Origin of the sequence: Pseudomonas mosselii (assembly GCF_005796105.1) — a bacterium.
In the GTDB taxonomy this organism is placed as follows: domain Bacteria; phylum Pseudomonadota; class Gammaproteobacteria; order Pseudomonadales; family Pseudomonadaceae; genus Aquipseudomonas; species Aquipseudomonas mosselii_C.
The window spans coordinates 1-451941 of record NZ_VAUO01000001.1; the positions used below are offsets into that span (position 1 = coordinate 1).

The 451941-nt window shown below is 62.6% G+C and carries 419 protein-coding genes, 3 tRNA genes, 9 pseudogenes and 1 riboswitch (1 of these 432 only partly in view); of the genes and pseudogenes, 188 read left to right on the plus strand and 243 right to left on the minus strand.

The window, feature by feature from the left end; all coding sequences use genetic code 11:
• The 9 genes and pseudogenes from FEM01_RS24290 to tssB form a co-directional block, all read right to left on the minus strand.
• A pseudogene (locus tag FEM01_RS24290) lies at positions 1–226 on the minus strand (type IVB secretion system protein IcmH/DotU); the annotation flags it as partial.
• 1 nt (position 227) lies between these two features.
• On the minus strand, positions 228–1565 hold the full coding sequence (gene tssK, locus FEM01_RS00010; RefSeq protein WP_138217244.1) for a type VI secretion system baseplate subunit TssK: 1338 nt from the start codon (positions 1563–1565) through the stop codon (positions 228–230).
• A 52-nt stretch (positions 1566–1617) separates the two neighbouring features.
• Positions 1618–2412 (minus strand): type VI secretion system lipoprotein TssJ, encoded by a 795-nt coding sequence (gene tssJ, locus FEM01_RS00015; RefSeq protein WP_138217245.1) that lies wholly within the window; start codon positions 2410–2412, stop codon positions 1618–1620.
• Entirely contained in the window at positions 2409–2966 is a 558-nt protein-coding gene (locus tag FEM01_RS00020; protein ID WP_138217246.1) for an FHA domain-containing protein, read from the minus strand. The genes tssJ and FEM01_RS00020 overlap by 4 nt, the downstream gene beginning before the upstream one ends.
• The gene (tssG, locus tag FEM01_RS00025; RefSeq protein WP_138217247.1) at positions 2963–3979 is read right to left on the minus strand and encodes a type VI secretion system baseplate subunit TssG; all 1017 of its coding nucleotides are present in this window, start codon (positions 3977–3979) and stop codon (positions 2963–2965) included. Before tssG ends, FEM01_RS00020 begins: the two co-directional genes overlap by 4 nt.
• Entirely contained in the window at positions 3943–5709 is a 1767-nt protein-coding gene (tssF, locus tag FEM01_RS00030) for a type VI secretion system baseplate subunit TssF (protein ID WP_138217248.1), read from the minus strand. Before tssF ends, tssG begins: the two co-directional genes overlap by 37 nt.
• A gap of 3 nt (positions 5710–5712) precedes the next feature.
• Positions 5713–6123, minus strand: a complete 411-nt coding sequence (tssE, locus tag FEM01_RS00035) for a type VI secretion system baseplate subunit TssE (protein WP_138217249.1) — start codon at positions 6121–6123, stop codon at positions 5713–5715.
• Positions 6120–7610: a type VI secretion system contractile sheath large subunit gene (gene tssC / locus FEM01_RS00040; RefSeq protein WP_138217250.1), complete on the minus strand. Its 1491-nt coding sequence runs from the start codon at positions 7608–7610 to the stop codon at positions 6120–6122. Before tssC ends, tssE begins: the two co-directional genes overlap by 4 nt.
• Before the next feature lie 16 nt (positions 7611–7626).
• Positions 7627–8130 carry a type VI secretion system contractile sheath small subunit gene (gene tssB, locus FEM01_RS00045; protein ID WP_138217251.1) on the minus strand — a complete coding sequence of 168 codons (504 nt, stop codon included), beginning with the start codon at positions 8128–8130 and terminating at the stop codon, positions 7627–7629.
• A 415-nt stretch (positions 8131–8545) separates the two neighbouring features.
• Between tssB and vasI the strand changes: the two genes are divergently transcribed.
• Genes vasI through tssM form a run of 3 tightly spaced genes read left to right on the plus strand, consistent with a single transcriptional unit; the run spans position 8546 to position 14150 of the window.
• Complete coding sequence (gene vasI, locus FEM01_RS00050) at positions 8546–9085, plus strand: type VI secretion system-associated protein VasI (RefSeq protein WP_240791691.1); 540 nt, start codon at positions 8546–8548, stop codon at positions 9083–9085.
• A complete protein-coding gene (gene tssA, locus FEM01_RS00055; RefSeq protein WP_138217252.1) occupies positions 9073–10524 on the plus strand; it encodes a type VI secretion system protein TssA in 1452 nt (483 codons plus the stop codon). The genes vasI and tssA overlap by 13 nt, the downstream gene beginning before the upstream one ends.
• A gap of 8 nt (positions 10525–10532) precedes the next feature.
• On the plus strand, positions 10533–14150 hold the full coding sequence (gene tssM, locus FEM01_RS00060; protein ID WP_138218141.1) for a type VI secretion system membrane subunit TssM: 3618 nt from the start codon (positions 10533–10535) through the stop codon (positions 14148–14150).
• Positions 14151–14414: 264 nt separating this feature from the next.
• Here the strand turns inward: tssM and FEM01_RS00065 are convergent.
• A pseudogene (locus tag FEM01_RS00065) lies at positions 14415–14927 on the minus strand (chloride channel protein); the annotation flags it as partial.
• A 317-nt stretch (positions 14928–15244) separates the two neighbouring features.
• On the opposite strand from FEM01_RS00065, the gene FEM01_RS00070 reads away from it, so the two are divergent.
• The 4 genes from FEM01_RS00070 (at position 15245) to tcuB (ending at position 19877) form a co-directional block, all read left to right on the plus strand.
• On the plus strand, positions 15245–15964 hold the full coding sequence (locus tag FEM01_RS00070) for a TorF family putative porin (RefSeq protein ID WP_138218142.1): 720 nt from the start codon (positions 15245–15247) through the stop codon (positions 15962–15964).
• Between the two features lie 238 nt (positions 15965–16202).
• Positions 16203–17123, plus strand: a complete 921-nt coding sequence (locus FEM01_RS00075; protein ID WP_138217253.1) for a LysR substrate-binding domain-containing protein — start codon at positions 16203–16205, stop codon at positions 17121–17123.
• A 140-nt stretch (positions 17124–17263) separates the two neighbouring features.
• Positions 17264–18718, plus strand: coding sequence for an FAD-dependent tricarballylate dehydrogenase TcuA (gene tcuA / locus FEM01_RS00080; protein WP_138217254.1), 1455 nt, complete (start codon positions 17264–17266; stop codon positions 18716–18718).
• Positions 18699–19877: a tricarballylate utilization 4Fe-4S protein TcuB gene (gene tcuB, locus FEM01_RS00085; protein WP_138217255.1), complete on the plus strand. Its 1179-nt coding sequence runs from the start codon at positions 18699–18701 to the stop codon at positions 19875–19877. Before tcuA ends, tcuB begins: the two co-directional genes overlap by 20 nt.
• A gap of 42 nt (positions 19878–19919) precedes the next feature.
• Here the strand turns inward: tcuB and FEM01_RS00090 are convergent, their stop codons facing one another.
• Entirely contained in the window at positions 19920–20813 is an 894-nt protein-coding gene (locus FEM01_RS00090; RefSeq protein ID WP_138217256.1) for a LysR family transcriptional regulator, read from the minus strand.
• Positions 20814–20960: 147 nt separating this feature from the next.
• Between FEM01_RS00090 and FEM01_RS00095 the strand changes: the two genes are divergently transcribed.
• The 5 genes from FEM01_RS00095 to FEM01_RS00115 all read left to right on the plus strand — a co-directional run bounded on the left by FEM01_RS00095 (position 20961) and on the right by FEM01_RS00115 (position 28154).
• Positions 20961–22040 (plus strand): 4-oxalomesaconate tautomerase, encoded by a 1080-nt coding sequence (locus FEM01_RS00095; RefSeq protein WP_138217257.1) that lies wholly within the window; start codon positions 20961–20963, stop codon positions 22038–22040.
• Positions 22041–22115: 75 nt separating this feature from the next.
• Positions 22116–23450 carry a C4-dicarboxylate transporter DctA gene (dctA, locus tag FEM01_RS00100; protein ID WP_138217258.1) on the plus strand — a complete coding sequence of 445 codons (1335 nt, stop codon included), beginning with the start codon at positions 22116–22118 and terminating at the stop codon, positions 23448–23450.
• Positions 23451–23567: 117 nt separating this feature from the next.
• The gene (locus tag FEM01_RS00105) at positions 23568–24872 is read left to right on the plus strand and encodes a CitMHS family transporter (protein ID WP_138217259.1); all 1305 of its coding nucleotides are present in this window, start codon (positions 23568–23570) and stop codon (positions 24870–24872) included.
• An 81-nt stretch (positions 24873–24953) separates the two neighbouring features.
• Complete coding sequence (locus tag FEM01_RS00110) at positions 24954–26207, plus strand: OprD family porin (protein WP_138217260.1); 1254 nt, start codon at positions 24954–24956, stop codon at positions 26205–26207.
• A gap of 24 nt (positions 26208–26231) precedes the next feature.
• On the plus strand, positions 26232–28154 hold the full coding sequence (locus tag FEM01_RS00115) for a methyl-accepting chemotaxis protein (protein WP_138217261.1): 1923 nt from the start codon (positions 26232–26234) through the stop codon (positions 28152–28154).
• Positions 28155–28204: 50 nt separating this feature from the next.
• On the opposite strand, the gene nhaA is transcribed toward FEM01_RS00115, so the two are convergent.
• From nhaA to dkgB, 3 genes are all read right to left on the minus strand, one after another.
• Positions 28205–29407, minus strand: a complete 1203-nt coding sequence (nhaA, locus tag FEM01_RS00120) for a Na+/H+ antiporter NhaA (RefSeq protein WP_138217262.1) — start codon at positions 29405–29407, stop codon at positions 28205–28207.
• 401 nt (positions 29408–29808) lie between these two features.
• A complete protein-coding gene (locus FEM01_RS00125) occupies positions 29809–30978 on the minus strand; it encodes an MFS transporter (RefSeq protein ID WP_138217263.1) in 1170 nt (389 codons plus the stop codon).
• Between the two features lie 93 nt (positions 30979–31071).
• A complete protein-coding gene (gene dkgB, locus FEM01_RS00130; RefSeq protein ID WP_138217264.1) occupies positions 31072–31875 on the minus strand; it encodes a 2,5-didehydrogluconate reductase DkgB in 804 nt (267 codons plus the stop codon).
• Between the two features lie 265 nt (positions 31876–32140).
• On the opposite strand from dkgB, the gene FEM01_RS00135 reads away from it, so the two are divergent.
• The 6 genes from FEM01_RS00135 to FEM01_RS00160 all read left to right on the plus strand — a co-directional run bounded on the left by FEM01_RS00135 (position 32141) and on the right by FEM01_RS00160 (position 38824).
• Positions 32141–33502: a UDP-glucose dehydrogenase family protein gene (locus FEM01_RS00135; RefSeq protein ID WP_138217265.1), complete on the plus strand. Its 1362-nt coding sequence runs from the start codon at positions 32141–32143 to the stop codon at positions 33500–33502.
• Between the two features lie 49 nt (positions 33503–33551).
• Entirely contained in the window at positions 33552–34391 is an 840-nt protein-coding gene (galU, locus tag FEM01_RS00140) for a UTP--glucose-1-phosphate uridylyltransferase GalU (protein WP_138217266.1), read from the plus strand.
• A 98-nt stretch (positions 34392–34489) separates the two neighbouring features.
• A complete protein-coding gene (gene gorA / locus FEM01_RS00145) occupies positions 34490–35845 on the plus strand; it encodes a glutathione-disulfide reductase (RefSeq protein WP_138217267.1) in 1356 nt (451 codons plus the stop codon).
• A 430-nt stretch (positions 35846–36275) separates the two neighbouring features.
• Positions 36276–36839, plus strand: a complete 564-nt coding sequence (gene ahpC / locus FEM01_RS00150) for an alkyl hydroperoxide reductase subunit C (RefSeq protein WP_004375926.1) — start codon at positions 36276–36278, stop codon at positions 36837–36839.
• A 125-nt stretch (positions 36840–36964) separates the two neighbouring features.
• Entirely contained in the window at positions 36965–38527 is a 1563-nt protein-coding gene (ahpF, locus tag FEM01_RS00155) for an alkyl hydroperoxide reductase subunit F (protein ID WP_138217268.1), read from the plus strand.
• 105 nt (positions 38528–38632) lie between these two features.
• Positions 38633–38824 (plus strand): hypothetical protein, encoded by a 192-nt coding sequence (locus tag FEM01_RS00160; RefSeq protein WP_138217269.1) that lies wholly within the window; start codon positions 38633–38635, stop codon positions 38822–38824.
• Between the two features lies 1 nt (position 38825).
• Here FEM01_RS00160 and FEM01_RS00165 read toward each other — a convergent pair whose 3' ends face one another.
• From FEM01_RS00165 to nhaR, 3 genes are all read right to left on the minus strand, one after another.
• Positions 38826–39473 carry a YceH family protein gene (locus FEM01_RS00165; protein WP_138217270.1) on the minus strand — a complete coding sequence of 216 codons (648 nt, stop codon included), beginning with the start codon at positions 39471–39473 and terminating at the stop codon, positions 38826–38828.
• 93 nt (positions 39474–39566) lie between these two features.
• A complete protein-coding gene (sstT, locus tag FEM01_RS00170) occupies positions 39567–40778 on the minus strand; it encodes a serine/threonine transporter SstT (RefSeq protein WP_138217271.1) in 1212 nt (403 codons plus the stop codon).
• 117 nt (positions 40779–40895) lie between these two features.
• Positions 40896–41789, minus strand: coding sequence for a transcriptional activator NhaR (gene nhaR, locus FEM01_RS00175; RefSeq protein ID WP_138217272.1), 894 nt, complete (start codon positions 41787–41789; stop codon positions 40896–40898).
• 132 nt (positions 41790–41921) lie between these two features.
• Between nhaR and FEM01_RS00180 the strand changes: the two genes are divergently transcribed.
• Together FEM01_RS00180 and FEM01_RS00185 are read left to right on the plus strand one after the other, a co-directional pair.
• Positions 41922–42158 (plus strand): hypothetical protein, encoded by a 237-nt coding sequence (locus FEM01_RS00180; protein WP_138217273.1) that lies wholly within the window; start codon positions 41922–41924, stop codon positions 42156–42158.
• 19 nt (positions 42159–42177) lie between these two features.
• A complete protein-coding gene (locus FEM01_RS00185) occupies positions 42178–42930 on the plus strand; it encodes a TerC family protein (RefSeq protein WP_138217274.1) in 753 nt (250 codons plus the stop codon).
• Positions 42931–43016: 86 nt separating this feature from the next.
• On the opposite strand, the gene FEM01_RS24085 is transcribed toward FEM01_RS00185, so the two are convergent.
• Positions 43017–43169 (minus strand): hypothetical protein, encoded by a 153-nt coding sequence (locus FEM01_RS24085; RefSeq protein WP_171030877.1) that lies wholly within the window; start codon positions 43167–43169, stop codon positions 43017–43019.
• A 209-nt stretch (positions 43170–43378) separates the two neighbouring features.
• On the opposite strand from FEM01_RS24085, the gene FEM01_RS00190 reads away from it, so the two are divergent.
• Positions 43379–44065 carry a peptidase C39 family protein gene (locus tag FEM01_RS00190; RefSeq protein ID WP_138217275.1) on the plus strand — a complete coding sequence of 229 codons (687 nt, stop codon included), beginning with the start codon at positions 43379–43381 and terminating at the stop codon, positions 44063–44065.
• Positions 44066–44123: 58 nt separating this feature from the next.
• Here the strand turns inward: FEM01_RS00190 and FEM01_RS00195 are convergent, their stop codons facing one another.
• Complete coding sequence (locus tag FEM01_RS00195) at positions 44124–45407, minus strand: NAD(P)/FAD-dependent oxidoreductase (RefSeq protein ID WP_138217276.1); 1284 nt, start codon at positions 45405–45407, stop codon at positions 44124–44126.
• A 203-nt stretch (positions 45408–45610) separates the two neighbouring features.
• Here FEM01_RS00195 and FEM01_RS00200 point away from each other — a divergent pair.
• The 6 genes from FEM01_RS00200 (at position 45611) to FEM01_RS00225 (ending at position 50172) form a co-directional block, all read left to right on the plus strand.
• Positions 45611–45687 (plus strand) — tRNA-Val (locus FEM01_RS00200).
• Positions 45688–46112: 425 nt separating this feature from the next.
• A complete protein-coding gene (locus FEM01_RS00205) occupies positions 46113–47015 on the plus strand; it encodes a DMT family transporter (protein ID WP_138217277.1) in 903 nt (300 codons plus the stop codon).
• 273 nt (positions 47016–47288) lie between these two features.
• Positions 47289–48080 (plus strand): hypothetical protein, encoded by a 792-nt coding sequence (locus tag FEM01_RS00210; RefSeq protein WP_138217278.1) that lies wholly within the window; start codon positions 47289–47291, stop codon positions 48078–48080.
• 160 nt (positions 48081–48240) lie between these two features.
• On the plus strand, positions 48241–48969 hold the full coding sequence (locus tag FEM01_RS00215) for a hypothetical protein (RefSeq protein ID WP_138217279.1): 729 nt from the start codon (positions 48241–48243) through the stop codon (positions 48967–48969).
• A 79-nt stretch (positions 48970–49048) separates the two neighbouring features.
• Positions 49049–49831, plus strand: coding sequence for a hypothetical protein (locus tag FEM01_RS00220; protein ID WP_138217280.1), 783 nt, complete (start codon positions 49049–49051; stop codon positions 49829–49831).
• A gap of 116 nt (positions 49832–49947) precedes the next feature.
• Positions 49948–50172, plus strand: coding sequence for a hypothetical protein (locus tag FEM01_RS00225; RefSeq protein ID WP_138217281.1), 225 nt, complete (start codon positions 49948–49950; stop codon positions 50170–50172).
• Between the two features lie 36 nt (positions 50173–50208).
• On the opposite strand, the gene FEM01_RS00230 is transcribed toward FEM01_RS00225, so the two are convergent.
• From FEM01_RS00230 to FEM01_RS00240, 3 genes are all read right to left on the minus strand, one after another.
• The gene (locus FEM01_RS00230) at positions 50209–51738 is read right to left on the minus strand and encodes an MDR family MFS transporter (RefSeq protein ID WP_240791692.1); all 1530 of its coding nucleotides are present in this window, start codon (positions 51736–51738) and stop codon (positions 50209–50211) included.
• A complete protein-coding gene (locus tag FEM01_RS00235; RefSeq protein ID WP_138217282.1) occupies positions 51725–52378 on the minus strand; it encodes a TetR/AcrR family transcriptional regulator in 654 nt (217 codons plus the stop codon). Before FEM01_RS00235 ends, FEM01_RS00230 begins: the two co-directional genes overlap by 14 nt.
• A gap of 90 nt (positions 52379–52468) precedes the next feature.
• Positions 52469–52948 carry a cysteine hydrolase family protein gene (locus FEM01_RS00240; protein WP_138217283.1) on the minus strand — a complete coding sequence of 160 codons (480 nt, stop codon included), beginning with the start codon at positions 52946–52948 and terminating at the stop codon, positions 52469–52471.
• 98 nt (positions 52949–53046) lie between these two features.
• On the opposite strand from FEM01_RS00240, the gene FEM01_RS00245 reads away from it, so the two are divergent.
• Positions 53047–53565, plus strand: a complete 519-nt coding sequence (locus tag FEM01_RS00245; protein ID WP_138217284.1) for an AAA family ATPase — start codon at positions 53047–53049, stop codon at positions 53563–53565.
• A gap of 118 nt (positions 53566–53683) precedes the next feature.
• On the opposite strand, the gene FEM01_RS00250 is transcribed toward FEM01_RS00245, so the two are convergent.
• Together FEM01_RS00250 and FEM01_RS00255 are read right to left on the minus strand one after the other, a co-directional pair.
• The gene (locus tag FEM01_RS00250) at positions 53684–53926 is read right to left on the minus strand and encodes a hypothetical protein (protein ID WP_138217285.1); all 243 of its coding nucleotides are present in this window, start codon (positions 53924–53926) and stop codon (positions 53684–53686) included.
• A gap of 119 nt (positions 53927–54045) precedes the next feature.
• Entirely contained in the window at positions 54046–54525 is a 480-nt protein-coding gene (locus FEM01_RS00255) for a GNAT family N-acetyltransferase (RefSeq protein ID WP_138217286.1), read from the minus strand.
• A 170-nt stretch (positions 54526–54695) separates the two neighbouring features.
• On the opposite strand from FEM01_RS00255, the gene FEM01_RS00260 reads away from it, so the two are divergent.
• The gene (locus FEM01_RS00260) at positions 54696–55436 is read left to right on the plus strand and encodes an alpha/beta fold hydrolase (RefSeq protein ID WP_138217287.1); all 741 of its coding nucleotides are present in this window, start codon (positions 54696–54698) and stop codon (positions 55434–55436) included.
• On the opposite strand, the gene FEM01_RS00265 is transcribed toward FEM01_RS00260, so the two are convergent.
• Complete coding sequence (locus tag FEM01_RS00265; RefSeq protein WP_138217288.1) at positions 55437–56057, minus strand: dihydrofolate reductase family protein; 621 nt, start codon at positions 56055–56057, stop codon at positions 55437–55439.
• A 90-nt stretch (positions 56058–56147) separates the two neighbouring features.
• Complete coding sequence (locus FEM01_RS00270) at positions 56148–57011, minus strand: sensor domain-containing diguanylate cyclase (protein WP_138217289.1); 864 nt, start codon at positions 57009–57011, stop codon at positions 56148–56150.
• 242 nt (positions 57012–57253) lie between these two features.
• On the opposite strand from FEM01_RS00270, the gene FEM01_RS00275 reads away from it, so the two are divergent.
• A complete protein-coding gene (locus tag FEM01_RS00275) occupies positions 57254–57760 on the plus strand; it encodes a DMT family transporter (RefSeq protein ID WP_138217290.1) in 507 nt (168 codons plus the stop codon).
• Positions 57761–57763: 3 nt separating this feature from the next.
• Here FEM01_RS00275 and FEM01_RS00280 read toward each other — a convergent pair whose 3' ends face one another.
• From FEM01_RS00280 to FEM01_RS00295, 4 genes are all read right to left on the minus strand, one after another.
• Positions 57764–58672, minus strand: a complete 909-nt coding sequence (locus FEM01_RS00280) for a LysR family transcriptional regulator (protein WP_138217291.1) — start codon at positions 58670–58672, stop codon at positions 57764–57766.
• 14 nt (positions 58673–58686) lie between these two features.
• Entirely contained in the window at positions 58687–59469 is a 783-nt protein-coding gene (locus FEM01_RS00285; RefSeq protein WP_138217292.1) for a hypothetical protein, read from the minus strand.
• 109 nt (positions 59470–59578) lie between these two features.
• The gene (locus FEM01_RS00290; protein ID WP_138217293.1) at positions 59579–60562 is read right to left on the minus strand and encodes a D-2-hydroxyacid dehydrogenase family protein; all 984 of its coding nucleotides are present in this window, start codon (positions 60560–60562) and stop codon (positions 59579–59581) included.
• A gap of 368 nt (positions 60563–60930) precedes the next feature.
• On the minus strand, positions 60931–61620 hold the full coding sequence (locus tag FEM01_RS00295; RefSeq protein ID WP_138217294.1) for a YoaK family protein: 690 nt from the start codon (positions 61618–61620) through the stop codon (positions 60931–60933).
• 359 nt (positions 61621–61979) lie between these two features.
• On the opposite strand from FEM01_RS00295, the gene FEM01_RS00300 reads away from it, so the two are divergent.
• The 3 genes from FEM01_RS00300 to chrA all read left to right on the plus strand — a co-directional run bounded on the left by FEM01_RS00300 (position 61980) and on the right by chrA (position 65120).
• Positions 61980–62642: a helix-turn-helix transcriptional regulator gene (locus FEM01_RS00300; RefSeq protein WP_138217295.1), complete on the plus strand. Its 663-nt coding sequence runs from the start codon at positions 61980–61982 to the stop codon at positions 62640–62642.
• A 134-nt stretch (positions 62643–62776) separates the two neighbouring features.
• A complete protein-coding gene (locus FEM01_RS00305; RefSeq protein WP_138217296.1) occupies positions 62777–63595 on the plus strand; it encodes a molybdenum cofactor biosynthesis F family protein in 819 nt (272 codons plus the stop codon).
• A gap of 157 nt (positions 63596–63752) precedes the next feature.
• A complete protein-coding gene (gene chrA, locus FEM01_RS00310) occupies positions 63753–65120 on the plus strand; it encodes a chromate efflux transporter (RefSeq protein ID WP_138217297.1) in 1368 nt (455 codons plus the stop codon).
• A gap of 33 nt (positions 65121–65153) precedes the next feature.
• Here chrA and FEM01_RS00315 read toward each other — a convergent pair whose 3' ends face one another.
• Positions 65154–66425, minus strand: a complete 1272-nt coding sequence (locus FEM01_RS00315) for a diguanylate cyclase domain-containing protein (protein WP_171030878.1) — start codon at positions 66423–66425, stop codon at positions 65154–65156.
• Between the two features lie 226 nt (positions 66426–66651).
• On the opposite strand from FEM01_RS00315, the gene FEM01_RS00320 reads away from it, so the two are divergent.
• Both FEM01_RS00320 and FEM01_RS00325 read left to right on the plus strand, forming a co-directional pair.
• On the plus strand, positions 66652–67056 hold the full coding sequence (locus FEM01_RS00320) for a DUF2946 family protein (RefSeq protein WP_138217298.1): 405 nt from the start codon (positions 66652–66654) through the stop codon (positions 67054–67056).
• Positions 67057–67134: 78 nt separating this feature from the next.
• Positions 67135–69195 (plus strand): TonB-dependent receptor, encoded by a 2061-nt coding sequence (locus FEM01_RS00325; RefSeq protein ID WP_138217299.1) that lies wholly within the window; start codon positions 67135–67137, stop codon positions 69193–69195.
• Between the two features lie 248 nt (positions 69196–69443).
• On the opposite strand, the gene FEM01_RS24090 is transcribed toward FEM01_RS00325, so the two are convergent.
• A complete protein-coding gene (locus FEM01_RS24090) occupies positions 69444–69581 on the minus strand; it encodes a hypothetical protein (protein WP_171030879.1) in 138 nt (45 codons plus the stop codon).
• 1055 nt (positions 69582–70636) lie between these two features.
• On the opposite strand from FEM01_RS24090, the gene FEM01_RS00330 reads away from it, so the two are divergent.
• The gene (locus FEM01_RS00330) at positions 70637–70828 is read left to right on the plus strand and encodes a hypothetical protein (protein ID WP_138217300.1); all 192 of its coding nucleotides are present in this window, start codon (positions 70637–70639) and stop codon (positions 70826–70828) included.
• Positions 70829–70949: 121 nt separating this feature from the next.
• Here the strand turns inward: FEM01_RS00330 and FEM01_RS00335 are convergent, their stop codons facing one another.
• Positions 70950–71867 carry a LysR family transcriptional regulator gene (locus FEM01_RS00335; RefSeq protein WP_138217301.1) on the minus strand — a complete coding sequence of 306 codons (918 nt, stop codon included), beginning with the start codon at positions 71865–71867 and terminating at the stop codon, positions 70950–70952.
• A gap of 99 nt (positions 71868–71966) precedes the next feature.
• Here FEM01_RS00335 and FEM01_RS00340 point away from each other — a divergent pair, with 99 nt between their 5' ends.
• Positions 71967–72728, plus strand: coding sequence for a sulfite exporter TauE/SafE family protein (locus tag FEM01_RS00340; protein ID WP_138217302.1), 762 nt, complete (start codon positions 71967–71969; stop codon positions 72726–72728).
• A 1-nt stretch (position 72729) separates the two neighbouring features.
• Here the strand turns inward: FEM01_RS00340 and FEM01_RS00345 are convergent, their stop codons facing one another.
• The 6 genes from FEM01_RS00345 to FEM01_RS00360 all read right to left on the minus strand — a co-directional run bounded on the left by FEM01_RS00345 (position 72730) and on the right by FEM01_RS00360 (position 77629).
• Positions 72730–74145, minus strand: coding sequence for a GGDEF domain-containing protein (locus tag FEM01_RS00345; RefSeq protein ID WP_138217303.1), 1416 nt, complete (start codon positions 74143–74145; stop codon positions 72730–72732).
• Between the two features lie 143 nt (positions 74146–74288).
• On the minus strand, positions 74289–76118 hold the full coding sequence (locus tag FEM01_RS00350) for an SLC13 family permease (protein ID WP_138217304.1): 1830 nt from the start codon (positions 76116–76118) through the stop codon (positions 74289–74291).
• Positions 76119–76260: 142 nt separating this feature from the next.
• The gene (locus FEM01_RS00355; RefSeq protein WP_138217305.1) at positions 76261–76656 is read right to left on the minus strand and encodes a glycine zipper domain-containing protein; all 396 of its coding nucleotides are present in this window, start codon (positions 76654–76656) and stop codon (positions 76261–76263) included.
• 71 nt (positions 76657–76727) lie between these two features.
• The gene (locus tag FEM01_RS24095; RefSeq protein ID WP_171030880.1) at positions 76728–76904 is read right to left on the minus strand and encodes a hypothetical protein; all 177 of its coding nucleotides are present in this window, start codon (positions 76902–76904) and stop codon (positions 76728–76730) included.
• Between the two features lie 141 nt (positions 76905–77045).
• Entirely contained in the window at positions 77046–77192 is a 147-nt protein-coding gene (locus FEM01_RS24100) for a hypothetical protein (RefSeq protein WP_171030881.1), read from the minus strand.
• Between the two features lie 140 nt (positions 77193–77332).
• Entirely contained in the window at positions 77333–77629 is a 297-nt protein-coding gene (locus FEM01_RS00360) for an RcnB family protein (RefSeq protein ID WP_138217306.1), read from the minus strand.
• Between the two features lie 117 nt (positions 77630–77746).
• Between FEM01_RS00360 and FEM01_RS00365 the strand changes: the two genes are divergently transcribed.
• Positions 77747–78097 carry a hypothetical protein gene (locus tag FEM01_RS00365; protein ID WP_138217307.1) on the plus strand — a complete coding sequence of 117 codons (351 nt, stop codon included), beginning with the start codon at positions 77747–77749 and terminating at the stop codon, positions 78095–78097.
• A 51-nt stretch (positions 78098–78148) separates the two neighbouring features.
• Here FEM01_RS00365 and FEM01_RS00370 read toward each other — a convergent pair whose 3' ends face one another.
• The 4 genes from FEM01_RS00370 to FEM01_RS00385 all read right to left on the minus strand — a co-directional run bounded on the left by FEM01_RS00370 (position 78149) and on the right by FEM01_RS00385 (position 81302).
• A complete protein-coding gene (locus tag FEM01_RS00370) occupies positions 78149–78916 on the minus strand; it encodes an SDR family oxidoreductase (RefSeq protein ID WP_138217308.1) in 768 nt (255 codons plus the stop codon).
• A 32-nt stretch (positions 78917–78948) separates the two neighbouring features.
• Positions 78949–80016 carry a phosphotransferase family protein gene (locus tag FEM01_RS00375; RefSeq protein ID WP_138217309.1) on the minus strand — a complete coding sequence of 356 codons (1068 nt, stop codon included), beginning with the start codon at positions 80014–80016 and terminating at the stop codon, positions 78949–78951.
• A 201-nt stretch (positions 80017–80217) separates the two neighbouring features.
• Positions 80218–80535: an SCP2 sterol-binding domain-containing protein gene (locus FEM01_RS00380; RefSeq protein WP_003257405.1), complete on the minus strand. Its 318-nt coding sequence runs from the start codon at positions 80533–80535 to the stop codon at positions 80218–80220.
• A gap of 56 nt (positions 80536–80591) precedes the next feature.
• Positions 80592–81302: a histidine phosphatase family protein gene (locus FEM01_RS00385; protein ID WP_138217310.1), complete on the minus strand. Its 711-nt coding sequence runs from the start codon at positions 81300–81302 to the stop codon at positions 80592–80594.
• Positions 81303–81502: 200 nt separating this feature from the next.
• Between FEM01_RS00385 and sohB the strand changes: the two genes are divergently transcribed.
• A complete protein-coding gene (sohB, locus tag FEM01_RS00390) occupies positions 81503–82522 on the plus strand; it encodes a protease SohB (RefSeq protein WP_138217311.1) in 1020 nt (339 codons plus the stop codon).
• 144 nt (positions 82523–82666) lie between these two features.
• Positions 82667–82740 (plus strand) — tRNA-Cys (locus FEM01_RS00395).
• Positions 82741–82842: 102 nt separating this feature from the next.
• On the opposite strand, the pseudogene FEM01_RS24320 reads toward FEM01_RS00395, so the two are convergent.
• Both FEM01_RS24320 and FEM01_RS00405 read right to left on the minus strand, forming a co-directional pair.
• Positions 82843–82923: pseudogene (locus FEM01_RS24320) on the minus strand (tyrosine-type recombinase/integrase); the annotation flags it as partial.
• Between the two features lie 18 nt (positions 82924–82941).
• Positions 82942–83364: a hypothetical protein gene (locus tag FEM01_RS00405; RefSeq protein WP_138217312.1), complete on the minus strand. Its 423-nt coding sequence runs from the start codon at positions 83362–83364 to the stop codon at positions 82942–82944.
• 62 nt (positions 83365–83426) lie between these two features.
• On the opposite strand from FEM01_RS00405, the gene FEM01_RS24105 reads away from it, so the two are divergent.
• Positions 83427–83570, plus strand: a complete 144-nt coding sequence (locus FEM01_RS24105) for a hypothetical protein (RefSeq protein ID WP_171030882.1) — start codon at positions 83427–83429, stop codon at positions 83568–83570.
• Between the two features lie 309 nt (positions 83571–83879).
• On the plus strand, positions 83880–84068 hold the full coding sequence (locus tag FEM01_RS00410) for a hypothetical protein (protein WP_138217313.1): 189 nt from the start codon (positions 83880–83882) through the stop codon (positions 84066–84068).
• 27 nt (positions 84069–84095) lie between these two features.
• Here the strand turns inward: FEM01_RS00410 and FEM01_RS00415 are convergent, their stop codons facing one another.
• The 3 genes from FEM01_RS00415 to FEM01_RS00425 all read right to left on the minus strand — a co-directional run bounded on the left by FEM01_RS00415 (position 84096) and on the right by FEM01_RS00425 (position 85104).
• Positions 84096–84509 carry a DoxX family protein gene (locus FEM01_RS00415; RefSeq protein ID WP_138217314.1) on the minus strand — a complete coding sequence of 138 codons (414 nt, stop codon included), beginning with the start codon at positions 84507–84509 and terminating at the stop codon, positions 84096–84098.
• Positions 84510–84672: 163 nt separating this feature from the next.
• Positions 84673–84757: transfer RNA gene (locus tag FEM01_RS00420), tRNA-Leu, on the minus strand.
• Positions 84758–84891: 134 nt separating this feature from the next.
• Positions 84892–85104, minus strand: a complete 213-nt coding sequence (locus FEM01_RS00425; protein WP_138217315.1) for a hypothetical protein — start codon at positions 85102–85104, stop codon at positions 84892–84894.
• A 242-nt stretch (positions 85105–85346) separates the two neighbouring features.
• Between FEM01_RS00425 and FEM01_RS00430 the strand changes: the two genes are divergently transcribed.
• From FEM01_RS00430 to FEM01_RS00440, 3 genes are read left to right on the plus strand one after another with little or no spacing between them, the layout of a single operon-like run.
• Positions 85347–86507 (plus strand): two-component system sensor histidine kinase NtrB, encoded by a 1161-nt coding sequence (locus FEM01_RS00430; RefSeq protein ID WP_240791693.1) that lies wholly within the window; start codon positions 85347–85349, stop codon positions 86505–86507.
• 6 nt (positions 86508–86513) lie between these two features.
• Positions 86514–87959: an ATPase domain-containing protein gene (locus FEM01_RS00435; RefSeq protein WP_138217316.1), complete on the plus strand. Its 1446-nt coding sequence runs from the start codon at positions 86514–86516 to the stop codon at positions 87957–87959.
• A gap of 12 nt (positions 87960–87971) precedes the next feature.
• Complete coding sequence (locus FEM01_RS00440; protein WP_138217317.1) at positions 87972–88331, plus strand: response regulator; 360 nt, start codon at positions 87972–87974, stop codon at positions 88329–88331.
• A gap of 77 nt (positions 88332–88408) precedes the next feature.
• On the opposite strand, the gene csrA is transcribed toward FEM01_RS00440, so the two are convergent.
• The 8 genes from csrA to FEM01_RS00475 all read right to left on the minus strand — a co-directional run bounded on the left by csrA (position 88409) and on the right by FEM01_RS00475 (position 94128).
• Positions 88409–88603 (minus strand): carbon storage regulator CsrA, encoded by a 195-nt coding sequence (gene csrA / locus FEM01_RS00445; RefSeq protein ID WP_138217318.1) that lies wholly within the window; start codon positions 88601–88603, stop codon positions 88409–88411.
• Positions 88604–88860: 257 nt separating this feature from the next.
• On the minus strand, positions 88861–89871 hold the full coding sequence (locus tag FEM01_RS00450; protein ID WP_138217319.1) for a DNA topoisomerase IB: 1011 nt from the start codon (positions 89869–89871) through the stop codon (positions 88861–88863).
• Between the two features lie 55 nt (positions 89872–89926).
• Entirely contained in the window at positions 89927–91018 is a 1092-nt protein-coding gene (modC, locus tag FEM01_RS00455) for a molybdenum ABC transporter ATP-binding protein (protein ID WP_138217320.1), read from the minus strand.
• Between the two features lies 1 nt (position 91019).
• A complete protein-coding gene (gene modB, locus FEM01_RS00460) occupies positions 91020–91700 on the minus strand; it encodes a molybdate ABC transporter permease subunit (RefSeq protein ID WP_138217321.1) in 681 nt (226 codons plus the stop codon).
• Positions 91700–92458, minus strand: a complete 759-nt coding sequence (modA, locus tag FEM01_RS00465; protein WP_138217322.1) for a molybdate ABC transporter substrate-binding protein — start codon at positions 92456–92458, stop codon at positions 91700–91702. The genes modB and modA overlap by 1 nt, the downstream gene beginning before the upstream one ends.
• Before the next feature lie 101 nt (positions 92459–92559).
• Positions 92560–93624 carry an NAD(P)H-dependent flavin oxidoreductase gene (locus FEM01_RS00470; RefSeq protein ID WP_138217323.1) on the minus strand — a complete coding sequence of 355 codons (1065 nt, stop codon included), beginning with the start codon at positions 93622–93624 and terminating at the stop codon, positions 92560–92562.
• A 23-nt stretch (positions 93625–93647) separates the two neighbouring features.
• Complete coding sequence (locus tag FEM01_RS24110) at positions 93648–93818, minus strand: hypothetical protein (RefSeq protein ID WP_171030883.1); 171 nt, start codon at positions 93816–93818, stop codon at positions 93648–93650.
• 7 nt (positions 93819–93825) lie between these two features.
• Positions 93826–94128 (minus strand): DUF1883 domain-containing protein, encoded by a 303-nt coding sequence (locus FEM01_RS00475; protein ID WP_138217324.1) that lies wholly within the window; start codon positions 94126–94128, stop codon positions 93826–93828.
• Between the two features lie 155 nt (positions 94129–94283).
• On the opposite strand from FEM01_RS00475, the gene FEM01_RS00480 reads away from it, so the two are divergent.
• The 3 genes from FEM01_RS00480 (at position 94284) to FEM01_RS00490 (ending at position 96337) form a co-directional block, all read left to right on the plus strand.
• Positions 94284–94646 (plus strand): hypothetical protein, encoded by a 363-nt coding sequence (locus tag FEM01_RS00480; protein ID WP_138217325.1) that lies wholly within the window; start codon positions 94284–94286, stop codon positions 94644–94646.
• Between the two features lie 123 nt (positions 94647–94769).
• Positions 94770–95429: a c-type cytochrome gene (locus FEM01_RS00485; RefSeq protein WP_138217326.1), complete on the plus strand. Its 660-nt coding sequence runs from the start codon at positions 94770–94772 to the stop codon at positions 95427–95429.
• Complete coding sequence (locus FEM01_RS00490) at positions 95426–96337, plus strand: c-type cytochrome (protein ID WP_138217327.1); 912 nt, start codon at positions 95426–95428, stop codon at positions 96335–96337. Before FEM01_RS00485 ends, FEM01_RS00490 begins: the two co-directional genes overlap by 4 nt.
• A 106-nt stretch (positions 96338–96443) precedes the next feature.
• Here FEM01_RS00490 and FEM01_RS00495 read toward each other — a convergent pair whose 3' ends face one another.
• The 3 genes from FEM01_RS00495 to FEM01_RS00505 all read right to left on the minus strand — a co-directional run bounded on the left by FEM01_RS00495 (position 96444) and on the right by FEM01_RS00505 (position 100303).
• Positions 96444–98021 (minus strand): hypothetical protein, encoded by a 1578-nt coding sequence (locus FEM01_RS00495; RefSeq protein WP_138217328.1) that lies wholly within the window; start codon positions 98019–98021, stop codon positions 96444–96446.
• 151 nt (positions 98022–98172) lie between these two features.
• Complete coding sequence (locus FEM01_RS00500; protein ID WP_138217329.1) at positions 98173–98667, minus strand: DUF934 domain-containing protein; 495 nt, start codon at positions 98665–98667, stop codon at positions 98173–98175.
• Positions 98651–100303, minus strand: a complete 1653-nt coding sequence (locus FEM01_RS00505) for a nitrite/sulfite reductase (RefSeq protein WP_138217330.1) — start codon at positions 100301–100303, stop codon at positions 98651–98653. Before FEM01_RS00505 ends, FEM01_RS00500 begins: the two co-directional genes overlap by 17 nt.
• Positions 100304–100518: 215 nt before the next feature.
• Between FEM01_RS00505 and FEM01_RS00510 the strand changes: the two genes are divergently transcribed.
• Complete coding sequence (locus tag FEM01_RS00510) at positions 100519–101595, plus strand: ABC transporter substrate-binding protein (protein WP_138217331.1); 1077 nt, start codon at positions 100519–100521, stop codon at positions 101593–101595.
• Between the two features lie 280 nt (positions 101596–101875).
• Here FEM01_RS00510 and FEM01_RS00515 read toward each other — a convergent pair whose 3' ends face one another.
• The 3 genes from FEM01_RS00515 to FEM01_RS00525 form a co-directional block, all read right to left on the minus strand.
• Positions 101876–102094: a DUF2970 domain-containing protein gene (locus FEM01_RS00515; protein WP_138217332.1), complete on the minus strand. Its 219-nt coding sequence runs from the start codon at positions 102092–102094 to the stop codon at positions 101876–101878.
• Between the two features lie 105 nt (positions 102095–102199).
• Complete coding sequence (locus FEM01_RS00520; protein ID WP_138217333.1) at positions 102200–102922, minus strand: UDP-2,3-diacylglucosamine diphosphatase; 723 nt, start codon at positions 102920–102922, stop codon at positions 102200–102202.
• Entirely contained in the window at positions 102919–103419 is a 501-nt protein-coding gene (locus tag FEM01_RS00525) for a peptidylprolyl isomerase (RefSeq protein ID WP_138217334.1), read from the minus strand. The genes FEM01_RS00520 and FEM01_RS00525 overlap by 4 nt, the downstream gene beginning before the upstream one ends.
• Positions 103420–103630: 211 nt before the next feature.
• On the opposite strand from FEM01_RS00525, the gene FEM01_RS00530 reads away from it, so the two are divergent.
• Together FEM01_RS00530 and cysS are read left to right on the plus strand one after the other, a co-directional pair.
• Positions 103631–105334: a glutamine--tRNA ligase/YqeY domain fusion protein gene (locus FEM01_RS00530; RefSeq protein WP_138217335.1), complete on the plus strand. Its 1704-nt coding sequence runs from the start codon at positions 103631–103633 to the stop codon at positions 105332–105334.
• Between the two features lie 9 nt (positions 105335–105343).
• Complete coding sequence (gene cysS / locus FEM01_RS00535) at positions 105344–106726, plus strand: cysteine--tRNA ligase (RefSeq protein ID WP_138217336.1); 1383 nt, start codon at positions 105344–105346, stop codon at positions 106724–106726.
• Positions 106727–106881: 155 nt separating this feature from the next.
• Here the strand turns inward: cysS and FEM01_RS00540 are convergent, their stop codons facing one another.
• From FEM01_RS00540 to FEM01_RS00555, 4 genes are all read right to left on the minus strand, one after another.
• The gene (locus FEM01_RS00540; RefSeq protein WP_138217337.1) at positions 106882–108273 is read right to left on the minus strand and encodes a sensor histidine kinase; all 1392 of its coding nucleotides are present in this window, start codon (positions 108271–108273) and stop codon (positions 106882–106884) included.
• Positions 108251–108931: a response regulator transcription factor gene (locus FEM01_RS00545; RefSeq protein WP_138217338.1), complete on the minus strand. Its 681-nt coding sequence runs from the start codon at positions 108929–108931 to the stop codon at positions 108251–108253. Before FEM01_RS00545 ends, FEM01_RS00540 begins: the two co-directional genes overlap by 23 nt.
• Before the next feature lie 228 nt (positions 108932–109159).
• Positions 109160–110533: a nucleotide 5'-monophosphate nucleosidase PpnN gene (gene ppnN / locus FEM01_RS00550; RefSeq protein WP_138217339.1), complete on the minus strand. Its 1374-nt coding sequence runs from the start codon at positions 110531–110533 to the stop codon at positions 109160–109162.
• Between the two features lie 347 nt (positions 110534–110880).
• Complete coding sequence (locus FEM01_RS00555) at positions 110881–112254, minus strand: MFS transporter (protein ID WP_138217340.1); 1374 nt, start codon at positions 112252–112254, stop codon at positions 110881–110883.
• Between the two features lie 461 nt (positions 112255–112715).
• On the opposite strand from FEM01_RS00555, the gene quiC reads away from it, so the two are divergent.
• The gene (gene quiC / locus FEM01_RS00560) at positions 112716–114623 is read left to right on the plus strand and encodes a 3-dehydroshikimate dehydratase QuiC (RefSeq protein WP_138217341.1); all 1908 of its coding nucleotides are present in this window, start codon (positions 112716–112718) and stop codon (positions 114621–114623) included.
• Positions 114624–114687: 64 nt separating this feature from the next.
• On the opposite strand, the gene FEM01_RS00565 is transcribed toward quiC, so the two are convergent.
• The 3 genes from FEM01_RS00565 to FEM01_RS00575 all read right to left on the minus strand — a co-directional run bounded on the left by FEM01_RS00565 (position 114688) and on the right by FEM01_RS00575 (position 117169).
• Positions 114688–115338: a TIGR04211 family SH3 domain-containing protein gene (locus tag FEM01_RS00565; protein WP_138217342.1), complete on the minus strand. Its 651-nt coding sequence runs from the start codon at positions 115336–115338 to the stop codon at positions 114688–114690.
• Between the two features lie 222 nt (positions 115339–115560).
• On the minus strand, positions 115561–116580 hold the full coding sequence (locus FEM01_RS00570; RefSeq protein WP_138217343.1) for a branched-chain amino acid aminotransferase: 1020 nt from the start codon (positions 116578–116580) through the stop codon (positions 115561–115563).
• 238 nt (positions 116581–116818) lie between these two features.
• Positions 116819–117169: a hypothetical protein gene (locus tag FEM01_RS00575; RefSeq protein ID WP_138217344.1), complete on the minus strand. Its 351-nt coding sequence runs from the start codon at positions 117167–117169 to the stop codon at positions 116819–116821.
• A gap of 368 nt (positions 117170–117537) precedes the next feature.
• Between FEM01_RS00575 and FEM01_RS00580 the strand changes: the two genes are divergently transcribed.
• The 12 genes from FEM01_RS00580 (at position 117538) to FEM01_RS00635 (ending at position 127476) form a co-directional block, all read left to right on the plus strand.
• A complete protein-coding gene (locus tag FEM01_RS00580) occupies positions 117538–118284 on the plus strand; it encodes an urease accessory protein UreD (RefSeq protein WP_240791714.1) in 747 nt (248 codons plus the stop codon).
• Positions 118285–118294: 10 nt separating this feature from the next.
• The gene (locus FEM01_RS00585) at positions 118295–118597 is read left to right on the plus strand and encodes an urease subunit gamma (RefSeq protein ID WP_138217346.1); all 303 of its coding nucleotides are present in this window, start codon (positions 118295–118297) and stop codon (positions 118595–118597) included.
• 10 nt (positions 118598–118607) lie between these two features.
• Positions 118608–118925, plus strand: a complete 318-nt coding sequence (locus tag FEM01_RS00590) for an urease subunit beta (protein ID WP_138217347.1) — start codon at positions 118608–118610, stop codon at positions 118923–118925.
• The gene (gene ureC, locus FEM01_RS00595) at positions 118922–120625 is read left to right on the plus strand and encodes an urease subunit alpha (protein ID WP_138217348.1); all 1704 of its coding nucleotides are present in this window, start codon (positions 118922–118924) and stop codon (positions 120623–120625) included. The genes FEM01_RS00590 and ureC overlap by 4 nt, the downstream gene beginning before the upstream one ends.
• Before the next feature lie 45 nt (positions 120626–120670).
• Positions 120671–121162, plus strand: a complete 492-nt coding sequence (ureE, locus tag FEM01_RS00600; protein WP_138217349.1) for an urease accessory protein UreE — start codon at positions 120671–120673, stop codon at positions 121160–121162.
• A 17-nt stretch (positions 121163–121179) separates the two neighbouring features.
• Positions 121180–121725, plus strand: a complete 546-nt coding sequence (locus FEM01_RS00605; protein ID WP_138217350.1) for a HupE/UreJ family protein — start codon at positions 121180–121182, stop codon at positions 121723–121725.
• Positions 121725–122399 carry an urease accessory protein UreF gene (locus tag FEM01_RS00610; RefSeq protein WP_138217351.1) on the plus strand — a complete coding sequence of 225 codons (675 nt, stop codon included), beginning with the start codon at positions 121725–121727 and terminating at the stop codon, positions 122397–122399. The genes FEM01_RS00605 and FEM01_RS00610 overlap by 1 nt, the downstream gene beginning before the upstream one ends.
• 11 nt (positions 122400–122410) lie before the next feature.
• Positions 122411–123034 (plus strand): urease accessory protein UreG, encoded by a 624-nt coding sequence (gene ureG / locus FEM01_RS00615; protein WP_138217352.1) that lies wholly within the window; start codon positions 122411–122413, stop codon positions 123032–123034.
• A 147-nt stretch (positions 123035–123181) separates the two neighbouring features.
• On the plus strand, positions 123182–123421 hold the full coding sequence (locus tag FEM01_RS00620; protein WP_138217353.1) for a hypothetical protein: 240 nt from the start codon (positions 123182–123184) through the stop codon (positions 123419–123421).
• 110 nt (positions 123422–123531) lie between these two features.
• Complete coding sequence (locus FEM01_RS00625) at positions 123532–124047, plus strand: sigma-70 family RNA polymerase sigma factor (RefSeq protein ID WP_138217354.1); 516 nt, start codon at positions 123532–123534, stop codon at positions 124045–124047.
• The gene (locus FEM01_RS00630; RefSeq protein ID WP_138217355.1) at positions 124044–124985 is read left to right on the plus strand and encodes a FecR domain-containing protein; all 942 of its coding nucleotides are present in this window, start codon (positions 124044–124046) and stop codon (positions 124983–124985) included. The genes FEM01_RS00625 and FEM01_RS00630 overlap by 4 nt, the downstream gene beginning before the upstream one ends.
• 115 nt (positions 124986–125100) lie before the next feature.
• The gene (locus FEM01_RS00635) at positions 125101–127476 is read left to right on the plus strand and encodes a TonB-dependent receptor (RefSeq protein ID WP_138217356.1); all 2376 of its coding nucleotides are present in this window, start codon (positions 125101–125103) and stop codon (positions 127474–127476) included.
• 203 nt (positions 127477–127679) lie between these two features.
• Here the strand turns inward: FEM01_RS00635 and FEM01_RS00640 are convergent, their stop codons facing one another.
• The 9 genes and pseudogenes from FEM01_RS00640 to FEM01_RS00665 all read right to left on the minus strand — a co-directional run bounded on the left by FEM01_RS00640 (position 127680) and on the right by FEM01_RS00665 (position 133187).
• Positions 127680–127931: a bacteriocin immunity protein gene (locus FEM01_RS00640; protein WP_171030884.1), complete on the minus strand. Its 252-nt coding sequence runs from the start codon at positions 127929–127931 to the stop codon at positions 127680–127682.
• Positions 127834–128064 (minus strand): annotated as a pseudogene (locus tag FEM01_RS24565) (hypothetical protein); the annotation flags it as partial. The pseudogene FEM01_RS24565 and the gene FEM01_RS00640, both read right to left, overlap by 98 nt.
• 1 nt (position 128065) lies before the next feature.
• The gene (locus FEM01_RS24570; RefSeq protein WP_431188548.1) at positions 128066–128263 is read right to left on the minus strand and encodes a hypothetical protein; all 198 of its coding nucleotides are present in this window, start codon (positions 128261–128263) and stop codon (positions 128066–128068) included.
• 8 nt (positions 128264–128271) lie between these two features.
• Positions 128272–128523, minus strand: a complete 252-nt coding sequence (locus FEM01_RS00645; RefSeq protein ID WP_138217358.1) for a bacteriocin immunity protein — start codon at positions 128521–128523, stop codon at positions 128272–128274.
• A complete protein-coding gene (locus FEM01_RS24540) occupies positions 128520–128612 on the minus strand; it encodes a hypothetical protein (RefSeq protein WP_346763668.1) in 93 nt (30 codons plus the stop codon). The genes FEM01_RS00645 and FEM01_RS24540 overlap by 4 nt, the downstream gene beginning before the upstream one ends.
• A 267-nt stretch (positions 128613–128879) precedes the next feature.
• Positions 128880–129155 (minus strand): bacteriocin immunity protein, encoded by a 276-nt coding sequence (locus FEM01_RS00650; RefSeq protein WP_138217359.1) that lies wholly within the window; start codon positions 129153–129155, stop codon positions 128880–128882.
• Positions 129156–129308: 153 nt separating this feature from the next.
• Positions 129309–129572, minus strand: a complete 264-nt coding sequence (locus FEM01_RS00655) for a hypothetical protein (RefSeq protein WP_138217360.1) — start codon at positions 129570–129572, stop codon at positions 129309–129311.
• On the minus strand, positions 129569–131236 hold the full coding sequence (locus FEM01_RS00660) for an S-type pyocin domain-containing protein (protein WP_138217361.1): 1668 nt from the start codon (positions 131234–131236) through the stop codon (positions 129569–129571). The genes FEM01_RS00655 and FEM01_RS00660 overlap by 4 nt, the downstream gene beginning before the upstream one ends.
• Before the next feature lie 526 nt (positions 131237–131762).
• On the minus strand, positions 131763–133187 hold the full coding sequence (locus tag FEM01_RS00665; RefSeq protein ID WP_138217362.1) for a PLP-dependent aminotransferase family protein: 1425 nt from the start codon (positions 133185–133187) through the stop codon (positions 131763–131765).
• A 429-nt stretch (positions 133188–133616) separates the two neighbouring features.
• On the opposite strand from FEM01_RS00665, the gene FEM01_RS00670 reads away from it, so the two are divergent.
• Both FEM01_RS00670 and tam read left to right on the plus strand, forming a co-directional pair.
• Positions 133617–135026 carry an amino acid permease gene (locus tag FEM01_RS00670; RefSeq protein ID WP_138217363.1) on the plus strand — a complete coding sequence of 470 codons (1410 nt, stop codon included), beginning with the start codon at positions 133617–133619 and terminating at the stop codon, positions 135024–135026.
• A gap of 171 nt (positions 135027–135197) precedes the next feature.
• Complete coding sequence (tam, locus tag FEM01_RS00675) at positions 135198–135974, plus strand: trans-aconitate 2-methyltransferase (RefSeq protein ID WP_138217364.1); 777 nt, start codon at positions 135198–135200, stop codon at positions 135972–135974.
• A gap of 115 nt (positions 135975–136089) precedes the next feature.
• On the opposite strand, the gene FEM01_RS00680 is transcribed toward tam, so the two are convergent.
• The 9 genes from FEM01_RS00680 to FEM01_RS00720 all read right to left on the minus strand — a co-directional run bounded on the left by FEM01_RS00680 (position 136090) and on the right by FEM01_RS00720 (position 143346).
• Positions 136090–136653 carry an NUDIX hydrolase gene (locus FEM01_RS00680; RefSeq protein ID WP_138217365.1) on the minus strand — a complete coding sequence of 188 codons (564 nt, stop codon included), beginning with the start codon at positions 136651–136653 and terminating at the stop codon, positions 136090–136092.
• A gap of 2 nt (positions 136654–136655) precedes the next feature.
• Positions 136656–137408, minus strand: a complete 753-nt coding sequence (locus tag FEM01_RS00685; RefSeq protein WP_138217366.1) for a GntR family transcriptional regulator — start codon at positions 137406–137408, stop codon at positions 136656–136658.
• An 89-nt stretch (positions 137409–137497) separates the two neighbouring features.
• On the minus strand, positions 137498–137887 hold the full coding sequence (locus FEM01_RS00690) for a carboxymuconolactone decarboxylase family protein (RefSeq protein ID WP_138217367.1): 390 nt from the start codon (positions 137885–137887) through the stop codon (positions 137498–137500).
• A gap of 146 nt (positions 137888–138033) precedes the next feature.
• On the minus strand, positions 138034–138519 hold the full coding sequence (locus tag FEM01_RS00695) for a flavin reductase family protein (RefSeq protein ID WP_138217368.1): 486 nt from the start codon (positions 138517–138519) through the stop codon (positions 138034–138036).
• A gap of 14 nt (positions 138520–138533) precedes the next feature.
• Positions 138534–140015: an aldehyde dehydrogenase gene (locus FEM01_RS00700; RefSeq protein ID WP_138217369.1), complete on the minus strand. Its 1482-nt coding sequence runs from the start codon at positions 140013–140015 to the stop codon at positions 138534–138536.
• A complete protein-coding gene (locus tag FEM01_RS00705; RefSeq protein ID WP_138217370.1) occupies positions 140012–140845 on the minus strand; it encodes an alpha/beta fold hydrolase in 834 nt (277 codons plus the stop codon). Before FEM01_RS00705 ends, FEM01_RS00700 begins: the two co-directional genes overlap by 4 nt.
• Before the next feature lie 68 nt (positions 140846–140913).
• Positions 140914–141510 carry an amino acid synthesis family protein gene (locus tag FEM01_RS00710; RefSeq protein WP_133327025.1) on the minus strand — a complete coding sequence of 199 codons (597 nt, stop codon included), beginning with the start codon at positions 141508–141510 and terminating at the stop codon, positions 140914–140916.
• A gap of 240 nt (positions 141511–141750) precedes the next feature.
• On the minus strand, positions 141751–142791 hold the full coding sequence (locus FEM01_RS00715) for an LLM class flavin-dependent oxidoreductase (RefSeq protein ID WP_138217371.1): 1041 nt from the start codon (positions 142789–142791) through the stop codon (positions 141751–141753).
• 69 nt (positions 142792–142860) lie between these two features.
• Complete coding sequence (locus tag FEM01_RS00720) at positions 142861–143346, minus strand: flavin reductase family protein (protein ID WP_138217372.1); 486 nt, start codon at positions 143344–143346, stop codon at positions 142861–142863.
• A gap of 318 nt (positions 143347–143664) precedes the next feature.
• Between FEM01_RS00720 and FEM01_RS00725 the strand changes: the two genes are divergently transcribed.
• A complete protein-coding gene (locus FEM01_RS00725; protein ID WP_138217373.1) occupies positions 143665–145068 on the plus strand; it encodes a purine-cytosine permease family protein in 1404 nt (467 codons plus the stop codon).
• Between the two features lie 120 nt (positions 145069–145188).
• Here the strand turns inward: FEM01_RS00725 and FEM01_RS00730 are convergent, their stop codons facing one another.
• The 3 genes from FEM01_RS00730 to argC all read right to left on the minus strand — a co-directional run bounded on the left by FEM01_RS00730 (position 145189) and on the right by argC (position 148828).
• Entirely contained in the window at positions 145189–146814 is a 1626-nt protein-coding gene (locus tag FEM01_RS00730; protein WP_138217374.1) for a methyl-accepting chemotaxis protein, read from the minus strand.
• Between the two features lie 324 nt (positions 146815–147138).
• Positions 147139–147825, minus strand: coding sequence for a GNAT family N-acetyltransferase (locus FEM01_RS00735; protein ID WP_138217375.1), 687 nt, complete (start codon positions 147823–147825; stop codon positions 147139–147141).
• A gap of 73 nt (positions 147826–147898) precedes the next feature.
• On the minus strand, positions 147899–148828 hold the full coding sequence (gene argC / locus FEM01_RS00740; protein ID WP_138217376.1) for an N-acetyl-gamma-glutamyl-phosphate reductase: 930 nt from the start codon (positions 148826–148828) through the stop codon (positions 147899–147901).
• A 106-nt stretch (positions 148829–148934) separates the two neighbouring features.
• Between argC and FEM01_RS00745 the strand changes: the two genes are divergently transcribed.
• The 3 genes from FEM01_RS00745 (at position 148935) to FEM01_RS00755 (ending at position 151622) form a co-directional block, all read left to right on the plus strand.
• The gene (locus FEM01_RS00745; protein WP_138217377.1) at positions 148935–149816 is read left to right on the plus strand and encodes a LysR family transcriptional regulator; all 882 of its coding nucleotides are present in this window, start codon (positions 148935–148937) and stop codon (positions 149814–149816) included.
• A gap of 116 nt (positions 149817–149932) precedes the next feature.
• Positions 149933–150874, plus strand: a complete 942-nt coding sequence (locus FEM01_RS00750) for a 5'-nucleotidase (protein ID WP_138217378.1) — start codon at positions 149933–149935, stop codon at positions 150872–150874.
• An 85-nt stretch (positions 150875–150959) separates the two neighbouring features.
• Positions 150960–151622: a TetR/AcrR family transcriptional regulator gene (locus tag FEM01_RS00755; protein ID WP_138217379.1), complete on the plus strand. Its 663-nt coding sequence runs from the start codon at positions 150960–150962 to the stop codon at positions 151620–151622.
• Positions 151623–151637: 15 nt separating this feature from the next.
• Here the strand turns inward: FEM01_RS00755 and FEM01_RS00760 are convergent, their stop codons facing one another.
• A complete protein-coding gene (locus tag FEM01_RS00760) occupies positions 151638–152336 on the minus strand; it encodes a FadR/GntR family transcriptional regulator (protein WP_138217380.1) in 699 nt (232 codons plus the stop codon).
• A gap of 264 nt (positions 152337–152600) precedes the next feature.
• Here FEM01_RS00760 and FEM01_RS00765 point away from each other — a divergent pair, with 264 nt between their 5' ends.
• From FEM01_RS00765 to FEM01_RS00780, 4 genes are read left to right on the plus strand one after another with little or no spacing between them, the layout of a single operon-like run.
• Positions 152601–153386: a transporter substrate-binding domain-containing protein gene (locus FEM01_RS00765; RefSeq protein ID WP_138217381.1), complete on the plus strand. Its 786-nt coding sequence runs from the start codon at positions 152601–152603 to the stop codon at positions 153384–153386.
• Between the two features lie 11 nt (positions 153387–153397).
• Positions 153398–154063, plus strand: coding sequence for an amino acid ABC transporter permease (locus FEM01_RS00770; protein WP_138217382.1), 666 nt, complete (start codon positions 153398–153400; stop codon positions 154061–154063).
• Complete coding sequence (locus tag FEM01_RS00775; RefSeq protein ID WP_138217383.1) at positions 154064–154711, plus strand: amino acid ABC transporter permease; 648 nt, start codon at positions 154064–154066, stop codon at positions 154709–154711. It begins immediately after the preceding gene.
• Positions 154698–155426 (plus strand): amino acid ABC transporter ATP-binding protein, encoded by a 729-nt coding sequence (locus FEM01_RS00780; RefSeq protein ID WP_138217384.1) that lies wholly within the window; start codon positions 154698–154700, stop codon positions 155424–155426. The genes FEM01_RS00775 and FEM01_RS00780 overlap by 14 nt, the downstream gene beginning before the upstream one ends.
• A 48-nt stretch (positions 155427–155474) precedes the next feature.
• On the opposite strand, the gene FEM01_RS00785 is transcribed toward FEM01_RS00780, so the two are convergent.
• Positions 155475–156323 carry a shikimate dehydrogenase gene (locus FEM01_RS00785; RefSeq protein WP_138217385.1) on the minus strand — a complete coding sequence of 283 codons (849 nt, stop codon included), beginning with the start codon at positions 156321–156323 and terminating at the stop codon, positions 155475–155477.
• Positions 156320–156769 (minus strand): type II 3-dehydroquinate dehydratase, encoded by a 450-nt coding sequence (aroQ, locus tag FEM01_RS00790; protein WP_138217386.1) that lies wholly within the window; start codon positions 156767–156769, stop codon positions 156320–156322. The genes FEM01_RS00785 and aroQ overlap by 4 nt, the downstream gene beginning before the upstream one ends.
• A gap of 188 nt (positions 156770–156957) precedes the next feature.
• On the opposite strand from aroQ, the gene FEM01_RS00795 reads away from it, so the two are divergent.
• Genes FEM01_RS00795 through FEM01_RS00805 form a run of 3 tightly spaced genes read left to right on the plus strand, consistent with a single transcriptional unit; the run spans position 156958 to position 162578 of the window.
• Positions 156958–158160, plus strand: coding sequence for a TolC family protein (locus tag FEM01_RS00795; RefSeq protein WP_138217387.1), 1203 nt, complete (start codon positions 156958–156960; stop codon positions 158158–158160).
• A gap of 48 nt (positions 158161–158208) precedes the next feature.
• Positions 158209–159417 carry an efflux RND transporter periplasmic adaptor subunit gene (locus tag FEM01_RS00800; RefSeq protein ID WP_138217388.1) on the plus strand — a complete coding sequence of 403 codons (1209 nt, stop codon included), beginning with the start codon at positions 158209–158211 and terminating at the stop codon, positions 159415–159417.
• A gap of 14 nt (positions 159418–159431) precedes the next feature.
• Positions 159432–162578 (plus strand): efflux RND transporter permease subunit, encoded by a 3147-nt coding sequence (locus FEM01_RS00805; protein ID WP_138217389.1) that lies wholly within the window; start codon positions 159432–159434, stop codon positions 162576–162578.
• A 163-nt stretch (positions 162579–162741) separates the two neighbouring features.
• Here FEM01_RS00805 and FEM01_RS00810 read toward each other — a convergent pair whose 3' ends face one another.
• From FEM01_RS00810 to FEM01_RS00885, 16 genes are all read right to left on the minus strand, one after another.
• A complete protein-coding gene (locus FEM01_RS00810) occupies positions 162742–163317 on the minus strand; it encodes a TadE/TadG family type IV pilus assembly protein (protein ID WP_138217390.1) in 576 nt (191 codons plus the stop codon).
• 2 nt (positions 163318–163319) lie between these two features.
• Entirely contained in the window at positions 163320–163829 is a 510-nt protein-coding gene (locus FEM01_RS00815; RefSeq protein ID WP_138217391.1) for a TadE/TadG family type IV pilus assembly protein, read from the minus strand.
• Between the two features lie 4 nt (positions 163830–163833).
• Positions 163834–164685 carry a tetratricopeptide repeat protein gene (locus FEM01_RS00820; RefSeq protein WP_171030885.1) on the minus strand — a complete coding sequence of 284 codons (852 nt, stop codon included), beginning with the start codon at positions 164683–164685 and terminating at the stop codon, positions 163834–163836.
• Positions 164686–164699: 14 nt separating this feature from the next.
• Entirely contained in the window at positions 164700–165662 is a 963-nt protein-coding gene (locus FEM01_RS00825; protein WP_138217393.1) for a type II secretion system F family protein, read from the minus strand.
• On the minus strand, positions 165662–166651 hold the full coding sequence (locus FEM01_RS00830) for a type II secretion system F family protein (RefSeq protein WP_205884538.1): 990 nt from the start codon (positions 166649–166651) through the stop codon (positions 165662–165664). Before FEM01_RS00830 ends, FEM01_RS00825 begins: the two co-directional genes overlap by 1 nt.
• Positions 166651–168024 carry a CpaF family protein gene (locus FEM01_RS00835; RefSeq protein WP_138217395.1) on the minus strand — a complete coding sequence of 458 codons (1374 nt, stop codon included), beginning with the start codon at positions 168022–168024 and terminating at the stop codon, positions 166651–166653. Before FEM01_RS00835 ends, FEM01_RS00830 begins: the two co-directional genes overlap by 1 nt.
• A gap of 11 nt (positions 168025–168035) precedes the next feature.
• Positions 168036–169244 carry an AAA family ATPase gene (locus FEM01_RS00840; protein ID WP_138217396.1) on the minus strand — a complete coding sequence of 403 codons (1209 nt, stop codon included), beginning with the start codon at positions 169242–169244 and terminating at the stop codon, positions 168036–168038.
• 32 nt (positions 169245–169276) lie between these two features.
• A complete protein-coding gene (locus FEM01_RS00845) occupies positions 169277–169921 on the minus strand; it encodes a CpaD family pilus assembly lipoprotein (RefSeq protein WP_138217397.1) in 645 nt (214 codons plus the stop codon).
• Between the two features lie 11 nt (positions 169922–169932).
• Entirely contained in the window at positions 169933–171465 is a 1533-nt protein-coding gene (locus FEM01_RS00850; protein WP_138217398.1) for a type II and III secretion system protein family protein, read from the minus strand.
• Positions 171466–171519: 54 nt separating this feature from the next.
• Entirely contained in the window at positions 171520–172416 is an 897-nt protein-coding gene (gene cpaB / locus FEM01_RS00855) for a Flp pilus assembly protein CpaB (protein ID WP_138217399.1), read from the minus strand.
• A gap of 15 nt (positions 172417–172431) precedes the next feature.
• Positions 172432–172992 (minus strand): prepilin peptidase, encoded by a 561-nt coding sequence (locus FEM01_RS00860; RefSeq protein WP_138217400.1) that lies wholly within the window; start codon positions 172990–172992, stop codon positions 172432–172434.
• A 20-nt stretch (positions 172993–173012) separates the two neighbouring features.
• Entirely contained in the window at positions 173013–173207 is a 195-nt protein-coding gene (locus FEM01_RS00865) for a Flp family type IVb pilin (protein ID WP_138217401.1), read from the minus strand.
• Positions 173208–173407: 200 nt separating this feature from the next.
• Positions 173408–174799, minus strand: a complete 1392-nt coding sequence (locus tag FEM01_RS00870; protein WP_138217402.1) for a sensor histidine kinase — start codon at positions 174797–174799, stop codon at positions 173408–173410.
• The gene (locus FEM01_RS00875; RefSeq protein WP_138217403.1) at positions 174786–175451 is read right to left on the minus strand and encodes a response regulator transcription factor; all 666 of its coding nucleotides are present in this window, start codon (positions 175449–175451) and stop codon (positions 174786–174788) included. The genes FEM01_RS00870 and FEM01_RS00875 overlap by 14 nt, the downstream gene beginning before the upstream one ends.
• 303 nt (positions 175452–175754) lie before the next feature.
• On the minus strand, positions 175755–176210 hold the full coding sequence (locus FEM01_RS00880) for a VOC family protein (RefSeq protein WP_138217404.1): 456 nt from the start codon (positions 176208–176210) through the stop codon (positions 175755–175757).
• 138 nt (positions 176211–176348) lie between these two features.
• Positions 176349–177743 carry an XAC2610-related protein gene (locus FEM01_RS00885; RefSeq protein ID WP_138217405.1) on the minus strand — a complete coding sequence of 465 codons (1395 nt, stop codon included), beginning with the start codon at positions 177741–177743 and terminating at the stop codon, positions 176349–176351.
• 72 nt (positions 177744–177815) lie between these two features.
• Here FEM01_RS00885 and FEM01_RS24115 point away from each other — a divergent pair, with 72 nt between their 5' ends.
• Both FEM01_RS24115 and FEM01_RS00890 read left to right on the plus strand, forming a co-directional pair.
• The gene (locus FEM01_RS24115; protein WP_171030886.1) at positions 177816–177983 is read left to right on the plus strand and encodes a hypothetical protein; all 168 of its coding nucleotides are present in this window, start codon (positions 177816–177818) and stop codon (positions 177981–177983) included.
• A 34-nt stretch (positions 177984–178017) separates the two neighbouring features.
• Complete coding sequence (locus FEM01_RS00890) at positions 178018–178218, plus strand: DUF1289 domain-containing protein (RefSeq protein ID WP_138217406.1); 201 nt, start codon at positions 178018–178020, stop codon at positions 178216–178218.
• A gap of 72 nt (positions 178219–178290) precedes the next feature.
• Here the strand turns inward: FEM01_RS00890 and FEM01_RS00895 are convergent, their stop codons facing one another.
• Both FEM01_RS00895 and xthA read right to left on the minus strand, forming a co-directional pair.
• The gene (locus tag FEM01_RS00895) at positions 178291–178608 is read right to left on the minus strand and encodes a DUF2388 domain-containing protein (RefSeq protein WP_138217407.1); all 318 of its coding nucleotides are present in this window, start codon (positions 178606–178608) and stop codon (positions 178291–178293) included.
• A gap of 140 nt (positions 178609–178748) precedes the next feature.
• Positions 178749–179561: an exodeoxyribonuclease III gene (xthA, locus tag FEM01_RS00900; RefSeq protein ID WP_138217408.1), complete on the minus strand. Its 813-nt coding sequence runs from the start codon at positions 179559–179561 to the stop codon at positions 178749–178751.
• 164 nt (positions 179562–179725) lie between these two features.
• Here xthA and FEM01_RS00905 point away from each other — a divergent pair, with 164 nt between their 5' ends.
• Genes FEM01_RS00905 through FEM01_RS00915 form a run of 3 tightly spaced genes read left to right on the plus strand, consistent with a single transcriptional unit; the run spans position 179726 to position 185842 of the window.
• A complete protein-coding gene (locus FEM01_RS00905) occupies positions 179726–180376 on the plus strand; it encodes a GNAT family N-acetyltransferase (RefSeq protein WP_138217409.1) in 651 nt (216 codons plus the stop codon).
• A gap of 52 nt (positions 180377–180428) precedes the next feature.
• On the plus strand, positions 180429–182171 hold the full coding sequence (locus FEM01_RS00910; RefSeq protein ID WP_138217410.1) for an autotransporter assembly complex protein TamA: 1743 nt from the start codon (positions 180429–180431) through the stop codon (positions 182169–182171).
• Positions 182168–185842 carry a translocation/assembly module TamB domain-containing protein gene (locus FEM01_RS00915; protein WP_240791694.1) on the plus strand — a complete coding sequence of 1225 codons (3675 nt, stop codon included), beginning with the start codon at positions 182168–182170 and terminating at the stop codon, positions 185840–185842. The genes FEM01_RS00910 and FEM01_RS00915 overlap by 4 nt, the downstream gene beginning before the upstream one ends.
• A gap of 89 nt (positions 185843–185931) precedes the next feature.
• Here FEM01_RS00915 and FEM01_RS00920 read toward each other — a convergent pair whose 3' ends face one another.
• A complete protein-coding gene (locus tag FEM01_RS00920) occupies positions 185932–186312 on the minus strand; it encodes a Mor transcription activator family protein (protein WP_138217412.1) in 381 nt (126 codons plus the stop codon).
• A 405-nt stretch (positions 186313–186717) separates the two neighbouring features.
• Here FEM01_RS00920 and FEM01_RS00925 point away from each other — a divergent pair, with 405 nt between their 5' ends.
• Complete coding sequence (locus FEM01_RS00925) at positions 186718–186906, plus strand: hypothetical protein (RefSeq protein WP_138217413.1); 189 nt, start codon at positions 186718–186720, stop codon at positions 186904–186906.
• Between the two features lie 36 nt (positions 186907–186942).
• Here FEM01_RS00925 and FEM01_RS00930 read toward each other — a convergent pair whose 3' ends face one another.
• Positions 186943–187305: a fe2+ zn2+ uptake regulation protein gene (locus tag FEM01_RS00930; RefSeq protein WP_138217414.1), complete on the minus strand. Its 363-nt coding sequence runs from the start codon at positions 187303–187305 to the stop codon at positions 186943–186945.
• Between the two features lie 202 nt (positions 187306–187507).
• Between FEM01_RS00930 and FEM01_RS00935 the strand changes: the two genes are divergently transcribed.
• Positions 187508–189820 carry an acylase gene (locus tag FEM01_RS00935; RefSeq protein ID WP_138217415.1) on the plus strand — a complete coding sequence of 771 codons (2313 nt, stop codon included), beginning with the start codon at positions 187508–187510 and terminating at the stop codon, positions 189818–189820.
• Positions 189821–190164: 344 nt separating this feature from the next.
• Here FEM01_RS00935 and metH read toward each other — a convergent pair whose 3' ends face one another.
• Positions 190165–193872, minus strand: coding sequence for a methionine synthase (gene metH, locus FEM01_RS00945; RefSeq protein ID WP_138217416.1), 3708 nt, complete (start codon positions 193870–193872; stop codon positions 190165–190167).
• 173 nt (positions 193873–194045) lie between these two features.
• Between metH and FEM01_RS00950 the strand changes: the two genes are divergently transcribed.
• From FEM01_RS00950 to FEM01_RS00970, 5 genes are all read left to right on the plus strand, one after another.
• On the plus strand, positions 194046–196346 hold the full coding sequence (locus tag FEM01_RS00950) for a fatty acid cis/trans isomerase (RefSeq protein ID WP_138217417.1): 2301 nt from the start codon (positions 194046–194048) through the stop codon (positions 196344–196346).
• A gap of 161 nt (positions 196347–196507) precedes the next feature.
• A complete protein-coding gene (locus tag FEM01_RS00955; RefSeq protein ID WP_138217418.1) occupies positions 196508–197542 on the plus strand; it encodes an acyltransferase family protein in 1035 nt (344 codons plus the stop codon).
• 57 nt (positions 197543–197599) lie between these two features.
• Complete coding sequence (gene nfuA / locus FEM01_RS00960) at positions 197600–198184, plus strand: Fe-S biogenesis protein NfuA (protein WP_138217419.1); 585 nt, start codon at positions 197600–197602, stop codon at positions 198182–198184.
• A 276-nt stretch (positions 198185–198460) separates the two neighbouring features.
• Positions 198461–199069 (plus strand): SCO family protein, encoded by a 609-nt coding sequence (locus tag FEM01_RS00965; RefSeq protein ID WP_138217420.1) that lies wholly within the window; start codon positions 198461–198463, stop codon positions 199067–199069.
• Positions 199070–199543: a copper chaperone PCu(A)C gene (locus FEM01_RS00970; RefSeq protein ID WP_138217421.1), complete on the plus strand. Its 474-nt coding sequence runs from the start codon at positions 199070–199072 to the stop codon at positions 199541–199543.
• A 35-nt stretch (positions 199544–199578) separates the two neighbouring features.
• Here FEM01_RS00970 and FEM01_RS00975 read toward each other — a convergent pair whose 3' ends face one another.
• Positions 199579–200562 carry an AraC family transcriptional regulator gene (locus FEM01_RS00975; RefSeq protein WP_138217422.1) on the minus strand — a complete coding sequence of 328 codons (984 nt, stop codon included), beginning with the start codon at positions 200560–200562 and terminating at the stop codon, positions 199579–199581.
• A gap of 210 nt (positions 200563–200772) precedes the next feature.
• On the opposite strand from FEM01_RS00975, the gene FEM01_RS00980 reads away from it, so the two are divergent.
• Positions 200773–201561: an EAL domain-containing protein gene (locus FEM01_RS00980; RefSeq protein ID WP_240791695.1), complete on the plus strand. Its 789-nt coding sequence runs from the start codon at positions 200773–200775 to the stop codon at positions 201559–201561.
• A gap of 153 nt (positions 201562–201714) precedes the next feature.
• On the opposite strand, the gene FEM01_RS00985 is transcribed toward FEM01_RS00980, so the two are convergent.
• From FEM01_RS00985 to FEM01_RS01020, 8 genes are all read right to left on the minus strand, one after another.
• Entirely contained in the window at positions 201715–201939 is a 225-nt protein-coding gene (locus FEM01_RS00985) for a hypothetical protein (protein ID WP_138217423.1), read from the minus strand.
• Between the two features lie 76 nt (positions 201940–202015).
• Positions 202016–202897 carry an AraC family transcriptional regulator gene (locus FEM01_RS00990; RefSeq protein WP_138217424.1) on the minus strand — a complete coding sequence of 294 codons (882 nt, stop codon included), beginning with the start codon at positions 202895–202897 and terminating at the stop codon, positions 202016–202018.
• Positions 202894–203208, minus strand: a complete 315-nt coding sequence (locus FEM01_RS00995; RefSeq protein WP_138217425.1) for an AzlD domain-containing protein — start codon at positions 203206–203208, stop codon at positions 202894–202896. Before FEM01_RS00995 ends, FEM01_RS00990 begins: the two co-directional genes overlap by 4 nt.
• Positions 203205–203903 carry an AzlC family ABC transporter permease gene (locus FEM01_RS01000; protein ID WP_138217426.1) on the minus strand — a complete coding sequence of 233 codons (699 nt, stop codon included), beginning with the start codon at positions 203901–203903 and terminating at the stop codon, positions 203205–203207. The genes FEM01_RS00995 and FEM01_RS01000 overlap by 4 nt, the downstream gene beginning before the upstream one ends.
• Positions 203904–203995: 92 nt before the next feature.
• Positions 203996–204724: a sel1 repeat family protein gene (locus FEM01_RS01005; RefSeq protein WP_240791696.1), complete on the minus strand. Its 729-nt coding sequence runs from the start codon at positions 204722–204724 to the stop codon at positions 203996–203998.
• Between the two features lie 103 nt (positions 204725–204827).
• Positions 204828–205928 carry a hypothetical protein gene (locus tag FEM01_RS01010; RefSeq protein WP_138217427.1) on the minus strand — a complete coding sequence of 367 codons (1101 nt, stop codon included), beginning with the start codon at positions 205926–205928 and terminating at the stop codon, positions 204828–204830.
• A 19-nt stretch (positions 205929–205947) separates the two neighbouring features.
• Positions 205948–206580, minus strand: a complete 633-nt coding sequence (locus FEM01_RS01015; protein WP_138217428.1) for a LysE family translocator — start codon at positions 206578–206580, stop codon at positions 205948–205950.
• A 2-nt stretch (positions 206581–206582) separates the two neighbouring features.
• Positions 206583–207359 carry a YqcI/YcgG family protein gene (locus FEM01_RS01020; RefSeq protein WP_138217429.1) on the minus strand — a complete coding sequence of 259 codons (777 nt, stop codon included), beginning with the start codon at positions 207357–207359 and terminating at the stop codon, positions 206583–206585.
• Between the two features lie 163 nt (positions 207360–207522).
• On the opposite strand from FEM01_RS01020, the gene FEM01_RS01025 reads away from it, so the two are divergent.
• From FEM01_RS01025 to FEM01_RS01040, 4 genes are all read left to right on the plus strand, one after another.
• Positions 207523–208443, plus strand: a complete 921-nt coding sequence (locus FEM01_RS01025) for a LysR substrate-binding domain-containing protein (RefSeq protein ID WP_138217430.1) — start codon at positions 207523–207525, stop codon at positions 208441–208443.
• Positions 208444–208539: 96 nt separating this feature from the next.
• Entirely contained in the window at positions 208540–210900 is a 2361-nt protein-coding gene (locus tag FEM01_RS01030; protein WP_138217431.1) for a DNA polymerase II, read from the plus strand.
• 344 nt (positions 210901–211244) lie between these two features.
• Positions 211245–211799, plus strand: coding sequence for a DUF4174 domain-containing protein (locus FEM01_RS01035; protein ID WP_138217432.1), 555 nt, complete (start codon positions 211245–211247; stop codon positions 211797–211799).
• Positions 211800–212064: 265 nt separating this feature from the next.
• A complete protein-coding gene (locus FEM01_RS01040; protein WP_138217433.1) occupies positions 212065–213243 on the plus strand; it encodes a GGDEF domain-containing protein in 1179 nt (392 codons plus the stop codon).
• A 41-nt stretch (positions 213244–213284) separates the two neighbouring features.
• On the opposite strand, the gene FEM01_RS01045 is transcribed toward FEM01_RS01040, so the two are convergent.
• The 4 genes from FEM01_RS01045 to FEM01_RS01060 all read right to left on the minus strand — a co-directional run bounded on the left by FEM01_RS01045 (position 213285) and on the right by FEM01_RS01060 (position 217291).
• A complete protein-coding gene (locus FEM01_RS01045; RefSeq protein ID WP_138217434.1) occupies positions 213285–214283 on the minus strand; it encodes a transketolase family protein in 999 nt (332 codons plus the stop codon).
• Complete coding sequence (locus FEM01_RS01050; RefSeq protein ID WP_138217435.1) at positions 214280–215128, minus strand: transketolase; 849 nt, start codon at positions 215126–215128, stop codon at positions 214280–214282. The genes FEM01_RS01045 and FEM01_RS01050 overlap by 4 nt, the downstream gene beginning before the upstream one ends.
• Positions 215129–215162: 34 nt before the next feature.
• Positions 215163–216461 carry an MFS transporter gene (locus tag FEM01_RS01055; RefSeq protein ID WP_138217436.1) on the minus strand — a complete coding sequence of 433 codons (1299 nt, stop codon included), beginning with the start codon at positions 216459–216461 and terminating at the stop codon, positions 215163–215165.
• An 80-nt stretch (positions 216462–216541) separates the two neighbouring features.
• Positions 216542–217291: an SDR family NAD(P)-dependent oxidoreductase gene (locus FEM01_RS01060; RefSeq protein WP_138217437.1), complete on the minus strand. Its 750-nt coding sequence runs from the start codon at positions 217289–217291 to the stop codon at positions 216542–216544.
• A gap of 170 nt (positions 217292–217461) precedes the next feature.
• Between FEM01_RS01060 and FEM01_RS01065 the strand changes: the two genes are divergently transcribed.
• Complete coding sequence (locus FEM01_RS01065; RefSeq protein ID WP_138217438.1) at positions 217462–218382, plus strand: LysR substrate-binding domain-containing protein; 921 nt, start codon at positions 217462–217464, stop codon at positions 218380–218382.
• Positions 218383–218498: 116 nt separating this feature from the next.
• On the opposite strand, the gene FEM01_RS01070 is transcribed toward FEM01_RS01065, so the two are convergent.
• The 3 genes from FEM01_RS01070 to FEM01_RS01080 all read right to left on the minus strand — a co-directional run bounded on the left by FEM01_RS01070 (position 218499) and on the right by FEM01_RS01080 (position 222857).
• Positions 218499–219764 (minus strand): carbohydrate porin, encoded by a 1266-nt coding sequence (locus FEM01_RS01070; RefSeq protein WP_138217439.1) that lies wholly within the window; start codon positions 219762–219764, stop codon positions 218499–218501.
• A 114-nt stretch (positions 219765–219878) separates the two neighbouring features.
• Positions 219879–222296, minus strand: coding sequence for a glucose/quinate/shikimate family membrane-bound PQQ-dependent dehydrogenase (locus FEM01_RS01075; RefSeq protein ID WP_138217440.1), 2418 nt, complete (start codon positions 222294–222296; stop codon positions 219879–219881).
• A 231-nt stretch (positions 222297–222527) separates the two neighbouring features.
• Positions 222528–222857: a cupin gene (locus FEM01_RS01080; RefSeq protein WP_138217441.1), complete on the minus strand. Its 330-nt coding sequence runs from the start codon at positions 222855–222857 to the stop codon at positions 222528–222530.
• A 72-nt stretch (positions 222858–222929) separates the two neighbouring features.
• Here FEM01_RS01080 and FEM01_RS01085 point away from each other — a divergent pair, with 72 nt between their 5' ends.
• Together FEM01_RS01085 and FEM01_RS01090 are read left to right on the plus strand one after the other, a co-directional pair.
• Positions 222930–223829 (plus strand): LysR family transcriptional regulator, encoded by a 900-nt coding sequence (locus tag FEM01_RS01085; RefSeq protein WP_138217442.1) that lies wholly within the window; start codon positions 222930–222932, stop codon positions 223827–223829.
• A 103-nt stretch (positions 223830–223932) separates the two neighbouring features.
• On the plus strand, positions 223933–225132 hold the full coding sequence (locus FEM01_RS01090; RefSeq protein ID WP_138217443.1) for an MFS transporter: 1200 nt from the start codon (positions 223933–223935) through the stop codon (positions 225130–225132).
• A gap of 48 nt (positions 225133–225180) precedes the next feature.
• Here FEM01_RS01090 and FEM01_RS01095 read toward each other — a convergent pair whose 3' ends face one another.
• Entirely contained in the window at positions 225181–225792 is a 612-nt protein-coding gene (locus FEM01_RS01095) for a LysE family translocator (protein ID WP_138217444.1), read from the minus strand.
• 98 nt (positions 225793–225890) lie between these two features.
• On the opposite strand from FEM01_RS01095, the gene FEM01_RS01100 reads away from it, so the two are divergent.
• On the plus strand, positions 225891–226865 hold the full coding sequence (locus tag FEM01_RS01100) for a GlxA family transcriptional regulator (RefSeq protein WP_138217445.1): 975 nt from the start codon (positions 225891–225893) through the stop codon (positions 226863–226865).
• A 46-nt stretch (positions 226866–226911) separates the two neighbouring features.
• Here FEM01_RS01100 and FEM01_RS01105 read toward each other — a convergent pair whose 3' ends face one another.
• The 16 genes from FEM01_RS01105 to FEM01_RS01180 form a co-directional block, all read right to left on the minus strand.
• Complete coding sequence (locus FEM01_RS01105) at positions 226912–227769, minus strand: CAP domain-containing protein (protein ID WP_138217446.1); 858 nt, start codon at positions 227767–227769, stop codon at positions 226912–226914.
• Positions 227770–228095: 326 nt separating this feature from the next.
• On the minus strand, positions 228096–228707 hold the full coding sequence (locus FEM01_RS01110; protein ID WP_138217447.1) for a cell wall hydrolase: 612 nt from the start codon (positions 228705–228707) through the stop codon (positions 228096–228098).
• Between the two features lie 47 nt (positions 228708–228754).
• Positions 228755–229672, minus strand: a complete 918-nt coding sequence (locus FEM01_RS01115) for an AEC family transporter (RefSeq protein WP_138217448.1) — start codon at positions 229670–229672, stop codon at positions 228755–228757.
• A gap of 138 nt (positions 229673–229810) precedes the next feature.
• Positions 229811–230482 carry a phytanoyl-CoA dioxygenase family protein gene (locus FEM01_RS01120; RefSeq protein ID WP_138217449.1) on the minus strand — a complete coding sequence of 224 codons (672 nt, stop codon included), beginning with the start codon at positions 230480–230482 and terminating at the stop codon, positions 229811–229813.
• Positions 230483–230549: 67 nt separating this feature from the next.
• Complete coding sequence (locus FEM01_RS01125; RefSeq protein ID WP_138217450.1) at positions 230550–231134, minus strand: biliverdin-producing heme oxygenase; 585 nt, start codon at positions 231132–231134, stop codon at positions 230550–230552.
• Between the two features lie 102 nt (positions 231135–231236).
• Positions 231237–233372 carry an HlyD family efflux transporter periplasmic adaptor subunit gene (locus FEM01_RS01130; RefSeq protein WP_138217451.1) on the minus strand — a complete coding sequence of 712 codons (2136 nt, stop codon included), beginning with the start codon at positions 233370–233372 and terminating at the stop codon, positions 231237–231239.
• Positions 233372–234727 (minus strand): efflux RND transporter periplasmic adaptor subunit, encoded by a 1356-nt coding sequence (locus FEM01_RS01135; RefSeq protein WP_205884539.1) that lies wholly within the window; start codon positions 234725–234727, stop codon positions 233372–233374. Before FEM01_RS01135 ends, FEM01_RS01130 begins: the two co-directional genes overlap by 1 nt.
• Positions 234724–235479 carry an efflux RND transporter periplasmic adaptor subunit gene (locus FEM01_RS01140; RefSeq protein ID WP_138217452.1) on the minus strand — a complete coding sequence of 252 codons (756 nt, stop codon included), beginning with the start codon at positions 235477–235479 and terminating at the stop codon, positions 234724–234726. Before FEM01_RS01140 ends, FEM01_RS01135 begins: the two co-directional genes overlap by 4 nt.
• Positions 235469–237145: a TolC family protein gene (locus FEM01_RS01145; protein ID WP_138217453.1), complete on the minus strand. Its 1677-nt coding sequence runs from the start codon at positions 237143–237145 to the stop codon at positions 235469–235471. Before FEM01_RS01145 ends, FEM01_RS01140 begins: the two co-directional genes overlap by 11 nt.
• A gap of 23 nt (positions 237146–237168) precedes the next feature.
• Complete coding sequence (locus FEM01_RS01150; RefSeq protein WP_138217454.1) at positions 237169–246930, minus strand: beta-propeller fold lactonase family protein; 9762 nt, start codon at positions 246928–246930, stop codon at positions 237169–237171.
• 41 nt (positions 246931–246971) lie between these two features.
• Positions 246972–248534, minus strand: a complete 1563-nt coding sequence (locus FEM01_RS01155; protein ID WP_138217455.1) for a Tad domain-containing protein — start codon at positions 248532–248534, stop codon at positions 246972–246974.
• Between the two features lie 257 nt (positions 248535–248791).
• Positions 248792–249718, minus strand: coding sequence for a D-alanyl-D-alanine endopeptidase (gene pbpG / locus FEM01_RS01160; protein WP_138217456.1), 927 nt, complete (start codon positions 249716–249718; stop codon positions 248792–248794).
• Between the two features lie 319 nt (positions 249719–250037).
• Positions 250038–250712: a polysaccharide lyase family 7 protein gene (locus tag FEM01_RS01165; protein ID WP_138217457.1), complete on the minus strand. Its 675-nt coding sequence runs from the start codon at positions 250710–250712 to the stop codon at positions 250038–250040.
• Between the two features lie 337 nt (positions 250713–251049).
• On the minus strand, positions 251050–252303 hold the full coding sequence (locus FEM01_RS01170; RefSeq protein ID WP_138217458.1) for an arsenic transporter: 1254 nt from the start codon (positions 252301–252303) through the stop codon (positions 251050–251052).
• Positions 252304–252310: 7 nt separating this feature from the next.
• The gene (locus tag FEM01_RS01175) at positions 252311–253555 is read right to left on the minus strand and encodes an MFS transporter (RefSeq protein WP_138217459.1); all 1245 of its coding nucleotides are present in this window, start codon (positions 253553–253555) and stop codon (positions 252311–252313) included.
• Between the two features lie 477 nt (positions 253556–254032).
• Positions 254033–254374, minus strand: a complete 342-nt coding sequence (locus tag FEM01_RS01180; protein ID WP_138217460.1) for a hypothetical protein — start codon at positions 254372–254374, stop codon at positions 254033–254035.
• 162 nt (positions 254375–254536) lie between these two features.
• Between FEM01_RS01180 and FEM01_RS01185 the strand changes: the two genes are divergently transcribed.
• Complete coding sequence (locus tag FEM01_RS01185; RefSeq protein WP_138217461.1) at positions 254537–255358, plus strand: shikimate 5-dehydrogenase; 822 nt, start codon at positions 254537–254539, stop codon at positions 255356–255358.
• A 54-nt stretch (positions 255359–255412) separates the two neighbouring features.
• On the opposite strand, the gene FEM01_RS01190 is transcribed toward FEM01_RS01185, so the two are convergent.
• From FEM01_RS01190 to FEM01_RS01200, 3 genes are all read right to left on the minus strand, one after another.
• Positions 255413–255655, minus strand: coding sequence for a hypothetical protein (locus tag FEM01_RS01190; protein WP_138217462.1), 243 nt, complete (start codon positions 255653–255655; stop codon positions 255413–255415).
• Between the two features lie 97 nt (positions 255656–255752).
• On the minus strand, positions 255753–256280 hold the full coding sequence (gene gloA / locus FEM01_RS01195; protein WP_138217463.1) for a lactoylglutathione lyase: 528 nt from the start codon (positions 256278–256280) through the stop codon (positions 255753–255755).
• 206 nt (positions 256281–256486) lie between these two features.
• A complete protein-coding gene (locus tag FEM01_RS01200; RefSeq protein ID WP_138217464.1) occupies positions 256487–256846 on the minus strand; it encodes a histone-like nucleoid-structuring protein, MvaT/MvaU family in 360 nt (119 codons plus the stop codon).
• 360 nt (positions 256847–257206) lie between these two features.
• Between FEM01_RS01200 and FEM01_RS01205 the strand changes: the two genes are divergently transcribed.
• Both FEM01_RS01205 and cobF read left to right on the plus strand, forming a co-directional pair.
• A complete protein-coding gene (locus FEM01_RS01205; protein WP_138217465.1) occupies positions 257207–258496 on the plus strand; it encodes an OprD family porin in 1290 nt (429 codons plus the stop codon).
• A 68-nt stretch (positions 258497–258564) separates the two neighbouring features.
• On the plus strand, positions 258565–259314 hold the full coding sequence (cobF, locus tag FEM01_RS01210) for a precorrin-6A synthase (deacetylating) (RefSeq protein WP_138217466.1): 750 nt from the start codon (positions 258565–258567) through the stop codon (positions 259312–259314).
• Positions 259315–259357: 43 nt separating this feature from the next.
• Here cobF and FEM01_RS01215 read toward each other — a convergent pair whose 3' ends face one another.
• Entirely contained in the window at positions 259358–260563 is a 1206-nt protein-coding gene (locus tag FEM01_RS01215) for a glycosyltransferase family 4 protein (protein ID WP_138217467.1), read from the minus strand.
• A gap of 53 nt (positions 260564–260616) precedes the next feature.
• Complete coding sequence (locus tag FEM01_RS01220) at positions 260617–260967, minus strand: response regulator (RefSeq protein WP_138217468.1); 351 nt, start codon at positions 260965–260967, stop codon at positions 260617–260619.
• A gap of 256 nt (positions 260968–261223) precedes the next feature.
• Here FEM01_RS01220 and FEM01_RS01225 point away from each other — a divergent pair, with 256 nt between their 5' ends.
• From FEM01_RS01225 to FEM01_RS01245, 5 genes are read left to right on the plus strand one after another with little or no spacing between them, the layout of a single operon-like run.
• Positions 261224–264688 carry a response regulator gene (locus tag FEM01_RS01225; RefSeq protein ID WP_138217469.1) on the plus strand — a complete coding sequence of 1155 codons (3465 nt, stop codon included), beginning with the start codon at positions 261224–261226 and terminating at the stop codon, positions 264686–264688.
• A 4-nt stretch (positions 264689–264692) separates the two neighbouring features.
• On the plus strand, positions 264693–265514 hold the full coding sequence (locus tag FEM01_RS01230) for a CheR family methyltransferase (RefSeq protein ID WP_138217470.1): 822 nt from the start codon (positions 264693–264695) through the stop codon (positions 265512–265514).
• Positions 265511–266086, plus strand: coding sequence for a chemotaxis protein CheB (locus tag FEM01_RS01235; protein ID WP_138217471.1), 576 nt, complete (start codon positions 265511–265513; stop codon positions 266084–266086). The genes FEM01_RS01230 and FEM01_RS01235 overlap by 4 nt, the downstream gene beginning before the upstream one ends.
• Positions 266080–267306, plus strand: coding sequence for a hybrid sensor histidine kinase/response regulator (locus FEM01_RS01240; RefSeq protein WP_138217472.1), 1227 nt, complete (start codon positions 266080–266082; stop codon positions 267304–267306). Before FEM01_RS01235 ends, FEM01_RS01240 begins: the two co-directional genes overlap by 7 nt.
• Before the next feature lie 44 nt (positions 267307–267350).
• A complete protein-coding gene (locus FEM01_RS01245) occupies positions 267351–267728 on the plus strand; it encodes a response regulator (RefSeq protein WP_138217473.1) in 378 nt (125 codons plus the stop codon).
• Between the two features lies 1 nt (position 267729).
• Here the strand turns inward: FEM01_RS01245 and FEM01_RS01250 are convergent, their stop codons facing one another.
• Complete coding sequence (locus FEM01_RS01250) at positions 267730–268560, minus strand: ParA family protein (protein WP_138217474.1); 831 nt, start codon at positions 268558–268560, stop codon at positions 267730–267732.
• A 158-nt stretch (positions 268561–268718) separates the two neighbouring features.
• Between FEM01_RS01250 and FEM01_RS01255 the strand changes: the two genes are divergently transcribed.
• Positions 268719–269078 (plus strand): VOC family protein, encoded by a 360-nt coding sequence (locus tag FEM01_RS01255; RefSeq protein ID WP_138218149.1) that lies wholly within the window; start codon positions 268719–268721, stop codon positions 269076–269078.
• On the opposite strand, the gene FEM01_RS01260 is transcribed toward FEM01_RS01255, so the two are convergent.
• The 4 genes from FEM01_RS01260 to FEM01_RS01275 form a co-directional block, all read right to left on the minus strand.
• Entirely contained in the window at positions 269042–270640 is a 1599-nt protein-coding gene (locus tag FEM01_RS01260) for a GGDEF domain-containing protein (protein WP_138217475.1), read from the minus strand. The genes FEM01_RS01255 and FEM01_RS01260 overlap by 37 nt on opposite strands.
• Before the next feature lie 41 nt (positions 270641–270681).
• On the minus strand, positions 270682–271179 hold the full coding sequence (locus FEM01_RS01265) for a hypothetical protein (protein ID WP_138217476.1): 498 nt from the start codon (positions 271177–271179) through the stop codon (positions 270682–270684).
• 93 nt (positions 271180–271272) lie between these two features.
• On the minus strand, positions 271273–271857 hold the full coding sequence (locus tag FEM01_RS01270) for a LysE family translocator (protein ID WP_138217477.1): 585 nt from the start codon (positions 271855–271857) through the stop codon (positions 271273–271275).
• Between the two features lie 49 nt (positions 271858–271906).
• Entirely contained in the window at positions 271907–272737 is an 831-nt protein-coding gene (locus FEM01_RS01275; RefSeq protein WP_138217478.1) for an AraC family transcriptional regulator, read from the minus strand.
• 203 nt (positions 272738–272940) lie between these two features.
• Between FEM01_RS01275 and nfsB the strand changes: the two genes are divergently transcribed.
• On the plus strand, positions 272941–273594 hold the full coding sequence (nfsB, locus tag FEM01_RS01280) for an oxygen-insensitive NAD(P)H nitroreductase (protein WP_138217479.1): 654 nt from the start codon (positions 272941–272943) through the stop codon (positions 273592–273594).
• Positions 273595–273651: 57 nt separating this feature from the next.
• Here the strand turns inward: nfsB and FEM01_RS01285 are convergent, their stop codons facing one another.
• A complete protein-coding gene (locus tag FEM01_RS01285) occupies positions 273652–274806 on the minus strand; it encodes a cysteine desulfurase family protein (protein WP_138217480.1) in 1155 nt (384 codons plus the stop codon).
• Between the two features lie 214 nt (positions 274807–275020).
• On the minus strand, positions 275021–275947 hold the full coding sequence (locus tag FEM01_RS01290; RefSeq protein WP_138217481.1) for a LysR family transcriptional regulator: 927 nt from the start codon (positions 275945–275947) through the stop codon (positions 275021–275023).
• 141 nt (positions 275948–276088) lie between these two features.
• Here FEM01_RS01290 and FEM01_RS01295 point away from each other — a divergent pair, with 141 nt between their 5' ends.
• On the plus strand, positions 276089–277318 hold the full coding sequence (locus tag FEM01_RS01295) for an acyl-CoA dehydrogenase (RefSeq protein ID WP_138217482.1): 1230 nt from the start codon (positions 276089–276091) through the stop codon (positions 277316–277318).
• 617 nt (positions 277319–277935) lie between these two features.
• Positions 277936–279123 carry an MFS transporter gene (locus tag FEM01_RS01305; RefSeq protein WP_138217483.1) on the plus strand — a complete coding sequence of 396 codons (1188 nt, stop codon included), beginning with the start codon at positions 277936–277938 and terminating at the stop codon, positions 279121–279123.
• Positions 279124–279205: 82 nt separating this feature from the next.
• On the opposite strand, the gene FEM01_RS01310 is transcribed toward FEM01_RS01305, so the two are convergent.
• Positions 279206–280138 carry a LysR family transcriptional regulator gene (locus FEM01_RS01310; RefSeq protein ID WP_138218150.1) on the minus strand — a complete coding sequence of 311 codons (933 nt, stop codon included), beginning with the start codon at positions 280136–280138 and terminating at the stop codon, positions 279206–279208.
• 242 nt (positions 280139–280380) lie between these two features.
• Positions 280381–281400 (minus strand): alpha/beta hydrolase, encoded by a 1020-nt coding sequence (locus FEM01_RS01315; protein WP_138217484.1) that lies wholly within the window; start codon positions 281398–281400, stop codon positions 280381–280383.
• A gap of 145 nt (positions 281401–281545) precedes the next feature.
• On the opposite strand from FEM01_RS01315, the gene FEM01_RS01320 reads away from it, so the two are divergent.
• Positions 281546–282430, plus strand: coding sequence for a LysR family transcriptional regulator (locus FEM01_RS01320; protein ID WP_138217485.1), 885 nt, complete (start codon positions 281546–281548; stop codon positions 282428–282430).
• 51 nt (positions 282431–282481) lie between these two features.
• Here the strand turns inward: FEM01_RS01320 and pncB are convergent, their stop codons facing one another.
• Together pncB and FEM01_RS01330 are read right to left on the minus strand one after the other, a co-directional pair.
• The gene (gene pncB / locus FEM01_RS01325; protein WP_138217486.1) at positions 282482–283681 is read right to left on the minus strand and encodes a nicotinate phosphoribosyltransferase; all 1200 of its coding nucleotides are present in this window, start codon (positions 283679–283681) and stop codon (positions 282482–282484) included.
• A complete protein-coding gene (locus FEM01_RS01330) occupies positions 283678–284328 on the minus strand; it encodes a nicotinamidase (protein WP_138217487.1) in 651 nt (216 codons plus the stop codon). The genes pncB and FEM01_RS01330 overlap by 4 nt, the downstream gene beginning before the upstream one ends.
• Positions 284329–284471: 143 nt before the next feature.
• On the opposite strand from FEM01_RS01330, the gene FEM01_RS01335 reads away from it, so the two are divergent.
• Entirely contained in the window at positions 284472–285173 is a 702-nt protein-coding gene (locus tag FEM01_RS01335) for an NUDIX hydrolase (protein ID WP_138217488.1), read from the plus strand.
• Between the two features lie 26 nt (positions 285174–285199).
• Here FEM01_RS01335 and glcF read toward each other — a convergent pair whose 3' ends face one another.
• The 3 genes from glcF to glcD are packed head-to-tail and all read right to left on the minus strand — an operon-like array spanning position 285200 to position 288990.
• Positions 285200–286435 carry a glycolate oxidase subunit GlcF gene (gene glcF, locus FEM01_RS01340; protein ID WP_138217489.1) on the minus strand — a complete coding sequence of 412 codons (1236 nt, stop codon included), beginning with the start codon at positions 286433–286435 and terminating at the stop codon, positions 285200–285202.
• A 9-nt stretch (positions 286436–286444) separates the two neighbouring features.
• Positions 286445–287491 carry a glycolate oxidase subunit GlcE gene (gene glcE, locus FEM01_RS01345; RefSeq protein WP_138217490.1) on the minus strand — a complete coding sequence of 349 codons (1047 nt, stop codon included), beginning with the start codon at positions 287489–287491 and terminating at the stop codon, positions 286445–286447.
• Positions 287491–288990, minus strand: a complete 1500-nt coding sequence (gene glcD / locus FEM01_RS01350) for a glycolate oxidase subunit GlcD (RefSeq protein ID WP_138217491.1) — start codon at positions 288988–288990, stop codon at positions 287491–287493. The genes glcE and glcD overlap by 1 nt, the downstream gene beginning before the upstream one ends.
• Positions 288991–289107: 117 nt before the next feature.
• Here glcD and FEM01_RS01355 point away from each other — a divergent pair, with 117 nt between their 5' ends.
• Positions 289108–290016, plus strand: coding sequence for a LysR family transcriptional regulator (locus FEM01_RS01355; protein ID WP_138217492.1), 909 nt, complete (start codon positions 289108–289110; stop codon positions 290014–290016).
• 163 nt (positions 290017–290179) lie between these two features.
• Positions 290180–290671 (plus strand): GNAT family N-acetyltransferase, encoded by a 492-nt coding sequence (locus FEM01_RS01360; RefSeq protein WP_138217493.1) that lies wholly within the window; start codon positions 290180–290182, stop codon positions 290669–290671.
• 42 nt (positions 290672–290713) lie between these two features.
• On the opposite strand, the gene FEM01_RS01365 is transcribed toward FEM01_RS01360, so the two are convergent.
• The gene (locus tag FEM01_RS01365) at positions 290714–292894 is read right to left on the minus strand and encodes an ATP-binding protein (RefSeq protein WP_138217494.1); all 2181 of its coding nucleotides are present in this window, start codon (positions 292892–292894) and stop codon (positions 290714–290716) included.
• Between the two features lie 311 nt (positions 292895–293205).
• Between FEM01_RS01365 and codB the strand changes: the two genes are divergently transcribed.
• The 3 genes from codB to codA are packed head-to-tail and all read left to right on the plus strand — an operon-like array spanning position 293206 to position 296919.
• Positions 293206–294468: a cytosine permease gene (gene codB, locus FEM01_RS01370; RefSeq protein ID WP_138217495.1), complete on the plus strand. Its 1263-nt coding sequence runs from the start codon at positions 293206–293208 to the stop codon at positions 294466–294468.
• Positions 294465–295676, plus strand: coding sequence for a PucR family transcriptional regulator (locus FEM01_RS01375; protein WP_138217496.1), 1212 nt, complete (start codon positions 294465–294467; stop codon positions 295674–295676). Before codB ends, FEM01_RS01375 begins: the two co-directional genes overlap by 4 nt.
• 4 nt (positions 295677–295680) lie before the next feature.
• Positions 295681–296919 carry a cytosine deaminase gene (codA, locus tag FEM01_RS01380; RefSeq protein ID WP_138217497.1) on the plus strand — a complete coding sequence of 413 codons (1239 nt, stop codon included), beginning with the start codon at positions 295681–295683 and terminating at the stop codon, positions 296917–296919.
• A gap of 73 nt (positions 296920–296992) precedes the next feature.
• Here codA and atzF read toward each other — a convergent pair whose 3' ends face one another.
• The 8 genes from atzF to FEM01_RS01420 all read right to left on the minus strand — a co-directional run bounded on the left by atzF (position 296993) and on the right by FEM01_RS01420 (position 307817).
• A complete protein-coding gene (atzF, locus tag FEM01_RS01385) occupies positions 296993–298759 on the minus strand; it encodes an allophanate hydrolase (RefSeq protein WP_138217498.1) in 1767 nt (588 codons plus the stop codon).
• Complete coding sequence (uca, locus tag FEM01_RS01390; RefSeq protein ID WP_138217499.1) at positions 298756–302355, minus strand: urea carboxylase; 3600 nt, start codon at positions 302353–302355, stop codon at positions 298756–298758. The genes atzF and uca overlap by 4 nt, the downstream gene beginning before the upstream one ends.
• A 176-nt stretch (positions 302356–302531) precedes the next feature.
• On the minus strand, positions 302532–303158 hold the full coding sequence (locus FEM01_RS01395) for an urea amidolyase associated protein UAAP2 (RefSeq protein ID WP_138217500.1): 627 nt from the start codon (positions 303156–303158) through the stop codon (positions 302532–302534).
• Between the two features lie 11 nt (positions 303159–303169).
• Positions 303170–303883: an urea amidolyase associated protein UAAP1 gene (locus tag FEM01_RS01400; protein WP_138217501.1), complete on the minus strand. Its 714-nt coding sequence runs from the start codon at positions 303881–303883 to the stop codon at positions 303170–303172.
• 2 nt (positions 303884–303885) lie between these two features.
• Positions 303886–304665, minus strand: a complete 780-nt coding sequence (locus FEM01_RS01405; protein ID WP_138217502.1) for an ABC transporter ATP-binding protein — start codon at positions 304663–304665, stop codon at positions 303886–303888.
• Complete coding sequence (locus FEM01_RS01410) at positions 304662–305477, minus strand: ABC transporter permease (protein ID WP_138217503.1); 816 nt, start codon at positions 305475–305477, stop codon at positions 304662–304664. The genes FEM01_RS01405 and FEM01_RS01410 overlap by 4 nt, the downstream gene beginning before the upstream one ends.
• A gap of 13 nt (positions 305478–305490) precedes the next feature.
• Entirely contained in the window at positions 305491–306555 is a 1065-nt protein-coding gene (locus tag FEM01_RS01415) for a putative urea ABC transporter substrate-binding protein (RefSeq protein ID WP_138217504.1), read from the minus strand.
• A 68-nt stretch (positions 306556–306623) separates the two neighbouring features.
• Positions 306624–306724, minus strand: a riboswitch (guanidine-I (ykkC/yxkD leader).
• A gap of 205 nt (positions 306725–306929) precedes the next feature.
• Entirely contained in the window at positions 306930–307817 is an 888-nt protein-coding gene (locus tag FEM01_RS01420; RefSeq protein ID WP_138217505.1) for a LysR substrate-binding domain-containing protein, read from the minus strand.
• 108 nt (positions 307818–307925) lie between these two features.
• On the opposite strand from FEM01_RS01420, the gene FEM01_RS01425 reads away from it, so the two are divergent.
• Positions 307926–308366: a PACE efflux transporter gene (locus FEM01_RS01425; protein WP_138217506.1), complete on the plus strand. Its 441-nt coding sequence runs from the start codon at positions 307926–307928 to the stop codon at positions 308364–308366.
• A 202-nt stretch (positions 308367–308568) separates the two neighbouring features.
• Positions 308569–309024 (plus strand): methyltransferase family protein, encoded by a 456-nt coding sequence (locus FEM01_RS01430; protein ID WP_138217507.1) that lies wholly within the window; start codon positions 308569–308571, stop codon positions 309022–309024.
• 86 nt (positions 309025–309110) lie between these two features.
• On the opposite strand, the gene FEM01_RS01435 is transcribed toward FEM01_RS01430, so the two are convergent.
• The 8 genes from FEM01_RS01435 to FEM01_RS01470 all read right to left on the minus strand — a co-directional run bounded on the left by FEM01_RS01435 (position 309111) and on the right by FEM01_RS01470 (position 317368).
• Complete coding sequence (locus FEM01_RS01435) at positions 309111–309917, minus strand: oxidoreductase (RefSeq protein ID WP_138217508.1); 807 nt, start codon at positions 309915–309917, stop codon at positions 309111–309113.
• A gap of 32 nt (positions 309918–309949) precedes the next feature.
• Complete coding sequence (locus FEM01_RS01440; protein WP_138217509.1) at positions 309950–313039, minus strand: efflux RND transporter permease subunit; 3090 nt, start codon at positions 313037–313039, stop codon at positions 309950–309952.
• Positions 313036–314151 carry an efflux RND transporter periplasmic adaptor subunit gene (locus FEM01_RS01445; RefSeq protein WP_138217510.1) on the minus strand — a complete coding sequence of 372 codons (1116 nt, stop codon included), beginning with the start codon at positions 314149–314151 and terminating at the stop codon, positions 313036–313038. Before FEM01_RS01445 ends, FEM01_RS01440 begins: the two co-directional genes overlap by 4 nt.
• A 71-nt stretch (positions 314152–314222) precedes the next feature.
• Positions 314223–314840: a TetR/AcrR family transcriptional regulator gene (locus FEM01_RS01450; RefSeq protein WP_138217511.1), complete on the minus strand. Its 618-nt coding sequence runs from the start codon at positions 314838–314840 to the stop codon at positions 314223–314225.
• Positions 314841–315000: 160 nt separating this feature from the next.
• Entirely contained in the window at positions 315001–315468 is a 468-nt protein-coding gene (locus FEM01_RS01455; RefSeq protein WP_138217512.1) for a DoxX family protein, read from the minus strand.
• A complete protein-coding gene (locus FEM01_RS01460) occupies positions 315380–316234 on the minus strand; it encodes an HvfC/BufC N-terminal domain-containing protein (RefSeq protein WP_138217513.1) in 855 nt (284 codons plus the stop codon). Before FEM01_RS01460 ends, FEM01_RS01455 begins: the two co-directional genes overlap by 89 nt.
• On the minus strand, positions 316231–317064 hold the full coding sequence (gene bufB, locus FEM01_RS01465; protein WP_138217514.1) for an MNIO family bufferin maturase: 834 nt from the start codon (positions 317062–317064) through the stop codon (positions 316231–316233). Before bufB ends, FEM01_RS01460 begins: the two co-directional genes overlap by 4 nt.
• A 16-nt stretch (positions 317065–317080) precedes the next feature.
• Positions 317081–317368 carry a BufA1 family periplasmic bufferin-type metallophore gene (locus FEM01_RS01470; protein ID WP_138217515.1) on the minus strand — a complete coding sequence of 96 codons (288 nt, stop codon included), beginning with the start codon at positions 317366–317368 and terminating at the stop codon, positions 317081–317083.
• A gap of 225 nt (positions 317369–317593) precedes the next feature.
• On the opposite strand from FEM01_RS01470, the gene FEM01_RS01475 reads away from it, so the two are divergent.
• The 4 genes from FEM01_RS01475 to adhP all read left to right on the plus strand — a co-directional run bounded on the left by FEM01_RS01475 (position 317594) and on the right by adhP (position 320915).
• The gene (locus FEM01_RS01475) at positions 317594–318184 is read left to right on the plus strand and encodes a sigma-70 family RNA polymerase sigma factor (protein WP_138217516.1); all 591 of its coding nucleotides are present in this window, start codon (positions 317594–317596) and stop codon (positions 318182–318184) included.
• Positions 318171–318812, plus strand: coding sequence for a DUF1109 domain-containing protein (locus tag FEM01_RS01480; protein ID WP_138217517.1), 642 nt, complete (start codon positions 318171–318173; stop codon positions 318810–318812). The genes FEM01_RS01475 and FEM01_RS01480 overlap by 14 nt, the downstream gene beginning before the upstream one ends.
• 125 nt (positions 318813–318937) lie before the next feature.
• Positions 318938–319615, plus strand: a complete 678-nt coding sequence (locus FEM01_RS01485; RefSeq protein WP_138217518.1) for a DsbA family protein — start codon at positions 318938–318940, stop codon at positions 319613–319615.
• 295 nt (positions 319616–319910) lie between these two features.
• Positions 319911–320915: an alcohol dehydrogenase AdhP gene (gene adhP, locus FEM01_RS01490; RefSeq protein WP_138217519.1), complete on the plus strand. Its 1005-nt coding sequence runs from the start codon at positions 319911–319913 to the stop codon at positions 320913–320915.
• A gap of 132 nt (positions 320916–321047) precedes the next feature.
• On the opposite strand, the gene FEM01_RS01495 is transcribed toward adhP, so the two are convergent.
• On the minus strand, positions 321048–321824 hold the full coding sequence (locus tag FEM01_RS01495) for an IclR family transcriptional regulator (RefSeq protein WP_138217520.1): 777 nt from the start codon (positions 321822–321824) through the stop codon (positions 321048–321050).
• A 167-nt stretch (positions 321825–321991) separates the two neighbouring features.
• On the opposite strand from FEM01_RS01495, the gene FEM01_RS01500 reads away from it, so the two are divergent.
• The 5 genes from FEM01_RS01500 (at position 321992) to FEM01_RS01520 (ending at position 325859) form a co-directional block, all read left to right on the plus strand.
• On the plus strand, positions 321992–322750 hold the full coding sequence (locus FEM01_RS01500) for an ABC transporter substrate-binding protein (RefSeq protein WP_138217521.1): 759 nt from the start codon (positions 321992–321994) through the stop codon (positions 322748–322750).
• A gap of 63 nt (positions 322751–322813) precedes the next feature.
• A complete protein-coding gene (locus tag FEM01_RS01505) occupies positions 322814–323470 on the plus strand; it encodes an amino acid ABC transporter permease (protein WP_138217522.1) in 657 nt (218 codons plus the stop codon).
• Complete coding sequence (locus FEM01_RS01510) at positions 323467–324210, plus strand: amino acid ABC transporter ATP-binding protein (protein WP_138217523.1); 744 nt, start codon at positions 323467–323469, stop codon at positions 324208–324210. Before FEM01_RS01505 ends, FEM01_RS01510 begins: the two co-directional genes overlap by 4 nt.
• On the plus strand, positions 324207–325493 hold the full coding sequence (locus FEM01_RS01515) for an NAD(P)/FAD-dependent oxidoreductase (protein WP_138217524.1): 1287 nt from the start codon (positions 324207–324209) through the stop codon (positions 325491–325493). The genes FEM01_RS01510 and FEM01_RS01515 overlap by 4 nt, the downstream gene beginning before the upstream one ends.
• An 18-nt stretch (positions 325494–325511) precedes the next feature.
• The gene (locus tag FEM01_RS01520; RefSeq protein ID WP_138217525.1) at positions 325512–325859 is read left to right on the plus strand and encodes a cupin domain-containing protein; all 348 of its coding nucleotides are present in this window, start codon (positions 325512–325514) and stop codon (positions 325857–325859) included.
• A gap of 60 nt (positions 325860–325919) precedes the next feature.
• Here the strand turns inward: FEM01_RS01520 and FEM01_RS01525 are convergent, their stop codons facing one another.
• On the minus strand, positions 325920–326270 hold the full coding sequence (locus FEM01_RS01525) for a hypothetical protein (RefSeq protein ID WP_240791697.1): 351 nt from the start codon (positions 326268–326270) through the stop codon (positions 325920–325922).
• Positions 326271–326639: 369 nt separating this feature from the next.
• Here FEM01_RS01525 and FEM01_RS01530 point away from each other — a divergent pair, with 369 nt between their 5' ends.
• Positions 326640–327623: a DUF1852 domain-containing protein gene (locus FEM01_RS01530; protein ID WP_138217526.1), complete on the plus strand. Its 984-nt coding sequence runs from the start codon at positions 326640–326642 to the stop codon at positions 327621–327623.
• Between the two features lie 27 nt (positions 327624–327650).
• Entirely contained in the window at positions 327651–328676 is a 1026-nt protein-coding gene (locus FEM01_RS01535; RefSeq protein ID WP_138217527.1) for a methionine synthase, read from the plus strand.
• Positions 328677–328772: 96 nt separating this feature from the next.
• Here FEM01_RS01535 and FEM01_RS01540 read toward each other — a convergent pair whose 3' ends face one another.
• From FEM01_RS01540 to FEM01_RS01555, 4 genes are read right to left on the minus strand one after another with little or no spacing between them, the layout of a single operon-like run.
• Positions 328773–329435 (minus strand): glycosyltransferase, encoded by a 663-nt coding sequence (locus FEM01_RS01540; protein WP_138217528.1) that lies wholly within the window; start codon positions 329433–329435, stop codon positions 328773–328775.
• Positions 329432–330031 carry a class I SAM-dependent methyltransferase gene (locus FEM01_RS01545; protein WP_138217529.1) on the minus strand — a complete coding sequence of 200 codons (600 nt, stop codon included), beginning with the start codon at positions 330029–330031 and terminating at the stop codon, positions 329432–329434. Before FEM01_RS01545 ends, FEM01_RS01540 begins: the two co-directional genes overlap by 4 nt.
• Complete coding sequence (locus FEM01_RS01550; RefSeq protein WP_138218152.1) at positions 330028–330798, minus strand: PIG-L deacetylase family protein; 771 nt, start codon at positions 330796–330798, stop codon at positions 330028–330030. The genes FEM01_RS01545 and FEM01_RS01550 overlap by 4 nt, the downstream gene beginning before the upstream one ends.
• Entirely contained in the window at positions 330795–331835 is a 1041-nt protein-coding gene (locus tag FEM01_RS01555; protein WP_138217530.1) for an acyl-CoA dehydrogenase family protein, read from the minus strand. Before FEM01_RS01555 ends, FEM01_RS01550 begins: the two co-directional genes overlap by 4 nt.
• Before the next feature lie 327 nt (positions 331836–332162).
• Between FEM01_RS01555 and FEM01_RS01560 the strand changes: the two genes are divergently transcribed.
• On the plus strand, positions 332163–332624 hold the full coding sequence (locus FEM01_RS01560) for a phosphotransferase system, HPr-related protein (RefSeq protein ID WP_138217531.1): 462 nt from the start codon (positions 332163–332165) through the stop codon (positions 332622–332624).
• Positions 332624–332854, plus strand: coding sequence for a metallothionein (locus FEM01_RS01565; RefSeq protein ID WP_138217532.1), 231 nt, complete (start codon positions 332624–332626; stop codon positions 332852–332854). The genes FEM01_RS01560 and FEM01_RS01565 overlap by 1 nt, the downstream gene beginning before the upstream one ends.
• Positions 332855–332867: 13 nt before the next feature.
• Here the strand turns inward: FEM01_RS01565 and FEM01_RS01570 are convergent, their stop codons facing one another.
• From FEM01_RS01570 to FEM01_RS01580, 3 genes are read right to left on the minus strand one after another with little or no spacing between them, the layout of a single operon-like run.
• On the minus strand, positions 332868–333827 hold the full coding sequence (locus FEM01_RS01570; RefSeq protein ID WP_138217533.1) for a lysylphosphatidylglycerol synthase domain-containing protein: 960 nt from the start codon (positions 333825–333827) through the stop codon (positions 332868–332870).
• The gene (gene clsB / locus FEM01_RS01575; protein ID WP_138217534.1) at positions 333827–335029 is read right to left on the minus strand and encodes a cardiolipin synthase ClsB; all 1203 of its coding nucleotides are present in this window, start codon (positions 335027–335029) and stop codon (positions 333827–333829) included. The genes FEM01_RS01570 and clsB overlap by 1 nt, the downstream gene beginning before the upstream one ends.
• Positions 335026–335799, minus strand: a complete 774-nt coding sequence (locus tag FEM01_RS01580) for an endonuclease/exonuclease/phosphatase family protein (protein WP_138217535.1) — start codon at positions 335797–335799, stop codon at positions 335026–335028. Before FEM01_RS01580 ends, clsB begins: the two co-directional genes overlap by 4 nt.
• A gap of 273 nt (positions 335800–336072) precedes the next feature.
• On the opposite strand from FEM01_RS01580, the gene FEM01_RS01585 reads away from it, so the two are divergent.
• The 3 genes from FEM01_RS01585 to FEM01_RS01595 are packed head-to-tail and all read left to right on the plus strand — an operon-like array spanning position 336073 to position 338224.
• Positions 336073–336420 carry a metalloregulator ArsR/SmtB family transcription factor gene (locus FEM01_RS01585; protein WP_138217536.1) on the plus strand — a complete coding sequence of 116 codons (348 nt, stop codon included), beginning with the start codon at positions 336073–336075 and terminating at the stop codon, positions 336418–336420.
• 21 nt (positions 336421–336441) lie between these two features.
• Complete coding sequence (locus FEM01_RS01590; protein ID WP_138217537.1) at positions 336442–337725, plus strand: arsenic transporter; 1284 nt, start codon at positions 336442–336444, stop codon at positions 337723–337725.
• 28 nt (positions 337726–337753) lie between these two features.
• Complete coding sequence (locus tag FEM01_RS01595; protein ID WP_138217538.1) at positions 337754–338224, plus strand: arsenate reductase ArsC; 471 nt, start codon at positions 337754–337756, stop codon at positions 338222–338224.
• A 41-nt stretch (positions 338225–338265) separates the two neighbouring features.
• Here FEM01_RS01595 and FEM01_RS01600 read toward each other — a convergent pair whose 3' ends face one another.
• Both FEM01_RS01600 and FEM01_RS01605 read right to left on the minus strand, forming a co-directional pair.
• Positions 338266–339036, minus strand: a complete 771-nt coding sequence (locus FEM01_RS01600; protein ID WP_138217539.1) for an SDR family NAD(P)-dependent oxidoreductase — start codon at positions 339034–339036, stop codon at positions 338266–338268.
• A 65-nt stretch (positions 339037–339101) separates the two neighbouring features.
• Complete coding sequence (locus FEM01_RS01605; RefSeq protein WP_138217540.1) at positions 339102–339593, minus strand: DUF1543 domain-containing protein; 492 nt, start codon at positions 339591–339593, stop codon at positions 339102–339104.
• Between the two features lie 148 nt (positions 339594–339741).
• Between FEM01_RS01605 and FEM01_RS01610 the strand changes: the two genes are divergently transcribed.
• The 5 genes and pseudogenes from FEM01_RS01610 to FEM01_RS24545 form a co-directional block, all read left to right on the plus strand.
• On the plus strand, positions 339742–340206 hold the full coding sequence (locus FEM01_RS01610) for a chalcone isomerase family protein (RefSeq protein WP_138217541.1): 465 nt from the start codon (positions 339742–339744) through the stop codon (positions 340204–340206).
• A 4-nt stretch (positions 340207–340210) separates the two neighbouring features.
• Positions 340211–340747, plus strand: a complete 537-nt coding sequence (locus FEM01_RS01615) for a DUF3833 domain-containing protein (protein WP_138217542.1) — start codon at positions 340211–340213, stop codon at positions 340745–340747.
• Positions 340744–341049 (plus strand): DUF6482 family protein, encoded by a 306-nt coding sequence (locus FEM01_RS01620; RefSeq protein ID WP_138217543.1) that lies wholly within the window; start codon positions 340744–340746, stop codon positions 341047–341049. The genes FEM01_RS01615 and FEM01_RS01620 overlap by 4 nt, the downstream gene beginning before the upstream one ends.
• A gap of 6 nt (positions 341050–341055) precedes the next feature.
• Complete coding sequence (locus tag FEM01_RS01625) at positions 341056–342582, plus strand: cryptochrome/photolyase family protein (RefSeq protein WP_138217544.1); 1527 nt, start codon at positions 341056–341058, stop codon at positions 342580–342582.
• Positions 342579–342701, plus strand: a pseudogene (locus tag FEM01_RS24545) (DUF2256 domain-containing protein); the annotation flags it as partial. The gene FEM01_RS01625 and the pseudogene FEM01_RS24545, both read left to right, overlap by 4 nt.
• Here the strand turns inward: FEM01_RS24545 and FEM01_RS01635 are convergent.
• The 7 genes from FEM01_RS01635 to FEM01_RS01665 all read right to left on the minus strand — a co-directional run bounded on the left by FEM01_RS01635 (position 342699) and on the right by FEM01_RS01665 (position 348203).
• Positions 342699–343187 (minus strand): DUF2878 family protein, encoded by a 489-nt coding sequence (locus FEM01_RS01635; protein ID WP_138217546.1) that lies wholly within the window; start codon positions 343185–343187, stop codon positions 342699–342701. The pseudogene FEM01_RS24545 and the gene FEM01_RS01635 overlap by 3 nt on opposite strands.
• Positions 343187–344449, minus strand: a complete 1263-nt coding sequence (locus tag FEM01_RS01640; protein WP_138218153.1) for an SAM-dependent methyltransferase — start codon at positions 344447–344449, stop codon at positions 343187–343189. Before FEM01_RS01640 ends, FEM01_RS01635 begins: the two co-directional genes overlap by 1 nt.
• Positions 344424–345233: a DUF1365 domain-containing protein gene (locus tag FEM01_RS01645; protein WP_138217547.1), complete on the minus strand. Its 810-nt coding sequence runs from the start codon at positions 345231–345233 to the stop codon at positions 344424–344426. The genes FEM01_RS01640 and FEM01_RS01645 overlap by 26 nt, the downstream gene beginning before the upstream one ends.
• Positions 345230–346477, minus strand: a complete 1248-nt coding sequence (locus tag FEM01_RS01650) for an NAD(P)/FAD-dependent oxidoreductase (protein ID WP_138217548.1) — start codon at positions 346475–346477, stop codon at positions 345230–345232. Before FEM01_RS01650 ends, FEM01_RS01645 begins: the two co-directional genes overlap by 4 nt.
• Before the next feature lie 6 nt (positions 346478–346483).
• Positions 346484–347236 (minus strand): SDR family NAD(P)-dependent oxidoreductase, encoded by a 753-nt coding sequence (locus FEM01_RS01655; protein WP_138217549.1) that lies wholly within the window; start codon positions 347234–347236, stop codon positions 346484–346486.
• Complete coding sequence (locus FEM01_RS01660) at positions 347233–347655, minus strand: nuclear transport factor 2 family protein (RefSeq protein ID WP_138217550.1); 423 nt, start codon at positions 347653–347655, stop codon at positions 347233–347235. Before FEM01_RS01660 ends, FEM01_RS01655 begins: the two co-directional genes overlap by 4 nt.
• 98 nt (positions 347656–347753) lie before the next feature.
• Entirely contained in the window at positions 347754–348203 is a 450-nt protein-coding gene (locus tag FEM01_RS01665; RefSeq protein WP_138217551.1) for a PAS domain S-box protein, read from the minus strand.
• Positions 348204–348356: 153 nt separating this feature from the next.
• On the opposite strand from FEM01_RS01665, the gene FEM01_RS01670 reads away from it, so the two are divergent.
• Positions 348357–349244 (plus strand): MerR family transcriptional regulator, encoded by an 888-nt coding sequence (locus tag FEM01_RS01670; protein ID WP_138217552.1) that lies wholly within the window; start codon positions 348357–348359, stop codon positions 349242–349244.
• A gap of 28 nt (positions 349245–349272) precedes the next feature.
• On the opposite strand, the gene FEM01_RS01675 is transcribed toward FEM01_RS01670, so the two are convergent.
• The 3 genes and pseudogenes from FEM01_RS01675 to FEM01_RS24575 all read right to left on the minus strand — a co-directional run.
• A complete protein-coding gene (locus FEM01_RS01675) occupies positions 349273–350235 on the minus strand; it encodes a chemotaxis protein CheV (protein ID WP_138217553.1) in 963 nt (320 codons plus the stop codon).
• Between the two features lie 32 nt (positions 350236–350267).
• Positions 350268–351380 (minus strand): methyl-accepting chemotaxis protein, encoded by a 1113-nt coding sequence (locus tag FEM01_RS01680; protein ID WP_431188549.1) that lies wholly within the window; start codon positions 351378–351380, stop codon positions 350268–350270.
• A gap of 135 nt (positions 351381–351515) precedes the next feature.
• Positions 351516–351833: pseudogene (locus FEM01_RS24575) on the minus strand (PAS domain-containing protein); the annotation flags it as partial.
• 489 nt (positions 351834–352322) lie between these two features.
• On the opposite strand from FEM01_RS24575, the gene FEM01_RS01685 reads away from it, so the two are divergent.
• The 11 genes from FEM01_RS01685 (at position 352323) to FEM01_RS24120 (ending at position 363797) form a co-directional block, all read left to right on the plus strand.
• The gene (locus FEM01_RS01685; protein WP_138217555.1) at positions 352323–355184 is read left to right on the plus strand and encodes a sensor histidine kinase; all 2862 of its coding nucleotides are present in this window, start codon (positions 352323–352325) and stop codon (positions 355182–355184) included.
• On the plus strand, positions 355174–356295 hold the full coding sequence (locus tag FEM01_RS01690; RefSeq protein ID WP_138217556.1) for an HD-GYP domain-containing protein: 1122 nt from the start codon (positions 355174–355176) through the stop codon (positions 356293–356295). The genes FEM01_RS01685 and FEM01_RS01690 overlap by 11 nt, the downstream gene beginning before the upstream one ends.
• Positions 356296–356421: 126 nt before the next feature.
• Complete coding sequence (locus FEM01_RS01695; protein ID WP_138217557.1) at positions 356422–357099, plus strand: thermostable hemolysin; 678 nt, start codon at positions 356422–356424, stop codon at positions 357097–357099.
• Positions 357089–358552: an AMP-binding protein gene (locus tag FEM01_RS01700; RefSeq protein ID WP_138217558.1), complete on the plus strand. Its 1464-nt coding sequence runs from the start codon at positions 357089–357091 to the stop codon at positions 358550–358552. The genes FEM01_RS01695 and FEM01_RS01700 overlap by 11 nt, the downstream gene beginning before the upstream one ends.
• Positions 358553–358560: 8 nt before the next feature.
• Positions 358561–359241, plus strand: coding sequence for a TenA family transcriptional regulator (locus tag FEM01_RS01705; RefSeq protein WP_138217559.1), 681 nt, complete (start codon positions 358561–358563; stop codon positions 359239–359241).
• Positions 359228–360034: an SDR family oxidoreductase gene (locus FEM01_RS01710; RefSeq protein ID WP_138217560.1), complete on the plus strand. Its 807-nt coding sequence runs from the start codon at positions 359228–359230 to the stop codon at positions 360032–360034. The genes FEM01_RS01705 and FEM01_RS01710 overlap by 14 nt, the downstream gene beginning before the upstream one ends.
• Complete coding sequence (locus FEM01_RS01715; protein WP_138217561.1) at positions 360031–360672, plus strand: tetratricopeptide repeat protein; 642 nt, start codon at positions 360031–360033, stop codon at positions 360670–360672. Before FEM01_RS01710 ends, FEM01_RS01715 begins: the two co-directional genes overlap by 4 nt.
• 2 nt (positions 360673–360674) lie before the next feature.
• Positions 360675–361337 (plus strand): response regulator, encoded by a 663-nt coding sequence (locus tag FEM01_RS01720; protein ID WP_138217562.1) that lies wholly within the window; start codon positions 360675–360677, stop codon positions 361335–361337.
• Positions 361334–362698: a sensor histidine kinase gene (locus FEM01_RS01725; RefSeq protein ID WP_138217563.1), complete on the plus strand. Its 1365-nt coding sequence runs from the start codon at positions 361334–361336 to the stop codon at positions 362696–362698. Before FEM01_RS01720 ends, FEM01_RS01725 begins: the two co-directional genes overlap by 4 nt.
• A gap of 150 nt (positions 362699–362848) precedes the next feature.
• Positions 362849–363391, plus strand: coding sequence for a cytochrome b (locus FEM01_RS01730; protein WP_138217564.1), 543 nt, complete (start codon positions 362849–362851; stop codon positions 363389–363391).
• A 265-nt stretch (positions 363392–363656) separates the two neighbouring features.
• The gene (locus tag FEM01_RS24120; protein ID WP_171030887.1) at positions 363657–363797 is read left to right on the plus strand and encodes a hypothetical protein; all 141 of its coding nucleotides are present in this window, start codon (positions 363657–363659) and stop codon (positions 363795–363797) included.
• 164 nt (positions 363798–363961) lie between these two features.
• On the opposite strand, the gene FEM01_RS01735 is transcribed toward FEM01_RS24120, so the two are convergent.
• Both FEM01_RS01735 and FEM01_RS01740 read right to left on the minus strand, forming a co-directional pair.
• Positions 363962–364321, minus strand: coding sequence for a cupin domain-containing protein (locus FEM01_RS01735; RefSeq protein WP_138217565.1), 360 nt, complete (start codon positions 364319–364321; stop codon positions 363962–363964).
• On the minus strand, positions 364318–364911 hold the full coding sequence (locus FEM01_RS01740; RefSeq protein ID WP_138217566.1) for a GNAT family N-acetyltransferase: 594 nt from the start codon (positions 364909–364911) through the stop codon (positions 364318–364320). Before FEM01_RS01740 ends, FEM01_RS01735 begins: the two co-directional genes overlap by 4 nt.
• A 291-nt stretch (positions 364912–365202) precedes the next feature.
• Here FEM01_RS01740 and FEM01_RS24470 point away from each other — a divergent pair.
• A pseudogene (locus FEM01_RS24470) lies at positions 365203–365484 on the plus strand (methyl-accepting chemotaxis protein); the annotation flags it as partial.
• Between the two features lie 723 nt (positions 365485–366207).
• Here the strand turns inward: FEM01_RS24470 and FEM01_RS01750 are convergent.
• From FEM01_RS01750 to FEM01_RS01780, 7 genes are all read right to left on the minus strand, one after another.
• The gene (locus FEM01_RS01750) at positions 366208–366669 is read right to left on the minus strand and encodes a type II toxin-antitoxin system YhaV family toxin (RefSeq protein ID WP_092250107.1); all 462 of its coding nucleotides are present in this window, start codon (positions 366667–366669) and stop codon (positions 366208–366210) included.
• The gene (locus FEM01_RS01755) at positions 366669–366986 is read right to left on the minus strand and encodes a type II toxin-antitoxin system PrlF family antitoxin (protein ID WP_092250104.1); all 318 of its coding nucleotides are present in this window, start codon (positions 366984–366986) and stop codon (positions 366669–366671) included. The genes FEM01_RS01750 and FEM01_RS01755 overlap by 1 nt, the downstream gene beginning before the upstream one ends.
• Positions 366987–367153: 167 nt before the next feature.
• Entirely contained in the window at positions 367154–368320 is a 1167-nt protein-coding gene (locus tag FEM01_RS01760; RefSeq protein ID WP_138217567.1) for a Wadjet anti-phage system protein JetD domain-containing protein, read from the minus strand.
• Entirely contained in the window at positions 368317–371763 is a 3447-nt protein-coding gene (locus FEM01_RS01765) for an SbcC/MukB-like Walker B domain-containing protein (protein ID WP_138217568.1), read from the minus strand. The genes FEM01_RS01760 and FEM01_RS01765 overlap by 4 nt, the downstream gene beginning before the upstream one ends.
• On the minus strand, positions 371760–372437 hold the full coding sequence (locus FEM01_RS01770) for a DUF4194 domain-containing protein (RefSeq protein ID WP_092250095.1): 678 nt from the start codon (positions 372435–372437) through the stop codon (positions 371760–371762). Before FEM01_RS01770 ends, FEM01_RS01765 begins: the two co-directional genes overlap by 4 nt.
• A gap of 2 nt (positions 372438–372439) precedes the next feature.
• Complete coding sequence (locus FEM01_RS01775; RefSeq protein WP_138217569.1) at positions 372440–373927, minus strand: Wadjet anti-phage system protein JetA family protein; 1488 nt, start codon at positions 373925–373927, stop codon at positions 372440–372442.
• Positions 373909–374745: a helix-turn-helix transcriptional regulator gene (locus tag FEM01_RS01780; protein ID WP_138217570.1), complete on the minus strand. Its 837-nt coding sequence runs from the start codon at positions 374743–374745 to the stop codon at positions 373909–373911. The genes FEM01_RS01775 and FEM01_RS01780 overlap by 19 nt, the downstream gene beginning before the upstream one ends.
• A 399-nt stretch (positions 374746–375144) precedes the next feature.
• On the opposite strand from FEM01_RS01780, the gene FEM01_RS01785 reads away from it, so the two are divergent.
• From FEM01_RS01785 to FEM01_RS01800, 4 genes are all read left to right on the plus strand, one after another.
• Positions 375145–377400, plus strand: coding sequence for an AAA family ATPase (locus tag FEM01_RS01785; protein ID WP_138217571.1), 2256 nt, complete (start codon positions 375145–375147; stop codon positions 377398–377400).
• Positions 377397–379784: a UvrD-helicase domain-containing protein gene (locus FEM01_RS24550; RefSeq protein ID WP_138217572.1), complete on the plus strand. Its 2388-nt coding sequence runs from the start codon at positions 377397–377399 to the stop codon at positions 379782–379784. The genes FEM01_RS01785 and FEM01_RS24550 overlap by 4 nt, the downstream gene beginning before the upstream one ends.
• A 48-nt stretch (positions 379785–379832) precedes the next feature.
• Complete coding sequence (locus FEM01_RS01795; protein ID WP_138217573.1) at positions 379833–380195, plus strand: hypothetical protein; 363 nt, start codon at positions 379833–379835, stop codon at positions 380193–380195.
• Between the two features lie 484 nt (positions 380196–380679).
• A complete protein-coding gene (locus FEM01_RS01800) occupies positions 380680–384735 on the plus strand; it encodes an NACHT domain-containing protein (RefSeq protein WP_138217574.1) in 4056 nt (1351 codons plus the stop codon).
• A 651-nt stretch (positions 384736–385386) separates the two neighbouring features.
• On the opposite strand, the gene FEM01_RS01805 is transcribed toward FEM01_RS01800, so the two are convergent.
• The 4 genes and pseudogenes from FEM01_RS01805 to FEM01_RS01820 all read right to left on the minus strand — a co-directional run bounded on the left by FEM01_RS01805 (position 385387) and on the right by FEM01_RS01820 (position 388041).
• Entirely contained in the window at positions 385387–386289 is a 903-nt protein-coding gene (locus FEM01_RS01805) for an FRG domain-containing protein (RefSeq protein WP_092250827.1), read from the minus strand.
• Positions 386290–386491: 202 nt separating this feature from the next.
• A pseudogene (locus FEM01_RS24555) lies at positions 386492–386578 on the minus strand (type 1 glutamine amidotransferase domain-containing protein); the annotation flags it as partial.
• 20 nt (positions 386579–386598) lie between these two features.
• Positions 386599–386790, minus strand: a pseudogene (locus tag FEM01_RS01815) (transposase); the annotation flags it as partial.
• 336 nt (positions 386791–387126) lie between these two features.
• Positions 387127–388041: a LysR family transcriptional regulator gene (locus tag FEM01_RS01820; RefSeq protein WP_138217575.1), complete on the minus strand. Its 915-nt coding sequence runs from the start codon at positions 388039–388041 to the stop codon at positions 387127–387129.
• Between the two features lie 209 nt (positions 388042–388250).
• Here FEM01_RS01820 and FEM01_RS01825 point away from each other — a divergent pair, with 209 nt between their 5' ends.
• Together FEM01_RS01825 and FEM01_RS01830 are read left to right on the plus strand one after the other, a co-directional pair.
• Positions 388251–389273: a zinc-dependent alcohol dehydrogenase family protein gene (locus FEM01_RS01825; RefSeq protein WP_138217576.1), complete on the plus strand. Its 1023-nt coding sequence runs from the start codon at positions 388251–388253 to the stop codon at positions 389271–389273.
• A 199-nt stretch (positions 389274–389472) separates the two neighbouring features.
• Entirely contained in the window at positions 389473–390870 is a 1398-nt protein-coding gene (locus FEM01_RS01830) for a hypothetical protein (protein ID WP_138217577.1), read from the plus strand.
• Between the two features lie 236 nt (positions 390871–391106).
• Here the strand turns inward: FEM01_RS01830 and gspJ are convergent, their stop codons facing one another.
• Both gspJ and gspH read right to left on the minus strand, forming a co-directional pair.
• A complete protein-coding gene (gspJ, locus tag FEM01_RS01835; RefSeq protein ID WP_138217578.1) occupies positions 391107–391712 on the minus strand; it encodes a type II secretion system minor pseudopilin GspJ in 606 nt (201 codons plus the stop codon).
• A complete protein-coding gene (gene gspH / locus FEM01_RS01840) occupies positions 391709–392170 on the minus strand; it encodes a type II secretion system minor pseudopilin GspH (protein WP_138218154.1) in 462 nt (153 codons plus the stop codon). The genes gspJ and gspH overlap by 4 nt, the downstream gene beginning before the upstream one ends.
• Positions 392171–392251: 81 nt before the next feature.
• On the opposite strand from gspH, the gene FEM01_RS01845 reads away from it, so the two are divergent.
• Complete coding sequence (locus FEM01_RS01845; RefSeq protein ID WP_138217579.1) at positions 392252–392683, plus strand: type II secretion system protein N; 432 nt, start codon at positions 392252–392254, stop codon at positions 392681–392683.
• Positions 392684–392689: 6 nt separating this feature from the next.
• Here FEM01_RS01845 and gspI read toward each other — a convergent pair whose 3' ends face one another.
• Positions 392690–393076: a type II secretion system minor pseudopilin GspI gene (gene gspI, locus FEM01_RS01850; RefSeq protein ID WP_138217580.1), complete on the minus strand. Its 387-nt coding sequence runs from the start codon at positions 393074–393076 to the stop codon at positions 392690–392692.
• A 146-nt stretch (positions 393077–393222) separates the two neighbouring features.
• On the opposite strand from gspI, the gene gspG reads away from it, so the two are divergent.
• From gspG to gspF, 7 genes are read left to right on the plus strand one after another with little or no spacing between them, the layout of a single operon-like run.
• Positions 393223–393672 carry a type II secretion system major pseudopilin GspG gene (gene gspG / locus FEM01_RS01855; protein ID WP_138217581.1) on the plus strand — a complete coding sequence of 150 codons (450 nt, stop codon included), beginning with the start codon at positions 393223–393225 and terminating at the stop codon, positions 393670–393672.
• Between the two features lie 8 nt (positions 393673–393680).
• Positions 393681–394646, plus strand: a complete 966-nt coding sequence (gspK, locus tag FEM01_RS01860) for a type II secretion system minor pseudopilin GspK (protein ID WP_138217582.1) — start codon at positions 393681–393683, stop codon at positions 394644–394646.
• A complete protein-coding gene (gene gspL, locus FEM01_RS01865) occupies positions 394643–395815 on the plus strand; it encodes a type II secretion system protein GspL (RefSeq protein WP_138217583.1) in 1173 nt (390 codons plus the stop codon). The genes gspK and gspL overlap by 4 nt, the downstream gene beginning before the upstream one ends.
• Positions 395805–396353, plus strand: coding sequence for a type II secretion system protein GspM (gspM, locus tag FEM01_RS01870; RefSeq protein WP_240791717.1), 549 nt, complete (start codon positions 395805–395807; stop codon positions 396351–396353). The genes gspL and gspM overlap by 11 nt, the downstream gene beginning before the upstream one ends.
• Positions 396350–398698 (plus strand): type II secretion system secretin GspD, encoded by a 2349-nt coding sequence (gspD, locus tag FEM01_RS01875; protein ID WP_138217585.1) that lies wholly within the window; start codon positions 396350–396352, stop codon positions 398696–398698. The genes gspM and gspD overlap by 4 nt, the downstream gene beginning before the upstream one ends.
• Positions 398695–400113, plus strand: coding sequence for a type II secretion system ATPase GspE (gene gspE / locus FEM01_RS01880; RefSeq protein ID WP_138217586.1), 1419 nt, complete (start codon positions 398695–398697; stop codon positions 400111–400113). The genes gspD and gspE overlap by 4 nt, the downstream gene beginning before the upstream one ends.
• Positions 400113–401321 carry a type II secretion system inner membrane protein GspF gene (gspF, locus tag FEM01_RS01885; protein WP_138217587.1) on the plus strand — a complete coding sequence of 403 codons (1209 nt, stop codon included), beginning with the start codon at positions 400113–400115 and terminating at the stop codon, positions 401319–401321. The genes gspE and gspF overlap by 1 nt, the downstream gene beginning before the upstream one ends.
• 63 nt (positions 401322–401384) lie before the next feature.
• Here the strand turns inward: gspF and FEM01_RS01890 are convergent, their stop codons facing one another.
• Complete coding sequence (locus tag FEM01_RS01890) at positions 401385–402527, minus strand: pectate lyase family protein (RefSeq protein ID WP_138217588.1); 1143 nt, start codon at positions 402525–402527, stop codon at positions 401385–401387.
• A 560-nt stretch (positions 402528–403087) separates the two neighbouring features.
• On the opposite strand from FEM01_RS01890, the gene FEM01_RS01895 reads away from it, so the two are divergent.
• The gene (locus FEM01_RS01895) at positions 403088–404008 is read left to right on the plus strand and encodes a LysR substrate-binding domain-containing protein (RefSeq protein ID WP_138217589.1); all 921 of its coding nucleotides are present in this window, start codon (positions 403088–403090) and stop codon (positions 404006–404008) included.
• 1 nt (position 404009) lies between these two features.
• Here FEM01_RS01895 and FEM01_RS01900 read toward each other — a convergent pair whose 3' ends face one another.
• Positions 404010–405023, minus strand: coding sequence for a GlxA family transcriptional regulator (locus tag FEM01_RS01900; protein WP_138217590.1), 1014 nt, complete (start codon positions 405021–405023; stop codon positions 404010–404012).
• 452 nt (positions 405024–405475) lie between these two features.
• Here FEM01_RS01900 and FEM01_RS01905 point away from each other — a divergent pair, with 452 nt between their 5' ends.
• The 6 genes from FEM01_RS01905 to FEM01_RS01930 all read left to right on the plus strand — a co-directional run bounded on the left by FEM01_RS01905 (position 405476) and on the right by FEM01_RS01930 (position 414126).
• Entirely contained in the window at positions 405476–406711 is a 1236-nt protein-coding gene (locus FEM01_RS01905) for an aromatic ring-hydroxylating oxygenase subunit alpha (protein WP_138217591.1), read from the plus strand.
• Between the two features lie 235 nt (positions 406712–406946).
• A complete protein-coding gene (locus FEM01_RS01910) occupies positions 406947–408596 on the plus strand; it encodes a VRR-NUC domain-containing protein (RefSeq protein WP_138217592.1) in 1650 nt (549 codons plus the stop codon).
• Positions 408593–410848 carry an ATP-dependent DNA helicase gene (locus FEM01_RS01915; RefSeq protein ID WP_138217593.1) on the plus strand — a complete coding sequence of 752 codons (2256 nt, stop codon included), beginning with the start codon at positions 408593–408595 and terminating at the stop codon, positions 410846–410848. Before FEM01_RS01910 ends, FEM01_RS01915 begins: the two co-directional genes overlap by 4 nt.
• 79 nt (positions 410849–410927) lie before the next feature.
• Positions 410928–412565: a phosphoglucomutase (alpha-D-glucose-1,6-bisphosphate-dependent) gene (gene pgm / locus FEM01_RS01920; protein ID WP_138217594.1), complete on the plus strand. Its 1638-nt coding sequence runs from the start codon at positions 410928–410930 to the stop codon at positions 412563–412565.
• A gap of 167 nt (positions 412566–412732) precedes the next feature.
• The gene (locus tag FEM01_RS01925) at positions 412733–413608 is read left to right on the plus strand and encodes a pirin family protein (protein ID WP_138217595.1); all 876 of its coding nucleotides are present in this window, start codon (positions 412733–412735) and stop codon (positions 413606–413608) included.
• A gap of 257 nt (positions 413609–413865) precedes the next feature.
• Positions 413866–414126: a DUF1652 domain-containing protein gene (locus tag FEM01_RS01930; RefSeq protein ID WP_138217596.1), complete on the plus strand. Its 261-nt coding sequence runs from the start codon at positions 413866–413868 to the stop codon at positions 414124–414126.
• A gap of 41 nt (positions 414127–414167) precedes the next feature.
• Here the strand turns inward: FEM01_RS01930 and FEM01_RS01935 are convergent, their stop codons facing one another.
• A complete protein-coding gene (locus FEM01_RS01935) occupies positions 414168–414455 on the minus strand; it encodes a hypothetical protein (protein ID WP_138217597.1) in 288 nt (95 codons plus the stop codon).
• Positions 414456–414532: 77 nt separating this feature from the next.
• Positions 414533–415015, minus strand: coding sequence for a GNAT family N-acetyltransferase (locus FEM01_RS01940; protein WP_138217598.1), 483 nt, complete (start codon positions 415013–415015; stop codon positions 414533–414535).
• Positions 415016–415193: 178 nt separating this feature from the next.
• Between FEM01_RS01940 and FEM01_RS01945 the strand changes: the two genes are divergently transcribed.
• The 5 genes from FEM01_RS01945 (at position 415194) to FEM01_RS01965 (ending at position 420264) form a co-directional block, all read left to right on the plus strand.
• On the plus strand, positions 415194–415814 hold the full coding sequence (locus FEM01_RS01945) for a LysE family translocator (protein WP_138217599.1): 621 nt from the start codon (positions 415194–415196) through the stop codon (positions 415812–415814).
• A gap of 18 nt (positions 415815–415832) precedes the next feature.
• On the plus strand, positions 415833–416708 hold the full coding sequence (locus FEM01_RS01950) for an alpha/beta fold hydrolase (RefSeq protein WP_138217600.1): 876 nt from the start codon (positions 415833–415835) through the stop codon (positions 416706–416708).
• A gap of 101 nt (positions 416709–416809) precedes the next feature.
• On the plus strand, positions 416810–417946 hold the full coding sequence (locus FEM01_RS01955) for an HlyD family secretion protein (protein ID WP_138217601.1): 1137 nt from the start codon (positions 416810–416812) through the stop codon (positions 417944–417946).
• Positions 417936–419444 (plus strand): MDR family MFS transporter, encoded by a 1509-nt coding sequence (locus FEM01_RS01960; RefSeq protein WP_138218155.1) that lies wholly within the window; start codon positions 417936–417938, stop codon positions 419442–419444. The genes FEM01_RS01955 and FEM01_RS01960 overlap by 11 nt, the downstream gene beginning before the upstream one ends.
• Before the next feature lie 67 nt (positions 419445–419511).
• A complete protein-coding gene (locus tag FEM01_RS01965; RefSeq protein WP_138217602.1) occupies positions 419512–420264 on the plus strand; it encodes an AraC family transcriptional regulator in 753 nt (250 codons plus the stop codon).
• A 2-nt stretch (positions 420265–420266) separates the two neighbouring features.
• Here FEM01_RS01965 and FEM01_RS01970 read toward each other — a convergent pair whose 3' ends face one another.
• Positions 420267–421208 (minus strand): LysR substrate-binding domain-containing protein, encoded by a 942-nt coding sequence (locus FEM01_RS01970; RefSeq protein WP_138217603.1) that lies wholly within the window; start codon positions 421206–421208, stop codon positions 420267–420269.
• A 146-nt stretch (positions 421209–421354) separates the two neighbouring features.
• Between FEM01_RS01970 and FEM01_RS01975 the strand changes: the two genes are divergently transcribed.
• Complete coding sequence (locus FEM01_RS01975) at positions 421355–422731, plus strand: L-serine ammonia-lyase (RefSeq protein WP_138217604.1); 1377 nt, start codon at positions 421355–421357, stop codon at positions 422729–422731.
• A 224-nt stretch (positions 422732–422955) separates the two neighbouring features.
• On the opposite strand, the gene FEM01_RS01980 is transcribed toward FEM01_RS01975, so the two are convergent.
• The 3 genes from FEM01_RS01980 to FEM01_RS01990 all read right to left on the minus strand — a co-directional run bounded on the left by FEM01_RS01980 (position 422956) and on the right by FEM01_RS01990 (position 426814).
• Complete coding sequence (locus tag FEM01_RS01980) at positions 422956–424251, minus strand: NAD(P)/FAD-dependent oxidoreductase (protein WP_138217605.1); 1296 nt, start codon at positions 424249–424251, stop codon at positions 422956–422958.
• Positions 424252–424264: 13 nt separating this feature from the next.
• Positions 424265–425353, minus strand: a complete 1089-nt coding sequence (locus tag FEM01_RS01985; protein ID WP_138217606.1) for a polyamine ABC transporter substrate-binding protein — start codon at positions 425351–425353, stop codon at positions 424265–424267.
• Positions 425354–425455: 102 nt separating this feature from the next.
• On the minus strand, positions 425456–426814 hold the full coding sequence (locus tag FEM01_RS01990; protein ID WP_138217607.1) for a glutamine synthetase family protein: 1359 nt from the start codon (positions 426812–426814) through the stop codon (positions 425456–425458).
• A 149-nt stretch (positions 426815–426963) separates the two neighbouring features.
• Here FEM01_RS01990 and FEM01_RS01995 point away from each other — a divergent pair, with 149 nt between their 5' ends.
• Positions 426964–427875, plus strand: coding sequence for a helix-turn-helix domain-containing protein (locus FEM01_RS01995; protein ID WP_138217608.1), 912 nt, complete (start codon positions 426964–426966; stop codon positions 427873–427875).
• Between the two features lie 50 nt (positions 427876–427925).
• Here the strand turns inward: FEM01_RS01995 and FEM01_RS02000 are convergent, their stop codons facing one another.
• Entirely contained in the window at positions 427926–429311 is a 1386-nt protein-coding gene (locus FEM01_RS02000) for an aldehyde dehydrogenase family protein (protein ID WP_138217609.1), read from the minus strand.
• Positions 429312–429416: 105 nt separating this feature from the next.
• Between FEM01_RS02000 and ptrR the strand changes: the two genes are divergently transcribed.
• From ptrR to FEM01_RS02015, 3 genes are all read left to right on the plus strand, one after another.
• On the plus strand, positions 429417–430280 hold the full coding sequence (ptrR, locus tag FEM01_RS02005) for a putrescine utilization regulator PtrR (protein ID WP_205884541.1): 864 nt from the start codon (positions 429417–429419) through the stop codon (positions 430278–430280).
• A gap of 288 nt (positions 430281–430568) precedes the next feature.
• Positions 430569–431090, plus strand: coding sequence for an acyloxyacyl hydrolase (locus FEM01_RS02010; RefSeq protein ID WP_138217611.1), 522 nt, complete (start codon positions 430569–430571; stop codon positions 431088–431090).
• 124 nt (positions 431091–431214) lie between these two features.
• Positions 431215–431949 (plus strand): hypothetical protein, encoded by a 735-nt coding sequence (locus tag FEM01_RS02015; RefSeq protein WP_138217612.1) that lies wholly within the window; start codon positions 431215–431217, stop codon positions 431947–431949.
• A gap of 82 nt (positions 431950–432031) precedes the next feature.
• Here FEM01_RS02015 and FEM01_RS02020 read toward each other — a convergent pair whose 3' ends face one another.
• Positions 432032–432730 (minus strand): pirin family protein, encoded by a 699-nt coding sequence (locus FEM01_RS02020; RefSeq protein ID WP_138217613.1) that lies wholly within the window; start codon positions 432728–432730, stop codon positions 432032–432034.
• Positions 432731–432940: 210 nt separating this feature from the next.
• Between FEM01_RS02020 and FEM01_RS02025 the strand changes: the two genes are divergently transcribed.
• The 3 genes from FEM01_RS02025 (at position 432941) to FEM01_RS02035 (ending at position 437923) form a co-directional block, all read left to right on the plus strand.
• Positions 432941–435412, plus strand: coding sequence for a UvrD-helicase domain-containing protein (locus FEM01_RS02025; RefSeq protein ID WP_138217614.1), 2472 nt, complete (start codon positions 432941–432943; stop codon positions 435410–435412).
• A 61-nt stretch (positions 435413–435473) separates the two neighbouring features.
• Positions 435474–435890, plus strand: coding sequence for a VOC family protein (locus FEM01_RS02030; RefSeq protein ID WP_138217615.1), 417 nt, complete (start codon positions 435474–435476; stop codon positions 435888–435890).
• A gap of 353 nt (positions 435891–436243) precedes the next feature.
• Positions 436244–437923: an MFS transporter gene (locus tag FEM01_RS02035; RefSeq protein ID WP_138217616.1), complete on the plus strand. Its 1680-nt coding sequence runs from the start codon at positions 436244–436246 to the stop codon at positions 437921–437923.
• A gap of 39 nt (positions 437924–437962) precedes the next feature.
• Here FEM01_RS02035 and FEM01_RS02040 read toward each other — a convergent pair whose 3' ends face one another.
• The 11 genes from FEM01_RS02040 to pnuC all read right to left on the minus strand — a co-directional run bounded on the left by FEM01_RS02040 (position 437963) and on the right by pnuC (position 448034).
• Positions 437963–438529, minus strand: coding sequence for a hypothetical protein (locus FEM01_RS02040; protein ID WP_138217617.1), 567 nt, complete (start codon positions 438527–438529; stop codon positions 437963–437965).
• A 73-nt stretch (positions 438530–438602) separates the two neighbouring features.
• Positions 438603–438989 (minus strand): VOC family protein, encoded by a 387-nt coding sequence (locus FEM01_RS02045; RefSeq protein WP_138217618.1) that lies wholly within the window; start codon positions 438987–438989, stop codon positions 438603–438605.
• Between the two features lie 142 nt (positions 438990–439131).
• Entirely contained in the window at positions 439132–441324 is a 2193-nt protein-coding gene (locus FEM01_RS02050) for an LTA synthase family protein (protein WP_431188550.1), read from the minus strand.
• A 152-nt stretch (positions 441325–441476) separates the two neighbouring features.
• Entirely contained in the window at positions 441477–442748 is a 1272-nt protein-coding gene (locus FEM01_RS02055) for a transporter (RefSeq protein WP_138217620.1), read from the minus strand.
• A 46-nt stretch (positions 442749–442794) separates the two neighbouring features.
• Entirely contained in the window at positions 442795–443535 is a 741-nt protein-coding gene (locus FEM01_RS02060) for a hypothetical protein (protein ID WP_138217621.1), read from the minus strand.
• A gap of 34 nt (positions 443536–443569) precedes the next feature.
• Complete coding sequence (locus FEM01_RS02065) at positions 443570–444259, minus strand: C39 family peptidase (RefSeq protein WP_138217622.1); 690 nt, start codon at positions 444257–444259, stop codon at positions 443570–443572.
• 63 nt (positions 444260–444322) lie between these two features.
• The gene (locus FEM01_RS02070; protein ID WP_138217623.1) at positions 444323–445552 is read right to left on the minus strand and encodes a heme utilization protein; all 1230 of its coding nucleotides are present in this window, start codon (positions 445550–445552) and stop codon (positions 444323–444325) included.
• Positions 445553–445603: 51 nt separating this feature from the next.
• Positions 445604–446173, minus strand: coding sequence for an adhesin (locus FEM01_RS02075; protein ID WP_138217624.1), 570 nt, complete (start codon positions 446171–446173; stop codon positions 445604–445606).
• A 1-nt stretch (position 446174) separates the two neighbouring features.
• Positions 446175–446621 (minus strand): hypothetical protein, encoded by a 447-nt coding sequence (locus FEM01_RS02080; RefSeq protein ID WP_138217625.1) that lies wholly within the window; start codon positions 446619–446621, stop codon positions 446175–446177.
• A 298-nt stretch (positions 446622–446919) separates the two neighbouring features.
• Positions 446920–447471, minus strand: coding sequence for an AAA family ATPase (locus FEM01_RS02085; RefSeq protein WP_138217626.1), 552 nt, complete (start codon positions 447469–447471; stop codon positions 446920–446922).
• Positions 447468–448034: a nicotinamide riboside transporter PnuC gene (pnuC, locus tag FEM01_RS02090; protein ID WP_138217627.1), complete on the minus strand. Its 567-nt coding sequence runs from the start codon at positions 448032–448034 to the stop codon at positions 447468–447470. The genes FEM01_RS02085 and pnuC overlap by 4 nt, the downstream gene beginning before the upstream one ends.
• A 203-nt stretch (positions 448035–448237) precedes the next feature.
• On the opposite strand from pnuC, the gene FEM01_RS02095 reads away from it, so the two are divergent.
• Positions 448238–449461: a DUF2599 domain-containing protein gene (locus FEM01_RS02095; RefSeq protein ID WP_138217628.1), complete on the plus strand. Its 1224-nt coding sequence runs from the start codon at positions 448238–448240 to the stop codon at positions 449459–449461.
• Positions 449462–449512: 51 nt separating this feature from the next.
• Here the strand turns inward: FEM01_RS02095 and FEM01_RS02100 are convergent, their stop codons facing one another.
• A complete protein-coding gene (locus tag FEM01_RS02100; RefSeq protein ID WP_138217629.1) occupies positions 449513–451207 on the minus strand; it encodes a DUF2599 domain-containing protein in 1695 nt (564 codons plus the stop codon).
• 88 nt (positions 451208–451295) lie between these two features.
• Positions 451296–451941 carry the 3' portion of a methyl-accepting chemotaxis protein gene (locus FEM01_RS24580; protein ID WP_416780031.1) on the minus strand. It continues 89 nt past the right edge of the window, so 646 of the gene's 735 nt are visible here — the last part of the coding sequence; its start codon lies beyond the right edge, outside the window; its stop codon occupies positions 451296–451298.

Genomic DNA, 451941 nt, shown 5'->3' on the forward strand with positions numbered 1-451941 from the left:
TGACGAGGCCAAACAACGGTGCCGCCGCATCCAGCATCAAGTTGTCGTAGCCGCCCCTTAACTGAAAGTCGGGATCGGCGGGGTAGTCCTTATAAACGGGCTCGGGCTTTGCTGTGCTTGCCTCGGATTCCACGGCGCCAGTGGGTAAAGGCGTTCCAAGCTTCGCTTGCAACGGCTCAGCTGGAGCTGATGCGGTTCCATTGCGTGCGAGGTGGTTCTCCTGCATCTCACTCACTCCTGATTGCCCAGAACTGCAACTCAAGCCCAGGGAACTCCCCCGCGATATGAATCCCGAAGCCGTTGGCCGTGTTCATGCAGGCCCATGCCGGGTCGCGGCGGTCCAGCTCGAAGTAGCTGAAGCCTGCATGGAACGGCAGATCGCGAGGGGCTACAGGCAGCGGATGCAGCGCAATGCCGGGCAACTGCTTGTGCACCAGATCATTCAAGGTCTCCAGGGAGGTGACCTTGGCTTTCTGCAAGAACAGCCGACGCAGTGTTGGCGGCGGCAGGTCAGCACGCACGGCCAGAATGAAGTCCGCGTCATCGATCAGGCGGCGGTCTTCGAGTGTCGTTGTCATCACGCCGTAATCCAGCGCCTCCAGCGGCAGCGAGAGGGCCCGCGGTTGCAGGACCGTACCCAGGGCGCGGCGTAACGTGTCTTGTAGTGGCTTGAATGAGGTGCGCAAAGCCGTGTGCTGATAGGCGGGGAATTCTGGCGGCAGCCGGCTCTCGTCGGTGAAGGTCACGAACTCGCCACAGGCCTGGCTCATGTGCAAGTACAACTGCTCGGGGTGGGTTTGCCCCTGCCTGGCCAAGTGCTGGAAGCACGGCCACCAGCGGTTCATGGCCTGCAGCAGGTTGAAGTCACGGATGTCGGCAATGCCGGACTGGCCCGAGGCGCCTATTCGGTTAGCCAGGTTGCGTGAGCGCTCGCGCAGGGTGTTGGTGATCTCTTCGAGGTAACGCTGGAGTGCCGGCACCGCGCGTACCGAGACGCTGGTCGGGTAGAACCCTTCATCCAGTCGCAGGCTGCCATCGGGCCGGCGTTCCAGAATGCGCGCCATGGCAAGGCGGGTGTAGGCGCTGCTGTCGTCGGCCTTACGTTTGAGCTGCAGGTTGGGCACTGCCAGATCGACCTGCGCCAAGTCACCGTCTGCGCTGTGGGTGTCCTTGATTTCCTGCGTCTGAACGTTGTAGCGGAAGTTGGCGGCATTGTCGGGCCAGCTCACCTCCCGGCCACCCTCGGTGCGTAGTGGCAGACAGAGGTAGACTTCGGCGTCTTTCGCGCCGTCGTCCTCGATTTCCAGTGGCGGCGGCGGTGGCAGATCTGCCGGGATATCAAACACAGTGCCGTCCGGCATGATGCCGCGTGCGCGGGTGATGGCGATCTTGCCCAGGCTCAAATATTCGTCGTTCAGTTGCAGCTCGCTGAAGCCATAGAAGGCTGCGTTCAGGCTGCCAAGGCGTTGATGCAGGGCCGCTTCGGCGGCGCGGGCCGCCTGCTGGAAATGCTGCGGTTTGACGAACAGGCCTTCAGGCCACAGGACGGGGTTACGTGAACTCATGAGCACTCCATGTCAGCGTGAGTAAGCGAGAAGGGCGGGGTTGCAGGCATCATCAGTCCTCCTCCTTGAGCAGGACCTGCGTGTCGTTGAGCAATACCGAGAAGATGATGTGTTGGCCGCGCGGTGGAATGCGCAGCACCTGGCTCCAGGTCGCGTTTTCCTGGTTGCGGTAGTCGGCGATCACCGCGATGAACCGGGTCTCGGCCTCGATGGCGGCAAAGGGAATGAACTTGAACTGCCCAGGCCGTAGCAGGTAGTCGTCATCACGGATGTAGGTGCTGCGCAGCGCTTTGGCGGGGTCTTTGTCCAGCAACTCATAAACGCTGTTGCGCAGCAGCGAGTCGTCGCGCAGTTGCAGGATCTTGATGGCCATTGGGGTGGCGACCGACTCGGGGGGAGCTGTGGTTGCGCGCGGTAAGGTCAGCACCACATTCGAGTCTTCGTAGTGGCCCGGCGTGCTTTCCTCCAAGGGCGAGCGGGTTGGTTCATCGGCCTCGTTCTCTGGCAGTTCGACGGGCGAAATGGCCGGGAATTGCTCGTGAAGAAACTCGAGCAGGGTCCCGACTTTCTCGGTCAGGGCATAGGGGTCGCCCGCGCTCACGCTGACTGCGTAGGGGCTGGGTTCCAGGCTGCTTTCTTGCTCAGTCGCCGCTTGCAGGCTGTTGGGGTTGCTGTTGAGCGTGGGGCTGGCGTTGATGCTGAACGCGATTTCGGTGGGCTGAATCTTGGTTGCACCGACGGGTATCGAGGGGTCCATCGCCACTTGGCTCATTTTGCTCATGGCGGTGCAGCCTGGGAGTCCAATCATCGTCGCCAGAAGGCCGGCCATGAGTGAATGACGCGTCATGAGCGTTCTCCTGCGATCAGGCGATCCAGCGGGTTCTCTTGCACAGGACGTGTCACTGCCTCCAGTGCAGCCAAGGGATCGTTGCCCATACCTGGATCGAAGACCGAGCAGATCTCAGCGACTTCCGGGACAGCCGTGGACTTGGGCAGCCAATGCTGCGCAGGTGCATCCAGGATGAGTCGGTCGAGTACCCGCACGTCTGCGTTGAACAACTCTTCCAGCGAACGGGCATCAGCTTGTGAAAGCTGAACCAAAAGTCGATAAGCGCCAACACGTAGCAGGTCACCTTCGAGCAACCGCCTGGGCGACAGCGCCCCCAGGCTATCGAGGTTGTCGTTCAGGTAGGTACGCTCGCAGCAGTCGATCACGCAGAAGCCGCCTTCGATCCAGCGGATTTCGCAATGGATCGGCGCCACGCCCTGTTCACGATCATTGATCAGCCACGTGGCTCTCGCGCAGCCGACGGTGCCACCTGCACGATCAAATTCGTGTCGGGCGGTGACGTTGTGCTGCAACTGGTCGAGGTTGGTGATGCTCAAGATCAAAGTACTCATGAGCGCCCCCGGAACTGCACGACGGGGCTGATCTGGCCGTGGCGGTCATCGACGAAGCTGGTCCAGCCCAATTGCGCGCCACGGCTGGAATGCAGGCAGAAGGGCGACAGCGCGTGCTGCTTCAGCCGCAGCTCCAGGTCGTAGGCCAAGCCGTCACGCAACAGGAAGTCGATCAGGGCACGCAAGCGGTTGAAGTTGATACCGCTGGGCAACAGGTCACGCAGCTGTGCCTGGTCGAGCTCGCTGATTACGATGGTGAACTTGCTGCTGCGGGTCCGCGTGCGGCTGCCAACCATGAAGGAATTGCCCAGCTCACCGTTGTTGCGGCCAAGGCTTACCTGTTGCTGGATTGTCGTAGGTACCGAGCGGGTTTCGAATTCGCGAATCTGCACCTGCTTCAGGTCGAAGCAGTGCGCGATGATGCCAGCGACAGTGCCCGGTGCGCGGCTGCGACTGGCGATCACGCCGGCGAAGCTGAGCAGCCGGCTCCAGGGTAACGCCGTGTCGCCGCGCAGCTGTTTGTCATTCAAGCCGAGCAGGGCAAAGATGTACTGGGAGAACCCATCGCTGGCACCCGGCTGGAAACGAATGTAGTAGCGATACTTGCGCCAGATGCGGTGTAGCAGGCTGAGCAGGTAGTGATTGAAGAAGTCGAAGAACGCCGGGCGCACGCCGATACCCTGTGCATGCTCGTATGCCACCTGTTCCAGATAGTAGGAGGGCAATGGCGAGTCAGTGCCGTGCAGGCCCATGAACGTGGTGCATACGCGATAGCGATCTTGTGCTTCGGGCATGCGTTCGGCCTTGCAGATGTCCGAGACGGGGAAGGTCAGGCGCGGGTCGCTGCCAAGGCGCACGCGTAGGCGGGCCTCCTCGCTGGGCCAGCGGGGTTCGAGATCGTCTCCATGAAGCCCGTGAAGGCGCTCCAGCAACTGATAAAAGTTGTACCGGTGCGCGCCCGCGAGCAGCTTGTCGGCTAGATCAGCGGTTGCTTGCCGGTCTGGATGGGCCATGTGTAGTGCTCGTTGTTGGTGATGTTGATCACTTCCAGTTGATGGAAGGAATTGATGCTGGCGTACAACGCGAAGAAGTGCGCCAGCACGCAGCCGAACAGGTACAGGTCGCCTTCGCAGAGGAATGCGGCCTGGTCGAGTTTGAGTTGCGTGCGCAGGCCGCGAATGGGCTGTCCTTTGATCAGCCAATCCAAAGGTGTCGTTTGGATATCCCGGATGCCGTCGAGGCGTTTGCGGGTGGTGCGTGTCTGCTGGATGTCGTGCAAGGCCGCGAAGTCATAAGCGCGGATAACTGCCTTCAATGGCTCGGCCGAGAGCAGCGACAAGTAATTGAGCGACATGTTGGAGATCAAGGCCCATTGCAACTGGCCGTCCAGCACCGGCCGATAGGGTCGGGTCGGTGCACAAATATTGGTGTAGGTGGTCAGCGGCGGGGTGACCTCAGAGAGCACATTGATGTCGTCGATGCCCAGGGCCAGGGGCAAATCGCGGTTGGTGCAAGTCAGGTCGATGGACGCTGTTTCCAGCTCACCGATATAGGTATTGGCGTCGGCCCGCACGAAGGCGATGCGATGCGTGACGCCATCACCGCTCAGTGAGTCTTCGAGGGTGTAGCGGTAGTACAGCGCCGTACGCCCTTGGACATGCTCGATCTCATGGGCGAACGACTCGAAGGGTCGGAAGGTTCGCAGGTGTTTACCGGTACTTCCATCGTTTGTCGTACGGGTGCTGATTACCCTATCGACACTGAAGATTTCGTAGGCGTGGCGCTCGGCGCCTTTGGGCTTGAGTTCGACCTGTGCGGCCTCGTTGGAGAGGTCAATGGGCTCGGCGCTGTGCTTGAACAGGTTTACCGCTGGGGCGCAGAACAGGCTGAAATCCGCTTTGCCAATGCGCAGCGAATCCGGTAGTTGACGGGTGAAGTGGAATGCCAGGTCGACCTGCTGGATCGTCTGATCAGGCCATATTTTTTCCAGGCCCGTCAGGGCAAAGAAGTGAAAGCGCTCAGGGAAAATGAAGTATTCCTGCAAGATCCGGTAACCGTCGAAGACGTTCTGCGGATAAGGCAACAAAGCGTCGTCCGGGCTGAAACCTGGGAAGACGATGCTGCTGGCCGGCAGCCGGCGAGCCTGACCATTTATGGTCACGCTGACATGGCTAAGATAGTGAGCGATCCAGAGGTACAGCGTGCGTGCTGTTCGGGTGGTACCGCTCAGGTGAAAGTCGAGACGGGCGCATTCGAGCGTGTTCAATGGGCGCTCGACCAGGGTGTGTAGCTCAATGCGAATCACTGAGCTGTCGAGCGTTTGGGTTGAGCCCACCGCGTCGATCTCGAACGGGTGAACGTCCACGACGGTACAGGTGCGGAACTCACAGGGAATTCCGTCGACAGGCTTGGACAGCAGGCGTGCCCCCCTTGGCACGCGTTGCGACTGGCTGAGCGCCTGTTTGCGCGGTGTGAACTGAATGATCGTGGCGCTTGGCAGTGGACGAAGGTAGTTGGGCCAAAGCAGCTGCAACATAGGGTGCGTCAGCTCTGGGAGGTCGTCCTCCAACTTGAGGCGCAGCTTGGCCGTCAGGAACGCGAAGGCTTCCATCAAGCGCTCCACATCGGGGTCGCTACCACCCTTGCCCAGCAGCCGGGCAAGTTGTGGATTGTCCTGGGCAAAATCGTTCCCCAGTTCATGCAGGTAGCGCAACTCTTCGCTGAATCGATCCTTGAGCGACATCGATCACCTCACCCGGGTATGGCGGTTATGGCCGTTGACCAGCAATTCCAGTTGCAACTGCTCCGTGTGGTTATTGACCTGCACGTGGCACTCCAGACTGAAATGCAGCTCCTGAGGGGCGTGACAGTCGGGCACGGCTTTAAGTGAACGCACCTGCACGCGAGGCTCGAAACGCTGGATGGTGCGGCGTATGTCGGCGCTCACTTGTTTCAGCAGGTCGCCACTGCTCACGTCATGCCCGTTGAAATCGTGCAGGCCCAGCTCAGGGCTGCTCTGTGAGCAACCCTGGCGAGCGTTGAGCAGCGTTTCCAGGTGGCGCTTGATGGCGGCGAACTTGTGGGATGCGCTCTCTTGCCTGGACGGCGCCCGGATCACGGACTGATCGGCAACCAAGCGGTCGAAAAATCCGCTCATTGGGTATCGAGCCGGCCTACCAGCGAGATCTCGAAGTTCGCGCCCATGTATTTGAAGTGCGGGCGCACGGCGAGCGAAACCTGATACCAACCTGGATCGCCGGCAACGTCTGAAACCTCGATCTTCGCAGCACGTAGGGGACGGCGGCTGCGTACGTCGGCCGAGGGATTTTCCTGGTCGGCGACGTATTGCTTGATCCATTTGTTCAGCTCGGACTCAAGGTCGCGACGCTCCTTCCAACTGCCGATCTGCTCGCGTTGTAGCACCTTGATGTAATGTGCCAGCCGGTTGACGATGAACAGGTAAGGCAACTGTGTGCCCAGCTTGTAGTTGGTTTGGGCCTGCAGGCCTTCCGGGGTCTTGGGGAAGTTCTTCGGTTTCTGCACCGAGTTGGCTGAGAAGAACGCGGCGTTGTCGCTGCCTTTGCGCATGGTCAGCGCAATGAAGCCTTCTTCGGCCAGCTCGAATTCCTTGCGGTCGGAAATCAGCACCTCGGTGGGGATCTTCGCTTGCAACTGCCCCAATGCCTCGTAGAGGTGTACCGGCAGATCTTCCACGGCGCCACCGGACTGCGGGCCGATGATGTTCGGGCACCAGCGATAGCGGGCAAAGCTGTCGTTGATGCAGCTGGCCAGCAGGAAGGCGGAATTGCCCCACAGGTAATTGTCGTGTCGTCCGTCGATACTTTCTTCGTAGTTGAAGCTTTTGATTGGCTGTTCCTGGGGGTGGTAGGCCGAGCGAAGCATGAAGCGTGGCCCCGTCAGCGCGGTGTGGCGGGCATCCTCGCTTTCGCGGAAGGCGCGCCATTTGGCATGTCGCGGTCCTGCGAAAATGTCTTTGATTTCCTTGAGGTTGGGCAGCTCTTCAAAGCTGCTCAGATTGAAGAAATCGGGGGAGGGGGCGGCCAGGAACGGCGCATGTGACATGGCGCCCACGGAGGCCATGTAGCTCAGTAACTTGATGTCTGGCGAAGAGGGGCCGAAGTTGTAATTTCCTAGCATGGCCGCCACCGGCTCACCACCGAACTGCCCATAGCCTGCGGTGTAAACGTGTTTGTACAGACCGCTGCACGTAATGTCGGCGGCATTGTCGAAATCGTCTAGCAAGTCTTCTTTGCTGACATGCAGGACTTCAAGCTTGATGTTCTCGCGGAAGTCCGTGCGGTCCACCAGAAGTTTGAGGCTACGCCATGAGGATTCGAGCGCCTGAAATTCCGATTGATGAAGAATGGCATCCATTTGCTTGCTGAGCACTCGATCCAGCTCTGCAATCATCTGGTCGACGCGGTGTTTATTGATTAGTTGATCTGGATCATCACTTTTGAGTATCTCTGCAATAAAGGCCGATACGCCTTGGCGAGCGACTTGATAGCCCTCTTGAGCAGGAACTAGTTTTGTTTCGGCCATGATCTGATCGAGCAAAGTGGCATTGCTCAATGTCTCGCCGGATAGTTCAACGGTGAGGGAAGTGCTGCTTGGCTTTGGCATGGGACGCTCCGTTGTCTCAGTCTTCTTTTGGCGCCTCAAGCACCAGGTCCAATTCTTCGGCGAGTTGTTTGCGGGCCTGCTCGTTGCTCAACAGTTGCTGCAACTGCTTGCGGAAAGCGGGCACGTTGCCCAGCGGGCCTTTTAGCGCCACCAGTGCCTCACGCAGCTCCAAAAGCTTGCTGAGCTCTGGTACTTGGCGAGCGATGCCGTCTGGCCCGAAGTCATTGATCGATCTGAACTGCAGGTTGACCGCCAGCTCCGCGTCGGCGGCCGTGCTGAGCATGGAAGGTACCGACATGGCCAGGCTGACATCGGCGTCGTTCAACACGTTGTTGAAGGTGTGTTTATCGATGCGCATGACCGACCGGTCTTCCAGCGCACGCGTGTCATCCAGGCCGAAGTCGCCCATTACCAACATCTTGTGCGGCAGCTCTACTTCGGCTTGTTCATCGCCAGTGGCGGGTACGTATTTGATGTTGATGCGTTCTTTGGGTGCAACCGATCCTGTGGATTTTGCCATCGCAGAATCTCTCCGTGCTCTTGAAAGTTATCCGTATTGGGGCTCTAGTTGCAATTTAGTATGTAGGAAATTTCCTATTTACTTGTATGTGGCATAAACAGAATGCGGGGGTTAGTTGTGTGTCGCGTAAAAACATTGCGCTTGATTTTGCTATGTCGTCGAGTATGAAAGTGTAAGAAAATGTTTTTTTGTTTGTTGCTGTTCCGATGGGCTAGTCTCTTGCCCCTTGCGGGAATTCGAGTGCCTGAGAGGGCTGTTTCAGATCCGCTGCTATGAACGGGTCGATGTACTATATGTACTACATGAAAGGTATTTACTTACGATGCTTGGTAATAAAACTTGTGGCGTAAGTCTCTGGCTGGTGCTTGGGTGTATGCCAATACCCTCGTATTCCGATCAGGATTGCCCGCGGATCGTGTCCAACCTTGAGCGTTTGGCATGTTTCGATGCGTCTGCCGGAACGCCTGCACACTCCGTCTCCATGCAGTGGTCGCCGCCAGAACAGGACTCACCCACGGTGCGTCGGGTACTGACCCACGAATTAGGGCGAAGTCCCGACGACCTGACGTTTCGACTCACGCCTGAAGACGACGGGCTGACGATCTCTGCACCTGCAATCGCTTCAGCCGCGCCGCATCCCTACCTGGTGATCAGTTGTTTGCAGAACATTTCCAGGTTGCAACTGGTCACCGCCCAACCTGTTGATGCTGGTCGGGTGATGGTGCGATTGCAGGGCGAGCGCAGCACCACCATCGCAACCCCTTGGCAGGTGACGGAGAACGGTCAGGTGCTCGATGCGGGCCGGGGCTTGCCTGGAATCGAGCAGATCAAGCGACTGATTGGGGCCCATCGCATTGAGGTGCAAAGCGACAACCCTTCCATTGATGGATTGGTCTTCGATGCTCAAGGCCTGGACTCGCTCATCGACGAGGCGCGCAAAACATGTCGCTGGTAGCAGAGGTCAACGCACAGGAAATTGCCCGGTTGCTCGCACCCATCGATGCGCAGGCTCCGGTCGGTCTGTTCGATGTGGAGGATGAAACCTATCAGGCCATTGATCAGGAAATGGTCAAGCTGGGCGGGCTGCAGGCATCCACCATCGACTGGGCCTATATCGAGGAAGCGTCACGGCAGTACTTGGCGCAGCAGTGCAAGCACTTGCGTATCGTCGCGCACCTGAGTGCTGCGTGGCTTCGCAGCGGTTGTTGGGAGCGATGGAGTTTCACCTTGGCGTTGCTGGCCGGCATGGTCGAGCGCTATTGGGAGGTGGCGCATCCAAAGCCTGGCCCCAAAGGTTTTCTGGGCAAGCGCAAGCTGGTTGGCCTCGTGCTCGATCGCTTGAACGAAGCGCTGCCGCGCCTGGACCGCTACACATTCACCCCTGCCCATGCGGCCTTGGCTCAAGAGGCATTGCAGCGCCTGCAACAGCAGCAGGCCGCTGCTCAGTTGGATGAAGCCCTTCTGAAAGATGTCGATCGACTGCTGCGCAAGCAGGCGGAGCAGGCGAGCGGTGCAGGCGAGCCTACCGCAGCGAAGTCGTCGACGGCGACCATCAGGCCTGCACCGCTGGCCGAAGTCATTGCCACCCCAATGCCGCGCGTGTCGTTAGGCAACGAGCGCGAATCACGGCGGGCCGTGCTGACCATGGCCGAGATGATCAATCAACAAGACCCCTACGACCCGACGGGCTATCAGCTGCGTCGATTCGGCCTGTGGGCTCATATCCAGGCAGCGCCCCAAATCACGCAAGGCAATCGCACGGAACTGATGGCGGTGCCGCTGGAGATCACCTGCGACTATGAAGAGGCGATTGCTGGCACGGCGATCGACGCGGCGTTGCTTCAGCGGATTGAAAAGAGCGTGACGGCTTGCCCGTTTTGGATACGCGGCAGTTTCCTCGCGGCCAGTGCAGCGACACGGTTGGCGATGGGAGAGGTGGCTGAGGCAATCCGCGCAGCGACGGCCCGATTCGTCCAACGCATACCCGCGCTCCAGCAGTTGTGTTTCAGCGACGGTAGGTCGTTCGCGGACGATCAAAGCATGGCTTGGCTCAGAGGCGCAGCAGGGCAGACGCAAGCCGAACCTGCCCACGAGTTCGCAGGCCTGCGCGAAGAGTTGGTCAGTCAGTTGGAAACCGCTGGGGTAGAGCCGGTTTTGCTCAGATTACAGGCCATGCAGGCGGACCTTCGTGGGCCGCGTGAGCGCTGTCATACCACCGTCATTGCGGCCGATCTCCTGGCAGCGCGAGGCGTGTCCTGGCTGGCCCAGGATCTGTGCGCCAGTGTCGCACGGACCATGCAGCACACCACGGCCGCCGTTTGGGAACCAGAGGTGTTTCAACGACTGCAACAGTATGCCTCTGCTTATGTGTTGGCGGATCAGAACAAGGACTAGGACCCTCCATGAATCAACTATGGACGCTTTTGAAACGTTGGGGGTTGCCCCTGGTGACTCGTATCGGCCTGGCCATGCCGCTACTGCTTGTGTTGGGGACCGTGCTGATGCTGGTCGCCATCTGGTGGCTTGGGCCGCAGTGGCTATGGCGTGAACAGTATCCGCTGGCCAGCGTGGCGCATCGCAGCTTGGCCAGCCTGGTGCTCGTGCTGGTGCCGTTGTTGTGCTGGCTGGTGGTACTGCGCAGGCGATACGTTCGCCTACAGGCTGAACGCAAGCAGACGGTGGCCGCTGAGCTGGACAGCGTATTGCCGCTGGTTCAGGCGCAAGAGAAGGCCTTGGACCAAGGGCTTTCGCGATTTCTCGATAGCGCAGGCGGCCGAGGTGCGTTGTATCGATTGCCCTGGTACTTGGTGATAGGCGACCAGCATGCCGGCAAGACCAGCTTCATCGATTGCACAGAACAAAGCTTTTCCCTGACCCGTATCGACAAGGCACAGGCACGAGGCAGGCAGGCCCAAGCGCTGGCCTTTCCGATAGGTTGGTGGGTCAGCAACGATGCGGTGATCATCGATCCGCCAGGTGCGCTCATCAGGCAGGCGGCGCTGGCAGGCTCGCCCGTTGACGAATCAGCCACACAGCAAGTGCCACCTGCAACCTCGGCCAGGTTGTGGCAGCACCTGCTGGATTGGCTGTTGCGCAACCGCAGTCAGAGAGCCCTCAATGGCATATTGCTGGTGGTCGACTTACCTGCGCTATTGCACGGCACGCCCGAGCAGCGCATTGCCTTGGCACATGTGCTGCGCACCCGTCTGTACGAGGTCAGTAGCCAATTGGGCTCGCGGCTGCCGCTATACGTGGTGCTGACCAAGTTCGACCTGTTGGACGGATTCGACCAACTCTATGCCGGTCTTTCCGTCGCCATGCGGGAAAGAATGCTCGGTTTCACGTTCAAGCTGGATGCGATAGGCACATTCGACGCTTGGCTGGAGGAGTATGGCGACCACTACGAGCAGTTGATCAGCCAGCTGTTTGAGCAGGTGGTGGATCGGCTCGATGCGCTGGACAGCGCTGCCCAGCGCGCGCGCTTGTTCTCATTGCATGCGCAGTTGATCGGCTTGCGCCCAATATTGCTGGGATTCCTGAAAGAAGCGCTGGCCAGTGATCGCTACACCACGCCGGCCTTGGTACGCGGTGTGTACTGGTCCTCGGTCATCCAGCAAGGTGAGATGTTCAATGCGTTCGTGCGCGAGGCCGCGCAGCCCTACAAGACGAAGCTCCCTTTGCTCGAGGGCAAGGTACAAGGCAAGGCGCTACCGTACTTCATCCAGCATGCTTTCGGGCGGGTCATCTATAAGGAAGCCGGACTTGCCGGGGACAACATCAAGGTGGCGCGCAGCAAGCGTCAACTCCTATGGGTCGGCTCTGGGGTGGGCATACTGGCTTTTTGTGTTGCCATCGCCAGTTGGCAGCGCTTCTTCGATATCAATGGCGCCAAAGCCACCAACGTGCTTGTCAAAAGCCGGGAATACAGCCATCACGAGGTTGATCAGCGCCTGGATCCTACCGGACGCAATCTGCTGGAGCCGCTGGACCAGATTCGTGATGCGGTATCGGTATTTGGCGATTATCGCTCTGCATGGCCGGGTGTTTCCGATTTTGGCCTGTATCAGGGGCGCGCTATCGGCCCGCGTGTCGATGAGGCATATCTCAGCTTGCTCTCCAGGCGGTTCCTGCCGGCCTTGGCCAGTGGAGTGATCGATGCCATGGATGCTGCGCCCCCGGGCAGTGAGCAGCAAATGGCTGCCCTCAGGGTTTACCGCATGCTGGAAGACCGCCACAACCGCCGCGCCGAATGGGTCGAAGCGTGGATGGCCCGACAATGGCAGCAGAAATTCCCGGGCCAGGGGCAACTGCAGCGCGACCTCATGCGGCACCTCAAGTACGCCTTGACCTACGCCGATACCGACCTGCCGCAGTACAGCCAACGTGTCGCCGCAGTGCAGGACGCGTTGCGCAAGGTGCCGCTACCCGAGCGGGTTTACGCCGGCCTCAAACAACAGGCGGCGGAGCAGTTGCACACCGGGCTGGACTTGCGTCATCAGGTTGGGCCGGCCTTCGACGTGGTGTATCAGCCGTCCATGAGCGCCAGGCAGGGCGATGATGTGCTGTTAGCGCCGATGCTCACTGCCAAAGGTTTCAAGGAGTACTTCGAACCACGCAGTCAGAGCTTCGCCGATTTGGCGTTGATCGACCAATGGGCGCTGGGCGAGCGTAGTCAGCTCGATTATTCGGATGCCGACCGGGAGGTGTTGAGCGAACGGCTACGCAACTTATACAGCGCCGATTACATTGACAGTTGGCGCCGTGCCCTCAACGCGTTCAGCGTGGCAGACTTCCGTGACCTGGACCATGGTGTCGCGATCCTGCAGCAGTTGACGGGGCCTGCGGCGCCGCTGCATCGATTGCTCGACACGGTCCGGGAGAACACTTCGCTCTCAGCGGCCGGCGTTGTTGAGGTAACAGATCAGACCAAGACAGTGCTGCCGATAAGTAGTAAGCCTGAGCATCAGCAGGCGTGGACTATTCAAAGGGCCTTTGCCGGGCTGAGCGCGATGCTGCAGGGAGCCGCAGAGAAGCCTAGCTACTACGATGAAACCCTGGTTGCTCTCACAGCCGTACACGACTATGCCAAGGCGGTGCAGGACAGCCCGGACCGAGGCAGGGCAGCACTGCAGGCCGTGCATCAGCGTTTCTCGATGACTGGGCATGACCCCATCGGCACCTTGCAACGAGTATCGACCGGCTTGCCTGAACCTATCAACCGCCAGGTACGAAAGGTGGCTGATCAAACGGCGCAGGTATTGAATGTTGAAGCACTGCGCGAGTTGGAGCGGCGCTGGGATGCTGAGGTGTATAGTTTCTTTCAGCAGCGCCTGGCAGGCCGATACCCCTTCGTGGCCAGGGCGCCGGACGCGTCGCTGGATGACTTCGAGGCGTTCTTCGGGCCGAAGGGCCGGCTGCAGCAGTTCAATGAGCAATATCTGAAGGTGTTCCTGAAGGACAACCTCGAAGCCCTGCAAACCGGCCAGCAGGGGCAGTCCCTGATCCGTAGCGATGTGATCGAGCAGTTGGAGCTGGCGGACCGCATTCGCGAAACGTTCTTCGATCAGCGCGGCAACTTGAGTGTGCAGTTCAGTATCGAGCCGTTAGGGTTGAGTGCGAACCAGCGCACGAGTTTGCTGGATCTGGACGGTCAGTTGATTTCCTACACCCATGGCACGAGTCAGATCACCGGTGTCATCTGGCCCAATACGCTTGGGCAACATGTGCGTAGCAACCTGACGCTGCTCAGGCAGAGCGGCAATAGCAGCAGTCTGGAGTATCGAGGCCCCTGGTCCATGTTCCGCCTGCTCAGTCGTGGTTCGCTCAATGGGCGGACGGCGACCAGTGTGGACTTGAGCTTCAGGACCGGTGATGGCGTGATGCGCTACCGGCTGAGCGCGCAGAAGGCTTTCAATCCCATTACCCAACAACCGTTCAAAGGCTTCCGCTTGCCACGCGGGTTGCTGCAACAGCCATCCAGGATGGTTCAGGCCGGGCAGACGGGCGCACCTGTCATGTAAATCTATGAAAAGCCGAAAGGCTAATGCCTGTCAGTTAATCCTTCGTTGCAGTAGTTTGGGCCGTTCCAAGACCGTGCAAGCCGGCATTCAAAGCGCTCACGCGGACTTTGAGCGGCCTTGTGCCGCGAAAGGGCCGCAAAGCGGCCCCATTGGCTTAACTGGCCTGCATTAGCCAAAAGGCTCTTTTTTCGTTCCGGCGAAAGCCACCACAAAGACCGCTTGAGCTTCAACTGAGCGCCGCCAGGGCTGGTAGTGTCGAGTGATTCATTTGTCGATAGCGTCAACTCTGGAAACGGACGGCGCTGGAGTATGAAGCTTGTCGATAATCTGCTTGGCCAAGGCATGGTAAAGAGAGACCGGAGACACCCATCCCGAGATGGCTGCTGCCATGAGTGTTGCGGCCAGCATGGGAATGGCCAGATCCTGGCTGTGTGTCAGCTCAAGCACGATGACCGAGGCGGTCAGCGGCGAGCGTGTAACACCGGCCAGGTACGCGCCCATTCCGAGTAATGCGCATGCTTGAGGATCAACATCGGGTAGCACGCTCAACAGAGGCGCAAAGGCAGCACCGATGCTCAGAGAGGGCGAAAAGAGACCGCCCGGAATCCCGGAGAGATAAGAAACGACACTGGCCAGAAACTTCCACAGCAGAAAGCTTTGGTCCGTGATTGGCTGACCCTCCAGCAAGGCACGCGTTTCTTCATATCCGGTGCCGAATACATGATTGCCGGAGACGAGCCCCAACGTGCCCAGCAGCAGCCCACACATGGCTGACTTGGAAAGTCGTGAGTATGGCGTGCTTTACCGGGCAGGCCTATCCGACACAGGTGGTAGTGGTGCCAGATGTGGCGATCTACTTGCCCAATTGCAATGGGTCGCCAGCGCGAGATCGTTGCCAGGTGGTCCAGCGTGCTTTGGTGGCAGCAAGGTGTCTTGTCGTCAGGCGCATGGGCGGGGTCGCTACCTACCGCAGAGTAATGGCATCACGCCTGCAACTCACCCAACCACGGGTAGCGTTGATGGCGTAGGGTTTTCCTCGTCAATCGATGCCGTTATGCTTCTCGTTCCAGAGCGGGTTTACCAGGATTGTGCACATGGTCAGACACCTGCTAATGCTGACGGCGGCCTTGCTGTTCTGTGCGCCGGTGTCCGCCAAGCAGATTCAACGTCAATTGGGTGATTTTGCCTTCAAGCTCAGTACCCAAGGCTCCCGCTCAATGGCACAGGGGTTGATTTCGCCCAGCGCTGTCGGCGCATTCCATGGCGGTGTGGATGTCAGTCACTCCAGCGGTTTGTACATGGGGCAGTTCGCACCCAGCCTGGGTCTTTCACCCAACTCGACTCTCAAACTCGACAGTTATTTCGGCTACAAGCGCCGATTCGATGAAAGCCTGGGCTTCGAGGCCGGGCTTATTCATTACAGTCAGCCAAACCTTTCCAACAGTGAAAGCTATGCCCTGTATGGTGGTTTTTCGACGTTGGACAGTCGCTTCGCAGGTGCCTGGAGAAACGATCCAGACAACCGCACGGGGACGTTATTCGTCGATGTGGGCCGCCTTCCGTTGTTCGAAATGGACCTGACGCTGAAGGTCGCTCACCACCGCCTGGGCACGCCTTTCACGATCGGCGATGGCAGCCAAGTGGATCATTTCAATGATTGGTCGGTGGCGCTGTCTCGCCCTTGGCTGGGGGTCGACCTGGACCTCATCTACAGCAGTTCCGACCTGCAAGGCGCCGGTTGTGTCGTGTATGCAGGCATGAACAACTACTGCGAGAGCATGCTGATGTTGAAGGCGCAGCGAAGCTTTTTCTAACGCTCAGCCAGCGTCGCTCATGTGCATGTGGTGGTTTTTCATAGGCACTTGCGAGGGTGGACGATCTCTGCGCGCCTGATCGCCATCCAGGTGTCACCGATGCCCGTGGAGGGAGACCCCTCATGAGCAGCACTTCAGATAAAGTAAAAGGCTTGGCTAACGGAGCGCTCGGCAGGGCCAAGCAAGCTGCTGTGGCTCCGGTTAAGCCGTCGACATTGCTGAATGGGAGGGGGCTTCGATGGAGCTACGCCAGCTACGTTATTTTCTGAGTGTGCTGGAATGCGGCAGCCTCGGCAGGGCTGCGCTCGAAACGGGCGTTGGAGTCTCTGCGTTGAGCCAGCAACTGACGAAGCTCGAATGTGAGTTGAGTACCCGTTTGCTGACACGCTCAAGCGTTGGCGTCACGCCTACCGCAGCAGGCTTGGCATTCGAATACCATGCGCGTTTGACGCTGCGCCAGGCCCATTACGCCGTACTGGCCGCGCGCAGTGGGCGTATGAGCGGGTACGCCAGTGTCGGCATGGCACCGACTACGGCTTCGGTGCTGGGCTTGGCGCTGATTGCCAGGATGCGCGAGCGTTACCCGGATATCCGTCTTCATTTGGTCGAGATGCTGTCCGGCTACCTGGTGAATCAGCTCAATACGCGGCATCTGGATGTGGCGGTGTTGTTTCAGCAGGAGGCCGGCATGCGTCTGGATGTGCGGCCGCTGCTGGAGGAGCGTTTGTTCGCGCTGGTGCCACTCGCGCTGGTCAAGGCCGACTGGGGGCCGTCGCTGACGTTGCAGCAGATCGCCTCGCTGCCGTTGGTGATGCCCAGCGCCCAGCATGGTCTGCGCGCCACGTTGAGGGCGATTCTGGAGCGCGTTGGATTGGACGCGACTATCGTCATGGAGGTGGACGGCTTGTCGCTGCTCATGGAGTGCGTCAGTGCTGGCCACGCCGCGACGATTCAACCCGGCGCCACGGTGGCTCGGGCTACGCAGGCAGGCTTGCGGGTATTTTCGATCGACGATCCGCAAGCGCAGCGGCGCAACCTGGTGGTAAGCCTGGCCGATGATGAACTTTCGCCTGCTGCGCTGGCTACGCGGATCGTGCTGCATGAAGTGTCCCGCGAACTGGTGCAGCAAGAGCGCTGGCCGGGCGCGCGCTTGCTGTGAGTGCCTGCACGCAATCCAGCCTTTAGAAAAACTGAAGACCTCCCCCCAGTGAGCGCGTTTCGCCCAGGGTACGCGAAGCCCTAAAGTCCGGGCTCTGCGAGAAGCCGCCCAACCCAGGCTTCTCGCTTCCTGGAGGCGACATGATCGATGTGCTTGTCATCGGCGGCGGCAACGCTGCCCTGTGCGCTGCGCTGATGGCGCGCGAGGCCGGCGCCAGCGTAATGCTGGTGGAAGCCGCACCCCGCGCCTGGCGAGGCGGCAACTCCCAACATACGCGCAACCTTAGGTGCATGCACGATGCCCCACAGGATGTGCTGGTGGACGCTTATCCCGAAGAAGAGTTCTGGCAGGACCTGCTCAAAGTCACCGATGGCCAGACCAACGAGGCCCTGGCGCGCCTGGTGATTCGTGCCTCTGGCGACTGCCGCGGTTGGATGCGCCGACATGGCGTGCATTTCCAGCCTTCGTTGTCCGGTGCGTTGCACACCGCGCGGACCAACGCGTTCTTCATGGGCGGCGGCAAGGCCTTGGTCAATGCCTACTACCGCAGTGCCGAGCGGCTCGGCGTGCAGGTGCGCTACGACAGCCCGGTAGCTGACGTGGAACTGCGCGATGGGCGCTTCATCGCGGCCCACCTGGCGGCCCGTGACGTCAACGGACGGCACGTACCCGTCGAGCGCATCGAGGCACGCAGTTGTGTGTTGGCGGCCGGCGGCTTCGAGTCCAACCGCCAATGGCTGCGCGAGGCCTGGGGGCAGAACGCGCGCGGCGAATGGCCGGCCGATAACTTCCTGGTGCGCGGCACGCGCTTCAACGACGGCGCGCTGCTACGCCGGATGATCGAGCTGGGCGCCGACACGATCGGCGATCCAACCCAGGCCCACATGGTCGCCATCGATGCCCGTGCGCCGCTCTATGACGGCGGCATCTGCACCCGTATCGACTGCGTGTCGCTGGGTGTGGTGGTCAACCGTGACGGCCAGCGTTTCTACGACGAAGGGGAGGACTTCTGGCCCAAGCGCTATGCCATCTGGGGGCGCCTGGTGGCCCAGCAACCTGGTCAGGTGGGTTTCTCGATCATCGACCGCAAGGCCCTCGGGCGTTTCATGCCGCCAGTGTTTCCCGGTACTCGCGCCGACAACCTGGAGTCCCTGGCGGTTGCCCTTGGGCTGCCGGTGCCTGCGTTTCTCGACAGCCTGCGCGCCTACAATGCGGCATGTCGTCCCGGCACGTTCGACCACACCCGTTTGGACGATTGCCGCACCGAGGGCGTGCAGCCGATCAAGAGCCACTGGGCCTTGCCAATCGACACACCGCCGTTCTTCGGCTACCCACTGCGCCCAGGGGTGACCTTCACCTATCTCGGCTTACGCACCGACGCTACGGCTGCCGTGCATTTCGGTGGGCGCCCCAGCCCCAATCTGTTCGTCGCCGGCGAGATGATGGCCGGCAATGTGCTGGGCAAGGGCTACACAGCCGGTGTCGGCATGTCCATCGGGACCGCGTTTGGGCGCATCGCCGGCACTCAGGCGGCAGCTGCCGCTGGCCATTCTGTCAACCCTCTGGAGGCCCAGCATGACTGTGCAAATGCCTGAACCCCATACGTTCGATCCCGTCCCAGCCCAGGCTGAACTGATCCCGCTCCTTGACCTGCACGAGCAGGAGGTGGACCGGCAGATGCGCATCTGCAACGCTTGCCGTTATTGCGAGGGATTCTGTGCAGTGTTCCCGGCGATGACCCGCCGGCTCGACTTTGCCAAGGCCGACATTCACTACCTGGCCAACCTCTGCCACAACTGTGGAGCCTGCCTGCATGCCTGCCAGTACGCCGCACCGCATGCGTTCGCCGTGAACGTGCCGCAGGCCATGGCCAAGGTGCGTGCGCAGACCTACACCGAGTACGCCTGGCCGGCGCGTTTCGGGCTGCTCTACCGGCGCAATGGCACGTTCGTCGCCGTGGCGTTGGCAATCGCACTGTCGCTGTTCCTGCTGCTCGCCTTGCAGGTTAACGGCACTTTGCTGCCGGGGCGTCTGGCCGGTGACTTCTACGCGGTGTTCCCGCATAACACCCTGGCGCTTCTGTTCGGTGGTGTGTTCAGTGCGGCCGGGGTAGCGTTGGTCATGGCGTTGCGGCGCTTCTGGCGCAGCGTCTCGCCTGGCCAGGCGCGACAACCGGCCAGTGGTGCGCTGAGCGAAGCGGCCAGCGCGGTGCTTACGCTCAAGTATCTCGATGGCGGCCATGGCCAGGGCTGCAACAATGCCGATGATCGCTACACGCTATGGCGCCGGCGCTATCACCACCTGACCTTCTACGGCTTCATGCTGTGCTTTGCCGCCACCGTGGTTGCCACCGGTTACCACTACCTGCTCGGGCTGCCGGCACCTTACCCAATGACCAGCGTGCCGGTGCTTCTGGGTACCCTAGGCGGTATTGGCTTGATCGTCGGGCCTGCGGGTCTGCTGGCGTTGAACCTGCGCCGCGCGCCTGAGCACGGCGACGTCGCGCAGCGCCCGATGGACCGGGCGTTCATCCTGCTCTTGCTGTTGGTCAGCGCCACGGGGCTGGCACTGCTGGCGCTGCGTGACAGTGCGGCGATGGCGATCTTGCTAGCCGTGCACCTGGGCACCGTGATGGCCCTGTTCGTGACCTTGCCCTATGGCAAGTTCGCCCATGGCCTTTTCCGCAGTGCCGCGCTGCTGAAGTTCACTATCGAAAAGCGCCGGCCAGATCCTCACGGCCTGGGTGGGGACTGACCCATGCACGGCTCGCGACGCGACCCTGCGTGCTGGCGCCGTTCAGCGGTTGGGCCATTGCTCCAGCAGGATCGACACGAACTTCTCGGCGGCGGGCGACAGCGAGGCGCCCCGGCGATAGACCAGGCCCAGTGTACGGGTAACCTCCGGTTCGCACAGCGGCACGCTGACCAAAGTGGGGTGGTCGGCGCTGGGCATCGCCAGGCTTGGCATCGCCGACACGCCCAGCCCTGCCTCGACCATGCCCAGCGACGTGGACAAGTGCTGCACTTCGTAGAACCATTTCGGTCGCAGGCCCAGGCCGGACAACGCATGGTCGAGCAGCATGCGGTTGCCGCTGAGCCGGCCGACCCCGATCAGTCGGTAGTCGGCCAGTTCCGCCCAGGTCACCGATGCGCGGTTGGCCAAGTCATGGTCTCGACGGCAGGCCAGCACGAAATGTTCCTGCACCAGCGAGACGAACTCGATGTCGGGATGCTGGCCGCTCATCATGTTGATGCCAAAGTCGGCCTCGCCGCGCAGCACCGCTTCGAGGCCGTCGTTGGCGCTGAGGTCGAGCAGGCGAATGCGAATTTTCGGGTACTGCGCGTTGTAGTCGCGAATCACCGAGGGCAGGAAGTAGAACGCCGCCGTTGGAATGCAGGCGAGGGTGACCTGGCCGGTCTGGCGCTCGGCCAGTTCGCGGATGCTCAGGATCGAATCCTCGAAGTCGTCCAACAGGCGTCTGGCCTTGGGCAGGAAGTCCCGTCCGACGCTGGTCAGGCTGACCCGACGCGTGGTGCGCTCGAGCAGCGAGATACCCAGGCCTTCCTCGAGTTTCTTGATCCGCCTGCTGAGGGCTGGCTGGGACAGGTGCAGGGCCTCGGCAGCCTCGTGAAAACTGCCAAGTTCGGCGATTTTCACGAACGATCGGATATCTTGGAGCTCATATTCCATGACGCTGTGCTCTCCTCGGGTGGCTATTTATTATTTTGTATTTCGCAAGAATGGCTACGATATTTGCATTGGATTGATTTATCCATCCCTGTCACTCTTTTGCTCACAACATCAATGATGTCCATTGATCAACAAGAGTGCGATAACATGCAACGAATTCCCTGCGTGCTCATGCGTGGCGGTACCTCCAAGGGACCGTTTTTCCACGCTTGGGACCTGCCTGCCAATGTGGTCGAGCGCGACGAACTGCTGATCAACCTGATGGGTTCCGGCCATGAGCTTGAGATCGACGGTATTGGTGGTGGTAGCCCGCAGACGAGCAAGGTCGCGATCATTAGCCCTTCGTTGCATGCCGACGCCGACGTCGATTACCTGTTCGTGCAGGTCATGGTCGCCCAGCGTCGTGTCGACACTGCCCCCAATTGCGGCAACATGCTGTGCGCCGTCGGCCCGTTCGCCATCGAGCAGGGCCTGGTCAAGCCGCAGGACGGCAAGACCCTGGTGCGTATTCGCAACCTCAACACCAACACCTTCGTCAACTCGTTGGTCGAGACCCCCGGTGGGATCGTCCGCTACGAAGGCCGCACGGCGATCGACGGCGTTCCGGGGACTGCCGCCCCGGTACACCTGACATTCCTCGATGCGGTCGGTAGCAAGACCGGCAAGTTGTTCCCCACCGGCCAAGCCCAGGATGTGATCGATGGCGTAGCGGTGACCTGCATCGACATGGCCATGCCGATGATGATCGTACAAGCCCGTGACATGGGGGTGACCGGTGCCGAAAGCCCAGCCGAGCTGGATGCCAACAGCGAGCTGCTGCAGCGCCTTGAAGCCTTGCGCCTGAAGGCCGGCAAGGCCATGGGCCTGGGTGATGTCAGCGGTATGGTGATTCCCAAGCCGGTACTGGTGTCGCCGCCGCGCTACGACGGTACCGTGCAGGTACGCTACTTCATGCCGCACAGCTGCCACCGTGCGCTGGCGATCACCGGAGCCGTGGGCCTGGCGACTGCCTGCGTCAGCCCCGGCACCGTGGCCGCGCAGATGCTCGGCGACGGCGCGCAGCACCTGGACCAGGTGCGTCTGGAACACCCCAGTGGGGGTATCGACGTTGCGCTCTCGCGCACGGGTGCCGAGGGCAAGACCCTGCAGGCGTCCGTGGTGCGCACCGCGCGCCGGCTGTTTGCCGGGTTCGTCTATGCACCAACCTTGCGCAGGCTGGCCGGATAGGCTCAGGCCTTCATCCAACCTGCGTTGCCGTAAAGCAACAAGCGCATCCGCACAATTTCAACAATGGGTGATGCCATGAGACTCGCTAAATCACTGTACTTCCAGATCCTCTGCGCCGTCCTGCTAGGCGTATTGGTCGGCCACTTCTGGGCGCAACAGGCCGTTGCGCTCAAGCCGCTGGGCGATGCTTTCATCAAGCTGATCAAGATGATGATCGCCCCGGTGGTTTTCTGCACCATCGTCACGGGCATCGCCGGTATGACCGACAAGCGTTCGCTCGGGCGCTTGATGAGCAAGACCTTGCTGCTGTTCCTGGTGCTGACTGTGATCAGCCTGGTGATCGGTTTGGTGGCGGTACATCTGTTCCGTCCAGGGGTGGGCATGAACATCGACCCGGCCACCCTGAGCACCGCCGGACTGAGCCAGTACGCGGCTTCCGCGGCGCAGCTGAGCGTGGTGGATTTCTTCATGCACATCATCCCGGACACCTTCATCGGTGCCTTCAACAAGGGTGAAGTGCTGCCGGTGCTGTTCATCGCGGTACTCAGCGGTTTCGCGCTGTCTTCGATGGGCGAGAAGGGCAAGCCGGTGCTGAGCGTGCTCGAGTCGGCCTCGACTATGGTGTTCCGCATCTTCGGCTACCTGATGCGCTTTGCGCCCATCGGTGCCTTCGGCGCGCTGGCGTTCACCGTCGGGCAATACGGCGTGACCTCCCTCGGCGCGCTGGCCAAGTTGGTCGGTACGCTGTACATCGCCTGCGCATTCTTCGTACTGGTGGTGCTGGGCGGTCTCTGCCGCGCCTACGGGTTCAGCCTGTGGAAACTGCTGCGCTACTTCCGCGAGGAGTTCCTGGTGGTGCTCGGCACGTCCTCCACCGAGCCTGTGCTGCCGCGCATGCTGGAGAAGCTGGAGAAGCTCGGCTGCAAGAAAGGCGTGGTAGGCCTGGTGTTGCCGACCGGTTATTCGTTCAACCTCGACGGTACGGCGATCTACCTGTCGCTGGCCGCGATCTTCATCGCCCAGGCCTGCAACATCGACCTGAGTCTCGGCCAGATGGTCACCATGCTGGCGATCATGCTGCTCTCCTCGAAAGGCGCCGCTGGTGTCACTGGCAGTGGCTTCGTGGCCTTGGCCTCGACCCTGACGGTGATCCATGACATCCCGCTGGCGGGCCTGGCCTTGCTGATCGGCATCGACCGCTTCATGTCCGAAGCCCGTGCGCTGACCAGCCTTGCGAGTAATGCTGTAGCCACCGTGGTGATCTCGCTGTCCGAAGGGGCCTGTGAGCGCGACACCTTGTTGCGTCGCCTCGACGGTGCGCCGGCAGTGGCCTCCGCGCAAGACACCGACGTGGTGCAAAACCACGCCGCACCGGCCGACTGGTCTGCCGAGCCGCCACGCCACGGCTGACCGACCTTACACCTCACAGTGACATAAACTCCTACCTGGCATTACGCGATGCCGGGTGGGGCAGGGGCCGCCTGCCTGTTGGGCGGCCAGGCACAATAAAAACAAGAGAATCTAAACATGCTCGCACTCCTGGGCCTGGTCATGGTGGTGACCTTCACCTACCTGATCATGAGTAAACGCCTTTCCCCGATCGTCGCGCTCACCGCGGTGCCTATCGTCTTTGCACTCATCGGTGGCTTCGCCCCGGAACTTGGCAAGATGATGCTCGATGGCCTGAAGATGGTCGCGCCCTCTGCGGCGCTGCTGTTGTTCGCCATTCTGTTCTTCGGCCTGATGATCGACGCCGGTCTGTTCGACCCGCTGATCCGCAAGATCCTCAAGCGCGTCAACGGCGACCCGATCAAGATCGCCATCGGCACCGCGCTGCTGTCGCTGCTGGTAGCCCTGGACGGTGACGGCACCACCACCTACATGATCACGTGCGCGGCGATGCTACCGTTGTACAAGCGCATCGGCATGAACCCTATGATCCTCGCCACGGTGTCGATGCTGTCATTGAGCATCATGAGTGGCATGAGCCCCTGGGGTGGCCCGGCGACCCGTGCGATCGCGGCGCTCGGCCTGGATGCCACCGAGTACTTCATCCCTATGTTGCCGACGGTGATCGGCGGTGCCGTGTGGGTGGTGTTCACTGCCTACCTGCTCGGTCGCGCTGAGCGTCGGCGCATCGGCAATGTGGTGTTGGAGTCCGGTGGCGGCAACTGCTACATCAAGGAAATCCTCGGTGACGCTCCTTACAAGCGCCCGCGCATGGCCTACGTGAACCTGGCCCTGGTGGTGGCCGTCATGACTGCGCTGGTGCTGGGTGTGATGCACGCGGCAATCCTGTTCATGATCGGCTTCGTCATCGCACTGATGATCAACTATCCGCAGCTGGACGTGCAGAAAGAGCGCATCCTGGCCCACTCGGGTAACGCCATGACCGTGGTGCTGCTGGTGTTCGCCGCCGGTATCTTCGCCGGTATCTTCTCCGGCACCAAGATGGTCGATGCCATGGCCCAGACCCTGGTGAGCTGGATTCCGCAGGCGTGGAGCCACTGGTTCCCGCTGGTGGTGGCGTTGACCAGCATGCCGCTGACCTTCGTGCTGTCCAACGATGCCTACTACTTCGGCGTGGTGCCGATCCTGGCGAACGCCGCCGCAGCCTACGGTATCGATCCGATCGAGATTGCCCGTGCCTCGGTGCTTGGCCAGCCGGTCCACCTGATGAGCCCGCTGGTGGCCTCGACCCTGCTCCTGGTGGGGATGGTCGACCGCGATATCGGCGATTTCCAGAAGGCCACCGTGAAATGGGCGGTGCTCACCTCCCTGGTGATTACGGCGCTCGCACTGCTGACCGGTGCCGTGTCCTTCATGGTCTGAATGCCCCGGGCGCCGCATGGCGCCCAACCAATGTACCTAAAAACAGCACTTATCTAAGAACAACAATTAGAGCAATCAATCATGTACCCAACCCTTTTCCGTGGGGCCACCTGTGGCCTGCTGTGCAGCTGGCTGCCTGTCGCTGGCGCTGCCGGTTTCATCGAAGACAGCAAACTCAAGCTGCAGCTGCGCAACGTGTACTTCAACGAGAACTTCCGCGACGAACAGGGCATGAGCGCACGCGCTGCGGCCAATGCCAAGAGCGAGCGCGTGGAGTGGGCTCAGGGGTTCCTGCTCGACTACCAGTCCGGCTTCACCCAAGGCACCCTGGGCCTGGGCGTCGACGCCATGGGCCTGGTGGGCGTCAAGCTCGACTCGGGCCGTGGGCGCAGTGGCACGGGCTTGTTGCCGGTGCACGACGATGGCCGTGCGGCGGATGAGTTCGCCAGTGCCGGGGTTACCGCCAAAGCCCGCCTGGGCAGCACCGTGGTCAAGCACGGCACCTTGCTGCCCAAGACTCCAGTACTGGTCTACAACGACGCACGTTTGCTGCCGCAGACCTACCAGGGCACCCAGCTGACCAGTACCGACATTGACAACCTCACTCTGACCGCCGGACACCTGGATCGCTTCAAGCAGCGTGACTCATCTAATAGCACGGGGTTGTACCTGGACGGTTATGGCGGCCCAGAGTCTGGCGATTTCAGCTTCGCCGGTGCTGATTACGCGGTTAGCAAGCAGCTGCGTCTGAGCTATTTCCATGGCCAGCTGGAGCACTTCTACCGTCAGGACTTCGCCGGGCTGGTGCATGACCTGCCGCTGGGCGGCGGCGTGCTGACCACTGACCTGCGTTATTTCCGCAGCCGCGACAGCGGTACGGCGTATGCCGGTGGTATCGACAACGACATGTTCAGCGGCCAACTCTCGTACGCCCATTCCGGGCATACCGTCGGCGCCGGTTACCAAGTACTTAATGGGGAAGCCGGGCTGCCGTACATCAGTGGGGCAACGGTCTATTCGTTCAGCAACGTTGGCATTGGCAAGTTCATCGAGGAGGAAGAGAAGACCTGGATGGCCAGCTATGCCTACAACTTCGCTGCTGCCGGGGTGCCGGGGCTGACCTTCATGACGCGCTACCTCAGTGGTGACAACGGTCGCTCCGGCGCAGCGGGAATCAAGGAATGGGAACGCGATGCCGAGCTGGCCTACGTGGTACAGGGCGGCACCTTCAAGGGGTTAGGGGTGAAGCTGCGCAACTATGTCTATCGCTCGGACTTCTCGCGCGGTCGCGACAGCAACCGGATCTATCTCACTTACGACATCGCAATCTGGTAACCGAACGCTAAGGAATGCACGGACATGTCTATCTGGCTTACCAACCTCACTGTTGCCAGGAAGCTGATGATCGGCTTCGGTTTACTGTTGCTGATGGGCGTACTGAGCTTTGCGGCAGGTTGGAACGCCATCCACAATTTGTCTTACCGGATGGATCGCATGAGTGTGGTCAACCGGTTGATGGAGGACTTTTCCAAACTGCGCCTGGAGCGTGCGGCGTACGTGCAAAGCGAAGGCGACCAACAGGCTGCCAGAGCGCTACAGGAAAAAATTGTCGCGATTGGGCAAACCCTGGACGCGCTCAAGGGCTTTTTCAAGAATGAAATCAATGTCCGGCGCATCGCGGCCATGTCCGAGCACCTCATCGCCTACCAAGGTGGTATCGAGGCGCTCGGACAGACCTATCAGCAGATCGAGCAGTCGCGTGCTGTGCGTCGAAGCAGCGGCGATAGCACGCTGAAAGGCTTGGATGAGCTTAATGGACTACTGGGCAATGATGATGGCTCAGGGGCTACCAGCCTTTACAAGGCGATCAAGGACCTGCAGATGCAGTTTTTGTATGCGCGCTTTGAAACGCGTGCGTACACTTATGCTGGCAATGGTAGTGCCAAGCAGTACAGCGCGGCCATGGATGCAGTCAACGCAACGTTGACTCGCTTGCAATCGCTGCGTGACGCGTTGCACGGCACGCGTGCAACGTTGCTCGATGAGTTGGCGCAATCCATCCAGGCCTATCGTGACTCGCTGGATACCCATCGTGCGGCACTGACGCGTATCGAGGGGGCGCTTGGCGACATTCAGAAGCACGGCGACGCGTTGCTGGGTACTAGCCAGGAACTGTATGAGCAGCAAATGCAGTCGCGCTTGGACGATACCCGGGATGCGACCTGGACACTGCTCACCTGCCTTGTCCTGGCGCTGTTGTTGGGTGGGGCTGCTGCCCTGCTGATCACGCGTCAGATCGTGCCACCGCTGCATGCTGCGTTGAACCGCGTGCAACGTGTAGCCGAAGGCGACCTGACCCTCCAGCCCCACACGTTGCGCAAAGACGAAATAGGGCAGTTGGAAGAAGGGTTGCAACGCATGACCAGCAGTTTGCGCGCGCTGGTTGGCCATATCGATGATGGAGCAACGCAAATTGCCAGTGCTACCGAGCAGTTGTCGGCGATTACTCAGCAGACCCGTGCAGGGGCCGACGAGCAAATGAAGGAAACTGAACAAGTGGCCGCAGCCATGCATGAAATGACCACCTCGGTGCAGGATGTAGCACGTAATGCGGTCGAAACCGCGCGCTCGGTCGATCAGGCAACGCAAGAGGCGCTCAGCGGTGCGCAGATCGTCAAAAATGCCATTGATCGCATTGAAAACCTGTCTGCCGAAGTCGATCTGACCAGTGCCGCCGTTGGCACCCTGGCGCAGGAAAGTGGGCGGATCGGCAGCATGCTCGATGTGATCAAGTCCGTGGCTGAGCAGACTAACCTGCTGGCCTTGAATGCTGCCATCGAGGCTGCGCGTGCGGGCGAGGCGGGTCGTGGCTTCGCCGTGGTGGCCGATGAAGTCCGCGCCTTGGCGCAGAGGACGCAGCGCTCCACCGAGGATATCGAACAGCTCATCGCGGCGTTGCGCCAAGGAACCCTCGAGGCCGTGCAGCGTATGGAAACCAGCCGTGGCCTGACCGGCGAAAGTGTCCAGTTGGCCCGCGATGCAGGGTTGGCGTTGGACAATATCACCGACAGCATGGGCGGTATCCAGGGACGGACGCAACAGATCGCCGCTGCCGCCGAAGAACAGGGCGCCGTGGCCGAGGACATCAACCGCAATATATTGAGTGTTCGTGACATTACCGAGCAGGCGCATACCGCCAGCGAACAGACCAGTACCGCTAGCCTGGAGCTGGCTGGGTTGGGCAGCGCCTTGCAGGCGCAGGTGCGACGGTTTCAGGTGTAACGTCAGCCTTGGCGTGGGCCCACCCTGCTGTGGGCCCGGATACGCGTGATTCAGTGCTTGGGCATGGGCGCCAGACGCAAGATCAGGCAGCCAATCACCGCCGAGAGCAGCGAACCCAGGAGGATGCCGATCTTTGCCGCATCGACCTTCTCCGGCTGTCCTGGGAACGCCAGTTCACCGATGAACAGGCTCATGGTGAAGCCAATGCCACACAGCATCGCCACGCCGTAGATCTGTAGCCAACTGGCGCCCTGGGGCTTGCTGGCAAGGCCGCTCTTGACCGCCAGTAGCACGCCAGCGAATACCCCCAACTGCTTGCCCAACAGCAGGCCCAGAGCGATGGCCAGGGGCAGGGGAGCAAACAGATCGCCCAGGCTCAGGTTGCCAAACGACACACCCGCGTTGACAAATCCGAAGGCCGGCACGATCAGGAACCCCACCCACGGCGCGAGGCTGTGTTCCAGGCGCAGTAACGGGCTGGCACCGCTCGGCTGGCCCGTGCCTGGGCGATAGGGAATCAGCAGCGCGCCGACCACCCCGGCGATGGTTGCGTGCACACCTGACAGCAGGGTGAAGTACCACAGGACCATGATCGCCAGCAGATACGGCCACAGCGCGACTACCCGCAGGCGGTTGAAGGCCAGCAGCAGCCCTACCACGGCGCCTGCACCGGCCAGTGCCATTAGGTCGATCGATGAGGTGTAGAACAACGCGATGATCGCTACTGCGCCCATGTCGTCGATGATCGCCACCGAGACCAGCATCACCTTGAGCGACAACGGTGCATGCCGGCCGAGCAGCGCCAGGGCGCCGACCGCGAAGGCGATGTCGGTGGCGGCGGGTATCGCCCAGCCGCTGGCCAACTCCGGCTGGCCATTCGATACGGCCAGGTAGATCAGTGCGGGGGTGGCCATGCCCATCAGCGCGGGCAGCGCAGGCAGGCGACGTTGCTCCCAGCTGGCCAGGCGTCCATCGACCAGCTCGCGCTTGATCTCAAGCCCCACCAGCAGGAAAAACACGGCCATCAAGCCGTCGTTGATCCATAGATGAACGGTCATCGGGCCAAGTTTTTCGGTCAGCGTCGGGCCCACGGCCAGGTGCAGCAAATGCTGGTAGGCGCTGGCTGCGGGGCTGTTGGCAAGGATGATGGCCAGGGCGGCGGTAATCATCAGCAGTACGCCGCCGGTGGCTTCGCTGCTGAGCAGGCGGCGCAGCACGGAGCGTTGTTGCAGGGAGGTCAGTGGTGCATTCATGCGCGGGTCCTCGTTCATGGCGTCGCCCAAACCAACGCGGCGCGACGAACGGCGGACACGACAAGGCGCTGGCTCCGACGGTGACGGGCCACGATGGCGCAGGGCGAGAAGAAGGAAAAGTGGGATAGCGCAACATGCCTTGCCGTACAAGAACGGCAAGGGCAGGGCCATAGCGAAAGGAGGCATGCGTGCAACATGGACGGATCTCACGGAAAACAAATGAATGTTCTCCGTATTCGGGAAAGCTCCCGGGCGCACGCAGCACACGCCTGGCGACGATCTTAGCCAAGTAGACAAGATTTTACCCTGTCTAATTGCATCCAAATATTGCGGTAGTTATTTACCTCCGCCCCCATGGCCGGGCCGCGGACTTTGCCCGAGTGCTTGGGCGCAAGACGGCGCTACGGCACGCTGACTGCCAGCTTGGCGCGGTTGCCCAGCCACACCAGCAGCAGTCCCAGCGCCGCCAGCATGCCGCCTGCCATCGGCACGGCTGCGTAACCCAGGTCCAGACTGATCACTGCACCGCCTAAGGCTGCGCCCAGGGCATTACCCAGGTTGAATGCGCCGACATTGATCGACGAGGCCAGCCCAGGTGCTTCGATGGCTGCGGTCATCACCCGCATTTGCAGCGGTGGCACCACGGCGAAGGTGAACACGCCCCACACCAGCAGGGCGATCGCTGCACCGAGGTGGCTGCCAAGCGCCAGCGGCATCAGCAGCATGATTACCGCCAGTACGCCGAGGAAGATCCGCGCCGCGCCATCGAGCGACCAGTCCGCCAGCTTACCGCCCAAGCTATTGCCCAGCGTGAAACCGACCCCGATCAGCACTAGGCCGAGGGTGACGAAGCTGGCAGAAGCACCGGTCAGCTCGGCCAGCACGGGGGCGACGTAGGTGTACAGGGTGAACATGGCGCCAGCACCCAGCACCGTAGTAGCCATGGCCAACAGCACCCTGGGGCGGGCGATCACCGCCAGCTCCTTGCGTACATGCGGCACCTGGCCACGCTCACCTTTGGGCAGGGCGTACCACAGCGCGGCAATGGCCAGTAGACCTAGCACGGCGGTCCCGGCGAACGCCATGCGCCAGCCCACCTGCTGGCCGAGCCAGGTGGCTGCTGGCACGCCGCCGATGTTGGCGATGGTCAGGCCCATGAACATCGTGGCCACGGCGCTGGCCTGCTTGTCGCGGGGCACCACGCTGGCGGCCACCACCGCACCCAGGCCGAAAAAGGCGCCGTGGTTGAGGCTGGTGATCATGCGCGAGACGAGCAGGGTGTAGTAATCCGGTGCCAGTGCCGAGAGCAGGTTGCCGAGGGTGAAGATACTCATCAGCAGCATCAGCGCGGCGCGCTTGCCAAAACGGCTGAACAGCAGGGTCATGATCGGCGCGCCGACCATCACGCCGATGGCGTAGGCGGTGATCAGCATGCCGGCGCTGGGGATGCTCGCACCAACGCCTTCGGCGATCACCGGCAGCAGGCCCATGGGGGTGAACTCAGTGGTGCCGATGCCAAAGGCGCCGATGGCCAGGGCTAACAGGACACGTTTGGGGTGAAGCGCGTTCATCTAAAACTCCGCGATGAAAATATCATGGGGGCGCGCGAACAGGGCTGGCGGGCGAAACGTTTGCTGCCGCCAGGCCCATACTGGCGAAGTGGTTCAGTCCCAGATCGGCGCCAGGTTATCCGGGCTGACTTCACGGCCGTTGCGTTCCAAACCTTCGATACGTGCCATGTCGTCGGCATCCAGACGCAGGCTCTGGGCGAGCAGGTTGCTGGCCAGGTTTTCGCGTTGGGTCGATGACGGGATCACCGCATAGCCCAATTGCAGGGCCCAGGCCAGTGCCACTTGGGCAACCGTGGCCTTGTGCTTGGCGGCGATCTGAGCCAGGACCGGGTCCTTGAGCACCTTGCCGTAGGCCAGGGTCATGTACGAGGTGACGGCGATGCCTTGGTCCTTCAGGAAGGTGGCCAGCTTGGTGTTCTGCAGGTACGGGCTCAGCTCGATCTGGTTGGTGGCGATTTCACCCTGGCCGACCACCTCGATGGCCTGGCGGGTCAGCTCGATGTTGAAGTTGGAAATACCAATCTGGCGGGTCAGACCGAGCTTTTTCGCTTCGGCCAACGCGCTCATGTATTCGCGCAGTTCAACCCCGTTATTGGGGGCCGGCCAGTGGATCAGCAGCAAGTCGACCTGATCGGTGCGCAGCTTTGCCAGGCTCTCGCGCAGGCTGGGCACAAGCTTGTCGGCGGCATAATTGTCGACCCAGATCTTGGTGGTGATGAACAGTTCCTCGCGCGGTACGCCGCTTTCGGCGATGGCTTGGCCGACTTCGGCTTCGTTCTTGTAGATCTGTGCCGTGTCGATGGCACGGTAGCCCAGCGCCAGTGCGGCCTTGACCGAGTCGATGACAGTTTGACCGGTGAGGCGGAAGGTGCCGAGGCCGAAGGAAGGGATGCTCATGGGTATACTCCTGACCAGTGAAGAGGGCTGCGAACCCTGGCCCGTGTGCCATGGGTTCGGGTATATGGCCGGCAGTGTGCGGGTTTGGTTCACGTTGATTAAGCCTGCGTGGGGCCAAGGTCCTTTGATTTGAAGTCACGAATCGATTGCAGGAGCGTGAGTGAGGCGGCGTAATGCCGGCTGTCATGTGTTCGCCGCATAGCTGTCACCGCCCTGCAACTCGCGCCCGGTGCAATGGCCGCATCGTGAATTCAGGAGCGTGGCCATGGAACTGTGTGTCATCGGGGCAGGGTACGTGGGGCTGGTGACGGCGGCCTGTTTCGCCGAAATGGGCAACCGCGTGGTGTGCCTGGAGCATGACCAGGCACGTCTGGCACAGTTGCGCCAGGGTCAGTGCCCAATCTACGAACCGGGCCTGCAAAGCCTGCTGCAGGAGGGCCTGCACAGCGGCCAATTGGCTTTCACCGACCAGTGGCGCCAGGCCCTGGCCAAGGCTGAGGTGGTGTTCATCGCGGTCGGTACGCCCAGTCAGGAAGACGGCTCGGCCGACCTGCAACATGTGTTGGCTGTAGCCGACAGCCTCGGGCGGCACCTGCTTCGTGCCTGCCTGGTGGTGAACAAGTCGACGGTGCCGGTGGGCACTGCCGAGCGCGTGGCCCGGCAGGTTGCAATTGGCCTGCGCGAGCGCGGTGTGCGTTTTACCGTGGAGGTGGCGAGCAACCCCGAGTTTCTCAAGGAGGGCAGCGCCATCGAGGACTTCCTGCGTCCCGACCGGATCATCATCGGGCGCGACAGCGAGCAAGCCGGGCAATGCCTGCAGCGGCTGTACGCGCCGTTCGTGCGCAACCGCGAGCGTATCCTTTTGATGACCCCGCGCGCCGCCGAATTCACCAAGTATGCGGCCAACGCTTTTCTCGCCACCAAGATTTCCTTCGTCAACGAACTGGCGATGTTGTGCGGGCACCTGGGGGTAGATATCGAGCAGGTGCGCCATGGCATCGGCAGTGACCAGCGCATTGGTAGCCATTTCATCTACGCCGGCTGTGGCTATGGCGGCTCGTGCTTTCCCAAGGATGTCCGTGCGCTGGTGCATTGCGCTGAGCAACAGGGGTTCGAGCCGGCGATCCTGAAGGCGGTGCAGGCGCGTAATGCCGAGCAGAAAACCGTGCTTTTCGCAGCGCTTTACCAGCATTTTGGCGGTTTTTTACGCGGGCGGCAGGTCGCGCTGTGGGGGCTGGCCTTTAAGCCAGGGACCGATGATCTGCGTGAAGCGCCGAGCTTGGTGCTGCTCGACGCCCTGCTGGCTGCCGGAGCGAGGGTCCAGGCGTGCGATCCTGCGGCCACCGCCGGGGTCGCGGCCCGCTATCCGCAGGCCCTGGCCAGCGGCCAATTGCGCCTGGGCGAAGACCCTTATGCCTGTGTCGAAGGGGCAGATGCGCTGGTGTTGCTGACCGAATGGAAGCAGTTTCGCCAGCCCGATTTCGTGCGTGTACGGGGCCTGATGCGCATGCCGGTGCTGTTCGATGGACGCAATATTTACGATCCGTCGGAACTAACTACACTGGGATATCTCTATCATGGCATCGGTCGTCCGCAGGCGGGGCATTGTAAGGTGACCGCCGCCTGATTAGACTGCGCCGAATTTCGTACGCAAAGCCCTTCGTTAAAGGACGTATATGATCAAGAAATGCTTGTTCCCGGCCGCCGGTTACGGCACCCGCTTCCTGCCTGCTACCAAAGCCATGCCCAAGGAAATGCTGCCGGTGGTCAACAAGCCACTGATCCAGTATGGCGTTGAAGAGGCACTGGCCGCCGGCCTGAACGAGATCTCCATCGTCACCGGTCGCGGCAAGCGTGCCCTTGAAGACCACTTCGACATCAGCTACGAGCTGGAAAACCAGATCAAGGGCACCGACAAGGAGAAATACCTGGTCGGCATCCGTCGCCTGCTTGACGAGTGCTCCTTCGCCTACACCCGCCAAACCGAGATGAAAGGCCTGGGCCATGCGATCCTGACTGGCCGCCCACTGATTGGCGACGAACCGTTCGCGGTAGTGCTGGCGGACGACCTATGCGTCAACCTCGACGGTGACGGCGTGCTCGCGCAAATGGTCGCGTTGTACAAGAAGTACCGCTGCTCGATCGTCGCCATTCAGGAAGTCGATCCGCAAGAAACCAACAAGTACGGCGTCATTGCCGGTGAAGAGATCAAGGACGGCATCTTCCGCGTTGACTCGATGGTCGAGAAGCCCAAGCCAGAAGACGCCCCGTCCAACCTGGCGATCATCGGTCGCTATATCCTGACCCCTGACATCTTCGAGAAGATCGAGCAGACCGAACCGGGTAAAGGCGGCGAAATCCAGATCACCGACGCGCTGATGAAGCAAGCCGCTGAAGGCAACGTGATCGCCTACAAGTTCAAGGGCCGTCGTTTCGACTGCGGTGGCGCCGAAGGCTACATCGAGGCGACCAACTTCTGCTTCGAGAACTTCTACAAGACTGGCAAGGCTTACTGATCGAGCCTGGCAAGTCACGGAGCCACCCCTCGGGGTGGCTTTTTTGTTTGCGGCGGCCAACGGCGCTATGCTGGGCGCCTGCCTAGGAGACTCAACGCATGGCTTACGATTTTGATCTGTTCGTGATTGGCGCCGGTTCTGGCGGTGTACGTGCGGCGCGCTTCGCCGCAGGCTTCGGCGCCAAGGTGGCGGTGGCTGAAAGCCGCTATCTGGGGGGCACCTGCGTCAACGTGGGGTGTGTGCCCAAGAAACTGATGGTCTACGCTGCACACGTGGCCGACGAGCTGGAACAGGCCGCAGGCTTCGGTTGGACCCTGGAAGAGGGGCATTTCGACTGGGGCACGTTGATCGCCAACAAGAACCGTGAGATCGAGCGCCTCAACGGCATCTACCGCAACTTGCTGGTCAATAGCGGCGTTACCCTGTTGCAGGGCCATGCCCGCATTACCGGCGCCAACGAAGTGGAAGTCGAGGGCCAGCGCTACAGCGCGGCCAACATCCTCATCGCCACCGGTGGCTGGCCGCAAGTGCCGGACATCCCGGGCAAGGAGCTGGCCATCACCTCCAACGAGGCGTTCTACCTCAAGCAACTGCCGCGTCGCGTGCTGGTCGTGGGCGGGGGCTACATCGCCGTGGAGTTCGCCGGGATCTTCCAGGGCCTGGGCGCCGACACCACGCTGCTGTACCGGGGTGATCTGTTCCTGCGCGGCTTCGACGGCTCGGTGCGCACGCACCTGAAAGAAGAGCTGGAAAAGCGCGGCCTGAACCTGCAATTCAACGCGGATATCCAGCGCATCGACAAGCTTGAGGGTGGCAGCCTCAAGGCCACCCTCAAGGATGGCCGCGAGCTGGTCGCCGATTGCGTGTTCTACGCCACTGGGCGCCGCCCGATGCTGGATAACCTAGGCCTTGAGAACACAGGCGTGGAGCTGGATGAGCGCGGCTACATTCGCGTGGATGAGCAGTACCAGACCACCGCGCCGTCGATCCTGGCCATTGGCGATGTGATCGGTCGAGTGCAACTGACCCCGGTTGCGCTGGCTGAGGGTATGGCCGTGGCCCGCCGCCTGTTCAAGCCTGAGCAGTACCGCCCGGTGGACTACCGCAACATCCCCACTGCGGTGTTCAGCCAGCCGCCAATCGGCACCGTGGGCCTGACCGAGGAGCAGGCGCTGGAAGCCGGGCACAAGGTACAGATCTTCGAGAGCCGCTTCCGAGCCATGAAGTTGTCCCTCACCGACATCCAGGAGAAGACCCTGATGAAGCTGGTGGTGGATGCCGAGACCGACAAGGTGCTGGGCTGCCACATGGTCGGGCCAGATGCTGGCGAGATCGTCCAGGGCCTGGGTATCGCGCTCAAGGCCGGGGCGACCAAGCAGCAGTTCGACGAGACCATCGGCGTGCACCCGACTGCTGCTGAAGAGTTCGTCACCATGCGCAGCGTGACACGCTGATAGCGCCGCTCCCACAGGACTGTGCAATCCCTGAATCCAGCGCTGCCCCCTGTGTAGGAGCGGCCTTGTGCCGCGAACACCGGCGCAGCCGGTGCCATCCACCGCGTCGCCTGCTTCGCGGTGGTCCGGCACTCCGGTGAACCCGCTCCCACAGGATTGTGCAACACCTGAATCCAGCGCTGCCCGTGTGTAGGAGCGGCCTTGTGCCGCGAACACCGGCATAGCCGGTGCCATCCACCGCGTCACCTGCTTCGCGGGCGACATGACGTGTCCGCACAAGCCTTTGCTCAGCAACAATCCTTCTATTAATAATCCTGCCTTATAGCCAAAACCAATCAGCAGCATGAGCTTTACCAATGAGCCTTCATCGGCATCAGTCGGTAGGATTCACTCCATCAACTGATTCCAACCCCATGAAGGAGTGTCTCTCATGCCAATCATCAACAGCCAAGTCAAACCGTTCAACGCCACCGCCTACCACAAGGGCGAGTTCGTCCAGGTCAGCGAAGCCGACCTGAAAGGCAAGTGGTCGGTAGTGTTCTTCTACCCAGCTGACTTCACCTTCGTGTGCCCGACCGAGCTGGGTGACCTGGCTGACAACTATGCCGAGTTCCAGAAGCTGGGTGTGGAAATCTACGGTGTGTCGACCGACACCCACTTCACCCACAAAGCCTGGCACGACACCTCGGACACCATCGGCAAGATCCAGTATCCGCTGATCGGCGACCCGACCCACGTGATCTCGCGCAACTTCGACGTGCTGATCGAAGAAGCTGGCCTGGCCGATCGCGGTACCTTCGTGATCAACCCGGAAGGTCAGATCAAGATCGTCGAACTCAATGACGGCGGTGTTGGCCGCGATGCAGCCGAGCTGCTGCGCAAGGTCAAGGCTGCCCAGTACGTTGCCGCTCACCCAGGCGAAGTCTGCCCGGCCAAGTGGAAAGAAGGCGAAGCTACCCTGGCGCCATCGCTGGACCTGGTCGGCAAGATCTAAGCCGATGAGCCTGTCGCGGGCGGTGAGCAGCCGCCAAAGCTGAAGCACTGACCGCCCCGTCAAACGCCCGGGTGCTATCGCCTGGGCGTTTTTGTATCCGAGTTTTGAAAAAAGGAATCGCCCGTATGTTGGACGCCACGCTTAAATCGCAACTGAAAACCTACCTGGAGCGGGTCACCCAGCCGATCGAGATCGTTGCCTCCCTCGACGACGGCGCGAAGTCCCGCGAATTGCACGACCTGCTGGTGGAAATCGCCGGCCTGTCGAACCTCATTACCTTCAGTGCGGACGGCACCGACGCACGTCGCCCTTCGTTCTCGCTGAACCGCCCGGGTGAAAGCATCAGCCTGCGCTTTGCCGGCATTCCCATGGGCCACGAATTCACCTCCCTGGTGCTGGCGCTGCTGCAAGTCGGCGGCCATCCGTCCAAGGCCAGCCGCGAGGTGATCGAGCAGATCCAAGGGTTGCAGGGTGAGTTCAACTTCGAAACCTACTTCTCGCTGTCGTGCCAGAACTGCCCGGACGTGGTCCAGGCGTTGAACCTGATGGCGGTGCTCAATCCCAATGTGCGTCACGTGGCCATTGATGGTGCGCTGTTCCAGGAAGAAGTCGAAAGCCGCAAGATCATGGCAGTGCCGAGCATCTACCTGAACGGCGAAGGATTCGGCCAGGGCCGCATGGGCCTGGAAGAGATCCTTGGCAAGATCGACACCAGCGCCGGGGCTCGCCAGGCCGAGAAAATCAATGCCAAGGATGCCTTCGACGTGTTGGTGGTCGGTGGCGGCCCGGCCGGTGCTTCGGCGGCCATCTACGCGGCGCGTAAAGGCATCCGCACGGGTGTTGCTGCGGAGCGTTTCGGTGGCCAGGTGCTCGATACCCTGGCTATCGAGAACTTCGTTTCGGTGCAGGAAACCGAGGGACCGAAGTTGGCCACGGCCCTGGAGGAGCACGTCAAGCAGTACGACGTCGACATCATGAATCTGCAGCGCGGTGAAGCGTTGATCCCGGCTGCCGAGGGCGGCTTGCACGAAGTACGTCTGGCCGGTGGGGCCTCGCTCAAGGCTAAGACCGTGATCCTCGCCACGGGCGCCCGTTGGCGCGAAATGAACGTACCCGGCGAGCAGGAGTACCGTGGTCGTGGTGTCGCCTACTGCCCGCACTGCGACGGCCCGCTGTTCAAGGGCAAGCGCGTGGCGGTGATCGGTGGCGGTAACTCGGGTGTGGAAGCGGCCATTGACCTGGCCGGTATCGTCGCGCATGTGACGCTTATCGAGTTCGACAGCCAACTGCGCGCCGACGCTGTACTGCAACGTAAGCTGCACAGTTTGCCGAACGTCAAGGTGATCACCCGTGCGCTGACCACTGAAGTGATCGGCAATGGCGAGAAGGTCAGTGGCCTGCGCTACCAGGACCGCGCCACCGATGAGCAACACGAACTGGCGCTCGAAGGCATCTTCGTGCAGATCGGCCTGCTGCCGAACACCGACTGGCTCAAAGGCACCGTCGAGCTGTCGCCTCGTGGCGAGATCATCGTCGATGCCAAGGGCCAGACCAACCTCCCAGGCGTGTTCGCTGCGGGTGACGTGACCACGGTGCCGTACAAGCAGATCGTCATCGCCGTTGGCGAGGGGGCCAAGGCGTCGCTGGCGGCGTTCGATCACCTGATCCGGACCTCGGCACCGGCGTAAGCCTGCTCGGGCCTCTTCGTGGCGTCAGCGGCGAAGAGGCCCGCTCAAGCAAAGCCTGACCTGAAGGTGTCTATGCTTACGCTAGACCCTTGAGGAATCCTCCGCATGACCCTGATCAGCCGCGAACCCTGGTGGCTCGTACCACCCCAGCCCGGGCAGAAAGAGCAGGACCTGCACTGGGGTTATCTGGAAATCTACGCCGACGGCCATACTGTGTTCGTTGACCAGCGTCCCAGCGAACGGGAGTTGGCCGAACGTAAGAGCTGCCGCAACTTCCCCGACGTCGAACAGCCCTGATTCAGCCCTCCAGCTGGGCCAGACGTGCCTCCAGCGCGGCGATCCGCGCTTCCAGCGCTTCGATGCGTTCCTCCGACACCGCACCACCTGCGCTGCGGGTGACGCCTTCGTGCTGGCGTGCAGCAAGTATCGCCTCGATCTCGGCGGGATCGCCCAACGCGTGGGTGTAACGGTCTTCGCGCTGGCCGGGCTGGCGTGGCAGGTGCAGGGCCAGGCCACGGGAAATCAGGCGCTCGAGCTGGTGCTGGATCTGCTCGGTGTCATCGAAGTCGTGCAGGCGGTTGCTGCGGGTCAGCAACTCGTTCAGCGTCTGTGGCCCGCGCAGGAACATCAGGCCCATCAGCACCAGTTGCGCCGGCACCAGTTCCAAGGCCTTGTCCACCCGCTGTTCCCAGCGGTCGGCGCGGCTGCCCATCTGCAAGCGCGTCATATCCTGCCCTTCGAGGGCGCGCAGGGCCTGGCCGACCTGGCCTGGGGAGAGGTTCATCACCGGCTCGCGGCTGGTCTTCTGGTTGCAGGCCAGAACCAGGGCATTGAGAGTCAGGGGATAGGTTTCTGGGCTGGTGGCTTGTTTCTCGATCAGCGAACCGAGCACACGGATCTCGATGCTGCTGAAACGGCCTTCGCCGATGGTTTCGTGTTCTGACATGGCCCTGTCTCATTGCGAGGAAAAGGCCACTAGCCTAGGTAAAGCGCCTTCGCGGGGCAAGCGCGGTATCAGGCTTGCCCCGCGACCGGGCTATCAGGCGCTACGCGGTGCCATGCGCTCGCACGCCGCTGCGGTGAACAGCACGTCGGTCGAGGAGTTCAGCGCCGTTTCGGCCGAATCTTGCAGCACGCCGATGATGAAGCCCACCGCTACCACCTGCATGGCGATTTCGCTCGGAATACCGAATAGGCTGCAAGCCAGCGGGATCAGCAGCAGCGAGCCTCCGGCCACGCCTGAGGCGCCGCAGGCGCAGACGGCCGAGACCAGGCTGAGCAGCACGGCTGTCGGCAGATCCACCGTGATACCCAGGGTGTGCACGGCAGCTAGGGTCAGCACGGTGATGGTGATCGCCGCACCGGCCATGTTGATGGTCGCACCCAGCGGGATCGACACTGAATAGGTGTCCTCGTGCAGACCGAGTTTTTCCGACAAGGCCAGGTTGACCGGAATATTGGCGGCCGAGCTGCGGGTGAAGAACGCCGTGATACCACTCTCGCGCAGGCACAGGAGGGTCAGCGGATAGGGGTTGCGGCGAATTTTCCAGAACACGATCAACGGGTTCATCACCAGCGCCACGAACAACATGCAGCCGATCAGCACCCCTAGCAGGTGCAGGTAGCCCAACAGCGCTTGCAGCCCCGATTGCGCCAGGGTCGAGCCGACCAGTCCAAAGATCCCCAGCGGGGCGAAGCGAATCACCACGCGCACGATCAGCGTCACGCCGTTGGACAGGTCTGCGACCACGCCGCGGGTGGTTTCGCTGGCATGGCGCAGGGCGATGCCCAAGCCGATGGCCCAGGTCAGCACACCGATGAAGTTGGCGTTGATCAGGGCATTGACCGGGTTGTCGAGCGCACTCAGCAACAGGTTCTGCAACACCTCACCGATACCACCTGGTGCACTGAGCTGCACCTCGCTGGTGTGCAGCGCCAGTTGCGACGGGAACAGCAGGCTGGCGACCACGGCGACCACTGCTGCGGCGAAGGTGCCTAACAGGTACAACCAGAGAATCGGGCGGATATGTGTTTGCTGGCCGTGCCGATGATTGCCGATCGAAGCCATCACCAGGATGAACACCAATACTGGCGCCACTGCCTTCAAGGCGCTTACGAACAACTTGCCGAGCAATCCGAGGTCGCTGGCCACGCTCGGTGCGAGCAGGGCAAGGGCGATACCGGCCACCAGGCCGATGCAGATCTGCGTCACCAGCCCAGTGCGGTTGACGAGACGGAGGATGGGGGACATGTGCTGCCAATCTCTATTGCGTTAAAGGGCGCGACTCTAGCACAGTTGCCGGGTTGGCTTTGTGGGCGCGGCGCGCCCCTGGCACCCGAGCGCCAGGCGCCGGCCTAGGTTGCGCCTTCACCAGTGAAACAGCTCCCGCCGCGCGCCTTCGGTGATCGCCATGATCCCTGGATGTTTGACCTTGCGCTCCACCGAAATGGCATAGAACGACTCCTTGACCGCTTCGGTCTGCCCGATCAGCCTAACCCCGTACTGCTGGCACACCTCCTCGGCGATCACGCTGGGTGCCACGAAGATACCGCTGCCTGACTGGCCAAAAGCCTGCATCAAGGCGCTGTCGTCGAATTCGCCGACGATACGCGGCTGCACCTGCTGTTCGGCCAGCCAGCGCAGCAGGCGACTGCGCAGCACGGTTTCCTGCCCCGGAATCAGCAGCGGCGTATCGTCCAGGCAGGCCGGGAAGGGTTTGGCCAGGCGCTCGGCCAGCGCCGCTGTGGCAAAGAAGCTCAACCCGCATTCACCGAGCTTTTGACTGTAGCCTTTGATGTCCAGATGGCTGGGCATGGGGCTGTCGGAGATCACCAGGTCCAGGCGCTGGATTGCCAGGTCTGCCAGCAAGCGTTCGAGCTTGTCCTCGCGGCAGTTGATACGCAGTACCTCTTCCAGCTCCATGGTCGGCGCCAGCAGCCGGTAAACGATGGATTTGGGCACCACGTCCGCCACCCCGACGCGGAACAGGATCTGCTCCTGGGGGCCGGCGCGCAGCATGGCTTCCAACTCGCCACCGATCTGGAACATCTGCTCGGCGTATCCCAGGGCCTGGCGCCCGGTTTCAGTCAGCTCCAGTTGGCGGCCTACGCGCTGGAACAGTTCTATGTTCCACGTCTGCTCGAACAGGCTGATCTGCCCGCTGATGGTTTGCGGCGTTAGGTTCAGTTGCTCGCTGGCGCGGGCAATGCTGCCGGTTCTTGCCACGGCCCAGAAGTAATGTAGCTGGCGGTAATTGAGCATGGTCTTTGCCGATTCGTAAAAACCGAAGTATATACGCTGAAAATACGAATTTTATGGATGTTTCAGCCTCTTTAGAATGCGGCCTTATCGAGCGCACCCCGCGCCGCCCGGTTATTGACCAACGAGGCCCCCATGCTACAACTCAAATCCATCGGCACGCCTTTGGTGCTGGCCCTGGCGCTGTTCGCCATGAGTGGCTGCGACCAGGCCGAGAAGTCCGCCCAGCAGATGCTCGACCAGGCGGCGCAGTCGGCCAAGCAGGCCATCGACCAGACTCACGAAGCGGCTCAGCAGGCGCTGAACGATGCCATCGGCAGCGACGGCAAGGCCAAGGCCGAAGACGACAAGAAAGACACCCAGGACATCTGACCGGAAGCAGGACTGAACCATGGAATATTTGCTGGAACTCGCCGCTAGCCCCACCGCCTGGGTCGCACTCGCCACCTTGGTGGCCATGGAAGTGGTGCTGGGTATCGACAACCTGATTTTCATCTCCATCCTCACCAACAAGCTGCCAGAGGCTTATCGTTCCAAGGCCCGCCGTATCGGTATCAGCATGGCCTTGATAATGCGCCTGGCACTGCTGAGCACCGTGGCCTGGATCGTGCAGTTGACCGAGCCGGTGATCGATGTGTTCGGTCATGCCTTCTCGTGGAAGGACATGATCCTCATCGCCGGTGGCCTGTTCCTGTTGTGGAAGGCGACCAAGGAGATCCACGAAAGCGTCGATCCGCATGGCGCCAAGGAAGAGTCCAAGGTGGGCAGCACCGTGACCATCGGCTTCACGGCGGCAATCTTCCAGATCCTGTTGCTGGACATCGTGTTCTCGATCGACAGCATCATCACCGCCGTGGGCATGACCGAACACCTGCCGATCATGATCATCGCTGTGATCAGTGCCGTGATCGTGATGCTGGTGGCCGCCGACCCGCTGGCCAAGTTCATCAACGACAACCCAACCGTGGTCATGTTGGCCCTGGGCTTCCTGATCATGATCGGTATGACCCTGATTGCCGAAGGCTTCGGCGCGCATGTACCGAAAGGCTACGTGTATGCGGCCATGGCATTCTCGACCGCTATCGAGGTGCTTAACATCATGGCGCGCCGTGCGCGGTTGAAGCGCGAAGCAGCCGAAGGTTGATCTGACGGTAGTCACAGCGGGGCAAGCGTGTTCTCACGGCTGCATGAAGCGTGGGGGCGGGCTTGCCCCGCTGTGCTGTGGCTCGCTCAGTGCGCCGTAGCGTGGCGCGGTGCGGCTTTGGGAGCAGGGCGGTGGGGCTGGGCATGCCGCCGTACGATACGCAGCACACCCCAGAGCATGGCGGTCGCGACACTCAACCACATGCCAACCAGCATCAGGATTGCCATCGTCAGGCTCATAGTGCCTCCTTCTTTTCGGCGAGCCAGGCTCGCGCTTCTGACACAGCTTTAGTCTAGCGTGCGGCCTGTGACGTTCCATTGACCGAAGGTCGAGTGCTTGGATCGTTTGGTCGCAAGTCTGCACCGGGCTATACCCGCGCGCCCTGGCGTCCTATCATCGGCGCCAGGGCCGGGCGTCGCCTGCCTGGCATCGGAACAAGCGAGTGTCCATGTTGCAACCATCGTCCAACTCCTGTGTCTTCGGTCCACGTCGCCTGCTGGCCGCCTGCCTGCTGGCTACCTTGTTGAGCGGCTGCGCCAGTGCGCCCGCGCCAGCGGTCAAGGGCCAGCCCCAGCGCACCGAACTCAGCAGCGTGCCGTTCTACCGCGGCAATGCCAACCACAGTGGCGCCATGGCCCTGGCCGCCGTGCTATCGCAGCAGGGCGCACCGATCACGCCGGGTCTGCTCGACCAGTCCTTGGGGCTGCCTCAGGCTGTCGACTCACTGGACACAGCGATTCCCCGTGTAGCCCGCCAGTTCGGCAAGGTGGTGTACCCGCTGGACAAGCAGTTGGACGCGCTGTTTACCCAGGTGGCGGCAGGCTACCCGGTGCTGGTGCGCTACCAGGAAGGTTCGATCTTGTGGAGCGAGCCGCGTTATGCGGTGCTGATCGGTTACGACCGCTACAAGAAGCGCGTGTTGTTGCGCAGCGGCATGCACCGGCGCCAGTTGATGGGGTTCGGTGACTTTGCCTCGGCGTGGGCGAAGGAGGGGAGCTGGGCGGTGCTGGTGCAGTCGCCGCGCCAATTGCCTGCCCAGGTGGATCGCCAGCGCTGGTTGATGGCGGCCGACGAGCTTTTCCGTTCAGGGCAGGAGATTGCCGCCAAGCAGGCGGTCAACAGCCTGGGGCCATGATTGCGGCAAAAGACTCGGGCTGCTAAGCGGCCCGAGTCAACTCTGCCGGATGGGCCTTTTAGAAGCCCAGGCGGTCACGCAGGCTGTAGTACCAGGCGCCGATGGCGCTGAATGGCACGCGCAGCAGTTGCCCGCCCGGGAAGGGGTAGTGCGGCAGGCCGGCGAAGGCATCGAAACGTTCTGCCTGGCCACGCAGGGCTTCGGCCAGGACCTTGCCCGCCAGGTGGGTGTAGGTCACGCCGTGACCTGAGCAGCCTTGCGAGTAGTAGATGTTGTCGCCAATGCGGCCAACCTGCGGCAGGCGCGACAAGGTCAGCAGGAAGTTGCCGGTCCAGGCATAGTCGATTTTCACGTCCTTGAGCTGCGGGAATGCCTTGAGCATCTTCGGGCGGATGATCGCTTCGATGTTGGCCGGATCACGCGCACCGTACACTACGCCGCCGCCGAAGATCAGGCGTTTGTCACCGGTCAGGCGGTAGTAGTCGAGTAGGTAGTTGCAGTCCTCTACGCAGTAGTCCTGTGGCAACAGGCTGCGCGCCAGTTCCTCGCCCAGCGGCTCGGTGGTGATCACCTGGGTGCCGCAGGGCATGGACTTAGCGGCCAGCTCAGGCACCAGGTTGCCGAGGTACGCGTTGCCGGCGACGATGATGAACTTGGCGCGAACCTTGCCCTGAGGGGTGTGTACCACCGGATTGGCGCCCCGCTCGATGCGAACGGCCGGGGTCTGTTCATAGATGATGCCGCCCAGCGACTCCACCGCTGCCGCCTCGCCCAGGGCCAGGTTGAGCGGATGGATGTGGCCGCCGCTCATGTCGAGCATGCCACCGACATAGGTGTCGCAGGCCACCACTTCACGAATGCGTTTCTGGTCCATCAATTCCAGCTGAGTGTGGCCGAAGCGCTCCCACAGGCGCTTTTGCGATTCCAGATGGCCCATCTGCTTGCTGGTCAGCGCGGCGAACACGCCACCGTCTTTCAGGTCGCACTGGATGTCGTACTTGGCCACGCGCTCACGAATGATGCGGCCACCTTCGAAGGCCATCTGGCCCAGCAGTTGAGCCTGCTTGGGGCCGACAGTGCGCTCGATGACGTCGATGTCACGGCTGTAGCTGTTGACGATTTGCCCGCCGTTGCGGCCCGAGGCGCCGAAGCCGACCTTGGCGGCTTCGACGATGCTCACCTTGAAGCCGTTCTCCAGCAGGAACAGGGCGCTGGACAGGCCGGTGTAGCCGGCACCGATGATGCACACATCGGTTTCCACCTCACCCTGCAGCGCCGGACGTGGCGGCACCGGGTTGGCCGAGGCGGCGTAGTAGGACTGGGGGTAGGGGGTGTTAGCCATGCTCGAGAAACCTCGTGTTTTATATTTTTAACGAATGTACCGATGCTATCAATAATAATAAACACCCGCTAGTCGTCCGGTGAAAATCCTTTACGCCTCGGTTGCCGTCTATATTCCGCTAAATATTTTTTAGATTCAGTAGCTTAGCTTCAAAAAAAATGTTGACAGGGATTTCTCTATCTGTAGAATGCGCCCCACACGACAGGCACATAGCTCAGTTGGTTAGAGCACCACCTTGACATGGTGGGGGTCGTTGGTTCGAGTCCAATTGTGCCTACCAAACATCAGAAAGGGCGATCCGCAAGGGTCGCCCTTTTTGCATTCGGCGTTTTGCACCGTGCCGCGTGGGATCACTCAGGCAGGCGGGCTATGCCGCTATCGCCTCTTCCTCCTACGAAGTTTGCCGCGCCTTTACCCTGACTGTCGTGTCCTGCCATTGCAGACGTCGCAAACAGACAAGCGCATGTCTTCGGCAATCTGCTCGCTCTGCTCGCGAATCCGAATAATTGATTCATCGGTCAACCCTGCGCCAAGGGCCTCCGACGCGACACTTACGAGTAAGCAGCCTCGTCTCACAATTCCAACGCTGCGGCGCCCCGTGCTCCGGTCAACCGGCACGCACACATAACTACAAAGCCCAAATACCAACAGCACGCACCTGGCCGCCAACGGCGTGATTGCGCGCTTTTGTGAGACTTGACTGCCATGATCGCTACCTCCATCACTGCCGCCGATTCGTCGGGCGGCCACCGTAACGCATTGCTCGCTGCCCACATCGCCGCGGTATTGTTCGGCTTGACCGGCATCCTCGGTCACCTGATCGAAGCCGACGCCAGCCTGATCACTTTTGGTCGCGCCACCTTTGCCTTCATCGCCCTGGGGTTCGTCGCCGGCCTCAAGGGCACCCGTCTGCTCGATGCGTTGAAGTGGCGCAATATCCCGGTGCTGGCCCTGACCGGTGGCCTGCTGGCCGCCCATTGGCTGACCTTCTTCGTCGCCGTCAAGGTCGGCGGTGTGGCCGTGGCCACCCTGGGCTTCGCCAGCTTCCCGGCGTTCATCGCACTGATTGACCTGAGCGTGTTCCGCGAACGCATCGGTGTCGTCGAGTCCGCGCTGCTGCTCATGGTCACGACCGGTTTGGTGCTGGTGGTGCCATCGTTCGACCTGCTCGACAGTGGCACCGTAGGCCTGCTGTGGGGATTGGCCTCAGGCCTGTCGTTCGCGCTGCTGGCAGTGGCCAACCGCCGTCGCCCGGCAGGTATGAACGCCATGCAGGTGTCGTTCTGGCAAAACGTGGTGGTGGCTGTGGTGGTTGCACCCCTTGCCTTCAGTCATCTGGGTAGCACCAGCCTGGGTGCGCCTGACTGGGTCAACCTGGCATTGCTGGGGGTGTTTTGCACCGGGCTTTCCCAGTTTCTCTTCGTCAAAAGCCTCGAAGGCCTGGAGGCGCGCACCGCAGGCATGATCATCGCCCTGGAGCCGGTCTACGCCATCGCCTGCGCGGCGTTGCTGTTCGACGAGCAGCCTTCGTTGCGCATGGCTGCGGGTGCTGCGTTGATCGTGCTGGCTACTGTGTGTTGCGCCTGGCGCAAGGCCCCGACGCATTGACGCTGGCTCTGGCTTGAGCCTACCCAACGCGGGCTGGGTCGGTGGAGCCTGATGGGCGGTCTTTCCCGTCTTGTGCAAGGGTCCACAGGGGCTACGGTAACGTTACTCCTTGGCGCTTACCCTGGGTTATAAACTATGGCCAAGCGCCAGTGCGCTCACCCGAGGCAACGGGAGACGCTGTGTGGCTGTCGCCGAGCTACTCAGGATGCAGCGCGTTCAGTCACACGGCATGCGCAGCGTTTTCCCAGTAAGGACGCAGAGGAAATTCATGCCATGGCTGATGCACAAATGCAGTGTGTTGGGCGCGACCGTATTGCGGTCGAAGAAGTCAAAGCCGCCAAGGATGCGCTGCTGGCCAGCGTAGCGTTTTGTAAGTCACCGCGCATGAGTCGGTTGCTTGATTACTTGGTCGAACAGGCGATCGCCGATTGCCCGCGAGACACCAGCGAGTACGCCATTGGCATTGCTGTATTTGATCGTGACCCCCGTTGCTACAGCCCAGGCGAGGACCCGGTGGTAAGGGTCCAGGTGGGGCGCTTGCGAACCAAACTCAAGAGTTACTACTGCGCCGCAGGGCGTCTGGCCAGCATCGAAATCGAGGTGCCGCTAGGTTGTTACATGCCACAGTTTCGCCGTCGAGTGGCTACAAGTTGTACATCGGTGCCCGCCAGCGCGTTTTCCATCTGCCCCTTCAAATGCGTCTCTCAGTTCGGTCAGTGGGAGCATTTCGCCCTCGGCCTGCATGAGGAGTTGACCCATCTGCTGTACAAGAATCTTGGCCGACGAATCATCCTGGAGCCCTCGGGCGAGCGTGAGCCCCGGCGGCAGGCGGACGACAGCCTCGGCCATCGCCTGGAAGGCAGTGTACATGTCGATGCCGAGCGCATCCGTGCTTCGGTACGGCTGATCGAGGTACAGACCGGCTGCGTGGCTTGGTCGGAGCAGTTCGACGGCGCCGCCTATATGGCCATCACCTATCAGGAGGCCATGGCCTCGTCTATCTGCAGCGCACTGCAGAATTTTCTGGATACGCCCCATGAAGGCAGGCCTTGCCTGCGGCTGTAAGCGTTACGGTAACGATACTTAATCGTTGGGTGCTGCATGGCTAGAGTGGCAATCGAGCCATCGGCAAGGGCCAGGGAGTGGGGAGGGCCGTCCGGTGGTTGCGTCGTCAGTCGGTTTCGGCTGGCTAACCCAAACGTGTTAAGGATCGACAGGTGACACAATGACTACGTTCTCGATGGAATTCGACTTCACCTCGGCCGCCGATATGGCCGTGCTCTCACAGTTGCAGCAACAGGGCTATAACCTGTTGGGCTACAAAGGGGCTGTGGGGCCCAACCAGTTGACCAGCGGTGTGCCAACCTGGTTCTCGGTGCCGTTCGGCAACATGTTCGGCTTGGTGGACATCGACTATCAGCCGCTATACAAACTGTACATCACCACCCAGGCCAACATCGCTGCCAACACCACGATTCAGATGCAGAGCATCTCCAGTGCGGTGCCGCTGGGCAGCGCACAGACGTTCAATGCCGATGGCAGTTTCGTTTCCGGCGGCGTTGGCAATGTTCCAGCCGACAGTTTGGGCCTTTACAACAATCGTCCTGCCGGCACGCCGCCGCTGACCGTTGGCCTGGCAGGTCTTGTCAATACGCCTCAAGGCGCCCAGTACCTGCCGTTCTGTGCGTTCACGCTCAATCCGCAGGGGGCGATCGTCATGAAGCCGCTGGACACCATTCTGCTGGTGGCTGCCCAGCAGAACCTGCAGTCGGGTAACGTGCAAGCTAATGTGGCGGCGCCTGGCTGCACTTTCTCGTTCTCGGCCAGCACCATCGAGTACGATCTGCAGATCCTGCCCAGCACCTACGCCATCACTAACCGGCCTGGCACGGCACCGGTCAGTCCAGTGAGTTCTGGCTCGAGCATCGGCGTGATCATCAACTCCGCCGGTTGAGCACCAACCTTGAAGAAATGAACACCCACATGCGCTGGGCGCATGTGGGTGTTTTCCGTTTGCGCAGGAGGTTTAGCGGATGACTTATGTCCGATGGACTGCCGCTCTGCTGGCCTGGGTGGTGCTGAGCGTGCAGGCTGTGCTGGCGGCGCCGTTGCAGATGACCTTGTACCTGGACAATGAGGCCAGGCAGTTCCTCTACGAAGCCAACCAGCAGATCTTGATCGTGCTGCCGGTGCCGGCATCGCAGGACAATGCCGTGGTGGTGGCGATGGCGCTGGATCCTCCGTTAGCCGACAGCACCACGCTGCTGTTCGAGCTGGATGCCGAGCTTTACGTGGCCAATGGCCGGGTGGTACCCCTGGGCGTCATTGCGATTGGCTTGGCGCAGCAGGTGGCGGCTGGGCAGATCTACAGCTTCAACGGTCAACGCATCAATGGCGATGGCGATGGGTTCGAGGGACATGTCTGCGTGTACTTCGACGCGCCACGCAACGCGTTGCCGGTGACGGTCGGCATGGCGGGGTATATCTACGATCGCGCGCAAGGCAAGCCGACACAGCCGTCGCCGACCAACTTTTTTATTCTGCAAATGTTCCAGACCCAGATCATCGCCCGCACGACAGCGCAGGTCTGGGTGCTGGTGGGCAGTGGAATCAGTGCCGGCAGTGTGCTGCCGAAGTCGATCCTCAGGCCCGTAGTGCCAACCGCAGACAGTGCCGGGGACGCGTTGGCGGCATCCTCGAACCTGCAGCTTGGGCGCTATCGCGAGGTGATGCTGGGTGGCTCCAACAGGACCAGTCTGCATTACGATCCTGCAATCAGCGCCTTCAGCGAAGGGCCATACCCCGCTGATCGTTGAGGCCTTGGCGAGGTTACGGTAACGACACTTACACCCTGGCTGCTACACGCTCACTCTAACCCCCGCAAGCGCTTGGTGCGTTTGCTTCAATTGAACTGAACAGGAAGGAATCCGATATGACCCAAGTCTACAGCGCTTCACTCGATACCGTGGTTGCCAACGGTGACCCCTATGTTAAAACCGGGCAGTTCCTGTACGACGTCCCGAACTGCCTACCCCTGAATGGGCCTCAGGTTGGCGAGCGCTATATGTTGATACAAAATGGCAAGCCGCAAATTTCGGTGATCTGCACCGCGCAAGGTATGCCGGGCATCCAGACGGCAAGCTTCCGGGAAGTCTGACGTGCCTGCCAGCCCCAGGCGCGCGCCTGGGGCTCTTCAGCGCGACCCCTTGCGCAATGGCACTTCGCGCAGCAGCCAGCTCAGGGCGAAGGCTAGGCACGTCACGGCGCAGGCGCTCAGGAAAACCCCGTGCATCGCCTCGGCGAAGGCTTGCAGGTAAGCCTGCTGCTGGGGCGCGGCCAGGGCGTGCACCTGGGACGGTGACAGGCTGGCGGGCACGCTGCCGGCAGGCAAGCTGTCTGCCAGGCGCGTGAGCAGCGTGTGCGAGAACAGCGCACCGAACACCGATACCCCGATGGTCCCGCCAATGGTGCGCAGCAGCGTCGCCCCTGAGGTGGCTACGCCCATGTGGCGTGGCTCGACACTGTTCTGCACCGCCAGCACCAGCACCTGCATGACCATGCCCAGGCCCGCGCCGAGCAGGCCCATGTACAGGTTCATGACCACGCTCGGGGTGTCCAGGTCGAGGCGGCTGAGCAGGGCCAGGGCGACGGCTTGTAGCAGGGTGCCCAGGATCGGGAACACGCGGTAGCGGCCCCAGCGGCTGATCAGCCTCCCGGAGATCGTCGACACCACCAGCAATCCGCCCATCAACGGCAGCATCTGTAGCCCAGCGCTGGTTGGCGTGGCGTTTTTCACCACTTGCAGGTACAGCGGCAGGAAGGTCACCGCGCCGAACAGCGACACGCCGACGATGAAGCCTATCAGCCCAGCTAGCACGAAGGTGCGGTGGCGAAACAGGTGCAGTGGCATGATCGGCTCTAGGGCGCGACGCTGCTCGTAGATGAAGCCCGCCAGCCCGATCAGGCAGAACAGCGCCAGGCACAGTACATCCAACGAGGCCCAGGGCAGCAGGTTGCCGCCAAGGCTGGTCAGCAACACCACGCAAGACAGGGTCAGGGTGAGGAAGAGCGCCCCGAAGTAGTCGATCGCATGCTTGACCCGCGCCACGTGCGGGCGAAACACGCTGCCGATCACCAGCAGCGCCAGCAGCCCCAAAGGCAGGTTGATGTAGAAGATCCAGCGCCACGACAGGTGTTCCACCAGAAACCCACCGATCAACGGGCCGATCACCGTGGCCAGGCCGAACACGCCGCCGAACAGGCCCTGATAGCGGCCCCGCTCGGCCGGCGGGATGACATCGCCCACCGCCGCCATCGCCACCACCATCAGGCCGCCGCCGCCCAGCCCTTGAAGGGCGCGCAGCAGCACCAGCTCGGTCATGTTCTGGGCCATGCCGCACAGCACCGAGCCGGCCAGGAACAACACGATGGCCACCTGCAATACGCGCTTGCGGCCGTACAGGTCGCCGAACTTGCCATACAGCGGCACCACCACGGTGGACGCCAGCAGGTACGCGGTGACCACCCACGACAGCCAGCGCAGGCCGCCCAGGTCGCTGACGATGGTCGGCAGGGCGGTGGAGACGATGGTCTGGTCGAGGGCGGCGAGGAACATCACCAGCAGCAAGGCGCTGAGCAGCAGCGGGATCGGTGGGTGCGCATCGTGCTCTACGGGGGGAGCGGTGGTATTGGGCATGGGCTGGCCTGTATCAGTGTCGGGCATGATGGCGACCCGCGTCCTGTAGGCCGGCGAGGGCGAAACGGTGCAGTTGCTCGCACACCTGCGCATGCGGCATGCCGAGGATCTGTTGCACGGCGCCGCCACCGCCACGCGGGCCGATCAGCAGCATCGCCCAGGGCGCCGTGACGCAGAGGATGCAGCGGATCAATGCCGGATCGTCGGCGGGAATGCCGCTGATTTCGCTGAACAGCCCCTTGAGCAGGGCCAGCTTCTGTGGCGCCGCGCCTTGCAGAGGCGCCTGGCCCTGGCTGCTGGGCGTCAGCAGTTCGGCGGCAAGCACCCGCAGGTGCCAGCCTTCGCGGCCACTGGCAGCCTTGTGCAGGACCTGTTCGATCAGCGTGCGCAGCCTGTCGCTGGCAGGCTGTGGCGCCTGGACGATGCGCTGCAGGTGGGTGATGTCGAGAAAGCGTCGGCGCGCCTCGTCCAGCACCGCCAGGTACAGGCCGTTGCGGCTGCCGAAGTGGTAGTTGATCGAGGCCAGGTCGACCTCGGCCAGGGCGGCCACGGCCTTGTTGCTGGACGCGGCGAAACCGCGGGCGGCAAACAGCTCGCCGGCGGCGTCGAGGATGCGCTTGCGGGTGGCTTCGCCATCCTTGCGCGGTTCGCGGGTAGGGGTGGGCATGCGCGGTCTACGTGGCAGTGGATCGTGCAGACGAGGGTGTGTTGGAGTTAGTCTAAATTCAATTTAAATTTAATTAATATTTCGCCTGGCTCATCCATCCAGCTCGGCCAGCACCTGCGCGGCGGTCGTGACCTGGCCGAAGTGGTGCTGCCACAGCGTGATACCCAGTTGCCCTGAGCGGTCCAGCGACGAGCCTTGGGTCAGGTCGGTGACCAGTGTCGGGGCCAAGCCTGCATCGAACAGCGCAAACCCTGCGGCCAGTACGCAGGTTTCGGTCTGCAACCCGCACACCAGCACACGTTCGACGCCCAGGTCCTTGAGGTAGGCCAGGGCCTCGGCGGTTTGCCCGTAGCCATGCTTGACGAACACTTTGTCGGCCTCCACCAGCACGCTATCGTCACCGGCCGGGTGCCAGCCGAGCTGGCGCTGGAAGGGCGTGACCGACTCGTCGTGCAGCTCCAGGGAGGCGACGGTGGGGATTTTCGCCGACAGCACGCGGATGCCATCTACCAGCTTTTCCGAGGGGCTGAAGGTGGATTGCACGTCGACGATGAGCAGGGCTTGGCGCATGGTGGGCGGGTCCAGAGGCAAAGGGCGCGAGTATACCGGTGGCAGTGCCATGCCGGTGCGGCTAGAATCGCCGGCTTTTTTGCCGCGAGGGAGCGCACATGCAGCGGATCGTGATTTTGGGCAACGCAGGCGCCGGCAAGTCGACGCTGGCCCGGGCCATTGGCGCGCGGTTGGGGTTGTCGGTGGTGCATCTGGATCGTTTGTTCTGGTCGCCCGGCTGGGTAGAGCCAGATGCCGATACGTTTCGCGAGCAAGTGCGCGAAGCAGTGGCGGGGCAGACCTGGGTGTGCGAGGGCAATTATGCCCGGCGTACCTTCGACCTGCGCTTGCCACGCGCCGACCTGGTGATCTGGTTGGACATGCCACGTTGGCTGTGCATGCAGCGGGTGCTGCTGCGCTCGCTGCTCGACCGGCCGCGCGCGGATCGCCCGGACGGCTGCCGGGAGCACTTGGACCGGGCGTTTCTGACGTTTCTCACGTTCGTCTGGACCTTCGATAAGGCCTATCGCCCGGGCATCGAGGCGGTACGTGAGGCCGTGGGGCCGCAGGTGCCGGTGGTGCGCCTGCACGACCGGCGAGCGGTTGGGCGGTTTCTTGACAGCCTGGGGCGTGAATAGGCGTGCTCGGCGCGGTGCGGGTCTATGGTGGAAACCTGCATTGGCCTGCACACGCCACTGCGGCTCAAGGTCCACGGTCTAAGAGCGCTTGGCCTGTCAGAGGGTCTGAGGCGGCGCCTCAGCTGCGTACGTCCAGGTTGGCGGGTTGGACCTGGGTCAGGGCCTGCTCGCTGTCGGCGCGCAGCACGGCCAGCCTGCGCTGCTCGTACTCTTCCAGGCTCAAGCCTTGGCGTTGCAGGGCTTCAAGCTGCAACTGGCGGTTTTCCTCGGCGGTATAAGGGCGCAGTTCGGGGTGATTGGCGCAGCCGCTGAATACCACGAGGGTGAGGGCAGCGAGCAGCAGGCGGGCGGTGGTATTCATCGGGCGCTTTCCATGATCGGTGAGTCGATGTGGAAAGGTTATGGCGTGCGCCGCGCGCTGAGAAATTGCCACGCTCGATAGTGACTATCGAGGTTGCCGGGGCACGCCCCGGCAGGCCGCTAGCGGCGAGGCATGGCCAGTTGCTTGCGCATCGGCACGCACAGCATTTGCAACCCCGAGGGCGAGTGATAGACCCCTTGGTTGTCCCCCACATAGCCGCAGCGCCGATAGAACGGCGCTGCATTGAGGGTCGCGTCGAGGTGGATTTCGTCGAGCCCGGCCGCCACGGCGATGGCTTCCAGGTGCCCGACCATGGCCCGGGCAATCCCGCGTCCCATGTAGCCTGGCAGCACGAACAACGCGCCGAGTTCGCCGCTGTTCAGGTCGATCATGCCGGTGGCGACGCTCTGGCCTTGTAGGCAGGCGAGGTGAAAGTGTTCGGCGACCAAGGCGGTGAAGCCTTCGCTGTGTGGCACATGGGCCCAGGCATGCGCCAGCTGGGCGCCATAAAACGGCGGGCATTGCGCAAGGATGGCCTGGCAGCGGATGGCGTAGGCGTCCTCGGCGTCATCTTGGGTGGCGCGACGGATATCAGGCATCGGGATCCTTCCCTTTGGGCTTCGCCGGCTCGGCGGGCTTGACAGCTTACGGCAAAAACAAGGGCGTTGCGGCAAAGCCTGGATTGTCCGTGGGCAATCAAGCGCCGCTACCCAAGCCGGGCGCCGCGGCCCATGCTGCGGCTTCCCTTTGGCAGGTAGCGAGGCAGGCGATGGAACTCGACATTCCGGTGGTGCTGGTCAATGGCTTGATTGGTTGTCTGGATCACCCGGCGCTGCACGCGGCCCTGCAACCGCGTGCGCTGATCGCCCCGGACCTGCTTGGCTATGGTGCCCTGCAAGGCATCCCGCCAGCACGCATCGACATCGACGCCCAGGTGCAGCACCTGCACCGCCAGTTGCAGGCGCGCCAGGTGGCGCGGGTGTATTTGGTCGGGCATTCGGTGGGCGGGGTAGTGGCGATGCTGTATGCCCTGCGCTATCCGCAGCAGGTGGCCAGCGTGATGAGCATCGAGGGCAATTTCACCTTGAACGATGCGTTCTGGTCGGCTTCGGTGGCGCGTATGGACGCCGAGCAAGCCGAGGCCATGCTCGACGGTTTTCGCGAAGACCCCCGCGCTTGGCTGGGCGGCGCCGGTATAGCTGCCAGCGCGCCGCGCCTGGCATTGGCCCAGCGCTGGCTGGCCCACCAGCCGGCCACCACCTTGCAAGCCATGGCACGCTCGGTGCTGACGGTGACCGGTGCGGCGCGCTACCACGCGCAACTGCAAGCGGTATTCGCAGCGACCCCGGTGCACCTGCTGGCCGGCGAACACTCCCGCGCAGGCTGGGACATGCCGCACTGGGCCGCGCAGCAGGCCGCCAGTGTCAGCGTGTTGGCCGGTGTCGGGCACTTGATGATGCTCGAAGATCCCCAAGGCTTCGCCCAGGCCCTGGCGCGCCTGCTCGACTGATCAGGCGAACGAACCGGTCTGCACTGGCCCGCTGCGTACATAGTGGGCAAGCAGCACGCCGGTGCTGGTGCTGACGACGGGCTCGCGCAGAGTGAACGCCGCAGCCTGGGCGTCATCGCCGAACAAGCGCTTGCCTGGGCCCAGCAGTAGTGGGTGGATAAGCAGGCGCAACTCGTCCACCAGCCCCGCCGCCAGCAGTTGCCGGACCAGCTCGGCGCTGCCTTGGGTCAGCAACGTGGTGCCCGCTTGTTGCTTGAGTGCGTGGATCGCTTGTACAGGATCGGCGCCCAACGCATGGCTGTTGTGCCAGGCGAGCGATTCGGGATGGTGGGTGGCGACATGCTTGGCCACGCGGTTGAACAGCTCGGCCATCGGTTGGCTCTGTGATTCGGCGGCCACGTGTGGCCAGTAGCCGGCGAAGATGTCGTAGGTGCGCCGCCCCAGCACCAGTTCGAACGGCTGGCTGAACAGTGCCTGCATGGCCTGGCCGAAGGCTTCGTCGGCGTAGGGCGGCAGCCACCCGCCATAGCTGAAGCCGCCGCTGGTGTCTTCCTGGGGGCCGCCGGGGGCCTGCATGACACCATCGAGGGTGACGAAGGCGGCGACGATGAGCTTGCGCATGGGGAGGGCTCCTCGGGTGTGTGTGCCGAATAGTCGATTTGAGCGTGGCCCGGATCGACAAGCTTCGCCAGCCTACTCGAGCGCAGGTGGTCAGCCCGCGGCGTAGCGACGTCGCTTCTTTTGGTACATGTCGCCATCGGCGTGGCTGAGCAGGGTGTCGGCATCACGGCCATCGGCCGGATAACACGCCAGGCCGATGCTGCACGACGGCATGGGCAGCCCGCCGAATTCATCCCCGAGGGGTTCGGCCATGACCGCGAGGATCTCCCCCAGCTTTTCGCTGACCGCGGCGGGTGTGGCGCTGGCGGTCAGCAGCACGGTGAACTCATCGCCGCCCATGCGCGCCACGGTGTCGGTAGTGGACACGCAGCTTTCCAGGCGGCGGGCGACGGTGCACAGCACGCGATCGCCCAAGGCGTGGCCGTGCAAGTCGTTGATGGCTTTGAAACCGTTCACGTCCAAGAACAACAGCGCCAGTGGCTGCTGCTCCTGCTGTGCGGCTTGCAGGGCGGCACTCAGGCGCTGGTTGAACAGCGAACGGTTGGCCAGCCGAGTGAGCGGGTCGTGGTGCGCGAGAAAACGCAGCTCCTGCTCGGCCTCGGTGAGGGCCGTGACATTCCGTGCGACGCCAATACGCGCGCCCACCTCATCGGACCAGAAGGCGGCCCAGAGAATATGCACGACACCGCCGTCCTTGCGCAGGTAGCGGTTGCGAAAGTCGAAATGCGGTTGGCCGTTCATGACCCGCATGATCGACGCCTGGGTGGCTTCGAGATCCTCAGGGTGCATGTAGCGGGTGATCGGGGTGCCGATGAGTTCGCTGGCCGTGTAGCCGAGCAGCGCCTGGCAGGCATCGCTGACGAAGACGATGATGTTGTCCTGGTCGACCACGAACACGGTGTCCAGCATCAGGTGGATCAGCCGGGGATAAAGGGCTTTGAGGTCAACGGGCATGGATAACGAAGTCCGGGGCGTGGGGCAGGAGCGTGGCCAGCATACACAGGGCGGGGGTGGTTTCACCATGGGGCAGTGATGGCCTTGTGTCGGATGCGCGTGCGGTGGCTGGCTGCGCGGCAGGGCCGTGGCAGGTATTTTTGATTATTCGTCTGGCGAATGCAGGGCGTGCACAGGTTCGATTTCCATCGAAAATCCATATCCCGCATCCTGTGCGCATTCCCCGCTCACGGAGGCTACCCATGTTCAGCAAAACCGCGCTTTTAACCGTTGTTCCCGCCGGCCTGGCCTTCATGGCAGGGATGGCGCTACCGTTCCAGGCCGCCAGCAATGCGGCGGTAGGCAAGGCGCTGGGCCATCCGCTGTGGGGCGCCATGACCTCGCTGCTGGTCAGCGGCGTGGTGGTGATATTGGCGTTGCTGGTGCTGCGCGTACCGCTGCCGTCACTGGGCAAGGCCTTGCAGGGGCCTTGGTGGCTGTGGATCGGTGGCGTACTGGGCGCGCTCTACGTAGCGGGCGCGGCGGCGCTTACGCCGAAGCTTGGGGCTGGCGGATTCCTGATGTTGGTGGTGGCCGGGCAGATCATCACCGCCGTGGTGGTGGACCATTTCGGCCTTATGGGGCTGGCTAGCAAGCCCGTCAACTGGGCCAAGGTCGTCGGGATCGTGCTGATTCTGGGGGGCGTGCTGCTGGTACAGGGCGTTGGCGCATCGGCCCCTGCGAGCGTGACTGTGCAGGCCGGTCAGTAGGGCTTACGCCGGCTGCGGCTGGCTGATGGTGTACAGCGCCTCACGCAGCCAGCGGTGGGCCGGGTCATCCTGCTTACGCGTGTGCCAAGCCTGCTGGTAGGCGATACGCGGGCTGGCAAAGGGCGGGGTGAAGGTGCCCAAGGTCGTGAAACGCTCCACCGACGCTGCCGCGCGGCTGGCCACGGTCAGCACCAGGTCGGTGCCGGGTAGCACCTCCAGCGCTGCGCTCCAATGTGGCAGTGCCAGCGCAATATGGCGGCTGAGCCCCTGCGCGGCCAGGGCGCGCTCGATTTCGTCGAAGGCATCGGGACGCATGGCCAGCAGCACATGCGGGCGCGCCAGCCACTGTTCGAGAGTCAGAGCACCGTCGCTGAGGGTGCTTTTGTCGGCGACACTGATGAAGTCCTCGCTGAACAGGCGTTGCACGACGATGTTGGCCGACACGTCGTCGAAGACCCCCAGCGCGAGGTCCAGTTCGCCATCCTGCAACTGCGCCATCATCACCTCGCGACTGGCCTGGCTGATGGCCAGGTCGATGCCCGGCGCGGCTTGGCGCAGATAACGCACCAACGGTGGCAGGATGATGCGTGAGGCGTAATCCGACAGCGAAAGGCGAAACCGGCGCCGTGCCAGGGCCGGGTCGAAGGCCGCAGGGGCGAGCAGGCCGTTGAGGCTGGCCAAGGCCTCTTGCAGGGGGCCAGCCAGTGACTGGGCGCGCGCGGTGAGCACCATCTGTCCATGCTGGCGGACCAGCAAGGGATCGTCGAAATGCGTGCGCAACTGGGCCAACGCGTGGCTGACCGCAGGCTGGCTACGGTGCAGGCGCAGCGCGGCGCGGGTGACGTGCTTTTCGATCAGCAACGCGTTGAGGGTCAGCAGCAGATTGAGGTCGATCTTGCGCAGTTCGTCCATGGCAAGCCAGGTTGTTACCGTCCGATAGTCTGCTCGATCAGCAGCTTCCAGTTCTGTGCCTCTTGCCAGTTGTCGGCGAAGGGCATTTGTACCCAGAACGGCGGGTGGCCTTCGCACTGCAACTGCACCTGCAGGGTGAAGGTGCGCATGGTGCTGCTGGTGGTGGTGGTCGTGGAGCGCGACTTGCCGCTGCCGATCATGCCCCAGCTATTGGTGAACCCAAAGACATGGCGGCGGCCATGTTTGGTGGTGGTGTTGCTGGTGGTGCTGGTGACGGCCTGTTCATCGACGCGCACGGCCTTGACCACCCGTGGGGCATCCATCAGGGCATGCTGTTCGCCACTCTCGGCGGCCAGCAGGTACAGCGTACGGCTGTCGGGGAATACGCCGAGCATACGCCCGCCGCGGGTGATCCAGTGGTACGCGCCCAGGGCCTGGCTGGCCATGAACGCTTTGCCCGCCTCGCGTCGTACTTCATCGGCTTGTCGCCAGGCCTTGTCCACCGCCCATTGCTGCGGACGCCAGAGCAATGAGACCGGGCGGTACAGGAACCCCATAAGGCAGAAGATCACCCCGGCCAGAATCGGTCCACCAATGTAGTGCCCGGCCCATACCCATTTGACCAGCAGCGCGAGGCAGAACACCGAGGTGACGATCAGGAACGCTTTGCTGATCACGCGGACGCGCTCGGCCAAGCGATTTTCGGCGTGTTGCAGCTGGCTCAGGGCTTGACTGAGCGGGGCTGGGGTGGCGCTGAGGGTGGTATCGGGAAGGGGGGACAGTTGCTGGGTCGACATGGTGCATCCTGCAAGAATGGACAACGCACCGCTCGGGCGCGGCGGGGTCGGCCAGTATACCCCGCGATGCCGATCGGTTCGACCTTTGCAGGGCCGGGCCTGCGCGCCTTCAGCAATCGCTCCGGCCCTTCAGGGCATCGGGATTGGCCACCTGGGTCGGTGCACCGTCGAAGAACGCTAGCACATTGTCGAAGGCATCCCCGAAATACAGCTCGTAGCCGTTTTTCTCCACATAACCCAAGTGCGGGGTGCTCAGTACGCGTGGATGGCGCAGCAGGGGGTGGTTGGGGTCGAGTAACGGTTCATGCTCGAACACATCCACAGCCGCAAAGCCCGGCCGTCCGCTGTCGAGCGCTTGCAGCAAGGCGCCTGGCGCGATCAGTTCGGCGCGGCTGACGTTCACCAGCAGGGCGTCGGTCTTCATGTGGCCAAGGTCCGTGGCGGTCACCGCATGCCGGGTGGTGTCCGACAGGCGCAGGTTGAGGCTGAGGATATCGGCTTGGGCGAAGAACGCCTCGCGACTGCTCGCAGCCTGGTGGCCATGCGCTTGGGCGGCGGCGCGGCTGGCCGCGCTGCCCCATACCAGCACCGGCATGTCGAATGCCTGGGCATAGCGCGCCAGGCGCTGGCCGATCTTGCCGTAGCCCCAGATCCCCAAGGTTTGGCCGGCGACAGCCTGGCCGAGGTTGACTTGCCATTGGCCCTGGCGAAACGCATCGATGGCCGGGACCAACTGTCGACGAGCGTTGAGGATCAGTGTCCAGGCCAGTTCCGCCGGCGCCACCGGCGAGCCACGACCCTCGGTCACCACGACGCCGTGGGCGGTGCAGGCGGCGAGGTCCAGGTGGCTGGAGACCTTGCCGGTTTGGCTGATCAGCTTGAGCTTGGGCAGGCGCGCTAGCAAGGCCGCGTCGATGCGCGTGCGTTCACGGGTAAGCACCAAGGCGTCGGCGTCGGCGAAGCGCTCGGCCAGTTCGTCGGTCGAGGCGGGTTGCCGGTCATGCAGCACCGTAACCTCATACCCGGCGAGGCGGCTGAAGCAGTCGAGGGTGTGGATCACGTGCTGGTAGTCGTCGGGGATGACAATGCGCATGCTGACGGGCCTAGCGTAGGAAAGAAAGGCATGACGATAGCCCAGGCGCGGGTCTGTTTGCGAGCGGGTGGTCGTGCGGGGCGCAAGTGTGACCTGCCGCGCCGGGCGGCGGCCCAAAAAAAGAAACCCGCCAGCTGGGGCGGGTTGAACAGAACGTATCGAAGCAACGCGAATTTGCCTGCTTCAATGTCAGCATTGTGTGAAAACGCCTGGCCACGGCTTCCTCAAAATGTTACTGATTCTTACGGGGCGCGTGACGCATGCGTGGCTCAGGCCCTGCATCTGGGCAGTCAGCGCACGCGGAGCTGATGTTCAGGGCAAGCGCACGAAGGGTTCGGCGGGAAGAACCGCTTCGCGAACCCTGTGCATCAACGCATGTATGCCCTTTGCCAACTGCGCGGAATGATGAGCGAAGCGCCGGCTAGCCCCGCTGCAACCAATCCGTTGATCGCAAGGGCGGCGGTGCCGAACTGGTTTTGAACCAGCGCGCCGGCCACCGCGCCCAGCAACATGCCAAGCCAAGGCACCAGTTGTACCCGCCAGCCAGGCTTGCGCTCGCCGAGTAACCATCGGCCTAAGCCCCGCCCGAAGCGGGACAGGGCGCCGGTCACGTAGGTCAGTCCGATTGGCAGCCCGTTGACCTCTTCCACGACCGCATTGATCATGCCCATCGCGATCACGGCGCCTATCAGCGCAATCAGCGACGCAGGTATCGCCGCTGCAAGGCCCAGGAGCGCGGCTACGCTCACAAGCAACGGCCAAGACCGTCGGCCCACCCAGCGCGCGATGATCACGCCCAGGGCATTGCCCGCGATGAACGCCGCGATCAGCGTGGCGATACTGAAGGTGGTGTGCAGGTCGCCCTGGCTGATCGACACGGCAAGTCGCGTGGTATTGCCGCTCATGAATGAGACGAAATCGCCCGTTGCGGTGAAACCTACGGCGTCTGTCATGCCCGCCAGAAACGAGAGCGCTGCGACGAAGGACAAGCCTACCTTGCCGCGTATGCGCGCAATTCGTCTTCCTCGAGCGGTATAGAATCCGGCGTCAGGCAGCATTGTGCGCACTCCTTTTCATGACTTCTCCAGCATTTGCCGCCTCAGCCTATCCCGCCCGACGCGTCACCTGCGCCTGCCTCACTGGGCAAGTCAGGCCCTGCCGGGTGCTCGACTCACTTGCAGCAACGTGTCGCTCCAAGGTCGCCGGTGCGCCTGCGCAGACAGGCTAACCAATTCACGGCGTTGTGAGCAATTGCACTAAAGTCCTTGCGTGCGCTGCGCTGTGGGGAATGTCCAGCGGTGCAAGCTCGCTGGCAGGCAAGTACAAGACCTGAGGCATGCAGCGTGCATACAGTCAGTGGAGCTGCGAGCTAGAAAGCGCAGCGGCCGCCTGGCCCAGGTATCGGTGAGGAGGACCCATGTATCCGACCAGCTTCCACGATTTTGCCCAGCAATGCCTTGGCGCCTTCAGTCACTTCGTCCCTGACGCCCTTGCTGCTGTTTACCGTATCAACGCGCAACGTGAAGCCCATGATTTCCAACTGCGTGGCATGCAGCCACGCATGCATGAGCGATACCTTGAGCATTACCGCGACCTCGATCCGCTGAGTCCCCTTGCGTGCGAAGCTGCAGGGTGCACGGTGATGACTCTCCACCAAGGGCTGCACCGCCGGCCTTCGACGGACAACGCGATTTACCTGGGATTTTTGCAGCGGCACGCAGTCGTCGATGTCGTTGAGGTGATTGCAATGGATGGCGCCTGCCCTGTAGCAGGGATCTCGCTGTTTCGCATGGCAGGAACATGCGCCTTCAGCCCGCAGGAGCAGGCCAACTTGCGGTCCTTGCAGGGGTTGATGCAATTGGCCGCGCGCAGTCTTGCCCCGGACAACGCGCTGTTCGACAGCCTTACCGCCCGAGAACAGCAGATCGCTTTGTTGCTGCGTGACGGCGCGAGCAACAAGGTGCTGGCGCGTGCGCTGGGTATCGGGCTTGCGACAGTCAAGACGCATCTGATCAACCTTTTCCGAAAGTTGCAGGTGGCCAGCCGCACGGAACTCGTCGCCCGGCTCTTCGTGAGGTGATCTGCGCGAGCGACGCCGCAATGTCGCGAGCCTACCTGCCCGGTTGAATCCTGGCACTCAACCCTCTGGTTGATACCCGCGCGGCATCACGCCAGGCAGCATGGCGGCACTTCCATCACAGCAGGTAGGCCCCCATGAACTCACACCACGACTGGATCACCGTTGGCGCGCTCGCTGACGGATTCGCGACGCAAGCGTTCATCTTGCCGAACCTGGCAGATCTGGCAGGCAAGCGTTTCAATCTGTGCTTCGAAAACGGTTGGCAAATCGATCATCGTTTTGACGCGCAGTACGTCAGCTGGGCTCAAGCGGGTGATGACTGCACAGGTCGTGCAGCGTATCGGGCCACGTCGGTACGGCCCGGCATCTACCTGGTTGACTTCCTCAAGCATGAACGTGGCAACGACTACTCTGTGAGCCTGGTGCTCGATACGCTCACTCAGTCCTTCACCGCTGTCATTGCGACCTTGCCTGACGCTGAGCAAGCCAGTGAAGGCCTGTATGCTCGCGCCCTGGCTGGCCAGCAACTGACCGGCGTTCAGGTTGAGTTCTACCACGGAAGCCTTGATCGACCTTGGGTAACCGGTGCATGCCCACATGCACCGACCTCAGCGTTGGTGGGCATCCGCAACCTGTACCGCTACAGCCCGACAGAGGTGTATGAGCATATCTACCTCAATGATGATTTCTACACCTGGCACTGCATCAAAGGGGTGGAGCAAGGCCTGTGCGACACTGATCGCTGCCATTACTACAAAATCGCCGACGAACTGTATTTGTTCGTCTGGCGCGAGAAGATCGTACCCACGCTTGGCCTGGTGATGATCGACATGCAGCACCACCGTAGCGATGGCAAGATTTTCGGCTACGCTGGCGACAGCTTCGATCAACTGTCGAATTTCCCGGTGGCGTCCTACTGTCGTGTGTTGGGTAAAACCGATTACGGCCTCTAGAGGCCGAGCACGTCTCGGTAACCCGCGTTGTAACGACGCGCCCGGCCATCGTGTTGGGCGCGTCGGCGCTTTTGAGGGGGCAGGTCGGTGGTGTACCTTTGCAAGCCGATTCGACCCGCTCAAGGTCGGACGGTCTTTGCTCGTGAGGATGCCCAGCATGCTTGATAGCCCCAGCACTCTGAAGGCGCCGCCGCAGGCCGCGCCTGTGCAGCCGATTGCTGTGCTTGAGGCTTTGCGGTTCTGGCTCAAGTTAGGCTTCATCAGCTTTGGCGGGCCTGCCGGGCAGATCTCGATCATGCACCAGGAACTGGTCGAGCGCCGGCGCTGGATCAGCGAGAAGCGGTTTCTACACGCGCTGAACTACTGCATGTTGCTGCCCGGCCCTGAGGCTCAGCAGCTCGCCACTTACATCGGCTGGCTCATGCACCGCACCTGGGGCGGCGTGATTGCCGGCGTATTGTTCGTGTTGCCTTCGCTGTTCATCTTGATCGGCTTGTCCTGGGGCTATATGGCCTTTGGCGAGGTTCCTGTAGTCGCCGGGATCTTCTATGGGATCAAGCCGGCGGTCACTGCCATCGTCGTCCACGCCGCCTACCGGATGGGCTCGCGTACCCTGAAAAATGGCTGGCTGTGGGCAATGGCTGCGGCGTCGTTCGTGGCCATTTTCGCCCTTGGCGTGCCGTTTCCGCTGATCGTGCTGGCGGCCGCCAGCATCGGCTACCTTGGCGGTCGCTGGGTCCCCGGCGCGTTTACCCTTGGCGCTGCGCAGGCGGGCGCCAAGCGTGGTTATGGGGCGGCGCTGATCGATGACGACACGCCCATCCCGGAGCACGCCCGTTTCGCTTGGCGGCGGTTGGTTCGCCTGCTGGTGGTCGGAGCGGGGCTATGGGCACTGCCCATGGGCTCGCTGACGTTGATGTTTGGTTGGGAGGGCAGCCTGACGCAGATGGGCTGGTTTTTCACCAAGGCGGCACTGATGACCTTCGGCGGCGCATACGCGGTGCTGCCGTATGTCTACCAAGGGGCGGTCGGGCATTATGGATGGCTGAGTCCAACCCAGATGATCGATGGCCTGGCGTTGGGCGAAACCACGCCAGGCCCGTTGATCATGGTGGTTGCCTTCGTCGGCTTCGTTGGGGGTTATGCGCACCCGATGTTCGCTGCGCAGCACCCTTGGCTCGCGGGGGCAGTCGCGGCGAGCCTGATCACCTGGTTCACCTTCCTGCCGTCTTTCATCTTCATCCTTGCCGGTGGGCCAGTGGTGGAGTCGAGCCACGACGCGCTGACCTTCACTGCCGCGCTGACCGGGATTACCGCCGCAGTCGTCGGGGTGATCCTTAACCTGGCTCTGTTCTTTGGCTACCACGTGCTCTGGCCGCACGGTTTGGATGCCGCGTTCGACTGGCCTGCTGCGCTGATCGCAGGTGCCGCCATGCTTGCGTTGGTACGCTTCAGGCGCGGTGTGATTCAGGTGCTGCTGGCCTGCGCACTGGCAGGCCTGGCCGTCTACAGTGTGCGTGCGTGAGGCTGCAAGGCCTCGTTCCTAGGCGTTTGCACCTCAGCCGTTGCGGGCGCGCAGGGCCTGCGCCTGCCCCAGGCGGTACTGGTTATCGCCGCTACGCTTGGCTTCGTACATCGCCAGATCGGCGACGTGGATCAGTTGGTCGCGGGTCTGCGCGTGATCGGGGAACAGGGCGATGCCCAGGCTCACGGCGACCCGTTGCTGCGCGTCGCCCAGGCGTATCGGCGCCTCCAGTGCCCCGAGCAAGCGCTCGGCGATTACCCGTGCCTCGTCCTCGGGGAGGCGATCGGTAGGCAAGCCTTCGAGCAGCGTGACAAACTCATCGCCCCCCAGGCGCGCCACGCTGTCGGCGTTGCGCAGTGCACCATGCAGGCGGGTCGCGGTCATACGCAGGACCTGATCGCCGGCTGCGTGGCCGAGGCTGTCGTTGATGGCCTTGAAACCGTTCAGGTCGATGAAGGCCAGCGCAACACGGCTGTGATTGCGCTTGGCCAAGAGCAAGGCGCTCTCCAGGCGTTGTTCGAACACCAGGCGGTTGGGCAGGCCGGTCAGCGGGTCGTGATGTGCCAGTCGGTGCAACTGATTGGCCCAGGCTTTTTCTTCGGTGATATCACGCACCACGCCCATCATTTTGATCGGCGTGCCGCGTTCGTCCTTGACTACGTTGCCGGTTTCGCGAAGCCAGTGCAGCGTGCCGTCCGGCCAGACTACCCGATACTCTTCATCGTGATTCTCACCGGTCTCGATACAGCGCAATTCACCGGCGCGCACGCGCACGCGATCATCCGGGTGAACCGCATTGCAAAACAGTTCGTAGCTCGGTGTCACTTCGTTGGCCGAATAGCCAAACATGCCGTAGATGGCATCGGACCAGTACAAGCGGTTGGTGTCGATGTCCCAGTCCCAGGTCCCGATTCGGGCGAAATACTGGCTGCGCTGGAAACGTTCGGCGTCGACCAGCAGCGGGCGGATCAGCAGCCAATGTCTGGCATGGGTGCTGCCTTGCTGGGTGATGTGCAGGGCGCGCGGCTGGCCGTCATCACCGCTGACTTGCACTGAGCCTGTGGGGGCAGCCATGTGCGGTAGACGCTCTTGCAGGCACTGGCCGCGCAATGGGGTACGGGTACAGCCAAGCAGTTCAGCCGCAGCCGGGTTGTGCCAGAGCACCCGGCCATCACCCGCCCGCTGCACGAGGCCCACGTCCAGCGTCGCCAGCAGGGTACGTTGTTGCTGGCGGTGACGATGCAGGATCCACAGCAGGATTAGGCTGGGTAGGCTGGCGAGCAGGACAACGAACAAGGCAGTCATCGGGCAGTGGCTGATCTAGGGCGGTAGGGAATGCTTGCATTATGCCAAGCTGATGATGGCGATTCGCCCACAAACTGTGTGAGCGTTTTCAATTGCCGCTCGCCACGCCTGAGCCTAGCCCCGGCGCAATATCTCTGACGAATGTGCGACAAAATAGCACGGGCTGGAACTTTTACAGAGTGCCTCTGATGCGGCTTAATACGCGCCTTACTTCATGGGGCGGTCCATGCTGTCACGCGTTCGCACTCACCTCTGGCTGCTCGCCTGTTTCGCAGTGGTATTCAACCTGCTAGCGATGCCGCTCGACCGTTCCCTGCGCGCCCCGGCGGTTGAGCCGTCACTGATTCTTGGCAGCTTTTGCAGCCTGCATGGTGTGCAGAGCTTGCCCAAGTCGCTGTTGGCGCAACTGAAACTTGACCAGCCCGAACTGGCCGATCACGCCGACAGCAAGCTGCAAGCTGGCGATTGCTGCTGCGGCCACGCCGGCCAGGCACTGTTGGCCGGCGACTACTTCAAGCACTTGTTCCCGCGCTTCTGGCCCGCCGCGCTGCTGCTCGGCCATGCCCCGGCCTTGCCGCTACCCCGTGAGCAGTGGCCCAACCTCAATCCACGTGCTTCCCCCTTGGCTTGATTTGTCGATCACTTCGCGGTCCCGCGCAGCGCGCGTGTGATGACCGTGCCCGACTTTTCTTGCCAGGAAGCCTTCTCCATGCCTGCGTTGCATAGCACCGCCCGTGCGGTATTGCCGCTGTTTGCCGTTACCTGTATTTCAACCCTGACCCCTCTGTCGATGGCTGTGGCCGAGACGTTGACCAGCCAAAACGCGACCTTGACCCTCGGAGCTGTCTCCGTGACCGGCACCCAGAGCGGCCCGCTGGCCACCAGCAGCGTGCTCAGTTCGGTGGACATCCTGGGGGGCGATATCCTCGAAAAGATGCCCGTTACCTACAGCTGGGAACTGTTCAGTCGTGCGCCAGGGGTGTTGTTGACCGAGTTCAACCAAGGCACCACCTCAGGCAAGTTGTCGTTTCGCGGTTTCAATGGCGAAGGTGAAGTGAATGCGGTGAAGCTGCTGATCGATGGTATCCCCAGCAACACCAACGACGGCAACATGCCTTTCATCGATTCGGTGTTCCCCATGGACATCGACAGCATCGAAGTGGTGCGCGGTACGAGCGACCCGCGTTATGGCCTGAACAACATCGCCGGTAACGTCAACATCAATACCCGCACAGGTGGCAACTACAACAAGGCGCGACTGCGCTACGGCAGCTTCAACACCCGTGAAGTGCAACTGGCCAAAGGCATCGAGACCAGCAACTGGACACAGAACTACTTCTTCGGCCGCCAGCAGGTCGATGGTTATCGCGAGCACGGCGACACCGAGCGCTACAGCTTTGGCGGCAAGTGGTTCTACACCCCTGACGATGGCAACTACCGTGTAGGGCTGATCGCGCGTCATTACGAGTCCGAAGCCCAGGAGGCCGGTTACCTGACCGAGGATGACGCCCGCCGCCATCCGCGCATGACCAATGACTACAACGCCACGGACAAAGGTACGCGGCGGATGAATCAGGTCAGCCTGCACTTCGACACCGACCTGGCCGAGACGCTGTCCTGGTCGGCCAAGACCTACCTCAACACCTATGACGACCGTCGCTGGACGCAGTACTGGCGCACCAGTTCACAGCAGGAGCGCGACACCTACGAGGATCAGTACGGCGCCATCACCTCGCTGACTTGGCGGCCCCAGGTGGACTGGCTGCACGCCTTCGCCCTGGAAGGTGGCAGCGATGTGCAGAAGCAGCAGAACCGCAGCGAACGCTACCGCACCTTGGAGCGTGTACGCACGGCGCAAACCCGCGATCAGGACTTCGACTTCAACACGCTCGGTGCCTACGTGCAGGCGCAGATCGAACCGTTCGAATCGCTGAAGATCGTGCCGGCCTATCGGGTGGACAAGATCAGTGGTGACTTCACCAACAAGATGACCGGGCAGGACTACGACATCAACGACTATGGGCTGATCAAGCAGCCCAAACTCAGCATTGTCTATTCGCCGTGGACATTCGCCAGTGTGTACGCCAACTGGGGGCGCACCTTCCAGGTCGGGACAGGCGCTGCCGCCTACAAAGTGCCGCCGCGCAATGAGGACCTGGCCCCATCGATCAACGAAGGCTGGGAAACCGGCGTCAAGTTCACCCCGTCCAGCTGGGTCGATGGCCGCGTGGCTTACTGGCGTCAGGATGCGACTGGCGAAGTGAGCCGTCGCCTGAACGACCCGAGCGGCGAGTCGGACAACGTCGGCGAAACCCGTCGCTGGGGTTACGATTTGCAGGTCAACTTGCACCCGGACGAGCGTACCGAAGTGTGGATGTCGTACTCTTGGCAGTACTCCAAGATCCTTGAGCCCAGCAGCGCGTTACCAGGCAGCAAGGGCAAGGAAATCGACCATGTGCCGCACCATCTGTGGAACACCGGCATCAGTTATCAGGCGACGCCTGCGCTGCAACTGACCGCCTGGGCGAACGGGCAGACCAACTACTACCTGGAGCGGGAGAACACGCAAGGTACCTATGGCGGGTACGTGCTGATGAACCTCGGGGCCACCTACAGGCTCAGCGAAACCCTGAGCGTGGACCTGCAACTCAAGAACCTGACCAACCGCTACTACGAATACGTCTGGTATGACCCGGATGGCGCCGACGCCTCGCTGCATTCGCCGGGCGACGGGCGGGCGCTGTATGCGGGGCTGACCATCGACTTTTGACGTGAGTGCATAGTTGATTGTCACGTAGGCGTGCATGGGGTGGATAAGGGCATGAGCAGTGCAGCAGCCCATATCTGCCTGTCGGCAAGGCTGACACGCGCATACCGATCCACTCCAAAAAACACCGCCACCCATCACGGGCGGCGGTGCATACGCGGTGCAGCCGGTCGATCCCATTGCGGGTTGATCAGCGTCAGTGGCCGAGGTTTGTCACGGGCTCGCCAGTACCTTCGGCCGGCTGCGTCATATCACTGCAAGCTGGGCGGCTTGAGCGTTGCCGGCAGGCTGGACAGGGCCTGTTCGATATGCGCGATCAGGGCGGCGAGATGCTCGGCTTGCACCTGTTGGTGGGTCTCAAGGGCTGCCAGCTCGCGGCGAAGGTTCAATAAGTGCCTCTGCAAAGCGAGGGCAGCGGTATGCAACGGTTCCATGTCGGTCTCTGCGTCTAGGCATCCATGCCGTTGTAGGAAAACCAGCAAGTTATCAGCACAGTCTTGTGCAAAATACTGATTATTCATACATGATCGCTGTAGATCGGATGTTGCCTACTGGCTAGTAGGAATAGTCCTGCACAAAAATCAGGCGAGCCTGAGAGCTCGCTATGCGCCTACCTAACCCGTGGGCCTTATGAATTAAGGGGTGTAGCGATAAACAGGGTGTTTTCAACAATACCGGGCGAGTATCCGGTTAAGGTTCACTTAGAAATGAAATGTTGCAAATGCTGCAGCTGCCATCCGGGTCCCCACAAATCGCCGCCCGTGGTGCATTGACGCACGGCGGTGAGTGGCTCACTGAAAGACTTTCCATGCAGTGGTTACGGCGCCAAGAGGGAGTATTGGCCCGGGCGCCAGGATGAAGAGTCGACATAGGCTTACCAGGCACAAATGCGGCGCGTTGAGCGTCGCGGAGGTTCGCCACAAAGTCATCTGATATGGTTTTTTTCCTTTAACCTGAATCTGTAACCGTATCAGCTGTCGGCCCACAATCCATCCCAGGCCCAGCCTTGCGAAGCGGCGTGCTGGGCAGGCTGGCCATCATCATCAGCGGCCAGCACCGCCGTTCAGCCATCACACTGTAGAGGTTCCGATGGGCAAGCTCGCGCTGTTTCTGGGTGGTTTCCTGTTTCTGACAATTCTGATCGGCCTGCTGGGGACTATCCCGCCAAGCTGAACCGTCTGTTCGCGATCGCTGTGAACAGGCCTATCGCAGGCGCAGGACAAACCGCTGGCAGGAGTGTGCCCATTGCCCAAGCGGCGCTGACCTCATAGGCGGTAGACACATTGTCCATCTCGCCCCTCCAGCGTTGTGGCTCAAGGCCATTACTGCTGGACAAGCGGTAGTTTCCAATCGTTCTCAAGGTTCAGGTGCTCGTGTAATCTCCGCGGCCGTTACAGGCCCGGAAACACGGGTCGATCCACCTGCCTTGGAGTCGATGAACACTATGGAACGCAATAAGGGCACTGCAGCGATGCTGGAGTGGCGCAGTCGTTTTCTCGGCGAAGGCATCCTCCATGAAGATGACTACGACCAGGCGTTGCGCCGTGCCGAAGAGCTGGAACATGCTGGAGTCATCAGCACCAGCGAGTGGGTGGAATTGGTTCGACTGGCTAATGCGGCGTTGCTGCGCCTGTAAAAATTCCTTCGAGCTACGTTGAAACTGTCCACAAAAATCGTGGGTAGGTCTGTGGATAAAACGCTACAGGCCAAGTTTCACAGGGCTTCCGTTAGATTGAACAGAAATTGAGCAGCCCTGTTCAGGGCTGTTTGGACTCCAGCGGGGCACCTGCGCGCAGGGCCTGCAGCAGCTCGCGAACCCGTGGCGCTAACGCACCTGCGGGGTACACCGCATGCATCTGTGGGTCATGGCCAGTACTGGAGGTGAGGCGGTAGTCCGGGCATACCCGGACCAGCCGCCCGGCCTGGACTTCAGGCTCGGCCAGCCAGTCGGCCAGGCGCGCGATACCGGCCCCAGCCAAGCAGGTATGCAGCACCGCGACACCTGAACCCAAGCGCAACCTTGGCTGTGGCCGAAGGCTGGTGATCTGCCCGTCACGACAGAAATGCCAGGCCTTGAGGATGCGTGGCGCGGTATGCAGGATCAGCGCGTGCTGCTTCAAGGCGTCGATGTCCGGGGGCGTGCCTTCACGGGCCAGATACTCGGGGCTGGCATACAGATGACGTGAGTAGTGCCAGAGTGGGTAGCCGATCAGCTCGCTGGATTGGGCAAACGCGCCGCGTATCACGACGTCGAAGCGGCCTTGCAAGGGGTCGAGGGCCTGGTCGCTGAATTGCACGTCCACAGTCATCTGGCGATGGCGCGCGCAGAACCCGGCCAGCACCTGAGGCAACACCCGACTGGCCAATACCTCGGGCGCTGCCAGGCGAATCCAGCCTTGTGCGGTTCCGGTTAGCGCTGCGAGTTCGTCAGCCGCATCGCGTTGCACATCCAGCAAGCGTTCGGCATGTGGCAGCAGGCGCTCGCCCGCTTCGGTGAGTGTCACCGCCGTGGCGTTACGGTTAAACAGCTTGGCCCCGCTGTTGTCTTCCAGCGCCTGTATCGCGCGCGTAACGGCGCTGGGTGAGCGCCCCAAGGCACGCGCGGCCGTGACGAAACTGCGTTTGTGCGCAACGCTGACGAACGCTTGTATCTCGCGCAGCATGTCCAGCGCCATGGTCGATCCTCGTTGCAGTTATTGCAACGTGGCATTTCAACACAAACGCTGCGCTTTGATTAGTCTGGCAAGCCTGTTTCTCGCCACCCGGACACCCGTATGATGGATATCGCCCTGCTTTCACTGTTCGCCTTCGCCGCTGGCCTGATAGACGCTGCCGTCGGCGGCGGTGGACTGATCCAGATTCCGGCGCTGTTCAATGTGTTGCCCGCCGCGCAACCTGCGGCGCTGCTGGGTAGCAACAAGCTGGCTTCGGTGTGTGGCACAAGCTTTGCGGCGCGTTCATTCATTCGCAAGGTGAAGTTGGACTGGGGCTTGATCGTGCCTGCCGCGCTGAGCGCGTTCGTCATGTCGTTCTTCGGCGCAGCGACCGTGTCGCTGGTGCCGGCCAGCGTGATGCGGCCGATGGTGCTGGTGCTGATCGTATTGATGGCGATCTACACCTTCTGCAAGAAGGATTTTGGCACCCTGCACGCGCCCAGCGTGATTGGTCGTCGCGAGCAATGCCTGGCGGTGCTGATCGGGGGTGCGATTGGCTTCTACGATGGCCTGTTCGGGCCGGGCACTGGCAGTTTCCTGATTTTCCTGTTCATTCGCTTCTTCGCCCTGGATTTCCTCCACGCCTCGGCCTCGGCCAAGCTGGTCAACATCGCGACCAACCTGGCGGCGCTGGTGTTCTTCATTCCCTCGGGCAACGTGCTATGGGCCATCGCCTTGCCCATGGCCGTGTTCAACATCCTCGGTGCGCTCACTGGAACCTGGCTTGCGGTGCGCAAGGGTGCCGGTTTCGTGCGTGGGCTGTTCCTGGTGCTGCTGTGCGTGCTGATCGCCAAGCTGAGTTGGGACCTGCTGATGGCCTGAGTCAGCCCTGCTGGCGGCGGCCTTCAGCCTGCTCGACGCGGTTGCGGCCGTGGGCCTTGGCGCGGTACAGCGCCCGGTCGGCTTCGGCCAGCAGCGCGTCGAGGCTGGGGGCGTTGGTATCGGTGGCGCAGCCAGCAAGGCCGATGCTCACCGTGATCGGCAGGCGCTGGCCGGCTTCGCTGATATGCAGGTCCTGCACGGCGCGGCGCAGGCGTTCGGCGGTGAACTGCGCCAGCTCCGGCGCCAGCCCCGGCACGATGATGGCGAACTCTTCACCCCCAAGCCGGGCGAACAGTTCGCTTTCATGCAGTTGCTCACCCAGGGTCAGGGCGAACTGGCGCAGCACTTGGTCGCCCACGGCATGGCCGTATTGGTCGTTGATGCGTTTGAAATGATCGATGTCGAGCATCATCAGGGTCAGCGGCGCCATCGGGGTGCACTGCTGTCGGCTCTCCAGCAGCTGATTGGCGCGGCGGGTGAATGCACTGCGGGTAAGGGTGCCGGTCAGGTGATCGACGGTGGCCTGGTGGGCCAGGCGGGCCATCAGGCTACGGTTGGCATGGCTGACACACGACACCACCAGGGGGCCGAGTACCAGCATGGCGATACCTAGGCGTGCCGACATCAGAGCATTCACGCCTGGTTCGCTCTGCGGCACGCTGAAGTGCATGAGGTTTTGCGCCACCGCAACGATCAGCGTGCTGCCGGCGGTCAACGCCTGCAGTGCGACCAGAAACGGCGAGTAGCTCAGCGCGCACCACAGCAGCGCGGCAATCGGGAAGGCAATCGCGCCAGGGCCGCCAAAGGCGATGCTCAGTGTCAGCGAGGCCAGCAGCACCAGCAACGGGGCCAGGCGGATCCGCTGCGCGGCACTGCGGCTGAACGCATGCGGCGAAGGTGCGGTGAGCAATACCGGCAGTACCAGTACGCTGGTGGAGAACTGCTCGCTGAACCAGGCCAGCCATGTGGCACGCAGTGACTCCTGAAACCAAGGCGCGGCCATCACGCAGGCCAGGCTCGCCGCGACCGCCGCGCCGGCACCGAACAGGCAGAGGGTGCCATGCGGTGTGCGCAGGCGTCGGTGAATACGTGGCAGGCGCGCCATCGCGAACCAGATGGTGACGATTGCGCCAAGGTTGCACAGGTTGAACCACAGGGCGGGCCGCCACGCGCTGGCACAGGCAAGGTCAGCGATGACCATGCCTAGGTAAATCAGGGCGAAACCGCTTGGGCTAGCCAGGCGGGGGTTGCGCAGCAGTACCCCGGCGAGCACCGCATTGACTGGCCAGAACAGCGAGAGGGATTCGATTGGACGGGCCAGAATCCCCGCCAGCGTCAGGGCGAGGGTCAGGCCGAACAGGGCCAGGGGCAGCAACAGGCGTGATGGAACGGGAAACACCATGGGCTCGACCGGCAGGCAAAAACTGAATCCAGGAAAACGACCAGAGGCACCTGGGGCGATATCGTGTCAGTGTGTTTCAAGTAGGTAATTGATGTCAATTCGCCGCAATCGGCGGTTAATTGCTCAGGAATGAAGGTTTCAAGCAGCGGCTTGGGGTGTCAGAACCCGAATAGCCACGGCACCATCACCACGGTCACCGCCATCACCAGCAGTGTGAACGGCACGCCGAGTTTGACGAAGTCGGCGAAGCGATACTGTCCAGGCCCAAGCACCAGCGTGTTGACCGGCGACGACACTGGCGTCATGAACGCCGCCGACGCTGCCAGTGCCACGGTCATGGCGAAGGGGTAGGGCGACAGGCCCAGCTGCTGTGCGGTACTGACCGCCACAGGGGCCATCAGCACGGCTGTGGCGGTATTGGAAATGAACAGGCCAATCACTGCCGTGAGCGCGAACAGGCAGGCCAGCATCGCTTGGGGGCCTGCGCCGCCCAGCACATTCACCAGGCCACTGACCACCCAGTCGATGCCGCCAGTCTTCTGTAGCGCGAGGGCGAAGGGCAACATGCCGACGATCAGTACCAGGCTTTGCCAATGGATGGCACGGTAGGCGCTGTTCATGTCAATGCAACGTCCCGCGCCCATAAGCAGACAGCCAATCAGGGCAGCCAGTACGTTTGGCACCAGGCCGCTGACCATCAAGGCCACCATCACTGCAAGGCTTAACAGGGCCAGTGGTGCCTTGGTACGTGCCGGGGCCACTTGGTCGACTTCGGCAGGCAGGCTCAGGACTAGGAAGTCGCGTGGCTTGGCTTGCAGTTGGCGTACCGCTTTCCATGGCCCGACCACCAGCAAGGTGTCGCCCAGGCGCAGTTTCTCCTCCACCAGTTGTTCGTCGATGGCGAGCTGATCACGGCGCAGGCCAACCACGTTGAGGTCGTAGCGCGTACGAAAGGCCAGTTCCAGAATGCTCTTGCCGATCAATTGCGAGCCCGGTGGCAGGGAGACTTCCGCCATACCCAATTCCTGGGATTGGTCGATGAAATAGGCGGCCTTGAAGTGCAGTGGCTCAAGCCGCATGGTTTGGCACAGGTTGCGCAGGTCGTCACGGTTGGCGAACAGGTCGAGCAGCAGGATGTCGCCTTGTTGAAGCAGCGTGGCCGAATCGGCGCTGATCACCCGCGTGGTGAACTTGTGCTGGCGCTCGATGCCGATCACGTTGGCGCCGTGTCGCGTACGCAGCGCCAACTCGCCCAGGGTGTGGCCGATGAGGGGCGAATGTGGGCGGATGCGCAGGCGCCGTTCGCGGCCGCTGAGCTTGTAGTCAAGGACCAGATCCAGCAGGGTACGCCGGGTTTCCGTACGACCGTCCTTGCGCACTTCACCCTTGAGCCAGTGGCGGGTCAGCAGCATGTAGCCGATGCCCAACACCAGCACCACCAGGCCGAATGGGGTGAAGCTGAAAAAGCTGAAGCCGGCCTGGCCATGGCGCACCAACTCGCTATGCACCACCACGTTTGGCGGTGTGGCCACCAGGCTGAGCATCCCGCTGATCAATCCGGCGAAGCTCAGCGGCATCATCAGCCGGCTGGGCGAGAGTTTCAGGCGCGCGGCGATGCTCAGCACCACGGGAATGAAGATCGCCACCACGCCGGTCGAACTCATCACCGAACCCAGGCCGGCCACCGCCAGCATGAGCAGCACCAGCAGCCGCGCCTCGCTGTTGCCGGCCCGTTCGCTCATCCATTCGCCGATGCGCAAGGCGATGCCGGTGCGCACCAGTCCCTCGCCGATCACGAACAGGGTGGCGATCAGCACCACGTTAGGATCGCTGAAACCGGCCAGCGCCTGTTCCACGCTGAGGATGCCGGACAACGGCAGCACCAGAATCACCAACAGGGCGACCACATCCATGCGCGGGCGGTTGATGATGAACAGGATGACGACGACGCAGAGCAGGCCAAGGACCCAGAGCAGCTCATGGTTCATGGGGAGGGGTGTTCCTTCACACAGGGCACGATCAGGCAATGCACCAGTGTGGCAGCTCTAACGAGAGGCGTCGTTGACGTGCTGCAATGTTTTTACCGGCAGGGTGCCTCGCAGGCTCGCCCGCGAGGCGTGAAGCGTGCGATCAGTGGCGGTGGTGACGTTTGTGCTTACGGCTGCTGCCGTCGTTGTCGCCCATGTGGTTGCCGATCGCGCCACCGGCAGCGCCACCCAGGCCGGCGCCTATGGTGGAGCCGGTCGAGCCGCCAAGCTTGCCGCCGATGAACGAGCCACCTGCAGAGCCCAGGCCGCCACCGAGGGCCGCTTCGGTACGGTTGCCCTTGTTCGCGCCGACCGCGCTGCCGGCGGCGCCGCCGAGGCCTGCGCCAATCAGGGCGCCGGTGCTGCCACCGATCTGCTTGCCGACCACGTTGCCCAGCGCACCACCCAGGCCGCCGCCAATTGCCGCAGTACCGTCTCCGGCAAAGGCGCCCTGGCATAGCAGCAGACCAAGAGCAAGGGAGGGCAGAGTCAGACGCATGTTGTGAACCTCGGAGGAATCATCAGGGAGAGTGGTCGCCGTGTGCGGCGAGCGGTGAGGGAAAAGACGCTTCAGCGGTAATCGCGGTCACGGTACGCGCGACGGTCGTCATCGCGGTCGTAGCGGTGGTGAGGGCGATGGTCGCGATCACGCCAGCCGTCGTCGCGGTCGTGGTAGTGGTGGTGATAGCAGCCACCAAGCGACAGCAAGGCGGCGATCAACGAAAGGCTCGCAAGGCGCGGGAGCATGATAGAGGTCCTTGATCTGCAAGGGTTTACTGGACGCACCCTGAGACCTGGATCGTTCGATTTGGTTCTATGCCGCACAAAATTATTGCGCGGCCTAGAACCGTTGCTCAATTGGCGTGGAGGGAGAAGAGAGGCGCGGCTTCAGCGGCGATAATAGCCGTGATCGTAATAGTGCGGATGGCCCCAGCCGCGCCAGCCGTGATCGTGATGATGATAGGGGTAGACGACGCAGCCGCCGAGGCTGAGCAAGGTGGCGAACAGCGAAACGCAAACGATGCGCTTGATCATGATGGGTTCCTTGAACGGTAAAGGTTTACCGGACACCTCATCAGACCCGAACGCGTCGATCTGGTTCTTGCGTACAGCGGCGCGCACCGCGCCAGCCGATGACCGGCGCGGTGTCGTGCTGGCGTTGCAGCGCCTGAGGTTCAGGACGCGGGGTGGATGGCCAGCACGACGCCGTTGGTGATCTGCACCAGCACGTAGTGTTCGCCCATGCGTACCCAGTGGCTTTCCTTTTCCGGGGCAGGCAAGCCTTTGGCGTGCCAGTCACGTATGGCTTGGTCGTCGCGCTTGTACTGATCGGGTGCTTTATCACCGACCTTGAGTTCGCGATTGTGGGTTTCGGGGGCTTGGACGCTTTCTTCGCGGGATTCAGCCGCGGTGGCGGCCAGCGGGACGGTGCTGGTCAGCAGCAGCGCGCAAAGCAGGGTGCGTGGGGTCATGTGCAGTCCTCTGGATTCAAGGGGGTGTTGTTGTGCGACAGCATCTGGCGCCGAACAATTCACTCCAATGCGGCGCGGTGCTAGAGTCGCTTTCTTTTTTGCCCCTGAGGATGGAACATGCGAGCGATTCTGCCGATGACTGTGGCGCTGCTGCTGATGGGCTGTGCGTCATCGACCATGGAGGCGGCCCGCAATGGCGCGCCGAACGCACGACTGGACTCGCACAAGACCCCGGACGTGGTTGCCCAGTGCATCCAGTTCAGTTGGCAGGAAGAAAACGCCTTTGGCGTCGATGCCAGCGGCTACTTGCAGGCGCGTAAGGCCGGTGGCTTCACCGTCTATACGCGTGAGGCCGAGTCGTTCGTCGATGTGTACGCCCAGGCCGGGGGAACACGGATCGACTACTACGCGCAGAAGGACGACCAGATGTCCCTGCGCCGCCGCGCGGCAGCGGCGACCTGCCTGTAACGGCCAGGCAACGCCCACAGGTTTATGGTGTGACGCTGTGGGCGTGGTCCCTCAGCTCAAGAACCCGCCATCCACATTCAACGCAGTGCCTGTGGTGTAGCTGGATGCCTCGCTTGCCAGGTACAGCACCGCGCCGGCCATCTCGCTCGGGTCGGCCACCCGCTTGAGTGGGATTTGCTGCAAGGCCGCCGTGAGAATCGCGTCATTCTTCACCAGTGCGGATGCGAACTTGGTGTCGGTCAGCCCTGGCAGCAAGGCGTTGCAGCGAATGCCGAACGGCGCGCACTCCTTGGCGAACACCTTGGTCATGTTGATCACCGCCGCTTTGGTCACCGAGTAGATACCCTGGAACAACCCCGGTGATACGCCGTTGATCGACGCCACGTTGATGATGCTGCCCCCGCCGTGCTCGCGCATCAGCTTGCCGGCCTCCACCGACATGAAGAAATAGCCGCGGATGTTCACATCGACGGTCTTCTGGAAGGCCCCCAGGTCGGTGTCCAGCACATTGCAGAACTGCGGGTTGGTTGCTGCGTTGTTGACCAGGATATCGAGACGCCCGAACTGTTCGCGGATACCGGCGAACACCTGCTGGATCTGCTCGATTTCACCGATATGGCAGGCTACTGCGGTGGCCTTGCCGCCAGCGGCAATGATCGCCTCGGCCACTTGCTGGCAGCCGTCGAGCTTGCGGCTAGAAACGATCACATGGGCACCTTGCTGGGCCAGCAGGTGGGCGATGGCTTCGCCGATGCCGCGACTGGCGCCGGAAACGAAGGCTATCTTGCCGTCGAGGTCGAACAGATGGGTCTTGGACATGCCGGGTTTCCTTGTGTAGGGCGCTGCCAGGGTTACAGGCCGGATTTGTCGATCAGTTGCAGGCTCATCTGCTCCAGCAGGCGGTTCATGTGGATGAACTGGGCGAAGCGCTTGTCCTGCGTCTGGCCGTGGAAGTAGCGGTAATAGATCTGCTGGACGATGCCCGCCAGGCGGAACAGGCCGTAGCCATAGTAGAAATCGAAGTTGTCGACAGCGATGCCGGCGCGCTCGGCGTAGTAGTCGACGAACTGCCGGCGTGTGAGCATGCCAGGGGCATTGCTGGGCTGGCGGCGCATCAATTGCACCGGCGCCGGATCGCCTGCCTCGATCCAGTACGCCAGGCTGCTGCCCAGGTCCATCAGCGGGTCGCCGATGGTGGCCATCTCCCAGTCCAGCACGCCGATGATGCGCATGGGGTTGGCGCTGTCGAGAATCACGTTGTCGAAGCGGTAGTCGTTGTGAATGATCCCCGGATGCGGGTGGTCAGCCGGCCGCTTCTCGCGCAGCCAGCCGATCACCTGCTCCCAGCTCGGTGCATCGGGGGTCAGCGCTTTTTCGTAGCGTCCGGCCCAGCCTTCGATCTGACGTTCCACGTAGCCTTCGGGTTTGCCTAGGTCAGCCAGGCCGCAGGCGCGGTAATCCACTTGATGCAGCTCGACCAGGCGTTCGATGAAGCTCTTGCACAGTGCTTCGGTGCGGCTGGCATCTAGGTTCAGCGCTGCCGGGATGTCCGAGCGCAGGATGATGCCCTTGACCCGTTCCATCACATAGAACTCGCTGCCGATCAGCGCTGCGTCGGTGCAGTGCGCATAGGCCTTGGGGCAGTAGGGAAAGCCTTCGTTGAGCTGGTTAAGGATGCGAAACTCGCGGCCCATGTCGTGAGCCGACTTGGCCTTGTGTCCAAACGGTGGGCGGCGCAGAACGAATTCGCGATCCGGGTAGGCCACCAGGTAGGTGAGATTGGAGGCGCCCCCAGGAAACTGGCTGACGGTCGGATAACCTTGCAGGCCGGGCACATGTGTCTTGAGGTAGGGGTCGATGACGCTTGCATCGAGTTCTTCGCCGGGGCGTACCTGGGTGGACTGGTCGGTAAGCGTCATGCGATTTCCTTATGATTCTGAGCAAGGACTATTGGCTAATCTAATTTCCTGCCAAGACTGGTACAAGCGTAGCAATGGCTTATTGGCCAGGGTGTTGCTGGGCAATCACTGCCCCTGATGAATGCCAGCCTTTGGCCAAGCCAAAAAAAACCGAAGCGCAGGTGGCTTCGGTTTTCTTGGAGGAGCGATGCGCCGCGCCGATCAGGACGGGAACAGTTCGCTCAGTTTCATCGACAGCATCATGTCGCCTTCGACGCGCAGTTTGCCGCCCATGAACGCCTGCATGCCGTCGGTTTCACCGCTGACGATGCCTTTGAGGGTTTCGCTGTCCATCACCAGGGTGCAGTTGGCGTCTGGGTTTTCGCCTTCCTGCAAATCGCAGGTGCCGTCCTTGACGATCAGCGCGTAGTGCTTGTCTTCGTCGGTGATGTTGAAGCCGAATACCAGGTCCAGGCCAGCGGCCGCGGAGGGGTTGAACTTCTCTTGCATCTTCTTCACGGCATCAGCTACGGAGGTCATGGTGCATTCCTTATAGAGTGATATTCACATCCCCGCAGGGACAAAACAGGCCGGGCTCATCGATAGGTAATGAGTTCCGGCGCCCTCAACAACTGCACATGGGCTTGGCTGTTGAAGGAAGCCAGTGCCACGTCGCAGCCGCGGAATTTCAGCTGGCTGAGCGACGTGTTGATGATTTGCCAGTTCAGGGCGAATGCCTGGACTGGGGTAATACCGGTGGTCAGGTGGAGCAGGGTGGCAATCGTGCCGCCGGAGGTGAACACGGCGATATCGTCGCCGCTGGCTGCGCTGTCCAGCAGGCGTTGCAGCCCCGCGCTGACGCGGCCGGTGAAGGCCTGCCAGGTTTCCAGTTGAGGGTCCTCGGCATGCTCTGCGGTCAGCCAACGCTGCACCATCAAGGCGAACAGGCGCTGGAACTCGCAGCGGTGCGCCGCGCCGTTGCGCAGTACGTGCAGGGCCTCGGGCTCGTCCGGCAGCAGGGCAGGCAGCAGGGCACGGATGACCCCATCGGCGTCGAACTCGTTGAACGCCGCATCGGTTTCGATGGCAGGTGCTTCAGCCTGCTGGCCCATGGCCTGCAGCGTGAGCCGGGCGGTGTCCTGCTGGCGGCGCAAGGTGCCGGCCACGCAGCGATCCAGGCGTAGGCCGAGCCGGCCCAGGTACTCGCCGAGGGCGACGCTCTGGCGTTCACCCACGTCAGACAGGACGTCGTAGTCGTCGGCACCGAAGGAGGCTTGGCCATGTCGGATCAGGTAGAGGTTGCCCACGGAGAAGTCCGGCCCGGTTGAAGGTTGTTGCGAGGTTAGGATGCCCCGGGCAGGCTGTCAACGAAAAAGCATACAAGCGTTTGAAAAGGTTGTTTGAACTGTGTTGCCGGCGTTTTCCCTGGCTGGCAGCGAGGTTGGCGCACCGGTATGCTTGGAATCGTTTCGTGCCCAGAAGGGCGTTGGTCTATCAAGGAGTCAATGTGGAGTTTCTTGCCGAATACGCAAGCTTTCTCGCCAAAACCGCCACGCTGGTGATCGCCATTCTGGTGGTGCTGTCGGCTATTGCCGGCCTGCGCGGCAAGGGGCGGCGCAAGCCGGGTGGGCAGTTGCAGGTCACTCGCCTCAACGAGTTCTATAAAGAGCTGCGCGAGCGCCTGGAATCGGGCCTGTTCGACAAGGTCGAACTCAAGGCCCTGCGCAAGCAGCAGGCCAAGGCCGAGAAGCAGCAGAAGAAGAAAAAGCCGGAAGAGAAGCGTCGGGTGTTCGTGCTCGACTTCGACGGCGATATCAAGGCCTCGGCCACCGAAAGCCTGCGTAACGAGATCACCGCGCTGCTGACCCTCGCCACCCCTCGTGACGAGGTGGTGCTGCGCCTCGAAAGCGGCGGTGGCCTGGTGCACAGCTACGGCCTGGCGGCCTCGCAACTGGCGCGTCTTCGCGAGGCGGGTATCCCACTGACGATCTGCATCGACAAAGTCGCTGCAAGTGGCGGCTACATGATGGCCTGCATCGGCGAGAAGATCGTCAGCGCGCCGTTCGCCGTCCTGGGCTCCATCGGCGTCGTCGCGCAGCTACCTAACGTCAATCGCCTGCTCAAGAAACACGACATCGACTTCGAGGTGCTCACCGCGGGCGAGTACAAGCGCACCCTCACCGTGTTCGGCGAAAACACCGAGAAGGGGCGGGAGAAGTTCCAGGAAGACCTGGACATCACCCACCAGTTGTTCAAGGACTTTGTCGCCCGCTACCGCCCGCAGCTGCACATCGATGAGGTGGCTACGGGCGAGGTATGGCTGGGCATCGCTGCGCTGAACCGCCAATTGGTGGACGAGCTGGGCACCAGCGACGAGTACCTGAGCAAGCGAGCCCGCGAAGCCAACCTGTTCCACCTGCGCTTTGCCGAACGCAAGAGCTTGCAGGAGCGTATCGGCGTCGCCGCCAGTGGCGCGCTGGAGAACACCCTGGTCGGTTTGTGGAGCAAGCTCGGGCGGCTGCGCTAACACCTTGAACCCCTTGAAGATTTTTTTCTGAAAGGGGGTTGCAAGGTGGGCCGAATGTGGACATAATGGCGTCCATCGAAACGCAGCTGACTTGAAAAAGCCCAGCGGTTTCAAGGAGATAGCGAAAGCTGTATCCGACTTTGAGGCCGAGTAGCAAAGTGGTTATGCTCCGGATTGCAAATCCGTCTACGCCGGTTCGATTCCGACCTCGGCCTCCACTATTCGAAAGCCCCGCAGATTAACGTCTGCGGGGTTTTTCTTTGGGCGATAGAAAATCTGATCGTTTCCGCATCCCAAGGCATCGTTTCGGCATCAGCCCTCTACTTGGTCGGGCTCACTACTTCGCCGACCCGACGATAAACGCGCTTGGTGATTTCCTCTTTGGAGTGCCCAAGCAGCCGACAAGGTTGATGAGGCTCTCAATCGGGTAGTGCCGTAAGCTCGCCCCTCTCACCACTCTTACGACTGCGGTACTCAGTGACGCCGAGCATGATTGCTGCTGTCAAGCCCGGCATCAGGAATGTGAGTAAGACCGTGAGATCCCAGTTCACTGCCGCGCTGCATGGAAAGGCCCAGAGAGTCGCCACGATCACCGCGGCGATAACCCGCCAGTCACGCGGGTGTTTGGGGTGGCTCGCCATCGATGCTGCATAGGCTTTCCAGCAGCCCCATAGGCTCGGTATAGATATGACGATTACCGCCACTGGCAAAGCGGGGTTGTTCAAATAAAGGATTGCGGTGACCAAATAAACTAACCCCCAAACGAAGATGAGTGTCACCGGAGCAATTCCGACGATCGCGCCAAGCGTGAGGGTAATGCGAATCTTGGTTAGTTTGGTCATCCCGATCCCTTCGGAGCCATCTCTTCGCGGGTAGCATAAGTCCGCCGCGCCAAAAAATCGACATGCGCCATTTTGTGGTGCCAACACGGCGAGAGGGCTTCACCATGGGCAACCAGCGCAAGAAGATCGCCAGCTATCGTGACCTCACCTATAACGAGATCGACAGCATGCACTCGATCAAGGCCTTGGAGCCCGATGTCGGGTGAGCTGTTCGGGTAGATCGGCAGATTGAAGGCGTGGATCAGCGTACCTTAGCTACGTACACGGCGGTTCAAATTATGCGGTTAAGCCGGTTGATCGTATCAGCGGGGCGCAGCAGCGGTGGAAGTCGGTGCAGAGCTTTTGTCGGACGACGCTTTTTAAAAAAAGCCCGCCACGCAAGGGCGGGCAAACGTCGTTTTGAAGGGAGAGGCTCAACACTGCGCCTTGGCGGTTAAGCCAGGGTTAACGCCCATGGGATTGACCGGCTGCCGTGATCGGCTTATACAGGCGGGCTGTAGCCACCGGAGCCTGCGATGCACGACGAAGACGACCTGCACGAACCCGAGCACGATCACCTGCTTGACCCTGAATTCCATGACGCTTTCCAGCCTGAGGCTGATGCCTATGGTGCACTCGACGACGCCGAGGAAGACGAAGCCGGGTTGGACGACTTCGACGACGAAGACGATCACCCCGCCTGGCACGACGACTGCGACGACTGAATCGGCAGGTGTGCGTGCTGGTGTGGTTCAGCGTCGGTCAAGGGAATAGCGGCCTGGCCCTGAAACGGCTAAGGCCAGTAGCCCGCCGATGATGCTGAGGTTTTTCAGGAATTGAGTCATGTTGGCACTGCGCTCAGGGTCCACCATGTTCCAGAAAGGGTGGCCGATCAGGGCGGTGCCCAGCACGAACAGGGCGAACAGCAAGGCCAGTGGGCGGGTGTAGAAGCCCAGGATCAGTACGATACCAATCACGAACTCCATGATTACCGCGACCGCTGCGGCGAGCGTGGGCATGGGGGCACCGAGCGAGGTCATATAGCCGACGGTGCCTTCGAAGCCGTTCAGCTTGCCCCAGCCGGCGAGCACGAACAGGGTCATCAGCAGGATGCGGGCGAGCAGCAGGATGATGTCGCGTTGCCCTTCAAGCAGTGCATGGCGCATGGCGGCGCTCCGGTGGACGGTGACACTGTCCACTCTAGCAGCTGGGCGGCGGATTTCCGGCGTTTAGGCGGGCAAGTGCTGTAAAGATCAGAGGAAAAGCAGCGTTGGCGGCGAGTAGTCTCGCAGAGACAGCCAAGTGCGGGTCGCGAGGGGGTGCGAGCGATGGTGCCCCGAGCCGGACTCGAACCGGCACACCTTGCGGCGGCGCATTTTAAGTGCGATGTGTCTACCAATTTCACCATCGGGGCGCGATGGGCAAGCTGCCGATTAGACACGAAATGTATGCGCAAATCAACGTCTTAGGGTGCAAGCAAGGCTCAGGCAGCCGACCATCGAGGTCTTCGCCGGCGCTCGCATTGCAAACCCTCACGAGCGCGGGTCCTCAGGGGGTGATCCCCTGGGCGATATCGCGCATTTCACTTGCGGTTTCCCGCAGATCCTGGGCGTGGCCATCGAGGGTGCGCGCCTCGTGCCGGTGGATTGAATAACGCAGGTAGCGGGCGTGGCCATCGAGGGCTTCGGACAGGCTTTCCAGGTCGCTTGCGGTACTCAAGAGGTCGTCCTGCAGGTCTTGCATGCGGGGTTTGGCGGGCATGTGACATCCTTGTATGCGGACATGGCAGCTCACTATAGGGCAATTGGCAAAGCGCAGCTATGACACTAATACCCGCCGACCGCCGCCCTTCGAATACATCAGCATGCGTGCTTGTTGCACGGCCAAGTGGCACAATGTCTGGGCGTCCCGAAGGCGGGGGCGGACTGTCATCGATAGTCACGATGGGGGGCGTTGCTTTTGGCTACGCTCAACGGTGTCCTTCGCGGTACATGGGGTATTTCATGGTTTCAACGGACCGCACCAGCCCCACGGTCATGTCTGAAACGCGCTATGAACAGCTGGTTCAGGCCGTGGTCGATTATGCCATCTACATGCTCGACCCCACAGGCCATGTGGTGTCGTGGAACGCCGGCGCGCAACGGATCAAGGGCTATTGCGCTGACGAGGTGATTGGCCGGCATTTCTCGTTGTTCTTCAGCGACCACGACTGCGCCGAAGGGCGCCCTGAACGCTTGTTGCGCCAGGCTCTGGAGCAGGGCGTGGCGCAGGACGAGGGCTGGCGGGTGCGTAAGGATGGCACGCAGTTCTGGGCGTTGGCGGCGCTGGATGTGATTCGTGATGAGCATGGCGAGGTCATCGGCCTTGCCAAAATCACCCGTGATATCACCGATAGGCGTGAATCTACGCTGCAGCTGGATGCCATGCGTGCGCAGCTGTTCCAGGCGCAAAAACTCGAAGCGCTGGGGCAACTGACCGGGGGGCTGGCCCATGATTTCAACAACCTGCTGACCATCATCCTGAGTTCCGCCCGGCTGGCGCTGGCTAGCCAGGATCCGGCCCGCGCGCGGCGTTTGCTGGAGCACATACTGGCCGCCGGCCAGCGAGGCACGGACCTCACCCAGCAACTGCTCAGCTTCGCCCGGCATCGGCAACTGAGCGTGACCTGCATCGCACCGCTACAGGTGGTCGCCTCTACCCGAAGCATGCTGGAGCATGCCTTGCCCCGGAACATCGATCTGATTGAACAGGTACACGCCGACCTGCCTCTGATCGAGGTGGATGCGGGCCAGTTGCAGATGGTGTTGCTCAACCTGGTGTTCAACGCACGTGATGCGATCAGCGGGCGGGGTCAGATCCGCCTGGTGGTCGAGCAGGTGCGCTTGGCTGGCGAAGTGGAGGGCCTGCATGGCCTGTTCGTGCGCTTCGAGGTGCAGGATGATGGGCAAGGCATCGATCCGCAGGTATTGCCGCGCATCTTCGAGCCCTTCTTTACCACCAAGGCGTTTGGCAAGGGCACCGGTCTTGGCCTGAGCCAGGTATATGGTTTCGCCAAGCAGAGCAATGGCGCCATCAGCGTGACCAGCGCTCTGGGCGAGGGGACCTGCATGAGAGTGTACCTGCCCGCATGCGTGGGCACCGATCAGCCTTCCACTGATGGATAGACAGCCATGGTTGAACAACTCAAGCGCTTGCGAACGGGCATCACCGGACTCGATGCTTTGCTCAAAGGGGGGTTGGTGGTCGGGGCGGCTTATGTCGTGCAGGGCCATCCGGGCTCGGGCAAGACCATCCTGGGCAACCAGCTGGCGTGCAACCATGTGCGTGACGGCGGGCGCGTGCTGGTAGCGACCCTGCTTAGCGAGTCCCACGAGCGCTTGTTCCAGTACCTTTCGACACTGAGCTTTTTCGATCGCCAGTTGGTGGGGGACAGCATTCAGTTCCTCAGTGCCTTCGATACCCTTGAGCAGGACGGATTGGATGCTGTCGTGCGCCTGCTGCGTCAGGAGATCGCCCGTCAGCAGGCCACGCTGCTGGTGGTCGACGGAGTGCTGAACGCGCGAAACCGCGCGTCCAGCAGCCTGGATACCAAGAAATTCGTTTCCGAGCTGCAGGGCCATGCCGCTTTCGCCGGCTGCACGGTGCTGTTGCTGACCAGTGCCCGCCTGGAGGAGGGCAGTCCAGAGCACACCATGGTCGATGGCGTGATCGAACTCAGCGAGCAGTTGGTCGGCAATGCCGCCGTGCGCCACGTGCAGTTGCGCAAGACACGTGGCAGCGGCGCCTTGTCGGGACGCCACGAATGCCTGATCGACGAAGATGGCCTTCGGGTGTTCCCGCGTCTGGAGTCGTTATATGGCCATCCCAGCCAGCACGGGGCGCAGACTCTGGATAAAGTGAGCACCGGCGTGGCGGACCTCGATGCGATGCTCGGCGGTGGCCTGACGCGCGGCTCGGTAAGCTTGCTGATGGGGCCGTCCGGGGTGGGCAAGACGGCGTTGGGCATTGCGTTTCTGGCGGCATCCACCCCACAGTCGCCCGGCTTGCACTTTGGTTTCTACGAAACGCCGGTGCGGCTGCGGCACAAGGCTGCCGCGCTGGGTGTGCCGCTGCCGGCGCTTGAGCAGAGCGGCGCTGTGCGCCTGTGCTGGCAACCCACTACCGAAGGCTTGCTCGATCAGGTCGGCCAGCGTCTGCTTGACCAGGTGCAGGCCAGCGGCGCCCAGCGCGTCGTCATCGATAGCCTTGGCGCCTTTGGCCGCTTGGCGCTGGATCCGACACGGCTCAATAGTTTCTTCCGCGCGTTGACCGGCGAGCTGCGGGCGCGCGATGTGACGGTACTGCTGACGTGGGAGATGCGTGACATCTTCGGTGCCGAGATCACCGCGCCAGCGCCTGATCTTTCGAGCATCGTCGACAATTTGCTGCTGCTGCGTCTGGCCGAACTTGAGGCGCGCTTGCACCGCGTGATGTCGATTGTCAAAGTACGTGACAGCGACCACGATCCTACCTTGCAGTCACTCTCCCTTGGCCCGCACGGCATCAGCCTGGCGCGCGCCTTCGAGGGGGCTGCCGGGGTCCTTAGCGGTACGGCGGTTACCCAGGAGGATCGCTGATGCGATGACGCCATGTACACCATCTTGATCGTCGATGACGAGTACCTGATCGCTGATATCCTGGGTTTTGCCCTGGAAGACGAAGGCTTTCTGGTGGAAAAGGCCAGCAATGGTCGTAAGGCGCTGGACGCGTTGAAAGAGAAACGCGTAGACCTGGTGATCACGGACTACATGATGCCTGTGCTCAACGGCAAGGAGCTGGCCGAAGCCATCCGTGGCGAGTTGCAGCTCGCCGACTTGCCGGTGGTGTTGATGAGCGGTGCGCAAGCCAGCCTGGGGCGTGTGTGCCCGGAGCTGTTCGCGGCAGTGTTCGACAAACCCTTCGACATGGACACAATGATCGCCACGGTGCGTGAACTCCTGGGCACCTGAGGTTCAGGGGGAGGCTCCCCGCGTGGGCGGGCAATCGATCAGTCGCGTCCGTGCGGCTCGATGTTGTAAAGGTGGTATTACTGATCGTTGTGTTTCTCCGGTGCTGGACTGCCAGCCTGAATGCGTTTGAAAATCTCTTCACGGTGCACCTGAACATCCTTGGGTGCATCGATACCGATCCTCACTTGCATACCCTTGACGCCCAGAATGGTGACTTTGATGTCATCGTTGATAACGATGCTTTCGCCAACTTTGCGGGTGAGTATCAGCATGTAGTTCTCCTTGGTGGTGTAGATGGCCGCGAGCCGTTTGCCCTGCGGTGGGAGCTTGTCCCTCTTCCCTCTCATTAAAGACGCTTTCGGCGGATAAGAATTCCCCGACAGACAAATTCTGTAGCTTCTCTGTGCAGCAGGTGTCGATGGCTGATTGCACGCCACCGGCGAAGGTGCTCGGTGGCAAGGATAGGGGGATTGGTTGAATATGGGAAATTTCGTTGTTCAATAGGGTAAATAGTTGACCTGCATGATCGTCAGGGCGACAGCGCTTGCAGAAAGCGCAGCAAAACCACTTCGTCGGCTTCCAAGCCTTTGCGTTGCCGAGCGCGGGGCAACGCTGCCAGTCGCCCCAGATGGAAGTGCTCCAGCACCGCTGGGTGAATGTAGCAGCGCCGACACACCGCTGGGGTGTTGCCCAGGCGTGAGGCCACCTGGCGTACGATGGCTGCGGCCTGGCGTCGGGCCTCGACATCGGGTTGCCAAGCCAAGGGTCTGAGCAGGCTCAGTGCCAGGCTGCTGCCGGCCCAGGTACGGTAGTCCTTGGCCGTGAAGTCGGCGCCGGTCAACTGTTGGAGAAACTGGTTGACCTCGGTGGAGCCGACGCTATGGCGTTGACCTTCTTCGTCCAGATACTGGAACAACGCTTGCCCTGGCAGTTCCATGCAGCGCTTGAGCAGTGCAGCCAGGCGCCGGTCGCGCAGGGTGACGTCGTGCTCGACGCCACGTTTGCCGCGGAACTGGAAACGGATGCTGCTGCCGCGTACCTCGACGTGGCGGTTGTTCAGGGTGGTCAGGCCATAGGAGCGGTTGTCGCGCAGGTACTGGCGATTGCCAATGCGAATCAGCGTGCAATCGAGCAGGCTGATCACCAAGGCCATCACTTTCTCCCGATCCAGGCCAGGCCGGGACAGGTGCTGCTCCAGTTTTAGGCGCAGGCGTGGCAGTGCTTGGGCGAAGGCGAGCATGCGCGCGTACTTGTGCTGATCGCGCAGCTCGCGCCATTGCGCGTGATAACGGTACTGCTTGCGGCCGCGGGCGTCACGCCCGGTAGCCTGCAAATGCCCCTGCGGGTCGGCGCAGATCCACACCTCGGTATATGCAGGCGGAATGACCAGTGCCGCGATGCGTGCCAGGGTTTCTGGGTCGTGGATGCGTGCGCCGTCGGCGTCGAAATAGTGGAAGCGGTCACGCCAGCGGCGTCGGCTGAAGCCTGGCTGGGTATCGTCGACATAGTGCAGGCTGGCGGGCAACGGGCAGTCGTTCATCGGCGCAGTCCATCAAGTGGCTCTGCTCAATGGACAACGCGCGCTCCGGGGTTGCTCAGCCTAGCAGCGCTACCGACTTGATCTGGGCCCATAGCCGCTGTCCGGGGCGCAGCGCCAGTTGATCGGCCGAGTACCGGGTGATGCGCGCCAGCAATGCACTACCGCCAGCATCCAGATTGACCAGCAGGTGGGCTGGGTTATCGGCCGCACGGCATTCACGCACGTAGACCGGCAGCCGGTTTAGGATGCTTGAGGCACTGTCGGCATCCAGTGCCAGGCTGACGTCACGGGCCTGTACCTTCAGTCGCAGGGTCCTGCCCACCTGCAGGCCGGGATGCGCGATGCGCAGTTGCGGGCCATCACCTCCCGGCAAGCGCAGGTCGAACAAGCCGTAGTGCGGATCGTGCCTGATTACCAGGCCTTCAAGCACGACGCCAGCGTCTTCTCCTTGGGCCAGCGGCAGGTCCAGGCGTGACAGGGTCTGGCCGATCGGACCGCTGGCCAGCGCCTTGCCTTGCTCCAGCAGCACCAGATGATCAGCCAGTCGGGCGACTTCGTCCTGCGCGTGGCTGACGTACACCAGCGGGATGTCCAGCTCATCGTGAAGGCGCTCCAGGTAGGGCAGGATCTCGCGTTTGCGCGCGCTGTCCAGGGCGGCCAGCGGCTCATCCATCAGGAGCAGTCGTGGGCTGCTCAGTAGCGCTCGGGCGATGCCCACGCGCTGTGCCTCGCCACCGGAGAGGGTGGCCGGTTTACGTTCGAGCAGATGGTCGATGCCGAGCAACTGGCAGGCCTGGTCCTGGCTGATCTTGCGCTCGCGCGCAGCCACGCGGCGCCAGCCAAACGCCAGGTTGCCGCGCACTGACAAGTGCGGGAACAGGCTGGCCTCCTGGAACACGTAACCTACGGGGCGCTTGTGCGGGGCGACGAAATGGCCGCGTGCGCTGTCTTCCCAGATCTCGCCATTGACCTCGATGTAGGCGCTGGTCGCGCGCTCCAGGCCAGCCAGGCAGCGCAGGCAGGAGGTTTTGCCGGAGCCTGAAGGGCCGAACAGCGCGCTGATGCCGCGCCCCGGCAGTTGCAGGTCGACGTCCAGGGTGAAATCGTCGCGGGCAAGGCGCAGGCGCGCCTGTATCGATGCACTCATCTTAGCTCCAGCCAGCCTTGCCACGGCGGCCAGCGTAAAGCACCAGCAGCACCAGGAAGGAGAACACCAGCATCGCCCCGGCCAGCCAATGGGCCTGGGCGTATTCCATGGCCTCGACGTGATCGTAGATCTGCACCGAGACTACGCGCGTCTTGTCCGGGATGTTGCCACCGATCATCAGTACCACGCCGAACTCGCCGACGGTGTGGGCGAAGCCGAGGATACTGGCGGTGATGAAACCGGGGCGGGCCAGCGGCAGTACCACGTTGATGAACGTATCCCAAGGACTGGCGCGCAGGGTGGCGGCCACTTCCAGCGGACGCTGGCCGATGGCGCTGAAGGCATTTTGCAGCGGCTGGACCACGAACGGCATGGAGTACACCACCGAACCGATCACCAGCCCGCTGAAGCTGAATACCACGCTGCCCAGCCCCAACGCCTGTAGGCTCTGGCCGATCCAGCCGTGCGGGCCGAGGGCCAGCAGCAGGTAGAAGCCGATCACCGTCGGCGGTAGCACCAAGGGCAGGGCCACCACCGCACCGATCGGTCCGCGCAGCCAGGAGCGGGTGCGCGCCAGCCACCAGGCGATGGGCGTGCCCAGCACCAGCAGGATGGCGGTGGTCAGGCTGGCCAGTTTGAGGGTCAGCCAGACCGCACCCAGGTCACTGGCATCTAGCGGCATCAGATTTCATAACCGTACGACTTGATCACCGCAGCGGCTTTCGGGCCCTTGAGGTACTCGACCAAGGCCTTGGCTGCTGGGTTGTCCTTGCCCTTGTTGAGGATGACCGCGTCCTGGCGGATCGGGTCATGCAGCGTGGACGGCACGATCCACGCTGAACCTTCGCTGACCTTGCCATCCTTGTAGACCTGCGACAGGGCCACGAAACCCAGTTCGGCATTGCCGGTGGAGACGAACTGGAAGGCCTGGGTGATGTTCTGGCCTTCGACGATCTTAGCCTTGGTGGCCTCGGTCAGTTTCAGCTTGTCCAACACTTGGGTGGCGGCTAGGCCATACGGGGCGGCCTTGGGGTTGGCAATGGACAGGTGCTGGAACGCGTTGTGCATTAGCACTTCGCCCTTGGCATCGACGTAGCCGGGCTTGGCCGACCATAGGGCCAGGGTGCCGATGGCGTAGGTGAACCGCGAGCCGGGGACGATCTCGTTTTCCTGCTCAAGCTTGGCTGGGGTGGTGTCGTCGGCTGCCAGGAACACTTCGAACGGCGCCCCATTCTTGATCTGCGCGTAGAACTGGCCAGTGGCGCCATACGCGGCGACCAGCGTGTGGCCGGTGTCCTTCTCGAAGTCCTTGGCGATAGCCTGGATGGGCGCGGTGAAGTTGGCTGCCACCGCAACCTGCACTTCATCGGCCCAGGCGCTGTTCAGAGAGATCACGCTGACCAGAGCGCTGGCGACCAGGTGGGGAAGGCGAATACGCATCAAGATGGCTCCTAGGGACGGCTTATCGTTATAGCGCAAACTATATAGCGATACGCCATGTGTCGGAAAGCGTCCTTTCGATTTAAAAGCCTATCTGGTGGTCAGGTTTTTATGTGGTGCCCGGCAATTGCGCAGGTCAGCTCGGCTGCCGACAGGTGTTTGCCCAGGCCTAGCCCCTGGCCCGCCCAGAGGTTGCTGAAATCGCTGTTGCCCTCTGGGTCGGTGATCGCTCGCAGCGGCATCAGCGCGCCGCCTGCCAAGGGAAAACGCGGTGCCAGTGGGCTGATCGGGCCCAATTCGCGCATCAGGCGGTTGTTGATGCCACGTGCGGGGCGCCCGGTGAACAGGTTGGTCATGGCGGTATCGCTGGCTGGCGCGTTGTCCAGTGCATGGCGATGGGCCGCTGAAACCTTGGCCTCGGGGCAGAACAAATAGGCGGTGCCGGCCTGCACGGCCGAGGCGCCCAAGGCCAGGGCAGCGAGGAGTCCGCGATGATCACCGACCCCGCCAGCGGCGATCACCGGCACATCCACCGCATCCACGACCTGCGGCACCAGGGCGAATGTGCCGATCTGGCTGTTGAGCTCCTGACTCAGGAACATGCCACGGTGCCCGCCGGCCTCGCTGCCCATGGCAATGATCGCGTCGCAGCCGTGCTCTTCCAGCCAGCGCGCTTCTTCTACCGTGGTGGCGCTGGAGAGTATCTTGGCGCCGCAGGCCTTGACCCGCAGCAACAGGTCGGGCGCTGGCAGGCCGAAGTGGAAGCTGACCACTTCCGGGCGCAGTGCTTCGACCAGTTGGCACGCCTGTTCGTCGAACGGCGCGCGGTTGGACACCGGCGTAGGGGCGTTGAAATCGGCGCCAAGCTCGTCGTAGTAGGGCTTGAGCGCCTGCTTCCAGCGTGCATCCTGCTCAGGATCTGGCGCCGGCGGCTGATGGCAAAAGAAGTTCAGGTTGAGCGGACCGCTGCAAGCACTGCGAAACGTCTCGACCTCGGCGCGCACCTGCGCATGGGTGAGCATGGCGCAGGGCAGGGCGCCCAGGCCACCGGCATTGCCTACGGCAATCGCCATGGCCGAGCCACTGGCGCCGGCCATGGGCGCCTGGAGAATGGGCAACTCGATACCTAGAAGGTCGAGGATGCGGCGGTCTTGCCAGGGGCTCATGGGCGACTCCTTGAGTGCGGGGGTTACAGGGCCTTGCTGACCTGGATATCGCTGATCTTGTTGGCGTCGTCGCCGTGAATCTTGCGCAGGGCCTCTTGGGCTTGCTCGAGCGAGGCGTCGGGCATCAGCGCGAAATCCCAGCGGCGCTGGCCGTCGAGCTTGTATTTGATGACGTACTTGGTGGTCTGGGTCATGCGAGTCTTATCCGAGTTTCGACGACGAGCGACGAATGATCTTGATCTTGTGGGTGAAGGCCGGTTTGCGGGTTACCGAGATCGGCCGTGTCGTCACGGTGTCCAGGGTGATGTTCCAGAAACCGGTGCTAGGCACGGTGATCTTGGCGGGAAAACGCTCGAAGTGCCCACCGTGGTAGGTGTGGCGCCCGCCGTTTTTGAAACTGCGGAAGTTGGCGTCGTTCATCAGGCGGATATTGCAGCGCTGGGAGCACTCGACGACGACGATGTCGTCCTCGTTCAGGTGCTCGCGCTGGTGTACGAATTTCATGGGTTGCTCCGCAAGGATTGGTTCAGCGAACGGGAAAGATACCACGATGTGGGGGCGACTTCCCTCCGCTGGCATGCTCGCGATTTGCACCCTTTGCGGGAGCTAATCGGCCGTTGCGCGGTCACAGGAGGCATTTGCAATGGGAGAGCGTGTACATGAAATGGCTGGTGGTCGGTTTGTCGTTGCTGGTAGGCGGTTGCGTCAGTGTGTCGGAACTGGAGCGCTCGCATGAAACCATGGACGTTATTTCGGGCAAGGCGCCCCGTGAGTATGCCGACTGCGTGAAGCACCGGCTCGCTGACAGCCGTGGTGAGCTGCAGGAGCAGGCACGCGGCGACGAAGACTTGCGCCTGATCGTGCCGCAGAAGCTGTCGAGCCTGGGCGGACCTGCGGCGCTACTGGACATCGACAAGCGCGGTAATGGCAGTTCGATCAAGGTCTACGAGCGGCTGAACAATTTCCCGCTGCGCCTGGGCGATGTACGCACGGCTGCGACCGCCTGCATTTCGGGGAATTGATCCAGCTCAGTAGAAGTCGGGTTAGCCTCGCGGTGGCATGTTCCTGAGTGGCACATAGGCCTACTATTTCCTTGCTTATGCTTTTTGGGCCTAAGCTTATAACAAGGAAATGGAGACTCCGTGATGAAACCCCTGAGCCATGCCCTGATCAGCAGCCTGCTGATACTCGGTGGGTCTTCGGCGTTTGCCGCCGATGGCCAGCGTATTTACAACCAGGGTGGGAATAACCCCGCCGCCATGGCCTGCATGGGCTGCCACGGCCCGGATGCCAAGGGCATCGCTGCCGCAGGTTTCCCCCGGCTGGCGGGCCTGCCGGCCGACTACCTGGCCAAGCAATTGCGCGATCTGCGCGGTGCCAGCCGACAGCAAGCGGTGATGACGCCGTTAGCCAAGGCGTTGGACGACGCCGAAATCGATGCCGTCAGCGCCTACCTCGCGCAGTTGCCCAGCGATTCGCCGCCTGAGCTGCGCCGGCAGCAGATCGCGGGCGACCCCACCACTCGCCTGGCGCTGTATGGCGACTGGAGCCGTCAAGTGCCCGGTTGCGTGCAGTGCCATGGTCCGGGTGGCGTCGGCGTGGGTGAGCACTTCCCACCCCTTGCCGGGCAGCCCGCGGGCTATCTGGTTGCGCAATTGCAAGCCTGGCGCAATGGCACGCGCAGCAACGACCCCAACCGTCTGATGGTCGAGGTGGCCAAGGCGTTGACCGATACCGAGGTCACGGCCCTTGCCGAGTATTTCGCCAACGCCGGTGTGCAGCCTGCCCAGGAGGTCAAGCCATGAAAGCCCTGATTGCAAGCATGTGGCTCGTACTGGGCAGTGCCCAGGCCGCTCCCGTCGCCATGGACGATCAGTCGCAACTGACAGTCACCCCAGCAAGCGTCGCACCGCAGTTCGTGCCACCTGCTGAAACGACCATTCCTGACAACGCGTTTGGCAAGATGGTCCGCGAAGGCCATGCGTTGTTCGTCGATACCCGGCGATTGATGCCGGATGCGGTCGGCAATGGCATGAATTGCAGTAACTGTCACCTCGATCAGGGTCGCATGGCTCACTCCGCGCCGCTGTGGGGCGCCTATCCGATGTATCCGGCCTATCGCAAGAAAAACGACAAGGTCAACACCTTCGCCGAGCGGATCCAAGGCTGTTTCCAGTTCAGCATGAACGGGCGTCCCCCGGCGGCGGACAGCCAGCAGATGACTGCGCTCAGCGTTTACGCCTACTGGCTCTCGACCCAGGCACCTACCGGTGTCGAGATCGCAGGGCGCGGATACCCGGAAGTGGCGCAGCCAGCGGCGGGTTACGATTTCAAGCGTGGCGAGCAGGTGTACCGCGAACAGTGCGCGATCTGTCATGGCAGCCAGGGCGAAGGGCAGAAGGTGGCTGGCGAGTATGTGATGCCGCCGTTGTGGGGGAGGGATTCCTATAACTGGGGGGCGGGCATGCACCGGATCAACACCGCAGCGTCGTTCATCAAGTACAACATGCCATTGGGCAAGCCCGGCAGTTTGAGTGACCAGCAGGCGTGGGACGTAGCGGCTTGGATCAATCGCCACGAACGTCCCCAGGATCCGCGTCTGGTCGATGGCTCGATCGAGAAAACACGTGTGAAGTTCCATGCCAAGGATGGTGTCAACCTCTATGGGCAAAAGGTTGACGGCGTGCTGCTAGGCCAAGGCACTGAAGGCTGACGCAGGCGATCGCTCCAATGGCCGGCATCGGGCCTGATGCTGTTCACTTAAGATTGAGCGAACAGCATTACGGCTTCGTGCCGGCCTGCGTATCGGACGCGTCGCCTCAGATCTTCGACGGATTGCCCTGTAGCAGCCAGTGGCGGCTGTTGTCCGCCATGTCCTGGGCGAAGGTCGAGATGCCGTTGGCGCTGCGCGACTTGGCGTCACGGCTCAGGAGCGTGGCGATCAGCTTCAACTGATCCTGCGACTTGCGCTCGGCATCGGAGGTGGTGTTGTCGGACTTCAGCACCCCTTCCTGGTACACCCGCACCCGCTCGCTGCGGCTGGCCTGCTGGGCGGAGCTGGCTTCGCTGAGTATGCCGTTGACGATCGATGTCCGGGTGGTGTTGCGGGCGTCGTCGTTGACCTGATGGTAACGGTAGTTCTGCGAGGCGTTATCGCGCGTCAGTTGCAACCCCACCAGTGGGTTGAGGCTTGAGTGCCAGGCTGCGCTGAGGCTCGATTGCTGTTCCTGCTCCAGCGAGAAGCTTGTGCCCTTGCCTGTCTTGGTCGTGGTCTGCGACACCGTGTAGTCGAAGCGGTCCGCTTCCTCGGGGCGCATCGGGTTGCTGTGCTCGACGGTTTGCTTGATGGACGCGTTGAAGTCGGCCAGCCCGCTGAGCAGCGAGCGGCTGAGGGTATTGATGGTCGAGTTGTGCCGGGCAGGGCGTGCACTGCTGTCATCCACGCTGTTGAGTTGGCTGAAGGCATCCTTGAACAGGGTGTTCAGCCGCTCATCGCCTTTGCCCCGTTGGCGAGCCGCGTCGAACTGCTCGAGGTAGTTGCTAAGCGCTGCCTCGCGCTGGGCCTTGCTGCCAAGCATGGCGCCATCATGGCTGTCCAGCTCCAGCTGCAATTGGCCGCTGGGGCCCTGCAAGCTCAGGCTTCGGGTCGAGCCGTCAAGGCGCAGGTCGAACGTCTGCTGCTCGCCACTGACCAGGTCGAGCTTGGCCGTCATCTGCAAGCCGGTGAATAGGCGTTGGTCGACGCTGAGCAGGTCACCAAGCTTCAGGCTCGGTGGTTCCTGGTTGAGGCCGTCGACGGCGCTCTGAAAACCATCAGCCAAGGCGGCCAGGGCCTTGAGTTCGTCGTCATTTAGTTCGCCGCCCGTGACCGAAGCCTCGACGGCCAAGCCCTGTTCGCCGCTGTACAGGCCGAGGGTGATGGTGGCGCCGGAAGCGCTGGTGAGGTTGAGGGTGACACTGTTGCTGGCGTGTTCGCGCAGGTTCGCCCGTTGCAGCTCGAGGATGGCTGGGTCGGTCGCGCTGTTATCGCTTGCCGCTAGTGCCGATTGCGCGACGCGCTGGCCACCGTTGGCTGCCAGTTGTTCGATCAACGCGGCGCCCAGCCCCTGGAAGCGACTGCCGATGCTGGTGCTGGCGATGCCAGTGAGCATCTGCGTGGTCAACCTGTCCTGGGTACCTTCTTTTTCCCAGATGTAGCGCACCACCGGGGTGCCCAAGGTGCCCTTGAGCGAATAGGTTTCGGCGTCCGCGACACGGTTGTCCTGGCCTAGGGTGACCTGGCTGCTGGGCGTGTCGGTCACGCTACTGGCTTGCGATACGCTGACCGTTGGCGTGAGTGTGGGCGTAGGGGCGCTGTAGGCGGGGGAAATCCGCAGTGCGGAAGTGACAGGGTTCATCATCGCTTTCCTTGCGCGTTGAATGAGTCCCCATTGATATCGGCTTGATATCAATAAAGCTGAGGCAGGCACTGAAAAATCTTTCGGGCCTGCAAACGCAACGCGGGGCAAGTCGGGATAGTCTCCCGGCTTGCCCCGCGTGCAGGGACGCTTAGCGGCGACGGAACAGCGGCAGCGGTTCGTCAGTGGCGGCCTGGTAGGTGACAGAGAAGTCCTTCAGGCTTTGCAGTGCGTCTTCAGGGTCTTTGTCGGCGCGAATGGCGAACGCATCGAAGCCGCAGCGAGCCATGAAGAACAGCTGGTCGCGCAGTACATCGCCGATGGCGCGCAGCTCGCCCTTGAACTTGTAGCGATCACGCAGCAGACGTGCGTTGGAGTAGCTGCGCCCGTCGGTGAAGGCTGGGAAATTCAAGGCGATGACCTGGAAGTGCTCGACGTCTTCGCCGATTTCCTCGGCTTCTTCGTCGCTGTCCAGCCATACGCCCAGGCCGCCGTCGCGGGCCTTGAGCACGTGACCATGGTCGCGCCACAGGTGCAACGGGACGATGTAATCGTCGCAGTTGGTCAGCTCGTCCAGCGACGTTTCCTTGGGCAGCAGGTGCCAGGTTTCGTCGACGATCTGGTTGTTCTTAATGATTCGCTGCATAGACGCGTTCCTTGAAGGGGTCGATGCCGATACGCTGGTAGGTGTCGATGAAACGCTCTTCCTCGGTACGTCGTTCAACGTACACGGCGATCAGCTTCTCGATCACGTCGGCCATGTCGTCCTGGGCGAAGGATGGGCCAAGGATCTTGCCCAGCGATGCGTCGCGTGCGGCATTGCCGCCCAGCGAGACCTGGTAGAACTCCTCGCCCTTTTTGTCGACACCCAGGATGCCGATATGGCCGACGTGGTGGTGGCCACAGGCATTCATGCAGCCAGAGATGTTCAGGTCGATCTCGCCGATGTCGAACAGGTAGTCCAGGTCATCGAAGCGGCGCTGGATCGATTCGGCGATCGGGATCGACTTGGCATTGGCCAGCGAGCAGTAGTCACCGCCCGGGCAGCAGATGATGTCGGTCAGCAGGCCGATGTTCGGCGTGGCGAAACCGTTCTCGCGCAGCTCCAGCCAGAGGGCGTGCAACTGGCGCTGCTCGACGTCTGCCAGGATGATGTTCTGCTCGTGGGAGGTCCGCAGGAAGCCGAAGCTGTAGCGCTCGGCCAGGTCCGCGACGGCGTCCAGCTGTTTGTCGGTCAGGTCGCCTGGGGCAACGCCGGTGGGCTTGAGCGACAGGGTCACGGCCACGTAGCCAGGGCGCTTGTGGGCACGGGTGTTGCGCGAGCGCCAGCGGGCGAAGCCTGGGAATTCGGCGTCCTGGGCGCTGTAGTCGACGTTGTCCAGGGCCAGGTAGGCAGGGTCGACGAAGTGACGCGAGACGCGCTCGACTTCGGCTTCGGTCAGCGTGGTGCTGCCACCGCGCAGGTGGACCATCTCGGCCTCGACCTTCTCGGCGAAGACTTCCGGGGTGAGTGCCTTGACCAGGATCTTGATGCGCGCCTTGTACTTGTTGTCACGACGACCGTAACGGTTGTACACACGCAGGATGGCATCCAGGTAGCTGATCAGGTCCTGCCACGGCAGGAACTCGTTGATGAACGCACCGACTACTGGCGTGCGGCCCAGGCCGCCGCCAACCAGCACTCGGAAGCCCAACTCGCCAGCGGCGTTGCGCACCGGCTCCAGGCCGATGTCGTGCACCTCGATGGCCGCGCGATCTTGCTCGGAGCCATTGATCGCAATCTTGAACTTGCGCGGCAGGTAGGCGAATTCAGGGTGGAAGGTAGTCCACTGACGGACGATCTCGCACCATGGGCGCGGGTCGATGATCTCGTCGGCGGCCACGCCAGCGAACTGGTCGGTGGTGGTGTTGCGCAGGCAGTTGCCGCTGGTCTGAATCGCGTGCATCTGCACGGTGGCAAGCTCAGCGAGAATATCCGGGATGTCTTCCAACGCCGGCCAGTTGAACTGTACGTTCTGGCGGGTGGAAATGTGAGCGTAGCCCTTGTCGTAGTCGCGAGCGATCTTGGCCAGGGTACGGACCTGGTTTGCGTTCAGCTGGCCGTAGGGCACGGCGACGCGCAGCATCGGGGCGAAACGTTGGATATAGAGGCCGTTCTGCAGGCGCAGAGGGCGGAATTCTTCTTCGCTCAGCTCCCCGGCCAGGTAGCGGCGGGTCTGATCACGGAACTGCTTGACGCGGTCCTCGATGATCCGCTGATCGTACTCGTCGTATACGTACATAAAAGTCCTGTCTCAGGCTGCATGCAGCTATTCGCGCGCACGGCCGCGCACTCCGGTTCGGAGCCGGGGCACGATATCAGGTTGGAGTTATGCGCTAAAGTGATGTTTTTGCATATGAAAAGAACTAAAAGAACTAAGTGAGATTGACTGGCATTTGTGCGACCGTCAAAGCAAGGGGTTTATAATCTGGCGTTTGTTCCAAAAGGTGTAATCGCATGCTCAAGGCGCTGTGCCAAAGCTTGTGCCTGAGCCTGCCATTGGCAGCCACCGCTCAGGCAGCGTCGGTGGTGTTCATCAATCCAGGCTCATCAAGTGAAGTGTTCTGGACCAGCTATACCCGGTTCATGCAGGCCGCCGCTCACGAACTGGGCATGAACCTGCGGGTGGAGTACAGCGAGCGTCGTGCCGACCTGATGCTGAGCCAGGCGCGAGCCGTGCTCAAAGGACCTGCGCGCCCGGACTACCTGGTGTTGGTCAACGAACAGTATGTAGCCCCCGAGATCTTACGCCTGTCTCGCGATACCGGGGTAAAGCTGTTTCTGGTCAACAATGGCCTGACGGCGAGCCAGGCCCAGAGCATCCAGGCCCAGCCCGGCAAATACGCCCCGCTGCTGGGGACCCTGACGCCCAATGATGAACAGGCCGGCTACCAGATGTTGCAGCAGATGGTCGCGCTGTTGCCGCGCGATAGCGGGCCGGTGGACTTGGTTGCTTTTGTTGGGATAAAGACCACGCCAGCCTCGCAACTGCGCGAGCAGGGCATGCGCCGGGCCCTGGCGGACTTCCCCCAGGTGCGTTTGCGCCAGGTGGTATACGGAGGCTGGAGTCGCGAGCGGGCCTATGAGCAAGCGCGCCTGTTGCGCGAACGTTACCCGCACACCCGGCTGGTATGGTCGGCCAACGACGAAATGGCGTTCGGTGCGATGCGCGCGTTCGAAGAGGCAGGGCAGGTTCCGGGGCGCGATGTGCTATTTAGCGCCGTCAACAGCTCGCCACAAGCTCTGCGCGCGCGCATCGACGGGCGCCTGAGCGTATTGATGGGTGGACACTTCAGCTTGGGCGGTTGGGCCATGGTCATGCTGCATGACGATGCCCATGGGCTGAACCTGGCCGGTGATGGCGTGCGTGAGCACCAGGTCCCGGTGTTGCAGTTGATCGATGCGGACAAGGCGCGGCGCTGGCTGACACTGCTCGAACGCGACGATTATGGCATCGACTTCAAGCGCTACAGTGCCGAAGGCCAGGCGACTGGCTTTCGCTACCCGTTCCTCACGTCACCCGTCGATTACTGAAAGCCCTTGCTTGAGCAAAGGGCATTGCTGAACTTAACTGCTGCTTGAAGTGCATTCCCGATAATCACTACAAGAGGCAATGCAATGGGCAATTCAACCAAGGTCCGCAAAGCTGACAGCAGTGTCGATGCCTGGGCGATCCTATGTCTGATCGTGCTGGTGGTGGTCACTGCCGTGTACTGGGTCAGTCACCAGTAGCCTGATCGCCCTCGCATCGACACCGTGATGCACACAACGACGCCTGCGCGAGGCAATCGTGCAGGCGTCGTTGTGCGTGGCCTCAGCGCGCGGTCAGGTGCAGGGCCAACTGCACCAGCCCCACCAGCACCAGGATAAACACCAGCGTGAACAGCGTACCCAGTACGATGAAGTGGCTGGCCTTGCCATAGGTGAAATCGCGGGCGCGGTTCTTGCCGCTCTGCACGCCGAAGGCGGCGGCGAGGATGCTTTGCAGCATTTGCCAGAAGGTAGGCGGTTTGCCTGGGGAGTGGTCGTCCATGCTGGGCTCCTGTTGGAATCAGCGGCAATCAGCTCCAGTGTAGAAGATCGTCAGGGCAGGGGCGGGGTTGGTGGGAGCGGGCCTTGCGATGCTCCCACGCAAGGGTCAGGCGAATTCGAACGGCGCCAGTTGGAAGCCTTGCTCGTCCACCTGCAGCGTCCAGCCGCGGCGGTCCCAGTCACCCAGCACGATGCGCCGGGCCGGTTCGCCATCGACCATCAGCTTGTGGATCGCCGGACGGTGGGTGTGGCCATGCACCAGGGTGCGTACGCCATGGGTCGACATCACCTCGGGGATCTGCTCGGGCGTCACGTCGACGATCTCGGTGGCCTTCATGCGCGTTTGCGTGCGGCTTTCGCTGCGTAACTTGCGCGCCAGCTTCACGCGTGCGGACAGCGGCAGGTGCCGCAAAATCCACAGGCTCAGCGGGTTGCGCAGATAGCGCCGCAACTTCATGTAGGCCACATCGCGAGTGCATAGGGTATCGCCGTGCATCAGCAGCACCGGCTCGCCGCCCAGTTCGACCACGCACGGGTCGGCCAGCAGCGTGCAGCCGGCGGCCTCGCAAAAGGCCTGGCCGATGAGAAAGTCGCGGTTGCCGTGCATCAGGTAGATCGCCGTGCCGCTGTCGCTCAGCTGGCGCAGGGCCTCGCAGATCGACTGCTGGAACGGCGTCATCGCATCGTCGCCGATCCAGGCCTCGAAGAAATCGCCGAGGATGTACAGCGCCCGAGCGTGGCGCGCGCGGCCGTCGAGCAGATCAAGAAACGCCCGGGTAATGTCCGGGCGTTCTTCTTGCAGGTGCAGATCGGAGATCAGCAGGATCACTCAATGATCTCGGCTTTCTCGATGACCACGTCGTCCTTCGGTACGTCCTGGTGGCCCGCTTTGGAACCGGTGGCCACACCCTCGATGGCGTCGATCACTTCACGGCCTTCGATCACTTCGCCGAACACCGCGTAGCCCCAGCCCTGCACGTTCTTGCCACTGTGGTTGAGGAAGTCGTTGTTGCTGGAGTTGATGAAGAACTGCGCGGAGGCCGAATGCGGCTCCATGGTACGGGCCATGGCAATGGTGTACTTGGAGTTCTTCAGGCCGTTGTCAGCTTCGTTCTGGATGCTGGCGCGGGTTTTTTTCTGGCTCATGCTGGCATCGAAGCCACCGCCCTGGATCATGAAACCCTTGATCACGCGATGGAAGATGGTGCCGTCGTAGTGGCCGTCCTTGACGTACTGAACGAAGTTCTCGGTGGTCAGTGGCGCTTTTTCGGCGTCCAGTTGCAGGACGATGTCGCCATGGTTGGTGCTCAGTTTGACTTTGGACATGCTTAAGTTCGCTCTCAAGGCATTCGGAAAGAGTGAGCGCAGTGCGCTGGGCGGCCATTCTGCCGGTTTCGACCGCTCAGGGCGACAAAATGCTGCGACAAATCGCGTTAGATTGGCCCTGCGCGGCTGTCGGCGGCTTGACTGCTTCGGCTATGATAGGCCCTTTGATTCAATCGGCCTACCCGGCCGGCTACCAGCATTCAAGGACACTATGAGCAAGCCCACTGCCGACAACGCGCCCAACGCCGCTGCCAAAGGCGCCCCCGCCGTCCCTGCGAACTTCCTGCGGCCGATCGTCCAGGCCGACCTGGACTCGGGCAAGCACAGCAGCATCGTCACTCGTTTTCCGCCAGAGCCCAATGGCTACCTGCACATCGGTCACGCCAAGTCGATCTGCGTGAACTTCGGCCTGGCCAAAGAGTTCGGTGGTGCCTGCCACCTGCGTTTCGACGACACCAACCCGGCCAAGGAAGACCAGGAATACATCGACTCCATCCAGCGCGATGTCAAATGGCTGGGCTTCGAGTGGGCGGGCCCGGTTCGCTATGCCTCGGATTACTTCGAGCAGTTGCACGACTGGGCGGTGGCGCTGATCAAGTCGGGTGATGCCTATGTGTGCGACCTCAGCCCGGAGCAGGCCAAGGAGTATCGCGGCAGCCTGACCGAGGCGGGCAAGAACAGCCCATTCCGTGAGCGCAGCGTCGAGGAAAACCTCGACCTGTTCGCGCGCATGAAGGCGGGCGAGTTCAAAGATGGCGAGCGCGTGCTGCGGGCCAAGATCGACATGGCTTCGCCGAACATGAACCTGCGCGATCCGATCCTCTACCGCATTCGCCATGCCCACCACCACCAGACCGGTGACAAGTGGTGCATTTACCCTAACTACGACTTCACCCACGGCCAGTCGGATGCCATCGAAGGCATTACCCACTCGATCTGCACCCTGGAGTTCGAAAGCCACCGTCCGCTGTACGACTGGTTCCTCGATAAGCTCCCGGTGCCGGCGCGTCCACGTCAGTACGAATTCAGCCGCCTGAACCTGAACTACACCATCACCTCCAAGCGCAAGCTCAAGCAGTTGGTCGATGAAGGCCATGTCGATGCCTGGGACGATCCACGCATGTCCACGCTGTCGGGCTACCGTCGCCGTGGCTACACCCCGGCCTCGATCCGCAACTTCTGCGAGATGATCGGCACCAACCGTTCCGACGGCGTGGTTGACATGGCGATGCTCGAATTCAGCATCCGTGACGATCTGGATCGCACCGCGCCACGCGCCATGTGCGTGTTGCGCCCGCTGAAAGTGGTCATCACCAACTACCCCGAAGGCCAGGTCGAGCAGCTCGAACTGCCGCGCCACCCGAAAGAAGACATGGGCGTGCGCGTGCTGCCATTCGCCCGCGAGCTGTACATCGACCGCGACGACTTCATGGAAGCGCCGCCCAAGGGCTACAAGCGCCTGGAACCTGCCGGCGAAGTGCGTCTGCGTGGCAGCTACGTGATCCGTGCCGACCAGGCCATCAAGGATGCCGACGGTCACATCGTCGAGCTGCACTGCTCGTACGACCCGGACACCCTGGGCAAGAACCCCGAGGGCCGCAAGGTCAAGGGTGTGATCCACTGGGTTCCGGCCGAAGGTAGCGTCGAGTGCGAGGTGCGTCTGTACGATCGCCTGTTCCGCTCCGCGAACCCGGAGAAGACCGAAGACGGCGGCAGCTTCCTCGATAACATCAACCCCGATTCGCTGCAGGTGTTGACGGGTTGCCGTGCCGAGCCGTCGTTGGCTCAGGCCCAGCCCGAAGACCGCTTCCAGTTCGAGCGCGAAGGTTACTTCTGCGCCGACCTCAAAGACAGCCAGCCGGGCCGCCCGGTGTTCAACCGCACTGTCACCCTGCGTGACTCCTGGGGCAGCTGAGGAATCGCCGTGCTCAACATCTACAACACGCTGACCAAGACCAAGGAAGCTTTCAAGCCCCTTGATGGCAACAACGTGCGCATGTACGTCTGCGGCATGACCGTGTATGACTACTGCCACCTGGGCCACGGCCGCAGCATGGTGGCCTTCGACCTGATTACCCGCTGGCTGCGCAAGAGCGGTTACGCGCTCACCTACGTGCGCAACATCACCGACATTGACGACAAGATCATCAATCGGGCCAACGAGAACGGCGAGTCGTTCGACGCGCTGACCGCGCGCATGATCGACGCGATGCACGAGGATGAGCACCGCCTGAACATCCTCAAGCCCGATCTGGAGCCGCGTGCCACCGACCATATCCCCGGCATGCACGCGATGATCCAGACCCTGATCGACAAGGGTTATGCCTACGCACCAGGTAACGGTGACGTGTACTACCGGGTCGGCAAGTTCGTCGGCTACGGCAAGCTGTCGCGGCGCAAGATCGAAGACCTGCGTATCGGCGCACGTATCGAAGTGGGCGAGTCCAAGCAGGATCCGTTGGACTTCGTGCTGTGGAAGGGCGCCAAGCCCGGCGAGCCGTTCTGGGATTCGCCGTGGGGTCCGGGGCGTCCGGGTTGGCACATCGAGTGCTCGGTGATGTCCACCTGCTGCCTGGGCGAGAGCTTCGACATTCATGGCGGCGGCAGCGACCTGGAGTTCCCGCACCACGAAAACGAGATCGCCCAGAGCGAGGCCGCCACCGGCAAGCAGTACGCGGCGGCCTGGATGCACTGCGGGATGATTCGTATCAATGGCGAGAAGATGTCCAAGTCGCTGAACAACTTCTTCACCATCCGCGATGTGCTCGAAAAGTATCACCCGGAGGTGGTGCGTTACCTGTTGGTAGCCAGCCACTACCGCAGTGCGATTAACTACTCCGAAGACAGCCTGCGCGATGCCAAGGGCGCGCTGGAGCGCTTCTATCACGCCCTGCGTGGCCTGCCCCGTGTAGCGCCTCAGGGCGGCGAGGCGTTCGTCGAACGTTTCAGCGTGGCGATGAACGACGACTTCGGCACGCCCGAGGCCTGCGCCGTGCTGTTCGATCTGGTGCGCGAGATCAACCGTGTGCGCGAAAGCGACCCTGAGGCCGCTGCGGGCCTGGCCGGTCGTCTGCGCGAGCTGGGCGATGTACTAGGCGTGCTGCAACTTGAGGCCGACGACTTCCTGCGTGCAGGCGCCGAAGGCAAGGTCGATGCGGCGCAAGTGGAGGCCCTGATCCAGGCGCGTTTGCAGGCACGTGCCGACAAGAACTGGGCCGAGTCTGATCGCATTCGTGATCAGATCACCGCCATGGGTGTGGTGCTCGAAGACAGCAAGGGCGCGACGACCTGGCGTCTGGCTGACTGATCGAGGTCAGCCAGTTAATCCATTCGGGCTGCTTTGCAGCCCATCGCGGCACAAGGCCGCTCCTACAACGACCGCGTAAGCCTTCCGTTACATGGCGCACGCGTCCTCTGTAGGAGCGGCCTTGTGCCGCGAAAGGGCCGCAACGCGGCCCCACTTTATTTGCTCGGCAGCGCCAATGGGCAATGCAGCACCAGCTTCGCCCCGCCTAGCTCGCTACTGCCCACCTCCAGCCCGAAGCCATGCAGATCGACGATCGCCGCAACGATCGACAGCCCCAGCCCGAAGCCTGCGTGGCGATGGCCTTCCTCGCTACGGTAGAAGCGCTTGAGCACCGCCTCGCGCTCATCCACCGGAATCCCCGGCCCGCTGTCCTCGATGGCGAGGTGCACGCCTTTTTCGTCCTGGCTGGCCTTGATGCGCACTTGGCCGCCTGCGGGGGTGAACTTGATTGCATTGCCGACAAGGTTGGCCAGCGCTTCGAACAGCAACTCGCGGTCACCATGCAGCGGCGCCAGTTGCTCCGGCTGCTGCAATGCCAGGCGAATACCGCCATCTTCGGCCAGCGGTAGGTAGAAGTCGTACATCTCGCTGAGCAGCGCCTGGGGGTCGAGCTGCTGGAAGCCCGCGCGGCGACGGCGGTCCTCCAGTTCGCTGATACGCAACAAGCCGCGAAAGCGCGCCATCAACGTGTCGGTTTCACCGATCGCCTGGTCCAGCGCCTGGCTTTCGGCCGAGTCCGCGGGGCTGTGCTGGCGGATGCGGTACAGCTGGGCGCGCAAGCGCGTCAGCGGAGTGCGTAGGTCGTGCGCGATGTTGTCGCACACGCCCTTGACCTCGTGCATCAGCCGCTCGATACGGTCGAGCATGGCATTGACGATGGCCGCCAGCATGTCCAGCTCATCGCGTCGGGCCGACAGTGGCAAGCGGTGGGTGAGGTCGCCTGCGACGATCAGCTCAGCCTGGGCCTGAATCGCACGGATGCGCTTGAGCGGGCGCCGACGCAGCAAGTACCAACCGGCAAAACCTGGGATCAGGGTCAATGAGATCCCCCACAGCAGCGCATGCAGGATGATCCGGGTGACCACGAACAGCGAACCGTTGTCACGCACCAGCACCAGCCAGCGGCCATCCTGCACGCGGATCGCCACGGCATCGCAACTGTCGCGTGGCAGGCGAGGATCATCGGCGTCCAGGCAACGCTTGAGTTCGTGAATCTTGCCGTCCAGGCCCAATTCGGGCGGGATCGCGCGGATGCGTCCGCCGAGGGGGTTGAGCTGTGGATCGAACAGCCCGTAGGCATCGAAGCTGCGTTCCTCGAAGGCTTGGCTGGCGATCAGAGCGTCGTCCAGTTGCTTGCCGCTCATGTGGGTGAACAGGTGCTGGCGTTGCAGCATCGAGTGGCGGGTGAGCTTGTTCAGGTAGTTGGATACCTCGAAGTACAGCACCCCCATGAGGATGCTGCTCCAGGCCACGAAGAGGAAGCTGTACAGGGCCAGCAAGCGGCTGGTGGATGAACTCCAGCCCTTAGACGGGTTCGGCAATGGCATAGCCTGAGCCCCGCACGGTACGGATCAGCGGGGTCTGGCCGGGTGAGTCGATTTTCTTGCGCAAACGGCCGATGTGGACATCGATCAGGTTGGTGCCGGGGTCGAAGTGGTAGCCCCAGACCTCTTCGAAGATCATCATCCGGGTGATCACCTGGCCGGAATGCCGCATCAGGTACTCCAGCAGTTTGTACTCGGTGGGCAGCAGGTTCAGCGCCTGCTCGCCGCGTCGGGCTTCGTGGCTGATCAGGTCCAGTTCCAGGTCTGCCACGGTCAGGCGGGTCTGGGTCATGGGAGTGCTGTTGCGGCGCAGCAGCACTTCGACCCGGGCGGCCATTTCATCGGAAGCGAATGGCTTGGTCAGGTAATCGTCGCCGCCAGCACGCAGGCCACGCACACGCTCATCCACGTCCGACAGGGCGCTGATCATCAGGATCGGTGTCGCGATCTTCAGGCTGCGCAGGGTGGTGACGATGGTCAGGCCGTCTACCTCCGGCAGCATGCGGTCCACGGTGATAAGGTCGTAGCCCCCGGCGATGGCCTTGGCCAGACCCTCCCGGCCATTGTCGGCCCAATCCACTTCCAAGCCGTGGCTGGTCAGTTCGGCGACAATCTCCTGGCCGGTGACGGCATCGTCTTCAATGGTCAGTACGCGAGGCATGCGGGTTCCTGGATGGCAAATGTGTGGTTCGATTGTGCCAAAGAATAGCCAAGCGGCGATTTAAGAAAAATTCATCTGGCGGGATGCCGTGCAATCGCTGGCCGAGTACATCGCCAGGTCGGCTTGAACCGCGCATCTTAGACGGGATACGCCCACTCCCGCTGGGCCTGAGTTGAATCAACCTGTCGCGATTCGACCCAGGGGAGGGGCGGTTGGTGCAAAGTGGGCTCAGCTCACCACTTGATAGCACGGTACATAGGCCGCGCCGCCTGGCAGTTTCATCCGGTGTTGATCGACGAAGGCCTGCAACAAGCGGCCCAGCGGATCGAGGATCGCTGCGTCGCCGCGGATCTGGTACGGCCCGTGCTCTTCGATCAAGCGGATGCCCTTGTCCTTGACGTTACCCGCGACGATGCCAGAGAAGGCCCGGCGCAGGTTGGCAGCCAGCTCGTGGGGCGGCAGGTCGCGGCGCAGGGCCAGGTTCGCCATGTTCTCGTGGGTTGGATCGAACGGGTGCTGGAAGCCCTCGGCGATTTTCAGCAGCCAGTTGAAGTGGAAGGCGTCGTTGCGTTCGCGGCGGAACTGCTTGACCGCCTTGAGCCCTTCGACCATGTGTCGGGCCACTTCGGCCGGATCGTCGATGATGATCTGGTAGTGGCGCTGGGCGGCTTCGCCCAAGGTGGCTCCGACGAAGGCGTTCAGTTGCTGCAGGAACGGCTCGGCGCTGCGCGGCCCGGTCAGGATGACCGGGAAGGGCAGGTCTTGGTTGTCCGGGTGCATGAGGATGCCGAGCAGGTAGAGGAATTCCTCGGCGGTGCCGGCCCCGCCGGGGAAGATGATGATGCCATGGCCCACGCGGACGAAAGCTTCCAGGCGTTTTTCGATGTCTGGCAGGATGACCAGTTCGTTGACGATCGGGTTGGGCGCCTCGGCGGCGATGATGCCCGGCTCCGTCAGACCGAGGTAGCGGCTGCCGTGCATGCGCTGCTTGGCGTGGGCGATGGTCGCGCCCTTCATCGGGCCTTTCATCACTCCAGGGCCGCAGCCGGTGCAGATGTCCAGCTTGCGCAGGCCCAGCTCGTGGCCGACTTTCTTGGTGTATTGGTACTCTTCGCTGCTGATCGAGTGACCGCCCCAGCACACCACCATTTTCGGCTCCACGCCCGGGCGCAGGGTGCGGGCGTTGCGCAGCAGGTGGAAGACGTAGTCGGTCAGGCCTTGGGAGCTTTCCAGATCGATACGCTGGCTGGCCAGCTCACTTTCTGTGTAGACGATATCGCGCAGGGCGCTGAACAGCATTTCGCGGGTGCTGGCGATCATTTCGCCATCGACGAAGGCATCGGCCGGGGCGTTGAGCAGTTCAAGGCGTACACCACGGTCTTGTTGATGAATGCGTACTTCGAAGTCCTTGTAGGCTTCGAGGATGGTCTTGGCATTGTCGACATGGGCGCCAGTGTTGAGGATGGCCAGGGCGCATTGGCGGAACAAGGTATAGAGACTGCCGGTACCGACTTCGCTCAGTTGCTGGACTTCACGTTGCGACAGCGTCTCCAGGCTGCCTTTGGGGCTGACGGAGGCGTTGATGACATTGCGTTGGGGCATCTAAGTCTTTCCTGTGCAGGTAAAACATCCTTCTTTGACAACACCATACAAGCAAATCGGCGTTGCAACGAGGGGGGCTTTGAAAAAGCCTGCGCAGTGTCGGGTGTCTCGATCAGCCTGCGCGTGCCGGTGGCGATGAACGTGCCAGGAACGGCTGGGGCGGATGCGCGGGGAAGGGGCTTGGAAAAGCCGCAGACGGGGCATTCGGTGACGGAGCGAACAGAGAAGGGGGCATTGCCTAATGCCAGTCAGTTAAGCCTTTGTTGCAGTAGTTGGGGCCGCAAAGCGGCCCCATTGGCTTAACTGACTTGCATCAGGGCATTGCCCCCTTCTCATCGACAAGGCTCTTAGTGGCTGAGCACCTTCAAGCTATCGCGGCGGCTGGCCTCGTAGGCTTCGCGCTCCATCGGCTTGGCCTGTGGATTGCCCAGGTCTTCCATCGCCAGGCGATGCGTCTCGGGTGCCAGGTACGCGGCAAAGGCGCATACGCACGTGATGAAGAATGCCAGGCTACCTACAACCAGCGGAATGTTATCCGAGCCAGGCGGGGCAACGGCGGCGAACAGCGCCGGCAGCATGGCGGTCAGCATGGTGCCGATGTTCTGCGCGATGGCCATCGCCGACACCCGGTAGCGGGTTTGGAACAGCTCAGGGTAGAAGCTTGGGAAAACCGCGTTGTAGCCCTGGTAGACCATGCCCCACATGACGATCGAGGCGGCGAATGCCAGCGGCACGTTTTGAATGCTGATCGCGTACAGGTAGACGAACGCCAGCAGGCCCGAGCCCAGGCATCCGGCGATCATGGTTGGGCGACGGCCGATCTTGTCCGACAGATTGCCCACGAACGGAATGACCAGTACCGCGACGATGTTGCCCACCACCGGAATCCACAGGTACACGCTCTTGTCGAAGCCGATGCCATAGGCCGGTTGCACGGCATAAGCTGCACCGAAAATGGTCGCCACCACCGGGATCACGTTCATCAGGGCCATGAACATCACCAGCACCATATGCCGGCCACTGTGACGGAACGCTTCGCCGATTGGCGACTTGGCCACTTTGTCCTGTTTCTCTTCCTGGACGAAGGCGGGCGTCTCGTGCACTTCCTTGCGGATGATGAAGCCTGCGATCAGCACCAATGCGCTCATCAGGAACGGAATGCGCCAGCCCCAGTCGTTGAACGCCTCGCTCGGCATGAAGTAAGCCAGCGGCAGGAATACCGCGGCAGCCATCACCTGACCGGCCTGTACGCCCTGCAGTGTGAAACTGGCGTAGTAGCCTCGACGTCCGAACGGCGCATGCTCCATGATCATGGAGCTGGCCCCGGAGATCTCGCCGGCCACCGCGAAGCCCTGGATCAGGCGCAGCACGACCAGCAATGCCGGGGCCAGCATGCCGATGTCGTGGTAGGTGGGCAACAGGCCCACGGCCATGGTCGAAATACCCATGAGGAACATGCACAGCAGCAGCACGTTCTTGCGCCCGCGGGTATCGCCCCAGTGGCCGAGCACGAAGGCACCAACCGGGCGTGCCAGGTAGCCCACGCCATAGGTGGCCAGCGAGGCGATGATGGCCATTTTCGGGTCGGTGGAGGGGAAGAATATCTGCGGGAAGATCAGCGCCGCCGCTTGGGCATAGATGAAGAAATCGTAGTATTCGAGGGCAGAGCCGATCCATCCGCTGGCGGTGGCTTTCTTGGCTTGGGAGCTTGAGCGGGCCATGTTGTCTCCGTTGTTCTTGTCAGGGGCCGTGGGATCAGCGTGCGCAGCGGCTACGCGACATACCAGGGCGCGGGCTGTGAGAAGAAGACGAACGAGGCGATGCGGATCGCAGGGCGAAGGAGGTGTGCATAGGTCGGTACCCGTTTTATTGAACTTATTATGTGGTGACGCTGGGCTTTGCGGCGCAGGACCTGCCGAACGACCGGCGTGGCAGCAAGAAGGGGCGACAGGCCCTGCGACTGGTGATCATGGTTGTTCACGGGATGCAGCGAATCAATTCACCGAAACGGGTTTTGTGCGGTAATCGAACAAAAACTAACTGTTTCGTACAAAGTGCATTGCGGGCCTGACTTTACCTGCGAATAATCGATCATGCCAGTTGATAGGGCGCGTTTTACAGCCTTGCCTTATCGCGGGGCAAGCCCGGTTTCCTGCACACGCCAATAACAAGGAACTCCTCCATGCAGCGTTCGATTGCCACCGTGTCCCTCAGCGGCACCCTGCCAGAGAAGCTCGAAGCCATCGCCGCTGCGGGCTTCGACGGCGTCGAGATCTTCGAGAACGACCTGCTGTACTACGCAGGCAGCCCCCGCGAGATCCGCCAGATGTGCGCCGACCTGGGCATTGCCATCACCTTGTTCCAGCCGTTTCGCGATTTCGAAGGCGCGCCCCGTGAGCGCCTGCAAAAGAACCTCGACCGGGCCGAGCGCAAGTTCGACCTGATGCAGGAGCTTGGCACCGACCTGGTGTTGGTGTGCAGCAACGTGCAGCCTGATGCCCTGGGCGACGAGGGCCTGCTGGTGGACGACTTGCGCCTGCTGGCCGAACGTGCCGGCCAGCGTGGCCTGCGTATCGGCTACGAGGCCCTGGCCTGGGGGCGCCACGTCAACACCTACCAGCAGGTCTGGAACCTGGTGCGCCAGGCCGACCATCCGGCCCTGGGGGTGATCCTCGACAGCTTCCACACGCTGTCGCTCAAGGGGGATCCGGCGGCGATCCGCGACATTCCGGGAGACAAGATTTTCTTCGTGCAGATGGCCGATGCGCCGATCCTGGCCATGGACGTGCTGGAGTGGAGCCGTCACTTCCGCTGCTTCCCCGGGCAGGGCGAGATGGACCTGTCGGGCTTCCTGGCGCCGATCCTGGCTACCGGGTATCGCGGGCCGCTGTCGTTGGAGGTGTTCAACGATGGTTTTCGCGCCGCGCCGCCTCGGCAGAACGCCGCCGATGGCCTGCGTTCGCTGCTGTACCTGGAGGAGAAGACTCGCCTGCAATTGCAGCGCGAGGCGCGCGAGGTCGAGCCGGGCGTGTTGTTCGCACCGGCGCCTGCCAGCCGCTACGAGGGCGTCGAGTTTCTTGAGTTCGCTGTCGACGAGGCGGTCGGTGCGCGCCTGGGTTCCTGGCTCAAACGCCTGGGCTTCGCCGAGGCTGGCGCACATCGTAGCAAGGCGGTGAGCCTGCTACGCCAGGGTGATATCAATATCGTGCTCAATGCCGAGCCGTATTCGTTCGCGCACAACTTCTTCGAGGCCCATGGCCCTTCGCTGTGCGCCACCGCCTTGCGGGTGACCGACAGCCAGACCGCCTTGCACCGCGCCACCGCCTATCGCGGCCAGCCGTTCCGTGGCCTGGTGGGCCCCAACGAGCGCGAAATTCCAGCCGTGCGCGCGCCTGACGGCAGCCTGCTGTACCTGGTGCAGCCCGACGCCAGCGGTCAGACCATCTACGACACCGACTTCCGTCTGGACGGCGTGGCCGAGGCCAGTGGCGGCCTGCTGCGCATCGATCACATGGCTTTGGCGCTGCCGGCCGAGGCACTGGACAGCTGGGTGCTGTTCTACAAGAGCCTGTTCGATTTCACCGCGGATGACGAAGTGGTGTTGCCTGACCCGTATGGGTTGGTCAAGAGCCGCGCCTTGCGCAGCCCATGCGGCACCTTGCGCGTGCCACTGAACATTTCCGAGAACCGCAACACTGCCATCGCCCATGCGCTGTCCAGCTATCGTGGGTCGGGCGTGCACCATATCGCCTTCGATTGTGCGGATATTTTCCGGGAGGTGGCACGCGCCAAGGAGGCGGGCGTACCGCTGCTGGACATTCCGCTGAACTATTACGACGACTTGGCCGCGCGCTTCGATTTCGACGACGAGTTTCTCAGCGAGCTGGCGTATTACAACGTGCTCTACGACCGTGACGCGCAGGGCGGCGAGCTGTTCCACGTGTACACCGAGCCGTTCGAGGGGCGTTTCTTCTTCGAGATCCTGCAACGCAAGGGCGGGTATGCCGGTTACGGTGCGGCCAACGTGGCGGTGCGCCTGGCGGCGATGGCCAAGGCGCGCAGTGGCGCGGGGCGCTCGACCAAGCTTTGAGGGGGCAGGGCCGTCGCCCGCCTGGATCGCCCCGGCCAGGGCGCTCCAGGCAAGCGCAGCCGGTTCAGAACCAGCGGTCGTTGCGCTTGCGCCCGCGGCTCAGCGCCGGCAGGATCAGCCCCGCCAGCAGGCCTGCTCCGGCAATGCTGCCGCCGTACACCATGTAGCGCATCATCACTTGCTTGTTCTCGTCACCCAGCCGCGCCTGGGTGTCGCGCAGGCTCGACTGGCTCTGTTCCAACTGCTCGTTAAGTGCTTTGTTGCGGGTTTCCAGCTCGTCGATCAATGCCTTGCGCGAGTCCAGCGTCTCCTGCATGCCTTGCACACGCTGTTTCCAGCTGTCATCGATAGTCTTGAGCTGGCCCGACAGTTCGGCGACCTGCTGGTCGAGTTGCGGCAAGCGCTCGGCCTGGCCGGGCTCGGCCTGAAGGTCGCTGCTCAGGATCCACACCAGGTCGCCACTTTGGCCACGCACCTGACTGTAGTTACCCTGGCTGGCGACGAGGGTGACTCTCTGCCCGGACTTGAGCGAGCCAACGATGCGGTGGCCGTCGGTAGGGCCACTGCGTACGTACGTGCTCAGGCTGTCGCTGACCCAGCGTGCGTCACTGGCCGACTCTTCGGCGTGGACCGGAGCGGCGAGGCCGATCAGGGCGGCGATCAGGCCGCCGCGCAGGGCGGGAAGGGCGGAGTTGGCGGGCTGCTTGTCTGGCATGGTGGTCTTCGCTGAAACAGGACAAATGTAGGCCCGGTGAATGGGCCGGCGAACGGGTCTGGTGAATTGACCGTCAGCCAAAGACCGTTTTTTTGTAAGCAGGTTCACTGCTTGGCGTAGGAAATGCCCTCAGAGTTCCAGTGAAGTGTTGCCGGATGTGCGCAGAAACGAAAACGGGACAGGCCATCGCTGGCCTGCCCCGTTCGTTGTGTTTCAGGTGTCTTAGGCGACCTTGACGATCCAGCCAGCCGGTGCCTCGATGTCACCGCTCTGGATGCCGGTCAGCTCGTTGTAGAGCTTCTGGGTGACCGGACCTACCTTCTCCAGGTCGTGGAACACATGCAGCTTGCCGTTGTACTCGATGCCGCCGATCGGGGTAATCACTGCAGCGGTGCCGCAGGCGCCCGCCTCGACGAAACGGTCGAGCTTGGCAATCTCGACATCGCCTTCGATGACCGTCAGGCCCAGGCGCGATTGAGCCAGTTCCATCAGCGACAGTCGGGTGATGCCTGGCAGCACCGAAGCCGATTTCGGCGTGACGAACTCGTTGTTGGCGGTGATGCCGAAGAAGTTGGCCGAACCGACTTCTTCGATCTTGCTGTGGGTCAGCGGGTCCAGGTAGATGGCGTCGGCGAAGTTGGCTTTCTTCGCTTCGGCACCCGGTTGCAGGCTAGCGGCGTAGTTGCCGCCGACCTTGGCGGCGCCGGTGCCTTGCGGTGCGGCGCGGTCGAAGCTGGAAATCTGGAAGTTGTGCGGCTTCATGCCGCCTTTGAAGTACGAGCCGACCGGGATGGCGAACACCGAGAAGATGAACTCCGGGGCGGTGCGCACGCCAATGTTGTCACCCGTGCCGATCACGAACGGACGCAGGTACAGGGCACCCTTGCCATGCGGCGGGACGAAGCGTTCGTTGGCCTTGACCACTTGTTTGCAGGCTTCGATGAACACATCGGTGGGCACGGCCGGCATGAGCAGGCGCGCGCAGCTGCGCTGCATGCGCGCGGCGTTCTGGTCGGGACGGAACAGGTTGATCGAGCCATCCTTGCAGCGATAGGCCTTGAGGCCTTCGAAGCACTGCTGGCCATAGTGCAGGGCCGTGGAGCCTTCACTGATGTGCAGCACGTTGTCTTCGGTCAGGGTGCCCTTGTCCCACTCGCCGTCGCGCCATACGGACAGGTAGCGTTTGTCGGTCTTGATGTAGTCGAAGCCCAGCTTGTCCCAGTTAATGCTTTCGTTGCTCATGACACCCTCATTGCTCAACGCCCGAACACGGCGGGCTGCTTATATATGCGCACCCCGCCACCTTAATACATCCCGGGCGTATCGGAAACGTCCGGTCGTAGAATCTACGGGGCGCACATGCGCAGGGTCATTCGGTGTCGAGGTAGCGATGGCGATGATGGAACAGGCTTGAGCCGGTGCAGATCAGAAAGGGCACGGCTATCAACCACTCCAGGCCCAGATATTGTGCGCAGCGATTTCAACGCAACCGCCGGTTCCAGTCCCCGCCCTGGTCGCGCCAGCACGCCTCTTCGCTGTCGAAGCGCACATGCCAGGCCACATGGTCGAGGTGGATGCCGGCATCTTTCAGCGCTTGTCCGGTCAGTCCGAGCATGCGCGCCCGCGCTTCACCGGCCAGGGCTTGGGCCTTGGCCGTGTCGTCGCTGAACACCCAGGTGATGCGCAGGCTGGCGGGGAAGTCGTCCAAGTCGACGCGGTGGGTGAGCCAGGCGAAACCGACGATCTCGGACTGGGCGGTGGTGCAGGCCTCGGTCAGGCAAGCGATCATCTCGCGTTCCAGACGTGCCAGTGCGCGTTTGTTGCCAGCCATCGATCAGTTCTCCGGGGTGTGCCTTGTCGCGGTGCGTCAGTGTAGCGGCGTTGGCACCGCACTGGGGCGCTGATTGCCCCTCGATTGCACAGGTTTGGCTGTGCGCAGGTAGCCATTCGCACCCATGTACGAAAATTCATTTTGATTAATCCGGCGACTTGGCCTGCAACCTGCAATATCCCGTTCCAAGAATTTTGATCGAATGGTCAGGCGCGTGCCCTGGCGGGGTGCCTTGTGCACCAAGGCATGGCGCGTAGGGCCAAGGATTACAGGGGTAGGGCATGTCGTTGCCGGAGCACATCGAGTCACAGGGCCAGCATGAGGGATGGCGTGCGCATCTGCATTTGCGCTTCGTCCTGCGTGAGGGTGTGACCCGCCTTGGTGCGCGTCGCCATTATGGACCTCTTTTGGTGCAAAGACCGTTTTACCCGGAAGGCGGTCCTTGCCATGTCTACGTCTTGCACCCACCAGGCGGGATCGTTGCCGGTGACCGCCTGGAGCTGGACATCCACCTCGAACCTAGCAGTCATGCGTTGCTGACCATGCCCGGCGCGAGCAAGTTCTATCGCAGTATCGGCCCCACCGCGTACCTGGCCCAGCACTTTCACCTGGCCGCTGGCAGCGTGCTGGAGTGGTTGCCCCAAGACAGCATTTTCTTCAATGGTGCCCGCGCCAGTCTCGACAGCCGCTTCACCCTGGAGCCCGGCGCCCGTCTGCTGGCCTGGGAGACCCTGTGCCTGGGCCGCCCGGTGATGGGCGAGCGCTTCGAGCAGGGCGCGCTGGACAGCCGCCTGCGCATCGAACTGCCTGACGAACCCGGCCTGCACGAACGCCTGCGCATCGCCGGCGGGCAACTGGCCAAGGTCGGTGATCACCCGCTGCTGGCGACCTTCTGCGCCGCCCCGGCAGACGCAGCAGCGCTGGAGCGGGTGCGCGAGTTGCTCGATGAACTCAACACCCCTGCCGGTGCGACCCTGCTCGGGTCGCTGCTGGTGATCCGCCTGCTCGACCACGACAACCAACATTTGCAACGCAACCTGCAGCGCCTCTGGCACCTGCTGCGTCCGGCCGTGCTCGGCCTGGCGCCGTGCCCGCCGCGCATCTGGGCCACCTGAGAGAGCCATCATGGAGCTGACCCCGAGAGAGAAAGACAAACTGCTGCTGTTCACCGCCGCGTTGCTGGCGGAACGGCGCCTGGCCCGTGGCCTGAAGCTCAACTACCCAGAGGCGGTGGCGCTGATCAGCGCTGCGGTGCTCGAAGGTGCTCGCGACGGCCGCACTGTCGCTGAGCTGATGAGCCTGGGCCGCGAGGTGCTGGGGCGCGAGCAGGTCATGGACGGGGTGGCAGAAATGCTCCACGACGTCCAGGTCGAAGCCACATTCCCCGACGGCACGAAGCTTGTGACCGTGCATGACCCCATCGTCTGAGGAACTGCCCATGATTCCCGGAGAAATCCAGGTCGCCGATGGCGACATCGAACTGAATGTCGGCCGCGCTACCGTCAGTGTCAGCGTTGCCAACCACGGCGACCGTCCGGTGCAGGTCGGTTCGCACTACCACTTCTATGAAGTCAACGACGCCCTGGTGTTCGAGCGTGAACCGACCCGTGGTTTTCGCCTGGACATTCCAGCCGGCACCGCGGTGCGCTTCGAGCCGGGTCAGGCGCGCAGCGTGCAACTGGTTGCGTATGCCGGCAAGCGTGAGGTGTACGGCTTTCAGGGCAAGGTGATGGGCGCGCTGGAGGAGCAGGCATGAGCCGTATTTCAAGGCGCGCCTACGCCGACATGTTCGGCCCCACCGTGGGTGACCGCGTGCGCCTGGCCGACACGGCGCTGTGGGTCGAGGTGGAAAAGGACTTCACCGTCTACGGTGAAGAGGTCAAGTTCGGCGGTGGCAAGGTCATTCGCGACGGCATGGGGCAAGGCCAGATGCTGGCCTGCGAGGCCATGGACCTGGTGCTGACTAACGCCCTGATCATCGACCACTGGGGTATCGTCAAAGCCGACATCGGCGTCAAGCATGGGCGTATCGCAGTCATCGGCAAGGCCGGTAACCCAGACGTTCAGCCTGGCGTGACCGTGCCGGTGGGGCCGGGCACCGAAGTGATCGCCGCCGAAGGCAAGATCGTCACCGCCGGCGGCATCGACTCACACATCCACTTCATCTGCCCGCAGCAGGTCGAGGAAGCGCTCACCAGTGGCGTCACCACCTTCATCGGGGGTGGAACGGGCCCGGCCACCGGCACCAACGCCACCACCTGCACGCCGGGGCCTTGGTACCTGGCGCGGATGCTCCAGGCCGCCGATAGCCTGCCGATCAACATCGGCTTGCTGGGCAAGGGCAACGCCTCGCAGCCCGAGGCGCTGCGCGAGCAGATCGCCGCTGGCGCCGTGGGCTTGAAGCTGCACGAGGACTGGGGCTCGACCCCGGCGGCCATCGACTGCTGCCTGGGCGTGGCCGAAGAGATGGACGTCCAGGTGGCGATCCACACCGATACCCTCAACGAGTCCGGCTGTATCGAGGACACCCTGGCGGCCATCGGCGATCGTACCATCCACACTTTCCACACCGAGGGTGCCGGTGGTGGCCACGCCCCGGACATCATCCGCGCGGCGGGGCAGGCCAACGTGCTGCCATCGTCCACCAACCCGACCTTGCCGTACACGGTCAACACCGTGGACGAGCACCTGGACATGCTCATGGTGTGCCACCACCTGGACCCGAGCATTGCCGAGGATGTGGCCTTCGCTGAATCGCGCATCCGCCGCGAAACCATCGCGGCCGAGGACATCCTTCACGACATGGGCGCGTTTGCCATGACCTCGTCCGACTCCCAGGCCATGGGCCGGGTCGGCGAAGTGGTGCTGCGCACCTGGCAGGTGGCGCACCAGATGAAAGTGCGCCGCGGCCCGCTGGCACCGGACAGCAGCTACAGCGACAACTTCCGGGTCAAGCGCTACATCGCCAAGTACACCATCAACCCGGCGCTGACCCATGGCATCGCGCATGAAGTGGGCTCGATCGAGGTGGGCAAGTTGGCCGACCTGGTGCTCTGGGCGCCGGCGTTCTTCGCGGTCAAGCCGGCCTTGGTGATCAAGGGTGGAATGATCGTTACAGCCCCCATGGGCGATATCAACGGCTCGATCCCGACCCCGCAACCGGTGCACTACCGGCCGATGTTCGGCGCGTTGGGCGCGGCGCGGCATGCCACGCGCATGACTTTCCTGTCGCAGGCCGCGATGGATCGAGGCCTGCCCGAGCAATTGAAGTTGCAAAGCCTGATTGGCGTGGCCCACGGCTGTCGTCGGGTGCGCAAGGCCGACATGCTGCACAACACCTTGCAGCCGCTGATCGAGGTCGACTCGCAGACCTACCAGGTGCGCGCCGATGGCGAGCTGCTGGTGTGCGAGCCGGCGACCGAGCTGCCGCTGGCGCAGCGCTATTTCCTGTTTTGACGGTATGCCCCAGCGCCAGCCTGATTTTGTGTGAAAGGAGTGAACATGATCGTACTTACCCGCAGGCTCAGCGACGCCGACACCGTGACCGGCAGTGTCACCTTGAGTGTTGACAGCCGCATCAAGAGTCGTCTGCGCGTGACCCTGGACGATGGCCGGGAAGCCGGGCTGATGCTCGAACGCGGGCACCTGCTGCGCGGTGGCGAGTTGCTGAGCGACGCCGAAGGCGTGCAGGTGATTCGCGTACTGGCAGCCCCGGAGGCGGTATCCACGGTGCGCTGCGCCGACCCCCACCTGTTGGCCCGCGCCGCCTATCACCTGGGCAATCGCCATGTGCCGTTGCAGATCGAACCGGGTTTGCTGCGCTACCAGCACGACCATGTGCTCGACGACATGCTGCGTGGCCTGGGCCTTGAGGTACAGGCCGAGCAGGCGCCGTTCGAGCCTGAGGCCGGCGCTTACCAGAGTGCGCCGCACGGCCACAGTCATTCGCATGGCGACGATCATCCGTTCGTGCGCCTGCCCGCCCATAACTGAACCTCCCGGAGTCCATGATGAAGAAGACCCTCGCTGTGTTGCTGCTGATGGTGGCCGTCCCGGCCTTCGCCCACCCTGGCCACGATGCCAACCCGCTACAAGATGGCCTGCTGCACCCGCTGACAGGGCTCGATCACTTGCTGATGTTGCTCGGCACCGGCGTGCTCGCGGCGCTGACCGGCCGCACCCTGGCGCTGCCGCTGGCGACCTTGGCGGCGATGTTTGGCGGTGCCGTGTTTGGTCATTTGTTCGGTGACGTGGTGGGCATGGAACAGATGATCCTCGGCTCGTTGGTGGTGGCGGCCGCGGCCATGCTGCTGCCCCGTCGTCAGCTGTTGCTGTCGCTGATCATGCCGGTGTTCGCCCTGTTCCATGGCTGGGCCCACGGCGTGGAAGCGACCCCGAGCGCGTTCTGGCAGTTCAGCGCAGGCTTCGTCACCGTCAGTGGCCTGCTGCTGGCCGCAGGCTTCGCCTTGGGCTGCGTGCTGCGCAGGCATGCTGGCCTGCAAAAGGCCTTCGGCGGTGGCCTGCTGGCGGGCGCTGCACTGGTCATGGCCGGCTGATGAACGCCGACCTTGCGCTGCTGCGCCTGTTGCAACTGGCCAGCCCCGGCCTGCCGGTGGGTGGCTTCACCTACTCGCAGGGCCTGGAGTGGGCGGTGGAGGCCGGCTGGGTGAAAGACACCGCAGGCTTTGCCGCCTGGCAGCGCGAGCAGTTGCACGACACCCTCGGACATCTCGACTGGCCGCTGCTGGCGCGGCTGTACCACGCCAGCCTTGCCGACGACGCCGAGGCGTTCGCTCACTGGAGCCGTTTTCTGCTGGCCAACCGTGAAACCGCCGAACTGCGCCTGGAAGAACAGCAACGCGGCAGCGCCCTGGCGCGCCTGCTCGATGGCTGGCAATTGGGCCAGGACGCGCCGTGGCGCAGCAGCCTCGAACTCAGCCAACTGGGCGGCATGGCCTGGCTCGGCGCGCATTGGGGTATCCCACTGCGCCAGCTCGCTCTGGGCCATGGCTTTGCCTGGCTGGAGGGGGCGGTGATGGCCGGGGTCAAGCTGGTGCCGTTCGGCCAGCAGGCGGCCCAGACCCTATTGCGCGACCTGGGCGAGGAATTGCCCGCTGTGCTCGAACAAGCCTTGCTGCTCGGTGACGAACAGCTCGGCGGCGGCCTGCCGCTGTTGGCCATCGCCTCGTCACGCCATGAAACCCAATACACCCGTTTGTTCCGTTCCTGAGGACTGCCTAGATGGAAAACTACCAGCAACCCCTGCGCGTCGGTGTCGGCGGCCCGGTCGGTTCCGGCAAGACCGCGCTGCTCGAATGCCTGTGCAAGGCCATGCGCGACCACTACCACATCGCCGTGGTGACCAACGACATCTACACCAAGGAAGACCAGCGCATCCTCACCGAAGCCGGTGCGCTGGAGCCTGAGCGTATCGTCGGTGTAGAGACCGGCGGTTGCCCGCACACCGCGATCCGCGAAGATGCCTCGATGAACCTGGCAGCCGTCGAAGGGCTGGCGCGCAAGTTCGGCAACCTAGAGGTGATCTTCGTCGAAAGCGGCGGCGACAACCTCAGCGCCACCTTCAGCCCGGAGCTGGCTGACCTGACCATCTACGTGATCGACGTCGCCGAAGGCGAGAAGATCCCGCGCAAGGGCGGACCGGGCATCACCAAGTCGGACTTCCTGGTGATCAACAAGACCGATCTTGCGCCGTACGTCGGCGCCTCGCTGGAGGTGATGGAGCGCGATACTAACCGTATGCGCCCCGAACGGCCATGGACCTTCAGCAACCTGAAGAAGGGCGAAGGTTTGCAGGCGGTGATCGACTTCATCGTCGAGCGCGGCATGCTTGGCGTCAGGGGCTGAAACGGCTGTCGATTGCTTGCCGGGTAGGGCGTCCCGGTGCCTATGGGGGGCTGCGCACGTTACGGTCGCCAGCAGGTTCGGGGCGGCCTTGCGACTTCTAGCAGGTGCCGTGTCCTGGGCCTTGGCAGCCCTACCAAGGAGTAAATCATGAGCATGAAAGTACTGGTCTTTATTGCATCGCTGATGCTGGCTGGCGCAGCGGTCGCCCAACAGTCGGATGACCCAGAGCCACTGGATCCAACAAGCGTAGAAGCCGACAGCGCGCAGGGGCACGAGCCGCGCTCGCGTGTACGGCGGGGAGTTGGGCCTGTCGTTTCCATGCCCTGCGCCTCTGGCCTTAAGTCGATTGGCGACGACTGCATTCCAGTCAGCATCGAGTTCGAATGATTTTTTGAAGTACAGTGGGGCCGGGCGTTTTGCCTGGCCTCACCCCTTGGCAGGTATACGACAACAAAATATAATAAGTCGCATTTACATTTTGTTCATGTGCCGATCCGATGACCAACCGCTACGCGGTACCTGACCCCAGCATCGATACCCTCTACCGCGAACACCGCAGCTGGCTTCACAGCTGGCTGCAACGGCGTCTGGGCGATAGTTGGGCCGCCGCGGACCTGACCCAGGACACTTTCGTACGCGTGCTCGCCGCGCAGCAGGCGCGCACCTTGCCCAGCCTGCGCGAGCCGCGCGCCTACCTGCTGACCGTGGGCCGACGCCTGTTGGTCAACCATTTCCAGCGCCGCGACCTCGAACGGGCCTACCTTGAAGCCCTTGCGAACCTGCCCGAAGCCTTGGTGCCATCGCCCGAACAGCGCTGGCTGTTGCTGGAGACCCTGCACGCCCTCGACGAGTTGCTCGATGGCTTGCCGCGCGCGGTGCGCCAGGCGTTCCTCTGGTCGCAGCTCGAAGGACTGGGCTATGCGGCCATCGCCGAACGGTTGCGGGTGAGCGAGCGTACTGTCAAGCGCTACATGGCCCAAGCCTACGAGCACTGCCTGCTGGTGGAACTGTGAGCCGCGACGCTACGGCGCGCCAATTGGCACGAGAAGCGGCGCAGTGGCTTGCGTTGCAGGACGCCGGAACGCTGAGCACTCAGCAGGCCCAGGCGCTTGCCCACTGGCGCCAGCGCAGCGCCGCGCATGAGGCGTTGTGGCAAAAGGCCGAGGCCTTGCGTCGGCGCTTTGCCGAGGTGCCCGCACCGCTGGCCGTGGCGTGCCTGGATCGTCCCGATCCAGGCCGTCGCCGCCTGCTGGGCCAGGCCCTGGCCTTGGGGGGGATGGCGCCATTGGCTTGGCTGGCGTACCAGCAACTGCCGCTGGCCAGCTGGCGCGCCGACCTACATACGGCCACCGGTGAACGACGCGGACTGACACTGCCCGATGGCAGTCGTCTGCAGCTCAATACCGCCACGGCGGTAAACCTGGATTTCCGCCAGGGGCATCACAGCCTGCAATTGGTCGAGGGCGAAATCGCGGTGGACGGCAGCGGACCGCTGCAGGTGGAAACCGAACAGGGGTTGCTGCGGGCCTGGGGAGCCAGTTTCTGCGTGCGCCAGGTGCCAGGGCAATGCTGGGTATCGGTTAGCCGTGGGCAGCTCGATCTGCAACCGCTGGCCGGCCCGACGCTGCGCCTGGTGGCCGGGCAACGGGCTGTGCTGATGGCCAATGGGGTGGGCACGCGGGAGGCATTCGATGTGCAGTTGCCGGGTTGGCAGCAAGGTTTGCTGATTGCCGACAACCAGCCGCTGGGTGAGGTGCTGCGCGAGCTGCGCCGCTATCGCCCGGGCCTGTTGCGTTGGGATCCGGCGCTGGAGCCGTGGCGGGTGACCGGCACGTTCCAGCTCGACGATATTGATCGGATCTTCGCGTTGCTGGCTGCCAGCCTGCCGCTGGAAGTGCGTTACCGGACGCGCTACTGGGTGTCGCTGGCGCCCCGGCAGTTGGCAGGCTGAGCCGTTGGACTGGCCAAGCGGCCCGGACCTCTCTTTTACAAAATCACTGTCCCTTTTTTTTCGCTCGCCTGTCATTCAGGGCATCACTCCGTCAACACGAGCATTCTGGATGTCCATGAGCCCTCTGCTGCGCCCGCTTTCCACGCCCCTTTTATTGCTTGCTCTGGGCTTGCCCGGCGCCGTCCAGGCCGCTGACAGCGCACGGCGCAATGTCGATGTACCGGCCGGCAGCCTGGCCGGCGCGCTGACCCGCTTCGCCGGCCAGGCCGGTGTCAACCTGTCGGTGGACCCGGCGCTGGTGGCAGGGCGCAGCAGTGCCGGGCTGCGTGGCGAGTACAGTGTCGAGGAGGGCTTCCAGGCCCTTTTGCACGGCTCGGGACTGCAACTGGTGCCGGCCGGGCAGGGTGGCTACACCTTGCTGCCACAGGTCCAGAGTGAGGAGGGCGCGCATCAGTTGCCCAGCACCACCATCAACGGCCAGGGCTATGCTCCAGCCGATGACGCCTATGCCGGTGGTCAGGTGGCGCGGCGCGGCAACCAGGGCTTGTTGGGCGAGCGCGACTTCATGGAGACGCCATTCAACATGACCTCGTACACCAGTGAGGCGCTGCAGAACCAGCAGGCCCGCACCCTTGCCGATGCCGTGGCCAATGACCCCTCGGTGCGCACCACCAACCCCTCGGCTGGGCGTTTCGAGCAGTTCTCGATACGCGGTTTCAGCTTGTATAACAGTGATGTTGCCTACGGTGGTCTGTACGGGGTGCTGCCGACCTATTCAATCGACATGGAACTGATCGAGCGGGTCGATATCCTCAAGGGGCCGGGCGCCTTGCTCGGCGGTCTGGCGCCCAACGGCAGCATTGGAGGCGGGGTCAACATCGAGCCCAAGCATGCCGGCGACGCCCCTTTGACTGAGTTCACCGCCCTGTATGCCTCGGCGGGGCAGGGCGGCGGACACGTGGACATTAGCCGGCGCTTTGGCGAGGACCAGCGTTTTGGCCTGCGCCTGAACGCTGTACGCCAGTCGGGCGATACCGAATGGGATCATCAGCGCCTGGAGCGCGACGGCGCGGTACTGGGTTTCGATGTGCGCGGCGAGCGCGCGCGGGTGTCGCTGGATATCGGGCACCAGGCGCGAGATGTCGATGCACCCATGGAGCGGGTTGCCCTGAACCCTGGGGTGAAGGTGCCGGATGCCAAGGACGTACACCACAACTTTGCCCAGCCCTGGAGCTATTCCAAGGCCCAGGACACCTTCGGCGCCTTACGCGGCGAGTACGATGTCAGCGACAGCTGGATGCTCTACGGCGCCGTGGGCGCGCGCAAGGGCGACTACGATTTTTTGCGCCACAACGTACAGGTGGTCAACGATGCCGGGCGCTTCACTGTCAGCCCACGGGCGTTCCAGCGTGAGGAGGACGTGCGCACCGCAACGATTGGCGCGCGCAACTGGTTCAGCACTGGCGCTGTCGCGCATACCCTGAACCTGAGCTTGAACCGTTTCGAGTTGACCTTCGACAACAGCGGTGCCCGCTACGCCGCTGGCGTGAGCAATCTGTACGACCCGGTCGCGCTGCCGACGCCGGGCATCGCGACCCGCGCCGACGATCCGACCCACACCGAGACCGTGCTCTCCAGCCTGGCCCTGGCCGACACCCTGAGCCTGGCTGATGATCGCGTGCTGCTGACCCTCGGCGCTCGCCTGCAGCGGGTCGAGGTGGACAGCGACACCGACGGCGTGCCTGAGCAGGCCTACGACGAGCGTGCCACCTCGCCGGCCATGGGCCTGGTGTGGCGCACCACCGAGCAACTGTCGCTGTACATGAACTACATGGAAGGCCTGACCCAAGGCCAGACCGCAGGCGAGGGCCTGGACAACAATGGCCAGGTGTTCGCGCCATTTCGCAGCAAGCAGCTGGAGGTTGGCGCCAAGTACGACATGGGCCGCTTTGCCGCCACGCTCAGCCTGTTCCGCATCGAGCGGCCGATGTACTACACCGAGCAGAACGTCCTGCGCGACGACGGCGAGCAGCGTAACCAAGGCCTTGAGCTGAATCTGTTCGGTGAGCCGCTGGACGGCGTGCGGGTACTGGGCGGTGCGATGTTCCTCGACGCGACCCAGGTACGCACCGCTGGCGGTCGCACCGACGGTAACCGGCCTATCGGCACCCCGGTGGTCAACGCCAACCTGGGCGTGGAGTGGGATATCCCTGCTGTGCAGGGCCTGACCCTGAGCGCGCGGATGATCCACACCAGCAACCAGTACCTGGACCTGGCCAACACCCAGAAGCTCGACGCCTGGCAGCGTTACGACCTGGGTGCGCGCTATGCGCTGAAGCTTGGTGGCAAGGACGTGACCCTGCGCGCCAGCGTGGAAAACGTGCTGGACAAGGCCTACTGGGTGTCGGCCAACGTACCGGAAGGCACCGCCACCGGCTTGACGATGTCGACCCCGCGCACCTGGCTGATGTCGGCCACCGTGGGCTTCTGATCGATCAGCGGCGCCGGGCCTGGCAGGGGCCCGGCGTATTCGCAAGGCGCCTTTGATCTTGGTCGGGTAGACCTGTGCTTGGGGGGAGTGCAGTTAAATTTATGCTGTAGGATGTTCGGCGCTTTTTTCGGCGCTCGAGAGGGTGTTCCCGATAACGCAAAGCCCTTCATTATTTAGGTGGGGCTTTGCGCTGATTGTGAAGCTTATTCGGTTTTGAAACCTGGTTTGTTATTTGCTAGGCGCCACGCTTTTATCTCTGCAACGACGGCTTCCGGGCTATCCTCTCCAGGGTTCGGATAGAAAAGTAGATCGGATTTTCTCGGGTGTTCGGAAATTCGTTCGAACTCGAATATTTCATCATTGTGAGCCTGTTCGGTTGGATAATCGCCTTCGTAGATTTCTGCGACGTATTTTAAGAATTCGGCCTCGGTGAAGTCGCTGATTGTCTTTTTCATTATTTTCGCCGTAATGGATTGTATGATGCTGTTTGGGCGTGACTATGGTTAAATTCTCTGAATTGTAGACGTCGCCACCTTCGGAAATTAGTATTTTGTGATGTATTTGAAGCGAAGCGATGCTTCCTACCCGCTCATGCGCGCGGGCGAAAGGGGGGCCTGCCTCTTTTCATCTTCTCAAGGCTAACAGAGCCGAATTGGGCACTTAGAAATGGATCGTTAGCCACTGCCTTCCACAACGCCTCTCGGTAAGCGGTCCAGTTTCTGAGTGACAGGCCGTTCAGTAGGGAGGCAAAGCCCTGTATTAAGCGCTCAAGGCTTTGCTTATTAATTTTTGAGTTTACAAGGGTTTAAATCCCGTTTTGTTGTTGGCTAGTCGCCAGCTTTTTACTTTTTCGACAATGACTTCAGGGGTGTGTTCGCCATCATTTGAGTAATATATTAGATCTGATTTGGCAGGGTGCTCGGATACGTTTTCAAAGATTTCCACAGCCTGATCAAGCAGCTCCTCGGATGGGAAGTCAGCGTTGCAAATTTTTTTCACGAAATCGAGGAATTCTTGCTCGGTGAACTCACTTATCGATTGCTTCATTGCTTTGCTCTCTTGTGAATATGTATGTGGAGTTTAGGGGTGGTGACTCTGAGGTTGTCAATATCATATACCTCCCCACCTTGAAGCATGGGAGTGATGTGGTGGATCTCGAAACTGGCGACCTGGCTAACCTCTACCCATGCGTTGCCGGTTTTGAAGACAAGCGTGGCAGCGGCGCGGGGGAGGGGTAAATCTCAACCTGCCCACCGCGCCAGCGAGGCTGAGTTCATGGTCCAGCTGTAGGTGGCGCTGGCTGCGGTGACGACCGATAGATTTGCCCGTTCAAACTGATCCCAGTCACCAACGCCGCTTCGAATACGAAGCGGCGTTGGCCTTATTGAGGCTGCATGATGGATTTAATCTTGTCGGAATCCCGGCTTTCCATTTGCAGCAAGCCATTCCTTAATCACCGAGATCACTCCGGTAGGGCTATCTTCTACACCCACGGCAGGATAGTAAATGAGGTCGCTTTTGTCCGGGTGATCAATAAGGCTTTCAAAATAATCGATGAGCTGATTGATATGCACTCCCAGTGCATCGCCTTTGAGTCGACTTGGGTTTTCGAAGAACTCTTTTAGAAAATCGGTAAACTCAGATTCTGAGTATTCTTCAATTTTATTCTTTAGGTTCATTTCTCTTCGCCCATGTTTCTATGTGCGTTTTTTGCGGATAAAGGGGAGTGGGCGCTTTAATTGGCTGATCTATAAGTTATTGAGTTCACAGACCTCTACAGAGTACAGGTCGCTAGAGGTCTGTGAAGCGTTTTTACACAACCATTGTCGGTCTCAAAGCGTGTACTTTTTTTCAAGCATGAATTGTGGGGCTTTCCAGTTTGGTCCCTTAACGTATCTTCCATTTTCTGACGCTATGAGGCCGCTCAGTCTCATGCTCTCAATAAGCTCAATGAGGAGCATGTTATCGATGTGAGGCCAACCGCTTAGGCTGTAGAGCCTGTCTAGCTTGGGATGGTCAATGCTAGTTCTGCCTATCAAGAATAAAATGACATCAATGGGTTTTTCGTTTGTCACTATTTCATATATGCTGTTCATTTATCTTCTCGGGAAAGTTGTAGCTTCTCGGCTTCGATGGCCTCTGGGGTGTATAGCAGTGAGAAATCAGAGCTTAATGCGTAGTCTTCAAGTGTAGCTGTGTGGGTGTTATTCCATGTTTTGCCGTCATCGGGAGGATTGATGTTGTCAGCAATGCCAAGGCGGCGGTACCGTTCCAGTTCCCTGATTTCATGTGTGTAGAAGCGTCTATCGGTGTCAGTTGCTTCTATTGTACCTTGTAAGATTTTTAGAAGCCTGTCGAGCATTACTCCATTAGCATCGGAGTGGTTGAACCTGCTTGTATGAATTTTCACGAGATCAACGCCTGCCTGAGTGATGGTGACTTTTCGCCAGTCCAGCTTTTCGATAGGGCCGCCAGATTCGTCCGGATTATAAGGGCGCCCACTATACTTGCCGCGTGTTGTAGCGCCTGGATAAGGCGAGCTGAAGACGACGTATAACGGTGGTATTCCTGACTCTGCCGGAAACACGATGACGTAGTCATCCAGGCTCGCGTCGGCGACCTCGGGGTAGCTGTCTATCCTCACCTCGACAGGTGTCAGCGTCGCCCCTTCATAGACCGGAGGCTCCGGTCGCTCGGCAGGCAGCGTGGTGGAGGCATCAGGTGGTTGTGCGATCGGTGTCCACGTCAGTGTCCGCGATGGTATGTCCGCAGTGACTACGCTGTAGACGTTGCGTTGTGGGTCGTGAGTGGCAGCCAGGATGCGCACTTGGGCCGGCACGGTTTGTCCGTCGGTCTTGACGACGAAGATTTCCGAATCACCCGCTGCCGTGGTCCGAGAGCCGAAACGAAAAGGAAGGTCGGCATGACTGGCTGTCGGATTGCCGGACGCCATTGCTTTGCTGAGGTCGGGATCCAGCCCGTCGAGCGGGGTTTGCAGAAGATAGCGTTCCGGCAGTTCACCGTTGCCCAGCCGGGATGGCACCAGCATGGCAATGGTGCCGACCGCGAGCCCTGCTGCGACACCTGCACCGAGTCCGACCAAGGCGCCAATGGCCGCTTGAATCGCGCCGAGCAGGGAGAATCGGGCGATGTTGGTGATTACCGTTCCGGCTGCGGTGACGATGACCGGGCTGCTGACTGCAATGGCCGAATAGCTATTGGCTCGCCTGATGGCTTCGGCAATGGCGGCTTCGGCTACTTGTTGTGCGTTCTGGGCATGCAGCAGCGCCACCGTTGCGGTGGCGGCTTGTTCTTGTTGCTGAAGAAGTTGCACCACTTGGGCCAGGGTCTTGGCGTCATAAGCGGTATAGAGCCCGTCGGTGAACGACTGGACAGCGGAGTGCTCAAGGCTTGCCCCAGCGTGTCGAATGAATTCGCCGAACAGGGTCGAGTCTGTTGCGGATACAGGATCGAAGTTGAAATACTTGCTCAGCGCGCCACTGAGTTCAGACAGTTCTGATTGTTTTTCAGTGATGAGGCGTTGGAGGACCTGTTGCCGGGTGGTGTCGATTTCAAGTTCGCTTCCACTGGCACTAGATAGTTCTGCTTCTACTTCTTCGGTGACGATATTTTCCAGCAGTAATATATGCTGCTCGTGTGCTTGGCGCACTTTATTTCGAATGGCAACGCCTATTTTTCCGGCATGGTGGCGCCGGATGGCATTGTCGGTTGCGCCAGGATCAAACGAATTTGATAACATGCCTTACAGGTCGATGGGCGTGATTCGGTATTTGCCGTCAGCACGGACAAGTTGAGCGGGGAGTATGACAGGGTCCTGCATGGGGTTCCTCCATGTAACGCTAGGCAGGTGGTTTGGCGAGCGTTCTTATTGCACGGAAGTGCATGGGAACGCCTGCTTGATAAGGGCTAAAGCTAGATTCTCAATGGTGGTTTAAATGATGGATGTGCGCCGCAAGACGGTCCCTGGCTGACGAGTTTATTGTTGTTTTTGGAAGCTCTAAATAGGTGTTTGGCACAGGCGAATTGATGCTTCCAGACATAACGGTTTAAAGCCATGCTGCGGAGAAAGTTTTTATACTTTGCCGCTCAGATGGCTGTTGGAATAGTCAGGAATTTCCAATCTGCCTTGAGAGAATTTTCCCGCAGAGCTGGATGAAAACTGGAAGATAAGTGTTGGAGCTTTCGCTGCGCGTGCTCCTGGGGCCTGGCGGAACGGCGTCAGTCGTGTATTGCGGTCCTTGAGTTCGAGATCAATACGGCGGTATTTACATCCCACCACGCCGCACATGCTTGACCAATACCTTCTCCAGCAACTCCCACATCGCCGGATCCGTACTGAACGCCACATTGAAGCGCATCCATCCAGTGGCCTTGGCATCGACCATGAACAACTGCCCAGGCCCGAGCATGATGCCTTTTTCCAGCGCATCGTCGAGCAGCGCGGCGCTGTCGGGGATCGCCGGGTGGCGGGTCCAGATGTACATGCCTTCGTCCGACTCGATGAACAACTCGAAACCCAGTCGGTGCAGGTGCCGGCCGACTTCCTGATGCGCCTCGGCCAGGCGCTGGCGCAGGCGCTTGAGGTGCTTGCGCCAGCGCCCGTCGATGATCGCGGCGTAGACCACGCGCTCCATCACCTGCGAGGTGGTCAGGCCTGAGCGCATCTTCAGATGAACCAACTGCTGGGTAAGTTCGGGATTGGCCAGCACGTAGCCCACGCGCACGTTGGGCGAGATGCTTTTCGAGTAGCTGCCGACGTACACCACCTGTTGCAGGTGGTCGAGGCTGGCCAGGCACGGCAGCGGGTCGGCGATCATGTCGGCGTACAGGTTGTTCTCCACCAGCCGAAAACCGTGCTGGCTGGCCAGTTGCAACAAGCGGTGCAACTGCGCCAGCGGGGTGCGCGAGCAGGTCGGGCTGTGCAGGTGCGGCTGGGTGAAGAAGGTCGTGGGTCGGTGGTGACTGAGCAGGCGTTCGAGCTGGTCGAGGTCGTAGCCGGCCGGGGTGCGTGGCACACCGACCAGGGTCGCACCCTGGGTGCGCAGGATGCTCATCAGGTTGGGGTAGCCGGGGTCGTCCACCAGCACCACGTCACCCGGACGCACCAACGTGCGTACGGCCAGATCCAGGGCCTGACTGGCGCCGTGGGTGAGCATCAACTGCGCAGGGTTGGCAACGATCGACAACTCTTGCTGCAGGTTCTGCGCGGTCAACGCGCGCAATTCGGCAAGGCCCATCGGGTCGCCGTACCCGGACAACTCCAGGGGGCTGCCAGCTACCTGGCGTAGGCCACGGCGCAGGCCTTCCTCGTACATCCAGTCGTTGGGCAGCCAGCCGCACCCTGGCTTGTACGGCAGTTGGCGGATTTCGAAGATCTGTTGCAGGTACCACTCGGAATTGAACGTTGGGCGCGAGGTGTCGGTTTCGACGCTCTGAGTCTCCAGTAGCTCGCTTGCCGCACGATTGACGAAGAACCCCGCATTGCCCTTGCTGACCAGCAGGCCCTGCGCCACCAAGCGGTCGTAGGCTTCCACCACGGTGAAGGTGCTGACCGAGTAGGTCGAGGCGAACGCGCGGATCGACGGGACCTTCGCGCCGGGCTTGAGGGTCTGGTTGTCGATCAGCTCACGCAGCCCGTCGATGATCTGGTTGACCAACGGGGTAGGGGAATCCGGGTGTAGCTGGAGCATTCGAAGGTGCCTTCAGGGGTGCGTAACGCCAAGCGCCTGCAGGGTGTATTGCATTGGCGGCCTGTACAGTGCAGTGAGGATTTCATGCCACTGTGCATGGCTCTCTGTGTCAGACATTTTTACATTACGTGTCAGATATATCCAACACAGCGCGTACCAGCGTCATGAACAATCACAAAATCGCCGCTTTACCGTCGAGGCATGCCTCGCATCTTCTTTCTGCCCGGTCGGCCGCCTTCGGGCCGCCCCCAGCATGGTTCAGTTCGTTCAGAGGGCAACCTCTGACGGCGTAAGCAGGCCGCCACGGATGGCCTGCGTGTGCACTGCACACCTCCCTGCCCGCATTAGCACTGATGTACAGGTGAGACCGACGACCATCGGGGTTTCACAGTTTTCCTTGGATAAAAAGAAGCACGGGGTACACAACTGATGGACGCAACATCCACATCCACCACCGCGAATGGCGGGCACGAGAGCAAGCTCAGTGCCTCGCTGAAGTCGCGCCACCTGACGATGATGTCCATCGCCGGGGTTATCGGCGGCGCGCTGTTCGTCGGTTCCGGCAGCGTCATACACAGCGCCGGCCCAGCCGCCGTGCTGGCTTACCTGGCGGGCGGCATCCTCGTGGTGCTGATCATGCGCATGCTCGGGGAGATGGCGACGTCCTCGCCAGACACCGGCTCGTTCTCCACCTACGCCGACCGCGCCATCGGTCGCTGGGCCGGTTTCACCATCGGCTGGTTGTACTGGTGGTACTGGGTGATTCTGATGGCCTGGGAAGCCTACGTGGCTGGCAAGATCCTGCACGGCTTCTTCCCTGATGTCAGCGTCAACGTGTTCGTGCTGGCCACCACGCTGGTGCTGATCACCGTCAACTTCTTCAACGTCAAGCACTACGGTGAGTTCGAGTTCTGGTTCGCGCTGATCAAGGTGGTGGCGATTGTCTGCTTCCTGGTGGTGTGCACCGCGGCGGTGATGAACATCTGGCAGTTTGGTGAAGTGCGCGGCATCACCCACCTGACCGCCGAAGGCTTCATGCCCAACGGCATCACCACGGTGATCGGTGCGCTGCTTGGGGTGATGTTCGCGTTCCTGGGCGCTGAGATCGTGACCATCGCGGCCTCCGAAGCTAAAGACCCGGCCACCCAGATCGTCAAGGCCACCAACTCGGTGGTGTGGCGTGTATGCCTGTTCTATGTGGGCTCGATCTTCCTGATCGTCTGCCTGGTGCCGTGGAACGACCCGCAACTGGGCGTCTCCGGCTATGGTGCCTACCGTCGTACCCTGGAACTGCTGGGGGTGCCTTACGCCGAGTTGCTGATGAACTTCGTGGTGCTGACTTCGGTGAGCAGCTGCCTGATCTCCGGCCACTACACTGCTTCGCGCATGCTGTTCTCCCTGGCCCAGCGTGGCGATGCGCCGCGCCTGTTCAAGTTCACCCGCACTGGCACCGGTGTACCGGTGAACGCGATCATCGGCTCGTGCCTGGTGGCGGTGTTCTGCGCCCTGATCAACTTCAGCGACGCGCTGCGTCCGAAGGACGTGCTGGAAACCCTGATGAACACCACCGGCATGATTGCCCTGCTGGTGTACCTGGTGATCGCCTTCTCGCAGCTGCGCATGCGCCGCAAGCTGATCGCCGAAGGTAAGGAAGTGCGCTTGAAGATGTGGCTGTTCCCGTGGCTGACCTACCTGGTGATCGCGTTCATCGTGGTCTGCCTGGTGGTGATGGCGTTCCTGCCTGACTACCAGATCCTGGTGATCTCCACCGGCATCGCTGCTGCGGTGGTGGTGGCCATGGGGGTGGTGCACCAGATTCGCTGCGCCAAGCGCCAATAAGCGTTTGAAGCGATGACCGACGGCCGGGCCCTGTGCGGGGTCCGGCCGTTTTTGCAGTTGCTGGTGTGGTCTTGCGGCGGTTGTGCAATGCCTGCCCGTAGGTGTGGCTGTGCGCCGCGATAGGGCGGTTTCTGGCGTATGCTAAGCGCAACGCTACCCAAGGAGCCCGCCATGTCTTGGTCTGCCACTCAGTACTCGCTCTTCGAAGACGAACGCACCCGTGCCGTGCGTGACTTGCTTGCTGCCGTTCCGCCGCGTCCGGTACGCCACGCCACCGATTTGGGCTGCGGCCCTGGCAATTCCACCGAAGTGCTGCTGCAGCGCCATCCCGATGCTCAGGTCACCGCGTTGGACAGTGACCCTGACATGATCGACAAGGCCCGTCAGCGGCCACGCCTGAGCATCCCACGGGTGCGCTGTGAAATCGCTGACATCGCCAGTTGGCAGGCTAGCGAGCCCCAGGACCTGATCCTCGCCAATGCCTCGCTACAGTGGGTGCCCGACCACGGCAGCCTGTACCCGCATCTGGTGCGTCAGCTCAGTGAAGGCGCAAGCCTGGCGGTACAGGTTCCCGACAACCTCGATGAGCCGGCTCATCGGCAACTGCGCGAGATCGCGGCGCGTGGGCCCTGGGCCGACAAGTTCGCCGACTTCGCGTTGCCGCCCCGGCATAACGCCGCCTTCTACTACGACCTGCTGAGCCCGCTGTGCGCGCGGGTGGATGTCTGGCGCACCACCTACCATCATCCGCTGCTTGGCGGCGCCGAGGCGGTGGTGCAATGGTTCAAAGGCTCGGCGCTGCGGCCTTATCTGGCGCGACTGGATGATCAGGAACAGGCCGACTTCCTGCAGTTGTACCTGCAAGCCATGCAGCATGACTACCCGCAGGCTACGGATGGCAAGGTGTTGTTGCCGTTCCCGCGTCTATTCGTGGTGGCGACGCGTTAGACGCCCGCGCGGCTGGGTAGCACAGGGTTTTCGTTGAGGGTGGGGTCGGATCGGCGCGGGTGTCTGGACGTTGTTTGCGTTGACGGGCCTGCGCCCGTCACGCCAGGGCTGCTCATCAGCGAATGAAGTGCACCTTGCCGGTATCGTCATTGCCCATGTAGATCCCGTAGACACCCGCCTGACGTTCGAGGATGTAACGTTCGAGGATCTGTCGGATGGCTGGGTAGTAGATCTCTTCCCACGGAATTTCATCAGGCTCGAAGAACCGGTAGGCCAGGGTTTCGGGCCCGAAATTGCCGGTCTCCTCGGTGGCGATGGCGCGGAAGATGATGTACACCTCGCTGATTTTCGGCACGCTGAAGATCGAGTAGGGCGAAACGATCTCGGCGCGCACGCCACTCTCTTCCCAGACTTCGCGCAGCGCCGCCTGCTCGGTGCTCTCGCCGGCCTCCATGAAGCCTGCGGGCAGGGTCCAGGTGCCGGGACGCGGTGGGATCGCGCGCTGGCACAAGAGGTACTTGCCATCGCGTTCGATGATGCAGCCGGCGATAATCTTCGGGTTGACGTAGTGAATGTAGCCGCACCCGGCGCAGTGCAGGCGTTCGTGGGTATCGCCGTTGGGCACGCCCCGGGCCAGTTCCGTGGTGCAGTGCGGGCAGTAGCGCGGGGCGGTGGGCATGGTCAGCGGCCTATGCGAGGGTCCTTGAGGGGCAGGGGTTCGACGATTTCGCGGACCTTGGCGTTGTCGTCCTGTTTCTGGCGCAGGTAGTCCAAGGCGACCTTGGCAGCGGCGCGTACGTGGTCGACCGAGGCCTGATGGGCTACTTGCGGATCACCGCCCTTGATGGCTTCGACGATCTTTTCCATTTCGCGGTTGCTGGCGCCGCGGCGGTTTTCCTGCGACACCGAGGTTGCACGCAGGTAGCTGATGCGCGCCTGCAACTGGCGCAGCTGTTGGGCTGCAACCTGGTTGCCGGAACCTTCGAGCAACACATCGTAGAAGCCCTGCACCGAATCCAGCACCTGGGCCAGTTCGCCTTCTTCGAGCGCTTCGCGATTGACTTCGAGTGCTCGCTCCAAGGCGCGAATGTCCTTGCTCTTGGCATTGAGGGTAAACAGCTGGACGATCAGGCCTTCGAGCACGCAGCGCAGCTCGTAGATGTCGCGGGCATCTTCCAAGGTGATGATGGCGACCCGTGGGCCTTTGGCGTCGGCGAACTCCACCAGGCCTTCGGACTCCAGATGGCGCAGGGCCTCGCGCACCGAAGTACGGCTGACCCCGAGGCGGTCGCAGAGGTCACGTTCGACCAGGCGGTCACCTGGCAGCAGGTGGAAGTTCATGATCGCGTTGCGCAGTTTATCGAGCACGATTTCGCGCAGCGTGACCGGGTTGCGGTTGACCTTGAAACTGTCGTCGAGGGGTTGGCGTTTCATCAGGGGCGCTCTTTTATGAGGCTGTTGCGCCAACATCGCGAAGTGCCACGCAGCGCGGCACTCCTTGCAGTGGTTCGAACAGCCCGCTGTTAACGGGTTGAATCCGCATCGGCTTCGGCGAACGCTTCGCGGGCCAGGCGGAAACTGTCCACCGCCGCAGGTACGCCGCAATAAATACCGACTTGTAGCAGAATCTCGCGAATCTGTTCGCGGCTCAGGCCATTACGCAAGGCACCACGGATGTGCAGCTTGAGTTCGTGGGGGCGGTTGAGCGCGGAAATCATGGCCAAGTTTATCATGCTGCGCTCTTTGAGCGACAAACCATCACGGCCCCAGACATGCCCCCAGCAGTACTCGGTAACCAGCTCCTGGAGCGGCTGGGTGAAATCGTCGGCGTTCTGGATCGAGCGGTTGACGTAGTCCTCGCCCAGCACCTGGGTGCGGATCTTGAGGCCTTTTTCGTACTTTTCGTTGCTCATCTGCCGAAGTCCTTGAACGTGGAATAAAAATGGGGGCCGCAACCGAAGGTGAGGGGGTATGCGCGGCCCCCGGAAACAGGGGGATCGGTGTTGGCTTCTTTGCGGGGTTGCCCGCGAAGAAGCCAACACCGATTGCCGATCAGGCCTCAGCCCAGTGGCGGCAGTGCGCCAAGCTTGCCCTTGTGATACACCATCGGCGTTACCGGCTGCTCGGGCAACACCAGGTTTTTCACCGCGCCGACGATGATCGCATGATCGCCGCCGTCGTACTCGCGCCACAGCTCGCACTCAATGATCGCCGTGGCCTTGGGCAACAGCGGGTTGCCCAGTTCGCTCAGGTGCCACTCGATGCCTTTGGCCTTGTCCTTGCCCTTACCGGCAAAGGCATAGGCTTCGGCGGTCTGGTCGGCGGACAGCAGGTGGATCGCGAACTGCTTGCTGTCACGCAGGATCGGGTAGGTGTCGGAGGCGTAGTTGGGGCAGAACAACACCAGCGCCGGGTCGATCGACAGCGCGCTGAACGCACTGGCGGTGATGCCGACGATGCCGCCGTCGGCGTCCAGGGTGGTGACCACGGTGACACCGGATGGGAACGAGCCCATCACGTCTTTGTAGATGCCTGGTTCGATCATCTTGTGCTACCTCATCAACGCATCACGAACGGGTCGGGCATGGGCGCGGTGGAGAGGTTGATCCACACCGTCTTCAGCTCGGTATAAGCAAGCACCGAATCGATGCCGCTCTCGCGGCCGTAGCCGCTGTTCTTGAAGCCGCCGATCGGGGCCATGGCCGACACGGCGCGGTAGGTGTTGACCCAGATGATCCCCGAGCGCACGTCGCGAGCCAGGCGGTGAGCGCGGCCCAGGTCGCGCGTCCAGATGCCGGCGGCCAGGCCGAATTGCGAGTCGTTGGCGATGGCCAGGGCTTCTTCTTCGGTCTTGAAACGAATCACCGCAGCGACCGGTCCGAACACCTCTTCCTGCATGATGGTCATCGAGTTGCTGTCGCACTCGAACAAGGTGGGCTCGTAGAACCAGCCGTCACCTTCGACCTCGGCACGCTTGCCGCCCATGTGCAGCTTGGCGCCTTCGGCCTTGGCCGCCGCGACCAGGCCTTCGACCACGGCCAGTTGCTGGGCGGTAGCCATCGGGCCCATTTCGCTGGCGTCATCCTGCGGGTTGCCGATGCGGATGCGCTTGGCGCGGGCGATCAGGCGCTCGACGAATTCGTCGAAGATCTCATCCTGCACCAGCAGTCGCGAGCCGGCCACGCAGCTCTGCCCGGAGGCGGCATAGATGCCCGCCACCGCGCCGTTGATGGCGCTGTCCAGGTCGGCGTCGGCGAAAATGATGTTCGGCGATTTGCCGCCCAGCTCCAGCGACAGCTTGGCGAAGTTCTCGGCGCTGCTGCGCACCACATGGCGTGCCGTGGCGGCACCACCGGTGAAGGCGATCTTGCGCACCAGCGGATGGCGAGTCAGCGCCGCACCGGTGCTTGGGCCGTAGCCGGTGACCACGTTGACCACGCCAGCCGGGAAGCCAGCTTCCAGGGCCAGGCGAGCCAGTTCGAGGATGGTTGCCGAGGCGTGCTCGGACGGCTTGAGCACGATGGTGTTGCCAGCGGCCAGGGCCGGGGCGAGTTTGATCGCGGTCAGGTACAGCGGGCTGTTCCAGGGGATGATCCCGGCCACCACGCCGATCGGCTCGTGCACGGTGTAGGCAAATAGGTCGGGTTTGTCCAGCGGCAGGGTGCCACCTTCGAGCTTGTCGGCAAGGCCGGCAGTGTAGTGGAAGAACTCCGGCAGGTAGCCGACCTGGCCACGGGTTTCGCGGATCAGCTTGCCGTTGTCGCGGCTCTCCAGCTGGGCCAGGTGCTCTTTGTTCTCGGCGATCAGGTCACCGAGGCGGCGCAGAAGCTTGCCGCGCGCGGTGGCGGTGATGCTGCGCCAAGCGTGACTGTCGAAGGCGCGCTGGGCGGCCTGCACGGCCAGCTCGACATCAGCTTCGTCGGCGTCGGGCAGTTGTGCCCAGGCTTGGGCGGTGGCCGGGTTGAGGCTGTCGAAGGTCTTGCCGCTCTGCGCATCGAGCCATTGGCCGTCGATGCACATCTGGAAACGAACGAGGGTCATGCAACAATCCCCTTGGCAGATTCGGTAAGGATGCGAGCTTGCTTAAGGAAGTCCAGCAGCATCTTGTTGACTTCGCGGGGTGCTTCCACCGGCATCATATGCCGTTGCTCGGCCAGCACCACGCTTTGCGCACCTGGAATACTGGCGGCGAGCTGGCGGGTCATGGCCGGGGTGGAGCCTGCGTCAAGTTCGCCGGTGGCGATCAGCGTCGGCACCTGGATGTTGCCCAGGTCGGCGGCGCGGTACATGTCCTGGGTGGCGAACAGCGAATAGGTGGTGTGGTAACCCTGCGGATCGTTGCTCGCCAGGATCTGGCGGATGGCGGCGACCTGCGCGGGGTTGGCGGCTTTGTATTCGCGGCTGAACCAGCGGTCCAGGGCGGCGTCGACGTTGGCGTCGGGGCCTTGCTCGAAGGCTTGTGCAGCACGTGCGATAACCCCAGCGCTCTGCTCGGGGGTGCGGTTGAACACGCTGTTGAGCACCACCAGCGCAGCCAGGCGCTGTGGGTAATTGAGGGCGAAGGCACGTGCCACCAGGCCGCCCATGCTGAAGCCGATCACCGTGGCCTGCGCGATCTGCAAGTGGTCGAGCAGTTCAGCAAGCTGGTCGGCGTAGCCTTCCAGCGGCGTGTCGACGGTCGGTACGCGGCTTTGGCCGTGGCCGAGCATGTCATAGACGATGACGCGGTAGTCGTTGGCCAGGCCCACGATCTGCCCGCCCCACATTTCCTTGTTCAGGCCTACGCCGTGGATCAGTACCACGGGCTGGCCTTGGCCGTGGACGGTGTAGCTGGTCCCGGCCGGTGTACGTTCAGCGACAGGCTGAATCATGGAGGGCGCTCCTTGAAGGTCGGGCGCGGCGGGTATGCACGCCACGCCCCGGCCCGTCTTGGTTGTTGTTATTGAGCGTTGGCTTTTTCGGCGGCCAGTTCTTCCAGGTCGATATAGCGGTTGCCAATGCGCGGGTGCAGGCGGCCACCGTCGGAGGCGCCCAGCACCACCACGATTTCGTCGGCGCGCGGGGCGTCTTCGATCTGCATTTCCAGGGTGATGTAGTGCGAACGCAGGCCTTCGTCGTCCTTCTGCATCATCGGGATCTGGATCGAGGTGCCTGGGCCGCCGCGCTTGTTGGTGAAGCTCAGGTAGCTCTTGGCTTGCACGGCTTCACGGTAGTGGTTGCCGAAGCGCAGGGTGTGGATGACCGCCGAGGCGTGCTCGATCTCGCCGTCCGCACCGACCACAGCCGCCTTGCCGTAGGCCTCGATCTTGTCGGCGCCACCAATGGCAGCGGTCAGGCGCTCGACCATCAGTGCACCCAGCTCCGAGCAGTTGGCGCGGATTTCAGGCTTCAAGTCTTCGACGAAACCGCGACCGGCCCATGGGTTCTTGATCACCACGGCCAGACCGACCATGGTCACCGGCTTGTCGGTGGCCTTGCCGCCTTCGATGCGGGTCTCTTCGGAGTAGGTGACGATCTTGCGGATTTCGAAACTCATGGGGGGCTCCTGGTTAGGGTTATCAGCTCTTGTTGTCTGATGGTATACCATAATATTTGTTCTGCAATAGCAGACTGAAAAAATCCTTTGGGAGGGGACGAAAGGTGCTGAGCCGCAAGCCGAACGCGGTCCCGCTCTTGCTTGCCGCTTGCCGCTTGCCGCTCAAAAAAAGCCCGCTCACGCAGACCGCAGGGCCCACGAGAGCGGGCTGGTTCCCGCAAGGTTTCAGGCAATGGGAATTCAGGCGAACGCCGGCACCACTTCCTTAATGAACAGTTCGAGGGATTTTTTCTTCTCGGCGTGGGGCAGGCTGTTGTCGCACCAGAAGCTGAACTCGTCGACGCCAAGTTCCTGGTAGTACTTGATGCGCGCAATGATCTCTTCTGGCGTGCCGATCATGGTGTTCTTGCGAATGTTGTCCAGCTCGAACGCCGGGACTTCGGCGAACTTCGACTCAGGGCTTGGCTCCAGGAAACCGTTGACCGGGGTGGTCTTGTTGCCGAACCAGGCATCGAAGGTACGGTAGAAGCGCGAGATGGCCTGGGCGCCGACTTTCCAGCCGTCAGGCTCGGCCGGGCTGTGCACGTGGGTGTGGCGCAGCACCATCAGTTGCGGGCGCGGCACCTCGGGATTGTTGTCCAGGGCTGCCTGGAACTTGTTCTTCAGGTCCAGGACCTCTTCGTCGCCCTTCATCAGCGGGGTGACCATGACGTTGCAACCGTTGGCCACGGCAAAGTTGTGCGAGTCCGGGTCGCGCGCGGCGATCCACATCGGCGGCTGGGCGTTGAACGGTTTCGGCACGCTGGTGGAGGTGGGGAACTTGTAGACTTCGCCGTCGTGGGCGTAGTCGCCTTCCCACAGCTTGCGCACCACGGGGACCATTTCGCGCAGTGCCTTGCCGCCGTCGGTGGCGGGCATGCCGCCGGCCATGCGGTCGAATTCGAACTGGTAGGCGCCGCGGGCCAGGCCCACTTCCATGCGACCGTTGCTGATCACATCGAGCAGGGCGCATTCGCCTGCCACGCGGATCGGGTTCCAGAACGGTGCGATGATGGTGCCGGCGCCCAGACGGATCTTCTCGGTGCGCGCGGCAAGGTACGCCAGCAGCGGCATCGGGCTCGGCGAGATGGTGTACTCCATGGCATGGTGTTCGCCGATCCACACGGTACTGAACCCGCCGTCTTCGGCCATCAGGGTCAGTTCGGTCAGGTCTTCGAACAGTTGGCGGTGGCTGACCTGTTCATCCCAACGTTCCATGTGTACGAACAACGAAAATTTCATGGGGCTTTCCTCGGAGCTTGTTGTTGTCGCCTGCCCGTAAGGCAAGCTTCGGTAGCGTAGCGGTGCGTCTCAGGCGAAGGCGGGCAGGCTGGCCATTTTGCCGCGGCAGTAGACCATCGGGCGCGGAGCCTCTTCAGGCACGATCAGGTTGTGCACCTTGCCCACCATGATGGCGTGGTCGCCGCCTTCGTATTCGCGCCACAGTTCGCATTCGATGACGGCGGTGGCGCCGGCCAGGATCGGGTTGCCCAACTCGCTGAGCGTCCACTCGATGCCGGCAGCTTTGTCCTTGCCTTTCTTGGCGAACGCGTAGGCTTCGGCCTGCTGCTCACCGGAGAGCAGGTGGATGGCGAAGCGCTTGTTCTTGATCAGGACGGGGTAGGAGTCGGAACTGTAATTGGGGCAGAACAGCACCAGCGGCGGGTCCATGGAAAGCGAGGAGAACGCGCTGGCGGTGAGGCCGACGATCGAGCCGTCGTCGTCCAGGGTGGTGATGACGGTTACGCCGGAGGGGAAGGAGCCCAGGACGTGCTTGTAGACAGTTGCGTCGATCATCTCGTGTACCTCGGAAGGGCTGCGGTGGTCCGCGGTTTTTATCGTTGATGTGTCTGATGGTATACCGTAATACCTATTTTGCAAGTGGAATTTTCCACCTGCCGATTTACACGATGAACGGCTCGGGCCCTTGAATAATGGGGCTTTGAGCCTGAGCTGCGGTTGCTGAACGGGTTGCGCAAGCAGATCAGTTGCGGTTTTTTCGAGCGGGTCAGTGTTGTCAAAAGTTTGGAATACCATAATATGGTCTTCAGCTGAGAGGCCGCCTTGATGCGGTTTCCTTACAAAGATAAAAACGACCTTTCGAGCTGAATTCCTATGTCCCAACCGTCGTCGCAACACCAGTTTGTCGAGAATCACACGGTCGATTACGTTCCACCTGCCGAGCGCCATGGGAAGGCGCGTGACCTGTTCACCCTCTGGTTCAGCACCAACATCGCGCCGCTGCCCATCGTCACCGGGGCGATGGTGGTGCAGGTGTTCCATCTGAACCTGCTGTGGGGGCTGATCGCCATCGTGCTGGGCCATCTGCTGGGAGGGGTGGTGATTGCCCTGGCGTCTGCCCAAGGCCCGCAGCTGGGCATTCCGCAGATGGTGCAGAGCCGTGGCCAGTTCGGCCGTTATGGCGCACTGCTGATCGTGTTCTTCACCGCGCTGATCTATGTCGGCTTCTTCATCTCCAACATCGTCCTGGCTGGCAAGTCGATCCACGGCATCGCCCCCAGCGTGCCGATGCCCAGCGCCATCGTCATCGGCGCGTTGAGCGCCACCGCCATTGGCGTGATCGGCTATCGCTTCATCCATACCCTGAACCGTATCGGGACCTGGGTGATGGGCACGGCGCTGCTGGCCGGTTTCATCATGATGTTCATTCAGGATCTGCCGGCTGACTTCTTCAGCCGTGGTGCGTTCAACCTGTCCGGCTTCGTCGCCACGGTGTCGCTGGGCACCATCTGGCAGATCAGCTTCTCGCCGTACACCTCCGACTATTCGCGCTACCTGCCGCGCGAAATCGGTATCGCCAAACCGTTCTGGGCCACGTATTTCGGGGCCACCCTGGGCACTATCCTGTGCTTCAGCTTCGGTGCGGTGGCGGTGCTGTGTGTGCCGCAAGGTACCGACGCCATGGCGGCGGTCAAGCAGGCTACTGGCTGGCTGGGTCCGATCCTGATGGTGCTGTTCCTGCTCAACATCATCAGCCACAACGCTCTTAACCTGTATGGTGCGGTGTTGTCGATCGTCACCGCGATCCAGACCTTCGCAGCCCAGTGGACCCCGAGCATCAAGGTGCGCGTGGTATTGGCTGCGTTGATCCTGGTGGGCTGTGGTTTGGTGGCACTGAACGCTTCGGCCGACTTCATCGGCGAGTTCATCGGCCTGATTCTGGCGTTGCTGCTGGTCCTGGTGCCGTGGGCATCGATCAACCTGGTGGACTTCTACCTGATCAAGCGCGGCGAGTACGACATCGCCTCGATCTTCCGCGCCGATGGCGGCATCTATGGCCGCTTCAACCACCACGCGATCGTCGCCTACGCCTGCGGCATCCTGGTGCAACTGCCATTCGCCAATACTTCGCTGTATGTCGGGCCGTATTCCAACATCGTCGAAGGGGCAGACTTGTCCTGGCTGTTCGGGCTGCTGGTGACGGTGCCGCTGTACTACTGCTTGGCCAGCCGTAGCCAGCCGGTGAAGGCGGGGCGTGTGGTCGGGGTGAATGACTGACCTGTAGCGTTACTTCGCCACTTACCATCGCGGGGCAAGCCCGCTTCCACAACTCCCGGTGTTCGGGGTGTGGAAGCGGGCTTGCCCCGCGATGTTTTCAAGTGGCGTAAAGGCGTCGATTCAGAGCTTGAACTGCGCGACCATCCCGTTCAGCTCCACGGCCAGGCGCGACAGATCCTGCGCGGCCGCACTGGTCTGGTTGGCGCCGGCGGAGGTCTGCATCGCCAAGTCGCGGATGTTTACCAGGTTACGGTCCACTTCCCGTGCTACCTGCGCCTGTTGCTCGGAGGCGCTGGCGATCACCAGGTTGCGCTGGTTGATCGAGGCGATGGCTTCGGCGATCACTTCCAGTGCCTGGCCTGCGGCCTGGGCCACTTCCAGGGTGCCGCTGGCGCGTCCCTGGCTGTTGTGCATGGCGCTGACGGCCCGCTCGGTTCCGCTCTGGATGCCACCGATCATCTGTTCGATCTCGGCGGTGGATTGCTGGGTGCGGTGAGCCAGGGCGCGAACCTCGTCTGCGACCACGGCAAAACCACGGCCGGCTTCCCCTGCGCGGGCCGCTTCGATGGCCGCGTTCAGGGCCAACAGGTTGGTTTGCCCGGCGATTGCGCCGATCACATCCAGCACCTGGCTGATCTCGTTGGCGTTGTTGGCCAGTTGTTCGATTTCCTGCGAGGTGCCGGTGACGTCCTCGACCAGGTGCTGGATCGAGTTGAGCGCCTGATTGACCTGGTCGCGACCATCGCGGGTGCTCTGGTCTGCGCCTTTGGAGGCGTCGGCGGTGCTCACCGCGTTATTCGCCACTTCCTCGACCGCAGCGGTCATCTGGTTGACCGCGGTGGCGGCTTGGTCGATCTCGGCACTTTGCTGGTGCAGGCCGCGGCTGGTGTCTTCGGTGACCGAATGCAGTTCTTCGGAGGCCGAGGCGAGTTGGTCCGAGGATGCGGCGATCTTGCGCAGGGTCTCGCGCAGGCTTTGCTGCATCTGACTCAGGGCGCGCAGCAGCAGCGCCGGCTCGTCGCGGCCGGTGATGCTGATCTCGCGGGTCAGGTCGCCTGTGGCCACGCGCTCGGCCACGGCCACGGCTTCGGCCAACGGACGGACGATGCTACGGGTGAGCAAGGTGGCGATGGCGATCAGCGCGAGCATGATCACCACCAGCGAAGCGATGATCACATTGAAGGCTTCGTCGGCTACATCGCTGCTGCGCTGGGAAGCGTCTTCGGCACCCTTGCCGTTGTACGCGATCAGCGCTGCCATGGCGTTCATCATGGCATCGGCTTCCTGGGTGAGTGGACCGCTGATGTGGCGCTTGGCCTCATCCAGCTTGCCGGCGAGGATGTCTTTGAGTACGTCCTGCTGCTGGGTGTAGTACTGCTGGTAGGCTGTATTGAAGGTGTCGAACAGGGCACGGTCATCGGCTTCAATGATCGTGTCTGCATAGGTCTGGAGACCGTTTTTCAGGGCTTCGTCAACCTTTCCAGCCATGGCGATGGTGCGTTCGCGTTCGGCGCTGTCGTCGTCCAGTGCGCTGCGCAGGGTGAGCGCGCGGACGCGTCCGAGGTTGCTGTTGATGTCGTTCAGGGCGACCACCGCTGGCATCCAGGTGATGCGAATCTCATCGGTCGCGCTGTCCATTTGGCGTGTTTCGTACAGGGCTAGCAGGCCCATGACCAGCACCAACCCACCGAGCAGTGCAAACACGGCGGCGGCTCGCTTGCCGATCTTCATATTCCGAAACTGCATGAATGCTCCTTGACGTGATTTGGCAGGCGTCAAGAGCTGGTCTTGAGGGCCTTGTGGCGACGGTCGCCAGGCTCTCGATGCGCTGCGGCTAATTAGGTATTCCCCACCTTCTACGGTTTTTTTGACGTCAATAATGTCACGGTGCTGCTATTGCTGACCAGTCATTCGATGTAACAGCCGGTATGAATGGTTCCGTCATGGACTGACCGATGCGTCAGGTTTCGTACCTTAAGGCGACAGCGCCTGGGGGCTGTGGCCGGTAGCGCCTGTTCACGATTGGTCGCCAGCTCAGGCTGGGACCGCGCTGTGAAGGGCCCGGCTCTTTTAGTGACGGGTCATTCTTTGCGCAACGCAGGCCTGGGATTGCCGGGTCAGCTCATCGAGCCGGGCATCGCGTGTCCGTTCCGCCTCGCGCATCGCCGCTTCGCCATGCTGCTTGAGCAGGTAGGCGTGGATTTGCATCACCTCGACCGTCTGGTAGATCGGCGCGATGTCCAGGCGCCCGATCAACGCACCGCTGGCGCGCCCGCTACTGCTCATCAACACCTGCGGGCCGGCAGTGGTCACCACTTGTAGCCCCATCGCCTCGAACCAGGGCACCTGCTCGGCGAAGGTGCTCAACTCGACACAGGCAAAGCGGCCACGTAACGCGTCCACCAAACCACGGGCGATGCCTTGGCGACGGTAGTCGGGGTGCACGGCGAGGTAGGCCAGGGCGCAGGCTTGTGCATCGTCCTGGGCGGGTAGGGCCAGGGCGAAGCCCAGCAAGCGGTCGGGCGACTCGGCATGCAGAGCCAGCGTGAGCTGTACTGCCAGGCCGCGCGTGCCATCCAGAGCCATCAGGTATTGGTGCACCTCCAGGCCTACGCCGTACTGGTACAGCGGATAGAGCGGGTTGTCCGCTGCGATGGCGACACTGCTGAGCTGGCCGACATGCTCGATCACCAACTGGCGGATCTGGTTCTGGAAGGCTTCGGGCGGCACGCCGTCGAGGCGGCGAAGGATGAACATCGCGGGTAGGGCTCCGGGGTGGACTGAAACGCAGCGCCTTCAGCGAGGCGGTGGCACAGTCTACCCGTGAAGGTTAGTTCAGCCCAGCCAGCAGCAGGTCGAGATTCTGCACCGCCGCCCCCGAGGCGCCTTTGCCGAGGTTGTCGAACACTGCCGTCAGCAGCACTTGCCCGTGTTCGGGGTTGGCGAACAGCGCCAGGCGCAGGTCGTTGCTGTCGTTCAGCGCCTGCGGGTCGAGGGTCGGTGCCGGGCCGTGTTGGTGCAGCGGCATCACCTGCACATGACGGGCGCCTTGGTAGTGCTGCTCAAGACAGGCCTGCAAGTGCTCGGCGCGTACCCCTGGGAGCAAGCGCAGTTGTAGCGGGATGCTCAGCACGATGCCCTGGCGGTAGTGGCCATAGCCCGGGATGAAAACCGGCCGCGTGGCGAGCCCGGCGTGTTGCTGGATCTCCGGCACATGTTTGTGTGCAAGCTCCAGGCCGTAGAGTTGCAGCGCTGGCAGGTAGCTGTCGCCAGGCTGCTCATGGCGCTCGACTGCCGCCCGTCCGCCGCCGGAATAACCCGAGATGGCGTGGATGCTCAGCGGGTAGTCCGTTGGCAGCAGCCCGGCAGCGATCAACGGGCGCAGCAAGGCAATCGCACCGGTGGGGTAGCAGCCGGGGTTACTGATGCGCGTGGCGCGGGCAATGCGTTCGGCTTGTTGCTGGTCCAGTTCCGGCAGGCCGTACACCCAGCCCGGCGTGGTGCGGTGTGCGGAGCTTGCATCGATCACCCGCACCGCGCGATTGCGCACGGTCGCCACGGCATCGCGGGCGGCGGCATCGGGCAGGCACAACAGGGCGATGTCGGCGCTGTTGATAGCCTCGCTGCGACGTGCCGGGTCCTTGCGCTCGGTCTCGGGCAGGGTGAGCAGGCGCAGGTCCTGGCGACCCTGCAGGCGGGCGTGGATTTGCAGGCCGGTGGTGCCTTGGTCGCCATCGATGAAAACAAGCGGCTGATTCATGAAAGGTATCCGTGCAAGAAGGGCGTTGGTCTATCTTCGCGGGTAGCGTGCATAAAGAAAATTTGAATATCATGATGCTCTTATTCAGAAAAACTGAATTACGACCATGCGCGAAATCAGTCTTGACCGCTTGCGTACCCTGGTGGTGATCGCCGACCACGGCTCGTTCGCCGACGCCGCCCGTCAGCTCAACCTGGCGCCACCGACCATCAGCCTGCACGTGGCCGAGCTTGAAGCCAGGGTTGGCGCGCCGTTGTTGACGCGCACCCGTGGTCAGGTGCGCCCGACACCGGTCGGCCAAACCCTGCTGGCGCGTGCCCGGCGCCTGCTGGCCGATGCTGACCAAGCACTGGATGAGGTACGCCGGCAGGTCGAGGGCCTGACCGGCCGGGTGCGCCTGGGGGCCTCCACCGGCGCTATCGCGCACCTGCTGCCGCAGGCGTTGCAGGCATTGCGGGTGGATCACCCCGGGATCGACGTGCAGGTGCAGGTGCTCACTTCCCAGGCGTCCCTGGCGCGCCTGCGCGAGGGCACTCTGGATATCGGCTTGGTGGCCTTGCCGCAGGTGGCGAGCAAGGGCGTGAGGCTTACGCCCTGGCGGCGCGATCCGATCATGGCTTACCTACCTGCCGACTGGCAGCCGCCGGCACGCATCACCCCGGCGTGGCTGGCGGGGCGCGCGCTGATCCTCAATGACAGCACCACGCAGCTGTCGCGGGTGACCTCGGAGTGGTTCGCCGGTGCTGGGCTGTACCCTGAGCCGCGCATCGAGCTGAATTTCAACGATGCGATCAAAAGCCTGGTGGCGGCGGGCTACGGGGCAACCTTGTTGCCTCTGGAGGGCCAGGTGCAGGCCCAGGATCCACGAATCGTCCAGCGTCCCTTGCGGCCCGGGTTGTGGCGCCAGTTGGGGATCGCCAGCCGCGATGCAGAGATTGAGCGGGCGACCGGGCATGTGCTGGAGGCCCTGGGGCGGTTGTGCCAGTGAACCGGTGTTGATCGGCTTCGGTCAGCCGCGCCAGTCGCTGGTGTCTGGTGTAAGCTCGCCCTGGCGCCCCCGACCCTGGGCGGCGTTCTGATTCCTCTGCCCACAAGGATTGCAGCATGCCTTTCGAACTGGACGATCGCCTGGTAATCGGCGTCGCCTCAAGTGCGGTGTTCGACCTCAGCGAGTCGGACGCGGTGTTTCGGCGTGATGGCGAGGCGCAGTATCGCAAGTATCAGGAGCAGCACCTGGACATGCCGCTGGGCAAGGGTATCGCCTATCCGTTCATCAAGCGCCTGTTGGCGCTCAATGATCTGCGCAGCGACCCGGAAGACCCGTTGGTCGAGGTGGTGCTGTTGTCGCAGAACGACCCGGACACCGGATTGCGGGTCATGAAGACCATCAAGCATTACGGCCTGAACATGACCCGGGCGATCTTCACCCAGGGCCGATCCCCCTACGAATACATCCCGGCGCTGAACATCGCGCTGTTCTTGTCTGCCGACAAGCAGCACGTCGATGCCGCGATCCAAGCCGGCTATCCGGCCGGTCAGGTGCTCGATTCACAATTCGATGATGACGAAAGTGACGCCAACCTGCGCATTGCCTTCGACTTCGATGGCGTGCTGGCCGGGGATGAGTCGGAGGCGGTGATGCAGGCCGGCGGGCTGGACCATTTTCACGCGTTCGAGGTCAAGAACGTCGCCCAGCCGCACAATCCAGGGCCGTTGAAGGCGTTTTTCGTGCGCATCGCGCGCATTCAGGCCGAAGAGGAAGCGTACAAGCTGCGGCACCCGGACTACGTCAACCGCGTGCGGGTGTCGATCGTCACCGCGCGCAACGCGCCATCCCACGAGCGTGCGCTCAATACCCTCAAGAGCTGGGGGGTGATGGCCAACGATGCGTTCTTCCTGGGCGGTATCGACAAGCGCCGGGTGCTACAAGTGCTCAAGCCGCATATCTTCTTCGACGATCAGTCCGGGCACCTCAAGCGCACCAGCACCGTGGTGCCGTCGGTGCATGTGCCATTTGGCGTGACCAACCGCGCAGTTGAAGGCTGAACGTTCGCGACCAACAGCGCGCTTCCCTGTGCCGCCCGGCTCACGGATAATCGTACGGATTCGAATAACGAGCCTGTGAGTTGGTATGAGTGAGTCGCACGTCCAGCCTGAAGCCGAGGGCACGCGCAAGACGCGCAAGAACAACCCGGAGAAGACCCGCGAGAACATCCTCCAGGCGGCCATCACCGAGTTCGTCCAACAGGGCCTGGCCGGCGCCCGGGTGGATGCCATCGCCGAGCGCACCGCCACCTCCAAGCGCATGATCTATTACTACTTCGGCAGCAAGGAGCAGCTGTACGTCGAGTGCCTGGTCAAACTCTACGGCGATATTCGCAAGACCGAGCACGGCCTGGACCTGGAGTCGCTGCCGGCCGAGCAAGCGATTCAGCGCTTGGTGGAGTTCACGTTCGATCACCATGCCAACAACGTCGATTTCGTGCGCATCGTCTGCACCGAGAACATTCACTATGGCGAGTACGTCAAGCAATCACCGGCGATCCGTCAGATGAGCAGCATGGTGCTTGAGGCCTTGGGCAAGATCCTCGCCCGTGGCGTCGAGCAGGGTGTGTTCCGTGCCGGCATCGAGGTGATCGACCTGCACATGCTGATGAGCTCGTTCTGCTTCTACCGGGTATCGAACCGCCACACCTTCGGCGACATCTTCCAGATCGACTTGTCGGATGAGCAGATCAAGCAACGCCAGAAGCAGGTGATCTGCGAGGCGGTGATGCGCTACATCAAGGCCTGAGCCCGCGCCGAGGCCTTAGCCAGCAAACACCACCCCGGTGCGCGCTGCGGCATTGCGAATGTGCTCCTGCATCGCGCGCTGCGCCCCAGCTTGTGAACGACGGGTGAGGGCGCGCAGGATCTTGCGGTGCTCCTGCCAGGTTTCCATGGCCCGCTCTGGCCGGATGAAGGGCAGTTTCTGGCTCTCCAGAAAGATTTCCTGGCTGGCGGTGATCACCTGCAGCATCGCGCGGTTGCCGCTCGCTTGCAGCAGCTTCTGATGGAAGATGAAATCCAGCCGCGCCGCGGCTTCGAAGCGCCCGGCGCGCAGCTCGATGGCCATGGCCTCGACGTTGGCCTGCAAGGCGTCCAGGTCGTCCGCCGTGAGCGCCAGGGCCGCTTGGCCTGCGGCAAAACCTTCCAGGGCGTAGCGCAACTGGAAGGTATCGGCGGCCGAGACCTGCTCGGCATACGGCCAGGCAAAACCGCCAGACGCAGGAGCCCCCGAGGCCGGTGATTGGACGAATACGCCCTTGCCCGGTTGCACGCTGACCAGCCCCAATGCACTGAGCGAAGACAGCGCCTCACGCAGCGACGCCCGGCTGACCCCCAGACGTTCGGCCAGGTCACGCTGCGAGGGCAGGGCGTCGCCGGGCTGGTAGCCATCTTCCTCGATCAGTTTGCGGATCGCTTGCAAGGCGACTTCCGGGACGGGGCGGGCGGGGGTGGCAAGCATGCTGAAGGGACCGGTCTGAGGGCAATGGGCACCCTTTTACGGCGAATTCGCCCAGCCTGGCAAGCCTTGCTTCGTTGTGGCGCAGTGCTGCTGGCGGCTGCGCGAAAGCAGGGCAAGGCCGCCCCGGATCGGTTCAACTGTTCAGACCAGTAAGACCTCGGTGATGACGCCCGACCCGCGTCGTTCGTGGGTTTTACCCAGTCTGGCATGACCCGTGCACTGGCCCTGTGGTCCCTTTCCTGGATTCCTGCGCGAGGCCTTTCGATGAAAATGATCCGTTCCCTGTTCCTGGCAACCCTGTTCTGCGGCACCAGCCTGGCGCTGCCAGTGGTCCAGGCCGATGCGCTGGCTGATATCACCGCCCGTGGCGTGCTCAAGGTCGCCGTGCCCCAGGACTTCCCCCCATTCGGTTCGGTCGGTCCCGACCTCAAGCCTCGTGGGCTCGACATCGACACCGCGCAACTGCTGGCCGATAAGCTCGGTGTGAAGCTGGCGTTGACCCCGGTCAACAGCACCAACCGCATTCCGTTCCTCACCACTGGCAAGGTCGACCTGGTGATCTCAAGCCTTGGCAAGAACCCCGAGCGCGCAGCGGTGATCGATTTCTCGCGCCCCTACGCACCTTTCTACCTGGCTGTGTTCGGCCCGGCCGACGCACAAATCGGCAGCATCGACGCCATCGCTGGCAAGACCATCAGCGTCACCCGTGGCGCTATCGAAGACATGGAACTGAGCGCCGTCGCGCCCAAGGGCACGGTCATCAAGCGCTTCGAAGACAACAACTCGACCATCGCCGCGTACCTGTCCGGCCAGGTCGAGCTGATCGCCAGCGGCAGCGTGGTCATGGCGGCCATCGCCGAGAAGAACCCGGCCAAGGTCCCGGTGATGAAGGTCAAGCTCAAGGATTCGCCGGTGTACGTAGGCCTGGCCAAGAACGAGCCGGCGCTGCTGGAGAAGGTCAACGCCACCCTGGAGGCCGCCAAGGCTGACGGCAGCCTGAACCAGAATGCCGAAAAATGGCTCAAGCAGCCGCTGCCAGCCGACCTCTGAGCACCTGACCGATGGCTTATCAATTCGATTTTGCCCCAGTGCTGGCCCAGGCCGACCTGTTGCTCAAGGGGGCACTGTTCACCTTGGAGCTGACGGTGGTCGGCACCGTGTTCGGGGTGGCCATCGGCGTTGTCGGCGCGGTGGTCCGCGCTTGGCGCCTGCGGCCGTTCGATGGGTTGTTCGGTTTGTATGTGGAGCTGATCCGCAACACCCCGTTCATCGTCCAGTTGTTCTTCATCTTCTTCGGTTTGCCGGCGCTGGGCGTGCGCCTGAGCGAATGGCAGGCAGCTTCGCTGGCGATGGTGATCAACCTGGGGGCGTATTCAACCGAGATCATCCGTGCGGGCATCCAGGCGATTCCCAAGGGCCAGCTGGAGGCCGCTGCGGCGCTGGCCATGAGCCGTTTCGAGGCGTTTCGCTACGTGGTGCTGCAACCGGCACTGGCCAAGGTCTGGCCGGCGCTGTCGAGCCAGATCGTGATCGTCATGCTGGGTTCGGCGGTGTGTTCGCAGATCGCCACCGAGGAGTTGTCGTTCGCCGCCAACTTCATTCAATCCCGCAACTTCCGCGCCTTCGAGACCTACCTGCTGACCACTGTGCTGTACCTGCTGATGGCCATTGTGGTGCGCCAACTGCTGGCCTGGATCGGCCAGCGTTTGCTGATGGGGAGACGCTGAATGGATTTCACCCTATGGGATATCGTGCGCAACCTGTTGACCGGGTTGCAGTGGACCTTGCTGCTGTCGCTGGTGGCGTTCGCCTGCGGCAGCCTGGCCGGGCTCTTGCTGCTGGTGGCGCGGATCAGCGACAACACGCTGCTGCGCGGCGTCGCGCGTGGTTACATCGAGCTGTTTCAGGGCACGCCGTTGCTGATGCAGCTGTTCATGGTGTTCTTTGGCATCGCGCTGTTCGGTATCGACGTGTCGGCGTGGATGGCAGCGGCCATCGCCCTGACCCTGTTCAGCAGCGCGTTTCTCGCCGAGATCTGGCGCGGCTGCGTGGAGTCGATTCCGCGCGGGCAGTGGGAGGCCTCCGGCAGCCTGGCCCTGAGTCGGCTTGAACAGTTGCGCCATGTGATCCTGCCGCAGGCGCTGCGCATCGCGATTGCCCCGACCGTGGGCTTTTCGGTGCAGGTGGTCAAGGGCACGGCAGTGACGTCGATCATCGGTTTCACCGAGTTGACCAAGACTGGCGGCATGCTCGCCAACGCAACCTTCGAACCCTTCCTGATCTACGGCCTAGTGGCCGTGGGCTATTTCATCCTCTGCTACCCGCTCTCGCTGAGCGCCCGTTACCTGGAAAGGAGGCTGCATGCCCCTGCTTAGAGTGTCTGCGCTGCACAAGTACTATGGCGACAATCACGTGCTCAAGGGCGTGGACCTGAGCATTGAGGAGGGCGAGGTGGTGGCCATCATCGGCCGCAGTGGCTCAGGCAAGAGCACCTTCCTGCGCACCCTCAATGGCCTTGAATCGATCAACGACGGGGTGATCGAGGTGGACGGCGAGTACCTCGACGCCAGCCGCGCCGACTTGCGCGCGCTGCGTCAGAAGGTCGGCATGGTGTTCCAACAGTTCAACCTGTTCCCGCACCTGACCGTGGGCGAGAACGTGATGCTCGCACCGCAGGTGGTCAAGCGCGCCAGTAAGGCTGATGCGCGCCGCCTGGCCGAGCAGATGCTCGAGCGGGTGGGGTTGGCCGACAAGATCGATGCCTACCCGGATCGGCTGTCTGGCGGGCAGCAGCAGCGAGTGGCGATCGCCCGGGCCCTGGCCATGTCGCCCAAGGTGTTGCTGTGTGACGAGATCACCTCGGCGCTGGATCCCGAACTGGTCAATGAAGTGCTTGGGGTGGTGCGCCAGCTGGCCAAGGAGGGCATGACCTTGATCATGGTCACCCATGAGATGCGCTTCGCCCGCGAGGTCGGTGACAAGCTGGTGTTCATGCACCAGGGCAAGGTGCATGAAACCGGCCACCCACGCGAGGTGTTCGCCGCGCCGCGCACGGCGGAGCTGGCGAACTTCATCGGGGCGGTCAGCTGAAATTAGCCAAGTTGTGCGGGGCAAGGCGCGGCCCCGCAATCGCGGCTATCACACGAGACGTGCGAAATGCGCCTGCATGCGCTCGGCATCGGCTGGGCGCCCGCTGAACAACTCGAAGGCTTTGACGGCCTGGAACACCGCCATGGTGCCGCCATCCAGGGTGCGGCAGCCCAGCGCGCGCGCCTGACGCAGCAACTCCGTTTGCAGTGGGAAGTAGATGATCTCTGCCACCCACAAGCGCGCGTGAAGCAGCCCCTCCGGCAGTGGCATGCCTGGCAGCTTGGCCATGCCGACCGGTGTGGTGTTGACCAGGCCATCGGCGTCGCCCAGCACTGCGGCCAGATCACTGCCCAGCACCGCGCGCCCGGGCCCAAAGCGCGCTGCCAGGTTTTCCACCAAGGCTTGGCCGCGAGCCGCATCCACCTCGAACAGCACCAGTGTCTGGACGCCTTCGGCCAGCAGCGCATGCGCCACCGCAGACCCCGCGCCGCCTGCGCCCAACTGCACCACCAGGCCTTTGTTCACCCCCGGCAGGCCGCGTCGAAAGCCTTCGGCAAACCCCAGGCAGTCGGTGTTGTGGCCGACGCGCTTGCCGTCGCGCAGGACCACGGTATTCACCGCACCGATACCCCGTGCTTCATCCGACAGTTCATCGAGCAGCGGCAGGATCGCCTGCTTGAACGGAAAAGTGATGTTTAGCCCGGTGAAGCCGGTGTTCTGCGCGGCGTCCAGCAACTGGGGCAGGGCGCTGTCGTCCAGCCCCAACTGGTCAGCGTCGATCAGCCGGTACAAGTAGCGAAGCGCCTGGGCGTCACCCTCATGCTCGTGCAGCGCCGGCGTAAGTGAGGCTTGGATGCCGCGACCGATCAGGCCGGCGAGGATGCCTGTGCGGCTCATGCGTGTTGCTCCTTGAAGTGTTCGCCGAACCAGGCAAGGGCCATGCGGTAGCCCTGACTGCCCAAGCCGCAGATCACTCCCACGGCGATGCTGGAGACGAACGACAGGTGGCGGAAGGGTTCGCGTTTGTGCACGTTGGACAGGTGTACCTCGATCACCGGCAGCTCGGCAGCCACCAGGGCGTCGCGGATGGCCACCGACGTGTGCGTCCAGGCGGCGGGATTGATGACGATGCCGTGGCAGCGGCCACGGGCGGCGTGGATCCAGTCGATCAACTCGCCTTCGTGGTTGGTCTGGCGGAACTCCAGCTCCAGGCCTTGGGCGCGCGCGCTGTCGGCGCACAGGTTGGCCACATCAGCCAGGGTTTCGTGGCCGTACTGGGCCGGTTCTCGGGTGCCCAGCAGGTTCAGGTTCGGGCCGTTGAGCACGAGGATTCGGGGTGTCATGGCGGGGGTATCGCTTTGTTGTTTTTGGTTACCCCGAGTTTTGTACTATCCGGTTAGTTTCGTCAAATCCTTGATCTTGGAAAATGGGCGATTATCGGACTGGATGACAGAATTGTAATGTTCATGCCACCGCGCCGATAACCGCGCCTGCCTACAGTCCCTCGCCCATGTCGACGAGGACTTTAGCCGTGCCCTTACCCCGCAAGATCGCCTTGCTCTGCCTGTTGCTGAGCGGCCCTGCCGCCGCCGATGGGCTGAGCCTGGCCCAGGCGCTCGACGCTGCGTCTGCACAGAACCCCGAGCTTGCGGCAGTCGGCCGTGAGATTGGCATGGCCGAGGGCGAGCGCCTTCAGGCTGGGTTGATTCCCAACCCCGAGCTGTCGTGGGAGGTCGAGGACACGCGCCGCGACAGCCGCACCACCACGCTCATGCTGAGCCAGCCGCTGGAGCTGGGCGGCAAGCGCCGTGCGCGTGTCGACGTCGCCGAGGCAGGCCAACTGATCGCTCGGCTGGCACTTGAACGCCAGCGCAACGTTTTGCGCGCCGAGGTGATCCAGGCCTACCACGCGGCACTGCGCGCGCAGACCGCACTGGAGCTAGCGCAGCAGTCCCAGACCCTGACCGAACGCGGAGTGCGGGTTGTCGAGGGGCGGGTCAAGGCCGGTCAATCGTCGCCGGTCGAGGCCACCCGCGCCCAGGTCCAGCTGGCCCAGGCTCAAGCTGCGGTACGCCGCGCGCAGAGTGCACGCAGCATCGCCTGGCAAGCCTTGGCGCGGCTGACCGGCAGCGCCGAGGCCGGTTTCGAGCGCCTTTACGACAACACCCTGTCGCCAGGCCCTGCGCCAGAGGTCGAGAACCTGCTGGCCAAGGTCGAGCAGACCGCCGAATGGCGCCTGGCCGCTGCACAGATCGAGCGCAGCGAGGCCAGCCTGGGGTCGGAGAAGGCTCAGCGGATTCCCAACCTGACCGTCAGCCTCGGCAGCCAGTACAGCCGCGAGGAGCGCGAGCGCGTCAACCTGATTGGGCTGTCGATGCCGTTGCCGTTGTTCGACCGCAACCAGGGCAACGTGCTGGCCGCTGCCCGGCGCGCAGACCAGGCCCGTGACCTGCGCAATGCAGTGGCCCTGCGCCTGCGTAGCGACACTCTCAGCGCGGTGCAGCAGTGGGCCACGGCCATGGGCGAGGTGCAGGCCTATGACCGCACCATCCTGCCCTCGGCGCAGCAGGCCGTGGACACCGCCACCCGTGGTTTCGAGACGGGCAAGTTCGCTTTCATCGAGGTGCTCGATGCCCAGCGCACGTTGATCGAGGCACGCGGGCTGTACCTCGATGCACTGGCCCAGGCCGTCGATGCGAAGGCGCAGGTGGAACGCATCTACGGCGAGCTTTAAGCCCCACGAAGGCGTGCGAACCGACCCCATTACCCAGCAGGAGCCCCCATGACCACCCCCCGCAAACTCGCGATTCTCGCCACCGCCCTGGCCGTCCTCGGCTTCGGCGCTCTGGCCTGGACCGGCACCCTCGGCCAGGCTAGCAGCCAAGCCCAACATGACGACCATGGTGACGAAGGCCATGGTCATGACGACGAAAAAAACGGCGTTGGCCAAAGCGCGGACCACGCCGACGCAGAAGGCCAACTGCACTTGTCCGCCGAGCAGATCCAGGCTGCTGGCGTGCAGGTGGTCACTGCCGGTCCCGAGGCGCTAGGCAGCGCCATCAGTTTTCCAGGTGAGATCCGCTTCGACGAGGATCGCACGGCCCATGTGGTGCCACGGGTGCCGGGTGTGGTCGAGTCGGTGCACGCTGAACTGGGCCAGACAGTCAAGCGGGGCCAGGTGCTGGCGGTGATTGCCAGCCAGCAGATCTCCGAGCTGCGCAGCGAGCAGCAGGCCGCCCAGCGCCGCCTGGAGTTGGCACGCCTGACCTTCAGCCGTGAGAAACAACTGTGGCAGGAGCGTATCAGCGCCGAGCAGGATTACTTGCAAGCGCGCCAGGCCTTGCAGGAGGCCGAGATCGCCGCCGTCAACGCCGGGCAGAAGGTCGCCGCCGTGGCCCCGGCAGGCCGTGGCAATCGCTTCGAGCTGCGCGCACCGTTCGACGCGGTGGTGGTGGAAAAGCACCTGGCCGTAGGTGAAGTGGTCGGTGAGGCCAGCAATGCTTTCACCTTGTCCGACCTGAGCCGGGTCTGGGCCACCTTCGCCGTGGCCCCGCGCGACCTGGAAAAAGTGGTCAGCGGTAGCGGTGTGACCGTCACCGCCCCCGATCTCGGCGCCCAGGTACAGGGGACGGTCAACTACGTCGGCAGCCTGTTGGGCGAGCAGAACCGCGCCGCCACCGCCCGCGCCACCCTGGCCAACCCCAACGGCGCCTGGCGTCCGGGGCTGTTCGTCAATATTGCGGTCAGCGTCGAACGCTTCGACGCGGCCGTGGTGGTGCCGCAGAGCGCCCTGCAGGTGTGGGAGGAGCAAACCGTGGTCTTCGTGCGTACCGACGAGGGCTTCGAAGCCCGTCCAGTGACGGTGGGGCGACGTGATGGCGAGCGGGTAGAAATTCGCCAAGGCTTGAGCGCCGGCAGCCTGGTGGCCGCCGCTGGCAGTTTTGTCCTGAAGTCCGAGCTGGGCAAAGGCTCGGCTGCGCACAGCCACTGACAGGGATGCCTGATATGTTCGAACGCCTTATCCAGTTCGCCATCGAGCAACGCCTGGTGGTGATGCTCGCCGTGGTGCTGATGGCTGCCGTGGGCATCCACAGCTACCAGAAACTCCCCATCGACGCGGTGCCTGACATCACCAACGTGCAGGTGCAGATCAACACCGCAGCGCCCGGCTATTCGCCGCTGGAAACCGAGCAGCGCATCACCTATGCCATCGAAACTGCCATGGCTGGCCTGCCGGGCTTGCAGCAGACCCGTTCGCTGTCGCGCTCGGGGCTGTCGCAGGTGACGGTGATCTTCGATGACAACACCGATGTCTTCTTCGCCCGGCAACTGGTCAACGAGCGCCTGCAAGTGGCCCGCGAACAGTTACCCGAGGGCATCGAGGCGGCCATGGGGCCGATTTCCACGGGCCTGGGCGAGATCTTCCTGTGGACCGTCGAAGCGCAGGAAGGCGCGCTCAAGGACGATGGCACGCCTTACACCGCCACCGACTTGCGGGTGATCCAGGACTGGATCATCAAGCCGCAGTTGCGCAACGTGCCCGGTGTCGCCGAGGTCAACAGCATCGGCGGGCATGCCAAACAGTACCTGATCGCCCCGGAACCCAAGCGCCTGGCCGCCTACAAGCTGACGCTCAACGACCTGGTCGCGGCGCTCGAGCGCAACAACGCCAACGTCGGTGCCGGCTACATCGAGCGCAACGGCGAGCAGTTGCTGATTCGCGCCCCAGGCCAGGTGGCCTCGGCCGAGGACATCGCCAACGTGGTGATTTCCAGTGTCGACGGCACACCGATTCGCGTCAGCCATGTGGCGCAGGTGGGCCTGGGCCAGGAGCTGCGCTCCGGCGCGGCCACCGAGAATGGCCGTGAGGTGGTGCTGGGCACGGTGTTCATGCTGATCGGCGAGAACAGCCGCACGGTGTCCCAGGCCGTGGCGGCCAAGCTCGAAGAGATCAACCGCAGCCTGCCCAAGGGGGTGATGGCCGTCACCGTGTATGACCGCACCCATTTGGTCGAGAAGGCCATCGCTACGGTCAAGAAGAACCTCATCGAAGGCGCGATCCTGGTGATTGCCGTGCTGTTCCTGTTCCTGGGCAACATCCGCGCGGCACTGATCACGGCCATGGTGATCCCGCTGTCGATGCTGTTCACCTTCACCGGCATGTTCAGCAACAAGGTCAGCGCCAACCTGATGAGCCTGGGAGCGCTTGATTTCGGCATCATCGTCGACGGCGCGGTGGTGATCGTGGAGAACGCCATTCGCCGCCTGGCTCATGCCCAGCAGCGCCATGGGCGCATGCTCAGCCGCGCTGAGCGCTTCCATGAAGTATTCGCCGCCGCCCGCGAGGCGAGACGTCCGCTGATCTACGGGCAGTTGATCATCATGGTGGTATACCTGCCGATCTTTGCCCTGACCGGGGTCGAGGGCAAGATGTTCCACCCCATGGCGTTCACCGTGGTGCTCGCGTTGCTGGGGGCGATGATCCTCTCGGTAACCTTCGTGCCAGCGGCCATCGCGTTGTTCGTCACCGGCAAGGTCAAGGAAGAAGAGGGCGTGGTGATGCGCACCGCGCGTCGCCGTTATGCACCCGTGCTGGGCTGGGTGTTGCGCCGGCGTAAGCTGGCCTTCGCCGGGGCTGCCACGTTGGTGGTGTTGTCTGGCGTGCTGGCCAGCCGCATGGGCAGCGAGTTCATCCCGAGCCTGAGCGAAGGCGACTTCGCCTTGCAGGCCTTGCGCGTACCGGGGACCAGCCTGTCGCAGTCGGTGGACATGCAGCAACGTCTGGAAAAAGCCATCATCGAGCAGGTGCCGGAAATCGAGCGGGTGTTCGCCCGTACCGGCACCGCCGAGATCGCCGCCGACCCGATGCCGCCGAACATCTCCGATGCTTACGTGATGCTCAAGCCGCGCGCGCAGTGGCAGGATCCGAACAAGCCACGCGAGGCACTGATCGCTGACGTACAGCGTGCTGCTGCCGGTGTGCCGGGCAGCAACTACGAGCTGTCGCAGCCGATCCAACTGCGCTTCAACGAGCTGATCTCAGGCGTGCGCAGCGATGTCGCGGTGAAAGTGTTCGGCGACGATATGGACGTGCTCAACCGCACGGCTGCGCAAATTGCCACGCGCCTTGAGCAGGTGCCGGGGGCTTCGGAAGTGAAGGTCGAGCAGACCACCGGCCTGCCGGTGCTGACCATCGACATCGACCGCGACAAGGCCGCCCGTCTCGGGTTGAACGTGGGCGATGTGCAGGATGCCATCGCCATCGCCGTGGGCGGACGTACCGCTGGCACGCTGTACGAGGGGGATCGGCGCTTCGACATGGTGGTACGCCTGTCGGAGAAGCTGCGTACCGATGTCGAAGGGTTGTCCGGGTTGTTGATCCCTGTGCCTGCCAGCGCGGCCAATGGCGCCGCGCAGATCGGCTTCATCGCGCTCGGCCAGGTGGCCACGTTGAACCTGCAACTGGGGCCCAACCAGATCAGCCGCGAGGACGGCAAGCGCGTGGTGGTGGTCAGTGCCAATGTGCGCGGGCGCGACTTGGGCTCGTTCGTCGAGCAGGCCTCGCAGGCGCTGATCGACCAAGTGCCGATTCCGCCTGGCTACTGGACCCGCTGGGGTGGTCAGTTCGAGCAGTTGCAGTCGGCGGCCGAACGCTTGCAGGTGGTGGTGCCGGTGTCGCTGCTGTTGGTAATGGCGCTGCTGCTGATGATGTTCAACAACCTCAAGGATGGCTTGCTGGTGTTCACCGGGATTCCGTTTGCCTTGACCGGCGGTGTGCTGGCGCTGTGGTTGCGGGACATTCCGCTGTCGATTTCGGCAGGTGTGGGTTTCATTGCATTGTCCGGTGTCGCCGTGCTCAACGGCCTGGTGATGATCGCCTTCATCCGCAACCTGCGCGAGGAGGGCCGTGGCCTGCGCTCGGCGGTTGAGGAAGGGGCGCTGACGCGCCTGCGGCCGGTGCTGATGACAGCCCTGGTGGCATCGCTCGGCTTCATCCCGATGGCCCTGGCTACCGGCACGGGTGCCGAGGTGCAGCGACCATTGGCGACGGTGGTGATCGGCGGGATCCTGTCGTCGACCGCGCTGACCTTGCTGGTGTTGCCGGCGCTGTATCAGTGGGCGCATCGGCGCGAGGAGGACGAGGAGGTGTAGCTGGGGCGGGCTTGCCCCGCGAAGCAGGCGACTCGGTGCCATGCACCGAGTCGCCTGCTTCGCGGTGGTCCGGCACTCCGGCAACCCCATTCCCACGGGATTGTGCAAGGCCCGAATCCACGCTACACGTAAGGGCAGCTAGATCATCGCACCATGCACAACCTCATTCCTCGTCCAGCCCGATCTCTTCGGTCAGTTGCTTGTCGAGCGTCACGTCGTTGTAGACCATCCGCGCGAACGCCAACGCCTGCATGTCCTTGTCGACCAGCAGGTTGCTGCTCAGCGCAAGGTCGGCACTGCGCCGGCACAGCTGCACCACCAGCATCGATGAGTCGATCATGTCCTCATCGTCACGGCTTTCGGTGATCGTGCGTTCGGGTAGCTCGCCGTCGTAGGTGGTGCCGGTGGAGTAGACCGGGCACAGGTCCTGCTCCCTGCCGCGCATCAGTGGTTTCCATTGCAGGCTGCGGTCTAGCCCGACCTTGCTGATCACCACTTGGTAATGGCCGAACACCGCGTCGGGTACGGCGGTGTCCAGCAGTGCCTGAAGACCGTCGTAGTCCAGCCGGTTCTGCAGCGCCAGGGTGCTGGCCAGGGTGTGCGCGGCACGCTCTAGGTGCGCACGCGCCTGGCTGACGTTGTACAGGTCGGCGATCACCAAGGTCGCGCCGATCAGCAGCGGCAGGACCAAGGCAGCCTCTACCAGCGCATTGCCGCGCTGTCGCTTGGGCACGCGCATGCTCAGTAGTCCTCCGCCTTGTCACTGGTCAGGTTGCCCAGCAGTTGTCGGTACTGGTACTGAAACGCATCGCCAATGCCGAACAGCATCGGCAACGGCGTCATGAACGGCTGGGTGAGGTCGACGGTGACGCTCAGCACCGGCGGTGAGCGGTCCTGCTCGTCGATCTCTGCATCGGGCTGACCGCCACCGAACTGGCGCAGGGTGTCGAAGGTGAAGATCTCGACCACGAAGTTGTCCTTGTCGAGCAGGCCGTAGGCGTAGTCCACCAGGCGCGCCTCGATGGCGTCCTGCAGGGCCTCGGGGCCTTGCTCGTAGAACGCCTTGTCGCTGCGAAAGTCCTGTAGTGCACGTTCCAGCCCCAGGTTACCGATACCGATCATCAGCGAGATGCGCGCCAGTTCGAACAGCATCATGATCCCGAATAGGAGCACCGGCAGGATCAGTGCGGTTTCCACCGCAGTGACGCCGTGCTGCTGGTTGAGCAACTCGCGCAGGCGGACAGCGATCATCGGCTCATTCCTCGACCAGCTTGAGTGGATGCTGGCTGGCGGCAAGCAACTCGCTGGTCAACGGCGCCCCTGCAGCGACCCGCGACTGGGCGGTGCGAAAACCCGCCAGGATCGCCTCGGCCTGGGCCGGTGCCAGGTTTTCCAGCAGCACGTTGCGCGCGGTGTCGTCATGGCCGGCCAGCACGTAGGCCAGCGCTAGGTTCAGTTGCAGCGAGATATCGCCCAGGCCACGGGCCTGATTGAGCAGGCCGATGGCGCGAGGGATGTCGCCAGCGGCGAGCCAGTTCAGGGCGAGGTTGTTCAGGGCTGGGGCGTAGCCGGGGTCGATCTGTAGCGCGGCCTCGAACTGCTGGCGGGCCTGCTCGCCTTGGCCTTGCAGGTTCAACGCAACACCCAGGCCATTGAGCGCCTGGGTGTTGCGCGGGTCGGCCTGCACGGCGCAGCGCAGGTCGCGTTCGGCCTGGGCGCTCTGGCCCAGGGCCAGGCGTGCACGCCCCAGGCCGTTGCACAGGGCTAGGCGCTGGGCGTCGGGCAGCGCCTTCAGGTCGCCGCCCAATGACAGCCGGGCGCGTTCCAGCAGGCCCAGCGCTTCGCGCGGCGGGCGCACCGCCGAGGCGATGCTGGCGTATTCGAGCAGGTAAGTGCCACTGAGTTGCTGGCGCTCGTCCATGCGCGCGTATACGCCGTGGGCGGCTTGTAGGCGCTGGGCGTCGCGCAGCGTGTGGGCGAGCTTGAGGGCCTCGCGGCCTTGTTTGTCCAGTGATGGCTCGTTACCGGCCATGGAGCCGAGGTTGGCACAGCCACTGAGGGTCAGGGCCAACAGGGAGCACAGCAAGGTGGAGCGATGGGTACGCATGTTCGGGTCTCGTTTCATTGGCTGAGCAGGCGGATGACGCGCACCATGGGGGGAGCGCCCATCATCGCCACGATAGGCGGCAGGATCAGGGTCATCAGCGGCACGCTGAGCTGGGCCGGGAGCTTGCCGGCGCGTTCCTCCAGGTTGAGGATCAGCGTCTTGCGGCTCTCTTCGGAAATCGTGCGCAGGGCCTGGGACAGCGGTGTGCCGTAGCGCTCGGCCTGGATCAGCGTCGCTACCATGCTTTCGATGCCGCTCACCCCGGTGCGCTCGGCCAGGTTGAGCAGGGCGCGCGGGCGATCGCTCAAGATTTGCAGCTCGGCGCAGGTGTAGCGCAGTTCTTCGGCCAGCTCCGGCGCTGACAGCGCCAGCTCCTTGGATACCACTTGCAGCACCCGGCCCAGCGGCAGGCCGGCCTCGGCGCAGATCACCATCAGGTCGAGGGCGTCTGGCAGGTTGCGGGCCAGACGCTCGCCGCGTCGGGCGCTGCGCAGGCGCAACCAGAACTCCGGCAGGGTGGTGCCGGCGAATAGCGCCAACAGCCCGCCGGCCAGGCCGTTCAGGCCCAGGCGCGAACCCGCTGGCACCAGGCCGAACAGCACCACCAGCGCGAGGCTCAGGCCCAGTGCCAGCTTGCCGGCCATCAGCAGCCCCAGGCCCTGACGGCTGCGCAATCCCGCCATGTTCAGCAAGCGCCGCAGTTTTTGTTTGTCGCTGTCGCTGCCGGCCAGTTGCTCGCCAAACCGCGCCACTGGCAACAGCAGCGCTTGCAGGCGCGGCGGCAATTGCAGGCCTTGGTCGCGGGTCAGGTGTTCGGCCTGCTGTTGCGCCTGCCTGGGGTTGCCGGCCTCGCCCTGCAAGCGGGCGCGTAGCGGGGCAGGCTGGGCGCGGCGGTGCAGGCCGATCAGCAGCAGGCCAATGCCCGCCAGCAATACGGCCAGGGCAAGGGCTACCCAGGGATCGTCGTACCAGGCCATCAGGACACTCTCCTTACCATCAGCTGGGTGATCGTCAGGCCCAGGGCGATGCTGCCGAAGGCGTAGAACAGCACGGCATTGCCGGTGGGGTCGTTGAGCAGGAACTTGAAGTCGTTCGGCGCGCTCATGTACAGGTAGCCCAGTGCCAGCGGCACCAGCGAGGCGACGATCTTGGCCGAGGCGCGGGCCTCGGAGGTCTTGGCCTGGATCTTCAGGTTCAGTTCCTGGCGCTCACGCAAGGTGGCGGCCAGGCGGTCGAGGGTTTCGCCCAGGCGCCCGCCGGCCTCCTGGTTGATGATCAGAATCACCGCGAAGAAACGATACTCGTTGAGCGGTACGCGCTTGGCCGAGTCCTGCATGGCTTGGCGCAAAGGCACGCCCAGGCGCAGCCAGTTGTCGATCAAGGCAAATTCCCGCGACAGTGGGCCCGGCAGGTTTGGCGCCACCAGGGCGAAGGCGTTGCTCACCGGCACCCCGGCGCGGGCGGTGCGGGTGATGGCGTCGATGGCCTCCGGCAGGCTCTGTTTGAGTTCGCTCAGGTGGCGGGCCATGCCCTTGCGGTAACCGACGTTGGCCAGCACGCCGAAGGCCAGCAGGGTCAGCAGCAGGCTGCCTAGCAGCGGAAACGACGTCTCGCGGCCCAGCAGCACACCGATCATCAGGCTGGCCATCAGCGTGAGCCCTGCGCGCAGCACCAGGCTCTGGCGCCAGCCCAGCACTTGCAGGCCTAGCCATAGGCGGGCCAGGTGCGCGCCAAACAGTGGCAGCTCGGCGAATGGGGTGTGCTCCAGGTCCTTGAGGATCCCGCTAGCGCTGGGCTGCGCGGCGCTGTCGCGGGCCTGGCCGGCGAGTTCCTTCTTGAGCTGTTCCAGGCGCAGGGCCAGCGCTTTGTCGTCCGGGCCACGGGCGCGTAGGCTGCGCGCCGCGAGTACCGCCAGCAGCACGGCGAGGAACACCAGCACGGTGAGCAGATCGAGCAGGGCGTCCATCAGGCGTGGCCCCCGAACAGGTGCGCGTGGGAGGTATAGAACTGCGGGCGCTGGCCGCTGGCCACGTACTGGCCGATCAGCTTGCCGTTGGCATCGACGCTGGTGGTCTTTAAGCCGAACAGCTCCTGGGTCTGGATCACGTCGTTCTCCATGCCGCAGATCTCGGTGATCGAGACGATGCGTCGGCCACCGTCGCGCATGCGCTCGACCTGTACGATCAGGTTCACGGCACTGGCGATCTGCCGGCGGATGGCTTCCAGCGGCAGCTGCATGCTGGCCATCATCACCATGTTTTCCAGACGCATGATCGCGTCACGCGGGGTGTTGGCGTGCACGGTCGACAGCGAGCCGTCGTGGCCGGTGTTCATTGCCTGGAGCATGTCGAAACACTCCCCGCCACGCACCTCGCCGAGGATGATGCGGTCGGGGCGCATGCGCAGTGCGTTGCGCACCAGGTCGCGCTGATCCACCTTGCCGGTGCCTTCGGCGCTGACTGGACGGGTTTCCAGGCGTACCACGTGGATCTGTTGCAGTTGCAGCTCGGCGGCGTCCTCGATGGTGATCACCCGGTCGGCGTCGCTGATGTTCTGCGACAGCGCGTTGAGCAGGGTGGTCTTGCCCGCACCGGTCCCGCCCGAGACGATGATGTTCAGGCGCGCCAGCATGGCCCGCTTGAGCACCTCGACCATCTCCATGGACAGCGCGCCGCGCTCGGCGAGGATCTCCAGGGACATGTTGCGGCGCATGAACTTACGGATCGAGATGCTGGTGCCGTCGATTGCCAGTGGGTAGGTGATGACGTTGACCCGACTGCCGTCGGCCAGGCGTGCATCGACCATCGGGTGGCTTTCGTCGATGCGCCGGCCAACGGCTGCGGCGATGCGCTGGGCGGTGTTGAACACGTGCTCTTCGTCGACGAAGGTAATGGGCGAGAGTTCCAGCTTGCCGAAGCGCTCGACGAACACTTGGCCAGCGCCGTTGACCAGAATATCGTTGACCGAATCATCGGCCAGCAGTGGCTCGATTGGGCCGATGCCGACCATCTCGTTGAGGGTTTCCTCGGCGATGGCTTCTTCTTCGGGGCGCGACAGTTGCAGGCGGTGCTCGTCGCAGATGCGCCGGATCAGCGTCTCGATCTGCAAGCGCAGCTTGTCACGGCCCATGGCTGCGGCCTTGAGCGGGTCGATCTGGTCGTACAGGTGATGGCGCACTAGCTTGCGGTTCTGCGCCCCGGGGGTGTCCAGCGGGCGCAACTGGGCGCTGCGCTGGGTGCTGCTGGCGCGCAGCTCTGATTGTGCAGGAGCCGCCTGTTCGGCTGCGTGCTTCACATCGGCGCGTACCGGCCGGGGTTTGTGCGGTTGCTTGATCAGCATCGAAGGCTCCTTCAGGCTGCGCGCTGGCGGCTCAGCGCTTGCTTGAGACGGGCCAGCAGGCCGTTGCCGGCGTGGACGCGTTGCGGCGTGTGGCCGGTGGCCAGGTCAGCCAGGTCGAGCAGGGCATTGTGGAACGCCGGGGCCCCCGCCAGCTTGAGCGGGCCAGCCAGCAGGCTGCCGGGCAGCGCTGTGCCGGCCCACGGCAGGGCCAGGTCGATGCGCCGTTCGACGAAGTCTTCGAACTGGCTGCGCTCGATGATGCCTGGGTGCTGGCCACGCGCGGCGTTGCTCACCAGCAACAGGTGCTGGCCTTCGCTTTCATCGCCGATCTCGCGCAGCAGGCGGTGCAGGTTGCGCGCGTCCTGTACGGTCAGGTCGGTCAGCAGGATGCGCGTCTGGGCGTGGGCCAGCACGTCCAGGCTGCCGTGCTGGCGGCCAGCGGGCAGGTCCCAGATCACTTGGTTGAACATGCTGCACAGGGTACTGCCCAGTTCCAGCACGTGCTCGGCGCTGAAGGTGTGTGTCGGGCGCAAGTCAGGGGCCTGGGCCAGCAGGTGCAGGCGCTCGTTGATACGGCCCATGGCCCGTTGCAGCAGGCGGCTGTCCAGTTCGGTGGTGGTCAATGCACTGGCAAGGCCGGCTTCGCCCTCGTAGCCCAGCAGCAGACTCTGGTCACCGTTGCAGCGGTCGAAATCCACCACCGCAGTGGGCGTATGACGCTGTTCGGATAGCAGCAGCGCAAGGCTGGCGGCCACAGTGCTGGTGCCTACGCCACCGGACGCACCGCTGATGGCCAGGGTGCGCCCACTGCGCACGCCCTGGGCGATGCTATGGCCGTTGCGCGCACGGGCCACGGTGCTGGCCAGCAGGTCCAGCGGCACGGGCTTGGCCAGGTAGTCGAAGACGCCACTGTGCAGCAGGGTGCGGTACAGGTCGATGTCCTGCTTGCGGCCCAAGGTCACGATAGGGCAGGACGGGTCGCACACATGGGTCAGTTCTTCGAGCGATTGCAGCGGCAGCGGGTCGCCGTCGATATCCACCACCAGCACCTCGGCCGGTGGGTTGCTGCGACACCAGGCGATGGCGGCGGCAATGCCACCGGGTTGGGCCTGCTCGGGCGACTGGCCCAGGCGGGCGAGCATTTCGCCAAAGCGCGCCGCCTCTTCGCGGCTGGCGGCAAACAGCATCAGGTCCTGGGCGGGGAGGGTTGTGTCGTTCATGTCGCGGTTCTCTCTGCGAGCGGCCGAAGCGCTCAGTCCTGGAAGTCGATGTCGAGCAACTCGCGCACTTCATCCTCGTGGTAGCGCTGCATGGCGCCCACCGCATGGATGCCGTCGGCGCTGTCGAGGACGCGTGGGCGGGCCAGGTCGCGCGGGTCGGCGACCATCGCGGCGATGTTGGCGCGCACCGCGCAGCCGGGCTGGCCGACGGCATGGAACGGCTGTACGGTCCAGGTCTGGGCGTTGGCCACGCTGCAATCGGGGATCTTCGCCACGATGGCCTCGGACACCACCTGCAGGTCCCAGTCGTGGGCCTCGCGGGCATCCAGGCGGGTGGGGCGCACACTCACCTCGGCAACCCCTTGCTCGCGCAGCACGATGGCCAGACGTTGGGCCAGGCGGTCGCCGCTGGGGGTGTAGGGTTGCAAGGTCAGGTGCTGGTTGTGCAGGCGACCTTGGGCGTTGAGCAGGCTGTTGAGGTTGTCCAGCGACTCGGCGGTAAAGCCGCCGCTGGCACTGGCCTTGAGCGCAGCCACCAGCGCCGAAGGCGCGACGCTGGCCTGCGGCACGGGGGTAAAGGGCGCGAAGCGTTGTTCGCGGTATTGGTTGACGTGACGATCACAGCCGCTGACCAGCACCGCCAGCGTCAGGAGGGGCAACAAAGCGCGCTTGGACATGATGGTTCTCCTCAGAACAGGTAGCCGGCGGTGGCCACGGTGGGCAGTACGGCGTCCATCGAGCGGATGCCGCGCCCCGGGTTTTGCAGCTCGCCCGGTGCGGTGGGCTCGACCACGTAGGCGGTGGCGATGATCACCAGTTCGGTGTCTTCCTGGGTGCTGGTCTCGGTTTCGAACAGTCGGCCAAGGCCTGGGATGTTCTTCAGGCCCGGAACGCCCGTGTTGCTTTGCCCAACGTTGCTGCGCAGCATGCCGGCCAGGGCGAAGCTCTGGCCGCTGGCCAGTTCCACGGTGGTGTCGGCGCGGCGCACCTTGAAGGCCGGGATGGTGAAGCCTTGCAGGTCGACCGCGCCGTCGTCGGATAGGTCGCTGACTTCGGGGGCCACGTGCAGGCTGATACGGTTGGGCGAGAGCAGTGTCGGCGTCATGCGCATGATCACGCCGTACTGCTTGTAGTCGATGGTCACTTGGTTGTTGTTCATGATCACGATCGGCACTTCGCCCCCGGCGGCGAAGCCTGCGGTCTCACCGGACATGGCGGTGAGGTTGGGTTCGGCCAGCACGGTGGCCAGGCCGTCCTCGGACAGTGCGGTGAGCAGCCCGCCGACAGTCAGCGAACCACGGGTGCGCACGCCGCCGGCCACTGCGTTGGTGACCGTGCCACCGGTGAACGCACCCGTGGTGGCGTCGAACAGGCTCGCGCCACTGCGGAAGAAGTAGTTGCCGTCCTTGAGTGCAACGTCCCAGTTCAGGCCCAGGGAGGTGGTCATCGAGCGCGATACTTCGACGATACGCACGCTGATGTTGACCTGGGCAGACAGCTCGACCTTGAGTTGGTTGACGATGCGCGGGCTGTCGCCACCGGCACCACCGCCAGCACCACCACCACCACCGCCACCGCCACCTGCACCATCGGTTTCGGCGCCCACGTAAGCCTGCACGGCGTCGATCACCTGCTTGGCCTGTTGCGGGGTGCGAACATGCCCGCGCACGATCAGGCCATTGCCCGAAGACGGGCCAAACTCCACCTGGGAGCCGGGCACTTCTTCGGCGATCTGCTTGCTCAGGGCCGCCAGGTCATAGTGGCTGTTCAGGGTAATGGCACTGATCACCTGATCGTTGCCATCGAGCGCGTACAAGGTGGTGCTGCCGGCGCCCTTGGCGTAGACGAACACGTTGCCCGGCGAGGGGATCTGGAAGCTGGCTATGGTCGGGTCGGCCACCAGCACGTTGGCGGCATAGGCCGGCAGTTGCAGCAGGCGGCCCTGGCGTACGGTCAGCTCGACGGTCTCGTTGGCTTGCACCTGGGTCAGCTTGCGTGGCAGCACACGCGCAGGTTTGCGCGGCGCAGCTTGCGGCTCTGGATCGGCGTCGGTCGCCGGCAGGTTGGCGTAGATCGACGGGTCGCCCCAGTTCTCGAAGTTATCGGCTGGGTTTTCCTGGGTGCTGGCTTGGCTGTCTTCGGCCAGCACGGCAGGGGGAACCAGGGCGCAGCCGAGGGCCAGGGCCAGGGAAGAAGCGAGTGTTGCGTGGGCGAACTTCATCGTGGGACTTCCAGAAGAGCTGCTGTGTCAGGTGGCAGGCGTGGTTGTTAGCGCTCAGCGGGGCAGACGCTTTTCCTCGAAGGCGTCGCCGCGGAACAACTGCAGCTTGCCTTCGCGTTCACGCAGGGATGTGTAGATGCCGGTGGCCTGGCCAAGGGTGGTAACGCCGTAAGCCTCGGTAACTCCGGGCTGACGCGGCTCGCGGGCGCCGCGCAGTACCAACTGCAACGTGCCGATTTCCTTGGCCAGGGCCAGGCGCTCGGCCTGGGCCGGGGTCACTTCCAGGGTTACGGTCTCGAAGGCGGTGTAGCGCTTCTTGTCCTTTTCCTCAGGCTGCGTTTCGCGCACGGTCAGGGCGCCACGGGTGACGTTGTTCAAGGCCAGCACGCGCACGTTGCGCAGCAGCGTTTGCGAGGCCAGGCGTGGCATGCCGGAGGCGGCATCGCCGGTGGATTTTTCCTGTTTGCGCTCAAGGCTCAGCACCACGTCGACGCGATCACCGGTAGCGATCATCCCCGAGTTGCTGGCCACCGCACTGGTTGGCACCGAGATGGCTCGCAGGCCTGGTTGCAGCACGGCGGCAATGAAGCCCGATTCGCCAGGTTTGATCAGCAGCGTGCTGGTCAGCGGCTGGCCTTGGCGCAGCGGGCGGCGCACGGTGCCGCCGACGGCCACGGCGAGGTTGTCGCGGTTGTCGAGGAAGTACAGCAGCGCCGAGTGCTCGCCTTCCAGTTGTTGCCAGCGTACCGCTGAGGGGTCGAGGAACTCGCCGGGGTGCAGGTCGCGCGCGGCTACCAGCACCGATGGCAGCGCCGGTGGCGCCGGTGGGGGCGCTACTACCACTGCCGGGGCGGGCGCCGGTGCCGGCTTGAGCATGACCCGGACCAGCAGCGCGGCGCTGCCAGCGACCAGCAAGGTGCCGGCCAGCAGAAGGACTGAAGGGGTTTTCATGGTGAAGTCACGTGCTCAGGAATGGATGGGAATGAACAGGATGTAGAAGGCACCGGTGACGATGGCCAATCCGTAGGGAATGCCCTGCGGGCACTGTTCGGTGATCACCACCGGGGTGTGGATGCCCAGTCGCGGAAAGCGTTGCGCCAGACGCTGCACGGCATGTCCCAGCACCTGCTCGACTCGGCCCAGCAGCGGTAGACCCAGGGCCAGCAGGCCGCCGGCCAGCGCGGTGACGATCAGGAACGCCAACTGGTCATGTGGCCCTACCCACAGGCAGATGACCGCCATCAGCTTCACATCGCCTGCGCCGACCCGGCCCAGGAAGAACAGGCCGCAACCGACCAGCAGCACCAGCGCAGCGCCCAGCAGGCACCCACCCATGGCGGCGAACACCGCGAGGGTGTCGAGCTGACGCCAAGGGCCTACGCCCAGCAGGCCTGCAACCGGTTGTACGCACCACAGCGCCAGCAGGACCAGCACCAGCAGGTTATGGATGCGCCGGTAGAGCAGGTCGGAACCGACCACGAACAGCAGCGCCGGCAGCAGCACGAGTACGGCGAGGGAGTTGTCCATGCTGCGCTCCGGGCTCTGGGTTACTGGCCGGGGGCGTTGGTGTTGGTGATCTGGTCGGCGATGGAGGAGAAGCGTTCCTTCAGCGCGGTGACGAACACCCCGTCGGAGCCGAAGATCACGCCAATGGCCGCAGCCATGGCGGCGGCGAGGATGCCGTACTCGATCGCGGTGACGCCGCTTTCATCGGCGAGGAAGTGTTTGAATCGCTTGAGCATGGCAGGCTCCATTGAAAAGCAGTGGATGAGAATTGGTTGGTATTAAGATTTATTCTCATGTGCCGGACAAGCGTGGGTGTATTAAGAATGCTTAAGGAAGCGGACGTGGGCGATGGGATGCGCGCAGGGACGGCGCTCTGTTCAGCCGCGATGCAGGCGGTGCAGTCGCCCCTGGCATGGCCGTGGATCGAGACGCCGCTTCAATCGGCCGGCGCTTTGATCTCCAGCGTTGCGCACAGCCCCGGCTGGTTGTCGACCAACAGCAATTGCCCGCCATGCAGGTCGCAGATGGCGCGGGTGAGGGTCAGGCCCAGGCCGTTGCCCGGTATATCGCCGCTGGTGTCCAGGCGCTGGAAGCGCGCCATGGCGCGGTCGTTCAGGGCATTGGGGATGCCACGGCCACGGTCGGCCACGCTCAGGCGCGAGCGGTTGCGCACTTGCTCGCCACGCAGGGTCACCGGCGAGCCGCGCGGTGCGTATTTGAGTGCGTTGTCCACCAGGTTGGCCAGGGCCTGGAACAGCAGCGCGCGGTCGCCGTACACCCGGCATTGAGCACTGCACTGCACCACCAGCAGGCAGTCGCGCTCCTCGGCCAGCGGCTGGTAGTACTCGGCGATATCCTGCAACAGCGCGTGTGCGGCATGGCTCTCGAACTGGTGTGCGCAGCGCCCGGTTTCCACTTCGCCGATGCGCATGACCGCGCGAAACAGGCTCTGGATCCGCTCGCTGTCGGACACTGCCTGCATCAGTTCGGCGCGCGCCGGCTCGTCTTGTAACTGCTCGGCCACGTCCAGCAAGCGAGCTTGCAGGCGGGTCAGCGGCGTGCGCAACTCGTGGGCAATATGACTGGTGATGTTCTTCACTTCCTCCATCAGCCGATCAATGCGTTGTAGGCTGTGGTTCACCTCGCTGCCGAGCTGGTCGAACTCGTCGCCGTCGTTGTGACAGGCCACCCGCGAGCCGTGATCTCCACTGGCGTAGCGGGCGAGGGTGTCGCGAATGTGGTTGATGCGTTCGAGATTGCGGCGGCTGAACGGCAAGCTGGTGAGCAGGATCAGCAACAGCACCAGCAGCATGGTGGCGCCGGTCATCAGCGGGATGATCCGCGTGCGTTCGAGCATCGGGCGCAGGTTATAGGCGCTGAAATAACTGCCGCCGTCGGCCAGTGGCACCAGCAGGCCAAGGATCTCTGCCGGGCCGTTGGCCGCCGGCACCACGGCGTGGCGCCAATTGCCCAGGCAGCCGCTGGTGCAGTCGAACTGCGGCACCAGCCAGGCATTGCCATAGCGCAGCCTGCCCTGGGCGTCGACCACGGTGGGCAAATGCTCCTTGCGCGCCTCGGTAGGTTCGCGTTGTTGCAGTGCCGTTACGACCTGCGTGGTGCTGCGCAGGCTGCCATGCAGCTGTTGGGCGCGCACGTCGTTGAGAATCATCTCGCGCACATGGCTGCGGGTCACCACTTCCAGCAGGTGGTTGCTGCAGATGATCGAGATCAGCGAGATGAGCAGGCAGACGAAGGCAATGGTGGAAGCCTGACGGAAATTGCTGGTGCCCAGCAGCTGGCGCAGGCTATAGGCGTTAACCAAGGACATAGCCGATGGCGCGGATGGTGCGGATCATCTGGCGGGCGAAGCCTTTGTCGATCTTGGTGCGCAGCTTGGACAGGTGCACGTCGATCAGGTTGGTCTGTGGATCGAAGTGGTAACCCCATACCCGTTCGAGCAGCATGCTGCGGGTGACGGTCTGGCCACGGTGCTCGGCCAGGACCTGGAGTAACTTGAACTCCTTGTCGGTAAGGTCGATACGCTGACCGTCGCGTCTGACGGTGCGCCGCCCCAGGTCGACCTGCAGGTCGTCGATCAGTAGCAGTTCGTCGTGCGAGTGCTGTTGGTGGCGGCGCGCGAGCAGCTCCAGGCGCAGCAGCAGTTCGGTGAAGTCGAACGGTTTGCCCAGGTAGTCATCGGCACCGGCACGCAGGCCCTCGACACGGTCTGCGGTTTGATCGTTCGCCGATAGCACCAGGATCGGTGGGCGGGGCTTGCCGGTGAGTTGGTTGAGCACTTCGATGCCATCCATTTTCGGCAGCACTCGGTCGAGGATCACCACGTCGAAGGCTTCGCGCTGGATCATGTCCAGGGCACCTTCGCCGTTGTCGGTCATCCTGCAGTTGTGGCCACAGGCGTGCAGCTTGCTGCCTAACCAGTGACTGACCGAGGGGTCGTCTTCCACCACCAATACGCGCATGGCGTTGATCCTTTAAATAGCGTCGAAGGAGTGTTGCATTCTCACGGCTGGCCACTGACCAACTGAGTTAAGAATTATTAAACAGAATGAGAATACTTATCAATAAGATTTGATGTTATTTTGCGATTACGTTCCATTACTCGCAATTTTCGAGGTTCTATGGCGTGCGAATCAGGTAAAAACCCTTGGTATAGCGAGGTTATACGCAAGGAGATTGCGCAAGTGTGGGCGCATCCGTAGGTGGCTGCTCGCGCGATGAGGGCGGTGCATTGTGTGCTGGGGTAGCCGATCAATTGGCAGCCGTTACGCAAACGCTGCGTCCATGAACACCTCCAGACCGGCCGCCTCGATGATCTCGATGGAAAAGTGCCCGAAGCGTTTGGGCAGCCAGATGATCCGCGCTCCGGCTGGAGACGTCAGGGCTTCACGGGGCAGGGGTTGGCCGTTCTCGTCCTGCGGTTGCACGCCATTGGCTATTAGCTCGTCATAGGCCTGTTCGATGTCTGGGGTGCTGTAACAATGGCGGTAGATCATCCCCTCGCCATGTTGATCGAGCAGCACTTTCAGGTTGCCGGCCAGCGGCTGCACCAGCATGAAGCGCTCCTTGCCGATGCGGGCGACGGCGTAGCGCACGTGCAGGCCGCCTCGCTCCCAGACCTGCGTGGAGGAAATCTCGGCACCGAGTATCTGCCGATAGTAGTCGCAGGCGTGTTCGAGCTGGCTGACCAGTACATCGACGTGGCTGAAGGTAAGCTGCATGAGTGGGCTCCTGGGTGCTCGGCGAGCATAACCCAGGCGCCCGCCCGGCGGGGTCTGGGTTATCCGTCGCGGTTGAGCATGGACCAGGGTGCTGCATGTGCAGGGCACGTCCAGCGTCAAGACCGAGCAGGCCCCCGCTCAAGGTTGCTTGCGGTAATACCCGCTCATCATCAGCGGCGAGTCGGCTTCGGCGTTGTAGTTGAGCACGGCGAAGCCCTTGACCAACTGGATGTGATACGGGCCGGTAAGCTTGGGATAGAGCGGATCCTGCACGATGATCAGGTTTTCGGTCAGCATGGGGACGCGGTGCTGCTCGGTGATGATCGGTTCGCCGGTCTTGCTGTTGGTCAGGCTGATCGTGAACTCCGCCACCTCGCGCCCTTGCTGGTCGCGCTCGGGTAGGATGGTCAGGTCGAGCACGCCGTCACGGCCCAGGAAGTCATCGAGCATCTGGTAACGGCCGCTGCGCTGCGCGGCAGGCAGGTCGTTGAGCTTTTCCAGGGAGGGCTCGGCGTCGCTGGGTGCCAGGTCGATAGTCAGTTCGGTGTTGTCGGTTCGGTCTGGCTTGACCCATTCGCCAGTGAAGCGCAGTGGATCGGCTTGCCCGAGGGTGATCCGCCAGATCCCGGTGCGTCGGCCATCGTCGGTGAACTCATGTAGGTAGACGTACGGCGTGTCGTTGTATTGGCTGCGGTTGCCCACCAAAGTGATCGGCTTGCCATTGCCGCTGCGGGTGTAGCGCACCTCGCCGATGAGCACCGCGCCTTGCTCCTGGTACCACAGCTCGACCGGCAGCTTGCCGGCTAGGGTGCCGCTGAACGATTGCGGGTGCTCGATGACCGGGCCTTCGACTCTGGGCGTTTCGACCCACTGGCCGGCCTGCCACTCGCCGCGGCTGCGGAGCATGTAACCGCTGGGCATGCTGGTGCTGTCGTCGAGGCTGGCAGGTATCTGTTCCTGGGTGAAGCTGCTCAGGCGTATCGGCACATCACCCTGCAAGCGCCAGCGCGTGGTGCGGGTCCAGCAGCAGCCACGGTCGGTCTGCTGGATCAGCGTGCGGTCCTTCTGGCTGGTGTCGAACATCTGGCCGTCGGGTTGGCGTGCCAGGTCCGTCAGCGGTTGGCTCAAGGTCCAGCGCGGTGGTTGCGCAGTCTGTAGGTAGACATCGTAGGCGTAGCGTTCATTGGCCAGGTTGCCGTTGCGGATGGCCAGGTCCAGGTGGCCGTCGAAGTTGAAATCATTGAAGTACAGCAGGCCGCTGGGGCCCAGCAGCCAGCCGTTATCGGCCTGCGCACCGGCGCGCGGTGCGTTGCCCGCATCGCTGTACAGTTGCTGGATGACCTGCAAGGTGCGACGGTCGCGCAGGGTGATGTGTACCGGGGCCAGCTGGTTTTCCACGGCAGGTGCATCGGCGAACAGCACCTCGACCAGGTACTGGCCGCTGGGGTCGTTGACCGCGAACGAGCGGGGTTCGGCCAGTGCCGGCACAGCGCCGGCCGTGCACAGCAGTACACCGCAGTAGAGCCTGCGCATGGGTCGCTTCCTTGCTGAAAATGGGCGGCGAGTATAGCGGTAACACGATCGGCCGTAGGAAATTTCCCGCCAATGGCGTGTGACGTTCTGAGGGTGGCGATTACCCTACGCGCGATTCACCTGCAAGGGGGAAGCCTCTGCGCGGTGGCGGCCAAGCGCGCGGGCTTGCAGGTGCAGATGGACTTGCCTGCCGAGGCTTGGCGCCGGTCTGGACGGCGCTCGATCAACGTTCTGCCATGACGTATGATTGCGCGCCCGCCCTTGGAGCTGCGCCATGGCCAAAGATATCGAAAACCCCTGCGTATCGCTGTGCCAGCTCAACAGCGAGCTGTGCGTGAGCTGTGGCCGAACCCGCGAGGAGATTCGCAAATGGCGGGGTATGAAACGCCCTGAAAAGATGGCCACCGTGCAGCGCGCGGCAACGCGGATGAAAACCATCGTCAAGAAAAACGCCAAGCGCGAGGGGCGCCAATAGCCGATCCTGTGTACCCCATCACCGGGTCAACGGACAAGGCAGCACCGTCGATGCCGCCTTGCCGGGCGTGACTCAGTGATCGAGCTTCAGGTCGTCCTGCGACAGCAACGCCCTGGCTAATTCCTCATCGCTGACCTGCATGCCAGGGTTGGCCTGGCGCGCTTGCTCCAGCGCCGACTCAAGGTACGCACCGCGAATGGCGCCGCCGCTGGCGACGAAGGCGCTCAGTTCGTCACGGGCCGGAATGATCCGTTTGTCGTCCTTGAATGTCGAATACAGCGAAGCGGAAACCCCTGCCGAGGTGGCGACGTCGCCAGCATCGACGCGGGCCAATGCGGCACCTGCTGGGAGCAGGAGCAGCAATGAGGGAACAAGCAGTAAGTGGCGCATGGTGTGACCTCCGGTGGTGAAGCCCAAGGGAACTACTGCATGAGGGTTGGAGATACAGTGTAGGCCCGGAGTTCCGCAGCAGCGTACGCGGATGCAAAAGAATCACGCGTCGGGCACCGGGTCGGTGCTCGGCGTCGGCATCAGCTCAGTTCGAGCCAGATCGGCGCGTGGTCCGACGGTTTTTCCATGCCGCGCAATTCGTAGTCCACGCCTGCGGCCTTGAGCCGTGGCAGGAGCCCTTGCGAGGCCATGATCAGGTCGATACGCAGTCCGCGCTTAGGCTCGTCCTCGAAGCCGCGACTGCGATAGTCGAACCAGCTGAAACGGTCGGCCACGTCGGGGTGCAGGTGGCGGAAGCTGTCTACCAGGCCCCAGCCCTTGAGTCGCTCCATCCACTCACGCTCCTCCGGCAGGAAGCTGCACTTGCCGGTCTTGAGCCAGCGCTTGGCGTTGTCCGGGCCGATGCCGATATCGCAGTCCTGGGGCGAGATGTTCATGTCGCCCATCACCAGCAGGGCCTGGTCGTTGCTGAACTGGCCTTCGAGCAGGGCTTGCAAGTCGCTGTAGAAGCGCTGTTTGGCCGGGAACTTGGTGGGGTGGTCGCGGCTTTCGCCCTGTGGGAAGTAGCCATTCATCACGGTGACCGGCTTGCCATTGGCGTCGGCGAAGGTGCCCCAGATGAAACGGCGCTGGGCGTCTTCTTCATCGCTGGCGAAGCCCTTGAACAGCGCCAGCGGTGCCTGGCGCGAGAGCAGCGCGACGCCGTAGTGGCCTTTCTGGCCATGGTAGTGGACGTGATAGCCGAGCGCCTCGACCTCGGCGAGCGGGAACTGCTCGTCGCTGACCTTGGTTTCCTGCAGGCCGATCACGTCTGGCTGGTGCTTGTCGATCAGCGCGGCCAGTTGGTGCGGACGGGCGCGCAGGCCATTGATGTTGAACGAGACGACTTTCATGGAAAGACAATCCTGGTAAAAGCCTCCGATGCTAGCCGACATCGGCCTTCGCGGCCAGCATGGCAGGGGCAGGTCGGCGCTGCTAGGGTGCTCTGGAAAGGTGAACCAAGCGCGTACCTGCGCCTCCAAGGCTGTGTACGCCCATTCCAGGAGGAACACCCGCAATGCCCGACGCCTCGGCCGCACCGGCCCGCATTTGCCTGCTCGACGAAGGCTACGCCCGCGAAGCACGCTCGTTGCTCTACCACGCCTACCGCCACGAACCGACCTATGGCTGGTTGTTGGACAGCCAGCGCCCTGGCTACGAGCGGCGTCTGCGCGTGGTGATCCGCGAATGGCTGCGCCAGCACTTCTACCTGCAACTGCCGGCCATCGGCTTGCTGGTGGAGGACCGCCTGGTGGGTCTGGCGTTGATCGTGCCGCCGCTGCGCAGGCTGGGGGTGGCCGACAGCTGGGCCTGGCGCTTGCGCATGATCCTGGGCACTGGCCTGCGTTGTACGCGCCGCTACCTCGACTATCAGGCCGCGCTGGCTGGCGTGTTGCCGAGCGCGCAGGTGCACGTGTTGCCTCTGTTGGGGGTGCATCCGCAATTTCAGGGCCAGCATTATGGCGAACAGCTGTTGCAGGCGGTGCACGATTGGTGTGCCGACGATAAAGGCACCCAGGGCGTGGTGCTGGATACCGGCAACGCCCATTACCTGGATTTCTATCAGCGCCAGGGCTATCAGGAAATCGGCGAGATTGCTGTAGGGCCTATCAGGGAGCGGGTGTTCTTTCATCCGAACCCTTCGTCGGGCAAGGTAACAATAGTGTGACTGAAATTACCTGCGGCTCCGCAGGCCGCTTCGCTCTGGTAGCATGCCCGGCATGACGTATTCAGGAAGACTAGGCTGGGGCCTGCTGCTGCTGGCCGCCAGTTCCATGGCATGGGCCCAGAGTGAACTGCTGGTGCGGGTCAAACCGGCCAACAAGGCGCTCAAGGGCAATATCGAAAACTACATCGGCAGCCTGAGTGAGCGCGACGAAGAGGCCTTGTTGCGCTTCAGCCGTGGCGCCGAAGAGCAGGCGCGAAAGGCGGCTCAGGCCCTGGGCTATTACCAGGCGCACATCGACACCGAAGTCAAACCGCCTGCCGAGGCGGGCAAGCCTGCGCAGTTGCTGATTCGGGTCGAGCCTGGAGAGCCGGTGCGCTTGCGCAACGTTACCGTGCGTATCAACGGGCCGGCCAGCGAACTCAAGGCGTTCCGCATCCCCAACAGCAAGGCTCTGCGCCCGGGCGAGCCACTCAATCATGGCCACTACGAGGACGCCAAGCGGCTGATCCAGAACCAAGCCTCGCGCTATGGATTCTTCAGCGGTCGCTTCGAGCGTCAGCGCCTGGCGGTCGATCCCCAGGCGGGTGTGGCCGATATCGAACTGATCTACCAGAGCGGGCCACGCTACCGCCTGGGTGCTGTGACCTTCGGTGGCGACACGCCTCTGGACAACGACCTGTTGCAGCGCATGGTGCCGTTCAAGCCTGGCACCCCCTACGACTCGGAACTGATCGCTGAGCTGAACAACGACTTGCAGTCGAGCGGTTACTTCGAAGGCGTTCGGGTTGACGCAGCGCCCACCGCTGCGGTGGCCGAGCAGATACCGGTAGAGGTTCACCTCGATACCCGCAAACCCCGCACGATGGGCCTGGGTCTGGGCTATTCGACCGACGTCGGGCCCCGCGCCAAAGCCAACTGGACGCGCCATTGGGTCAACCCCCAAGGCCACAGCTACGGCTGGGAAGCAGAACTGTCGGCGCCACGCCAGAACGTCGGGCTGTGGTACGACGTTCCGTTGGATCCACCGCTGACCGACAAGCTGCGTTTTGCCGGTGGCTACCAGAACGAGGAAATTTCTGGCACCGACACCCTGAGCAAGCTGCTGACAGTCGGCCCCGAGTGGCACAGCAAGCTGCCCAGCGGCTGGCAGCGGGTGGTTTCGCTCAAGTACCAACGCGAAGAGTACCGTCTGGGGGACGATTCGGGCCTGAGCAACTTGCTGATGCCAGGGCTGAGCTACTCGTACTTGCGCAGCGACAACCGCATCGATCCACATCAAGGCTACCGTTTGCAATTCGACGTACAGGTGGCTAAGCAAGGCTTGGGTTCGGACACCAACCTGGTGCATGGCAACGTATTGCTCAAGGGCCTGACCACCCTTGGCCAGAACCACCGCTTCCTCGGTCGCGTGCAGTTCGGCGGCAGTGCCACCAATGGCTACCAGCAGAACATTCCGCCATCGCTGCGCTTCTTTGCCGGTGGTGACCAGAGCGTGCGCGGCTACGACTACCAGTCGCTGTCGCCGGAAAACAACCAGGGTGACCGCATCGGTGGCCGTTATCTGGTCGCCGGCAGTGCCGAGTACCAGTATTCGATCGCCGAAAAGTGGCGCGTGGCGACCTTCATCGACCAAGGCAACGCGTTCAACTCGCTGGAGTTGCCCAGCCTCAAGACCGGTGTCGGTATTGGCGTGCGCTGGGTCTCGCCGGTGGGGCCGCTGCGCCTGGACCTGGCCCGGGCGCTGGATGCCGACGGTGGTTTTCGCTTGCACTTCTCCATGGGGCCTGAGCTGTGATGCGTGTGTTCAGATTGATCCTGCTTGGCCTGGGCGTGTTGCTGGTACTGGCCGCCCTGGCGTTGGCTTCGGTGCTGGGTACGCAGGCGGGCAGCCGCTGGGCGCTGGGCTTGGTGCCAGGTCTGGAGGTCAGCGACTTTTCCGGGCGTTTGGGCGGCAGTTGGCAAGCCAGCCAGCTACGTTGGAGCAACGCCACCGACCAGGTTGAGCTGCTGGCGCCACAGCTGAGTTGGTCGCCTGGCTGCTTGCTGCGTGGGGCGCTGTGCATCGAGCGCTTGCAGGCGACCCGCATCGACATGGCGTTCGCCCCCGGCGAGCCTGCGTCTGACGACACGCCGCTGAGCCTGCCTGCGTTGAACCTGCCGCTGTCCATCGAGCTGGGCGAGGCCAGGATTGGCCAGTTGCGCCTGGACGGCAGCGATCTGCTGGGCGAGCTGCAACTGGCGGCCCACTGGACGGCGAGCGGGCTGCACATCGACACCCTGCAACTGCGCCGCGATACCCTGCAATTGAGCCTGCAGGGCGATGTGCAGCCGCAGGGGGATTGGCCGCTGCAACTGCAAGGTTCGCTGCAATTGCCCGCGGTTGACGGCCAGGATTGGCAACTGGCCCTTGACCTCAAGGGTCAGTTGCAGAAAACCCTGGCGCTCGAGGGCATCAGCAGCGGATATCTCCAGGCGCGTCTGACGGGTGAGGTTCAGGCATTGGCCGAAGGCTTGCCGGCCAAGCTGAGTCTGCGCAGCGAGTCGTTCAAACCGGTCGCCAGCCTGCCGGACACCCTGCAATTGAACCAACTGCGATTGGACGCCCAAGGCGACCTGCAAGCGGGCTATCGGGTGTCCGGCGATGCCACGTTGCCTGCCGAGCAAGGCCCGTTGGCTCTTGTCCTTGCGGGCAAGGTCGACGCCAACGGCGCGCGGCTCGATGCCTTGAACCTCGATGCCAGTGACACCCAGCGCCTGAAGCTGCAAGCCAGTGCCGACTGGCAGCAGGGCCTGAGCGCCGAGGCGAACGTCGACTGGCTGGATTTCCCTTGGCAGCGCCTGTACCCACTGGAAACACCGCCGCAAGTCAGCCTCAAGTGCCTCGATGCCCAGGTGAAGTATCAGGACGGCACCTACAGCGGTCGCCTCGACGGCGATCTCGATGGGCCGGCCGGCGCCTTCAAGCTGGTCAGCCCGTTCGACGGCGACCTCACCCAAGTGCGCCTGCCGCAACTGGTGCTGACGGCAGGGCAGGGCAAGGCCGCAGGCAGTGTCGAGCTGCGCTTTGCCGATACCCTGGCCTGGGATGTCGACCTGCAACTTTCAGCCCTTGACCCCGCGTACTGGCTGGCCGAGTTGCCCGGCACCCTGGCCGGCCCGCTACGCAGCCAGGGACAACTCAAGGGCGAGCATTTGCAACTCAAGGCCCAGCTTGACCTCAAAGGGCGCCTGCGCGGCCAGCCGGCCATGCTCAAGGTGGATGCCGACGGCGCCGGTGAGCAATGGACCCTGGGCAGCCTGGCGGTACAACTGGGTGACAACCGCATCAACGGCAGCGCCAGCCTGCAACAGCGCCTGGCCGGGCGCATCGACCTCGACCTGCCAAGGCTGGGCCAGCTGTGGCCGCGCTTGCAGGGGCAGGCCAAAGGCCGTTTGGACCTGGCCGGAACCTTGGCGGCCCCGCAAGGCAGTTTGGTGCTGCAGGGCCAGCAGTTGGCGCAGCAGGACAACCGCATCCAGCGCCTGAACTTGGACGCCCGCCTGGACAGCGCCCAACGGGCCCAGGTGTCGCTCAAGGCGGTGGGTATCGGCGCAGGCGACACGGCGTTGGGGGCACTGACCGTGCAAGGCACGGGCGATATTCGCCAACAAGCCGTGACGCTGGCGCTGGACGGTCCGCAGCTCAAGCTCGATCTGGCCCTGGACGGCACCTTGGCCAAGGGCGACTGGCGTGGTCGGCTGGTCAGCGGACGTATCCAGGCCGGCGGCCAGGACTGGCAGCTCCAGGCACCGGCGCGCGTGCAGCGCCTAGCCAGCGGCCAGCTGGACTTCGGCGCCCACTGCTGGCGCTCCGGGCAAGCCAGCTTGTGTGGCGAGGACCAACGCCTGGCGCCGGAGCCGCGTCTGCGCTACCACCTCAAGCAATTCCCTCTCGACAGCCTGGCGCAATGGCTGCCCAAGGATTTCGCCTGGCAGGGCATGCTCAATGCCGACATCAACCTCGACATCCCGGCCAGTGGACCCAAAGGCAGCCTTCGCATCGATGCCAGCAGCGGCACCTTGCGTGTGCGCGATAGCGGGCGCTGGATCGACTTCCCTTACCAGGTGCTGCGTCTGGACAGTACGCTCGCGCCACGCCGGATCGATACCCGCCTGGATTTTCGCGGCGAGCGGTTGGGGGAGCTGGCGTTGAATACCCGGCTTGACCCGCTCGGGCGTAACAAGCCGCTCTCAGGTGACTTCCGCCTGAGCGGTCTGGACCTGTCGATCGCTCGGCCCTTCCTGCCCATGGTCGAGCGCCTGGCCGGCCACCTCAATGGCAGTGGGCGGCTGACGGGAAGCTTGATGGCGCCCGAAGTGGTCGGCAATATCGCCCTCAGTGGTGGGGAGGTCAGCGGGGCCGAGCTGCCGTTGAGCGTACAGGGATTGGCGGTGCAGGCTCAGATCGCTGGCGAGCAGATGCAGCTCAAGGGCGACTGGCGCAGCGGTGAGGCGGGGCGTGGGCAGTTGTCGGGCCAGGTGACGTGGGGCCAGGCATTGGGCATGGACCTGCGCCTGCAAGGCACGCAGTTGCCTGTGATGGTCGAACCCTACGCTGCCCTGGAAGTGGCGCCGGACCTGAGCATACGGCTGCTCGGCGAGCAGTTGGCAGTGACGGGCAAGGTGCTGGTGCCCAAGGGCAAGATCGAGGTACGCGAACTACCGCCTTCAACGGTCAAGGTCTCCGATGACACGGTGATCGTTGGGCACCAGACCGAGCAAGGCGCGCCACCGATGTCCATCGCCATGGACATCGACGTCGACGTGGGGCGCGAGAAACTGTCGTTCAGCGGCTTTGGCCTGACCGCCAACCTGCGCGGACAAGTGCATATTGGCGATAACCTCGATACCCGTGGCGAGCTGAGCCTGGCCGATGGCCGTTACCGTGCCTACGGCCAGCGCCTGACCATACGCCGCGCACGCCTGCTGTTCGCAGGACCCATCGACCAGCCTTACCTGGATATCGAGGCGATTCGTCAGGTCGATGAGGTCGTTGCCGGCATCCGCCTGAGCGGTAGCGCCGAGCAACCGACCACCACGGTGTTCTCGGAGCCTGCGATGAGCCAGGAACAGGCGCTGTCGTACCTGGTGATGGGACGGCCGTTGGGCACTTCCGGCGAGGACAGCAACATGTTGGCCGAAGCCGCGTTGGGTCTGGGCTTGGCTGGCAGCGCCGGGGTTACCGGCAGTCTGGCATCGAACTTGGGTATCGACGACTTCCAGCTCGATACCCAAGGATCGGGCAACCGCACCAGCGTGGTGGCCAGCGGCAACCTGACCGAGCGCCTGAGCCTGCGTTATGGGGTAGGGGTGTTCGAGCCGGCCAATACCATCGCCTTGCGCTATAAGCTCAGCCGCAAGGTCTATCTGGAGGCTGCCAGTGGGCTGGCCAGCTCGCTGGATATCTTCTACAAGCGCGACTTCTGATCGCCTGGGACCCTTTCGCGCCGGCCAACATGGCCGGCGACGAGTTGTGCGTTGGGGGCTTGGTGCTCTCGCACCTTTACAGGCGCGGTTCAACGGGCAGGGCATTCCAGGCGGCGGATGTTGCCGATCTGGCGCAAGCTCAGGCCGTACTTGTCAGCCAGCAGGCTACGTGACAGGCCGTTGGCGCTTTCTTTCTGAATCTGCAGGTTGCGTAGCTGACGCTGGAAATGGTCGGCCTTGGGAATTTCCAGGGCCATGCCGGCATAGCGCTTGATCAGCGCATCGAGTGCCTCGGCCGGCAGGACGTCGGCCAGTTTGGTGCGCTCGCGATGCTTGGGAATGTACTTGGGACGACCGCCGAATGCGCACGTCAGGTGGTAGGCGTTTTCCAGGCCGATACATTCGATCAGCGATTGCAGAGAGTGGGGCAACAGGCTGACATCGATATTGTTGAGATCGGGCGTTTCCATGCAAGGCTTCCTTCTGCTGTGTGGGGGACGCACCGCAGGGGTGTGTCTGAACGTCGCCGGGAGGACCCGGTGGCTTGATTGGATTTTCGAACAGCATCAGAAACCGTCGCTAGGCGCGAATCGGGCCGGGAGTTGTAGCCACAAACGCTCGGCGTTCGCAGGGATTGTTTTCACGCGTTGTAGGAAAAACACCAGCTCAAGGCGTGCAAGCCGCTAAACATCCAGAGAAGGCGTTCCATGATGGCGAAGTGGGTGCATACCCTATGACAGTCGTCTGACCGTACGCCATGCTGGCCAACCTACCGGGGTATTCGGGCAGGAAAGTCAGCGTCTCGGCTGGCTGCGCGGTATCATGGCGCCGGCTCCCAAGGAGCCACATGTCCCTGATGTTGCAAGGAACCTTCGATGACACACGTGCAGCGCCTGAAATATTCGATCCTGATCATTGTGGTGGTCCTGGGCATGATGCTCGGGCTGAGTTACCTGCAGAAGCAGGGCACTATCAGCGAGCAGACATTCCAGTACTTCGCCATTGCCATCGCGGTGGTCGTGGTGGTGATCAACGGGATCCTGCGGCGTAAGGTCAAGCCCTGACGGGTGAGGGCCGGCTGACAGCGGCCGGCCGCGCACTCAGCGCGCGGCGGGTTGTTCGAGGACGGCCTTGGCCTGCGGGTTGAGGCTGTAGCACTTGTCGTTGCCCAGGCTGATCACGCCTTCGGCGCACAGCCGTTTGAGCACCTCGCGCACGCTCAGGAACGACAGCGGGATGTCCAGCTGTTCAAGCTGGGCATGCACGCCACGCACGCCGATGCTGCGACCATCGCGGTCAGCCTTGTGCAGGGCATCGATCACTTTCAGGCGAATAAGACTGGTGCGCAGGCCGAACGTGCGCAGCAGCTCGCGAATCTGCTCATTGCCCACGCGCTCGTTCTGCGCACAGGGCATGGCTGCTGGGTTTGGCGGCGTCTGCAGCGAAGGGTGCGGGTTGTACATTGTGAATGCTCCTTTTCGTGGACTGTCCCAAAAACAGGGGTGCCTCACTACTTAAGACGAATGGGAACGGTAAAACTGCAGGCCTTGGTGAAAAAAAACCGGCACGCCTTGTTCAAGACGTTGCCAACCCGGCAAAGGCGTAAAATTTTCATCAAGCTATTCGTCTGATCGGGATGATCCCCGATGCGCACGAGGAGTGCCTGTGAACCTTTCTTCATCTGCTGTTTTGCGCGTGTGCCTTGTCGCTGCGCTGGCAGCTTCGAGTCTTGCCAGCCAAGCCCAGGAAACGGTCGGCGATGCTTCGGCAGAGATCCGCCGCACCCGTTTCGGCACCCCGCACATCTTGGCCAAGGACGAACGCAGCCTGGGCTACGGCATCGGCTATGCCTACGCCCAGGACAACCTGTGCCTGCTGGCCGACGAGGTGCTGACGGTCAATGGCGAGCGTTCCCGGTATTTTGGCGCCGACAGCAAGACCACCGACCAGCGCGACAACCTGCCCAGCGACCTGTTCTTCACCTGGCTCAACCGCCCGGCAGCGGTCGAAGAATTCCTCCAGGCGCAGCCAAGCGCTGTGCGCGACCTGTTGGGCGGCTACGCAGCAGGTTACAACCGAGCCCTGGGCGAGCGTCGTGCCCAGGGCTTGCCTGCTGAGTGCGGCAACGGCGACTGGGTGCGCCCGATCAGCAGCCAGGACTTGGTCAAGCTCACCCGACGTCTGTTGAGCGAGGGGGGCGTGGGGCAGTTCGCCGAGGCCGTGGTCGCGGCGACGCCGCCGACGTTGGCGGCGCAGCGGCCTGCCGTCGACTATGGGCAAGCCCTGGCGCGCCAGGAGCATTTCGCCCAGGCCCGTGGCAGTAACGCCGTGGCGATTGGCGCCGAGCGTGCAGCTTCGGGCCGTGGTCTGCTGCTGGCCAATCCGCACTTTCCGTGGATGGGCGGCATGCGTTTCTATCAGATGCAGTTGACCATTCCAGGCCAACTGGATGTCATGGGGGCTGCGTTGCCGGGCTTGCCGATGATCAACATCGGTTTCAACCAGCACCTGGCCTGGACCCATACTGTCGATACTTCCAAGCATTTCACGCTGTACCGCCTGCAGATGGACCCTAGGGATTCGACCCGCTACCTGTTCGATGGCCAGTCGCTGCCGCTTGAACGATACAAGGTCAGCGTCCTGGTCAAGGGCGAGGCGGGTAGTCTGCAAACGGTCGAGCGGGTGTTGTACCTGTCGCGGTTCGGCCCAGTAGTGCAATGGCCTGGCCGCCTTGACTGGGATGCACAGGCTGCCTACAGCCTGCGTGACGCCAACCTGGACAACACGCGGGTGTTGCAGCAGTGGTACCAGATCAACCGCGCCGATAGTCTCCAGGCGCTTAAAGCCTCGGTCGGTCAATTGCAAGGGATCCCCTGGGTCAACACCCTGGCTGTGGATGACAGCGGCAGCACCTTGTACCTGAATCAGTCCGTGGTGCCTTTCGTGGACCAGGCCTTGCTGGCGCAGTGCGGCAACCCGGGCTTGCGTGGGCCGCTGGTGGTGCTCGACGGTTCGCGCAGTGCGTGCCAATGGAAAGTCGATCCGCAGGCCGCTCAGCCGGGCATCTTTCCCGCCCGTTTGCTGCCCAGCCTTGAGCGTCGTGATTTCGTCCAGCATGCCAATGACTCGGCCTGGCAGGCCAACCCCAGCGCGCCGCTGACCGGCTTCTCGCCACTGGTCAGCCGTGCCGACCAGCCGTTGGGCTTGCGCAGCCGCTTTGCCTTGCAGCGTTTGCAGGGCAACGCCAAGCTGGCCGCGGCCGATTTGCAGCGCATGGTGTTCGATGACGAGGTGTACCTGGCTAGCTTGCTGCGGCCGGACTTGCTGCATTGGTGCCAGGGCGTGCAAAGCGACCTCAAGGCGCTGTGCGCCAGCATTCAGGCTTGGGACGGCAAAGCCGACGTGCAGGCCGGACTTGGCCTGGTGCACTTCCAGCACATCGCGGCGGCCTTGGCCAAGCATCCAGAGAGCTGGCGCGTGGCGTTCGATCCAGCCGACCCGCTGCACACCCCGCGTGGTCTTGCGGTTGAGCAGGCGGCGGTACGCCAGTGGCTGCGCGAGGCGGCGCTGGCGTCCCTGGAACGCGTGAAGGCGGATGGCCTGACAGACGATACGCGCTGGGGCCAGGTGCAGCAGGCCATGAGCGGCATCCCGGTGCCAGGCGGGCCGCAGGAGCTTGGGGTGTACAACGCGATGCTCAGCGTGCCGGTGGCGCCGGGCAAGCGCCTGGTGGTCAGTGGTTCGAGTTACTTGCAGGTGGTCAGCTTCACCGAGCAGGGGCCCAAGGCTGAAGGCCTGCTGGCGTTCTCGCTGTCGAGCGAGGCGGCTTCCAGGCATTTCGCCGATCAGACCCAGGCCTTCGCGGCAGGGCAATTGGCGCCGATTCCGTTCACCGAGGCGCAGATCAAGGCCGACCCGCAGTATCAGTTGCTGGTGATCCGCGAGCAGGAAAAGCCGGCGTTGGCCAGCCAGCGCTGATGTGAGTGAATCCAACGCTGCCTCTGTAGGAGATCACCCAGCCCTTAAGGGCTGCGCTGTCGCGCAGAGAACTGATTTCGCAAGCGCGCAGCGTACCCTGTGGGAGTGGCGGTTCGGCGCCCCGATTTACCCGCGAAGCAGGCGACTCGGTGTATGGCACCGGCTGCGCCGGTGTTCGCGGGTAAACCCGCTCCCACAGGTCTCTGCTAAATCAACAAGTTATATGTAGTTCTATGAGAGCGTCTTTAGCCGCGAACACCGGCGCAGCCGGTGCCATACACCGCGTTGCCCACCCACAGGAATCGCATGCGCCGAGCCTGTGGGGATGGGTTTGCTCGACTCAATCAGCTGTCGTAGCCCAGGTTCGGCGCCAGCCAGCGCTCGCTCAGGCTGACCTCCTGGCCTTTGCGCGCGCTGTATTGCTCGATCTGGTCCTTGTCTACCTTGCCCACGGCAAAGTACTGCGCCTGCGGGTGGGCGAAGTACCAGCCGCTCACGGCAGCTGCCGGGAACATGGCGAAGTGCTCGGTGAGGAACACCCCGCTCGGGCCGGTTTCGCCGATCGCGCTGCCATCGAGCAGGCGGAACAGCGTTTCCTTCTCGGTGTGATCCGGGCAGGCTGGGTAGCCGGGAGCAGGGCGGATACCGCTGTACTGCTCCTTGATCAGCGCTTCGTTGTCCAGGTGCTCGTCCTTGGCATAACCCCAGTGCTCTTTGCGCACCCGCTCGTGCAGCCATTCGGCGCAGGCTTCGGCCAGGCGGTCGGCCAGCGCCTTGACCATGATCGAGCTGTAGTCGTCGCCCTTGTCCTGGTAGGCCTTGGCGACTTCTTCGGCACCGATGCCAGCGGTGGTGATGAAACCACCGACATAGTCGGTCACGCCGCTGTCCTTGGGCGCCACGAAGTCGGCCAACGACCAGTTGGGCTTGCCGTCGGGCTTGATGGTCTGTTGGCGCAGGTGATGCAGGGTGGCCAGGGTCGCGCCATCGTCAGCGTAGACTTCGATATCGTCATGGTTGACCTGGTTGGCCGGCCAGAAGCCGAATACCGCGCGGGCACTGATAAGCTTTTCGTCGATCAGCTTGTCGAGCATCTCACGGGCATCCTGGTACAGCGCCGTAGCGGCTTCGCCGACCACTTCGTCGGTGAGGATGCGTGGGAACTTGCCAGCCAAGTCCCAGGAAATGAAGAACGGCGTCCAGTCGATGTAGGCGGCCAGCTCGCGCAGGTCGATGTTGTCCAGCACCTTGACGCCGGTGAAGGCAGGTTTTGCCGGCTGGTAGCTGGCCCAGTCGTACTTCGGCTTGGCAGCGATGGCCTGGGCGTAGCTCAGGCGCTCGGTGCGGGCGCTGCGGTTGGCGGTGCGCTCGCGCACCTCGACATACTCGGCACGGGTCCTTTCGACGAAGCCGGCTTTCAGTTCCTTGGACAGCAACTGCGTGGCCACACCGACCGCGCGCGAGGCATCGGTGACGTAGATCACGGCATCGTTGGTGTACTTGGGTTCGATCTTCACCGCCGTGTGGGCCTTGGAGGTGGTGGCGCCGCCGATCATCAACGGCAGGTTGAAGCCCTGACGCTGCATTTCGCGGGCTACGTGGACCATTTCGTCCAGCGAAGGGGTGATCAGCCCGGACAGACCGATGATGTCGCAGTTCTGCTCGCGGGCAGTCTGCAGGATCTTCTCGGCCGGTACCATCACGCCGAGGTCGACGATGTCATAGCCGTTGCAGCCCAGCACCACGCCAACGATGTTTTTGCCGATGTCGTGCACGTCGCCCTTGACCGTGGCCATGAGGATCTTGCCCTTGGCCTCTGGCTTGTCGCCTTTTTCTGCCTCGATGAAGGGGATCAGGTGCGCCACGGCCTGCTTCATCACGCGGGCTGACTTGACCACCTGCGGCAGGAACATCTTGCCGGCGCCGAACAGGTCGCCGACCACGTTCATGCCGCTCATCAGCGGGCCTTCGATGACCTCGATGGGGCGTGCGCATTGCTGGCGGCACTCTTCGGTGTCTTCGACGATGTGCGCGGTGATGCCCTTGACCAAGGCATGCTCCAGGCGCTTGTCGACCGGCAACGAGCGCCAGGCTTCGTTCTCCACTTCCTTGGCCGCGCCGCCGCCCTTGTAGTCGTCGGCGATGGCCAGCAGGGCGTCGGTGCCTTCGGGGGTGCGGTTGAGAACCACATCTTCGACTTTCTCGCGCAGCTCGGCGGGGATCTCGTCGTAGATCTCGAGTTGGCCGGCGTTGACGATACCCATGGTCAGGCCGTTGCCGATGGCGTGGTAGAGGAAGACCGAGTGGATCGCCTCGCGCACCGGGTTGTTGCCGCGGAACGAGAACGACACGTTGGACACGCCGCCTGAACTCAGGGCGTGGGGCAAGTGGTCGCGGATGTAGGCACAGGCCTCGATGAAGTCCACGGCATAGTTGTTGTGTTCTTCGATACCGGTGGCCACGGCGAAAATGTTCGGGTCGAAGATGATGTCTTCTGCTGGGAAGCCCACTTCATGGACCAGGATGTCGTAGCTGCGCTGGCAGATTTCTTTCTTGCGTGCGGCGGTATCGGCCTGGCCGACTTCGTCGAAGGCCATGACCACCACGGCGGCGCCATAGCGCTTGCACAGGCGGGCGTGGTGCTTGAATTGCTCGACGCCTTCTTTCATGGAGATCGAGTTGACGATGCCCTTGCCCTGGATGCACTTCAGGCCCGCTTCGATGACTTCCCACTTGGAAGAGTCGATCATGATCGGTACGCGGGAGATATCCGGCTCGCCGGCGATCAGGTTGAGGAAGCGGACCATGGCCGCCTGGGAGTCGAGCATCCCTTCGTCCATGTTGATGTCGATCACCTGGGCGCCAGCCTCGACTTGCTGCAGGGCCACCTCCAGCGCTTCGGTGTAGTTCTCCTCGCGGATCAGTCGGGCGAACTTGGCGGAACCGGTGATGTTGGTGCGCTCGCCGACGTTGACGAACAGCGACTGGCGATCGATGGTGAACGGCTCCAGGCCCGACAGGCGGCAAGCCTTGGGGATATCCGGGATGGCCCGCGGCGGATACTTGGCCACGGCCTCGGCGATGGCCTGGATATGCGCTGGGGTGGTGCCGCAGCAGCCGCCGATGATGTTCAGGAAGCCGCTGGCAGCGAACTCCTCGACCACTGCCGCCATTTCGGCCGGGGTCTCGTCATATTCGCCGAAGGCGTTGGGCAGGCCAGCGTTGGGGTGGGCCGAAACGTGGGTGTCGGCCTTGCCGGAGAGTTCTTCCAGGTAAGGACGCAAGTCCTTGGCGCCCAGGGCGCAGTTCAGGCCGACGGAGATCGGCTTGGCGTGGCGCACCGAGTTCCAGAAGGCTTCGGTGGTCTGCCCGGACAGGGTGCGGCCGGAGGCGTCGGTGATGGTGCCGGAGATCATGATCGGCAGCTCGACGCGGTCCTCTTCGAACACCTGTTGCACGGCGAAGATCGCCGCCTTGGCGTTGAGCGTGTCGAAGATGGTCTCGATCAGGATCAGGTCGGCGCCGCCTTCGATCAGCCCGCGGGTCGCCTCGACGTAGTTTTCCACCAGTTCATCGAACGTGACGTTGCGATAGCCCGGATCGTTGACGTCGGGAGAAATCGAGCAGGTCCGGCTGGTCGGGCCGAGCACCCCGGCGACGAAGCGCGGTTTGTCGGGGGTTTCGCGGGTCTTGGCGTCGGCCACCTGGCGGGCGATGCGCGCACCTTCGACGTTCAGCTCATAGACCAGCGATTCCATGCCGTAGTCGGCTTGCGAGATCTGCGTGGCGTTGAAGGTATTGGTTTCGAGGATATCGGCGCCGGCGTCCAGGTACGCTTTCTCGATGGCGGCGATCACATCCGGGCGGCTGAGCAGCAGCAAATCGTTATTGCCCTTCACGTCGCTTGGCCAATCGGCGAAACGCGTGCCACGATAGTCGTGTTCCTCGAGGCGGTAACTCTGGATCATAGTACCCATGCCGCCGTCGAGGATCAGGATGCGCTCCTTGAGTGCGTTCTGGAGTGCTTGGTAACGAGCGCTGCGGTCGGACATAGGACTACCTGGTCGGGCGAATATCAGAAGGTGCCGAATAATAACAAACCTGCACGGTTTTTAGACGCACCGCCAATTTGCATGAATTTCTCTCATGTTGGCACCTGCTCGATAGCACCCAAGGACCCGCTCAGGCATATCGTGATGGCTTCAAGAACCAGGACTTTCGGCACATGTCGCTTCGCATACTTGCCAGCGCCTTCGCACTGTTGATCAGTGGCGCGGCGTTCGCGCAGGCCCCCCAATCGAGCCCGGCGATTTCGTATGCCCGGGATATTCAACCGATCTTCACCGAGAAGTGCGTGGCGTGCCATGCCTGCAACGACGCCGCCTGCCAGCTCAACCTGGGCAGCGCCGAGGGGGTCGAGCGCGGCGCGTCCAAGGTGCCGGTCTATCAGGGTGAGCGCAGCCAGGCGGTGGCCACCACGCGGCTGTTCTACGATGCCCACGACGAGGCCGGCTGGCGCAAGCAGGGCTTCTACTCGGTACTGGACCAACAGGGTAGCCAGGCCGCGCTGATGGCACGCATGCTCGAACTGGGCCATCAGGCACCGCTCACCCCCAATGCCAAGCTGCCGGACGACATCGTCCTGGGGCTCGAGCGCAACAACATGTGCCCTTTGCCCCACGAGTTCGAGGCCTATGCCGGCGTGCATCCCAAGGAAGGCATGCCGCTGGCGGTGACCGGCCTGACCGACCAGCAGTACCAGACCCTGCAACGTTGGCTGGCGGCCGGTGCGCCGGTGGAGAAGAATCCGATCAAGCCCAGTGCCACCGAGGCGCAGCAGATCGGCGAATGGGAGGCATTGCTCAACCGCCCCGGCTCCACCGAGGCGCTGGTGGGGCGTTGGTTGTACGAGCACCTGTTCCTGGCGCATATCTATTTCGTCGGCGGTGAGCAGGGCCACTTCTTCCAGTGGGTACGCTCGCGCACGCCGAGCGGCCAGCCGGTGGACCTGATCGCCACCCGCCGCCCGAACGATCCGCCCGGCACCGATTTCTACTATCGCCTGATTCCGGTGCAGGGCGTGATCGTGCACAAGACCCACATCACCTACCCAATGGGCCCGCAGAAGCTCAAGCGGGTCAAGCAACTGTTCTACGCCGGCGACTGGCACGCCGCCTCGCTGCCTGGCTACGGTCCGCGCCACCGTGCCAATCCGTTCGAGACGTTTGAGGCAATTCCGGCGGTGGCTCGCTACCAGTTCATGCTGGATAACGCCGAATATTTCGTGCGCACTTTCATCCGTGGCCCGGTCTGCCGCGGGCAGATCGCCACCGACGTGATCCGCGACAACTTCTGGGCCTTGTTCCAGGAACCGGCCCACGACCGTTACCTCACCGACGCCAAGTACCGCAGCGAAGCCACGCCGTTGCTGGCCATGCCGGGGCAGATCGACGATGTGGGCAGTGTGCTGAGCCTATGGCATGCCTACCGCGACAAACGCAACGAGTACGAAGCGCTGCGCCGCGAGGCCTACGCCCAGATGCCGGCGCCGAGCTGGTCGACGCTGTGGGCGGGCAACGACAACGCGCTGCTGACCATTTTCCGCCATTTCGACAGCGCCTCGGTGACCAAGGGCCTGATCGGTGACGTGCCCCTGACCCTGTGGCTGTTCGACTACCCGCTGCTGGAGCGCACCTATTACCAACTGGCGGTGAACTTCGACGTGTTCGGCAACGTGTCGCATCAGTTGCAGACGCGCCTGTACTTCGACTTGATCCGCAATGGCGCCGAGGTAAACTTCCTGCGCCTGATGCCGGCCGACCGGCGCGGGCATATCCTCAGCGACTGGTACCAGAATAGTGGCAAAGTGAAGATGTGGATGGACTACACCGACATCGACACCAGCACCCCGAGCGCGCTGAAGCTGAACGAGCATGATCCGAAGCGCGACTTCGGCCTGCAACTGCTACAGCGCAGCGCCAGCCTCAATGCCGCCCCCGACCCGATCAACCGCTGCCAGGGTGCCTATTGCTCGCGGCCGCAGATGAGCGAAGTGTTCCGCGATGTCGAGCAGTCGCTGAGCCGTCTGGTCTCGCGTCCGGCTGCTGGCTTGAAGGTGATCGGCCAGTTGCCTGAGGCGACCCTGCTGCGCATAGAGGCCAAGAACGGCGAGCGTCAGGTCTACAGCCTGCTGCGCAACCGCGCCCACAGCAACGTCGCGTTCCTGCTGGGTGAGGCCTATCGCTATGAGCCTGGGCTGGACACCCTGACCCTGTACCCCGGCGTGCTGAGCAGCTACCCCAACTTCATCTTCAATGTTCCGGCCAGCGATGTCGCGGAATTCGTCGAGGACTTGGAGGCGGCGCGCGACGATACCGGTAAATTCGAGCGCATCGTCATGCGCTGGGGCGTGCGCCGCAGCCACCCCGAGTTCTGGCGTTACTTCCATGACTTGACTACCTACATCAAGGAGACCGAGCCGGTAGAGGCGGGGGTGTTGGACATGAATCGCTACCAGAACCTCTGATCGGGCCGTCTGACCTTTCCGGCATCACTGCGGTCGGACACGGTGGATAGCCAGGGTGGGCTGCTGACCCTGCGCCTCGAGGATTCGCGCGATCCTCGAGGCAGCAGCGGCTTGGCCGCACTTGCCTTGGCTTCAATGCACCGAAAACCGCAGGGTAACTCATGCTGTATTCGCTCCAGGCTCTCCGGGCATTCGCCGCCTGGGTGGTGGTCTGTCACCACTTCATGCAGATCTTCTTCGACTTCCATGCCAGCGGCCCGATTGGCCGGCTGTTCGCCGAACGCGGCGCGGTGGGCGTGGACATTTTCTTCGTGATCAGTGGGCTGGTGATCTATCTCTCGACCCGCGACAAGGCCATCGCCCCCGGCGAGTTTCTGCTCAACCGCGCCTTGCGCATCGTCCCCGCCTATTGGTTCTACACCTTGCTGATGGCGGTGCTGATGCTGGTCGCCAGCCGCTGGATGCCGCATCAGGTATTCGAATGGCAGCACCTGCTGCTGTCGCTTCTGTTCATTCCGGCCGAGAACCCGGGCGGCTACGGGTTGTACCCGACCCTCAACGTCGGTTGGACGCTGAATTTCGAGATGTTCTTCTACCTGCTGTTCGGCCTGGCCTTCCTGGTGCGCCAGCGCCACCACCTGTTGCTGGTGACCGCGGCGTTGTTGCTGGTGAGCGAGGTGCTGGGCCGGCTCGGGGTGCTCAGCCGGTTCTATAACAACGACATCATCTACGAATTCCTGCTCGGGATCGGTCTAGGCGTGCTGTATCGCCGGGGCCTGATCCGCGAAGGCGTGTGCCTGCCACTGGTGCTGCTGGGGCTGGCGGGGTTCGCGCTGTTCCAACTGGACGCCTCCCAGCGCCTGTTGCACTGGGGACTGCCCAGTGCGTTGGTGGTACTCGCGTTCGTTGCCCTGGAGCCGTATTTCAAGGGTAGCCGCGTGCTCAAAGCGCTCGGCGACTGTTCCTACTCGGTGTACCTGATCCACGTGCTGGTTTTGTACGCGGGGTTGTTCGCCAGCGAGCGCCTGCGCCTGAACCCGTACCTCGTATTCGCCCTGTGCATCCCGTCAATCGGACTAATGTCGTGGTTGAGCTACCAGTGGCTGGAACGCGGCTTGTATCGGCGCCTGAAGGCTGGCTTCGCGGCCCGACAGGGTATGGCACCTGAGTCGGCGCTATCCCGAGTCAAATGCTAGGACTTTGTTCGGGGCACGGGTTGGCGTACACTGCCGACAAGTCTGTGAGGAACTTACATGAGCGCTATAACCATTACCGACGCCGCGCATGATTACCTGGCTGATCTGCTCTCCAAGCAGAACACGCCTGGCATCGGCATCCGCATTTTCATCACCCAGCCAGGCACCCAGTACGCCGAGACCTGCATCGCCTACTGCAAGCCGGGCGAAGAAAAGCCTGACGATGAGCCGGTCGGCCTGAAAAGTTTCACGGCCTACCTCGACGCTGTCAGCGTGCCCTTCCTGGAAGACGCGCTGGTGGACTACGCCACCGATCGCATGGGCGGCCAGCTGACCATCAAGGCACCGAACGCCAAAGTGCCGATGGTCAATGAAGACAGCCCGATCAACGAGCGCATCAACTACTACCTGCAGACCGAAATCAATCCGGGGCTGGCGAGCCACGGCGGCCAGGTCAGCCTGGTGGATGTGGTCGACGACGGCATCGCGGTGCTTCAGTTCGGTGGCGGCTGCCAAGGCTGTGGCCAGGCTGACGTGACACTTAAGGACGGCATCGAGCGCACCCTGCTGGAACGTATTCCAGAACTCAAGGGCGTGCGTGACGTGACTGACCATACCCAGAAAGAAAACGCCTACTACTAAGGCGTTCGCTGCCTTCGCGGGGCAATCCGGCTTCCACGTTCAACCCGTGGGGGTAGGTTTGCCCCGTGATGCGTTTGATGAATCGCGCATTGATCCTTAGCAACAAACTGTTACGGATTCAATCCCTGCGACAACCGGTCGCGCCCCGTATTCAAAGGGCTGTAGCCCGATCTGACCTGCGTCGGGTGGATGGTCAGGGGGTGTCATGACAGAATGCGCCGGTTTTCTGGCCGACCCACCCCAAGGGCCGGCACCTTCCCTGTAAAGGATGGTTCCATGACTGATCTGTTGACCCGGCGCGCGGTCGTCGCCGGGATGGGCGTTCTGGGGCTGGGCCTGTTGGCCGGCTGCAACCCGGCGCGCGGCCTGGACTTCAAGTACGGCAAGAACATGAGCAACGAGATCCTCGGGCGCAAGTTCAAGCTCAAGGATACCCAAGGCAACGAGCGCACCCTGTCGAGCTTCTACGGCAGTATGCCGATGATCTTCTTCGGCTTTACCCAGTGCCCGGCAGTGTGTCCGACTACGCTCGCGCGTGCGGTGCAAATCCGCAACATGCTAAGAGGACGTGACCGCGAACTGTTCCAGGTGGTGTTCATCACCCTCGACCCGGAGCGCGATACCCCCGAGGTGCTGGATGCCTACGTCAAAGCGTTTGACCCGAGTTTCGTCGCGCTCACCGGCACCCCGGAAGAAATTGCCGAAGTAGCGCGAGAGTTCAAGGTGTTCTACGAGAAGGTGCCGGCCGGCGATACCTACACCATCTCTCACTCGTCCACCAGCTATGTCTACGACACCCGTGGCACCCTGCGCCTGAGCCTGGGTCATTCCCTGAACGCCAAGGAATGCACCGAGGACCTGCTTACACTGATGGAGATCTGCTAAATGTCGATGCAACCGATCAAACGTGCCCTGGCAGCCGTGGCCCTGTTGGGCCTGGCCCTGCCGGCGTTCGCCGAGACCCGCGTGAGCGATGCCTGGGTGCGCGCCAGCGTGCCGCACCAGCAGTCCACCGGTGCCTTCATGACCTTGACCGCGAGTACTGACAGCAAGCTGGTGGGCGTTGCGTCGTCGGTGGCCAAGACCGTGCAGGTACACGAGATGACCATGAACGGCGACGTGATGGGCATGCGTGAAGTCAAGGCTGTCGATCTGCCGGCCGGCAAGCCGGTCAAGCTCGACCCGAACGGCTACCACGTGATGCTGATGGGGCTTAACCAGCAGGTGAAGGAGGGCGAGCAGGTGCCGCTGAGCCTGACCATCGAAGATGCCAATGGCACGCAAGAAACCGTGCAGGTGCAGGCTGGCGTACGCGCCCTCAACGCCGAAGCCGGGCAAGATCACGCGCACATGCACTGAGTCTGAGGGCAGGCGGGTAGGTGTGCACCTATCCGCTAGGTCGCTTCGCGCAACTTGCGGTATTCGCCCGGCGGTACGCCGAACCAGCGCAGGCAAGCCTTGTGAAAGCTGCTCGGGTCACGAAACCCTAGCGTGGCCCCGATGTACTTGATGCTGCGTGCGGAGTCATGCAGCAAGCTATGTGCCTGGGTCAGGCGCGCTTCATCAAGCAGGGCGCTGTAGCTCACCCCCTCACGCTCCAGGGCGTTTTGCAGGCTGCGCCGGCTCAGGCGCAGGCGCTCGGACAGGTATTCCAGCGCAGTAGGCTGGCCCATGGTCAGCTGTTCGGTGAGGGCACGGCGTACGCGCGCTGTGGTTGAACCTTCGATGCGCTCCTCGAGCCTGGCTGCTGCGTATTCCCCGTGTAAACGGTCCAGCGTTGGCGAGGCCGTGGGCAGTGGCAGGCGGCATACCTCGGCGGACAGCCGCAGGCTGTTGTATGAGCGGCCGAACACCAGTCGTTCGCCGAACAGCTCGCGCAGCACCGTGGTATCGGCAGGCTCTGGATAAGCCAGCTCCACCTCCAGCGGCACGAAGCGGCACGCTGGCGTCAGCCATTGCAGCAGGCCCAGGGTCATGGCAGCACCGGCGTCGATGAACACGCGGGGTGCGCAAGGACCCACTTCGAAACCGATCAGCCGCATTTCATCGGCGCTCTGTTCAAGGCGCAGGATCGAGCCGTTGGTGGTCAGCGGGTGCAGGCTTACCAAGCGCTCCAGCGCATCCCCCAGCGTGGCGCAGGACATCACCGCGTAGCCCAGTTGCCCGAGCATCGCCGGGTGTGCGTGGGCATGCACGCGCACGCCGATGTCCGCATCGCCGCTGCGTTGCACCACCTCCTCCAGCCACTGGTATACCCGCACCAGACGAATGTGGCGGCCGCTCTCGGCCAGGATCGGGTCGTGCGGGTCGACGACGGCGCCAGCACGGATCAAAGCCTGGGCCAGGGTGGTGAAGTAACTGCGGGAAACGGTATGCATGACGCTGTCCTGGAAACGCGTTAGTTCGCTGCGAAGGTGTGGTGGTCCTAACGGGGCCTGCGGGTCAGTATCCGCCGGGGTGGGTCAGGGGACAACCGATGAGGGCCGGGGAACACTGTTCGGTCCAGTCGGTGGATGGGACCATGCGTGCCAACATGGACGGTGTGTTTGCCAGCAGGAAGCCGGCTGATCGTTGGAGCCAACAGACTGATGAACACCCCCCTGGATGCAGATCCCGTACAAGACCGGGATGACATGCGTCGTGCACGCCTGGTCTACCAGCAACTGGCCTTGAGCCACTTCATGCTGGCCTTTCAGCCTGTGGTCGATGGGCGCGACCCCACCTGTGTGCTGTACCACGAATGCCTGCTGCGCCATGACGGCCCGCCCTTGGGCTTCAACCCCATCGCTGTTCTGGAGCGCCGGCAAGCCATGGGCCTGCTCGACCGCAGCGTGCTGGGCTGCGTTATCGATATCCTGGAGCGCTATCCCGATCTGCAGCTGGGGTGCAACCTGTCCGCCCAAAGTGCCTGCGATGGTTTGCTTTGGCAGCCGCTGTGGGCGCGCCTGCGCCAGCGGCCAGAGGTCGCTGCGCGGCTGGTGCTGGAAATCACCGAAAGTGCCGCGCCAGCAGATCCTGAACGCGCGTTGGCCTTCATCGCCCAGGCTCAGGCACTGGGCTGTCGCGTGGCAATTGATGACTTTGGTGCAGGATTTGCCAGTCTCGCGTTCGTGCGCCAGGCTCGCCCGGACGTGCTCAAGGTGGACCGCGGTTATCTGCACAGGGCCCGTGAGTCGGGGACTGAAGCCCAGGTGTTCCATCATCTGGTCAGGCTGTGTCAGGGGCTGGCTCCGCAGGTGGTGGTCGAAGGGGTCGAGGATGAGCAGGATTACGCATGCGCGCTATCGGCCGGTGCCGTGGGAATGCAGGGCTTCCACTTTGGCCGACCTTCGTTGCAGTCTCCGGTGGCAGGCTGCCGCGTATCGTTGGAGCGCTGAGGGTAGCAACTGCCCGATTGATGTCTAAGTGCCATTATCGCGATTATGCCCAGCTACAACAATGGTGTGGGGCGGTTCGAGAGCGTCAGGTATAGGAACTCGCGCGCCGAATGGGCGGGCGAGTGCTACACGCTGAATATGCTCGCGATGGGCTCAGCGGAAACGCGGCAGTGGGCGATCGACGGTCAGTGACGTCAGGGTTCGACGGACTCTGGCTTCATCGGCCTCGAGCGCCTTCAGGCTTTCGCGGATCTTGCCCGCGACCGGGATATCGCCTTGGCGGTCGATCCAGTCGGCGATTTCCTTGCAGGCACTGCTCAGACAAGCCTGGCGCTGGTTTATCAGAGACAGGAGCGTGGTGATTTCTCGTTCGGACATGATGGGCTCCTCCGTTCGACCTGATCAGTGTAGCAGTGCTTGGTGCAGGTCATTGCTCCAGGTTGCGAAGCAAGCGTTATGGGCGGACGGTGCGCTTGTTAGGTGTAGGTGCAATGTGAACGGCCGTGCTGAGTAGGCATGCCTGTCGATAGGTCCCAGGCGTCACACCATACGCCTGCTTGAACTGCCGGCTGAGGTGGCTCTGGTCAGCAAAGCCCAGGGTCACGGCGACCGCGAGTGCAGGCAAGCCGCTGCGTAGCAGCTCCCGCGCTCGTGCCAGACGACGCTGCTTGAGCCAAGCGTGAGGCGCAAGGCCGGTGGCTTGGCGAAATACCCGGGCGAAGTGAAACGGCGACAGGTTAACGGCAGCTGCCAAGTCCTCCAGCGAGGGGGGCTCGGCGAGTCGGCTTTCCAGCAACTCGCGGGCACGCGCCACGGCCAGCGGCTCGTTGCCGGGTGTGGCCGGCTCCAGGCGTTGGCCGTGGCGCTGCACCAATGCCAGCACGGCCTGGCGCCAGGCGGTCTGTTGCTCCAGGGCACTGGCACCGGCCTCGCAGCGTTGGTTCAGCTGGCTGAAGGCGCGGGCCAGGATCGGGTCGTGGATCACACTGTCCTTGAAGTACGGCATTCCATGGCGCCCCAGCTCCAGCTCATCAAGCACCCCGGTCACTCGCGCAGGCTCAGGGTAGCAGCCCCTGTAGCGCCAACCGGCCTCGTGGGCCGTTGCGCCGGTGTGCAACTCGTCGGGGTTGATCAGTACCATGCTGCCGACCGGTGCCAGGTGCTCGCCACCACGATGCCAGAAGCGCTGTGCGCCTGCCTCGATCACGGTGAACACATACCCTTCATGCACATGCGGTGCGAAACGTTGCTGCAGGTAGCGCGCATGCAGCATCTCCACGTCGCCGAGCGCCGTGGACTGCCACAGGTGGGCCTGTTCGCGCAGTACGGCGGTCATGCCAGCCAGCCGCGCAGAAGGAAGAAAATCAACATGCTCGCCAGCATGCTCAGCAATACGCTACGGGTCAACAGAACCAAGGCTATGGCCACCAGCGCGCCGAGTAGGTAGGGGTTGAGCAAGCTCAGATCGAGCTGACGGTCAGGCAGGAAGATAATGGGTCCGCAGATTGCCGTGAGCATGCCGGGCACGGCGAAGCCCAGGAACTGCCGGGCGTTCGAACTCAGCCGCAATGGCAGGCGCGGTTCGAGAAAGGCGTAGCGGTTGAGGAATACCACCGCGCCCATGGCGAAAATCAGTAGCCAGATCATGCACGCGCTCCGCAATGTTTCTGACAAGCGAACCCTGCGCTCATACCTAGCAGGCCAGCCGCCACTAATGCGGTTTCCCAATGCCAGTAGCTGAACAGCACCGAACAAAGCAACGACACGCTCACGCACACTACCGTGGAGAGGTTGCGTACCCGCGGCGCGATCAGCGCCACGAAGGTGGCGACGATGGAAAAATCCAGGCCTAGTTGGTCAAGGTGTGGGATGTTCTGGCCCAGCACGATGCCGGCTAGGGTGAACAGGTTCCACGCCACGTAGAACGTCAGGCCCACGCCCAGCGCATACCAGCGATTGAACTGCTGCTGGTCGTGATGGCTGGTAAGGGCAAAAAATTCATCGGTGAGCAAAAAGCCCAGGCCCAAGCGCCAACGGGTTGGCAAGCCCGACAGATGCGGGCGCATCGACAGGCCGTAGAGCAGGTGCTGAGATGTCAGCAGCAAGGTCGTGAGCAGGATCGACACCAGGCTCGCGCCGCCTTTGAGCATTCCGATGGCCACCAGTTGGGCGGCGCCGGCAAAGACGATGGCCGATAGGCCTTGGCCTTGCCAGGCCGAGAGGTTGGCCTCGATGGCCATCGAGCCGGCCAGTAGGCCCCAAGGGGCGACGGCCAGAGACAGCGGCACAATGGCGATGGCGCCTCGCAGAAAGGCATGACGGGCAACAACGATGGTGGTCATAGGCAGGGCAACACATCGACAAGGCAGGTCAGCATGCCAGAGGACGCCTGGGCCAAGCTTGAACGATCTTGCTCAAATGCGTGAAAGGGGCTTTATCGGCTGCTGGTGAGCTGCTGCGCCGCGTCCACGCAGCCGTTGATCTCCACGGCCTTGCGCAGCAGGGTCTGGCGGTGGGGCAGGTCGAGGTCACCCAGCAGCCGATATACCTCGGCCTGGTAGTCGCGTTGGCGTCCCCACTGCATTTCAAGGCCCTTGGGGCGCGCGCGATTGCACGCCAGACGTGCGGCCGGTTGAGGGTAGTAGGCAGCGTACAGCGTCGCCATGCCGGCCACCGCTTCCAGCGCCTGACGATAATCCGGGCTGGCATTGTAAGGTTTGCACCAGTGGGCGATGGCCAGTGCTGGCGGCGCGAAACCCTGATGCAGGCTGGCTTCCAGTAGCGGGCAGGCGGCTTCGGCAATCTGCGTGGCGGGCAGGTACGTGGTGTAGTACAGCGCCAGGCGATACTGTGCCACTGGATGGCCTAACGCCACGGACTTCTCCAGCAATGCCACTGCACTGGGCAAGGTACGCGCCATGGCCTGGCCTTGACGGCTCAGTTCGGGATCGTTCTGGTTGGCGGCGCGCAATGGACTGGGACTGTCATCCAATTGGTCGGCCTGTTCCAGCAGCGGCAGCGCCTGGCGGTACAACAGGTCGGCGTGAGGGTCGATGCTTACCTCCGCGGCCTGGGCGGCGAACGCTGGCAGCAGCGCCAGGGCGGCGATGCGCACGCTGCGAGAGCGGGGGCGAACAGCAGGGCAAGTTGCTTCGACAGTCATGGCGGTACGCGTATGTCTCGGGCGAGTCAGGGGCGATGGCGTATTCTAGCCAGCCACTGCCTCAGACCGAAAGCCCAGCGCAGATCAAATCGGACGAAGCCCCTCAGGGCAGCTTGTCCACAGTTGATTTACGCTGGCCTGGCTTGTCCAGGGCAAGCCCCAGCTTGGCGGTGATCACCTTGGCCAGCGCGTTGTTACCACGGTCATTGAAGTGCAGTCGGTCGATGAATAGATGCTCGCCGAAGACCGGCGAACTGCTGAGCATGCCATTCATGTCGTAGCACGGCACAGGGTCGGCCTGGCACTTGATCCGGCGGAAAAAGGCCGAGTGCAGCTGGCGGTCGAAGGTGGCAGCAAGCAGGCGGTCGAAATGACTGGGGTTGTGATCCAGACCTTGGAGCATCAGCTGTTCACCGGCAGGCACGGTTTCACGGCACCACGGCAGCAGGGGTTGGAGGATGAACGTAAGAGAACTGTGGCTGTTGGCCAGTAGGCGTTCCCACTGGCAGAGGGTGCGCGCGATGCAGTCGGCAGCACGTCCCAGACGTTTGTCGGGCGTGGGCAGTGTATCCAGCGTCGGCCAGGGTTGTTGTTCACGGGGCGCGAACACTTGCGTCAGGCGTCGCCACACCGAGTCATGGTGCTGTGCTTCAGGGCCCTTAATACCTTCATTGAAACGGTTCAGAAAAGCCTGGTAGGCCTGGGCCCGGTGTGGTTCATGGCTGCCTGCCAGCAACTCGTCCAAGGTGTCCTGGGCCAACGTGTTCAAACCGCTGAGCAACACCACATGGCCAATCTGGCCAAGGCGGTGCTGGTGGGTGAGGAACATCAGCAACTCCTGGGGAGCGCTCAGGCCGCAACCGGCCAAGGTTAGCCATACCTCGCCGGTAAGCGCTGACAGGTAGGAGGCTACGGTGTGCTCATCGGAGCTGGCACCGATGCCCATGGCGCTGGAGCCGCCCACCAGCAGGTTAACGCGCGCCGCGCCACCGCGCTCTGCCAGTGAATAGCGCTTGCCCGCACAATGGCTGTAGCGCATGCCCAGTGCGTCGGTATTGATGGTTGCGGAGCGATAGCCGCGCTCGTGCGCATGGGTTGTCTGTGGGGCGCGGCGGCTGCCCAGCAGCAGAAAGCGCTGATAGTCCTGCTGCAACGGGAAGGCGGCGCCCACGCAGCCTGCCGGGAAGGTATCGAGGGTGCTCATGGGCGCTCCTTGGGCGGTTTCAGGCCGTCAGTTCCCGCACGTTGTAGGCAAGGCCCACAGCAGCGATCAGCAGCAGCGCGACCCCCGAAGCCAGGCTGATGATACGGCTGCTGCGCTGCGAGGCGATGCGGCCGATGGCGAAGATGTACAGGCTCAGCACGGCGAAGTCGATGGCGCACCACAGCAGTGACAACACCACCATGCTCTTGCCGAACGACTCGGTGATCTGGATGAACTGGGGGAAGAACGAGATGAAGAAGATGATGTCCTTGGGGTTGGAGATCCCTACCATGAACCCTTGCAACAGGCCGCCACGGCCCGGTTGTGCATCGACCTGAGCGGCAGCGGTGGGGACCGATGTGGCCTGCATCGCCTCGCGCAGGGTGCCCACGGCGATGTGGCCAATGAACAGGCAGCCCAGCAGGCTCATGCCGTTGAGCCAGGCCTTGTCGATGGCGGCGCTGGTCATGATGACCCAGGCGGCGGCGCCGATCAGCACCAATGAGGCCCAGTTGGTTCCGATGGCCGTGAACACGGCCTTGCGCGCGCCTGAGGCCGCAGCGGTGTTGACGATCAGTGCCACCACCGGGCCGGGTGTGGCGATCAGCAGCAGGACAGTGAGGGCGTATGTGGCGGTCAGGGCGGTATTCACGTTCAGTTCTCGCTCAGTGAGTCAGGTACAGCAGCGGTGTGGAACGGGCAGCGTGGCGGATTCAGCGAACCGGGCTCCTGCAACTGGTACTGCTTCCATTCGTAGTTGTCGTGGTGGCCGAAAAAGCCCAGCGAATCGGGCATGACGCCGTTGTTGTAATGGCGTACCCGGTCGCGGATACGCGCACGGATACGTTGGCCGCTTTGCGTGTCGGCGCTGGCCACTTCGTCGAAACTTTCGCGTGGGTTGACGACCCAGGCGATATGCGGGCCCAGGTTGCGGCTTTTCATCAGCCGGTGGGCTGGGAAGTTCATGTTGATGAACAGGGGCACGCCGTCGAAGCAGAACGCCCACTGTGCGTCATGCGGGTCGTGGGGCATGTCGGCGGGCCAGGGTTGCGGGTCGCGAGCGTGGACCTCGCACAGTACCTCCCAAGCCAGCGCCTGCTGTTGCATAAGGTCCGTGTCGCGTGCGGTTTCCAGAAAGACCAGCAACGGATTGCCGACCCGCTGCTTGAGCGGGATCTGCTTGATCGTGCCTATGTAGTCGGTCAGGCCTCGGGCGATGTCGCCGGCCAGGTCGCCTGCGTGGGCGAAGATGATGTGGCAGGTGCGTGCGTTCACCGCTTTACGCCCGAACAGGCACGGGAAGTCGGGGTTGGCGAGGGTTTCCTTGAACTGCTGTAGGGTCTTGTACGTCCAGTGGTGCTTGTTCTGGACATGTTCATCGGCAAGCTCGAGCGCATCCAGGCGATAGCAGTTTCCATAACCCGTAAACATGATTTCCCCAGGGGTATAGCAGTTAATAGAGTTTTTCCGGCTTATCCATACGGTTTTGCCCTCTATAGTCATTGTTTACAGCATTTTCCGAGACCGGACCCAGGTTGTAAAACGCCTGGAACTATGACCTACTATTAGTCTCGCTCATGCTCTGGAAGCCAAGATGTCCGAACGGATTCAAGCCCTGCACGCCTTACGTGCATTCGAAGTGGCGTCGCGCTATGGCTCGTTCACCCGCGCTGCCCAGGAGTTAGCGCTCACCCAAGGTGCGGTCAGCCACCACATCAAAACCCTTGAGGCCCTGTTCGGTTGCGATTTGTTCGAGCGCCGCGGCCCCAAGCTGCGCCTGACCGAGCATGGCAGCCTGCTGGCCCAGGAGCTCAAGGTGGGCTTCAAGATCATCGAGAACGCCTGCGCGTTGTTGCGCCAGGACCGTCACGGCTTGCGCCTGAAGGCGCCGTCGACGCTCACCGTGCGCTGGCTGTTGCGGGCCTTGGACGGCTTCAAGAAACTCGACAACAGTTGCCCGGTACAGCTGTCGAGCGTGTGGATGGACATCGATGCGGTAGACTTCTACTCAGAGCCCTATGACTGCGCGATCCTGCTCGGTAACGGGCGTTTCCCGGCTGATGTCGAGAGCCTCAAGTTGTTCGATGAATGGCTGATTCCGGTATGCCATCCCGATTACCTGGCTGAGCCTGCCCCCTCGCTTGCGGTGCTGCATGACTGCGAATTCCTCCACCCTTCGCCGGACCGGCGTGACTGGCGCCGCTGGTTGGCGCGGGTCGACGCGTTGGATGTCGGCATCGATCGGGGTCAGGTGTTCGACACCCTTGACCAAGGCATTTCCGCCGCCCAGCAGGGGCTGGGGATCTCGGTGGTGGACCTGGTGCTGGCCAGCGCGGACCTAGCCGCCGGCAGCTTGGCCACGCCGTTCCCCCAGGCGGTGGCGACCGGCGATGGGTATTACATGGTCTGGCTCAAGTCCAGCCCCAAGGCACGCCAGATGCACAGGCTGCGCGACTACCTGCTGACCCAGGTGCCGCCGCTGTCGCGCAAGGACATCAGTTACCTTTATGGCTGAGTGCCGCGCCCGCTGAGCATGGCGCGAGCGTCGCTGGCATGGGCTATTGCGATACACTGGCGGCCTCGCATCCCTTCTCCTGCCGAGGTTCTCGCGGTGCAGCTGCAACAGGGCTTTGTCCTTACTCGCCATTGGCACGACACGCCCGAAGGCACCTGTGTGGAATTCTGGCTGGCCACCGAGCAGGGGCCGCGGCGCGTGCGCCTGGCGCCGCAACCGTCGGTGGCGTTCATTCCCGCCGCCCACGCCGAGCAGGCCCGGCGGCTGTTGGCGGGCGAGTCCGGCGTGCAACTGCGGCCCTTGCAACTGCGCGATTTCGAGCAGCGCCCGGTGCTGGGGTTGTACTGCACCCAGCATCGCCAGATGATCGCCCTCGACAAGCGTTTGCGCGCCGCAGGCGTGGAGGTGTTCGAGGCTGATATCCGTCCGCCGGAGCGTTACCTGATGGAGCGCTTCATCACCGCCCCGGTGCGCTTCGAGGGGCGGCCCGATGCCCACGGCACGTTATGCGATGCCCAGCTCAAGCCTGACCCGGACTACCGTCCCCCCCTGCGCCTGGCTTCGTTAGACATCGAGACCAGCGAGCGTGGCGAGCTATACAGTATCGCCCTGGAGGGCTGCGGCCAACGCACGGTGTATATGCTCGGCCCGGCCAACGGCAGCGCGCCCGAGGTGGATTTCGATCTGCATTATTGCCAAGACCGCGCCGGGCTGATCGACAGCCTCAACCAATGGCTGATGCAGCATGACCCGGATGCAATCATCGGCTGGAACCTGATCCAGTTCGACCTGCGCGTGCTGCATGAACACGCCAAGCGCCTGAACGTGCCGCTGTGCCTGGGCCGCGATGGTGCGCCGATGCACATGCGCGAGCACGGCAGCCGCAGCCACTTCTTCGCCGAGGCGCCCGGCCGTCTGCTGATCGACGGTATTGAGGCGCTGCGTTCGGCGACTTGGAGTTTCCCCTCGTTCAGCCTGGAGAGCGTCGCCCAGCAGTTGCTGGGGGAGGGTAAGGCGATTGCCACGCCCTACCAGCGCATGGACGAGATCAACCGCCTGTTCGCCGAGGACAAGCCGGCCCTGGCCCGCTACAACCTCAAGGACTGCGAGCTGGTGACGCGGATCTTCGCCCACACCCGGCTGCTGGCGTTCTTGCTCGAACGGGCCAGTGTGACCGGGCTGCCCGTGGACCGCAGCGGTGGTTCGGTGGCAGCGTTCTGTCATCTGTACATCCCGCCGATGCACCGCCTGGGTTTCGTAGCACCCAACCTTGGTAGTCGCGAGGGCGAGGCCAGCCCCGGTGGCTTTGTCATGGACTCACGCCCAGGGCTTTACGACTCGGTGCTGGTGCTGGACTACAAGAGCCTGTATCCGTCGATCATCCGTACCTTCCTGATCGACCCTGTGGGCCTGGTCGAAGGCCTGCGCCAGCCCGACGACACGCATTCGGTGGAAGGCTTTCGCGCAGCGCGTTTCTCGCGTAGCCAGCACTGTCTACCGGCTATCGTCGAGCGCGTGTGGCAGGGCCGCGAAGCGGCCAAACGCGCCGGTAATGCGCCATTGTCCCAGGCGCTGAAGATCATCATGAATGCCTTCTACGGTGTGCTGGGTTCCAGCGGTTGCCGGTTTTTCGATCCGCGCCTGGCCTCGTCGATCACCCTGCGCGGGCACCAGATCATGCGCCAGACCCGCGCGTTGATCGAGGCCCGTGGCCTGGATGTGATCTATGGCGATACCGACTCCACCTTCGTCTGGCTCAAGCATGCCCATAGCGAGCAGGATGCTGCGCGCATCGGCCGGGAACTGGTGGCCGAGGTCAACCAGTGGTGGGCCCGCCACCTGCGTGAAAGCCTGGGGCTGGAGAGCGCGCTGGAATTGCAGTTCGAGACTCACTACCGGCGCTTTCTGATGCCGACTATCCGCGGTACCGATGAGGGCAGCAAGAAGCGTTACGCAGGCCTGGTACAGCGCGCCGACGGCAGTGCAGAGATGATCTACAAGGGCCTGGAATCGGTCCGTACCGACTGGTCGCCCCTGGCTCGCCAATTCCAGCAGGAACTCTATGGCCGGATATTTCGTGGCCAGCCATACCGCGAGTACCTGTGCGACACCGTGCAGCGCTTGTTGGCTGGCGAACTTGATGAGCTGCTGGTGTACCGCAAGCGTCTGCGCAGACCGCTGGCGGACTACCAACGCAACGTGCCCCCGCATGTGCGTGCTGCACGCCTGGCCGATGCGTACAACGCGCGCCAGGGGCGGCCCCGGCAGTACCAGAACGGTGGCTGGATCAGCTACCTGATCACCACCTCTGGCCCCGAGCCGCTGGAGGACCTGCGCTCTGCGGTCGACCACCAGCACTATCTGACCCGGCAACTGCAACCGGTGGCTGATGCCATCCTGCCGTTCGTGGGGGATGATTTCGGCGCGCTGATAGACCGTCAGTTGCCGCTGTTCTAGCCCTGTGCGCCGAGCACGCAGGCGCGGCTGCCTGCAAACGATGCAGGTGCAAGCCCGAAAAATCCTCGGCACGCAGGAACCGGTGGGCGGGCTGACGATCAGAGCAGTCAATCGCGTAAATCCTTACAGGATGTGAACGAGCGCGCCGTCGGACGCTGCCGTCGGGGGCGCTTCGGCCTTTACCCGCAAGGGCTTGGGCTATGCTCAAGAAGGCCGCACCGTGCCCCGGCGTGGACACCGGAAGTTACTTTTCCGCAGGCTGTCGGACAGGTTTGGTGGTTTAGGCTCGCGTGTCGGACTTTTCGCACAAGTCTGTAGTCATGAGAATTAACAAGGAGATGCCCATGCTCGTCAGGTCACTGACACTCGCCACCCTATTCGCCTTCGCCGGGCCTGTGCTCGCCGCCGACAGCGATGCGCCCTTGGCCAAGGAGCAGGGCAAGGCGCGGCCGCTGGTGGTGATCGCGCCCAGCAGCGCCGACCCGACCCTGCGCGGCCTGCAAGAGGCGCTCAAGGACCCGGCCACCCAGGCCGGCTTCAAGGAACGCGGGCTGGTCCTCTACAGCGTGGCGCAGATGATGGGAAAGCGTGAAGACAAGAACCTCGAACAGCAGACCACCATGGCCCTGATCCGCGAGCTGAAGCTGGGTGCCAGCAAGGGTACTAAGGTCATCCTGGTGGGCAAGGACGGCGAGCGCCATGTGCTCAAGGATGACGACAGCGGCGAAAAACTCGACCCGCAAGTGATCTTCAAGGCCGTCGATGCGTTGCCGGCCAGTGAACAGGCGGTAACTGCACCCGAGCCGGTGGCGGCTGCTCCAGACGAACCCAAGGCCAAGGAAAGCAAACCCGCCAAGCCCAGCAAACCCATGGCGCCGCCCAAGCCACTGGACGACTGAGGCGCGCCGTCCTCGCCGTTTGCCCTGAAAGATCGGCGGCGGTAGGGCACCGGTGCAGATCTGCGCCGTTGCTTGCCTGGCAATGGCGTGTCGGGGCGCTTCGTTGAGGATCGCCCCGGACGTCTGCACTTTAAACGCAAGGCACTCGAATGAAGTGGGCGAGTCGCTGAATATCTTCATTCGGGTGGTTGTCGGTCCTGTGAAAATCCGTGCGAATGCTTACAATCAGCGCTCTTTTGAATGTAAGTCACAGGCACCCGTTTCCATGGCGTTCGATGCGTCCACCCTTCTCACGCTCACCATCGCCCTCGCGGCGGCCTCGGCGCTGTATCTGGCCATCGAGTGGCGCAGCGTACGCGAGTCCTCGTTGCTGTGCTGGAGCACAGGTTTTGCGATTATCAGCATCGGTTCGTCATTGGCGCTGCTGCGCAGCAGTGGCTATCTGTTCATCGGTATCTGGTTCGCCAACGGCTTGCTGATCCTGGCCCACTGGTTGTTTTTGCTTGGGGTCGTGCGTTTTACCGAGACCCGCCTGTCACGGGCCTGGTACTTGGGCATCGTGGTCTGGCTGGCGATGCTGACGTTGCCGGATTGGGCGAGCTGGTCGAAGAGCCTGTTGGTGGTGCAGTCCATGCTGGTGGCGTTGCTCACCTTACAGGCCAGCTGGCTGCTGCGTGCGCATGGTAAATCGCTGAGTGTCGGGGCGGCACAACTGCGTTTCATCCTGCTGCTGCATGGCCTGTTCTACCTGGGCAAGACCCTGCCGGCGCTGGTGCCCGGCACGCTGATCGAGCTTGCCGCATTCCGTGGCCTGATCATCCAGGTGTCCTTGGTGGAGGGTGCGATGGCGATCATGCTGATTGCGCTGTCGATGACCGGCACCGTGCGCTACCGCCGTGAAGAACGCATCGAACGTCTGGCTGCGCGCGATCCACTCACCGCGCTGTACAACCGCCGCGCCCTGGAAGTGCGCGCACCGAGCCTGTTTGCCGAGGTTTCGCCGCATCGCCCGGGGGCGCTGCTGCTGATCGACATCGACCACTTCAAACTGGTCAATGACTGTCATGGCCACGCGGCTGGCGATCGTTTGCTGGTCGCGTTGAGCGAGATGATCCGCGCACTGTTGCCGGAGCGCGCGATTGCCGCGCGCCTGGGTGGGGACGAGTTCGTGATCTTGCTGGGCGGCGCTTCCCGTGGGCAGATCGAAACCCTTGCCGCGACCTTGCGCCAGCAGTTTCAGCACGCGGCAGCGCAGAGCTGCGCGACCCCTGAGGCGGTGACCTTGAGCATCGGCGCGAACCTGTTCGACCGGCCGCCAGCGAGCCTGGCAGCCTTGTTGGAGCAGGGCGATGTATTGCTCTATGCCTCCAAACGCAGCGGTCGCAACAGCGTGCAGTTGGTGGATGGGTCGCGTAATACGGCTTGGCGAGCCGAGGTGAGGTAGGCTGCGCCAGCGCAATCGCCAGCGCAGGCCTACCCACGCGGTTACAACCAGCCTTTGATCTGGCGTGCCACCGCCTCGCTGGAAATGCCATAGCGGTCGTGCAGGGTGGGCAGGGCGCCGGCGTCGAGGAACGCATCGGGCAGGGCGATCTGGCGGAAGCTCGGGGTCACGCCATTGCGCAGCAGCACGCTTGCCACGGCTTCGCCCAGTCCGCCGATGACTGAGTGGTTCTCTGCGGTGACCACCAGCCGCCCTGACTTGCGCGCCTCGGCCAGGATCGTCGCTTCGTCCAGCGGTTTGATGGTCGGCACATGCAGCACCGCCACGTCCACCCCATCCTTTTGCAACTGCTCGGCGGCCTCCAACGCGCGCATGGTCATCAAGCCGCTGGCGATCAGCAGCACGTCGCGTCCACCGCGCAGCACCTGGGCCTTACCCAGCTGGAAGCGGTAGTCGTAGCGGTCCAGTACCAGTGGCACGTTGCCGCGCAACAGACGCATGTACACCGGACCTTGATGGGCCGCGATGGCCGGGACGGCCTGTTCGATCTCCAACGCATCGCATGGGTCGACCACCATCAGGTTGGGCATTGCGCGCATGATCGCAAGGTCATCGGTGGCCTGGTGGCTCGGGCCGTAGCCGGTGGTCAGGCCTGGCAGGCCGCAGACGATCTTGACGTTGAGGTTCTCCTCGGCAATCGCCATGCAGATGAAGTCGTATGCACGGCGCGAAGCGAACACCGCGTAGGTGGTGGCGAACGGAGTCATGCCCTCGCGGGCCATCCCCGCCGCAGCGCTCATCAGCAATTGCTCGGCCATGCCCATCTGGTAGAACCGCTCAGGGTGGGCCTTGGCAAAGATATGCAGGTCGGTGTACTTGGACAGGTCGGCGCTCAGCCCGACGATGTCCTGGCGTTGTTCGGCCAGCGCCGCGAGGGCATGGCCGAATGGGGCCGGGCGGGTCGGTTGGCCTTCGGCTGCGATCGAGGCGATCATCGCCGAGGTGGTCAGGCGTTTTTTCGCGGTGGTTGGGCTGTTCATGCTTGGCTCCCGGCGTCCAGTGCTTGCAGGGCGAGGTCCCATTCGTGTTCATCGACACGGATGAAGTGGGTCTTGTCGCGGTTTTCGAGGAAGGGCACGCCCTTGCCCATGCGCGTGTCACAAATGATTACCCGTGGTTGCGCGCCAGTGTGCGTGCGGGCCTGGTCGAACGCCTGCACCAACGCGTCGAGGTCGTTGCCATCGACGCGCTGCACATACCAGCCGAAGGCTTGCCAGCGATCGACGATCGGCTCGAAGGCCAGCACTTCGCTGGAATGACCATCGGCCTGTTGGTTGTTGACGTCGACGATGGCGATCAGGTTGTCCAGACGCCAGTGGCTGGCGGACATCACCGCTTCCCAGGTGGAGCCTTCGTTCAGTTCGCCGTCCGACAGCAGGTTGTACACCCAACTGTCCGAGCCTTTGCGCTTGAGCCCCAGGCAGGCGCCGACGGCGATACCCAAGCCGTGACCCAGCGAACCACCGGTGATTTCCATGCCGGGCGTGTAGGCGGCCATCCCCGACATAGGTAGGCGGCTGTCGTCGGCGCCGTAGGTCTCAAGCTCTTCCTCGGGGATCACGCCGGCCTCGATCAAGGCCGCATACAAGGCAATGGCGTAGTGGCCGATGGACAGATAGAAACGGTCGCGTTGTTCCCAGTCGGGGTTGGCTGGGTCCAGGCGCAGGGCGTGGAAGTAGGCCACCGCCAGCAGGTCGGCGGCGCCCAGAGCCTGGCCGATGTAGCCCTGGCCCTGAACTTGGCCCATGCGCAGGGCGTGACGGCGGATATTATGGGCGCGCGCAGCCAGGGGCCGCGCACCCGGGGTAGCGGGTACGGCGTTCATGGGGTGACTCCTTGCAGGATGCGAAAGTGAGGAATTAACGATTGACTAGGCTGGCCGGCACGCGGAACACCAGCAGCGCGCCGAACAGCAATACGGCGGTGATCAGGTACATGCCGATGGCGTTGCTGCCCAGGGTGCTGGTGATCCAGCCAATCAGGAACGGTGAGCAAAAGCCGGCCAGGTTGGCGAAGCTGTTCACCGCCGCGATGCCCGCAGCAGCCGAGACACCGCCGAGTAGCGTGGTTGGCAGCATCCAGAACAGCGACGAGGCGGACAGGATGCCGGCCGCCGCCAGGCACAGGCTCAGGATCGACAAGCTAAGGTGGCTGGCGAACAGCGCTGCCAGGCTCAGGCCCAGGGCGCCAGCGAGCATCGGTATGGCCAGGTGCCAGCGGCGTTCGCGGTGACGGTCGCCGCTGCGTCCGGCCAATAGCATGGCAACGATCGCGCAGCAGTACGGCAGGCTGGTGAGCAGGCCGATGTGCAACGGCTCGCTGACCCCGGCATTGCGCACCAGGGTCGGCAGCCAGAAGGTGATGGCGTACTGGCCCATGACCACGCAGAAGTAGATGCCGGCCAGCAGCCACAGACGTCGGTCGCGGATAAAGTCGCCCACCGAGCCGTGATGGGTCTTGTGCCGTTCGTCTTCGGCCAGTTCCGCACGCACCAGCGCTTTCTCTTCGGCGCTGAGCCAATGCGCTTGCTCGACGCCGTCCTTGAGGTAGCTCAGCACCAGCACCCCGACCAGTACGGTGGGCAGCGCTTCGAGCACGAACATCCATTGCCAGCCGGCCCAACCGTGTACTCCGGCGAAACGCTCCATGATCCAGCCCGACAGAGGCCCGCCAAGCATGCCCGACAGGGGAATGGCGATGAACCACAAGGCGGTCATCTTGGCGCGGCGGTAGGAGGGGAACCAGTAGGTCAGGTACAGCAGCAGGCCGGGTGCCAGGCCGGCTTCGGCAACCCCGAGGAAAAAGCGCAGCACGTAGAACTGCCAGGCGGTTTCGACGAAGGCGAACAAGGCCGAAATCAGCCCCCATGTGATCATGATGCGGGCGATCCAGCGCCGGGCACCGACTTTGTGCAGGATGATGTTGCTCGGTACTTCACACAGGAAGTAGCCGATGAAGAACATCCCGGCGCCCAAGCCATACACCGCTTCGGACAGCGCCAGGTCGTCCATCATTTGTAGCTTGGCGAAGCCGACGTTGACCCGGTCGAGGTAGGCGCACAGGTAGCACAGCATGAGAAAGGGCATCAGCCGCCAGGCCGTCTTGCGATAGGCGTGGCTGCGCGCGGCGGTGGCCGCATCGAAGGCGAGGGTAGTCATGTCGATCTGATCTCTTGTTGTTATCGATTGCCCCGCCGTGGCGGGGCTCAGATACGAAATATCCGGGTGTGACGTGGGCGTCAGTGGATCAGCATGCCCCCATTGACGTCGAGGGTGATGCCGGTCAGGTAACTGGACAAGTCGCTGGCCAGGAACAGTGCGGCGTTGGCCACGTCGCGTGCTTCGCCCAGACGCCCGAGCGGGATGCCCTCGATGATGGCGTGGCGACGCTCGTCCTGCATCAGCCCACCGGTGATGTCAGTGTGGATCAGCCCAGGGGTGATGGCATTGACCCGCACGTTGTCCGGGCCCAGTTCGCGAGCCATCGCCTTGCCGAGCCCGAGCACGCCCGCTTTGGCTGCGCTGTAGTGAGGGCCGCCGAAGATGCCGCCACCGCGCTGGGCCGAGACTGACGACATGCAGATGATACTGCCGGCGCGTTGGGCGCGCATGCCAGGGATAACGGCCTGGGACATCAGCAGCGTGCCGCGCAGGTTGACGTCGAGGATGCGATCATAGTCCTTGTCGGTGATCTCCAGGGTCTTCACCGGCTGTGTGATCCCGGCGTTGTTGACCAACACATCGATGCGTCCGAAGTGCGCCAGCACTTGAGCCACCGCGTCACGCACCTGGGCTTGGTCAGCGACGTTGGCGGCTACGCCCAGATGTCCCTGGCCAAGTTCGGCAGCGGCTGCGCGGGCGGCTTGCAGATCGAGGTCGAGGATCGCCACCTTGGCGCCGTGGGCGGCGAAGGTCTGGGCCGTGGCGCGGCCGATACCGCGGGCAGAGGCGGCGCCCGTGACGATTGCGAATTTGCCTTCGAGTAGCATGGGGAACTCCGACTGTTTGTTGTTGTGTGCACAGCTTGGTGTGCCGGCGCACGTGCGGCAACGCAGTGGCTTTCAGCCTATGCTGAAAAAAATTCAGCACTGGGCAGATGTGTGCGCAGACGGCAGAGTAGGGCGCCTGGGCGCAGCGCTTATTTCATGAAGGCAGTTCGATGAACCATGACTCGGGCAAGAAGCCCATACAGCTACCACCGTTGAAAGCAATTCAGGCCTTCGAGCAAGCGGCACGCTTTGGTAACGTGGCGCGCGCGGCCGAGCAACTGAACCTCACGCCCTCGGCGGTCAGCCATCAGATCGCCAATCTTGAGGCGTTGATCGGGCGCCCGTTGTTCTTGCGTACGGCCAAGGGGGTGAGCCTGACCGCCGCAGGCGAGCAGTACCTGCGCGAGGTGTCCGGAATCTTGCAGAGCCTGGCTACCGCCACCGAGCGCGCCGGTAGCGCGGTAGGCTTCGATTGCTTGCGCCTGCACGCAGCGCCCAGCTTCGGCTTGCTCTGGTTGCTACCCCGACTCGAGCGCTTTCGCGCCAGCCACCCGGATATCCAGATCAACCTGTCTTGCTCTTACGAGGCGCTGCATTTCGGTCGGCATCAGATCGACGTGGATATTCGCCATGGCTATCCCAACTGGCCGAGCCTGGAGGTGCGCACCATTCGCCACGAGCGTGCCACGGTGCTGGCAGCGCCGGCGCTGCTGGCGCGCCAGCCCATTCGCCAGCCGGACGATCTGCTGGGGCAAAACCTGATTCTGTCGGAGTCGGCGCTGGTGCAATGGCCGCAGTGGTTCGCCCAGCAGGGTGTATCGCTGCCCCAGGCGCCGTTCGCGCTGAGTTTCGACCGCTCTTACATGAGCCTGGAGGCGGCCAGCCATGGCTATGGGGTGGCCTTGGAAAGCTCATTGCTGGCGCAGGACTACGTAGCCCGTGGGCAGTTGGTGGATGTGTTCGGCGATGCGCTGGCCAGCCCTGTGAGTGCCCATCATCTGGTGTTCCCCCGTGGGCATGCGGAACTGACGCGGGTGCGAACCTTCCTGGAATGGATGCAGGGACAGCTGGGGCATGACTTCAGCTACTAGTGCCTTGCCTCGGTAATGAGCCGTTCACTTCTGGTGGCGTCAGTGGGCTTTATACGATCAGGGACACAAGCGGCCTTGCGCCGCGATGGGCTGCAAAGCAGCCCGTTTGGCGCCGGTCAGAAGCTCGCCTTGACCTGCAATCCCAGCACCAAGGCATCCTCGATGGCCTGGCCGGAGAACGCCCCCGGCTCGACGATGTACTGCACGTCCGGGCGCAGATTCAACCAGGGCGTGGCCTGGTAGCCGTAGCTCAGCTCGATCAGTTGCTCGGCGCCGTCGAGGTGGGGGAACTGCTGGCCGGCATCGAACGCTGCGTCTTCCTGTACTTGGCGGCTGCGCGGGTTTTGTACCGCGCGGCCATAACCCAGGGCGACGGTATCGCGCGGGCGGCCGTCGAACGGCTTGTACAGCACCACGCCGGCACCATACCAGCGGGTGAACGGCGAGGCGGCTTCGCTGGAGGCCGAGTATTGGCCGAAGGCATGCAGGCTGCGACCCGGCGAGGTCGAGTCGCTCCATACCGCCTGGTCGATCAGCAGGTAGTGGCCGCCACGCCCGGCCACTTGCTTGTCGCTGCCGATGCGTTTGACGTTGGAGCTGTCGTAGTAATACCCCAGTTTGTACTCGCCTGGCAGCTCAGCCTGTAGCTTGTACACCAGTTCCACCGGTAGCACGGTGCCGGTGGTGTGCTTGGGGCCCAGGTGCCAGGCGCGGGTGGGGTTGCCGTTGCTCTCGGGATCGACGTTGAACGCCGCCACGCGCAGTTGCCACGAGGGCGAAAGGTCATATTTGACCCGCGCCCCTAAGTGCGCGTTGGGGTAGTTGCTCCAGCCGCTGCCGCCGGACATGTTCAGCGGGTGGCCGCAGAAACCGGCGTTCATGAAGTTGCACAGGATGCCGCTGTCCAGACCGCCGAGGTCGTTGCCCATGGCCATGTAGCCGAGTTTGAGGTTCAGCGCTGGGGTGAAGTCGCGCTCGTAGCTCAGCTCGGTCAGGCGCGTATACAGGCCACCGTAGTTTTCCTGGATCGGCAAGCGGTTGCCCACCAGGTCTTCGGAGGCGCTGTTGCCACGCCGGTCGTTGATGGTCAGCTGGATCTTGCCGGCGTTTTCCAGGCCATAGCGTTTCGACAGGTCGAGCTGCACGCCGAGCTTGATATTTTGCGAATAGCGCGCCGAGCGGTGCAGGCCGCCGTGGGCGTTGTAGGCGGTTTCGCCGCTGTAGTCGCCGGTGAACTTGATGCCATCGGCTTCCATTCGATGGCGCAAGCCGCGCCAATCGCCGGTCAGCGTGTTGCGGGTCATCAGATCGGTGTCGGCGAAGGCGGCGCTGCTGGCCAATACCAGCAGCAAGGTAGGGGTGAGGCGCATTGCGGGGGACATTTCGGTTTCTCAGGGGGTGTTCGGGGCCTTTCGCAGGTGATGCCTGCTGCTGCGGGGACTGCACTGGCGTGAGTCCCCGCAGCATCGGGTGCGGCCTGCGCTGGCGTCAGCGGCTTACGGCAGGGAGTAGGCGATCACGTAGTCGCCACGGTCGGTCGACTGACGCGCACCGCCAGCGGTGATCACGACGTATTGCTTGCCGGTCTTGGGCGAGGTGTAGGTCATCGGGCCGCCTTGGCTGCCCACCGGCAGGCGGGCTTTCCAGATTTCGCTGCCGTTGCTGCTGTCGTAGGCACGCAGGTAGAAGTCCTGGGTGCCGGCGATGAACACCAGGCCACCTTGGGTAGACAGGGTGCCGCCGAGGGTCGGCAGGCCGATCTTGATCGGCAGGTGCATGCGAACGCCCAGGGGGCCTGTGTCTTCGACAGTACCAACCGGCACCTGCCAGGCGATCTGGCGGGTCTTCATGTCGATGGCGGTCAGGGTGCCGAACGGCGGGGCCTGGCACGGAATCCCGGCGACCGACAGGAAGCGGTTCTTGTTCACCGCATACGGGGTGCCCTTGAGCGGCACCGCGCCCATGCCGGTGTTCAGCGCTTCGCCACCGCCAGCGGCGGCGCCTTTGTTCTGCGACGGGATCATCTGGATCCACAGGCCCAGGCGCATGTCGTTGACGAAGATGAAGCCATGCACGGGGTCGGTGGAAATGCTGCCCCAGTTCATGCCGCCCAGCGACCCAGGGAAGCTCAGCGACAGGTCTGTGCCGGGTGCGGTGTACAGCCCGTCGTAGCGCATCTTCTTGAAGTCGATGCGGCACAGCAGCTGGTCATACGGGGTAGCGCCCCACATGTCCGACTCGGTCAGGGTCTGGGCGCCGATCTGCGGCATGCCGACCGATTTGGGCTGGGTCGGGGAGTAGGGCTCGTTGGGAATGTTACTTGGCTTGACCGGTACTTCATCGACTTGCGTGAGCGGCTTGCCGGTGGCGCGGTCGAGCACGTAGATCTGCCCGGCCTTGGTCCCGATCACCACTGCCGGAACGCGTTGGCCGTCGTCCTTGGTGAAATCGATCAGGCTCGGCTGCATCGGCAGGTCGAAGTCCCACAGGTCGTTGTGCACGGTCTGGTAGACCCACTTCTGGTTGCCGGTGGTGGCGTCCAGGGCCAGCACCGAGGCGCCGTAGGTGTGGTCCAGCTTGCTGCGCTCGACACCGTAGATGTCAGTGGACGAAGAGCCCATCGGCAGGAACACGGTGTTCATCGCCGGATCGTAGGACATCGGCGCCCAACTGTTGGGGGTGCTGCGCACATAGGTGCTGCCGTCGGCCGGTGCCTGGCGGTCTTCAGGATTACCCGGGTCGAAGGCCCAGCGCATTTGCCCGGTGATCACGTCGAAACCACGGATCACGCCGCCTGGCATGTCAGTCTGGACGTTGTCGGCGACGCGCCCGCCCACCACCACGGTGGTGCCGGCCATCAGCGGCGCGGATGACAGCTGGTAGTAGGAGTCCGGCACATCACCCAGGCCGGCCATCAGGTTGACCTGGCCGTTGTTGCCAAAGCCCTGGCAGAACTCGCCGGTGTCGGCGTCCACGGCGATCAGGCGACCGTCGATGGTGTTGGTCAGCAGGCGACGCTGGCAGTTGGCACCGGCCGCTACGCTGACGACGCTGATCGGCGAGCTGTTCGGCTGGGTGGGCTGGGCGAGTGGGGCGCTGGCATCGAAGTAGGCCATGCCTCGGCAACGCTGCCAGACCTTGGACTGGGCGTTGATCGCGTTTTTCCACAGTTCCTTGCCAGTGTCGGCATCGAGGGCGATCAGGTTGTTGTGTGGGGTGCAGATGAACACCTTGTTGCCGATCTGCAGTGGGGTCAGCTGGTCTTCTGCGCCGTTGCCGTCGCTGATGGCCACGTCACCGGTGTGATAGGTCCAGGCCACCTTGAGCTTGTCCACGTTGCCACGGTTGATCTGATCGAGGGCGGCGAAGCGGCTGCCACCTTCGGTGTTGCCGTAGTGGGCCCAGTCTTTCTGTTCCTTGCCGGCTTCGACCGGGCTCAGGCCAGGGCCCTTGCCCGTGGGGACAACGCTTGGGTGAGCGACGAACATGTTGCCGACCGCGATCACCAGTACCACCGCCAGCACAGCGGCCACGCCATAGGCGCCACGACCTGCTTTGGTTCCCTGGGCACGGGCCAGCATTGGGTAGACCAGCGCGACCACCAAGCCAATCGCGCCGAACATGAACAGGCGCGAGAACAGCGGCCAGAACACCAGGCCCGAATCGGCCAGGGCCCAGATCAGCGTGCCGATCAGAAATGCGGCGTATAGCCAGGCGCCGGCAGGTTTGCGGCGTGCGATGAGCGCGCCGGCGATTGCCATGGCCAGGCCGCCGATCAGGAAGTACCAGGAACCGCCCAGGCCGGCCAGCTTGACACCGCCGGCGGCCAGGAGCAGGCCGAGCAGGGCAATGATCACGCCCAGGCCGACTAGGATGAGTGTGGAGGCGCCAGAGGCGCGCGGGTTGTCTTTCATGCCAGGTATCTCGCAGGTGGAATGCGGCGCAGTTTAAGCCCTTAGCAAGCTAATTAACAAGTTAGTACATTTACATTCGGGACCGATTGTCGCAGGTGTAAATGCGTCGGGCTGTGGGGAAAAGTGTAGATCGGGTGGCGAAAAAGGGCTTAAAAAGCGGCGCTCCACGTGATGGGCATGTCATCGCCTCTCGACCATCGTCGTAGAGGGGCGGGTCAGGGCGCATTGCTATCAGCCTGGATAGAACACTGCCAGCCACACGGTCGTTACCCCGGCTTCGGTCCATTCCACCCGATGTTTGCAGTGCGGTGGGATGTTCAGGTGATCACCGGCGCGCAGCACGCGCGTGTCGCGCTCGTGGGCCAGGCGCAGCCCGGCGCTACCGCTGAGCACCGCCACCCATTCGCCTTCGGGCTGGTCGTACCAGAACCCCGGCGGGCTGGCCTGGCCGCTGGAGACGATACGTTCGATACGTAGGCCCGGGCGGCTGAGCAGGGCGTCGAACTGTTCGGCGGCCTGAGGATCGATGGCGGGCAGGGCAGTGAAGAGGTTGTCGGGCATGCGCGTCTCGGCTGTGGTTGATTCCAGGCCCTGATTGTAGGAAGGTTCCGGGCTTTGCCCACGGATATTCGCATGGACAAGCTGCTGGCGATCAAGGCGTTCATGGCCACTGTCGAGGCTCAAGGCTTTTCGGCGGCGGCGCGCCGGCAGGGCGTTGCGACCTCGTCGGTGACCCGCCTGGTGGATGCGTTGGAGGCAGAGCTGGGCGCCACCTTGCTCAATCGCTCGACACGCCAGGTTAGTCTTACCGAAGCCGGTGCCGGTTACTACCAGCGTGCCAGGGACATCCTCGAAGCCCTCGCCGAAGCCGATGCGCGGGTCGCCGACCGTGGCGAGGAGCCGATTGGCGTGCTGCGCCTGTGCCTGCCCGTGGAGTTCGGCCGGCGGGTGATCGCCCCACACCTGGGCGGCTTCCTCGCACAGCATCCGGGACTGGAGTTGGACATCGACCTCAGCGACCGCTTCGACGACTTGCTCGAGGGGCGTTACGACCTGACCATTCGCCTGGGGGAGCCGGCCCCCAGCGACGAGTTGGTGTGTCGACAGTTGGGACGTTTCCAGCGGTGGCTGGTGGCCAGCCCCGAGTATCTGGCGCAACAGGCGGTGCTGGAGCATCCCCGGCAACTGCTCGCTTGCGCCTGCCTGCGCTTTCGCTATGGCCAGTCAGCGCGCCCCTGGCGCATTCGCGGCGACGGCCAGGACCTGGAACTGGACGTCGCTGGCCCGTTGCGCAGCGCCAATGCCGACCTGCTGCGGGAAGCGGCCCTGGCGGGGAGCGGGGTCGCGCTGTTGGCCGACTGGCTGGTGCGCGAGGATGTCGCAAGCGGGCGCTTGCAGCGCCTGTTCGCGCACTGGCAGGTCAGCCCTGGAAGTGCCAGCGACGCGATCAATGCCTTGTACCTGCCCAATCATCGTGGGTCTCGACGGGTGATGGCGTTCGTCAACTTCGTCGAGGGGCTGCTGATCGACTAGCGTTGCGCACTGCGCAACGACCTATTGCGTGGGCGATGGATTCTACGCAACGCCAAGCTGCGCCAAGATGCGCCTACATTCCCACGTGCACCGAGGCTTCCCCATGCTTCCCTCTCTTGCTGTCGCCCAGCCATCAGCCCCAGGCCTGAGCCGCGCCCTGGTGACGCTGCTGGCCTTCTGCTGCGGCGCCATCGTCGCCAACATCTACTATGCCCAGCCCATCGTCGGTTTGATCGCCCCGGACCTGGGGCTGTCCGCCGAGCATGCCAGCTGGATCGTCTCGCTCACCCAGCTGGGCTACGCCCTTGGCCTGTTGCTGCTGGTGCCACTGGCCGATCTGCTGGAGAACCGCCGGCTGATGATCGCCACGGCGGTACTGGCCACCGTCAGTCTGCTGCTGGCGGGTACCAGCGGGCATGGCCAGGGTCAGTTGTTCCTCGGCTATGCGCTGCTGATCGGCTTCAGTTCGGTGGCGGTACAGATGCTCATCCCACTGGCCGCGCACCTAGCGCCAGAGCAGCAGCGTGGCCGCGTGGTGGGCAACATCATGGGCGGCCTGTTGCTGGGCATCCTGCTGGCCCGGCCGTTGTCGAGCTTGGTGGCTGACCACTTTGGCTGGCGCGCGGTGTTCGTCGGCGCGGCCGGGGTGATGCTGGCAATCATCCTGCTGCTGGCCTTGACCCTGCCGCGCCGGGTGCCGGAGCACAAGGCCAGCTATGCCCAACTGATGGCGTCGTTGCTGGTGCTGCTGCGCCGTTATCCGCTGCTGCGTCAGCGCTCGCTGTACCAGGCCCTGATGTTCGGCGCTTTCAGCCTGTACTGGACCGCAGTGCCGCTGGCCCTGGCCGGTGAGTATGGCCTGTCGCAGAGCCAGATCGCGCTGTTCGCCCTGGTCGGTGCTGTCGGTGCGCTGGCGGCGCCGCTGGCTGGGCGCCTGGCCGATGCCGGGCATGCGCGGCGCGGTTCGCTGCTGGCCATGGGACTGGCGCCGCTGGCACTGCTGTTGGGGTTGAGTGCGCCGGGTGCCGGGGTGATCGGCCTTGGACTGACCGGTGTGCTGCTGGACTTCGCCGTGCAGATGAACATGGTAATCGGCCAACGTGAGGTGTACGCCCTGGACCCAGCCAGCCGCGGGCGGCTCAATGCGCTGTACATGACCAGCATCTTCCTTGGCGGCGCGCTGGGTTCGGCATTGGCCAGTGCGGTTTATAGCCAGTTCGGCTGGAGTGGCGTCGCGACGCTGGGGGCGGGGCTGCCGGGGTTGGCTCTGCTGGTGTTCCTGATCAAGTCGCGGCGCGCCTGAGGTGGCGACCGCTGGGCAAGTGCGGCACCGACTGGCCGCGCGACGCGCTCAACGGGTCAATGGCAGCACCACGCCAATCAACGCGAACAGGCTGCCACACCCCCGGTTGAAGCCCTTGCCGCCCTTGGCCAGCCAGGGCCGCACGCGAAAGGCCAGGCGCGCCAGCAGGTACTCGACCACGCATTCCACGCTGGCAAAAGTCGCCGCCATCACCACCAATTGCACCAGCAGGCCCCGTTGTGGGTCGATGAACTGGGGCAGGAAGGCACCGTAGAACAGCAGCACCTTGGGGTTGGCCAAGGCCGACAGCAGGCCTTGGCGGAACAACCCGGCGTTGTCCAGTCTTGCGGCGTTCGCAGTCTGCGCCAGCTGCAATGCCGGGCTGCGCCACAGTTGCACTCCCAGCCACACCAGATAGGCGCCGCCGACCCACTTGAGCACCGTCAGCACCGAGGCCGAGGCTTGCAGCAGGGCGCTCAGGCCGAACATCGCCAGGGCGATCAGTGCGCTGAAGCCAACCACCCCGCCGACGATGGTGAACAGCGTACGTCGAGCGCCATACAGCGCCCCGTGGGTGAGCGCCAGCAGGCTGTTGGGGCCTGGGGTCAGAGAAAGACCGATGCTGGCGAGCAGGTAGATGAGCCACGTGTCGAGTGCCATGCCGATGCCTTTGTGTATTGGACGGGGCCAGTGTAGGGCCGGCAACGGCTTTTGCAGGGTATGATCTGGTCATTCGACGGTAATATCTGGACAAGCCCATGACCCCTGATCTGCGCCTGTTGATCCTGCCGCTGCCTGAGTTCGCGTTGTTGCCGTTAGGCGCGTTCCTCGACAAATTGCGCTTTTCCGCCGATGACGAGGATTACAGCCGGCAGCGCTACTGCACTTGGCGCATTCTCGGCCTGGACGCCGAGCCGCTGGTGTCGAGCAGTGGTGCGGCGCTGCAAGTCGACCTGCTGCCTGCGCAGGTCGACTGGCAGGCATTCGATTACCTGGTGGTGTTCGGTGGGCGCAGTGCTGCTGCCACGGCGGCGCTGGCGACGCGCTATACCGCGCTGCTCAAGCGCGCGGCCAACGCATGCGTGAAGCTGGTGTGCATCGACAACGCGGCATTCTTGCTGGCAGCTTGCGGTTTGCTTGATGGCCATAAAGTGGTACTGCACTGGCGCCATGAGGCCGAGTTTCGCACCGCGTTTCCACGGATTCAGGTGTTGACCGAGCAGTTGTACTGCTTCGACGGTGGACGCATCAGTTGCGCCGGAGGCACTGCGGCCATCGACCTGGCGGTGGCGCTGATCGCCCGTACTAGCGGTCGGGAGCGTGCGCTCAAAGGCCTGGCCGACATGCTGGTGGACGAAAGCCGCGACAGTCGCCACGCGCTGCGTTCGCTGGACGCAGCGCCCGGGCACGCACGCCAGGTACAGCGGGCGGTGGCGTTGATGCGTCATCACCTGGGCACGCAGGTGTCGGTGGAGCAGTTGGCGGCGACGCTTGGGATCAGTCGGCGCCAGCTGGATCGACAGTTCCAGGCGAGTTATCAGATGAGCGCCAAGGCTTGGTGGCATGAAATGCGTCTGCAACAGGCGCGTTGGCGATTGCTCAATTCGAGTCATGGCCTGGGGCAGATCGCCGAGGAGGTGGGCTTGGGCGATGCCAGTTACCTGGGCAAGTGCATCCGCCAGCGTTTTGGCTGCACGGCGTTGGCGTTACGGCGCCAGGCGTTGGCTGGATAGGCGCAGCGCCCCTTCGCGGGTGTATTGCGCGAGGGGGCGAGCAGTTTCACTGCGGCGTTGCGAACAACCCCGTCCAGTAGATCCCGGCATCGCTCTTCGGGTCCACGGCATAGGCCGCGCCCATTTCGCGGTAATCGGGGTTCATCAGCGTGGCGCAGTGCCCAGGGCTGGCCAGCCAGCCGTCGACCACCTTGCGCGCACTGTCACGGCCGGCGGCGATGTTCTCGCCGATCTGCCGGTACAGATAGCCGGCAAGTTCGGCGCGGTCGCCTGGGGTGCGACCGTCCTTGTCCAGGTGATCGAAGAAATTCTGGTTGGCCATGTTGCGCGTATGGTTGGCAGCCACTGCCGCCAGGGTGGTGTTCCAGCTCAGCGCCGGTGCGGCGGGGAAGGGCTGGCCGCCACACTGGCGCGGTACGTTACGCGCCGCGTTGACCTCTTGCAGCAGCTTTTGGCCCTCGGCCTGCCAATCGCCCAGGCGGCCGCTGAGCAGCGGCCGGGCCAACACGATGCGCCAGTCGCGACCCTCCTGGCTGACGCCGATGTCGACGAACTGCGGATCGAGTATCACCTGGCAGAAGCTTTCTTCGATGGCCTTCATGGCCGCGCTGGCATCGCGCGGGCCAGACAGGCTGATGGCCTGCACGTTGACCATCGGGTAGGCGGCACGGCTCATGGCCTGTTGCAGGTCACGGGTGCCTTCGGGCGACAGCGCCAGGCGGGTGTCGCTGTTCAGCGGCCCCAGTTCCAGCGATGCCTCGCCGCCGCAGCGCTGGGTCTGGCTGCGGTAGCTGTTGATCGTATCGATCAGTTGCGCTTCTTCGCCGGTGAAGGCCGAGGCACTGGCCGAGGCCAACAGGCCCAGCGACAGGCCGAAAAGGCAGGCAACGGATGGGACGCGCATGTGGATCTCCCTGTAACTGGCAGCGTCGGGTTTTGCGCTGCTCATCCTACACAAGCCCAAGGCGTTTGGCCCGGTCCCGTGCGCTGTGCATGAACGCCGGGGCTATCGGCGGTTCATGGCAAAAGAGGGAATAGACCGTAGTCTGGCCGAAAAGTGCGACAACCTGTGCACGTTAAGCAGGATTGATCCAAGGCATGTCGCAGTCACCTCGCCGTGCTCGTGCGTGGTTCGCGGCTCCTTGTATTAATCGACACTGCACACGCATGGCTGTTCCGCGGTGCCGGCTGCGCAGGCGGTGACAAACCCGCTCACCGCGAGCGCCCCTGCTAGCGCGCCAGCGCCTGGTTGGGCTTGTAGAACAGGAAGTGCGTGGTCTGCGCAGTGCGCCGGTAAGCCTTGGCCCACGCGGGATGCACGCTGCGATCATGGAAATACAAGGCGCCATCGGTGGCGTCCTTGAGCTGCTGGTTGAGCGCCTTGCGCGCGATTTCCTTGGCCACTGCGTAGCGCTCGGGCTCCTCGACCTGGTCAGGGCGCCCGTCGCACCACCAGGAGAACTGGCAGCTCTTGCTTTCCACCCCCTGCTTGACCACCGCGCAAATGCTGTCGGGGAAGCCGTCATGGCCCACGCGGTTGAGTACCACGTTGGCCACTGCGCTCATGTCCTCGGCGTCGGCGCCTTTGGCCTCCCAGTAGAGGGTGCGCGCCAGGCAGGTGATGCTGTCGTCCATGGGCGCCTGGCCCACCGGGTCTACCGCCTGGACCTCGGCGGGGGTGATCTTTTCCTTGGGTTTGGGCGGGGGTGCGTCCTCGACCACTTTTTGTTCGAGCACCTGCGCCTTGTCTTCGGCGACCGCCGCCTTCTGGCTGTCGGCGGCGCTGAGTGGGGCTGTGCACAGGGCCAGGGAGAAGCCGAACAGCATCAGGTGAGCGCGCATGGTCGAGTGTCCGCTGAGAAGGTGACGGTGAGTCTAGCTGCGCGCCGTCAACTCAGGGTCAGGCTCAGCATCAGCGGCAGGGTGATGGCGGCGGCCACGGTTTGCAGGGCGATGATGGTCGCCATCAGCGGCGCGTTGCCGCCCATCTGGCGGGCCATTACGTAGGATGAGGAGGCGGTCGGCAGGGCCTGGAACAGCACCGCCACCACCGCTGCCGGGCCGCCTAGACCGAGTAGGCGGCACAGGCCCCAGGTGGTCAGCGGCATGACCAGGAACTTGAACAGCGAGGCAGCGAGCAGTGGTTTGGCCTGTTGGCCCAGCCGTGCGCCGCCCAGCGCCGCGCCCACGCACAGCAGCCCTAGCGGCAGGGCCGCCTGGCCCAATGCCTTGACCGTTGGTTCGAGCCCCGCCGGCAGGCCGATGCCAGTGACCCGCAGCAGCAGGCCACTGGCGCAGCCGATGATCAGCGGGTTGGCGAAGATCGCCTTGAGTACGCTGAGCGGCGAGCTATGACGCGCGCTGAAGCGGGCGAACACCAGTACGCAGAGCAGGTTCACCAGCGGCACGATCGAGGCGTTGGCCACGGCCGCCAGGGCGATACCTGCGCTGCCGTAGATCCCACTGGCTAGGGTCGCACCGATGTAGTTGTTGAAGCGCACGCCGCCTTGGAACACCGAGGTGAAGTCAGCCCCATCGTGGCTGGCCGCGCCCTGGTAGAGCAGCAAAAGCAGGGCGCCGAGTAGCGTGGAAAGCATCAGCACGCCGACCATGCCCAGCACCGGTACGCCGTCGAGGTTGGCGGTGGCCAAACCGTGGAGAAACAGCGATGGCAGCAGCACGTAGTAACTCAGGCGTTCTGCCCCTGGCCAGAATGTGTCGGCGAGAAAGCCGCGCACCCGCAGCCAGGTGCCCAGGGCGATGAGCAGGATGATGGGGGCCAGGGTGGTCATCAGCAGGTGGAGCATGTTCGTCGGTCCGTGGTCGGGTACCGGCACAGGTTAGCGGAGGGCAGTCAGCAGAAAAAACGGTGTTTTCTGCAGTGACCATTGAGAAAAACTCAACTGTATGGACGCAAGGCCTGGTGTGGGCCGCTGGTGTAGCGCTTACGCCGTGGTTCGGTTTGGCTCGAAACACTCGCTGCAATCCATCCGCACATTGCGCAGCTTCGCTGTGCGCAGATGCGCCGCATACAGCGGTTCGGCGAAATAGCCGATCAATAGCGTGCGTCGACGACCGCCCTGCACGTTCAGGCTGCCGGCATGCACCAGGTCGACGTCGAACACCAGGATATCGCCGGCCTGCCCACTCAGTTGCTGCGTGTGCGACTCGTCGTCGAAGTTGAAGGGCGCCTCGCCCACGCCTGGGCGGTGGCTGGCCGGGACCAGACGGGTGGCACCGTTGTCCGGGCCATAGTCGTCGAGAAACGCCAGGGCGCTCACGCTGTCGCCCGGGCGTTGGCTCGACAGGTCACGGTGCAGCCGTTGATGGCCGCCACCGGGCATCGGTTCGCGGCCCTCGACCTGGGCCAGGAAGAAACGCTCGCCAATCAGTTCACCTGCCACTTCCAGTAGCGCTGGCAGGCGACACAAGGCCTGCACCGTGGGGTCGTGGTCGAGCTGTGCGTGGCGCCAGTCGTGGCCGCGAGGTACCGGCCATTGATCGCTGGGCAGGTAGCCTGAGTCGAACGTGGCGCGTAGCCCTGGCAGCCAGTGGCTGGGTATGGCCCCGCGCAGCAGGGCGTATCCGCTTCGATGCAGTTGTTGGCGATCCATCATGTCGTTCCCGGGCGCTAGGGGCATCGGGCGATGGTAGCGGCGCTGGACCAGGATGGCGAGTTGTGGCTCAGAAATGCGCCTTGAGTGCCTGCCGATAGAAGTCGAACGCATCCCGCGCCCCTTCGATGGCGGCCTCTTGCTGCGCGGGCAGCAGGTCCAGCCCGTCAAGCAGGGCGACGAATGCGCGCCAGTGCAGGCCACGCCCCTCGGGGTGGGCGGCCAGGTGGCGCGCGCCATGGCTTGCCCCCAGGCCGATCAGTTGGCTTTGCTTGAACAGGAACGCTGCGCCCAGGTTGGAGCCTTCGCTGCAATACAGCCAGCCGATCGCGTGCCAGGCGTCCGCAGGTTCCACCGACTGCGGCTTGGCCGGCACGTCCAGGCCCAGGTCGCACAGGTCGGCGCACACCGCCTGATAGCGCGGCAGCTCGCGCAGGCCCGGTAGCAGCGCGTTGAGTCGAGGCTGCTCGTAGAGTGCGTCGATGGCGCCGTGGAAGGTGTGTTGCAGGCGCAGGAAGCAGCCGTAGCGCTCCAGGTTCTCGAAGGGGCGGGCCGCCATCACCAGGGTGTCGACGCTATCGTGGTCGCTGCTGGAGCCGGCCTTCAGGCGTTTGCTCAGAGGCAGTTCCGGGATGGCTTGGAGCAGGGCATTCATGATGTCGTTCCAGTCAGGATTCGGGTTGCCTGCATGATGGTCAGCGACGCGGCTTCGGACAACCGGCTGACCATTAAGAATGCTTAAGGCCCGCGCCAGGGTCTAGAACGCCGACTCGCGAATCACCACCACCAGCGCCCGGCGCAGCGCTTGCAGCAACGGGCTGCGCGCAGTGCCTGTGATGATAGCCGTACCGCGCAAGGTCGTCAGGTCTGTCGCGTCAGCGGCCGCTGGGCTGAGCAGCACCCGGTACAGCGCCTGCTCCGGTTCAGGCACCTGCTGGGCATCGAGCTTGGCGGCCAGCGCCCCTTGGTACACCGAGGCCAGTTCCGGGGCCGAGGTGAGCTTGCCGGTGGCGGTCTGGCTGACATCGTCCACGTTCAGTCGCAGGCGCGCCCGACTGGCGTCCTCGGGCACGAACCAGGCCTCGGCACCGGCCAGGATGCGCTCGCGGTCGGCTTCGGTGACGAACGCCTCGACCCGTAGCTGGCGCTCATCTACCAACGTGCCCAGCCATTCGCCGGCTGGCAGCCATTCCCCCGCCGCCAATGGCTCGGCCAGATCTGCCATGCGCCCGGCAAACGGGGCGCGCACCTGCAATTGCGCCAGTTGATCCTGTAGCGCCTGACGCCGCTGCAAGGCCACCCGTAGCTCATCCTGGGCCACCGCCTGGCGTGCGGCGCCTTCGCTGGCGCGCACTTGCAGGCTGCCTTGCTGGCGCAGCAGGGCGATTTCCTGCTCCAGGCGCGTCAGATCGTGTTCCAGCCCAGGCGATACCAGGCGTAGCAGAGTCTGCCCGGCGTGTACCGACTGGCCGGGCTCGACTTCGATCGATTGCAACTGGGCATCAGCCGGGCTCACCAGGATCGCCTGCTGCTCGGCGCGTAGCAGCGCCGGGGCGTCGATGCGGCTGCTCCACGGCAGGATCGACAGGGTCAGCGCCAAGGCCAAGACGCCTGCGAATGTCAGGGTGTTGCGGTTCATGCGGTAGTCCTTGCGACGTTGGTGCCAGTGCCCAAGCTCCTGCCAGATCGGTCGCAGGATGAAGTGCACGATCTCGACGACGAACAGCAGCACGCCGAGCAACTTGAAGGCAAAGTGATAGACCAGCAGGGCAATTCCCAGGAACAGGAAAAAGCGGTACACCCACGTGGCGAAGGCATAGCCCAGCATTACCCGGTGCAGCCATGCACTGAAGTATTCCGGGCGTGGGTCCCCCAGGCCGAACAAGGTCTCGCGCAGGCGCCAGCGCGCCAGGGCGAAGGCGCGCTCTTGCAGGTTGGGCACATCCAGCAGGTCGGCGAACAGGAAGTAGCCGTCAAAGCGCATCAACGGATTGAGGTTGACCGCAAGCGTGAGGATCCACGTGGTACTGGCCAGCATGAACGCCGCACTGCGCAGCGGGCCGTCGGGCAAGAAACTCCAGGCCAGCGTGGCCCAGGCCGCCAGACACAGCTCCACGCCCATGCCGGCAGCGCCGATGGCCAGGCGCTGATGGCGTCGGGTCAGGCGCCAGGCACCGCTGGCGTCGGTGTATAGCACCGGCCACAACACCAGCAAGGCCACGCCCATGGTCGGCACCCGGCAGCCGAAGCGCTTGCAGGCGTAGGCGTGGCCAAACTCATGCAGCACCTTGCTCAGGCTCAAGGTACAAGCCGCCAGCAGCGCACCTTCCAGGCTGAAGAAGTGCAGGAACGTGTGGGTGAAGCTATCCCACTGGCGTGTGGTCAGGTACAGCCCCAGCAGCGCGGCCAGTACGCTCGCGATCACGAAGCCGCGCCCGAACACGCGCTGCACCGTTGGCAGGGTGCGCTCGAGAAACGCGTCCGGGCGCAGCAGCGGGATGCGGATCGACAGGTAGTGTTGCAACAGCCAGCCGGCCCAGCCAGTCTGGCCGGCCTCGCTACGCTGACGCAGCTCGCCCAGAGCACTTTCGCCCGCCACATCGACCAATTGCTGGCTGCGCAGGAACTGCGCGAACTGCTCAACTTCCTGGGTTTGCATGGCCAGGGTGGTGCGTTGGCTGATCGCTTCGGCGACCCCCTGGGCGCTGCCTGCGGGCCAGTGGGCGAGCATTTCTGCCTCGGGCCAGCCGATGCGGTAGAAGCGGCCACGGGCCGGGTCTTCCAAGGTCCAACTGGGCGAGCCATCGCGCGAGCGGGGGCCCGGATGCAGGCGCAGGCTGCGGCGCAGGGCTGGCAGGCGGGCTTGGCCCGGGGGCAGGGCAGGTGCGTTCATCACCACCCCAGGTACACGCGTGCGGCGGCCAGCGGGCGACGCAGCAGGTAGTTGAACAGCAGCGTGCGCTCGCCATACAGCTTGGCGGTGCCTTTGAGACCCACCCGCAGGCGCGGGTCGTCTTCGCTGAACGCCGCTTGCAGGCGGTAGGCCATGGTTCCGTCACTGCTGGGCGAGGCGCGGTAGCCGTGGCGTTGCAGGGTCGCCTGCAGTGGGCTGCCGGGTTGGCTGTTGAGGAACAGGCGTACTTGTGCGCCGGGCGCCAGGGCGATGGCATCGGCCACCGGCAACAGCACCTCCAGGCGCGTATCGCGTGGGTCGGCCACCTGCATGATGCGCTCGCCCAGCGATACCGGGCGGCCGATCCAGTCGCTGGGGTCGTCGAAGATCGCCACCCCATCGCGGGGGGCGAGGATACGCGTGCGTTGCAGGTTGCCTTCGAGGTAGGCGACATCGGCGCGGGCCTGGTCGCGGCGGGTTTGCAGCTCGGCGAGCTGCGCCTTGGCGCGTTCGTCGAACAGCGCCTGCTGGCGGGCCTGGCGCAGTTGCGCTTCGGCGGCGGCCAGGCCCTGGCGGGCGTTTTCCAGGCGGCTGTCCAGCTCGCGACGGTCCAGCTGCACCAGCGCCTCGCCCTGGCGCACGGTTTGGTTGGGTTGGACCAGGATGCGCTCGACCACCGCCTGCAAGGGGGCTCGCAGCACCGCAGGCTCGCGGGCGACGATCTCGGCGGGGGCCAGTACGCTCTGGTGCACCGGCAGCAATGCCAGCGCCAGCGCCACGGCGGCGCCGATCATCACGGCGCGCTTGGGGCGTCGACGCAAGCGCTGCAACAGCGCGGGCTGGCTGTGCTGCGTGAGGCTGGCCCATGCGTGGGAATAGGCGTCTTGCAACAGTTGCAATAGCGCACGCTCTGCATTGCCGGGAGCCCCCTCGCGGCTCAGCAGCAAGGCCCCCAGCCATTCTCCGTCGCGTCGACGCAGCGGCAACCAGATCAATTGCGTGGCCAGGTAATCCGGCCACGCCTCACGGCTTTCTGGGGGAGCATCTGTGCAGCTCAGCACGCGCAGTTCAGTGGCCTGCGCCTGGCCCTGCCAGTACTCGCACAGGCGCCCCAGCCACTGCACGAAAGGCGCGTTGGCCTCGACCTGGGACAAGCCCGAGCAGTGCGTGACCCCCGGCCCGCCGACTTGCCACAGCAGGGCTTCGTGGTAGTCGAACAGTTGGCGGCTGTCGTTGACCATCAGGAATCCCAGTCCGCTCAGGTCGGCTTCAGCGCGGGCGCGGCGCTCCAGTTGCAGCAGCAGCGCCATGCGCTCGGCGCGTGTGTCCCGGGCGGGCCGTACGGCAGCGTTCACGATCCGGCTCCTGGCGGCGCGAGCAAGGCCACGCCACTCATGCCCGGCAGCAGTGCCGAGGTGTCGCCGGTCATGCGCGCGAACACCTTGAGCGACTGGCTGACCGGGTCGATGGCGGCGCCCAGGCGCTCGACCTGGGCCTGGTAACGCTGGCCGGTTTCATCGAGCTGTACCTCGAATGTCTGCCCGGCCTGGAGCCAGCCGAGCCAGGCCGACGGCACGATCAGCTCCAGCTGATAGACACTGTCGTCGTAGATGGCCAGCAGCTCGGTGCCCTCGGCCACGTGCTGCCAGCGCTGCACCATGCGCTGCGAGACACGTCCGGCGAATGGCGCATTCAGCGTGCAGCGCCCGAGCATGGCCCGGCCCACGCCGCTTTCGGCCTGGGCGATGGCCAGGTCGGCGCGGGCCTGGGTGACTTCGCTCTGGCTGATCGACTCCAGCGCATCGAGCTTGCGCGCCACGTCGAGCTTTTTCTGCGCCCCGGCCAACGCGGCCTGACTACGGCTGAGCTGGGCCTTTTGCACCGAGCAGTCGAAGGCCGCCAGGCGCTGGCCCTGCTTGAAGGTATCGCCTTCCTTGACCTCCAGTTCCACCAGCTTGCCGCTGATCTCGCTGGACAACACGGTCTGGCGGATCGGGCTGAGCTGCACCCGCAGCTCGCCGTCTGCACGGTCGGCCTGGGCGCGTTCGGCGGCTACCGCCACCAGGATCGCCAGGATGGCCGCCCACTTGCGTTGCCTAGCGGCCATGGTCGTGCTCCACCGGCACCAGCTCGGCCCCGCGCAACGAACCCAGGCTTTCCCACATATCCAGATGCACGACCTGGCGTGCTACTGGGGCTGGCGTGGCCTTGGCCAGCACCGGCAGCGGTGGGGTGAGCGCGACCTGCTGGGCGGCGGCGATACCGGCCGGGATCTGGCCCTGGTTCAGGCGCACGCTGTTGGCGGCGATGGCCTGGCTCAGTTGGGCGATGCCGGCGCCGGCAATACGCTCAGGCAAAGGATCCAGGCCGGCGGCCTGGTACACCGCGCCATGCGCCACTTGCAGCTCGGCATAGGCGCGATCCCGAGTGCGGGTCGCCAACACGGTTTCGGTGGCGGTGCGCACACGCTCCAGGCGGCTTTGCGCCTGGCTGGCGTAGGCCCGCTCGCTCTGTTGGTAGATGCCACGTTGGACCTGTTGCAGTTCGCTCGAACGCTCATACACCTGACTGGCGCGCTGGAACTCGCGCCAGGCCACGTTGACTTGGGTCAGCACGGCCATGCGCATGGCTTGGCGGCGCAGCGCGGCCAGTTGCTGGCGGCTCTCGCCGGTCTGCTTGACGCTGGGGTAGGCCAGGACGTTGAGCAGGTTCCAGCTCACCTGCAGGCCGGCGTCGGCCCAGTGATCATTGACCAGGTAGCTGTTGCTGTCGTAGTTGCTGCCGACGAACAGGTTGGCCCCTGGCAGCAGCTTGAGCAGCGCGGCGCGCGATTCGAGCACGGCGTTACGCGCCTGGTAGCTTTCGCTGCGGATCTCCGGGCGCTGGATCATCGAGGTGACTTCCAAGTCGGCCAGATCGTAGGCCAGCGCTGGCCGGGTATAGCTGCTCTCGGCCGGTGCAGCCAGGCTGTAGGCGGTGTTCGGCGGCAGGTTCATCAGGCTGGCCAGGCGCGCCTTGGCCACCGATAGCTCAGCGTCCACCACTTCCAGCTGGCGGACCATCTCCAGCAGGCTTTTCTGGTAGCGCAGCGATTCGATTGGCGCCTGCAAGCGTTGGCGCTCGCCTTCGCGGGCTTGCTCCAACGCTGCGCGGGCATCGCTCAGGGCTTGTTGCACCTGGGGTTGCAGGCGCTCGGCGCCGGCTGCCTGCCAGTAAGCTTCACGCACCTGCTGGACGATGTCGGCGACTACCTTGCGGCGCGTTTCCTCAGCGGCCAGGACCTTGTTGGCCTGGGCTTTGGCGCTGAAGTAGCTGACGCCGAAATCCAGCACGTTCCACGAAAGGCGCAGGTTGGCGTCGCGGCTGGCGCGGTCGGTACTGGTGGAGGGTTCCAGCGATTGCCGGCCAGTGGTCACCGACTCGCTGGAGGAGCCCGCCACGTTGTCGCGCCCGCGCCAACCGGCGCTGGCCGCCAACTGCGGCAGCAGGCCGAGGTTGGCCGTGCTCAGGGTGTTGTCCTCGAGTTGGCGCTGCATCAAGCCGACGCGCTGTTGCACGTTGTACTTCACGGCGCGGGCCATGGCCTCTTCGAGGGTAACCGGTCGGGTCAATGGCTCTTGTGCAGCGAACAGGCTCTGGCGGTCGGCGTTGGACTCGGCCAGTTGCTGCTCCGGGGTCAGCGGCTCGGGTTTCACGGCGCAGGCTGACAGGCCCAGGGTGGCGCAGGCGATGGCCAGGCTCAGCGAGACGCGGTTCAAAGTCGTGCGGGTCATGTGTTCAAGCGTCCTTGATGCTTTCAGGCAATGTGTTGGAAGTCGTCGTTGGCCCATTCGCCCAGCTGTTCGAGCAGTTCCAGGGCCTCGCGGTACAGGGCGCCGCTGGTTTGCTGGCCAAGCTGCTGGCTCAGGTTCGCCGGGCGCTCGTCGGTGGCGTGGCGGGTGCCCTGCGGGTCTTGGCCCTGGCTGCGGATATGCAGCGGCAGGCGTTGTTCGCGGCCGTTCTCGTCACGCAATACCAGGCTCAGGCGTACCTCGCCGTGACGTTGCAGGTAGCGGCTGTCGATGCGGATCTCGCTGCTGCGCGCGTCGAAACTGGCCCAGCTCGGCAGTGGCAGGCCGTTGGCCAGGGTCACCCGCTGTACATCGGCGCCTTCGGGAATGTCTTGCGCCAGGTGCAGACTGACCCAGCGGCCGTCCTGCGTGCCGAGGTCGACCTCGGCGCGCAGGGTCTTGCCGTCGAAGTGCACGGCGCTGGCGCCGTCGCCCTGGAAGCCGCTGTCGGTGATGATGCGGTCGGCATTGGCCAGTTGCCTGGCGAGGGTGGTGCGGTTGCTGGCCAGGCCGCCGTCGTCCAGGGTGCTGTGACGCACGCTCTCGGGGGCGGGTTGGAACAGCGGGTCGTTGCCGGGCTCGACTGCGTTGAACGTGCGTTCTTCACGCTCGGACGCGGCCTGGCTGACGGCGACGGGCAACGCCGGGTTAGCGGCGGCATTGACCACCGGGGTCACCGGGTCGCTGCTGGCCGGGTTCGCCACGACCAAGGTCAGGGTGACCTCGGTGCTGCCGCCCTGGCCGTCGTCGGCGCGCAGGGTGATGCTGTAGCTGCCTGGCGTGGTGGGTGCCGTGCCGCTGAGGGTGTGGCTGGCCGGGTCGAACTGGAGGCCTTCGGGCAGCTCGCCGACTACTTGCCAGGTGAGGTTGTCGTCGTTGGCGTCGCTGAACAGGCTGTCGGGCAGCTGCACTTGGTAGGCTTGGCCGATGCTCACTTCGGGCAGGTGGTAGCTGTCATCGGCCACCGGGACCGCGTTGGCCACCGCCAGCTCCAGAACCAAGGTGGTGGACGCGCCGCTGGCGTCGGTCACCTTGAGGGTCAGGTTGAGGCTGCCGACCTCGCGTGGCGCGGTGCCGGACAAGGTGCGCGTGACCGGGTTGAACGTCATGCCGGTGGGCAGGCCGCTGATGCTGTAGGTCAGTGGCGCGCCTTCTGGGTCGGTGAACAGGTCGGCCGGTAGCTGCACGCTGTAGCGGGTGCCGGCTTGGGCGCCGGTCAGGGCATAGTCGGCGTAGGCCTCGTTGAGCACCGGTGGCTGGTTCGGCGGCAGCAGGGTCACGTCGATGTTGAAGCTGTTGCTGGCCAGGGCGTCGCTGGTGCTGCCGTCGTTCAGCATCAGGGTCAGCGCGTGGCTGCTGGGCTGGGCTGGGGCGTCGGCGCTGCTGGTCCAGGTCAGCTGACGGACCAGTGCGTTGGCCTGGGCGCGAGTCAGGGCGGTGGTGAAGGTTAGGGTGGTGACGTTGCCGTCGCGCACCAGGGTCGCCACCTGATTGCCGTCCAGCAGCACGTTGTTGCCATCAAGGCTGTAGCCGTTGCCGGCCAGCAGGCCGATGCTGTCGCTGGCCTGGCTGCTGATACTCAGGCTCGCGCCTTGGTAGTCGTCGGCCGCGTCCAGCTCGGCGTCACTGAGGGTCAGGCTCGGGTCGAGCAGTACCGGGGTGCGGTCGTCTGCCTCCAGTTGCGGGCCGTCCTGCTGCTGGCTGGCGATGACCGTGGCAGCGTTGCCGAGCACCAGCACGCCGTTGTCGGTGATCAGCACGTGGCTCGCACCGCCGACCTGCTCGCTGCCGCTCAGGGTGTTGCCTACGGTGGTGTAGCGATTGAGTGTGCCGTCCTGCTGGGTGACGAACAGCACCGAGCCGTCTGCAGATACCGCGATGTCGGTGATGCTGCTGCCACCTTGCACGCTGCCAAGGTAGGTGAGGGTGCCGCTGTCGCTGTCGAGGCGGTAGCCGGTCACCTGGCTGTCGCTCGCCACGTAGACGGTCTTGCCGTCGGCGCTCACGCTCACCTGTTGCAGACCACTCAGGGCGCCATCGCCTTCGCGACTGTAACCCAGCAGCGTCAGATCGCCCTCGCTGCCCTGGCGGTAGACGATCAGGCTCGAGCCGTTGCTCGAGTCGGTGACCACGAACACCAGGTCGCCCTGGGTGACCACCGCGCTGGGCGACCACAAGTGGGGCGCGCTCCACATGCTGGCTTCCAGGCCTCCGCCGTAGGTGATTTCGCCGCTGGCACTGTCGCGGCTGAAATACAGCACGGTGTAGGCGTTGATCACGAACAAGGTCTTGCCGTCGTCCGACAGGGCCAGGCCACGCATGTCGTAGAGGGCGCTGGCGTCGATCTCGTACTGGCTGACCACGGTGGTTTGCAAGGTCAGGCGGCCCTGGCCATCGGCACTGAAGCACAGGATGGCGTTGCCGTCGCGGTTCAGTGCGTAGAGGCTTTTGCCGTCGCTCGATAGTTGCAGGTGGCCCAGGCCGAAACCGCTGTCCAGGGTGCTGACGTGGGTCAGGGCGCCGCTGTCGTCGCGGCTGAACAGGGCGATGTTGCCCTGGCCATCGACGATGTACACGCGCAGGCCGTCGGCAGACACTACGCTGGCGGTGGGTGTGCCCAGGCCATAGTCGCTCAGGTCCAGATCCTGGACCCGCTCCAGGTCGCCCAGCGACAGCACCGGGTCGTCGGCCAGCACCGGGGCGTCGTTGACGGCGGTGATGTTCACGCGCAGCACCAGGCTATCGGCGGCAAGGCCACGCTGGTCGGTGAGGGTGACGGTTACCGCCACGCTGGCCACGGGCACGTCGCTGCTGTTGGCGTAGGTGATCTGGCGCAGGGCGTTTTGCACATCGGCGGTGGTCGGTATCTGCCCGGTGGCGTCACTGAAGCGCAGGGTGAGCACGCCGTCGCTGACGCTCAAGGTGCCGATCACCTTGCCGTCCTTGATCAGGTTGCCATTGTCCAGGCTCAGGCCGTTGCCATCCTTGAAGCCCAGTTGGTCGCTGCTGGTGTGGCCATCGCCCAGGGTCACGCGGATCACCGCGCCGTCGTAGTTGCCAAGGCCTGCATTGAAGGCGTCCATCTGGCTGTCGCCGACGCTGGCGTCTGGCGCCAGGTAGACCGCCTCGCCCTGCTCGGTGTAGCCAACGGCACTGCCACTGGCCTCCAGGGTTGGGGCGGTGTTCGGGCTCAGCGCCGGGGCCAGCGTGACCTGCGCCTGGCGGGTGGCGCTGCCGAGGTCGCCGCCACCGCCGCTGTCGCGCACGCTCAGGCTGATGCTGCGAGTGCCGCTCAAGTTGTCGCCGCTGTTGCTGTAGGTGAGGCTGTTGACCATGTCCTGGGCGCGCAGCGCATCGCCGTTGACGTACAGCACCAGTTGGGTCTGTCCGCCGCTGCGGATGATCGTGTACAGCTGCCCGCTGGCGCTGGTCTGTACGCCGGTCAGGGTGTTGTCCAAGTCAATCTTGCCACCGTCGACGCCGATGATGTCGCCGCTGGCGGCTGGGGTGAGGGTCAGCACCACTTGCCACACCTGCTGGTCCGCCTCAACCACATCGATCGTGGTGTTCTCGAACAGTTTTACCGGCTCGCTTTCGGCATTGTAGGTGGGCCTCAGGCCGGTGGTATCGACCACCGGGGCATCGTTGACACCCTCCAGGGTCAGTTCCACCAGGCGGCTGTCGCGGTAGCCCTCACCGTCGTTGAGCTGCACACGCAGGCTGGCGCTGCTGGCCGGGTCCTGGCTGGTATTGCGGTAGGCGATGCTGCGCAATACCTGCTGGGCGTTGGCCTGGCTGACACTGGCGATGAAGGTCAAGGTGAGGGTGCCGGTGCTTTGCACGAAGGTGGCGATGGCCTGGCCATCGAGCAGCACCTGGCCGTTCTGCAAGGTCAGGCCGCTGCCTGCGAGCAGGCTGAACACGTCTTCGGCGTTGTCACCGCCGTCCCGCGCGATCACGATGCTGGCGCCGTAGTAGTCGCCCAGGCCGCCATTCAAGGCGTCCAGTTGCGGGTCGTGCAGGGTGCCGCCGGGCAGCACGGCCACGGCGTCGCCGTCCTCGATGTAGGTGGTGGCCTTGGCCGTCAGGTCGAGCACCAGCAGGCCTTCGTTGCCGAAGTTGCCGGTGAGGTAGAGCTGGGTTGCGTCGGCGCTGAAGTTGGCGCTGCGGATCTCGTTCAGGTTTACGTTGGCGATGCTCAGGGCCTGGCCGGCGCCGAGGCTGCCATCGCTGCCCAGGTGGTACAGGCTCAGCTGGCTTTCGCCCACGACGATCAGGGCGCTGCCGTCGCTGCTGACCAGCAGGGTTTTCGGCACGCTGTCGAGGGTGAGCGTGCTGCCGAGCGGGGCCAGGCTGCCGTCGGCACTCACTTGCAGGCTGTACAGCGTGGTGCCGTCGGCCAAGTACAGGGTCTTGCCGTCGCCCGCCAGTGCCAAGCTGTTGGCATAGTGCTCGCCGGCACTGCCGGCCAGGTGCTGCACCAGGCTCAGGGCACCGTCGTCGCCCACGCGGTAGACGCTGACCAGGGTGCTGCCGCCGGAGGTGGCGGCATACAGGTACTTGCCGTCAGCCGACAGTTGCAGGTCGGTGTACCAGGCGTCGGCACCGGCTGCGTTGAAGCGGGCGGTCTGGGTCCAGCTGTCGCCGCTGCGGGTGAACACCAGCAGGCCGCGGTCGCTGCTCAGGTAGGCGGTATTGCCCAGCACCTGCACGTCGTTGGCAAGCCCTGCGTCGGCGGCGAACGTGCCCAGCGCGGTCAGGGCGCCGCTGCTGCTGTCGCGGCTGAACACCGCGATGCCATGGCTGTCGGTGCTCAGGTACACGGTCTTGCCGTCGTTGGACAGGCCGAGCCCGCTGCTGCCTTCGCCCAGGCCGTTGCTGGCGGTTGCCTCCACGGTGCTGCTCAAGCTCAGCGAGCCATCGCTGGCACGGGTGAATACATACAGCGTGCTGAAGTTGACATTGCCGCCCGTGCCGGTGCTTTCGTCGTACACCCACTCGCTGGTGCTGCGCAGCACGTAGACCTGATCGCCGATGCTGACTACGCCATTGATACCGGCATAGGGGTCGGGCCAGTCGCCTGACTGCACCCGCTCGGCCAGCTCCAGCGCACCGATGTCCGCGCCCAGTACCGGACTTTGGCGGCTGACGTTGACCTGGGCGGTGAGGGTGGTGCTGGTAGTATCGCTGCCGCCGTTGGCCGTGCCACCGCTGTCCTTGACCGCGCTCAGGGTGATGCTGCGCACGCCCAGGGTGGCGCCGCTGGCGTCGTTGTTGGCGTAGCGCGCACCATCGACCACTGCGGCGGCCGCGCTGGCGCTGATGCCGGCGCTGGAGCCCAGCACCACGGTGGCGGTGCCGTCGCTCAAGGTCACGCTGTAGCTCAGGCCGCCTGCGGTGACGCCGCTACCGGCGACCAAGGCGATTGGCGTGCCGTCGAGGTTCAGGGTTTCGCTGGCAGCATCTTGCACGCCGCTGACGGTGAAGGTCAGGCGGGTGATGGTCTGGCTGGCTTCGACCGCATCGATGGCGCTGGCGTCGAACAACTTGACGCTGTCCTTGCCGGGCTCTTGCAGGCTGTCCACAGCAGTGCCGCTGACCACTGGCGCATCGTTCACAGTGGCGATCTGCACCCGCAGTTCGCGGGTGGTGGTGCCACTTTTGTAGTCGTCCTGGAAGGTCAGTTTCAGGCTGACACTGGCCTGTGGGTCGTTGCTGGTGTTGGTGTAGGCAATCTGCCGCAGGACCTGGTTGGCCACGGCCGTGGTGGTGTCGGCGGTGAAACTGACGGTTATTTTGCCATCGGCGCTGGTGAGGGTGGCGATGGTCGCGCCGTTGAGCTGGATCTGCTCGCCGACGCGCGTCAGGCCGTTGCCAGCGGTGAAGTCGAACACATCGTCGCGGCTGGCGCCGCCTTCGCGCTCCAGGGTGATGACCGTCCCGTTGTAGTTGCCCGCGCCACTGGCCAGGGCGTCGAGTTCGACATCTGAGATGCCCAGGTTGGCGCCGGGGTGAATGGTGTCGGCCTGGCCTTCGGTGTAGTCGAGTTGGGCCGCGTCGGAGACGCTGATCATGGCCAGCCCACCTGCGGTGAAGAAGCCGCCGCCGTAGATCGAGCTGCCATCGGCCGAGACGGCGATGCGGTAGGCACGGCCTGCGGTGCCAGTCACCTGCTTGACGAACACCGGCTTGCCGTCCTCGCCGATGCTGTAGATACGCAGGGCGCCAGTGTTGGTGCCGGCGAACAAGGTCTTGCCATCGGCGGAAAGGCCCAGGCCCCAGACCTGTCCGCCCGTGGCGAGCTGTTGCAGGCCGGTCAAGGTATTGCTGGCGGCCTCGTACTGGAAGGTCAGGATCGAGCCACTGGTGCCGTTGGTCACGTAGACGAAGCCGCTGTCAGACACCGCCACGCTGCGGGCGAACGAGGTCAGGCCATTGCCGGTGATCTGTGCGGTGCGCGTGAGGTTGCCAGCGCCATCTGCCTCGTAGACCACCAGGATACTTGATCCAACCACGTAGACATTGCCGCGTGTGTCGGTGGCCACGGCAAAGGCGGTATTGAAGGTGCTGTCGGTGATCACCGTGGCTGCCGACAGCACGCCGTCGGCATCGCTGCGAAACACCAGCAGGGTATTGCCGGCCACGGCATACAAGGCACTGCCGTCCTGGGCCATGACCATTTGCTTGATCTGCGTGCTGCCGGCATCGAGGCTCTGGCCAGTGGCGGTCAGGCTGCCGTCGGCATTGACGTCGAACACGCTGACCACGTAGTTGCCGCCAGCGGCTTTCTGGCCGACGACGTACAGGTGCTGGCCGTCGGCCGAGTACACCGCGGAAGCGGCGCCCAGCAGGCCGTCCACCTCCACGCCATTGGCCGCGTTGCCATCGTCGCTGGTGCCTTGGACGATACGCTGGATCAAGCTCAGCGCTCCGCTATCGGCGTTACGGCTGTAGACGTACAGGGTGCTGTTGCCGCCCGGTGTGATGGCGTGGCCGGCATTGCTGTTGCCCAACACGAACACTGTGCGCCCGTCGTCGGAGACTTCAACGCTGTACACATAGTCGCTGAAACCGCTCAGACCGCCCTCGTGGGTGTACACCAGGGTGCTGCTGTCCACCTCGATGGCCGGTTTACTGTTGGCGGCTTCGGCCTCGGAGATGATTCGCAGGGTCAGCTCGGTGCGCGTGGAGGCGCCTGCGCTGTCGGTGACGGTCACGGTGATGGTGTGATCGCCGACCACGCCTGTGGTGCCGCTGATGATACGGGTGTCGGCGTCGAAGCTCAGGCCGGCTGGCAGGTCTTCGACCGCCCAGGTCAGCGTGTCGCCGTAGGTCTTGTCCTGGTCGCTGAACAGGTCCTGGTCGAGGGTGACGCTGTTGCCGCCCACGGTGATCAGCACGGTGTCGCTGGCCGTCGGGTTGAGTTCCGGGGCGCGGTTGGCGATTTGCGCCACCTTGAGGGTAAGTTCGATCGCAGCACGTTGTCCGCTGGCGTCGGTGACCGTGACGGTGACGTCGAACGCGCCGGTGGCGCTGGTGGTGCCGCTGATGGTGCGGGTCAGGTGGTCGAAGCTCAGGCCCTCGGGCAGGCCGCTGACGCTCCACACCAAGGCATCGCCGTCGGCATCGCTGAACAGCCCGCTGGGCAGTACGGTGCTGTAGGCGGTTTCGCTGGTAGCTGCTGGTGGCGTGTAGCTGCCGACGTTGCCCACCGGCACGCTGTTGGCGCGCAGGGTCAAGCTTAGGACGCCGCTGGCCAGCAGGCCGTCGCTGACCGCCACTTGCAGGGTCATCAGGCTGCCGGCCACGGTGTTGCTGGCGGCTCTGTAGGTGAGCTGCTGCAGTACCTGGTTAGCCACGGCCTTGGGCGTGTCGGCAGTGAAGGTGACGGTCAGGGTGCCGTCGTTGCCCACGCTGAAGGTGCCGATGACGACATCGTTGTGCTTGACGGTGCTGCCGTCCAGGGTCAGGCCGTTGCCGTCGGCCAGGCCGAAGCTGCCACCGCTGACGCTCGGGTCGACAGTGATGCGGGTGCCCTTGTAGTTGTCGAGGACTTCGAAGTTGGCGTCCCTGAAGCTCAGGTTTTCACCGAAGGTGTTGGCCTGGCCCAGGTTCAGGGCCTGCACGCGGGTGTAGCGGGTGGTGTTGTCGCCCGTCACCAGCAGCGAGCCGTTGCTGGAGAGCGCAATGTCCTGGCCGGTGGTGTTGCTGGCTTGGTTGCTGGTCAGGGTGAGGTTGCCGTTGGCATCGACCTGGTAGACGTTGAGCGCGCCGTTGCTCGATGCGGCGTACAGCTGACGGCCGTCGTCGCTGATGGCCAGGCTGCTGACACCGGTCATGCTCACGCTGCCAGCGGGCGTCAGGGTGCTGCCGTCGAAGCGCACGAGGGTGATCGTGCCGGTAGTGGGGTCGCCGATGTACAGGGTCTTGCCGTCGGGGGCGATGACCAGGCTGTCACGGGTGCTGTTCTGGGTCAGACCGTCGAGGCTGATGTTGGTCAGTTGCTGCGGCAGTTTGCCTTCGCTGTCGCGCTGATACACGGCCAGCGTAGGGCCGCTGCCGGTATTGCCCTTGTACAGCACGAACAGTGTGTCGCCGTAGCTGACGATCACACCGCCGCGGTTGTTGCCGATGGTCAGGGCTCGGGTGAAGACGCTCAGCGCGCCGGTATCGGTGTTGCGGCTGAAGACCACCACGTCGTTGCTTTCGGTGCCGGCATACACGTACTGGCCGTCGTCGGAAATCGCCAGGCTGCCGCTGATGCTGCCGTTCTGCGTTGAGTAGGCGCTGCTGGCGCTGATCTTGCCGTCGCTGCCGATGCTCAGCAGTGTCACGTCGGTGCCGCCGTTCTGGGTGTAGATCGACGTGCCATCGGCGCTAATGAGCATGTCGGTGATGCTGCCCAGGCTGCTGTTGCTGTAGGTTTGCAACTGGGTCAGGGCACCGCTGGCATCGACCGCGAAGACCTGCACACTGCTGCCTCCGGCGACGTAGGCGAAACGCCCGTCGGCCGACCACAACACTTCGCTGCCGGCACCGATGCCCAGGTCGCCGGCGCTGTAGGTTTCGCGGCTGTTGAGGCCGCCGCTGTCGCTCAACAGCGGCGCTACGTTGACCTGGTTGTCGAGGGTGACGCTGGCTTTGATCTGGCTCAGGTCGGCATTCTGGCCGCCTTCATCGGTCAGGCTCTTGAGGGTGATGGTGACAGTGGAGCTTTCGACCGACTTGTCCAGCACCTGATAGCGCATGTTGTCGATGACAGTCTGCACGTCGGCGGCAGTCACCGGTGCATCGGCGGCGTTCAGTTGCAGGGTGATGTTGCTGACGCCTTCGACGACGCTGACCTGCCAGGTGTAGCCATGGCTGGTCACGCCGGCCAGGGCGTCCTGCAGGACGATTTGCGCACCGTCGATCACCAAGGCCTGGTTGTCTGCGCTGCTGTTGACCTGCAGGGTGAGTTGGGTCAGCGGCTGATTGCTGCTGTCCAGGGATACCCTGACGTTGTCGAACAGGTTCACCGGCGCGAAGCTGTCGGTGGCATCCTTGATGGTCACCTTGCTGTCAACGGTGTCGGCCGCGACCCCCGGTGTGGAGGCCGTAGCGTCGACTTTGGCAGCCACTGCTTCTGCGGTAGCCACTGCCGCTGCATCCAGCAGGATGCGCGGTTCCAGGGCCAGCGCCAGGCGGGCGCGCGGGCTGCGATTGCGAGCGTTCGGGTTGATGGTCATGGTCTCGAAGTCCTGTCGATGAATGCGGGCGCGGCCTGGGGTCACTCGACCAGGCGTGCGTAAAACTCGTGCTTGATCTTGTCGGCGATGTCGTCCAGCAGGTGCTGGATCTGCTCCTGCCCTTGGTTGAAGGTCGGCGCGTCGGCGAAGGTCATGCTGCCGCCGCCCTGAGCGCAGGTCTGCAACGGCACCCCGGCGACCCGATCAAACAGCTGGCGGCCGAAGTCCTGCGGATCGCCCGGGCGCACACCGATGAAATGGAACTTCAGATGGCGGCCACGGAAGCTCTCGCACAGGTCCTGGAAGCGCTTGGACGCGGTCACGGTGCCACCTGGGTCGTTGTTGCCGCTCTGCACCGCTTCGCCGACCTGGCCGGCGTTGAAGGCATCGGTGTCGAACCAGTCGCCGATCGTGTTGGCCAGCATCACGATGATCTTGGCGTTCTGAGCGTTGTCGCTGTCGGGGAAGTCCAGCGGCAATTCGCTGTCGCCCCAACCGGCGCTGCCGCGCATTTCCGGCGACAGGGCATGGCCGGCCCAGCCCATGGCGATGGCGTAGTTGACGTTGAAGCCGGTACGCATTTCGTCGAGGCGCTCCTCGACCTTGCTCAACTGGTTGGTCAGCGGTAGCAGGGCGGCGCGTGGGCAGCCAACGTTACCGATGATGAAGCGGGTGTCGTTGACGCCGGTGGCCTGGCCGAAGTCGGGGTTGGGACCGGTCCAACTGATGCTTGGCTCCAGTGGGTGGTTTTCGGGCAGGTCGTGGCGGTAGTAGACGCGGGTGAACTGGCCGACCGGTGGTTGATCCCAGAAGTAAACCTGGCCCGGATACAGACCACGGTTCATGCACACGCGCTGGGTGCGCGGGTCGGGCATGCGCCCGTCGCCCAGGTCGCGGATGCCGGTGCGCCACAGCGAGGTCAGTTCTACCGGGCGGATGGCCGCGCCGGTCGCCCAGCGGCGCAGGCGCCCGGTGTCTTCGCGGTCGTACACGTTGACCACCTGGCTGTAGGGTACCAGCGACAGCCAGATGCGTTTTTCGCTGTTCTCGTCGTCATCCAGCAGGCGCGCGGCGAAGCGCTTGAACAACTGGCGCAAGGCGGCCAGTTCGGTATTGTTCTCGGTGCCGCTGTTGGGGATCACGATCGCCACTTCGGTCGCGCGCGCTACCACTTCGACGGTGGAGTGCACGCGCATCTGCTTCACTTGCCCGCCCAACAGCTCGGGGTTGGCCTCGAAGTTGACCTCGACCTTGTAACGCACCCGCTGGTCGTTGTCGGTCTGCTCTTCGAGTTCGACGTTCTGCGGGCCGATCTGCCTAGCCAGGCTGCTGTCCATCCCCAGGTTGTTGACCACGTAGCCATACGCCAACTGGTGTAGCACGGTGGGCGATTTCTCGTTTTTCATCAGCCGCTCGTTGCCCACCGCCATGGCCGCGGCGTCGGTCGCGCGCTTGACCTGCGCAGCGCTGCTGGTCATGCGGTGGGTATCCAGGGCATAGGCGGTGGCGAGCAGTGCACCGCCGATGGCTAGAACCATGAACGAGGCGATGCTGCCGCGTTGGCGGTGGCGGGCGCCGGTCATGGTGGGTTTGCGGGAGGGCATGGGCGTTGGGGCATCCGGGGTGGCGGGCGAGGGGATCGCGCGGGATGCAAAGATAAGAATAATTCCCAATATCGCTCAATGGGCGCTTCATTAAGAATGCTTAAGGGAGGGGCTGCGTGGCGTATCTGTGCGCAGTGAGTGCCTACGCCTGGTTGGCGCGGGTGATAGGCCCGTCGCTCGATGAGCGGGGCTGAGGCGGGGCGTGGGAGCTATAGCTGTGCTGCCTACCTCACGCGGGTAGGCAGCAGGTTTGGATCTTAGTCCTTGGCCAGGTTCGAGCGGCCCTGGCGCTCGCTCTTGTACTGCATCGCCACCGACGGTGCCGGCTTCGCGCTACCGGTCTCCAGCCATTGACGCAAGCGGCTGGCATCGGCGAAATGGGTGTACTTGCCGTAGGCATCGAGGATGACCATGGCTACCGGGCGGTTGTCCATCTTGGTGAGCAGCACCAGGCAGTGGCCCGCTTCGTTGGTGAAGCCGGTCTTGGTCAGCTTGATGTCCCAGTTGTTCTTGTTCACCAAATGGTCGGTGTTACGAAAGCCCAGGGTGTAGTTGGGTTTGCGGAACGCCACGGTCTTTTCGCGCGTGGTGGACAGCTCGCTGAGCATCGGGTACTTGCGTGCAGCCATCAGCAGTTTGGCCAGGTCCTGGGCGGTGGACACGTTCTGCGTCGACAGGCCGGTGGGTTCGAGGTAGCGCGTGTGGTTCATGCCCAGGCTGCGTGCTTTGGCGTTCATGGCCTTGATGAAAGCCCCGTACCCCCCAGGATAGTGGTTGGCCAGGCTATTGGCTGCGCGGTTCTCCGAGGACATCAGGGTGATCAGCAAGGTTTCGCGGCGGTTCAGCTCACTGCCCAGACGAACCCGCGAGTACACGCCTTTCATCTCCGGGTTGTTGGCGATGGTCATGGTAAGCATTTCATCCATGGGCAGCTTGGCGTCGAGCACGACCATCGCGGTCATCAGTTTGGTGACCGAGGCGATGGGACGCACGCGATCGGCGTGGCTAGCGTACAGCTCCTTGTTGGTGTTCAGGTCAATCAGCAGGGCGCTGCCTGAGGCCAGGTGAAGCTTGCTGGGGTCTGGCTGGACTTTGGCCGGGGGTTGTGCAGCAGCGGTCGACGGTAGGGTCGCAGTACCTGTGAGCAACAGCAGCAGGCTGAGGATGGACAGGGATGTTTTCACGTTGAGGCTCACTAAATGTTGGTATGTCGTTGGCTGTGCAAGGGTTTTCCCCCAAAAAACCGCTGCATTGTGGAGTATGGCCCAAACCCTGTCGAATGCCTTATGACTAAAGGGCGCAAGGTGAACGAAATTTAATCCTGTACCCATTACCGACATTTCCTACTTCGCCAATTCGGCCCAATCATTGGCCGAATTCAACCCGTTCGCATCGGGCGTGACGCTGACTGCCGGGAAACTTGCCTGACCTCAGGAGGCAGGGCGAGCGTCACGACCGATGCGGTTTGGGTATGAGGCACCCGGCCTCGGCGGCTGTCGTGGGTCAGCTATGCGTCAGTGAGAGGTTGCTGATAATGCACACCGAGCCATCCTCGGCAGGGGTCGAGTCGGTGTAGTCGATTTGGTTGTAGACCCCGCCGTGAAACTCGAACAGACGAGAGTCCCAGGTGTCGTCGAGCAGCAGGGCGCCGGATGAACCCGATGCGCCATTGCACACTGCTGCAACGGTGACCAGTCCTTTGGCGGTGACGTGGATGCTGACGGTGAACTTCGCCCCTAGAGGCACGCCTTTGAGTACGGTTGTGTTCACTGGCGTGGTTTGGTTGTACGTGGTGCGAAAGCCCATGGTGATGTTCCCCTTGTTCCAGAAAACCTTCACCGGTGGGCTGTCATCCCCCCGTACATGCACCTGCGCTATCACCACCTTTTGCGCCGAATTGACCTGGGTGAGGGTCATCTGCTGGCGGTTCCAGTGGTTCGCTGCACTGGCTAGCGTCCAGTTGGTCGATTCAGACCATTCACAACGGGTGCGATGCGTGCTTTTGCTCGAGGCACCCAGGGTGGGGGCTGAGAGCTTTACCGAACCATCGGACAAAACGCTCACGAAGCTCGGGTACTGGGCAATTGCCGCAGCACCATTGAGTTCGAGCGCAATGGGGTTCGTTGGCGAGGCGGGTACGGGGGTGGTGATCGTCAGGGCGTTGATGTTTACGGTCACGGGCACTTCTCCTTTTCGGTGGAGGACGAGGACGGCAGTCCAGAACGGACTGCGGCTCGGTGGCCGTCTAACCGTGCAGCTTGCGGTTGCGGGGTGAGCACCCGCATCCAGGTGATTTCCCGTCTGGTCCTGTCACCAAGGCCAAGCAGTGAAATCAGTATTTCCGGTGGGATCGGTGATCCCGTCCCTGGGCACTTTTTAGCATAGCGAGCTGACTGTGCGGTAGTCGCCTGAGCTGAGATTCTAGATCTCCTGCCCCAGACCTTCGGGTATTTATCGCTGAACGGCCCGATTTTCAGGCTGGGTGCAGACCGCCTCGAGATACTTCCAGCGGTGCCTAGATACACACCATGAGCAGCGCTGCGACCAGTGCAGGTGGCATCACCACCACCCCTACGCGCAAAAAATGCCAGGCACTGACATTCACCCCTTCACGGCGGATCGCCACCAGCCAGAGCAGTGTGGCCAGGGACCCGGTGATCGATAGGTTCGGCCCCAGGTCGACGCCGATCAGCAGCGCCGCAGTGGTCTGTCGTGGTAGCTCTGCCAGTGAGCCCATCGACCCTGCAATCAACCCCGTGGGCAAGTTGTTCATCAGGTTACTGGCCAGGGCGGCAGCGCTGCCTGCCACCCAGCTGGCCTCGATGGGTGAGGTGTGGGCCAGGTTCGACAGCGCCTGCGCAAGGCGCACCACCAGGCCGGTTTGGGCGAGTGCTTCGACCAGCACGAACAAACCTGCCACCAGCGGCAGCACGCCCCAGGCCACATGGCGCAGCACCGGCATTGGGCTGCGCCGCTGCTGCAGGTGGATCAGCGCCGTCGTCGCCACGCCCGCGCAGAACGTCGGCAGGCCCAGTGCGCGGTCCAGTGCCGAGGCGCCCAGCAACAAGGTGGCGGTAGCGCCGATGCCCACTGCGCACAGGCGCGCGCCTGAAGTCAGGGGCTGGGGGTCCACGCTCAAGGCCAGCGGTTGGCGGATCTGCCGACGTTGGGCGATGCGCAGCGCCAGGTAGGTAAGCACGATCGCCGCCAGCGACGGCAGGCTGAACTGCCTCAGCCAATCCAGCAGCGGTGGCATCTGGCTTGCGAACACCACCAGGTTCGCCGGGTTGGAGATCGGCAGTACAAAACTGGCCGCGTTGGCAATGAAAGCACAAATGAACAGATAGGGCAGGGGGTCGGCTTTAGCGGCCTTGCATGCGGCGTACACGGCTGGGGTCAAGACCACGGCCGTGGCGTCGTTGGACAGGAACACGGTAACCAGGGTGCCGACCAGGAAAACCAGGTCGAACAGCCGTTGTCCCGAGCCCCGCGCGTGCTGGACCGCGTAGCGGGCGAGCCAGTCGAACAGCCCTTGCTGGCGGGCAAGTTCGGCCAGCACCATCATGCCGATCAGAAACAAGTACACGTCGCCGCCTTCGGCCACGGCGGCCAGCGCGCTGGTTGGCGTGATCAACCCCAGACCGACCAGCAGTAACGCACCGCCGATTGCCCAGACGTACTCCGGGATACGCCAGGGGCGCAACAGGACACCGCAGGTGGCCAAGGCGGCCACCGTCCAGATGATCGATGGATGTTCGCTGACAGGCATGGTTGGGTCATATTCCGGCTGGGGTAGTCGAGGATGATGGCGCGGTGCTGCGGCAGGTTTCGGGCAGCGCTACCAGCACGAGCAGGAAGGCGCCGCTGGCGATACCCGCCAGGGTCAGGAACGCGGCGTCGTAGCCGGCTGCCTGAACCACCCAGCCGGCAATGCCGGGGCTCAGTGCAGCGCCCAAGCCGAACACGGTCGTCAGTGCACCGAGGCTGACATTGAAGCGCCCGGTGCCTTCGGTCAAGTCCTTGACCACCACCGGAAACAACGCGCCGAAGATCCCGGCGCCGATGCCATCGAGCAGTTGCACGCCCACGAGCCAGAACGGATTATCGCTGACCACGTACAGCACACCACGCAGCGGCAGGATGAGAAAGCCGGCCAGCAGGAACGGCTTGCGCCCCCAGACCTCGGCCTTGTTCCCCGCCAGCAGCGCCATCGGCACCATCACCAGTTGCGCCGCAACGATGCAGGCCGAGGTGAGCGGGGTGGCCAGTCGCAGATCGGTCTGCGCGAGTTTCTGGCTGACCAGTGGCAGCATTGCCGCATTGGCCAGGTGGAACAGCGCGCAGCACACGCCGAACACCAGCAAGGTGCGGTTGTGCAGCAACAGCTTGAGCCCTGCGGGCTGGTCATCGGCGCCTGGGCCGTGCACCAGCCCGCGCGCCAGTTGATGATCGATGGCGGCGCCAGGCACTCGACCCACGGCCACGATGCTGGCCACGGTCATCAGCGCCATCAGGTAGAACACCACCAGTGGGCCGAACAGGTAGGCGAGGCCGCCGGCCAGCAGTGCCGAGCAGGCGTTGCCGGCGTGGTTGAACGTTTCGTTGCGACCGATACGCCGCGTGAACGCCCGCGGGCCGGTGATACCCAGCGAGATGGCGGCAATCGCCGGGGCAAACACAGAGCCGGCCAGGGCCCCAAGCGTCTGTGTCAGGGCTACCCAGCCGAACGACGACAGCCACGGCAGCAGCAGGCAACTGCCGGTGACCAACAAGGCCGCGATCACCACCACGGCGCGCTTGGCCGGTGTGCGGTCGATCAGTGCGCCGGCCGGCGTTTGTGCCAGCAGCGCTCCAATGCCCGCCAAGCTCATCACCAGGCCGATGTTCGCCGGCTGCCACTGCTGCACGGCAAGCAGGTAGATCGCCAGATACGGGCCGAGGCCATCGCGTACGTCGGCCAGGAAGAAGTTCAGCCAGTCCAGCGCGCGTTGCTGAGAAGCCTGGGAGCTTGAGTGTGCCAAGGATGCTGTCTCGAAAAAGCCGTTGGGGCGCAGCCGGCTGCTGCCGTGTGCGCAGGTTACAGTGCAGTGCCTTGGCGATACACGACGCTCGATCCGCGTCGGCAAGCTGCCGATGCCGACACTCACTGCCACCTGTGCAAAAGGACTGTCCTGAAGGGCGATAGGTTCCAGCCGGGCATTGCTGGCCTAGGCCCGTGGAGGGGGATGTGGGCAGTGTCCTGGTGCGTATTGCCGATTGTGGGGCAATGGCGAGAAAACCTGCTAGTCCGGGCGGCCATCGGTGGTTTCGAGCAGGCAAAAAAAGCCCGCCGAGGTGGCGGGCGGTAAACGGCGTAGGGAGCACGCACAACAACAGATTCGGAGGCACCAGCGGCGCTGGCGTTGGCCTGTGGAACATGTCGACACTCTACCCACGGATCGGCTTGGCCTGAAATCAATGCTTTCAATAGTGGTCATTGATGGCATCGTGGGTAGCGCTTACCAGCGCGGTGGGCCGTAGTAGACTGGTGGCGGGCCGTAGTAACGGTGGTACACCGGCGGCGGGGCGGGCACGTAGCGCTCGACCACATACGGCTGTGGCTGGTAGTAGACCGGTGGCGGTGGAGCCTGAACGTACACCGGCGGCGGCGCGTAGACCGGTTGCTGTTCCACGTACACGGTACGGTCACGCCCGCCACTGACTGCCGCGCCGACCACAGCACCCACCACGGCAGCGCCGATGACCGGGCCCGGGCCACCCCAGCCGCCGTGCGCCGAAGCCTGGCCGCTGAGGGCCAGCGCACCAACCAGCAGGGCGATTCCAGGGATGAGACGTTTCATGATCATTCCTCGCAAGACAACCCCACGCTTGGGGCCTGACTACTATGACCGCGCAGAACGCCAACTGCGCACTGGGCAACGGTAAAGGTTGTGTAAGGAGCGACCGGCGGTCACCTCTGTTAGGCTAGATCAATCGTTTCAGCCGTATTTGAGGAGGCGTAGATGAGCATCATCCCTAGCCGGGACACGGTCCTGTGCATTTCCCTGGCCGGTCGCCCCGGCACCTTCGGCGTACGCTTTCACAACCACCTCTATCGACAGTTGGGGCTCGACTACTACTACAAGGCAATGACTACCCAGGACCTGCCAGGCGCCATCGGTGGGATTCGCGCCCTGGGCATTCGCGGTTGTGGCGTGTCGATGCCGTACAAAGAGGCCTGCCTGGCACTGGTGGACGAGATCGACCCGTCGGCTGCTGCCATCGAGTCGGTGAATACGCTGGTCAATGATGCGGGTCGCCTGAAGGCCTACAACACCGACTACCTGGCGGTTCGCCAGTTGTTGCAGCAACACCAGGTCGATCCGCACACGGCGTTCGTCCTGCGCGGCAGTGGTGGCATGGCCAAGGCTGTCGCCTGTGCGCTGCGTGACGCGGGGTTCAGGGATGGCACACTCGTCGCCCGGAACGAGCAGGCCGGGCGGCACTTGGCTGACATGTGCGGCTACCGTTGGTTGCCCGCGATTGACGATATAAGCCCGCCGATGCTGGTGAACGTGACCCCGATTGGTATGGCCGGTGGCCCTGAGGCGCAGCAGTTGGCGTTTCCCGAGACTGCGATCGATGCAGCTGAGTGGGTGTTCGACGTGGTCGCGATGCCCGCGAGCACTCCACTGATCCAGCGTGCCGAGTCGCAGGGCAAAGCGGTGATCACCGGCCTTGAAGTGATCGCGTTGCAGGCCTTGGAGCAATTTGTGCTGTACACCGGCGTGCGGCCTACTCAAGCGCAGGTGGACGCGGCGGTCGCCTACGCCCGGGAAGGCTGAACGCGGGTACGAGGGAAGTGGCGCTGTGCCACCTCGACTCCACGGGTGCGGCGCTCAGAACACCCGTTGCCCATGGTCGAGCTGCTGGTCGACCAGCGCACGGCCATGCGCCAGTGACACATGCTGGGCATTGTCCAGGTCGCTGAAGAACTTCATCGGCATCGACAGGCGCCGGCTGGTATGACCCTGTGGGTCGGTGATCAGGCAGCCTGCGGCATACGGCAGGGGAGCGCCAGGGTGGGGCATCACGCTGGCGGTGATGGTGTGCTCACGGTACTCACAGTGCAGCGATTGCATCGTCCTTACCTCGCTGTGGTCTGGAAGGGCATGTACTTCTCATATACCACGACGAGGGGCCGAGGGGTCCCGGCCCGACGAACGCGCGGCGCGTGCCTCAGCCTTCGAGGTCGGTCGGCTGGATGACTTCGACCCAGTAGCCGTCAGGGTCCTTGATGAAGGCCAGGTGATTCATGCGGCCGTCCTGCAGGCGCTTCTGGAATGGTACCCCAAGGGCTTCGAAACGCGCGCAGGCGGCGCGCACGTCCGGTACCGAGACGCAGATGTGGCCGAAGCCGCGCGGGTCGGTGTTGCCATCGTGGTAGGCGAACGCAGGATCGCTCTCGGTACCGTGGTTGTGGGTCAGTTCGAGCACGCCAGGGATCGACTTCATCCACTGGTGGCGTTCGGCGTCGTCAGCAGGAATCTGCGCGGGGTCTACCAGGGCCAGGAAATACAGGCTGAAGGCGGCTTGCGGGAAGTCGCGCTTGTCCACCAGGCGGAACCCCAGCACACGGGTGTAGAAATCCAGCGACTTCTCGATATCCTTGACGCGCAGCATGGTGTGGTTGAACACGAACTGGGCGGTTGCGGCATCTGGCTGGGCGGTGACGCCGGGCAGGGTATGCAGGTCTTGCAGGCTCATGGGGACTCCAGAATCAGGGTCTAAAACAAGTGGGCCATGATACGGCAGTCAGCCAGTCGCGCAAATGAAAGCGCCCTGCACGGTGGCAGGGCGCTGGAATTAGAGGCCCGCATGTGCGGGCGCGTGATGGGGTCGCTAGTCCTTTAGCTGGTTCGATACTGAAACAGCAGGTGTGAAAAAAGTGTGAAGTGTACGTTGACATTTCATCAGCGTACCCAGCTCTCCACTGCTTGGGCGCCGTACTGTTGCTTCCAGGCTTTAAGGCCTCGATGATTGCCGCCTTTGGTTTCGATCAACTCCCCGGTATGCGGGTTTTCGTAGACCTTCACCACGCGCGGGCGGCGTTGCTGTTTGGCCGGAGTAGCCAGGTTATGGCTCACCGCCTTGGGATCAAGGATGGCGATGATGTCGCGCAGGCTCTTGTCGTAGCTTTTCATCAGCCCGATCAATTTTTGCTCGAACTCGATTTCGCGTTTGAGACCGGCGTCCTTTTTCAAGGCTTCCAGTTGAGCCATTTGTTCCTGAAGCGCTTTTTCGGCAGCACGAAACTCTGCAAGTCTGGACACTGTCATCACTCCTGTAAGTCTGCCGTGGCATGACGTGACGAACATGACTACTTGGACTGAACGCCGGCCACGCGGATAGGTAACACTGTTCGCTCACGAGAGTGTAGTAGCCACTTGCATACGGGTAAACAGCAAACTTAAGGTCAAAATGTCGGGAACTTTGTGGCGTTTTCGTACTGTATGTGAAGTCGCCCGTGCAGGTCGCTGAAAGCGCGTCTAGACCATGGTCCAATGGCCTGTCCCAGAGCGTTCAGCGCACCCTTTACGGTACGTGTGGAGTTATTCCCGTTCCTCGTACAACACCGGTAGTCATTGGCGACCGGGACAATATTCGCTTTTATGTCTGGATGTTCCAATCGCATGTTTGCCGCTTTTCTTCTCGCCCGGGGACGTCGTGTTGTCGGGTTGCTCTTGCTGTGTGCCTGTGTTTCGACAGAAGCGGCCGGTTTTCTTGAAGACAGCCGTGCCAGGCTTGAATCACGCACAGTGTATTTCAATCGTGATTTTCGCGATGGGCGCAGCAGTTCAAGCCAGGGCGAGTCCAAGCGCGAAGAGGCAGCCCAAGGGTTCATTCTCAATGTCCAATCCGGTTATACCCAAGGTCCGATTGGTGTAGGCGTCGATGCCTTGGGCATGGCGGGCTTCAAGCTCGATTCGAGTCCGGCCGACAGTAACAGTGGCTTGTTGCCCTCTACCGGACATGATCCACGCGGTTCGGTCGACCAATACGCCAAGTTCGGCGTGGCCGGCAAGGTGAAAGTGTCGCAGACCCTATTCAAGTACGGCGCCATGATGCCCGATGTGCCCTTGCTCAAGTACAACGACGGACGTTTGTTGCCGACCTTGTTCCACGGTGCCTGGCTGACGTCGCAACAGGTGCGCGATTTCACCTTTACCCTGGCTCGTCTGAACCAGTACATCGCACGTGACTCGACCGACCGCCAGGACATTCGCGTGCATTGCAAGAACAAACGCTATGCCTGCGATATCGAAGCCGACCACTTCGATTTGGGTGGCCTCGACTACCGCTTCAATGATCGGGTCACTGCGCAGTATCAGGTGTCGAAGCTCGACAACATCTACCGCCAGCACTTTCTGGGCGTAGTCGCCAGTCAGCCGTTGGCGGTGGGCTCGCTGTCGACTGACCTGCGTTTGATCAAGAGCGACGACATTGGCAATGCCCGCGCAGGCGAGATCGACCATCGCGCCTTCAGTGGCCTGTTCGGCTACAGTGTGGGCGGTCACAAGCTCAGCTTCGGCTGGCAGCGTATGTTCGGCGAAAGCGCCATGCCTTACCTTGATGGCAGCAACCCATACCTGGTCAACTATGCCCAGGTCAACGACTTCGCTGCCGCTCAGGAACGTTCCTGGCAACTGCGCTATGACTATGATTTCAAGGTTCTGGGTGTGCCCGGCCTGACGTTCCTGACCCGCTACATCAATGGCGACCACATCAAAGTGCCGGGCAGTGACACCCAAGGCCAGGAATGGGAGCGCGACACCGAGCTGCGCTACCAGGTGCAGGGCGGCACCTTCAAGGATGTCAGCGTACGCCTGCGTAACGCCACCTACCGCAGTAACTACGCGAGGTGGGCGCGGGACATGGACGAGACACGGGTGATTGTCAGCTACAATTTCTCGGCGTTCTGACCGGCCGCACTTTGCCAAAGGCGAACGGCCCACCGACAATGCGCGCGGGTAACTAGGCAGACCAGGTGATGAAGCACTTGCTGTTGATCGGTATCGGGCCTGGCGATCCCCGGCAGATCACCTATGAGGCGGTCGATGCGCTGCGCCGTGCAACGGTGTGTTTCGTGCTCGACAAGGGCGCGCATGTCGACGCGTTGCTGCACCTGCGCAAGGCCATTCTGGCGCGCTATCGGCCTGAGGGTGGCTATCGCCTGGTGCAAGTCTCGGACCCGCAGCGCGACACCGAGGCCGTTGACTATCCCGGCGCGGTCCAGGCCTGGCACCAGCAGCGTGCGACGCTGTATGCCCGGCTGATCGAAGAGCAGCTCGGTGCCGGGGACATCGGGGCCTTCCTGCTGTGGGGCGAGCCTGGCTTGTACGACAGTACGCTGCGCATTCTTGAGCAGGTGCGCGGGTGCGGTGTTGCCCTGAGCCTGGAAGTGATCCCCGGCATCAGCAGCCCGCAGGCCCTGGCCGCCCGCCACCAGATCCCGCTCAACCGCGTCGGTGAGCCGTTGACCGTGCTGCCGGGCAGGCGTCTGGCCGCGCAGGTGCGGGTGGACAACGTGGTGGTGATGCTTGATGGGCAGTGCGCGTTCGCCGCGTTGGACGACCCGGCGCTGCACATCTATTGGGGCGCTTATCTGGGAATGCCGGAGCAAGTGCTGATCGCCGGGCCGCTCCAGGCGGTGAAGTCACGCATTCTGCAGGTACGCGAGCAGGCCCGGCGGCGCAACGGATGGATCATGGACACCTACCTGTTGCGCCGTGAGGGCTGAGGCCTGGTTCAGCGCATGGTCACCGCAGTCCTGCGCAACAGGCTCAGCGCTGGCGCAGCATCGCGCCGGTAAAATTGAACAGGCGCAGCTCATCCAGTTGTCCCAGGCTATGCGCCACCTGCCCAAGCAGCGCCGCGCGCTGGCGCCGTGGGTCGAAGCGCAGGCGCAGTAACGGGGCGCAGGCCGATTGGGCGTGCTGCCAGGCCGGCTCGTCCTGATACAGCTCGACGGCTGCCCGCGCGAGCCCCTCGGCAGTGCTCTCGACACGCCCCGGCCACGCGTGTGGCCCACCCATGCCTTCGACGCCTATCGGTGTGGTCACGCTGGGTGTACCGCAGCGCAAGGCGTCGAGCAATTGCCCCTTGACCCCAGCACCTACCCGTAGTGGCGCCAGGCACACGCGGGCACTGCCCATCACCGCCTCCACGTCGGCGACCCAGCCGTGTATATGCAGGCCCTCGTGTGGGGCATGCAGCGCTTGGCTGCGCGCGTCAAGGTTGGCACCGTAAACATGCAGCTGCGCCTCGGGCAAACGCCGACGCAGCATTGGCCAGAGGTTGTGGCGCAGCCACAGCAGTGCATCGAGCGTGGCAGGGTGGCCGAAATTGCCGAGGCTGACAAAGTCGGCGCGCTCGGCGAAGGGGCGCGCCGAAGGCAGCGCATCGACGCCGGGTGGGCAGTGGTGCAGCAGGTAGTCCGGTACACCGAAGCCATTGATCAGCAGGTCCATCTCGGCATCCGAGGTGACCAGAGTCAGGTCGCAGCGCCACAGCGCCGCCAGCTCTCGCGCGCTGAGTGGCGAGCGGGCCATCTGTCGGTACAGCTCAGGCCCCGGGGTGCTGAACAGGGTGTGGAAGTCGTTCGGGTCCAGGCCTTCGATCAGGCGCCGACGCAGTAGCTGCTGGCGCGCATCGCGCAGGCTTTGCAGGCCCCAACTGAACAATATGCACAGCGCGTTCGGCAATTGCTGGCGCAGAACGCGGCCAAAGCGTTCCTCGCTGTCGAAGCGGTCGAACAGCACCACGTCGGCCGTTTGCGTGGCCAGGTTGCTGCCGTCCTCGGCGATGCGCTGCTCGACGATGCCCAGTCTGGCCAGGTCAGCCTTGTAGATGCCTGGCGTGGCCGGGCAGGCGAAGGTGACGTGCCAGCCCTCGGCGCGCACGTGCTCTAGCAGTTGCAGCAGGTGCCGACCTGCGCTGTAGGCTTGCGGCTCGGGCCAGTGAAGGGCAGCGACCAAAAGGTGGGGCATGGTGCAGGGCCTTGAACCAGTGAAAGGCCCTTATTTAAGCATGCGCGGCGCGTTTAGGGGGTGCCTAGGATGCTTAACATCTTTTCGCGAAGCAGCTCGATGCTGAACGGCTTGCCGATCACGTGCATGCCTTCGGGCACCTCCACGTTGTCGGCATAGCCGCTGGCGAACAGTACCGGCAACGTGGGGCGCAACTCACGCGCCTTGGCCGCCAGCGCATCGCCACGTATGTCGGGCAGGCCGACATCGGTCATCAACAGGTCCAGGGGCTGGTTCAGGTCTCTGAGTATGCGCAATGCGGCAGTAGCATCCTCAGCCTCGAGAATCGTATAGCCCAGCTCGTCGAGCACTTCGACAATCAGCATGCGAACGATGTCGTCGTCTTCGACTACTAGCAGGTGCATAGGTACGGGTCCTGTTTCGATGAATGGTCTCTACTCTGTGCGCAGGGCCTTGGCAGAAGTTCCCAAGCTTACCGGTCCATGAAAATAGATGGAACGATTGGCGCGTGCCGCCTTCAAATACTGGCTAAATGCCCTGCCAGTATGGCCAAAGGTGGTTAAACTCGCTGTATAAACCGGCCGGTGTGGCGCAGGGTGATTCACACAAGACGTAGCCGCCAACACTGTTCAATGGACTTTTCGCTCGGGCCTCAATCACATGATTCAAGCAGCCTCGATGGATCAACGCAGCTTTCGCAAGCTGCTCAGCCGCAACGTCGGCCTGCCCTTGGGAGTGGGGCTCTTGGGGGCCGTGGCGTTCGTCGCGGTGGTCAACTACCTGCTCTCGGCCATGCAGTGGGTAGAACATACCGATCGGGTGATCGGCAATGCCAACGAGACCGTCAAGCTGTCGATCGACATGGAAACCGGCATGCGCGGCTTCTTGATCACCGGCGACGAGCGCTTCCTGGACCCCTACGAGGTCGCCAAGCCGCGCATCTTCAGCAGCCTGGACACCTTGCGCGAACTGGTCATTGATAACCCGACCCAGGTTGATCGCATTGACCGCCTGATAGCTCTGCAACGCGCCTGGAACGACTTCGGCAGTGAAATGATCCAGCAGCGTCGCAGCCATGGTGATTACCAGGCGTCCATCGGCAATGGCCGCGGCAAGCGCATCACCGATGAGATCCGCAAGGAATTCGAGGGCTTTATCGGCACGGAACAGCAACTGCGCATGGCTCGCAACCAAACCGTGAGCACGGTCACCGTCACGGCGATCACCGCGTTCGTGCTGTTCATCGTGGCCCTGAGTGCCTTGCTCGCCTACCTTGGGCGTCGCGACCTGCTGGCGTTATCCAACAGCTATGTCGAAAACCTGCAAGGCCAGCAGCGTGCCGCCGAGCGCCTACAGCATCAGGCGTGGCTGCGCACGGGGCAGACCCAGTTGGCCGAACAGGTGCTTGGGCAACTGACCCTGCCGATGCTGGGCGACAATATTTTGCGCTTTTTCGCCACCTACCTGGGCAGCGTGGTGGGCGCAGTCTATGTGCGTGACGATCACGGCCAACTGATCCGGGTGGCCAGTTATGGGCTCGACGCCGAGCATCAGGCCCGCGAGCAGGTGCTTGGCCAGCACGCCGGCCTGCTGGCCCAGGCCCTCCAGCAGGGCCGTCTGCTGCGCCTGGACGATCTGCCTGAGGACTACTATCGCCTCAGCTCAGGCCTTGGCAGTGGCCTGCCGCGCAGCGGTGTGTTGATGCCCGCCCGGCATGATGGTGAGGCCAACGGTCTGGTCGAGCTGGGCCTTCTGCGCCCGTTGCAGGACCGCGACCTGGAGTTGTTGGAACTGTTGGGCGGCAACCTGGGCATTTCCATCGAGACTGCCCGTTATCGCCAGCGCCTACAGGAAGTGCTCGCCGAGACCCAGCAGCTCAATGAGGAGTTGCAGGTCCAGCAAGAGGAACTCAAGACTGCCAACGAGGAACTCGAAGAGCAGTCCCGGGTGCTCAAGGAGTCACAGGCTTACCTGGAGACCCAGCAGGCGGAACTGGAGCAGACCAACGAACAACTGGCCGAGCGCACTGAGGCCTTGGATCGCAAGAACAGCGAGCTGAACAGCGCCCAGCAAGAATTGCAGGCGCGTGCCGACGACTTGCAGCGTTCGAGCAAGTACAAGTCCGAATTCCTCGCCAACATGTCCCACGAGCTGCGCACACCGCTCAACAGCTCGCTGATCCTGGCCAAGCTGCTGTCCGAGAACGCCGAAGGTAACCTCAGTCAGGAGCAGGTCAAATTCGCCGAGTCGATCTATTCGGCGGGCAACGACTTGCTCAACCTGATCAACGATATCCTCGACATTGCCAAGGTCGAGGCCGGCAAGCTCGAAGTACGCCCCGAAACCACGCCGCTTGAACGTCTGGTCGAAGGGTTGCAGGGCATGTTCCGGCCGCTGGCCCAGGACAAGGGCCTGCAATTTACCGTGGAGCTGGAGCACCCTCTGCCTGCGACCCTGTTCACCGACCGTCAGCGCCTGGAGCAGATCCTCAAGAACCTGTTGTCCAACGCCATCAAGTTCACCGAGCGAGGTCAGGTGAGCCTGCGTATCAGCCATCAGATGGGAACGGGGATCGTGTTCGCCGTGCGTGATACCGGCATCGGCATCGCCGCCGACCAGCACCAGGCGGTATTTGGCGCGTTCCATCAGGTCGATGGCACCAGCAACCGCAAATACGGCGGGACCGGACTTGGCCTGTCGATTTCACGCGATCTGGCGCACCTATTGGGTGGGCAGATCAGCGTCGACAGCAGCCCAGGGCAGGGCAGCGTGTTCAGCCTGATCCTTCCCGAGCACTTCGAAGCGTCTGAGCAACTGCCGGTTCACAGCCTGCGTCCGGCCGTGGACGAGCTGCCGCCAGCCCCGGCCTTGCCCGCGCCGGCGCGTTCGGAGCGCTCGGCCCCGGCCTTTGCCGACGACCGCGAGCTGGCGCCGTTCAGCAACCGCTGCATCCTGGTGATCGAGGACGAACCGAACTTTGCGCGTATTCTCTACGACCTGGCGCACGAACTGGGCTATAGCTGCCTGGTAGCCCAGGCCGCTGACGAAGGCTTCGAGTTGGCCGCCCAGTACCTGCCCGACGCAATCTTGCTGGACATGCGTCTGCCCGATCATTCCGGGCTCACCGTGTTGCAACGTCTCAAGGAGCAGCCTGGCACGCGGCATATCCCGGTGCACATTATTTCGGTGGAGGACCGGGTCGAGGCGGCCATGCACATGGGCGCGGTGGGCTATGCCGTCAAGCCGACCAGCCGCGAAGAACTCAAGGAGGTGTTCGCCCGCCTGGAGGCCAAGCTCACGCAGAAGCTCAAGCGCATCCTGCTGGTGGAGGACGACGATCTGCAGCGCGAGAGCATCGCCCGTCTGATCGGTGACGATGACATCGAGATCACCGCCGTAGGCCTGGCTCAGGAGGCGCTGGCGCTGCTGCGCGAGCATGTTTACGACTGCATGATCATCGACCTCAAGCTTCCCGACATGCTCGGTAACGAGCTGCTCAAGCGCATGACCTGCGAGGACATCCGCAGCTTCCCGCCGGTGATCGTCTACACCGGCCGCAACCTGACCCGCGAAGAAGAAACCGACCTGCTCAAGTATTCGCGTTCGATCATCATCAAGGGCGCACGCTCGCCCGAGCGCCTGCTCGACGAAGTGACGCTGTTCCTGCACAAAGTCGAGGCGCAGTTGTCCAACGAACGGCAGCGCATGCTCAAGACCGCCCGCAGCCGCGACAAGGTGTTCGAAGGGCGCAAGGTGCTGCTGGTGGACGACGACGTGCGTAACATCTTCGCCCTTACCAGCGCGCTGGAGCACAAGGGGGCCATCGTCGAAATCGGCCGCAACGGGCGCGAAGCGATCGAGGTGCTCGAGGCCAACGATGACATCGACCTGGTGCTGATGGATGTGATGATGCCGGAAATGGATGGCTATGAAGCCACTCGGCTCATCCGTCAGCAGCCGCGCTGGCGCAAGCTGCCGATCATCGCCGTGACCGCCAAGGCGATGAAAGACGACCAACAGCGCTGCCTGCAGGCAGGTGCCAATGATTACCTGGCCAAACCGATCGATCTGGACCGCCTGTTCTCGCTGATACGGGTCTGGTTGCCGCAATTAGAGCGAATTTGAAATCTTGACCAGTGACCGCAACACCGACATTGAAATCCGTTTGCTGATCGAGGCCATTTACCTCAAGTACAGCTACGATTTTCGCGACTATTCCGGCGCTTCGATCAAGCGTCGTATCCTGCATGCCATGCGGCAGTTCGAGTGCCGTACGGTCACCGCCCTACAGGAGCGCGTGCTGCACGACCCCGGTATGTTCATGGAGTTGCTGCAGTACCTGACTATTCCGGTCAGCGAGATGTTTCGCGACCCCGGGCATTTCCTGGCGCTGCGCAACGAGGTGGTGCCGCTGCTGCGCACGTGGCCGTCGATCAAGGTCTGGATCGCCGGTTGCAGCACGGGCGAGGAGGTTTACTCCATGGCCATCTTGCTGCGCGAAGAAGGCCTGCTGGAACGCACCATCATCTACGCTACCGACATCAATCCCCACTCGCTGGAGCGCGCCAAGCAAGGTATTTACTCGATGCAGAGCCTGAGCGAGTACGAGGAGAACTATCGCCTGGCGGGAGGACGCCGGGATTTTTCCGAGTACTACACCGCCGCCTATGGCAACGCGATCATGGACAGCAGCCTGCGCGAGAACGTGACGTTCGCTGACCACAGCCTGGCCACCGATAGCGTGTTCTCCGAAACCCAGTTGGTGTCGTGCCGCAACGTGCTGATCTACTTCAACAAGGCCCTGCAAGACCGGGCGCTGGGGCTGTTCCATGAGTCGCTGTGTCACCGCGGCTTCCTGGTCTTGGGCAGCAAGGAGTCCGTGGACTTTTCGGCTTACAGCGAGCGTTTCGAGCCGCTGGTGCGCCCCGAGCGGATCTACCGTAAATCATGAAAGGCATCCGCGCAGTGGTCATCGGCGCTTCGGCGGGCGGGGTGACGGCGTTGCTCAACGTGCTGGGCGCATTGCCGCGGGATTTCGGCCTGCCGGTGCTGTGCGTGCTGCACCTGCCTGACCGACGCCACAGCCAGCTGGCCGAGGTGCTGCAACGGCGCTTGCAGTGCCCGGTGCGCGAGGCTCAGGACAAGGCACGCATCGACAACGGTGTGGTGTATGTCGCCGGGCCTGGCTATCACCTGTCGGTCGAGCGCGACTTCACCTTGTCCCTCAGCCAGGAGGAGCCGGTGCATTTTTCGCGCCCGGCCATCGATTATCTGTTCGAGTCGGCGGCCGACGCCTACGGCCCGAGCCTGCTCGGCGTGCTGCTCACCGGGGCCAATGAAGATGGCGCCCGAGGGTTGCTGCGAATCAAACAGAATGGGGGGCGGACCGTGGTCCAGGACCCCCGCGATGCACAGGTGGCGATGATGCCCGAGGCCGCGTTGGCCCTGCACAGCCCAGACCATATTCTTTCTTTGAGCGGTATCGGGCAGTTGCTCGCCACCCTGGAATCCAGCGCATGCTAAGCCACATTACCGCCAAATTGCTGATCGTCGACGACCTGCCAGAGAACTTGCTCGCGCTCAATGCCTTGATCCAGGGCCCGGACCGAGAGGTTCACCAGGCCCGCTCGGCCGAACAGGCCCTGTCGCTGCTTCTCGAACATGAGTTCGCCCTGGCCATCCTTGATGTACAGATGCCTGGCATGAACGGTTTCGAGTTGGCTGAACTCATGCGCGGTACCGAGAAGACCCGCAACATCCCCATCGTATTCGTGACCGCCGCCGGTCGCGAAATGAACTACGCGTTCAAGGGCTACGAAAGTGGCGCGGTGGATTTTCTGCACAAGCCGCTGGACACCGTTGCGGTCAAGAGCAAAGTCGCCGTGTTCGTCGAGCTATTCCGCCAGCGCAAGGCCCTGGATCGGCAGTTGCAGGCACTGGAGCGCAGTCGCGCCGAGCAAGAGCAGTTGCTGACCCAGCTACAAGTCGCACGGGTTGAACTGGAGCGGGCGGTGCGCATGCGTGACGATTTCATGTCGATCGTTTCCCATGAGGTACGCACACCGCTCAATGGCCTGATCCTGGAAACCCAGCTGCGCCGGATGCACCTGGACAGGGGCAACCTGGCGGCGTTCAGCGAAGACAAGCTCAAGGCCATGGTCCAGCGCGACGAACGGCAGATCAACAGCCTGATCCGGCTGGTCGAAGACATGTTGGACGTCTCGCGTATTCGCACCGGCAAGCTGTCGATCCGGCCAAAGGTATTCGACCTCGGTCAGTTGGTGCAGGGGCTGGTGGAAACCTTTGCCACCCAGGCCCAGGCGTTGGGTACGCGCATCGAGCTGCAGAGCTGCGGGACCTTGCCGGGCGAGTGGGACGAGTTTCGCATCGAGCAGGTGCTCGCCAACCTACTGTCCAATGCCTTGCGTTACGGCGAGCGCAAGCCGGTGCAGGTACGCGTTTTCGCAGATGGCGCGATGGCTTGTGTGCAGGTACAGGATGCCGGTATCGGCATCAGTGCGCAGAACCAACAGCGGATTTTCCAACAGTTCGAACGCGTAGCGGCCCAGCAGGCCTCCGGTGGCCTGGGCCTTGGGCTGTATATTTCCGAGCAGATCGTGTTGGCCCATGGTGGGCGGATCCAGGTGTTCAGCACTGAAGGGCAGGGTGCCACGTTCAGCGTCTACCTGCCGCTGCCTGCACTGTCGCAACAAACCGACCACGTGCAGGCAACCTCCGCGTAAGCGTGGGGTCTGATAGCTATCCTATTGAATTCGAAGGCGTTGTCATGAGTGAAGATGCACAAGATGTGGTGTTGATTGTCGAGGATGAGCCGGCCATCCGTATGATCCTGCGCGATTACCTGGCGGGTGAGGGCTACCATGTGTTGGTGGCCGAAGATGGCGAAGAGGCATTCGCGATTCTGGCCAGCAAGCCGCACCTGGACCTGATGGTGACCGATTTCCGCTTACCTGGTGGCATCTCCGGGGTAGACATCGCCGAACCTGCTGTGAAGCTGCGCCCGGACCTGAAAGTGATCTTCATCAGTGGCTACCCCGCCGAAATCCTTGAGTCCGGCAGCCCCATCGCACGCCGCGCGCCGATTTTGGCCAAGCCGTTCGATCTGGATACCCTGCACCAGCAGATCCAGACATTGCTGTGCTGAGTCACGCCTGCAAGCCTGTCGTTGCATACGGCAGGGGCTGGTCGGGGGCCTGCGCCTGCGCCACCCGCTCCAGCACATCCAGCAATTGCACGAACGCCTGTGTCAAACGGTGCGTGGGCGCCAGGTGAACCAACGGCACACCGGCCTGGTGTGATTCACGCATCTTGATCGAACTGCTCAGGTACACCGGCAGCACTGGCAGCCCTTGATCACGCAACTGATCTACCAAGGTTTGGTGCAGCGCGGTACGGCCTGCGAACTGGTTCACCACGATGCCCTCGACCTGTAGCGCGCTGTTGTGCTCTTCGCGCAACGCTTGCACCTCAGCCATGACACTGTGCAGCGCCTGGCCCGAGAAACTGTCGCAGTCATAGGGAATCAGCAGTCGCTCAGCGGCGACCAGGGCGCTGAAGGTGAAGAAGTTCAGCGCCGGCGGTGTGTCGATGTAGATCCGTTCGTAGTCTGCCGAGAGTGCCACCAGCAGCTTGCGCAGCTTGTTGATCTTGAACTTGCTCTGCAGTTTGTCCTGAAGTTCGGCAAGGTCCGGGCTTGCGGTGATCAGGTGCAGGTTGGCGTAGCGCGTCTCGGTGATCGCGACGCGGTGTTTCTTGCCGCAGGCCGCGTGCGGGGCCAAGGTCTGGCGGAAAAAGTCGGTGATGCCCGAGGGGATCGCCGCACCGGTCAGGCCGGAGAGGTAATAGGTGGCGTTGGCCTGGGGGTCGAGGTCCACCAGCAACGTGCGGTAGCCTTCTGCGGCGCTGGCAGCGGCGAGGTTGCAGGCGATGCTGGATTTGCCGACGCCGCCTTTGCGATTGAACACGACACGACGCATGGTTGGATCGTCCTTGATGGAAAATGTCAGAGCGAAGTCAATCCTATGACGGCAACATGACAGTATTAAGACAGGGCGTGGCACTGCGCGAGCGCAAGTACCGCGCCAGAGCAGTTGTGCAGTATGCTCGTCGTTCACTTCAACGCAAGGAGGCCACCATGGGTGTGCGCGGCAACGACCGTCAGGTCGATAACATCGAGTTCAACGTGAGCGATATCGCCCGCAGCAAGGCGTTTTATGGCGAAGTGTTTGGTTGGCAGTTCGTCGATTATGGGCCTACCTACACCGAATTCAGCGATGGTCGCTTGACCGGTGGCTTCAGCACGGGCGAGCCGGTGCGTCCAGGAGGCCCCTTGGTGATTGTCTACGCCGACGACCTGGCACACACCCAGCGCCGCATCGAAGCGGCAGGCGGACGCATCAGCCGCGCCGTATTCGCCTTTCCGGGCGGACGACGCTTTCACTTCCTCGACCTAGATGGCTACGAGCTGGCGGTGTGGTCGACCAGCGAGGCGTGACAGACGCGGTTGCGTCCATGCTGCTTGGCCAGGTAGAGCGCTTTGTCCGCCGCATTGAGGGCGTCTTCGGGCGTGCTGTCGGGGGCCTGCGGCCAGTGCGCGACGCCCAGTGACACGGTAATACTGCCCACCGGATCGATCGGAGTGTGCTGCACGGTGCCGCGCAGGCGTTCGGCCACCGTCGCGGCCACCGCCAGGCTCGCCTCGGGTAGCAGCATGAGGAACTCTTCGCCGCCGGTGCGGCACAGCACATCGCCTTCGCGGCAAGCGCCGCGCATCAGTTCGGCTAGGCGTTTGAGCACCTGATCGCCGACGTCGTGGCCATGCCCATCGTTGACGTGCTTGAAGTGGTCGACGTCCAACACGATGACGGCAAAGCTGCGGGCTTCTTCTTCCAATCGCGCTATCGCCACGGTCAGGCCCCGGCGGTTGACCAGCCCGGTGAGTGGGTCGGTACGCGCATCGAGGTCGAGCCGACCGATGCGTTCGTGCATCAGGTTCAGGCCCAGCAGCAGTGCACGCTTGAGTTCAGCCGCCTCGAAGTACCACGCGGGTACTCGTTCGATGCGCTCGCTGGTGCCGTTGCGGTCCATGCTGCGCGCGCCTGCGGCCAGTTGCCAGAGCGGACGCGCGATGATCAGCGCCAGCCACCAAAGCAGCAGGCAGCCCAATAGGGCCAGCGGCGCCGAAATCCCCACCACGTTGAGGACCAGATGGTTCAGCGGCGCCACGGTCGCGGCCAGTGGCTGCTGTGCGACCACGCCCCAGCCTGTAGTGGGCACCGTGGCGTAGCCGGCGAGCATCTGCACACCCTGGCTGTTGATTACCGCGCGGGTGCCGCCGGGGGCGGTGGCCAGCCCATCGATCAGCGTGTTGCCTTCGACCTGCGTACCGACCCGCTGGCCATCGGGGTGATAAAGCAGGCGACGGTTACGGTCGACCACATACAGGTACGAGCCGTCCTGATAGAAATGTTCGCCCAACAGGCTATTGAGGATGTTGCGTTCACGCAGGTAAAGACTACCGCCCACGTAGCCCAGGTAACGGCCTTGGGCATCGAACACCGGCTGCGACAGCATCACCACGAGGTTGTTGGCCGCCGACAGGAACGGCGTGGACACCAGCGTGCGACGCTCGCGCAGCGCTTGCTGGGAACCGGGGGAATTGGACTGGGTGCCGATCAGGTGCTGCAGCGAAGCCGGCGAGATGGCGCGTAGCACGCCGTTGGCATCGACCAGGAAGGTCGAGTTGAACGCGTAACTCTGGTGCAGCACACGCTCGGTTTCTGCCAGCTGCGCCGCGTCGTTACCTGATTGGTGACTCTGCACGCCAGCGCTGAAACGCAGTTGTTGCAGCGCATTATTGATGAAGGCGTCGGTAATCGCGGCGAGCTTGGCGGCATACACGCGATTGGATTCCAGCGCATGGTCGATCAACAACTGGCGCTGTACGCGGTAGCTGGCGAAATAGCTGGTCAGTAGCATTACCAGCGCAGTTAGCGCGCAGAGGACCAGAATCAAGGTGCGCAGGTCCAGGCGCAGTCCGAGCTTGGCGTATGGCAATCCGTGTCTCGCAGGGCGGTGATGAATGATTACCTTACTCGCTAAGGGGTTACCTTGCCATCGGCATCGCGTGGCGGCTGCAACTGTTCAAGCGCGATGTTCACCTCACGCATACGCTGCTCGACAATCGCCTGGACCTTGGGGTCGTTGGCGCTTTCGCGCATCAGCCGATTGAGCTTCTCGCCCAGGCGCTTGCCTTCGTCGGTCTCGCCCAGCGCCTTGGCCTTGGCCGGGTCACGGGTGGCTTCGACGATGCGGGCGAACTCCTGATCGTTGAAGTGCTTCTCGCTGTACAAACGGTACAGGTCCTGGCGTTGGTCCTCGACCGTGAGGTGCTGGCGCAGGATTTCGCGGATCTTGGCCTCGGGCACCTGGCGATGGGTCATAGCCAGCAACTGTGCCATGCGTTCGATGTTGTGGTCGTAGGCTTCCTGCAACGGCAGGTTATCGACGATCTGTTGTTCGCGGCTGGGTTTCTGGTCGCAAGCCGTCAGGGCGGTGAGCAGCAGCGCGAGCAGGCATTTACGCAGAAGGGGCATGGCAGGGCCTTGGGCACGGTTCAAGGCGGCGAGTGTACTGCATGCCAGCCCCCTGCCAGGAGAGGGCTGGGTAAAAAAAAACCAGAGTCTCGACTACAGCAGCAAGGTCGACCAGGCCGACACCAGCAACAAGCCTGCAAGGCCCTGGTTGAAGCCGCGCAGCGCCTTTGGCGAACGCAGCCAGCGAGCGCTGCCCAGGCCTAGCAAGACCCACACCGCCATGCACGGTATTGCGACCAGCAGGAACACCAGCGCCAGCCTCCACACTGGCAGCACGGGCGTGGCAAACACCCCGACCACTGCCACTGCCATCAGCCACACCTTGGGGTTGATCAATTGCAGGGTGGCCGCGCTGCAGGCGCTCAAGCGACTGCCATTGGCCGCCTGCAACGGCTCGCCGGCGGCGCGTAGCAGGCGCCAGGCCAGCCAGCTCAGCCACAGTACGCCGGCCCCACTCATCAGCTGTTGCGCCAGCGGATGGCGCAACAGCACTTCGCCCAGCCCCAGGCCGACCATCAGCACGATCGCCGCAGCTGCACCGCAGGCTGCCAGCACGGGCCCCAGGCTTGCGCGCAGGCCATGTTGGGCACTATGCGCGAGCAGCAGCAGGTTGGTCGGCCCCGGGCTGATGCTGGCGGCCAGGGCAAAGAGCAGAAACGGCAGGAGGGTAGGCGACATGCGAAGGGCTCCGGTCAATCGAAGCTGCATGATCGCTTTGGCCTGCACTTCAGTCTGGAAGGTTTGAGCAGCGCTTGCGGTAGTCGGCGGGTGTGAGACGGTAGGCGCGACGGAACCAGCGGCCCAAGTGACTCTGGTCAGCGAAGCCCAGGGCCATGGCAACCTCGGCCGGGGTCTCGCCACGGGCCAGGTGTTGCCGCGCGCGGGCCAGGCGCAGTTGGATCAGATAGGCGTGCGGTGCCAGACCGAAGGCCGACTTGAACGCACGGGTCAGGCGGAAACGGTCCACACCGCAGACCTGCGCCAGCGTTTGCAGGTCGATGTCCTGATCAAGGTGAGCGTGCAGGTAGTCGCGGGCCACCTGCGCCGTGAGGGGCAGGCGCGGATCTGGGTCCAGCCGCTTGCGCCATTGCAGGTGCCCGGTCAGGCAGGCCAGCAGGTCGTCCAGGGTGGTCTGGCGGACGATGCGCAGTTCTTGCTCGTGCACGCTCTGGAAGGCCCGTAAGGTGGCCCCGGCCAGCCGCGTGTCGCGGTGCAGGGTGGCCGCAAAGCTGGGCAGCGCATGCGAGGGCGCGTGCTCGAACAGCGCGCGCACCTCGGTTTCCAGCCACTGGCTGTCCAGATACAGGGTCGAGTAGGTGAAGCCCTCGGCGGTTGGCGCCAGGCCATCGTGGAGGTCGCCCGGTTCGAGCAGGAACACCTGGCCGGGCGTGCTTTGCAAGCGTACCCGGCGACAGTTGAACTGCTGTACACCCTGCTCGGTGACGCCGACCAGGAAGGTGTCGTGCCAATGCGGGTCGTAGGCGTGGCCGGTGAAATGCGCGCGGACCGACTCGATGCCGGTGTCGGCGTCCTGTCTGAGGTCGATCCAGTGGCTCATGGCAATCCGCAGGATGAAGGAAAGGTGCCTACCATAACCCAACCCTGGCTGAGGGTCTGGAACGAATGTGCAACCGTCAGTCGGGCCATGCAACGCTGGATTTTCAGTCTGGTGCTGAAAGTGTTGCTGTGATTTACAGGTTTTTCTTTGCGGTCGGGGCGCTAAGATGCGCGTCATCCACTATCCCAAAGGAGTCACCGTTGATGGACACCGTTGCCCTGGCCAAGCGCCGCTATACCACCAAAGCCTACGATGCCAGCCGACGTATCCCGCAGGCGACTGTCGATGCGTTGCTCGAACAATTGCGTCACAGTCCTTCGTCGGTCAACTCCCAGCCCTGGCACTTCATCGTTGCCGACAGCGCCGAGGGCAAGGCACGCCTGGCCAAGAGCACTGAGCCGGACTTTGCCTACAACACCGCGAAGATCCTCAATGCCTCCCACGTGATCGTGTTCGCTGCGCGCACCGACATGACCGATGCGCACCTGCAAGCAGTGCTTGAGCAGGAAGACCAGGACGGCCGTTTCCGCGACGAACAAGCCAAAGCCACTGGCGATCAAACCCGCCGCTTCTACACCGACCTACACCGCCTGGACAACAAGGACCTGCAGCACTGGATGGAGAAGCAAGTCTATCTGGCCCTGGGCACGGCGCTGCTGGGCGCAGCGGCCTACGGGTTGGACGCGACGCCCATCGAGGGTTTCGACAGCAAGGTGATGGACGCCGAACTGGGCCTGCGTGAGCGCGGCTTCACCAGTGTGGTGGTGCTCGCCTTGGGCTACCGCAGTGAAGATGACTTCAATGCAGGCCTGGGCAAGTCGCGTCTGCCGGCGCAGCAGGTGTTCACCTTCCTTTGACCGCGTTCACCGCGAGCAGGCCTCGCCCCGTGTCACGTGTGCCCTAGGCGAGCCTGCTCACCACAGCGTCAGTGCCGCTGCGCCAATGACCTGCCTGAATACCGCGATGGCGCGTTCTACCTCTTGCTCTTGGGTATAGCGCCCAAGGCTCAGGCGTACGCTATTTCGCGCCTGCTGCTCGTCCAGGCCCAGGGCAAGCAGCACGTGGGAGGCTGCGTTGCTCGCCGAGTTGCAGGCCGAGGTGCTCGACAGGGCCAGCTCGCTGGCCAAGGCCAGGCTGTTGAAGCCTTTGCTGTCGATGCACAGGTTTAGGGTGTGCGGGATACGTTGGACGGGGCAGCCATTCAGGCGTACGCCCGGCAATGCCAGCAGACCGTCGCGCAGGCGTGCCGAAAGCCGCTCGATACGCTGGTATTCGGCATCGCCTGGCCGGCCGGCGAGGGCGAACGCGCTGCCCATGCCGGCGATCTGGTGGGTCGCCAGGGTACCGGAGCGCAGGCCCTGTTCATGGCCGCCGCCGTGCATCTGCGCGCGTAACACCTCGCGTGCACGCGGGCCGACATAGAGCGCGCCAATGCCTTTGGGGCCGTAGACCTTGTGGGCCGAGAACGACATCAAATCCACGGCTTGGTGGGCCAGGTCGAGGGTGACCTTGCCTATCGCCTGTGCGGCATCGACATGCAGCAGCGCGCCGTGCGCGCGCACCCGTTTGCCGATGTCGACGAAGTCGGTGACAGTCCCCAGTTCGTTGTTCACAGCCATCAGCGACACCAGGCGAGTGTTGGTACGCAATGCCGCTTGGACGGCGTCGGGCTGGATCAGGCCGTGGGTGTCGGGTTCGAGGCGGGTGATTACCCAGCCCTGGCGTTCCAGTTCGGCGGCGGTGTCGAGCACGGCTTTGTGCTCCAACTGGCTGGTGATCAGGTGTGCGGGCTGCCCTGCGCCTTGGGCGATGCCCTTGAGCGCCAGGTTGTTGGATTCAGTCGCGCCAGAGGTCCATACCAGCGTGTCGGCGTGTGCGCCGAGGTGCTCGGCAACTTGCTGGCGAGCCTGATCGACTGCCGCGCGGGCGGCTTGGCCATAGGCATGGCCGCTGGAAGCGGGGTTGCCGAAGGTGGCCTCGCGGCCAAGACACGCGAGCATGGTTTCAATGACTCGGTCGTCAACCGGCGTGGTGGCGGCATAATCGAAGTAGAGCGGGGCGGTGGTCATGATCGGGCGCTTGTCCGTGCAGGGACGCCGGTGTTCGGCATCCATGAACCGCATGCTACGGGGAGGCTGCGGCGAAGGTTTTCTCTTCTTACCGCAACGCTCGCGCTTTGTAGAAATAACCTTTCGCCATGAGCTTATGACGGAGAAAAAATTTCTCCGCATGCCGACAACCTGTGCATCTAGCCTTGGGCCAGGTGCTGCGCACCACGACTCCTCAGGCGTTTTCCAGCGCTTGCTGCTCCTCGGCCGCGACCCGTTCGCACAATTCGATGATCTGCTCGCGCATCCAGCGATTGGCCGGATCCTGGTCGGTGCTTTCGTGCCAGTACAGATGGGTCTCCAGCGCCGGTACTTCCACCGGCAGTGGTTGGTAGCGCAGTTGATGACGGCGGGCGAAGCGCTCGGGTACGGTCATGACCATGTCGGTTTGCTGCAATACCTGAGAGGCCATCAGGTAGTGCTGCGAACGCAGCGCCACGCGCCGTTGCACGCCCATCTTGCCCAGCGCCAGATCGACATAGCCCAGGCCGTTGCGCCGGCTGGAGATGTGGATATGGGTCATGCTCAGGTAAGTGTCCAGGGTCAGCTTGCTGTCAACCAGTGGATGGCCGGGGCGCATGGCGCAGACGTACTGGTCCTGCATCAGCTTGACGTGACGCACCTGCGGATCGGTATTCAAGGGTGCGTCCACCGCGAAATCCAGGCGTCCGGCGGCCAATTCCTTGGTGGTTTCGCGGCGTTTGCACAGGAAACTCTCGATCACCAAGGCTGGGGCCAGGCGCCGCAGGCGCTGGAACAGCGCCGGTAGGATCACCGCCTCAGTCAGGTCGGTCATGCTGATGCGAAAGGTCTTGCTGGCCTGCTGCGGGTTGAAGATGCGGCTTTCCTGCACCGAGGTGCGCAGCAACGACAGTGCATTGCGCACCGGGCCGATGATGTTCTGTGCCATGGGCGTGGGGACCATGCCTTGGGCGGTGCGCACGAACAGCGGGTCGTTGAAGGTTTCGCGCAGGCGTGACAGGGCGTTGGAGACTGCCGGCTGGGTAATCCCGACGATCTGCCCGGCACGGGTCAGGTTGGCTTCGGTATAGATGGCGTCGAAGACGATGAACAGGTTGAGGTCGACCTTGCTGAGGTTCATGGGCGCCGCTCTTTGTTGGAGTTATGGCGGGATCATATATCGGTTATGAATGTTTATACACGTAGAAAATAGGTTAGGTGGATGAAGGGCAGCTGTTCTAGGCTCTGCCCCATGTTCTTCATTGACGGAAGGTAAGCCCCGATGGATTTCGCCTATTCGCCCAAGGTCCAGGCACTGCGCGAGCGCGTCAGCGCATTCATGGACGCCTACGTGTATCCGGCTGAGCCGGTGTTCGAGCGCCAGGTCGCCGAGGGCGACCGCTGGCAGCCCACCGCGATCATGGAGGAACTCAAGGCCAAGGCCCGCGCCGAGGGGTTGTGGAATCTGTTTCTGCCGGAGTCCGAGTACGGTGCCGGGCTGAGCAACCTGGAATACGCCCCCTTGGCCGAGATCATGGGCCGTTCGCTGCTGGGGCCGGAACCGTTCAACTGCTCGGCGCCGGACACCGGCAACATGGAGGTGCTGGTGCGCTACGGCAGCCAGGCGCAGAAACGTCAGTGGCTGGAGCCGTTGCTGCGCGGCGAGATTCGCTCGGCGTTCGCCATGACCGAGCCGGACGTCGCGTCCTCAGACGCCACCAACATGGCCGCCACCGCCGTGCGTGATGGCGACCAGTGGGTGATCAATGGCCGCAAGTGGTGGACCTCGGGCGCCTGCGATCCGCGCTGCAAAGTGATGATCTTCATGGGCCTGTCCAACCCCGATGGCGCGCGTCACGAGCAGCATTCGATGGTGTTGGTGCCCGTTGATACCCCGGGCGTGAAGATCGTCCGGCCCCTGCCAGTGTTTGGTTACGACGATGCACCGCATGGCCACGCGGAGGTGCTGTTCGAGAACGTGCGGGTGCCTTACGAGAATGTGCTTCTGGGGGAGGGGCGCGGTTTCGAGATTGCCCAAGGGCGTCTTGGGCCGGGGCGTATCCACCACTGCATGCGCTCGATCGGCATGGCCGAGCGTGCCCTGGAGCTGATGTGCAAACGCTCGGTGCAGCGAACGGCGTTCGGCAAGCCGCTGGCGCGCCTGGGCGGCAATGTCGACAAGATTGCCGATTCGCGCATGGAGATCGACATGGCCCGGCTGCTGACGCTGAAGGCGGCGTACATGATGGACACCGTAGGCAACAAGGTAGCGCGTAGCGAGATCGCGCAGATCAAGGTGGTGGCGCCCAACGTGGCGTTGAAGGTAATCGACCGGGCGATCCAGATTCATGGCGGGGCAGGGGTCAGCGGCGACTTCCCGCTGGCCTACATGTACGCGATGCAGCGCACGCTGCGCCTGGCCGACGGGCCGGACGAAGTGCACCGTGCGGCGATTGGCAAGTATGAGATTGGCAAGTACGTGCCCAAGGAGATGCTGCGTAGCGGGCGATGAGCGCAGGTCGCGCTTGGCGCGATGACCGCAGCCCCTGGAGGCGCGGCTTGAGCCGCGAATACCGGCAACGCCGGTGTCATCCCCCGCGTATCAGGTGTGGTCTGCATCGCTGACACTAACTGATGCTGGCCGTCGCTGGCTCACTGCGAAGGGCGATCCAGGCCAGAGCAGCGATCCAGGCGACGGACACGCCGTAATTGAGTCGCTGGTACAGGCAAAGGCAGCGAAAGCGTGGTGCGTAGCCAGGTTGGAACTTTGTTCATCAGCGGTGCTTCCTTGATAGCTGAGTCGAGGGTCTCTTGGTGGGGCCGTCTGTGAGAAAAGGCATTCTCCAAGAATACGCCAGAAACAATAAACCTCGAGTAATCAAGTCGTTGCCCTGGTAGGTAGGGCAGCTTGGCAGGCGGTGGGCACGCTCGCCATGGAGCAGAGGAGCGCCTTGCGACTGACAGTCGTCGGCCCCAAAACGGACGCATCGAGTACATCGCTTCGCGCAGTGTGCCGAATCATCCGTTGATTACTATTGTTGAAATTTATTCATGGGTAATTGGAAAATTCTCCAAAAATGGGAAATTCGATAAGCAATAAACTGGCAGGCATCTCAACTGGAGTTCCCCATGTCTGCTTACGAGTCACCCGCTTCGCCAGCTTCCGTTGCAAACGGCGCCGGCATCAGCGTCGCGATATTGGCCTTCTCTGCGTTCCTCATCGTCACGACAGAGTTCCTGATTGTCGGACTGCTCCCGAACCTTGCCAGAGACCTTGGCATCTCGATTTCTGTCGCCGGGCAATTGGTCACGCTTTTTGCGTTCACGGTCATGGTCTTTGGCCCGCCGCTGACGGCGGCGCTTTCCCATCTTGATAGAAAAAAACTGTTCATCTCGATCCTGTTGATCTTCGCTGCATCGAATACGCTCGCGGCGGTCTCGAACAACTTCTGGATTCTTGCGGTCGCGCGGGTAGTACCCGCGTTGGCGCTGCCAGTATTTTGGGGAACCGCAAGTGAAACCGCCGGACAACTCGCGGGCCCAGAGCGAGCAGGCCAGGCCATCTCCAGGGTTTACCTGGGTATCTCAGCGGCAATGCTACTCGGCATCCCGCTTGGCACTGTTGTCTCCAATGCCCTTGGCTGGAGAGGGGCCTTCTGGTTGCTCGCGGGGATGTCCTTGATCATGGCTGTGGCGATGTTGGTCTATATGCCGAGTGTTGCCCGTACCGCCAAAGTTGATTTTCTGAAGCAGGCGCGGATATTCAAAGACGCCTATTTCCTCTGCAACGTCCTCCTGTCGATCGTCGTGTTCAGCGCGATGTTCATCGCTTACACCTACTTGGCCGATATCCTTGAACGCGTAGCCGGCGTTGCCCAGGAAAATGTGGGGTGGTGGCTTATGGCATTCGGCGCCATCGGGCTGGTAGGTAACTGGATCGGTGGAAAGGTGGTCGACAAGTCGCCCATTATGGCGACAGGGCTCTTTTTGATCCTCCTTGCTATGGGGATGGCTGCGATCGTGCCCCTCGCGCATGCAGGCTTGCTTTTCTGCGCCGCACTGGGGCTGTGGGGCATTGCAAATACTGCGCTTTATCCGGTGAGCCAGGTGCGGGTCATGAGTTCGGTTTCGCACTCTCAGGCGCTTGCGGGAACCACGAACGTTTCCGCCGCCAACGCGGGTATCGGTATAGGCGCGATTGTTGGCGGCATGACTATTTCACGTCTTGGCGTGGAGTCCCTCGGCTATGTTGCAGCCGCAGTGGCGGTGCTCGCTTTAGTGCTTGTTCCGGTGGTTCGTAACTTGGCACCGAAGTAAAAATTCAAGCGCATACAGGCGCTTGAGCGCAGACGCGGAGCAGCTGCGAGTCAGACCGCTGCTGCGCGTTGCTGCTAGCGTTCTACGCATCCACAGACTTCGTGCCATGTGCGCTCAAGCGGGGAAGCAGGTAGTCCAGTATTGCGCGAACTTTGGGAAGCCCTTCGCGGCTTTTCAGCCATACCAGATTCATCGGCAGGCCATCGGTCGCCAGATCAGGCAACACCTCGACCAAAGCGCCAGAGTCTACGTGTCGCTGAGTCAGCCAGGTGGGTAACTGACCGATCCCGTGCCCTGCCAACACTGCTGCGACTTCCCCCTCTCCATCGCCAACAGCAATACGTGGTTGCAAGGTTCGACGTTCCATCTCCCCCGAATGGCGGCCCTTGAAGAACCAGGCATTGACCGTTCCATCGCTATGCCCATAACCAACACAATGGTGATGTTCGAGTTCGCGTTCGTTCTGCGGGGTGCCGTTGCGCTCCAGGTACTGAGGGGAGGCGCAGAAGATAAGGCGCTGCGCACCAAAATACTGGTGCCCCAGATTCGATGGCCACGCGTCAGGCCCGCCAATGCGAACGACTATGTCGATACCCTCGTACGCCGGATCGATAAAGCGATCCGTGAACGATATGTGGGGTTGAAGCCTGGGATGCAGTCGCAAGAAATCCATGAGCAACGGGAGCACATGTAGCCTTCCGTAGGAGGCTGGAAGATCTATACGAACCTTGCCGTGAGGCTCATTGCCTTCAGCCACGATGGCATGCTCTACCTCTTCCAGATCCGCCAGAACGGATGTGCAGGTTCTGTAGAACACAACACCGGCATCCGTGAGTGACAACGTGCGGGTCGTACGATTGAAAAGCCGTGCTCCGAGACGAGCCTCTAGACGTGCCACGCTCTTGCTCACTGCCGAACTTGTCAAATTCAGCCTTTCAGCAGCCGCAGTGAAGCTCCCAAAGTCAGCAACAGCAACGAATACATCGATGCCTTTGAGCCGCTCGGATGAGAACATCGAAAGCCTCCATTGATGAAATTCAATCAGCTTACTTGGTAATAAATAACGAAGGTATGCCTTAAATTCACCAATGGGATAGATCACTGCGATGCGTTGGGTTTTACTGCATATCGGGCAGTCCAGTATGAAGGACCTTGCTGTATCTATTCGCCAATTTCGATCCCGCATGAACGGACGAATTTGCTGTTTGGCCACCGGCAGCACAATGGGCCGCCAAGCGGCCCATCGGCTTCATCCTCTCACTGCAAATGCACTTTCAACTCCCCAGCCGCCTGGCGCATCGCGGCCTGCACGGCCGGCACCTGGTTCAACGGGTTGAGCAGCCCGTAGTCGTGGATCATGCCGTTGTAGCGCACCGCAGTCACCGTCACGCCGGCTGCGTTAAGGTTGCGGGCATAGGCTTCGCCTTCGTCACGCAGCACATCGAATTCGGCCGTCTGCACCAGCGCAGGTGGCAGGCCCTTGAGCTGTTCGGGGGTTGCCCGCAGTGGCGATGCGTAGATCTGGCTGCGCTCGCTTGCGTCGGTGGTGTAGCTGTCCCAGAACCATTTCATCATGGCGGTGGTCAGGAAGTGCCCTTCGGCGAACTGCTTGTACGAGGCGGTCTCGAAGCTGGCATCGGTCACCGGCCACAGCAGCAGTTGGAAGCGCAGTTGCGGTGTGCCGGCCTGTTTGGCCTTGAGCGCTACTACCGCCGCCATGTTGCCGCCGACACTGTTGCCAGCCACCGCCAGGCGGCTGCTGTCCACGCCGATCTGCTTGCCGTGCTCGGCGACCCAGCGCGTGGCGGCGTACGCCTGGTTTATGGCGGTGGGGTAGTGCGCCTCGGGCGATGGGGTGTAGTCGACGTAGACCGCTACCGCACCGGAACCGACCACCAGGTCGCGGATCAGGCGCTGGTGAGTGGGGAAGTCGCCAAGTACCCAGCCACCGCCGTGGAAGAACATGAACACCGGCAGATCCCCTTTGACCTTGGCCGGGCGCACGATGGTCAGCTTCAGCGCTTGGCCGTCGGCCTGGACAGTCCGTTGGCTGACTTCGATACCTGACAGGTCGACTTTCACCGAGCCCTGGGCTCCGGTCAGCACGGCGCGAGCGTCTTTCGGGCTGAGTTGTTCGAGCGGCTTGCCGTCGCCCTGGGCGAGGGCGTCGAGGAAGGCTTGGGTGTGCTGTTCGACGCCTGGGCTGCCAGCGGCGAAGGCGCTGCTGACCGAGAGGGCGAGGAGGCTGGTAGCGAGGGTCTTGCGGACAATGTTCATGGGCGGATCCTTTGCTGTCTGAGTGTTGGAGTGGGCGTCTTGCCTGGCCTTTGTGGCCATCGCAGCGACCTGTTTGCAGATTAAGCAGGTGCCTTTGATGGAAAAAGCGGCTATAACGCGTTTGACTGTCAATCAGAGCGTGACAATGAACCCCTACGAAGACATGCGAATCTTTGCCCAGGTGATGGAGGCCGGCAGTTTCACCGCCGCCGCCGAGCGTCTGGGGCTGTCCAAACAGTTCGTCAGCAGGCGTGTGATGCAGTTGGAAGCGCGTCTTGGCGTGCGCTTGCTCAACCGTTCTACCCGGCGACTAGATGCCACCCCCCTGGGCGAGCGTTACTATCAGAATGGGCTGCGCCTGTTGGGTGAGGTGCAACTGCTGGAGCAGGACATCAGTGGGCAGACCCTGGAACTGCGTGGCACCTTGCGTTTGAGCGCACCGCTGTCATTCGCCATTGCGCACTTGGGCTGCCTGTTGACCGAGTTCTTGCAATGCCATCCTGGGGTGGATGTGGAAGTGGACTTGAGCGACCGCGCCGTGGACCTGATCGGCGAAGGCTACGACTTGGCCCTGCGCATTGGCACGCTGGAGGACTCAAGCCTGGTGGCACGGCGCATTGCGGCCGTGGAGCGGGTGTACTGCGCCAGCCCCGGTTACCTGGCGGCGCGTGGTACGCCGCAGGTGCCGGCGCAACTGCGCGGGCACGATTGCTTGCCTTACGGGCATGCACGGCAGGTGCAGTGGCAGTTCAAGGGGGAGGGCAAGGCCAGCAGCATCGCGGTGAGCGGGCGTATGCGCGCCAACAACGGCGAAATGCTCAGGGACGCGGCGGTGGCGGGGATGGGGATTACCTACCTGCCGACATTCATCATCGGTGAGGCCCTTGAACAAGGGCGGCTGGTGCCGGTGTTGGAGGATTGGACGCTGCCAGCACTGCAGTTGTCGGCGGTGTATCCGCAGCACCGGCAGGTGGCCCGACCGGTGCAAGTGTTCGTGGCGTTTCTGCGCGAACGGCTGGCGAGGTTGTAACGGTGTCAAAGGCCGTCACGCTGCCAAGCGTTTGGGCGTTGCAAGGAGGCCCTAGGCCAGCTTGAACACGTGCTTGAGGTAGGCCACGAAGTTCTCGTCACGACACTGGGTCTTGCCGGGGCTATCGGAAATCTTCGCCACCGGCGCGCCATTACAGGCGGTCATCTTGATCACCATGTTCATCGGCTTGACCCCGGGGATGTCGCAGGTGAGGTGTGTGCCGATGCCGAAACTCACGTGGATTCGCCCGTGCAGCGCCCGATACAGTTCGAGCATCTTGGGGAAGTCCAGGCCATCGGAGAAGATCAGCGTCTTGCTCTGTGGGTCGATGCCTAGGCGTTCATAGTGGGCAATGGCCTTCTCGGCCCAGGCCAGCGGCTCGCCCGAGTCGTGGCGCAGGCCGTCGAAGAGCTTGGCGAAGTACAGATCGAAGTCTTTCATGAACGCGTCCATGCCGATGCAGTCGGTCAGGGCGATGCCCAGCAGCCCTCGGTATTCGCGCACCCAGCACTCCAGCGCGGCTGTCTGGCTGTCGACCAGCCGCGGGCCGAGTTGCTGGTGCGCCATGAACCACTCGTGGGCCATTGTGCCGATGGGCTTGAGGTCGTATTCGCGGGCCAGGTGTACGTTACTGGTGCCCACGAAGCGGCCGGGGAAATCGCGCTTGAGGATGTGCACCACTTCTTCCTGCACCCGGTATGAGAAGCGCCGCCGCGTACCGAAGTCAGCCAGTTGCAGGGCGGCGAGTTCATCGACGCTGGCCTCGGCCTTGAGCCAGTCGAGCTTCTGGTACAGGCGCTCACCGACCTGCTCGATCACCACCTCGCGGTGGCGATAGCGGTTGCGTACCTCGCTGATGATCGCCAGCAGCGGAATCTCGAACAGAATCACATGCAGCCACGGCCCGCGCACACTGATCGCCAGCTGGCCGGCGTCGTCCAGCCCTACGTGGACGTAGCGCAGGTTGAAGCGGAACAGGCTGAGAAAGCGTATGAAGTCCGGCTTGATGAACGGGATTTTCTCCAGATACGCCAGTTGGTCGAGGGTCACCGAGACTTCGCCAAGTTGCTCGACCTGATAGCGGATCTCAGCCAGGTAAGGTGACAAGTCCTCGTCGTTGCGGCAGCGGAATTCCCACTCCACTTCGGCGTTGGGGTAGTTGTGCAGCACCGCCTGCATCATGGTGATTTTGTAGAAGTCGGTGTCCAGCAAGTTCTGGACGATCCGGGGGCCGAATACGCTGTCGCTCATGGGCGGGCCTCCTGAAGGGCGCTGAGTTGGGTATCCAGTGCCTGTTCATCGGCACACAGTACGATTCCGGCGGCCTGCATGGCTGTGCAGGCGCTGCGCGCACCTTCGGCGCTCAGGGCGCGGCAGGCGGGCAGGTAGAGCAGCACGTCGAAACCAGCACGGCGCAATTGCAGGGCTGTGGTGCGCACGCAATAGTCCAGGGCCAGGCCCCCGACGATCACCGCCTGCACCTGTTGCACCTTGAGGTATTCGATTGCGCCGGTGGAGCGGCGTTCGGCTAGGTCGTGGTAGCAAGCGCCGTAGGGGTGCAGGTCGGGCTCGATGCCTTTCCAGACGAAATAGTCGTAGTCGATGGGAGCGGGCAGGCCGGGCAGCAACTCGAAGCCGGGGGTGCCGGGAACGCAGTGGCTGACCCAGGTCAGGTCGGCATTGGCCAGGGCCAGCGGCTTTAGCATCTGCGTGTGCTCGGCCACGACCCAGGCGGCATTGGCCGGGTGGGCGTCCTTGCTGCCCAGGCGCAGGCTGGCGCGGCGGGCCATGGCGTTGAGTGCCGGGGCGATCTGCTCGCCACCGGGCACTGGCAACTCGTGGGCGGCATTGGAGGTGAAGCCGTTCTGGGCGTCGACATCGAAGCTTGCGATTTTCATCTGGGGCGTCTCCTCGGCTGGAATGGCTATATATTTCATCTGGTGAATTAAGTATGTCAAGGCTTATTTAGTATCTTATTTAGCGCTTGCGTTACTTAATTGCCCTGGTGGAATATGCGCATATTGAGCAGCGGAGCCCTGAAGTGAACACAGCAGAAGTCCTGGCCAGCGTGGATATTGTCGCGCTGCGCCTGTCACCTGAGTCGCAACGTCTGCAAGTGCTGTTGCACAAGCGTGAGCGTGACCCGCATGCCGGGCAGTGGGCCTTGCCAGGCGTCATCGTCAATGGCCGTACCCCGGACAATAGCCTGGATGCCGCCGCCGAGCGGGCGTTGGCCGAGAAGGCTAGGGTGCGGCCACGGCATCTGGAGCAGGTGGGGACCGAGGGCAATGCCTTTCGCGATCCGCGCGGCTGGTCTTTGAGCACCTACTACTTGGCCTTGCTCGATCCCAGTGTCGAGGTCAGCGAGCCATCGTTGGCCTTTCACGATCTGGACAACCTGTTGAACCGTCGGGTGCTGCTGCCGTTCGATCATGGCCTGCTGGTGGAGCGCGCGGTCGAGCGCCTGGCGGCCAAGAGCCTGTACACCAATCTGCCGTTGTACCTGGCGCCGGAGCGCTTCACCGTGCTCGATGCCCTGGCGGCGATGCAGGCGTGCCTGGGTCAGGTGGTCAACAACACCTCGGTGCGCAAGCGCCTGGAGCGCATGAAGAACGAAGGTTGGGTGCAAGATACCGGTGAGAAGCACCAACCGCGCCTGGGCCGCCCGCAGCAGCTGTATCGGCATACCCCCCAGCAAGTGCGGGGCTTCATGTTCGACCGCAGCCTGTTGGCGGGCGGCTGACTCAACACGGACCTATACGGCCGTGCTCAGGCATGCGTTGGCTGCGAGTCGAGCGCGGCTTCGACGATCTCGATCCAATGGCGTACCGGCGTACGCCCGGCGCCGTCAAGGTGGAGTTGGCAACCGATGTTGGCGGTGGCAATGAGTTCGGGGTGGCCACTCTCCAAGGCGCTGAGGCGGTTGTCGCGCAGGGTACGCGAGAGTTCAGGCTGGGTCAGTGAGTAAGTGCCTGCCGAGCCACAGCACAGGTGGCCGTCAGGCACGTCGGTGAGGTGAAAGCCCAGGCGGGTCAGCAGGTGTTCCACGGCGCCGGCAAGTTTCAATGCGTGTTGCAGGGTGCACGGGCAGTGGAACGCCAGGCGCTGTTCTGCGCACAGGCCGAGACGTTCGAGCGGCTCGGCCTGTAGCACCTGCACCAGGTCACGGGCCAGCGCGCTGACCCGAGCGGCCTTGGCCGCGTAAAGCGGGTCGCGTTCGAGCAGGTGGGCGTAGTCACGCACGAAGGCGCCACAGCCACTGGCGGTCTGCACGATCGCTTCGGCACCGGCTTCGATGGCTGGCCACCAGGCGTCGATATTGAGTCGGGCCCGTTGCAGGCCTTGCTCCTGGGCATCCAGGTGATAGTCCAGGGCACCGCAACAGCCCGCTTCTCGGATCGGCTCGACACTGATCCCCAGACGATCCAGCAAACGCGCGGCAGCCGCGTTAGTGTTCGGCGACAGGGCCTGTTGCACGCAACCTTCGAGCATCAGAATGCGCCGTGGATGACGCGGCGCGGGGCGTTGGCCTGGATCGCTTTGGGTCGCCGCGAGCGTGTCCTTCAGGCGACCTGGCAACCATGCGTGCAAGACCCGGCCGGTGTGCGCCAGGGCTTTGAATGCGCGCGGATGCGCCAGTACCGTGCGCAGCCCGTTGCGCAGCAGACGCTGGCCAAGTGGACGCTGTACCTGGCGCGCGACCACGGCGCGGCCGATGTCCAGCAGGTCGTGGTAGCGGACCCCGGAGGGGCATGTGGTTTCGCAGTTGCGGCAGCTCAGGCAACGATCCAGGTGCAGTTGGGTGCTGGCGGTGACCGGCTCGCCTTCGAGCACCTGCTTGATCAGGTAGATACGCCCGCGCGGGCCGTCCAGCTCGTCGCCGAGTACCTGATAGGTGGGGCAGGTGGCCGTGCAGAAACCGCAGTGCACGCAGGCGCGCAGTATGCTTTCGGCCTCTTCGCCGCGTGGCAGTTGCTTGGCGATGTCGCTCAGGTGGGTTTGCATGGCGTGGCCTCAGAGGTCTGGGTACAGGCGGCCAGGGTTGAAGATGCCCTGGGGATCGAGTTGGCGTTTGAGCGCCTGGTGATAGCGCATCAGCGCGGCGGGCAGCGGGGCGCTGCTCTGCGTGCCGGGTGCGTAGGCCGTGGCGTGGCCGCCGAGCCTGGCGACCAGCTCGCGAATCTGCGATGCCGGAGCCTCGGACTTGAGCCAGCGCTGGGCGCCGCCCCAGTCGAGCAGTTGTTGTCCGGGCAGCGCCAGCGGGCCGCAGGCGAGCGGCAGCGACACGCGCCAAAGCGGCGCGGCGCCTTCGAAAAACGCCAGGCGCTGCTCGCGCAGATCGAGCCAGAAGTGGCTGTCCACCGGCTCCCCACCCAGCCGCTCACGGGCTGAACGAACCGAACCTGCGCCACCTTCCAGGCGCAGGTACAGGGCTTGGCCGTCATGGCAGGCAGCGCTGATCGGTAGCGCTTGCTGGCCCCACTCGGCCAGCGCGGCCAAGGCTTGATGATCCGCCATTGCCAGGCGCAGGCTCAGGCACTCACGGGGCCGTGGTAGCACTTTGATTGACACTTCGGTGAGCAGCCCCAGGCAGCCGAAACTGCCGACCATCAGCCGCGACACATCGTAGCCCGCTACGTTTTTCATCACCTGGCCGCCAAAGCGCAGCAGTTTGCCGTGGCCGGTGATCATCCGGGTGCCCAGGACGTGATCGCGCACGGCACCGGCCCATGGACGACGCGGGCCGGACAGTCCAGCGGCGACCATGCCGCCGAGCGTTGCACCCGGCCCCAGGTGGGGCGGCTCGCAGGCCAGCATTTGCCCGGCTGCGTGCAATACGGCCTCGATGTCTTGCAGCGGTGTACCAGCGCGTGCAGTCAGTACCAGTTCGGAGGGATCGTAGCTGACGATGCCGGTGTGCCTGCGGGTATCGAGGGTCTGGCCGAGTACCGGGCAGCCAAGCATGGCCTTGCTGTTGCCGCCTTGGATGATGAGCGGGGTGCCTTGTTCGAGCGCTTGATTGACCTGCTCCAGCAGGTCCTGGCTGATATCGGCGCTCATCAGAAGCGCTCCAGGTCAGGAAACGGCAGTTGGCCATGGTGCACGTGCAGGGCGCCGAACTCGGCGCAGCGTTGCAGGGTCGGGATGTTCTTGCCTGGGTTGAGCAGGCCCAGGGGGTCGAAGGCTGCCTTGATGGCATGGAACAGGCTGATTTCGTCGCGGTTGAACTGCGCGCACATTTGGTTGATCTTCTCGCGGCCCACACCATGCTCCCCGGTGATGCTGCCACCGACTGCCACGCAGAGCTCGAGGATCTTGCCGCCGACGACCTCGGCACGCTCCAGTTCCCCCGGTAGGTTGGCGTCGAACAGGATCAACGGGTGCAGGTTGCCGTCACCGGCATGGAACACGTTGGCTACCCGCAAGCCAAATGCGCCTGACAGTGCCTGAATACCTTGCAGCACCCGTGGCAGTTCGCGGCGGGGAATGGTGCCGTCCATGCAGTAGTAGTCCGGCGAAAGGCGCCCCACGGCGGGGAAGGCGTTCTTGCGTCCGGCCCAAAAGCGCATCCGCTCGGCCTCGTCACAGGCCAGCCTCACCTCGCGCGCGCCAGCCGCCATGAGCAGCGCCTCGACCCGCTCGCAATCCTCCTGCACGTCGGCTTCCACGCCGTCCAGCTCGCACAGCAGGATCGCGGCGGCGTCCACGGGGTAGCCGGCGTGGATGAAGTCTTCGGCGGCGCGTATCGCCAGGTTGTCCATCATTTCCAGCCCGCCAGGGATGATCCCGGCCTTGATGATCTCGGCCACCGCGCGCCCGGCGTCTTGCGCGTTTTCGAAGCTTGCCAGCAAGACCCGCGCCACCTGGGGCTTAGGCAGCAGCTTGACGGTGACTTCGGTGACGATACCGAGCATACCTTCGGAGCCTGTGAACAGTGCCAGCAGGTCGAAGCCTGGACTGTCCAGGGCGTCGCTGCCGAGCACCAGTTGCTCGCCTTCGATGGTGAGGATCTCGATCTTGAGCAGGTTGTGCACGGTCAGACCGTACTTGAGGCAATGCACGCCGCCGGCGTTTTCGGCGACATTGCCGCCGATGGAGCAAGCGATCTGCGAAGAAGGGTCGGGGGCGTAATACAGCCCGTGGGGCGCTGCTGCCTGCGAAATGGCCAGGTTGCGCACGCCAGGCTGCACGCGCGCGTAGCGGCCTTGCGGGTTGATCTCAAGGATGCGGTTGAAGCGCGCCATCACCAGCAGGATGCCCTGGCTCAGGGGCAGTGCGCCGCCAGAAAGCCCGGTGCCGGCCCCGCGCGCCACCACTGGCACACCGCGCTGGTGGCACAGTCGCAGCAGGGTCTGCACCTGTTCCATGCGTTCGGGCAGCACGACCAGCAACGGCATCGTGCGGTAGGCCGACAGCCCGTCGCATTCGTAGGGCTTGAGGTCTTCACTGCGGTGCACAATGGCAAGGTCGGGCAGGGCCGCACGCAGGGCCGCGAGCAGAGCGGCCTTGTCCACGTTGGGCAGCGGGCCGTCGAGGACTGAGTCGTAGAGGATGTTCATGCGGCTCCTGGGTGAATGCTGATGGTTGTCCGGTAACACGCGCACCTATGCAGCGTAGACCTACGCGCAGCAATCCCTCAGCATCGGCACCCGAACAAACCGGATTTTGGGTTCTTCATGAAAAAACTCGTACGCATGGACGATCTGCAGGTCTTCGTCAGTACCGTCGACAGCGGCAGCTTCTCAGCCGCCGCGCGGCAGTTGGATATCTCGCCGGCCTTGGCCAGTGCCGCCGTACTGCGTCTGGAGCGTAACCTGGGGATCCGTCTGCTGGTGCGCTCGACCCGGCGCCTGCGCCTTTCGGACGAGGGACTGCGTTATCTGCCCTACGCGCGGCAGGCGCTCGAAGCGCTGGATGACGGTGAGGCGGCACTGGAGCAGGGCCGGGATGAGATCGCCGGTCCCTTACGTCTGGCCCTGTCCTCGGACCTGGGGCGCAACGTCCTGTTGCCGTGGCTGGACGAGTTCCAGGCGCGCCATCCCAGGATCATCCTCGACCTGCGCCTGAGCGATCAGGTGGCAGACCTGTTCGGCGACCGCCTGGATGCGAGCATTCGCTATGGCCAGTTGGCCGACTCCAGCTTGGTGGCGTTGCCGCTGCTGCCGGACAACCGCCGTACCCTGTGCGCTGCACCGTCCTACATCGCCCGCCATGGTGCGCCGCGCACGCCGCAGGAACTGATCGGGCGCAACTGCCTGCGTTATGTGATGGGCGAGCAGACCCACGACCGTTGGGGCTTTCTGACACCCGATGGCTTGCAGACGGTGGTGGTCAATGGCGACCGTGTCTGTGACGATGCCGATGTGGTGCGGCGTTGGGCGCTGGCCGGGCTGGGAGTGGTCTACAAGTCGCGCCTGGATGTACTCGAGGATCTGCGCAGCGGGCGGTTGGTGGAGCTTTTCCCCGCGCAGTACGGACTGCCGGCGCCGTTGCAACTGGTGTGCGTGCACCGCCAGGCGGTGACGCCGGCGCTACAACTGTTGCGGGGTTTCCTGCTCGAACGCTTGTCTGACCTTGGCGCTTGAGCACTGCTAGCGCCAAGGTGCTCAGCGATTCAAATCGACCACCAGGCGCTCACCCAACTGGCTGATGGCAACGCTGCCGAGGTAATTTGGCGCACCTGCGCATTCACGGCGCGCTTGCATTACCATGCCGACTTTTGTCGTTCATCTGCCAGGAGCCCCGCGCATGACTACCCTGCATTTTCGTCAACCCACGCTAGAAGACGCCGAGCGTTGCCACGCAATCGAAATCAGCGCCTATGAGGGTGACGAGGCCGCGACCCTGGAGAAGATCCGCACCCGCATCGCGCAGTACCCGGAGGGTTTCTTGTTGCTGGAGCGCCAGGGCGAGATCATCGGCTTTATCAACAGCGGCTGCGCCTTCACGGTGGAGATGGCCGATGAGGCATTCAAGGAACTGGTCGGGCATGACCCGGCAGCGCCGAACGTGGTGATCATGTCGGTGGTGGTGGATCCCGCGCACCAGGGGCAGGGCTACGCGCGGCGGTTGATGGACGCGTTCATCCAGCGCATGAACGCGCTGCACAAGCAGAGCATCCACCTGATGTGCAAGGAGCAGCACGTCGAGTTGTATCGCCGCATGGGTTACCAGTACGTGCAGCCATCGCCGTCCGAGCATGGCGGGATGGCCTGGCACGAGATGCTCATGCGGCTCTGACCGCCCTCGAGAGGGGCCGGTCGCAGGCGTGGCCGCGTGGACTCAATCGGCGCCCAGCACTTTGCCCAGCAGCGCGCACACCTGTTCGGCCGAGTAGGGTTTGGCGAGGAACTCGAAACCTTGGTGCCCGCCCTCGGCGATCGCTTCGCTATAGCCGGAGGTGAGGATCACGGGTAGGTGCGGGTGGCTCTTGCGCAGCTCGTGGCCTAACGCCAGGCCACCGATACCTGGCATCACCACGTCAGAAAACACCGCGTCGAACGGATCGACGGCGCTGGCGATCTGGCTGAGTGCGTCTTCGGCGCTGGTTGCCCAACTGATCACGTAGCCATGCTCGCGCAGGATCTGCGCGCTGAAACTGCCTAGATCGGGGTTGTCTTCCACCAGCAGGATGCGCCGCCGCTGGCCGTGGGGCGCCAGGGTGGCGGCGGGGGCATCCGGGGCCGTTGCGGGCGCTGCTGCCTGCGGCAGGTACAGGGTGAAGGTGGTGCCTTGGCCCTCGACACTGCTGACCAGTACGTCGCCACCGGACTGCCGGGCGAAGCCGAACACCTGGGAAAGCCCCAGCCCCGTGCCCTGGCCGGCCGCCTTGGTTGTGAAGAACGGGTCGAAGATGCGCTCCAGCAGGTGCGGGGCGATGCCGACGCCGGCGTCGATGACCGAAATCGCGGTGAATGGTCCGGGGTGCAGCGGCTGGTCGTGGTGCGCGGGCATCTGCTGGTCTGGCTCCAGGCGCAGGCGCAGGGTGCCCTCACCGTTGAGCGCGTCGCGGCCATTGATGATCAGGTTGATGATGGCGGTTTCCAACTGGCCGAGGTCGGCGTGCACGTGGCAGGGCGCCTCGGGCAACTCCAGCTTCACCTGAATGCGTGCGCCAGTGGCGCTGTCGAGCATGTCGGCCATCGCCTGTAGCCGCGCACCGGCATCCAGGACTTGTGGGCTCAGGGCCTGGCGGCGAGCGAAGGCGAGCAGTTGGCCGGTCAGCTGGGCGCCGCGATCGACGGTGTCGGACATGGTCTTGAGGTAACGCGTGCGGCGGTTTTCGTCGAGGTCCGGGCGTTGTAAAAAATGCAGCGACGAGCGCAGGATGGTCAGCAGGTTGTTGAAGTCGTGGGCCACACCGCCAGTGAGCTGGCCAATGGCTTCGAGCTTCTGGGCCTGACGCAGTACCGCTTCGGTGTGCAGCAGTTGGCCGGTGCGCTCCTCGACGCGTTGTTCGAGGGTGGCGTTGAGGGCTTCGAGGGCCGAGATGGCCTGACGCACCTCAGTATGCGCCTGGACCCGTTGGATATGCGCCCAGCAGCGTTCGGTAACCTCGCCAATCAGGGTCTGCTCGTAACGGCTCCAGATACGCGGAGCCTTGTCGTGGATGGCCATCAAGGCGGTCAGGCGGCCGTCCTTGATCAGCGGCATGCAGATGGTGGCGGTGACGCCGATGGCCTGGAAAGTCGCCGACTCGCGGGTCGGCAGCTGTGTGAGATTGTTGTCGATCACCAGTGGCAAACCGGCACGCAGGCGGCTGACGGCCAGGCGACCGAAGTCGGCCAGGCGGTATTGGCCCAGCAGCCTCGGCGAACCCGCCGCGACCCAGTCGCCGCAGATGGTGAAACCGTCCTGGTCAGCGTCCATCACGGCGTAGGCACAGCTGGACAAGTGCAGGTGTTCGCCCAGCAGTCGGGTGGTGGTTGCCATGATGCGTTCGGGATCGGTGGCGCTGGCCGCGGCTCGTCCGAGGCTGTCGAGAAAGTTCAAACGCCGGTTGGCGACCACGCTGGCTGTGGTCTCGGTGACCGTGTTGAGCATGCCGACCACCTGGCCGTGATGATCGCGGATGGGACTGTAGCAAAAGGTGAAGTAGGCCCGCTCCGGGCTACCGTGGCGCTTGATCAGCAACGGGAAATCTTCGATGAACACCGCCTCGCCGCCTAGCGCACGCATCGCCATGCGCTCGATATCGCTCCAGGCTTCTCGCCAGACTTGGTTGAACGGGCGTCCGAGTGCCGAAGGCTTACCCCCGAGGATCTGCGCGAACGCGTCATTGTGCAGGGTGAGCAACTGTTCGCCCCACAGCACTGCTTGGGGAAAGCGTGAGGCCAGGCACAGCGCCACGCTGGTCTTGAGTACGTCCGGCCAGTCTTCCAGCGGGCCGAGAGGCGAGGCGCTCCAGTCGTGATTACGGATGCGCTCAGCCATGAGCCCGCCACCTTCAAGCCATTTCGCCATGATGCCTGTATCTGTCCTTGAATGAGGTCATCAGGGTGCACCCGTCAGCGCGACTTGGCGAGTGATTTGTGTCATGCGCGCGCCGTTGGCGGGGTGTCCTTGGCCTGGCGCACACGCGCATGCCTTTGGTGCAGGTGCGCCCGAAATCAGGTCATACTTCACAGGAATTTAGGCTCGATCAAGATGAAAATGTGCAACATGACCATTGTTCGTTGTGCCGAGCGCACGTGATTATCGCCTGCTCCCGGTGTTACGCAACCGGCTCGCATCTTGCTCCTGTAGTGGCCGTCATCCACCCGGAGCCCCGTGTCATGAGCGCATCCACTGAATTTCCGTTGTCCGAAGCCCCGCAGTCCTCGCGCAAAGGGCTGCTGCCCATTACGATGGTGTTGTTTAGCTTCACCTTCTTCACCGGCACCATGTTCGCAGGCGGCAAGCTGGGCATGGCCTTCAATTTCGTTGACATGCTGTGGATCGCCGTCATCGGTAATACCCTGCTGGCCTTGTATGCAGCCGCGCTGGCGTTGATCGCCTCGCGCAGCGGCTTGAACACCGTGCTGATGGGGCGCTTTTGCTTCGGCGAAGCCGGCAGCCGGCTCTCGGACATGTTGCTGGGGTTCGCCGAGCTTGGCTGGTATGCCTGGGGTACGGCCACGGTGGCGATCGTACTGGTCAAGCTGCTGGGCCTGGCCGAAGGTTTCAGCGTGCCGCTCATGGTGTTGTTCGGTCTGGGTTTCAGCCTTACCGCGATCATCGGCTTCAAGGGGCTGGATGGGCTATCGCGGGTGTCCGTGCCGCTGATGTTCGCCTTGCTGCTGGTTTCGATGTACATCGCCACCGGTGATGCCGGTGGTTTCGCCGGGCTGGCTGCGGTCGTCCCGCATGAGAGCCTGACCTTCTCGGCAGCGGTGACCATGGTCTTCGGTACCTTTGCCAGTGGCGCCACCCAGGCGACCAACTGGACCCGCCTGGCGCGCAGTGGCCGCGTCGCGGTAGTGGCAAGCGTCGTTGCGTTCCTGCTTGGCAACGGCTTGATGGTGGTGGCCGGTGCCTGGTGCGCTATGGTCTACCAGCAGGCCGACATCGTCGAAGTGATGATGCTCCAGGGCCTGTCGTTCGCGGCGGTGGTGATGCTGTGCCTGAACCTCTGGACTATCCAGGGCCCGACCATCTACAACGTTTCGGCCGCCGCCTGCCACCTGCTGCGCAGCGAACGCCGCCGCACTGCGACATTGTTGGCGGCAGCGCTGGGCATCGTGCTGGCGATTGGCGGCATGTACGAGATGCTGATTCCGTTCCTGGTACTGTTGGGTTCGATCATTCCACCGTTAGGTGGGGTGATCATGGCCGACTTCTGGTATCGCCACCGTGGCCAGTACCCGGCGCTGGCTGGCGTGCAACTGCCACGCTACAACCTGATCGGGCTGTGCGCGTACGCCGTGGGCGCGGTGCTGGCCTACAGCTCGCCGTGGGTCGCGCCACTGGTAGGCATCGGCGCTTCGGCGGCTTGCTACATGCTGTTGCTGCAACTGGGCCGACGCGTCGCCGTGGGCCAGGCGCGAATCGAGCCGTGAGCCTGACCCTGGGCGAAATCCTGCGCCTGCCGGGCCTGGAGGCGATGTGCGTGCGCGCAGGCGCAGGCAACCTGCAGCGGCGGGTGCGCTGGCCCTACGTGGCCGAGAACGAGGGCATCGCCGAATGGGTGATGGGTGGTGAGTTGGTGTTCGTCACCGGCATCAACCATCCTCGCGGCGAGGCCAACCTGCTGAGCCTGGTTGAGGATGGCGATGCGGTTGGCATCGCCGGCTTGGTGATCCTTACCGGCGGCAGCTTCCTGCATGATATCCCGACTGCCGTCATCGACCGGGCCGAGCAGTTGGGCTTGCCGCTGATCGAGCAGCCATATGCGCTGAAGATGGTGGTGGTCACCCATCTGATCGGCACGGCGCTGGTGCAGATGGCCCAGGTACGCCGTACCCGTGATGACATCCTTGGGCAGTTGCTGACCGGCGACTACCCAAGCCTGGCTATCGCCCGTCAGCGCGCGGCACACCTGGCGCTGGACGAGCCCCGGCTCGTGGTCGCGCTACGCCTGAGTGGCGTCGAAGGGCTGTTCGAGCGGCATGGGCTGGCGCAGGGCGAGCGTGTCTGGCAGGCGACCCAGCAGGGCGTGGAAAACCATCTCGAAAGCTGGTGCGCAGCTCACCCCGGGGCAATCATGGCGCAGTTGCCGGGTGACCTGTTCGTGCTGTTGCTGGCGGCAGCGCCCGGCTTGCACGCCAGCCTTGCCGATCTGTACCGTGCACTGCTCGGGACGGCGGGGGCGTTGGGCCTGAACATGGGCTTGTCGAGCCTGGCCACTGATTGCAGCCAATACCGCAGGGCCCTGGAGCAAGCGCGCCAGGCACTGGAGGTGGCGCAGAACCTGCGCCCGGCCAACGGCCTGTGCGATTTCAGCGAGCTGGGCGTGCTGCGCTTGTTGCAAGGCGTCGGCGACCGCTCGCTGATCGACGACTTCGTCGCCCAGACCCTCGGCCCGCTGGTCACACCCGCTCGCAAGCATCCCCATGTGCTGGTGCATACCCTCGACGCCTTGCTCAAGGAAAACGCCAATGGCCTCAAGGCTGCCCAGCGTCTGGGCTTGCACCGCAACACCCTCAATCAGCGTATTCAACGTATCGAACAACTGAGCGGGCAATCCCTGGACGACCCGCTTTTTCGCATGAACGCATCGGTCGCCCTGTTGGTATGGCGCATGCGTGAAGCCCAAGGCAAGGAGTAACCCCATGAACATCATCAACGCACGCCTGCGCGGCAAACCCGGCCTGCACCGCATCCGCTTGGACGCTGAGCGCATCGCGGCTATCGAGCCGCAGGCCGAGGTACTGGCAGCTTCCACCGACGATCTGGACGCCAAGCAGAACCTAGTCGTGGCGCCCTTCGTCGAGCCACATATCCACCTGGACGCGACCCTGACAGCCGGCGAGCCGAAGTGGAACATGAGCGGCACCCTGTTCGAGGGCATCGAGCGCTGGGCCGAGCGCAAGGAAATCACCACCCACGAAGACATAAAACACCGTGCAAGGAAGACCATCGACATGCTGGCCGACCATGGCATCCAGCACGTGCGCACCCACGTCGATGTGACCGATCCCAAGCTCACCGCGCTCAAGGCTATGGTCGAGGTGCGTGACGAAGTGCGCCACCTGATCGACCTGCAGATCGTCGCCTTCCCGCAGGAGGGCATTGAGTCCTACGCCAATGGCCGTGCGTTGATGGAGCAAGCGGTGGCCCTTGGCGCCGATGTGGTCGGCGGCATTCCACATTTCGAGAACACCCGCGACCAAGGCGTGTCCTCGGTGAAGTTCCTGATGGAGCTGGCCGAGCGCACTGGTTGTCTGGTGGATGTGCACTGCGATGAGACCGATGATCCGCAATCGCGCTTTCTCGAAGTGTTGGCCGAAGAAGCCCGGGTGCGCGGCATGGGCGCGCGGGTAACCGCCAGCCACACCACCGCCATGGGCTCCTACGACAACGCGTACTGCTACAAATTGTTCCGCCTGCTCAAGCTGTCGGGCATCAACTTCGTTTCGTGCCCGACCGAGAGCATTCACCTGCAAGGCCGTTTCGACAGCTATCCCAAGCGCCGCGGCGTGACCCGCGTGGCCGAGATCGACCGCGCCGGGATGAACGTATGCCTGGGCCAGGACTCGATCGTCGATCCTTGGTACCCGCTGGGTAACGGCAACATCCTGCGGGTCCTGGAAGCCGGGCTGCATATCTGCCACATGCTCGGCTATGAAGACTTGCAGCGCTGCCTGGACCTGATCACCGACAACAGCGCCCGCACCCTGAACCTGGGCGAGCGTTATGGCATCGAAGTCGGTCGGCCGGCCAACCTGCTGTTGCTGTCGGCACCGGATGACTACGAGATGGTGCGCAGCCAGGGCCATGCGCTGGTGTCGGTGCGCCATGGCAAGGTACTGATGCGGCGCACACCCTCACAGGTCGAGCGCTTGGCCTGATACGCCCGCTGCATGCAGGCTCCCACGTCCATCGATCAGGATGGGTGTGGGGGCTCATCGCACGCTACGCGCCTCAGGTAGCCGAACCTTGCAACCACGCGCGCCAGCCGCCGAAGGCGCTGATGTCCTGCGCACCTTCAAGCCCTGCACCTTCGCAGATGAACCCGGTTTCCCAGCGCCCATCGGCCAATTGCACCTTGCCCAGCCCCAGCGGCGCTGGAATGCCGTCGAGGAACGAGCCCAGCTCGGCACTCGGCAGCTCCCACACCTCCACCGCGATCGCTACCCCGTGCTGCGCTACCCGGACCATGCCCGGACGCTGCACCGGCCCTCCGGGCAGGGCGTACAGGCGATAGCGCGGTGCACTGTGGGTGGCCTCCAGGAGGCGCCCGCCGCGTTGGCTCAACTGCCCGTTCAGGGGCAGCCCCGCCATATGCGCACCGCACACCACCACCCGGGTACGCTCATGACGTGCCGCACGGCCAATCGCTGTGCCGCCCTGGTAGTGGTGCGCCAGGCTAAGCAGGTACTGATCGGTGAAGGCTCGCCCGAACAGTGTGATGCCCCACGGCAGGCCATCGGCTAGGTTGGCGCTGGGCACGGCCACGGCGGCGTAGTCCAGCAGGTTCATGAAATTGGTGTAGTAGCCCAGCTCGGCATTGCGCAGCACCGGCTCCTGCTCCAGTTCGCGTAGGGTCACCGCACGCCCGATGGTTGGCGTGAGTACGCAGTCCAGGCCCGCCATCAGCCGGTCGCATTCGGCCTTGAGCTGCTGCAAGCGGTACTGGGCGCGGAAGGTGTCCACCCCGGAAATCTGTGGCGCCTTGGCCAGTACGGCGTGAATCACCGGCAGCACGGCCTCGGGCTGCTGTTGCGCGAGGTCGCCCACCACGCTGTAGCGCTCGGCTACCCAAGGGCCTTCGTACAGCAGCCGGGCGGCTTCGAGGAACGGCGCGAAGTCCAGCGTCACCGCCACGCCGCCGAGTGCTTGCAGGCGCTCGACGGCGGCCTGGAACAACCCAGGGCCTTGTGTGCAGCCGAAGAACTCCAGGTGTTGTGCGGCCGGTACGCCGAAGTGGAACGGGCGCACGTCGCCAAAGCTGGTAGCCGCGTTCCAGGCAGGGTTGGCGCGGCTGTAGGCGTCGACAGGGTCCGCCTGCGCGAGCAGCGCCAGTAGTTCGCTGGCCTCGGCTGCCTCGTGGGTGAAGGTGGTTACGCAATCCAGGGTGCGGCAGGCTGGCACCACGCCTGCGGTGCTAAGCAGGCCCTTGCTGGCCTTGAGCCCGACCAGCCCGTTGAGGGCCGCTGGCACCCGCCCGGATCCGGCCGTATCGGTGCCCAGCGCGAAGCTCGCCAAGCCCAGCGCCACGGCCAGCGGCGAACCTGCGCTGGAGCCGCCGGACGGATAGTCCGGGTGCACGCTGTTGCGGCAGGCGCCGTAGGGCGAGCGGGTGCCGTTGAGCCCGGTGGCGAACTGGTCGAGGTTGGTCTTGCCCAGCGGCACGGCACCCAATTCGATCAGTTGCCGCACCACCGTGGCCGATCGCTCAGGCACATAGGCGAAGGCCGGGCAGGCGGCCGTGGTGGGAATGCCGGCCAGGTCGATGTTGTCCTTGATCGCGAACGGCACGCCGTACAATGGCAGGTCCTGCGGCGTGCGAGCCTCCAGCGCGAGCAAGTAGGGCTCTAGCTCCTCGGCGCTGAGCAGGTGGATGAACAGGCAGAAATCCGGGTTCAGTCGCTCGGCTTGCTCGCGCAGTGCCAGGATCAGTTCGCGGGGCGTGGTCTGGCCGCTGCTGTAGCGGGCTTTCAGCACATTCAGGCGCAGGTCTTGTTTCATGCGGGTTCTCCTTCGGTCGGTTCGGCATGCACCACGACGATCACTTGCCCCGCGCGCACCGCGGTACCGGGCGCCACGCGGATTTCGCGCACACGGCCGGCGCAGGTGGCTTGCACCGGAATTTCCATTTTCATCGACTCCAGCACCACCAGGGTGTCGCCGGGGGCCACCTGCTCGCCAAGGCTCACCTGCACTTGCCACAGGTTGCCGGCGATGGGGCTTTCGATACCGGTGTGCCCGGCGGCCAGTGGCGCCTCGGCGGACACCGGGGCGCAGGCCTCGGTGCTTTCGAAGTGCGCCTGCCCGCTGTCCAGCCAACGCTGGCGCTCGGCGCCGAAAGCCGCTTGTTGTCGGGTGCGGAACTGCTCGATGCCGTCGGCGTGTTCGGCAAGCAAGTCCTGGTAGTCGGCCAGGCGTAGGCGGCTGTGCTCGATGTGCAGCGCGAAGCGGCCCAGCGGGAAGTCGCGGCGGATATCCAACAGTTCTTCAGCGCCCACCGGGTAGAAGCGAATCTGGTCGAAGAAGCGCAGCAACCAAGGCTTGCCATCGAACGCGGCGACCTGGCGGTAGCGGTTCCACATCTGCAAGGTGCGACCAACGAACTGGTAGCCACCGGGGCCTTCCATGCCATACACGCACAGGTAGGCGCCGCCGATACCGACGGAGTTCTCGGCGGTCCAGGTGCGTGCCGGGTTGTATTTGGTCGTCACCAGACGGTGGCGCGGATCCAGCGGGGTCGCCACTGGTGCGCCGAGGTACACATCGCCCAGGCCCATGACCAGGTAGCTGGCCTCGAACACCGTGCGCTGCACCGCGTCCAGGTTGGGCAGGTCGTTGATGCGGCGGATGAACTCCAGGTTGCTCGGGCACCAGGGCGCGTCCTTGCGCACGGTAGTCATGTATTTTTCGATGGCCAACTGGCAGGCCGGGTCGTCCCAGGACAGCGGCAGGTACACGATGCGCGACGGCACTTCCAGGTCCTGTGCGGTGCACACGGCAGCCCACAGCTCGCGGACCACGGCCAGCAGATGCGCCAATGCCAGGGTTTCGGGCTGGTAGTGCACTTGCAGCGAACGAATCCCCGGCGTCAGGTCGACGACCCCGTCCAGCGCCCTGGCTTGCAGGGCTTGCATCAGTGCATGACCACGGAAACGCAGCACCAGGTCCAGCTCGGCGGCGCCGATCTCCAGCAACAGGTGGGTGTCACCGGACAGCCGCGCAACCAGGCGCGTATCGTCCTGACCGATATCCAGCACGATGGGCGATTGCAGCGCTCCGGCAACGGGCGAGGCGGGCACGTACTCGCTGACCGGCAGTAAGGCCAGGCGGCGCGCCTCGGCCAGGTCGACAGGCATGAAACGCACCTTGTCACCGGCCTTGAGCTGGCCTAGCTGCCACAGGTCGGCCTCGATCACCGTGACCGGGCAGACGAACCCACCGAGGCTCGGGCCGTCGGGGCCGAGGATCACCGGCATGTCGCCGGTAAAGTCCACCGCGCCAATGGCATACGGGTTGTCGTGGATGTTGGATGGGTGCAGGCCGGCCTCGCCACCGTCCTCGCGGACCCACTCAGGCTTGGGCCCGATCAGGCGCACGCCGGTACGGCTGGAGTTGAAGTGCACTTCCCAATCGGTGCCGAAGAAGGTCTGGATATAGCCTTCGGTGAAGTATTCCGGTGCGCCGTGAGGGCCGTAGATGACGCGGATCTGACGGGTGTCTGGCAATCCGGGTTGGGCGGGCAGGGTGGCGCCGCTGCTGCGCTCAGTCAGCGGCGCCAGGTGCAGCACGTCCCCGGCGCGCAGGGCGCGGCCGGCATGCCCGCCGAACTGGCCGAGGGTGAAGGTGCTTTTGCTGCCTAGGTAGTCCGGCACCTGTATGCCACCGCGCACGCACAAGTAGCTGCGCGCACCGGGGCCGGCGATGGTGCCTATCGCCAAGACGCTGCCTGGGCCGATCGCCAGTGCGGTGTTCAGCGCTACAGGCTGGCCGTCGAGGGTCAGCGGCACCTCGGCACCGGTTACCGCCACGACAGCGTGGGTGTTGAAGCGCAGCGTAGGGCCCGCCATGGTGACCTCCAGGCCCGCCGTGCCTTCGGCGTTACCCAACAGCAAGTTGCCCAGGCGTAGTGCACGGCTATCCATCGGCCCAGACGGCGGCACTCCCACGGCCCAGTAACCGAGGCGGCCGGGGTAGTCCTGTACGCTGGTCTGAGTTCCGCCGCTGAGCACTTCGAGGGTGTCTGCCTGGTAGACCAGCGCTTCCAGGCACCGGGTCCAGGGCTCGCCATTGGCGAACGGGGCGTCGGCGAGGATCTGGCGCAGGTAGTCGCGGTTGGTCTGCACGCCGTACAGGACACTGTGCGCCAAGGCGTTGTCGAGCTGACGGCAGGCTTGCTCGCGATCATCGGCCCAGGCGATCAGCTTGGCGATCATCGGGTCGAAGTACGGCGGAATTTCGCAGCCAGCCTCAACCCAGGTGTCGATGCGCAGCGCCTGGCCATCGGCAGGTGGAAACTCGACGCAGGTCAGCAGGCCAGGGCTTGGCTGGAAGTCCTTGCCTGGATCTTCGGCGTACAGTCGCGCCTGCACCGCATGCCCGCGCGGGCGCAGGCCGGCGCGCAGGCTGTCGAGCGGCGGCAGGTCGCCGGCAGCGAGCTGGATCATCCAGGCTACCAGGTCGACGCCCCAGACTTGTTCGGTGACGCCGTGCTCCACCTGCAAGCGGGTGTTCACTTCAAGGAAGTAAAAACGTTGTGCATCGCTGTCGAAGACGAACTCGACGGTACCGGCGCTGCGGTAGTTCACCGCTTTGGCCAGCGTGATCGCAGCCTCGCACAGCGCTTGGGCCATGCCGGCTGGCAGGTTCGGTGCCGGGGTTTCTTCCAGCACCTTCTGGTTGCGGCGCTGCACCGAGCAGTCGCGCACGCCCAGGGCCAGCACCTCGCCTGCGCCATCGCCGAACACCTGAACTTCGAGGTGGCGAGCGCGCTGGATGTATTTCTCGATGAACACTCCGGCGTCGCTGAAGTTGTTCTGGCCCAGGCGCTTGACGGTCTCGAACGCATCGCGCAGCTCAGCGGCATCACGGCATACACGCATGCCGATACCACCGCCACCTGCGGTGCTCTTGAGCATGATCGGGTAGCCCACCTGTTCGGCGGCGCCCAGGGCGTCGTCGAGGCTGGCCAGCAGTTCGCTGCCTTCGAGCAGCGGCACGCCATGCTGGCGGGCCAGGGCGCGCGCGGTGTGCTTGAGGCCGAACACCCTCAGTTGCTCGGGCGTAGGGCCGACGAAGGCAATTCCGGCGGCTTCGCAGGCCTCGGCGAAGGCGGCGTTTTCGGACAGGAATCCGTAGCCTGGGTGAATGGCTTGGGCGCCGCTGGTCTTGGCGGCGGCGAGGATCTTCTCGACCACCAGGTAGGTGCTGGCGGCCGGGCCATCGCCCAAGCTCAGGGCCTGGTCGGCTTCAAGCACGTGGCGACTGGCGAGGTCGGCGTCGGCATACACCGCAATGCCCTTGACGTCGAGGGCGCGCAAGGTGCGTAGCACCCGGCAGGCAATGGCGCCACGGTTGGCGATGAGCAAGGATTCGAACATGACAACGTCCCCTGGAGGCGTCTGGCTGCCTCGGCTGGGTTGCGGGTCGTCCCGCAGTTTCATGGCTGCCCTGGGGTCGTCCCCAGGCAGGGGCTACGCGTTACGGGCGGGCGCGAGGCCTGCACGGAACACGCAGGCAGCGAACACGGCCAGGCGCAGGCGCGCGAACAGGCGGCTCAGTCCCATACCAGCACCTGCGCGGGGGTAGGGTTGTAGCCGTTGCAGGGGTTGTTCAACTGCGGGCAGTTGGAGATCAGCACCATCACGTCCATCTCGGCGCGCAGCTGCACGTACTTACCGGCCCCCGAAATGCCGTCTTCGAAGGTCAGGCCGCCTTCAGGGGTGACCGGTACGTTCATGAAGAAGTTGATGTTGGGGCTGATGTCGCGCTTGCCCAGGCGCCCGTCGTGGCAGCAGGCGCGCAGGTAGTTGTCGCGGCAGCTATGCATATGGCGCTTGTCCAGGGCGTAGCGCACGCTGTTGCTCTCCTGGGCGCAGGCGCCGCCAAGAGTGTCGTGGCGACCGCAGGTGTCCTCGGTGATGGTCAGCATCGGTCGGCCGAGGTTGGAGTACAACACGCTGCCGGCGCCCAGGTAGACATTGCCCTGGTTGCGCAGGGTGCGCTGCACGTCGTAGCGCTCGCGGGGGTTGGCGGTGCTATAGAACAGTGTGTCGATGGCTTGGTTGCCTTCCAGGTCGAGGATGCGCAGGGTCTGTCCAGCCTTGACTTCGGCCAGCCACGGTTCGCCAGCAGGAATGGTCGAGCACGACATCGCGTGTTCGGGCAGCAGGGGGGCAGTCATGGTCCAGGTCCTCAGGCGAACAGGCGGTGGGTATTGATGAAGCCACGCGCGTTCTCTGGGCGCGAGGTGCGGCAATGCTCGGCGACGCTTTCGTCGGCGTGACTGAACGTCAGTTGCACGGGTTTGGGCGCGTAAGCGGGCGCGGGGTCCATCGGGTGCTGCAGGGCGGTCACTACGAACAGCGTATCCATCGGTGCGTACAGCTCGATGTAGTCACCGGCCTTGGCATTGCCGCAGGCAAAGTGCAGCGTACCGTCGGCGGCCACGTCGACCCGGCTGAACAGGTTGAGCGGCATGCTCAGGTCCGACAGCTGCAAGTCCCACTTGCCCATTTCCACCAGCAGGTTGTCGGTGCCATTGCGAAAGAAGCCGTTGCGCAGCTCCTGATAGCGGCCTTCGCCGTACTTGGCCTGTACCTCTTGGGCGTTGAGCACTCCGCCGATACTGTCGCTCCAGCCGCAGGTGTCATGGGTGATTGCCGCCAGCACCCGGCCCATGTCCGAGTACAGGCAATGGCCGGCGGTGAGCTTGGCGGTGTGCTGGCACTTGAGGCTGTCGGGCAAGTTGAGCCGTTCGCTTTTCTCGTGGGCGTTGAACAGCATCAGGCTGACGTTGGCGCCGCCTTGCAGGTCGGTAAAACGCACCCGCTGTCCGCGTTTGAGGACGAACGAGAGGTGGCCGCCGCCGGGCAGGTGCTCTTGGGCGAAAGATTGCGGATCGGTCATGGTCAGGTTCCTGGTTGCGGTTGGAGGAGGCGCTCGCAGGCGGCCACCGGGGCCGGTTGGCGGGCGCTGTTGAGCGGCAGGTCATAGGTGACCCGCGAGCCGTAGGCGTAGGGGGCATGGGGGTCGATGCGGGTCTTGTCGAACACCAGCAGGCGGGTGCCGAGGCTGAAACCTTCGCTGAGGTCATGGGTGACCATGAACACGGTCAGCCGGGTTTCCTGCCACAGTTCCAGCAGCAGCGCATGCATGTCCTTGCGAATCCCCGGGTCCAGGGCGCCGAATGGTTCATCGAGCAGCAGCACCTTGGGTTTCATCAGCAGTGCCTGGGCGATTGCCAGACGCTGCTGCATGCCACCGGACAATTGCGCGGGGTACTTGTCCAGAGCATGGCCCAGGCCAACACGGGTCAGTAATGCAGCGGCCTGTTCGCGGGCGGCGCGCTTGCGCTGGCCGAGCAGGCGTCCAAGCAAGGGGGCATGCGGCAATTCCAGGCCCAGTGCGACGTTATCCAGCACGTTCAGGTGCGCGAACACCGAGTAGCGCTGGAACACCACGCCTCGGCTGGGGTCGGGTTCGCCGGCCAGAGGCTGGCCGCCCAACAGAATCTGTCCGCGCGATGGCTGCTCCTGGCCCAGCAGCAGGCGCAGGAAGGTGGACTTGCCGCAACCCGAGGCGCCGACCATGGTGCAGAACTCGCCTTCGGCGATGCTCAGGTTCAGGCCTTCGAGCACCACATGCTCGCCATATTGCTGCCAGACGTTGCGCACTTCGATGTAGCTCATGGACGGCCCCCTTCGTACCAGGGGAAAGCCCGCTGGGTCAGTTGCTTGAGCGAGCAGTCGGTGAGCCAGGCCAACAGCGTGATCCAGGCGACGTAGGGCAGGATCATGTCCATCGCCAGGTATCGGCGCACCAGGAAGATCCGGTAGCCCAGGCCGTCTTCCGAGGCGATGGCCTCGGCGGCGATCAGGAACAGCCAGGCCGAGCCCAGTACCAGGCGCAACGAGATCAGCAGGCGTGGCGCCAGTTGCGGCAAGACCACGCGCAGGATGTAGGTCCAGGTCGAGGCGCCCAGGGTCAGCGCCTTTATCCGCAGTTCGGCAGGGATCTCGCGGGCGCGCTGCTCAAGGTCGCGGGCCAGGATCGGGGTGATGCCGATGACGATCAGCATGACCTTGGACAACTCCCCCAGCCCGAATACGATGAACAGGATCGGCAGCAGCGCCAGCGGCGGCACCATCGACAGCACCACCATCAACGGCGACAACGAAGCACCTGCCAGCGGCAGCGTCCCGGCTACGATCCCCAGGCACAGGCCGGCCACCGCGCTAATGGCCAGGCCGCTGGCCAGGCGGGTCAGGCTCGATGCGGTGTCCTGCCACAGCAGGTAGGCGCCGCTGCGCTTGTCTTCGGTGAAAGCGACCTGCTTGATCGCTTCGCTCATCTGCACGGCGCTGGGCAGCAGCTTGTCACGCGGGTTGTCGGCCAGGCGTTGGGCTGACCCGAACAGGTAGGCGCACAGCAGCAGGGCGAACGGCAGGATGACCAGCATCAGCCGTGTGGAGCGGTCCGGGTGGCGATTCAAAAGGCGCATGGCGTGTCTCCGCTCACAGCTTGCCGTCAGCGGCCATCTGCACATACTGGGTGTCGAAACGCAGCTTGAGGTTGGCCGGGTCGCCTACGCTCACGCCGTTGGCAAAGCTCATGCCCACCGCGTTACTGCTTTGGGCAGCGCTACCGAGCAGACCGTGGTCGAAGGAGAACTGAGCGACCTTTTCCATGGTTTTGGGCAGTGCATGGCCGTTGACGAAGGCCAGGGTGGCCGGTGCGGTGGCGAACAGGTGGGTGGTCGACAATTGCGCCTCGTAGCCGTCGAGGTCGGTGCCGGAGGCCTTGGCCATGTGCTCCAGGGCCGCCTTGCCGGCCGCCGAAGGTTCAGCCATCAACGCCATCACTTCGTACCACGCGCCGGTCAGTGCTTTACCCAGCGCTGGGTTGTCGTGCAGGGTCTGGGTGTTGACCACCATCAGGTCGAGGATTTCGCCGGGGATGTCACTTGAGTCAAAGACCTGGGTCACATCCTGGCGCGTGTTGATCTGCCCGAGCATCGGGTTCCAGGTGGTCACCGCCTGCACCTGCGCAGTGTCGAAGGCGGCGGCGATGTCAGCGTCTGAGGTGTTGACCACCTTCAGGTCGCGCTCGGTGAGCCCGGCGCTGTCCAGGGCGCGCGCCAGCAGGTAGTGGGAGACCGACAGCTCGACCAGGTTGACGTCCATGCCCTTGAGGTCGGCGACGGTCTTGCCCTTGCCCTTGAGCACCACGCCATCGTTGCCGTTGGAGAAATCGCCGACGATCAGCGCGGTGCTGTCGACGCCGCCTGCGGCCGGGATGGTCAGCGCGTCCATGTTGGTCATGGTGCAGCCATCGAACTGGCCCGCGGTGTACTGGTTGATCGATTCGACGTAGTCGTTGATCTGGGTGAGCTTGATGTGGATGCCGTACTTGTCGGCCCACTTGTCGACGATGCCTTGGGCGGCAGCGTATTCCCACGGCATCCAGCCAGCGTAGATGCTCCAGCACAGGTTGAAGTCGGTCTTGGGCGCGGCCTTGGCGGCAAAGCTGGTCAGCACGACGCAGCCGGTGAGGAAAGCGGTCAGGAGGGGCTTTCGCATGGGGTGACTCCAGTTGGCGGTGGACGGACAAGGAGCAGCGCGACACCCATTGCGATGGGTGGTCTGGCGTCTCCCGGGCTTTTATCCCGCCGTGTAACCTCAACTGGAGGTCGTCAGCTCTCGGTCCAGGCACCTGCCGAGGCAGATCGGAACCCTAGCCAACCATTTGTGTTTTGCTGCAATAGCTCGCGCTACTCCCGCACCCCAGGGGTAATGCGAGAGGCGTGCCAGAATGCCTGTGCGCGGCGATAGACCCGCAGGCTCAAGGGTTTCAGGAGAAGGCCAGTGAGCATTGGGGGACAGGCAAGTGGAGCGCCGCGCCGTTATGGTGCGCGGCGCACCATCTGGGCGCTGGCAACTCACCGCGCCGGGGCTCAAGGGTGCCGTGCAGCGTCTGCCAGCCAGCTCAGGAACGCGGTCACCGGTGCGTGCCGCTCCTTGCCTGGCACGCACGCAGCGACATAACGCGGCCCCGCCAGGCTGATTTCTGGTCTGTAGGGCACTAGCTCTCCACGCCTGAGGCTTTCAGCGACCAGTACATTGCTTGCCAGCACCAGCCCATGACCGGCGATGGCCGCGCCCAACGCAAAGTGCTCATCGTCGAACTCGCGCATCTGCGCGGTTTCAAGCCAAGCCTGGCAATCGGCGGCCGTGCACCAGCTTTGCCAGTTGACTGAGAATGCGCCTGGAATGGTCAAGTTCAGGTTGATCAACTCGACCTGATCCACGTTCAGTGAGGCGATCAACTCGGGTGCGCCATAAGCCGAGAATCGCTCATCCATCAGCGCCTGGCAGAACAGCTTCGGGTCATCGCGGCTGACCGCGCGAATCGCAAGATCGACACTGGAGTCACGCAGAAGATCGACAAGTTCATTGCGTGTGTCGACGCGCACATTGAACTGCGCAAAGCGTCTGTAAAAGCTACCCAAGCGTGGAATCAGCCAGGCTGCGGCCAGCCCTGGCGTCGTGGTAATGGTCAGGGTTGCCTGGGCTGTGCCTGGATAGAAAGCCTCCAGGCTGCTGCGAATGTCCAACAGTGCACGGTGCGTCTGCCGATAGAGCGACTCGCCCTCGGCGCTCAAGGCTACGCCCTGTCCAGACCGATTGAACAGCCGTGTACCGAGGTGGGTTTCCAAGGTTCTGATCTGGTGGGAAATAGCTGCCGGGGTCACGGCAAGCTCCTCAGCGGCCGCCTTGAAACTACCCAGCCTCGCTGCCGCCTCGAACGTACGCAGCGCGTTGAGTGGAAGAGTCGAAAACACGCAGGGCTCCCTGGATGAATTGAATTGATGCGGGTGCAATTTATCTCATTTTTCTTGCCGTGCATGAGCCACTACCGTCTGTGATCTACCCACTCCACGGAGCCCCCCATGCAAGGCCCTCGCAGAAAAATCCTTCAAGCGCTCCTGTATGAATCAATCGCCATCACTGTGTTGTCGCCCAGCATCGCCTTGATCTACGACGAAGGCCTGGTTCATGCGGGGGCGCTGTCGGTGATGTTGTCTGTTAGCGCGCTGGTGTGGAACGTGCTGTTCAACGCTGTTTTCGAGTATTGGGAGGCGCGTCAGCCGCAGCGGGCACGCACTTTGAGCAGACGGTTGCTGCACTCATTGGGTTTCGAGGGGGGGCTGGTGCTAATGCTGGTGCCTCTGGTCGCCTGGTGGCTGGGGATTTCCTGGTGGGCAGCACTGGTCACCGATCTGGGCTTGTTCGTTTTCTTCTTCTTCTATGCCCTGGTATTTCAATGGTGCTTCGACAAACTGTTCGACCTGCCCGTGTCCGCCAAGGAGGGGGTTTCGGTCAGTTCATGAGTCGCGCGAATTACCCATTGGCCGGCTTGCAGCAGCAACAGATGCCGTGAGCCGGTGATTGCCGGCATCGCTGCATGCCGGTTGACTGACTCCGGCCAGCGCTCAGGGTAACGGCGATCACGTGGGTGAAAGCTTGGGCTTGACCCTGAAGTGGCTATAGCCTTCACCCTGGCAGGACATTCGTCTCTCAAAGGCATCGATCATGAACAACCGCATTCCGCCGCCGCTGGTGGCCACACTGTTTGGCGTGCTGGCGTGGCTGGCGGCCGAGCACGTATCCGGCGCACGGGAATTTGCACTCGGCTGGCGTCTGGGGCTGGCGCTGGTTGTATTGCTGGTAGGCGTCGCTATTGCGCTAGCCGGTGTGCTTTCGTTTCGCCATGCGCGTACCACGGTCAATCCACTGAAGCCGCACGCGGCCTCGGCTCTGGTCCGCTCTGGCGTGTACAGATACACACGCAACCCCATGTACCTGGGGTTCGCCATAGCCCTGACAGCCTGGTCGATTTTTCTCGCCTGGCCGCCAGCGCTTCTGAGTGTGCTCGGTTTCGTGATCTACATGAACCGCTTCCAGATCGGGCCGGAAGAGCGAGCGCTTGCCGGCCTTTTTGGCGCGCAGTTCACGCACTATTGCGGCCAGGTCAGACGTTGGCTGTAGGCAATCCAACGTCTGCTGCCACAGCCCAGACAGGCAACCACACTGCGTGCGCTGTGCTGGGTGTAGGCTCCAGTGGATGGGTTGAATCAGCCGAGGCCGAACGTCTTGCGCAGGCCCGAATCGACGGGGCCTGCCGGCATGAAACGGCGCAAGCGCCGGAGTAGGGTGGCTTCGCCTTTGGGAGTGTGTCGCATCCGCCAGCTGCCAAGGGCGGCCTCGACGATGGTTGCCGCGACTGCTGCGGGCAACGGCGCCTTGCGCACGTTCAGCCCGATGGCCTGGGAGACGGTTGTCCGCTCGCCGGTATAGGCGGCGATGCGCGTGGCAGCCTGTGGCGCATTGATGTCGAGTTGGGTCTGGGTGAACGAGGGCTCGACCAGCGCGACGCGGATACCAAAGCGTCGTACCTCGTGGTCCAGGCTCTCGGACAATCCCTCCACGGCATGCTTGGACGCGCTGTACAACCCCATGTAGGGCGCTGGCAGGAAGCCCAGCACCGAACTGACGTTGACGATGCGTCCGGCACCTTGCCCGCGCATATACGGCAGCACCGCTTGTGTGACACGCAAGACCCCGAAAACATTGGTGTCAAACAGTGCCTGGGCCTCGCCGAGGACGGTTTCTTCCATCGCCCCGAGCAGTGTGGTGCCGGCATTGTTGACCAATACATCGATGCGTCCGGCCTTGGCGACGACATGCTCGATACCTTGGCGGATCGACGTTTCGTCGCGCACGTCCAGCTGGATCAGCTCGACGCCGGGTAGGGCCTGAGCGGTGTCCAGGTTGCGCACGCTGCCGAACACACGGCAGCCGCGCTTGGCGAACTGTTCGGCCGCTGTGCGGCCAATGCCTGATGACACACCGGTTATGACGACCACTGTGGGGTTGGACATACGAATACCTGTGGCTTGGGGAAATGGGCGGCTCATGCCGGTTGTGCCTGCTCGAGTGGCGCGTGGTGATGGGGACGGATACCGAACCAGATGGCGTACATCGCCGGCAGGAACACCAGGGTTAGCACGGTGCCGGCGAAGGTGCCGCCGATCAGGGTGTAGGCCAGCGTGCCCCAGAACACCGAATGGGTCAGCGGGATGAACGCCAGGATCGCCGCCAACGCCGTGAGGATCACCGGCCTGGCGCGCTGCACCGTGGCTTCGACCACCGCGTTGAATGGGTCGAGGCCGGCCTGTTCGCTCTGGCGGATTTGTCCGATCAGGATCAGCGTGTTGCGCATGAGGATGCCGGACAGTGCGATCAGCCCGACCAGCGCGTTGATACCGAAGGGTTGCTGGAACAGGATCAGCGTCGGCACCACACCGATCAGCCCCAAGGGGCTGGTGAGAAAGACCATGATCATCGCTGCGATGGAGCGCACTTGCAGGATGATGATGATCAGCGTGACAGCCAGCATGATCGGGAACAGCGGCAGCATGGCCTTGCTGGCCTTGCCCGACTCCTCGATGGAGCCCGCCTGCTCGATGCGGTAGCCGCTTGGCAGCTTGTCGATGATGGGTTGCAACTGTTTGCTGATGGCGGTCGAGACGTCCGGCGGTTGCAGGCCTTCGGCGGTATCGCCACGCACGGTGAGGGTCGGCAGGCGGTCGCGCCAACGCATGATGGGCTCTTCCATGCGCACCTCGACGTCGCCCACCTGCGACAGCGCGACGCGTTGGCCATTGGCGCCAGCCAGCGTGAAATCCATCACCCGTGCCGGGTCGAAGCGGATGTCGCCGGCGGCACGCGCCACGACCTGCACCGTACGGATATCTTCGCGCACGGCGGTGACAGGGACGCCGCTGAGTAGAAACTGCAATTGCTGCGCGACGGCACTGGAGGTCAGCCCGACCGCCTGCAGACGATCTTGCTGCAGGTTGAAGTGCAACATGGGTACGCGGGTGCCCCAGTCGCTATTGACCGTGCGCATCAACGGACTGGCCTGCATCACCTGGCGCACCTCGGCGGCGATTTCGCGCAGGCGCTGTGGATCCGGGCCGGTGATCCGGTAAGCCACCGGGTAGGGCGAATACGGGCCGAACACCAACTGGGTGACGCGCACCTGCGCCTCGCTGGCCAGACCCTCGGCGATCGCCTTGCGCAAGCGGTGCTTGAGCGCCTCGCGCTCATCCGGGTTGTCGGTGCGTACGACGATCTTGGCGAACGAAGGATCCGGCAACTCCGGGCTCATGGCCATGAAGAAGCGCGGCGCGCCTTGGCCGATGTATGCGGTGACGATCTTCGCCTCTGCCTGTTGCGCAAGCCAAGCCTCGACTTTTTCCGCCGCGGCGCTGGTCTGGACGATCGAAGTGCCGTAGGGCATCTGGACTTCGACCATGACTTCGGGACGGTCGGAGATGGGGAAGAACTGTTTCTTGACCAGCGCCATGCCGAGCACGGTGGTCACGAACAACCCGACCACGGTGCCTGCGACCAGCCACTTATGGGTGATCACCCGGCCCAGCAGCCGACGAAAGCGGTTGTAGCGCGGGGTGTCGTAGAGCGCCTCGTGGCCACCCTCGATCTGTTTGATCGCGGGCAGCAGCTTGACGCCGAAGTACGGCGTGAAGATCACCGCGACCAGCCAGGAGGCGATCAGCGCGATACCGACGACCCAGAACATGTTGCTGGTGTATTCACCGGCCGTGGAGCGGGCGAAACCGTTGGGCATGAAACCGACGGCGGTGACCAGCGTGCCGGAGAGCATCGGCGCCGCCGTATGGCTCCAGGCATAGGCGCAGGCCCGCACGCGGTCGTAACCTTCCTCCATTTTCACCACCATCATCTCGATGGCGATGATGGCGTCGTCCACCAGCAGGCCAAGGGCGAGGATCAGCGAGCCCAACGTGATACGGTCAAAGTTCTTGCCGGTCGTGGCCATTACCACGAAGACCATTGCCAGGGTCAGTGGCACCGCCACCGCGACCACCACGCCGACGCGCCAGCCCATGCTGACGAAGCACACCAGCATGACGACCAGCAGCGCGACGAAGAACTTGATCATGAACTCGTCGACGGAGGCGCTGATGTTGACGGCCTGGTCGGTGACCTTGCTCAGGCTCATGCCCAGCGGTAGCTCGGCGTTGATCTGCTGCACTTGATCGTTCAAGGCCTTGCCCAGATCGAGCCCGTTCCAGCCTTCACGCATGATGATGCCGAGCAACAGGGCCGGTTCGCCGCCGTTGCGAATCAGGAAGGTGGCCGGGTCTTCGTAGCCGCGCTTGACTGTGGCGATGTCGGAAAGCTTGAGGGTACGGCCCTGGGCGATGATCGGGGTGTCGCGGATCTTCTGCAATTCATCGAAGGCGCCATCCAGGCGCAGGAACACATCCGGTCCACGGGTTTGCACCGCGCCGGCCGGGGTCAGGAGATTCTGTTCGTTGAGTGCGGCGAACACCGCCTGCGGGTCGATGCCCAGCGTGGCCAGTCGCTCGTGGGAGAACTCGACGAAGATGCGCTCGGCCTGTTCACCAATGATGTTGACCTTCTTCACGCCCGGTACATGCAGCAGGCGCTGGCGCAGGTTTTCGGCGTCGCGTACCAGGCGGCGCTGCGGCTCGCCTCGGGCTTTGAGTGCAAACAGGGCGAAGGTGACGTCCGAATACTCGTCGTTGACCAGCGGGCCGATCACTCCGGCGGGCAGGGTCTTGGCCTCGTCGCTGATCTTCTTGCGTGCCTGATAGAACTCCTCGGGCACTTGTGCGGGCGGCGTGGTGTCGAGCAGCGATAGGGTGGTGAAGGCCAGGCCCGGACGCGTGTAGGTTTCGCTACGGTCGTACCAGCGCAGCTCCTGTAGGCGCTTTTCGATCTTTTCGGCGACCTGATCCTGCATTTCCTGGGCCGTGGCGCCGGGCCAGGCGGTGACGATGGTCATCACCTTGATGGTGAAGGCCGGGTCCTCGGCACGCCCGAGTTTGAAAAAGGCAACCAGCCCCGCCAGGGAAATCAGGCAGACCATGAACAGGGTGATGGAGCGCTCGCGCACGGCGAGTGCAGAGAGGTTGAAACGGCCCTCGCTCATGGTTGACGTTCCTCGGCTACCGCCACGCTGGTCGGCTCTGCTAGGCGCACGGGCTGACCGTCGCGCAACAGGTGGGCGCCGAGTGCGACGATCTGCTCGCCCGGCTTGAGTGCACCGCTGACACGCGCGCGCTCGTCATCCAGCGACTGAACGCTGACGGGCGTCCACGTGACGTGTGCCGGTTGCCCGTCAATTCTCCAGATGCCAGGCCCGTGGCCTGCGTCGTAAAGTGCGGCGATAGGCACCTGGAGTGCGTTCGATGGGGCGCTCTGCGAATCACTGATGTTCACGGTGATGGTGGTGCCCAACGGTGCATCGGCCAGTTCGCCATCGAGCACATAGCGCGCCTCGAAGGTCCGGGTCTGGCGGTCGGCGACATCCGACAGTTGGCGCAGTCGGGTCGCGACGCTGACGTCGTGCCTGCCGAAGAGCCGGGCCTGGGCACTGGAGCCCACCACTGGGCGCAGGGTTTCCGGCAACTGCACCAGCGCTTCGCGTGGGCCGGCATGTGCCAGGCGCACCACAGCCTGGCCTGCGCCGACCACTTGGCCGGGCTCGGCCAGGGTTTCCATGACCACGCCATCGGCATCGGCCAGCAGTTCGGCGTAGCGGGTGGCGTTACTGGCAACCTGAGCCTGGGCCTGGGCTGCGCTGAGTTGCGCGCGGGCCGTATCGGCTGCGGCCTTGTACTGGTCGTATGTGGATGCCGAGATCGCCCCGGTGCCGCGCAGGATACGGTAGCGCGCCTCGTCATCGCTGGTCTGTTGCGCGCGTGCGCGTGCCGCGGCTACCGCTTCGCGCTGGGCCTTAGCGGCAAGTTCCAAGTCGACCGGGTCCAGGCGTAACAGGACCTGGCCGCGCTTGACGCTCTGCCCGGTGTCGACCAGACGCTGCGACACCTTGCCGGACACGCGAAAACCCAGGTCGCTTTGTACCCGGGCGGCGACGATGCCGGTGAACGCTCGCGACGTGGAGGTTGCCAACTGGACGGTGGCGACCCGGACCAGAGGGGCGTCGGTGCGCGGATCGGAGGGCGTCTTGTCGCTACAGGCGACCAACACGAGCGGCATGACGCCGAACAGGGTAGACAGAAGGAGGTTGCGCCGGCGCATGAGGAATCCATAGCGAAGTCATCGAGAGCCTCACTTTGATTCCTGTGACCAATTTAGTCAATAGTCACAACTCAGGGTGATAGACTGCGCAAGACCAGGCTGGACAGCAGCGCCGGGGCTTCATCGGTGGTGTCGAGCCCGTACTGAAGCAGCAGGGGATTGAAATACGGGCGCATGATCAGGTGGATCGCACGTGTGGCTTCATCCAGTGGCGTCTTGCGCTCGAAGTCGCCGCTCTGGCGGCCCGATTGCAGGATCTCGCCGAGGGTCTGCGCGATGAAACCTTCGTAGGCGAGGGTTGCCGGCCAGCGCCCGGAAGCGGCGGAGGCGGCGATTTCGTAGAGTTTGCGATCCTCGAAAAACAACGCCAGGCAGGCGTCCACCAGCGTCTTGAGCATGCGCCGAAGCTTCTCGGGCGGGGTGTCTGCCGCATCGACTGCGGCCCTTACCTCGGTTTGTATCTGTTGCAGGCAGTTCGAGCAGATCAGCTCGCCGATGGCCTGCTTGGACTCGAAGAATTTATAGATATAGGCCTTGGAAAAGCCGATGGCCTTAGCCAGATCGGAAACCGTGGTCTTCTCGTAGCCATACAGCCGGAAGTGCTCGGTCGCCGCGGCCACGATCTGATCACGTACTTCGTGATCCACCGGACCACGTGCTGCAACTTTGGGGGAGGGAGTCTTGTTCATGAGCCATAGCCTACAGAGCGTCAGGGCGATGAACAATAAGTGACCAATATGTATTGTGGTTACTTATTGTTGTGTGCCTTTGCCTTGAACGCCATCGTATGCCGTCGAAGCGCCTGCGCTATCAGGTCGTCGCTTGGGCAGCGGATTGCAGGTGACGCATTCAGTGAATGCCTAGCGCTCGATCCAGCGACCAGCGCCCGGCACCTCGGCCGATCAGCAACAGCAGCAGGCCCGCCCAGACCAGGTGGGTCGGCCATGCGTCCGGGTAGACGAACACCTCGATTACCGTGGTCATGCCTAGCAATGCCAGGGCCGATAGGCGGGTACACAGGCCCAGAACCAGCAATATCGGGAAGATGTGCTCGGCATAGGTTGCCAGGTGCGCGGCAATGTGCGGTGGCAGCAGTGGTAACAGATACTCGGTGCGGAACAGCTCGTAGGTGCCTGGCGTAATACTCAGCAGGCCCTCTACCTTGGTGCGCCCGGACAGAAAGAACGTCGCGCCGATCCCGACTCGCGCGACCAGGCAGAGGAACGCGTCACCGAGCCAGTGCTGCAGGGTATCGGCCAGGTGATTCCAGCGCTGGCGCAGCGCGGTGCGCTGATGGGGAGTGCGTGCGATGTCCATGTAGGCTGTCTCGCGTTGGGTTGAGGGGGCTGAACACCCTGGCGCCGAGCAGGCGGCCGAGCAGGTCGTGGAAGTCGAGTTGCGGTTGCGCCGCGAGTGCCAGGGCTGAAGCCCGGTCCAGGTCGTTGCCGGCTGCGCAGGCGTCCAGGAACGCGCAGCCGCCAATTTCCAGTGCCTGCCAGCTGACGCCGCTGGCATGGCCGACGAGCAAAACACCCTCGCCGCGCCAGAGCATTGCCTGGGGTATCGGCAGGGCCTGGCGGTTGCACTGCCAGATGGTGTAGATCGGTTGCTCGTTGAACCAGCGCCAGCGTACGCAGGCGCGCGGTTTCAGCTGGCAGGTCGCGAGGTCCGAGGCGCTCATGCCGGTCAGACTGGCAAGCTCCAGCGCCGCTTGCGAAGGGGCGGCGAAGGCTTCGCTCCACAGTCGATCCAGGCGTGCCACGGGGCCAAGGTAGGGAAGCTCCCGCGCGGGTTCGAACGCTTCGAGGAAGTCAGCGAAGTCCTCGCCGTACAACAACAGCCGCGCGTCGCTGGGTGGCGTTGTTCGAGCGTGGATGGCGGCCGCGGCACGCAGCCAGTCTGTGCCGACCAGACGTTCGAGGGTTGGGAAGTTGTCGCACAGTGCATCGACGCAACCTTTGAGTACGGTATTGCGATACACCTCGAAGCCCGCCTGTTCAGCGAGGCTTTGCAGCGCCGGGGCCGGGCGGTGGTAGAGGGCTTCGACGAAGGCGTCCTGGAAGGCGCCGAGGGCCGTGTTCATGGGCTCACCTGCGCCAGGTCGAGGATCGTCTGGGCACGCTCGCGCTCGGCCAGCAGGGCATCGAAGGCGGGCAGATGGTCGTCGCGCTCGATCAGTGTCGGCCTCGGGCCGATACGTTGAATCAGGTGTTCGTAAAGTGCCCAGACAGGTTCGGCGACAGGTGCGTCGTGGGAGTCGATCAACAATTCGGCGCCCGCGTCGTGACTGTGCCCGGCCAGATGGATTTCGAGGACCGTCGTCGTCGGGAAACGATCAAGATAGCGTTTGGCATCGAAGTTCAGGTTCTGTGCGCTGACGTACACATTGTTGATGTCCAGCAGCAGGCCACAGCCTGTGCGCTGCGTTAGCTCCGTCAGAAATTCGACTTCATCCCAGTCGTGACCCTCCAGGCGTACGTAGTGGCTGGGGTTCTCGATGGCGATGCGCCGGCCCAGCGCTTGCTGGGTGCGCTGGATATTTTCGGTTATCCGCGTCAGGGCTGCGTGGCTGCGCGGGAAGGGCAGCAAGTCCGGGAAATACCGACCGCGCCAGCTCGACCAGGCCAGGTGCTCGGAAATCAGCGGCGGTTGCACACGCTCGATCAGCGTGCGCAAGCGCAGAAGGTGCGTCTCGTCAGGTGCTGCATCGGCCGCCAGGGACAGCGAAACCCCATGCAGCGACAGCGGATGCCGTTCGGCGATCCGCTCCAACCAGGCAAGGCGCGGGCCACCGACCATGTAGTTCTCTGGATGTACTTCGAACCAGAGTTCCTGGGCGTTGCAGGCCAGGGCCTGGGCGTAGTGTTCGCCTCGCAGTCCCAGCCCGGCGCCCAGTTGAGAGGATGTGCTCATGGTCGGCGGCCTTGGCTCAGGCCTTGCTCGGGGTCAGCGAGCCCATGCCATTGGGCGTCTTGATGGTGGTGCAGGTGCCGGCCGGAACGTTTTTCCAGTGCATGCCGTCGTAGTCCTTCTTGGCGCTGCCCGCACAGGTGGTGCCGGCACCGGCCTTGCAGTCGTTCTTGCCGGCCTGGGCGACGCCGTAGCACTTCTCCATGGCCGCGCCATTGCTGGCCGTGGTGTTCATGTCGTCGGCCAGGGCGCTGCCGGTGATGGCGGCAAGGGCAAGGGCGGCGGTGGCGAGGGTCAGGGTTTTCATGCTGCGGTCTCCGCTTCGAGTGAGGGGCCGCGGAAGGCTTTCCGGCGGCTCGATGAGTAGTTCGCCAGCGGCGGCAATCCGGTTACAGCGCGGTAAATTTTTTTGAGAATTTCTTGCCGCGGCCCTAACGTATTGAGCGCATGCCTGTTTCCCCGGGCCAACGGCACGCCCGTACGTTGGGTGAGTGCGGGAAAGAATCTATCCACGTTGTAACCAGGACCGCCGATGCAACGAACTACCAGTCAGCAAATGCTGATCGCGCGTGAAGCTCAGTTGCAGGCGTTGCTGCTGCGCGGCCTGGACGGCAACAGCCGGGCGTACCGCGAGTTTTTGGGGGCGCTTGGCTCGCACCTGCGGGCTTTCCTGGGCCGTCGCCTGAGTCAGCGCCCCGGTGAGGTCGAAGACTTGCTGCAGGAAGTGTTGCTGGCCGTCCACAATGCCCGCCACACCTACCGTGCGGACCAACCGTTGACTGCCTGGGTGCAAGCCATCGCGCGCTACAAGCTGGCTGATCACTTTCGCGCCTTTGCGCGCCGCGAAGCCCTCCACGATCCGCTGCTGGACGACGAGCAAGAGCTGTTCGGTGTCGAGGATCACGAGCCCGCCCAGGCCAGCCGTGATCTGGGCAAGCTGCTGTGCCAGCTACCTGACAAGCAACGCCTGCCGATCGTTCATGTGAAGTTGGAGGGGCTGTCGGTGGAGGAAACCGCCAGCCTCACAGGGCTTTCCAGCGCTGCCGTGAAGGTCGGCATCCACCGTGGGCTCAAGGCCCTGGCGACTATCATCCGAGGATTGCGAAACCATGAAGACCAATGAACTGATCGACCTGCTGAGCGCCAGAGAGAGCGCGGTGGACCGACACCTCGCTGGCAAGCGGTTCGCTATCGCCTTGGTGGGCGGTGCCTTGGGCGCGGCGCTGTTGATGGCGGCGTTGTTCGGTGTACGACCTGACCTGGGCGAAGTTGCACGCACCCCTTTGTTTTGGGCCAAGGTCGCCTTACCCGGTAGCCTTGCGCTGCTTGCGTTGTGGCTGAGCAATCGCCTGGCACGGCCAGGTGTGCGGGGAGGGGCGGCCTGGGTGCTGCTGGCGCTGCCGGCGCTGCTGGTGTGGATCGGTGCTGCGCTGCAATTGGCCGCAGCACCTGCCGATATGCGCGCCGACCTGATCCTTGGCAAGACCTGGCGCACCTGCCCGCTGAACATTGCGCTGCTGTCGGTGCCAACCTTCGTCGGTGTGTTCTGGACGCTGCGCGGTCTTGCGCCAACTCGCCTGCGTATTGCAGGCGCGGCGGGCGGATTGTTGGCGGGCGCCACTGCGACCCTGGCCTACTGCCTGCACTGCCCGGAGATGGGCATTGCATTCTGGGGCGTTTGGTATCTGCTGGGCATGTTGCTGCCGACGGCTATCGGTGCGCTGCTTGGGCCTAGTGTATTGCGTTGGTAGCGGCTACGTAACGAGCCGAATGCTGTATTTGCTCGATTCACGCAACAAAGTGTACGTTCCAAGCGTCTATTTCTCCGAATAGCAACCTAATACTCTAGCGCCATCACCTTTTACGGAGCCGGGAGATGGCCACTTTCAAACTGCATTATCTGTTCGATCCGCTCTGTGGCTGGTGCTATGCCAGCGCCGGCGCATTACGTGGTCTGGCAGAGCGCTTCCCGGATGCACTGCAACTGCACCCCACGGGCCTCTTCGCAGGCCCCGGTGCGCGCGTGATCACGCCCGAATTTGCCGAGTATGCCCGTAGCAACGACCTGCGCATTGCTTCCCTGACCGGGCAACCCTTCGCGGCTGCGTACTTCGAGCAGATCCTGGGGGGCAGGGCGCTGCGATTCGACTCGATGCCGATGAGCCGGGCGTTGACCTGGGTTCGAGGTCACGACAGCGCGCTGGAGCCGAAGCTGTACGCAGTGCTGCAAACGGCCCGCTATGTCGAAGGGCTTGATACGTCATCGGCCGATGTCGTGGCGGCCTGCACTGCCGACTTGCTGAGCGGGGCGGGGTACGCGATTGACGCGCAGACCCTGCACACGACGCTTACCCAGCAAGCGCAGCTTGCCGAACAGACCGCTAGCCGCATCGAGGACGCACAAGCACTGATGCGCGAGGTGGGCGCAAGGGGTGTGCCGCTGCTGCTGGTCGAGATCAACCAAGCCATGCGTCCCATCAGCGGCGCGGACCTGTATCGCGATCCAGGCCGCTTGGTCGAAACCATCGAGCAACTGCTACAGCAAGCGGCCTGAGTGGTGTCGGGCAGCTCGACAGCTGTGCATTAACGGCGCTAGCGCTCATGCGCACTTCATGCACCGCGCAGTCCTCAGCCCAGCCGATCCGTTGCGCAAACCATGATCTGGAGCACCTTCATTGCAACGCCTACGGTCTAGAGTGAACACGCCGTATGGTTGGCGAATGCCTCGCCAGCGTGCGGTTGCTGCAACCTCATTCAGCAGCGCGGGCGGTGTTGGGTTCAGGCCCGCCTGGCCAGCCCTGTTGATACGGTAACCAGGCCGGCTGACTCACTCGGACAAGGAGGCTTTTATGAAAGCTGCTGTCGTTGCACCTGATCGTCGTGTTGAAGTGGTAGAGAAAAACCTTCGCCCTCTGGCGCACGGGGAGGCGCTGCTGAAGATGCACTGCTGTGGCGTCTGCCACACCGACCTGCATGTGAAGAATGGCGATTTCGGTGACAAGACCGGTGTGGTGTTGGGCCACGAGGGCATTGGCGTGGTCCAGGAAGTAGGGCCGGGCGTTACCTCGCTCAAGCCCGGTGATCGGGCCAGTGTCGCGTGGTTCTACCAAGGTTGTGGGCACTGCGAGTATTGCACCAGCGGCAACGAAACCTTGTGCCGTGAGGTGAAGAACGCCGGTTACACCGTCGATGGCGGCATGGCCGAGGCGTGTATCGTCAAGGCCGACTACTCGGTCAAGGTGCCCGACGGGTTGGAGTCGGCGGCTGCCAGCAGTATCACCTGTGCCGGTGTGACCACCTACAAGGCGGTCAAGGTCGCCAAGGTCCGGCCCGGACAGTGGATCGCCATCTATGGCCTTGGCGGCCTGGGTAACCTGGCGTTGCAGTATGCCAAGAACGTGTTCAACGCCAAGGTCATTGCCATCGACGTCAACGACCAGCAACTGCGGTTTGCGAGCGAAATGGGCGCGGACCTGATCATCAACTCGCGCACCCAGGACGCGGCGAAGATCATTCAGGAAGTGACCGGTGGCGCCCATGCCGCGGTGGTCACGGCAGTTGCCAAGGCGGCGTTCAATTCGGCGGTGGATGCGCTGCGCGCCGGTGGGCGACTGGTGGCGGTGGGGTTGCCATCGGAGGCGATGAGCCTGAACATCCCGCGGCTGGTGCTCGACGGTATCGAGGTGATCGGCTCGCTGGTCGGCACTCGTCAGGATCTGCAGGAAGCCTTCCAGTTCGCGGCTGAGGGCAAGGTGGTGCCGAAGGTGACGCTGCGGCCGGTGGAGGACATCAACCAGATCTTCGAGGAGATGCTCGAAGGCAAGATCGAAGGGCGCATGGTGATTCAGTTCTAAAGCGCCAGGCCGCCGCGCGCAATCTTGTAGGAGCGGCCTTGTGCCGCGAAAGGGCTGCGTAGCAGCCCCGGCGATCGTGTATGACACTGAAATCCTGGGGCTGCGCGCCCCTGTCGCGGCACAAGGCCGCTCCTACAATGCCCTGATCGAATTGCTGATCGCCCGGGCGCATTCCAGGGCTGCCGGCGCCAACCGGCGTTCGGCTTCTTCTACGCTCCAGCGACTGGTCGGCGCCACCACATGCACCGATGCCACTGGTCGGCCCTGGCTGTTGCGCACCGGCGCGGCCACCGCCATGTCTCCCAGGAACAGCTCCTCGCTGTTGATCGCATAGCCCTTGTGGCGGACCTCGGCGATGGCGTCGAGGATCGCCTGGGTGGCGGTACGGGTGTACTGGGTGTGACGTTGCAGCTCACTCGCCGCGAGCAGCGCCAGCACTTCATCGTCCTCCAGCAAACTCAGGTAGGCCCGCCCCGAAGCGCTGCAGTACATCGGGATACGGCTACCGATCGGCAGGTAGATGGGAATGAACTTCGGGCCGACGAAACGGGCCACGTAGAGCATGTCCGTGCGCACTGGCTCGGTCAGGTTGGTCGTCTCGCCAGTGGTCTGGGCAAGCTCGGCCAGGAACGGATTGGCCACATCCACCAAGGTATCTGCGGCCAGGTAGTTGTAGCCGATTTCCATCACCTGTGGGGTCAGCTGAAAGCGCCTGTTCTGCGGGTGCTTGCTCACGTAACCGAGGGCTTCGAGGGTGTGGATCATGCGCTGGGCCGAGCTTTTGTTGATGCCGGCGGCCTCGGCGACCTCAGCCAGGTTCATGCTACGGCGGCGGGCGTTGAAGGCGCGCAGTACCGCCAAGCCTTTTTCCAGTGACTGGTTGAACAGATTGTTTTCGCTGTCGCTCATACCTTGGCTCTTGTAATAAATGGGCTTTAAGTATCGATATGCGATATTTATAAATCTCTTTACGATTCTTGTAAATTGTTTATAGTGAAAAACACGCCTCCTGCCGATACCTGAGGCCAACCCTACGCATAAGCACAATAAGTCGCGTGAAATGGGAGTGTTCAGCAATGTATCAACGTCTTCGCGTGTTCACCTGCGCCCTGGCATTACTCGCCGGTAGCCTTACCTGCGTACTTGCCCAGGCCGAAACCTACAAGGTCGGCGCCACCGCAACGGGTGTGCCGTTCACCTTCCTCGATGTCAAAAGCAACAGTATCCAAGGGATGATGGTCGACTCCGCCCATGCCGTGGCCAAGGCGGCGGGTTTCGACGTGGAGATTACCCAGACCACTTTCGCCGCGCTGATTCCGTCGCTCACCGCCAAGAAGATCGACCTGATTTCCGCTGCCATGTTGCGCACCCCAGAGCGCGAGAAAGTGGTGCAGTATTCGGATCCGGTGTTCGAATACGGCGAGGGCCTGATCGTGCGTGACGACGACACCCAGGCTTACACCAGCATGGATGACTTCAAGGGCGAAGTGGTTGGCGCGCAGGTCGGTACGGTGTTTCTCGACGAACTCAACCGCCGTGGCTTCTTCAAGGAAGTGCGTGGCTACGACTCGCTCGCCGATCTGACCCGCGACCTGGCGCTGGGGCGTATCAAGGCAGGCTTCGGCGACCACCCGATCCTGGCTTACCAGAAAGCCCAAGGCACCTTGAAGAAAGTCCGCCTGGTCGACAGCTACAAGCCCCAGGTGATCGGCCAGGTGTGCCTGATCATGCGCAAGGGCGATCCGCAGATGCTCGCCCAGGTCAACCAAGGCATCGCCCGCATCAAGGCCGACGGCACCCTGGCCAGCATCATCGGCAAGTGGCAGCTGGACTGATCCTCGTCAGCCGGTGCCTTCGCCAGGCACCGGTTTCCTGATTCCCCCATCGCGGACACCCTTATGTTTCTCCAGAACGCTCTGGACTTCCTGCCCATTCTGTTGAATGGCGCGGTGGTCACCGTGCAGGTCACGATTGCCTCGTTCCTGCTGAGTTCGATCATTGGTTTGGCCTTCGCGCTGATGATGGTATCGAAGGTGCGCGCAGTGGCGCTTTGCGGCATTACCGTGGTCAACGTCATTCGCGGCCTGCCGATCATCGTGCAACTGTTCTACATCTACTTCGTGCTGCCGGAGTTCGGCATCCAGCTCACGGCCTTGCAGGCCGGTATCATTGGCCTGGGCATCGCCTACTCGGCATACCAGGCTGAAAACTTCCGCGCCGGCATCCAGGCCATCCAGCAGGGCCAGATCGAGGCCGCCGAGTCCATCGGCATGCGCGGGCCAATGATCATGCGTCGGGTCGTGCTGCCCCAGGCGTTTCGTATCGCTTTGCCGCCCTACGGCAACACCCTGGTGATGATGCTCAAGGACTCCTCGCTGGTGTCGACCATCACGGTTGCCGAGATGACCCGCGCCGGTCAGCTGATCGCCTCGTCGACCTTCGAGAACATGACGGTCTACACCTTGGTGGCACTGCTCTATCTGTCCCTGAGCCTGCCGTTGTCGTATGCCCTGCGCCGTCTCGAGGCGCGTATCGCCACGAGGAAATCCGCATGATCACTATCCAGTCCCTGCACAAGAGCTATGGCAATACGCGGGTGCTCGAAGGTATCGATCTGGGCGTCGAGAGCGGGCAGGTGGTGTGCCTGATCGGACCCTCGGGGTCGGGCAAGTCTACCTTGCTCCGTTGCATCAACGGCCTGGAAACCTATGAAGGGGGCGACATCCTGGTGGAGGGCAAGCGGGTCGATCGCAACCACAAGAGCATTCATGACATCCGCACCGAGGTGGCCATGGTGTTCCAGCGCTTCAACCTGTTCCCCCATCGCACGGCGTTGCAGAACGTCATGGAAGGGCCGGTATTCGTGAAAAAAGAGCCCCTTGTCGCGGCCCGCGAGCATGCCCGCAGCCTGCTGGAGAAGGTCGGCTTGGGGCACCGCATGGACGCCTACCCGGACGAGCTGTCCGGTGGCCAGCAACAACGCGTGGCGATTGCCCGGGCACTGGCCATGCGGCCCAAGGCAATCCTGTTCGACGAGCCGACCTCAGCACTGGACCCCGAACTGGTGGGTGAGGTGCTGGCGGTGATGCGCAAGCTGGCGGACGAAGGTATGACCATGGTGGTGGTGACCCATGAAATGGGCTTTGCCCGTGAGGTGGCGGACAAGGTCTGCTTCCTGTACGGCGGGCGCATCATCGAAGAGGGGCCTGCCGGCGAGGTGCTCGGCACGCCGCAGCAGCCGCGCACCCAGGAGTTCCTGCGCCGTCTGTTGAATAACTCTGGGGGGCAGGCATGAGCGCTCGCGCGTGGGTCTTGCCGCCGTCGCTGTGGGCTGCCACGGCCAACCCCGGGGTACACACGCCAGCGCTGCAGGATGACCTGCAGGTTGACGTGGCGGTGGTGGGGGCCGGCTACACCGGGCTGGTCACGGCGCTGCACCTGGCGCGCCAAGGCGTGCGGGTCTGCGTGCTGGATGCCGGTGAGCCGGGCTGGGGCGCCTCGGGGCGCAACGGTGGACAGGTGATTCCCGGCCTCAAGCATGATCCCGAGCAATTGCTCCGGCTGTACGGTCCTGAGCAGGGCCAGCGCCTGATCGAGGTGGCCGGGGGCGCTGCCGACGAGGTGTTCGAGCTGATCCGGCACTACGACATCCAGTGCGATGCCACGCGCAAAGGCTGGATTCAGCCGGCGGCCACGCCTGCCGCGATGCGCGTAATCGAACGCCGGGCCGAGCAGTGGCGCCAGCGGGGAGTGGCGGTGGAAATGCTCGACCAGGGCCGTGTCGCCCAGCGCATCGGCAGTTACGACTATCTGGGCGCCTGGGTCGATCCGCGCGCGGGCAGCGTGCACCCGCTCAATTATGTGCGCGGCCTGGCCCGGGCTGCGCAGCAGGAGGGCGCGCAGATCCATGGCCATACCCGCGTCACCGGCTTGCGCCGCGACAGCCGTGGCTGGACCCTGAGCACCGCGACCCGGCGCGAGGTCCGTGCTGAGCGCGTGGTGCTGGCCACCGATGGCTACACCGACGAACTCTGGCCCAAGCTGCGCCAGACCGTGCTGGCGGCCAACAGCTTCATCGTAGCCACCCGCCCATTGCCGGAGCACCTGCGAAACACTGTGCTGCCCAAGGGGGAGGTGTGCTCCGACGCCCGGCGCCTGCTGGTGTACTTCAAGCAAGATGCCCAGGGGCGTTTGCTGATGGGGGGGCGCGGCCCGTTTGCCGAGCCGCGCTCGGACAGTGACTGGAATCACCTGCGCAATTCGGTGTTCGGCCTGTTCCCGCAGCTCAAGGGCGTCGAATTCGAATACCAGTGGGCCGGGCGCGTGGCGCTGACCCAGGATTTCCTGCCGCATCTGCACGAGCCGGCCCCGGGGCTGAGCATCCTGCTGGGCTACAACGGTCGGGGTATCGCCATGGCCAGCACCTTGGGCCGTCACCTGGCGCAGCGCCTGCTGGGGCAGACCGAGCATTTCCCGTTTCCGGTCTCGCCGATCCGGCCGATTCCGTTTCATGGGCTACAGCGGCTGTACCTGGGGGTGGGGATTGCCTGGTACCGCTTGCTCGATGCCATTGCCTGAGTTCAAGGAGAGGTCTGCATGCAGCCTGTAGTGATCAAAGCCGTGACCGATGCGCAGTTCAGCGACGCGCTGGCGGTGGCCAAACCGGTGGGCGATGGGCTCGCCCATACCCGTACCGCGGGGCAGTACGATCTGCCGGGTGTCGAAGCCTCGACTGGCATCTGGGAGTGTACGCCGGGAAGCTTCCGGCGGGCGTTGAAGCAGGCCGAATACAGCTACATCATCAGTGGCGAGGGCAGCTTCACCCCGGATGGCGGCCAGCCGCTGGAGTTCTGCGCCGGTGATACGCTGTGCTTCCCTGAGGATTGCCAGGGCACGTGGGTCGTGCGCCGCACGTTGCGCAAAAGCTATGTGGTGTTCGGGTAATCGCAGCCGTCAGCGCGGCGTGTTGGGGGGCGGCGCTGCCGGCCCCCTCCATTGAAGCGTTCAGCGATAGTGGCGGTGGGCGTGTTGACGCTCCCATTGCCGACGGCGCTCGGCCTCTTTGCGCGCTTGCTCCTTGCGCCATTTGGCCTTGCGCAGATCTTCCCTGTGCGAGTGCCAGCGGCCATCGCGCCAGTAGCGGTCATTGCCCGCCAGCTGCGCGCCGTTGGCGGTGCGGGTCAAGCCGGCCAAGCCTGGCCATGGGGTGTCGGATGCCGGGCGGGTATACGTGGTATCCGCTCTTTCAGTGACCAGGGCAGGCGAGACCGGCTTGGCCTGCATGGCGCAGGCGTTGCCCATCGAAACAAGTGCGAACAGGCCAGCCAGCAGCCATTGCGGGGCGTAGGGTTTCATTGGGTAGAACTCCTCGGACCAGATCCATGAACGAATGGCCGCCTGCGCTGAAGCCGCTGGGGCGTGCCGGGTAACCTGTTCAAATAGACGGCAAACAGCCCAGAAGTTCTCCCTCGCTTTAGAAAATAGCCAATAAATTCAGTAATTTACAATTCGCTTACCGAATCCTTACGTTAGCCTATCATGACCACTGGCGTCGCGCGTCCAGGGTTTAACATGAGAAATATTAAATAAGAACTCAAAATAATTGAGTTTGTTTCATGATCGTCTGGCCATGACAATCGCCCTCATTGAATTTTCCCGCAGACGCTAGCCTGCCAATTGCTGGCGGTGCTGCAGTCCCTTTCGCGTTCAGGGTGTGAGGCCAACATGAGCCAGGAGTTTGCATTTGCCATCAAACGCGTTCGTTTCGATGAGCAATATCAGCCGTCGGACAACACGCGTATTACCACCAACTTTGCCAACCTGGCACGAGGCAGTAGCCGTCAGGCGAACCTGCGCAACACCTTGCAGATGATCGACAATCGCTTCAATGCGTTGGCGCACTGGGATAACCCGAGCGGCACTCGCTATGCGCTGGAACTGGACATCGTGTCTGTCGAAATGACCCTCGACGATCCGCGCGCGGTGCCTGCGTTGCCATTGATCGAGCTATTGAAAGTTACCGTGCTCGACCGCCACCGCAATGCACGGATCGATGGCATCGTCGGCAACAATTTCTCGTCCTACGTGCGCGACTATGACTTCAGCGTGCGGTTGCCGGAGCATAACCAAGGTCAGCCGACCTTTAGTGTTCCCGATGATTTTGGCGTTCTGCACGGCAAGCTGTTCAAGTGCTTCGTGAACTCCAGTGCCTACCGGACGCATTTCAGCAAAGCCCCGGTGATCTGCCTGAGCGTTTCCAGCAGCAAGACCTACCGGCGAACCGAGAATCGGCATCCTGTGCTGGGTGTCGAATACCGCCAGGATGAAGACTCCTTGACGGATGAATACTTCCAGAAGATGGGCCTGAAGGTGCGTTACTTCATGCCGCCGCACAGCGTCGCGCCCTTGGCGTTCTACTGTGCAGGTGACCTGCTGGGCGATTACACCCCCCTTGAGTTGATCGGCACGATCAGCACGATGGACACCTTCCAGAAGATTTACCGGCCCGAGCTTTACAACGCGAATTCGGCAGCCGCTAGCGCCTATCAGCCCAGCTTGCAGCACCAGGACTATTCACTGACCCGGATCGTCTATGACCGAGAGGAGCGAAGCAGGTTAGCGGTCGAGCAGGGGCGCTTTGCCGAAGAACACTTCATCAAGCCGTACCACGCCATGCTTGCGCAGTGGTGCGCTCGCTATGCCGTCTGAATGCCCTGAACGACAAGGTCTTGGATCATGATAAAACTGTTGCCTACTTCAACTGCTGGCAGCCTGCCGAAACCGAGCTGGCTCGCCCAACCTGAAACGCTTTGGTCACCCTGGAAACTGCAAGGTGAAGCGCTGCGAGAGGGCAAGCGGGATGCGTTGCGCCTGGCATTGCACGAACAACAACAGGCCGGCATCGACATCGTCAGTGATGGCGAGCAAACGCGCCAGCATTTCGTCACGACGTTTATCGAACACCTCAGCGGTGTCGATTTCCAGAAGCGCCAGACCGTGCGAATTCGCGACCGCTATGACGCCAGTGTGCCGACCGTCGTGGGCGCGGTGGCGCGTCAGAAGCCTGTATTCGTGGAGGACGCAACGTTCTTGCGCCAGCACACCTCGCAACCCATCAAATGGGCGCTGCCAGGGCCGATGACGATGATCGATACGCTGTATGACGCGCACTACAAGAGCCGCGAAAAGCTGGCCTGGGAGTTTGCCAGGATTCTCAACGAGGAGGCCCGCGAACTCGAGGCGGCGGGTGTGGACATCATCCAGTTCGACGAGCCGGCCTTCAATGTCTTCTTCGACGAGGTCAATGCGTGGGGCGTGGCTACCTTGGAGCGCGCGATCGAGGGCCTGAAGTGCGAAACCGCCGTGCACATTTGCTACGGCTACGGCATCAAGGCCAATACCGATTGGAAAGGCACATTGGGTTCGCAGTGGCGGCAATATGAACAGGTTTTTCCGAGGTTGCAGCAATCGAGCATCGATATCGTCTCGCTGGAGTGCCACAACGCCAATGTGCCCATGGAACTGATCGAGTTGATCCGTGGCAAAAAAGTGATGGTCGGTGCCATCGACGTGGCCAACCCGGCCATCGAAACCCCTGAGGCGGTTGCCGACACCTTGCGCAAGGCGTTGCAGTTCGTAGATGCCGACAAGCTTTATCCCTGCACCAATTGCGGCATGGCCCCGCTACCGCGTGGCGTGGCGCGGGGCAAGCTGCACGCGCTGAGCGCCGGAGCGCGGATCGTTCGCGAAGAACTGTCGTAGCACGATTGCGCTGGGGCGGCGACCTTGTAGGCACCAGCGCGATGCCGAGTCACTCATCGGCTTGATCGCGTCGAACAAGTCGTCATGGCCACCGGTTCAAGGCAACTGCTCTTGCAGCGCTTTCAGGTAATCCCCGAAGCCCTGAGGCGCGCGGCAATCAGCTCGGCTGCTGGTGGCCACGCTATGTGCGCCGCTCCAGATGATCTGTGCACCGCTGGCCTCGAGGGCCAGTACCAGTTGTACGTCTTCGTGCGCGGGCAGCGGCTCGAAGCCGCCGACCCGCGCATAGGCCTTGGCGCACACGCCAAGGTTGGCACCGTGAATATGCCGATGGCCGTCCTGGGACTGGTAGCGGCTGCGGTACAACTGACGCAACGCGGCGTTCTGCCAGGGCTGCCAGCGGTCGATGTGCACCGTGCCGCAGACCGCATCGGCGTGCCATTGCAGTTGCGACACCAACCAGTGCGCCGGTACGCGGCTGTCAGCGTCGGTGAAGGCCAGCCAGTGGGCGCCACGCTCGATCATCCAGGCCGCGCCGGCGCGCCGGGCAATCCCGACATTGCCGGCCTCCAGTGCCAAGGTCTGCACCCCATGGCGGTGGGCGATGCGCGCGCTGGCGTCGGAGCAGCGATCAAGCACCACCAGCACCTCGACCACCAAGCCTGCGGCCTCGGCCCGCGCCGCCGCGACCCTGACCGCCGTCAGACAGCGTCCGAGACGGCGAGCTTCGTTGTGTGCGGGGATGATCACGGCAATCATGGGCACGTCTCGTCCAGGTCGACGACACTGGGTTGGCAGGACCAGTACTCCAGCAGGAAGTCCGCTTCCTCGTGACGCAGTAGCGGATAAAGCGGCAGGTGCCTGGCCAGCAGGGCATGCACCTCACGGCCATCCTGCGGACAGCCAGCGATGGGATGCCGCCAGTGGCAGGCGAGCAGGCCACCGTCGTAGCTCAGGCTGGCGACGGCCTGCTCGATCACCTGCCGCCAGTCGGTGGGGTCGAGGTAGTAGCCGATCTCGCTAAGCACGATCAGGTCGAACTGTCCGCCTGGCCAGTCACCGGGCAGTTGCCCTTGTTCGACGCGGGTGTGCGCTACCCCTGCCAGGCGCTGGCGCGCCAGGGCCACGGCGGTGGGGTCGATGTCCTGGCACAGCAGCTCGGCACTGCGCTCGGCCAACAGCACGCTCAGCTCGCCGTTGGCGCAGGCCGGCTCGAATACGCGGGCATAGCCTTGGCGAGGCAGGCTGGCCACGGCCAGCTCGCGTTTTCGTCGTTCGTACCAACGGGTACGAAATGCCCATGGGTCATCGTTGCTTGCGTACAACGCGGCGAAGTACTGTGCGTCCAGGCTCATGCAGCCCCCCGTGAAACAAAGATCAATTCGAATGGCTGCAACAGGCAGGTTTGCAGGTGTTCGGGCAGCACCGGCGGGCGCTCGCCGTCGGCTTGCAACTGGCTGGCATGCGCGGCCAGGGCCTGGCGCTTGCGGGCCAGGCGCAGATCATCGAGTTGCACGCGCTGCGCCTGCGGCCAGGGCAGGCGCGGATCGTCCGGGGAGGCCCAATGCCAAGCCCATACCGGCACTTCGACCAACTGCGCGCGGCGCGCCTGGGCCACCCGCGCGCACGCGCGGCCCGCTGCTTCGTGATCGCAGTGCCCGTCGCCGCGCCAGGTGGTCAGCAACAGGTCGTCGGGCTGGAGCACCTGTTCCAGGTGGGTGACCAGAAAGGCTTCATCGTGCGCCAGGGCGCCGTCTTTGAGGTTCAGGCGTCGCCAGTCCAGACGGTTGAGGTCCAGGCCCAGCAGTTGCAGGGCATGACGGCTTTCCAGTGGGCGCTGGTGACGCAAGCGGCGTTCGGTCCATTGTGCAGAACCTGGGTGGCTGCCTTCGCCATTGGTGGCCGAAATCAACAACAGGTCCTGTTCTCGGCCGTGAAAACCTGCCAGTAGTCCACCGGCCATGAGGATTTCGTCGTCCGGGTGCGGTGCCAACAGCACCAGGCGCCGTCCGGGCGGGCACAGCTGCTCGGGTGACAGCCAGGTGGCGCGGGCCAGCTGGGCGGATTGTTGCCACGCGCTCCAGGGCGTGCCCGGCGCTGCCTGAATCAGGTTCTGGCTCATAATTGCCATGCTCCCTCCGGCATGCCGGTCAGTTGTTGGCCTAATTCGGCCAGGTCGCGCTCGGCGTGGCTTTGGCGCAGGTACACCGGCAGGTCCGCACTGAGCCTGGCGAAGCGGGCGCTGCGGCAAAAGGGCGTGGCGCCGAGCGCATGCCCGACATGCTGGATGACCTGTTCGACGGCGTGCTCGACCTGGGCGCGGGTGCGTCTTACCTGGAGGCTGGCATCCGCGCACGGGTGTTTGTCGATCCACGCCGCGCAGTCGCGAAGGGCGGCGCGGGCCCCGTGCAGGGCGCTATCGACCGCGCCCAGGTGCGCGTCGGCGTGTGGGTCGGGTCGGGGCTTGTGGCAGTGTTCGCGCAGGTAGTGCGCCAAGCCGGTGGCCGCGCCATACCAGCAGGCAGCGATTCCGGCACCGCCCTGCCAGAAGCCAGGGCGTGACAGGTACTGGCCCGGTGCGCCGATGGCCAGCCCAGGCGAGTTGTCGAACGCGATGCTGACACTGGCGGTCGCGGCCATGCCAACGGCCTGCCAGTGCCCGGCCTCGATATGCTGGCTGGGGTGGCCCAGTTCGATGGCGACCAACTGCGCCCGCTCGCCTTCCCAGGCGGTCAGCAGTGCCCGGTCGATCTGCAGTGCGCCTGAGCACCAGGCCTTGCGGCCTTGCAGACGCACGCGTTGACCGTCTCGCTCGACGATGCAGGTTCGCGCATCCGGTGGTTCTGCGGCCCACACGCCCCAGATGCTCTCGCCGTCAGGCGCGCTGGCGGCGCATTCGGCGAGGATCGCCAGAGCGTCGGTATGGCCTTCGTAGAGCTTGGCCAGACCCAGGTCGCAAGCGGCGACCTGGGCCAGGGCCCGCCAGCGTTCCAGGGTATGTCCCTGGCCGGGCAACGGAAGTCGGTCAAGCTGCTCGTCGCGTAGCGCTCGCAGCAGGTGCGCCAGCGAGGGGTCGAGGCCCGAGGCCAGCGGGCGCGCGGCGAAGCGGCGCAGTTGGGCATCGAATGCGTTCAGGTTGAAGTGCTGAGCTTGGCTCACGGGTGAATGCCTCCTCGACTGCCGGCTCCCAGATACCGCGTTTCCACACGATTACAGCGGCGGCGTGGGAATGGCCCTCTGGAAAGTGGACTGCGCATTTCGCGTACACCCGCAGGTTCTAGGGTGGCCGTGAGGGCGCGCTTTGGCGGGTACTCCTTCAGTGGCTGTGCCATGGCGGGCTCCAAAACAGTTCGCAGGTCTTTGGGTTGGGAGGCGACGTGTGGGGGCGGAGTTCCAAAAAAGTGCCGGTGTACGCGTTGAAGAAACTCTGAATCATTTCTCCAAGAGGACGGTCGACCGAGTGAAGCCAATAGATGGAGAACCGCCATGTCCACCCCTTCACGGCCAAAGCCGCAGGTTGAAATCGACGATACTGAAGACCGCATGGGCAGCGTGCACGAGCTGGACTTCAGCGAGCGTCGCGACGAACGCACGGGCCGCATCGGTGACGAGCCTCCGGCGCCTGAGATTGATCAGCACTATCGGTCGCCACAGGTCGCTGAAAACGGCATGACCGGTGATGAGGCACTGGGCGATAGCCCGCATGAAGACAACGTCACCCTCGACGACCTGAGCCCCGAAACGTTGTTCGACGAAACCGGTGCGCGAGACCCGGATGAACCTGGCACGGCGGATGGCCCGGCGGACCAAGCCCTGCGCGAGGTGCAAGCCCACGAGATCGGTGGCGGTATTGGCCTGGACGAGGCCGAGCTGGCGCGCGCCGCGCCACTGGATGGCGAGCCATGGACCGACGAAGTGGTGCCCGATGACCAGGGGAGGGCGCCTTGATGAGCGCGCAACGCTGTTCCTGTAATGCGTGTACCTGTAGCGTGGACGCCAATGCCGCGCTCCAGGACGGCAAGGCGTATTGCTGCGAGGCCTGTGCAAACGGCCATAGCAGCGGGGAACCGTGCCGCATGGCCGACTGCACGTGTAGCGAGCGGGGTCAGCCAAAGCCGAGTAGTGCCGACAGTGCCCTGGATGAAACCGGTCCTATGGGTGATCCGGTTTCGCCCTAGGCAGCCTGTTCGATCAGCGCTTGTCCAAGGCCGGATCGGCCTGTTGGCGCAAGGCCTTGGCGCGCTGCTCGAGGATCAGGTAGGTCACCACCGCCACCAACAGCGGCACCAAGTAGTACAGGGTTCGATAGCCCAGCAGGGCAGCGACCAGCGTCCCCTGGCCCAGTTGGCCTTGTAGAAGCGCGAGGAACACGGCCTCCAGCACGCCGAGCCCTGCTGGGATATGCGCGACCACGCCCGCCACGCAGCTGATCAGCAGCACCCCCAACACCGAGGGGTAGAACAGCTCGGACGGCAGCAGCAGGTGGATCAGCGCAGCCATCAATGCCCAGTTACTGGCACCCAGGGCTACCTGGCACAACGCCAGGCGCAGGCTAGGCAATGTGATCTCATGCCCGCGCAGCACCCAGGTACGTCGCGTGCAGAAGGCGCATGCCAGCACGTAAGCCACGCCGAGCGCCACCATCAGCACGCCTATCAGGCGCAGACCGCCGGCACCGACGGCCCAGCTTGCCGGGAGTTTAACCAGGCCAAGGGCGAACACCGTGCCGGCCAGTAGCAGGTAGCCCATCCAGTTGGTCAACAGACCCAAGGTCAGGATGCGCGTGATGGTCGCCGTCTCCAGGCCCAGCCGGCTGTACAAGCGGTAGCGCAAGGCAACGCCACCCACCCAGGTGGTGAAGTTGAGGTTGAAGGCATAGCACACGAACGCCACCGGCAACACTTGCCGGGCCGGTAGGCGGTGGCCGGTATAGGCGCGAGCGAGCAGGTCGTAGCTGGCAAATACCAGATAGCTGCAGGCCGCCAGCAGCAAGCCCAGCGCCAAGGTGCCAGGCCGATAGGCCAGCAGCGACTGGCGCACCTCGTTCCAATCCAAGTTGCGCGCCAGGGTGAACAGCAGTACCGGGATCAACACCAGAAACAGCAGCGTCAGCACGCGCTTGCCCCAGGTTTGCCAGCGTGGCGTTGCCATCACGTTTCACCCCCCTGGTAGTCGGCCGGCGCCAGGCTGCCGGCTTGCAGCGATTGCAGGCGTTGCCGGTGGGCCGGAAACCAGCCGGCGATTCTCGGGAAATAGCGGGTAATATGAAAGCCCAGGAAAATTAGCGGCGCGCGCCACCAGTAGCCGCGCACCATGCGTTCGAGTGTCACCGCCGTGCAGTGGTCCCGGGAAAGTTCGCTCAAATGTTGGTAAAGGCCTTGGTTGAAGGCGCGGTCACGGATTAACAGGTTGGCTTCGAGGTTGAGCGACAGGCTCAGCGGGTCGAGGTTGCTGGACCCCACGGTCGACCAGTCCTCGTCCACCAGCGCCACTTTGCCGTGCAGCGGGCGCTGGCGGTATTCGAGAATCTGCACGCCGTCGCGTAACAGGTAGTTGTAGAGCAGGCGCGACAACGTACGAACCCAACGCATATCAGGTTGCCCCTGAAGGATCAGCGTCACCTCCACGCCCCGGCGCGCAGCGTTACGCAGCTCGCGCAACAGGCGGTAACCAGGGAAGAAGTAGGCGTTGGCCACCACGATACGTTGTGTAGCCTGGCGAAATGCCTCCAGGTAGCTGCGCTCGATATCGTTGCGATGCTGCTGGTTGTCGCGCTCAACAAGCATGGCGCTGGCGGTGCCGTGCGGCGCATGCCGGGGTTTGACCCGGCTACCATCTTCCAGGACCGCTGCGAGCATCCGGCAGGAGGCGCTGTGCACTTGCGCGACCACAGGGCCGGTGACTTCCACGGCGTAGTCCTGCTTGGCTTGCGCGCCGAAGTCCCCCAGGTGATCGGCGCTGTAGTTGATGCCGCCGATGAACGCACGCTGTCCATCGATTACCAGGATCTTGCGGTGCAGGCGGCGAAACAGGTTGGTGCGCATGCCGATCATGCGCGGTTGAGGATCGAACGCATGGATGTGCACCCCGGCTTCGGTCATCGACGCAATGAATTCGTCGGGTAAATCCGCGGTGCCGTAGCCATCGAATGCCACTTCGACCCGCACGCCGCGCCGGGCCGCGTCGATCAACGCCTGGCGCAGCGGCTGGCCGACCTTGTCGTCATAGATGATGAAAGTTTCCAGGAGGATTTCCTCGCGGGCCTGGGCCATGGCCTCGAATGCACGGGGGTAGTACTGCTCGCCATTGATCAGCAGTTCGATGTGGTTGCCGTTGCACCAAGGCTGCTTCATAAGGTCACCTGCGCTACCAGTGGGGCATGGTCGGAAAGGTGTGACCACGGAAACCTGGACAGCACCCGCGCCTGGCAGGCGTGGGCATTGCGCAGGTAGATACGGTCCAGGCGCAGCAGCGGCAGACGCGCGGGGAAGCTACGCGCCGGCGTGCCGAATGCTTCGACCAGATGACCCGACAACTGCGCATCGGCCTTCAGGCGCCAGTCGTTGAAGTCGCCAGCGACGATCACCGGTTCGTGCGCCGGCAGGCTATCGAGCAACCCCAGCAGCAGGTCGATCTGACGTTGCCGATGGCCCTCGCGCAGGCCCAGGTGCACGCAGATCGTGTGCACCTGGGCGTGGCCGGGCACTTCGAGCCGGCAGTGCAGCAGCCCGCGCGCCTCGTTGCCGTGAATCGAGACATCCAGGTTGTTGTGGTCACGGATGGGGAACTTGGACAGCAGGGCATTACCGTGGTCGCCATCGGGGTAAACCGCGTTGCGTCCATAGGCGAACTGCGGCCACATGCTGTCGGCGAGAAATTCATATTGGGGCGCCTGTGGCCACGCCGGATGGCGCTGCGCATGTTGTTGATGGCTGCCGTGCACCTCTTGCAGAAACACCAGGTCAGCACCGGTGGCCCGCACCGCCTCGCGCAGTTCGGGCAGGATGAAGCGACGGTTGAGCGCCGTGAATCCCTTGTGCACGTTGAGCGTCAGCACGGTCATGCGTTGCACGGTGGCCGTATCGTCGCCCCGGCGGTGCAGGGCGGATATAGGCGTGTTCATGGCCGCTCCCTGGGTGTGGAAGCGGGCTCGGTCGGCAGCGCTTTGACCGATAGGATCAACTCCTTGGGCGTCGTGTCATGCCATTGCGCATAACGCCCACTGCAAACACCAATACGGATTTCGTTCACCAGGGCCCCCATGCGCTCGTTCGATTATCAGTAGCGACCTGTGGCGCAGGCCAAGGGTTCAGCATCAGCGACGAGTTGCACAGCACGCTTGCTCTAGATATATGTTTATACGTATATTCGATTTTCCATATATATTGGTGTCTCCATGTTTTCTCCGCCTGAGGTGTTCAAGAGTCTGTCTGACGAGACCCGTGCGCGTGTCACCCTGCTGGTCGCGAGCCTCGGAGAGCTGTGCGTCTGCGAGCTGACGTGCGCCTTGAACGAAAGCCAACCGAAGATCAGCCGTCACCTCGCGCAGCTGCGCAGCCAAGGGCTGCTGCTGGATCGTCGCCAAGGGCAGTGGGTGTATTACCGGTTGAATCCGCAGTTACCCGCTTGGGTGCATGACCTGCTGCAGGTGACCTTGCAGGCCAACGCGTCGTGGTTGGCAGACAATACCCGGCGGCTCAAAGCCATGGATGGACGTCCCGTGCGTGATTCGGTCTGCTGCTGATCCTTTTTACGAGAGTGCTCGATGCTGGTCGCGATAGCTGTCTTTGTGTTTACCCTCACGTTGGTTATCTGGCAGCCCAGGGGGCTTGGGGTCGGCTGGAGTGCCTCGCTCGGCGCCATCATCGCCCTGGCGGTGGGCGCCGTTTCGCTACAGGACATCCCCACGGTCTGGGCCATCGTCTGGAATGCCACCGCCACGTTCATCGCCGTCATCATCATTAGCCTGCTGCTGGACGAAGCCGGTTTCTTCGAATGGGCGGCGTTGCACGTCGCGCGTTGGGCCAACGGCAGTGGCGAGCGCCTGTTCGCCTTTTGCATACTGCTTGGCGCGGCGGTATCGGCGTTGTTTGCCAATGATGGTGCGGCGTTGATTCTCACGCCTATCGTCATCTCGGTATTGCTGGCACTGCGCTTCTCGCCCGCCGCGACCCTGGCGTTTGTCATGGCTGCGGGCTTCATCGCCGATACCGCGAGCCTGCCGCTGGTGGTCTCCAACTTGGTGAACATCGTCTCGGCTGACTATTTCAAACTGGGCTTTGCCGAGTATGCCTCGGTGATGCTGCCCGTGAACCTGGCCAGTGTGGCCGCGACCTTGCTGGTGCTGTGGCTGTTTTTCCGGCGTGATATCCCACGCCACTATGCGCTCGCTGCGCTGAAGGCGCCGCGCGAGGCGATCCGTGACCATGCCACGTTCAATGTCGGCAGGTGGGTGTTGGTGGTGTTGCTGATCGGCCTGTTTGCGCTTGAGCCACTGGGTATCCCGATCAGTGCGGTCGCCGCAGTCTGCGCGGCGCTGCTCTTTACCGTCGCCGCGCGCGGCCAGCGCATCGCGACGTGTCGTGTGCTGCGCGAAGCACCTTGGCAGGTGGTGATCTTTTCGCTTGGCATGTACCTGGTGGTGTATGGACTGAAGAACGCCGGCCTGACCGACCTGCTTACCCAACTGCTCGACCGGCTCGCTCAACAGGGGCTATGGAGCGCCGCCTTGGGAACCGGAGTGATCGCTGCACTGTTGTCCTCGGTCATGAACAACATGCCCAGCGTGTTGGTCGGCGCGTTGTCGATCCAAGCCAGCGAGGCACAGGGCCTGGTACGTGAGGCGATGATCTATGCCAACGTCATCGGTTGCGACCTCGGCCCGAAGATCACTCCGATTGGCAGCCTCGCCACGCTGCTGTGGCTACACGTTTTGGCACGTAAAGGTATTAGTATCACCTGGGGTTACTACTTCAAGGTCGGGATCATGCTGACCTTGCCTGTCTTGCTGATCACCCTGTCGGCCCTGGCCTTGCGCCTGAGCCTCTGATTTACGCCACCTCGCGAAGGAGTCGACGATGCGAGTCCTGTTCATGTGTACGGCCAACAGCTGCCGCAGCATCCTCTCGGAGGCCATGTTCAATCACCTGGCGCCGGACGATTTTACCGCTGTCAGTTCTGGCAGTTTTCCCAAGGGCCAAGTGTTGCCGCGTAGTCTGACCACGTTGCAGCAGGCGGGTATCTCGACGCATGGACTGTGTAGCAAGGGCAATGAAGTGTTCGAGCGGTGCCCTCCTGACATCGTCATTACCGTTTGCGATAAGGCCGCCGGTGAGGCTTGCCCGGTGTATTTCGGGCCTGCTTTGAAGGCGCATTGGGGGTTGGCAGATCCGTCCGATGTAGTGGGGGACGATGCTTCGGTCGATGCGGCGTTCCGAGCCACCCTGGCGCTTATCGCCTCTCGTTGCCAGGCGTTCTTTGCGCTGCCGTTCGATACCCTCGAGCGTGCGCAGCTCCAGCAGGAACTGGACCGCATCGGCACCTGTTGAACGGGCCGCCTCAAGGCATATTTTTTACGCGGGGCTGGTGCTCACCAGTCAATCGGTGTGCCGTCCCACGCCCAGAATGTACCGCTGTGCGCGGGACCGTGATGGCTGACGAGGGTCAGCAAGCGGCTGGCAGCATCGGCGGGCGTGAGCAACTTGCCCGGCGCGACATTCGCCTGGAAGGGCCGCGAAAGCCGGGTATCGGTCGTGCCTGGATGCAGCAGCAGCAGGGTTGAAGCGGGATTCAGGCGCTTGAACTCGATGCTCGCGGTGCGTATCAGTTGGTTGAGTGCCGCCTTGCTGGCCCGGTAGCTGTACCAGCCTCCCAGATGGTTGTCGCTGATCGACCCGACGCGGGCCGACAACGCGGCGAAGGTCATTGGATGGCGACGCAACAGCGGCAATAGATGCTTGAGCAGCAGGATTGGGGCGAAGCAGTTGCTGGTGAAACTGCCAAGCAAGCTCGCCATGTCTAGTTGGCTCAGCGCTTTTTCGGCGCGTGCCGGGGCCTCGTGCAGCACGCCGAGTGTACACAGGACCAGGTTCAACTGATCGCAGTGGGCGCCGAGCTGGGTGGCGAGTGCTTGTAATTGCGACTCGTCACGAGCGTCGCAGTCCAGGCACATCACGCGTTGCGGGTGATCGGCGGACAGGGCTTGCAACTCGGCGCTGCGCATCGCCTGGCGCGACACCGCGAACACGCGTGCGACGTCGTCACGTGCCAGTAACTGTGCGCACAAGGCCAGGCCAATGCCTTGGCTAGCCCCGCAGACCAGTACGTTCGCGGGTGTTTGCAGGTTGTGGATCAGGCGCATTGGAAAGGACCTTGGCTAGACCGTGATATTGCACCGCGAATGCGGCGTCCTGTGCCGGCTGGGGCTCATAGCAGAAGATAGTCGCTGTACTGGCGCAAGCCATCATGCGGGCCTTCGATCAAATGCACGTAGCGACCGTTGACCGAGTCCACCGGCAAGCAGTCGTCGACATCCAGCACCGCATCGGTATGCGGTTTGCTCCAGTTCGCCTGCAACTGCCGTCTACCACGTTGCTTGGCCTCGGCCTTGTTTGTGGCCACCACCAGCAGGTAGCGGTGAGCTTCACCGAACACGTTGGCTTCGTAGCCCCCGAGGTTGATGAAGAACAGGCGTGGGTCGTCCGGGCCGGGCGCCGCATCGGCGAATTCGACACGGTAGCGGTCAATGCCGGCGACCTCCATCCAGGCGTCGACGTGCAGTCCCTGCTGGCTCCCAAACCATCCCTTGCGCAGTTGTGGGTACGCGTGCTGGAGAGAGTCCGCCTGTGCGAACAGTACATCGTGGACCTCGATGCTGGCCCGCGGATGGCGGCCACCGAGCAGGACTATGTACAGCATGAGCCATTCCTTTTGGTGCTGTTGATGCTCGCTGGGCTGCCGGATCCTTTGGTTGGAGGGCAGCTGTAGCGCATTAAATTCTATGCAACCCAGTACAATACTTATACAAGATGCTATGGTTGTACAGCATTGAGGGGTAGAGGTGCTTATGAAATTGCCAGTGGTACAACGGCTGGGTGATGGTGAGCTAATCCGTTCGGGTGAGTGTTTCTGCACGGTGCAACTGTGGGCACTGGGCCCTGTTCACGACTGGAATCGGCCGTTTGCCCTTGAGCTGCTCTATCACCGGTCGATGTCCAAGGGCGCTTTGGTCCAGGAGATTTTCGAGCAGATGTGCAGGGTCAGCGCCAGCAGCCTGACGCCGCCGCAATGCGCGGTCTGGCCCAACATAATCGATGAGGCCTTCGTGGAGGTGCACCCGGGCATGCGCATCACAGGCGTGTTTTTGCCAGGGCAGGGTTGTAGCGTTTACGTCGACGGCAAGCTCAGCCGTGAAATCACCGACCCGCTGTTCGCCCGGACGTTCTTCAGTATCTGGCTCGCCCCGTGTGCCAGGGATACACAACTGCGTCAGCGCTTGCTCGGGCTGGCGGGCAACGACCGAGGAGCCTGAAAACATGTACAGAGCGATGTTGTTGGTTTCATGCCTGTTGCTGGGCAGTTGCGGCAACGTCAGTGTCGAGCGCTACGCACAAGAGCGACCGGTGTTCGACCTGGCGGCATTCTTTTCCCGGCCGGTGCAGGCCTGGGGAATGTTCCAGAAGCGTTCCGGTGAAGTGGTCAAGCGCTTTCACGTGCGCATCGACAGCCGTCGTGACGGTGAGCGTTTGATTCTCGACGAGCACTTTCTCTACAGCGATGGCACTCGCCAGCAACGTACCTGGACACTGGTGCCGGACGGAACTGGCCGCTGGCGAGGCACTGCCGGTGATGTGATCGGTGAGGCGCGCGGCGAGGTGGCGGGTAACGCGCTGCGCTGGCGTTACCAGCTCGACCTGCCAGTCGATGGGCGGCATTGGACGGTGGACCTCGACGACTGGATGTACCTGATGGACGAAGACACCCTGATCAACCGCTCAAGTATGACCAAGTTGGGGGTGGAGATCGGCCAGATAACCCTGTTCTTCCGCAGACTGCCAGAGGGCACGCCATGAACTTGAATGCACTGACCCAGATGGTTTCGACCGGCGAGGCAAAGGAGTTGGAACTGTTGTCGCTGGAGGGTGGTTTCTATGTCCTGCGAGCATTGACCGACGCAGGCCCCCTGACACTCAGCGATGCCCAAGGGCAAGCGCTGCGGATACGTTCGACGACTGAGCTGCGACAACTGTTGGCCGACCTGCCAGCAGTGCCCTGCACGCTTGTTCAGCAGGTGGTGCACGATGAAATGTGTGGGCAACGCGACGGCCCCATTGCGCCGTTACGGGTTCCGGTAACCCTGGCCAGCCAGTGGTAGGTCGCGATGCGTCTGGGACTGGTATTGGGTGACCAGCTGTCGTTCGACCTTGCAAGCCTGGCAGCACTCGATCCGGCGCGCGATGCGCTGCTGATGGCTGAAGTGCAGGAGGAGGCCAGCTATGTGCCGCATCATCCGCTGAAGATCGTATTGATCTTCAGCGCCATGCGGCATTTCGCCCAGCAACTGCGTGAGCGCGGGTGGCAGGTGCATTATGTGGAACTCGATGCGCGCGCTAACAGCGCCAGCCTGGTCGGCGAGTTACGCCGTTGGCAACATGCCTTGGGCGCCACCGATATCCACGTAACCGAGTGCGGTGAGTGGCGTCTTGAGCAGGCCCTGCGCGAGGCCCAATTACCCCTGGTATGGCACCGCGACACGCGTTTTCTGTGCTCGCGCGAAGCGTTCGCGCGTTGGGCCGAGGGGCGCAAGCAACTACGCATGGAGCACTTCTACCGAGGCATGCGCAAGCGCAGCGGCTTGCTGATGGAGCCCGACGGGACTCCAGCCGGTGGCGCGTGGAACTTCGACGGCGACAACCGCAAGGCATTGCCAAAGCAGATGCGTGGCCCGTTCCCTGCGCATTTTGAGCCGGACGAGATCACCCGCGCAGTGATCGCGCTGGTGCGTCAGCGCTTTAGCGATCATTACGGGGCCGTCGATGGCTTCGACTACCCCGTGACAGCTGCCGAGGCGCAGCAGCTGTGGCAACACTTTCTGGATTTCGGCCTGGCGGCTTTCGGTGATTATCAGGACGCGATGGCGGAGGGCGAGCCCTACCTGTTCCACGCTCGGATCAGCGCGGCGCTGAATATTGGCCTGTTGGATGTGCGGCGCCTGTGTGATGACGTTGATAGCGCTTGGCGTGAGGGGCGGGTGCCGCTCAATGCCGCCGAGGGCTTCATTCGACAATTGATCGGCTGGCGCGAATATGTGCGTGGCATCTATTGGCTGCGCATGCCGGATTATGCCGGTCTCAATTACCTGGGCAACCAGCGCGGGTTGCCTGAATTCTACTGGACTGGGCAGACCCGCATGCGCTGCATGGCGCAAGCGATCGGACAGACCCTGCAGTTGGGCTACGCACACCATATCCAGCGGCTGATGGTCACGGGCAACTTCGCCTTGCTGGCCGGTATCGTGCCTCGAGAGATTTGCCAATGGTACTTGGCGGTGTACATGGACGCTTTCGACTGGGTCGAGCTGCCTAACACGCTTGGCATGGTGATGCATGCCGACGGCGGCTACCTGGGGTCCAAACCCTACTGCGCCAGTGGTCGTTACATCCAGCGCATGTCCGATCACTGCAAGGCGTGCAGTTATCGGGTTGACCGCGTGGTCGAGGAGGATGCCTGCCCCTTCAACGCCTTGTACTGGCACTTCCTTATCCGCCATCGCCGCTTGCTGTCGGCTAACCCGCGTCTGGCGCTTGTCTATCGAAGCCTCGAGAGTATGGCGGTCGGCCGCCGTGATGCGGTTTGGCAGCGTGGTGAGGCCTTGCTGGCGCAACTCGATGCTGGGCAGGCGCTATGAAAAAATGCTTTTTGCCAAGCAAGTTGTGCGTGGTGTGTGGCCGGCCATTCAACTGGCGCAAGCGCTGGGAGCGCTGTTGGGAGCAGGTACGTTACTGCTCCGAGCGATGCCGCCGGTCAGCGCCACGCCGCCAGGCGCAAGAGCAATGGCAGGGCAAGTGCCCAGAGCGGCATGAGCAGCAGGCCGGTACCAAGCGCACCTAACGGCAACCCCACCTCTGCCAGCCGCGCACCGCCCAGATAAGCCAGTGGGCCGCCTAGCGCGCCGAGCAATGCAGCGAGCCGCCAGTCCTTGGCGACCCATGCCAGGCTGTGGCGCATGCCGCTTGCCAGCACTGCCCATAGCAACGCGAGCCACAGGGGCAGGGGGCGTACGTCGAACTCGAACACCCCCAGCACACCCAGCGCGCTATCGAGCGCGCATCCGGCCAGGGTCACGCGCAATAACGCCTTGGCTTCGGCCAGGCTGTTCGCGCACAGGCTCAAGTGGATCAGCACGCCTGCAATCACCAGCAACAATAACCAGGGCCGCTCGCTACCCAGCACGCAGATCCACCAGCCGGCTTGTAGCCAGATGGCGTTGGCAATCAGCCAAGGTCTTGACATCAGGCACTGCCAGGCAAGGGCTCACGCCGCGCCAGCGGCGCTGCCAGCAGTAAGTGTGCGACGCCGATGGTGCGCTCTTCGAAGCCCGCTTGGCAGTAGCACAGGTAGAACTCCCACAGGCGCTGGAACAGGTCGTCGTAGCCCAGTTCCGTCAGTGCTGTGCGTGCCTGCCGCAAGTTGTCGCGCCAATGGCGCAGGGTGAGGGCGTAGTCCAGGCCAAAATCTTCCATGTGCACAAGGTTCAGTGGCGTGTGTCGGCTGGCAGTGTCGAGCAAGACGCTCACCGATGGCAGTGCGCCGCCGGGGAAAATGTAGCGTTGGATGAAGTCGACCGAGCGCCGCGCCTGTTCATAGCGCTGGTCGCGGATGGTGATCGCCTGCAACAGCATCAGGCCTTCCGGTTTGAGCAGCGAGGCGCACTGGCGGAAATACACGGGCAGGTAACGATGGCCGACCGCCTCGATCATCTCGATCGACACCAGTTTGTCGAACTGCCCTTCAAGGTCGCGATAGTCCTCGCGAAGCACGTTGATGCGCTGTTCCAGGCCCAGGGCCTGGACGCGCTTGCGTGTATGGCTGTACTGCGCCTCCGAGAGCGTCGTGGTCGTGACCTTGCAGCCGTAGTGGGTGGCGGCATGGATGGCCAGACTACCCCAGCCGCTGCCGATTTCCAGCAGGTGATCCTCTGAGCGCAGTTCGAGCTTCTGGCAGATGCGCTCGAGCTTGTTCAACTGGGCCTGTTCCAGTGTCTGTCCAGGGTGCTCGAACTGGGCGGCCGAGTACATCATGGTGGGGTCGAGCAACCGCTCGAACAAGTCGTTGCCCAGGTCGTAGTGGGCCAGTATGTTGCGCCGCGCACCGCGCTTGTCGTTGCGGTTGAGCCGATGCAGCAGGCGTAGGGCAGGGCGGCCGAGGCGGGCCAGGCCGCCTTCGAGCGCATCGAGTACCTCGAGGTTGGCAACGAACACCCGAGTCACCAGCGCAAGGTCAGGGCTGCGCCAATAGCCGTGTATGTACGCTTCACCCGCACCGATCGAGCCGTTGCCGGCGATCAGGCTCCAGGTGGCTTCATCGAGAACCTCCACCTCAGCCTGCAACGGGCTTTGGACATCGCCGAAACTCCATTGCTGCCCGTGGCAGAGCAGGCGCAGGTGACCGTGACGCAGCTTGCCCAACTGGGCGAGCACGGCGCTTCGTGCCAACCCGCCGAGCAGGGGCGCAAGGCCTGCGAACTTGCTAACGCTCAGGGTAGGATTCGACATCATCAGGGTCCTCGCAAGGTTGGCCGAGCGCCAGGGAGCCCTGGCTGGCAGTATGGTCATGCACGGGCGTGCGTTTGAGTAACAGGCGTAGCGCTTGCCAGTAAATGGCTGAGACAGTCCGTAGACTCATCCACGGGAAGGTCATGACATAACGCCGCAGCGCGGCGCTATCCAAGGGTTGGCGGCGCAAGGCGAGGTCGGCCTCGAATACCTTGCGTCCGTGCTGCCAGTTCTGCAGGTGGATGCGCACATGCTCGGTGTCCAGGGAAAAACGCAGGTGGTAGTCCATTTCCAGCGGCATGAACGGTGACACGTGAAAGGCCTTGGCGACCGTGAACAGCCTGTCAGGTGCATCGTCCACCGGCAGGACATAGTGAAAGCGCTCACGCCAGGGGGTGTTGCGCACCTCCATCAGGACCGCCGCCAGGCGCCCGTCGCGCTCATGGCAGAAGTAGAAGCTCACCGGGTTGAACGAGAGTCCCCAGCAACGCAGTTGCGTGAGAAGGCGTACCGGCCCGTCAGGCACGTGCCCGGTGGCTTGCCCGACCAGCGTGCGCGCGGCCTCGGCCAGTGACGCGCCATGGCCTGTGTGTGCTGGTAGGTAGTCGCGCTCACGCCAGCACAGCGGCCCCAGGCGCCAGCGCCCGAGCCAGCGTGACAGCCGTATGAACCCGGCTTGTTCGTCCAGATCCAGGTAGAACATACCGATCCGATAGCGAAACGCATGGGGTCGCGGTGTCAGCCGACGGTGGCTGATCCATCCCAGGCAGAGGCTGGAGTTCACAGTTGTTCTCCGAAATACGCAGCCACCTTCAATGCACTGACCACCCCATCCTCATGAAAACCGTTGCCCCAGTAGGCACCACAGAAGTAACTGTGGTGCTGGCCTTGCAGGTGGGCCTGGCAGGCCTGTGCGGCGGTCGCTGCAAGGCTGTACTGCGGATGGGCGTACTGAAAGCGCGCAATGACCTGCATGGGGTCTATCAGCGCGGTTTGGTTGAGGCTCACGCAGAACGTCGCCGGTGCGTCGATGCCTTGCAGGATATTCATGTTGTAGGTCAGTGCGGCGGGCGCCTGCTCCGGGCCGCCCAGGCGGTAGTTCCAGCTGGCCCAGGCGCTTTTGCGACGAGGCAGCAGCCGGGTATCGGTGTGCAGCACCACATCGTTGTCGGCGTAGCCGATGGCGCCGAGGACCGCTCGCTCCTGCTGCGTCGGGGCTTCCAGTAATGCCAGTGCCTGGTCGCTGTGGCAGGCGAACACCACGTTGTCGAAGCGTTCGGTGCCGGCTGCGCTCGCGAGGGTCACGCCACCTTCGTCGCGGCTGACGCGGTAGACCTTGCAGTTCAAGCGGATACGCTCGGCGAACGGTTGGCACAAGGGCGCGACATAGCTGCGCGAACCGCCTTCGATGACGCGCCACTGAGGGCGCTGATTGACCGATAGCAAGCCATGGTTGCGGCAGAAACGCACGAAGAATGCGAGGGGGAATTGCAGCATGTCTGCCCGGGACATCGACCAGATCGCCGAGCCCATGGGCACAATGTAGTGGTCGATGAACCGTTGCCCGTAACGCTGGTGCTGCAGATAAGCGCCCAGGGTCGTGCTGGCGTCGATACGTTGGTGGTCCAGGTCGGCCAGTGCCTGACGGTTGAAACGCAGGATGTCTCGGAGCATCCCCCAGAAACCCGGTGACACCAAGTTGCGACGCTGGGCGAACAGGGTGTTCAGGTCATGGCCGTTGTATTCCAGTCCGGTGATCGGATCATGCACCGAAAAGCTCATTTCAGTGGGCTGCGAGGCGACACCGAGCGTATCGAGCAAGCGGATGAAATTCGGGTAGGTCCAGTCGTTAAAAACGATGAAGCCGGTGTCGATGGCATAGTGCTTGCCTTTCCAGTCCACATCGAGGGTGTGCGTGTGGCCCCCGACCCACTGCTCGGCTTCGAAGACTGTCACTTCATGTTTGCGTGACAGCAGGTGGGCGCAGGTCAATCCCGCGATGCCACTGCCGATTATTGCTATACGCATGGATCATCATTCCTGTTCATGACGGGCGAGGCGTTGGCCCAGTGCCAGACGCCAGCGCGCCGGCAGTGCACCAAGCAGGCGCAGTACCCAGGTGAAAAGACCTGGGAAGTTGATTTCCAGCGGACGCCGGGGCAAGCGCTTGGCGATATGTCGGGCGGCACGCTGCGCGGTCCACAACTGGGGCATGGGAAAGTCGTTGCGACGCGTCAGCGGGGTGTCGACGAAGCCTGGGCTGACCAGGGTGGTCGCGATGCCTTCATGCGCGAGGTCGATTCGCTGTGACTCGATCAGATAGCGCACTGCGGCCTTGGAGGCTCCATAGGCGCCGGCGCGGGGTAGCGCCAGCCAGGTCACCGAGCTGCCCATCACCACCAGATGAGGGCGTTGGCCGGCGCGCAGCAGGGGCAGCGCCGCCGCCAGGCAGTAGCTCAGGCCCAGCAGGTTGGTGCGCATCACGCGCTCCACCAGCGCCGGGTCGAAATGCCCGGGCTCCAGGTACTCACAGGTGCCGGCGTTGAGAATGGCCATATCCAAGCCACCCCAGGCCTGCTCGATCTGGGCGGTGATCGCCGCGACCTGCTTGGGATCGTCAAGGTCGCCTAGCGCCAGCAGCGCTTGCCCTGGAAAGCGCTCGGCCAGCGGTGCGAGGCGATCAGCATGGCGACCGCCCAAGGCCACCTTATGGCCTTGCTCCAAGAGCAGTTGTGCGAGTGCGGCACCGATCCCGCTACTGGCGCCGGTCAACCAACAGCGGCTCATGCCAGCCTGCCTTTGAGCCAGCCGATAGCCCGACCCATGATGGGGATGTGCTCGTAAAGCAGGGCTCCGGCGTCGAAATAGTCCTGATGAAAATGTACGCGCTCGCGCCAATGCAAGACGCTGCACCCTTGCACGGCGATCGGCTGACCGCGCGCCAGGCGTGGATGACGAAACTGCAACGTCCAGCGCAGGTAACCTTGCCCAGGACGCACCTCGTCGGCACTGGAGAACTCGTAGCGAATGTCTTGGGCGTTGGCGTACAACTGCTTGAAATAGGCGCTGAGCGCTGGCAACCCCTGGATGCGATGCAGCGGGTCGCGAAAGGTCACATCTTCGCTATACAGGTGCTCCAGCACGCCGAGATTGGCGGCATCCAGGCGGGCGAAGCGTTCGGCGAATTCCTGTAGATAGGCTGACATGCTGGACTCCCGCCAATCCTGTACAAAAGTGATGTGTTGTACAGGTATAGCTGAAGCCCACGAAATAATCTATACAGAAATAATTTCTTGTATAGGTATTAGCGGGTCTCGGCCTCAGCTAGGCGCAGGCGCAGTTGGGCCACTTCAGCCTCCAGCTCGCGGACCCGCTGCTCGGCGCACACCTGCGCCGTGACGTCGCGCTGGATACCGATGTAGTAGGTTAGCTGGTCTGCTTCATTGCGCACGGGCGCGATGGACAGCTCGTTCCAGAACAGGCTTCCGTCCTTGCGGTAGTTACGCAGCACCTGGCGGCAGGGGCTGCCTGCGCGGATCGCCTCGCGGATGGTTTGAAGGGCCTCTTGGTCATGATGCTCGCCTTGAAGGAAGCGGCAGTCTTGATAGAGGATGTCGTCGGCGTAGTAACCGGTCAGGCGTTCGAAGGCGGGATTCACGTAAATCAGGATGCTGTCCTTGCCTTCCTGCTCGGCGACGACGATGCCATCGTTCGAGTGCTCGACCATCAGTTGCAGGAGTTTCGCGTTGATCATGGGCCCACCTTCAGGCGTTTCGTATGCGTGATGCGCAGTTTAGCGTCTGCCTGGAAGGCATCGGCATCGTTTGCTGCATGATGACCCAAGCAGGCTCGCCGCAGAAGCCGGATATGGGTTTAGAATGTCTGACCTCCTGGATACCCGCTTGCGATGACTGACGCTCCTCAACCCGATCTGCTCCCCATGCGCGATGTGGTCAACCTGACCGGCATCAACCCGGTGACCTTGCGTGCCTGGGAGCGCCGCCATGGATTGATCCACCCCCAGCGCACCGAGGGCGGCCATCGGCTGTACACGGCGCAGGATGTCCAGCGTATTAACGACATCCTGCACTGGACTGGCAAGGGTGTGCCTATCAGTAAAGTCGGCGACCGGCTGGCAGGCCAGCCCGATGTATCTGTCCAGCCGTCTTCTGCCTTCGATGAGTGGCGCAGCGCCCTGGCGAGCGCCGCCAAGGCTTTCGATGCACAGGCCCTGGAGGCGGTGCATGGCCAGTTGTTCACCCTCCTGCCCAAGCGCACCGTGCTACGTGATGTACTGTTACCGGTGTGGCATGACCTGGCCACAGGGGCTGCGCCGGGCCAGCGCAGTCAATGGTCGTTTCTCGATACGTTCTTGCGGGCCCGCTTGCTGATGCGTTTGCAGATGAACCAGGTGCATTCGCCGCGGGTCCTGCTGGCCGGCGCCCAGGGGCGCGCCGAATTTCCGCTACTGTGTACCGGTCTGCTACTCAGTGGCGAGCAGCAACGTATCGATGTTCTTGGCTGCGATCAGCCGTTGGAAGAGCTGCCTTTACTGTGTGCCGCGATTGAGCCTGCGGCGTTGGTGATACGTGTGCAGGCACCGGTGAGTGTGGCGTTGACCAAGTGCCTGCGTTCACTGCAGATGGAAATCGCCTGTCCGCTTGCAGTGATTGGCCACGGGCTGGGCGACTCGCACGTGGCCTTCGAAGGCATCCCGCTGCACCTGCTGGACGAGGACAGTGCTAATGTTGCACGCCTGCTCAGCGCGTTGCTCAGTGGCACGTTGGACCTTTGATCGCTGGCACTCACCATGCCCGCGCGTCTCAACTCGGCGCCTGGGGCGGCGGCGCTGAGGCATGTAGCGCAAACTGTCGGATGCGGTTTGTCACCAGCCCCGCCAAGGCGTCGGGACGGAACTTGGCAAGGAACTCGTCGGCGCCGACCTTTCTTACCATGGCTTCGTTGAAGGCGCCGGACAAGGACGTGTGCAGCGCAATATGCAGGCTGGACATGCGTGGGTTGGCGCGGACCTCGGACGTCAGCGTGTAACCGTCCATTTCCGGCATTTCGATATCTGAAATCATCATCAACAGCTCATGGGTTGGCTGCTTGCCGTCTGCCAGCATCGTTTCCAGCAACGACAGGGCTTGGCTGCCGTCGTTACAGGCCAGCACTTGAACACCGACGGCTTGCAGACAGCGACTGACCTGCCGGCGAGCGACCGAAGAATCATCCACGATCAGCACCTTGAAATGGCTGGCCTGTTGGCAGATATCCGCATCGAGGGTGCCTTCGCTGAGTTGCTCGCAGACCGGAGACACCTCGTTGAGGACCTTTTCCACGTCGATGATCTCAACCAACTCGCCGTCCACGTGCGTGACCGCAGTCAGATAATGGTGGCGTCCGCTGCCCCGAGGTGGAGGGTGAATCCCCTCCCAGTTCAGGTTGACGATGTGCTCGACGTCGCTGACCAGGAAACCCTGGGTGCGACCGTTATACTCGGTGATGATCACAAAGGCCGTTTCACGATCATGCAGCCCTGGCAGTCCGGTGGCTTGAGCGAGGTCAAGGATCGAGACCGACCTGCCTCGGACGTTGGCCACGCCGCAGACCACCGGATGGGCGCCTGGGAGGCGCGACAAGGGCGGGCACTTTAGAATTTCGCGCACCTTGAACACGTTGATGCCATAGCGTTGCTTGTCGTCGAAGCGAAACAGCAACAATTCCAGGCGATTCTTGCCAGCCAGCTGCGTGCGGCTGTCGACGGTTTCCAATAGACCAGCCATTTTTCACCTCGTTGCTCGAACTGAGCGCCTGTTCAGCCATTGAATCGGGTGACTAAGGCATTGAGTGCATGGGCCGTGTTCTCGAGATCTGCGCCTAAATCGCAAGAGTTTTCAGCGATGTCGGCGTTCTGCTCCGAGACGTGCGCGATGCTGGTGATCTGCCGAGAAATTTCCTCCGCGACGTGCGCCTGCTCTTCGGAGGCCGTGGCCATTTGCTGGCTCATTTCGTGGATACGGCCGACGGCGGTATTGATGCCATCCAACGCTTGTTGCGTGCTGATTACCTGAGCCACGCCGCTGACCGCTTCTCCGCTGCCCTGGCGTGCCACCGCCACTGCTTGGTTGGCCACCTCTTGCAGGGTCTGGATGATGCGCTGGATGGTTTGGGTAGACTCCTGGGTTTTGGAGGCCAAGGCGCGCACTTCGTCCGCCACTACCGCGAAACCTCTGCCTTGTTCACCCGCTCGTGCCGCCTCAATCGCCGCGTTGAGCGCGAGCAAGTTGGTCTGTTCGGCAATCGAGCGGATCATGTTCGCCGCTTGCTGTATGGTTTGCGTTTCGTTGGCCAGCCCTTCGACCGAATGGCTCACTGCCTCGACCGTTTCGGCGAGCTTCTCGATCACGTGGCGGGTCTTCTGCGCTTCCTGCGAGCCGGTCTGAGTCAGCAGGTTCACTTCATCGGCCGCCTTGGCGGTGTGATTGATGTGCACTGCCACCTCGGCAATCGAGGTCGCCATCTGGTTCATCGCGGTGGCCGCCATGTCGGCTTCGTCGCGTTGTTTGGTCAGGGCTTGCTCCGACTGACGCGAAAGTGACTGGCTCTGTGTGGCGAGGGCTGCGGTTTGGTTGGCGAAATCGCCCAGGCGACTCAGGGCGGTGCGAATCTTGGCCTGCTCGCTGATCAGGATCATTTGCAGTTGCCCAGCCATGCCGCGCTCGTCGGTATAAGTGCGGGCGATCAACTCACTGTCGAAACTGCCAGCCGAGACGCTGCGGATCGTGTTCAGGGTCTTGCGCACCAACACTTCGGCCAGTCCTTGCAGCGCGAACATCCCCACGGCAGCCGTGAGGGCGCCTGGTAGCGTACCGGCCCATTCGAAGACCCCGGCGCTGGTAGCTGCGACCAAGGTCGGAGGCAGGACCATGCGCACCCAGAACCCCAGGCGCTCGCGCAACGGTTGGCTCTGCTTGTTGTCCTTGAGTCGGGCATATAACTGGACAGCACGCTGGACCTGATCTCGATCTGGCTTGACCCGCACCGACTCATAGCCGGTCAGGACCCCCTGAGAGAAGATGGGTGTGACATAGGCGTTGACCCAGTAGTGGTCGCCATTGCAGCAGCGATTCTTCACCACCCCCATCCAGCTCTTGCCTTCCTTGAGGTAGGACCACATGTGGGCAAATACCGCGCTGGGCATATCGGGATGACGCACGATGTTGTGCGGGCTGCCGAGCAACTGTTCGCGGCTGTAGCCGCTTACCGCCACGAACTCGTCGTTGCAGTAGGTGAGTTTGCCGTGCAAGTCAGTGGCGGAGATCAGGCGCTGGCCTGCCGAAAATTCGAGTTCTTTTTGAGTGACCGGAAGATTAGTTCGCATGCTGCAAACCTCTGTGAACGCTGTAGGCAATTGTTCTTTAATGGCTGTCCATTAGCTCAATCGCGCGTCCTGCTGTCTTTGCGAGGCCGTTCGGGGGGGCTGGTCTGGGCGAGGGCACCTGTATGCAGGTCAGTGATGATCTGCAGACTAATTGGTGGCTTTTTGATGTCAATCGAGCTGGCAGCAAAATCTTGTTACATGTGCGTTTTCCGCTTGAAGTCTTGACCTGGGTCAGTGTTTAGCCGGCTAAGGGCTGGTAGAGGAGAGTCATTTTCACTTGCGACTTGGACGCTGCTGATAGGCCGTTGGTTTTGCAGTTAATTGCTATTTGCCCCCCTTGCGCGTCATCCAAACGGTTATTTGGCAACGGCAGATATTTTTCTAGACTGAAGCGACGAAGGGAGTTCGTATTCCGGGGCGGTGAGCTATACAAGCAATAGTGGCTTTGTGCTGCTATTGGTTCCGTCCTCGGGCATGCACGGAGGCGAAATGGGCAAAGCGGTGAGTCGAATCCTGTTGCGGCAGTGGATGTGGCGGGCGTTCATGCGCAGCGCGCTGATTCCTCTGATCTTGGTCGAGAGCGTATTGGTCGGCTGCTACCTGCTGAGCAATCAGGCGATCCGCGACGCGCAATTGGGTTACCTGGATCGCAGTGCTATCGACAGCCTTGCCGCTAGCGCAGAGCAGAATGCGCTGATCATTCAGAACCAGCTCGACCACATTGGCGATACCGCGAGCCTGCTGGCGCGGTTGACCGAACGGGCCTTGCAGGGGCCAGCCCAGGGGGCCGTGGAAAACCTCTCGGTATCGGCCCAAGGTGCCAGGTTCAGCGCGCAGGACCGGGGCGGTTCAGCCTCTTTTTACTCTGCCGCGACGCCGCTGGATCGTCAGGACCTGGACAAGGTCAACCGGCTCGCTACGCTCGATCCGCTGTTCATGGAAATCAAGAACCATGACCCTATCATCGCCAGCCTGTATTTCAACAGTTGGGACAGCTATAACCGCATCTACCCCTGGTTCCGCACTGATGAGCAGTACCCGCCGGACATGCGCATCCCGGAATTCAACTTCTACTACCTGGCGGATGCGGCGCATAACCCGGAACGCCGCACACGCTGGACCGACGTCTACCTGGATCCGGCAGGGCATGGGTGGATGATGTCGGCGGTGGCCCCGGTGTATACCGGGGACTTTCTCGAAGGCGTCGTCGGTATCGATGTCACCATCGGCGCAGTATTGCCACAGCTTGAAAAATTGAAAGTCCCTTGGGATGGATACCTGCTGCTTGTCGGGCGCGACGGGACGATCATGGCCATGCCGGAAAAAGCCGAGCACGATTTCGATTTGCAGGAACTGGTCCAAGTCCCTAGCCAGAACAAAATCAGCAGTGAGCGCTTCAAACCGCAGAACTTCAACCTGGGGGCGCGCGACGACACACGTCAGTTGGCTGATCAGTTGAACACGTCCGGCTCGGGCAATACGCAACTGGCCCTGAAGGGGCGTGATCACCTGATTGCCTGGAGTGCTATTGGCAGCACGGGGTGGCACCTGCTGGCGGTGGTCGACAAGGAAATGGTCATGAGCGCGACCAATACCTTGGCGGAGCACTACCGCGACATTGGCTATCTCATGATCGCCGGCCTGGTGGTTTTCTACCTGGGCTATTTCAGCGTGCTCTGGAGTCGTTCGCGCAAGCTCAGTGAGCGGCTGCGCAAGACCATCGCCGATATCAGCGGCATGCTCAATGAGATCGGTCGTGGCCATTGGCAGCCACAGCGCGCTGAGTCGCAGATTCAGGAACTGGACGAAATGGCTGGCGACGTATTGACCATGGGGGCGCAACTGGCGACCAGCGATCTGCATCGGCGCATGGCGCAGCGCCGGTTGATGCAGATCATGGACTACCCTACCTCGGGTATGTGGGAGTATCACCCGGATGATGATTGCCTGAGCCTGCACGGCGGCTTGTGCGAACGCTTGGGTTGGCCGGGTCAGCAGATTACCCGGGAAGCCTTTCTGGAAAGGCTTGACGAGCCGAGCGCCCAGCAATTCCAGAAGGTGCTCGACAGCCTACGCTCAGGCAGTATCCAGCGTATCGAGTTGGAACTGAGGATGTACCAAGCTGATGGCCATGCCCTGTGGGTACTGTGCCAAGGTCGTATGCTGGATGTCTCGGTCGAAACCACCCGGGCTGCACTGGGCACGCTTGTAGACATAGACATGCTCAAGCTGGCCGAGGCGGACCTCAAGGCGCGAACCCATCAGGCGCAGGCCGCGAACCAGGCCAAATCACGTTTCATTTCCAGTATCAGCCATGAATTACGCACCCCACTCAACGCCATCCATGGTTTTGGGCAGCTCCTGCATATGCAGGTGCAGGATGCGGTGGCCAAGGATCAGGTCGAGGAGATTCTGGCTGCGAGTAGCCACCTGACCAATCTGGTGGATGACCTGCTCGACTGGTCCAGCCTGCAAGCAGAAACCCAGAACCTCAGCCTTGTACCGGTTCAGGTCGCCAGCGTGCTGGAGGAGTGTTCGGAGATGATGGCCGCTCAGGCCCAGGCCGCCGGACTGAAACTGCACCTTTGCCCAGTGCCGCCGCAATGGTGGGTGCGCTCGGAGCCCAGGCGTTTGCGGCAGGTCATGCTGAACCTGCTGTCCAACGCCATCAAGTACAACAGACCCGAAGGCAAGTTGCTGGTCGGCGCCGAAGCGCTGCCGGGGGTCGTGCGGCTGTATGTCGAAGATGGGGGCATGGGCATCGAGCCTCAATTGCAAGCGGAGCTGTTCGAGCCCTTCCAGCGCCTGGGCAAGGAAAACACATCGATTCAGGGCACCGGTATTGGCCTGGCTCTGTGCCGCGAATTGGCTGGCCTGATGGGCGGGTCGATGGGGTTGCGCAGCGTACCCGCAGAGGGCAGCCGCTTCTGGATCGAATTGCTCGATGCTGCGCAGTGGGAGAGCCCCGAGGACGCAATCGATCCAAACGTATTCTACGCCGGTGCGGATGCCGACATCGTCACGCAAGTGCCCATGCTACTGGCCCCGCAGGTTCATTTCGAGCACGGCACGTTGCAGGCGTGCCTGGCCCGCGCCCGCGAGTATGGCGCGCCGCAGGTGCTGCTGCTTGATTGTGACGAGGATGAGCCGCAGCGCCTGAGCCTGCTGGGGCGGATCCGTCGTACCGCCGGGGCAGAGCTGATGTCACTGATTCTGATTGGCAGTGAGCCGCGCAAACTGGCGTCGCTGGGGATCGAATTCCAGGGCGTGCTCGCCAAGCCTGTGAGCCGTGAAGAACTTGCCCAATTGCTCAGCGCGTTATTGGAACAGGAGCCGACGAATGTTCACTGATATCCCAGATGATGTACGCATTGTCGTGATCGATGACGTCGCTGCGAACGTACGCTTGCTCAGTTCGAGCCTGAAAGCCTTCGGACTTTCCGATGTGGTGTGTTTTTCAGACTCCGCAGAAGGCTTGCAGTGGCTGACTGAAAAGCCTTGGGATTTGCTGCTGCTGGACTTGGACATGCCAGAGCCCAATGGCTTTCAGATACTCGAACAGCTCAGTGGACGCGACCGGTCGCGCCAGCCGGTGATCATTCTCACCGCGTTGACCGACGCGGCCAGCCGACGTCGCGGGCTGGAACTGGGGGCCAACGACTACCTGCCCAAGCCGCTCGATCTGCCGGAACTGGTGCTCAGGGTGCGCAACTGCCTGCGCTTGGCGCAGGCGACGCGTCGCCTGCAGCAGACCAACCTGGACCTTGAGTTGCAGGTGCTGCAACGCACCGTGCAGTTGCAGGAAAGCTACCGTGCGGCGATTCGTGCCTTGGGCAGAGCTGCGAGCTATCGGGATAACGAGACCGGTGAGCACATTCAGCGCATCGGCGACGCCTCGGCGTTGATCGCGCGGGCGATGGGGCAGCCGGCGGCCTGGTGCGAGCGCTTGAGAATGGCTGCGCCGATGCATGACCTGGGCAAGATCGGGATTGCCGACCACATCCTGCTCAAGGAGGGGGTCCTTACCGCGCAAGAGCGTCAGGTGATCATGGGCCATCCCGAAATCGGTTACAGCATCCTGCACGATGGCGCGATGGATGAGTTGACCGAAATGGCGGCGCAAATCGCCTACTGCCATCACGAAAAATGGGATGGCACGGGCTACCCGCGTGGGCTGTCTGGCGAGCAAATCCCTCTTGAAGCCCGCATCGTGGCGCTTTGCGATGTGTATGACGCTCTGCGCATGCCACGCCCCTACAAGCCCAGTTGGAGCGCGCAGCGCGCCCAAACCTTTATCCTGGAGCAGGCAGGGCTGCACTTTGACCCGCAGCTGGTCCAGGTCATCCAGGGCTGTTTCGAGCAAATCGAGCAGTATTTCGAACAACCCCAGAAGGCGCATGGCCTGCCCGCTGACCAGCAAGCGCCGCATCCGCAAGGGCAGAGCCGCATCGCCGGGGCCTGACAGCCCCGCACAGGCGTGCAGCGTCGAACGTGACTCTTGTACGCCTAACGTCGAAGGCGCCACTTCAGATTCTATTCAGATTCGGCCTCGATAATTCCCCCGTCGAACCCAATTGGGGGGAGTTTCATGACCGAGTCTCAATGGAGCAGCCTGCTCCCGCTGCCGATCGGTAGCCATGCCGACCACCGCGCGCAGCTTTCGCTTCATCTGGCGGGGCAGACTTCACGCGCAGATCTGGAGCACTTCATCCACACCTGCTTCGCCACCGTGCACCAAGCGGATGTGCAGCACTATCTACCCGAACTGCTGGCCCTGCATGACAGCCACGGTCGGCTGATCGCCGCCGCTGGGATGCGGCCAGCCAACCAAGGCCCGTTGTTTCTCGAACGCTACCTTGACGCACCCTTGGAAACCGCTGTCGCGCAAATTGCCGGCGCCCCGCTGGAGCGCGCATGCCTGGTCGAGGTGGGCAACCTGGCGTCGCTCAGTGCCGGCAGTGCTCGGATCATGATCATCGCGGTGACCTGGCTGCTGGCCACTCGCGGCTTCGAGTGGGTGGCCTTCACTGGCGCTGCGACATTGATCAACAGCTTCCAACGGCTGGGGTTGACGCCCACGGTGTTGGCCGTGGCAGATCCACGACGTTTGCAAGGGCAGGTAGATGAGTGGGGGACTTACTACGAGCAACGCCCCCAAGTATTCGCCGGAAACATCGGCTATGGCTTCGCCGCCCTTGCTCGGTCCGGCGTGTTTCAACGCCTGGGTTTACCTGTGCTGGTCGAGGAGGCTGGTCATGCCGCATGAATTGGAACGTTTTCGGGAACTGCTCATGCACTACGCTGCCGACCATGCGGGGGCCGTGGCGGTGAAAGGGCAGACGCACAGCTACACCTATCGGCAGCTACTCGGTGAGGTGGGGCTGCGCGCCCAGCTGCTGAGTCGGCAGCCGGCGGGTGCCTTGGTCCTGGCGCTGGACAATGGCCCTGACGTGTTGTTCTGGGACCTGGCTGCGTTGTTCGCCGAGCGCGCGTGCGTGATCGTGCCGTCATTTTTCAGTGCTGCGCAGTTCGAGCACTGCCTTGCACAAAGCGGCGCATCGACCGTGCTGTGTGCGGCGCAATGGACGTCGCAGCTGGTTACCCAAGGGTTTGTTCAGCAAGGTGAGTTCTGGTTGCGCAAGGGCGCGACTGGCGCTCGATTGCCCGAGGGCACAGCCAAGATCACCTACACCTCGGGCAGTACCGCGAGCCCTAAAGGTGTCTGCCTCAGTGCTGAGGCGATGCTGCGGGTCGCCCGTGAGTTGGAGGCCGCCAGCCGGCCGACCGAACCCCAGCAGTACCTGGCGGTGCTGCCGTTGGGCGTGCTGCTGGAGAATCTGGGGGTGTACGCTGCACTCATGGCTGGGGCCTGCGTGCAGCTTTACCCGCAACAGCAATTGGGCATGAACGGCGCAAGCCAGGTGGACTTCAAGCGGCTGCTGGGTGCGATCGCCCTGAGCGGTGCGCAGAGCCTGATCCTGGTGCCGCAACTGCTGATGGGACTGGTCATCGCCATCGAGCGCGGACTGATGCGCGTAGGCCCCTTGCGTTTCGTGGCGGTGGGCGGTGCGCGGGTATCGCCAAGCCTGCTGGCGCGGGCTGCTGCGGTGGGTTTACCGGTGTTCGAGGGCTACGGCCTATCCGAATGCGCCTCCGTGGTAGCGCTGAACCGTCCCGGTGCCGTGCGCCCTGGTAGTGTCGGCAAGCCTTTGCCGCATGTACAAGTGCGCATCGCCGAGGATGGCGAGGTGCTGGTGGCGGGCTCGACACTGCTTGGATACCTGGAAGACGCCCCGGTGACCCAGTCCTGGTGGGCAACGGGCGATCTCGGCCATCTGGACGAGGAGGGCTATCTGTATCTCGATGGGCGCAAGAAGCACCAGTTCATCACCAGCTTCGGGCGCAACGTCAACCCGGAGTGGGTCGAGGCCGAACTCACCCAGCGCGGCGTCATCGCCCAGGCCTTCGTACATGGCGAAGCCATGCCGCACAACCTGGCACTGCTCTGGCCGCTGGACCCCAGCGTCAGCGACGAGGCGATCGAGCAGGCCGTGCAGCAGTGCAACGCACAACTGCCCGATTACGCCCAGGTACACACCTGGCGGCGTTTGCCAGCGCCGCTAAATGCGCTTGACGACACCCTGACTGCCAACGGCCGCCCGCGACGCGAGGCGATCTTGCAGCGCTACCACTCCTTGTTATCCGACATCTCGTTGTGAGGTTTACCATGTCCTTTTTTGACACGCTGCAAACCCAGACCCTCCAAGAGCGGCAGGCCTTGTTCGGCGTGCCGGTGATCCGTGAAGCCCTGGCTGGCCAGGTCAGCCTGGACAGCTATGTCGCCTTCCTGACCCAGGCCTACTACCACGTGCGCCATACCGTGCCGCTGATGATGGCGTGTGGCGCGCGCTTGCCGTCGCGGCTGGAGTGGCTGCGCGGCGCGGTGTGCGAATACATCGAGGAGGAATACGGCCACGAGCAGTGGATCCTCAACGACATCAGGGCCTGTGGCGGCGATTGGGAGGCGGTACGTGATGGTCGCCCGTCGATGTCGATCGAGCTGATGGTGTCCTACCTCTACGATTTGATCGCCCGTGGTAACCCGGTTGGGCTGTTCGGCATGGTCAACGTACTCGAAGGCACCAGCATTGCCCTGGCCACCCAGGCCGCGGGCACCCTCCAGAGCACGCTGGGCCTGCCTGCACAGGCGTTCAGTTACCTCACTTCGCATGGTGCACTCGATCAGGACCATATGGTGACCTACAAGCAACTGATGGACCGTCTCGACGAGACCGAGGATCAACAGGCGGTCATCCATGCCGCGAAGGTGGTCTATCGCTTGTACACCGACATGTTCCAGGGTTTGCCACGTGCCGGACAGCGAGAGGTGCGTCATGCGCTTGCCTGAATCGGTGGTAGTCCTCACCGGCGCCAGCGGGGGCATCGGCCTTGAGTTGGCCGAGCAGCTCTGCGCTGCCGGCGCCCAGGTACTGGCGGTGAGTCGGCGCGTGGGCGAGCTGGGCAGCCTGATCAAGCGCTACCCGGATCGGCTGCGTTGGCAAGAGGCCGACCTGCGCAGCCAGGAGGGACGCGATCTGGTTGTCGGTCGGGCCCGCGAGATGGGCAATGTCAACGTACTGATCAACGCCGCTGGGGTGAATCGCTTTGCCTTGCTCGATCAATTGGACGAGCACGCGCTCGACGAGCTGCTCGACATCAACCTCAAGGCTCCACTGCAATTGACACGCGCCTGCCTGCCATTGCTGCGCGCCCAACCCAAGGCCCTGGTGGTCAATGTCGGGTCCACCTATGGCTCGATCGGCTATCCGGGCTACGCCACCTATTGTGCGAGCAAGTTCGCCCTGCGCGGGTTTTCCGAAGCGCTGCGACGCGAGCTGGCCGACACCTCGGTCAATGTCTTGTATGCCGCCCCTCGGGCGACCCGCACGGGCATGAACAGCAGTGCTGCGACGGCACTCAATCAAGCCTTGAAAGTGGGTATGGACGACCCGGCAGATGTCGCCCGTGCGGTACTTGAGGCGGTGCAGTCCGAGCGCAGCGAGCTGTACCTCGGGTGGCCAGAGAAACTCTTCGTGCGCATCAATGGGATGTTACCCAGCGTGGTCGATCGCGCGCTGCGCAAGCAACTGCCTGTCATTCGTCGTTACATCGGTAGCCACCCCAAGGAGTCGATCAAATGAAGCGTCTGCTCATCTCCAGCCTGCTGGCATTCGCCCCGTTGAGCTGGGCGCTGGACCCGGCAGGTACACAGCAGTTGACCGACCTGCAGCAGCGCTGGGCGCACATCCAGTACCAGTTGCCCAAGGAAAAACGCGCCGACGCCTTCGAGCAGTTGGCCGGTGATGCCACTGCATTCGTTCATCGCAACCCCGGTGCTGCCGAACCGTTGATTTGGGAAGGTATCATCAACAGCAGTTGGGCCGGAGCCATCGGCGGCATCGGCGCCTTGGGCAAAGTCAAGGCGGCCAAAGCCAGTCTGGAGCAGGCTATCGAACTGGACCCCAACGCCCTGCAAGGCTCGGCCTACACCAGCCTGGGCACCCTCTACGACCAGGTGCCTGGCTGGCCGATCGGCTTCGGCGACAGCGACAAAGCTGATGCCTTGCTACGTAAAGCCTTGCAGATCAACCCCAATGGTATCGACAGCAATTACTTCTGGGCGGATCATCTGTACCGCCAGAAGCGTTACCCTGAGGCGACGGTTGCCTTGCAAAAAGCCTTGCAGGCAGCGCCCCGTCCGGGGCGCGAGCTGGCGGACCAGGGACGGCGCAGCGATATCGATGCGTTACTCAAGGCGATCAAGGACAAACAGGACTGAATATGCGGCTACTGCTGGTTGAGGATGACCTTGCGCTGGGTGAAGGGATCTGCGATGGCTTGCGTCAGCAAGGCTATACCCTCGACTGGTTACGCGACGGCGTCAGTGGTTTGCATGCCCTGCAGCATGAAACCTTCGATCTTGTGATTCTCGACCTGGGGCTACCACGTCTGGATGGCATCGAACTGCTCCGGCGCGTACGCGCCGGCGGCGATACGCTGCCGGTGCTGATCCTCACCGCGCGGGATGCGCTGGAAGATCGCATCACCGGCCTGGATGCCGGTGCTGACGATTACTTGGTCAAACCCTTCGATCTCAACGAACTCAAGGCGCGCTTGCGTGCACTGTTGAGGCGCAGCGCAGGGCGCGCCAAGGTGTTGATCGAACATGCCGGGGTCAGCCTCGATCCCGCTACCCAGCAGGTGCGCTACCAGGGGGTAGAGGTCGTATTGACCCCGAAAGAGTACGTGCTGCTGCACGAATTGCTGGCGCAACCTGGCAAGGTGTTCACCCGTGAGCGGCTGACCCAGCTGCTGTATGGCTGGGACGAAGAACCCGAGAGCAATACGCTTGAAGTGAACATCTATCACCTGCGCAAGAAGCTGTTCAATGGCCTGATTCGCACGGTACGCGGCATTGGTTACCTAGTCGAGGCCAAAGCATGAGTTCGCTGCGCCAACGCACACTCTGGCGAGTGATGTTGTTATTGTTGCTCGGCACCGGCCTGCTGGCGCTCTACAACTACCACGACAGCCGCCGCGAAATTAACGAGGTGTATGACGCGCACCTGGCGCAGAATGCCCGCCTGCTGCAGGGGGTGATGAGCATGCCGGTGCAGGAAGGCTCGCGTCAGGCCCTGTACCAGGCCTTCAACGAGGCGCTTGGCAAGGCCGGCCGGCATCAGGTCGGGCATCCCTACGAAAGCAAGCTGGCCTTTCAGGTCTGGCAGGACGGCGTGGGGCGCCTGGTTCATACACCCAGCGCGCCGACCCTCGACCCGCCCCCCACGTCTCCAGGTTTCTACGACTTCATCAGCGACAACGAGCAATGGCGTGGTTTCGTCTTGCCGGTGCCAGAAAAACATTGGGTCATCTGGGTGGGCGAGCGTGACGATGTGCGCTACGACCTGATCGACCGCATCGTTCGGCATACCCTGTTGCCGTTCCTGCTCGGCAGCTTGGCCTTGGCGCTGCTGGTCTGGGCGGCAATTGGCTGGGGGCTGCGGCCGCTTCAGAACATGGCCACGGTCATCCGCAAGCGTCACGCCGATTCACTTGAACCGCTGCAGTTGGTGCCACTGCCCTCGGAACTCGAACCGATGCAGGCTGCGATCAATCGCTTGCTGGCACAGATCGAGGACCTGCTGCGGCGTGAACATCGCTTCATCGCCGATGCCGCGCACGAAATGCGCACGCCGTTGGCGGTGCTGCGCCTGCATGCGCAAAACGCACTGGAGGCCAGCAACGATGCGGAGCGCCATAAAGCGCTGGGCTTCCTCATGGGCGGGGTCGACCGACTCACCCGGGTGGTCAACCAACTGCTGACCCTGGCGCGGGTCGAGCCTAAATTGGGCCAGCGTGCCAGTGCTCCGGTGGATCTCGCCGAATTGGTCACTGACACCTTGGCCGACCTGACACCCTGGATCCTGGACCGAGGCCTGGAGCCGTCGCTGGATATTGGCCAAGGCGAGCATCACCTGGACATCGACGCCGGTGCCTTGGGCATCGCGTTGCAGAATCTGGTGTCCAATGCGGTAGAGCACTCGCCGCCAGGGGGCCGCATAACCGTTTCGTTGCGGCGCTTGGCGGATCACGTCGAACTGGTCGTCGAAGATGAGGGGCCGGGTATCGATGAAGCGAGCCTGTCACGCGTGTTCGAACGCTTCTACAGCCGTAACAGCCCGAACGGGGCAGGTCTTGGGCTGTCCATCGTCGCCACCATCGTCGACCGGCTGGGCGGGCAGGTGCGCCTGGACAACCGAGCCAGCGGCGGCTTAGCCGCCACGCTGTTGTTCCCCGTGGCGTGATGCCGCCTTTGAGTGGCCGCGCCTTCACGCGGATCACTTCAGACTTCCTTAAGCTTGAACAGGCAACTTGGCGCTGTCCGGTTGCCAAGCAGGGCGTTCGCATCGCGCCAGGGGCAACGGACATACCCTTTATCGTTCGAGGTCATGGATATGAAGCGCGATTCAACGCTTGACCGCTATGGTCGGCTATCGATCATCATGCACTGGAGCATGGTCATCCTGTTCATTGGTATTTATGCGTGCATCGAATTGCGCGGGGCGTTGCCCAGGGGACATGCGCTGAAGAGCCCGTTGCTGGGCTTTCATGCGCTGTTGGGTATCGCCGTGTTCGTACTGGTTTGGGTACGCCTGATTGGCCGGCTCAGCCCGCGTCCGCCTATTCTCCCCGCGCCGCCCACCTGGCAAACTGCGTTGGCCAGTGTTACCCACCTGGCCTTGTATGGGCTGATGATCGTGACGCCGCTGTTGGCCTGGCTGATGTTGGGCGCGGCAGGTAAGCCATTGCCGTACTGGGAGATCGTGGTGCCTTCGCCGCTGCCTGTCGATCCTGCGTTGGCCCGCACGCTCAAGGACTGGCATGAGTTGCTTGGCAATGCCGGCTACGCACTGATCGGCCTGCATGCGTGTGCAGGACTGGCCCATCACTACCTGCTCAAGGACAACACCCTCAAACGCATGCTGCCGGGGCGATAAGCCGCGAGCCTAAGGCTGATACCCCCCCACCCAGGCGACGTGTGTGCCGCTAGCAAGGCACAGCGAACGTCCAGGGAATTTACTCAGCGTCTGGAAATCTCACCTAAGCGAGCGGCACGCTTGTTGTGGTTTCTGCCGTCCCTACGCTGAACAAAAACAAAAGGGGGTTTGCATGAGTTGTCTGATTTGTGCCGGACAGGCCGAGTCTATCGATTGCGCCAGTGGATGGGAGGCGCGCTGCTGTGCGCAGTGTGGATCGTATCGCATGTCTCAGGCGCTCATTCTGATGATGATGGAGCAGGGGCAGATCTTCGATACCCCACGAATGCGCGCATGGCTGGCGTCCCGACGCGATCAAGGCGCGGTGCCGAGCATCGAGCGCAGTCACGCGATCTTGATGCGTTGAGCCGACGGCCTGCGGCCCAGCGCTAGTCTGAGCGGCAGGCCATGCTGCGTCTCTGAGGTGCCCTGAATGTGTGTCATGTCTCGGTAATACCTGCTGTTTGGGCGGCGATGGCGTCTCCGCCAAGCCGCCGCCACACGTGAACAGCTTGCTTTCGAGCCGGGGCACTAGTTCGCTGGCAAGAGGATCACGAAGTTCTTTTTCATATCTTCCAGCACTGTCCATCTGCCCTTGGCGCCCGGTTCGATAATGAACGTATCGCCAGCGGCCAGTGTGACCGGGGCAGAGCCCTCAAGCTCGATCACGCAGCGTCCACTCAGGACATGGCAGAACTCCCAGACTTTGTAATCGATACGCCATGCGCCGGCAGTGGCTTCCCATTCGCCTGAAATACGACCTTGCTGTTCATCGTGATAATACTTGGACGTCAGCGTATGAGGGTCGCCTTCCACGACCTCTTCAAAAAATGGCAGGTCGCGCACCGCTTGGATATCCAGGTCGCGGAACACGGTCAGTTTCTTGTTCATGGTTTTTTCTCGAGCACGTTAGGGTTGGGGCGATACATCAAATAGGCTTCACCGGTTACGCCAAGCATCGGGTGTGGAACGATTTGGCAGGTTTTAACAATGTGAAAACCGTGGCGTTCGTAGAAGCGGCGTGCACCGTGGTTTTCTGCATAGTCGATCAGGCATAGCCCGTCCAGGCCAAAGTCCTCGGCGCGCTGTTGCGCGTGACGAAGAAACTGCACGCCCAGCCCCTGACTGCGCCAGGCTTCATCCAGCGCCAGGCTGGATATATACAAGGTATTGGGTATTTCCATGTCTGAATAAGGTGCGAGGACTGGGTCGGTCTCGACAGCCCTTTCAGCGGTGTCTTGCAAGGCATAGCTATGCATCATGCCGATGACGCGCCCCTCGAACGTGGCCATCAGGCAGTTCTTATAGGAAAAGTCGCCCTGCTCCCTGGCGTAGCGAGATACACCGACACTCAGCAATGCCTCCCCAGGTGCGGCAAGCTTGCTCCATATGTAATCGGCCATACCCTCTGATGTCAGTTGAAAGAAGCGCGCAATATCGTGCGCGTCCGAGGCATGAGCAGGTCGGAAGTCGACAGCCATGTACAGTGCTCCGCTGGGATCGGGTGAGGTAGGTTTTTCAGGATTACGCCGTTGAAAGGGGGCAGGGTAGGCGTTTTGAACGGTTCCCATCATGCTCCAGGCGAACACCTTCAGCACAACCTGCGACGGTGCACTGGCATCCAGTGATGTGTGCACTCGGGTTGTGGTGCGAGTTGACCTGGATCGGCTCAGTTGGGGTGACTGGCGTTGAGGGAGGTTAGCCTGGGCGGCAAGCCAGCAGGTTGTGCAGCACGTCGGCGGAGCTGGACAACTCGCTAAGATGGTGGCCAACAACGCATCGAAATCGAGCAGGCCGTTGCGGCTGTGACGGAAATGAGTGCGGCTGTTGATGAAGTTGCCAGTAACGCGGTATGCGCGTCTGAAGTTGCCAAGGCATCGCTGGGGACTACTTAAGCCGGGTATTGGACGTTATTCAGTGGGTGGCTGAGCAAACCAATCTGCTGGCGCTCAATGCGGCCATCGAGGCTGCTCGTGCCGGTAATGCGGGTAGGGGATTTTGCAGTGCTCGCTGACGAGGTACGTGCGTTGACCCAGCGTACCGGTGCTTCGACGCTGGGATCGAGAAAATTATCGGCCTCATTCAAAAAGGTACGGCAGAGACAGTTGCCAGGCTGTTAATACGTGCAGGACGACAACCGTCCGGGAACGTCTAAACCAACTAAGCCACTGATTTTTTTGATTTATGGGGGCGGTAGCGGCCCGTCACAAGCTATCGGGATCGCCAAAGAACATTTTGACTAGGCTCTAGGACGGTGTTTTCAGGCAGAAAAAAGTCAAATGTGCCCCCATTATTGCCCCCAACCGCACTGGCTATGTGAGCGATCGCGAATGGCGATTCCTGACAAATTCCAGCATGGCTCCGGGTGGCTTTCAGTGTACGCCCAAACGGGGGTAGGGAAGTGGAACGCCCAGACGTTCTCCCTCGTTGACCTGGAAACCAAAGCTGGTTATGCGCAGCCCAGTTCTTGTTCGGCCCCGCTAACGCAAAGTGGCCGGTGCGGTTTCGACATGTGTCGGGTAGTCAGGCGCAGCTAGCGGGCGGTCGAGTGCGAGCGCCCGCGTGCCTAGGTACCGCTTATGCCGATGTCGGCCTTGGCTCTGCGGTTACATCAGGGACGTCTAGTGCCTTAGTGTCGATGCGGCGGAATAGGAACTCGCCTTTGTTCTGATCGAATACAGAAATAGCAGCTAACGGAACAGCTGTGATCAGAACACCGGTAAGTACATCGGCGACCGCATGATTGAAAAGATTCATCCCTCACCCAGTCGCGCAACTTATGCTTTGGGCTCGTCCCAGTCGCTACGCGTCGCAGCAGTCAGCGCATCCCAGTCATCAGGAGGGTTGCCGCGGCCCAGCATCTTCTCGAATACGGCGTAGGGATCTGATTTGCTGCCTGCGGACCGTAGGGTATTTTCGTCGTTGACCCATGCATAGACGATGACCTTGGACCTTGAGTCGTAGCGAAAGAACAGCCGAAAGCGCCTGCCGATTTTTGCTCGGCGCCAATGTCTGTAGGCGGTGCCCAGCGTGTTGCCTTGGCGGAACTCATCACGGCCTGGGTCGGCAGGTACAGCCTCCATGATCAGATGGCTCAATGCCCGAAATAGCTTGACGTTGGCGTTGCTCTCAAAACCTTGCGGATCGTTCTGTTCAGCTCGGGCGGCGGCTTCGTGCAATTTGCGTAGCTGTAAAGTCACACCTTCATGGAACAACAGGGTCCAGCCATTTCGCAGCATCAGATCGCGACCTCACCATCGATATCTTCGTCCAGGTTTACGGAGTGCTTTGCGTTGGCGAGCATGGTTTGCGCCAAGTCTTCTGGCAGAGTGGTGAGGTTGCGGCCGCCTCGGATATCAGCCTCCAGCAAACCCAGGAACGCACCGATGGCAGGGTCTTCGTGGGTGGTTTCTACGCGGCTGACCACGATTTCACCCCCGCGTACGTCAAATGCAATTTTGCCACCAGTGTCAATGCCCAAAAGCTGGCGAACGGATTTGGGCAGTGTGACCTGTCCCTTCGAGGTTAGCGTTGCGATTTCGTGGATGGCAGGCATGGGCGTTCTCCCGGATGTATTGATTGAATAGTAAGGAAAAATCCTTACACGGTCAATCTTGGCTTTCTGCTGATCAAGCATAGGCGGGGAGGACGCTCAATAGCGCCGCAGGATGAGTTACACCACTTCCAGGGAAATGATAGGTTTCTCGGGATTGCGTACAGCCCCTAAAGCGCTTCCTGTTCGACAATAAACCCTGCCTCGAACAACTCCTTACCCAGGCTTGCCCAGCCCGCTAATTCTGCGAAATGCTTCATCCGGGTCAGTGTCCGTTTCGAGGCTGGCTTTCTCATGCTCACAGGGACGTGGTCTGGAGTCATGGCATAAGGCATGAGCGCATGACCGGCGGCCGCTGATGTCTTGGCCAGAACAGAGGCGATGCGAAAGCCGCCTTCGTCGACATCCCCCCAGTGATGAACGGGCGTTCCTGGCGCAATGCCCGACAACAATCGCTGATACATAGCCCGCCACGCCGGGGATGGCATGCCAGCTGTGTAGATTAGTAAAGTGGGACGACTAGGATGACGCTTGGCCTCAGAATGGAACGTAGTTAGGTTTTCGATGGTAAGCACGCTTTCTACTGGCCCTGAGATCGACTGAATGGCAGTCGCAGGCAAACCTGTATACGGCTCGTCGAGCATGGCCGTCACCCGAGTCCTGACGATGGCCACGTTGCCGGCCAGCAGTACAGGTTGCTCCTCCTTGAACAGGCCAAGCTCCTGCCAGATCTCTGCGGGTGTTCTCGCCGTCGCTTCAATCGACCCTTGCAGCAGAACATCCAGTTGGACTGTCAGTTGCTCGATCCTTTTGCTGTTGCGAAGCAGGCGGGCGCTCATTTCGCGCACGGGCGATAGTGTAACGTCCTGCATCTGCAAACACTGGTCGATTACGGTGATGGCCTCGATCCAGTTGCTTGCGTCTGTCGGTCCGTAACTACGCACATTGGCCATGCGCGACCACCGCTCGATGACCTCCTCCAGCACGTCATACCGCGCCAGATGAGGTGCAAGCAGCTCTCTGGCATCGGCCATGATCTCTTGATGTGTTGTCTGCTTCAAAAAACGGGCGAGTACGGAGATATCGATCAGCTCAATCCGCTCGATGAGCCCGTCCTCAGGATTGAGTTTGTCGCGCAAGAAGTTGATAGCGCCGGCATCCCGTGCGGCGAGGAAGATTTCCTCGCACTCACGTTTCTGATGCCAGTTTCTCAGCGACCCATAAGGCTTGAGTTTGGCAGTAGTCAGCGCGGGGGCATGCTGACGCACTCCCGCCTCTGATTTGTTACCCATTTTTAGCAGTTTCAGAAGAAGCTCCTGGGCGATCTGTTCTGTCATAGCGCCGCCCCGTCAGGAGAGATCTGAGGGCCGTTTGACTTCGCCTTCATCGACAGCATCTCTTCTTCGATCAGCTCTGGATGAAATTCCCAGAGATCCTCACGGAATTGATCCCGCATCGCCTGGGTAACATCCACTCGATCAACCTGTACCGCGTGGCGCACGGCGTCCTTCTGAATCTCGAAGTAGTTGTCGAGAAATGCGTTGAGGATCCCGAGATTTTCTCCAGGGCTTGCAAGCAGGACCTGCAGGCCAAGCTCCTGCAGATACTTCATCGTGGCCACAATGTTGGAGGTGTCCATTTTGTCGAATGCTTCATCCAGCATGATCAGGCGTAAGCCGTCATTGGCACCATGGTCCATGCGGTACGCGGACCACAGGCCAGCACCGGCGATGACGTACAGCGGAGCACGATGCTCGCCTCCTGAGCCCGAGCCAATCCGCTTGCTCAGATGGCCAATGGTCTTTTCGGTGCCGTCCGGTGCGACCTGCTCGATGCGAATATCGAATTCGTAGAATTCACGATAGTCATCCAGTGGGCTTTTCTCGCCTGCATTGCCAGCAGTGGCCTTTTCCTTGAGTAACTCTTCAAACTCAGGCGGAATGGTGCCAGCCTCACCAAACAGCCCGCCGTCTACGCCGTAGTCAGCGACTTTTTTGATGAAATCGAGCAGAGTTTTGTACTGTGGCCGGGTCTTGTACATGAACTGGTAGCGCTCCCCATTGGTAAACAGTGGAGTACTGCTCAAGGCTGCGTTGAGCCGTTCGAAGGTCTGTCGAAGAAACACAACGTTGGTGTTGAGCGCGATGGCCACGTCCCGCCGAAACGTTTCCTGAGAGGCTTGATACGCATCTTGGGCCTGCGCTTTGTATTCGGGAAGCTCGGTGACTTCGAGCTTTTGTACATAGCTGTCGATCCAGGCCTTGGCGATCCGCCAGTCCTCTAGATCCTGTTGAGTCAGGGACTCTCGGTGTTCCTGAAGGTAGGCCCACAATTGGGTTTGCGCGCTGGTTGCCAGTTTGGTTCCGGCCTGCTCGTCTTGCTGGGACTCTCGGTTGCAATGGGCAACCATCGCCTGTGGCGATTCGAAACGCTCGATCAGTCGGCTCCATTCGGCAGACACGAAACCGGCGTCATAGTCGACCTGCTCACGGCATTGCTGCTTGAGCAGAACGCATTGCTCATAATGAAGCTTGCTGCTGGTATGAGCGGCTACCAGCCCGGGAATAAGTGATTCGCTTCTCGCGGCGGCTGTAGAGGCTGCTCGCTCCTTCAGCTTGAGCTGATTCACGTCACGCTGAAGTGTCGCTATACGTTCGCAGATCTCGAGGTATTCCGCGTCTGCGATGTTGGCCACCCGCTGGTCAGCAAGCTCACTCTGGCGAACGGCTTGTTCGTACGCCGTCATCCGGCTAACGAGCAGGCGGCTGGCAAGCTCGCTGCCGAAACCGTTGGTAAGGTCCAGCGTGTCTTTGACAGCGCTCAGTTGCTCCCGTGTCTGCTTGAGCTTGAGCGTAGCAGATGCCAAGTCGGCCTTGATTCGTTCGGTCTGGCTTCGCGTCCCCGCGCCGATCCGCAGTCTGTCATCATCGAGTTTGAGCCGTTCAAAGTCCCGCGGGCTGACATACATGCCGTCCACGGTCAGAGTTCTTTCACCCTTGAGCGCATCGCCGGTTTTCTCGGCGCGCTTCAGGTTGCCGAGCTGACCGCGCAGATAAGCGACGGCGATGGGATTGGTGCCCTCGATCAATTCTGCGGCCAGACCGTTCAGATTCATAGAGGCCACTTTGACTTGGTTGCTGCGAACGATCTTGACACCGAAGGCCGTTCGGCGCCCCTTCAAGCCGCGGTAGATCGCAAACGCCTGCTCTTCCTGATCTTCAGGCAGCAACAAGGCTTCGGTGTTCTTGCCCAGGTAGGCTTCGATTGCCGGTTGCCAACGTACATCGGTGATCTTCACCAGATCGCACACCGGGGTCGGATGGAGCCCCTCATCCCGCAGCTCTTCCAACAGAATCTGGGCATAGTTGCTCAGCGGTGCCCGTCCTTCTTCGGCCCGTTTGAGTGAGCCTTCCAGAATGCGCACCTGATCTGCGAAATCGGACGCCTGATCCGAAAGGTCCTGATGGACGGTCTCCAGCTTTGCCCTGATCTCTTGCCCTAATACTGCCATGGCGTCCAGCGGCGCTCGTAGGGTCTCTACGCTGGCCAAGCCCGGAGTGGCGACCAACAAGCGCAGGCGCGCCGCAAGTGATCGAGCCTGCTCTTGCAGCGCTGTCAGATAAGGCGACTGGGCAACACCCTCCAGTGCGCTGCTGACCTTTTGAAAGTCTCCATTAAATACTTCTGTCTCTCTGGCCAGCTGCTGTTGAGCATTTTGCTGATCCAGCTGGGCGTCTGCATTTTCCTTGTGCGCGGCATGCAGTTGCTGACGCGTGCTCAGGTGACTGAGTTCGCCCTCCGAGGCAGCCAGTGAATCGCTCATGTGCTGGCTGGCAGTATTGAGCTGTTGAGTCGTTCTTCTGGCCTGTTCAAGAACTTCCTCGGCGGTTTCGCAAGCGAGTTGAGCCTCCTCCTCCTGAGCAATGGCTGCCAGGCCACGCCATGAGACTGCACGGCGTAGCTTGGTCTGTGCCTCGAGGTAGCGGCCGGCGACCTTCTTGCCCTGAGCGATTTTCTTTTCAACGTTTTCGATGAGCAGATTGAGGTGTTTGAAGGTGTCGACAATGGCCTTGAACTTCTTGATGTTCGTCGGCTTTCTCTCCAGCACATCGTTGCGGACGATGTGATCGACAGACTTGTCGAACTTCATCCTCAGCGCGAAGCGGAACGCCCGGATGAAGGCATCGTAGGAGGGTTGCCCATTCCTGCCCCTCAACGCGAACAGGACCTGCTTGGTAAAGCTAGACGGGTCATCGTAGAACGGGTTTTCCCCGAGAATCTTCGCGCGCTCCATCAAGCGGGTGCGAAAACTCTTCCAGGGCAGGGGGGTCAGGTCACCTTCAATGGATTGCAGGTGGTCGGCCATGGCCAGTTCAATGCCGTTGACCACATAGCGACCCACCACCGTCGCATCCTCACTGTCGAGTGAGGCTTCAATGCAGATGCCGGTCGTGGTCGGCTCGTTCGTTTCGGTGTTTCTCCAGGTTAGAGTGATGTAGGTCGTGGCGTTAGGGCGTGCGCACTGGGTGATTTCGTCGCCGTACTGCCCCAGGCAATAGGAGCGAAGCGACCGCGACATCTTGACCCCCGATGAGTCGGCTTGGGCGTTGAAGGCCATGTGATTCTTGTTCGCCCCGAACATCGCAATCTGGACCGCATCCAACGCCGAACTTTTACCGCTGCCGTTGGGACCGAAGATGCCGCTGGTTTCTCCTACAGGGAATTCTTCGCTTTCGTACAATAGAAACTGGACCAGCTTGATGCTTTCAAGGCGCTTCATGGGATGTCGTCCGGGCTAGGCTGTTGGGCATCGCTGTCTTCTGCAGGCGGCAGTTCGACGTCGCGGTCCTTGGCTCCCCACAGGGCAAGCTGCTGCAGAGCGGCTTCGCCGAGGATGACCCGTATGGCGGGGCGGATCGCGATGCCACCATCGTCGGATTCGATGTTCAGTCCTGACAGATGGGTGTCGCCGGCCTCCAGCCGACGAACGATGCCCCACCGTCTGGCCGTGCGGATCAGGGTTTCAAGCTCACCTTTGGGCGGCAGCTCCCGGTTGGTCATCAGGCGGTATTTTTCCTGCAGCTCGATGAAGTCGCAGATGATTTCCCCACTGTCGTCCGACACCTGGCCCGCGCGCATGCCATCCTCATAGAGCCCGCGTAATACCAGGGCGAACATCGTCTGCGGGATCGTTGCTGTCGTGAGGCTGGGGTGTTGGGGAAGGGCATAGGCGTACAGCAACTGACGATCCACACCGATGGTCACTCCCAGCGGTGCCAGAGCCTTGGCGATATGGCGTTCGTACTGGTCGATGATGGAGTAGATCTTTCGCCCTTTTAGGTCTGAGTGATAGATCACTTGATCCGTGACCAAACGATAGGTGGCCGCAGCAAAATCGTCTTCTTCGTAGTATCCATTCGAATTGCTCGCCAGATCTTGCCAGTGGCTGTTCATGGCTATTCCCTTTTGTGGTCGGATTTTGTTTTGCGCAGACGGATTTGAAATGACTGCGCGATGAGGAAGGGGTGCTCGCTCGTACCGTCTTCGTCGCACACCACATCGAAGCCCGGGATCTGCTTTCGGGCCTGTATTCCGGAGGTGGCGATTTTTGATTTGAGAGCCGTCGCCAGACTGTTGAAGCTTTGGTAGGCGCGCAGGTTTTCAATGCTGTCGACGGGCAAGTCCTGGCTTTTGACCTTGTCGTGTTCACCTAACGCTGCCTTGGCATAGTCGCGTAGTTTTGCCGGAGTAATGCGCCTGCGCTCCTGAGCGCGTCGGACTAGATTGCCCACGGCCCGGGTGTGTTCCGACAACACAGCCTTTCGTAGGGGCGCCGGAGGTAGGCGCTGAATTTCCTTGCGCGGTTGTGCAAGCCTGGCAGCGCTCATCAGCGCATCCGGTGCGAACACCTGCGGCAAGGCGTCCATGGCACCTTCAAACCCGCCTTCCAGTCCGCTGCCCAGCAGCCCGTCGATGGCTTGGCGCAGCAGATCGTCAATGGGACGGATCGTTTGAAGTCGATACTGCAAAACGATCAGTGCGCATTTGTTTGCGCTGCGGACCTCATCGTCTAGGCGCTCAAGATACTCCTCGACGCGATTCAGTTCCTCCAGACGTCGCAGGTCGCGGCCAAAAGCCGCAGCGGCTCTTGCCTCGTCTCCGTCGGCCAGTCGAGTGATGTACCAATTCATCAGCTTGGCCCGGTGTTCGGGGATCGAGGCGAGCTTCTCGACCGCCTGCAAAATATGCGGGCGTTTGGCCAAGGGGTGTTCTTGGGTGCGCAGCTCCTTGTAGTCGCCGATGAACATGTTGACGACGTAGTCCTGAAAGAAGCGGCGAGCGTAGTCTGCGGTGGTCTCCTGAGTGGAAATCGAGGCCATCAGGTCGCGTACATTGGTCCCGGTGGTCCTGATGTAGATGAGCAGATTCCGGCATTGCTCTGCTGCCTCGCGAAACAGGTCCCCGCCCCCTTCGCCCTGCATTACTTTGGTGATCAGCGCATCGATGGAGTGGATTTTTCCGGAGACGAAGACCGGGTCCTTGTCCGCGTAATCGATGAGCAACGTGAGCATCTGGTTCACGGGCGGCGCTATCGAAATGGTTTGAGCGAGCCCATGCTTCTCGGTGCGGAACCAGCCGGCCTGTACTAAGCGGCGGAAGTAGTTCGACGCCCGCTGGTCCACGCTAAGCCCTGGATCATCGCCGTCCTCCAGATGCCAATCGGGCGCGTACCGGATATGGTCTTCGACATCCTGTAAAAGGTCCCGCGGGGCAAAGCCGCGGCTCGGTGGTAACGGTGCATCTGGGCCAAAACGGCGTCGGTACAGGTAACACAGGAGCGACCAGTACTGAAGCCGGTTGGTAGAGGCGAGCGGGCTGAACAATCGATCAGGTATGCGCTCGAACAGCTTCGCGCCAGCGCCTCCTACACTGTGAATATCCATTGTCGTAGATCCTCCATGTTCTCGACAGCCAACTGAAACTCCGGAGGGAGCTGTTTCGACGTATCCGTTGCTGCGCGCAGGTCCTGTATGAAGTACGAGACCATCGCTGCACGACAGCGCTCTACCCGCGCCGCCGTACCTGAAAAGTATTCGAACCGGATCATCTCCTGCTGCGCCTGACTCAATCTAGGATGGGCGATCAGCCGAACCTGAAGTTGTGTGTTCCAGGGGTGGTCATCGTCCGCTGACCGTGCGGCAGGGGTGGCCAGCAGCTTTGGGGAGTCAATGCGTCCCAGCGCGAAATCGCGAAACTCCTGGCGGGTCGAACAAAACGCACGCACGTGCCACCGACGGCCGGCTCGCACGATGCTGTGAGGCGAGATCTCGCGCCGATGGGGTCTAGGGTTGCTCATCGAGCGGTAGTTGATTTGGATGCACCGGGAGAGCTCGATGGCTTCGCTGATCTGGGCAAACACACGCGGCACAGGTGTGGAAATGTCGGGAAACGCATTCCATATCGTTTGCTGGCTGGACGACTCGTTCTGGGTATGGGAAATCCCTACCAATGACAGATAACGATCCAGCGATGAAGAGGTGTCGATCTTTGTGCGGTAAGCCGCTGGAGTGGCCCGATAGCTTCGGGCGACGGAGTTCCACTCCATCCAGTTGGGGTGTTCGCTATGAAATTCACTCATGATCTGACTGACGCGAGTGACCTTCATTCCTAACAGTTCACGCAGGCGTGCGTTGCCGAGTCGACCGCCCCACAACAGCAGGGTCTTGAGGAGTTCGGAACGCTGGATTGGCTCGTTGATCATGAGGATTCACTGGCTCGGAGTAATGGTCGCCAACCATGGCGTACATCGAATATAGCTTACGAAAAATGTAGCTTACAAAAAATGTAAAATTATTTTTTACAGGACATAGCATTGTGAATGCTTGGCTGTAATGGCTCAGGCGGCAGGACGGGGGGCTTCAGTGCAGACGAAAACGTCGGCACTAGAGTGTTTTTTCGCAAGTAACAATGCCGAGCGATTTTCATGTTCAGGCAAGGCGCCGCGAGGAGTCGTAGCCCAGCTACGGCGAGGAGCGGCAACGCTTGCTCCTTTGGTTTCAATTGGCCATCATTTGAGCCAGTGGCCGCTACAAAAGCGAGCTAAACTCTGCTCCCTCAGATTGAGCTCCCCCAATGCGGTTGTATTCAAGGAAGAGTATTGATGTCTGGCGAAGAAAAAAATGTTGCTGTCAGCCCACATGTACAGCTCGCGTACGTCGAGATAAATCGCTTTCGTCGATTAGGGGCTATCGAGCTCGAGATTGATCCTCAAACCACTATCTTGGTCGGAGCGAACAACAGCGGGAAGACCTCAATTCTATTGGCCCTGAGGAAATTCTTAGCTGATTCTCCTGCTTTTGGCGCATTTGACTTGAGCGTGGATCAGTGGTCCACGTTACGCAGGCTTGGTGAAGTTTGGGAAGCGCTTGACGAACCACCTGCATCGAGTGATACCAGCCCACAGATCTGGCATCAGTACCTTCAGGATCTTTTGGCGACCATGCCAACGTTAGACCTGTGGTTCAATGCGCAGGCTGGCGCCTACCATGTAGTCAGTCCTTTCCTGCCATCTTTACGATGGGCTGGTGGCGCTGTAGGCGTCCGTTTACGGCTAGAGCCAGCGACTACCATTGATGATCTTCAACAGCTCGCGTGGCGATACCGTGAAGCTCGACAGCTTGTTCGCTCCTTGGATTCTGCTGCAAGGCCATGGCCGACGGATTTGTTGGATTACTGGCTGCGCTTTCCTGGTGATCTCAGCCACGTGATCGCGTATAGGCTAGATCCAGCGAAAGGGCCGTTGTCAGGAAATCCGTCAAGCAAGCCACAGGATCTTTCTCCATACGCGAAACCGATCGAGCGCACGCATCTCTCGTCGTTGATCAAGGTCAATTTTATTGCCGCGCAGCGAGGACTTGGGTCAGAGGAAGCTGATGCACGTCCTGGATCCGACCCGCATCGCGTCGGGCTTTTTTCGAACCAGATGCTGCAATATGCTCGTCGTCATCTGAATAGTTCTACTTCTGGCGCTGGGCATCACCCCGAATTGGTACTGGCGGTAGCCAACGCCCAAGGGGCACTTGATGAAAAAATCAGAGCTGCCCTAGAGCCTTCGATCAAGGATGTCAGAAAACTTGGTTACCCAGGGCTTCATGATCCTCAGGAAATTCACTTTCGGACTCGAATTCAGACCGCCGACCTGCTAGACCACAGCACCGCTGTGCAATATCGCCTGGACGGTCAGCCCAATGAGTTTCTTCCCGAGCATGCGATTGGTCTTGGCTACCAGAATCTTCAATCCCTCAGTTACCAATTGGTGTCCTTTCGGGAAACTCGCCTTCGTCCCGAAAAAGGCGCGCCGGCAGCGGTGCATCTTGTCCTAATCGAGGAGCCAGAAGCCCATCTTCATGTTCAGGTTCAGAGGATTTTCCCCAAGAGAGCATTTGAGCTCATCACGCCAAAGGAAATTGCGGACGCTCACCTTTCCAGCCAGATTTTGCTTAGTACTCATTCGAGTCATATGGCCCACTCAGGGAGCTTCAGTCGCCTCCGTTACGTTCGTCGTGTTCGGGCGACCAAGCCTGAAGAAATGCCCAGTGCTGAGGTTATCAACTTGGCGGATACCTTTGGCGCCGACGCAGCTACCCGGATATTTGCGGAGAGATATTTTCAGGTACAACATACTGACCTTCTATTTGCGGACGCCGCTATCTTCGTTGAGGGGACCGCCGAGAGGATGCTTGTTCCGTTTTTCATAGATCGTGACTTTGAGGAATTGAGCAGTCGTTATCTGTCTTTCCTAGGAGTGGGAGGGAGCCATGCTCACCGACTAAAACCATTAGTAGAGCGATTGGGCATACCTACTGTGGTTATCACGGATATTGACCCCGTTAGTGAGTCGAAAAGCGAGAAGGGTAAGACCACCTGGGTCGCGACCGCAATTTCCGATTCGGCAATATTGACGTCGGCAAATGACACGCTTGCTCAATGGCATCCTCAACTAAAGAATTTCTCGAGTTATGCTGAGCTCAAGCTAGATGAGAAGATCTGGACTGGTCATAAGGGTAATCGTGTTTTATTTGCCTGGCAGGTCCCGATTCCAGTTGGCGGTCCATGGCCGAGTTCGTTCGAAGACTCCTTCATCCTAACCAATCTTGAGTGGTTTAAATCCAAAATCGATGAGAAGGGCGCTTTGGGGAGAGCTGCTCGGGAGGTGGAGGAGCATTCCGATCTACAGCTGTTGAACCTGAGTCTGCATAAAATGCTCCGGGGGTCTTTCAAAAAGGGTGATTTTGCTGCGACCCTTTTTGAACAGCTTTCCCTTGGGGCGCCGCTTGCTTGTCCCGGATACATTACTGATGCACTCGCATGGCTGGAATCAGAGTTGAATCCAGTATCAACGGGGGAGCAGCCATGATGCTTTTAGAGGGAAATGATCGTGATGCGAATGTTGTCGACGAAGTCACTGCCTACTTGGCCGCCCCCCAGCCTCGAAGTTTCTTTTTGTTTGCGGGTGCCGGTTCCGGTAAAACACGGACGCTTGTTGAGACCCTGCGCCGGCTGACGGGAGTGGAAGCTCACGACGCTGGTACACAGTTTGCTGCTCGGCTGCGATCCCGCGGGCAATCAATCCGTGTAATCACGTATACCAGAAATGCGATATCCGTGATAAACGGTCGTCTTGGCGAGAATGACCTTGCTAAGGTGTCCACCATTCATGGGTTTTGCTGGGGGTTGATCGGGGGATTCGATGACGACATTCGAGAAGCGCTGCTTGGCATCAATGCTCAGAATCTTGAAAAGGCAAAAGAGACCGCTGCGCAGCGGGTGAGAGGCCCTACCCCCAAGGATAAACGTATTCTTGAGGACCTCCAGGAAAAAGCCGAAGCCATCAAAGCCACTCCGAGATTTATCTATCACCCAGACCGTAATACCTATGGTGAAGGTGCCCTACAACATGCGCAGATCATTGCAATCACGGAATGGCTGCTTTCGGAGCGCCCTACGCTCAGGCAAATCTTAGCGGATCGACATCCGGTAATTCTTATCGACGAATCTCAAGATACGATGAAGGGAATGCTTGGTGCCCTAATGAAAGTAGCGGAAGAAAAGTCAACAAGATTGGCTCTAGGCTTTCTTGGGGACCACCGCCAGCGGATTTATGCTGATGGTCACCAGGATTTACCCGGCTTGATCCCCGAAGCGTGGGCACGTCCTGCATTGCAGATGAATCACCGTAGCCAGAAGCGAATCGTGGAGTTGATCAATCACATCTGGGAAACCGAGATGGATGGCCGGACACAACCGGTGGTAGGCGTGAAGCAACATTCACGAATAGAAAAAAATGCAGGCACCGTACGGATTTTCATCGGTAATACAGCCCAGTCGGCCGACGCAAAGATTGCCGGCGAAGCTCGATGCGCTCAGGCAATGACTGAGATTTCAGGCCATCGCGAATGGGGTAGTCCAAGTAAGGGTTTTCAGATTTTAGCTTTGGAGCACCGACTTGCCGCCCGTCGCGGGGGATTTCTTGAAGTCTTCAATGCACTATTGCTTATAGATCCCGACTCCACTGCTCCGCAAGGAAGTGGTGAGAATACAGGGCCTGCTGCGGTGCGGGTACTCCTACGTGAAGTCACGGCATTGGCTGCTTGCTTCGATGGGCGATCTGATGTGGATGAGTTCTTAGTGATGGAGGTTTTGCACCGATTTGATCGACTAAGCCGGTTATCAATCGATACCGATCTTCAAAAAGAGCAGCTTGCGAAGATGAATATTGCGGTCAAGGACTTTGCAGAGTTATGTGCAAAGACGGATGCGACCGTCAGACAAATCCTCGAGCCAATTATTAGTGCCGGTCTATTCGATATTGATGATCGTCTTGCTAAGGCGTTTCGAGATATCGAGCCGCCTCCCGAAGTTTCTGGTCGTGGCGTCCCGGAGTCTTCTGAAGACAGAAGGCTACGAGGCTGGCATGCTTTGTTCAAAGCGCGCTGGAGTGAAGTTGGGAGATACAAAAGTTATCTTGAGGGAAACTCCAACCTATCTACTCATCAAGTAGTTAAGGGCTCGGAGTTCGAGCATGTCCTAGTTGTCATGGATGATCAGGAAGCAGGCGGCTTTCTGTTTTCTTATGACAAAATATTCGGAGCAGAGGGTTTAAGCGAAACTGATGAAAATAATGTAGAGCAAAAAAGGGAGACGTCCATCGACCGCACGTTGCGCTTGCTCTACGTCACTTGTAGTCGCGCACGTGAAAGCCTGGCTTTAGTGCTCTGGTCTTCAAACCCGGAGTTGGCGCTGGCAAAAATAAAAACAAGTGGCTGGTTCGCGGAGTCGGAGATTAACGTTGTCCCAGACGAACTTTCGGGTGTCAAAAGCTCAGAGATAGTAGAGCGCTCGGATCCTACACGCCTTATACTTTATCGGTCTATCTGCGAGCCCGATCGCGAAGGCCTGAGCTGGAAGCAAGTTTGGGAAGAGTGTGACCGAGGACTGATTAACTGCTGGGAAATTGGCCGCCGACTTGCTCGGAGAGACCCGCAGTTGGCGGAGCAGTGTAGGGCCGGTGTTCTCCCCGTATTGAACTGGAAAGGCGGCGCTTCTCGAACGTTGAAGAAAATGCGAAAGTTCGGTTCATTACGGTACTTGGCACAGTGGCAGGGAATTCGCGGCGATGATTTGAGCGTCAACCTAAATGCAGAGATCTCTTTGACGTGTACCGAAACCGGCACCGTTGTCACCTATACCTCGGATTGGAGCAAACTGGCAAGTCAACCCAGCGGCCAAGAAGAGGGATAGTCAGGTCTTTGAGGCCGGTTGCACTATCTTGAGCGGAAAAGCATCTCTATGACCATAGGAAACAACGAAGGTGGGGCCAACGCGTCCTACTACGGCTACGACTACCAGAAATTGGTGACTGTCTGGGTGGCGTTGCGCCTAATGTTTGGTCCGGGTGCCGTCACTGACCAAGTAGTGGTGGAGCCAGCATCTCACGACGACGTAATGGCGCTTCTAGCAGTGCCGGAGGAAACGGCCGAAGCCAGCCTCAAAATCATCGCTAGCGACGAATTGCATGTGCAAATCAAGTTCAAGGGCGCTGGCGCCTGGAGCGCCAAGGAGTTTGCGAGCGCAGTCAACGAAAAGGAGGCGAAGGGGGGGCAAGGGGCCGAAGCCGCGATCCCGAGCCAAAGCTCAGCTGCTTGCCGATAGCAGTCGTCGCTATGTCTTCATTACTAACTCTAGCGTGGACGGTGATTTGGCCAAGGGACGAGTCAGTTAGGCGAAGCCTGCCGGACGCTTACTGCGAAGGGCATAGGCAGCGTGGAAGTCTCGAAGCAATGATCAAAATGGTTGAGACGGCGCGTCAGCGCTAAAAAATCGTATCTTTAGCTGAACCTCATATCTAGGCGGTGCTTGTGATCAGCGCCTCCTAACGGCTAGGGTTGGTCTCGGTCTCGGTCTCGGTCTCGGTCTCGGTCTCGGTCTCTTGGCGGTGCGCGATAATTCGGAGCAAATGACGATTTGATACTGGCAATCGCCGCATGAGAGGGGGCTGGTAGGGGGGGCAGTTACACTGTTGGACCAGCGCGCTTCTCAGGGCACTCATCGGTCAAGTCCCTACCGATAGTTTCTCCATTAGGGCAAAATGCTTCACTTTCGTTGAAGTCTGGTTGCTAAGGAGAGAATGCCGGTCATGGCCCCTACTTACATTTCACGACGTCTCAGCTATCACATTGATAACAAACAGCTGGTAATTGATGAAGCCGGGCTACTCGACGTGAGCGCTCCCAAGATAATTTTGGGCGAACCTGGGATGGGTAAGACCAGACTGATCAGCTCGCTCGCTGCTAAGCTGGGAGTAAAGGCAGTGTCGGCCAGCCGCTTCATGCGGCAATCAGCAGTCCTACAAGGAATTCAGTCCGGCAAGCCACTCTTGATTGACAGTGTGGACGAGGCTATCGCCAGCGACGAATGCGCAGCTGTCGACGAGATTCTGTCGAAGCTGGAAAACCTAGACAATCCCGATTTCATTCTGGCCTGCAGAGCTCGGGAGTGGCCTGACTATGCGCTGGTGAAGCTCGGGGAAGTTTACTCGGAGCAGGCCGTTGTCTTTCATCTGGAGCCTTTGAACCGGGCTGAAGCAGAAGGACTCCTCGCTGAAGTCCTTGACGTCAGCCAGGTCGGCGAAGTGCTCAATCGTATGGATGTCGATTGCATTTCGGAGCTTTATCACAATCCCTTGACGCTGGAAATGATGGGGAAAGTTGCAAGAACCGACGCCCATTTGCCCAGTTCGCGCTCAGCGCTGTTCGAGCGAGTCTGTGGGCTGCTCTGGGCAGAGCATAATGAGGGGCGCGCAGCGGATGCGTTGAGGCATCTAACCACCGAACAAGCACTGGATACAGCAGGTGCACTCATGGCCGGGCTGCTGCTAGCGGGAAAGGAGGCCATTGGTCTGGCCAGGCCTGCATTAGTGGCTGACAGCGATATCGGCTTGGCCCATCTCAGTGCGCTTATCGACCCGGTAGCGGCTGGAGCGATTGTGCGGTGCAAATTGTTCAACAGTGAGGGACTATATCGTGCCAAGCCAATCCATAGGGTGATCGCGGAGTTTCTGGGGGCTCGCTGGCTTAGCCGGCAGGCTGACAATCCTCGTAAGCAACGTCGGTTGCTAGCCCAGTTCCAGGGTAGTGGCAGGGTGCCGGCCAGTTTTCGGGGACTGCATGCCTGGCTGACCGTTCACAGAGATGAACTGGCAGAGGACGTCATAACCGCGGATCCGCTAGGTGTAATGCAATATGCCGATACGACGAAATTGACTAATGCTCAGCTCAAGTATCTACTCAAATCTCTTCAAACAATTGCGCAAGCGGACCCTTATTTTCGTGATCATGATTGGAAAGGCCTCTCCGCTAAAAGCCTAATGATCGAGGCTATGTTGAGTGAAGTCGATGCAGCTATCAGGTCAAGAGACAATGTGCACTTGTCTTCATTGCTGATAGAAAGTATCCGGGGAACTCTGCTTGCCCGTTCTCTGCAACAAACGTTGTGCGACGTAATGTTGAACGCTGAGCGTACGATGCACGAACGATACGCCTCTGCACTTGCATTAAAGCCACTGTACAAATGCGATGAGTGGGAGGATTTAATTGCTGCATTGCTGCTTCAAATCAGAAGAAACTCCGCCGAGCTTGCCTATCTGATTATCGAAATGCTCGGTTTCACAATAAATTCCGAACTGTTGGTCGAAACTACACTGGCAAGATTGGGAGTGAGTTTTTGTGAGCTGCCCCGATCGCCGCAGCCCCAAGGGCATAGGCTAGGCGAATATTCATCGCTGTCGGACCAGCTTTCAACGTCTGAACTGGCGCCGGTTTTGGCCTTACTTGCGAATCGTATTGATCTGGTAGATGCTCGGGACTTCACCGCCACCTTCGAAATTCACGAACTCGTTGCCTCGCTGGTGACGCGAGCGATTGCGGAACGAGTCGTCACCCGCAGTAATCCAAGCGTGCTATGGGAGTGGCTTGGCATGCTCTCCCACGCAGACCGCAATGGGCTCGCGATGATGTCTTTGCTACGCCTATTGGCGAGTGATAATCAATTGCGCCGTGCCGTTCAGCACCACGCTCTATTCGGAGACGCACGTAGGTACATCTTCCTCTACCAGGCAACCATCTTGCAGGAGCACCTGATAGAACTAACGAAGGACGACCACCTTCATTTCATGGAGTATCTCGCTACGTTCAGCAACCAGGACGGGGGCATGCGTGAGGATTGGCAGGGTTTGGTTGATTCGGCAGCCTATTCCTGTGGAATTGACCAAGAGCTACGCTCGGCGAGCCTAAAATTTGAAGCGGGTTGCTCACAACTTGCAGATTTTATTGAGCGGAGGATCGACTCAATCGCCCAGTCAGCAGCAAGCTCGAGAGAGCGTGAAGCACTTGCTATTTCGTGTGAGCGCAGAAAAACTCTCCAGGAGAGGCGTTCGCTGCGCTGTTATTATCGTCAGCACAAAAGCGAGTTGCGCGCGGGGGAGCTTCCGTTCATCGAACTTCCGGCCAAACACTATCTTGGATCGCTACGCCTTTTCCATACCGCCCTCCCAGCGTTGGAGCGGCTAAAACTTTGGTGCGGCAAGGCTCTGACGCGTGATGCGCTGATCGGTTTTGAGGCTGTGTTACAGCGGACTGATCTGCCATCAGCAGCCGATGTTGCTAAAGCGCTAGCTCAGAATCGGCATTACCTTTTCAATTTACCCATCTTCGCCGCGCTCTTGTGCCGGCTGCGTCGTCAGGTGGGGTTTACCGACCTGTCTCACGATTTATTGAAAACCGGGCTTTTGCTGTGTTATCAGCAGGGGCGAATGCCCAACGACCCAGACCGATACAACCTTAGTCTGGAGCTTGAGAAAATCGTACTTAGCACAGAATACGATCGTGAAGCGTTCGCCCGACTGTGGATAGAACCAGCGCTGCAAGTTGATCAGAGCGTAATTCCGGGAATTACCCGGTTAGTCACTATTGAAAGTTGGCGATCGACGACGATAGTGTTAGCAGCTGAATGGCTTGCTCGGGCGGGTTCGCTGAATGCGGAAGTAGAAAAGCAGCTATTTCTATTTCTCCTAGATTCAGGAGAGTCAAACAGACTACTCCAGATTGCCAATGCACGCTTGTATGGGAGGGGCAGTGACCCCAAAATTGACTCAAAGTGGTTGGCGTTGAAGGTACTGATCGATTTTGAAGACGCGCAAGCCCAGTTTGCCGACAGGCTGAGTGCACCGGAGTTTATCTGGAAATTGCGCGACGTTTTCACGCTGGAGCGCAACCGACGGTTGGTGGAGCACAGCGCAGGACAGGCCGAGTGGATTGTTTCGCAGTTCCGGCGTTTCTGGCCGATCCTACCCTCAGATGGAAGGGTGCGACATCAAGACGATGCTGACGAGGCGTCTCGCTTCATTATCCTGCTCATCGAACGGCTGTCTGCAGAAACGACCGACGATGCCTGCTGGGCAATCTCCCGATTGGTTTCAGAACCCAGCGACAGCTACAGCGAACTGCTGAAGCACGCACAGGTTAGCCAGCGACAAAAGAATACAGAGGAAATGTTCAGGCCCATCGAGCCAGAGCAGCTGAAGCTACTTCTAGGCGGTGAGCGGCCTTGCAACGCTGAGGATCTCAAGATGCTGATCGTGGAGGAGCTCGCGGTCGTGCAGAACATTTTACAGGGTGATGAGCTTGATCCAGTACGCATGTTCTGGAATGACAGCGAAGAGCCTCGTGAAGAAAACCGCTGTCGCGACGACCTTGCAGGCATGTTGCGATCTCGTCTGGAGAGGTATGAAGTCTCAATGATGAGTGAAGTAGATATGCCCGAAAACAAGCGGGTGGACCTCGCGTTTCGTTGCGGCACTATTCAGCTGCCACTAGAGGTCAAGGGGCAATGGCACTCAAAAGTATGGCATGCGGCAAGTAGCCAGTTGGATCGCCAATACCTGATTGATTGGCGCTCGGACCAAAGGGGTATTTTCTGCGTGCTATGGTTCGGAACACGGGTTTCGCAAAATAGTCTTCCATGCAGCCCCCCAAAGGGAGTTGAGACTCCGACCTCTGCTGAAGAAATGCGTAATGCCTTGATTGAACTTATTCCACAGGAAAGACGTAGTCTGATCCACGTGGTGGTCATGGATCTGACCCGGAGCAACCGGCGTCAGGGGATTTGTTTGGCACAGCCGCTGGATATGCCGTAGCTGGGAATTGAGATCGCGGATACGGGCTTTCCAGGAGCGGTGAGGCGTATGAGAAGCAGCTGCAGAGCCTCCTGAGTGGTAGTTGGGCGGACCTGATCCAATTGCGGAGAAATCCCGAAGTAGCTGAACTAAGCAGCTTGCTTACCCACTCGGTTATCGAGTTCTGGGGAGACTTCGATCTAGAGGCGTTTCGGATCTACCGAAGCCTTCTCCAACGTATTCCGCACCTGGTGCTCAGCTCCCTTTACGCAAATCTGCGGGATGTCCTGCTGGCGGGCGAAGGGCACGCATACCATCAGATTACTGGTAAAGAGGGGCAGGCCCCGCTGGGGGCTTGTGAGTTTGCGGATCTGCCAGAGGTCCGAGCACTAGCTGAGTTATGTGCTCACCGTGCCTAGATCAGGAGTATCTCTCGTTGCAGGAGATTGCAACTGTTGCCGCCATCCAGAAAGGAAACCGTGAGGTTTCTCAGCGAGTCAGCAGGGGTTGAAGGATCGAGCATGGTGCAGGTACTCCGCGATGAACAGTGCTGCTGGCCCAGACTGGCGGGTACCGTGGCAGGCTGGCTGCCATGGAACGCCGCCAATCGTCAAAATTGGTAGGCAGGTATTGCGCTAGGTTCTACCAGCAGCACCTAACGCAGACTCAGGATCAACGAGCGGATCGTTTAACAGACTTTCTGCTTCGTGTACTGGCGTATGTCTGATTGGCCGCCTTTGCGACGTCTTTGGCGATCGAATCAAGACTGGGATAGATGAAGCTTTCGTTGATGCCTAATTTTCCCAAGCTGGCCAGGATCGCTGTGGTAGACGTGTACGGGATGAAAATCTTTGAGATGAGGTCTTGTAAAGCGTTGTAGTAGTCAAGTGGTGCGATCTGCGCACCATGAAGTGTGAATGTACCGCTCTGGGCCCGGATTCGCGTTGTCATGTGGGGGGCGGTGATACATACCGGTAGCGTGGTTATATCTTTTGCGAAGGGATCGATGTATTTGTCCCAGCTTTCTGCGTGTGAAGCGATATCAATCGTCTTGGACTGCAGAATCGTTTGTTCATTGATCTTCGTCGGTTCAATGGCAAATACCGCGAAGCCTTCCTCACTGAAGTTATCGTCCTCAAATCGCTCGCACTCAGCCTTTCCATCGCCTTCGCGCACTTGAGCGCCCTGGGCTGCAAAATACAATGCCACTAGGGCATTGGTAGACCAGTCGAGCAGTCTCGTCGGCAAGCCGTGATGCTGAGCGATGAACATCCACTCGAACTCGTTCGTGGGTTGCTGCTCCAGAAATGGTCTGCCTAGCTGTTTGAAGTCCTGCAGCATTTTTTCGGAGTTCGGGCCAGAGAAGACTCCTCCACTGCTGAGTCTTACTGCCGTGTCGTCAATCTCTTGGCCAAGGTGGTCGTGAGACTGATGGATATTTCGCAGTGCCCCAGGTATGAGCCGGTGGCTGGCACTCGATTGGCCGCGGAACCACAGTGAATTGGGTTCTTCAGGTTTCAAGCTATCAATGATGCCTACGAATTCTACGAGCGTCCTAGCTGTATAGATTTTCACATTAGCCTCTTGGAATTTCGATTTTTGGATGTGCCACCCTATGCTACACGAGCAGCTCTGCAGCGCGCTTGACCTATGCCAATGTGGGCTAGGGGGAGGGGAGCACGAAGCCTGTTATGAAAGCAGCGTGCTTTGCGTGATCGCAATCATGGGGGGGCTTTGCCGCGCCTGAACTTTTCACGAATCCAGGCTGACACAGAGATTATTTGAGCTGGGCGACCAGTGCTTTCGCCACAGCTTCAGAGCTCGCCGGATTCTGCCCGGTGGTCAGCTTGCCATCCTCGATTAGGCACTGTACGAAAAGAGATGTCATAAGCACCGCCGGCGGCAGGCCAACGTGATCATGGCCTCATAACTTGTTGTGAGCTTGCAGTAACGCGTGGCCAGCCGGCGGTGCTCTTTCAGCCAGCCAAATAGACGCTCGATGACATCCCGCTCCCGGTACTTGGGCTTGTCGAATACCCGCGGTAGGCCTGGCTTCGGCTTGCGTTTCATGACTCGGTAATCTCTGGCCGTTGGTCAGCGCCGATAATCCTCCGCGCCAGTCTGCTGGGGCAGCCTGGTTTTCAAAGGTGGTGAGCTTAAGCGGCGGTCTTACTCTCGGGAGCACTCTGGAAAGCGAAAAATCACCGCGAAGACAGTTTTGTCACCCAAGATGAACAGCGTGGTCGGCAGATTACCGAAAGCGCTGAGCATTTTCGGTTGGGGGCATCCTTTTCAAACCATCCAAAGCATGCCCTCAAATATGCCCCAAATTTAGCAATTCGCTGGAAGTAAATGGCTCTTCGAGGCTAGAAAAACGCAGAAATGACCAGCTAACAAGCATGCACGAAGCCCCTAAAGACTGTCAGGGTCGCCAAAGAACATCTGTATCCGCGAGCGCAACCAGCGCTCTGCCGGGTCGTTGTCCTGCGCTCCGCGCCACGCCATGTGCAACTCGAAACTACGCACCTCCATCGGTAGCTCCTCAGCCCTCAAACCACCCGCCGCGGTCAGTGCATCGGCTGTGTAGTCCGGCACCGTGGCGACGATATCGGTACCGGCCAGCAAGCTGCCGAGTCCGTTGAACTGGGGGACCGCCAGCACCACATGGCGTTTACGGCCGATTGCCTCGAGCGCTTCGTCGATGAACCCTGACAGGTCGCCCGCGAACGACACCAAGGCGTGCGGGCGGGCGCAGAAATCATCCAAGGTAATACTGCCGGGCACGCTGTCGGCACGTAGTAACTTCGGCTTGCTGCGCCGCAGCACCTTGCGTTTGGCGTTGGCTGGCAGGTCGCTGGTATAGCTCACCCCCACCGAGATCTCGCCCGAGGCGAGCAGGGCAGGCATCAGCAGGTAGTTGACTCGGCGTACCACCAGCACGATACCGGGGGCTTCGGCACGAATACGCTTGAGCAACTGCGGCAGCAAGGCGAACTCGGCGTCGTCCGACAGGCCGACGCGAAACACCGAAGTGCTGGTGGCGGGGTCGAATTCCGCAGCACGGCTGACGGCCGTGGAGATCGAGTCCAGGGCCGGCGACAGCAATGCGAAGATCTCGTGCGCCCTGGCCGAGGGCTCCATGCTGCGGCCGGTGCGTACGAACAGCGGGTCGTCGAACAGGTTGCGCAGGCGCGACAGCGCGGCACTGATCGCCGGTTGGCCGAGGAACAGTTTCTCGGCGGCGCGGGTCACGCTACGCTCGTGCATGAGGGTTTCGAACACGATCAACAGGTTGAGGTCTACACGACGCAAGTCGTTACGATTCATTCGATGCGGCTCGCCAGTTGAAGGGGGCAGGGGTGAATCTTACGGGCAAAGGCTGTTACCCTGCACCGATTTCCGGGGGCCAATACACAGAATTGTCCGGGGCCCAATCAATGACAGGCATGTCGACTATTAACGCCCACTGATGGTCCAATGCTCAAAGCCCGGATAAAGTCCGTGGTAATACGAGATTCACAAAGGCGAGGTATGCGATGTCCCGCATGATCCGTTTCCACAAGTTCGGCCAGGCCGACGTGTTGCGCTGCGAAGAGCAGCCCGAGCCGTCACCGGCTGCCGGCGAGCTGCAGATTCGCGTCGAGGCCATTGGCGTGAGTTGGTATGACGTGCTCTGGCGGCAGAATCTGGCCCCCTCCCAGGCGCGTCTGCCAGCGGGTATCGGCCACGAGATGGCAGGTGTGGTCACGGCGGTCGGCGAAGGTGTGGACGACATTGCAGTGGGTGATCGCGTGGCCAGTTTCCCGGCCACCAGTGCCAACGACCATCCGGTGTACGGCGATGTGATCGTGTTGCCGCGTACCGCCATCACCCGCTACCCCGATGTGCTCACCCCGCTCGAAGCCAGCGTGCACTACACGCCGCTGCTGATCGCCTACTTTGCCTACGTTGACCTGGCACGGGCCAAGTCCGGGCAAACAGCGCTGATCACCGATGCAAGCCATTGTGCGGGGCCAGCCTTCGTGCAATTGGGCAAGGCGCTGGGGCTGCGGGTATTCGCTGCCACCAAGGAGCCGGAGCAGCGCGAATACCTGCTGGGCCTGGGGGCCGAGAAGGTCATCGTCACCGAAGAGCAGGATCTGTTGATGCAGGTCGGCAAGTACACCGAGGGGCGTGGTGTCGACATGGTGCTCGATGGCATGGGTGGGCCGCAGATGTCGCTGTTGGGCGATGTGCTGGCGCCGCGCGGTAGTCTGGTGCTGTACGGCCTTCAGGGCGGCAACCAGACGCCGTTCCCGGCCTGTGCGGCGTTTCAGAAGAACATCCAGTTCCATGTGCACTGCATCGGTAATTTCACCGGCAAGCCCGAGTTGGGCATCGCCCAGGATCAGGTCGCCCTGCAGCGCGCATTGCGCGATATCAATCAGTTCACCGCCGATCAGTTGCTCACCCCACAGATCAGCAAGGTCTATCCGTTCGACAAGGTGGTGGATGCGCACCGGCACATGGACGAGTGCCCCTGCGGGGGCCGGGTGGTGCTGGACATGGCCTCGCGCTGAGTCAGCTGTAATCACTTGATCGAAAGCCCGAGTCTCGCCTCGGGCTTTTTCGTTGGACGCGGCAGCGAAATCCGGTATGCCTGGAGAAAAGTCTATTTATCCTTCGTGATTTTGGGAAATTTCCTTCAAGTTTGGTTTTAACTTCATCTGTCAAACTCTTGCCTTCGGTCTAACCAAACCAGGAAGGTGGAGTGATCTCATGAGCCAAACTACCCATGACCAGGCCATGCACAACATTTACCAACAGGTCTTGCAACGTCTGTTGGCGCACATGAACCAGGCGCAGCGGGCGTCGTTGCAGTTGTTGGCGCAACGATTGCTGCTGATCGCCGGAGGCTCAGGACAGATTGGTCAGTTCCACATCCTGCTGCTGCACGGCGCCGACAAACGCAGTGCGCACCTGCTGGCGTGTCTGCGTGCCGTGCAACTGTCCCTGGCGCAGCGCTACAACACGACTTTCCACCTGCGCGTCCTGGTAGCGCGTGCGCCTGGCCTGGATAGCGCCACGCTGGCATGCCACGACCGTTGTTTCGGTGCACTGTTCCTGCATGATGATCCGCGGGTCGAACTGCTGCGCGCCGATGCCGGATGCGTCGGGCGCTATAGCGCGCGTGCGGTAGCGGGCAGCGAACAGCGCGACAGCGCACGTAATGCCTGGTTACTGTTCGGGCACCTGAGCCAGGCCGAGCCTGACGTGTTGCTGGGCGCCCGCGCCTATCTGGAGCTGGCTTGTGTGCTCGACCAGGCGCAGTCCTTCGGTGCTGGCGTGGATGCCTTGGTGACCGTGGTACCGCCCAGGCAGCGCCGACGCTTGATGGCGTGGGGGCGGCGCTGCCTGCGCGCGGTGACCGAGGTTTCCCCCGGCGTCCTGCCGCATGGGGTGGGGGTGCTGGCTGAGGGACTTATGCAATTGCATGGGGTGCTCGCCCTGGCGCATCAGCAGCCGTCCAGGTACCTGCGCCCCGGTGCGAAGGCCATGCAGGTCGTGGCCTTGGACGAGTTGCTGCACCACCCTGGCGAATGGGCGTCGTTGGAGCGCATGTTGGGGCGCGAAGGGGCATTGCCTTGTGAAGTGCAGGGCCCAGCGGGTCTTTTCGACCCTTTGGCGCTGGCGCACTTGCAGGGTTTGCGCTCACAGTTCGTCGAGCAACGCGGCTATCGGCGCGGCTGCCAGGCGGTGCTTAAGCGCTTTGCCCGTCACGCGGCGCAGTGGCCCCAAGGGCAAGCCTTGCAGGACGACGCCAAGGAACGTTGGCTGGACGCCTACGGGCTGGGCTCGGAGCAGTTGGTGTGCCAGGCATTCGCTCCCTTCGGAGCGCAGGGTGCTGGCCTTGAGCGGTTCGTGCAGCGTTGTCACCCGCACATGCGTATGGCCTTGCCGTACATGCACCGGGCACTGCAAGGCAGGCCATGCCCGGCGCCGGTGAGCCGGTGGCTGGTGGAGGTGAGCGGGTTGGAGATAGGGCAATTGCGTACGCTGTATGCCCAGGCCATGCGCCCGCAGGTACAACATCTGGTGGATTTGCTCGCCCGTCGTGACTTGGCATTGCGCATGTTGCCGCGTGGAGCACCTGCTGCGCGTCGGGCGCGTCGCTGAGCGTCGTTCTCGTCGGCGGTCAACAGATTTTGAAATAACGACCATTGAAATCGGGTGCTTAGGGATTCTCCGGTCAAGTCAGCGCAGGTCATCTGACCTGCGCTGAGAGCGGTGCGCCATAGCGCGCAAGAACAAAAGCAAATCCCTGGTTTTGAACCGATTGAAGGCTGAGAATGGATTGAACAGCGTCAAAACGCCGCCCATTGCGCGTTCAAGGCAACTTGCTCGGCGTTTCCCTAGAGTGGGCCTACTACTTGCCGATAATGTTCTGCTCCCTGTGGCGTCTGGCGGGTCAGGGTGATCTCCAGGCCCAAGGGGTCGTCCTTGCGATTGCCGCTTAGCTGTCGCCAGCCCTGGCCAGGCTCCCAGACGCGCACCTGCAAGTCACTCACACCGTCAAGTACGGCCACGCCGTCGCCCAGTGCGGCAAGCGGGTAGCGGCTGCGCGCTGGCGCTGCTGCACGGTAGAGGGTCTGGCCCTTCAGCCACCAACGTACCCGTTGCAAACCATCTGCCGATTCGGCAGCGCTGCGGATCACATCCAGGCGAAACTCATTGTCTGCGCTGCGCACGCTGACCGCCGGCGGTGTTTGTGCCGCTTCGGCCCCGCGCCTGGCAAGGTCAGGCGCGTGCAATTGAATGCTGGCCCGCAGGGCCAGGTCGCGTTCCAGCTGGTTGAGGGCGCGCAGTAGCGCCTGGGTGCGTTCGGTGCTTGCCTGCAGATGCTGGTCGGCACGGCTCACGCTGTCGAGGCCGCGCCAGGCGATCAGGCTGACAATGGCCATCAACATGATCGCCACCATCACTTCAATCAGCGTAAAACCTTGCTGTCGGCGCTTCATGGTGTGGCCTGCAGGCGAAATGTTCCGGCCGCGGTCCGCAACACCGAGATGCTGTGCTGACCGTCCGAAAGCTGCAACTGAATCGGCGTATCGAACCACTCGGCGTTGAGTACCACCCGCTGTTTGGGGATAACGCGCACCTGAACCGTCGGCGTGTCCCACGTCCGAGGATGCAACTGCGGGTCGCTGTGAAACTGATCGAAGCCCGTACCTTGTTCATTGCGGCGGCTAAAGCGAAAACCTTTGCTATCCGCAAGCCAGGTGATCGGGCGCCCGTCAGCCAAGGCTTCGGCCTGGGCAACCTGCAGCAGTTGCAGCAGGCGGTTGGCGTCTTGGCGCAGCAGTTGCAGCGGGTCGGGCTTGATACTCAGGCCGACCGCCGCACTGGCGATGCCGATGATGACAAGCACCACCATCAGCTCGATCAGGGTAAAGCCGTGTTGCCTGGCCTTTTTCATAACGCAACGCTCCGATGCCATGGAGAAAAGACCGAGCGTTGTCCTGTAGACTGCGCGACAGGACAACAAGGAGGTTTTGTCTTGGCATTGATCTTTCGGTTATCACCTGTGCGCTGTGTGCAGGCGGTGGCATTGTTGGCGACGCTGGCGGGCGTGTTGATGTGGTCATCCCTGCTGCTGACGTCGGCCCAATCCAGTGCACCGCCGCCCGTGCGCGAAGAGGCCGCCGCGACACTCGAAAGCCCCGCATTGCAGTGGTTTTCCAACCGACCTGCAGCGCTGGATATCAAGGTTTCAGGGGTGATGAGCGTTGCCCAAGGCGCAGTCGCGATCTTGAGTCTCAACGGCGCGCCGCCGCGCGCTTTTCTACTGGGTGAGCGCCTCACCCAAGGTGTGCGTCTGGTGGCGATCGAACGCGACAACGTGGTGATCGAGCGCGGCAGTGAGCGGTCTCGGTTGAAGGTCAACACGCTGCCCGCCGCCCCGTCGATGCCACGCTTGACCCCGCCCTGAACCCAGTCATTCGCCGGCGTCCTGGGGCTGGACGAGCAGCGTCTCGAGCCGCGCCAGCGGCGGCGCTTCGCGTTCGCGATCCCAGACCAGCAGTGTGACGCGCATCAGCCGTGTGGCTGCGCCCGCGACGATCACTTGCTCGCAGCGCAGTTGCAGGCGCCCCTGATTGCATTCGAAGGCTTTGTGCCCCGGTGTAAGCAGGCCTTCCAGGCGCAGTTCGGCCAGCCGGCCCTGCGCTGCCAGCAGTGCCAGTGACCGGTCACGCAGCAGTGCATTGCTCTGGGTCATCAGGCCCGCAACACGCACGGCGGCCGACATGGCCACAGCAATGATCGCCAAGGCCACCAGCACCTCGATCAGCGTAAAACCTTGCTCCTTGCGCGATATCTCCATGGTTGGCTCTTCAGCGAAAACCGGGGTGCAGGATAACACTCGCAAACACGTAAAAGACCCAGCGCAGTGGTGAGTTTTGTCGATACAGCGTTTCGTTCATTTGTTACACTGCGCGCCGAATTGCAAACTAGCCAAGGATGGTTGAGATGGATGTCGCACGCGTCAAGTTTCAGTCTGCTGGTGGCCGTGGCCAGCAGGGCTTCACCCTGATCGAAATCATGGTGGTGGTGGTGATTCTCGGCATACTTGCAGCGATGGTCGTACCCAAGGTGCTCGACCGTCCAGACCAAGCCAGGGCCACGGCGGCCAAACAGGATGTCGCTGGCCTGATGCAGGCACTCAAGCTCTATCGCCTCGATCACGGCAGTTACCCGAGCATGAACCAGGGGCTCAAGGTGTTGGTGGAGCGCCCGGCAGATGCCAAAAACAGCAACTGGCGCGCCTACCTGGAGCGCTTGCCCAATGACCCGTGGGGGCGTCCTTACCATTACCTGAATCCAGGTGCCAACGGTGAAGTCGACATCTTCTCCCTCGGCGCAGACGGGCAACCCGATGGCGACGGCGTGAATGCCGATATAGGCTCCTGGCAGCTCTGAGCGCTGCCATGCAGTACTCGTTGCCCAAACGCGCCAAACAGCACGGCATGGCCATTATCAGCGCCTTGCTGATCGCTGCTGTGGTGGCGGTCATGGCCGCTGGCATGCTTACCCGCCAGAGCGTATTGACCCGCTCGTTGGAGGCCGAACAGGCCCGTCAGCAAGGCGCTGCGGTGCTGCTTGGCGGCCTCGAAACCAGCCGGCAACTGCTGTGGGATGCGCGGCGTCAGCAAGCCTCAACGCGGCTTGACCAGGCGTGGGCGCAACCGATCTACAGTGGCCTGGCACAGGCAGGTTTTGCCGGGCGGCTGGAGGACCAGCAAGGAAAATTCAACCTTCGTAACCTGATCGCCGGCGAGCGTGTCAACGCCAGGGAACTGCGCAGTTTCGAGCGGCTGTGCGCCATGCTTGGCATTGATGCCGGCGTTGCGCAACGTATCAGTCAGCGTGTCATTAGCGCTTATCCGCAGCAGCTGAGCTCACAAGGCGCAGCGCAAAACCGCTATGACAGCGGCCGTTCGACCTCACCAGGCGCCAACGCCAAGCCCCTACCGGCGACCCGGCCAATGCTGCGAAGCCTCGACGACCTTCGCGGTATCAAGGGTGTCAATGAGCGTGTGCTGGCACGCCTGACACCCCATGTGAGCATTATTCCGGTCAGTACCGGGGTCAACGGCAATACCGCCAGTGCCGAGGTACTGGCGGCGGTGGTGCCCGAATTATCGCTGCCCCAGGCGCAGGCTCTGGTCGCAGAGCGTGATCGCGGCCAGTGGTTCATCAATCGCGGCGACTTTCTCAATCGCTTGCGTGCACCGCATTTGAGCGTCGACGATCTCGATGTCGGTATCACCAGCGAATGGTTTCTGCTGCGCGGTTACGCCCGTCGTGACACGCGCCGGGTCAGCCTGGACGCATTGCTGTATCGCCGGGAGAACGACTTGCCCAAGGTGATCTGGTCGAGGCTGGGCCTATGAGTGTGCGTATTGCGTTGCCGCCGCTGGAAAGCCTGACAGTGGACACCGAGCTTGAATTCGCACGCCTGGACCGCGATGGTCGCGTCAGCCAGGCCGGCGTCAGTACGCTGGCGTTGCTCGGGCAGACGGCTCAAACGCAGAGTGTGGTGTGCTTTCTTCACCCAACCGACAGCGTGCTTACCCACGTGCAGTTGCCACCGCTGTCGGCCGCCAAGACCAAGGCGGCAGTGGCCTGCGCGGCGCAGGCGTTGACCCTTGGCCGTATCGAGCAGATGCACGTCGCGCATAGCCCCGCAGATGCCAATGGGCAGGTATTTCTCAGTTGGCTACCGACTGCGGTTTTACAGCGCTTCGGTGCTGTGTTGAGCCGCCACCGTTTGAAGCTGCGGGGGCTTTATCCTGCGCCCTATGGCCTGCCGGTACCACCGCCTGGACACATTAGCGCCTGTGTGCTGGAGGGGCATTTGCTGCTGCGCCACAGCCTGGAGCAAGGCGTGGTTGAGCCACAGGTTCAGCAGCGTCTGGACGCGCTGGCGGCCAATGGCAGCCGCTTGGTCTGGTTCGGTGACGGCGCACCCGCAGCGCTGCCCGATGCACAACCGGCGCAGCAACGATGGGCTGCCGCTTTACCTGCGTGGGGGCTGCATGGTGGTGTTGGCCAGGCATCAGCGCCGCAAACAGGTTGGGGCGGGGCGCTGGCCTGTTGCGCGTTGGCAATCGGCGTGTGGTTGTTGGGCCTGAACCTGTATGCCGCGCGCCAAGCCAGCGAAGGCCAGCAACTTAAATTGCACATGAGCCAGCGGGTCAAACAGGCGTTTCCCGAATTGCCTGTGGTCCTCAATCCACTGCAGCAAGCTCGTCAGCAATTGAGTGCCCGGCAGAACCCTACCGGTAGCGATGCTACCCAGCGCTTTGCCGGCCTGGTGCTGCAAGCTGCCAGTGCGATGCCGTTTATGGTTGGGAATGTGCAGGCACTGGCATTTAAAGACGCAGAGCTGCACCTGAGCTTGTCCGCCGATACGCGGCAACACACTGCAGATGACGCCTGGCAAGCCACCCTGGCCCAGGTCGGCATCGCCGTTCGGGCAACGCCGACAGGCTGGCGCCTGCGCGCGGCCGATGGTGAACCCCGTGACCCCGACGACGGTGCTGCAAGCGATGACGAGTAAGCATTCCCTGCACCGCTGGCGTGGCCAGTGGCTGCAATTCAAGGCCCGCGCCCTTGCCGTTTGGCGGGGCCTGGCCCCGCGTGAAAGACGCATGCTTGTGGGGACTGCGCTGCTGCTGATGGGGCTGTTCAGCTGGCTGGTCCTGATTCAGCCACCCTTGCAGAAAATCGAGTACTGGCAGGTTGAAACTGCAAAGCTGCGTGGGCAATCCCAGGCGCTCGAGCAGTTGCTGCGTGAGGTGCCGGTGTCGAGCGCCGGCCAGTCGCTCGAAGCGGCCCTGCGTCAAAGCCTGGATGCGCGCGGCCTGGCCGGGTACTACCAATTGACGCCCATGCAGAGCGGCTGGCAGTTGACGTTTGAGGCGGCTCAGGCCGACGTGGTCATCGGCTGGCTGATAATCAACCCAAGGCAATTTTCTCTGTACGTGGTCGAGGCCCGATTGCAGCGTGCAAGCGAAGCCGAGGCCGATGATAGGGCAGGCACTCTGTCGGGAACTGTCCGCATGGATCAGGCGCGAGACGCTAAGGAAGCTTCATGAAGTGGTCAGGTTCCAATCATGCGCGCCGCGCTGCGCCGTTACTGTTGTTGGCGCTGAGCGCCTGCAGTACGCAAACGCCGCCAAACCCGCCCCCCCTGCTGGTTGACAGTGAACTCGGTCGGCCTCTGGCCAATACCCAGCGCAGCGGCGATGTATTACTGGAGCGCCAACGTGCCCAGGCTCAGATCGAGCGGCAGGCGCGGCCGCAGCGCATCGCCGTCGCTGCGCAGCATCGGGGCGGCGCAAGTGCCAACAGCGCTGCGCCGGTCAACCCCCTGGGTAGCCAGCCTGTGAGCCTGAATTTCGTCGATGCCGACATTCAGGCGGTGGTGCGCGGGTTGTCGCGCGCCACTGGCCGACAGTTTCTGGTCGACCCTCGCGTGACCGGTTCGCTAACCTTGGTGTCCGACAACGAAGTGCCGGCCCATCAGGCCTACGACATGTTGCTGGCGGCCCTGCGCATGCAGGGGTTCAGCGTGGTCGACGTCGGCGGTGTGGCACATGTGCTACCAGAGGCCGATGCGAAGTTACTGGGTGGGCCGGTGTATAGTGCCGACCGCCCGGCTGCCAATGGCATGCTCACACGCACCTTTCGCTTGCAGTATGAAAACGCAGTGAACCTGATCCCTGTGCTGCGCCCGATCGTTTCGCCGAACAACCCGATCAACGCCTATCCCGGCAACAACACCCTGGTCATCACCGACTACGCCGACAACCTGGCACGCGTGGCCCAACTGCTCGACAACATCGACAGTCCCAGCGCCATCGATACCGATGTAGTGCCGCTTCAGAACGGCATTGCGGTGGATATCGCCAGCATGGTCGCGCAACTGCTGGAGCAGCCGGGCGGCGACCCGACCCAGAAGATTTCGCTGGTGGGCGACCCACGCTCGAACTCGATCATCATCCGTGCCGGTAGCCCTGAGCGCACCGAGCTTGCGCGAAACCTGGTGTACAAACTCGACAACGCCCAGAGCAATCCAGGCAACCTGCATGTGGTGTACCTGCGTAACGCCCAAGCGGCGAAGCTGGCCCAGGCATTACGCGGCTTGCTTACCGGTGAGAGCGACAACGCCGCCGCTGATAGCGGGCGTTCGCTGCTGAGCGCAATGGGCGGCAACAGCAGCGGGCAGGGGAGCCAAAACGGCACCAGCCAGAGCTTGAGCAGCGCAGGTACTAGCGGCAACGGTAGCGCCTACGGGCAAGGCGACGGCAACCCGAGCAGCCTGGCCGCTGCCCAGGCGCAGGAGCAAAGTGTCGCTTTCAGCGCTGGCGGTGCCACGATCCAGGCCGATGCCACCACCAACACGCTGCTGATTTCTGCGCCCGAGCCGCTGTACCGCAACCTGCGGGAAGTCATCGACATGCTGGACCAGCGCCGCGCACAGGTGGTGATCGAGAGCCTGATCGTCGAGGTTGGCGAGGACGATGCCAACGAATTCGGCGTGCAGTGGCAAAGCGGCGACCTCGCCGGCAAGGGTGTGTTCAGCGGCGCCAATCTGGGCGGCAGCGGGGTGCGAGCCGGCGGCCTGACCAACATCGATGCGCTGCCCGGCGGCTTGAGCCTGGGGTACGTCGACGGCACGGTGAACATCCCCGGAATCGGCAATGTCCTGGACCTTAAAGTGCTGGCCCGGGCCCTCAAGAGCAAAGGCGGCAGCAACGTGCTGTCAACGCCGAACCTGCTGACCCTGGATAATGAAGCTGCGAGCATTTTCGTCGGTCAGACGATTCCGTTCGTCAGCGGCAGCTACGTGACCGGCGGCGGCGGTACCAGCAACAATCCGTTCCAGACAGTGACGCGCGAGGAAGTCGGGCTCAAACTCAATGTCCGCCCACAGATATCCGAAGGCGGCACGGTCAAGCTCGACATCTACCAGGAAGTCAGCAGCATCGACGAGCGGGCATCGAGCAGCGCGAGTTCAGCGGGCGTGGTGACCAACAAGCGCGCGATCGACACCAGCATCCTGCTCGACGACGGACAGATCATGGTGCTCGGCGGCCTGCTGCAAGACGGCTACACCCAGAGCAACGAGGCGGTCCCCTGGTTGTCGAGCATTCCCGGGCTCGGGGCATTTTTTCGCAGTGAGCGCCGGGCCACCACCAAGACCAATCTGATGGTGTTCCTGCGGCCTTATATCATCCGCGACAGTGCCGGCGGACGGGCGATCACCCTGAACCGCTACGATTTCATCCGTCGCTCCCAGGGCGCGTTGCAGCCGCAGCGTAGTTGGGCGATGCCGGACATGCAGGCGCCGCAATTACCCGCATCGGAGGTGGGGGTGCCGGCGTCAGCGGCGAGCAGCCAACCCCGTGCGGTGATTCGCGCGGTGCCGCTGCAATGAGCGCATTGCCCTACGCCTGGGCCAAGGCTCAGCGCATCCTGCTGCGCCATGGCGAGGAGGACGCGGTGCTGACGGTTTGCCCATCGACACCCGGTTGGTCGATCACTGAAGTGCGCCGACAGTTCGGCGCGGCGCGGCTTGAGCAGGTGCCTGATGAGGAACTCGACGGCTTGCTCGCCGCCGCCTACGCCGATACCGGAAGTGCGGCGGCGGTGGTCGGCGAGGCACAAAACGAAGTCGACCTTGATCGCTTGATGGAGGACATCCCGGAAATTACCGACCTGCTGGACACCCAGGACGGTGCTCCGGTGATCCGCATGATCAACGCATTGCTCACCCAGGCGGCGCGTGACGAGGCCAGTGACATTCACATTGAACCTTATGAAAATCATTCCGTGGTGCGCTACCGTGTCGACGGCACGCTGCGTGACGTGGTATCGCCGCGTAAGGCCCTGCATGCGGCGCTGGTGTCACGAATAAAGATCATGGCGCAACTGGACATCGCCGAAAAACGCCTGCCCCAGGACGGCCGCATTGCATTGCGGGTGGCGGGCAGGCCAGTCGATATCCGCGTATCGACGGTACCCACTGGCCATGGTGAACGGGTAGTGATGCGCTTGCTCGACAAACAGGCCGGGCGCCTGCAACTGGAAGCCCTCGGCATGGATGCGCAGGTGTTGGCCAGGCTGGACAACCTGATCCGTCAGCCCCACGGCATCGTATTGGTGACCGGGCCCACCGGCAGCGGAAAGACCACCAGCCTCTACGCGGCCCTCGCACGCCTGGACGCCAGCACCAGCAACATCCTGACCGTTGAAGACCCGGTGGAGTACGACCTGCCGGGCATCAGCCAGATCCAAGTCAATACCAAGATCGACATGACGTTTGCCCTGGCCTTGCGGGCAATCCTGCGTCAGGACCCGGATATCATCATGATCGGCGAGATCCGCGACCTTGAAACCGCGCAAATCGCAGTGCAGGCATCATTGACCGGGCATTTGGTGCTGGCCACCCTGCACACCAATGATGCGGTATCAGCAGTCAACCGGCTGATCGACATGGGGGTCGAGCCGTTCCTGCTGGCATCCTCGATGCTTGGCGTGCTGGCGCAAAGGCTAGTGCGGCGTCTGTGCAGCCATTGCAAGCAGCAAGACCCGGTGCACCAGGGTATCTGGCGACCGGTTGGCTGTAGCGCCTGCAACCACACCGGCTACAGCGGCCGCACCGGCATCCATGAGTTGTTCTGTATCGACGATGGCATTCGTGCGCTGATCCACCAAGGGGCGGGTGAACTGGCGCTGCGTGCCGCCGCTCGCGAAGCGGGTATGCTCAGCCTGCGGGAAGACGGTGAACGCTGGGTGCGCGCTGGAGCCACCTCGCCAGAAGAAATCCTGCGTGTGACACGGGACACCTGATGGATCGCTATCGTTTCGAGGCCGCCGACGCCACCGGCAAGTTGGAATCCGGGCACATCGAAGCCGAAAGCCTGCGCGCGGCGTTCGGCATATTGCACAGCCGTGGCCTCACGGCACTCTCGGTGCAGCTTGAAAATCCCATGTCTGCCGGCAACGCTGCGTTGTTCAGCGCCAGGTTTTCCGACAACGATCTCGCCTGGGCGACCCGGCAACTGGCGAGCCTGCTGGGCGCCAGTTTGCCGTTGGAAGCTGCACTGAGTGCAACGGTCGAGCAGGCGGAGAAAAAACACATCGCTCAGACCTTGAGCGCGGTGCGCGCCGATGTGCGCGGTGGCATGCGCCTGGCGCAGGCCCTGGCGACAAGGCCACGGGATTTTCCGGCGATCTACCGCGCCTTGATCAGCGCCGGCGAAGAGTCCGGCGACCTCGCGCAAGTGATGGAACGCCTGGCCGACTACATCGAAGAGCGCAACAACCTGCGCAGCAAGATCCTCACTGCGTTCATCTACCCGGGCGTGGTGGGTGTGGTGTCGATTGCGATCGTGATTTTTCTGCTGAGTTATGTGGTGCCGCAGGTGGTCAGTGCGTTTTCCCAGGCTCGCCAGGACTTGCCGGGGTTGACCCTGGCGATGCTCAATGCCAGTGATTTCATACGGGGTTGGGGAGGGCTATGTTTCGCACTCATGACCGCCAGCTTCGTGGCATGGCGGCTGTACTTGCGTAACCCGGTGGCGCGCCTGAACTGGCACAGCCGGGTGCTGCGCTTGCCCTTGCTTGGACGCTTCGTGCTGGGCTTGAACACGGCGCGTTTCGCCTCGACCCTGGCGATCCTGGGCGCTGCCGGGGTGCCGTTGTTGCGCGCCCTGGAGGCGGCGCGACAAACCCTGTCCAATGATCGGCTGAGCTTGAGCGTGAGTGACGCCACGGCGAAGGTGCGCGAAGGGGTAAACCTTGCGCCTGCGTTGCGTATGGAGCATGTCTTTCCGCCGCTGCTGATCCACCTGATTGCCAGTGGTGAAAAAACCGGTTCTCTGCCGCCGATGCTGGAGCGCGCTGCGCAGACTTTGTCGCGTGATATCGAGCGTCGGGCCATGGCCATGACGGCGCTGCTCGAGCCGCTGATGATCGTCGTGATGGGCGCGGTGGTGCTGATGATCGTGATGGCCGTGCTATTACCGATAATCGAGATCAACCAGTTGGTGCAGTAGCCGCAGTACACTGAAAAAGCCCTCGTCACCGAGGGCTTTTCATTGCTGGATATAGCTGGTCAGTCAGATCTTGCCGGCCCCGGCCTTGGCCTTGACGTCCGCTGCGACCTTGTCTGCCGTCAGCGGCTTGTAGGTGTACGGCGGGGTCCAGCCGATGCTCGAGTTCCAGGAACAGCTCAGCGTCTTGCCATTGAGGGTCGAGCCGCTGTCGCGGTATACGCTGCCGCCGTAGTCGCCGGCGATCTTGTCGCAGCTGCTGATGCCATTGATCTCGAACGCGTTGTTCTCGGAGAAGATTTTCGAGCTCTTGCCAACGCCATGCGCGTACGAGAAGGGGTAGACCTTATCGCTGGTGCTGCCCACGTGGTAGTTGTTGTACAGGTGTACCTGGCCGAAGCGCACGCGCGGGGCGCGGGCCGAAATGTTCTCGAACAGGGAGTTGTGGATCGTCACCTTGAGCTTGCCATCATCGGTGGTGCGGCTGTCGCTCGAACCGATCAGGTTGTTTTTTTCGTGGGACTTGAACACGGTGTACGAGATGGTCACGTAGTTGGCGCCGTTCTTCACGTCCAGCGCGCCGTCGTGGTGCTGTTTCGGGCGACCGTTGGCGGTGCCATTCTGCGCATCGGTGCGGCGGCCATCGGTGAAGGTCACATGGTCAACCCACACGTTGTTGGCGCCCTCGATGGTCAAACCATCGTATTCGGAGTTCCAGTTACCTTCCTTGCCATCATCGGCGTCCCAGATCGGCTCCGGGTCCCAAGGGTTCTCGATGGTGAGGTTGCGAATGATCACGTCGTTTTCTTTGGCGTAGAAGAAACCTTCGCGGATCTCAGCATTGCTGCTGGTGCCGACGATGGTGGTTTTGCCGGGAATGTCCAGGCGACCACGCTTCTTCATGTCAGCAGTCGTCGTATAAGCCTTGCCTTCACTGACGTCGATCACCCCGGTGATTTTGATGATGCGTCCGTTGCTACCCACCGACGCACTGAGTGCGGTTTTCAACTCGGCAGCGTTCTTTACCGTGTAGATGTTGGCCGCAGCTGCCTTGGAGCCGCCCTTGGTTCCGCCGTTCTGAGTGGCCCAGCCGGTGGTGGCCGACTCCAGCCAAATGTCTGCAGCGTGCGCAGGCAGGCTGCCCAGCACAAGGGCGCCGACCAGGGCGCTGGCCAGTTTGCTCGGGGTAAAGGTTGATGGTTTTGCCATGAGTAATCAGATCCTTGATTAACGTGGTTTTTGAACACGCACGAGTGTGGCGTGTTTCATGAGCGGACGTCCGTGCCATCGGTGCAGCGAATCGAACGTCCGCTGCACGAAAAATACTATCACGCATTGAAATGTTGTCGTACAACTGATCGCGTATTGATGCCAATCTTTATTTGAAAAAGCAGGCATTGCTTGGCTGCGAAAGCGATTCTGCCGGGGGGGGGGGCGAAAAATGCAGGTGTGCCGGCACTCAGGTTGGATAGCCGGCATAGCGCTTCAGCGCTGAGGCCATACAACGTTTTAGGAGTGTCTTGGTATCTCTGGGCCTGGGGATATCCGCGACTCTCAGTTTTCGTTGTGATGACTGCGTTTTCACACAGCCCTGCGGCCGTTAGCGTTCAACACGGTTTAAGTCTATGACTTTCAATAAGAAATAGTGCCTACCTGGTCTAAAAATGGCTTTCAAACGGCAAGCGCAGGCAGCTCTGTCATAAAGCAAAATTTTCTGCCACTGTTCGCTACGGCGCCGGGCTGAGCGTCGAGGCTTGTTGGGACGTTGCATGAAAACATCAGAGCAAAGCAGCACTCAGCGTGGTTATCGGCGGATCATTCCGTCGATGACCGCGCTGCTTGAGTTTGAAGCAGTAGCCCGTAACAGCAGCATCACCCTGGCTGCTCGGGAGTTAGGCGTAACCCAAGCTGCGGTAAGCAAGCAGATTCGAATCCTAGAGGAAAATATCGGGACTCAGCTTTTTCAACGTATGCCTCGCGGCGTTCGCCTTACCGGTGAAGGACAGGCCTTGTTCGCCGTGATGTCCGAATCGCTGCAGAAGGTCGCGGCGGTGTTTGATCGACTCTCTGAGGGCTGCGGTGAGCAGCAATTGGTGCTCAGCACCACTGCGACCTTTTCGCACCTGCGTGTTATGCCCCGGCTAAACAGTCTCCAAGCTGCGATGCCGTTTATACGCTTGCGGCTCGCGACACAGATGTTCACGGGTGATCTGCGTAACCATGATGTGGACTTGATGGTGCGATACGGCAACGGTAGGTGGATGGACGGCACCGCACTGCACTTGTTTGACGAAGAGGTCTTTCCGGTGTGCTCACCGGCCTGGCTGGCTCGAAATTCAGTGCCTTCATCCTTGGAGGCGCTTTACACGGCAGATCTACTTGATGCCGAAGCCACTACTGAGGGTTGGATGACATGGCCAACATGGTTCCGCGCGCTAGGTGCAAGTCCGCCTAAACTTGGTTATCGCCTGCGCTGCCAACTGTACACTGATACGATCCAAGCTGCTCTGCACGGGCATGGGGTTGCGCTGGGTTGGGGGCGGATGCTCGACCATTTGTTAGCATCGGGCGAGTTGGTGCGTTTGACGGATTTTCTGATAAAGCCCAAAGAAGCCTATTATCTGGTAGTGCCCCAGGGGCGCGATACCACGAGTACGATCATGGGCCTCGCGCAATGGTTACGTCGCTAGGCTAGATCTCGTAGCGGATCTCTTTGGAGGGTGGGTGCCCGAAAAAGGCACTGTATGACCTACTGAAATGGGTGCATGAAACGAAGCCGCACGCGATCGACACATCGAAGATCGAGGCGTTTGAGTTCTGTATGAGCCGGCGAGCTTCGGTGATCCTGAGCTGGAAGTAGTACTTCTGAGGCGTGGTGTTCAGCTGATCTCTAAATAGCCTCTGAATCTGCCTGACTGACAAACCGACGACCTGAGCGAGCTGCTCGGGACTCAATGTGTCTTCGAGGTTGGATTCCATCATCGCTATGATGTCCCTTAACGTCTTACTTACTTTCGGCTGCTGGGATCTCTGAAAACTCCGATGCTTGCTCTGGTCGGAGTCCAGGGTGTCCAACACCGCATCGGCAAGTGCAGGGCTTGAGCCGTAGCCCAGCCAGCGAATCATCATGTCAAAAGTACCGGTTGGGGTGGCCGACGTCATTCGGTTGTGATCGAACACCCAGGCATCATGAGAGACGCTGGCATAGGGCGCGCGCTCGGCAAGCGCTGTGCGCTGTTCTGCGTGAATTGCGCAGCGATAGCCATCTAGCAGTCCTGTCGCTCCCAAATACCACGCGCCATTCCAGAGCCCGCCGAGGGCAACTGGAAGCTTCGAGATCGTCTTGAGTAGCGACGACAGCCAATTCGGTACCGTACGGGCTGCGCGCAGGCCACCGCAAATGACCATGAGATCCAGGTCAGATAGGCGGATATCCGTTAGCGGCGTATCGGGGCGGATTGGAATGCCCAGATCGCTCATGACTTCAGCAGGGGTGTGGCTGAACGTGTGCACCCGCACCGCGCCTGGGCAGAGAAGATTGGCAGTTACTAAAACATCCAATGCTTGGGTGAAGCAGGGCAACGAGAAGTTTTCGAGCAGGAGGAAGCCTACTCGGGATGTTTTACGCTCACGCCGTTCTTGGGTAATAAAGCCCAAATTGCGGTCGGCGAACGTACGGCTAAATTCTCTTGTGATTGTTTTCATTGGGGCACCTAGCAGCCCAAGCCCAATGCTTGACTAAATTATTGAATTAAAGCGTTTGCTCGTGAAAGCGATTGAATCATCAGGTTTGGCCCCAGTAAATGACCGGGTCTTGTAGCGCGTCGGTTCAAATAATGGGTCGAAAGATGACGTCGAAGATGTACCGAAGCCCTGTGGGACCCTTTTAACATACGGTCGGGCGGCAGAGTTTGTCCAGCGAAGTGTGTAGAAAGCTTGGTATAACTTTAAGTTATGACATGGGTAATTTTAGTGCCGTAGTGGACTTCAAAGTTCCTGCGTACTCTGTAGCGGTAGGCGACTGTGCGGCGGTTGAGGAGCGGTGCGAAGAATATCGCAGACGCACGCAGATCCAGACACCTTACTGGCTATCTACAAGAATAACGTCTCAGTCATTTTGTGCCTGTCGGTAACGGCGCCGCGCAGGGAGGATAATAATGAACAGCAACGAATCGGTCATTAGCCTGATCAAGCAACGAAAGGCTCGCCATGTGTTGCCGCGCGAGCTTTATTTCGACCCGGAGGTATATCGCCAGGATCTTGAACACATCTGGCATACAGACTGGGTCTTCGCTGGACACACCTTCGAAATTCCAAAGACCGGTCAGTATTTTACTTTACAAATCGGCGACTACCCGGTTGCCGTTGTGCGTGGCAAAGACGGTGAAGTTAGAGCCTTCCATAACGCGTGCCGCCACCGTGGTGCCAAGGTCTGCGAGCATGCGAGTGGCAAAGTGGCAAAGCTGGTCTGCCCATATCACAAGTGGACGTTCGAGCTCGACGGCAACCTGATCTACGCAGGCAACATGGGCGCCGACTTCGATCGCTCGAACTACGGTCTGAAGACCGTCCATGTCGAGGTGGTACATACCTATATCTATGTCTGCGTCGCCGCGAAGGCACCTGACTTCTCCAATTTCCGCGCCGCCGTCACCCCGTTCATCGCGCCGCACTTTCTGGAAAACTGCAAGGTCGCCTTCGAGTCGAATCTGGTCGAGAAGGGCAACTGGAAGCTGGTGTTCGAAAACAACCGGGAGTGCTACCACTGCGAAGGCACTCACCCAGAACTTCTCAATTCGTTCGTCGAAAACGTGTCGGTGGCTGGTGTCGGCGGGGATGATGACCCGGAGCTGGTCGCTCACTGGGACCGCTGCGAAGCTGCTGGGATGCCTAGCCGATTGAATATGGATCCCATGGGTCGTTTCCGCATGACACGTATTCCGTTGTCCGCCGGCGCGGTCAGTTACACGATGGACGGGAAGCCAGCGGTGGCGGGACGCCTGGACAAGAGCGGTGAAGCAGATATCGGGGCCCTGCTGTATTTCAATTATCCGTCGACCTGGAACCATTTTCTGGGTGACCACGCACTGAGCTTCCGCGTGCTGCCGATTGGCCCAGGTGAGACGCTGGTCACCACTAAATGGCTGGTGCCGCAGTCCGCTGTCGAGGGTGTGGATTACGACCTTGATCGCTTGACCAAAGTTTGGCTCGCCACCAACGATCAAGATCGTCGATTGGTTGAAGGCACCCATGCCGGCGTGTCTTCGCCTGCATACCAGCCAGGGCCGTTCTCCGAGAACGCCGAAAATGGCGTCTGCCAGTTTGACGATTGGTACTGCGCGACAATGTTGGAGCGTTTAGGCGGGCGCCCTCAATTGAAGTCAGTAGGCTAAACGTATCCACAACGGCGCTTCAAGCGCCGTTTTTATTTGTCGCAGACTTTCAGAGAGCGAAGGCAATAGCCAGCCAAATGCCCATTAAACGCTCAGGTTTGGCAAGACGCGGCCCTGATTGGTGATACCGGGCTCAGTGCAAAATCGGTTGACCGCCGACGCGACCCGCGGTGCTTGCCTTGGACTGGGGTCTGTATGTATAAACAGTGCTCTTTGTCGTGCCTAGCCGTGTCCTGTGATTGCCCATTCTGTCGACGACCCATTCTATTACCTGCACAACTTCCGCCAAGTCCTGGCTTGGGTAGAGCAGCGCTATGCCGACCTGTTGGAGCCTGCCGAGCGGGCGTTCATCCAGACCTTCGGCCTGCTGCCGCTGCCGTCTCAGGCGCTGTTGGTGCGCATGGTGATGCGCAAGGGCGAGTGGTTTCGAAGCGACAAGCTCGTCTATGCCGAGATTGGCGACACCCAGGCCGCCTTGGCCCCTCTGTTGGCGTTGGGTTGGGTCGATGAGGCAGCAGCGCTGACGCTCGAGCAACTGGTCGGCCTGTTGCGCAAGGATGAAGTGGTGCAGTGCTTCGCTACACGGCTGGCGCAGCCTCGGGCGGGCAAGGCCGAACTGCTGGCCCAATTGCAGGCTCACGACATGGCGCCCCGTCCGTTGGCGCAGTGGTACCCCGGTTTCAGCGTGCAAATCCTGCATTGGCGCTTGCAGTCGGTGTGCGACCGGCTGCGCCTGTTGTTCTTTGGCAACCTGTACCAGGACTGGTCCGAATTCGTGCTGGCCGACCTTGGCGTATGGCGCTATGAACAGGTGGCGTTCAGCGACGATTCGCGGGCGCTGCGCTCGCGTGGCGAGGTGGACCTGGCCATGGCCTTGCACCACTGCGCCGAGCGGCTGGAGCAAGGCGAGCGGCCTGCTACGTTACTGGCGCTCTTGCACGGGCTGGCCAGTCCCAACCCATGGCTGGCCCGGCGCCATGCGCGCGTGCTGTTCGCTTTGGGTCAACACTGCGAACGGTTGGGCGACTGGGACCTGGCCTTACAGGCCTATGCGGGGGGCGCCCATCCCGAGGCACGCATCCGTCAGGTACGCGTGTACGAACGCAGCGAGCAGTGGCATGCAGCCCATCGGCTGGCTCAACAGATGGCCACGGCGCCTGCCAATGCCTTGGAACGTCAGGCCCTGGAACGCATGCTGCCGCGTCTGGCACGCAAGCTCGGCGGGCCGCCGCAGCCGCGCAAACGCGTGGCTGCGGTGCAGTCGATCGAGCTGGAACTACCGGCGGAGCTGGCCGTTTTGGGGGTTGAGGAGGCCGTGCGTGTGCACTTGCAGGGGCAGGGCGGGGTGGCCCACTACGTGGAGAACACCCTGTTCAATAGCTTGTTTGGACTCTTGTGCTGGGAGGCGATTTTTGCGCCGTTGCCTGGGGCGTTCTTCCATCCGTTTCAGGCGGGCCCTCAAGACCTGCACGACGCTGATTTTCTGCCGCGTCGGGCGGCGCTGTTCGAGCGCTGCCTGGGGCAACTGGACGACGGCAGCCACCGCCAGGCCATTCGTGATTGCCGTGCCGCCAAGCATGGTCTGCAATCACCGTTCGTGTTTTGGCACATGCTCGAGGACGAATTGCTCGAGCACGCGCTCGCCTGCTTGCCGCCGGCGCACCTAAAGGCGTGTTTCGAGCGTCTGCTACAGGACATTCGCAACAACCGCGCCGGGATGCCTGACTTGATCCAGTTTTGGCCCGACGAAGGCCGCTACCGCATGGTCGAGGTCAAGGGGCCGGGGGATCGACTGCAAGACAACCAATTGCGTTGGCTGGAATTCTGTCAACAACACGGCTTGCCGGTAGCTGTGTGCCATGTGCGTTGGCAGGCGGTGGCATGAGTTACCGCGTGGCGGTGCGCGCGCTCTGCGAGTTTAGCGCCAAGCAGGGCGATCTGGACCTGCGCTTCACGCCCTCGCCCAGTGCCCAGGAGGGGATCGCCGGCCACCGCCGCGTGGTTGCACGGCGAGGCCCCGGCTACGAGGCCGAGGTGGCTTTGGAAGGCGAATACCGGGGACTGCTGGTGCGCGGCCGGGCCGATGGGTACGACCCGGGGCTCAATCGCCTGGAAGAGATCAAGACCCATCGCGGTGACCTGGCGCGTCAGCCCGATAACCATCGACAGCTGCATTGGGCCCAGGCCAAGGTCTATGCCTGGCTGTTGTGCCAGGCCCGCCAATTGCAGCGTATCGACATCGCGCTGGTATATCTGGACGTCGACAGCGATGCCCAGACCGTCATCAGCGAACCTTACGAGGCCGCCGAGTTGCAACGGTTCTTCGAAACCCAGTGTCAGCGCTTCCTGGCCTGGGCCAGCGCTCAGGAGGCACGCTTGGGCGAGCGGGACCTCGGTTTGAAGGCACTGGCGTTTCCGTATCCCGCGTTCCGCCAAGGTCAGCGCCAGTTGGCTGAAACCCTGTATAAGGCCGTCAGCACCGGCCGCTGCCTGATGGCCCAGGCCAGCACTGGCATTGGCAAGACCCTCGGTACGCTGTTCCCGCTGCTCAAGGCCATGGTGCCGCAGCAGTTGGACAAACTCTACTTTCTGACCGCCAAGACTCCGGGGCGCGCGCTGGCCTTGGATGCCCTGCGCCAGATCACCCAGGGCAGTGCGCAGCCAGCCTTGCGTACCTTGGAGCTGATCGCCCGCGACAAGGCTTGCGAGCATCCCGGCAGCGCTTGCCATGGCGATGCCTGCCCGCTGGCCAAGGGCTTCTACGACCGCCTCGGCGCAGCGCGCGAGGCCGCCGCACAGATCGCCGTGCTTGATCGCGCGGCACTGCGCGAGGTGGCCTTGGCGCACCAGGTCTGCCCGTACTACCTCGCACAGGAAATGGCCCGCTGGGTCGATCTGCTGGTGGCTGACTACAACTACTATTTCGACACCTATGCCTTGCTGTTCGGGCTGGCCCAGGCCAACCAGTGGCGCACGGCAGTCCTGGTGGACGAGGCGCACAACTTGGTTGAGCGCGGTCGGCAGATGTACAGCGCGAGCCTCGATCAAGGCCAGTTACAGGCACTGCGCCAGAGCAAGCCTGCCGGCCTAGGCAGCGCGCTGGAGCGCCTCAACCGCCAGTGGAACGCGCTGTACAAGGCGCAAGTGGCGCCTTACCAGGCCAGTGAGCAGTTGCCGCAGGCACTGTTGCGGGCCCTGCAGCAATGCGTGGGGCTGATTCAGGAACGGATGAACCAGGCACCCAACGAGGTGCAGCCCAAGGTGCTGGAGTTCTACTTCCAGGCCTTGCAGTTCAGCCGGGTCGCCGAACTGTTCGACGAGCATTTCGTGTTCGATATCAGTCAGCGCAAGGGTACCAAGGGCCGACGTCTGGCTACCTTGTGCCTGCGCAACATCGTACCGGCGCGCCTGCTGGGGCCAAGGATGGCTGCCGCACGCAGCGTCACGCTGTTTTCCGCCACGCTCAACCCTCGGCACTTCTACAGTGACCTGCTGGGCATGCCGGACGACACCGCCTGGCTGGAAGTGGCCGCACCGTTTCGTGCCGAGCAGTTGCAGGTGCGTATCGTCAGCGAGGTGTCTACCCGCTATCAGCAGCGCCAGGCGTCGCTAGCGCCCATCGTCGAGTTGATCGCTACGCAGTTTCAGGCCCAGCCTGGCAACTACCTGGCGTTTTTCAGCAGCTTCGAGTACCTGGAGCAGGTCGCGCAGTTACTGGCCCAGCGTTATCCGGCGCTACCCCAGTGGCGGCAGTCACCCGGCATGGATGAAGCCAGCCGCGAGGCATTCCTGGCGCGTTTCGTGGCCGATGGGCAGGGCGTCGGCTTCGCCGTGCTCGGTGGTGCGTTTGGTGAGGGGGTGGATTTGCCCGGCACGCGCCTGATCGGCGCCTTTGTCGCGACCCTCGGGCTGCCCCAGGTCAACCCGGTCAACGAACAGTTCAAACAGCGCCTGGGGCGTCAGTTCGGTGCCGGCTTCGACTACGCCTATCTGTACCCTGGCGTGCGCAAGGTGATCCAGGCGGCGGGGCGGGTGATCCGTAGCGACCACGACCGCGGTGTGCTGGTGTTGATCGACGAGCGTTTCGCCGAACCCCGGGTGCGGCAGATGTTCCCAAGCTGGTGGCAATCGGCCTGAACGCGCCCATCGCCTGGCATCGAAACTCCCAGTACACTGCGCGTTCCAACCCCAACATTCGTTGAATTCGAGGTTCTGCATGACGCTCAGTCCTTTGGCAGGCAAGCTGGCTCCGGCCAGTGTGCTGGTCGATATCCCCCGCCTGTTGACGGCCTATTACACCGGCCGCCCCGACGCAGCCGTGGCGTCCCAGCGCGTGGCCTTCGGCACCTCGGGCCACCGTGGCACCTCGTTCGAATTGAGCTTCAACGAATACCACGTGCTGGCCATCACCCAGGCCATCTGTTTGTACCGCCAGGAAAAGGCTATCGATGGCCCGCTGTTCATCGGCGCAGACACCCATGCACTGTCGGCGCCAGCTGCCGCCAGTGCCTTGGAGGTGCTGGCCGCCAATGGCGTGCAGGTGATGCTCAGCCAGGATGACGAATACACCCCGACGCCAGCGGTGTCCCACGCTATCCTCTGTTACAACCGTGGCCGCCAGCAGGGCCTGGCCGACGGAATCGTCATCACCCCGTCGCACAATCCGCCGCAAAGTGGTGGCTTCAAGTACAACCCGCCCAATGGTGGGCCTGCTGACAGCGACGTGACCAAGTGGATCGAGGCCAAGGCTAACGAATTGCTGGCGGCCAATCTGGCCGGCGTCAAGCGTATGGATTACGCCCAGGCACTGCAGGCACCGACCACCCAGCGACATGACTACGTGACCCACTACGTCAACGACCTGGAAAACGTCATCGACTTCGACGTGATCCGCGGCGCCAACCTGCGCCTGGGCGTCGATCCGCTGGGCGGGGCAGGGGTGCGCTACTGGGCGGCCATCGCCGAGCGCTACCAGCTCAACCTGGAGGTGGTGAACACCGAGGTGGACCCGACCTTCCGCTTCATGAGCGTCGATTGGGACGGCCAGATCCGCATGGACCCGTCCTCGCCGTATGCCATGCAGGGCCTGATCGGCCTGCGCGAGCGTTTCGATGTGGCGTTCGCCTGCGACCCGGACCATGACCGTCACGGTATCGTCACCGCCGATGGCCTGTTGCAACCGAACAACTACCTGGCTGTGGCCATTGACTACCTGTACCGTAATCGCCCGCACTGGCGTGGTGACGCTGCGGTGGGCAAGACCGTGGTGTCCAGTGGCCTGATCGATCGTGTGACCGAGGCGTTGGGACGGACGTTGTACGAAGTGCCGGTGGGCTTCAAATTCTTCGCCCAGGGCTTGTTCGAAGGTTCGCTGGGCTTCGGCGGCGAGGAGAGTGCTGGGGCGTCGTTCCTGCGCAAGGACGGCTCGGTCTGGGCCACCGACAAGGACGGCCTGATTCCGGCGTTGCTGGCGGCAGAAATGACCGCTCGCACAGGACGCAACCCGAGCCAGCTCTACGCCGACCTCACCGCCAAGCTGGGCAAGCCATACGCTACCCGTGTCGAAGCCAAGGCCGACCCGCGTCAGAAGGCACTCCTGAGCAAGCTGGCCCCGCAGCAGGTCAAGTCCACCGAGCTTGCCGGTGAACCCATCGTGCAGATTCTCAGCCACGCTCCTGGCAATGGCCAGGCCATCGGCGGCCTCAAGGTCATGACGGCTAACGGCTGGTTCGCCGCGCGACCGTCGGGGACCGAGGACATCTACAAGATCTACGCTGAGAGCTTCATCGACGAAGCGCACCTGGCCCGCCTGGTACAGGAAGCCCAGGTCTTGGTGGATGCGGCGATCGCCTGATCATCAGGGGCGATGCGCGGGGCAAGCGTGTTTCCACAGCGTTGTGGAGCGGGCTTGCCCCGTCGGTCTTGATTGTCCCGTCAGCGGGACGATGTATACCGTTTGATCGACCTACCGCTTCATTATCCTCATCGATAAGCTAATGCCTGTCCAAGAGGAACGCGCTCATGAAAAAAATCCAGGGTATCTACCAGAGCCCGCATACCCATTGGGTAGGTGATGGTTTTCCGGTACGCAGCCTGTTCACCTACGACCATCTGGCACGGCATATCAGCCCGTTCCTGTTGCTCGACTACGCAGGGCCACATGACTTCACCCCCACCACCGCCAGGCGTGGTGTTGGCCAGCATCCGCATCGCGGCTTCGAGACAGTGACCATCGTCTACCAGGGCGAACTCGAACATCGCGATTCCACCGGCGCTGGTGGCTTGATCGGCCCAGGCGACGTGCAGTGGATGACCGCCGCAGACGGTATCATCCACGAAGAGTTCCACTCACCGGCGTTCGCCCGGCAAGGCGGCACCTTGGAAATGGTGCAACTGTGGGTCAACCTGCCGGCCAGGCACAAACGCGCCGCTGCCGGTTACCAGACCCTGCTGGCCGAGGATATTCCACAGCTGGCGCTCGATGCTGGGGCTGGCAGCTTGCGCGTGATCGCCGGGCGTTACCAAGGCTCTGAAGGGCCGGCGCGTACCTTCACGGACATGGACGTATGGGACATGCGCTTGAACGCCGGTGCCGTGCTGCGACTGCCGCTGTTGCCCGGGCGCAATGCGGCGCTAGTGGTGTTGCGTGGTCAACTGCGGGTCAACGCCGAGCGTGACGCCGGCCCCGCCAGCCTGGTGCTGTTCGCGCGCGACGGCGACAACGTGCAGATCGAAGCGCCACAGGACACCAGCGTGTTGTTGCTCAGTGGCGAGCCAATCGATGAGCCGATCGTTGGCTATGGCCCGTTCGTGATGAACAGCCAGGCGCAGATCGCCGAGTCGTTCGACGACTTCCATGCCGGGCGCTTTGGGCAACTGGGCGCCACTGAGCGCTAGGCGCTGGATAGCAGCCTTGATCCGCGACAATGTCGCGAAACCCGTCCACAGCGGCAGCCGAATGGTCCGCTGCCACCATTGGTCGGCCAGCGGCTGCAACTGATCGAACAAACCTCATCGGCGCAGGTTCTTCCACTAAGGTGCTAGAGGAACATGTACCTCTTCAACGCCAGTACCTCGGGCCATGGATCGCCAGCCGAGGTCATACCCATGTACATACAATAACTGGCCATTCAGGGACCAGAGAGGGTCGTACCATGTCGCTGATCGGAGTTTCGATGTTGGAAATGCGGCAACTGATCGAGCACGCCTGCCTGCCGGATCGTTGCGAAGTGAGTTGCCCGGATGGCGAGCACCTGACCATCCGTTTGGGCCAAGGGCATACTTTAGATGGCTGCCTGACTGTGACCGATGTGCCACTCACCAGCCTCAACAGCTGCCGTGACCTGCTGGGCTTGGTGGCGCGGCTCAAGGAGCAGCGTCCAGCCAGCGCGCCGCCACTCAAGGCAATCGCCTGATCCACGTCTGCCCGGCGAGCATGGCTTGCCGGGCAGCGGCGTCAATGCAGTTCCACCAGCAGGTTCAACCCGCCATCCCCGCATTTGCCCTGGTCGCGCACCACGCCATGATAGCGGCGTCCTTCCCAGATGAAGGCGACGCTGTGGGCGCGCTCGACCTTGTGCGGTAAAGGCGGGCAGAGGTGCAGATGCAAGGCCGGGCGCCCTTGCAGGTTGAGCGCTGCCAGTTGCGCCTGGCACTCGACGCTCAGCGCCACCGGGCCGAACAGGGTGTCTCGTACATAATCCAGTTGCAGGCAGGCATTCGGGGCGCGGCAGGGCATTTTCATGGCGAGTGGCAGGCTCCTGGGCAAGATGGCGCACATCAGTGCTTTGAAGCCTGCCGAACGCAAGTGTTCAAATTATTTCAATGGCCTTCGGCAAACCGCCTCAAGCCGTCGCCATCGAGGCGATAGCGCACCCACTCATCCTGCGCTTGGGCACCCAGCGAGCGGTAAAAGCCGATGGCCGGCTCGTTCCAATCCAGCACGCTCCATTCAAGGCGCCCGCAGCCCTTGGCCACGGCTTCCTGGGCGATGTGCCGCAGTAATGTGCGCCCGGCGCCGTCGCCGCGTTGTTGCGGGGTCACGTAGAGGTCTTCCAGGTAGATACCGTTACGGCCGAGCCAGGTGGAGTAACTGTAGAAGTACACGGCAAATCCGATGCTCACTCCGTTACGCTCGCAGATCAGGCTGTGCACGGTGCTGCCTTCATCGAATAGGCTGTGCTCGATTTCGGCGAGGGTCGCCACCACTTCATGACGGGCACGTTCGTATTCAGCCAGTTCGGTGATGAACGTAAGAATTTGCGCGGCGTCGCTGCGTACGGCGCGACGGATGGTGAGGCTCATGGCGGGCATCCTTGATTGACGATGCCAGCATGTTACCTGTGCGCGAGCATTTCTTCAGTGCAGTCGTACCGTATCAGTAGGCTGTACTTGCGCAATTAAACTCAACTGTATCGGTGCCCTCAGTGAGCGCTCCGTTAGTGTGGTTGTACCTTTCGGGAAATAAACGGATCCCCACACCATGCTTGCCTCGTTCGACCTGCTCAGCGCGTTCGTGCTGTTCGCTTTCGTTTCTTCCATCACGCCCGGCCCGAATAACACCATGTTGCTGGCCTCGGGGGTGAACTTTGGCGTACGCCGCAGCGTGCCTCACGCACTGGGGATCAGCATCGGCTTCATGCTCATGGTGCTAGGGGTCGGTTTGGGGTTGGGTGAGCTGTTCAAAGCCTGGCCGGTGCTATACACCGTGTTGCGCTATGGCGGCGCTGCGTATTTGCTGTACCTGGCCTGGAAGATCGCGACTTCCGGGCCCATGAACGCTGACACCGTGAGCAGCCGCGAACCGCTGGGTTTCTGGGGCGCGGCGGCGTTTCAGTGGGTCAATCCCAAGGCCTGGGTCATGGCGGTGGGCGCCATCACTACCTATACGCCGGCTCAAGGTTATGTGGTCAATGTGATCGTCATCGCGGTGGTGTTCGCGCTGGTCAACCTGCCCAGCGTCGGCATCTGGGTGATGTTCGGCAGCGCGTTGCGCAACCTGCTGCGCAACCGGCGCGCGCTGGTGCTGTTCAATGTCGTGATGGCCGTGTTGCTGGTGATTTCACTGTATCCGCTGCTGTTTGTAGAATCGTCGTTTTCCTAGAGCCGACGAGTGCCGTAGATGGAGTTGATTCCCTGGTCCCATGAATGCGCCGAAGGTTTCACCTTGCGCGGTTGGCGCACGCCGCCAAGCGGCCGACCGCTGTTGCACTTCCTGCATGGCAATGGGTTTTGCTGCTTGGCCTACCAGCCCTTGCTGCTGCGTCTGAGCGAGCATTTCGACCTGTGGCTGTGCGATGTGCAAGGCCATGGCGACAGCGATCACGGTGGTGCGTTCGTGGGTTGGAACCGTGCGGCGGCGCAGGCCCTGGAGGCCTTCGCCGCTGGGCGCGGTGAATACGGTGACGTGCCGCTGCTGGCGGTAGGGCACAGCTTTGGCGGGGTGCTCACCGGCCTGATGCTGGCCCGAGAGAAGTCGTTGTTCCAGCGTGCGGTGCTGCTCGACCCTGTGCTGTTCAGCCGCCGGATGCTTGGGGTGATGGGGGTGGCTGCCATGGTTGGCCTGCATCGGCGTCATGCACTGGCGCGCAAGGCCGCGACGCGCCGTAGCCACTGGCCTGACCGCCAGGCGGCGCTGGCGTCGCTGCAAGGGCGGGGTATTTTCAAGGGCTGGAGCGACACGGCCCTGCACGCTTATGTCGAGCACGCCATCGGCGATTGCGGCGAGGCCGTGGTGCTCAAGTGCCGACCCAGCCGCGAAGTGGAGATTTTCAGTTCGTTCCCTGAACGTATGTGGCATCAACTGAGCAGTATCTCGACGCCGACCTGTATCCTGTATGGCGAGCACACCTATCCGTTCGTGCCGCACTCGGTTCAACGTCTGGCTAGTCTGAACGCCCAGGTCAGTAGCCAGCAGGTGGCGGGTGGGCATTGCTTCATGCAGGAGGATCCCGCTGCGGCGGCCGAGCGGGTGGTGGCGTTTCTCCAGGCACCTTAATGAAGATTGTCCATTTCGCGACGATAGTTGGATGATTCGCGAGCGATCGACACGCACGTATTCCTTACGCTGGTGCTCCCCCCCTTGTATGGAGCCCCAGCATGAACCAGGCGGTCAGCCCAGAAACCCAGCAGGACCTCGACCAACACCGTGACCCACGGCGCCGGCGTTTGCTGCGTATGGGGCTGGCCGGTTCGCTGGGGCTACTGCTGAGCGCTTATGGCGGTTACTGGTGGCTGGAGGGGCGCTTTCTCGAACAGACCGACGATGCCTACGTGCGTGCCGACTGGGCGCCGATCAGCGCCCGGGTCAGCGGCTACGTCGCCGAAGTGACGGTGGCCGATAACGCCCAGGTCAAGGCCGGTGACGTACTGGTACGCCTGGATGCGCGGGATTTTCGTGATCGCTTGCGCAAGGCCGAGGCGCAGCTAGCGGTGAGCGAGGCGGCATTGCAGGTGCAACGCCTGCGCCTGCGCACTTTCGCTGCCGAACAGACGGAGCAGGCCCAGGCCATCGCGCGTGCCGACGCCGAACGTGCCGGCAGCCGTGGCGAGGCGCAGCGCGCCGAGGCCGACTGGCAACGCTACCAGCGCCTGGCCGAATGGCAAGCGGCCAGCGTGCAACGCATGGAACAAGCCCGCGCCACACGTATTCAGGCCAACGCCCTGCAGCGCGCTGCTGACGCCGAGCTTGCCCGCCAGCACGCGCACAAGGCGGTGTTGGCCCAACAAGGTCGCCAGCTTGAGGCCGAACTGCTGCAACGCCAGGCTGACCTCGACCAGGCCCAAGCCGAAGCGGACCTGGCGCGTAGCGCCCTGGCCGACACCGAGATCCGTGCGCCCTTCGATGGCGTGGTGGGCCAGCGTAAGGCCCGCCAGCAACAGTACATCACCCCAGGTTTACCGTTGCTGGCGCTGGTGCCGGTCGAACAGGCCTATGTGGTGGCCAATTTCAAGGAGACCCAGCTGGCGCACCTGCGTCCAGGCCAGCCGGTACGCCTTGAAGTGGATACCTTCGGCCAGCACTGGCAGGGCACCGTCGACAGCGTGTCGCCAGGCTCAGGGGCGGTATTCGCGCTGCTGCCGCCGGACAACGCCACGGGCAACTTCACCAAGATCGTCCAGCGTTTCCCGGTACGCATACATCTGCAACCCGAAGTGGACGGCGTGCCGAAGCTATTGCCCGGCATGTCGGTGATCGCCACCGTCGATACCCGGCAGGTGCATGATGGACGCTGAGGAAAAAGTCACCACCCGGGCCTGGGTGGCGGTGATCGGCGGCTTGTTCGGCTGCTTCATGGCCGGGATGAACGTGCACGTCACCAGCGCTGCCCTGCCTGAGATCGAAGGTGCGCTGGGCGCGAGCTTCGAGGAGGGGTCGTGGATTTCCACCGCGTACCTGGTGGCCGAGATCAGCATGATCCCGCTGACCGCTTGGTTGGTGCGGGTGTTCTCGTTGCGGCGGGTGATGCTGGTAGGGTCGGCGGTGTTTCTTACCAGCTCCGTGAGCTGCGCACTGGCACCTGGCCTGCAAGCGATGATCGCCCTGCGGGTGGTGCAAGGCGCTTCGGGGGCGGTGCTGATCCCGCTGTCGATGCAGCTGATCATCACCGAACTGCCTGCCAGCCGCCTGCCGCTGGGGATGGCGCTGTTCAGCCTGTCTAATAGCGTGGCTCAGGCGGCTGGGCCTTCGATAGGGGGTTGGTTGACCGACATGTACTCCTGGCGCTGGATCTTTTTGCTGCAACTACCGCCAGGTTTGGCGTTGCTGGCAGCGGTGGCCTGGTCGATCAAGGGCCAGGCCGGTGACCGCAGTGCCCTGCGTCAGGCCGACTGGCTCGGGATCGGCGCCATGGCGCTGGGGCTTGGGGCGTTGCAGGTGGTGCTGGAGGAGGGCGGACGCAAAGATTGGTTCGACTCGCGCTTTATCGTCGTATTCAGTGTGCTGGCGATATTCGCCCTGGCGCTGTTCATCCAGCGGCAGTTATGGGGGGCACGTCCGTTCATCAACCTGCGGTTGTTGGCCAGCTACAACTTCGGTGTATCGAGCCTGGCGATGGCGGTATTCGGCGCGGCCACCTTCGGCTTGGTGTTTCTGGTGCCCAACTATCTGTCGCTGGTGCAAGGCTACAGCGCCAGCGAGGTCGGCAAGAGCCTGATCGCCTATGGCCTAGTGCAACTGTTGCTGGCGCCCTTGCTGCCCCGGCTGATGCGCTGGCTCAACCCCAAGCTGCTGGTGGCCAGCGGTTTCGCCATCATGGCCCTGGGGTGCTGGCTGGGCTCGCAACTGACGGTGGATGCGGGTAGCAACGTGATCATCCCGTCCACCGTGGTGCGGGGTATCGGTCAGCCGTTGATCATGGTGGCGCTGTCGGTACTGGCGGTGAAGGGGCTGGACAAAGCTCAGGCGGGCTCGGCTTCGGCGTTGATCTCGATGCTGCGCAACCTGGGTGGAGCATTGGGCACGGCGTTGTTGACGCAACTGGTGTCGCTGCGTGAACGCTTTCATTCGGTGCGGGTGGGCGAGGCGCTGACATTGTTCGACGGCGCGTTGCAGCAACGTCTGCCGGGCGGCATGCTCGATCCGCAATCACCGCAGGTGATGCAGAGCCTGGCGCTGATCGATCGCAGTGTGCGCGAGCAGGCTTACCTGATGGCGTACTCCGATGCCTTCTACCTGTCGTGCCTGGCGTTGCTGGGGTGTGCGCTGGCCGCCTTGCTGTTGCGCAGTCGTTAGCGTGTGCCCCTTCACGAACAGCGCTGGCCCTGCGACCATGAGGTTTCATTGCCACCGAAGCCTGTCGATGCCCCGTCCGCCGATCCTTGCACTTGCCGAGAACTACCGCCACGGCGAGCACATTGCCCTGCACTGTCACGACCGTGCCCAGCTCATTCATGCGATCAGTGGCGTGGTCACGGTCAGTGCCCGCGAAGGCAGTTGGGTCGTGCCCCCTGGGCGCGGAGTCTGGGTGCCTGCGGCCAGCGAGCATGAGTTGCGCATGTCCGGGGTGGTGCGCATGCGTACCTTGTTCGTGGACGCCGAGGCACGGTCTGGGTTGCCGCAGCAGTGTCAGGTGATCGAGATCTCGCCACTGTTGCGCGAGCTGATCATCCGGGCCATGGACATCGTGCCGGGGTACCCGCTGGATGGGCCTGAGGCGCGGATCATGGCACTGATCCTGGACGAGATCCGCGTGTTGCCGGTGCTGGCACTGCATGTACCCAGCCCAGGGCCTGGGCCTTTGCAGGCATTGTGCGAGGCCGCGCGCGCGGCGCCGGCCGATGACTGGAGCTTGGCGCGGGCGGCGCGCTTGAGCGGCCTCAACGCGCGAACCCTGACCCGGGCTTTTCAGCGCGAGACAGGCTTGAGCCTGGTGCAGTGGGTACGGCGCATGCGTTTGCTGGCGGGGCTGGATGCCCTGGCGGCGGGCGCATCGGTGCTGGAAGTGGCGCTGGACCTGGGCTATGACAGCCCGAGTGCGTTCAGCGCGATGTTCCGGCGCACCCTCGGGGTTTCGCCCTCGGTGTATGTCGGGCGGGGCACGCCGCGCTGGTGAGCTTACGCCAGCGCCATCGGATGCAGGGCCCTGAAGTGTTGCGCCTCCTCCACCAGCCAGTCATGCACCGCTCGTGCCCCCGGCTGGCTAAGCCCGCCAGGCCGATACAACAGCACATAGCGCTTGTGGTTGGCGATCGGCACGCCGAACGGCACGATCAGCGCGCCACGCTCCAACTCGTCGTTGAGTAGCGTGCGCCGGGCGATGGCCACGCCGATGCCGGCGATCGCCGCCTCGATGGTGAGGTGGTTGCGGTTGAAGGTATGCCCGCGGCGCACCGGCATGCCGCCAGCCCCGATCCCCGCCAGGTAGAATTCCCACTCGGCGTACTCCGAGCTGCCGCGCCAGGCTGTGATGTCGTGCAGCAGCGGATAGTGCGCCAGGTCGGCCGGGCCGTGCAGCGGCGGGCGACCGCGCAGCAGGGCTGGGGAGCACACCGGAAAGATCTGCTCGTCCAGCAGTGGCGTGGACAGCATGCCGGGATAGCTGCCGTCGTTCAGGTCGATGGCCAGGTCGAAGTCGTCCGGGTGCAGGGCTTGGTTGCTGTCCTCGGCCACCAGGCGCAGCTCGATGTCGGGATAGCGCTGCTGGAAGCGTGGCAGGCGTGGTGTCAGCCATTTGGCCAGGAACGACGGGATCGAGCGCAGCCGCAGCGTGCCGCGGATTTCGCCAGCGTCCAGGCGTAACAACTCGGCCTCGATGCTGCCGTAGGCTTCTGCCACCGTCTGCGCCAGGCGCTGGCCCTCGGCCGACAGTTCCACGCCTCGGGCGCGGCGCAGGAACAAGCGATAGCCCAGGCGTTCTTCGAGCTGGCGCATTTGTTGGCTGACCGCACCTGGGGTGATGTGCAGCTCTTCTGCACAGCGGGTGAACGACAGGTGCCGCGCCGCGCAGGAAAATACGTGCAGCCAGACATACACCTGACCATTGAGTTGCCCTTTCATCGTTTAGTCCTGCTAAAGCCTTTTGTAGAAAGTTTCGTTGGTCATCGACCGGGCAGGCCGTCAGTATCGCTCAATATCGCAATACCGCTCAAATTCCTCACAGCGCCGTGGATCGTTTCTATCGACAAGCCCGGCAAGGCATTAGTATGGCTATCAGTGTTTTCGACCTCTTCAAGATTGGCATCGGCCCGTCCAGCTCCCACACCGTCGGCCCCATGCGCGCCGCAGCGACCTTCGCTGGCGTCTTGCGTGAGCGCGGGCTGCTGAATCGTGTGACACGGGTCGAGGTGCGCCTGTATGGCTCGCTGTCGGCCACCGGCGTCGGCCATGCCACCGACCGGGCCTGCTTGCTCGGCCTGATGGGGCAATGGCCGGACCGTATCGATCCGCAGAGCATCGAATCGCGTATCGACCAACTGATGCAGGAGCACTGTTTGATCCTCGACGGCAGCCACCCGGTAGACTTCCAATATGCGCGCGACATGCGTCTGTTGGACGAAGACCTGGCTTACCATCCCAATGCGATGACTCTGGAGAGCTTCGACAGCCAAGGCAGCCAGTTCAGCCAGACCTACTACTCCATCGGTGGTGGCTTTATCGTCGAGCAGGCAGAGCTGGATGCGCCTGCGGCCGACGCTGGCGAAGTCAAGTTGCCCTACGCGTTCTCCAGCGGCGCCGAGTTGTTGGCCCTGTGCAAGCAACATGGGTTGAGCGTGAGCCAGCTGATGATGGCCAACGAATGTGCCTGGCGCACAGAGGCCGATGTTCGTGCAGGGTTGCTGAAGATCTGGACGGCGATGGGCGAGTGCGTGGCCAACGGTCTACGCAATGAGGGGGTGCTGCCCGGCGGCTTGCAGGTAAAGCGTCGCGCCGCCAAGCTGCACCGCAGCCTGCAAGAATTGGGCAAACCGAATGTGATCGGCTCGACCCTGAGCGCGATGGAATGGGTCAACCTGTTCGCCCTGGCGGTCAACGAGGAGAACGCCGCTGGCGGGCGCATGGTCACCGCGCCCACCAATGGCGCAGCGGGCATCATTCCAGCTGTGCTGCATTACTACATGAAATTTAACCCTACCGCCTGCGACGACGACGTGGTGGCGTTCCTGCTGGCCGCAGCTGCCGTGGGCATCCTGTGCAAGACGAACGCGTCGATCTCCGGCGCTGAAGTGGGGTGCCAGGGTGAGGTCGGGTCGGCCTGTGCCATGGCCGCTGCCGGCTTGGCCGAAGTGCTTGGTGCGACCCCACCGCAGCTTGAGAACGCGGCCGAAATCGCCCTCGAGCACAACCTCGGGCTGACCTGCGATCCAGTGGGTGGGTTGGTCCAGGTGCCTTGCATCGAGCGCAACGCCATCGCCGCCGTAAAGGCGATCAATGCCGTACAGATGGCCCTGCGTGGCGACGGTGAACACTTCATCTCCCTGGACCGGGTGATTCGCACCCTGCGCGACACAGGCGCTGACATGCACGCGAACTACAAGGAAACCTCGCGCGGTGGCCTGGCCGTGGCGTTCGTCGAGTGCTGATGCGTGGCCTGAAGCGTCCACGATGTCCACGCCATTTCCCTGAGCGAATGGCGTGAGCGTGTGCGCCATCCCTGTTATACGGTGCAGCCTGCCTGGCAGCCCGGCGAGGAAAGCAGAGCTGCCAAGCAGCGATGGCATTTTCACATTGTTGCCGACGAGTGGTCAGATCAGGGGCGGATGGCCACTGCGATGGTCTTGCGCCAGTGCAGTGGCGCTCGCGTCGTTCAGCCGAGCGCCTCACGTAGGCGGTACCACAGCATGCCTAGGGCTAGCAGGGGCGAGCGCAGGGCTTTGCCGCCGGGAAAGGTCAGGTGCGGCACGGCGCTGAAGACATCCAGCCCCTGGCTGTGGCCGGTGGCGATGGCTTCGGCCAGCAGTTTGGCGGTCCAGTGCGTCACGTTAAGGCCGTGCCCCGAATAGCCCTGGGCGTAGTACACGTTAGGGTGCTGGCGCAGGCGGCCGACTTGCGGGAAACGGTTGGCGGTGATGCCGATCATCCCCCCCCACTGATAATCCAGGCGTACGTCGGCCAGTTGCGGGAAGACCTTGAGCACCTTTGGCCGCATGTACGCACCGATATCCTTCGGGTCGCGCCCCGAATAGTGGCAGGCGCCGCCGAACAGCAAGCGCCGGTCGGCAGTCAGGCGGTAATAATCCAGCCCGACCTTCTGATCGCACAGCGCCATGTTCTGCGGGATCAACGTCTGGGCCACGTGCTCGGGCAACGGCTCGGTGGCCATCACGTAACTGCCGGCAGGCAGCACCTTGCCGCTCAGGCGCGGCTCTAGCTCATCGAGGTGGGCGTTGCAGCCCAGCACCAGGCTTTGGGCGTGTACCTTGCCGCGTGCGGTGTGCACGGTCACCCGGCTACCGTGCTCGATGCGCAGCACCGGGCTTTGCTCGAACAGGCGCACGCCCAGGCCCTGTGCGGCGCGCGCCTCGCCCTGGACCAGATCGAGCGGATGCAGGTGGCCTGAGCCCATGTCCACCAGGCCGCCGGCGTACTGGTCGCTGGCAACGATTTCGTGGATACGCTCGGGGCCTACCAACCGAGTTTCATGGCGATAGCCCAGTTCGGCAAGGTTGCGCTGCTCGTCGCTGAAGGCGGCGAACTGGGCCGGGGTGTTGGCCAGCTCGCAGAAACCCCAGCGCAGGTCGCAGTCGATGCCGTATTGCTCGATACGCCGGGCGACCAACGCCACCGACTCGATGCCGGCTTGTTGCAGGTAGCGTACGCCGTCCTGGCCAACGTGACGGGCAAAGCCTGACACCTCATGGCCAATGCCGCGGATCAATTGCCCGCCGTTGCGCCCGCTGGCGCCCCAGCCGATGCGCCGGGCTTCCAGCAGCACCACCGACAGCCCGTGCTCGGCCAGCTCCAGGGCCGCGTTGACCCCGGTAAGGCCACCGCCGATCACACACACGTCGGCGTGCAGTTGCTGGTCGAGCGCAGGGTAGGTGGCTGCCTGGCGGGCTGTTGCGGCGTAGTAGGAGGCCGCGTGTTCGTTCATGTGAGGCATGGCAGTGCTCGGCTCAGCGGTTGGACTTGATCTTGCTCCAGGAGCGCGTCATCAGGCGCAGTGTCCCTGGACTTTGCATCGTCGAGACGTACAGCTTGTCCAGCACGTCCTGAGGAGGATAGATCGCGGGGTTTTCGACCAGTGCCGGCTCCATGTAGGCCTTGGCATCGGGGTTGGCGTTGGCGTAACCGACCGTGGCACTGACCTTGGCGATGACCTTGGGGTCGAGCAGGTAGTTGATGAACGCCAGTGCCTGCTCGGGGTTCTTGGCGTCCTTGGGGATCGCCAGCAGGTCGAACCACAGGTTGCTGCCTTCCTTGGGAATACTGTAGGCAACTTTGACCCCGTTGCCGGCCTCTTCGGCGCGGTGTGCGGCCTGGAGCACATCGCCCGAATAGCCGAAGGCCACGCAGACATCACCGTTGGCCAGGTCCGATACGTACTTGGAGGAATGGAAGTAGGTGATGTAAGGGCGCAGCGCCAGCAAGCGTGCTTCGGCCTTGGCGTAGTCGGCAGGCTTCTCGCTGCGCGGGTCCATGCCCATGTAGTTGAGTACGGCGGGGAATAGCTCGTCGGGAGAATCCATGAAGGCCACGCCGCATTGCTTGAGTTTCTTCAGGTTTTCAGGCTCGAACAGCACCGCCCAGGAATCGATCTTGTCGATACCCAGCGCCGCTTTTACCTTCTCGACGTTGTAGCCGATGCCATTGGTGCCCCACAGGTACGGCACGGCGTACTGGTTGCCAGGGTCGTTCTGCTCCAGTTGCTTGAGCAGTTTAGGGTCCAGGTGCTGCCAATTGGGCAGCTTGCTGCGGTCCAGCGGCAAGAATGCGCCGGCCTTGGCCTGGCGCGCCAAAAAGTGGTTCGAGGGCACCACCACGTCATAACCGGTGCGCCCGGCCAGCAGCTTGCCTTCCAGGGTTTCGTTGGAGTCGAACACGTCGTAGACCACCTTGATGCCAGTGCTGGCCTGGAAATCCGCCAGGGTGGTGTCACCGATGTAGTCAGTCCAGTTGTACACACTGACCATTGGCTCGGCCTGGGCGGCAGTGCCGAACAGCAGGGCGAAGGTTGCAGGGATCAGGGCTTGCATATGACGCATGTCGACACCTCGATTGGTCTTTTTCTTAGGGCGTGGCACTGATGGGGCGGTCTTCGAGGCAAGCCCGCCCCGTTGGGGAGGGGCTTGCCCGGTGATCGGGGGTTACACGCTCAGCAACAAAAATTCGCGCTCCCACGAGCTGATCACGCGCTTGAAATTCTCGTGCTCGGCGCGCTTGACCGCGACGTAACCCTGCACGAACGAGTGGCCCAGGTACTGGCGCACCACCTCGCAATCTTCCATGTGCTGCAAGGCATCCTCGATGGTGATCGGCAGGCGCAGGTTGCGCCGCTCGTAAGCGCGGCCCTGTACCGGGGCGCTGGGTTCGATGCGTTCGACCATGCCGATGTAGCCGCACAGCAGGCTGGCGGCGATGGCCAGGTAGGGATTGGCGTCGGCGCCCGGCAGACGGTTCTCAACGCGCATCGCCTCAGGGCTCGAGGTCGGCACGCGCAGACCAGCGGTGCGGTTTTCCTCACCCCATTCCACGTTTACTGGCGCCGACGTGTCGGGCAGGAAGCGGCGGAACGAGTTGACGTTAGGGGCGAACATCGGCAGCAGCTTGGGAATGAACGTCTGTAGCCCGCCGATATGGTGCAGGAACAGCTCGCTCATGCTGCCGTCGTCGTTGGCGAAGATCGGCTTGCCGCTGGCGATGTCCACCACGCTCTGGTGCAAGTGCATGGCGCTGCCGGGTTCGTCGGTGATCGGCTTGGCCATGAATGTGGCGGTGACGTTGTGCTTGAGCGCCGCCTCGCGCATTGTGCGCTTGAACACGGTGATCTGGTCGGCCAGGTCCAGCGCGTCGCCATGCCGGAAGTTGATCTCCATCTGGGCTGGGCCGTCTTCGTGGATCAGCGTGTCCAGGTCCAGGCCCTGCATCTCGCACCAGTCGTAGACATCCTCGAACAAGGGGTCGAATTCGTTGGCCGCATCGATGGAAAACGACTGGCGACCGCTTTCGGCGCGGCCCGAACGGCCCAGCGGCACTTGCAACGGCAGGTCCGGGTCTTCGCAGCGCTGGGTCAGGTAGAACTCCATCTCCGGGGCGACGATTGGCTGCCAGCCTTTGTCGGCATACAGCTTGAGCACCTTCTTGAGCACGTTGCGCGGCGACAGCTCGATGTGGTTGCCCTGCTTGTCGAACGTATCGTGGATGACGATGGCGGTCGGTTCGATTGCCCAGGGGATCTGGTACACCGCCGTCGGGTCGGGGCGGCAGATCATGTCGATGTCCGCAGCGTCGAGCAGGCTGTAGTAGATGTCATCGTCGACGTAGTCGCCGGTGACCGTCTGCAACAGCACGCTTTCAGGCAGGCGCATGCCGCGCTCGTGGAGGAATTTGGCGGTCGGGGCGATCTTGCCACGGGCGATGCCGGTCAGGTCACTGATCACGCATTCGACTTCGGTGATCCGGTGTTCTTTCAGCCAGGCGGACAGCTGATCGAAGGGGGCGCTCATACAAACCTCTTGGTTGGGTAGTTGTGGTGGGTGTGGCCAGGAGGCTTCCCACGGGTGACGCTGAGGACTATCTTGGGCGCAGGCCCTCGGGGTGATCTATCCACTTTCTTCGTCGATCAATGCACCAAAAGAGTGCAATAGGACAACGCGTGACAACGCCCAACGCCTTGCAGGTCCGCGACTTGCGTACTACCGATGTCACCGAACAGATCCGCGCCACGCCCGGCTGGCAGCAGCAGTACCGGCAGATGTCCCCCGGGCATTTCAACGGACAGCTGCGTTGGCTGGGGCTGGACGGCGTGCAGGTCTACGAGGAGCGTCTGAATACCCGGGTCGAGCAGTTCTTCCGTGCCCCTAGCGGAGCCTTGGCGTTCTGTTTCGACCGCAGCGAAAACAGCCTCTACCTGCTCAACGAGGACAGTCGCAACATCTGGATCACCCCGGAGAACTATCAGGAGGTGGCGGTGGTGTTCGACCAGCCGTTCCTGGCCAGCCATGGCCTGGACATCGAGCGTTTGCGCGGGTTGTTCATGGTGCCGTTGACCTGTCAGCAGACCGCGCTGTTCGGCAATTGGCTAAGTGCGACGCTGACCCGGGTGGGGCAGGCTGAGTGTGAGCTGGCAGGCGCAGCGCTGAGTGAGCAATTGTTCGAAGACTGCCTGTTCATCCTCGATAACGCTGGCCAAGGCCTGCAAGGCGAGGCACGCGAGCGGCGCGACGAGGGGCGGGCGATCATGCGACGGATCAGCGAGTGGGCCGCCGATTGCCCCGACGAAACCCTCAACCTGGTGGAACTGGCCAAGCTCGCCGGGGTGTCCGTGCGTCGCCTGCAACAGGCCTTCAAGGGGTTCACGCAGATGCCGCCCGCGCACTGGCTGCGGCTGCGTCGGCTCAATGGCGCGCGGCGCGACCTGCTGCAGGGGGCAGGCGAAGTGACCGTGGCCGAGGTAGCCATGCGCTGGTCGTTCTGGCACCTGGGGCGGTTTTCGGAGAGTTATCGGCAGTTGTTCAGGGAGTTGCCGAGCGAGACGCTCAAGCGCAGTCGCGGGGTATCCGGCTAGCGCCGCGCAACACCTGGATTCGGCGTTGCACGGCGCTAGCTGGGTGCGAATCAGTTGCGATCGAGCCAGACGGTCTGGGCGTTGGTGAACTCACGTACACCGAAGTGCGACAGCTCGCGCCCGAAACCGCTTTTCTTCACGCCGCCGAAGGCTACGCGGGGGTCGGAGGCGCAGTAACCGTTGATGAACACGCCACCGGTGTCCAGTGCCTGGGTCATGCGCTCGGCCAGGGCGTAGTCAGCGGTGTAGATGGTCGCGGCCAGGCCGAATTCGCTGTCGTTGGCCAGCTCCACGGCATGTTCGGCGTCGCGGGCGCTGATGATCGCCGCCACCGGGCCGAACAGCTCTTGTTTGAACGCGGTCATGTCCGAGGTGACGTTGGCGAACACGGTGGGTGCGTAGAAGTTGGCTGCGCCTTCGATTTTGTTACCCCCCAGCAGCAGGGTGGCGCCTTCGGCCAGCGTCGCCTGGACCTGACCGTCAAGCTCATCGCGCAGGTCGAAACGCGCCATTGGGCCGATGTAGGTGGCTGCATCCAACGGGTTGCCGACGGTCAGTGCACGGGTAGCCTCGACGAACTTGTCGGTGAACGCTTCGACGATGCTTTCCTCGACGATCAGGCGCTTGGCCGCGGCGCAGACCTGGCCGGTGTTCTGGTAGCGGCCGATCACGGCGGCTTTGACGGCAGCATCGAGGTCGGCATCGGCCAGCACGATGAAAGGATCCGAACCGCCCAGTTCCAGTACGCATTTTTTCAGCGCGGCGCCGGCTTGAGCGCCAATCGCCATGCCTGCACGCACGCTGCCGGTCAGGGTCACGGCAGCGATGCGGGAGTCGTTGATGGCTCGAGTGACGCCTTCAGGGGTGACGTTGATGACCTCGAACACGCCCTCAGGCAGCCCCGCGCGCTTGAACAGGTCGGCCAATAGGTAGGCGCTGCCCATCACGTTAGGGGCGTGCTTGAGGACATAGGTGTTGCCGGCCAGCAGCGCCGGCACCGCGCCGCGCAGTACCTGCCAGAGCGGGAAGTTCCACGGCATCACCGCCAGGATCGGGCCCAGGGGACGGTATTCGATACGGGCTTTTTCGACCTGGGTCGGTTCCGGGGCGAGCATGGCCGGGCCGTGTTCGGCGTACCACTGACACAGGCCGATGCACTTGCTCACTTCGCCACGGGCCTGGCTGATCGGCTTGCCGATTTCGCGGGCAATCATCTGCGCGAAGGCTTCGCTATCGGCTTGCAGCGCGTCGGCCAAGGCCACCAGGTATTCGCTGCGCTGACCCAGCGACACCTTGCGCCATTGGTTGTAGCCAACCTTGGCGCGTTGCAGCGCCGCTTCCAGTGCGGCGTCGGTGTCGTAGGGATATTGGCCGATCTGCTCGCCGGTATACGGGTCGACGGAGATGGCGTGGGTCAGGCTGCTGATCTGGCTCATGGCGATCGCTCTTTTGTTATGAATCGGTAGGCTCAGACTAGAGGGTGCGCGCTTTAATGAAAACTGAATAATAATGAGTAAAACATTCACGAATGGAGAATGGCTGTGGACCTGGTGCAACTGGAAATCTTCAAGGCGGTGGCCGAGCACGGCAGCATCAGCGCCGCCGCCCAGCAGATCCATCGGGTGCCGTCGAACCTGACCACCCGTATCAAACAGCTTGAAGAAGACTTGGGCGTCGAGCTGTTCATCCGCGAAAAAAGCCGCCTGCGGCTGTCGCCGGCGGGCTGGAACTTCCTTGAATACACCCGACGCATCCTGGACCTGGTGCATGAGGCACGGCTGACCGTGGCCGGTGAAGACCCACAGGGCACCTTCGCCCTGGGCTCGTTGGAGAGCACGGCGGCGGTCCGTATCCCGGCCTTGCTCGCCGCCTACAACCAGCGCTACCCCAAGGTCGACCTGGACCTGTCCACCGGCCCTTCGGGGACCATGCTCGAAGGGGTGCTGTCTGGGCGCCTGGTGGCCGCCTTCGTAGACGGCCCGTTGCTGCACCCCACGCTCGAAGGTATGCCGGTATTCGAAGAAGAAATGACCATCATCGCGCCGCTCAACCATCCGCCAGTGACTCGCGCCCGCGACGTTAACGGTGCGAGCATCTACGCGTTTCGCGCCAACTGCTCCTACCGCCACCACTTCGAGAGCTGGTTCGTGCATGACCAGGCCGTGCCCGGCAAAATTCATGAGATGGAGTCCTACCATGGCATGCTTGCCTGCGTCAGTGCTGGGGCAGGGCTGGCGATGATGCCGCGCAGCATGCTCGACAACATGCCCGGTTGCAGCACCGTCAGTGCGTGGCCGATGGCTGAGGACTTTCGTTACCTGAAGACCTGGCTGGTGTGGCGTCGTGGCACGGTGTCACGCAGCCTCAGCATGTTCATCAAGCTGTTGGAGGAGCGCCGTGGCTGAAAACCGTATGCGCTTGCGCGCAGAGCATTCAACCCGCTGAGCATTGCGGGCGTCATCGAATGCGCCTGCCGGGATCGCGGCGCAGGCCACAAAACAGGGCGAACATAGTGGCAAAACACTTTCAAGTTGCGCGCGGATCGGATAATAATCGCGGAATTATTACCGCTTGTGACCACGTAGATGCGGCGGTACCCAGGGACATAACAAGGGGCCAAGCCCCCGCTTGCAGCAGGCCCGTGCTAGCCACGGTGCAGGCCTGTCCGCGAAGACCATCAGGAGAAGTCATCGATGAAAACCCGCCTTTCCAGCTCGCTGGCCGTTGCAGTGCTGGCGCTCGCTGGCGCCTGCAGCGCCCAGGCCGCCCAAGTCTCCGGCGCTGTCGGCGCCACCTCTCAGGGTGACCTGACCTATCGAATCGGCATGTCGTTCGACTGGGACAAGCGCTGGCTGGAGAGCAATACCGGCTTCGTCACCGGCTACTGGGACGCCGCTTATACCTACTGGGAAGGTGGCGACTACAGCGGCGCCCACTCGCTGTCGTTCAGCCCGGTGTTCGTCTATGAGTTCAAAGGGTTCACCTACACGCCATTCATCGAGGCCGGCATCGGTCTTGCCGCCTTCTCCAAGACCAACGTCGGCGATCAGCGTCTGGGTTCCTCAGTCAACTTCGAAGACCGTATTGGCTTTGGCTTGAAGCTGCCGGCTGAGCAGAAGGTCGGTATTCGCGCCGTCCACTACTCCAACGCCGGGATCAAGCAGCCTAACGACGGTATCGAGTCGTACGCGTTGTTCTACAGCAAGGGCTTCTGAGACCCTTGTCTGGCTAGGCGTGCGGTGCCAATGCGCCGGACGCCGCACTTTTTAGTATTTGCGCGTTCTATGTTGTGCAAGGCTGCGCCGATTCCCGGCAGCGCCGTTGACAAGCAGCACAACGATGCCCGCCAGACGACTGCACAGATCCCCACCGCGCCTGCTGTTGGCTGGCATGTTGCTATGCCTTGGCGCCTGTACCGAGCAGCAGGGCCGGAACATGCTCGACCAGTTCAGCAACGGCAAACCTGACGAGCTGTTCCAGACCAGCGTCGACCGCATGGCCACGCTGTCGATGCGCGACAACCTGCAAAGCTTGTATCTGCTGATGAACAAGCTGTACCTGCGCAACCCCAGCCAGTGGCGGTTGTCCGGCTACCCCGACGCCACCACTGCCGCTCGGCAAATTCGCATCGCCATCGAGCAGCGCCAGTCATTGCCGCAGTTGGGCGAGCGGCGCGACCTGGCGGCGCTGAGCTATGCCCTGGACCCTGAATTCAAGGGTGACCGGGTCGGTGCTTTCATCTATGCCGTGGGCAGCATGATCATCACGGCGCATGGCGGGCGTACCGAGTTCTACATGACCGATACCCTGGATCCTACGTTCATCAACAACGCCGCACGTAACATCGAGAAGGCCACCTGGATGCTCGGGCAGCGTCAGGATGCAAACGGCACGTTGCTGCTGTTCTCCAACGAAATTTCCGAGCAGGGCAGCAACCTGAGCTTTGCCGTTGAGTTCGGCAAGGTCGTTGCGCGCCTGGACTTGCTGGCGCAGATGCTCGATGAGCGTTACCGGCGGATTGGCGTGAACTATGCGCAGAGCCTGTTACTGATGAACTTCCTACCGGTGCAGTGAGCGCCAGCACGCAACGCGGGGCCCGCTCGCTTGCGCAGGTTGTACGCTGCACAAGTAAGCGGGCCCCGTGTGCGGGCCTGGATCAAGCCACATCGACCAGCACGATCTCGCTGTCTTGCAACGCAGTGACCTTGAGTACGCGATGCTGCTCGATCGCCACGCCATCACGCGCCTTGGCTTGCAGGCCGTCGATCTCGATCAAGCCCTTGGCCGGCACCAGGTAGCCGCGCCGACCTTCATCGAAGCGGTACTCAGCGCTTTCGCCAGCGCGTAGGGTGGCGGCCACCAGGCGGGCGTCGGTGCGGATGCGCAGGCTGTCCTGGTCGCCCTCACGGCCGCTGGCCAAGGTCACGAAGCCTTCGCCACGTTCACCGGTTGGGAATGGCCGGGTTCCCCAGGAAGGCGCCTCGCCGACATTTTCCGGCACGATCCAGATCTGGAAGATCCGCGTGTCGACGTTCTCCAGGTTGTACTCGCTGTGCACGATGCCGCTGCCTGCGCTCATTACCTGCACATCGCCGGCCTCGGTGCGACCTTTGTTGCCGAGGCTGTCCTGGTGGGTGATGGCACCTTCGCGAACGTAGGTGATGATTTCCATGTCACGGTGCGGGTGCGGTGGGAAACCGCTGCCAGCGGCGATCAGGTCGTCGTTCCATACCCGCAGGTTGCCCCAGTGCATGCGCGCAGGGTCGTAGTACTCGGCGAACGAGAAGTGGTGGTGGGCGTCCAGCCAGCCGTGGTTGGCGTGGCCGAGGCTTTCGAAGGGTCGCAGTTGCAGCATGATGGTGATCCTCAGATACGTTGGAATGGCCCCATGATGCGCGGGCTAAGCATCGAAAAAAAGCGTAAATATCGGCTTATTTCAATCTATTAAATAGATATTTATTGATGTGAGAGCGCTTGCGGTTCATCGCCTAATCCACTGATTCGCTGGCGCTTTATGGTCGATGAGGCGAACATGTCCGCTGTTTGACTTTTCAATGGAGTGACCGTGCCTCACGAGCATCCCCAGGCTCCGGCCGACCTGACACCGCCCGCCCAACTGCCATGGCTGCGTCGCCTTGCCGCGCGCCTGCTCGGGCGTGGTTTGAGCCGCTTGCAGGCGCAGCACCGCGACAGTTGGTTCCTGGGCCATGCCGACGGCCTGCGCAACGGCCACGCCGATGGTCTGCGCGAAGGCTACGAACGGGGCCGGGTCGACGGCTTCGAGGCGGGTCGCCAGGTGCTGGTGATCCGCGACCTGCGCCCGGATGTGGCGGCAGTACCCGGTCAGGATGACAAGCTGTTCGATGATTGGCGCCTGCCGCTCAGTGCCGAACTGAAAAAGCGCTTCAAGGCCGATGTCGCCCAACGCCTGCCGGCACAGGCCCAGCCTAGCGCTGCGCAATGGAAGCTGATCTTCAGCGATACGCCTTCGACCTGTGTTGTCGCTGGCGCTGGGGCTGGCAAGTCCACGTCGCTGGTGCTGCGTATCTTGCTGTTGCGCCATTACCTGGGCTTCGAGCTTGACGCCATGACCGTGGTCACCTTCACCCGCGAGTCGCGGCGCGACTTCATCCAGCGCCTTGTGCAGGTGTTCGCCCTGTGGCAGTTGAACCTTTCTCCGGCCCAGGGGCGTGAGCTGGTGCGTACCTTTCATTCACGCATCCTGCCCTTGGTGCGTAGCCTCCCAGGCTTCAGTCAGGTGCGGGCGTTCGAAACTCTCGGCAGCGACCTGCCAGTGGGTAGTGAGGCCAGTGCCGACAGCAATCCGTTCGATCTGCGTTTGAACGATGCCCAGCGTCAGCAACTGAACCTGTGTTACCACCAGTTGCTGAGCAGCAACCCGCGCTTCGCCGAGCAGGTCGCTACGCTGCGCCAGGAAGCGTTGCTGCTCAAACCGCTGGACCCGGATCACCCGGACGTGCAAAAGCGGGTACAGGTAACCCAGCTCGCTGCCCAGCGCGACGAAGAATTGTGCGATGTGATCGAAGACTTGTGGTTCGCTGCCGGTGCCTGGCCGATCAAGGGCATTGAGCCGTGCCGCGACACGTTGCAGATCCGCGGCAGCCGCTTTCACGTGCAAGGACGCTTACAAGGTTCGGGCGCCTGGGTGGTGCTGGGCTTCGATCCGTCGGAAAGCGGCCAATACCAGCGCCCAGGGGCCAAGCTGACGGTGCGGGCGGAATGGGCGGTAAAGCGCACGTTGTTTCAAGCTTTCTGTGATAAACCATTGATATGGTTAGATAATTACGCGTCAGCAAAGCGCCTTGCTGCCGCTCTGGCAGGCGATGCCGTTGCGGGTCCTGGCTTTGAATACAAGGTCAAGGGCGAGTTGGCGCCAGCACCCTTGCTCGATGCGTTCGTCAGTGCCGCAGGCTTTATTGAAAACCTGGGGCTTGACGTGAGCAAAGCCATAGCTGCCATGAGCTTCCCGCCCGGTGACAGTGATGCCGCGTTCTTCGAAGCGCTGGCGTTGTTCTGGAAAGCCTTCGAGGCGCAACTGTTGACGCAGTCGCCGCCGGTGATGACCTACAACCGCATGTTCGCCCTGTTCGGCGAGAACAACCCGGAGAACCTGCAACTGCTGCCCGATCCTCTGTTGCGCCCGCTGGCGCACCTGATGATCGACGAATTCCAGGACGTCTCGCCGCAGATCGTCAGTTGGCTGCGGGCAAGCCTGGCTGAGATCCGCCGACGGGGCCCGGCCATGCACACGGGGCGCAACGCCCAGCATGCCTCGCTGATGTGCGTGGGCGACGACTGGCAATCGATCTACGGCTGGCGAGGCAGTTCGCCCCAGTATTTCATGGCGTTCACCCAGACCTTCCCATCACCGGCGCATACCCGCGTGATGATGGTGGAGAACTACCGTAGCCAGCAATACATCATCGATGCCGCCGAACATGTGGTGAAGGGCACGCCTGCGATCACCGGTAAGAAAGCCAAGGCCAGCGCAGTGGCTGGCGAGCTGCCGCTGTCGCCGGTGAAAGTGTTCGAGCGCGACGAGGCCGCCTTGGCCCAGACCTTGATCGAGCATTACGAGCAGGGTGAAACGGTCATGATGTTGTTTCGAAAAAGTATCGATAAGTCATTGATTGAACAGCATATTGATCAAATAGTTAAAGTGGATTCTAGCTTGCCGGCTGGCCAGCGTCGGTTCAAGCAACTGACCTATCACAGTGCCAAGGGCTTGCAGGCCGACGCGGTATTCATGCTCGGCGACTGCCAGTACCTCACCAGTTCACCGTACAAGAACCAAGCCTACCGCCTGGCGGGTCTAGGCAAGCCGGACGATGCCCATGCCTTCGACACTGCGCAGAAGGACGAAGTCCAGCGCCTGGCCTATGTGGGTATCACACGAGCTGTGAAGCACTGCTACTGGCATGTGGAGGTGCCCAGCGGCGAGGCGCTCAATCAGCCTCGGGCGTCGGCGCGGGTGGACGGGGCGCAGGCGTTCTTCGAGGACCTGCGTGGTCAGTGATACCTCGGGCGGGGCTTCGAACTGCTAAGGTTGGTTGAACCTTTGTCCGAGAAGACCTGCCATGCCCGGATTCAGCGTGCTGCACATTGACCATGTGGTACTGCGGGTCAGCGACCTGCAGCGTAGCGTGGCGTTCTACCAGGATGTGCTGGGCTGCCCGGTAGACCGTTGGCGGGAGGCGTTGGGTATGGTCCATCTGGCGGCAGGCAGCAGCCTGATCGATCTGGTCGCCCTGGAGGGTCCAATGGGGCAAGCCGGTGGTGCAGGCCCTGGCTCTGAGGGGCGCAACCTCGATCATGTGTGCCTGCGCGTCGAGCCGTTCGACGAGCAGGCGCTGCGCGCGCACTTGGAGGCGGCAGGGGTGTTGGTCGAGCCTGCACAGAAGCGCTACGGCGCCGACGGCGAGGGTATGTCGGTGTATTGCTTCGACCCCGATGGCAATCGCGTCGAACTCAAGGGGCCGCCAACAAGCGGCTAGTGCTGTTCACGTGAGGCTGCTTCGCAGCCCATCGCGGCACAAGATCGCGCCTACAACGAGCGTGTAAGCCAACAGTCACGGACCCGCGCGGATTTTGCAGCATGAGCCGTGCACCAAGTCGGCAAATCCGGGGCCTGACGCCACAGGCAAGGCGGCAAGCGCTTGAAGGCGTATTGCCACGGGTGTGGCTGGATATCCCGGCAAAGCCGATTATGCTTCTGATTACCTTGCCGCGATCCGAGGCTGTGCCTCGTGGTGCTTCGCCGCAACCAAAGCCTGGGGCTGGGTGCGTGCGTAGTCATCGGTTTGGAGCACTCCGGTCCATCACTTCTTCTGATAGACGGAGGCGACCCATGGCGGTCCTCGACAGCGCATCCACGGGCAGTAGCGCGCCCCAACACGGCATCACCCGGGAGGAGCGCAAGGTCATCTTCGCCTCGTCCCTGGGCACGGTGTTCGAATGGTATGACTTCTACCTCTACGGCTCACTGGCGGCGATCATCGCCAAGCACTTCTTTGCCGGGGTCAATGAAACCACTGCGTTCATCTTCGCCTTGCTGGCCTTCGCGGCAGGCTTTGCCGTGCGACCGTTCGGCGCCATCGTCTTCGGTCGCCTTGGCGACATGATCGGGCGCAAGCATACCTTCCTCATCACCATCGTGATCATGGGCCTGTCCACTGCCGTGGTGGGGATCCTACCCAGCTACGCGGCCATCGGCGTTGCGGCCCCCGTGATCCTCATCACCTTGCGCTTGCTGCAAGGCTTGGCGCTTGGCGGGGAGTACGGCGGCGCGGCGACTTATGTGGCGGAGCATGCGCCCAAGGGCCGGCGCGGCTTCTTTACCGCCTGGATCCAGACTACCGCGACCCTAGGGCTGTTCCTGTCGCTGCTGGTGATTCTGGCCTGTCGCACGGCCATGGGCACCGAGGCGTTCGAGGCCTGGGGCTGGCGCATTCCTTTCCTGCTGTCGATCCTGTTGCTGGCTATCTCGGTGTACATACGCATGCAGCTCAACGAATCGCCGGTATTCATGAAGATGAAAGCCGAGGGCAAGGCGTCCAAGGCGCCGCTGACCGAGTCGTTCGCCCGTTGGGACAACCTCAAGGTGGTGATCATGTCGCTGCTAGGTGGCACCGCCGGTCAGGCAGTAGTGTGGTACACCGGGCAGTTCTATGCGCTGTTCTTCCTGTTGCAGATGCTCAAGATCGACCCGCAGACCGCCAATCTGCTGATCGCAGGCTCGCTGTTGATCGGTACGCCGTTCTTCATCCTGTTCGGCAGCCTGTCCGACCGGATTGGGCGCAAGCCGATCATCATGGCCGGCTGCATCCTCGCGGCGGCGACCTACTTCCCGATTTTCAAGGGCCTGACCGAGTACGGCAACCCAGACGTGTTCGTCGCCCAGGAGCAGAATCCGGTGGTGCTGATCGCCGACCCTGGGCAATGTGCGTTCCAGTTCGATCCGGTAGGCAAGGCGCGTTTCACCAGTTCCTGCGACATCGCCAAGAGTCTGTTGGCCAAGCGCGCCATTCCTTATGAAAACCAGGCCGCCGAGCCGGGCAGCGTCGCCCAGGTGCGCATCGGTGAACGGGTATTGCCAGTTTTCGAAGGCAGCAGCCTACCTGCGGCTGAGTTCAAGGCGCAGAACGATGCCTTCACTGCCACGTTGGCTGGCGCGCTGAAAGAGGCCGGATATCCTGAGAAAGCGGATCCGGCGAAGATCCATTACCCGATGGTGCTGCTGTTGCTGACCATCTTGGTGATTTACGTGACCATGGTCTATGGGCCTATCGCTGCGTGGCTGGTGGAGCTGTTCCCGGCGCGGATCCGCTATACCTCGATGTCGCTGCCGTACCACATCGGCAACGGCTGGTTCGGCGGTTTCCTGCCAACCGTGGCATTCGCCATGGTGGCTGCGACAGGGGATATCTACTACGGGCTGTGGTACCCGATCGTGATCGCGCTGATGACTGCTGTGTTGGGGATCTTCTTCCTGCCTGAAACCAAGGATCGGGACATCAATCACACCTGAGTGCTGACGCGGCCTGCCCCCATGCCTGGGGGCGGGCTTTCAGTCGAAGTAACCGCGCAGCGTGTAGCGGTAGCCCAGGTCCACCTCTTTGCCGCCGCGTTCCCAGGTCTTGTTCAGCACGAACTCGAAGGCCGGTTCGTACAGGCCATCGCGTACCAGCGCCCCGGCAAGCACTTCGATGTCGTACCAGCCGTTCTCCAGCTCGATGATTGGCCGACCAGGCTCCTGGTAGCGGGCCATCAGGTCGCCGAGAGTCTTGTTGGTGAAGTGTTGCAGGATGCTCCAGGTGAACAGCATCAGCGCGCGGTTCTCGACCCGCAGGCGGTGCCCAGCGCGGCGGTGCTTGAGGCGGCTGCCGGGTTCGAGCAGCGCCGGGGCCTGCCCATCGAGGGTGAACAGGATGTGGTAGGGCAGGTTGTCGACGCCGGCCAGCGGCAGTATCACGCCTTCACGCACGGCCTGATCGCCGCTATCACCGGTGGTGAAGGCGCGGGCCAGGTCGTCCGGCAGGTCATGCTCCTGCTTGAAGGTGGCGAGCAACTGGATGTCGCCCAGCAGGAAGTAGTCGATCAGGTCGTTGAGGACTTCAATGAACTCGTAGCGCATGAGTTTTCCTTGTTATGGCTGCGCTGTGGGAAGTCGGCAATGTAGCCCATGGGGCGGCGGGCTGTCTGCACGCTCAGTGGTGCTGGGCGATCTGGATCAGGTTGCCGCAGGTGTCGTCGAACACAGCCACGATGACTGGTCCCATGTCCGTCGGTGGTTGGAGAAAGTGCACGCCAGCGGCGCACAGGCGGGTGTATTCGGCCTGCACATCGCGCACGCCAAAGGAGGTGGCGGGGATGCCGTCTTGCTTCAGAGCGCTCTTGTAGGTCCTGGCTGCCGGGTGCACATCGGGTTCGAGCAGTAATTGGACGCCATGCGGATCATTGGGTGAGGTGAAGGTGAGCCAGCGGTGTTTGCCCATGGGGATGTCGTCTTTGGGCTGGAAGCCCAGTACGTGATGATAGAAGGCCTGGGCCTTGGCTTGGTCGTCGACCAGGATGCTGGTGACCACGATCTTCATTGGCAGTGCTCCACACAGGGGGCTTGGTGTAAGCAAAGCACATCCTGCACGCACTGTTGGGGACTTTGTGGGTTGCGATGGCCGCAACAGCGCTGTAGAGCGTTGAGCGGCGGCGTGTGCCGGTTAGGCACACGCGGGGGCGTCAGCCGGAGCGGGCGATCGGGTGCTCGTCCGACTCTTCCACGGCTTCTTCCTCACCGGGCAGGGCGGTGATCACACTGAAGTCGCTGACTTCCACTGCGCCGCCGCCATAGCCGAGCAGGTGGAAGGAGAACGCCTTGCGCTCGGTGGGGTTGTCGAAGTCGAACTCCATTTCCATGGGCTGGTCGGCGGTCACCAGCACTTCCTCTGGCAGCCCCAGCGCGACGTCCTGTTCGAACTGCTTGGCTTTGAGGCGGATGTAGGCTGCGTGCTCAGGGTCCAGTGCGCGCACCTTGATACGTACCCGGGTGCGTGAACCTTCGGGCATCTCAAGGTACTGCGCGCCGATCAGGTTGTCGGCCCAGTCGTCGCGGATCTGCGCGTGCAGGGCGATCGGCGACGGACCGCCGAACTGGTAGCGCAGATTGAGCGGGGTTTGCAGCAGGGATTGGTCCAGGGTGTTGGCCAGCAGGTTGATCTGCGGGCCCAGGGTATTGTCGCCCAGCCCGAGCAAGCGTGCCTGGTCAGCGATGAAACTGTCACTGGCGTAGCGTCGGCAACGCTGCTGGAAATCGCACTCCGTAAAGGTGCCCTGGCCATCGTGGTAGCGCAGCATGCCGTTGGTGAAGGCAATCATTTCGCGACCGGTATCGTAGTCGCGGTACAGCGAACGTCCGCCCAGGGCTGCCGGGATCGGCAACGCGAAGTAGTCGAGCAGCGAGGTGGCTAGGTCGACATGGCCATAGGTGCCGCGCTTGAGGGTCGGCAATTGTGCCTGCTCGGGTGCCAAGGTCAGGTTGAAACCCCAGGACGAGGCCAGGCGCACGCCATCGATGCCGTGGGATTCGTCGGAGGTGACTACCACCAGCGTGTCCTTGAGCACACCTTGGCGTTCCAGGTTGTCGAGAAAATCGCCCAAGGCATCGTCCAGGTAGGCCACAGCAGCCTGTTTGGCGGTGTCATAGCGCTCCAAGTATGCCTGTGGCGCTGAATAGGGCTGGTGCGTGCCTACGGTCAGCAGGGTCAGCATCCAGGGCTGTTTTTGCTTGCGTAGGGTGCCGACGTAGTCCAGGGCGCCTTCGAAGAACGCCTTGTCATCCTTGCCCCAGGGGAATTCCAGGTAATTGGGTGTTTTGAACCATTCCAGGCCGTGCACCGTTTCGAAGCCGATGTGCGGCATGATCCGGTCCTTGGCCATGAAACGCAGCCCGGAACCTTGCAAGAAGTGTGTCGTGAAACCGGCCTGGCGCAGTTGTGCTGGCAGGCAGGCCTGGTTGCGTACCTGTTGCGTGAGCAACTCGACCCCTTTGGGCGTGCCATTGGCCAGCTTGTCGTAGTCACCGCAGAGCATGGCGTACAGGCCGCGAATGGTCTGGTGGGTGTGCAACACGTAGTCGGGGGTGTTCATGCCGCGTTCGGCCCACAGGCTCAGGCGCGGCATGAGGTCTTCGTCGAAACGGCTGCCCAATGCCTGGCGATTGTCCCGCACGTAGGCGCCGGGAATGCCTTCGACGGTAATCACCAGCAGGTTGCGCGCGTTGCCAGGCCCTTTGAGCAGGCGCTGGCCATTGAGGTCGGCCTGGGTGAGGCCGACGGTGGGCAGCGGGGTGATCGGGGGTTGGCCATACAGCTGCACGTCGACGCGTCGTTGCAAGTGGCTACCGGCAGCACTGAGCAACTGATGCGACACGCTGTATTGACGCCATTGATCGGCCTCCGAGGGGGCCAGCCGTTGGCTGCCCCAATGTACCGCCAGCAGTGCCAGGGGGACTGCCCAAACCTTGGCTGATAACGTTGCGCCACGCTGGCCGCGACCGAACCAGAAAGTGGCCAGCCAAGCCAGCAGGCCACTGCCGAGCAGCCAGGGTAACCAGCCATGGGCGAGGGCACCACCGGTGGAGTTCTCCATGAACTGCGGGTCGAACAAGTAGTGCAGGTCTGACTGGTTGGGCAGGCGCCCGACTGCGCTGACCAGCTCCGCCGAGGCGATCAGCAGGCCGCCCCAGGCCAGCAACAGCGGCAGTCCTAGCCACCATGCGCGACGTTGCAGCAGCAGGACCAGCAGGCTGCCGACGAACAGGTCGGAGAGGTAGCCGAGCATGTCGGACCAGCCGAGCAGCGCCCGTATTGCCAGGGGGATCAACAGCACCAGCCCGCACAGGGCGATCAGCCGGGCCTTTGGGTGGCCGAGCATGTCTTTCACGAAAGCGTTCCTTCTGCCATCAAACGGTCACACAAAAGTGCTGGATGATATCAGGCTGAAGGTGAGCGTGCGGCTTGTGACAAGACCGGTTACCAAAACGCTGGCGCCCGCACGCTGCTCGGGCGCCGCTAGCGCATGACCTGTCAGAAGTAGTACGGGAACTTCAGGCTGAAGGAGAAGTCTGGCGCATCGTCGGTCAGCCCGATGGACAGGTTGGGGACGATGGTCAGGTTCTCGCTGGCGGCGAAGGTCAGGCCTACGTTAAAGTTCGCCGCGTTGTAGTCGCTGTTGGTGATCGATTGCCAGTCGCCGCCATCCTGCTTGATCTTGCTCTTGCGGGCGAACTGGTCGGTGACCGAGAACGACATGCTCATCTTTTCGTTCAGGGCAAACGCGATACCGCCGCCGATCTGCCAGGAGTCACCGAGCTTCACGTCGCCCGGCACCTTGGTGCCTGCATTGGGGCTGATGTCACTGAACGAATCCTGCATGTTGTAGGTGTAGGAAAGGCTGCCGAACAGCACGGCCGGATCGAAGGTCTTGACCAGCGAGATACCGGGGGTGATCGACCACACCCCGTTGCCGGTCGGCAGGCTCTCCGGCACGGCCAGATTGTCGTTGCCCGGCACCTCGCGCAGCTTGATGCCGTAGGGGTCCTTGCCGGTCGGGGCTTTGACGCGCAGGGTGACCACCGCGTCGGGCAGGCTTTCGGATTCGTCGAGGAACTTGTACGCCACGCCCACGTTGACGTCGCCCAGGGTTGGGTCGCGGCTTACGCTGGCACTCGACTCGGACTCCCCAGCCCCGCCAGCCCCGCCGGAGGAGTAGGTCGAGTCGCGATAAACGATGGGTACGTTTATATCAAATTGCCAGCGCTGCGCCACGTTGTAGCGCGCGGTGAGGTCCAGGGTCCAGTTATCGGCCTTGATGCGGTCGATATTGATATCGCCCAGGAAGATCGAATCCAGTGCCAGGAAGCCGTTGAGTACCAGCGCTCGGGTGTCGTAGTGCGTGTAGGTCAGGCCGGTCTCGACACTGAACTTGCCGCCGCCAAAAAAGCCACTGGCCTCGTCGTACAGGTTGGACACGCTTTGCGCCGGTTCCGAGTCGTCCTTGAGCGATTGCCCATAGGAGCTGCCCGAGCCGTTGGCAGCCACGGCCTGGGTCCCTCTGGCAGGTTGTGCAGGAGACTTGACCAGGCGCTTGGGCTGCGGCGCAGGCGGGGCTTCCTCGACCTGGCGCAGGCGCTGCTCCAGCACCATCAACGCGTTCTGTTGGGCCTCGTAGCGCTGCTTGAGCTGGATCAGCTCCTGCTTGAGTGCTTCGACCTGCGGGTCAGCAGCGGCATAGAGCAGCGTGGAGGGCGCCAGGGTGGTCACACAGACGACAGCGCTGAACGTCAACGATCGATGCATGGGGTAGCCGTCCCTTGAGGCTTTATAGGATGAAAATGAGCGTAGATCAGTATCCGAGGGTGCGAAGGCCTTTGAGCTGATCGAGGTTGTTGGTCAGTGTCGCGCCAGCCGGAATGTTGTCGCGCAGCACCACATTGAGCGAGGTAAGGTTGCTGACTTGGTTACCGTTGCCCAGCAGCGTTGTGTTCTGCAGCAGCCCGCCTTCGGCCAGACGTTGCACGGTGCTGCCCTGGTTATTCCCGGCGACGATGTTCATCTGCACGCCGGTAGCGCTAGCCGAGACGCTCATCGAGCCTGCACCGTTGGCGCCCACCAGAGTCGATCCTGGGGTGAGCACCTCGCCCTGGGGCGTGCTGTCAGTGGCCTGGCTGGCCTTGGTGACGGTGATCCCGACGTTGTTCAGGGCGCTGTTGTTATCGCCTGCGGCACGTACCACCTGGGTAACCCCAGTGGTGTTGTTCAAGCCGCCGCCACCTGTGACGCTGCCTGTGCCGTGGGATGTGGCGGTGCCGGTGCCTTTTTCATCGACCATCGTGACGTAGAACTGCGGCTTGATGGTCGATTGCTGGATCTGCATCGAGGACGTTGCCCCGATCACTTCGCCATTGGCGTTCTGCCAGGTGCTGGTCATGACGATACCGAAGCTTACGATGCGCCCGGGCATCACATAGCGACCGCGCAGGTTAGCCAACTCCTGGTCTTTCAGTTCGATGGGCTGGAACGTCTGTGCCTGTACCGGCAGGCTGACCGCGAGGCACATCAGGGTCAGCCATGTGGGCGTCTTCATGGAATGCTCCCGGAGCATCATGCTCACGTTGTCGTTAGAAGAAATCACTGCGAATGAAGCCGAAATCCATCAATTCCGAATCCTTGACCGGGGTGAAGTTGTTGATGCGGTTCTTGGCGGTTAGCGGTTGGGGCGGATCGAGCAGGGCATTGGCCTTGTCGTAGCCCTGGCCGATCACGGCGAAAATGATGCCGTTCCAGCCTTTAAGGAAGTCATCCACCGCGTAGCGCTTGTGGCCCAGCACCGGATCCCCGATGTAGACCCAGTTGCGCTCGACCTTCTGCAGCACCACGAAATGCTTGTAGCCGCGGATGTCCATCAGCACCACGACCGGGATCTTCACGTCGTTCAGGGTCTCTGGGGCGACCCGGTAACCACGTGCACGCATACCGAGGCTCTCGACGTAGCGTTTCATATCCAGCATGGAGAAACCTTGTACCCGCACCAGGTCCTGGTCGGCATTGGCCAGCATGCCTTCGATGACCTCGTGCTCGCTGACGTCCAGCCAGTACGCCTGGCGCAGGATGGTGGCCAGCGCCGCAGCGCCGCAGCTGAAGTCGGTTTTCTGTTGCACCAGATCGGCGAACTTGCGTTCACGTACGCTCTGGATGGGCTTGAACACTACCGCCCCCCCGGGAAGCACTGAAAGCGGCATCTGCGCCGCTTGGAGGGTAGGAGTCAGGCCGGACAGGCAAAGCAGGGCCAGCAACGCAGGAATACGCATGATCGAACGCCCTTCTGGTTGCGTAGAAAAGGCCCCCCGAAGGGGGCCTCAACCGCACGACGGTCAGAACGAGGTGTTGGAGATCGCCAGCGAGTTGCTCTGCTGGTTGCCCACACCGGCCGCCACGTTCACACCCAGGTTGCCCGAGCCACCGGTGACCGAACCACTGAGGGTAGCGGTATTGGTGACAGGGTTCGACCAGCCGTTAGGCGTCAGCACCTGGAAGGAAACGGTGTTGCTGAGGTCCCAGGCACTGGACTCGCTGTAGCTTTTGGTCACGTTCTTGTTCGAAGCCGACGCGCTTTCACCCGAGTTGGCATAGGCCGAGTCGTAAGCCTTCTCGAATGACGAGTCGTAGGTGTGGCCTTTGGTGGTTTCTACGCTGCCATTGAGCGTGGCATCGAACGAGGCCGTGGACTCGGCGCTGCGGGTGCGGGTGTCGTCGCCACGGGTGAAGGTGACCGATTGGCTGGTGTTGAGCGAGCCATCGGCACTGGCAGCCAGGGTCGCGCTGCTGGTGGAGTTGGCCTGGCCGGATTTCGAGCCGCTGGCCTCATAGTGCGAGGTGCCCGCGTTGCTCCAGTTGGAGGAGGCCGATTTGTCGACGTTCAACTCCGACTCGTGGCTGAACGAGGCGGAACCGGTGTTGGTGGTGGTCAGGCTGACCGTCTGCACCGACATGTTGCGATCGGCATAGTTGTTCACTACCAGGCCAGGGCTGTTCTGGTCGGCGGTCGCCGTGGCCGTGGAGTTGCCACCCTGCGGCGAGCTGGCGTTGGCGATGGCCATGGTGTTTTTCTGTTGGTTGAGGTCGCCACCGGCAATGTTGATGCCCATGTTGCCCGAACCACCGTTACCCGAGCCGCTCATCACAGCCGAAGCGGTGGTGTTGTAGTTGGCAACTTTGTTGTCGTTGCTGTACTGCTTGACGTAGGCCGTGGCATTGGCAGCGCCGAAGACGAACGCGTTGTCCATGTCAGCGGCACTGGAGTTGGCGATGGCGGCGGCGTTGTCCTGCTGGTTGCCGCTGCCCGAGGCTACGTTGATACCGACGTTGCCGCTGGTGCCACTGGCCGAGTTGCTGATTTCGGCCCGGTTGATCGTGCCCTCGTTGAGGATTCGATTGCCGGTGCTGTTTTGGGTGTCGTGTGCCGTCGCTGTCGCACTTACCGGAATGATCGTCGGGCCGTGTTGACGATGATCGCGGTCGCGCCGATCGCTCGCCTGCGCAGCTACAGCCATGATCGCAGCAATTGCGAAAACCAGAGGCTTGATGGCCATCGAGGGTTTCATGGTGATTCTCCGTACTGTGTTTTAGGTTAAGTGTTGTTCTGACTGCTTGGGTCAGTTGGCGACCCGGACGCTCAGGGTGTTGGCGGTTCGATTGCCTACCCCTGCGCTCTGATTCAACTGGATTACCCCACGGCTACCGGTGAAGGCCTGGTCGCTGGTGCTGACCTGGCGATAGCCGGTTGAGGTGTCAGTCGCATCGGAGTTGCTGATCAGCGTCACGTTCTGCTGCAACAGGACGCTGTCATCGAGACTGAGCGGTTGCGCACTGACGCTCAGGCGTACCGCGTTGGCTTGCTGATTGCCGGCTCCGGCGCTCTGGTTGACGCCGAGGATGCCGTTGCCACGGCTGAACGCATCGCCCTGGATGTTGGCCGCAGCCCCCATGGATGGGTCAGCCGAGGCCTGGGTGTGCTGGCGGATCTGCGTATTCGCGCTGGCCTCATGACCCAGCGCGATGGCCCGGGCGTTGGCTTGTTGCTGCTGGTCACCGGCAGCCTGGTTGACCGACATCACGCCTTGGTAACGGGCACCGGAACTGTCGATGTCGGCGGTATTGACCACGGGCGGTTGGGCCAGGGCAGGCAGTGCGAAAGCAGTGAGCGCGATCAGCACAGGCTTCATGTCATTTGCCCCCCAGCACTTTCAGCGCGCCCAGGCCTTGCTGCACGCTGGAGTTGACCATGTTGGCAATGCCGCCACCGCTGCCGCCTCCGTTGCCGCGACCGCTGGCCATGTTCGGCAGTGTGTTCTGCGGGCTGAGGTTGCCGCCGAGGGTATTGGTCTGCTGCACGATCATGCCGCTGATTCCGGCACCGCTGCTGACGTTGGCAAAATCACCGTCATTGAGTTCGCCGGTCTGACGTAGTACGGCGGCCGAGGGATTGGCGTTGATCGCCGTAGGGTGCGGGTCGGGCACCAGCGGCGCCCGCGTGGCCATACGCGGATGGACATCGCGCAGGATTACGATCTGACCGTCGCCTGCCTGGGCCGGCAGGCTCAGCGCCGAACCCAATGCACACCCCAGCAGCAAAAGACGGGCGGTGCAGGTGCCTTTGTCGAATGTCCCCACGATGGCATTTCCTTCTTCTGGCTGCTGTGCGGCGTCAGCGTTGCCAGGAGCTAGGGCAGAAGTTGTGCCAATTCGGGTTTTCGCTTGGGGATCAACAGGTTGCGCGAGTTACGAGGTTTTAGGCCTGCGCAGGTGTTTCAGTGCTGAGACGCGGCACCTTGAAAAACCACTCAAGGCCCGTTGCTACGGGGGTTGTGAAGAGATTGTGAAAAGCTGTCTCAGGGCTGAGACACATCCCCCATTTTCGGCGCTGGCCCCCTAGACCGGGGGCTGGATGCTCAGGCGGTGTATCAATGGATTAACACTCGGTAGCGGAGGCTGGCAGCTGGCCATTAAGGAGGTCGCTTACGGCGGCCATGGCTTGGGCGCTGCGCTGGTGCCAGTTGCCCTCGATCACTTGATAGGGGCGTTGGCGACTTTGCAGCCAATGCAAGCTGTCGTCGAAGAACACCTGGCGCTCTTCCAGGCGTGGCTGGCAGCGCATGTCGTCGCTGACCCAGTCCACGCCCTCGGGACGCAGCAGCAGGTGCAGGTCGTAGTGGCGCTCGTCCAGGGCCTGTTCGATCCACTCTGGGCAATCGCTGAACAGTGCGCGGCTCCAGAGGATGTTGCTCAACAGGTGAGTATCGAGGATCAGCAGGGCGGGCGCCTGCTGGCGCCCGTGGTCTTCCCAGGCAAGTTGCCCGCGGGCGATCGCCGGGATGTCTGCATAGCAGGTATCGCGCTGCTCACGCTCGATGAAGTGGCGCACGTACTCGCCCACCACCATGCCACCGAAGTGCGCTTGGATCTCGCCACTGAGCCAGCTCTTGCCGCTGGACTCCGGGCCGCACAGCACCAAGGTCTTCATGCGCCGATCAGCGCCGGGTCACGGCGCCACTCCAGCCAGCCACGCACGGCGATCAGGGTGAACAGGGCATAGAGCGCGGCAGTGAGGTACAGGCCTTTATAGAGGAAGAGGCCGACGAAGATCACATCGACCACCACCCACAACGCCCAGCATTGCAGGCGCTTGTGCGCCATCCACAGTTGCGCGACCAGGCTGAAACCGGTCAGTGCGGCATCAAGCCAGGGTTGTGCGGCATCGGTGAGGTGAGCCATCGCAGCGCCCAATAGCAGACTGCCGGCAAGGCCCGCAGCCAGGCCCTTGAGCATCGGTGCCAGGCCCAGGCTTGATACCTGGCGTGCGTCTTCGACCCGGTCCGGGCGGGTCCACTGCCACCAGCCATACAGTTGCAGGACTGCGTAAATCAGTTGCAGGAGCATGTCCGAGTACAGCTTCACTTCGTAGAAGATCCAGCTGTAGAGCACCACCATTACCAACCCGATTGGCCAGCACCAGGGGTTTTGTCGGACGGTGAGCCAGACGGCGATGACGCCGAGCGCGGCGGCGAAGAGTTCGAGGCCGGACATCGGCGATCCTTGGGTTGCAAAAGAGGGCGTGATTGTACCCCGCAACGCCGGGATCGACCTGTCATTTTTGCCAGTTGTGGCCGGGGCTTGCTGCGCGCACCTTCAAGCCGGGCGCACTGCCTAGCCACTCTCGCTGCTACTTTCCTGCCTGATGACGCCCACGGCAAGTGCATTCGCAACCTCATCGAAAAGTGGATCGAAAAATGACCAATCATCGATATTCGCTCACGTTTGTCGCTGTGCTGTGCGCGATCAACGGCGGGCTGGCCTATGCGCAAAGTTGCGTCGAAACCGCGCAAAATCAGCAGAAACGCTATGAAGCCACCCCCAACGATTGTGGTAAGAGTTCATCACCGGCGTTTTTGTGCTCGGGCATTATTCTGAGAGCGACCGAACCTGCAGCGGTAGAAGGCCTCTACAACTCATGGGATGTCAGCCCCACGTCGAGCAAGACGCAGGGAACATCGTTTTCCTACCTGCGCAAGGATGCCAACTTCAGGCGCTTGGTGGAGAACCAGAACAACGGCTACATCCTGACGCCGATCAGTGAGTTACCGGTATCCAAGCAGAAATACGCCGTGCTGTGTGCTTTCCCCATCGATGGTGGCACCAACGGTCGAGTCGATAATGGATGTGGCACGGCTGATGCGGCCACGGCATCTGCTAAAGGCGCTGCCTGTCACGTACAAAAGATCACCACGGCCGATGCCTGGCTTGATCAATACAAGCGCGAGGGCAAGGGCGATAACCGCAATTTGTGTGGCTTTGCGGTCGCTGATAAGTTCGACGAGTACGCCACCCGCAACTTCAACGCTTCGCTCAGTGCCATGCGCAGAGGCGACTTGTTTTTCAAGCAGAACGAGCTGCGCCTGGCGAACTGGGACGGGGGCAAAGCCGACTCGACATTGCCTATCGAGTCGTTCTTTTACCTCTCGGGTGACAAAGAAGGCATGAGTGATGCGCGCCTGGACCAGGACCGTTACTGGCGCGAGACCGGCGTCTGGGTACCGATCATCGCCCTGACCATGCCCGATCGCCCTGGCGGGACTGCCAAGTTTGCCTGCAACGCGGATGATCAGGCAATCGAGGAGGGAGCAAAGCAACCGCTCAACGAGTACATCCAGTCGGGCATCTGGGTGCTGCGCGACGACCCTGGCACGGGTAAACCGGAGTGGACGCTTTCCTTGAAGCTGACAGAAAAAGGTAGGCGTTCGAGCACATCCGCTGAATCCGACCTTGTCTATGCAGAGCTTCGCAGAAAATTTGGCAGCGATTATCAGTGGATGCAGAACGATGGCGGCGGCATGCGCAGGCAACTGGTGTGTCACTACCGCATTGCGCGCAACAAGGAGGAATTCAATATCGAGCCCTTCAGACCCAATGTCAGCGAGGAGCAGGCAGAGGCCGCAGGTTGTAATCCGGTGTGAGCCGTCATGCCATGCTGTGCCTTGGCGTAACACAAGGCACAGCATAGTTGGTCACGGGTTGCAGCCCAAGGCCTTGGCTTGGGCATCACTTACCACCCTACGGTAGGGCTCCAGGTTCCAGTCTGCCTTGGTCCGGTAGTTGTTCTGCAAGCAAGCCAACTGCACACGCATGCTGCCTTCGCCACCTTCCTGCCATTCCAGGTCATTGCCGCGTAGCCTGAACAGTTCCTGGTACAGCGCCTCATTGGACGCCGACCGTCCTGCACTGGAGGGTATCACCCGCAGGCCCCAACGTCGGTCACCGGTGGCCGTGTCGGTGAATTGTGACCAGCTAGAGGAGGCGATAAGCGCAGAGCTCGCCGGTGTATAGGGATTGCAGCCGGCCTTGGTGGCCTCGGCGTCGCTGACCTTGGGCCTGAATGGTTCGATGTTCCACACGGTCTTGGCGGGGTAGTTGCCGATCAGGCAAGCCAGTTGCTGGCGCATGCTGCCTATGCTGGATTCGTGGTCGCGCCATTGCGGGTCGTTGCCGCGCAGCCTGAACAGCTCGTCGTAGATGGCTTGCTGGTCACTGGCCTGCTTTTGCTTGCCCAGTGTGCTGGGGACGACCACCAAGGTCCATTCCTGGCGCCCGGAGCCTGGGTCCAGGCGCAACGCCCAATTGGCGGCCTGGATATAGCGTAGCTCGATAGCACCGTTGACCCCAACGCTGACCACCTGATCCTCGGCTAGGTAGCTGAAGCGGTACTGCGGCGGCTGGTTGAAGTCCAGGCGCAGCACCGGTACTGCGTAGCCCTGGGCGAACAGCTTGCGCTGGAAGCTCTGCGCAACAGGTAGCCCGTTGGTGGGGGTGGCGGGTTTGGTATCGCCGATGGTGCTGGCGACGAAGGTGGTATTGGGGTTGTAGATGAACGCGTCGATGTACTTCATGTTGGCGCTGCCGTCGGCGGTGTCCGAAGCGGTACGGATCAGGAACTCGTTGAACTGGTCTGGCGTAATCCAGGCTTCGCGCTGGCTGCCAGGGTTCTGGTGCGTCTGAACCATCGCCTGCCAGTCGGTCGGCTGTTCGGCATTCCAGGAACATTGCCCTTTCTGGACCCCGCCGGCGAAGCGCTTGCGCCAGGCGTCGGCGCTGTCGACCTGTTCGGTGTCGCAGCTGCCGAAGGCTAGCGCACTGTTGCGGTTGGCAGGCAGGGTCGCTGACTGAGCAGGAGGGCTGGCGGGTACGCGTGAATCGTCGCGAACGCCAGGTGCTGCGTCTTGTGCGCTGCAGGCGGCGGTGTCACCAGATGGGTACATACCGCACCCGTACCAGCCGCGCTTGGGGCTGGTGCAGCCATCAAAGCTGAAGATGCACAGGGCGCCGGTTTCCATCACCGGTCGGTCGAGGGCGCGTGCATCCATGGGGGTACGCAGGATGAAGCCAGCCGGGCGCACCAGTTTGCTGGTGCTCAGGTCTTTGCGGATCCAGGAGTACGAGCTGGCACCGATTTTCTGCGCCGTGGGGCTGTAGTCCCACGGGTTGAAAGTCCCATCGTCGACCATGCGCAAGGTGACGCCACTGCAGTAGTAATGGCCTCGGGGTGCGCCGGTGTCTGGTTCGGCGCAGGCATCGACGACATGGGTGTAGTTGCGGTTGATGCGGTCGGTGGTCTGTTGCGGGTCGAGTGCATCGGTAATGGTTGGGCCTGCGTGCGCAGACGGCAGGTTGAACAGTAACGCAAGGACCAGAGGCGGGCGGGGCATGGTGAGTCTCCTGGGGCAGTGGAAACATCACCATGCGTTCGGCCTTTCTAGCGGTCTACTGTCAGAAATGTCAGGTGGCCGAAGGCTATTAGACGCGGAACTGGCGCAGCAACTGTTCCAGCTCCACGCTCAAGCTGGCTAACGCTGTACCGGCATCGCTGGACTGGCGCGCCGACTCTGCGGTCTGCTGCGAAAGCCCGGCAGTTTCGGTAACGTTGCGGTTGATCTCCTCGACCACGTGGGACTGCTGCAACGTGGCGCTGGCGATCGAAGCATTCAGCGCGCCGAGGGTGTGCAGTGCCTGGCTGATGGCATCCAGGCTGGTCCCTGCCTCGCGGGCTTGTTCAACGGTTTGGCGGGAAGCCTCGCTGCTGGTATCGATGGCCTTGACCGCCGCCTCCGACTGACCTTGCAGGTGCTCGATCATGGTCTGGATCTCGGCGGTGGACTGTGCGGTGCGCTGGGCCAGCAGGCGCACCTCGTCGGCCACCACGGCGAATCCGCGGCCTTGCTCGCCGGCGCGAGCCGCTTCGATGGCGGCGTTCAGCGCAAGCAGGTTGGTCTGCTCGGCGATAGCACGGATGACCTCCAGCACACCACCGATACGGGTACTGTGGCTGGCCAGCTCACGGATTACCTGCACGGCCTGCTCGATGGTCATCGACAGTCGGTCGATCTGTTGCAGGCTGCCGTGGATCGCCTGCTGGCCGTGGTCGACCTGCTGCTGGGCGTTG

What these genes read in the sequence shown, in the direction of transcription:
- FEM01_RS01800 (WP_138217574.1), top strand. Translation starts at nt 380,680, where the DNA reads ATGGCCCCTACTTACATTTCACGACGTCTCAGCTATCACATTGATAAC.
- nhaR (WP_138217272.1), bottom strand. Translation starts at nt 41,789, where the DNA reads ATGCTCAATTACCGCCAGCTACATTACTTCTGGGCCGTGGCAAGAACC.
- FEM01_RS00510 (WP_138217331.1), top strand. Translation starts at nt 100,519, where the DNA reads ATGCTCAAGGCGCTGTGCCAAAGCTTGTGCCTGAGCCTGCCATTGGCA.
- FEM01_RS00365 (WP_138217307.1), top strand. Translation starts at nt 77,747, where the DNA reads ATGCGAGCGATTCTGCCGATGACTGTGGCGCTGCTGCTGATGGGCTGT.
- FEM01_RS01290 (WP_138217481.1), bottom strand. Translation starts at nt 275,947, where the DNA reads ATGAACCTCAGCAAGGTCGACCTCAACCTGTTCATCGTCTTCGACGCC.
- FEM01_RS01955 (WP_138217601.1), top strand. Translation starts at nt 416,810, where the DNA reads ATGAACCAGGCGGTCAGCCCAGAAACCCAGCAGGACCTCGACCAACAC.
- FEM01_RS00485 (WP_138217326.1), top strand. Translation starts at nt 94,770, where the DNA reads ATGAAACCCCTGAGCCATGCCCTGATCAGCAGCCTGCTGATACTCGGT.
- FEM01_RS02030 (WP_138217615.1), top strand. Translation starts at nt 435,474, where the DNA reads ATGCCCGGATTCAGCGTGCTGCACATTGACCATGTGGTACTGCGGGTC.
- FEM01_RS01980 (WP_138217605.1), bottom strand. Translation starts at nt 424,251, where the DNA reads ATGCCTCACATGAACGAACACGCGGCCTCCTACTACGCCGCAACAGCC.
- FEM01_RS01315 (WP_138217484.1), bottom strand. Translation starts at nt 281,400, where the DNA reads ATGAACATTGTCCGCAAGACCCTCGCTACCAGCCTCCTCGCCCTCTCG.
- ureE (WP_138217349.1), top strand. Translation starts at nt 120,671, where the DNA reads ATGATCGTACTTACCCGCAGGCTCAGCGACGCCGACACCGTGACCGGC.
- FEM01_RS02050 (WP_431188550.1), bottom strand. Translation starts at nt 441,324, where the DNA reads ATGCTCGGCCACCCAAAGGCCCGGCTGATCGCCCTGTGCGGGCTGGTG.
- tcuA (WP_138217254.1), top strand. Translation starts at nt 17,264, where the DNA reads ATGATCGATGTGCTTGTCATCGGCGGCGGCAACGCTGCCCTGTGCGCT.
- FEM01_RS01480 (WP_138217517.1), top strand. Translation starts at nt 318,171, where the DNA reads ATGAAGACCAATGAACTGATCGACCTGCTGAGCGCCAGAGAGAGCGCG.
- FEM01_RS00255 (WP_138217286.1), bottom strand. Translation starts at nt 54,525, where the DNA reads ATGCCTGATATCCGTCGCGCCACCCAAGATGACGCCGAGGACGCCTAC.
- FEM01_RS00285 (WP_138217292.1), bottom strand. Translation starts at nt 59,469, where the DNA reads ATGTCGACCCAGCAACTGTCCCCCCTTCCCGATACCACCCTCAGCGCC.
- aroQ (WP_138217386.1), bottom strand. Translation starts at nt 156,769, where the DNA reads ATGACACCCCGAATCCTCGTGCTCAACGGCCCGAACCTGAACCTGCTG.
- FEM01_RS01295 (WP_138217482.1), top strand. Translation starts at nt 276,089, where the DNA reads ATGGATTTCGCCTATTCGCCCAAGGTCCAGGCACTGCGCGAGCGCGTC.
- FEM01_RS01365 (WP_138217494.1), bottom strand. Translation starts at nt 292,894, where the DNA reads ATGGCGAAATGGCTTGAAGGTGGCGGGCTCATGGCTGAGCGCATCCGT.
- FEM01_RS00160 (WP_138217269.1), top strand. Translation starts at nt 38,633, where the DNA reads ATGACCCTGATCAGCCGCGAACCCTGGTGGCTCGTACCACCCCAGCCC.
- FEM01_RS01820 (WP_138217575.1), bottom strand. Translation starts at nt 388,041, where the DNA reads ATGAATCGTAACGACTTGCGTCGTGTAGACCTCAACCTGTTGATCGTG.
- FEM01_RS01965 (WP_138217602.1), top strand. Translation starts at nt 419,512, where the DNA reads ATGCCCCGTCCGCCGATCCTTGCACTTGCCGAGAACTACCGCCACGGC.
- FEM01_RS00750 (WP_138217378.1), top strand. Translation starts at nt 149,933, where the DNA reads ATGCCTTTCGAACTGGACGATCGCCTGGTAATCGGCGTCGCCTCAAGT.
- FEM01_RS01305 (WP_138217483.1), top strand. Translation starts at nt 277,936, where the DNA reads ATGTCTGCTTACGAGTCACCCGCTTCGCCAGCTTCCGTTGCAAACGGC.
- clsB (WP_138217534.1), bottom strand. Translation starts at nt 335,029, where the DNA reads ATGAAGCAGCCTTGGTGCAACGGCAACCACATCGAACTGCTGATCAAT.
- FEM01_RS01540 (WP_138217528.1), bottom strand. Translation starts at nt 329,435, where the DNA reads ATGATTGCCGTGATCATCCCCGCACACAACGAAGCTCGCCGTCTCGGA.
- FEM01_RS01915 (WP_138217593.1), top strand. Translation starts at nt 408,593, where the DNA reads ATGAGTTACCGCGTGGCGGTGCGCGCGCTCTGCGAGTTTAGCGCCAAG.
- FEM01_RS01900 (WP_138217590.1), bottom strand. Translation starts at nt 405,023, where the DNA reads ATGAAAACAATCACAAGAGAATTTAGCCGTACGTTCGCCGACCGCAAT.
- FEM01_RS01000 (WP_138217426.1), bottom strand. Translation starts at nt 203,903, where the DNA reads ATGACCACCATCGTTGTTGCCCGTCATGCCTTTCTGCGAGGCGCCATC.
- uca (WP_138217499.1), bottom strand. Translation starts at nt 302,355, where the DNA reads ATGTTCGAATCCTTGCTCATCGCCAACCGTGGCGCCATTGCCTGCCGG.
- FEM01_RS01140 (WP_138217452.1), bottom strand. Translation starts at nt 235,479, where the DNA reads ATGGCCGCTAGGCAACGCAAGTGGGCGGCCATCCTGGCGATCCTGGTG.
- FEM01_RS00985 (WP_138217423.1), bottom strand. Translation starts at nt 201,939, where the DNA reads ATGTCCGAACGAGAAATCACCACGCTCCTGTCTCTGATAAACCAGCGC.
- pgm (WP_138217594.1), top strand. Translation starts at nt 410,928, where the DNA reads ATGACGCTCAGTCCTTTGGCAGGCAAGCTGGCTCCGGCCAGTGTGCTG.
- FEM01_RS01950 (WP_138217600.1), top strand. Translation starts at nt 415,833, where the DNA reads ATGGAGTTGATTCCCTGGTCCCATGAATGCGCCGAAGGTTTCACCTTG.
- FEM01_RS01425 (WP_138217506.1), top strand. Translation starts at nt 307,926, where the DNA reads ATGCAAGGCCCTCGCAGAAAAATCCTTCAAGCGCTCCTGTATGAATCA.
- FEM01_RS01320 (WP_138217485.1), top strand. Translation starts at nt 281,546, where the DNA reads ATGAACCCCTACGAAGACATGCGAATCTTTGCCCAGGTGATGGAGGCC.
- FEM01_RS00670 (WP_138217363.1), top strand. Translation starts at nt 133,617, where the DNA reads ATGGACGCAACATCCACATCCACCACCGCGAATGGCGGGCACGAGAGC.
- FEM01_RS01595 (WP_138217538.1), top strand. Translation starts at nt 337,754, where the DNA reads ATGCGAGTCCTGTTCATGTGTACGGCCAACAGCTGCCGCAGCATCCTC.
- FEM01_RS00410 (WP_138217313.1), top strand. Translation starts at nt 83,880, where the DNA reads ATGCACGACGAAGACGACCTGCACGAACCCGAGCACGATCACCTGCTT.
- FEM01_RS01700 (WP_138217558.1), top strand. Translation starts at nt 357,089, where the DNA reads ATGCCGCATGAATTGGAACGTTTTCGGGAACTGCTCATGCACTACGCT.
- FEM01_RS01115 (WP_138217448.1), bottom strand. Translation starts at nt 229,672, where the DNA reads ATGCTCCACCTGCTGATGACCACCCTGGCCCCCATCATCCTGCTCATC.
- FEM01_RS01735 (WP_138217565.1), bottom strand. Translation starts at nt 364,321, where the DNA reads ATGAACAAGAAACTGACCGTGTTCCGCGACCTGGATATCCAAGCGGTG.
- FEM01_RS00860 (WP_138217400.1), bottom strand. Translation starts at nt 172,992, where the DNA reads ATGGACAACTCCCTCGCCGTACTCGTGCTGCTGCCGGCGCTGCTGTTC.
- tssE (WP_138217249.1), bottom strand. Translation starts at nt 6,123, where the DNA reads ATGAGCGGATTTTTCGACCGCTTGGTTGCCGATCAGTCCGTGATCCGG.
- FEM01_RS00275 (WP_138217290.1), top strand. Translation starts at nt 57,254, where the DNA reads ATGTTCAGCAAAACCGCGCTTTTAACCGTTGTTCCCGCCGGCCTGGCC.
- FEM01_RS01795 (WP_138217573.1), top strand. Translation starts at nt 379,833, where the DNA reads ATGACCATAGGAAACAACGAAGGTGGGGCCAACGCGTCCTACTACGGC.
- FEM01_RS00315 (WP_171030878.1), bottom strand. Translation starts at nt 66,425, where the DNA reads ATGACTGCCTTGTTCGTTGTCCTGCTCGCCAGCCTACCCAGCCTAATC.
- ureC (WP_138217348.1), top strand. Translation starts at nt 118,922, where the DNA reads ATGAGCCGTATTTCAAGGCGCGCCTACGCCGACATGTTCGGCCCCACC.
- FEM01_RS00800 (WP_138217388.1), top strand. Translation starts at nt 158,209, where the DNA reads ATGACCACCCCCCGCAAACTCGCGATTCTCGCCACCGCCCTGGCCGTC.
- FEM01_RS00655 (WP_138217360.1), bottom strand. Translation starts at nt 129,572, where the DNA reads ATGAACAGCATATATGAAATAGTGACAAACGAAAAACCCATTGATGTC.
- argC (WP_138217376.1), bottom strand. Translation starts at nt 148,828, where the DNA reads ATGAATCAGCCGCTTGTTTTCATCGATGGCGACCAAGGCACCACCGGC.
- FEM01_RS00435 (WP_138217316.1), top strand. Translation starts at nt 86,514, where the DNA reads ATGGTTGAACAACTCAAGCGCTTGCGAACGGGCATCACCGGACTCGAT.
- FEM01_RS02085 (WP_138217626.1), bottom strand. Translation starts at nt 447,471, where the DNA reads ATGAAGACCTTGGTGCTGTGCGGCCCGGAGTCCAGCGGCAAGAGCTGG.
- modB (WP_138217321.1), bottom strand. Translation starts at nt 91,700, where the DNA reads ATGCCGCTAGATGCCAGTGACCTGGGTGCGGTCTGGCTGACCCTCAAA.
- FEM01_RS01785 (WP_138217571.1), top strand. Translation starts at nt 375,145, where the DNA reads ATGTCTGGCGAAGAAAAAAATGTTGCTGTCAGCCCACATGTACAGCTC.
- FEM01_RS01215 (WP_138217467.1), bottom strand. Translation starts at nt 260,563, where the DNA reads ATGCCCCACCTTTTGGTCGCTGCCCTTCACTGGCCCGAGCCGCAAGCC.
- FEM01_RS00405 (WP_138217312.1), bottom strand. Translation starts at nt 83,364, where the DNA reads ATGACCAAACTAACCAAGATTCGCATTACCCTCACGCTTGGCGCGATC.
- FEM01_RS00950 (WP_138217417.1), top strand. Translation starts at nt 194,046, where the DNA reads ATGTCGCTTCGCATACTTGCCAGCGCCTTCGCACTGTTGATCAGTGGC.
- FEM01_RS00370 (WP_138217308.1), bottom strand. Translation starts at nt 78,916, where the DNA reads ATGTCCAAGACCCATCTGTTCGACCTCGACGGCAAGATAGCCTTCGTT.
- FEM01_RS00700 (WP_138217369.1), bottom strand. Translation starts at nt 140,015, where the DNA reads ATGACCCTCGTTCGTTTCCAGATGTGCATCGACGGCCAATGGCTCGAT.
- FEM01_RS01095 (WP_138217444.1), bottom strand. Translation starts at nt 225,792, where the DNA reads ATGGCACTCGACACGTGGCTCATCTACCTGCTCGCCAGCATCGGTCTT.
- FEM01_RS00305 (WP_138217296.1), top strand. Translation starts at nt 62,777, where the DNA reads ATGAACTCACACCACGACTGGATCACCGTTGGCGCGCTCGCTGACGGA.
- FEM01_RS01675 (WP_138217553.1), bottom strand. Translation starts at nt 350,235, where the DNA reads ATGGCTGGTCTATTGGAAACCGTCGACAGCCGCACGCAGCTGGCTGGC.
- FEM01_RS01455 (WP_138217512.1), bottom strand. Translation starts at nt 315,468, where the DNA reads ATGGACATCGCACGCACTCCCCATCAGCGCACCGCGCTGCGCCAGCGC.
- FEM01_RS00820 (WP_171030885.1), bottom strand. Translation starts at nt 164,685, where the DNA reads ATGCGTACCCATCGCTCCACCTTGCTGTGCTCCCTGTTGGCCCTGACC.
- FEM01_RS01685 (WP_138217555.1), top strand. Translation starts at nt 352,323, where the DNA reads ATGGGCAAAGCGGTGAGTCGAATCCTGTTGCGGCAGTGGATGTGGCGG.
- FEM01_RS01270 (WP_138217477.1), bottom strand. Translation starts at nt 271,857, where the DNA reads ATGTCGCCTACCCTCCTGCCGTTTCTGCTCTTTGCCCTGGCCGCCAGC.
- FEM01_RS01710 (WP_138217560.1), top strand. Translation starts at nt 359,228, where the DNA reads ATGCGCTTGCCTGAATCGGTGGTAGTCCTCACCGGCGCCAGCGGGGGC.
- FEM01_RS00295 (WP_138217294.1), bottom strand. Translation starts at nt 61,620, where the DNA reads ATGCTGCCTGACGCCGGATTCTATACCGCTCGAGGAAGACGAATTGCG.
- FEM01_RS01120 (WP_138217449.1), bottom strand. Translation starts at nt 230,482, where the DNA reads ATGATGGATCGCCAACAACTGCATCGAAGCGGATACGCCCTGCTGCGC.
- FEM01_RS01765 (WP_138217568.1), bottom strand. Translation starts at nt 371,763, where the DNA reads ATGAAGCGCCTTGAAAGCATCAAGCTGGTCCAGTTTCTATTGTACGAA.
- FEM01_RS01040 (WP_138217433.1), top strand. Translation starts at nt 212,065, where the DNA reads ATGGCGTTCGATGCGTCCACCCTTCTCACGCTCACCATCGCCCTCGCG.
- FEM01_RS01180 (WP_138217460.1), bottom strand. Translation starts at nt 254,374, where the DNA reads ATGAAACGTCTCATCCCTGGAATCGCCCTGCTGGTTGGTGCGCTGGCC.
- FEM01_RS01275 (WP_138217478.1), bottom strand. Translation starts at nt 272,737, where the DNA reads ATGAGCCACTGGATCGACCTCAGACAGGACGCCGACACCGGCATCGAG.
- metH (WP_138217416.1), bottom strand. Translation starts at nt 193,872, where the DNA reads ATGTCCGACCGCAGCGCTCGTTACCAAGCACTCCAGAACGCACTCAAG.
- FEM01_RS00125 (WP_138217263.1), bottom strand. Translation starts at nt 30,978, where the DNA reads ATGAACGCGCTTCACCCCAAACGTGTCCTGTTAGCCCTGGCCATCGGC.
- FEM01_RS00995 (WP_138217425.1), bottom strand. Translation starts at nt 203,208, where the DNA reads ATGATCTGGCTACTGATTTTCGCCATGGGCGCGGTGGTATTCCTCAAC.
- gspF (WP_138217587.1), top strand. Translation starts at nt 400,113, where the DNA reads ATGGATCGCTATCGTTTCGAGGCCGCCGACGCCACCGGCAAGTTGGAA.
- FEM01_RS01515 (WP_138217524.1), top strand. Translation starts at nt 324,207, where the DNA reads ATGAGCGCTCGCGCGTGGGTCTTGCCGCCGTCGCTGTGGGCTGCCACG.
- FEM01_RS01055 (WP_138217436.1), bottom strand. Translation starts at nt 216,461, where the DNA reads ATGACTACCCTCGCCTTCGATGCGGCCACCGCCGCGCGCAGCCACGCC.
- FEM01_RS01510 (WP_138217523.1), top strand. Translation starts at nt 323,467, where the DNA reads ATGATCACTATCCAGTCCCTGCACAAGAGCTATGGCAATACGCGGGTG.
- FEM01_RS01925 (WP_138217595.1), top strand. Translation starts at nt 412,733, where the DNA reads ATGAAAAAAATCCAGGGTATCTACCAGAGCCCGCATACCCATTGGGTA.
- FEM01_RS00415 (WP_138217314.1), bottom strand. Translation starts at nt 84,509, where the DNA reads ATGCGCCATGCACTGCTTGAAGGGCAACGCGACATCATCCTGCTGCTC.
- FEM01_RS01440 (WP_138217509.1), bottom strand. Translation starts at nt 313,039, where the DNA reads ATGAGCGAGGGCCGTTTCAACCTCTCTGCACTCGCCGTGCGCGAGCGC.
- FEM01_RS00625 (WP_138217354.1), top strand. Translation starts at nt 123,532, where the DNA reads ATGACCAACCGCTACGCGGTACCTGACCCCAGCATCGATACCCTCTAC.
- FEM01_RS00135 (WP_138217265.1), top strand. Translation starts at nt 32,141, where the DNA reads ATGGAACTGTGTGTCATCGGGGCAGGGTACGTGGGGCTGGTGACGGCG.
- FEM01_RS01075 (WP_138217440.1), bottom strand. Translation starts at nt 222,296, where the DNA reads ATGAAAGACAACCCGCGCGCCTCTGGCGCCTCCACACTCATCCTAGTC.
- FEM01_RS24095 (WP_171030880.1), bottom strand. Translation starts at nt 76,904, where the DNA reads ATGCTCCCGCGCCTTGCGAGCCTTTCGTTGATCGCCGCCTTGCTGTCG.
- codA (WP_138217497.1), top strand. Translation starts at nt 295,681, where the DNA reads ATGAACATCATCAACGCACGCCTGCGCGGCAAACCCGGCCTGCACCGC.
- FEM01_RS01185 (WP_138217461.1), top strand. Translation starts at nt 254,537, where the DNA reads ATGAGCATCATCCCTAGCCGGGACACGGTCCTGTGCATTTCCCTGGCC.
- FEM01_RS00875 (WP_138217403.1), bottom strand. Translation starts at nt 175,451, where the DNA reads ATGCGCGTATTGGTGGTGGAAGACGACCCCTCGGTCAGTCACTGGTTA.
- FEM01_RS01125 (WP_138217450.1), bottom strand. Translation starts at nt 231,134, where the DNA reads ATGAATGCCCTGCTCCAAGCCATCCCGGAACTGCCTCTGAGCAAACGC.
- FEM01_RS00220 (WP_138217280.1), top strand. Translation starts at nt 49,049, where the DNA reads ATGACTTATGTCCGATGGACTGCCGCTCTGCTGGCCTGGGTGGTGCTG.
- FEM01_RS00430 (WP_240791693.1), top strand. Translation starts at nt 85,347, where the DNA reads ATGGTTTCAACGGACCGCACCAGCCCCACGGTCATGTCTGAAACGCGC.
- cpaB (WP_138217399.1), bottom strand. Translation starts at nt 172,416, where the DNA reads ATGAAAACCCCTTCAGTCCTTCTGCTGGCCGGCACCTTGCTGGTCGCT.
- FEM01_RS00570 (WP_138217343.1), bottom strand. Translation starts at nt 116,580, where the DNA reads ATGAGCAACGAAAGCATTAACTGGGACAAGCTGGGCTTCGACTACATC.
- FEM01_RS01255 (WP_138218149.1), top strand. Translation starts at nt 268,719, where the DNA reads ATGGGTGTGCGCGGCAACGACCGTCAGGTCGATAACATCGAGTTCAAC.
- FEM01_RS00090 (WP_138217256.1), bottom strand. Translation starts at nt 20,813, where the DNA reads ATGGAATATGAGCTCCAAGATATCCGATCGTTCGTGAAAATCGCCGAA.
- FEM01_RS01730 (WP_138217564.1), top strand. Translation starts at nt 362,849, where the DNA reads ATGAAGCGCGATTCAACGCTTGACCGCTATGGTCGGCTATCGATCATC.
- FEM01_RS00720 (WP_138217372.1), bottom strand. Translation starts at nt 143,346, where the DNA reads ATGATCGACGCAACTGTCTACAAGCACGTCCTGGGCTCCTTCCCCTCC.
- FEM01_RS01010 (WP_138217427.1), bottom strand. Translation starts at nt 205,928, where the DNA reads ATGAGCACCCTCGATACCTTCCCGGCAGGCTGCGTGGGCGCCGCCTTC.
- ureG (WP_138217352.1), top strand. Translation starts at nt 122,411, where the DNA reads ATGGAAAACTACCAGCAACCCCTGCGCGTCGGTGTCGGCGGCCCGGTC.
- FEM01_RS00955 (WP_138217418.1), top strand. Translation starts at nt 196,508, where the DNA reads ATGCTGTATTCGCTCCAGGCTCTCCGGGCATTCGCCGCCTGGGTGGTG.
- FEM01_RS01670 (WP_138217552.1), top strand. Translation starts at nt 348,357, where the DNA reads ATGACTGACGCTCCTCAACCCGATCTGCTCCCCATGCGCGATGTGGTC.
- FEM01_RS01065 (WP_138217438.1), top strand. Translation starts at nt 217,462, where the DNA reads ATGAACCATGACTCGGGCAAGAAGCCCATACAGCTACCACCGTTGAAA.
- FEM01_RS00635 (WP_138217356.1), top strand. Translation starts at nt 125,101, where the DNA reads ATGAGCCCTCTGCTGCGCCCGCTTTCCACGCCCCTTTTATTGCTTGCT.
- FEM01_RS01755 (WP_092250104.1), bottom strand. Translation starts at nt 366,986, where the DNA reads ATGCCTGCCATCCACGAAATCGCAACGCTAACCTCGAAGGGACAGGTC.
- FEM01_RS00210 (WP_138217278.1), top strand. Translation starts at nt 47,289, where the DNA reads ATGGCTGATGCACAAATGCAGTGTGTTGGGCGCGACCGTATTGCGGTC.
- FEM01_RS00020 (WP_138217246.1), bottom strand. Translation starts at nt 2,966, where the DNA reads ATGAGTACTTTGATCTTGAGCATCACCAACCTCGACCAGTTGCAGCAC.
- FEM01_RS01695 (WP_138217557.1), top strand. Translation starts at nt 356,422, where the DNA reads ATGACCGAGTCTCAATGGAGCAGCCTGCTCCCGCTGCCGATCGGTAGC.
- FEM01_RS01450 (WP_138217511.1), bottom strand. Translation starts at nt 314,840, where the DNA reads ATGAACAAGACTCCCTCCCCCAAAGTTGCAGCACGTGGTCCGGTGGAT.
- tssK (WP_138217244.1), bottom strand. Translation starts at nt 1,565, where the DNA reads ATGAGTTCACGTAACCCCGTCCTGTGGCCTGAAGGCCTGTTCGTCAAA.
- FEM01_RS01610 (WP_138217541.1), top strand. Translation starts at nt 339,742, where the DNA reads ATGAAATTGCCAGTGGTACAACGGCTGGGTGATGGTGAGCTAATCCGT.
- FEM01_RS01025 (WP_138217430.1), top strand. Translation starts at nt 207,523, where the DNA reads ATGTCCGAACGGATTCAAGCCCTGCACGCCTTACGTGCATTCGAAGTG.
- FEM01_RS00070 (WP_138218142.1), top strand. Translation starts at nt 15,245, where the DNA reads ATGGTCAGACACCTGCTAATGCTGACGGCGGCCTTGCTGTTCTGTGCG.
- FEM01_RS02035 (WP_138217616.1), top strand. Translation starts at nt 436,244, where the DNA reads ATGGCGGTCCTCGACAGCGCATCCACGGGCAGTAGCGCGCCCCAACAC.
- FEM01_RS01080 (WP_138217441.1), bottom strand. Translation starts at nt 222,857, where the DNA reads ATGCCCGACAACCTCTTCACTGCCCTGCCCGCCATCGATCCTCAGGCC.
- FEM01_RS00610 (WP_138217351.1), top strand. Translation starts at nt 121,725, where the DNA reads ATGAACGCCGACCTTGCGCTGCTGCGCCTGTTGCAACTGGCCAGCCCC.
- FEM01_RS00380 (WP_003257405.1), bottom strand. Translation starts at nt 80,535, where the DNA reads ATGACCTCCGTAGCTGATGCCGTGAAGAAGATGCAAGAGAAGTTCAAC.
- tssF (WP_138217248.1), bottom strand. Translation starts at nt 5,709, where the DNA reads ATGTCGCTCAAGGATCGATTCAGCGAAGAGTTGCGCTACCTGCATGAA.
- adhP (WP_138217519.1), top strand. Translation starts at nt 319,911, where the DNA reads ATGAAAGCTGCTGTCGTTGCACCTGATCGTCGTGTTGAAGTGGTAGAG.
- FEM01_RS01665 (WP_138217551.1), bottom strand. Translation starts at nt 348,203, where the DNA reads ATGATCAACGCGAAACTCCTGCAACTGATGGTCGAGCACTCGAACGAT.
- FEM01_RS01220 (WP_138217468.1), bottom strand. Translation starts at nt 260,967, where the DNA reads ATGCACCTGCTAGTAGTCGAAGACGACGACATCGTTCGCATGCTGATT.
- FEM01_RS00775 (WP_138217383.1), top strand. Translation starts at nt 154,064, where the DNA reads ATGGATTTCACCCTATGGGATATCGTGCGCAACCTGTTGACCGGGTTG.
- FEM01_RS00205 (WP_138217277.1), top strand. Translation starts at nt 46,113, where the DNA reads ATGATCGCTACCTCCATCACTGCCGCCGATTCGTCGGGCGGCCACCGT.
- FEM01_RS00835 (WP_138217395.1), bottom strand. Translation starts at nt 168,024, where the DNA reads ATGCTGATCAAGCAACCGCACAAACCCCGGCCGGTACGCGCCGATGTG.
- FEM01_RS01560 (WP_138217531.1), top strand. Translation starts at nt 332,163, where the DNA reads ATGTCCACCCCTTCACGGCCAAAGCCGCAGGTTGAAATCGACGATACT.
- FEM01_RS01060 (WP_138217437.1), bottom strand. Translation starts at nt 217,291, where the DNA reads ATGCTACTCGAAGGCAAATTCGCAATCGTCACGGGCGCCGCCTCTGCC.
- FEM01_RS01105 (WP_138217446.1), bottom strand. Translation starts at nt 227,769, where the DNA reads ATGCGCGTCCCATCCGTTGCCTGCCTTTTCGGCCTGTCGCTGGGCCTG.
- bufB (WP_138217514.1), bottom strand. Translation starts at nt 317,064, where the DNA reads ATGAGCACATCCTCTCAACTGGGCGCCGGGCTGGGACTGCGAGGCGAA.
- FEM01_RS01445 (WP_138217510.1), bottom strand. Translation starts at nt 314,151, where the DNA reads ATGCGCCGGCGCAACCTCCTTCTGTCTACCCTGTTCGGCGTCATGCCG.
- FEM01_RS01395 (WP_138217500.1), bottom strand. Translation starts at nt 303,158, where the DNA reads ATGACTGCCCCCCTGCTGCCCGAACACGCGATGTCGTGCTCGACCATT.
- FEM01_RS00920 (WP_138217412.1), bottom strand. Translation starts at nt 186,312, where the DNA reads ATGGAAACGCCCGATCTCAACAATATCGATGTCAGCCTGTTGCCCCAC.
- FEM01_RS00565 (WP_138217342.1), bottom strand. Translation starts at nt 115,338, where the DNA reads ATGCCAGACAAGCAGCCCGCCAACTCCGCCCTTCCCGCCCTGCGCGGC.
- FEM01_RS00505 (WP_138217330.1), bottom strand. Translation starts at nt 100,303, where the DNA reads ATGTACGTATACGACGAGTACGATCAGCGGATCATCGAGGACCGCGTC.
- FEM01_RS00745 (WP_138217377.1), top strand. Translation starts at nt 148,935, where the DNA reads ATGCGCGAAATCAGTCTTGACCGCTTGCGTACCCTGGTGGTGATCGCC.
- FEM01_RS00185 (WP_138217274.1), top strand. Translation starts at nt 42,178, where the DNA reads ATGGAATATTTGCTGGAACTCGCCGCTAGCCCCACCGCCTGGGTCGCA.
- FEM01_RS01045 (WP_138217434.1), bottom strand. Translation starts at nt 214,283, where the DNA reads ATGAACAGCCCAACCACCGCGAAAAAACGCCTGACCACCTCGGCGATG.
- FEM01_RS00280 (WP_138217291.1), bottom strand. Translation starts at nt 58,672, where the DNA reads ATGGACGAACTGCGCAAGATCGACCTCAATCTGCTGCTGACCCTCAAC.
- FEM01_RS01625 (WP_138217544.1), top strand. Translation starts at nt 341,056, where the DNA reads ATGCGTCTGGGACTGGTATTGGGTGACCAGCTGTCGTTCGACCTTGCA.
- FEM01_RS01405 (WP_138217502.1), bottom strand. Translation starts at nt 304,665, where the DNA reads ATGAGCTACATCGAAGTGCGCAACGTCTGGCAGCAATATGGCGAGCAT.
- FEM01_RS00930 (WP_138217414.1), bottom strand. Translation starts at nt 187,305, where the DNA reads ATGTACAACCCGCACCCTTCGCTGCAGACGCCGCCAAACCCAGCAGCC.
- ppnN (WP_138217339.1), bottom strand. Translation starts at nt 110,533, where the DNA reads ATGCCCCAACGCAATGTCATCAACGCCTCCGTCAGCCCCAAAGGCAGC.
- FEM01_RS01265 (WP_138217476.1), bottom strand. Translation starts at nt 271,179, where the DNA reads ATGCCCCTTCTGCGTAAATGCCTGCTCGCGCTGCTGCTCACCGCCCTG.
- nfuA (WP_138217419.1), top strand. Translation starts at nt 197,600, where the DNA reads ATGAGCGCTATAACCATTACCGACGCCGCGCATGATTACCTGGCTGAT.
- tcuB (WP_138217255.1), top strand. Translation starts at nt 18,699, where the DNA reads ATGACTGTGCAAATGCCTGAACCCCATACGTTCGATCCCGTCCCAGCC.
- FEM01_RS01780 (WP_138217570.1), bottom strand. Translation starts at nt 374,745, where the DNA reads ATGATCAACGAGCCAATCCAGCGTTCCGAACTCCTCAAGACCCTGCTG.
- ahpF (WP_138217268.1), top strand. Translation starts at nt 36,965, where the DNA reads ATGTTGGACGCCACGCTTAAATCGCAACTGAAAACCTACCTGGAGCGG.
- FEM01_RS00765 (WP_138217381.1), top strand. Translation starts at nt 152,601, where the DNA reads ATGAAAATGATCCGTTCCCTGTTCCTGGCAACCCTGTTCTGCGGCACC.
- FEM01_RS00695 (WP_138217368.1), bottom strand. Translation starts at nt 138,519, where the DNA reads ATGATCGAACCAGGCATCTACAAAGACGTGATGGGCTCGTTCCCATCC.
- FEM01_RS00480 (WP_138217325.1), top strand. Translation starts at nt 94,284, where the DNA reads ATGAAATGGCTGGTGGTCGGTTTGTCGTTGCTGGTAGGCGGTTGCGTC.
- FEM01_RS01070 (WP_138217439.1), bottom strand. Translation starts at nt 219,764, where the DNA reads ATGTCCCCCGCAATGCGCCTCACCCCTACCTTGCTGCTGGTATTGGCC.
- codB (WP_138217495.1), top strand. Translation starts at nt 293,206, where the DNA reads ATGAGCGCATCCACTGAATTTCCGTTGTCCGAAGCCCCGCAGTCCTCG.
- FEM01_RS00265 (WP_138217288.1), bottom strand. Translation starts at nt 56,057, where the DNA reads ATGCGCAAGCTCATCGTCGCCGCCTTCGTCACCCTCGATGGTGTCATG.
- FEM01_RS00870 (WP_138217402.1), bottom strand. Translation starts at nt 174,799, where the DNA reads ATGTCCTTGGTTAACGCCTATAGCCTGCGCCAGCTGCTGGGCACCAGC.
- FEM01_RS00680 (WP_138217365.1), bottom strand. Translation starts at nt 136,653, where the DNA reads ATGCCCACCGCCCCGCGCTACTGCCCGCACTGCACCACGGAACTGGCC.
- FEM01_RS02000 (WP_138217609.1), bottom strand. Translation starts at nt 429,311, where the DNA reads ATGAGCCAGATCAGCAGCCTGACCCACGCCATCTCCGTCGACCCGTAT.
- FEM01_RS01085 (WP_138217442.1), top strand. Translation starts at nt 222,930, where the DNA reads ATGGACAAGCTGCTGGCGATCAAGGCGTTCATGGCCACTGTCGAGGCT.
- FEM01_RS01590 (WP_138217537.1), top strand. Translation starts at nt 336,442, where the DNA reads ATGCTGGTCGCGATAGCTGTCTTTGTGTTTACCCTCACGTTGGTTATC.
- FEM01_RS02060 (WP_138217621.1), bottom strand. Translation starts at nt 443,535, where the DNA reads ATGAAGACGCCCACATGGCTGACCCTGATGTGCCTCGCGGTCAGCCTG.
- dctA (WP_138217258.1), top strand. Translation starts at nt 22,116, where the DNA reads ATGAGACTCGCTAAATCACTGTACTTCCAGATCCTCTGCGCCGTCCTG.
- FEM01_RS00095 (WP_138217257.1), top strand. Translation starts at nt 20,961, where the DNA reads ATGCAACGAATTCCCTGCGTGCTCATGCGTGGCGGTACCTCCAAGGGA.
- FEM01_RS01190 (WP_138217462.1), bottom strand. Translation starts at nt 255,655, where the DNA reads ATGCAATCGCTGCACTGTGAGTACCGTGAGCACACCATCACCGCCAGC.
- FEM01_RS00470 (WP_138217323.1), bottom strand. Translation starts at nt 93,624, where the DNA reads ATGAGCCCCTGGCAAGACCGCCGCATCCTCGACCTTCTAGGTATCGAG.
- FEM01_RS01435 (WP_138217508.1), bottom strand. Translation starts at nt 309,917, where the DNA reads ATGTCCAACCCCACAGTGGTCGTCATAACCGGTGTGTCATCAGGCATT.
- FEM01_RS01550 (WP_138218152.1), bottom strand. Translation starts at nt 330,798, where the DNA reads ATGAGCCAGAACCTGATTCAGGCAGCGCCGGGCACGCCCTGGAGCGCG.
- FEM01_RS00165 (WP_138217270.1), bottom strand. Translation starts at nt 39,473, where the DNA reads ATGTCAGAACACGAAACCATCGGCGAAGGCCGTTTCAGCAGCATCGAG.
- FEM01_RS01170 (WP_138217458.1), bottom strand. Translation starts at nt 252,303, where the DNA reads ATGCCTGTCAGCGAACATCCATCGATCATCTGGACGGTGGCCGCCTTG.
- FEM01_RS01615 (WP_138217542.1), top strand. Translation starts at nt 340,211, where the DNA reads ATGTACAGAGCGATGTTGTTGGTTTCATGCCTGTTGCTGGGCAGTTGC.
- FEM01_RS00805 (WP_138217389.1), top strand. Translation starts at nt 159,432, where the DNA reads ATGTTCGAACGCCTTATCCAGTTCGCCATCGAGCAACGCCTGGTGGTG.
- gspL (WP_138217583.1), top strand. Translation starts at nt 394,643, where the DNA reads ATGAGTGTGCGTATTGCGTTGCCGCCGCTGGAAAGCCTGACAGTGGAC.
- FEM01_RS01770 (WP_092250095.1), bottom strand. Translation starts at nt 372,437, where the DNA reads ATGAACAGCCACTGGCAAGATCTGGCGAGCAATTCGAATGGATACTAC.
- glcF (WP_138217489.1), bottom strand. Translation starts at nt 286,435, where the DNA reads ATGCAAACCCACCTGAGCGACATCGCCAAGCAACTGCCACGCGGCGAA.
- FEM01_RS00515 (WP_138217332.1), bottom strand. Translation starts at nt 102,094, where the DNA reads ATGGACGACCACTCCCCAGGCAAACCGCCTACCTTCTGGCAAATGCTG.
- FEM01_RS00245 (WP_138217284.1), top strand. Translation starts at nt 53,047, where the DNA reads ATGCAGCGGATCGTGATTTTGGGCAACGCAGGCGCCGGCAAGTCGACG.
- FEM01_RS00260 (WP_138217287.1), top strand. Translation starts at nt 54,696, where the DNA reads ATGGAACTCGACATTCCGGTGGTGCTGGTCAATGGCTTGATTGGTTGT.
- FEM01_RS00270 (WP_138217289.1), bottom strand. Translation starts at nt 57,011, where the DNA reads ATGCCCGTTGACCTCAAAGCCCTTTATCCCCGGCTGATCCACCTGATG.
- FEM01_RS01715 (WP_138217561.1), top strand. Translation starts at nt 360,031, where the DNA reads ATGAAGCGTCTGCTCATCTCCAGCCTGCTGGCATTCGCCCCGTTGAGC.
- FEM01_RS00330 (WP_138217300.1), top strand. Translation starts at nt 70,637, where the DNA reads ATGGAACGCAATAAGGGCACTGCAGCGATGCTGGAGTGGCGCAGTCGT.
- gspK (WP_138217582.1), top strand. Translation starts at nt 393,681, where the DNA reads ATGCAGTACTCGTTGCCCAAACGCGCCAAACAGCACGGCATGGCCATT.
- FEM01_RS01605 (WP_138217540.1), bottom strand. Translation starts at nt 339,593, where the DNA reads ATGCTGTACATAGTCCTGCTCGGTGGCCGCCATCCGCGGGCCAGCATC.
- FEM01_RS02075 (WP_138217624.1), bottom strand. Translation starts at nt 446,173, where the DNA reads ATGAAGCCTGTGCTGATCGCGCTCACTGCTTTCGCACTGCCTGCCCTG.
- FEM01_RS00735 (WP_138217375.1), bottom strand. Translation starts at nt 147,825, where the DNA reads ATGTTCATCCTTCGCCGCCTCGACGGCGTGCCGCCCGAAGCCTTCCAG.
- FEM01_RS00115 (WP_138217261.1), top strand. Translation starts at nt 26,232, where the DNA reads ATGTCTATCTGGCTTACCAACCTCACTGTTGCCAGGAAGCTGATGATC.
- FEM01_RS01020 (WP_138217429.1), bottom strand. Translation starts at nt 207,359, where the DNA reads ATGTTTACGGGTTATGGAAACTGCTATCGCCTGGATGCGCTCGAGCTT.
- FEM01_RS00990 (WP_138217424.1), bottom strand. Translation starts at nt 202,897, where the DNA reads ATGACCGCCGTACTGCGCGAACAGGCCCACCTGTGGCAGTCCACGGCG.
- tam (WP_138217364.1), top strand. Translation starts at nt 135,198, where the DNA reads ATGTCTTGGTCTGCCACTCAGTACTCGCTCTTCGAAGACGAACGCACC.
- FEM01_RS00545 (WP_138217338.1), bottom strand. Translation starts at nt 108,931, where the DNA reads ATGCCTCGCGTACTGACCATTGAAGACGATGCCGTCACCGGCCAGGAG.
- FEM01_RS00905 (WP_138217409.1), top strand. Translation starts at nt 179,726, where the DNA reads ATGCCCGACGCCTCGGCCGCACCGGCCCGCATTTGCCTGCTCGACGAA.
- FEM01_RS00300 (WP_138217295.1), top strand. Translation starts at nt 61,980, where the DNA reads ATGTATCCGACCAGCTTCCACGATTTTGCCCAGCAATGCCTTGGCGCC.
- FEM01_RS00335 (WP_138217301.1), bottom strand. Translation starts at nt 71,867, where the DNA reads ATGGCGCTGGACATGCTGCGCGAGATACAAGCGTTCGTCAGCGTTGCG.
- FEM01_RS01690 (WP_138217556.1), top strand. Translation starts at nt 355,174, where the DNA reads ATGTTCACTGATATCCCAGATGATGTACGCATTGTCGTGATCGATGAC.
- FEM01_RS01285 (WP_138217480.1), bottom strand. Translation starts at nt 274,806, where the DNA reads ATGACCACCGCCCCGCTCTACTTCGATTATGCCGCCACCACGCCGGTT.
- FEM01_RS01330 (WP_138217487.1), bottom strand. Translation starts at nt 284,328, where the DNA reads ATGAAAATCGCAAGCTTCGATGTCGACGCCCAGAACGGCTTCACCTCC.
- FEM01_RS01990 (WP_138217607.1), bottom strand. Translation starts at nt 426,814, where the DNA reads ATGAGCGCCCCCTTCGATCAGCTGTCCGCCTGGCTGAAAGAACACCGG.
- FEM01_RS00830 (WP_205884538.1), bottom strand. Translation starts at nt 166,651, where the DNA reads ATGGACGCCCTGCTCGATCTGCTCACCGTGCTGGTGTTCCTCGCCGTG.
- FEM01_RS01635 (WP_138217546.1), bottom strand. Translation starts at nt 343,187, where the DNA reads ATGTCAAGACCTTGGCTGATTGCCAACGCCATCTGGCTACAAGCCGGC.
- FEM01_RS00910 (WP_138217410.1), top strand. Translation starts at nt 180,429, where the DNA reads ATGACGTATTCAGGAAGACTAGGCTGGGGCCTGCTGCTGCTGGCCGCC.
- FEM01_RS00190 (WP_138217275.1), top strand. Translation starts at nt 43,379, where the DNA reads ATGTTGCAACCATCGTCCAACTCCTGTGTCTTCGGTCCACGTCGCCTG.
- FEM01_RS00495 (WP_138217328.1), bottom strand. Translation starts at nt 98,021, where the DNA reads ATGAACCCTGTCACTTCCGCACTGCGGATTTCCCCCGCCTACAGCGCC.
- gorA (WP_138217267.1), top strand. Translation starts at nt 34,490, where the DNA reads ATGGCTTACGATTTTGATCTGTTCGTGATTGGCGCCGGTTCTGGCGGT.
- FEM01_RS00540 (WP_138217337.1), bottom strand. Translation starts at nt 108,273, where the DNA reads ATGCCATTGCCGAACCCGTCTAAGGGCTGGAGTTCATCCACCAGCCGC.
- tssB (WP_138217251.1), bottom strand. Translation starts at nt 8,130, where the DNA reads ATGGCAAAATCCACAGGATCGGTTGCACCCAAAGAACGCATCAACATC.
- FEM01_RS00925 (WP_138217413.1), top strand. Translation starts at nt 186,718, where the DNA reads ATGACACACGTGCAGCGCCTGAAATATTCGATCCTGATCATTGTGGTG.
- FEM01_RS00355 (WP_138217305.1), bottom strand. Translation starts at nt 76,656, where the DNA reads ATGCGTCTGACTCTGCCCTCCCTTGCTCTTGGTCTGCTGCTATGCCAG.
- FEM01_RS00640 (WP_171030884.1), bottom strand. Translation starts at nt 127,931, where the DNA reads ATGAAAAAGACAATCAGCGACTTCACCGAGGCCGAATTCTTAAAATAC.
- FEM01_RS00425 (WP_138217315.1), bottom strand. Translation starts at nt 85,104, where the DNA reads ATGCCCGCCAAACCCCGCATGCAAGACCTGCAGGACGACCTCTTGAGT.
- FEM01_RS01650 (WP_138217548.1), bottom strand. Translation starts at nt 346,477, where the DNA reads ATGCGTATAGCAATAATCGGCAGTGGCATCGCGGGATTGACCTGCGCC.
- gspI (WP_138217580.1), bottom strand. Translation starts at nt 393,076, where the DNA reads ATGGAGATATCGCGCAAGGAGCAAGGTTTTACGCTGATCGAGGTGCTG.
- nfsB (WP_138217479.1), top strand. Translation starts at nt 272,941, where the DNA reads ATGGACACCGTTGCCCTGGCCAAGCGCCGCTATACCACCAAAGCCTAC.
- FEM01_RS01660 (WP_138217550.1), bottom strand. Translation starts at nt 347,655, where the DNA reads ATGTCAGCCTATCTACAGGAATTCGCCGAACGCTTCGCCCGCCTGGAT.
- gspD (WP_138217585.1), top strand. Translation starts at nt 396,350, where the DNA reads ATGAAGTGGTCAGGTTCCAATCATGCGCGCCGCGCTGCGCCGTTACTG.
- FEM01_RS02065 (WP_138217622.1), bottom strand. Translation starts at nt 444,259, where the DNA reads ATGCGTATTCCTGCGTTGCTGGCCCTGCTTTGCCTGTCCGGCCTGACT.
- FEM01_RS00350 (WP_138217304.1), bottom strand. Translation starts at nt 76,118, where the DNA reads ATGAACCATGAGCTGCTCTGGGTCCTTGGCCTGCTCTGCGTCGTCGTC.
- FEM01_RS02095 (WP_138217628.1), top strand. Translation starts at nt 448,238, where the DNA reads ATGACCAATCATCGATATTCGCTCACGTTTGTCGCTGTGCTGTGCGCG.
- FEM01_RS01355 (WP_138217492.1), top strand. Translation starts at nt 289,108, where the DNA reads ATGAAAAAACTCGTACGCATGGACGATCTGCAGGTCTTCGTCAGTACC.
- gspG (WP_138217581.1), top strand. Translation starts at nt 393,223, where the DNA reads ATGGATGTCGCACGCGTCAAGTTTCAGTCTGCTGGTGGCCGTGGCCAG.
- galU (WP_138217266.1), top strand. Translation starts at nt 33,552, where the DNA reads ATGATCAAGAAATGCTTGTTCCCGGCCGCCGGTTACGGCACCCGCTTC.
- FEM01_RS00575 (WP_138217344.1), bottom strand. Translation starts at nt 117,169, where the DNA reads ATGGCTGGCAACAAACGCGCACTGGCACGTCTGGAACGCGAGATGATC.
- pncB (WP_138217486.1), bottom strand. Translation starts at nt 283,681, where the DNA reads ATGAGCGACAGCGTATTCGGCCCCCGGATCGTCCAGAACTTGCTGGAC.
- FEM01_RS01475 (WP_138217516.1), top strand. Translation starts at nt 317,594, where the DNA reads ATGCAACGAACTACCAGTCAGCAAATGCTGATCGCGCGTGAAGCTCAG.
- FEM01_RS01505 (WP_138217522.1), top strand. Translation starts at nt 322,814, where the DNA reads ATGTTTCTCCAGAACGCTCTGGACTTCCTGCCCATTCTGTTGAATGGC.
- pnuC (WP_138217627.1), bottom strand. Translation starts at nt 448,034, where the DNA reads ATGTCCGGCCTCGAACTCTTCGCCGCCGCGCTCGGCGTCATCGCCGTC.
- FEM01_RS00965 (WP_138217420.1), top strand. Translation starts at nt 198,461, where the DNA reads ATGACTGATCTGTTGACCCGGCGCGCGGTCGTCGCCGGGATGGGCGTT.
- FEM01_RS00780 (WP_138217384.1), top strand. Translation starts at nt 154,698, where the DNA reads ATGCCCCTGCTTAGAGTGTCTGCGCTGCACAAGTACTATGGCGACAAT.
- FEM01_RS02100 (WP_138217629.1), bottom strand. Translation starts at nt 451,207, where the DNA reads ATGCCCCGCCCGCCTCTGGTCCTTGCGTTACTGTTCAACCTGCCGTCT.
- FEM01_RS00340 (WP_138217302.1), top strand. Translation starts at nt 71,967, where the DNA reads ATGATGGATATCGCCCTGCTTTCACTGTTCGCCTTCGCCGCTGGCCTG.
- FEM01_RS00970 (WP_138217421.1), top strand. Translation starts at nt 199,070, where the DNA reads ATGTCGATGCAACCGATCAAACGTGCCCTGGCAGCCGTGGCCCTGTTG.
- gspJ (WP_138217578.1), bottom strand. Translation starts at nt 391,712, where the DNA reads ATGAAGCGCCGACAGCAAGGTTTTACGCTGATTGAAGTGATGGTGGCG.
- FEM01_RS00760 (WP_138217380.1), bottom strand. Translation starts at nt 152,336, where the DNA reads ATGCTTGCCACCCCCGCCCGCCCCGTCCCGGAAGTCGCCTTGCAAGCG.
- FEM01_RS01525 (WP_240791697.1), bottom strand. Translation starts at nt 326,270, where the DNA reads ATGAAACCCTACGCCCCGCAATGGCTGCTGGCTGGCCTGTTCGCACTT.
- FEM01_RS01570 (WP_138217533.1), bottom strand. Translation starts at nt 333,827, where the DNA reads ATGGCAACGCCACGCTGGCAAACCTGGGGCAAGCGCGTGCTGACGCTG.
- FEM01_RS01415 (WP_138217504.1), bottom strand. Translation starts at nt 306,555, where the DNA reads ATGCGAAAGCCCCTCCTGACCGCTTTCCTCACCGGCTGCGTCGTGCTG.
- FEM01_RS00105 (WP_138217259.1), top strand. Translation starts at nt 23,568, where the DNA reads ATGCTCGCACTCCTGGGCCTGGTCATGGTGGTGACCTTCACCTACCTG.
- FEM01_RS01760 (WP_138217567.1), bottom strand. Translation starts at nt 368,320, where the DNA reads ATGACAGAACAGATCGCCCAGGAGCTTCTTCTGAAACTGCTAAAAATG.
- chrA (WP_138217297.1), top strand. Translation starts at nt 63,753, where the DNA reads ATGCTTGATAGCCCCAGCACTCTGAAGGCGCCGCCGCAGGCCGCGCCT.
- gloA (WP_138217463.1), bottom strand. Translation starts at nt 256,280, where the DNA reads ATGAGCCTGCAAGACCTGCATACCCTGCCCGGCGTCACCGCCCAGCCA.
- FEM01_RS01430 (WP_138217507.1), top strand. Translation starts at nt 308,569, where the DNA reads ATGAACAACCGCATTCCGCCGCCGCTGGTGGCCACACTGTTTGGCGTG.
- FEM01_RS01895 (WP_138217589.1), top strand. Translation starts at nt 403,088, where the DNA reads ATGAAAACATCAGAGCAAAGCAGCACTCAGCGTGGTTATCGGCGGATC.
- FEM01_RS01530 (WP_138217526.1), top strand. Translation starts at nt 326,640, where the DNA reads ATGAGCCAGGAGTTTGCATTTGCCATCAAACGCGTTCGTTTCGATGAG.
- FEM01_RS24105 (WP_171030882.1), top strand. Translation starts at nt 83,427, where the DNA reads ATGCGCCATTTTGTGGTGCCAACACGGCGAGAGGGCTTCACCATGGGC.
- FEM01_RS00665 (WP_138217362.1), bottom strand. Translation starts at nt 133,187, where the DNA reads ATGCTCCAGCTACACCCGGATTCCCCTACCCCGTTGGTCAACCAGATC.
- FEM01_RS00865 (WP_138217401.1), bottom strand. Translation starts at nt 173,207, where the DNA reads ATGCTCAAGCGATTCAAACACTTCCTCGCCGATGAAAGCGGCGTCACC.
- FEM01_RS00555 (WP_138217340.1), bottom strand. Translation starts at nt 112,254, where the DNA reads ATGGCCCGCTCAAGCTCCCAAGCCAAGAAAGCCACCGCCAGCGGATGG.
- FEM01_RS01360 (WP_138217493.1), top strand. Translation starts at nt 290,180, where the DNA reads ATGACTACCCTGCATTTTCGTCAACCCACGCTAGAAGACGCCGAGCGT.
- FEM01_RS01130 (WP_138217451.1), bottom strand. Translation starts at nt 233,372, where the DNA reads ATGAACGCACCTGCCCTGCCCCCGGGCCAAGCCCGCCTGCCAGCCCTG.
- FEM01_RS01580 (WP_138217535.1), bottom strand. Translation starts at nt 335,799, where the DNA reads ATGAACACGCCTATATCCGCCCTGCACCGCCGGGGCGACGATACGGCC.
- FEM01_RS01495 (WP_138217520.1), bottom strand. Translation starts at nt 321,824, where the DNA reads ATGAGCGACAGCGAAAACAATCTGTTCAACCAGTCACTGGAAAAAGGC.
- FEM01_RS00785 (WP_138217385.1), bottom strand. Translation starts at nt 156,323, where the DNA reads ATGAGCCGCACAGGCATCCTCGCCGGCCTGATCGGTCGCGGCATCCAA.
- FEM01_RS00890 (WP_138217406.1), top strand. Translation starts at nt 178,018, where the DNA reads ATGGCCAAAGATATCGAAAACCCCTGCGTATCGCTGTGCCAGCTCAAC.
- FEM01_RS00770 (WP_138217382.1), top strand. Translation starts at nt 153,398, where the DNA reads ATGGCTTATCAATTCGATTTTGCCCCAGTGCTGGCCCAGGCCGACCTG.
- FEM01_RS01620 (WP_138217543.1), top strand. Translation starts at nt 340,744, where the DNA reads ATGAACTTGAATGCACTGACCCAGATGGTTTCGACCGGCGAGGCAAAG.
- FEM01_RS01150 (WP_138217454.1), bottom strand. Translation starts at nt 246,930, where the DNA reads ATGACCATCAACCCGAACGCTCGCAATCGCAGCCCGCGCGCCCGCCTG.
- FEM01_RS00250 (WP_138217285.1), bottom strand. Translation starts at nt 53,926, where the DNA reads ATGAATACCACCGCCCGCCTGCTGCTCGCTGCCCTCACCCTCGTGGTA.
- FEM01_RS01250 (WP_138217474.1), bottom strand. Translation starts at nt 268,560, where the DNA reads ATGCGTCGTGTCGTGTTCAATCGCAAAGGCGGCGTCGGCAAATCCAGC.
- FEM01_RS01775 (WP_138217569.1), bottom strand. Translation starts at nt 373,927, where the DNA reads ATGGATATTCACAGTGTAGGAGGCGCTGGCGCGAAGCTGTTCGAGCGC.
- FEM01_RS00360 (WP_138217306.1), bottom strand. Translation starts at nt 77,629, where the DNA reads ATGACCCCACGCACCCTGCTTTGCGCGCTGCTGCTGACCAGCACCGTC.
- FEM01_RS00225 (WP_138217281.1), top strand. Translation starts at nt 49,948, where the DNA reads ATGACCCAAGTCTACAGCGCTTCACTCGATACCGTGGTTGCCAACGGT.
- FEM01_RS24115 (WP_171030886.1), top strand. Translation starts at nt 177,816, where the DNA reads ATGGCGTGTGACGTTCTGAGGGTGGCGATTACCCTACGCGCGATTCAC.
- cobF (WP_138217466.1), top strand. Translation starts at nt 258,565, where the DNA reads ATGAAGCACTTGCTGTTGATCGGTATCGGGCCTGGCGATCCCCGGCAG.
- FEM01_RS00375 (WP_138217309.1), bottom strand. Translation starts at nt 80,016, where the DNA reads ATGACGCTTACCGACCAGTCCACCCAGGTACGCCCCGGCGAAGAACTC.
- FEM01_RS00240 (WP_138217283.1), bottom strand. Translation starts at nt 52,948, where the DNA reads ATGCGCCAAGCCCTGCTCATCGTCGACGTGCAATCCACCTTCAGCCCC.
- FEM01_RS01740 (WP_138217566.1), bottom strand. Translation starts at nt 364,911, where the DNA reads ATGGCTGTCGACTTCCGACCTGCTCATGCCTCGGACGCGCACGATATT.
- FEM01_RS24550 (WP_138217572.1), top strand. Translation starts at nt 377,397, where the DNA reads ATGATGCTTTTAGAGGGAAATGATCGTGATGCGAATGTTGTCGACGAA.
- FEM01_RS24100 (WP_171030881.1), bottom strand. Translation starts at nt 77,192, where the DNA reads ATGATCAAGCGCATCGTTTGCGTTTCGCTGTTCGCCACCTTGCTCAGC.
- FEM01_RS24085 (WP_171030877.1), bottom strand. Translation starts at nt 43,169, where the DNA reads ATGAGCCTGACGATGGCAATCCTGATGCTGGTTGGCATGTGGTTGAGT.
- FEM01_RS01500 (WP_138217521.1), top strand. Translation starts at nt 321,992, where the DNA reads ATGTATCAACGTCTTCGCGTGTTCACCTGCGCCCTGGCATTACTCGCC.
- gspE (WP_138217586.1), top strand. Translation starts at nt 398,695, where the DNA reads ATGAGCGCATTGCCCTACGCCTGGGCCAAGGCTCAGCGCATCCTGCTG.
- FEM01_RS00605 (WP_138217350.1), top strand. Translation starts at nt 121,180, where the DNA reads ATGAAGAAGACCCTCGCTGTGTTGCTGCTGATGGTGGCCGTCCCGGCC.
- FEM01_RS01520 (WP_138217525.1), top strand. Translation starts at nt 325,512, where the DNA reads ATGCAGCCTGTAGTGATCAAAGCCGTGACCGATGCGCAGTTCAGCGAC.
- atzF (WP_138217498.1), bottom strand. Translation starts at nt 298,759, where the DNA reads ATGAAACAAGACCTGCGCCTGAATGTGCTGAAAGCCCGCTACAGCAGC.
- FEM01_RS01975 (WP_138217604.1), top strand. Translation starts at nt 421,355, where the DNA reads ATGGCTATCAGTGTTTTCGACCTCTTCAAGATTGGCATCGGCCCGTCC.
- FEM01_RS01110 (WP_138217447.1), bottom strand. Translation starts at nt 228,707, where the DNA reads ATGCGCGCTCACCTGATGCTGTTCGGCTTCTCCCTGGCCCTGTGCACA.
- FEM01_RS00660 (WP_138217361.1), bottom strand. Translation starts at nt 131,236, where the DNA reads ATGTTATCAAATTCGTTTGATCCTGGCGCAACCGACAATGCCATCCGG.
- FEM01_RS00825 (WP_138217393.1), bottom strand. Translation starts at nt 165,662, where the DNA reads ATGGCCTGGTACGACGATCCCTGGGTAGCCCTTGCCCTGGCCGTATTG.
- tssM (WP_138218141.1), top strand. Translation starts at nt 10,533, where the DNA reads ATGAATCAACTATGGACGCTTTTGAAACGTTGGGGGTTGCCCCTGGTG.
- FEM01_RS01145 (WP_138217453.1), bottom strand. Translation starts at nt 237,145, where the DNA reads ATGACCCGCACGACTTTGAACCGCGTCTCGCTGAGCCTGGCCATCGCC.
- FEM01_RS01050 (WP_138217435.1), bottom strand. Translation starts at nt 215,128, where the DNA reads ATGAACGCCGTACCCGCTACCCCGGGTGCGCGGCCCCTGGCTGCGCGC.
- FEM01_RS00980 (WP_240791695.1), top strand. Translation starts at nt 200,773, where the DNA reads ATGAACACCCCCCTGGATGCAGATCCCGTACAAGACCGGGATGACATG.
- FEM01_RS00650 (WP_138217359.1), bottom strand. Translation starts at nt 129,155, where the DNA reads ATGAACCTAAAGAATAAAATTGAAGAATACTCAGAATCTGAGTTTACC.
- glcD (WP_138217491.1), bottom strand. Translation starts at nt 288,990, where the DNA reads ATGAACATCCTCTACGACTCAGTCCTCGACGGCCCGCTGCCCAACGTG.
- FEM01_RS01600 (WP_138217539.1), bottom strand. Translation starts at nt 339,036, where the DNA reads ATGCGCCTGATCCACAACCTGCAAACACCCGCGAACGTACTGGTCTGC.
- gspH (WP_138218154.1), bottom strand. Translation starts at nt 392,170, where the DNA reads ATGAAAAAGGCCAGGCAACACGGCTTTACCCTGATCGAGCTGATGGTG.
- FEM01_RS00730 (WP_138217374.1), bottom strand. Translation starts at nt 146,814, where the DNA reads ATGCAGTTTCGGAATATGAAGATCGGCAAGCGAGCCGCCGCCGTGTTT.
- FEM01_RS01240 (WP_138217472.1), top strand. Translation starts at nt 266,080, where the DNA reads ATGCTAAGCCACATTACCGCCAAATTGCTGATCGTCGACGACCTGCCA.
- FEM01_RS01035 (WP_138217432.1), top strand. Translation starts at nt 211,245, where the DNA reads ATGCTCGTCAGGTCACTGACACTCGCCACCCTATTCGCCTTCGCCGGG.
- FEM01_RS01545 (WP_138217529.1), bottom strand. Translation starts at nt 330,031, where the DNA reads ATGAGCCTGGACGCACAGTACTTCGCCGCGTTGTACGCAAGCAACGAT.
- FEM01_RS01905 (WP_138217591.1), top strand. Translation starts at nt 405,476, where the DNA reads ATGAACAGCAACGAATCGGTCATTAGCCTGATCAAGCAACGAAAGGCT.
- FEM01_RS01225 (WP_138217469.1), top strand. Translation starts at nt 261,224, where the DNA reads ATGATTCAAGCAGCCTCGATGGATCAACGCAGCTTTCGCAAGCTGCTC.
- FEM01_RS01535 (WP_138217527.1), top strand. Translation starts at nt 327,651, where the DNA reads ATGATAAAACTGTTGCCTACTTCAACTGCTGGCAGCCTGCCGAAACCG.
- nhaA (WP_138217262.1), bottom strand. Translation starts at nt 29,407, where the DNA reads ATGAATGCACCACTGACCTCCCTGCAACAACGCTCCGTGCTGCGCCGC.
- FEM01_RS00440 (WP_138217317.1), top strand. Translation starts at nt 87,972, where the DNA reads ATGTACACCATCTTGATCGTCGATGACGAGTACCTGATCGCTGATATC.
- FEM01_RS02055 (WP_138217620.1), bottom strand. Translation starts at nt 442,748, where the DNA reads ATGCATCGATCGTTGACGTTCAGCGCTGTCGTCTGTGTGACCACCCTG.
- gspM (WP_240791717.1), top strand. Translation starts at nt 395,805, where the DNA reads ATGACGAGTAAGCATTCCCTGCACCGCTGGCGTGGCCAGTGGCTGCAA.
- FEM01_RS01155 (WP_138217455.1), bottom strand. Translation starts at nt 248,534, where the DNA reads ATGCCCTCCCGCAAACCCACCATGACCGGCGCCCGCCACCGCCAACGC.
- FEM01_RS00895 (WP_138217407.1), bottom strand. Translation starts at nt 178,608, where the DNA reads ATGCGCCACTTACTGCTTGTTCCCTCATTGCTGCTCCTGCTCCCAGCA.
- FEM01_RS00525 (WP_138217334.1), bottom strand. Translation starts at nt 103,419, where the DNA reads ATGTCCAAAGTCAAACTGAGCACCAACCATGGCGACATCGTCCTGCAA.
- FEM01_RS24120 (WP_171030887.1), top strand. Translation starts at nt 363,657, where the DNA reads ATGTCTCAGGCGCTCATTCTGATGATGATGGAGCAGGGGCAGATCTTC.
- xthA (WP_138217408.1), bottom strand. Translation starts at nt 179,561, where the DNA reads ATGAAAGTCGTCTCGTTCAACATCAATGGCCTGCGCGCCCGTCCGCAC.
- FEM01_RS01460 (WP_138217513.1), bottom strand. Translation starts at nt 316,234, where the DNA reads ATGAACACGGCCCTCGGCGCCTTCCAGGACGCCTTCGTCGAAGCCCTC.
- FEM01_RS00975 (WP_138217422.1), bottom strand. Translation starts at nt 200,562, where the DNA reads ATGCATACCGTTTCCCGCAGTTACTTCACCACCCTGGCCCAGGCTTTG.
- FEM01_RS01655 (WP_138217549.1), bottom strand. Translation starts at nt 347,236, where the DNA reads ATGAGCCGCTGTTGGTTGACCGGCGCCAGTAGCGGGATCGGTGCCGCA.
- FEM01_RS00645 (WP_138217358.1), bottom strand. Translation starts at nt 128,523, where the DNA reads ATGAAGCAATCGATAAGTGAGTTCACCGAGCAAGAATTCCTCGATTTC.
- FEM01_RS01945 (WP_138217599.1), top strand. Translation starts at nt 415,194, where the DNA reads ATGCTTGCCTCGTTCGACCTGCTCAGCGCGTTCGTGCTGTTCGCTTTC.
- FEM01_RS00500 (WP_138217329.1), bottom strand. Translation starts at nt 98,667, where the DNA reads ATGCAGCGAATCATTAAGAACAACCAGATCGTCGACGAAACCTGGCAC.
- FEM01_RS00450 (WP_138217319.1), bottom strand. Translation starts at nt 89,871, where the DNA reads ATGAACGACTGCCCGTTGCCCGCCAGCCTGCACTATGTCGACGATACC.
- FEM01_RS01100 (WP_138217445.1), top strand. Translation starts at nt 225,891, where the DNA reads ATGACCCCTGATCTGCGCCTGTTGATCCTGCCGCTGCCTGAGTTCGCG.
- quiC (WP_138217341.1), top strand. Translation starts at nt 112,716, where the DNA reads ATGCAGCGTTCGATTGCCACCGTGTCCCTCAGCGGCACCCTGCCAGAG.
- FEM01_RS00715 (WP_138217371.1), bottom strand. Translation starts at nt 142,791, where the DNA reads ATGAAATTTTCGTTGTTCGTACACATGGAACGTTGGGATGAACAGGTC.
- FEM01_RS01245 (WP_138217473.1), top strand. Translation starts at nt 267,351, where the DNA reads ATGAGTGAAGATGCACAAGATGTGGTGTTGATTGTCGAGGATGAGCCG.
- FEM01_RS00320 (WP_138217298.1), top strand. Translation starts at nt 66,652, where the DNA reads ATGCTGTCACGCGTTCGCACTCACCTCTGGCTGCTCGCCTGTTTCGCA.
- FEM01_RS00880 (WP_138217404.1), bottom strand. Translation starts at nt 176,210, where the DNA reads ATGCAGCTTACCTTCAGCCACGTCGATGTACTGGTCAGCCAGCTCGAA.
- FEM01_RS01825 (WP_138217576.1), top strand. Translation starts at nt 388,251, where the DNA reads ATGTCCCGCATGATCCGTTTCCACAAGTTCGGCCAGGCCGACGTGTTG.
- FEM01_RS00685 (WP_138217366.1), bottom strand. Translation starts at nt 137,408, where the DNA reads ATGAAACGCCAACCCCTCGACGACAGTTTCAAGGTCAACCGCAACCCG.
- tssJ (WP_138217245.1), bottom strand. Translation starts at nt 2,412, where the DNA reads ATGACGCGTCATTCACTCATGGCCGGCCTTCTGGCGACGATGATTGGA.
- tssG (WP_138217247.1), bottom strand. Translation starts at nt 3,979, where the DNA reads ATGGCCCATCCAGACCGGCAAGCAACCGCTGATCTAGCCGACAAGCTG.
- modA (WP_138217322.1), bottom strand. Translation starts at nt 92,458, where the DNA reads ATGCGTATTCGCCTTCCCCACCTGGTCGCCAGCGCTCTGGTCAGCGTG.
- FEM01_RS00885 (WP_138217405.1), bottom strand. Translation starts at nt 177,743, where the DNA reads ATGCGCAGGCTCTACTGCGGTGTACTGCTGTGCACGGCCGGCGCTGTG.
- FEM01_RS01205 (WP_138217465.1), top strand. Translation starts at nt 257,207, where the DNA reads ATGTTTGCCGCTTTTCTTCTCGCCCGGGGACGTCGTGTTGTCGGGTTG.
- FEM01_RS00230 (WP_240791692.1), bottom strand. Translation starts at nt 51,738, where the DNA reads ATGCCCGACACTGATACAGGCCAGCCCATGCCCAATACCACCGCTCCC.
- FEM01_RS02045 (WP_138217618.1), bottom strand. Translation starts at nt 438,989, where the DNA reads ATGAAGATCGTGGTCACCAGCATCCTGGTCGACGACCAAGCCAAGGCC.
- FEM01_RS01565 (WP_138217532.1), top strand. Translation starts at nt 332,624, where the DNA reads ATGAGCGCGCAACGCTGTTCCTGTAATGCGTGTACCTGTAGCGTGGAC.
- FEM01_RS01970 (WP_138217603.1), bottom strand. Translation starts at nt 421,208, where the DNA reads ATGAAAGGGCAACTCAATGGTCAGGTGTATGTCTGGCTGCACGTATTT.
- FEM01_RS01235 (WP_138217471.1), top strand. Translation starts at nt 265,511, where the DNA reads ATGAAAGGCATCCGCGCAGTGGTCATCGGCGCTTCGGCGGGCGGGGTG.
- FEM01_RS00590 (WP_138217347.1), top strand. Translation starts at nt 118,608, where the DNA reads ATGATTCCCGGAGAAATCCAGGTCGCCGATGGCGACATCGAACTGAAT.
- FEM01_RS02010 (WP_138217611.1), top strand. Translation starts at nt 430,569, where the DNA reads ATGAAAACCCGCCTTTCCAGCTCGCTGGCCGTTGCAGTGCTGGCGCTC.
- FEM01_RS00075 (WP_138217253.1), top strand. Translation starts at nt 16,203, where the DNA reads ATGGAGCTACGCCAGCTACGTTATTTTCTGAGTGTGCTGGAATGCGGC.
- FEM01_RS24540 (WP_346763668.1), bottom strand. Translation starts at nt 128,612, where the DNA reads ATGCTTCAAGGTGGGGAGGTATATGATATTGACAACCTCAGAGTCACC.
- FEM01_RS01720 (WP_138217562.1), top strand. Translation starts at nt 360,675, where the DNA reads ATGCGGCTACTGCTGGTTGAGGATGACCTTGCGCTGGGTGAAGGGATC.
- glcE (WP_138217490.1), bottom strand. Translation starts at nt 287,491, where the DNA reads ATGAGCGCCGATATCAGCCAGGACCTGCTGGAGCAGGTCAATCAAGCG.
- FEM01_RS02040 (WP_138217617.1), bottom strand. Translation starts at nt 438,529, where the DNA reads ATGCGCTACGAGTTCATTGAAGTCCTCAACGACCTGATCGACTACTTC.
- FEM01_RS00705 (WP_138217370.1), bottom strand. Translation starts at nt 140,845, where the DNA reads ATGATTCAGCCTGTCGCTGAACGTACACCGGCCGGGACCAGCTACACC.
- FEM01_RS00850 (WP_138217398.1), bottom strand. Translation starts at nt 171,465, where the DNA reads ATGAAGTTCGCCCACGCAACACTCGCTTCTTCCCTGGCCCTGGCCCTC.
- dkgB (WP_138217264.1), bottom strand. Translation starts at nt 31,875, where the DNA reads ATGAGCATCCCTTCCTTCGGCCTCGGCACCTTCCGCCTCACCGGTCAA.
- FEM01_RS00725 (WP_138217373.1), top strand. Translation starts at nt 143,665, where the DNA reads ATGTCCCAACCGTCGTCGCAACACCAGTTTGTCGAGAATCACACGGTC.
- FEM01_RS01585 (WP_138217536.1), top strand. Translation starts at nt 336,073, where the DNA reads ATGTTTTCTCCGCCTGAGGTGTTCAAGAGTCTGTCTGACGAGACCCGT.
- modC (WP_138217320.1), bottom strand. Translation starts at nt 91,018, where the DNA reads ATGAGTGCATCGATACAGGCGCGCCTGCGCCTTGCCCGCGACGATTTC.
- FEM01_RS00325 (WP_138217299.1), top strand. Translation starts at nt 67,135, where the DNA reads ATGCCTGCGTTGCATAGCACCGCCCGTGCGGTATTGCCGCTGTTTGCC.
- FEM01_RS01485 (WP_138217518.1), top strand. Translation starts at nt 318,938, where the DNA reads ATGGCCACTTTCAAACTGCATTATCTGTTCGATCCGCTCTGTGGCTGG.
- FEM01_RS00815 (WP_138217391.1), bottom strand. Translation starts at nt 163,829, where the DNA reads ATGATCGCTGTCCGCCTGCGCGAGTTGCTCAACCAGCAGCACGGCGTC.
- sstT (WP_138217271.1), bottom strand. Translation starts at nt 40,778, where the DNA reads ATGTCCCCCATCCTCCGTCTCGTCAACCGCACTGGGCTGGTGACGCAG.
- FEM01_RS00195 (WP_138217276.1), bottom strand. Translation starts at nt 45,407, where the DNA reads ATGGCTAACACCCCCTACCCCCAGTCCTACTACGCCGCCTCGGCCAAC.
- tssC (WP_138217250.1), bottom strand. Translation starts at nt 7,610, where the DNA reads ATGCCAAAGCCAAGCAGCACTTCCCTCACCGTTGAACTATCCGGCGAG.
- FEM01_RS00490 (WP_138217327.1), top strand. Translation starts at nt 95,426, where the DNA reads ATGAAAGCCCTGATTGCAAGCATGTGGCTCGTACTGGGCAGTGCCCAG.
- FEM01_RS01400 (WP_138217501.1), bottom strand. Translation starts at nt 303,883, where the DNA reads ATGACCGATCCGCAATCTTTCGCCCAAGAGCACCTGCCCGGCGGCGGC.
- FEM01_RS00690 (WP_138217367.1), bottom strand. Translation starts at nt 137,887, where the DNA reads ATGAGCAACGAAAAGTACGAAAAAGGCCTCAAGATCCGCACCCAGGTG.
- FEM01_RS00475 (WP_138217324.1), bottom strand. Translation starts at nt 94,128, where the DNA reads ATGAAATTCGTACACCAGCGCGAGCACCTGAACGAGGACGACATCGTC.
- FEM01_RS02070 (WP_138217623.1), bottom strand. Translation starts at nt 445,552, where the DNA reads ATGAAACCCTCGATGGCCATCAAGCCTCTGGTTTTCGCAATTGCTGCG.
- FEM01_RS01410 (WP_138217503.1), bottom strand. Translation starts at nt 305,477, where the DNA reads ATGCGCCTTTTGAATCGCCACCCGGACCGCTCCACACGGCTGATGCTG.
- FEM01_RS01750 (WP_092250107.1), bottom strand. Translation starts at nt 366,669, where the DNA reads ATGCTGCGAAATGGCTGGACCCTGTTGTTCCATGAAGGTGTGACTTTA.
- FEM01_RS00530 (WP_138217335.1), top strand. Translation starts at nt 103,631, where the DNA reads ATGAGCAAGCCCACTGCCGACAACGCGCCCAACGCCGCTGCCAAAGGC.
- tssA (WP_138217252.1), top strand. Translation starts at nt 9,073, where the DNA reads ATGTCGCTGGTAGCAGAGGTCAACGCACAGGAAATTGCCCGGTTGCTC.
- ahpC (WP_004375926.1), top strand. Translation starts at nt 36,276, where the DNA reads ATGCCAATCATCAACAGCCAAGTCAAACCGTTCAACGCCACCGCCTAC.
- FEM01_RS00840 (WP_138217396.1), bottom strand. Translation starts at nt 169,244, where the DNA reads ATGAACGACACAACCCTCCCCGCCCAGGACCTGATGCTGTTTGCCGCC.
- FEM01_RS01640 (WP_138218153.1), bottom strand. Translation starts at nt 344,449, where the DNA reads ATGTCGAATCCTACCCTGAGCGTTAGCAAGTTCGCAGGCCTTGCGCCC.
- FEM01_RS02015 (WP_138217612.1), top strand. Translation starts at nt 431,215, where the DNA reads ATGCCCGCCAGACGACTGCACAGATCCCCACCGCGCCTGCTGTTGGCT.
- csrA (WP_138217318.1), bottom strand. Translation starts at nt 88,603, where the DNA reads ATGCTGATACTCACCCGCAAAGTTGGCGAAAGCATCGTTATCAACGAT.
- FEM01_RS00235 (WP_138217282.1), bottom strand. Translation starts at nt 52,378, where the DNA reads ATGCCCACCCCTACCCGCGAACCGCGCAAGGATGGCGAAGCCACCCGC.
- FEM01_RS00585 (WP_138217346.1), top strand. Translation starts at nt 118,295, where the DNA reads ATGGAGCTGACCCCGAGAGAGAAAGACAAACTGCTGCTGTTCACCGCC.
- FEM01_RS01680 (WP_431188549.1), bottom strand. Translation starts at nt 351,380, where the DNA reads ATGGTCCTGCCTCCGACCTTGGTCGCAGCTACCAGCGCCGGGGTCTTC.
- FEM01_RS01985 (WP_138217606.1), bottom strand. Translation starts at nt 425,353, where the DNA reads ATGCGTCATATGCAAGCCCTGATCCCTGCAACCTTCGCCCTGCTGTTC.
- FEM01_RS01470 (WP_138217515.1), bottom strand. Translation starts at nt 317,368, where the DNA reads ATGAAAACCCTGACCCTCGCCACCGCCGCCCTTGCCCTTGCCGCCATC.
- FEM01_RS01090 (WP_138217443.1), top strand. Translation starts at nt 223,933, where the DNA reads ATGCTTCCCTCTCTTGCTGTCGCCCAGCCATCAGCCCCAGGCCTGAGC.
- FEM01_RS01830 (WP_138217577.1), top strand. Translation starts at nt 389,473, where the DNA reads ATGAGCCAAACTACCCATGACCAGGCCATGCACAACATTTACCAACAG.
- FEM01_RS00620 (WP_138217353.1), top strand. Translation starts at nt 123,182, where the DNA reads ATGAGCATGAAAGTACTGGTCTTTATTGCATCGCTGATGCTGGCTGGC.
- FEM01_RS00755 (WP_138217379.1), top strand. Translation starts at nt 150,960, where the DNA reads ATGAGTGAGTCGCACGTCCAGCCTGAAGCCGAGGGCACGCGCAAGACG.
- FEM01_RS00290 (WP_138217293.1), bottom strand. Translation starts at nt 60,562, where the DNA reads ATGCGCATTGTCATCCCCGACGACTACCAGCACGTGATCCACACCCTC.
- FEM01_RS01935 (WP_138217597.1), bottom strand. Translation starts at nt 414,455, where the DNA reads ATGAAAATGCCCTGCCGCGCCCCGAATGCCTGCCTGCAACTGGATTAT.
- FEM01_RS00845 (WP_138217397.1), bottom strand. Translation starts at nt 169,921, where the DNA reads ATGTCCAAGCGCGCTTTGTTGCCCCTCCTGACGCTGGCGGTGCTGGTC.
- FEM01_RS00180 (WP_138217273.1), top strand. Translation starts at nt 41,922, where the DNA reads ATGCTACAACTCAAATCCATCGGCACGCCTTTGGTGCTGGCCCTGGCG.
- FEM01_RS00215 (WP_138217279.1), top strand. Translation starts at nt 48,241, where the DNA reads ATGACTACGTTCTCGATGGAATTCGACTTCACCTCGGCCGCCGATATG.
- FEM01_RS01940 (WP_138217598.1), bottom strand. Translation starts at nt 415,015, where the DNA reads ATGAGCCTCACCATCCGTCGCGCCGTACGCAGCGACGCCGCGCAAATT.
- FEM01_RS02020 (WP_138217613.1), bottom strand. Translation starts at nt 432,730, where the DNA reads ATGCTGCAACTGCGACCCTTCGAAAGCCTCGGCCACGCCAACCACGGC.
- FEM01_RS01310 (WP_138218150.1), bottom strand. Translation starts at nt 280,138, where the DNA reads ATGTTCTCATCCGAGCGGCTCAAAGGCATCGATGTATTCGTTGCTGTT.
- FEM01_RS01705 (WP_138217559.1), top strand. Translation starts at nt 358,561, where the DNA reads ATGTCCTTTTTTGACACGCTGCAAACCCAGACCCTCCAAGAGCGGCAG.
- FEM01_RS24110 (WP_171030883.1), bottom strand. Translation starts at nt 93,818, where the DNA reads ATGACCCAGACCACCAAGTACGTCATCAAATACAAGCTCGACGGCCAG.
- FEM01_RS00810 (WP_138217390.1), bottom strand. Translation starts at nt 163,317, where the DNA reads ATGCGCGTGCCCAAGCGACAGCGCGGCAATGCGCTGGTAGAGGCTGCC.
- FEM01_RS01005 (WP_240791696.1), bottom strand. Translation starts at nt 204,724, where the DNA reads ATGACTGTCGAAGCAACTTGCCCTGCTGTTCGCCCCCGCTCTCGCAGC.
- FEM01_RS00110 (WP_138217260.1), top strand. Translation starts at nt 24,954, where the DNA reads ATGTACCCAACCCTTTTCCGTGGGGCCACCTGTGGCCTGCTGTGCAGC.
- FEM01_RS01960 (WP_138218155.1), top strand. Translation starts at nt 417,936, where the DNA reads ATGGACGCTGAGGAAAAAGTCACCACCCGGGCCTGGGTGGCGGTGATC.
- FEM01_RS01890 (WP_138217588.1), bottom strand. Translation starts at nt 402,527, where the DNA reads ATGGCAAAACCATCAACCTTTACCCCGAGCAAACTGGCCAGCGCCCTG.
- FEM01_RS01725 (WP_138217563.1), top strand. Translation starts at nt 361,334, where the DNA reads ATGAGTTCGCTGCGCCAACGCACACTCTGGCGAGTGATGTTGTTATTG.
- FEM01_RS00710 (WP_133327025.1), bottom strand. Translation starts at nt 141,510, where the DNA reads ATGAGTTTCGAAATCCGCAAGATCGTCACCTACTCCGAAGAGACCCGC.
- FEM01_RS01930 (WP_138217596.1), top strand. Translation starts at nt 413,866, where the DNA reads ATGTCGCTGATCGGAGTTTCGATGTTGGAAATGCGGCAACTGATCGAG.